Annotated in this window: 381 protein-coding genes, 5 tRNA genes, 3 rRNA genes, 1 pseudogene and 1 riboswitch (2 of these 391 only partly in view); of the genes and pseudogenes, 183 read left to right on the top strand and 207 right to left on the bottom strand. The window is 62.3% G+C overall.

Annotation, left to right across the window (positions count from 1 at the left end):
- From rpsA to cphA, 5 genes are all read left to right on the top strand, one after another.
- Window positions 1-1,914 carry the 3' portion of a 30S ribosomal protein S1 gene (gene rpsA, locus O3303_RS09865; RefSeq protein ID WP_269558254.1) on the top strand. Its footprint begins 186 nt before the window's first position, so only the last 1,914 of its 2,100 coding nucleotides appear in the window; the start codon falls outside the window, past its left edge; its stop codon occupies window positions 1,912-1,914.
- 249 nt (window positions 1,915-2,163) lie between these two features.
- Window positions 2,164-2,234, top strand: a tRNA-Cys gene (locus tag O3303_RS09860).
- 218 nt (window positions 2,235-2,452) lie between these two features.
- A complete protein-coding gene (locus O3303_RS09855) occupies window positions 2,453-3,262 on the top strand; it encodes a phosphatase PAP2 family protein (RefSeq protein ID WP_269558253.1) in 810 nt (269 codons plus the stop codon).
- 251 nt (window positions 3,263-3,513) lie between these two features.
- Window positions 3,514-3,930: an EamA family transporter gene (locus O3303_RS09850; protein ID WP_269558252.1), complete on the top strand. Its 417-nt coding sequence runs from the start codon at window positions 3,514-3,516 to the stop codon at window positions 3,928-3,930.
- Window positions 3,931-4,177: 247 nt separating this feature from the next.
- Window positions 4,178-6,808: a cyanophycin synthetase gene (gene cphA / locus O3303_RS09845; RefSeq protein WP_269558251.1), complete on the top strand. Its 2,631-nt coding sequence runs from the start codon at window positions 4,178-4,180 to the stop codon at window positions 6,806-6,808.
- Between the two features lie 107 nt (window positions 6,809-6,915).
- Here the strand turns inward: cphA and O3303_RS09840 are convergent, their stop codons facing one another.
- Together O3303_RS09840 and O3303_RS09835 are read right to left on the bottom strand one after the other, a co-directional pair.
- Window positions 6,916-7,467 carry a GNAT family N-acetyltransferase gene (locus tag O3303_RS09840; protein ID WP_269558250.1) on the bottom strand — a complete coding sequence of 184 codons (552 nt, stop codon included), beginning with the start codon at window positions 7,465-7,467 and terminating at the stop codon, window positions 6,916-6,918.
- 147 nt (window positions 7,468-7,614) lie between these two features.
- Entirely contained in the window at window positions 7,615-8,562 is a 948-nt protein-coding gene (locus O3303_RS09835) for a DUF8428 domain-containing protein (RefSeq protein ID WP_269558249.1), read from the bottom strand.
- Between the two features lie 129 nt (window positions 8,563-8,691).
- Here O3303_RS09835 and O3303_RS09830 point away from each other — a divergent pair, with 129 nt between their 5' ends.
- Entirely contained in the window at window positions 8,692-9,306 is a 615-nt protein-coding gene (locus tag O3303_RS09830) for a methyltransferase domain-containing protein (RefSeq protein ID WP_269558248.1), read from the top strand.
- A gap of 138 nt (window positions 9,307-9,444) precedes the next feature.
- Window positions 9,445-10,269 carry a 3-deoxy-8-phosphooctulonate synthase gene (gene kdsA / locus O3303_RS09825; protein ID WP_269558247.1) on the top strand — a complete coding sequence of 275 codons (825 nt, stop codon included), beginning with the start codon at window positions 9,445-9,447 and terminating at the stop codon, window positions 10,267-10,269.
- Window positions 10,270-10,327: 58 nt separating this feature from the next.
- Here kdsA and O3303_RS09820 read toward each other — a convergent pair whose 3' ends face one another.
- Window positions 10,328-11,158, bottom strand: coding sequence for an O-methyltransferase (locus O3303_RS09820; protein WP_269558246.1), 831 nt, complete (start codon window positions 11,156-11,158; stop codon window positions 10,328-10,330).
- A 144-nt stretch (window positions 11,159-11,302) separates the two neighbouring features.
- Entirely contained in the window at window positions 11,303-11,689 is a 387-nt protein-coding gene (gene apaG, locus O3303_RS09815) for a Co2+/Mg2+ efflux protein ApaG (protein WP_269558245.1), read from the bottom strand.
- A gap of 111 nt (window positions 11,690-11,800) precedes the next feature.
- On the opposite strand from apaG, the gene O3303_RS09810 reads away from it, so the two are divergent.
- Entirely contained in the window at window positions 11,801-12,466 is a 666-nt protein-coding gene (locus O3303_RS09810) for a uracil-DNA glycosylase (protein WP_269558244.1), read from the top strand.
- Between the two features lie 188 nt (window positions 12,467-12,654).
- On the opposite strand, the gene lepB is transcribed toward O3303_RS09810, so the two are convergent.
- From lepB to O3303_RS09780, 6 genes are all read right to left on the bottom strand, one after another.
- Window positions 12,655-13,839 carry a signal peptidase I gene (gene lepB, locus O3303_RS09805; RefSeq protein WP_269558243.1) on the bottom strand — a complete coding sequence of 395 codons (1,185 nt, stop codon included), beginning with the start codon at window positions 13,837-13,839 and terminating at the stop codon, window positions 12,655-12,657.
- A 126-nt stretch (window positions 13,840-13,965) separates the two neighbouring features.
- Complete coding sequence (dapB, locus tag O3303_RS09800) at window positions 13,966-14,685, bottom strand: 4-hydroxy-tetrahydrodipicolinate reductase (RefSeq protein WP_269558242.1); 720 nt, start codon at window positions 14,683-14,685, stop codon at window positions 13,966-13,968.
- A 99-nt stretch (window positions 14,686-14,784) separates the two neighbouring features.
- Window positions 14,785-15,444 carry a DUF5683 domain-containing protein gene (locus O3303_RS09795; RefSeq protein WP_269558241.1) on the bottom strand — a complete coding sequence of 220 codons (660 nt, stop codon included), beginning with the start codon at window positions 15,442-15,444 and terminating at the stop codon, window positions 14,785-14,787.
- A 10-nt stretch (window positions 15,445-15,454) separates the two neighbouring features.
- Window positions 15,455-16,420: a ParB/RepB/Spo0J family partition protein gene (locus O3303_RS09790; protein ID WP_269558240.1), complete on the bottom strand. Its 966-nt coding sequence runs from the start codon at window positions 16,418-16,420 to the stop codon at window positions 15,455-15,457.
- Window positions 16,421-16,719: 299 nt separating this feature from the next.
- Entirely contained in the window at window positions 16,720-17,529 is an 810-nt protein-coding gene (locus O3303_RS09785; protein ID WP_269558239.1) for a ParA family protein, read from the bottom strand.
- A 101-nt stretch (window positions 17,530-17,630) separates the two neighbouring features.
- The gene (locus O3303_RS09780) at window positions 17,631-18,311 is read right to left on the bottom strand and encodes a metal-dependent hydrolase (RefSeq protein WP_269558238.1); all 681 of its coding nucleotides are present in this window, start codon (window positions 18,309-18,311) and stop codon (window positions 17,631-17,633) included.
- Between the two features lie 86 nt (window positions 18,312-18,397).
- Between O3303_RS09780 and O3303_RS09775 the strand changes: the two genes are divergently transcribed.
- Window positions 18,398-20,071, top strand: coding sequence for an ABC transporter substrate-binding protein (locus O3303_RS09775; protein ID WP_269558237.1), 1,674 nt, complete (start codon window positions 18,398-18,400; stop codon window positions 20,069-20,071).
- 177 nt (window positions 20,072-20,248) lie between these two features.
- Here O3303_RS09775 and O3303_RS09770 read toward each other — a convergent pair whose 3' ends face one another.
- The 3 genes from O3303_RS09770 to pyrG all read right to left on the bottom strand — a co-directional run bounded on the left by O3303_RS09770 (window position 20,249) and on the right by pyrG (window position 24,736).
- Window positions 20,249-20,773 (bottom strand): DUF6438 domain-containing protein, encoded by a 525-nt coding sequence (locus O3303_RS09770; protein WP_269558236.1) that lies wholly within the window; start codon window positions 20,771-20,773, stop codon window positions 20,249-20,251.
- A 137-nt stretch (window positions 20,774-20,910) separates the two neighbouring features.
- Window positions 20,911-22,761, bottom strand: coding sequence for a membrane protein insertase YidC (yidC, locus tag O3303_RS09765; protein WP_269558235.1), 1,851 nt, complete (start codon window positions 22,759-22,761; stop codon window positions 20,911-20,913).
- A gap of 331 nt (window positions 22,762-23,092) precedes the next feature.
- Window positions 23,093-24,736 carry a CTP synthase gene (gene pyrG / locus O3303_RS09760; RefSeq protein ID WP_269558234.1) on the bottom strand — a complete coding sequence of 548 codons (1,644 nt, stop codon included), beginning with the start codon at window positions 24,734-24,736 and terminating at the stop codon, window positions 23,093-23,095.
- Between the two features lie 151 nt (window positions 24,737-24,887).
- Between pyrG and O3303_RS09755 the strand changes: the two genes are divergently transcribed.
- Window positions 24,888-26,240 carry a D-alanyl-D-alanine carboxypeptidase/D-alanyl-D-alanine-endopeptidase gene (locus tag O3303_RS09755; protein ID WP_269558233.1) on the top strand — a complete coding sequence of 451 codons (1,353 nt, stop codon included), beginning with the start codon at window positions 24,888-24,890 and terminating at the stop codon, window positions 26,238-26,240.
- Window positions 26,241-26,468: 228 nt separating this feature from the next.
- A complete protein-coding gene (locus tag O3303_RS09750) occupies window positions 26,469-28,340 on the top strand; it encodes an FG-GAP-like repeat-containing protein (RefSeq protein ID WP_269558232.1) in 1,872 nt (623 codons plus the stop codon).
- Between the two features lie 319 nt (window positions 28,341-28,659).
- On the opposite strand, the gene O3303_RS09745 is transcribed toward O3303_RS09750, so the two are convergent.
- From O3303_RS09745 to O3303_RS09710, 8 genes are all read right to left on the bottom strand, one after another.
- Entirely contained in the window at window positions 28,660-30,162 is a 1,503-nt protein-coding gene (locus O3303_RS09745) for a hypothetical protein (protein ID WP_269558231.1), read from the bottom strand.
- Between the two features lie 45 nt (window positions 30,163-30,207).
- Window positions 30,208-32,109, bottom strand: a complete 1,902-nt coding sequence (gene serA, locus O3303_RS09740) for a phosphoglycerate dehydrogenase (RefSeq protein ID WP_269558230.1) — start codon at window positions 32,107-32,109, stop codon at window positions 30,208-30,210.
- Window positions 32,110-32,195: 86 nt separating this feature from the next.
- Entirely contained in the window at window positions 32,196-32,585 is a 390-nt protein-coding gene (gene gloA2, locus O3303_RS09735) for an SMU1112c/YaeR family gloxylase I-like metalloprotein (RefSeq protein ID WP_269558229.1), read from the bottom strand.
- Between the two features lie 211 nt (window positions 32,586-32,796).
- On the bottom strand, window positions 32,797-33,513 hold the full coding sequence (locus O3303_RS09730) for a DUF421 domain-containing protein (RefSeq protein WP_269561869.1): 717 nt from the start codon (window positions 33,511-33,513) through the stop codon (window positions 32,797-32,799).
- A gap of 67 nt (window positions 33,514-33,580) precedes the next feature.
- A complete protein-coding gene (locus tag O3303_RS09725) occupies window positions 33,581-34,078 on the bottom strand; it encodes a GNAT family N-acetyltransferase (RefSeq protein WP_269561868.1) in 498 nt (165 codons plus the stop codon).
- A gap of 150 nt (window positions 34,079-34,228) precedes the next feature.
- Window positions 34,229-36,202 carry a sialate O-acetylesterase gene (locus O3303_RS09720; RefSeq protein ID WP_269561867.1) on the bottom strand — a complete coding sequence of 658 codons (1,974 nt, stop codon included), beginning with the start codon at window positions 36,200-36,202 and terminating at the stop codon, window positions 34,229-34,231.
- 150 nt (window positions 36,203-36,352) lie between these two features.
- The gene (locus O3303_RS09715; protein WP_269561866.1) at window positions 36,353-37,618 is read right to left on the bottom strand and encodes a sugar MFS transporter; all 1,266 of its coding nucleotides are present in this window, start codon (window positions 37,616-37,618) and stop codon (window positions 36,353-36,355) included.
- Window positions 37,619-38,023: 405 nt separating this feature from the next.
- Window positions 38,024-38,977 carry an aldo/keto reductase gene (locus O3303_RS09710; RefSeq protein WP_269561865.1) on the bottom strand — a complete coding sequence of 318 codons (954 nt, stop codon included), beginning with the start codon at window positions 38,975-38,977 and terminating at the stop codon, window positions 38,024-38,026.
- Window positions 38,978-39,176: 199 nt separating this feature from the next.
- On the opposite strand from O3303_RS09710, the gene O3303_RS09705 reads away from it, so the two are divergent.
- The gene (locus tag O3303_RS09705; RefSeq protein ID WP_269561864.1) at window positions 39,177-40,790 is read left to right on the top strand and encodes an N-acyl-D-amino-acid deacylase family protein; all 1,614 of its coding nucleotides are present in this window, start codon (window positions 39,177-39,179) and stop codon (window positions 40,788-40,790) included.
- Between the two features lie 111 nt (window positions 40,791-40,901).
- Here O3303_RS09705 and O3303_RS09700 read toward each other — a convergent pair whose 3' ends face one another.
- The 5 genes from O3303_RS09700 to O3303_RS09680 all read right to left on the bottom strand — a co-directional run bounded on the left by O3303_RS09700 (window position 40,902) and on the right by O3303_RS09680 (window position 46,219).
- A complete protein-coding gene (locus O3303_RS09700; protein WP_269561863.1) occupies window positions 40,902-42,248 on the bottom strand; it encodes an alpha-amylase family glycosyl hydrolase in 1,347 nt (448 codons plus the stop codon).
- 370 nt (window positions 42,249-42,618) lie between these two features.
- Window positions 42,619-44,079, bottom strand: coding sequence for an alpha-amylase family glycosyl hydrolase (locus tag O3303_RS09695; RefSeq protein WP_269561862.1), 1,461 nt, complete (start codon window positions 44,077-44,079; stop codon window positions 42,619-42,621).
- 46 nt (window positions 44,080-44,125) lie between these two features.
- Window positions 44,126-44,554 (bottom strand): DUF983 domain-containing protein, encoded by a 429-nt coding sequence (locus O3303_RS09690; RefSeq protein WP_269561861.1) that lies wholly within the window; start codon window positions 44,552-44,554, stop codon window positions 44,126-44,128.
- Between the two features lie 111 nt (window positions 44,555-44,665).
- Window positions 44,666-45,532, bottom strand: a complete 867-nt coding sequence (locus O3303_RS09685; protein WP_269561860.1) for a helix-turn-helix transcriptional regulator — start codon at window positions 45,530-45,532, stop codon at window positions 44,666-44,668.
- 231 nt (window positions 45,533-45,763) lie between these two features.
- Entirely contained in the window at window positions 45,764-46,219 is a 456-nt protein-coding gene (locus tag O3303_RS09680; protein ID WP_269561859.1) for a hypothetical protein, read from the bottom strand.
- Between the two features lie 64 nt (window positions 46,220-46,283).
- On the opposite strand from O3303_RS09680, the gene O3303_RS09675 reads away from it, so the two are divergent.
- The 3 genes from O3303_RS09675 (at window position 46,284) to O3303_RS09665 (ending at window position 49,036) form a co-directional block, all read left to right on the top strand.
- Window positions 46,284-47,513, top strand: a complete 1,230-nt coding sequence (locus tag O3303_RS09675; RefSeq protein ID WP_269561858.1) for a helix-turn-helix domain-containing protein — start codon at window positions 46,284-46,286, stop codon at window positions 47,511-47,513.
- Window positions 47,514-47,812: 299 nt separating this feature from the next.
- Window positions 47,813-48,334, top strand: a complete 522-nt coding sequence (locus tag O3303_RS09670; RefSeq protein WP_269561857.1) for a hypothetical protein — start codon at window positions 47,813-47,815, stop codon at window positions 48,332-48,334.
- Window positions 48,335-48,481: 147 nt separating this feature from the next.
- Window positions 48,482-49,036, top strand: a complete 555-nt coding sequence (locus O3303_RS09665; protein ID WP_269561856.1) for a YceI family protein — start codon at window positions 48,482-48,484, stop codon at window positions 49,034-49,036.
- Between the two features lie 191 nt (window positions 49,037-49,227).
- Here O3303_RS09665 and O3303_RS09660 read toward each other — a convergent pair whose 3' ends face one another.
- A complete protein-coding gene (locus O3303_RS09660; protein ID WP_269561855.1) occupies window positions 49,228-52,290 on the bottom strand; it encodes a TIM-barrel domain-containing protein in 3,063 nt (1,020 codons plus the stop codon).
- 150 nt (window positions 52,291-52,440) lie between these two features.
- Here O3303_RS09660 and O3303_RS09655 point away from each other — a divergent pair, with 150 nt between their 5' ends.
- Both O3303_RS09655 and O3303_RS09650 read left to right on the top strand, forming a co-directional pair.
- Entirely contained in the window at window positions 52,441-52,782 is a 342-nt protein-coding gene (locus O3303_RS09655; protein ID WP_269561854.1) for a hypothetical protein, read from the top strand.
- Between the two features lie 244 nt (window positions 52,783-53,026).
- Entirely contained in the window at window positions 53,027-53,368 is a 342-nt protein-coding gene (locus O3303_RS09650) for a hypothetical protein (RefSeq protein WP_269561853.1), read from the top strand.
- A 151-nt stretch (window positions 53,369-53,519) separates the two neighbouring features.
- Here the strand turns inward: O3303_RS09650 and ggt are convergent, their stop codons facing one another.
- Window positions 53,520-55,247, bottom strand: coding sequence for a gamma-glutamyltransferase (gene ggt / locus O3303_RS09645; protein ID WP_269561852.1), 1,728 nt, complete (start codon window positions 55,245-55,247; stop codon window positions 53,520-53,522).
- A gap of 165 nt (window positions 55,248-55,412) precedes the next feature.
- Here ggt and O3303_RS09640 point away from each other — a divergent pair, with 165 nt between their 5' ends.
- Window positions 55,413-57,461: an alpha amylase C-terminal domain-containing protein gene (locus O3303_RS09640; protein ID WP_269561851.1), complete on the top strand. Its 2,049-nt coding sequence runs from the start codon at window positions 55,413-55,415 to the stop codon at window positions 57,459-57,461.
- Window positions 57,462-57,600: 139 nt separating this feature from the next.
- On the opposite strand, the gene O3303_RS09635 is transcribed toward O3303_RS09640, so the two are convergent.
- Together O3303_RS09635 and O3303_RS09630 are read right to left on the bottom strand one after the other, a co-directional pair.
- A complete protein-coding gene (locus O3303_RS09635) occupies window positions 57,601-58,074 on the bottom strand; it encodes a YdeI/OmpD-associated family protein (protein ID WP_269561850.1) in 474 nt (157 codons plus the stop codon).
- A gap of 129 nt (window positions 58,075-58,203) precedes the next feature.
- Window positions 58,204-59,265 carry a glycosyltransferase family 4 protein gene (locus O3303_RS09630; RefSeq protein ID WP_269561849.1) on the bottom strand — a complete coding sequence of 354 codons (1,062 nt, stop codon included), beginning with the start codon at window positions 59,263-59,265 and terminating at the stop codon, window positions 58,204-58,206.
- Between the two features lie 193 nt (window positions 59,266-59,458).
- Between O3303_RS09630 and O3303_RS09625 the strand changes: the two genes are divergently transcribed.
- Window positions 59,459-61,894 (top strand): glycoside hydrolase family 31 protein, encoded by a 2,436-nt coding sequence (locus tag O3303_RS09625; protein ID WP_269561848.1) that lies wholly within the window; start codon window positions 59,459-59,461, stop codon window positions 61,892-61,894.
- Window positions 61,895-62,221: 327 nt separating this feature from the next.
- Here the strand turns inward: O3303_RS09625 and O3303_RS09620 are convergent, their stop codons facing one another.
- Entirely contained in the window at window positions 62,222-64,678 is a 2,457-nt protein-coding gene (locus O3303_RS09620; RefSeq protein WP_269561847.1) for a reprolysin-like metallopeptidase, read from the bottom strand.
- A gap of 362 nt (window positions 64,679-65,040) precedes the next feature.
- Window positions 65,041-65,931: a hypothetical protein gene (locus O3303_RS09615; RefSeq protein WP_269561846.1), complete on the bottom strand. Its 891-nt coding sequence runs from the start codon at window positions 65,929-65,931 to the stop codon at window positions 65,041-65,043.
- A gap of 239 nt (window positions 65,932-66,170) precedes the next feature.
- Here O3303_RS09615 and O3303_RS09610 point away from each other — a divergent pair, with 239 nt between their 5' ends.
- On the top strand, window positions 66,171-67,154 hold the full coding sequence (locus tag O3303_RS09610) for a fasciclin domain-containing protein (RefSeq protein ID WP_269561845.1): 984 nt from the start codon (window positions 66,171-66,173) through the stop codon (window positions 67,152-67,154).
- 152 nt (window positions 67,155-67,306) lie between these two features.
- Complete coding sequence (locus O3303_RS09605) at window positions 67,307-68,872, top strand: alpha/beta hydrolase family protein (RefSeq protein WP_269561844.1); 1,566 nt, start codon at window positions 67,307-67,309, stop codon at window positions 68,870-68,872.
- A gap of 92 nt (window positions 68,873-68,964) precedes the next feature.
- On the opposite strand, the gene O3303_RS09600 is transcribed toward O3303_RS09605, so the two are convergent.
- The 4 genes from O3303_RS09600 to O3303_RS09585 all read right to left on the bottom strand — a co-directional run bounded on the left by O3303_RS09600 (window position 68,965) and on the right by O3303_RS09585 (window position 73,296).
- Window positions 68,965-70,182, bottom strand: a complete 1,218-nt coding sequence (locus O3303_RS09600; RefSeq protein ID WP_269561843.1) for an esterase/lipase family protein — start codon at window positions 70,180-70,182, stop codon at window positions 68,965-68,967.
- Entirely contained in the window at window positions 70,179-71,090 is a 912-nt protein-coding gene (locus O3303_RS09595; RefSeq protein ID WP_269561842.1) for a T9SS type A sorting domain-containing protein, read from the bottom strand. Before O3303_RS09595 ends, O3303_RS09600 begins: the two co-directional genes overlap by 4 nt.
- 216 nt (window positions 71,091-71,306) lie before the next feature.
- Complete coding sequence (locus tag O3303_RS09590; RefSeq protein WP_269561841.1) at window positions 71,307-72,218, bottom strand: T9SS type A sorting domain-containing protein; 912 nt, start codon at window positions 72,216-72,218, stop codon at window positions 71,307-71,309.
- Window positions 72,219-72,447: 229 nt separating this feature from the next.
- Complete coding sequence (locus tag O3303_RS09585) at window positions 72,448-73,296, bottom strand: rhomboid family intramembrane serine protease (protein WP_269561840.1); 849 nt, start codon at window positions 73,294-73,296, stop codon at window positions 72,448-72,450.
- A gap of 273 nt (window positions 73,297-73,569) precedes the next feature.
- Between O3303_RS09585 and O3303_RS09580 the strand changes: the two genes are divergently transcribed.
- Window positions 73,570-74,424 carry an FkbM family methyltransferase gene (locus O3303_RS09580; RefSeq protein ID WP_269561839.1) on the top strand — a complete coding sequence of 285 codons (855 nt, stop codon included), beginning with the start codon at window positions 73,570-73,572 and terminating at the stop codon, window positions 74,422-74,424.
- 19 nt (window positions 74,425-74,443) lie between these two features.
- On the opposite strand, the gene O3303_RS09575 is transcribed toward O3303_RS09580, so the two are convergent.
- Window positions 74,444-75,289 (bottom strand): hypothetical protein, encoded by an 846-nt coding sequence (locus O3303_RS09575; protein ID WP_269561838.1) that lies wholly within the window; start codon window positions 75,287-75,289, stop codon window positions 74,444-74,446.
- 160 nt (window positions 75,290-75,449) lie between these two features.
- Here O3303_RS09575 and O3303_RS09570 point away from each other — a divergent pair, with 160 nt between their 5' ends.
- From O3303_RS09570 to O3303_RS09555, 4 genes are all read left to right on the top strand, one after another.
- Window positions 75,450-75,743 (top strand): hypothetical protein, encoded by a 294-nt coding sequence (locus O3303_RS09570; protein WP_269561837.1) that lies wholly within the window; start codon window positions 75,450-75,452, stop codon window positions 75,741-75,743.
- Between the two features lie 78 nt (window positions 75,744-75,821).
- On the top strand, window positions 75,822-77,135 hold the full coding sequence (locus O3303_RS09565; RefSeq protein WP_269561836.1) for a serine hydrolase: 1,314 nt from the start codon (window positions 75,822-75,824) through the stop codon (window positions 77,133-77,135).
- Window positions 77,132-77,758 (top strand): M15 family metallopeptidase, encoded by a 627-nt coding sequence (locus tag O3303_RS09560; protein ID WP_269561835.1) that lies wholly within the window; start codon window positions 77,132-77,134, stop codon window positions 77,756-77,758. Before O3303_RS09565 ends, O3303_RS09560 begins: the two co-directional genes overlap by 4 nt.
- A gap of 259 nt (window positions 77,759-78,017) precedes the next feature.
- Entirely contained in the window at window positions 78,018-79,805 is a 1,788-nt protein-coding gene (locus O3303_RS09555; protein ID WP_269561834.1) for a glycoside hydrolase family 10-like protein, read from the top strand.
- A 255-nt stretch (window positions 79,806-80,060) separates the two neighbouring features.
- Here the strand turns inward: O3303_RS09555 and O3303_RS09550 are convergent, their stop codons facing one another.
- The 5 genes from O3303_RS09550 to O3303_RS09530 all read right to left on the bottom strand — a co-directional run bounded on the left by O3303_RS09550 (window position 80,061) and on the right by O3303_RS09530 (window position 87,294).
- Complete coding sequence (locus O3303_RS09550) at window positions 80,061-80,567, bottom strand: hypothetical protein (protein ID WP_269561833.1); 507 nt, start codon at window positions 80,565-80,567, stop codon at window positions 80,061-80,063.
- A gap of 16 nt (window positions 80,568-80,583) precedes the next feature.
- On the bottom strand, window positions 80,584-81,018 hold the full coding sequence (locus O3303_RS09545) for a Fur family transcriptional regulator (RefSeq protein ID WP_269561832.1): 435 nt from the start codon (window positions 81,016-81,018) through the stop codon (window positions 80,584-80,586).
- Between the two features lie 158 nt (window positions 81,019-81,176).
- Window positions 81,177-82,466 (bottom strand): hypothetical protein, encoded by a 1,290-nt coding sequence (locus O3303_RS09540; RefSeq protein ID WP_269561831.1) that lies wholly within the window; start codon window positions 82,464-82,466, stop codon window positions 81,177-81,179.
- A gap of 43 nt (window positions 82,467-82,509) precedes the next feature.
- Entirely contained in the window at window positions 82,510-84,069 is a 1,560-nt protein-coding gene (locus O3303_RS09535; RefSeq protein WP_269561830.1) for a SusD/RagB family nutrient-binding outer membrane lipoprotein, read from the bottom strand.
- A gap of 99 nt (window positions 84,070-84,168) precedes the next feature.
- A complete protein-coding gene (locus O3303_RS09530) occupies window positions 84,169-87,294 on the bottom strand; it encodes a SusC/RagA family TonB-linked outer membrane protein (RefSeq protein WP_269561829.1) in 3,126 nt (1,041 codons plus the stop codon).
- 365 nt (window positions 87,295-87,659) lie between these two features.
- Here O3303_RS09530 and nagB point away from each other — a divergent pair, with 365 nt between their 5' ends.
- From nagB to O3303_RS09505, 5 genes are all read left to right on the top strand, one after another.
- The gene (nagB, locus tag O3303_RS09525) at window positions 87,660-89,582 is read left to right on the top strand and encodes a glucosamine-6-phosphate deaminase (RefSeq protein WP_269561828.1); all 1,923 of its coding nucleotides are present in this window, start codon (window positions 87,660-87,662) and stop codon (window positions 89,580-89,582) included.
- Window positions 89,583-89,910: 328 nt separating this feature from the next.
- The gene (locus O3303_RS09520; RefSeq protein ID WP_269561827.1) at window positions 89,911-93,105 is read left to right on the top strand and encodes a SusC/RagA family TonB-linked outer membrane protein; all 3,195 of its coding nucleotides are present in this window, start codon (window positions 89,911-89,913) and stop codon (window positions 93,103-93,105) included.
- Window positions 93,106-93,144: 39 nt separating this feature from the next.
- Window positions 93,145-94,476, top strand: coding sequence for a RagB/SusD family nutrient uptake outer membrane protein (locus O3303_RS09515; RefSeq protein ID WP_269561826.1), 1,332 nt, complete (start codon window positions 93,145-93,147; stop codon window positions 94,474-94,476).
- Window positions 94,477-94,638: 162 nt separating this feature from the next.
- Window positions 94,639-95,805 carry an acyltransferase family protein gene (locus O3303_RS09510; RefSeq protein ID WP_269561825.1) on the top strand — a complete coding sequence of 389 codons (1,167 nt, stop codon included), beginning with the start codon at window positions 94,639-94,641 and terminating at the stop codon, window positions 95,803-95,805.
- A 61-nt stretch (window positions 95,806-95,866) separates the two neighbouring features.
- Window positions 95,867-96,370 carry a DUF2059 domain-containing protein gene (locus O3303_RS09505; protein ID WP_269561824.1) on the top strand — a complete coding sequence of 168 codons (504 nt, stop codon included), beginning with the start codon at window positions 95,867-95,869 and terminating at the stop codon, window positions 96,368-96,370.
- A 97-nt stretch (window positions 96,371-96,467) separates the two neighbouring features.
- Here the strand turns inward: O3303_RS09505 and O3303_RS09500 are convergent, their stop codons facing one another.
- From O3303_RS09500 to O3303_RS09480, 5 genes are all read right to left on the bottom strand, one after another.
- Window positions 96,468-98,093 carry a 3-(methylthio)propionyl-CoA ligase gene (locus O3303_RS09500; protein WP_269561823.1) on the bottom strand — a complete coding sequence of 542 codons (1,626 nt, stop codon included), beginning with the start codon at window positions 98,091-98,093 and terminating at the stop codon, window positions 96,468-96,470.
- A 97-nt stretch (window positions 98,094-98,190) separates the two neighbouring features.
- Window positions 98,191-98,835, bottom strand: a complete 645-nt coding sequence (locus tag O3303_RS09495) for a hypothetical protein (RefSeq protein ID WP_269561822.1) — start codon at window positions 98,833-98,835, stop codon at window positions 98,191-98,193.
- Between the two features lie 107 nt (window positions 98,836-98,942).
- Window positions 98,943-99,524 carry a beta-class carbonic anhydrase gene (locus O3303_RS09490; protein WP_269561821.1) on the bottom strand — a complete coding sequence of 194 codons (582 nt, stop codon included), beginning with the start codon at window positions 99,522-99,524 and terminating at the stop codon, window positions 98,943-98,945.
- A gap of 86 nt (window positions 99,525-99,610) precedes the next feature.
- A complete protein-coding gene (locus tag O3303_RS09485) occupies window positions 99,611-102,811 on the bottom strand; it encodes a serine hydrolase domain-containing protein (RefSeq protein ID WP_269561820.1) in 3,201 nt (1,066 codons plus the stop codon).
- 76 nt (window positions 102,812-102,887) lie between these two features.
- Window positions 102,888-103,895, bottom strand: coding sequence for an alkaline phosphatase D family protein (locus O3303_RS09480; protein ID WP_269561819.1), 1,008 nt, complete (start codon window positions 103,893-103,895; stop codon window positions 102,888-102,890).
- Between the two features lie 205 nt (window positions 103,896-104,100).
- Between O3303_RS09480 and O3303_RS09475 the strand changes: the two genes are divergently transcribed.
- Entirely contained in the window at window positions 104,101-105,405 is a 1,305-nt protein-coding gene (locus O3303_RS09475) for a carboxypeptidase-like regulatory domain-containing protein (RefSeq protein WP_269561818.1), read from the top strand.
- Window positions 105,406-105,593: 188 nt separating this feature from the next.
- On the opposite strand, the gene O3303_RS09470 is transcribed toward O3303_RS09475, so the two are convergent.
- Both O3303_RS09470 and O3303_RS09465 read right to left on the bottom strand, forming a co-directional pair.
- Window positions 105,594-106,343 (bottom strand): superoxide dismutase, encoded by a 750-nt coding sequence (locus O3303_RS09470; RefSeq protein WP_269561817.1) that lies wholly within the window; start codon window positions 106,341-106,343, stop codon window positions 105,594-105,596.
- Between the two features lie 171 nt (window positions 106,344-106,514).
- Window positions 106,515-107,231, bottom strand: a complete 717-nt coding sequence (locus O3303_RS09465) for a 3-ketoacyl-ACP reductase (RefSeq protein ID WP_269561816.1) — start codon at window positions 107,229-107,231, stop codon at window positions 106,515-106,517.
- Between the two features lie 261 nt (window positions 107,232-107,492).
- Here O3303_RS09465 and O3303_RS09460 point away from each other — a divergent pair, with 261 nt between their 5' ends.
- On the top strand, window positions 107,493-109,343 hold the full coding sequence (locus O3303_RS09460; RefSeq protein WP_269561815.1) for a DUF885 domain-containing protein: 1,851 nt from the start codon (window positions 107,493-107,495) through the stop codon (window positions 109,341-109,343).
- 110 nt (window positions 109,344-109,453) lie between these two features.
- Window positions 109,454-110,083: a flavin reductase family protein gene (locus tag O3303_RS09455; RefSeq protein ID WP_269561814.1), complete on the top strand. Its 630-nt coding sequence runs from the start codon at window positions 109,454-109,456 to the stop codon at window positions 110,081-110,083.
- 96 nt (window positions 110,084-110,179) lie between these two features.
- Here the strand turns inward: O3303_RS09455 and O3303_RS09450 are convergent, their stop codons facing one another.
- On the bottom strand, window positions 110,180-113,392 hold the full coding sequence (locus O3303_RS09450; protein WP_269561813.1) for a TonB-dependent receptor: 3,213 nt from the start codon (window positions 113,390-113,392) through the stop codon (window positions 110,180-110,182).
- A gap of 407 nt (window positions 113,393-113,799) precedes the next feature.
- On the opposite strand from O3303_RS09450, the gene O3303_RS09445 reads away from it, so the two are divergent.
- The gene (locus O3303_RS09445) at window positions 113,800-114,303 is read left to right on the top strand and encodes a DUF4126 family protein (RefSeq protein ID WP_269561812.1); all 504 of its coding nucleotides are present in this window, start codon (window positions 113,800-113,802) and stop codon (window positions 114,301-114,303) included.
- Window positions 114,304-114,371: 68 nt separating this feature from the next.
- Here O3303_RS09445 and O3303_RS09440 read toward each other — a convergent pair whose 3' ends face one another.
- The gene (locus O3303_RS09440) at window positions 114,372-114,692 is read right to left on the bottom strand and encodes a hypothetical protein (protein ID WP_269561811.1); all 321 of its coding nucleotides are present in this window, start codon (window positions 114,690-114,692) and stop codon (window positions 114,372-114,374) included.
- Between the two features lie 122 nt (window positions 114,693-114,814).
- Here O3303_RS09440 and O3303_RS09435 point away from each other — a divergent pair, with 122 nt between their 5' ends.
- From O3303_RS09435 to O3303_RS09420, 4 genes are all read left to right on the top strand, one after another.
- Complete coding sequence (locus O3303_RS09435) at window positions 114,815-115,579, top strand: Dph6-related ATP pyrophosphatase (protein ID WP_269561810.1); 765 nt, start codon at window positions 114,815-114,817, stop codon at window positions 115,577-115,579.
- 75 nt (window positions 115,580-115,654) lie between these two features.
- Window positions 115,655-116,062 (top strand): thiol-disulfide oxidoreductase DCC family protein, encoded by a 408-nt coding sequence (locus O3303_RS09430; protein WP_269561809.1) that lies wholly within the window; start codon window positions 115,655-115,657, stop codon window positions 116,060-116,062.
- A gap of 228 nt (window positions 116,063-116,290) precedes the next feature.
- Window positions 116,291-117,298 carry a zinc-binding dehydrogenase gene (locus tag O3303_RS09425; RefSeq protein WP_269561808.1) on the top strand — a complete coding sequence of 336 codons (1,008 nt, stop codon included), beginning with the start codon at window positions 116,291-116,293 and terminating at the stop codon, window positions 117,296-117,298.
- Between the two features lie 289 nt (window positions 117,299-117,587).
- On the top strand, window positions 117,588-117,881 hold the full coding sequence (locus O3303_RS09420; RefSeq protein WP_269561807.1) for a hypothetical protein: 294 nt from the start codon (window positions 117,588-117,590) through the stop codon (window positions 117,879-117,881).
- A 70-nt stretch (window positions 117,882-117,951) separates the two neighbouring features.
- On the opposite strand, the gene O3303_RS09415 is transcribed toward O3303_RS09420, so the two are convergent.
- Window positions 117,952-119,337, bottom strand: a complete 1,386-nt coding sequence (locus tag O3303_RS09415) for an FAD/NAD(P)-binding protein (RefSeq protein WP_269561806.1) — start codon at window positions 119,335-119,337, stop codon at window positions 117,952-117,954.
- Window positions 119,338-119,554: 217 nt separating this feature from the next.
- Window positions 119,555-120,523 (bottom strand): ADP-glyceromanno-heptose 6-epimerase, encoded by a 969-nt coding sequence (rfaD, locus tag O3303_RS09410; RefSeq protein ID WP_269561805.1) that lies wholly within the window; start codon window positions 120,521-120,523, stop codon window positions 119,555-119,557.
- Between the two features lie 161 nt (window positions 120,524-120,684).
- On the opposite strand from rfaD, the gene O3303_RS09405 reads away from it, so the two are divergent.
- The 4 genes from O3303_RS09405 to lpxB all read left to right on the top strand — a co-directional run bounded on the left by O3303_RS09405 (window position 120,685) and on the right by lpxB (window position 124,544).
- Window positions 120,685-121,587 carry an ABC transporter substrate-binding protein gene (locus tag O3303_RS09405; RefSeq protein ID WP_269561804.1) on the top strand — a complete coding sequence of 301 codons (903 nt, stop codon included), beginning with the start codon at window positions 120,685-120,687 and terminating at the stop codon, window positions 121,585-121,587.
- A gap of 103 nt (window positions 121,588-121,690) precedes the next feature.
- Window positions 121,691-122,692: a FecCD family ABC transporter permease gene (locus tag O3303_RS09400; RefSeq protein WP_269561803.1), complete on the top strand. Its 1,002-nt coding sequence runs from the start codon at window positions 121,691-121,693 to the stop codon at window positions 122,690-122,692.
- A 168-nt stretch (window positions 122,693-122,860) separates the two neighbouring features.
- The gene (locus tag O3303_RS09395) at window positions 122,861-123,280 is read left to right on the top strand and encodes a 6-pyruvoyl trahydropterin synthase family protein (RefSeq protein ID WP_269561802.1); all 420 of its coding nucleotides are present in this window, start codon (window positions 122,861-122,863) and stop codon (window positions 123,278-123,280) included.
- Between the two features lie 154 nt (window positions 123,281-123,434).
- The gene (gene lpxB / locus O3303_RS09390) at window positions 123,435-124,544 is read left to right on the top strand and encodes a lipid-A-disaccharide synthase (RefSeq protein WP_269561801.1); all 1,110 of its coding nucleotides are present in this window, start codon (window positions 123,435-123,437) and stop codon (window positions 124,542-124,544) included.
- A gap of 80 nt (window positions 124,545-124,624) precedes the next feature.
- Here lpxB and clpX read toward each other — a convergent pair whose 3' ends face one another.
- From clpX to O3303_RS09370, 4 genes are all read right to left on the bottom strand, one after another.
- Window positions 124,625-125,848, bottom strand: a complete 1,224-nt coding sequence (clpX, locus tag O3303_RS09385; RefSeq protein ID WP_269561800.1) for an ATP-dependent Clp protease ATP-binding subunit ClpX — start codon at window positions 125,846-125,848, stop codon at window positions 124,625-124,627.
- A 278-nt stretch (window positions 125,849-126,126) separates the two neighbouring features.
- Entirely contained in the window at window positions 126,127-126,837 is a 711-nt protein-coding gene (locus O3303_RS09380; RefSeq protein ID WP_269561799.1) for a ClpP family protease, read from the bottom strand.
- A gap of 111 nt (window positions 126,838-126,948) precedes the next feature.
- Window positions 126,949-128,274, bottom strand: a complete 1,326-nt coding sequence (tig, locus tag O3303_RS09375) for a trigger factor (protein WP_269561798.1) — start codon at window positions 128,272-128,274, stop codon at window positions 126,949-126,951.
- 122 nt (window positions 128,275-128,396) lie between these two features.
- Window positions 128,397-128,478, bottom strand: a tRNA-Leu gene (locus O3303_RS09370).
- 290 nt (window positions 128,479-128,768) lie between these two features.
- Between O3303_RS09370 and O3303_RS09365 the strand changes: the two genes are divergently transcribed.
- The 16 genes from O3303_RS09365 to O3303_RS09290 all read left to right on the top strand — a co-directional run bounded on the left by O3303_RS09365 (window position 128,769) and on the right by O3303_RS09290 (window position 145,020).
- Window positions 128,769-130,976: a RelA/SpoT family protein gene (locus O3303_RS09365; protein ID WP_269561797.1), complete on the top strand. Its 2,208-nt coding sequence runs from the start codon at window positions 128,769-128,771 to the stop codon at window positions 130,974-130,976.
- 141 nt (window positions 130,977-131,117) lie between these two features.
- Window positions 131,118-131,603, top strand: a complete 486-nt coding sequence (locus O3303_RS09360) for a Fur family transcriptional regulator (RefSeq protein ID WP_269561796.1) — start codon at window positions 131,118-131,120, stop codon at window positions 131,601-131,603.
- Window positions 131,600-131,947, top strand: a complete 348-nt coding sequence (locus tag O3303_RS09355; RefSeq protein WP_269561795.1) for an STAS domain-containing protein — start codon at window positions 131,600-131,602, stop codon at window positions 131,945-131,947. The genes O3303_RS09360 and O3303_RS09355 overlap by 4 nt, the downstream gene beginning before the upstream one ends.
- The gene (locus O3303_RS09350; protein WP_269561794.1) at window positions 131,947-133,218 is read left to right on the top strand and encodes an adenylosuccinate synthase; all 1,272 of its coding nucleotides are present in this window, start codon (window positions 131,947-131,949) and stop codon (window positions 133,216-133,218) included. Before O3303_RS09355 ends, O3303_RS09350 begins: the two co-directional genes overlap by 1 nt.
- A gap of 207 nt (window positions 133,219-133,425) precedes the next feature.
- Window positions 133,426-133,782 carry a hypothetical protein gene (locus O3303_RS09345; protein WP_269561793.1) on the top strand — a complete coding sequence of 119 codons (357 nt, stop codon included), beginning with the start codon at window positions 133,426-133,428 and terminating at the stop codon, window positions 133,780-133,782.
- Between the two features lie 137 nt (window positions 133,783-133,919).
- Window positions 133,920-135,432: ribosomal RNA gene (locus tag O3303_RS09340) — 16S ribosomal RNA — on the top strand.
- A gap of 116 nt (window positions 135,433-135,548) precedes the next feature.
- Window positions 135,549-135,622 (top strand) — tRNA-Ile (locus tag O3303_RS09335).
- Between the two features lie 38 nt (window positions 135,623-135,660).
- Window positions 135,661-135,734, top strand: a tRNA-Ala gene (locus O3303_RS09330).
- 201 nt (window positions 135,735-135,935) lie between these two features.
- Window positions 135,936-138,845, top strand: a 23S ribosomal RNA gene (locus tag O3303_RS09325).
- A gap of 92 nt (window positions 138,846-138,937) precedes the next feature.
- Window positions 138,938-139,049, top strand: a 5S ribosomal RNA gene (rrf, locus tag O3303_RS09320).
- The 16S, 23S and 5S rRNA genes sit together here with 2 tRNA genes alongside, the layout of an rRNA operon.
- A gap of 259 nt (window positions 139,050-139,308) precedes the next feature.
- A complete protein-coding gene (locus tag O3303_RS09315) occupies window positions 139,309-141,381 on the top strand; it encodes a BatA domain-containing protein (protein ID WP_269561792.1) in 2,073 nt (690 codons plus the stop codon).
- 45 nt (window positions 141,382-141,426) lie between these two features.
- Complete coding sequence (locus O3303_RS09310) at window positions 141,427-141,951, top strand: DUF4199 domain-containing protein (RefSeq protein WP_269561791.1); 525 nt, start codon at window positions 141,427-141,429, stop codon at window positions 141,949-141,951.
- 49 nt (window positions 141,952-142,000) lie between these two features.
- Window positions 142,001-142,534: a DUF4199 domain-containing protein gene (locus tag O3303_RS09305; RefSeq protein ID WP_269561790.1), complete on the top strand. Its 534-nt coding sequence runs from the start codon at window positions 142,001-142,003 to the stop codon at window positions 142,532-142,534.
- Window positions 142,527-143,516, top strand: a complete 990-nt coding sequence (locus tag O3303_RS09300; RefSeq protein ID WP_269561789.1) for a glycosyltransferase family 2 protein — start codon at window positions 142,527-142,529, stop codon at window positions 143,514-143,516. The genes O3303_RS09305 and O3303_RS09300 overlap by 8 nt, the downstream gene beginning before the upstream one ends.
- Before the next feature lie 135 nt (window positions 143,517-143,651).
- The gene (locus tag O3303_RS09295) at window positions 143,652-144,797 is read left to right on the top strand and encodes a glycosyltransferase (RefSeq protein WP_269561787.1); all 1,146 of its coding nucleotides are present in this window, start codon (window positions 143,652-143,654) and stop codon (window positions 144,795-144,797) included.
- Complete coding sequence (locus tag O3303_RS09290; protein WP_269561785.1) at window positions 144,790-145,020, top strand: hypothetical protein; 231 nt, start codon at window positions 144,790-144,792, stop codon at window positions 145,018-145,020. The genes O3303_RS09295 and O3303_RS09290 overlap by 8 nt, the downstream gene beginning before the upstream one ends.
- A 4-nt stretch (window positions 145,021-145,024) precedes the next feature.
- On the opposite strand, the gene O3303_RS09285 is transcribed toward O3303_RS09290, so the two are convergent.
- Together O3303_RS09285 and purB are read right to left on the bottom strand one after the other, a co-directional pair.
- Window positions 145,025-146,122, bottom strand: a complete 1,098-nt coding sequence (locus tag O3303_RS09285; protein ID WP_269561784.1) for a glycosyltransferase family 9 protein — start codon at window positions 146,120-146,122, stop codon at window positions 145,025-145,027.
- A gap of 153 nt (window positions 146,123-146,275) precedes the next feature.
- Entirely contained in the window at window positions 146,276-147,640 is a 1,365-nt protein-coding gene (gene purB, locus O3303_RS09280) for an adenylosuccinate lyase (protein ID WP_269561783.1), read from the bottom strand.
- A gap of 375 nt (window positions 147,641-148,015) precedes the next feature.
- Here purB and O3303_RS09275 point away from each other — a divergent pair, with 375 nt between their 5' ends.
- A complete protein-coding gene (locus O3303_RS09275) occupies window positions 148,016-149,953 on the top strand; it encodes a transglycosylase domain-containing protein (protein ID WP_434086417.1) in 1,938 nt (645 codons plus the stop codon).
- Window positions 149,954-150,275: 322 nt separating this feature from the next.
- Here O3303_RS09275 and O3303_RS09270 read toward each other — a convergent pair whose 3' ends face one another.
- The 3 genes from O3303_RS09270 to hemG all read right to left on the bottom strand — a co-directional run bounded on the left by O3303_RS09270 (window position 150,276) and on the right by hemG (window position 153,525).
- On the bottom strand, window positions 150,276-151,220 hold the full coding sequence (locus tag O3303_RS09270; protein WP_269561781.1) for a TerC family protein: 945 nt from the start codon (window positions 151,218-151,220) through the stop codon (window positions 150,276-150,278).
- Between the two features lie 60 nt (window positions 151,221-151,280).
- Window positions 151,281-152,069, bottom strand: a complete 789-nt coding sequence (locus O3303_RS09265; protein WP_269561780.1) for a polyprenol monophosphomannose synthase — start codon at window positions 152,067-152,069, stop codon at window positions 151,281-151,283.
- A gap of 130 nt (window positions 152,070-152,199) precedes the next feature.
- Window positions 152,200-153,525, bottom strand: a complete 1,326-nt coding sequence (gene hemG / locus O3303_RS09260) for a protoporphyrinogen oxidase (protein WP_269561779.1) — start codon at window positions 153,523-153,525, stop codon at window positions 152,200-152,202.
- A 222-nt stretch (window positions 153,526-153,747) separates the two neighbouring features.
- On the opposite strand from hemG, the gene O3303_RS09255 reads away from it, so the two are divergent.
- A complete protein-coding gene (locus tag O3303_RS09255) occupies window positions 153,748-154,263 on the top strand; it encodes a D-glycero-alpha-D-manno-heptose-1,7-bisphosphate 7-phosphatase (RefSeq protein ID WP_269561778.1) in 516 nt (171 codons plus the stop codon).
- 470 nt (window positions 154,264-154,733) lie between these two features.
- Here the strand turns inward: O3303_RS09255 and O3303_RS09250 are convergent, their stop codons facing one another.
- On the bottom strand, window positions 154,734-154,889 hold the full coding sequence (locus O3303_RS09250) for a hypothetical protein (protein ID WP_269561777.1): 156 nt from the start codon (window positions 154,887-154,889) through the stop codon (window positions 154,734-154,736).
- Window positions 154,890-154,992: 103 nt separating this feature from the next.
- Complete coding sequence (locus O3303_RS09245; protein WP_269561776.1) at window positions 154,993-156,393, bottom strand: type III PLP-dependent enzyme domain-containing protein; 1,401 nt, start codon at window positions 156,391-156,393, stop codon at window positions 154,993-154,995.
- A 345-nt stretch (window positions 156,394-156,738) separates the two neighbouring features.
- Here O3303_RS09245 and O3303_RS09240 point away from each other — a divergent pair, with 345 nt between their 5' ends.
- From O3303_RS09240 to O3303_RS09225, 4 genes are all read left to right on the top strand, one after another.
- Window positions 156,739-157,713, top strand: coding sequence for an arginase (locus O3303_RS09240; protein WP_269561775.1), 975 nt, complete (start codon window positions 156,739-156,741; stop codon window positions 157,711-157,713).
- A 78-nt stretch (window positions 157,714-157,791) separates the two neighbouring features.
- Complete coding sequence (locus O3303_RS09235; RefSeq protein ID WP_269561774.1) at window positions 157,792-158,244, top strand: YbaY family lipoprotein; 453 nt, start codon at window positions 157,792-157,794, stop codon at window positions 158,242-158,244.
- A gap of 280 nt (window positions 158,245-158,524) precedes the next feature.
- Window positions 158,525-160,318, top strand: a complete 1,794-nt coding sequence (argS, locus tag O3303_RS09230; RefSeq protein WP_269561773.1) for an arginine--tRNA ligase — start codon at window positions 158,525-158,527, stop codon at window positions 160,316-160,318.
- A 282-nt stretch (window positions 160,319-160,600) separates the two neighbouring features.
- A complete protein-coding gene (locus tag O3303_RS09225; RefSeq protein WP_269561772.1) occupies window positions 160,601-161,182 on the top strand; it encodes an LOG family protein in 582 nt (193 codons plus the stop codon).
- Between the two features lie 136 nt (window positions 161,183-161,318).
- Here the strand turns inward: O3303_RS09225 and O3303_RS09220 are convergent, their stop codons facing one another.
- Both O3303_RS09220 and O3303_RS09215 read right to left on the bottom strand, forming a co-directional pair.
- Entirely contained in the window at window positions 161,319-162,407 is a 1,089-nt protein-coding gene (locus O3303_RS09220; protein WP_269561771.1) for a 3-oxoacyl-ACP synthase III family protein, read from the bottom strand.
- 139 nt (window positions 162,408-162,546) lie between these two features.
- Complete coding sequence (locus O3303_RS09215; protein WP_269561770.1) at window positions 162,547-162,693, bottom strand: hypothetical protein; 147 nt, start codon at window positions 162,691-162,693, stop codon at window positions 162,547-162,549.
- On the opposite strand from O3303_RS09215, the gene O3303_RS09210 reads away from it, so the two are divergent.
- From O3303_RS09210 to O3303_RS09190, 5 genes are all read left to right on the top strand, one after another.
- On the top strand, window positions 162,692-163,186 hold the full coding sequence (locus O3303_RS09210) for a glutathione peroxidase (protein WP_269561769.1): 495 nt from the start codon (window positions 162,692-162,694) through the stop codon (window positions 163,184-163,186). The genes O3303_RS09215 and O3303_RS09210 overlap by 2 nt on opposite strands.
- 152 nt (window positions 163,187-163,338) lie before the next feature.
- Entirely contained in the window at window positions 163,339-164,004 is a 666-nt protein-coding gene (locus O3303_RS09205) for an HAD family hydrolase (RefSeq protein ID WP_269561768.1), read from the top strand.
- 171 nt (window positions 164,005-164,175) lie between these two features.
- Window positions 164,176-165,111 carry a 1,4-dihydroxy-2-naphthoate polyprenyltransferase gene (locus tag O3303_RS09200; protein WP_269561767.1) on the top strand — a complete coding sequence of 312 codons (936 nt, stop codon included), beginning with the start codon at window positions 164,176-164,178 and terminating at the stop codon, window positions 165,109-165,111.
- A gap of 83 nt (window positions 165,112-165,194) precedes the next feature.
- Complete coding sequence (locus tag O3303_RS09195; RefSeq protein WP_269561766.1) at window positions 165,195-165,773, top strand: SMI1/KNR4 family protein; 579 nt, start codon at window positions 165,195-165,197, stop codon at window positions 165,771-165,773.
- Window positions 165,774-165,776: 3 nt separating this feature from the next.
- Window positions 165,777-166,331, top strand: coding sequence for an RNA 2'-phosphotransferase (locus tag O3303_RS09190; protein WP_269561765.1), 555 nt, complete (start codon window positions 165,777-165,779; stop codon window positions 166,329-166,331).
- Between the two features lie 129 nt (window positions 166,332-166,460).
- On the opposite strand, the gene O3303_RS09185 is transcribed toward O3303_RS09190, so the two are convergent.
- Window positions 166,461-168,134, bottom strand: coding sequence for a DEAD/DEAH box helicase (locus tag O3303_RS09185; protein WP_269561894.1), 1,674 nt, complete (start codon window positions 168,132-168,134; stop codon window positions 166,461-166,463).
- Window positions 168,135-168,449: 315 nt separating this feature from the next.
- The gene (locus O3303_RS09180) at window positions 168,450-169,472 is read right to left on the bottom strand and encodes a Gfo/Idh/MocA family protein (protein WP_269561763.1); all 1,023 of its coding nucleotides are present in this window, start codon (window positions 169,470-169,472) and stop codon (window positions 168,450-168,452) included.
- A gap of 311 nt (window positions 169,473-169,783) precedes the next feature.
- On the opposite strand from O3303_RS09180, the gene O3303_RS09175 reads away from it, so the two are divergent.
- The 3 genes from O3303_RS09175 to O3303_RS09165 all read left to right on the top strand — a co-directional run bounded on the left by O3303_RS09175 (window position 169,784) and on the right by O3303_RS09165 (window position 172,679).
- A complete protein-coding gene (locus O3303_RS09175; RefSeq protein ID WP_269561762.1) occupies window positions 169,784-170,515 on the top strand; it encodes a class I SAM-dependent methyltransferase in 732 nt (243 codons plus the stop codon).
- A 27-nt stretch (window positions 170,516-170,542) separates the two neighbouring features.
- Window positions 170,543-171,670, top strand: a complete 1,128-nt coding sequence (locus tag O3303_RS09170; RefSeq protein ID WP_269561761.1) for a CaiB/BaiF CoA transferase family protein — start codon at window positions 170,543-170,545, stop codon at window positions 171,668-171,670.
- Between the two features lie 187 nt (window positions 171,671-171,857).
- Window positions 171,858-172,679 carry a hypothetical protein gene (locus tag O3303_RS09165; protein ID WP_269561760.1) on the top strand — a complete coding sequence of 274 codons (822 nt, stop codon included), beginning with the start codon at window positions 171,858-171,860 and terminating at the stop codon, window positions 172,677-172,679.
- A 141-nt stretch (window positions 172,680-172,820) separates the two neighbouring features.
- Here O3303_RS09165 and trpS read toward each other — a convergent pair whose 3' ends face one another.
- The 6 genes from trpS to O3303_RS09135 all read right to left on the bottom strand — a co-directional run bounded on the left by trpS (window position 172,821) and on the right by O3303_RS09135 (window position 177,690).
- Window positions 172,821-173,798, bottom strand: a complete 978-nt coding sequence (gene trpS, locus O3303_RS09160; RefSeq protein WP_269561759.1) for a tryptophan--tRNA ligase — start codon at window positions 173,796-173,798, stop codon at window positions 172,821-172,823.
- Between the two features lie 12 nt (window positions 173,799-173,810).
- Window positions 173,811-174,458: a hypothetical protein gene (locus O3303_RS09155; RefSeq protein ID WP_269561758.1), complete on the bottom strand. Its 648-nt coding sequence runs from the start codon at window positions 174,456-174,458 to the stop codon at window positions 173,811-173,813.
- Window positions 174,459-174,479: 21 nt separating this feature from the next.
- Window positions 174,480-175,229, bottom strand: coding sequence for a queuosine precursor transporter (locus O3303_RS09150; RefSeq protein WP_269561757.1), 750 nt, complete (start codon window positions 175,227-175,229; stop codon window positions 174,480-174,482).
- 84 nt (window positions 175,230-175,313) lie between these two features.
- Window positions 175,314-176,231 (bottom strand): ribonuclease Z, encoded by a 918-nt coding sequence (locus O3303_RS09145; protein ID WP_269561756.1) that lies wholly within the window; start codon window positions 176,229-176,231, stop codon window positions 175,314-175,316.
- Between the two features lie 136 nt (window positions 176,232-176,367).
- Window positions 176,368-176,742, bottom strand: coding sequence for an STAS domain-containing protein (locus O3303_RS09140; RefSeq protein WP_044002696.1), 375 nt, complete (start codon window positions 176,740-176,742; stop codon window positions 176,368-176,370).
- A 102-nt stretch (window positions 176,743-176,844) separates the two neighbouring features.
- Window positions 176,845-177,690 (bottom strand): DUF4198 domain-containing protein, encoded by an 846-nt coding sequence (locus O3303_RS09135; protein ID WP_269561754.1) that lies wholly within the window; start codon window positions 177,688-177,690, stop codon window positions 176,845-176,847.
- A 132-nt stretch (window positions 177,691-177,822) separates the two neighbouring features.
- Here O3303_RS09135 and O3303_RS09130 point away from each other — a divergent pair, with 132 nt between their 5' ends.
- Window positions 177,823-178,842 (top strand): fasciclin domain-containing protein, encoded by a 1,020-nt coding sequence (locus tag O3303_RS09130; protein WP_269561753.1) that lies wholly within the window; start codon window positions 177,823-177,825, stop codon window positions 178,840-178,842.
- A gap of 181 nt (window positions 178,843-179,023) precedes the next feature.
- Here the strand turns inward: O3303_RS09130 and O3303_RS09125 are convergent, their stop codons facing one another.
- Together O3303_RS09125 and O3303_RS09120 are read right to left on the bottom strand one after the other, a co-directional pair.
- Window positions 179,024-180,862: a glycosyltransferase gene (locus O3303_RS09125; RefSeq protein WP_269561752.1), complete on the bottom strand. Its 1,839-nt coding sequence runs from the start codon at window positions 180,860-180,862 to the stop codon at window positions 179,024-179,026.
- A 139-nt stretch (window positions 180,863-181,001) separates the two neighbouring features.
- Complete coding sequence (locus O3303_RS09120; protein WP_269561751.1) at window positions 181,002-182,825, bottom strand: alpha-amylase family glycosyl hydrolase; 1,824 nt, start codon at window positions 182,823-182,825, stop codon at window positions 181,002-181,004.
- Window positions 182,826-183,009: 184 nt separating this feature from the next.
- On the opposite strand from O3303_RS09120, the gene O3303_RS09115 reads away from it, so the two are divergent.
- The 3 genes from O3303_RS09115 (at window position 183,010) to O3303_RS09105 (ending at window position 187,137) form a co-directional block, all read left to right on the top strand.
- Complete coding sequence (locus O3303_RS09115; protein WP_269561750.1) at window positions 183,010-183,675, top strand: hypothetical protein; 666 nt, start codon at window positions 183,010-183,012, stop codon at window positions 183,673-183,675.
- A 340-nt stretch (window positions 183,676-184,015) separates the two neighbouring features.
- Complete coding sequence (locus O3303_RS09110) at window positions 184,016-186,592, top strand: T9SS type A sorting domain-containing protein (protein ID WP_269561749.1); 2,577 nt, start codon at window positions 184,016-184,018, stop codon at window positions 186,590-186,592.
- A 134-nt stretch (window positions 186,593-186,726) separates the two neighbouring features.
- The gene (locus O3303_RS09105; RefSeq protein WP_269561748.1) at window positions 186,727-187,137 is read left to right on the top strand and encodes a DUF6960 family protein; all 411 of its coding nucleotides are present in this window, start codon (window positions 186,727-186,729) and stop codon (window positions 187,135-187,137) included.
- 201 nt (window positions 187,138-187,338) lie between these two features.
- Here the strand turns inward: O3303_RS09105 and O3303_RS09100 are convergent, their stop codons facing one another.
- Window positions 187,339-188,685, bottom strand: a complete 1,347-nt coding sequence (locus O3303_RS09100) for a YfcC family protein (RefSeq protein WP_269561747.1) — start codon at window positions 188,683-188,685, stop codon at window positions 187,339-187,341.
- A 215-nt stretch (window positions 188,686-188,900) separates the two neighbouring features.
- Between O3303_RS09100 and O3303_RS09095 the strand changes: the two genes are divergently transcribed.
- Together O3303_RS09095 and O3303_RS09090 are read left to right on the top strand one after the other, a co-directional pair.
- Window positions 188,901-189,146: a hypothetical protein gene (locus O3303_RS09095; protein WP_269561746.1), complete on the top strand. Its 246-nt coding sequence runs from the start codon at window positions 188,901-188,903 to the stop codon at window positions 189,144-189,146.
- A 45-nt stretch (window positions 189,147-189,191) separates the two neighbouring features.
- Entirely contained in the window at window positions 189,192-190,739 is a 1,548-nt protein-coding gene (locus O3303_RS09090) for a glycosyltransferase family 39 protein (protein ID WP_269561745.1), read from the top strand.
- A gap of 68 nt (window positions 190,740-190,807) precedes the next feature.
- Here O3303_RS09090 and O3303_RS09085 read toward each other — a convergent pair whose 3' ends face one another.
- The 4 genes from O3303_RS09085 to O3303_RS09070 all read right to left on the bottom strand — a co-directional run bounded on the left by O3303_RS09085 (window position 190,808) and on the right by O3303_RS09070 (window position 194,350).
- Complete coding sequence (locus O3303_RS09085) at window positions 190,808-191,161, bottom strand: hypothetical protein (protein ID WP_269561744.1); 354 nt, start codon at window positions 191,159-191,161, stop codon at window positions 190,808-190,810.
- A gap of 46 nt (window positions 191,162-191,207) precedes the next feature.
- Complete coding sequence (locus tag O3303_RS09080) at window positions 191,208-192,512, bottom strand: PAS domain-containing protein (protein ID WP_269561743.1); 1,305 nt, start codon at window positions 192,510-192,512, stop codon at window positions 191,208-191,210.
- Between the two features lie 132 nt (window positions 192,513-192,644).
- Window positions 192,645-193,094, bottom strand: coding sequence for a GNAT family N-acetyltransferase (locus O3303_RS09075; protein WP_269561742.1), 450 nt, complete (start codon window positions 193,092-193,094; stop codon window positions 192,645-192,647).
- 122 nt (window positions 193,095-193,216) lie between these two features.
- The gene (locus O3303_RS09070) at window positions 193,217-194,350 is read right to left on the bottom strand and encodes an MBL fold metallo-hydrolase (protein ID WP_269561741.1); all 1,134 of its coding nucleotides are present in this window, start codon (window positions 194,348-194,350) and stop codon (window positions 193,217-193,219) included.
- Between the two features lie 249 nt (window positions 194,351-194,599).
- On the opposite strand from O3303_RS09070, the gene O3303_RS09065 reads away from it, so the two are divergent.
- Window positions 194,600-194,899 (top strand): hypothetical protein, encoded by a 300-nt coding sequence (locus tag O3303_RS09065; RefSeq protein WP_269561740.1) that lies wholly within the window; start codon window positions 194,600-194,602, stop codon window positions 194,897-194,899.
- Between the two features lie 36 nt (window positions 194,900-194,935).
- Here O3303_RS09065 and O3303_RS09060 read toward each other — a convergent pair whose 3' ends face one another.
- Entirely contained in the window at window positions 194,936-196,231 is a 1,296-nt protein-coding gene (locus O3303_RS09060) for a hypothetical protein (protein WP_269561739.1), read from the bottom strand.
- 359 nt (window positions 196,232-196,590) lie between these two features.
- Between O3303_RS09060 and O3303_RS09055 the strand changes: the two genes are divergently transcribed.
- From O3303_RS09055 to O3303_RS09040, 4 genes are all read left to right on the top strand, one after another.
- On the top strand, window positions 196,591-198,786 hold the full coding sequence (locus tag O3303_RS09055; protein WP_269561738.1) for a TonB-dependent receptor: 2,196 nt from the start codon (window positions 196,591-196,593) through the stop codon (window positions 198,784-198,786).
- A 266-nt stretch (window positions 198,787-199,052) separates the two neighbouring features.
- Complete coding sequence (locus O3303_RS09050) at window positions 199,053-199,757, top strand: hypothetical protein (RefSeq protein WP_269561737.1); 705 nt, start codon at window positions 199,053-199,055, stop codon at window positions 199,755-199,757.
- Window positions 199,758-199,839: 82 nt separating this feature from the next.
- The gene (locus tag O3303_RS09045) at window positions 199,840-200,955 is read left to right on the top strand and encodes a sensor histidine kinase (RefSeq protein WP_269561736.1); all 1,116 of its coding nucleotides are present in this window, start codon (window positions 199,840-199,842) and stop codon (window positions 200,953-200,955) included.
- Window positions 200,956-201,135: 180 nt separating this feature from the next.
- Window positions 201,136-201,921 carry a LytR/AlgR family response regulator transcription factor gene (locus O3303_RS09040; protein ID WP_269561735.1) on the top strand — a complete coding sequence of 262 codons (786 nt, stop codon included), beginning with the start codon at window positions 201,136-201,138 and terminating at the stop codon, window positions 201,919-201,921.
- A 201-nt stretch (window positions 201,922-202,122) separates the two neighbouring features.
- Here the strand turns inward: O3303_RS09040 and O3303_RS09035 are convergent, their stop codons facing one another.
- The 5 genes from O3303_RS09035 to O3303_RS09015 all read right to left on the bottom strand — a co-directional run bounded on the left by O3303_RS09035 (window position 202,123) and on the right by O3303_RS09015 (window position 206,610).
- Entirely contained in the window at window positions 202,123-202,893 is a 771-nt protein-coding gene (locus O3303_RS09035) for a LytR/AlgR family response regulator transcription factor (RefSeq protein ID WP_269561734.1), read from the bottom strand.
- A 191-nt stretch (window positions 202,894-203,084) separates the two neighbouring features.
- Entirely contained in the window at window positions 203,085-204,131 is a 1,047-nt protein-coding gene (locus O3303_RS09030) for a sensor histidine kinase (RefSeq protein WP_269561733.1), read from the bottom strand.
- A gap of 145 nt (window positions 204,132-204,276) precedes the next feature.
- Window positions 204,277-205,227: an alpha/beta fold hydrolase gene (locus O3303_RS09025; protein ID WP_269561732.1), complete on the bottom strand. Its 951-nt coding sequence runs from the start codon at window positions 205,225-205,227 to the stop codon at window positions 204,277-204,279.
- A 42-nt stretch (window positions 205,228-205,269) separates the two neighbouring features.
- Window positions 205,270-206,130: a hypothetical protein gene (locus O3303_RS09020; protein WP_269561731.1), complete on the bottom strand. Its 861-nt coding sequence runs from the start codon at window positions 206,128-206,130 to the stop codon at window positions 205,270-205,272.
- 12 nt (window positions 206,131-206,142) lie between these two features.
- Window positions 206,143-206,610, bottom strand: a complete 468-nt coding sequence (locus O3303_RS09015) for an ABA4-like family protein (RefSeq protein WP_269561730.1) — start codon at window positions 206,608-206,610, stop codon at window positions 206,143-206,145.
- A gap of 184 nt (window positions 206,611-206,794) precedes the next feature.
- Here O3303_RS09015 and O3303_RS09010 point away from each other — a divergent pair, with 184 nt between their 5' ends.
- Window positions 206,795-207,511 (top strand): hypothetical protein, encoded by a 717-nt coding sequence (locus O3303_RS09010; protein ID WP_269561729.1) that lies wholly within the window; start codon window positions 206,795-206,797, stop codon window positions 207,509-207,511.
- Window positions 207,512-207,620: 109 nt separating this feature from the next.
- Here the strand turns inward: O3303_RS09010 and O3303_RS09005 are convergent, their stop codons facing one another.
- The 4 genes from O3303_RS09005 to O3303_RS08990 form a co-directional block, all read right to left on the bottom strand.
- On the bottom strand, window positions 207,621-207,989 hold the full coding sequence (locus O3303_RS09005) for a hypothetical protein (RefSeq protein ID WP_269561728.1): 369 nt from the start codon (window positions 207,987-207,989) through the stop codon (window positions 207,621-207,623).
- A gap of 237 nt (window positions 207,990-208,226) precedes the next feature.
- Entirely contained in the window at window positions 208,227-210,410 is a 2,184-nt protein-coding gene (locus tag O3303_RS09000; protein WP_269561727.1) for a dipeptidyl-peptidase 3 family protein, read from the bottom strand.
- 72 nt (window positions 210,411-210,482) lie between these two features.
- The gene (locus O3303_RS08995) at window positions 210,483-211,634 is read right to left on the bottom strand and encodes an AMP-binding protein (RefSeq protein ID WP_269561726.1); all 1,152 of its coding nucleotides are present in this window, start codon (window positions 211,632-211,634) and stop codon (window positions 210,483-210,485) included.
- Between the two features lie 23 nt (window positions 211,635-211,657).
- The gene (locus O3303_RS08990) at window positions 211,658-212,110 is read right to left on the bottom strand and encodes a hypothetical protein (RefSeq protein ID WP_269561725.1); all 453 of its coding nucleotides are present in this window, start codon (window positions 212,108-212,110) and stop codon (window positions 211,658-211,660) included.
- A gap of 222 nt (window positions 212,111-212,332) precedes the next feature.
- Here O3303_RS08990 and O3303_RS08985 point away from each other — a divergent pair, with 222 nt between their 5' ends.
- Entirely contained in the window at window positions 212,333-212,545 is a 213-nt protein-coding gene (locus O3303_RS08985; protein ID WP_269561724.1) for a hypothetical protein, read from the top strand.
- Window positions 212,546-212,679: 134 nt separating this feature from the next.
- On the opposite strand, the gene O3303_RS08980 is transcribed toward O3303_RS08985, so the two are convergent.
- The 6 genes from O3303_RS08980 to O3303_RS08955 all read right to left on the bottom strand — a co-directional run bounded on the left by O3303_RS08980 (window position 212,680) and on the right by O3303_RS08955 (window position 218,517).
- Complete coding sequence (locus O3303_RS08980; protein ID WP_269561723.1) at window positions 212,680-213,054, bottom strand: DUF6370 family protein; 375 nt, start codon at window positions 213,052-213,054, stop codon at window positions 212,680-212,682.
- Between the two features lie 120 nt (window positions 213,055-213,174).
- Window positions 213,175-213,684: a hypothetical protein gene (locus tag O3303_RS08975; protein WP_269561722.1), complete on the bottom strand. Its 510-nt coding sequence runs from the start codon at window positions 213,682-213,684 to the stop codon at window positions 213,175-213,177.
- A 186-nt stretch (window positions 213,685-213,870) separates the two neighbouring features.
- Window positions 213,871-214,695 (bottom strand): 1,4-dihydroxy-2-naphthoyl-CoA synthase, encoded by an 825-nt coding sequence (gene menB / locus O3303_RS08970; protein ID WP_269561721.1) that lies wholly within the window; start codon window positions 214,693-214,695, stop codon window positions 213,871-213,873.
- Window positions 214,696-214,819: 124 nt separating this feature from the next.
- Window positions 214,820-216,745: a 2-succinyl-5-enolpyruvyl-6-hydroxy-3-cyclohexene-1-carboxylic-acid synthase gene (gene menD, locus O3303_RS08965; RefSeq protein WP_269561720.1), complete on the bottom strand. Its 1,926-nt coding sequence runs from the start codon at window positions 216,743-216,745 to the stop codon at window positions 214,820-214,822.
- Between the two features lie 102 nt (window positions 216,746-216,847).
- The gene (locus O3303_RS08960) at window positions 216,848-218,068 is read right to left on the bottom strand and encodes a chorismate-binding protein (protein WP_269561719.1); all 1,221 of its coding nucleotides are present in this window, start codon (window positions 218,066-218,068) and stop codon (window positions 216,848-216,850) included.
- Window positions 218,065-218,517: a hotdog fold thioesterase gene (locus O3303_RS08955; protein ID WP_269561718.1), complete on the bottom strand. Its 453-nt coding sequence runs from the start codon at window positions 218,515-218,517 to the stop codon at window positions 218,065-218,067. The genes O3303_RS08960 and O3303_RS08955 overlap by 4 nt, the downstream gene beginning before the upstream one ends.
- A gap of 85 nt (window positions 218,518-218,602) precedes the next feature.
- Between O3303_RS08955 and O3303_RS08950 the strand changes: the two genes are divergently transcribed.
- The 14 genes from O3303_RS08950 to O3303_RS08885 all read left to right on the top strand — a co-directional run bounded on the left by O3303_RS08950 (window position 218,603) and on the right by O3303_RS08885 (window position 235,905).
- A complete protein-coding gene (locus O3303_RS08950; RefSeq protein WP_269561717.1) occupies window positions 218,603-219,226 on the top strand; it encodes a histidine phosphatase family protein in 624 nt (207 codons plus the stop codon).
- A 378-nt stretch (window positions 219,227-219,604) separates the two neighbouring features.
- The gene (locus O3303_RS08945) at window positions 219,605-220,486 is read left to right on the top strand and encodes a sugar phosphate isomerase/epimerase family protein (RefSeq protein WP_269561716.1); all 882 of its coding nucleotides are present in this window, start codon (window positions 219,605-219,607) and stop codon (window positions 220,484-220,486) included.
- 160 nt (window positions 220,487-220,646) lie between these two features.
- The gene (locus O3303_RS08940; RefSeq protein ID WP_269561715.1) at window positions 220,647-222,323 is read left to right on the top strand and encodes a GMC oxidoreductase; all 1,677 of its coding nucleotides are present in this window, start codon (window positions 220,647-220,649) and stop codon (window positions 222,321-222,323) included.
- An 11-nt stretch (window positions 222,324-222,334) separates the two neighbouring features.
- On the top strand, window positions 222,335-222,952 hold the full coding sequence (locus O3303_RS08935; RefSeq protein ID WP_269561714.1) for a gluconate 2-dehydrogenase subunit 3 family protein: 618 nt from the start codon (window positions 222,335-222,337) through the stop codon (window positions 222,950-222,952).
- Between the two features lie 164 nt (window positions 222,953-223,116).
- On the top strand, window positions 223,117-224,271 hold the full coding sequence (locus O3303_RS08930) for a Gfo/Idh/MocA family protein (RefSeq protein WP_269561713.1): 1,155 nt from the start codon (window positions 223,117-223,119) through the stop codon (window positions 224,269-224,271).
- A gap of 8 nt (window positions 224,272-224,279) precedes the next feature.
- A complete protein-coding gene (locus O3303_RS08925) occupies window positions 224,280-225,332 on the top strand; it encodes a sugar phosphate isomerase/epimerase family protein (RefSeq protein ID WP_269561712.1) in 1,053 nt (350 codons plus the stop codon).
- Between the two features lie 12 nt (window positions 225,333-225,344).
- Window positions 225,345-225,818, top strand: a complete 474-nt coding sequence (locus O3303_RS08920) for a c-type cytochrome (protein ID WP_269561711.1) — start codon at window positions 225,345-225,347, stop codon at window positions 225,816-225,818.
- Between the two features lie 118 nt (window positions 225,819-225,936).
- Window positions 225,937-227,196, top strand: a complete 1,260-nt coding sequence (locus tag O3303_RS08915; protein WP_269561710.1) for a nucleoside permease — start codon at window positions 225,937-225,939, stop codon at window positions 227,194-227,196.
- Window positions 227,197-227,198: 2 nt separating this feature from the next.
- On the top strand, window positions 227,199-228,083 hold the full coding sequence (locus O3303_RS08910) for a hydroxypyruvate isomerase family protein (protein WP_269561709.1): 885 nt from the start codon (window positions 227,199-227,201) through the stop codon (window positions 228,081-228,083).
- A gap of 305 nt (window positions 228,084-228,388) precedes the next feature.
- A complete protein-coding gene (locus O3303_RS08905; RefSeq protein WP_269561708.1) occupies window positions 228,389-229,159 on the top strand; it encodes a 3-keto-disaccharide hydrolase in 771 nt (256 codons plus the stop codon).
- Between the two features lie 254 nt (window positions 229,160-229,413).
- Window positions 229,414-231,273: a pyruvate dehydrogenase complex dihydrolipoamide acetyltransferase gene (locus O3303_RS08900; protein ID WP_269561707.1), complete on the top strand. Its 1,860-nt coding sequence runs from the start codon at window positions 229,414-229,416 to the stop codon at window positions 231,271-231,273.
- Between the two features lie 217 nt (window positions 231,274-231,490).
- Window positions 231,491-234,040: a TonB-dependent receptor gene (locus O3303_RS08895; RefSeq protein WP_269561706.1), complete on the top strand. Its 2,550-nt coding sequence runs from the start codon at window positions 231,491-231,493 to the stop codon at window positions 234,038-234,040.
- Between the two features lie 182 nt (window positions 234,041-234,222).
- The gene (gene hslV / locus O3303_RS08890) at window positions 234,223-234,759 is read left to right on the top strand and encodes an ATP-dependent protease subunit HslV (RefSeq protein WP_269561705.1); all 537 of its coding nucleotides are present in this window, start codon (window positions 234,223-234,225) and stop codon (window positions 234,757-234,759) included.
- 174 nt (window positions 234,760-234,933) lie between these two features.
- Window positions 234,934-235,905, top strand: coding sequence for a deoxyhypusine synthase family protein (locus O3303_RS08885; RefSeq protein ID WP_269561704.1), 972 nt, complete (start codon window positions 234,934-234,936; stop codon window positions 235,903-235,905).
- Window positions 235,906-236,025: 120 nt separating this feature from the next.
- Here the strand turns inward: O3303_RS08885 and O3303_RS08880 are convergent, their stop codons facing one another.
- The gene (locus O3303_RS08880; RefSeq protein ID WP_269561703.1) at window positions 236,026-236,937 is read right to left on the bottom strand and encodes a DUF3667 domain-containing protein; all 912 of its coding nucleotides are present in this window, start codon (window positions 236,935-236,937) and stop codon (window positions 236,026-236,028) included.
- A gap of 111 nt (window positions 236,938-237,048) precedes the next feature.
- A complete protein-coding gene (locus O3303_RS08875) occupies window positions 237,049-237,429 on the bottom strand; it encodes a PH domain-containing protein (RefSeq protein WP_269561702.1) in 381 nt (126 codons plus the stop codon).
- A gap of 164 nt (window positions 237,430-237,593) precedes the next feature.
- Between O3303_RS08875 and O3303_RS08870 the strand changes: the two genes are divergently transcribed.
- Both O3303_RS08870 and O3303_RS08865 read left to right on the top strand, forming a co-directional pair.
- Window positions 237,594-237,959: a hypothetical protein gene (locus tag O3303_RS08870; protein ID WP_269561701.1), complete on the top strand. Its 366-nt coding sequence runs from the start codon at window positions 237,594-237,596 to the stop codon at window positions 237,957-237,959.
- A protein-coding gene (locus O3303_RS08865) for an IS3 family transposase (RefSeq protein WP_434086415.1) occupies window positions 237,956-239,031 on the top strand; the annotation gives its coding sequence in 2 pieces (ribosomal slippage) (window positions 237,956-238,208 and window positions 238,208-239,031; 1,077 coding nt in all). Before O3303_RS08870 ends, O3303_RS08865 begins: the two co-directional genes overlap by 4 nt.
- 172 nt (window positions 239,032-239,203) lie before the next feature.
- On the opposite strand, the gene O3303_RS08860 is transcribed toward O3303_RS08865, so the two are convergent.
- Window positions 239,204-239,668 carry a hypothetical protein gene (locus O3303_RS08860; protein ID WP_269561700.1) on the bottom strand — a complete coding sequence of 155 codons (465 nt, stop codon included), beginning with the start codon at window positions 239,666-239,668 and terminating at the stop codon, window positions 239,204-239,206.
- Window positions 239,669-239,914: 246 nt separating this feature from the next.
- A complete protein-coding gene (locus O3303_RS08855) occupies window positions 239,915-240,463 on the bottom strand; it encodes a 2'-5' RNA ligase family protein (protein ID WP_269561699.1) in 549 nt (182 codons plus the stop codon).
- A gap of 288 nt (window positions 240,464-240,751) precedes the next feature.
- On the opposite strand from O3303_RS08855, the gene O3303_RS08850 reads away from it, so the two are divergent.
- The 3 genes from O3303_RS08850 (at window position 240,752) to O3303_RS08840 (ending at window position 244,012) form a co-directional block, all read left to right on the top strand.
- Window positions 240,752-242,917 carry a DUF748 domain-containing protein gene (locus O3303_RS08850; RefSeq protein ID WP_269561698.1) on the top strand — a complete coding sequence of 722 codons (2,166 nt, stop codon included), beginning with the start codon at window positions 240,752-240,754 and terminating at the stop codon, window positions 242,915-242,917.
- A 171-nt stretch (window positions 242,918-243,088) separates the two neighbouring features.
- The gene (locus tag O3303_RS08845) at window positions 243,089-243,451 is read left to right on the top strand and encodes a hypothetical protein (RefSeq protein WP_269561697.1); all 363 of its coding nucleotides are present in this window, start codon (window positions 243,089-243,091) and stop codon (window positions 243,449-243,451) included.
- A gap of 12 nt (window positions 243,452-243,463) precedes the next feature.
- Entirely contained in the window at window positions 243,464-244,012 is a 549-nt protein-coding gene (locus O3303_RS08840) for a PAS domain-containing protein (RefSeq protein ID WP_269561696.1), read from the top strand.
- Between the two features lie 82 nt (window positions 244,013-244,094).
- Here O3303_RS08840 and O3303_RS08835 read toward each other — a convergent pair whose 3' ends face one another.
- Window positions 244,095-245,078, bottom strand: a complete 984-nt coding sequence (locus O3303_RS08835; protein ID WP_269561695.1) for an SMP-30/gluconolactonase/LRE family protein — start codon at window positions 245,076-245,078, stop codon at window positions 244,095-244,097.
- Between the two features lie 194 nt (window positions 245,079-245,272).
- Between O3303_RS08835 and O3303_RS08830 the strand changes: the two genes are divergently transcribed.
- Both O3303_RS08830 and O3303_RS08825 read left to right on the top strand, forming a co-directional pair.
- Window positions 245,273-245,446 (top strand): DUF2256 domain-containing protein, encoded by a 174-nt coding sequence (locus O3303_RS08830; RefSeq protein ID WP_269561694.1) that lies wholly within the window; start codon window positions 245,273-245,275, stop codon window positions 245,444-245,446.
- Window positions 245,447-245,501: 55 nt separating this feature from the next.
- On the top strand, window positions 245,502-247,139 hold the full coding sequence (locus tag O3303_RS08825; protein ID WP_269561693.1) for an amidase: 1,638 nt from the start codon (window positions 245,502-245,504) through the stop codon (window positions 247,137-247,139).
- A gap of 47 nt (window positions 247,140-247,186) precedes the next feature.
- Here the strand turns inward: O3303_RS08825 and O3303_RS08820 are convergent, their stop codons facing one another.
- Window positions 247,187-247,723, bottom strand: coding sequence for a hypothetical protein (locus O3303_RS08820; RefSeq protein ID WP_269561692.1), 537 nt, complete (start codon window positions 247,721-247,723; stop codon window positions 247,187-247,189).
- Window positions 247,724-247,844: 121 nt separating this feature from the next.
- Here O3303_RS08820 and O3303_RS08815 point away from each other — a divergent pair, with 121 nt between their 5' ends.
- Complete coding sequence (locus tag O3303_RS08815; RefSeq protein ID WP_269561691.1) at window positions 247,845-248,444, top strand: Uma2 family endonuclease; 600 nt, start codon at window positions 247,845-247,847, stop codon at window positions 248,442-248,444.
- Between the two features lie 8 nt (window positions 248,445-248,452).
- Here O3303_RS08815 and O3303_RS08810 read toward each other — a convergent pair whose 3' ends face one another.
- Window positions 248,453-248,863 carry a hypothetical protein gene (locus O3303_RS08810; protein WP_269561690.1) on the bottom strand — a complete coding sequence of 137 codons (411 nt, stop codon included), beginning with the start codon at window positions 248,861-248,863 and terminating at the stop codon, window positions 248,453-248,455.
- A gap of 79 nt (window positions 248,864-248,942) precedes the next feature.
- Here O3303_RS08810 and O3303_RS08805 point away from each other — a divergent pair, with 79 nt between their 5' ends.
- The 5 genes from O3303_RS08805 to O3303_RS08785 all read left to right on the top strand — a co-directional run bounded on the left by O3303_RS08805 (window position 248,943) and on the right by O3303_RS08785 (window position 258,157).
- Entirely contained in the window at window positions 248,943-250,853 is a 1,911-nt protein-coding gene (locus tag O3303_RS08805) for an ABC-F family ATP-binding cassette domain-containing protein (RefSeq protein WP_269561689.1), read from the top strand.
- A 469-nt stretch (window positions 250,854-251,322) separates the two neighbouring features.
- Entirely contained in the window at window positions 251,323-253,536 is a 2,214-nt protein-coding gene (katG, locus tag O3303_RS08800) for a catalase/peroxidase HPI (protein ID WP_269561893.1), read from the top strand.
- A gap of 307 nt (window positions 253,537-253,843) precedes the next feature.
- Window positions 253,844-255,193 carry a type IX secretion system plug protein gene (locus O3303_RS08795; RefSeq protein WP_269561688.1) on the top strand — a complete coding sequence of 450 codons (1,350 nt, stop codon included), beginning with the start codon at window positions 253,844-253,846 and terminating at the stop codon, window positions 255,191-255,193.
- A 91-nt stretch (window positions 255,194-255,284) separates the two neighbouring features.
- Window positions 255,285-256,574: a cation:proton antiporter gene (locus O3303_RS08790; protein WP_269561687.1), complete on the top strand. Its 1,290-nt coding sequence runs from the start codon at window positions 255,285-255,287 to the stop codon at window positions 256,572-256,574.
- A gap of 116 nt (window positions 256,575-256,690) precedes the next feature.
- On the top strand, window positions 256,691-258,157 hold the full coding sequence (locus tag O3303_RS08785; RefSeq protein ID WP_269561686.1) for a M48 family metalloprotease: 1,467 nt from the start codon (window positions 256,691-256,693) through the stop codon (window positions 258,155-258,157).
- A gap of 64 nt (window positions 258,158-258,221) precedes the next feature.
- On the opposite strand, the gene O3303_RS08780 is transcribed toward O3303_RS08785, so the two are convergent.
- From O3303_RS08780 to O3303_RS08765, 4 genes are all read right to left on the bottom strand, one after another.
- Window positions 258,222-258,698, bottom strand: a complete 477-nt coding sequence (locus O3303_RS08780; protein ID WP_269561685.1) for a hypothetical protein — start codon at window positions 258,696-258,698, stop codon at window positions 258,222-258,224.
- 71 nt (window positions 258,699-258,769) lie between these two features.
- Window positions 258,770-258,979, bottom strand: coding sequence for a zinc ribbon domain-containing protein YjdM (locus O3303_RS08775; protein WP_269561684.1), 210 nt, complete (start codon window positions 258,977-258,979; stop codon window positions 258,770-258,772).
- Between the two features lie 158 nt (window positions 258,980-259,137).
- The gene (ychF, locus tag O3303_RS08770) at window positions 259,138-260,235 is read right to left on the bottom strand and encodes a redox-regulated ATPase YchF (protein WP_269561683.1); all 1,098 of its coding nucleotides are present in this window, start codon (window positions 260,233-260,235) and stop codon (window positions 259,138-259,140) included.
- Between the two features lie 376 nt (window positions 260,236-260,611).
- Complete coding sequence (locus O3303_RS08765) at window positions 260,612-260,953, bottom strand: DUF3276 family protein (RefSeq protein WP_269561682.1); 342 nt, start codon at window positions 260,951-260,953, stop codon at window positions 260,612-260,614.
- Window positions 260,954-261,261: 308 nt separating this feature from the next.
- Here O3303_RS08765 and O3303_RS08760 point away from each other — a divergent pair, with 308 nt between their 5' ends.
- Both O3303_RS08760 and O3303_RS08755 read left to right on the top strand, forming a co-directional pair.
- Entirely contained in the window at window positions 261,262-262,188 is a 927-nt protein-coding gene (locus tag O3303_RS08760) for a DUF58 domain-containing protein (RefSeq protein WP_269561681.1), read from the top strand.
- Between the two features lie 14 nt (window positions 262,189-262,202).
- Entirely contained in the window at window positions 262,203-262,397 is a 195-nt protein-coding gene (locus O3303_RS08755; RefSeq protein ID WP_269561680.1) for a hypothetical protein, read from the top strand.
- Between the two features lie 109 nt (window positions 262,398-262,506).
- On the opposite strand, the gene O3303_RS08750 is transcribed toward O3303_RS08755, so the two are convergent.
- The 3 genes from O3303_RS08750 to O3303_RS08740 form a co-directional block, all read right to left on the bottom strand.
- The gene (locus O3303_RS08750) at window positions 262,507-263,139 is read right to left on the bottom strand and encodes a DNA-3-methyladenine glycosylase family protein (RefSeq protein ID WP_269561679.1); all 633 of its coding nucleotides are present in this window, start codon (window positions 263,137-263,139) and stop codon (window positions 262,507-262,509) included.
- A 33-nt stretch (window positions 263,140-263,172) separates the two neighbouring features.
- Entirely contained in the window at window positions 263,173-263,838 is a 666-nt protein-coding gene (locus tag O3303_RS08745) for a metallophosphoesterase (RefSeq protein ID WP_269561678.1), read from the bottom strand.
- Window positions 263,839-263,938: 100 nt separating this feature from the next.
- Window positions 263,939-264,970, bottom strand: a complete 1,032-nt coding sequence (locus O3303_RS08740; RefSeq protein ID WP_269561677.1) for a threonine aldolase family protein — start codon at window positions 264,968-264,970, stop codon at window positions 263,939-263,941.
- Window positions 264,971-265,069: 99 nt separating this feature from the next.
- Between O3303_RS08740 and O3303_RS08735 the strand changes: the two genes are divergently transcribed.
- A complete protein-coding gene (locus tag O3303_RS08735; RefSeq protein ID WP_197062863.1) occupies window positions 265,070-265,234 on the top strand; it encodes a hypothetical protein in 165 nt (54 codons plus the stop codon).
- A gap of 159 nt (window positions 265,235-265,393) precedes the next feature.
- Here O3303_RS08735 and O3303_RS08730 read toward each other — a convergent pair whose 3' ends face one another.
- Window positions 265,394-265,888, bottom strand: a complete 495-nt coding sequence (locus O3303_RS08730) for a metallophosphoesterase family protein (protein ID WP_269561676.1) — start codon at window positions 265,886-265,888, stop codon at window positions 265,394-265,396.
- 219 nt (window positions 265,889-266,107) lie between these two features.
- On the opposite strand from O3303_RS08730, the gene O3303_RS08725 reads away from it, so the two are divergent.
- Together O3303_RS08725 and O3303_RS08720 are read left to right on the top strand one after the other, a co-directional pair.
- Window positions 266,108-266,809, top strand: a complete 702-nt coding sequence (locus O3303_RS08725; protein WP_269561675.1) for an NUDIX hydrolase — start codon at window positions 266,108-266,110, stop codon at window positions 266,807-266,809.
- A 23-nt stretch (window positions 266,810-266,832) separates the two neighbouring features.
- The gene (locus O3303_RS08720; RefSeq protein ID WP_269561674.1) at window positions 266,833-267,318 is read left to right on the top strand and encodes a hypothetical protein; all 486 of its coding nucleotides are present in this window, start codon (window positions 266,833-266,835) and stop codon (window positions 267,316-267,318) included.
- A gap of 68 nt (window positions 267,319-267,386) precedes the next feature.
- Here the strand turns inward: O3303_RS08720 and coaD are convergent, their stop codons facing one another.
- The 4 genes from coaD to O3303_RS08700 all read right to left on the bottom strand — a co-directional run bounded on the left by coaD (window position 267,387) and on the right by O3303_RS08700 (window position 270,105).
- The gene (gene coaD / locus O3303_RS08715; RefSeq protein ID WP_269561673.1) at window positions 267,387-267,860 is read right to left on the bottom strand and encodes a pantetheine-phosphate adenylyltransferase; all 474 of its coding nucleotides are present in this window, start codon (window positions 267,858-267,860) and stop codon (window positions 267,387-267,389) included.
- A gap of 90 nt (window positions 267,861-267,950) precedes the next feature.
- Window positions 267,951-268,859: a DUF3822 family protein gene (locus tag O3303_RS08710; protein WP_269561672.1), complete on the bottom strand. Its 909-nt coding sequence runs from the start codon at window positions 268,857-268,859 to the stop codon at window positions 267,951-267,953.
- Window positions 268,860-268,930: 71 nt separating this feature from the next.
- The gene (locus tag O3303_RS08705; RefSeq protein WP_269561671.1) at window positions 268,931-269,437 is read right to left on the bottom strand and encodes an NUDIX domain-containing protein; all 507 of its coding nucleotides are present in this window, start codon (window positions 269,435-269,437) and stop codon (window positions 268,931-268,933) included.
- Window positions 269,438-269,505: 68 nt separating this feature from the next.
- The gene (locus O3303_RS08700; protein ID WP_269561670.1) at window positions 269,506-270,105 is read right to left on the bottom strand and encodes a DUF4126 domain-containing protein; all 600 of its coding nucleotides are present in this window, start codon (window positions 270,103-270,105) and stop codon (window positions 269,506-269,508) included.
- A 124-nt stretch (window positions 270,106-270,229) separates the two neighbouring features.
- On the opposite strand from O3303_RS08700, the gene O3303_RS08695 reads away from it, so the two are divergent.
- The 6 genes from O3303_RS08695 (at window position 270,230) to O3303_RS08670 (ending at window position 276,830) form a co-directional block, all read left to right on the top strand.
- Entirely contained in the window at window positions 270,230-270,673 is a 444-nt protein-coding gene (locus O3303_RS08695) for a PaaI family thioesterase (protein ID WP_269561669.1), read from the top strand.
- 90 nt (window positions 270,674-270,763) lie between these two features.
- Window positions 270,764-272,983, top strand: a complete 2,220-nt coding sequence (locus tag O3303_RS08690; RefSeq protein ID WP_269561668.1) for an ATP-binding protein — start codon at window positions 270,764-270,766, stop codon at window positions 272,981-272,983.
- 269 nt (window positions 272,984-273,252) lie between these two features.
- Window positions 273,253-273,786 (top strand): hypothetical protein, encoded by a 534-nt coding sequence (locus O3303_RS08685; RefSeq protein WP_269561667.1) that lies wholly within the window; start codon window positions 273,253-273,255, stop codon window positions 273,784-273,786.
- A gap of 22 nt (window positions 273,787-273,808) precedes the next feature.
- Window positions 273,809-275,233 carry an ATP-dependent DNA helicase gene (locus O3303_RS08680; protein WP_269561666.1) on the top strand — a complete coding sequence of 475 codons (1,425 nt, stop codon included), beginning with the start codon at window positions 273,809-273,811 and terminating at the stop codon, window positions 275,231-275,233.
- Window positions 275,234-275,366: 133 nt separating this feature from the next.
- Window positions 275,367-276,029 carry a DUF4136 domain-containing protein gene (locus O3303_RS08675; RefSeq protein ID WP_269561665.1) on the top strand — a complete coding sequence of 221 codons (663 nt, stop codon included), beginning with the start codon at window positions 275,367-275,369 and terminating at the stop codon, window positions 276,027-276,029.
- 282 nt (window positions 276,030-276,311) lie between these two features.
- Entirely contained in the window at window positions 276,312-276,830 is a 519-nt protein-coding gene (locus tag O3303_RS08670) for a DUF1573 domain-containing protein (protein WP_269561664.1), read from the top strand.
- Window positions 276,831-276,912: 82 nt separating this feature from the next.
- Here O3303_RS08670 and O3303_RS08665 read toward each other — a convergent pair whose 3' ends face one another.
- The 5 genes from O3303_RS08665 to O3303_RS08645 all read right to left on the bottom strand — a co-directional run bounded on the left by O3303_RS08665 (window position 276,913) and on the right by O3303_RS08645 (window position 281,384).
- Entirely contained in the window at window positions 276,913-277,290 is a 378-nt protein-coding gene (locus tag O3303_RS08665) for a DUF423 domain-containing protein (RefSeq protein WP_269561663.1), read from the bottom strand.
- Between the two features lie 150 nt (window positions 277,291-277,440).
- Window positions 277,441-278,112 carry a YggS family pyridoxal phosphate-dependent enzyme gene (locus O3303_RS08660; RefSeq protein WP_269561662.1) on the bottom strand — a complete coding sequence of 224 codons (672 nt, stop codon included), beginning with the start codon at window positions 278,110-278,112 and terminating at the stop codon, window positions 277,441-277,443.
- 309 nt (window positions 278,113-278,421) lie between these two features.
- Complete coding sequence (locus O3303_RS08655) at window positions 278,422-279,471, bottom strand: VWA domain-containing protein (protein ID WP_269561661.1); 1,050 nt, start codon at window positions 279,469-279,471, stop codon at window positions 278,422-278,424.
- Between the two features lie 91 nt (window positions 279,472-279,562).
- A complete protein-coding gene (locus tag O3303_RS08650; protein ID WP_269561660.1) occupies window positions 279,563-280,489 on the bottom strand; it encodes a hypothetical protein in 927 nt (308 codons plus the stop codon).
- A complete protein-coding gene (locus tag O3303_RS08645) occupies window positions 280,482-281,384 on the bottom strand; it encodes a DUF58 domain-containing protein (protein ID WP_269561659.1) in 903 nt (300 codons plus the stop codon). Before O3303_RS08645 ends, O3303_RS08650 begins: the two co-directional genes overlap by 8 nt.
- A gap of 68 nt (window positions 281,385-281,452) precedes the next feature.
- Here O3303_RS08645 and O3303_RS08640 point away from each other — a divergent pair, with 68 nt between their 5' ends.
- Window positions 281,453-281,827: a DUF4296 domain-containing protein gene (locus tag O3303_RS08640; RefSeq protein ID WP_269561658.1), complete on the top strand. Its 375-nt coding sequence runs from the start codon at window positions 281,453-281,455 to the stop codon at window positions 281,825-281,827.
- Between the two features lie 79 nt (window positions 281,828-281,906).
- Here the strand turns inward: O3303_RS08640 and O3303_RS08635 are convergent, their stop codons facing one another.
- The 6 genes from O3303_RS08635 to egtB all read right to left on the bottom strand — a co-directional run bounded on the left by O3303_RS08635 (window position 281,907) and on the right by egtB (window position 288,425).
- Window positions 281,907-282,245, bottom strand: coding sequence for a tRNA-binding protein (locus tag O3303_RS08635; RefSeq protein ID WP_269561657.1), 339 nt, complete (start codon window positions 282,243-282,245; stop codon window positions 281,907-281,909).
- 147 nt (window positions 282,246-282,392) lie between these two features.
- Entirely contained in the window at window positions 282,393-282,965 is a 573-nt protein-coding gene (locus tag O3303_RS08630) for a DUF922 domain-containing protein (protein ID WP_269561656.1), read from the bottom strand.
- Window positions 282,966-283,080: 115 nt separating this feature from the next.
- Entirely contained in the window at window positions 283,081-284,451 is a 1,371-nt protein-coding gene (locus tag O3303_RS08625) for an MATE family efflux transporter (RefSeq protein ID WP_269561655.1), read from the bottom strand.
- Window positions 284,452-284,815: 364 nt separating this feature from the next.
- Window positions 284,816-285,919 (bottom strand): pyridoxal phosphate-dependent aminotransferase, encoded by a 1,104-nt coding sequence (locus O3303_RS08620; RefSeq protein WP_269561654.1) that lies wholly within the window; start codon window positions 285,917-285,919, stop codon window positions 284,816-284,818.
- 81 nt (window positions 285,920-286,000) lie between these two features.
- Window positions 286,001-287,059, bottom strand: a complete 1,059-nt coding sequence (gene egtD / locus O3303_RS08615; RefSeq protein WP_269561653.1) for an L-histidine N(alpha)-methyltransferase — start codon at window positions 287,057-287,059, stop codon at window positions 286,001-286,003.
- A 70-nt stretch (window positions 287,060-287,129) separates the two neighbouring features.
- Complete coding sequence (egtB, locus tag O3303_RS08610; protein ID WP_269561652.1) at window positions 287,130-288,425, bottom strand: ergothioneine biosynthesis protein EgtB; 1,296 nt, start codon at window positions 288,423-288,425, stop codon at window positions 287,130-287,132.
- 265 nt (window positions 288,426-288,690) lie between these two features.
- Here egtB and O3303_RS08605 point away from each other — a divergent pair, with 265 nt between their 5' ends.
- The 7 genes from O3303_RS08605 (at window position 288,691) to O3303_RS08575 (ending at window position 296,926) form a co-directional block, all read left to right on the top strand.
- Window positions 288,691-288,945, top strand: a complete 255-nt coding sequence (locus O3303_RS08605; RefSeq protein ID WP_269561651.1) for a KGG domain-containing protein — start codon at window positions 288,691-288,693, stop codon at window positions 288,943-288,945.
- 136 nt (window positions 288,946-289,081) lie between these two features.
- Window positions 289,082-290,170, top strand: a complete 1,089-nt coding sequence (locus O3303_RS08600) for an o-succinylbenzoate synthase (protein WP_269561650.1) — start codon at window positions 289,082-289,084, stop codon at window positions 290,168-290,170.
- A 93-nt stretch (window positions 290,171-290,263) separates the two neighbouring features.
- Window positions 290,264-291,550 (top strand): aspartyl protease family protein, encoded by a 1,287-nt coding sequence (locus O3303_RS08595; protein WP_269561649.1) that lies wholly within the window; start codon window positions 290,264-290,266, stop codon window positions 291,548-291,550.
- A gap of 263 nt (window positions 291,551-291,813) precedes the next feature.
- Window positions 291,814-292,977, top strand: a complete 1,164-nt coding sequence (locus O3303_RS08590) for a lysophospholipid acyltransferase family protein (protein ID WP_269561648.1) — start codon at window positions 291,814-291,816, stop codon at window positions 292,975-292,977.
- 237 nt (window positions 292,978-293,214) lie between these two features.
- The gene (locus O3303_RS08585; protein WP_269561647.1) at window positions 293,215-294,201 is read left to right on the top strand and encodes an alpha/beta hydrolase; all 987 of its coding nucleotides are present in this window, start codon (window positions 293,215-293,217) and stop codon (window positions 294,199-294,201) included.
- A 238-nt stretch (window positions 294,202-294,439) separates the two neighbouring features.
- Window positions 294,440-294,967: a phasin family protein gene (locus O3303_RS08580; protein ID WP_269561646.1), complete on the top strand. Its 528-nt coding sequence runs from the start codon at window positions 294,440-294,442 to the stop codon at window positions 294,965-294,967.
- Between the two features lie 267 nt (window positions 294,968-295,234).
- Window positions 295,235-296,926 (top strand): ABC1 kinase family protein, encoded by a 1,692-nt coding sequence (locus O3303_RS08575; RefSeq protein WP_269561645.1) that lies wholly within the window; start codon window positions 295,235-295,237, stop codon window positions 296,924-296,926.
- Window positions 296,927-296,954: 28 nt separating this feature from the next.
- Here the strand turns inward: O3303_RS08575 and O3303_RS08570 are convergent, their stop codons facing one another.
- The 17 genes from O3303_RS08570 to hppD all read right to left on the bottom strand — a co-directional run bounded on the left by O3303_RS08570 (window position 296,955) and on the right by hppD (window position 319,690).
- Complete coding sequence (locus O3303_RS08570) at window positions 296,955-297,410, bottom strand: hypothetical protein (protein WP_269561644.1); 456 nt, start codon at window positions 297,408-297,410, stop codon at window positions 296,955-296,957.
- Window positions 297,411-297,623: 213 nt separating this feature from the next.
- Entirely contained in the window at window positions 297,624-298,778 is a 1,155-nt protein-coding gene (locus O3303_RS08565; RefSeq protein ID WP_269561643.1) for a porin family protein, read from the bottom strand.
- A gap of 196 nt (window positions 298,779-298,974) precedes the next feature.
- Window positions 298,975-301,350 carry a glycoside hydrolase family 3 N-terminal domain-containing protein gene (locus O3303_RS08560; protein WP_269561642.1) on the bottom strand — a complete coding sequence of 792 codons (2,376 nt, stop codon included), beginning with the start codon at window positions 301,348-301,350 and terminating at the stop codon, window positions 298,975-298,977.
- 39 nt (window positions 301,351-301,389) lie between these two features.
- Window positions 301,390-301,866, bottom strand: a complete 477-nt coding sequence (locus tag O3303_RS08555) for a helix-turn-helix domain-containing protein (protein WP_269561641.1) — start codon at window positions 301,864-301,866, stop codon at window positions 301,390-301,392.
- A 99-nt stretch (window positions 301,867-301,965) separates the two neighbouring features.
- Complete coding sequence (locus tag O3303_RS08550) at window positions 301,966-302,829, bottom strand: glycoside hydrolase family 16 protein (protein ID WP_269561640.1); 864 nt, start codon at window positions 302,827-302,829, stop codon at window positions 301,966-301,968.
- 49 nt (window positions 302,830-302,878) lie between these two features.
- Window positions 302,879-303,745, bottom strand: coding sequence for a glycoside hydrolase family 16 protein (locus O3303_RS08545; RefSeq protein WP_269561639.1), 867 nt, complete (start codon window positions 303,743-303,745; stop codon window positions 302,879-302,881).
- A gap of 106 nt (window positions 303,746-303,851) precedes the next feature.
- Window positions 303,852-304,655 (bottom strand): PKD domain-containing protein, encoded by an 804-nt coding sequence (locus tag O3303_RS08540; RefSeq protein WP_269561638.1) that lies wholly within the window; start codon window positions 304,653-304,655, stop codon window positions 303,852-303,854.
- 42 nt (window positions 304,656-304,697) lie between these two features.
- Entirely contained in the window at window positions 304,698-306,236 is a 1,539-nt protein-coding gene (locus tag O3303_RS08535) for a RagB/SusD family nutrient uptake outer membrane protein (RefSeq protein WP_269561637.1), read from the bottom strand.
- A 24-nt stretch (window positions 306,237-306,260) separates the two neighbouring features.
- Complete coding sequence (locus O3303_RS08530; RefSeq protein ID WP_269561636.1) at window positions 306,261-309,389, bottom strand: SusC/RagA family TonB-linked outer membrane protein; 3,129 nt, start codon at window positions 309,387-309,389, stop codon at window positions 306,261-306,263.
- Window positions 309,390-309,588: 199 nt separating this feature from the next.
- Complete coding sequence (locus O3303_RS08525) at window positions 309,589-309,732, bottom strand: hypothetical protein (RefSeq protein WP_269561635.1); 144 nt, start codon at window positions 309,730-309,732, stop codon at window positions 309,589-309,591.
- A gap of 219 nt (window positions 309,733-309,951) precedes the next feature.
- Window positions 309,952-311,994, bottom strand: a complete 2,043-nt coding sequence (locus tag O3303_RS08520) for a 7TM diverse intracellular signaling domain-containing protein (protein WP_269561634.1) — start codon at window positions 311,992-311,994, stop codon at window positions 309,952-309,954.
- A gap of 76 nt (window positions 311,995-312,070) precedes the next feature.
- The gene (locus tag O3303_RS08515; protein ID WP_269561633.1) at window positions 312,071-313,930 is read right to left on the bottom strand and encodes a cellulase family glycosylhydrolase; all 1,860 of its coding nucleotides are present in this window, start codon (window positions 313,928-313,930) and stop codon (window positions 312,071-312,073) included.
- A gap of 463 nt (window positions 313,931-314,393) precedes the next feature.
- Window positions 314,394-316,130 carry a phospho-sugar mutase gene (locus O3303_RS08510; RefSeq protein WP_269561632.1) on the bottom strand — a complete coding sequence of 579 codons (1,737 nt, stop codon included), beginning with the start codon at window positions 316,128-316,130 and terminating at the stop codon, window positions 314,394-314,396.
- Between the two features lie 231 nt (window positions 316,131-316,361).
- On the bottom strand, window positions 316,362-316,874 hold the full coding sequence (locus O3303_RS08505; protein WP_269561631.1) for an anthrone oxygenase family protein: 513 nt from the start codon (window positions 316,872-316,874) through the stop codon (window positions 316,362-316,364).
- 17 nt (window positions 316,875-316,891) lie between these two features.
- Entirely contained in the window at window positions 316,892-317,521 is a 630-nt protein-coding gene (locus O3303_RS08500; protein WP_269561630.1) for an NAD(P)-dependent oxidoreductase, read from the bottom strand.
- 66 nt (window positions 317,522-317,587) lie between these two features.
- On the bottom strand, window positions 317,588-318,394 hold the full coding sequence (locus O3303_RS08495; protein WP_269561629.1) for a helix-turn-helix domain-containing protein: 807 nt from the start codon (window positions 318,392-318,394) through the stop codon (window positions 317,588-317,590).
- 162 nt (window positions 318,395-318,556) lie between these two features.
- The gene (hppD, locus tag O3303_RS08490) at window positions 318,557-319,690 is read right to left on the bottom strand and encodes a 4-hydroxyphenylpyruvate dioxygenase (protein ID WP_269561628.1); all 1,134 of its coding nucleotides are present in this window, start codon (window positions 319,688-319,690) and stop codon (window positions 318,557-318,559) included.
- Between the two features lie 277 nt (window positions 319,691-319,967).
- Here hppD and O3303_RS08485 point away from each other — a divergent pair, with 277 nt between their 5' ends.
- From O3303_RS08485 to O3303_RS08470, 4 genes are all read left to right on the top strand, one after another.
- Window positions 319,968-320,357, top strand: coding sequence for a hypothetical protein (locus O3303_RS08485; protein WP_269561627.1), 390 nt, complete (start codon window positions 319,968-319,970; stop codon window positions 320,355-320,357).
- A 147-nt stretch (window positions 320,358-320,504) separates the two neighbouring features.
- Window positions 320,505-320,849 (top strand): DUF952 domain-containing protein, encoded by a 345-nt coding sequence (locus O3303_RS08480; protein WP_269561626.1) that lies wholly within the window; start codon window positions 320,505-320,507, stop codon window positions 320,847-320,849.
- Between the two features lie 49 nt (window positions 320,850-320,898).
- Window positions 320,899-321,558, top strand: coding sequence for a hypothetical protein (locus O3303_RS08475; protein ID WP_269561625.1), 660 nt, complete (start codon window positions 320,899-320,901; stop codon window positions 321,556-321,558).
- A gap of 53 nt (window positions 321,559-321,611) precedes the next feature.
- Window positions 321,612-322,436 (top strand): hypothetical protein, encoded by an 825-nt coding sequence (locus O3303_RS08470; protein ID WP_269561624.1) that lies wholly within the window; start codon window positions 321,612-321,614, stop codon window positions 322,434-322,436.
- A 142-nt stretch (window positions 322,437-322,578) separates the two neighbouring features.
- On the opposite strand, the gene O3303_RS08465 is transcribed toward O3303_RS08470, so the two are convergent.
- Window positions 322,579-324,498 carry an ABC-F family ATP-binding cassette domain-containing protein gene (locus tag O3303_RS08465; RefSeq protein WP_269561623.1) on the bottom strand — a complete coding sequence of 640 codons (1,920 nt, stop codon included), beginning with the start codon at window positions 324,496-324,498 and terminating at the stop codon, window positions 322,579-322,581.
- Window positions 324,499-324,637: 139 nt separating this feature from the next.
- On the bottom strand, window positions 324,638-324,871 hold the full coding sequence (locus O3303_RS08460) for a hypothetical protein (protein ID WP_269561622.1): 234 nt from the start codon (window positions 324,869-324,871) through the stop codon (window positions 324,638-324,640).
- A gap of 107 nt (window positions 324,872-324,978) precedes the next feature.
- On the opposite strand from O3303_RS08460, the gene murI reads away from it, so the two are divergent.
- The 12 genes and pseudogenes from murI to O3303_RS08405 all read left to right on the top strand — a co-directional run bounded on the left by murI (window position 324,979) and on the right by O3303_RS08405 (window position 343,790).
- The gene (gene murI / locus O3303_RS08455; protein WP_269561621.1) at window positions 324,979-325,800 is read left to right on the top strand and encodes a glutamate racemase; all 822 of its coding nucleotides are present in this window, start codon (window positions 324,979-324,981) and stop codon (window positions 325,798-325,800) included.
- A 72-nt stretch (window positions 325,801-325,872) separates the two neighbouring features.
- Window positions 325,873-326,559 (top strand): Cj0371 family chemotaxis-regulating polar lipoprotein, encoded by a 687-nt coding sequence (locus O3303_RS08450; RefSeq protein WP_269561620.1) that lies wholly within the window; start codon window positions 325,873-325,875, stop codon window positions 326,557-326,559.
- 142 nt (window positions 326,560-326,701) lie between these two features.
- On the top strand, window positions 326,702-327,862 hold the full coding sequence (locus tag O3303_RS08445) for a glutathionylspermidine synthase family protein (RefSeq protein ID WP_269561619.1): 1,161 nt from the start codon (window positions 326,702-326,704) through the stop codon (window positions 327,860-327,862).
- 353 nt (window positions 327,863-328,215) lie between these two features.
- Window positions 328,216-328,842, top strand: coding sequence for a CsgE family curli-type amyloid fiber assembly protein (locus O3303_RS08440; protein WP_269561618.1), 627 nt, complete (start codon window positions 328,216-328,218; stop codon window positions 328,840-328,842).
- 37 nt (window positions 328,843-328,879) lie between these two features.
- Window positions 328,880-329,311, top strand: a complete 432-nt coding sequence (locus tag O3303_RS08435) for a curli production assembly/transport component CsgF (RefSeq protein ID WP_269561617.1) — start codon at window positions 328,880-328,882, stop codon at window positions 329,309-329,311.
- A 52-nt stretch (window positions 329,312-329,363) separates the two neighbouring features.
- Window positions 329,364-330,758 (top strand): CsgG/HfaB family protein, encoded by a 1,395-nt coding sequence (locus O3303_RS08430; protein ID WP_269561616.1) that lies wholly within the window; start codon window positions 329,364-329,366, stop codon window positions 330,756-330,758.
- A 206-nt stretch (window positions 330,759-330,964) separates the two neighbouring features.
- The gene (locus O3303_RS08425; protein ID WP_269561615.1) at window positions 330,965-331,630 is read left to right on the top strand and encodes a hypothetical protein; all 666 of its coding nucleotides are present in this window, start codon (window positions 330,965-330,967) and stop codon (window positions 331,628-331,630) included.
- A gap of 88 nt (window positions 331,631-331,718) precedes the next feature.
- On the top strand, window positions 331,719-332,303 hold the full coding sequence (locus O3303_RS08420; protein ID WP_269561614.1) for a hypothetical protein: 585 nt from the start codon (window positions 331,719-331,721) through the stop codon (window positions 332,301-332,303).
- 386 nt (window positions 332,304-332,689) lie between these two features.
- Window positions 332,690-334,234, top strand: coding sequence for a carboxypeptidase regulatory-like domain-containing protein (locus O3303_RS08415; protein ID WP_269561613.1), 1,545 nt, complete (start codon window positions 332,690-332,692; stop codon window positions 334,232-334,234).
- A gap of 1,880 nt (window positions 334,235-336,114) precedes the next feature.
- Window positions 336,115-339,582, top strand: a complete 3,468-nt coding sequence (locus tag O3303_RS08410) for a T9SS type A sorting domain-containing protein (protein ID WP_269561612.1) — start codon at window positions 336,115-336,117, stop codon at window positions 339,580-339,582.
- Between the two features lie 182 nt (window positions 339,583-339,764).
- Window positions 339,765-340,160 (top strand): annotated as a pseudogene (locus O3303_RS21955) (lamin tail domain-containing protein); the annotation flags it as partial.
- Window positions 340,161-340,430: 270 nt separating this feature from the next.
- Window positions 340,431-343,790, top strand: coding sequence for a choice-of-anchor Z repeating domain-containing protein (locus O3303_RS08405; RefSeq protein WP_269561611.1), 3,360 nt, complete (start codon window positions 340,431-340,433; stop codon window positions 343,788-343,790).
- Between the two features lie 141 nt (window positions 343,791-343,931).
- Here the strand turns inward: O3303_RS08405 and O3303_RS08400 are convergent, their stop codons facing one another.
- From O3303_RS08400 to O3303_RS08380, 5 genes are all read right to left on the bottom strand, one after another.
- Window positions 343,932-344,615: a hypothetical protein gene (locus O3303_RS08400; protein WP_269561610.1), complete on the bottom strand. Its 684-nt coding sequence runs from the start codon at window positions 344,613-344,615 to the stop codon at window positions 343,932-343,934.
- A 341-nt stretch (window positions 344,616-344,956) separates the two neighbouring features.
- Entirely contained in the window at window positions 344,957-345,283 is a 327-nt protein-coding gene (locus O3303_RS08395; protein WP_187315429.1) for a HesB/IscA family protein, read from the bottom strand.
- A gap of 85 nt (window positions 345,284-345,368) precedes the next feature.
- Complete coding sequence (locus O3303_RS08390) at window positions 345,369-345,779, bottom strand: hypothetical protein (RefSeq protein ID WP_269561609.1); 411 nt, start codon at window positions 345,777-345,779, stop codon at window positions 345,369-345,371.
- Between the two features lie 97 nt (window positions 345,780-345,876).
- Complete coding sequence (gene iscU / locus O3303_RS08385; protein ID WP_269561608.1) at window positions 345,877-346,293, bottom strand: Fe-S cluster assembly scaffold IscU; 417 nt, start codon at window positions 346,291-346,293, stop codon at window positions 345,877-345,879.
- A 99-nt stretch (window positions 346,294-346,392) separates the two neighbouring features.
- A complete protein-coding gene (locus tag O3303_RS08380) occupies window positions 346,393-347,607 on the bottom strand; it encodes an IscS subfamily cysteine desulfurase (protein ID WP_269561607.1) in 1,215 nt (404 codons plus the stop codon).
- 155 nt (window positions 347,608-347,762) lie between these two features.
- Between O3303_RS08380 and mce the strand changes: the two genes are divergently transcribed.
- Window positions 347,763-348,167, top strand: a complete 405-nt coding sequence (gene mce / locus O3303_RS08375; protein ID WP_269561606.1) for a methylmalonyl-CoA epimerase — start codon at window positions 347,763-347,765, stop codon at window positions 348,165-348,167.
- Window positions 348,168-348,258: 91 nt separating this feature from the next.
- On the top strand, window positions 348,259-348,840 hold the full coding sequence (locus tag O3303_RS08370; RefSeq protein ID WP_269561605.1) for an L-threonylcarbamoyladenylate synthase: 582 nt from the start codon (window positions 348,259-348,261) through the stop codon (window positions 348,838-348,840).
- Here O3303_RS08370 and O3303_RS08365 read toward each other — a convergent pair.
- Complete coding sequence (locus O3303_RS08365) at window positions 348,837-349,577, bottom strand: DUF2306 domain-containing protein (protein ID WP_269561604.1); 741 nt, start codon at window positions 349,575-349,577, stop codon at window positions 348,837-348,839. The two genes, O3303_RS08370 and O3303_RS08365, sit on opposite strands and share 4 nt — an antisense overlap.
- Before the next feature lie 175 nt (window positions 349,578-349,752).
- On the opposite strand from O3303_RS08365, the gene O3303_RS08360 reads away from it, so the two are divergent.
- Window positions 349,753-351,189 carry a CCA tRNA nucleotidyltransferase gene (locus O3303_RS08360; protein ID WP_269561603.1) on the top strand — a complete coding sequence of 479 codons (1,437 nt, stop codon included), beginning with the start codon at window positions 349,753-349,755 and terminating at the stop codon, window positions 351,187-351,189.
- A gap of 43 nt (window positions 351,190-351,232) precedes the next feature.
- Here the strand turns inward: O3303_RS08360 and O3303_RS08355 are convergent, their stop codons facing one another.
- The 3 genes from O3303_RS08355 to O3303_RS08345 form a co-directional block, all read right to left on the bottom strand.
- Entirely contained in the window at window positions 351,233-352,417 is a 1,185-nt protein-coding gene (locus O3303_RS08355) for an alpha/beta hydrolase-fold protein (RefSeq protein ID WP_269561602.1), read from the bottom strand.
- Between the two features lie 662 nt (window positions 352,418-353,079).
- On the bottom strand, window positions 353,080-355,698 hold the full coding sequence (locus O3303_RS08350) for a PspC domain-containing protein (RefSeq protein ID WP_269561601.1): 2,619 nt from the start codon (window positions 355,696-355,698) through the stop codon (window positions 353,080-353,082).
- Window positions 355,699-355,755: 57 nt separating this feature from the next.
- The gene (locus O3303_RS08345; RefSeq protein ID WP_269561600.1) at window positions 355,756-356,121 is read right to left on the bottom strand and encodes a PadR family transcriptional regulator; all 366 of its coding nucleotides are present in this window, start codon (window positions 356,119-356,121) and stop codon (window positions 355,756-355,758) included.
- Window positions 356,122-356,539: 418 nt separating this feature from the next.
- Here O3303_RS08345 and O3303_RS08340 point away from each other — a divergent pair, with 418 nt between their 5' ends.
- Together O3303_RS08340 and porU2 are read left to right on the top strand one after the other, a co-directional pair.
- Window positions 356,540-357,646, top strand: coding sequence for a putative type IX sorting system protein PorV2 (locus tag O3303_RS08340; RefSeq protein ID WP_269561599.1), 1,107 nt, complete (start codon window positions 356,540-356,542; stop codon window positions 357,644-357,646).
- A gap of 77 nt (window positions 357,647-357,723) precedes the next feature.
- The gene (gene porU2 / locus O3303_RS08335; RefSeq protein ID WP_269561598.1) at window positions 357,724-362,892 is read left to right on the top strand and encodes a putative type IX secretion system sortase PorU2; all 5,169 of its coding nucleotides are present in this window, start codon (window positions 357,724-357,726) and stop codon (window positions 362,890-362,892) included.
- A gap of 83 nt (window positions 362,893-362,975) precedes the next feature.
- Here the strand turns inward: porU2 and O3303_RS08330 are convergent, their stop codons facing one another.
- From O3303_RS08330 to O3303_RS08320, 3 genes are all read right to left on the bottom strand, one after another.
- Window positions 362,976-363,461 (bottom strand): dihydrofolate reductase, encoded by a 486-nt coding sequence (locus tag O3303_RS08330; RefSeq protein ID WP_269561597.1) that lies wholly within the window; start codon window positions 363,459-363,461, stop codon window positions 362,976-362,978.
- 49 nt (window positions 363,462-363,510) lie between these two features.
- A complete protein-coding gene (fmt, locus tag O3303_RS08325; protein ID WP_269561892.1) occupies window positions 363,511-364,440 on the bottom strand; it encodes a methionyl-tRNA formyltransferase in 930 nt (309 codons plus the stop codon).
- Window positions 364,441-364,567: 127 nt separating this feature from the next.
- Window positions 364,568-365,809, bottom strand: a complete 1,242-nt coding sequence (locus tag O3303_RS08320; protein ID WP_269561596.1) for an exo-beta-N-acetylmuramidase NamZ family protein — start codon at window positions 365,807-365,809, stop codon at window positions 364,568-364,570.
- Window positions 365,810-365,923: 114 nt separating this feature from the next.
- Here O3303_RS08320 and O3303_RS08315 point away from each other — a divergent pair, with 114 nt between their 5' ends.
- Window positions 365,924-367,072, top strand: a complete 1,149-nt coding sequence (locus tag O3303_RS08315; RefSeq protein ID WP_269561595.1) for an ABC transporter permease — start codon at window positions 365,924-365,926, stop codon at window positions 367,070-367,072.
- Between the two features lie 65 nt (window positions 367,073-367,137).
- Here O3303_RS08315 and O3303_RS08310 read toward each other — a convergent pair whose 3' ends face one another.
- Window positions 367,138-367,824, bottom strand: coding sequence for a peptidoglycan DD-metalloendopeptidase family protein (locus O3303_RS08310; protein ID WP_269561594.1), 687 nt, complete (start codon window positions 367,822-367,824; stop codon window positions 367,138-367,140).
- A 211-nt stretch (window positions 367,825-368,035) separates the two neighbouring features.
- On the opposite strand from O3303_RS08310, the gene O3303_RS08305 reads away from it, so the two are divergent.
- Window positions 368,036-369,145, top strand: a complete 1,110-nt coding sequence (locus O3303_RS08305; RefSeq protein ID WP_269561593.1) for a ferredoxin--NADP reductase — start codon at window positions 368,036-368,038, stop codon at window positions 369,143-369,145.
- Window positions 369,146-369,283: 138 nt separating this feature from the next.
- A complete protein-coding gene (locus O3303_RS08300) occupies window positions 369,284-371,026 on the top strand; it encodes a M3 family oligoendopeptidase (RefSeq protein ID WP_269561592.1) in 1,743 nt (580 codons plus the stop codon).
- A gap of 117 nt (window positions 371,027-371,143) precedes the next feature.
- On the opposite strand, the gene O3303_RS08295 is transcribed toward O3303_RS08300, so the two are convergent.
- Entirely contained in the window at window positions 371,144-371,488 is a 345-nt protein-coding gene (locus O3303_RS08295; protein ID WP_269561591.1) for a hypothetical protein, read from the bottom strand.
- Between the two features lie 305 nt (window positions 371,489-371,793).
- Window positions 371,794-372,366 (bottom strand): hypothetical protein, encoded by a 573-nt coding sequence (locus O3303_RS08290; RefSeq protein WP_269561590.1) that lies wholly within the window; start codon window positions 372,364-372,366, stop codon window positions 371,794-371,796.
- A gap of 308 nt (window positions 372,367-372,674) precedes the next feature.
- Here O3303_RS08290 and O3303_RS08285 point away from each other — a divergent pair, with 308 nt between their 5' ends.
- Together O3303_RS08285 and thiL are read left to right on the top strand one after the other, a co-directional pair.
- Window positions 372,675-373,754, top strand: a complete 1,080-nt coding sequence (locus tag O3303_RS08285; RefSeq protein ID WP_269561589.1) for a T9SS type A sorting domain-containing protein — start codon at window positions 372,675-372,677, stop codon at window positions 373,752-373,754.
- A gap of 245 nt (window positions 373,755-373,999) precedes the next feature.
- Window positions 374,000-375,031 carry a thiamine-phosphate kinase gene (thiL, locus tag O3303_RS08280; RefSeq protein ID WP_269561588.1) on the top strand — a complete coding sequence of 344 codons (1,032 nt, stop codon included), beginning with the start codon at window positions 374,000-374,002 and terminating at the stop codon, window positions 375,029-375,031.
- Window positions 375,032-375,158: 127 nt separating this feature from the next.
- Here thiL and O3303_RS08275 read toward each other — a convergent pair whose 3' ends face one another.
- From O3303_RS08275 to O3303_RS08250, 6 genes are all read right to left on the bottom strand, one after another.
- A complete protein-coding gene (locus O3303_RS08275) occupies window positions 375,159-375,533 on the bottom strand; it encodes a hypothetical protein (RefSeq protein ID WP_044002587.1) in 375 nt (124 codons plus the stop codon).
- Window positions 375,534-375,544: 11 nt separating this feature from the next.
- Window positions 375,545-375,928 (bottom strand): hypothetical protein, encoded by a 384-nt coding sequence (locus O3303_RS08270; RefSeq protein ID WP_269561587.1) that lies wholly within the window; start codon window positions 375,926-375,928, stop codon window positions 375,545-375,547.
- Between the two features lie 69 nt (window positions 375,929-375,997).
- Complete coding sequence (locus O3303_RS08265) at window positions 375,998-376,360, bottom strand: hypothetical protein (RefSeq protein ID WP_269561586.1); 363 nt, start codon at window positions 376,358-376,360, stop codon at window positions 375,998-376,000.
- Window positions 376,361-376,377: 17 nt separating this feature from the next.
- The gene (gene rlmD / locus O3303_RS08260) at window positions 376,378-377,787 is read right to left on the bottom strand and encodes a 23S rRNA (uracil(1939)-C(5))-methyltransferase RlmD (protein ID WP_434086414.1); all 1,410 of its coding nucleotides are present in this window, start codon (window positions 377,785-377,787) and stop codon (window positions 376,378-376,380) included.
- Between the two features lie 315 nt (window positions 377,788-378,102).
- Window positions 378,103-382,821 (bottom strand): T9SS type B sorting domain-containing protein, encoded by a 4,719-nt coding sequence (locus O3303_RS08255; RefSeq protein WP_269561585.1) that lies wholly within the window; start codon window positions 382,819-382,821, stop codon window positions 378,103-378,105.
- Between the two features lie 175 nt (window positions 382,822-382,996).
- Window positions 382,997-385,174, bottom strand: coding sequence for a GEVED domain-containing protein (locus O3303_RS08250; RefSeq protein WP_269561584.1), 2,178 nt, complete (start codon window positions 385,172-385,174; stop codon window positions 382,997-382,999).
- Between the two features lie 268 nt (window positions 385,175-385,442).
- Here O3303_RS08250 and O3303_RS08245 point away from each other — a divergent pair, with 268 nt between their 5' ends.
- Window positions 385,443-386,249: an SDR family oxidoreductase gene (locus O3303_RS08245; protein ID WP_269561583.1), complete on the top strand. Its 807-nt coding sequence runs from the start codon at window positions 385,443-385,445 to the stop codon at window positions 386,247-386,249.
- Between the two features lie 140 nt (window positions 386,250-386,389).
- Here the strand turns inward: O3303_RS08245 and O3303_RS08240 are convergent, their stop codons facing one another.
- Window positions 386,390-386,926 carry an SH3 domain-containing protein gene (locus O3303_RS08240; protein ID WP_269561582.1) on the bottom strand — a complete coding sequence of 179 codons (537 nt, stop codon included), beginning with the start codon at window positions 386,924-386,926 and terminating at the stop codon, window positions 386,390-386,392.
- A 260-nt stretch (window positions 386,927-387,186) separates the two neighbouring features.
- Between O3303_RS08240 and O3303_RS08235 the strand changes: the two genes are divergently transcribed.
- Window positions 387,187-387,262, top strand: a tRNA-Lys gene (locus tag O3303_RS08235).
- 284 nt (window positions 387,263-387,546) lie between these two features.
- Here the strand turns inward: O3303_RS08235 and O3303_RS08230 are convergent.
- From O3303_RS08230 to O3303_RS08170, 13 genes are all read right to left on the bottom strand, one after another.
- On the bottom strand, window positions 387,547-388,482 hold the full coding sequence (locus tag O3303_RS08230; RefSeq protein ID WP_269561581.1) for a radical SAM protein: 936 nt from the start codon (window positions 388,480-388,482) through the stop codon (window positions 387,547-387,549).
- Window positions 388,483-388,559: 77 nt separating this feature from the next.
- Window positions 388,560-389,303, bottom strand: coding sequence for an ABC transporter ATP-binding protein (locus O3303_RS08225; RefSeq protein ID WP_269561580.1), 744 nt, complete (start codon window positions 389,301-389,303; stop codon window positions 388,560-388,562).
- Window positions 389,300-389,953, bottom strand: a complete 654-nt coding sequence (locus tag O3303_RS08220; protein WP_269561579.1) for a hypothetical protein — start codon at window positions 389,951-389,953, stop codon at window positions 389,300-389,302. The genes O3303_RS08225 and O3303_RS08220 overlap by 4 nt, the downstream gene beginning before the upstream one ends.
- Window positions 389,946-390,566, bottom strand: a complete 621-nt coding sequence (locus O3303_RS08215; RefSeq protein WP_269561578.1) for a hypothetical protein — start codon at window positions 390,564-390,566, stop codon at window positions 389,946-389,948. The genes O3303_RS08220 and O3303_RS08215 overlap by 8 nt, the downstream gene beginning before the upstream one ends.
- 75 nt (window positions 390,567-390,641) lie before the next feature.
- On the bottom strand, window positions 390,642-391,403 hold the full coding sequence (locus tag O3303_RS08210; protein WP_269561577.1) for an ABC transporter permease: 762 nt from the start codon (window positions 391,401-391,403) through the stop codon (window positions 390,642-390,644).
- Between the two features lie 97 nt (window positions 391,404-391,500).
- The gene (locus O3303_RS08205; RefSeq protein WP_269561576.1) at window positions 391,501-392,358 is read right to left on the bottom strand and encodes an ABC transporter permease subunit; all 858 of its coding nucleotides are present in this window, start codon (window positions 392,356-392,358) and stop codon (window positions 391,501-391,503) included.
- Between the two features lie 218 nt (window positions 392,359-392,576).
- Entirely contained in the window at window positions 392,577-393,803 is a 1,227-nt protein-coding gene (locus tag O3303_RS08200) for an ABC transporter substrate-binding protein (protein ID WP_269561575.1), read from the bottom strand.
- A 162-nt stretch (window positions 393,804-393,965) separates the two neighbouring features.
- Window positions 393,966-396,992, bottom strand: coding sequence for a TonB-dependent receptor (locus tag O3303_RS08195; protein WP_269561574.1), 3,027 nt, complete (start codon window positions 396,990-396,992; stop codon window positions 393,966-393,968).
- Window positions 396,993-397,097: 105 nt separating this feature from the next.
- A complete protein-coding gene (locus tag O3303_RS08190) occupies window positions 397,098-397,790 on the bottom strand; it encodes a TIGR04282 family arsenosugar biosynthesis glycosyltransferase (protein WP_269561573.1) in 693 nt (230 codons plus the stop codon).
- A 142-nt stretch (window positions 397,791-397,932) separates the two neighbouring features.
- The gene (locus O3303_RS08185; RefSeq protein WP_269561572.1) at window positions 397,933-398,838 is read right to left on the bottom strand and encodes an SDR family oxidoreductase; all 906 of its coding nucleotides are present in this window, start codon (window positions 398,836-398,838) and stop codon (window positions 397,933-397,935) included.
- Complete coding sequence (locus O3303_RS08180; protein ID WP_269561571.1) at window positions 398,831-399,820, bottom strand: NAD-dependent epimerase/dehydratase family protein; 990 nt, start codon at window positions 399,818-399,820, stop codon at window positions 398,831-398,833. Before O3303_RS08180 ends, O3303_RS08185 begins: the two co-directional genes overlap by 8 nt.
- A complete protein-coding gene (locus tag O3303_RS08175; RefSeq protein ID WP_269561570.1) occupies window positions 399,820-400,512 on the bottom strand; it encodes a TIGR04283 family arsenosugar biosynthesis glycosyltransferase in 693 nt (230 codons plus the stop codon). Before O3303_RS08175 ends, O3303_RS08180 begins: the two co-directional genes overlap by 1 nt.
- A gap of 94 nt (window positions 400,513-400,606) precedes the next feature.
- Complete coding sequence (locus tag O3303_RS08170) at window positions 400,607-401,701, bottom strand: BamA/TamA family outer membrane protein (protein WP_269561569.1); 1,095 nt, start codon at window positions 401,699-401,701, stop codon at window positions 400,607-400,609.
- Window positions 401,702-401,814: 113 nt separating this feature from the next.
- On the opposite strand from O3303_RS08170, the gene O3303_RS08165 reads away from it, so the two are divergent.
- Both O3303_RS08165 and O3303_RS08160 read left to right on the top strand, forming a co-directional pair.
- Complete coding sequence (locus O3303_RS08165; protein WP_269561568.1) at window positions 401,815-402,618, top strand: DUF547 domain-containing protein; 804 nt, start codon at window positions 401,815-401,817, stop codon at window positions 402,616-402,618.
- Between the two features lie 33 nt (window positions 402,619-402,651).
- Complete coding sequence (locus O3303_RS08160) at window positions 402,652-403,287, top strand: DUF6134 family protein (protein WP_269561567.1); 636 nt, start codon at window positions 402,652-402,654, stop codon at window positions 403,285-403,287.
- A 148-nt stretch (window positions 403,288-403,435) separates the two neighbouring features.
- On the opposite strand, the gene O3303_RS21950 is transcribed toward O3303_RS08160, so the two are convergent.
- The 10 genes from O3303_RS21950 to O3303_RS08105 all read right to left on the bottom strand — a co-directional run bounded on the left by O3303_RS21950 (window position 403,436) and on the right by O3303_RS08105 (window position 417,914).
- Complete coding sequence (locus O3303_RS21950) at window positions 403,436-404,950, bottom strand: TSUP family transporter (protein ID WP_350356615.1); 1,515 nt, start codon at window positions 404,948-404,950, stop codon at window positions 403,436-403,438.
- A gap of 215 nt (window positions 404,951-405,165) precedes the next feature.
- Window positions 405,166-406,881 (bottom strand): NADPH-dependent assimilatory sulfite reductase hemoprotein subunit, encoded by a 1,716-nt coding sequence (locus tag O3303_RS08145; RefSeq protein WP_269561566.1) that lies wholly within the window; start codon window positions 406,879-406,881, stop codon window positions 405,166-405,168.
- Between the two features lie 150 nt (window positions 406,882-407,031).
- Window positions 407,032-409,953, bottom strand: a complete 2,922-nt coding sequence (locus O3303_RS08140; protein ID WP_269561565.1) for a TonB-dependent receptor — start codon at window positions 409,951-409,953, stop codon at window positions 407,032-407,034.
- A 494-nt stretch (window positions 409,954-410,447) separates the two neighbouring features.
- On the bottom strand, window positions 410,448-412,292 hold the full coding sequence (locus tag O3303_RS08135) for an assimilatory sulfite reductase (NADPH) flavoprotein subunit (protein WP_269561564.1): 1,845 nt from the start codon (window positions 412,290-412,292) through the stop codon (window positions 410,448-410,450).
- A 252-nt stretch (window positions 412,293-412,544) separates the two neighbouring features.
- Entirely contained in the window at window positions 412,545-413,306 is a 762-nt protein-coding gene (gene cobA, locus O3303_RS08130; protein WP_269561563.1) for a uroporphyrinogen-III C-methyltransferase, read from the bottom strand.
- A gap of 117 nt (window positions 413,307-413,423) precedes the next feature.
- On the bottom strand, window positions 413,424-413,738 hold the full coding sequence (locus O3303_RS08125; RefSeq protein ID WP_269561562.1) for a hypothetical protein: 315 nt from the start codon (window positions 413,736-413,738) through the stop codon (window positions 413,424-413,426).
- A gap of 26 nt (window positions 413,739-413,764) precedes the next feature.
- Window positions 413,765-415,054: a sulfate adenylyltransferase subunit 1 gene (locus tag O3303_RS08120; RefSeq protein ID WP_269561561.1), complete on the bottom strand. Its 1,290-nt coding sequence runs from the start codon at window positions 415,052-415,054 to the stop codon at window positions 413,765-413,767.
- 183 nt (window positions 415,055-415,237) lie between these two features.
- Complete coding sequence (gene cysD / locus O3303_RS08115) at window positions 415,238-416,146, bottom strand: sulfate adenylyltransferase subunit CysD (protein ID WP_269561560.1); 909 nt, start codon at window positions 416,144-416,146, stop codon at window positions 415,238-415,240.
- A 147-nt stretch (window positions 416,147-416,293) separates the two neighbouring features.
- Complete coding sequence (locus tag O3303_RS08110) at window positions 416,294-417,079, bottom strand: phosphoadenylyl-sulfate reductase (protein WP_269561559.1); 786 nt, start codon at window positions 417,077-417,079, stop codon at window positions 416,294-416,296.
- A gap of 313 nt (window positions 417,080-417,392) precedes the next feature.
- Window positions 417,393-417,484, bottom strand: a riboswitch (SAM riboswitch).
- A gap of 52 nt (window positions 417,485-417,536) precedes the next feature.
- Window positions 417,537-417,914: a hypothetical protein gene (locus O3303_RS08105; protein WP_269561558.1), complete on the bottom strand. Its 378-nt coding sequence runs from the start codon at window positions 417,912-417,914 to the stop codon at window positions 417,537-417,539.
- Window positions 417,915-417,967: 53 nt separating this feature from the next.
- Between O3303_RS08105 and O3303_RS08100 the strand changes: the two genes are divergently transcribed.
- The 12 genes from O3303_RS08100 (at window position 417,968) to O3303_RS08045 (ending at window position 431,144) form a co-directional block, all read left to right on the top strand.
- Entirely contained in the window at window positions 417,968-418,786 is an 819-nt protein-coding gene (locus O3303_RS08100; protein ID WP_269561557.1) for an SDR family oxidoreductase, read from the top strand.
- Between the two features lie 259 nt (window positions 418,787-419,045).
- On the top strand, window positions 419,046-421,691 hold the full coding sequence (locus tag O3303_RS08095) for an MGH1-like glycoside hydrolase domain-containing protein (protein ID WP_269561556.1): 2,646 nt from the start codon (window positions 419,046-419,048) through the stop codon (window positions 421,689-421,691).
- Between the two features lie 132 nt (window positions 421,692-421,823).
- A complete protein-coding gene (locus O3303_RS08090; protein WP_269561555.1) occupies window positions 421,824-422,441 on the top strand; it encodes a cyclase family protein in 618 nt (205 codons plus the stop codon).
- Between the two features lie 172 nt (window positions 422,442-422,613).
- On the top strand, window positions 422,614-423,324 hold the full coding sequence (locus O3303_RS08085; RefSeq protein ID WP_269561554.1) for a PD-(D/E)XK nuclease-like domain-containing protein: 711 nt from the start codon (window positions 422,614-422,616) through the stop codon (window positions 423,322-423,324).
- A gap of 447 nt (window positions 423,325-423,771) precedes the next feature.
- Window positions 423,772-424,779, top strand: a complete 1,008-nt coding sequence (gene asnA, locus O3303_RS08080; protein ID WP_269561553.1) for an aspartate--ammonia ligase — start codon at window positions 423,772-423,774, stop codon at window positions 424,777-424,779.
- Between the two features lie 358 nt (window positions 424,780-425,137).
- Window positions 425,138-425,464, top strand: coding sequence for a hypothetical protein (locus tag O3303_RS08075; protein ID WP_269561552.1), 327 nt, complete (start codon window positions 425,138-425,140; stop codon window positions 425,462-425,464).
- A gap of 253 nt (window positions 425,465-425,717) precedes the next feature.
- A complete protein-coding gene (locus O3303_RS08070) occupies window positions 425,718-426,077 on the top strand; it encodes a cupin domain-containing protein (protein WP_269561551.1) in 360 nt (119 codons plus the stop codon).
- 155 nt (window positions 426,078-426,232) lie between these two features.
- Window positions 426,233-427,831 carry a protein adenylyltransferase SelO gene (locus O3303_RS08065; RefSeq protein WP_269561550.1) on the top strand — a complete coding sequence of 533 codons (1,599 nt, stop codon included), beginning with the start codon at window positions 426,233-426,235 and terminating at the stop codon, window positions 427,829-427,831.
- Between the two features lie 55 nt (window positions 427,832-427,886).
- Window positions 427,887-429,215, top strand: coding sequence for a leucine-rich repeat-containing protein kinase family protein (locus O3303_RS08060; protein ID WP_269561549.1), 1,329 nt, complete (start codon window positions 427,887-427,889; stop codon window positions 429,213-429,215).
- Between the two features lie 218 nt (window positions 429,216-429,433).
- A complete protein-coding gene (gene msrB, locus O3303_RS08055) occupies window positions 429,434-429,931 on the top strand; it encodes a peptide-methionine (R)-S-oxide reductase MsrB (RefSeq protein ID WP_269561548.1) in 498 nt (165 codons plus the stop codon).
- 54 nt (window positions 429,932-429,985) lie between these two features.
- Window positions 429,986-430,780, top strand: a complete 795-nt coding sequence (locus O3303_RS08050) for a HipA family kinase (protein WP_269561547.1) — start codon at window positions 429,986-429,988, stop codon at window positions 430,778-430,780.
- A complete protein-coding gene (locus tag O3303_RS08045) occupies window positions 430,758-431,144 on the top strand; it encodes a DUF3037 domain-containing protein (RefSeq protein WP_269561889.1) in 387 nt (128 codons plus the stop codon). Before O3303_RS08050 ends, O3303_RS08045 begins: the two co-directional genes overlap by 23 nt.
- A gap of 193 nt (window positions 431,145-431,337) precedes the next feature.
- On the opposite strand, the gene O3303_RS08040 is transcribed toward O3303_RS08045, so the two are convergent.
- Window positions 431,338-433,422, bottom strand: coding sequence for an ExeM/NucH family extracellular endonuclease (locus tag O3303_RS08040; protein WP_269561546.1), 2,085 nt, complete (start codon window positions 433,420-433,422; stop codon window positions 431,338-431,340).
- 321 nt (window positions 433,423-433,743) lie between these two features.
- Entirely contained in the window at window positions 433,744-435,279 is a 1,536-nt protein-coding gene (locus O3303_RS08035) for a SulP family inorganic anion transporter (RefSeq protein WP_269561545.1), read from the bottom strand.
- Window positions 435,280-435,636: 357 nt separating this feature from the next.
- Between O3303_RS08035 and O3303_RS08030 the strand changes: the two genes are divergently transcribed.
- Together O3303_RS08030 and O3303_RS08025 are read left to right on the top strand one after the other, a co-directional pair.
- Window positions 435,637-435,894, top strand: coding sequence for a hypothetical protein (locus O3303_RS08030; RefSeq protein ID WP_269561544.1), 258 nt, complete (start codon window positions 435,637-435,639; stop codon window positions 435,892-435,894).
- Between the two features lie 164 nt (window positions 435,895-436,058).
- A complete protein-coding gene (locus O3303_RS08025) occupies window positions 436,059-436,400 on the top strand; it encodes a hypothetical protein (RefSeq protein ID WP_269561543.1) in 342 nt (113 codons plus the stop codon).
- Between the two features lie 87 nt (window positions 436,401-436,487).
- Here O3303_RS08025 and O3303_RS08020 read toward each other — a convergent pair whose 3' ends face one another.
- From O3303_RS08020 to O3303_RS08010, 3 genes are all read right to left on the bottom strand, one after another.
- Complete coding sequence (locus tag O3303_RS08020) at window positions 436,488-436,835, bottom strand: DUF3592 domain-containing protein (protein WP_269561542.1); 348 nt, start codon at window positions 436,833-436,835, stop codon at window positions 436,488-436,490.
- A gap of 304 nt (window positions 436,836-437,139) precedes the next feature.
- A complete protein-coding gene (locus tag O3303_RS08015) occupies window positions 437,140-437,625 on the bottom strand; it encodes a hypothetical protein (protein ID WP_269561541.1) in 486 nt (161 codons plus the stop codon).
- 110 nt (window positions 437,626-437,735) lie between these two features.
- Window positions 437,736-437,933, bottom strand: coding sequence for a hypothetical protein (locus O3303_RS08010; RefSeq protein WP_269561540.1), 198 nt, complete (start codon window positions 437,931-437,933; stop codon window positions 437,736-437,738).
- A gap of 436 nt (window positions 437,934-438,369) precedes the next feature.
- On the opposite strand from O3303_RS08010, the gene O3303_RS08005 reads away from it, so the two are divergent.
- Window positions 438,370-439,311, top strand: coding sequence for a hypothetical protein (locus O3303_RS08005; RefSeq protein WP_269561539.1), 942 nt, complete (start codon window positions 438,370-438,372; stop codon window positions 439,309-439,311).
- 266 nt (window positions 439,312-439,577) lie between these two features.
- Window positions 439,578-441,038: a T9SS type A sorting domain-containing protein gene (locus O3303_RS08000; RefSeq protein ID WP_269561538.1), complete on the top strand. Its 1,461-nt coding sequence runs from the start codon at window positions 439,578-439,580 to the stop codon at window positions 441,036-441,038.
- Between the two features lie 415 nt (window positions 441,039-441,453).
- On the opposite strand, the gene O3303_RS07995 is transcribed toward O3303_RS08000, so the two are convergent.
- On the bottom strand, window positions 441,454-441,990 hold the full coding sequence (locus tag O3303_RS07995) for a pyridoxamine 5'-phosphate oxidase family protein (RefSeq protein ID WP_269561537.1): 537 nt from the start codon (window positions 441,988-441,990) through the stop codon (window positions 441,454-441,456).
- A gap of 201 nt (window positions 441,991-442,191) precedes the next feature.
- Here O3303_RS07995 and O3303_RS07990 point away from each other — a divergent pair, with 201 nt between their 5' ends.
- On the top strand, window positions 442,192-443,325 hold the full coding sequence (locus tag O3303_RS07990) for a PAS domain-containing sensor histidine kinase (RefSeq protein WP_269561536.1): 1,134 nt from the start codon (window positions 442,192-442,194) through the stop codon (window positions 443,323-443,325).
- Between the two features lie 305 nt (window positions 443,326-443,630).
- On the opposite strand, the gene O3303_RS07985 is transcribed toward O3303_RS07990, so the two are convergent.
- From O3303_RS07985 to O3303_RS07950, 8 genes are all read right to left on the bottom strand, one after another.
- Complete coding sequence (locus O3303_RS07985) at window positions 443,631-443,927, bottom strand: GIY-YIG nuclease family protein (RefSeq protein WP_269561535.1); 297 nt, start codon at window positions 443,925-443,927, stop codon at window positions 443,631-443,633.
- A 272-nt stretch (window positions 443,928-444,199) separates the two neighbouring features.
- The gene (locus O3303_RS07980) at window positions 444,200-449,146 is read right to left on the bottom strand and encodes a DNA repair ATPase (RefSeq protein ID WP_269561534.1); all 4,947 of its coding nucleotides are present in this window, start codon (window positions 449,144-449,146) and stop codon (window positions 444,200-444,202) included.
- A gap of 44 nt (window positions 449,147-449,190) precedes the next feature.
- A complete protein-coding gene (locus O3303_RS07975; protein WP_269561533.1) occupies window positions 449,191-449,535 on the bottom strand; it encodes a DUF3592 domain-containing protein in 345 nt (114 codons plus the stop codon).
- A 217-nt stretch (window positions 449,536-449,752) separates the two neighbouring features.
- Window positions 449,753-451,912, bottom strand: a complete 2,160-nt coding sequence (locus tag O3303_RS07970) for a flotillin family protein (protein WP_269561532.1) — start codon at window positions 451,910-451,912, stop codon at window positions 449,753-449,755.
- 261 nt (window positions 451,913-452,173) lie between these two features.
- Entirely contained in the window at window positions 452,174-452,833 is a 660-nt protein-coding gene (locus O3303_RS07965) for an OB-fold-containig protein (RefSeq protein ID WP_269561531.1), read from the bottom strand.
- Window positions 452,834-452,878: 45 nt separating this feature from the next.
- The gene (locus O3303_RS07960; RefSeq protein ID WP_269561530.1) at window positions 452,879-453,091 is read right to left on the bottom strand and encodes a hypothetical protein; all 213 of its coding nucleotides are present in this window, start codon (window positions 453,089-453,091) and stop codon (window positions 452,879-452,881) included.
- A gap of 50 nt (window positions 453,092-453,141) precedes the next feature.
- Entirely contained in the window at window positions 453,142-453,846 is a 705-nt protein-coding gene (locus O3303_RS07955) for a PspA/IM30 family protein (protein WP_269561529.1), read from the bottom strand.
- Window positions 453,847-453,987: 141 nt separating this feature from the next.
- Window positions 453,988-454,401 (bottom strand): CesT family type III secretion system chaperone, encoded by a 414-nt coding sequence (locus tag O3303_RS07950; RefSeq protein WP_269561528.1) that lies wholly within the window; start codon window positions 454,399-454,401, stop codon window positions 453,988-453,990.
- A 214-nt stretch (window positions 454,402-454,615) separates the two neighbouring features.
- Between O3303_RS07950 and O3303_RS07945 the strand changes: the two genes are divergently transcribed.
- From O3303_RS07945 to O3303_RS07935, 3 genes are read left to right on the top strand one after another with little or no spacing between them, the layout of a single operon-like run.
- Window positions 454,616-455,401 (top strand): XRE family transcriptional regulator, encoded by a 786-nt coding sequence (locus O3303_RS07945; protein ID WP_269561527.1) that lies wholly within the window; start codon window positions 454,616-454,618, stop codon window positions 455,399-455,401.
- Between the two features lie 60 nt (window positions 455,402-455,461).
- The gene (locus tag O3303_RS07940) at window positions 455,462-456,559 is read left to right on the top strand and encodes a hypothetical protein (protein WP_269561526.1); all 1,098 of its coding nucleotides are present in this window, start codon (window positions 455,462-455,464) and stop codon (window positions 456,557-456,559) included.
- A 29-nt stretch (window positions 456,560-456,588) separates the two neighbouring features.
- Window positions 456,589-457,476 (top strand): alpha/beta hydrolase, encoded by an 888-nt coding sequence (locus tag O3303_RS07935; RefSeq protein ID WP_269561525.1) that lies wholly within the window; start codon window positions 456,589-456,591, stop codon window positions 457,474-457,476.
- A gap of 138 nt (window positions 457,477-457,614) precedes the next feature.
- Here O3303_RS07935 and O3303_RS07930 read toward each other — a convergent pair whose 3' ends face one another.
- Both O3303_RS07930 and O3303_RS07925 read right to left on the bottom strand, forming a co-directional pair.
- On the bottom strand, window positions 457,615-458,643 hold the full coding sequence (locus tag O3303_RS07930) for a J domain-containing protein (RefSeq protein WP_269561524.1): 1,029 nt from the start codon (window positions 458,641-458,643) through the stop codon (window positions 457,615-457,617).
- Window positions 458,644-458,813: 170 nt separating this feature from the next.
- A complete protein-coding gene (locus O3303_RS07925; protein WP_269561523.1) occupies window positions 458,814-459,716 on the bottom strand; it encodes a histone deacetylase family protein in 903 nt (300 codons plus the stop codon).
- Window positions 459,717-460,517: 801 nt separating this feature from the next.
- Here O3303_RS07925 and O3303_RS07920 point away from each other — a divergent pair.
- On the top strand, window positions 460,518-461,373 hold the 5' portion of the coding sequence (locus O3303_RS07920; RefSeq protein ID WP_269561522.1) for a TROVE domain-containing protein. Its footprint extends 671 nt past the window's final position; 856 of the gene's 1,527 nt are visible here — the first part of the coding sequence; it begins with the start codon at window positions 460,518-460,520; the stop codon falls past the right edge of the window.

Genomic DNA, 461,373 nt, shown 5'->3' with positions numbered 1-461,373 from the left:
ATCGGCTTCAAATCCGATGGTTTGGTGCCCCTGTCGGAATTCCGCGACCTGACCGACCTCAAAATCGGCGACGAGGTAGAGGTGTTCATCGAAGACCAGGAGGATGCCAACGGCCAGCTGATCCTGAGCCGTAAGAAAGCCAAAATCAAGCAGGCCTGGAAATCCATCTACGATGCTCTCGAGAACGACACCGTTCTGGAAGGCGTAGTAAAGCGTCGCACGAAAGGCGGCCTGATCATGGACCTGGACGGCGTAGAAGCCTTCCTGCCCGGCTCGCAGATCGATGTGAAGCCAATCCGTGACTTCGACATCTATGTTGGTCGTCGTATGGAAGTGAAAGTGGTGAAAATCAACGCCGCTTTCGACAACGTGGTAGTTTCGCACAAAGTCCTGATCGAGAAAGACCTCGAAAAGCAGCGCGAAGCCATCCTCAACAACCTGGAGAAAGGCCAGATCCTGGAGGGCGTTATCAAGAACATGACCAACTTCGGCGTGTTCATCGACCTCGGCGGCGTAGACGGCCTGCTGCACATCACCGACATTTCGTGGGGCCGTATCGCTCACCCGAGCGAAGTACTGCAACTCGATCAGAAGCTGAACATCGTAGTTCTGGACTTCGACGAAGCCAAGAAGCGTATCAGCCTCGGCCTGAAGCAGCTGACTCCTCACCCATGGGATTCGCTCGGCGCCGACATGGGCGTTGGCTCGAAAGTGAAAGGCCGTATCGTGAACGTAGCTGACTATGGCGCGTTCATGGAAATCATCCCCGGCGTAGAAGGCCTGATCCACGTTTCGGAGATGTCCTGGAGCCAGCACCTGCGCAACCCGCAGGACTTCATCAAGCAGGGCGACGTAGTAGAGGCTCAGATCCTGACCCTCGACCGCGAAGACCGCAAGATGAGCCTCGGCATCAAGCAGCTCAGCGAGGATCCATGGACTCGTGGCGACTTCTCCGAGAAGTATGCCATCGGCAGCAAGCACAACGGCCTGGTGCGCAACCTGACCAACTTCGGCCTGTTCGTAGAACTGGAAGAGGGTGTAGACGGCCTGGTGCACGTGTCGGACCTGTCGTGGACCAAGAAAGTGAAGCATCCTTCGGAAGTCGTGAAAGTTGGCGACCGTCTGGACGTAGTGGTACTGGAGCTCGACGTGAACAACCGTCGTCTGGCCCTGGGCCACAAGCAGCTGGAAGAAAACCCATGGGATACGTTCCAGACGGTATTCACTCCCGGCTCGGTTCACAAAGCCACCATCACCGAGAAAACCGACCGTGGTGCCGTGCTCGAGCTGCCGTACGGCATCGAAGGCTTCGCGTATCCTAAGTCGCTGCAGAAGGAAGATGGCTCGCAGGCTGAAAACGGCGAATCGCTGGACTTCCGTGTAGTGGAATTCTCGAAAGAGGATCGCCGCATCGTGCTGTCGCACAACGCCGTGTACAACCAGCAGGCTGAGGAAGAAGGCCGCGCTTCGAAGTTCACGAAGAAGAAGCCAGCCGGCGCCGCCGGTGCTTCCACCCAGGGTGAAGGCAAACTGAGCGACCTCAAGAAGCCCGCAACGGCTGAAAAGTCGACCCTCGGTGACCTGGACGCGCTGAGCGCTCTGCGTGACAAGATGATGGGCAACGAGCGTCAGGCTGGTGAGCAGAAGCTCTCGGGCAAGGCTGCTCCAAAGGCTGAGGCTGCTGAAGCTGCTACCGAGGCTCCGGCCGAAGGTGGTGTGCTGGCTGCTGTGACGGGTGCTGCTTCGGCTGCCTTCGACAAAGCCAAGGAAGTGGTAGGCGACGCCGTAGAGGCTGCCTCGCACTCCGAAGCTTTCGAGAAAGCCAAAGGTGTTGCCGGTGACGTAGTAGACTCGGTGAAAAACGCCCTGTCGAGCGACGACGCTGCTGACAAGAAAGACGAAGAGAAAGCCTAAGCTTCCTGTTCGTTAGTGCAAGAAGGGCCCCGGCGCAAGTCGGGGTCCTTTTTTGTGCGGTTGGCCTGCTGGCTCTCGTGATGGCAGCAAGCCAGAACGGGTATTTGCGGGCTGAGCCGCAAGGTAGCGTCGGTGGTAACAGAAAATTTGCCGCACGATGCCAGCTACTTACCAGCTTCACCACGAAAACCTGGCTGCTGGCGTTGGCAGAAGCCGGAATATGCCGTATGTTTGCATCCTCAAAGCCCTGGTGACGTGACCGAGCGGCTAGGTAGAGGTCTGCAAAACCTCGTACAGCGGTTCGAATCCGCTCGTCACCTCTAGTTCCGCAACCCCCGCTATAGCCTTCCGGCTGGTAGCGGGGGTTGTTTCATTACGGCGAAGGCGCAACTCATCATTTCTACAGAATCGTTGCGTATCCTGCCGGTATGTATGCCGGTATGTATGCCGGTATGTATGCCGGTATGTATGCCGGTATGTATGCCGGTATGTATGCCATTGGCGTTAGATTCAGAACTTAAGTAGAACTCAGTATTCGATGAAAGCAGTCTTATCTCGCTGGGCGCTGGTGGTTGCGTTGGCTACTGCCCCGCTTGCCCAAACGGTAGCCCAGGTGGCGCCGGTGCCCGCCGACACTACCCGCAAGTTTGAAAACCCCGGCGGCGTGCCGGCCGCCGTGAAGCAGCCTTGGTACAAAGGCAAGCTGGTGAAAGCCACGATTGTGCCGGCCGTACTCATCGGCTATGGCGCGTACACCTTCAACGGCGGCGGCTTCTACACCAACCAGCAGGCCAACCGTGACATTCACCGCCTGTTCCCAACCTACCGCACCCGCCTCGATGACCTCTTGATTCTGGCGCCGTACGTGGAGCTGGGCGTAGTGGCGCTGGCCGGGGTGGAGTCGCGCAACGACCGGCTGAACGTGGGGCTGGTGGTGCTCAAGAGCGAGCTGTTCATGCTCGGAACGGTCTTCGCCGTGAAAAACCTCACCCGCGAAACTCGCCCCGATGGCTCCGACAACCTCTCCTTTCCTTCGGGGCACACGGCGCAGGCCTTCCTGGCCGCGAGCATCGTGCACACCGAGTTCCGCGACAAAAGCCAGTGGTACGGGGTGGGCGCCTACACCATTGCCACCAGCGTGGCGGCCCTGCGCATGATCAACAACAAGCACTGGCAGAGCGACGTGGTAGCGGGGGCCGGCTTCGGGATTCTGGCGGCGCACGTGGGCTACCTCACGCACCGTAACCGCTGGGGCCGCAAGCCGGGCCTGCCCAAGGGCATGAGCCTGACGCCAACGTGGCAGCCCGGGGGCGGCATGGGTATGGGCATGGTCTGGAACCTGCAATAGCCCCTAAACGGCCGTTCCGCGCGTCGGGCAGAAATCCGTGCTAGAGCGGCTCTCAGGTCGGTGTACCGCCTCGTTCTCGCGTCACGCCTCACCCCCCGGCCCCCTCTCCGAAAAGGAGAGGGGGAGCCAGCCGACTACTGACGGGACACCGACCTGAGAACCACTATAGATACCTTCCTATTGCTGCCCGAAGCGCCTGCACGAATGGCTGTTGGCCGCGTAGAAAGCTCTGGACTTTCTTTGTTGGCGTCATGTGGTGGATCTATGCGTTACTATCGGCCTTTTTCGCGGCCCTGACGGCTGTGCTGGCCAAAATCGGGATTCGGGGCGTTGACTCCAACCTGGCTACGGCGGTGCGCACGGTGGTGGTGCTGGTGCTGGCCTGGGGCGTGGTGTATTTCCGCGGCGGGCTGGCCGAAGTGCATACGCTCACCCGCACCAATCTGCTGTTTCTGGGGCTGTCGGGGCTGGCTACCGGGCTGTCGTGGATCTTCTACTTCCGGGCGCTGCAGCTTGGCAATGTGTCGCAGGTGGCGCCGGTGGATAAGCTGAGCGTGGCGCTGGCCATCGGGCTGTCGGTACTGTTTCTGGGCGAAAAGCTGACGTGGCAGACCGGGCTGGGAGCGGGCCTGATAGTGGCGGGTACGCTGGTCCTGATTCTGAAGTGAAGCGCCGGGAGCCTGATCCGGCGCGGCCTCCGGCGGAGCTGTCCGGGCTGGGCCGGGTGGGGGCTGCATTTTTTTATCCGGCGATGGATTCGGGTTTGATAATTTAAATAACTGATAGTCTGATAGTAAGCTAGAAAGGGGCGCGGCGGGGGTAAAAAGTGGCGGGTGCTGGCATTGCAGGCTCAAATCCCTACATTTAACTCCAGCGTACAACCCGCTCGACTCTGTTTCCACCCCTTTCGTTTTTATGAAGATTATTGACCTCCGCACCATGCGCGGGCCCAGCTTTTGGTCCGTCAAGCACTACAAGCTGATTGTCCTGAAAGTAGATATGCAGGAATTGGCCGACTCCTGGTCGAACAATTTTCCGGCTCTGGCGGAGCGCCTCCCGCAGCTGCTGCCTGAGCTGGGCCAGCCTCAGCCCAACGAGGCCGGCAAAGCCGCCCACAAGCACCCGCCCCTCACGGCCGAGCAGCTGCAGGACGGTGAGCCGCTGGGCCACGTAATTCAGCACGTGGCGCTGGCGCTGCAGCGCATGGCGGGCATGCCCGTGTACTGGGGCAAGTCGTACCCGGCGCATCAGGAAGGGGTGGAGTTTGTGGTGTTCAGCTACCAAGAAGAGCGCGCCGGCCGCATGGCTGCCGAAGCCGCCGTGCAGCTGGTAGAAGACCTCTGCGAGGGCCGCGACGTGAACGTGAAGGCCATTGTGGATGAGTTGCACGAAATCCGGGAAGAGGAGTTTTTTGGCCCCAGCACATGGAGCATCGTGTCGGAAGCGGCTTCGCGCAACATTCCGTATATCCAGCTCAAGAACAGCAGCATCATTCAGCTCGGCTACGGGGTAAACCAGAAGCGCATCTGGGCCACCACCACCAGCTACACCTCGCACGCCGGGGTGGAGGTGGCCGGTAATAAGAACCGCACTAAGGCTATGCTCAAGGACTCGGGCGTGCCCGTGCCCAACGGCACCACCGTGTACTCGGAGGACGGCCTCCGCGACGCCATAGAAGAACTGGGTTTTCCCATCGTGACCAAGCCGCTCAACGGCAACCACGGCAAGGGTGCTACCATCCGCATCATGAACTGGGACGATGCCGTGGAAGGCTTCAAGGCGGCTCAGCAATACTCCCGCGCCGTCATCGTGGAGCAGTTCATCCAGGGCGACGACTACCGCATGCTGGTGGTAGCGGGCAAGCTGATTGCGGTGGCCAAGCGCACCCCGGCCGCCGTGAAGGGCGACGGCAGCAGCACCATTCAGCAGCTGATCGACAAAGTCAACGAAGACCCGCGCCGCGGCTTCGGCCACGAAAAGGTGCTCACCAGCATCAAAGCCGACCAGCACACCATTGACCTGCTGAAAAACCAGGAGCTGACGCTGGACAGCGTGTTGCCGGCCGGCCAGGAAATGTACCTGAAGAGCACCGCCAACATCAGCACCGGCGGTACCGCCACTGACGTTACGGACCTCGTGCATCCCTACAACCTGCTGCTCGCGGAGCGCGTAGCTGGCATTGTGGGCCTCGACATCTGCGGCATCGACCTGCTGACCTCCGACATTGCCATTCCGCTCAACGAGACGCGCGGTGCCGTAATTGAGGTGAATGCCGCCCCCGGCTTCCGGATGCACATTTCTCCTACGGAAGGGTTGCCGCGCAACGTGGCTGCCCCGGTGGTAGACATGCTGTTTCCGCAGGGCAGCACCGCCCGCGTGCCCATCTTCGCCGTGACTGGCACCAACGGCAAAACCACCACCACGCAGCTGCTGGCGCACATCGTGGCCTCCAAAGGCTACAAAGTGGGCCACACCACCACCAACGGCATCTACATCCAGGGCGTGCAGCTGCAAAGCGGCGACTGCACCGGCGGCCAGAGCGCCGAGTTTGTGCTGAAAGACCCGACCGTAAACTTCGCGGTGCTGGAAACGGCCCGCGGCGGTATGCTCCGCTCGGGCCTGGGCTTCCATACCTGCGACGTGGCCGTGGTGACCAACGTGGCGGCTGACCACCTGGGCATGCGCGACATCTACACGGTAGAGGAAATGGCCGCCGTGAAAGGCGTGTTGCCCCGCACCGTGCGGAAAAACGGCTGGGCTGTGCTCAACGCCGACGACGACCTGGTGTACGCCATGCGCGAGAAGCTGGAGTGCCGGGTGGCCCTGTTCAGCATGAACGAGCATAGCCCCCGCATCCGGGAGCACGCCGAAAACGGCGGATTGGCGGCCGTGTACGAGGAAGGCTACATCACCATCTACAAAAACAGCTACAAGCTGCGCATCGACCGGGCCGCGGAGTTCCCCATCACGCTGGGTGGCCGGGCCACGTTCAACATTGAAAACTCGCTGGCGGCGGCCCTGGCCTGCTACTGCTACGGCTTCGACAAGGACGATATCAAGCTGGCCCTGCGCACGTTTGTGCCGTCGGCTACCAAAACGCCGGGCCGCATGAACGTGTACAAGTTCCCGACCTTCGAGGTGATTGTGGACTATGCCCACAACACCCACGGCATCGAGAAATTTGCTCAGTTCCTGGACGCCACTGAGGCTACTCACAAAGTCGGCGTCATCTCGGGCCTCGGCGACCGGCGCGACGAAGACACGCTGGGTTTCTCGCGCATCGCCGGCCGCATCTTCGATGAGATTGTGCTGCGCCAGGACCGCGACCTGCGCGGCAAGACCGCCGAGCAGCTCCGCGAAATCATGGAGCGCGGCCTGCGCCTCGACGCGCCGGAGGTGCCCATTACGTACATTGAAAACGAGATGGACGCCATCGACCACGTGCTGGCCACCGCCAAGCCCGGCTCGGTAGTCGTGATGTTCACGGAAAATATTGCCGCCACCCTGAAAAAGCTCGACGATTTCGAGGCCTCTTTGGCGCAATAACCTGCCCCGTGCATCCTGCCTCTGGCAGCAGAAAAAAAGAGCGCCGACCTGATGGTCGGCGCTCTTTTCTGTTCATACGAGTAAGGCATTTGATTATAACCAGGTACTTACGAGCTGACTGGATAAGCTGTCCATTCTCTTTTGGTGATTTCAAACACGAAGTTCAGCTTCGCCGGCTCCCCATAGTACGCCACTTCCTGCTCGGCAACTTTGCGGGCCCCCAGGCGCTGGATGGCAATCTGAGAGCGTACGTTTTCAGCCCCTATGTGAAAGCGGACGGTATCCACGAATTGAAACGCGTAGTCCAGAAGCAGCCTTTTCACGGCCAGATTGATGCCCTTGCCCCAGGACTGGGTGCCGTAGAAGGTGTAGCCGATAAGGAGGCTGTTGTCTTCGGTGCTATAGTCGTAGAGGCGGGTGCTGCCCAGAGTGACATTGGTGGCTTTGTCTACCACTTTAAATGCTCCCTGACTCTGGATGGCGCCTTCGAAGAAGTTTCTGAATACCGGCTCCTGCCATCGGTCTTTGTTAGGGTGCTGCTCCCACACCCTGGGGTCGGCGGCAACGGCGTACAACTCGGCAAAATCAGGTTCCTGCAGCGGGAGCAGCCTCAGGGAGTCGGTTTCCAGCGTGGGCTGCAGGGAAAAGGGCGTCGTCATGGGGCAACGGATAGGCATGGGGTGATGGGCGAAGTTTCACGACCGGCCGGTTGCCGGCGGCTGAATACGGACGCTTTCTGAAACGAAAAAGCGCCGGCCCGTAGACCGGCGCTTTTGAAAAAACGCGTGGTAGCTGCTTGTGGCTGCCTATTTCAGCGTGAACGTCGTTTTGCCGATCATCACGCCACCTTCGTACAGCTCGATGGTGTGCAGGCCGACTTTGTAGGCGGCACCCTTGGCATACAGGAATTGCACGGGCTGGCGGGTGTTGTCGTACACGATGTCCTGCTTGGCGGTGTAGAAGGCTTCCGAACCGTCAATCATGAACGTGCCGCCGCCGGTGCTCAGGTTGTAAAGGGCCGCGCCATCGGGCTCAATCAGGCGCAGCATAACCTGCTTGGTTTCCTTTGGCGAAACGTCGTTGCGGCCCAGGTTGAAGCTGATTTTAATCTTCTCGACGCGCTTAGCCTTAAACTCATTGTCGTCGTCGTCTTTCTCCTTGTTGCGGGCATTCACCACGCCCACCCGAATGTTTTCGGCCTGCAGGCGCGAGGCCACGGCCACTTTCTCGGTCAGCTCCTGGTTGGAGCGGGCGATGGTCGTAATGGTGTCCGTGAGCTTATTCTGGCGCTCCTTCAGGGTCGTGGCCTCGGTGTAGAGCGCCTCGTTGTCAGCTTTCAGCTGGGCAATTTCGTCGTCCTTCTTGCGCAACTGCGACTCCAGATTCTGGGCGCGCACCTTGAAGCGGCGCTGCTCGGCCACCGAGAAGCTGCTCGATTTAAAGGAGCGCAGCTTCAGCAGGTCGGCGTTGATGGAGGCAATCTTGGCTTCCAGCGAGTCGTTCGACAGGCCCATGCTTTGCACTTCCTGGCTCTGGCGCTCAAAATCAGCCTTCAGCTTCTCATACTCGGAAATCTGCGTTTTCAGCCGATCATCCTTTTCAGCCACCTGCGTGGTGAGCTGCTCATTTTCCGCGCTTTTCTGCCGGTTCATCCAGTACAATACGCCGTTGATGCCGAGCAATACCAGAAACAGGGCGGCAATGAGCAGGATACGGCTGTTGTTGCGGGGTTCGGGGCTTTGGGTTGGTTCCATTGCGAGCGGGGTTAAATGAAGACCGGCTGGGCCGGTGCGTGCGTTACCTTTACGCACAAACAAACGAAAATTTAAAACAAAACCGGTTTTGCTGCCGGCCAGCAGTGCCTCAAAATGTACGGAGCGCCTATGAAATCTGCCGTTTCCTTCGACGAAAACTACTGGCGCGGCCGCTACGCCACGGGGCGCACTGGCTGGGATGCCGGAGCCGTAACGCCGCCTTTGCGGGATTATTTCAATCAGCTGGACCCCGATTATGCCCGCCGTATCCTCATTCCGGGGGCCGGCAACGCCTACGAGGCTGAGTACCTGCATGGTCTGGGCTTCTCGCAGGTGTTCGTGGCCGATCTGGCGCCGGAGCCGCTGGCGGCCCTGCAGCAGCGCGTACCCGGCTTTCCGGCGGCTCATTTGCTGCAGCAGGACTTTTTTGAGTTGCCGGCCGTGCCGCCCTACGACCTGATAGTGGAGCAAACGTTCTTCTGCGCCCTCGACCCGCACCTGCGCCCCGCCTATGCCCGCCAGTGCGCCCACCTGCTCCGGCCCGGCGGCACGCTGGCCGGCTTACTCTTCGATACCGACTTCGGGCCAGTTACCGAGCCGCCCTTTGGGGGCACGCGCGCGGAGTACCGGGCGTATTTCGAGCCGTACTTTGATTTCGTGCACTTCGACACGGCCACCAACTCGCTGCGGCCCCGGCAGGGGCGGGAGCTGTTCATCAGTTTGCGGCGCAAGCTGGTGCTGTAGCATAGGCTTCAGCCTGTGCCGGATAGGGCGCCGAAAGCGCTTATTGGGTGCGGTCGGTGCGCAACCGGGGCTTCCGTTACCTTTGCGGCTGTTTCACCTGCTTGTGCGCTGCTTGGCACAGGCTAAAGCATATGCTACATGATCAACCAACTTGCCAACGTCCTGCCGCATTTCCGCAACACCAACTCCGGCCAGTTTTTCCTGATGGCCGGGCCCTGCGTGATTGAGGGCGAGGATATGGCCCTGCGCATCGCCGAGAAGGTGAAGCACATGACCGACAAGCTCCAGATTCCCTACATCTTCAAGGGCTCCTACCGCAAGGCCAACCGCAGCCGCCTCGACTCGTTCACCGGCATCGGCGACGAAACGGCGCTGCGCATTCTGCAGAAGGTGGGCCGCGAAATCGGGGTGCCTACCGTGACGGACATTCACGAATCGGACGAGGCGGCGCTGGCGGCCGAGTACGTAGACGTGCTGCAGATTCCGGCGTTCCTGTGCCGCCAGACGGACCTGCTGATTGCGGCCGCCAAAACCGGCAAGGTGGTGAACGTGAAAAAAGGCCAGTTCCTGAACGGCGAGGCCATGCAGTTTGCCGTGGACAAGGTGCGCCAGTCGGGCAACGAAAACGTCATCCTCACGGACCGCGGCAACTCGTTCGGCTACTCCGACCTGGTGGTGGACTTCCGCAACCTGCCCGCCATGCGCGCATTCGGCGTGCCCGTGGTGATGGACGTAACCCATTCGTTGCAGCGCCCCAACCAGAGCAGTGGCGTCACGGGCGGCCAGCCGGCCCTCATCGAAACCATTGCCAAAGCCGCCATTGCCGTCGGCGCCGACGGCCTGTTCATCGAAACCCACCCCACGCCCGCCACCGCCAAATCCGACGGCGCCAACATGCTGGCCCTCGATCAGCTGGAAGACCTGCTCATCAAGCTGACCCGCGTCCGAGAAGCCATTCGGTAATGAGTTGTCAGTTGCTAGTTGTTTCCGGTTGGGCATCCAAAATAACAACTGACAACCACTAAGCCCCTAGGCGGCGGGTGCGTTCCAGCAGCTTGTCCAGGGTGTTATTGAAGCGCAGGCGGAAGTGCTGCCGGGGCTGGTTGCGGCGGAAGAACACGAGACCAATAAAGAACAGGTCGATGGTCAGGCGCACCTCGGGATGTTTGCGGATGACGTTCCAGGCGCGCTCCATGTCCCGGGACCAATGGATATCGTCGAGCACGAACACGCTCCGCTCGGTGCGGTGGGGCAGGCACAGCTCGAAGTAGCGCAGGGTCGGCTCGTAGCGGTGGTTGCCATCGAAGAAGGCAAAATCCAACGGGGCCGGCAGCGCCGCCAAGGCAGGGGCGAGGGTGTCGTCGAGGTTGCCTTCCACCAGTTCGATGTTGCGCAGCTCCAGCTGGGCGAAAGTTTCGCGGGCTACGGTGGCCGTGGCCGGGCAGCCCTCAAACGTGAGCACGCGGCTGCGCGAGTCGGCTGCGGCCAGGTAGGCGGTGGTGAGGCCCAGCGAGGTGCCCAGCTCCAGAATGGTGCGCGGCTGAAAGTGGTTGACCAGCCGGAACAGCAGCTGGGCCAGTGGGCGCGGCTTGGCCGCCGTGCGGGCAATGTCCTGCAGGCGGCGCTGCCGGCCCGCGCCGGTGTGCGAGCCCGCCCCAAAGTCGCGCACCTGAATGGTCTGGGGGCTACGCAGCAGTTGCTGGCGTCGCTGTTCAATGGCTTCAAACGCCGCAAACTGCCCGCTGTGGTTGATAACGTAGGCGTAGAGCCCGAACACGAAGGGCGAGTGCAGGCCGTGGGTATTGCCGGAGCGTGCTAAAAACCGAAGGTAGCTGAGAGCCTGAAAGACCAAAACAGAGTGTAGTTGATACCAAAGGCAAAGAACGTCATTCCGAACGGAGTGAGGAATCTCGCTGGTTTAGTAAATGATTCTACCAGACCAGCGAGAGTCCTCACTCCGTTCGGAATGACGTTCTACTTATTCAATCAGCAAGCGCTAGTTCAGGCGGTAGGGCACCACGAGCGTGAATTCGGGAATTTCCACCTCGAAGGTGCTGCCGTCGCCCAGCCGCTCCATGTCATAGGTGCCGCGCATCTTGCCCAACCCCGACTTGAGGTTGCAGCCCGACACGTACTGGTGCGACTCGCCAGGCTCCAAAACGGGCTGCTGGCCCACCACGCCGTCGCCCTCCACTTCGCGCACCACGCCGTTGGCGTCGTAGATATACCAGTGGCGGCGCAGCAGCTTCACGGTGTACTCGCTGTTGTTGCGGATATCAATCTTGTAGGCAAATACGTAATGCTCCTGGCTGGGGCTGGAGTAGTCGGGCAGGTAGTTGGTCGTGACGCTCACGGTGACGCCCTGCGTAGTGGTCGTATTCATGGCTGCTGTGCGGGTGTGGGTGAGACTAACAGACGAGGACAGAAATTGGTTTATTTACGCAGCCGGCCACCAAGATGGCGTACTTAACCCGCAAAATAATTTTTCCAGAGGATGAATGTAAAGATAGAAGACAGCTGGCGCAAAGTATTACAGCCCGAATTTGAGAAACCGTACTTCCCGCACCTTATTGCCTTTGTGCGAGGCGAGTACGCCACGGCCACCGTGTATCCGCCCGGCCCGCAGATCTTCCACGCTTTTGATGCCTGCCCGCTGCCGCAGGTGAAAGTGGTGATTCTGGGCCAGGACCCCTACCACGGCAAGGGCCAGGCCCATGGCCTCAGTTTCTCAGTGGCCGACGGCATCCGGACGCCGCCTTCACTGCAGAACATCTTCAAGGAGCTGCAGGCCGATATTCCGGAGACGCCCCCAGCGCCCAACGGTAACCTCGACCGCTGGGCCGAGCAGGGTGTGCTGCTGCTCAACGCCACGCTCACGGTGCGCGCCGCCGAGCCCGCCAGCCACCAGAAGCGCGGCTGGGAGCAGTTCACCGACGCCGTCATTCAGAAGGTATCCGAGGAAAAGGAACACGTGGTGTTCATTCTGTGGGGCGCCTACGCGCAGAAAAAGGCCGAGCTGATCGACGCCCGCAAACACCTCATCCTCAAATCGGCCCACCCGTCGCCCTACGCCGCCGACCGCGGCTTCTTCGGCTCCCGGCCCTTCAGCAAAACCAACGCCTACCTCAAACAGCACGGCCTGGAGCCGATAGTCTGGTAGGATCACGGATTTCCGCGGATTTTGCACGGATTGCACGGATTTTGTAGACGGTACTACTCCGCCACAAACGAAAAGAGGCTTGCCAACTGGCAAGCCTCTTTTCGTTTGTGGTAAGATGAAATCCCCCTGGATTCGCACCGTCTACAAAATCCGTATAGTCCGTGCAAAATCCGCGAAAATTCGTGATCCTAGTCGATGGTGTTGAACAGGCGGTTCCAGCGGATTTTGTGCAGGAAGTCGCCGTAGGGGTCAACCGACATCCAGATCAGTACGGCTTTGCCCACGATGTGGTCGGCGGGCACGAAGCCCCAGTAGCGCGAGTCCAGCGAGTCGTGGCGGTTGTCGCCCATCATGAAGTAGTAGTCCTGCTTGAAAGTGTAGCTTTTCAGCGGCTGGCCGTTTTGCAGCAGCACGCCGTTGGCCATCGTCACGCCCTCGTTGTGCTCATAGCGCATGATGATCTTCTGGTACATGGGCGTGTTCTGGGGCGTCAGCTGCACGGTCTGGCCGGCTTTGGGCAGCTGCAGCGGGCCGTAGTTATCCTTGTTCCAGAGGTTGAGGGGCTGGGGCGTGCTCTGCGGATAGTCGGGGTTGTTCGGGAAAACGTCGGCTTCGGGCTGGCCGGCTTCGGCTTTGTCCTGAACCACGGCCTTCACGTAGGACTGCTTGCGGAAGAAGTCGGCGGTGGCCGGAGTGGCGTCAATCATGAACGTGGGCTCCTGCGTGCCGAATATCGGCTCCGGCTTGCCATCGGGCCGGTTGAAGTTGGTCACGTGCTGGTCCTGGAAGGCCTTGTACAGGTCGTCGTTGGGCTGGGGCACCTGCAGGAAGTAGCGGTTCTGGCTTTGCGGCGGGTTGGTCATCGGCTTGCCGTTGATGAACACCTGGGTGTCCTTAATCTCCAGCACGTCGCCGGCCACGGCCACGCAGCGCTTGATGTAGTTGGTGCGCAGGTCGGCGGGGTGCTGGCTCTCGAAGGGCACGTTGAACACCACCACGTCGCCGCGCTTCACTTCCGAGAAGCCCGGCAGGCGGTAGCTGGGCAGCTGCAGGGCGTCGGAGTAGCTCTTGATGCCGGAGCCCCACAGCGTTTGGTGCGTGAGCGGAATCTGCAGCGGCGTCTGGGGCGTGCGGGCGCCGTAGTGCAGCTTGCTCACAAACAGGTAGTCGCCCACCAGCAGCGAGTCCTCCATGGAGGGCGTCGGGATGGTGTAGGCTTCGAAGGTAGCCCAGCGGATGAGCGTGGCGGCCACCACCGCAAACAGGATGGCGTCGCCCCACTCCCGGAAAAAGCCTTTCTTCCGGGCGGTGACGGGTTTGCTGGAAGCGGAAGCCGCTTTCATGCGTTCTTCCCAGGACTGTTGTACGGCCATGATGGTAGAGACAAGAAATGTAGCAAAGGCAGCAGCCCGTGCCGGAAAGGTAAATATAGCGGCTTGTCGGCGCTTCGGCAGAAATGCACGGCAGTCCGGCACAGGCTGAAGCCTGTGCTACAGATGCTACAGGCCCAGCAGATCCTTCATCCCGAACACGCCCTGATGGCCCGGCAGCCACTCCGCTGCCAGCAACGCGCCGTCCACGAAACCGTCGCGGGTGTGGGCTTCGTGCTTGAGCTCCAACGTATCAGCCTCCGAGGAGTACGTGACGATGTGGGTGCCCACCACCGAGCCGGTCCGCTCGCTGAGCACGGCCAGCTCCTCAGGCTGCTGGGCGGGCTCGTTGCGCCAAGTGGTTTTGGTGGGGAAGTGGCGCAGAATGGCTTCGGCGGCGGTGAGGGCCGTGCCGCTGGGCTGGTCTACCTTCTGGGTGTGATGGATTTCGCGCACCTGCACGTCGTAGCCACCGAACTGGTGCATTTTGGTGGCGATGTACTCGTTGAAGTGGAAGAACAGGTTCACGCCCACGCTGTAGTTGGAGGCGTAGAACAGCGAGCCGTCGGTTTGCTGGCACAGCTCCACGGCCTCCTGAAAGTGGTGCAGCCAGCCCGTAGAGCCGCATACTACGGGAATACGCTGGCGCAGGCAGGCCTGCACGTTGGTGAAGGCGGCATCCGGGTGCGTAAACTCAATGGCCGCGTCAACGGTGGCGGGGGTGAAGTCGGTGATGCTCAGGCTGGGGTTCGACGGGTCGATGATGCCCACCACCTCGTGGCCGCGTGCCACCGCGCGGGCCTCGATTGCGCGGCCCATTTTGCCGTAGCCGATCAGCAGAAGTTTCATGTGGAAGAGTTGGATTGCTAAATGGCTGGATTGTTACCTGGTTAAGCGGCTGGTCGTCGATATCTGTCAGAACAAGCCGCCACTCAACCAAGCAGCCATTTATTTAAAAGTTAAAGTCAGGCTGACGCCGGGGGCTGCTGCCAGGGTTGGCATGCGCAGCACGGAGGGTTCCCATTGCAGGCTCAGGTCGTCGCTGATGTCGAAGTCGCGCAGGTGGGCATCCACCACGGCATCGAGAATCTGCACGGCGTGGGCCAGCGCAATGTAGGCCAGGAAGGTGTCGCGCTGGCGCCGGTAGATGTTCACCCCGCGCTTCACTTCATCAGTAGAGCGGATCAAACTGGAGCGCGGGCCGGTGTCCACAGTGTTGGGGTCACCGTCGGTACGGGCATTGAAGCCGTCGGAAAACTCGGTATAGCGCTGCTGGTAGAAGATTTCACCATACACAGTGCCGCCCACGGCGCCCACAGCCAGCGGCACTTTCCACCAGCGGCCGTTGTAGAGCTGGCCCGCCCCCGGCAGCAGCGCCGACAGCAACCCGGCTTTCGTAGGCTTGGTCATTTTCAAACCAAACAGCCGCGCCGTGCGCCGCACTGAATCCGGCACCACCACCGTATTCACCCGCGCCGAGTCCGGCCCGGCGGTGACGGTAGTCGGGGCCACATCGGTGCCGGCGGTTTGGGCGCGCGCCTCAGAGGCCAGCAGCGGCAGGGTTAGCGCGGCGGCGGCCAAGGCCAGAGTGCGAAAGCGCGAGGTCATGCCCGTGGGGTTATGCCGGCTGCAGGATGTGCAGAATGCGCTGCATATCCTCTACCGAGTCGAAGGCAATCTTGATTTCGCCGCGCCCCTGGGGGCCGGGCTTCACCATGACGCGGCTGCCGAAACGCTCCGTGAGGTGGCGTTCGGTGCGGCGCAGCTCCGCAACCGGCACCTGCGGCGTGGCATCCTGCTGCTTTTTCGCGTCGGCGTCGTCGGGCTTGGTAGCGGGGTTCAGGCCGGCGCGCACCAGTTGCTCCACCCGCCGCACCGACAGCTCCTCGGCCACGATGCGGTGGAACAGTTCCAGCTGCTGCTCGGGGTTGTCCACGCTGATTAGGGCGCGGGCGTGGCCCATGCTGATGGCCGTGTCGCGCAGCCCGATCTGGATATCGGGCGGTAGCTTGAGCAGGCGCAGGTAGTTGGTCACGGTCGAGCGGTTTTTGCCCACCCGGTCGCCCAGCTCTTCCTGCTTGAGGTTGCACTCGCTCACGAGGCGCTGGTAGCTCAGCGCAATTTCAATGGCGTTGAGGTTTTCGCGCTGGATGTTCTCGATGAGCGCCATTTCCAGCATCTGCTGGTCGTCGGCTTTCCGGATGTAGGCCGGAATGGTATCGAGGCCAGCCAGCTTGGAGGCCTGCAGACGCCGCTCCCCCGAGATGAGCTGGTAGGCGTTGGTGCCGGTCTGGCGCACGGTCACGGGCTGGATGATGCCCTGCACCTTGATGCTTTCGGCCAGCTCCTGCAGCGCGTCCTGGTCGAAGTGCGTGCGGGGCTGGTAGGGGTTGGCCTCAATGTGGCCCAACGGAATTAGCCCGACGGAGTTCACCGGGTGCGGCACCAAACCCAGCCGGTCGCTCTTTTTCTCGTAGCTGCCTTCAATCAGGGCGTTGAGGCCGCGGCCTAAGCCCCCGACTTTGCGCTTTACCGCTGCGGGAAGCGCAGCCGGAACGGATTTCTCTTCTTGCTTCTCTGACATACCTGCAAAGTGCTTCCCGGCACAGGCGCCAGGCAGCGGGATTCAAAAATACACAAACGCGGGGGAAGGCGACAGAAAAATGTTCCACGCCCCACAAAAATCGTGGAACGCTCAGCTGCTCTGCAAAGTATATCTGTAGCGCAAAGCTTTTGGGGCGGGTAACGTGGGGCCGCAAACATTGAACTGGCACGATGCTACTCACTCGACGGTATGCCAGGTAAAAACTACGGGCAACGCGCAAACGGAAACGGAAACGGCCGGTGAAACTCACCGGCCGCTCTCAAAAAATCGTTGTGGCGCTACGCTGCCGCATCTTCCGCCGACTCAGAAGCGCCGGCGGCTTCCACGTTCTTTTCCACGATTTCGCGGGCCAGGTTGAGGTAGCTGATGGAGCCTTTGCTTTCGGCGTCGTGCAGAATAACCGGGATGCCGAAGCTCGGCGACTCGCTCAGCTTCACGTTGCGCGGGATGATGGTATCAAACACCAGCTGCTGGAAGTGCAGCTTCACTTCCTCCACCACCTGGTTGCTGAGGCGCAAACGCACGTCGTACATCGTGAGCAGGATGCCCTCGATTTCCAGGTTTTCGTTGAGGCGGCTCTGGATGATTTTGACGGTGTTGAGCAGCTTGCCCAGGCCTTCGAGGGCGAAGTACTCGCACTGCACCGGGATTATCACGGAGTGCGCGGCCGTGAGGGCATTCACCGTGATGAGGCCCAGCGACGGCGAGCAGTCGATGATGATGAAGTCGTACTGGTCGGCCAGCGGGCGCAGGGCGTCCTTCATCTTCTCCTCCCGGTTGGGCAGGTTGATCATCTCCACCTCGGCACCTACCAGGTCGATGTGGGAGGGCATCAGGTCGAGGTGGGGCAGGATGTTGGTTTGCAGGATGATATCCTGGGCATTGATGCCATCCACCATGCACTCGTAGATGCTGTTCTGGATATCCTTCGGGTCGAAGCCCACGCCGGAAGTGGCGTTGGCCTGCGGGTCGGCATCTACCAGCAGGGTCCGATATTCCAGCGCGGCCAGCGAGGCCGCCAGGTTGATCGAAGAGGTGGTTTTGCCCACCCCGCCCTTCTGGTTGGCTACCGCAATAATTTTACCCATGTGGTTGAGAGAATTATGAAGTATGAGTTATGAATGATGAGTTGAAAACCGGGTGCCTGGGCAGTCCAATTCAGCTCTCATAATTCATAATTCATAATTTTTTAAAAGGAAATGGTTTCGCCCACGGCCAGCAGCAGCAGCTCCTTGCCGGCGGCCGTAGCCTTGGCCTTGGCTTCGTCGTGGTTGACGGCCAGGGGCGGGAAGGTGTCGAAGTGCATGCCGATGACTTTGCGGGCACCGGTCCAGTCGGCGGCCACCAAGGCATCGTCTACGCCCATCGTGAAATGGTCGCCCACGGGCAGAATGGCAAAGTCGAGCGTGTGCCGCTCGCCGATGAGCTTCATGTCGTAGGTCAGGGCGGTGTCGCCGGCGAAGTAGAAGGTTTTGCCTTCGGCTTTCACCACGAAGCCGGCCGCCAGCCCGCCGTAGGAGCCGTCGGGCATGGAGCTGGAGTGGGCCGCGGCCACCATCTGCACCGTGCCGAAGGGCAGCTGCACGGTGCCGCCCAGGTTCATCTTGGTATCGGCCTTCAGGCCTTTGGCTTCAAACCAGGCCAGCACCTCGTACATGCCCACCAGCTCGGCGCCGGTGCGCTTGCCAATCTCCTCCACATCAGCCACATGGTCGCCGTGGCCGTGGCTGAGCAGGATGAAATCGGCTTCGATGCTGTCCACGTCCACGTCTTTGGCCAGCGGGTTGGGCCGGATGAAGGGGTCGAAGAGTACTTTGCTGCCACCGGCTTCGAGCAGGAAGCAGGAATGGCCGTAGTAGGTCAGGTTCATAGGAAGAAATGGCTGGCAAAAACGGCAATAGGGCCGCAAACCCAGGATGGGATACCTTTGCAAATATACACTGTTTCGCCGTTCCCATGTTTCCGTTTTCGCGCCGTGCCGTTGGTTTTGCCCCGCTTCTGCTTAGCCTGCTGAGTTCCTGCGCCGAGCAGGGCCCGCCCACCGATGCGCGCCGCGTCTTCCGCTACAATCAGCCCGAGAGCCTGACCTCGCTGGACCCGGCCTTTGCCCGCAATCAGGCCAACACCTGGGCCGTCACCCAGCTCTACAACGGCCTCGTGGCCCTCGACGACAGCCTGCGGCCCAGCCCCAGCGTGGCCCGCCGCTACGAAATATCCCCCGACGGCAAGACCTACACGTTCTGGCTGCGGCCCGAAGTGCGCTTCCACGACGACGCGGTATTTGCGGGCGGCAAAGGCCGGCGCGTGCTGGCCCAGGATTTCGTGTACAGCTTCAAGCGCCTGCTCGACGGGCCCACGGCCAGCCCCGGCGGCTGGATTTTCCGGGGCAAGGTGCTGGAAACCAGCGCCGGCGAGCCGTCGGATACGGCGTTTGTGGCCGTGAACGACTCCACGCTGCGCATTCACCTGCGGGAGCCGTTCATTCCTTTCCTGGGCATCCTGACGATGCCATACGCCTACGTGGTGCCGCGTGAGGCGGTGCAGAAGTACGGCAAGGACTTCCGGGAGCATCCGGTGGGCACCGGGCCGTTTGTGTTCAAGCAGTGGGACGAGGGCAACGCCATCATCTACCACCGCAACCCCAGCTACTGGAAAAAGGACGCCCAGGGCCAGCCGCTACCCTACCTCGATGCGGTGCAGATCAGCTTCATTCAGGACCGCAAAACCGAATTCCTGACCTTCATGCAGGGCAAGCTGGACTTTCTGAGCGGTATCCGTAGCGGCTCCCGCGACCTAATTATGTACCCCGACGGCACGGTGCGCGAGGATTTCCAGGGCAAATTTCAGCTGCAGAAAGTGCCCTACCTCAATACTGAATACCTGGGCATGCAGCAGGACCCCGCCAACCTGCGCGGCGACAACGCCGAAACCGGCCGCGCCCTGCGCGACAAGCGCGTGCGCCAGGCCCTGAACTACGCCCTCAACAAGCCGGAGTTTCTGGCTTACTTCCTCAACAACGTGGGCAAGCCCGGCAACTCGGGCTTCGTGCCGGCCTCGCTGCCCTCGTTTAGCGCCGCGCTGGTGCCCGGCTACACCTACCAGCCCGAGAAGGCGCGGGCGCTGCTACGCGCCGCCGGCTATGGGCCCGGCATGCCGTTGAAGCTGCGCCTGAGCACCGTGGCCGAAACCAAGGAATACTGCGAGTACTACCAGAAAAAGTGGGCCGAAGTGGGCGTGCAGGTGGAAATCGACGTGAACCAGGGCGCGGCGCACGGCGAGCTGATCGACAACGGCCGCGCCGCCTTCTTCACCCGCAGCTGGCTCGGCGACTACCCCGACGCGGAAAACTACCTGGCCCTGTTCTACAGCAAGAACTTCGCGCCCGCCGGCCCCAACAAAACCCACTTCCGCAGCCCCGCCTACGACCGCCTCTACGAGCAGGCCAAGCTGGAGCAGAACACCGAAAAGCGTTACGAGCTCTACCGCCAGATGGACCGCCTCATTGTGGAGGAATGCCCGGTGGTGGCCGTGTACTACGACGAAGTGGTGCGCCTCACCCAAAACAATGTGCGCGGCCTCACGCCCAACCCCATGAACCAGCTGGTGCTGGAGCGCGTGCGCAAGGAGTAACTGTCATTGCGAGCAGAGCGAAGCAATCCTTCCTCTCATTTGCTGAAAACAACCCTAAGTGAGAAGCCCTCCGGCGCCAGGTCGTAACCTGATGCCGGAGGGCTTTGCTGTAAGGAAAGTGTCTGCCACGAGAGGAAGGATTGCTTCGTACTTCGTCCTCGCAATGACAGTCCTATTCTACTGGTCGGCGGTGACGCCCAGGCCGTCGGTAATTTGCTTTTCCACGTAGCGTAGCAGGTTGGTCAGCTCGGCGGGGGCGCCCGACTCGACGGATACGGCGGTGGCGGGGCCTTCGGCCTGCCGGATGCTGAGGCTGGTGGCGGGCAGGTCGGTGGCCCCGTCGGAGTAGGTTGCGGGCAGCTTGGCGAAGTTCATTTCCCGGGCCTGAAACAGAATGGTGTTCACCGTGGAAACCGAGATTTTGAACTCGCGCTTGCCTTCTAGCGGGGCATGCTGGAACCCTTCGTACTGCACGCGGCCGTCGGGGTAGATGGCGGCGGTGTAGTGCGGGCAGCTGCCCAGACAGGGCGTACGGCTGAATATGATGGCCGGCGCCGCTTCCACCGGCGCGGAAGCTTTGAGCTTCTGCTTTTTAGGTTTTTTGGCGGCCGTGGCCTTTTTGGCAGGCTTGGGAGCTTGCTGGGCCTGGGCAGCACAGCCGCAAAGCGAAGCGGCTAACAGGAGCGTAAGCAAATGGCGCATGGTGGTAGAGAAAAGGGGAGGAGTTGCTGGGGCAAGTTCCAAAAAGCGCACCAATTCGCCGATTAATAACTCTGAACAAACAAAAAGGCCTTCCACACGACGTGAAAGGCCTTTTTGGCTGCCGGTAGACGAAACGACTACGAGCGGCGGGTTGGCTTTTTGGGCTTGGGTTCTACCGTGGCCGAGGTGCCGGCGTCGGAATCGGTGGTGCCGGGGCGGGCGGTGGAGGCGTCGCGCTCCTGGGCGGCGCGCATGGCGTCCTGGAGGCGGGCACCGAAACCGGAGGGCTTCTTGTCCTTGTTTTTTACCTTGTTGGCTTCCAGCTGCGCCCGGATCTTGGTGTCATCCACGAAGCGGCGCGTGAGGGCCTGCTGGCCCAGTGTAGCAAGGTTGGATACCAGGTAGTACCAGGTCAGGCCCGAGGCGAAGCTATTCAGCACGAACATGAACACCACCGGCATCAGGTAGCTGTAGAACTTCATCGGGCCCTGCATGGCGGCCGGGTTCATCTGGTTGCTCTGCCACGTCATGAGCAGCGTGGAAAGCGTCATCAGCACCGTGAACAGGCTGATGTGGTGACCCAGGAACGGCACCTCAAACGGCAGTTTGATCAGGTCGTCGTAGGTGCTCAAGTCTTTGGCCCACAGGAAATGCTCCTGCCGCAGCTCGATGGCGTTAGGGAAGAACTGGAACATGGCAAACAGAATCGGCATCGTAAGCAGCGTAGGTATGCAGCCGCTGAGCGGGTTCACCCCGAAGCTGGAATTCAGCTTCATGGTTTCCTGCTGCACCTTCATCTGGTCGTCGCCGAACTTCTCCTTGATGGCGTCGATTTCCGGCTTCAGCACCTTCATCTTGGCCTGCGACTCATACGTTTTGTAAGTCAGCGGCCAAGTCACAAGCTTAATCAGGACCACGAGCAGCGCAATGATGATGCCGTAGGAACTGATGAATTTCTCCAAGATGTGGAACACGGGCAGCACCACGAACTGGTTTATCCAGCGGAACAAGCCCCAGCCCAGGAACACGTTCCGGTCGAAGCCCGGCGTCACATCCTGCAGGATGGGCAGCGAGTTGGGCCCGAAGTAGTAGCGGAAGCTGGCTTTGCCCTGCTGCGCGTCGGCAGCCGGGATGCTGAGCGTGGTGCTCAGCGTCTTGATGAACGTGGTATCGGCCAGGTCTACCGTGGAGTTGAACTTGCCGTTCGAGAAGGTGGAGTTGGCAATGATGCCGGCCACGAAGAAGTCGTGCTTGTGGGCGGCCCACTTCAGCGGCTCCGCAATGTCCAATTCCTCGGGCTTTTCCGAGGCTTCGGTCAGGGTGCCGTGCTCATCGCCCACGAGGTAGTGGTTGATGGTGGTGTGGTTGCGGTTCTGCTTGATATCCTGCTCGGTCTGGCGCACGCGGTCCACAAACGTGTACGTGAGCGGCTCCTGCGACATGGTCTGCTGCAGGCCCGTAAACCGCAGATCGTAGGCCATTTCATAGGAGTTGTCGAACAGCGTATATACCTGCTCAATCTGGCCGCCGGCCGCGCTGGCCACGAAGCTCAGGCGCTGGCCTTTTTTGTCGCCCTCAGCGAAGGGCTGGGCGGCAGTCGGCTGGAAGTACAGGTCGGAGAGCCGCACGGTCTGGCCCGTGGTGGTGCGAAACTTGGTGTCAATCTGGGCGCTCTGGGCGTCGAGCAAATCCAGCGGCTTGCCAAAGAACGTTTTGTACTTGTTGAGGCGCACGGCCTCCACGCGGCCACCTTTCGAGGAGAAGGTCACGGTGAGGTTGCCGTTCTGCAACTGGGTCTGCTGGGCCGTGCCCATGGCCGCGCCGGCGAAAGCGCCCAGTGTGCGGGCTGCAGCGGCCGAATCCAGCGGGGCGGCTACGGCGGCGGCGGCAGGGGTGCCGGGCCGGGCAGCGGCGGCAGTGGTAGGCTTGTCAGCGGGTACTTCCTTCGGGGTTTCGGGCCGGAAGAAATACAGGTAGACCAGGAGCAAGGCCGCTATCAAAAACAGGCCGGTTGCTGAATTTCTGTCCATTCAGGTAAAAATGAGGGCAAAAAGAGGAATGCGTGAAAGGGCGCCGCCCGCAAAAATCCGGCAACGCTGCCGCAAAGGTCGGACTTGTCAGGTTAATATTTGCCGGTCGGCATTTTTGGCAGGCAGATTAACTGAAAATAGAACGTCATTCCGAGCGGAGGCGGAGCCGAAGTCGAGGAATCTCGCGTGCTGATGTGATGGTGCTCGTATTTACCACACTAGCGAGATTCCTCGGTTACGGCTTCGCCTCCACTCGGAATGACGTTCGTTTAGCTTACGTCGCCCCGGCTTATCCCTTCCGGTACTGAATGGCCGCCTTCACGAAGCGCACAAACAGCGGATGCGGGTTCTGGACGGTGCTTTTCAGCTCGGGGTGAAACTGCCCGGCCACAAACCACGGATGGTTGGCCAGCTCCACCACTTCCACCAGGCCGGTGTCGGGGTTGAGGCCCGACGGAATCATGCCGGCGGCTTCGTACTGCTTCAGGTATTCGTTGTTGAACTCGTAGCGGTGGCGGTGCCGCTCGCTGATGTGGTTGCGGCCGTAGGCTTTGGCCGCTTTCGAGTTGCGGCGCAGTTCGCAGTCGTAGGCGCCCAGGCGCATGGTGCCGCCTTTCAGGGTGATGTTTTTCTGCTCCTCCATCATGGCAATGACCGGGTGCGGCGTTTGCGGGTTCATCTCCGTCGACGAAGCCTCGGGCAAGCCCAGCACGTTGCGGCCGAACTCGACTACCGCCACCTGCATACCCAGGCAGATGCCGAAGAACGGGATGTTGTTTTCGCGCACGTACTGTACGGCCGCAATCTTGCCCTCGAAGCCCCGCTCGCCGAAGCCTGGCGCTACCAGCACGCCATCCACGCCATGCAGCTGCTGGGCCACATTCTCGGCGTTTAGGTGGTCCGACTGGATGCTGCGCACGGTGACTTTGCACTCGTTCTGGGCGCCGGCGTGCACGAAGGCCTCAATGATGGATTTGTAGGCGTCGGGCAGCTCCACATACTTGCCTACCAGCGCAATCGACACTTCTTCGGTAGGGTTTTTCAGCCGGCCCAGGAACTCCTTCCACACGTCCAGGTCGGGCTGGGCCGCGCCGCCCTGCAGCTTCAGCTTCTTGATAACCCGCTCGTCGAGGTGCTCCTTCAGCATCAGCAGCGGCACCGAGTAGATGCTGTCGGCGTCGAGGCTCTCGATAACGGAGTTGATGTTGACGTTGCAGAACAGCGCGATTTTGCGGCGCATTTCGGCCGGAATCGGGTATTCGGAGCGGCACACCAGGATGTCGGGCTGCAGACCGGCGCTGCGCAAGTCACGCACCGAGTGCTGGGTAGGCTTGGTTTTCAGCTCGCCGGCCGCCTTTAGGTAGGGCAGCAGCGTGAGGTGAATCACGAGGGAGCTGTTTTCGGGCAAATCCCAGCGCAGCTGCCGCACCGATTCCACGAAGGGCAGGCTCTCAATGTCGCCAATCGAGCCCCCGATTTCGGTAATCACCACGTCGAACTGCCCGGTCTGGCCCAGCAGCAGCATGCGCCGCTTGATTTCGTCGGTGATGTGGGGCACGACCTGCACGGTTTTGCCGAGGTAAGCACCTTCGCGCTCCTTGGTGATGACGTGGTCGTAGATGCGGCCGGTGGTGACGTTGTTGGCCTGCGAGGTGGGCACGTTCAGGAACCGCTCGTAGTGGCCCAGGTCGAGGTCGGTTTCGGCCCCGTCGTCGGTGACGTAACATTCGCCGTGCTCGTAGGGGTTGAGCGTGCCGGGGTCGATGTTGATGTAGGGGTCGAACTTCTGGATGGTGACCCGGAAGCCGCGGGCCTGCAGCAGCTTGGCCAGGGAGGCCGAGATGATGCCTTTGCCCAGCGAGGAAGTCACTCCACCGGTGACGAAAATGTACTTGGCCGTTGCAGCCGTGGGGGTAGGGGTTCGGTCTGGCATAACGGGAGTCAAAGGTAGGAGATTCGGCCGGGTGAGCGGCGGAAAGTTTTGGCCGTAGTGTCGGCGGGGGATTGCGCGGGCGGCCCGGTGCCGGAAAAAAGCCGCGCCCCCGCAGTCGTTCTGCGGGTTTCCGTGCGCATCTTGCGGTTCTATGTCCGTATCCGTATTTCGCCTTTGGGCCGGGTTGCTGCTGTTGCCGTTGAGTGCCTTGGCGCAGCTTTCTGCCGCACTGCCCGTCGCGCGCCGCGCCCCCAACCCAGCGTGGCTGGAAACACTCGTAACCACTTCGCCGGTATTGCGCCAGCACCATGTGGGCGTGAGTTTGGCCGATGCTGCCACCGGCGAGAAGCTCTACGAGCTGAACGCCGATAAATACTTCACGCCGGCCAGCGTCATGAAGCTGTTCAGTGTGTACGCTGGCCTGCACCTGCTGTCAGACTCGGTGCCCGGCCTACGCTACGTAGTGCGCGGTGACAGCCTCATCTTCTGGGGCACCGGCGACCCGACGCTGCTGCACGGCGACGTGCCCAGTCGCCGCGTCCTCTCGTTTCTGCAAAGCCGCCCCGAAAAGCTGTTCTACGCCGCCATTCCCAGCGTGGCGCCCTACGGCCCCGGCTGGACCTGGGACGATTATAACTACTACTATCAGCCCGAGCGGGGTGCGTTTCCGGTGTACGGCCACACGGTGCGCTTCTACGGCACCGCCGGCCGCACTATGCCCCGCATCTACCCGCGCTTTTTCGGCCCGCTCACCCAAGCGGCCCCAACGGGCACGCCCAATCCCGACGACGACCATGTGCGCCGTACGGAGCTGGAAAACCAGTTCGCTGTATTCCCGGCCACGAAAAACTGGGTGGACGAAACGCCCTTCCGGACCAGCCCGGCCCTGCTGCTGCAACTGCTGCAGGACACGCTGCGGCGGCCTGTCGGGGTAGTGACATTCCGGGTGCTGCCCCAGGACAGTGTGCGCGTAGTGTACGGCCTGCCCGTCGACTCGCTGTACCGCCGCCTGCTGCGGGTGAGCGACAATTTTCTGGCCGAGCAGCTGCTGCTGCTGTGCTCCAGCCGCCTCGGCCCTGATTCGCTGAGCACGCGCCGCCCGATTCGGGTGATGCAGAAGCTGTTTCTGGCCGATCTGCCCGACGTGCCCCGCTGGGTGGACGGCTCCGGCCTCTCGCGCCTCAACCTCATCACGCCCCGCACCATGACCGGCCTGCTGCTCAAGCTGCATCAGGAAGTGCCCGAAGCGCGCCTGTTGAGTTTGCTGGCGGCCGGTGGCGGCCAGGGCACGCTGCGCCGCCGCTACCGGCCGGTGGCGGGCCGTGCGTGGCTGTGGGGCAAAACCGGTACGCTCACCAATAACCACAACCTGGTGGGCTACCTGCGCACGAAATCAGGCCGGCTGATAGCCTTTAGCTTCCTGAATAACAATATGCCCGGTGACGACGCACCCGTGCGCGCCGAAATGGAGCGGATTCTGGGGCAGGTGCGGGAACGGCTGTAGGGGCTGGATGGTGGTTGTACGACTCCGGCTGCTGTACACACTGCAAGCCGTTTGCAGAGAGCAAGCCCTCGTCTGAAATAAGGTGCTTTTGGTAGAGGATTTGTGGCTATTCGTCGGACGGAAGTTTCAAATAGGGAAAAGGCTAAGTAGCTTTGTACAGTACAATAAATGCCGGTCAGGATACTGCCGTGCTGTTTTTCCTTCGCTCTTCTTCGTTGTCTTAAAAATATGAAACACGCTTACTTGTCTCGTATTGGGATTCTTGCCGCTACAGTATTGGCTTTGCCGTTGGGAGTTGCGGCCCAGAGCATCACCGGCTTCTCGCCTACGTTTGCCCGGATTGGTGAAACCTTCACTATTTCAGGAACTGGCTTAGCTACCACATCCGCTGTGACCATCAACGGCGAGACGATGCCCTTCACCTACAACGCAGTCAGCGGGGCCCTAACCGTGACGGTGCCCCGGCTGGCCAGCAGCGGCATTGTCCGCGTGACAACTTCAAGCGGCACGGCCATTACGAGCAAAGGATTCCGGGTAACCCGGCTGTCCACTTCCTTCAGCTTTCCGGCTGCCGCCGCTGCGGTTACGGGGGCCGGTACTGCCGGCGACTATTCCACGCCCTGCCTGGCCGACCTTGACGATGATGGCCTGCTGGATATGATTGTGGGGTTTGGCAGCACGGCTGGCAGCGGTAACCGGGGTACTTTGCAGCGCTACGAACAGGCTAGCAGCACGGATGGAAATTTCACAAGTACTGCCGCTCTTTCCCCACGTGCGCTTACGGTAGGGGCCGCCGCGACGGCGGGTACGCCAGCTGCGCCTGGCAACCCGGCTATTACGGTCACCAATTTCGCCAAGCCCTACATCACTGACCTCGACGGCGACGGGCTGCTGGATCTGCTGATAGGCGAAAATGATGGCCGGGTCTTCCGGTATGAGCAGAACTCACTTGCCAATCCCAATAACTTCGATGCGGCGGTGCTACTGTTCGCCAACCCGGAGGGCACTGCCGCTACCAGCCGCTTATATTGCCGCCCAACCGTAGTCGACCTCAATGGCAACGGGTTGCTGGACGTGCTGGTAGGTGGCAATGACGGCCGTATCCGGCGCTACGAGCAGAATGCGGCCAACACAACTACAACTGCCGGATTTGCTGATTTGGGCTACCTGCAGGACGTTACGGCTGCCACTCCTATCACCCTGGACGGAGGCGACGTATCGAAGGCGCAGGTCCTGGACGTGGACGGCGACGGCCTGCTGGACCTGCTGGTAGGCAATGCTGCGGGCAACCTCATCCAGTATACCCAGTCGGCGGTGGGAGCCGTTACGTTCGTGCGGCCCACTACCAACAGCTTCTCCGCCATTGTCCTGGGTGCTACGCAGTACGCCGCTCCCGTAATAGCTGACATCGACGGCGACGGCCTGCTGGACATGATGCTGGGTAACAATGCAGTAGCTACTAACGTGTCTGGCTCCACCAACACGGCTGGGACTAACGTGCTGCGCTACGAGCAGACTAACAACAGTACGCCTACTCCGCTGCCCGTAGTGCTGAAAGCTTTCAGCGGCCAGGCTACTTCCGATGGATCCGTATTGCGCTGGAGCACGGCGCAGGAGTTGAATAGCGACAAATTCGTGCTGGAGCGCTCTGCTGACGGCAAAAATTTCCGGGAAGTGGCGCAGGTGCGGGCCGCCGGCAACAGCACGGCCACCCAAAATTATCAGTACGCAGACGCCTCTGCCGAGGCGCGGACCATGTCTGTAGGCTACTACCGCCTGCAGCAGCAGGATCTGGATGGCAGCGTAAACGTTTCGCCGGTAGTGGTGGTAAGCCGCTCGGGTAGCGCGCTGGCCGCTGGTACGGTCTCGCCTAATCCGTTCAGCCAGGAGCTGTTCGTGTCCTTGCCCACCGGCACCGAGCCGCAGCCCACGCAGGTAGCGCTGACCACGCTGGCCGGGGCCACGGTGTACTCGGCCAAACTGCCGCTGTCGGCCAACCCGCAGCTGCTGCCGGCCCTGCCGGAGCTGAAAAGCGGCCTGTATCTGCTGCGTCTCACTACGGCTACCAGCAGCAGCGTTCAGCGCGTAGTACGCCGCTAGTCAGCTTCACTCAGGATATAACCAAAACGGCCGCCCCGAACTTATTTCGGGGCGGCCGTTTGGCGTATTCCGGGCGCAGGAAGAATAAGTTGAGAACGTACATCTTGCTACTCTGTAAATGTTCCTGCCAAAGCAGCCGATTGGCCATGCGGCACCAAGACAGACGTTATTCTATCTGGTGCCGCATGGCGCTCAGGCTCTGGTTTCGCAGGAGCAGCCTGGGGGCTCTTTACTACCAGGGATGCTGCAGACAAGTGGTGCGGCCGAGCTGATGCACCACTTGTCTGCCCAGGCTTGCAGTCGCCAGGTAGCAACAGGTCTACGGCCGCTGCTCCGTTACTGGTTCAGGACCGGAGCCGCCTAGCAGCCGCCCTCCGTATTCCAAGTGAATGTGGGTGTAGGAGGAGAAAGCGAAGTTCAACGCCAGCCAGCCCACGTATAGTGCCAGCAGCACCATGCGCTGCAGCGGGCGCAGGGTATGCCGTAGCCGGGCCGGGTGCCAGTCCGCCGGGAAGCCCAGTGTGGCCGCCATACACAGCCCGATATGCAGCGGCAGCAGAAAACGACTCTCCAGGGCCATTGGCAGCGCCCCAAGCGCCGGCAGCAGCAGCGAGGTGGCCAGTAACAGCCGCCGCCCCGGTAGGCGGCGTGCTCGCCAGAGCTGCCGCCCCAGCACCAGAAGCCCTAGGCCGAGCAGGGTGTAGTTGGTGCCGGCCAGCAGCCACGTAGCACGGTACAGCTGCCGCAAAAAAGGACTGGGCTGCTGCAAATCGAGCCCGCTGAACAGGCGCTGGGTGAGCAGCGCGCCGAATTCCAGAGGGTAGCGCAGGGCCAGCTTCAGGTACGCAACGGGAGCAATACCAGCAGGCGAAATGGAGTGCCGACGTGCCAGCGCCTGCCCGATAGGGTCGCGGAGCCAGACGCGCGCCTCGGGGTAATCGGTGCCGATATTCGCTTCGTACCGGAAGTTGCTGATGCCCTGGCCCAGGTGACGTTTCACTAAATCGTTCTGGTTGAGTACGCCGCTGAGGTGCCAGGCACTGCCCGGTGGCGCGTGCTGCCGGGTCATTAGGTACTGTGGTGCCAGCACCAGCGCCCCGCCCAGCAGCAGTGCCGCCACCCGCAGGCCGCTGCCACGCACACCCGCGGCACCCGGCACCGTGGGCCAGGCCGTGGCCAGCAGCACAGGGTATAGGCTGAGGGTATAAATGCCCCGGAAATTGCAGGCCAGTCCCAGCAGGCTGCCGGCTAGCAGCCACCATCCTACGGCTGGCCGTGAGGGCATCGAGCCCTGGAGCAGGCCTCGCGCCACCAGCAGCAAAGCGGCCAGCAACAGGATGAGCGCCGGAAAATCGGTGAGCGCAAAGTTGAAATAGTCGCGCCAGAATACGAAGCCCGTGAGCACGAAGGCCAGCCGTGCCACCGGGCCCGGCAGCTGCCCGGCGCCATGCAGAACCTGCCAGAGGCGCGGCCCCAGCCAGCCGTAGCAGAGCGCCGCCACTAGGCTGCCCAGCACCTGAATATACAGCATTGGGCTGCCGCCGAGCAGCTTCCAGGCCGCACGCCAGGGCGTTAGCACCAGCGGCCAGGCGTAGCCGCGCGTCAGGGAGCTGTAGTGCAACAGCGAGAAATGGCGCTCCGGCGTGATAAAGCGCGAGGGCAACTCCCAATAGTTTTGGGCATCAAAGTATTGCTGCGAGTAGCCCGAGAACGGCAGATACAGCAGATACACCACCGCCACGCCTGCCATCCAGCGCCAGTCGGTTCGCTCCAGCAGAGGAGGAAGCGGTGGGAGGCTGGAGGTCTTGCGCAGTTGCGACATGGCAGGCAGAAAACTATGAAAGCGAGCAGTGCGCCCGGTTCGGACCTAATACAGCACCCGGAACTTGATGGTGTGCTCCACGTCGCGCAGGGCCTGGATGACCTCGGGGGCGTACTGCTTGTCGATGTCGGTAATGACGTAGCCGATGTGCTCGTTGGTTTTCAGGTACTGGCCCAGGATGTTGACGTGGTGCGCGGCCAGCACATTATTGATGCGGGCCAGCACGCCGGGCACGTTGTGGTGAATGTGGATGAGGCGGTGGGCCTGCTGCTCGGGCAGCTGAATGTTGGGGAAATTGACGCTCTGTTGGGTGTTGCCGGTGTTCACGTACTGCATAATCCGCTCGGGCACAAACTCGGCGATGTTGCGCTGGGCCTCGGCCGTGCTGCCCCCGATGTGGGGCGTGAGCAGCACGTTGGGTAGGTCGCGCAGCTCGCTTTCGAAGCTCTCCTGGTTGGTTTTGGGCTCATAGGGGAACACATCCACGGCGGCCCCGCCCAGGTGGCCCGAGCGGAGCACGGCGGCCAGCGCCGGCACGTCCACCACGTGGCCGCGGGCGTTGTTGAGCAGCAGCGCGCCGGGCTTCATCAGGGCCAGCTCGCGGGCCCCGATGAGGTTGGTGTTTTCCTGTCGGCCGTCCACGTGCAGCGTCACGATGTCGGCCTGCTGCAGCAGCTCGTCGAGGGTGCGGCACTTCACGGCGTTGCCCAGCTGCAGCTTCTCGGCCACGTCGTAGTAGAGCACCTGCATCCCGATGGCCTCAGCCACTACCGAGAGCTGACTGCCGATGTTGCCGTAGCCGATGATGCCCAGCTTCTTGCCCCGGATTTCAAACGAGCCCCCGGCCGACTTATCCCACTCGCCGCGGTGCATCTTGGGGTTTTTCTCGGGGATGCGGCGGGCCAGCATGATGATTTCGCCCAACGCCAGCTCCACTACCGAGCGGGTGTTGCTGAACGGCGCGTTGAACACCGGCACGCCTTTTTTCATGCAGCCCACCAGGTCAATCTGGTTGGTGCCGATGCAGAACGCGCCCACGGCCATCAGGCGGTTGGCGGCCTCCAGCACCTTGGCCGTCACCTGCGTTTTGCTCCGGATGCCCAGGATGCTCACGCCCTCGATGCGGGCGGCCAGCTCGTCCTCATCGAGGCTGCCGGGCACGGTGTCCACCTGGTAGCCTTCCTGGCGGAAAAGCTCGGCGGCGCGCGGGTCGGGGTTTTCGAGGAGCAAAACTTTGATGCGGTTCTTCGGATACGAAAGGGTCATCGGGAGCTTGTTCTGGTAGAGAAATTCGTCGAAACTGGGCAGCACTTCATCGGCGCGGGCCACCACGGCGTCGCGGGTCACGTTTTCGGTGAAGGCGTAGAAGCGGTCGGCCAGGCCGGCTTCCCGGATCTGGTAGTCGGTGTAACCGTCGCCGAGGGCGTACACGGGGCCGTGCAGATCGAGCAGCTGCAGCTGCCGGATTTTGCCGCCGTCCTGGCTGAGCGGGTTGGTGGCGTCGAAGCCCGTGATGCGGTCCTCGGTATCGAAGGTGAAGGTGTTGGCCAGCACGAACTCGGGCGTGATGCCGAACTCGGCCACCACCGGCTCAATGAACTCGCGGAAGCCGCTGCTCACAATGTACACCCGGCCGGGAAACTGCTCGAAGAAGCCCCGGTTGCGCCGGATGCTCTCCGACACCTTGCCCTTCAGCCGCTCCACCAGCAGCCCGATATGCTCGCGGCGGGCCGGCAGCAGCGCCAGCCGCTGCCTGAGCGACTCCGAAAACTTCAGCTCCCCGCTCATGCCCCGGTCGGTAAGGGCGCGGATGGCGGCCACTACTTCCTGGCGGTTGGGCTGGCCGGTGAGGGCAATGTCGGCCAGTTCGTCCAGGCCTTCCACCTGGGTAAACGTGCTGTCGAAATCAATGATGAGGTAGGGGAGTGGTGCGGGGTTGTCGGGCATAGCGGGGGCAAGGTAGGGGGCGGCGGTCAATGGGCCACGCGCCGGGGCCCGGCCGTTCTACGATTCCCAACTTGCCGCGGCCCGGTTCAGGCCTCATAAAACTCCAGCGGCAGCCCGTCGGGGTCCTCGGTGAAGGTGAAGCGGCGGCCCGTAAACTCATCTGTCCGGATGGGCTCCGATGGTACGCCGTGGGCCGTGAGGTGGCGCACGGTGGCCTCGATATCCGACACGGCAAAGGCCAGGTGGCGCAGGCCGGCGGCCTCGGGGCGGGTAGGGCGGGGCGGCGGCTCGGGGAAGGAAAACAGCTCGATGACGTACTGCTCGCCCAGCGCCAGGTCCAGCTTCCACGACTGCCGGGCCTCCCGGTACACTTCCCGCAGGACGCGCAGCCCCAGCACCTCGGTATAGAAGCGTTTGGAGCGGGCGTAGTCGGCGCTGATAATGGCAATGTGGTGGATGCGGAGCAGCGGCAGCATGGCAGGAGTGAAGTTATGCGGCGGCACGGGGGCGCGAACCTTGCAGTTCGCGCCCCCGTGCCGTTTGGAAGACTGTTTGAGTTAACGGCAGCTTCCAATACGGTGTAGAGACGCAATATTTTGCGTCTCATCGTTGAACGATACCACTGAACGATTAACGTAACAACATCAGCAACGACGAGACGCAAGATATTGCGCCCCTACATGCCGCTTACGCAATGCGCTTGGCGTCGCAGGCCGGAATCCACTGGTCTTGGTGGCAGACGGTGCAGCGGGCCAGCTCGCCCTTGGCCAGGGGCTGGACGTGGGCGCAGCAGGCGCAGGCGTGCTGGCCGGCCTGCTCGGCGCGGTGGCGTTTATCGTTCTTGCGCTCGGGCAGGATGGGCAGGCCGGGGCGCACGTCGGCATCCTCAACAAAGTACACGCTCACGTCGCCGGTGGCCTCGATGTAGGCGCGACGTATCTGGCCCAGGTGCTCTACCTGCCGCTGCCGCAGCTCCCCGAACAGCTCCTTCTGGGTGAGATTCTGCTTGGTGAAGTTGAGTAAGTTGATTTCACCATTTTCGATGAGCAGCACCGGCGCGCCTTCCAGCCAGTCGGAGAATTTCGGGAATTTTTCGGTGAGCCGATTGAAGAGCAGATACAAGCCCGATATCACCACAAACACTACTGCTGCGTGCAGCAAAGGTGTATCGTGATAGAGCATGGCGTCGCCGGCGGCTGAACCCAGGGCCAGGATGATGCTCAACTCGAAGATGGACAGCTGCCGCACCCCGCGTCGGCCCGTCACGCGCAGGGCGCCAATCACCATCAGGTACGTCAGCACACAGCGCACTACTACTTCCAGCAGAAACAATGGCGGAGCTTCGTCGGAAAGCAGAATTCGGTTCCAGTCGAACGGCTGGATATCGGCGGCAAACAGGGGCATGGCGGCAACGTAACGGTAGCAGGGCAGGAGAACGGCATCCGTCCTAACGCAAGTAGGGCCGCTACAGTTAGGCGCTAGGCGCAGCGGAAGAGGCAGGCAGCAGCGGCAGCATCAGGTGCTGCGTGGTCAGGCCAAAGCCCTGGGCCTGCCAGAAACGCAGCGCCGCCGGGTTCTGCACCGCTACCTGCAGTTCCAGATGGTCGGCCCCTTCTGCAACCAGCCACGCCCGCGCCGCCGCCACAAGCGCCCGCCCGATGCCCTGCCCGCGGAAGTTTTCTGCCACAATGGTTTCGGCGATGTAGCCGCGCCGGAAATAGTGCATGCCGCTGTTGCCGGTCTGGTAGGTGGCCAGCAGCAGCCCCACCACCGTGTCGGGCCCGGCATCGGTCACAAAGATGCGGGTGTGAGTTTCCCGCAGCCGCTCCCGCAATGCCTGCTTCAGCCGAAACGCTGCCGCCGGATGGTAGCCGAACACCGGGTGATAGGCCTGGTGCTGGTCCATGAGCTGGCACCACAGCTGAAAAAGCGGGTCGAGGTCGGCGGGCGTAGCGAGGCGAACGGGCATGCAGGAAGCGGGAAAGAGGCAGAATGCAGTGGCAATAACGGGCGTTGCGCCGGGTTTGCCAGCCGCGGCGCCCACCAATATTTCTTCTGACAACCAGCCAGCTGGCCAATGTTCCCCCGGTGCTACCCGCCCGCGGCGGCGGCTGGGCGCCTACTCGCCGGCCCGGAATGGCGGAGCCGGTAAACCCTGGGCGTTGAAGAGCGTGGCCGGCCGGCTGTTGCCCCAGGCGTAGCGCACTGCCACCGGATTGGGTACGCCGGCGGCCCGCAGCACTATAGTAGTGCCCTGCACTTCGGCTTTGGCCCACACAAAGCGCCGGTCGGGCCCGGCAATGGCGAAACTGCTGCGGCCGGCTCCGGCAGCCGCCGCTGGCTTCAGCACCAAACCGCTACCGGCGTTGCCGAAGCGCACAGTGAGGCTGCCGCGGCCCGGCGTGACGCCCGCCACAGTGGGTCCAGAGGCGACCAGCGTGGTTTCGCTGTAGGCCAGGCGTCGGGCGGCCAGGGCCAGGCGGCGCCCGACGTCCAGCTTATTGAGCGGGTGAATATCGTTGACGTTGCCCAGATCCAGGGCGACGGCCATTGCGGTGCGCGGCATCGTGCGGCTGACGTAGCGCTGGGCCTCGCGTAACTCTGCCCAGGCCGAAGTGGCCGGTTCGGCGGGGTCGGGCTGGTAGGCGGCCAGCTGCACAAACAGAAACGGCAGGGCCGGTTGCTGCCAGCGCTGCCGCCAGTCCTGAATCAGGGCCGGAAACAGCGTGCGGTACTGGGTGGCGCGGTCGGCGTTGCTTTCGCCCTGATACCAGATAACACCTTTGAGCGCAAACGGCAGCAGCGGCGCAATCATGCCGTTGAAGAGTGCCGTGGGCGCATTATTGGGGCCGCCGGCCAGCGGGTTGGCGGGCCGGCTGGCAGCATCCTGACCCAGGCGGTAGTGCCAGGTGCCGGCCAGCGGCACTGTGAGGCCACCCACCACGGCCGACATATCGGTGGGCTGGCCCCAGAGGCCGCCGCCACCGCCGTGGTCGGTGACGCGCACGGCCAGCACGTTGCGGCCGGCGCGCACCAGCGCGGCCGGCACCGTGTAGCGCCGCAGCTGGTCATAGCCGCGCGTGCCCCCGATGGCCACGCCGTTGAAGAAGGTGCTGTCCTCATCATCGACTTTGGCCAGGGTGAGCGTGAGGGGCTGGCCGGCCGCCGTGGCGGGCAGCGTCAGGTCGCGCCGTAGCCACACAATGCCGTCGAGGTCGTGCAGGGCCAGTACCCGGCTTTCCCAGTAGCCCGGCAGCGGCATGGTGGGCCAGTCGGTGATGGAGAGAGTAGGGTCGGCCCAGGACGGGCGGCCGGGCAGCAGACCCTGGTCCTGGCCAGCGGGGCTTTGCTGCCAGGCGCTCAGGCGGGTCAGGTAGGCGGCCTGCTGCTCGGCAAATGAGCTGTTTTGCTGCTGCAGCGCGGCCACCGACGCCCGGAAATCGGGCAGCTGCTGCAACGCTTCGGCGCTGACCCAGGCTTCAGCCACCGTGCCGCCCCAGTCGGCCGCAATCAGGCCTACCGGCACGTTGTAGCGCCGCAGCAGGTCGCGCCCGAAGTAGTAGGCCACGGCCGAAAACTCGGCGGCCGACTCCGGGGTGCAGGGCTGCCACTCGCCGCCGGCCAGCTCGGTTTGCGGGCGTAGCTCGGGGCGGTTGGGCACCGCAAACAGCCGCAGGTTGGGGAAGCGGGCGGCGGCGGTTTCGGTGGGGCCGTTGGCGGCGTTGCGCAGCGTCCACTCCATGTTCGACTGCCCCGAGGCCAGCCACACGTCGCCCACCAGCACGTCGGTGAGGCGCAGCGTGTTAGAGGCCTGCACCGTCAGCTCGAACGGCCCGCCCGCAGCCTGCGCCGGCAGCGTCACCTGCCAGCGGCCGTCGGAGCCGGCGGTGGCCTGCGCCTGCGTTGCCCGGAACGCCACGCGCACCACTTCGCCCGGCTCGGCCCAGCCCCAGAGCGGCAGCGGCACGTTGCGCTGCAGCACCATGTGCGAGCCCACCAGCCGCGGCAGGCGCACGGCGGCCCGGGCTGGCATAGTCAGGAAAGCCAGCATCAGGCTGGGAATCAGGAGAGGGAGAAAGCGGTGTAGAAGCATGATGGATGGCTTATAAGACAGGCCTGCCGGGTCGGACGCAGGAGGTATCCGACCGGAAAGTTCAATCTTACCCACATACGCAAACGCTCCGGGCCGGCTGCTTGAGAAGCCGCCAACCCGGAGCGCGTACACTGAAAAATGCGGAAGGGATTATGCCTCTTTGGTTTTGTGGCCCGAAATGCCGTACCACAGAATGTAGGCGTAGCACAGCACCGGCAGGATGAAGGCCCAGCGCAGGGTGCTGGCATCGGCTACCAAACCGAACAGCAGCGGCACCACGGCGCCACCCACAATGGCCACGTTCAGCAGGCCCGAGGCCTCCTGCGTGTGGCGGCCCAGGCCAGCCACGGCCAGCGTAAAGATGGTGGCAAACATGATGGAGTTCATCAGACCCACGGCCAGCAGGCTCCACATGGCTACGTCGCCGGTGGTGCTCACCGAAATCAGGACCAGCAGCACGGCGCCCAGGGCGTTGAAAGCCAACAGGCGGCCGGGGTTGAACTTGTTGAGCAGGTAGGCGCCCAGGAAACGGCCCACCATGGCGCCGCCCCAGTAATACGTCACCATATCACCAGCTGATTTGGGGGACAGACTCATTACGTCGGGCAGATGCAGGTAGCTCACGATATGCGAGCCGATGGCGACTTCGCCGCCCACATAAGCGAAGATGCCCACCATTCCCAGCACAAGGTGGCGGTAGTGCCAGGCGCGGCGGCCGGGCACGTCTTCGGTCTGGGCGTGCGAAATAACCGGCAGCTTCAGCATGCCCAGCAGGATGCTGATTAGAATCAGGACGCCGCCGATGGCCAGGTACGGCATCTGCACGGCGCGAACATCAATGGCAGCGGCAGATGTGGCCGTGTCGAGGTCGGGCAAATTCGACAGGATCAGGGCCGAGCCCAGCAGCGGCGCAATGGTTGTGCCCAGCGAGTTGAAGGCCTGCGTGAGCGTGAGGCGGGCCGGGGCCGACTTGGCCGGGCCCAGGATGGCCACGTAGGGGTTGCCGGCTACCTGCAGCAGCACCACCCCCGTAGCCAGCACGAACAGCGCGCCCAGAAACAGGCCGTAGGAGCGGCTTTCGGCGGCCGGATAAAACAGGAAGCAGCCCAGCGCCGCAATCAGGAAGCCCAGCAGCATGCCGCCCTTATAGCCCAGGCGCTCCACGGCCTTACCCGCCGGAATGCCCATCACGAAGTAGGCCCCGAAAAAGCACAGGTTAATAAAGTTAGCCTGGGTATAGGACAGGTTGAAGATGGCCTTCAGGTACGGAATCAGGATGTCGTTCAGACAGGTAATAAACCCCATCATGAAAAACAGCACCGTGAGCGAGGCCAGCGCCGAGGTATAGCGCGGGGTCGGCTGGCCGGGTGGCGTGTCGGTGGGGGTGGGGAAGGAGGAGGTGATAGGAGCAGCCATAGAAAAACCGGGGAGAGGGGGTGCCGATAGGTGCGAAAACAGCAGTGGAAAGAATAAGAGGGGAAAAATAGGCAATCCTGCGCTACCACTGCAAAAAACTGCCCGCCGGTCCCGGCCCACTCCCCAGCGGCAGCCAGCCGTCTGTCCAGAAACCCCACCAGCAAAACGGCCCGCCGCCTTCGTGGAGGCAGCGGGCCGTTGGTGGAATTGGAAGGGTAGGATTGCAGGCGTTGCTGTTCCCGCATTGCTGCATCAGCAGTCGGGCTGGCAGATGCCAGTAGCGCGAACTTTGTAGTTCGCGCCCCCGCGCCCTTGGAATCGTTTGAACGGCGCGGGGACGCGAACTACAAAGTTCGCGCTACTGCCGTCCACTCAGCTCACACCTGCTCTAACTACTCATTACTGCTATGCGCTGGCTTCGTTCAGGGCGCGCATGTCCTCCGCGCCCAGCTGCAAGGCCGTGGCGCCTAGCAGCTCCTGCACCTGCTCGGCGGTTGTGGCGCTGGCAATGGGCGCCGTGAGGCCGGGGCGGGCCATAATCCAGGCCAGCGCTACCTGGGCGGGGGTGGCGCCGGCATGGCGAGCCACCACGGTGTCGAGGGCGGCCAGGATGCCGCGGCCCCGGTCGTTGAGGTATTTGGGGCCGATGCTGCTGCCGCGGATACTCTTGGAGAGGTCGGCCTCGGTGCGGTACTTGCCCGTGAGGAAGCCCGAAGCCAGCCCGAAGTACGGAATCACGCCCAGGCCGTGCTCCTGGCACAGCGGCAGCACCTCATCTTCGAGTTTGGCACGCTCGTAGAGGTTGTATTCGGGCTGCAGGCTTTCGTAGCGGGGCAGGCCGTGTTGGGTGCTGGCCTCCAGGGCCTCGCGCAGGCGGCCGGCCGAGAAGTTGCTGGCCCCGATGGCGCGCACTTTGCCTTCCTTGATCAACTCGGCGTAGGCTTCCAGCGGCTCCGTGACGGACAGCGTCTCGTCGTCCTGGTGGCTCTGGTACAGGTCGATGTAGTCGGTTTGCAGGCGCTGCAGCGAGGCTTCTACCGAACGGCGGATGTAGTCTTTGGACAACCCTTTCGAGCCGTCGCCCATCTGCATGCCCACCTTCGTGAAGATGAGCACGTCGTCGCGGCGGCCGCGCTGCTGCAGCCACTTGCCGATAACGGTTTCCGACTCGCCGCCCTGGTGGCCGGGCGCCCAAGCCGAATACATGTTGGCCGTGTCGATGGCGTTGCCGCCGCCGGCTACAAAGGCGTCGAGCACGCGGAAGGACGCGGCTTCGTCGGCTGTCCAGCCAAACACGTTGCCGCCCAGCACGAGCGGGGCCAGCTGCAGGCCGGAGCGGCCCAGTTCACGGTGTTGCATGTTTTTTAGGTGATGAGGTGATGAGGTGATGAGGTGATGAGGGGATGAGGTGAAAAGAACGTCATGCTGAGCTTGCCGAAGCATCTCTGCCGCTTCGTGGCAATGCTACCCATAACCGGCCAATTGCGCGGCGCTCGTAGGCTGGTTATGTCATTTTGAAACCTGACATCAGCCGGGCGGGAGTAGCGTTTTGCCCGTTGTGCCGTTACACCTACGCGAAGCCAACGCTTCGGGCTACATTCGCTGCATGCGCCTCGCCTTCCTGCTCCTGCTGCTTGCCCACACCACGCTGGCCCAAACGCCGCCCAAAGCGGACATCCTCATCCGCAACGGCCGCCTCTACGACGGCACCGGCAACACCTGGACGCAGGCCGATGTGGCCGTGCGCAACGGCCGCATCGTGGCCGTGGGGCGCCTGCCAGCCAGCTACCCCGCCGATACCGTGCTGGATGCCCGCGGCCTGGCCGTGGCCCCCGGCTTCATCGACGTGCACACCCACATCGAAGACGACGAAATGCGCCAGCCCACCGCCGACAACTTCCTCTACGACGGCGTAACAACCGTCGTAACCGGCAACTGCGGCTCCTCCCGGCCCGATTTGCGCCGCTACTTTCACTCGCTCGACAGCGCCCGGCTATCCGTGAACGTGGCCTCGCTGATTGGACACGGCACGGTGCGCAAGGCCGTAATGGGCCGGGCGCGGCGGGCGCCGTCGGAGGCGGAGCTGCTGCGCATGGAGGCCTTGGTAGACAGCGCTATGCGGGCCGGTGCGGTGGGCTTGTCATCGGGGCTGATTTACGTGCCCGGCACGTATTCGCGCACGCCGGAGCTGGTGCGGCTGGCGCGGGTGGCGGGCCGGGCCGGCGGCCTCTACGCCACCCACATGCGCAATGAAACCGACAGCGTGACTTTCTCCATCGAAGAAGCCCTGCGCATCGGCCGCGAAGCCAGCCTGCCGGTGCAGATTTCGCACCTCAAGCTGGGCGGGCAGCAGAACTGGGGCCGCACCGCCGGCTTGCTCAGCCTCATCGAAACGGCCCGGCAAGCTGGCCAGGCCGTCACCATCGACCAGTATCCGTACACGGCCAGCTCCACCAGCCTCAGCACCCTGCTGCCCGACGCCGTGCAGGCCGACGGCCGCGACTCGCTGCGCGCCCGCCTGGCCCGGCCGGCTGTGCGTCGCGCCGTGGAGGCCAGTTTGCTGGAGCGCCTGAAACGCCGTCAGCTCCGGCACTTCAGCTACGCCGTAGTGGCCAGCTTTCCGCCCGATACCAGCTACAACGGCCTCAGCATCGAGCAGATCAACCAGCGGCTTGGTCGCCCGCACAAGGCCCGCGCCGAGGCCGCCACCGTGCTGGATCTGGTGCTGCAGTACGATGCCGGCATGGTGTTCCACGGCATGAGCGAAACCGACGTGCAGAACATCATGCGCTACCCGCAGAACATGGTGGCCTCCGACGCCAGCATCCGGGTGTGGCAGGAGGGCGTGCCGCACCCGCGCGGCTACGGCTCCAATGCCCGCGTGCTGGGCCACTACGTGCGCGAGCTGCACGTGCTGACGTTGGAAGAAGCCATCCGGCGCATGACCAGCCTGCCCGCTCAAACCTTCGGTTTCGCGGACCGCGGCCTGCTGCGCCCTGGTTTCGTGGCCGATATCGTGGTGTTCGACCCCGCCACCGTGCAGGACCGCTCCACTTTCGAGCAGCCGCATCAGTATTCGGTGGGCATGAAATACGTGCTGGTAAACGGCCGCCTGACCGTGCGCGACGGCCGCCACACCGGCGCCCGCAGCGGCCAAGTGCTGCGCAAGTAGGGCAGTAACGCGAAATTCCATTTCGCGACGAGCACAGCGAGTATCCGACACCATTGCTACCTGCGCCAACGCGGGGAACTCGCTGTGCTCGTCGCGAAATGGAATTTCGCGTTACACCCGTTCCAGCACGCGCCAGCCGTGGCCTTGCACGGTTAGCGTGGCGCCTTCCTCCAGCGTCAACTGTACCTGGCTGAATACGTCCTGCCAGGTGCCGGCGGCTTCGGCGGGGAGCTGGAGCGGCGCGGGCTCTTCGGAGATATTGATGACGCAGAGCACGGCCGCGCCGTCTTTTTCGCGCAGGAAGCCATAGAGGCTGGCAGGGCCGGGCAGGCGGCGCAGGCGGCTGAGCACGTCGCCGTTGCGCAGGGCCGGGTGGCGGCGCTTGAGCTGCAACAGACGCGTGTAGAAGCTTTCCAGCGGCAGCTCAATCCAGTCGATAGTGTCGCGGTCGAAGAACAGCAGGCGGCGATTGAGGGCGGCTTCCTGGCCGGTGTAGAGCAGCGGCATGCCGGGCAGCAGCACCGTGAGCACCGCAAACGGCAACGCCAGTGGCCCCAACCGCTCGTATTCGGTGCCATCCCAGCTGTTCACGTCGTGGTTGCTGGTGAAGTGCATCAGATACACCGAGGGCGGGTATTTGGCCCGCTCGGCAGCCAGGTACTCGTCGATGTCGGCCAGCGGGGCTTTGCCTTCGGCAATGTGGTCGAGCAGGTAGTGCAGGCGCAGGCCGAAGGTCATGTTAAAGGCCTTCTCCAGCAGCTTGGTGTCGGAGTTGAATTGCTCCCAGGTGAGGCCGCCGCTGGGGTAGAGCTCGTCCCACTCGGCCAGCATGAACAGGGGCTTCACCTCGTCCAGCTCCAGGCGCGCCTCGTCCCAGAAATTGGTGGGCACGAGGCCGGCCACGTCGCAGCGGTAGCCGTCGATGTCGGCCTCGCGCAGCCAATACAGCAGCGCGTCGGTCATGTAGCGGCGCAGGCCGGGCTGGGTGTAGTCGAAGGCTACCACGTCGGTCCAGTCGGGCACGGGCGGCACGAGACGGCCGTGCTCGTCGTGCTGATACCAGTCGGGGTGCTGCTGCACCAGCGGGTTGTCCCAGCTGGTGTGGTTGGCCACCCAGTCGAGCAGCACGCGCAAGCCCAGGGCGTGGGCCGTCTGCACGAGGTAGCGCAGATCATCGAGCGTCCCAAACTCCGGGTTCACCCCGAAATAATCCTGCACGGCGTACTGGCTGCCCAGCGTGCCCTTGCGCTCCACGGCCCCAATCGGGTGAATCGGCATCAGCCACACGATGCTGATGCCCATGGCCGCCAGCCGCGGCAGGTGCTCGGCAAAGGCCCGAAAAGTGCCTTCGGGCGTGAAGTTGCGCAGGTTTACTTCGTAGATGGTGGCATTGGCGGCCCATTCCGGGTGACGAACCTGGAACAAGTGGGCATCGGGATGAACGGCGGAATCGGGCACGGGCTACGGCGGTGGTGGAAAGGCCGTGTACGGAAAAGCCGTTCGGGCGGAGGCCTCACCCCCCGGCCCCCTCTCCCGTGGAGAGGGGGAGCCAGCCGAATATTGCCGCGTTGTGCAGACGGCGCGGGTGCCCCAGGGCTGAAGCCCTGGGCTATGTAGGGTGAAGTAATCTGGTTGTGGAATAGCCGCAAAGCGGCGGCAGATATGTAGTTTAAACAGTGCCCGGAAATATAAAATCCGCATAGCGGCGACAGATTCTGCTGGTGAACCTGCTGCCGCTACGCGGCTACGCCAAAGCACTGGCCGCACAACCGCCCGTTCGAGCCGCTGCCTAGCCCAGGGCTTCAGCCCTGGGAAACGTGCGCGCCGCTTACCACAGCCCGTTGCGGGGCAGGTCGGGGAGGCGCTCATACACGCGGTAGCCGTAGGCGGGCACCAGCAGCTTCGAGCCCGAGCCCAGCTTGAGCACCTGCCCGCTAAACAGTTCCCGGTAGATGCCCGGCCCCAGCGTGGTGGGGCGCACCTCGTGGGGTTGCCGGCCCAGGTTCGCAACGGTCAGCACGGCGGCCTCGCCCCGGCGCCGGATGAAGCTGTAGACCTCGGGGCTGCTGTTTTCTATGCGCTCAAACTCGCTGCACGGGTCGCCGTTGCGTAGGGCGGGGTGGCGTTTTTTCAGCTGTAGCAGCCGGGTATAGAAGTCGCGTAGCGGGTAGCCGTTCCAGGCAATGGTGTCCTTGTCGAAGAAGCGCAGACGCTTTTTCAGGGCGGCTTCCTGGCCCGAATACACCATCGGAATGCCGGGCAGCAGGGCCGTCAGCACGGCCTGGGCCTGGGCGCTTTGGCCCAGCCGCTCATACTCGGTGCCGTCCCAGCTGTTGATGTCGTGGCTGCTAATGAAGTACATCAGGTAGCTGCTGGCCGGGTATTTGGCGCGCTCCGCCTGGAAGTACTTATCGAGGGCGGCGGTGGGCTGCTGCCGGCGGCTGATGCTGTCGAGCAGGTAGCGCAGGCGCAGGCCGTAGGTGGCATCGAAGGCCTTTTCCAGCAGCTTAGTGTTTGGGCTGAACTCGCCTTTTTTGAGGAAGGGCGGGGCGTGCAGTTCGTCCCACTCAGCCAGCATAAACACGGGCTTCACCTGCTCCAGCAGCGGCCGGGTCTGGTTCCAGAAGTCGGTGGGCACGAGGCCGGCCACGTCGCAGCGGAAGCCGTCGAAACCGGCTTCGCGCAGCCAGAACACCATGCTTTGCTGCATGTAGCGGCGCAGCTCCGGCTTACTGTAGTCGAGGTCGATGACGTCCTGCCAGTCGGACACGGGCGGCACGAACTGGCCGCGGGCATCTTTCGTGAACCAGTCGGGGTGCTGCCGGGCCAGCTCACTGTCCCAGCTGGTGTGGTTGGCCACCCAGTCCAGAATGACGTGCATGCCGCGCTTGTGGGCTTCCTCGGTGAGGTGGCGCAGGTCTTCGAGCGTCCCAAATTCGGGGTTGACGGCCCGGTAGTCGCGGATGGAATACTGGCTGCCGAGCGTGCCCTTGCGGTTTTTCTGCCCGATGGGCTGCACCGGCATCAGCCACAATATGCCCACGCCCATGCTGTCGAGGCGCGGCAAGTGCTTTTCAAAAGCCCGAAACGTGCCCTCCGGCGTGTATTGCCGGATATTGACCTCGTAGATGCTGGCCGAGTCGGCCCAGGCGGGGTGGCGGACGGTGTACGCGGCCGGGGCGTCGGGCGCGCAGGCGTTGGGCGTGGTATCGAGGGTGGGTTGCTTGGGTTGGCAGCCGGCCAGCACACTCAGCAGCACCAGCAGGCCAGGGTAAAAGAAACGGAGCATGCCGAAAAGTACCACTTTTCGGCATGCTCCGCTGGGAAAGGCTGGTTTAGCGGGCGTTGGTGCGGGCCTTATCGGGGCGGTACTGGATGCCGCCGAACAGGTACAGCATCAGCGTGCGCGAGTACCGCAACGACAGCGGCGTGAACAGCAACGACACCACCGCCACGCTCACGATGTACACCCAGGTATCGGGGTCGTTGAGCAGGAAATACACCGCAAAGCCAATCACCAGCATAATGCCCGTCGAAAACACGAAGCTGATGTACATGGCGCCCCAGTAGAAGCCTGGCTCGGGCTCGTAAGCCTGGCTGCACACCGGGCACTGGGTGGGCATGCTCATGAACTTGGTGCTGAGGGCCGGATGCGTGAACAGTGGGCCCTGGTGGCAGCGGGGGCAGCGCTGCTGCACCATGGCCAGCAGCGTGGAGTCGTGGTCGGTGTCGGGCGTGGCAGGAGGAGTGGCAGGAGTAGACATGGGAACGTGCGCGGATAAACTTCGGTACAAAGCTACTCTACGCAGGAGCGCCCGCGAAGGCCCATCTGCGGGCAGATCCGGTACAAATCAACGCTGCCCGCCGGGCTGCGCTCAGGCCGGCTGGCGGAAGGCCTCGGGCGTGCAGCCGGTGTGGCGGCGGAAGTAGCGCCCGAAGTACGAGGCATCCTCGAAGCCCAGCGCGTCGGCTACCTGGGCCACGGTGGCGGACGAGTGATGCAACAGGCGGCGCGCTTCCAGCAGCACCCGCTCCTGTACCAGGGCGCTGGCGGTTTTGCCCAAATGGCGCCGGCACAGCGCGTTGAGGTGGTTCGGCGACACGTGCAGCAAATCGGCGTAGTGCTGCACCTCGCGCTGCTGCCGGAAGTGTTGGTTGAGCAGGCTCCCGAACTCGCGCAGCAACTGTTGGGCGTGGCGGGGTTCGTCGGGAATTGGGGCTGCGGGCGCATCCGGCGGGTAGTGGCGGGCGGCCAGCTCCAGACACAGGTGCAGGTAGGAGCGCACCACTTCGTCCTGGTGTGGGGCGGGGGCGGCGGCTTCCTGCCACATGCGCTGCAGCAGCGGCAGCAGCTCGGTTTCGGGGGCTGGCAGCTGCAGGGCGGGGGCGTGGCGGTGGTCGAAGAAGGGGTACTCAAACAGCCGCCCGCCGGGGTAGCGGAACAGGTAGAAGTCGGCTTCAAACAGCACCACGTAGCCCTGCGCATCATCGGAAAGCTGCCAGTGATGCACCTGGCCCGGGGTCATGAAAAACACGCTGCCCGGCGCCAGCGGGTAGCTCACCAGGTCGATGGTGTGGGTGCCCTGGCCCTGCGTGACGTAGAGCAGCAGGTAGAAGTCGTGGGCGTGGGCCTGGCTGACGCCGGGGAAGTTGGCCACATGCCGCTCCAGCCGCTCCAAGTACCACGGCCGCCGGCCCGGCCCCTGCGGAAACGACTGCAGCGTGAGAACGGGCAGAGACATAGGCGGGAAACAGGAGTGTTTTGGAGAAGTTGGAAAGGTACGTCATGCAGAGGCGCAGCCGAAGCATCGCGCGTGCTGACGTTGTTGGGAAAGGCCCATCATTCCGAGTGCAGCGAGGAATCTCGCGTGCTGAAGCAGGGTTACTAACCCAACGTCAGCACGCGAGATTCCTCGCTGCACTCGGAATGACGTTCTCATTCAGCATGATGGGCTTCAATCGCCGCCCACCGCCTACTCGAACCGCCGCAGCCGCTTCTTGCTGAGCTCGTAGCTGATGATGGCCGGGATGTAGAACGTGACGTCAGCCAGCAGCTTGGCCACCACGATGCCCGCCCCGAAGCTGCCCAGCCAGCGCGGCATATAATAGAGCAGCGCCGGCCGGATCAGTAGGCTGTCGAACACCTCGGCCACGCCAAACTCCACGGCCAGCGCCCGCACGTTCTGGCCCAGCGTGCGCCATCTGTACGGCCGGCCGGTGGCCTGCAGCGTGCGGCGCGTTTGCCACACGTCCTGCCCCAGCAGCCAGCCAAAGTACGCCACGTTGCCGGCCCAGGTGCCCGCCAGGGCCGCACTCAGGCCGCTGCCGGTGGCGCGCAATGCCAGGGCCGCCGCCAGTAGCGTGGCCCCCACCGACAGCACCTCGGCGGGCAGATAGCGGTGCAGCCATTCCCGAATCTTCTGTTTCATAAGCCGGACGAAATAAACGGCTATTTTGGCAGCCCGGCCCAACTGCCGGTTTTTTCCTGCCCGTATGCAGATACCGTTTACGCCTTTGGTGGTCGTGCTGCTGGCCGTGGTGGCGCAGGCCGTGTTTGCGGCCGGCCTGCTGTGGCTGGCCCCGGCCAACCGCCTGCCCAACCGCTTTCTGGCCCTGCTCATGCTGGCCATTGCCCTCTGGATGCTCGACGGATTTTTCCGGGAAGCCAACATCTACGGGCAAAACGCCAACTGGTATTTCTCACCGATCTACTACTCGTTTGCGTTCGGGCCGCTGCTGTACTTCTATGTGCGTAGCCTCGTCAACCACGATTTCCGGCTGCAGCGGCGGCAGTTGTGGCACTTTGGGCCGGTGCTGCTGCAGGCCGGGCTCTACTGGTGGCTGCGGCTGCAGCCGTACGGCCCGCGCCTGTGGTTCTGGGAAAACGTGCACGAGCCCTATACCTACCGGGTGGAGTTTATCGGCACCTGGGTTTCGCTCACCATCTATCTGGTGCTGAGTCTGAAGCTGCTGCAGCAGTACCGCCGCTGGCTGCCCGAATATTTTTCGGAGGTGTCGAAGCTGCGGCTGCAATGGCTGCGGGTGCTGCTGGTGCTGGTGGGCGTGGTGAGTGCGCAGTGGCTGCTGGAAGTGGTGCTGCGCGAGTTTTTTGGGCTGTATTATGCCTACGACTACTCCACCGAGCTGCTGGGCGTGGTGGTGTTTCTGGTGGGCGTGGTGGGGCTGCGCCAGGCCGATATGCGCGCCGTCCGTTTCGAGCCGGAGCTAGCCGAGGATGAGCTGGCGGCTCCCGAACTGCTGCCAGCTGCAATGCCGCCGCCGGCTCCCACACTGCCGCCGCAACCCGATGCGGCTCCGGCGGCCACCTTGATTTCAGAAGCTGCTACCGAAACCCTGGCGGCCCCGGCAACGGTTGTGCCAGTGGTAGATGCAGCCGTGGTGGCGCGCATCCGGCGGGCGCTGGAACAGGAACGGCTCTACCTCAACCCCACGCTCACGCTGGCCGAGCTGTCGGCGCACACCGGCCTGGCCCCGCGCCTGATTTCGTTCACGGTCAACAACGGCTTCGGCCAGAGCTTCAACGACCTGGTAAACGGCTACCGCGTGGCCGAGGTGAAGCGCCGCCTCGCCACCCCCGACGCCCAGCGCCTCACGCTGCTGGGCATTGCCTTCGAAAGCGGCTTCAACTCCAAAACGACCTTCAACCGCATCTTCAAGCAGTTCACCGGTGCCGCCCCGCGGGACTATCAAGTAGCTGAGTAATGGAGTAGCTGAGTAGGTGGGCAGTAGCGCGAACTTTGTAGTTCGCGCCTCCGCGCCGTTCAGGTGGTTGCGGGCTGATAGTAGCGCGAACTTTGCAGTTCGCGCCCCTGAGTCATTTCAACGATTACAACGGCGCGGGGACGCGAACTACAAAGTTCGCGCTACTACTCAGTTACTCCACTACTCAGCTACTCGATAGCGCCCACATCATGATTTGGGGCGTCCCGCTGCCGGATTCGGGGCGTTTGGGGTGGAATGAACAGCCACCTTTGGGTCATTCATCAACCCCCGAACGACCCATGAAAACGCTGCTGCTTCTGCTGGCCCTGGTCGCCCCGACTGCCCCGCTGCTGGCCCAGACCACGCCCCCCGCCACCGCCTGGACCGACCACACCCGCGTGCTGCCCGACAAGCTGCGGCAGGTGCCTGTGGGCTTCACGCTCTGGCATACGCCCAACCCCAACTACCCCGAGCCCAATCCCGACAAACCCGGCACCTTTCTCTGGAAGCATAGCACCATGCTGCGCTCTGAGGTGGGCGAGCTGGAAGTGGTGGAGTGCGGCAGCTTCATCTGGTATGATGAAACCGGCTGGAAGCAGAACCTGCGCCAGACGCCCGCCGAGTTTGCCGAGATATTCCAATGCCCCGGCGGCCGCCTGCAGCCCGGCCGTACCTACACCTTCGCCAAAAACTACCGCTACGCCGACAGCGCCCGGCAGCTCTACGGCGGCGACGCCCTCTGGTACATCCTGGCCCGCGACAAGGCCGGCAAGCTCTACAAAGGCCTCGGCCTGCTCGAAACCGAAGCCACCGTGCGCTAGCTCTGTGGTGCCACGAGTTGCCGAAGGCCTCGTGGTACCACTATCGTTGAACGGCGCCGCCGGTGGTCGTTCAACGATAGTGGTACCACGACAGAAAAAAGTCGTGGCACCACTGCCTACCAACTCACCCACACACTCCCTGATACTATGAAACTTCTCCTCGCCTTCCTGACCTTTTGCACGCTGGCTGCTGCCCAGCCCGCCGCCACTTCCTACCAGCTGCTGCCCGCCGCCCTCACCTGGACCGGCTACGCCGAAGTAGGCACCTACGCCCCCAGTGGCACCGTGCAGCTCCGCGGCGGCCGCTTCCTCTACGACGGCCGCACCCTGCGCCAAGCCCGCTTGGAAGTGGATATGCGCACCATCGCGCAGGAGCAGGCCCAACTGGCCGAGCACCTGCGCGGCGCAGATTTCTTTGATGTGGCGAAATACCCAACGGCCATTTTCGTGCTGCAGCAGTTCGGCCAGGGGCAGGCCCGCGGCCAGCTCACGCTGCGTGGCGTCACGCGGCCCGTGCAGTTTCCGCTCACGCTGGAACGCCGCCCCGACGGCCGCCTGCACCTGCGCGGCACCGCCACCCTCGACCGCACCCAGTTCGGCATCAACCACAACTCCAGCAGCTTCTTCCAGAACCTGGGCTCCTACGCCATCCGCAACGAGTTCCAGCTGAAGTTCAACGTGCTGGCCGAAGCGGCGAAGTAGGCGGAAATAAGAAGCGGTTTGAGCACGATGTAGAGACGCAATATTTTGCGTCTCGTCGTTGAACGACCGGCTCTATACACTAGCCAAAACAACATCAGCAACGACGAGACGCAAAATATTGCGTCTCTACATCGTGTTGGCAGCAGTGCACCGTGCCACTTCGCTGGCCGCTCACAACCTGCACTTCCATGTCACTCCGGCACCACCACCAGGCGCTGGCGCTGGCCGGCCAGCTCTGCCAAGTACACGCCGCCGGCCACCGGCTGGTGCTGGTCGTTGTCGGCGGGCCAGACGAGGGCGTGGGCGCCGGGCGTGGTGGCGGCTGGTAGGCTGCGTACAAGCCGGCCCGTGGCGTCGAAAATGCGCAGGGTATCGGGTTGGGTGGCTTGGTGAACGGTGTAGCGCAGCGTGGTGCGGCCCGTGAAGGTGCGGTTTTCGGGGGCTTCCAGCGTCAGCGGCTCGGGTTGGGCGACGGTGGGAGCGGTGTGCAGGCGCAGGCCGCGCACGGATACCGTGGCGGGCTGGCGCGCCAACTCGAAGCGCAGGCGCAGGGTGCTGGTGGCGGCCTCAAACTCCCACGCGGAGGCGGGCAGTGGCTCCTCGTTGAGGAGCACCGCCGCCGGAGCGGCCACCACGCGCGGAATCAGCAGCTCGATGTGGCGGCGGGTGGGAGCCCCGGGGTAGCTCTGGCCGCCGGGCACCACCCGGATATCGGCCTGGGTGGCGGTGGTGAGGCCGCTAAAGGCCAGCAGCGCGTAGGCGCCGGTGTGCGCCACGGTGGCCGTTTTGCCGTCGTCGTCATACACCGTGAAGGTGCTGCGGCCGGCGGCGGGGTCAGCGTAATAGCGCACGCGCAGGCTGTCGGGGTGGTAGCGGGCGGTGGTGGGCACGTAGGGCGTCATCGGCAGGAAAGCGCCGGCGCGCACCAGCAGCGGCAGGCGACTGAGTGGCGCCGCCACACTCACAGTCTGGCTGCCGGCGTAGGTTTGCTGCGTGTCGAAATCAACCCAGCTGCCAGCGGGCAGCACCACGTTGCGGCGGCGCTGGCCGGGCTGCAGCACCGGCGCCACCAGCAGGTTCGGCCCCAGCAGAAATTGGTCGTTGACGTTGGCGAGAGCCGGCGTATTCCCGGCCTCAAATGCTTGTCGCTGCTGCTCCGGTAGAATGTTGTCGCCCCAGCCATCGGGCGTGGCGGTGCGCCAATTCCAGAAAGCAGGGCCTGCGCTCTGGGGCTGGCCAGTGTCTTCAGAGAAGCCGGCCGCAATTTCCTCCGCTGATAAGCCCAACGGCTGATTGGATGCTTCCACAGCCTCCGGCTGCAGATACGTGGCCCCAAAATTCATCGGGCGGGTTAGGGGCGTGCCGGTCTGGCTGTTCTCCCAGGCCAGCGAATACAGGTAGGGCAGCAGCTCGTAGCGCAGATGGGTGTAGCGGCGCACAATGCTCTTGTAGGGCTCCGGCCACCAATAGGGCTCGGGCGGCACGCCTTCGCCGTGGGGGCGCAGGATGGGGCCGAGGCTGGCCATCTGCAGCCAGCGGGTATACAGCTCGGGGTCGGTGGGGCCGGCGCAGAAGCCCCCGGCGTCGGAGTGCATGTAGCCCACGCCGCCCAGGCCCATGCCCAGCATCACGGGCACCTGCGCCTGCAGGCCGGCCCACGAGCGGCTCACGTCGCCGGACCACGGAAACACGGAGTTGCGCTGCATGCCGGCCCAGCCCGAGCGTGCGAGGTTGAACAGCCGTTCCTGCGGAAATTCCCGGCGGTAGTTTTCCTGCAGAATGCCCGCCCAGGCTTGGCCCAGGCCGTTGTGCACCTGCCGGGCGCCTCCCAACAGGTGCTGCATGTCCGCGGGGTGGTTTTCGGGCTCGCCCAGGTCGCTCCACCAGCCGGCGGCGCCTTCGGCTTTGCGGCGGCGGTAGTAGCTCCAAAGCCAGGCGCGGGTTTCTGGGCGGTACATATCCAGGATGGTGGCCGGCCCGGCCCAGAACGACTCCACGGTGTAGGGCGAGCCGTCGGTGTGCGTGCCCACGAGGCCCTGGCGGCGCACGTCGGCGTCGTTGCGGGAGGTGCGCATCACGTAGGGCTCCGAAATCAGGATGGTTTTCACGCCCGCCGAGTCCAGCCGGCGCATCATGCGCACGGGCTGCCGGAAGTTCTGGTAGTCCCAGTCCAGGTCGCCCTGCCGCTTGGTGCCCCCGAACCAGTACAGATCCAGCACCAGCGCATCCAGCGGAAACCCTTCGCGCCGCATGCGGGCCGCCACCTGCTCCATCTCCTGGTCCGACTTATACCCGAACCGGCTCTGAATCAGGCCCAGGCCCCAGCGCGGCGGCAGCGGCTGCCGCCCGGTGAGCAACGTGTAGCGGCTCAGAATCTGGGCGTACGACTCGCCTGTAATCAGGAAGTAGCCGAGGCTACCGGGGCCTTCGTTGCGGTATTCGAGCACGTCGGGGCGGGTGGCGCCCAGGTCGAGGGTGGCGGCGGCCATGTGGTCGAAGAACAGCATGTAGCCGCGGCTGCTCACCACCGTGGGCAAGCTCACGTTAAGCGTTGGCTCGCCGTTCTGGTAGGCGTAGTGGGCTTCGTTGTAGAGGCGCAGGCGGCGGCCCCGGCGGTCGAGGGGCAGGGCGCGCGAGCCGGTGCCGTAGAGGTGTTCGTCGGGCTGCAGCTGAAACGAAACGCCCATACCGCCCGGCGCGGCCGGGCCCGCCGCCGGGTGCCGGAACACGCCCTCGGCGTCGGCCACCACGGTTTCGCCCGGGCGCTGGTAGCGCACACGCAGCGGGTTTTTCTGGATGATGACGGTGGTGGTACGGTCGGTTTTCCATTCGAGCTGCCCAGCCGTGGAGCGCACGTAGCCGTTCTCAAAATCCCGGTAGGCCTGGGCCGGCATGCCGGGCTCGGGCCCCTCATGATGCATGAAGGGCGCAAACCACTCGGCCGGCTCCTGCACTACGCTGATGGACGGAATGTTCTGCACGGCCGTGCCCGCCGGAAAATACTCCACCCGCACCACGCCCGTAGCCCAGGGCCGCACCCGCAGCGTGCCGCCGTCGGTGCTGCGGATGGTGAGCAGGCCGCGCTGGTAGCTGTGCGACTGGTAGGGGCCGAGGGCTACCGGGGCGGCCTCGGGGCGGCGGAACGGGTCCTGGGTGGGTGGGCCGTCGGCGGCGCGCTGGGTGTGGCCGGGAAAGGCAATGGAAAGCAGCAACAGCGGCAGCAATGGCCACCCGCGGCGGAAGGAAACAAGCATGAAGCGCAGGATTTGGCCGCAAGATACGGGCTGCTGTGCCCATCCGGCGGCCGTGGGGCCAGCTTTGCCGGGCCACCCCCAATCAGCCGAACGCCCCGCGCCGCCTTGCGTATCCTGTAGCATCCTTCCACCTCCTAACCTCCCTGCGCCATGAACCACGCGGCCCGCATCGAAGAAACCATCCAGAACATCTACGACACCTTCTCCCACCCCGGCAAGCACCCCGTAGAGGCCGGCCTCGGCGCCATCGACAGCTGGATTCAGGCCCTCGATGGTCTCGGCGGCTCCGCGCTGCTGGGCATCCAGAGCGAACTGCGCGACCTGCGCGGCTACGTGCAAAACGACGACCGCCCGGCCATGGCCGCCACCCTGCAGCGCCTCGGCGAGCATACGGCCCTCACGGCCCGCGACCTGCACGACGGCACCGGCGACCAGCTACGTCACCTCGGCCAGACGCTCATCACTGCCGCCGGCAACCTGAAAATGGCATAATGAGCCATTGTTAATTTTTTGATAATAAAATAGACGTGTGTAAGATTAGGGCCGACCTTGCTCCTGTGGGAGTGAGGTCGGCCTTACCTTTTGAGGGCCAATACTAACTCAAGGCCTGTTTCAGGCCGCACCATTGGGGAGCAGATATGTTTCAGTAGGGGTTGTTTAAATAATTGATAATCAACTTTGAAGCCTTGGATAGGTAATAGAGCTGTTCAGTCTCACCAACCAAACCCCTACTACCATGGATTCTACCTCATCAACCGGCACTACCCAACTCGACGCTACCCTGGAGGCCCTCGGCGGCGGCCTTAGTGCTGCAGCTCCGGCCGCTGGCGGCAACATCGACAGCTGGATTTCCACCCTGAATGGCGCCGGCAGCCCCGCGCTAAGCGCCATTTCCTCGGAACTGGAAAACCTGAAAAGTGCCATCAGCAGCGGCGACGGCGGCCAGATCGGCAAGTCGCTGCAGACGCTGGGCGAGCACACCACCAAAGCCGCGGCCAGCGCCACGCCCGACGCCCAAGCCAAGCTCCAGCAGCTCGGCCAGACCCTGAGCTCAGCTGCTACGTCGCTGAAAGGCTAAGCGCCAGCGTTCCAAAGTAAAAAAGGCTGCTCCAATTGCTGGAGCAGCCTTTTTTTCGTTTTCAGAAAATCCCGAAATGGCGCTTCGGTCCCGTGGTTCGTCCCCACCTGATACCGCGTTATCAGGCCGAAGCGCCGCTTCGGGTTTCAGGCTAATACCCGGCCGCCGAATCGTCGCCGCGGGGGTCGGCGCCGCCTTCCAGCTTGCCGCCGGGCAGCACCCGAATCACCTCTACGCGGCCCCAGGCACTGCGCGGTTTCAGCACGTAGCCGCGGGCACGCAGGGTGTCTTCGGCGGCGGGCAGCAGGGCGCCGGCTTCCACGTCAATCTGGTCGGGCAGCCACTGGTGGTGCAGGCGCGGCGCGGCCACAGCCTGCTGGGCATTCATGCCGTAGTCGAGCACGTTGAGGCTAGCCTGCAACACGCTGGTGATGATGGTGCTGCCGCCCGGCGTGCCCACTACCAGGGCTAGATTGCCGTTTTTGGTGAAGATGGCCGGCGTCATCGAGGACAGCATGCGCTTGCCGGGCGCAATGGCGTTGGCGCTGCCGCCCACCAGCCCGTAGGCGTTCGGTACGCCGGGCTTGCTGCTGAAATCGTCCATTTCGTTGTTCAGGATAAAGCCCGCCCCGGCCACCACCACTTTGCTGCCGTAGGCCCCGTTGAGCGTAGTCGTGCAGCTCACAGCGTTGCCCTGCGCGTCCACGATGTTGTAGTGAGTGGTCTGGTCCGACTCGTAGGCTGGAAGGCCGGAGCCAGCCGCTACCTGGGCGCTGGGCGTGGCGCGGCGCGGCTGGGCGGTGCGCATCCGCTCCTGGTTGTACTTTTTGTCGAGCAGCTGGGCCACCGGAACCTTGCCGAAATCCGGGTCGCCGAGGTAGGTGGCGCGGTCGGCGTACACGCGGCGCTCAGCCTCCGTAATCCAGTGCGTGGCCTGCGGCGAATGCCAGCCCAGCCCGCGCAGATTGACGTCCTGCTCCAGCATCTGCAGCATTTGCAGCAGTGCCACGCCGCCCGAGCTGGGTGGCGGAAACGTCAGCACGTCGTGGCCGCGGTACTGGCCGTGCAGCGGCGTGCGCCACTTGGGCTGGTAGCCGGCCAGGTCGGCTTTGCTGATGATGCCCTGGCCGCGCTGCATCTCGGCCACGATGAGGTCGGCGGTGGTGCCTTCGTAGAAGCCGGTGCGGCCCTGGTCGCGGATGCGGCCCAGCGTGGCGGCCAGGTCGGGGTGCCGGATCAGGTCGCCGGCCGTCCAGGGCGTGAGCCTGAGGTACGAGCTGCCGGGCGTAAACCGGGCGAAGTCGGCGCGGGTACGGTTCAGGCCGGCGGCTTCTTTTTCCGTCAGCTTCACACCGTTGGCGGCCAGGTCGACGGCGGGCTGCACTACTTGCGCCCAAGTTAGCTTGCCCAGCTTTTTGTGCAGCTCCACCATGCCCGCCACAGTGCCCGGCACGCCGGCGGCGCGGTGGCCCAGGGTGCTCAGGTTCGGGATGATGTTACCCTGCGCGTCGAGGTACATGTCGCGGGTGGCGGCGGCGGGGGCGGTTTCGCGGAAATCCAGCGCGCCTTCCTGGCCGTCGGCGCCGCGGTAGAGCAGGAAGCCGCCGCCCCCGATGTTGCCGGCCACGGGCAGCACCACGGCCAGCGCAAACTGCACCGCCACGGCCGCATCGTAGGCATTACCACCTTGGCGCATGATGTCCACGCCCACCCGCGTGGCCTCCGGGTGCGCCGACACCACCATGGCTTTGTCGGCCACCACGGGCGTGCCGGCCGGAATGGGGGCGGCCAGCGTGGCAATGCTGGGGATAGTCTGGGGCGGATTGGTAGAGCAGGCAACGAGGGCCAACAGCGCCAGCGAGTGGAAAATACGCTTCATAAGCGGCAAGGTAAAGCAGTTTAACCGGGGTTTGGCCAGTATAGCGCGAACCCGAAGGTGCGGGTTGCCCGGCGGCCGGCCCGGCCACAAAGTTCGCCCAGCATTGGCCGGATCCCACAACTTCGCGTTACATCAGTAGATTTGACCGAAATAAACTACCGCGCTATGGCTCCTGAAATGCTTGTTCCGGCCCTGAAAACGCCGCATCTGCCGCTGGTGCAGCAAGATGCCTGGCTGGCGCCCTACGAACCCGTACTGCGCCAGCGCCTGCAGCGCCTCGACGACCGGCTGCAGGAAATCCAAAGTGAATATGGCTCGCTGAGCAAGTTCGCCACCGCTCATCAGCAGCTGGGCCTCAACTACGACGCCCGCCGCCGCGGCTACTGGTTCCGCGAGTGGGCGCCTGCTGCTGAGGCTCTGTTCCTCATCGGCGACTTCAACCACTGGGACCGGGAGGACACGCCCCTGCAGCGCCAGACCGATGGCGTGTGGGAGATTTTCCTGGCCGACAAGGAATATAAGGAGCGTCTCACACACGGCAGCCGCTACAAGGTGCACGTGCGCAGCGCCCACGGCGCCAAGGACCGCCTGCCCGCCACCCTGCGCCGCGCCGTGCAGGACGAGCACAGCCACGACTTCGCGGCCCAGGTCTGGCGGCCGGAAGCGCCGTTCGTCTGGACCGACCAGAAGTTTCGGGTGCACAACCACGTCAAGGAGCCGCTGATTTATGAGGCCCACGTGGGGATGGCCACCGAGGAAGGCCGGGTAGGTACCTACCGCGAGTTTGCCGACCACATTCTGCCCCGCATCCAGGCCGGTGGCTACAACTGCGTGCAGCTGATGGCCGTGATGGAGCACCCGTACTACGGCTCGTTCGGTTACCACGTGGCCAATTTCTTCGCCGTGTCGTCGCGCTTCGGCACGCCCGAAGACCTGAAGTACCTCATCAACGAAGCCCACAAGCGCGGCCTGGCGGTGCTGCTGGACGTGGTGCACTCGCACGCCGTGAAAAACGAGGCCGAAGGCCTGGCTGACTTCGACGGCTCCGGCGGCCAGTATTTCCATGAGGGCCCGCGCGGCGACCATCCCGGCTGGGACTCCAAGCTGTTCGACTACGCCAAGCCCGAGGTGCAGCGCTTCCTGCTCAGCAACCTGCGCTACTGGCTGGAGGAGTTCCACTTCGACGGCTTCCGCTTCGACGGCATCACCAGCATGCTCTACCACCACCACGGCGAAGGCGTGGCGTTCAGCTCCTACGACCAGTATTTCGGGCCCGAGGCGGATGAGGACGCCATTCTGTATCTGCAGCTGGCCACCACGCTGGTGCACGAGCTGAAGAAGGGTGCTCTGCTGATTGCCGAGGACATGAGCGGCCTGCCCGGCCTGTGCCGGCCCATCCGCGAGGGCGGCATCGGCTTCGACTACCGCCTGGGCATGGGCATTCCCGACTACTGGATCAAGCTGCTCAAGCACACCCGCGACGAAAACTGGAACCTGCACGAGCTCTGGCACACGCTCGCCAACCGCCGCGCCGGCGAGAAAACTGTGGCCTACGCCGAAAGCCACGACCAGGCGCTGGTCGGCGATAAAACGTTGGCCCACTGGCTGCTGGACAAGGCCATCTACGAGCACATGCACAAAGACGACCCCGACCCCATCACGGACCGGGGCGTGGCGCTGCACAAGCTGATCCGGCTGCTCACGCTGGCGCTGGGCGGCGAGGCCTACCTGAACTTCATCGGTAACGAGTTTGGCCACCCCGAGTGGGTGGACTTCCCGCGCGAAGGCAACGACTGGAGCTACCATTTCGCCCGCCGCCAGTGGAGCCTCGCCGATAATCCTGACCTGAAGTTCCGGCAGCTGGCCGCCTTCGACCACGCCCAGCTGCACCTGGCCCGCAAGCAGCATCTGCTGGCGCACCCCGCCGCCCACCAGCTCAACATCGACACCGATAACCAGGTGCTGGTGTTTGAACGCGGCCCGCTGCTGTTCGTGTTCAACTTCCACGTGAGCACCAGCATCCCCGACTACCACTTCTTCGTGCCGCACTCCGGCCACTACCGCATCCTGCTCAGCACCGACGCCCCCGAGTTCGGCGGTCACAACCGCGTCGACACGTCCCTGACCTACGAAACCTTCGTGGAAGACGGCATCGACAAGCTCAGCCTCTACGTCACGAGCCGCACCGCGCTGGTGCTGACACGGGTGGGGTAGAATAGAGGAGTAAAATAGAACGTCATGCAGAGGCGCAGCCGAAGCAGCTCGCTAGTGTGGTAAATCAACCAGATTACTTCACTAGCTAGATGTTTTGGCTGCGCCTCTGCATGACGTTCTTATATGTTCAGCTAACCTCCTACTTCAGCTTTTTGCCGGTTTCGGCGCCTTCCAGCACGTCCTGGATGCGGCGCTGGCGGGCTTCGGGCTTTTTGGCGCGCTCCACCCACTGCACGTACTCGCGGCGGTGAGGGTAGGCCAGCAGGTCGAAGGCGGCGCGCAGGCCGGTGCGCTCCAGGGCCCGGTCCAGGTCCTCGGGTACCATAAAGCCGGGCTCGTCGGTGTCGGGCATCATCGTGACGTGCACGGGCAGGCCCCAGGTTTTGCCGATGGTGTTGCGCAGCTGCTTGTTCACGGCCAGAATGTGGTGGCCGTCCTCGTCGAGGGTGAGGGGCAGCCGGAACGGAAAGCCGTCCAGGGTGCCGCGCACGTGCACCTGGCCCCGCTGCCCGAACACCTCGGGTACGCTGAACGGCACGAAGAGAAACACGCCGCCATCGGTCGGATGCAGCTCTAAATTGGTATCAAAAACCTGTTCCTGCGAATCAGACATAGAGAAGAAGGGAAGATGCGGCGGCCAGCCCGAAAAACAGCCGCCGGCCTGTGTGGCCGGCCAGTGGCCGCAAAGGTAACGCTCCGGGCACTAGTGCCGGCTACCTGCGGCCCTAACCTTCCAGCGTTGTTACGCCGGGGCCACTTCCTGCAGGGCCACCAGAATGGCTTCGGCGAGGCGGGCCGGGTCCTGCGCGGCGGCAGCCGACAGGCGCCGGACCCGCTGCGGCGGCAGATCGTGCAGCTCCAGCACCCGCAGCGCCAGCGCCGAGGAAGCCGCCAGCACCAGGTCGGCGCGGCGCAAAGCCAGGCGCTCCAGCTCCAGCACCCAGCCCCGGTCGGCGGCCGTGTCGCGGTCCTGGGCCAGGCTGTGTAAGTGCAGCACTAGCGGCTTGCCGGTCAGCTGCCGCAACTCCATGCCAGCCAGCCACGCCTGCCAGTCGGCGGCATAAATCACCGCAAACTCCTGGCTGGCGGCCAGCCGCGTGGCAAACCGGGCGTACTGAATCACGCGGAAGTTCAGGTCGGCATCGGAAACAGCGGGCGTGCGCAGGGCCTCCAGCGCAATAGTCAGCACCGACTGGGGGCCGGCCGGCGCGGGCGCAGCAGCGTCCGGCATAACTTGCTGGGTGGCTACTGCGGGAGTGGTGACAGCCGGAGCTGTTTCGGCGGCTGTATCTGCCACCGGGGCAGTGGCTTGGAGTTCCGTAATGTCGAGGTCGGCGGCTTCCTGCGCATCTGGCTCGGCCTCATCGGCCGCAAAGGCATCGGCGTTGAGCAGCGTAGCTATTTTCGCCTCCTGCTGCGTAGCGGCCGAAAAAGGCCCGGGCGTGGCAGCCTGGGCGGCCTCACTGCTGCCAATGTAGGGCGCCGCCGGAGTAGCAGCGCCGCCAGCCTCAGCCCATACCGTAGCACCCAGGTAAGGTGCCGCCGGCGACTGCCAGGTTTCCGGATGGATGGCGTTGAAATGCGTGTCGGCGAGGGCCAGCTCTTCGGCGGTGAGGTTGCCCAGGCCAGTGGCGGTGGCGGGGGCCGGCAGGTGCATGGGCTCGGCCAGATGCGGCAGCAGCAGCGTGAGCGCCGCGTGCGGGGCCAGCGCCGAAACCAGCGCCGCCGTGGCGGCCGGAGTCGGTTCCGCTTCGGTGGGCGCGTCCCAGCCCAGCATCAGTACCTTAAGCGGAGCAATAGTCATGAGCAATCAGGCAGAAAACGGAATAATAGGAAAACCGGTTTATTGGGGCTATAAAGGCGGTTTTTGCGAATCAATAGCCAATGTTAGGCAAAATTCGTGGGATTCGTTTTTACCTTCGCAAGCTTAACGCAGGCTTCTCCGGCACCGCCGGATTTTTTTTTACCTCCCTGCTTTTACCCGTCTGCCCCTCCTCATGAACGAGCCTAACATTCAGGACAACAACTACATGCTGAACGACCTGGCCGCGAAAGCGAAGCAGGAGTTCTTTCCCGGCAAGGTAGTGGCCAGCCAGCAGGAGGGCCCCGATTTTGTTTTTCGCTGCGACAATGGAGCCCTGCTCCGCCTGGAGGTCATCACCGATAAAGTCCTGCGTTTCCGCTACGCCTCGGAGGTGGGGTTTGCGCCCGATTTCAGCTACGCCTTCCCCAGTGGCGTGCCCGCCCGGCAGGCGCCCGAGTTTCTGGAGTTCCGGGAGCGGCCCGACCACTACCGCATCACCACCGACCGCCTGATCTGCACCGTAGCCAAGGACGGCCTCCGGACCCGCGTGCTCGACCGGTCCGGCAACACGCTGGTGCAGGACGAAAAAGGCTTCCACTGGGAGTACGACTACGACACCGGCAACGACATCGTGAAGATGAGCAAGGCCGTGCAGAGCGGCGTGCACTACTACGGCCTCGGCGACAAGCCCGACAACATGAACCTGCGCGGCAAGCGCTTCACCAACTGGGGCTCCGATACCTACGGCTACGTGAAGGGCTCCGACCCGCTCTACAAGAACATTCCGCTGTACCTGGAGCTGCAGCAGAAGATTGCCCACGGCATCTTCTTCGACAACACCTTCAAGGCCAGCTTCGACTTCGCGGCCGAGCGCGCCGACGTGACCAGCTTCTGGGCCCAGGGCGGCGAGATGAACTATTACTTCATCTACGGCCCCAGCCTGCTGGAAGTGACCGAGGAATACACCCGCCTGACCTGCCCGCCCGAGCTGCCGCCGCTGTGGGCGCTGGGCTACCACCAGTGCAAGTGGAGCTACTTCCCCGAAAGCAACGTCAAGGAAATTGCCAAGGGCTTCCGCGACCGGCAGATTCCCTGCGACGCCCTGTACCTCGACATCGACTACATGGATGGGTACCGTTGCTTCACCTGGAGCCCCACGCACTTCCCCGAGCCCAAGCGCATGGTGCAGGAGCTGGCCCAGGATGGCTTCAAAACCATCGTCATCATCGACCCCGGCATCAAGATTGACCCCAACTACCGGGTGTTTGCCGATGGGCTAGAAAAAGACGTGTACTGCCGCCGTGCCGACGGCCCCCTGATGAAGGGCTCGGTGTGGCCCGGCCTCTGCAACTTCCCCGACTACACCCGCCCCGACGTGCGCGAGTGGTGGGCCGGCCTGTTTAAGGGCCTGATTGAGGAAACCGGGGTGCGTGGCGTCTGGAACGACATGAACGAGCCGGCCGTGTTCGAGAAGGGCACCTTCCCCGACGATGTGCGCTTCGACTACGACGGCCACCCGGCCTCGCACAAAAAGGCCCACAACATCTACGGCATGCAGATGGCCCGCGCCACCAACGAGGGCGTGAAGCAGTTCAGCTACCCTAACCGGCCGTTCACCATCACGCGCAGCACCTACGCCGGCGGCCAGCGCTACTCCTCCGGCTGGACCGGCGACAACATTGCCTCCTGGGAGCACCTATGGCTGGCCAATATCCAGTGCCAGCGCCTGAGCATCAGCGGCTTCAGTTTTATTGGTTCCGATATCGGGGGCTTTATTGATACGCCCGACGGCGAGCTGTACGTGCGCTGGGTGGCGCTGGGCGCCTTCCACCCGTTCTTCCGCACCCACTCCAGCGGCGACCACGGTGACCAGGAGCCCTGGAGCTTCGGCGAGAACTTCATGGAGCTGGCCCGGGGCTTCATTGAGCTGCGCTACCGCCTGCTGCCCTACATGTACAGCACGTTCTGGCAGTACGTGAGCCAGGGCACGCCCATGCTGCGCCCGCTGGCCTTCCTCGACCAGACCGACACCGACACCTACCTGCGCATGGCCGAGTTCAGCCTCGGCGACCACCTGCTGGTGTGCCCCATCACGCAGGCCGGCGCCGACGGCCGCTGGATGTACCTGCCCCGCGGCGACTGGTTCTACTACTACACCGACGAAGCCAAGAGCGGCGGCGCCGAAGTGTGGGCCGCCGCCGGCCTCGACCGGATTCCGCTGTTCGTGCGTGCCGGCGCCGTCATTCCGATGTATCCGGTGCAGCAGTACGTGGGCGAAAAGGTGATTGACGAGGTGACGCTGCATGTCTACTACAAAGCCGGCCAGGAAAGCAGCGTACTCTACGACGACGGCGGCGAAGGCTACGGCTACCAGAGTGGCCAGAGCACCACCCGCCGCTTCACCGTGACCGGCACCGAAAGCGGCCTGCTGCTGCAGCAAGCCACCGAAGGCGACTACCAGCCCAGCTTCACGCGCTACCGCGTGGTGCTGCACGGCCTGCCCTTCCAGCCCGCCGCCTACAGCACCGACGGCCAGCCCGCCGAAGCCGTAGCCGTCACCCTCGAAACCGGCCTCACCCTGCCCGGCGTAGTGGTTGACGCCACGTTCACGGAGCTGGTGGTTGGGTAGAAAAGCAAGCTGTTAGTCATGCAGAGGAGGAGCAATTAGGACGCCCTCAGCTAACTTCAGAAGCTGTCAGTACGGTGTAGAGACGCAATATTTTGCGTCTCGTCGTTGCTGATGTTGTTTAAACTACGCTTTACCGCGTCGTTCAACGACGAGACGCAAAATATTGCGTCTCTACACCGCCTGCTACTAACTCAAGTAGCCTTTAAGCAGTGCTGAAGTACCAGCTGCACCGTAGCACAGTAGCGCGAACTTTGTAGTTCGCGTCCCCGCGCCGTTTTAATCATTCGAACGGCGTGGAGATGCGAACTACAAAGTTCGCGCTACTGATTACTGCACCAGCAGCCGCTGCGCCTGGCCGCCGCTGCGCACCAGGTACACGCCCGGTGCCAGGCCGGCGGGCAGCTGCAGCTCCAGCGGCCCGGCCGGCGCGGTGGCCGTCAGCAGCACCCGGCCCGAGAGGTCGAGCAGCTGCACGGGCTGGCCGGCGGTGAGGCCGGCTACGGTCAGCCGGTCGTGGGCAGGGTTGGGCCACACCTGCAGGGTGGCTGCCAGGTTGGTGGGTGCTGACAGTACTCGCACCGGCGAGAAGGTTTCGGTGCCGTCGAGGTCGGTCTGGCGCAGGCGGTAGTAGACGGTGCTGCTGCCGTAGGCCGGCAGGCGCGGGTCCGCGAAACGGTAGGTGGTGGGGGCGGCACTGCTGCCCCGGCCGGCCACCCAGCCAATCTGCCGGAAATCGGTGCTGTTGGTCGACGCTTCCACCGCAAAGCCTCGGTTGTTCTGTTCCGAGGCCGTGGTCCAGGTCAGCTCGGCGGCGTTGGCCCGGGCCTCAGCCGTGAAGCTGCTCAGCACCACCGGCAGCGGCGCCACGGGGCCCGAAAGGGTGAGGTTGGCGTCGCTGACATCAAAAAACACGTTGCCGATGGCCTCAATCTTCAGGCGGCCCTGGGTGGTGGTGCCGGTGGGCAGCCGCACGGTGGCAGTACCGTTGTTGGGCGTGTTGGCCAGCAGCTCAGTCGGAAACGTCTGGCCGCCGTCGTTGGAGAACAGGATGCGCACGGCCGCGCAGCTCACTGGCGCCTGGTCGGTGCCGAGCACGTCCCAGGTGATGGTGTAGAGGCTGCCCGGCGCCACCGTCGCGGCCGTGTTGGCGGCCGTCACCCGGAAGGGCCCCGCATCGGCTACGTTCATCGAAAAATTGGCCGCCGCCACGCCGCCGCGGTTGTCGCGGGCCGTGAGGCGGAAGTTGAGCGTGCGGGCCACCAGCGGCAGTATCTCGCCCAAGGAGGCCGAGTTGCTGAGCACGGCCGAGAGCGTCGGGAACGTGCGGGCGGGGCTGGCCACGGGCGCGAAGCTGCGGAACAGGGGTGGGCCGCTGGCATCGGTGGCGGCGCTGGCCAGGCTGCTGCTCGTGCCCCGGTCGAGCTGCTCCCAGGAATAGGCCAGGGCGTCGCCGTCGGGGTCGGTGCCGGTGCCCGCCAGCGTGAAGGGCGTGCCCAGCGGGATGGTATAGGCGGCCGGCGGCACGCTCACGGCGGGCGGCCGGTTGCCGGTGGCGCTCAGCGTGCCGCAGGTCAGCCGGGGCAGAATGGCGCTGAGGCTGCCCGCGTGAAAAAACCGGATGGCGCCGCCCACGTTGTCGGGGGCGCAGCGCGAGTCATACGACATGATGGTGTTGCCGGCGCCGGGCTCATAGGCCAGGGTAGCGCTGCGGTTGCCGCCGCCGCAGTTGCCCTGGTCGCCGTTGAAAGTGTGGCCTGAGCCGAGCTGGTGCCCGATTTCGTGGGTTGTGACGGTGGCGATGCTGCTGGCCGAGCTGCCAGTGGAAGAGCCGCCGGCCTTGTAGCCTTCAGAGCTTAGGCACACCACGCCCACGTAGGCCACGCCCGAGTAGCCGTTGCTGCGGTAGCCCAGCACGTGGCCCAGGTCGTAGCTGGCCGAGCCGATGGCATTGTCGACTACGGTGCGGTTGGTGTCCATCAGCGCCCTGGGGCTGGCGTTGTCGTAGGGGTCGGTGGCGGCGTCCAGGAAAATCAGCTGGTCGGTGTTGGCCACCAGCTGCAGACGCAGGGCCAGGTCGCGCTCATACACGGCGTTCATCGAGCTGACCAGCGTCACCATCGAAGCCAAAGTGGCCTGCACGGTGCCGCCGCCCAGGCGCTGCACATACTCGCCGGTGGCGGCCATGGCCACGCGCAGCGTGCGGAGCTGCCCGCCGTAGGGCGCCGGCGCGGCGGGCGGGGTGCCGCCGGCCGGCCGCTGTGCTTCGCCCGGCACCGGCAGGGCCCGGCAGTCGAATTCCGGAATCTCATCGGGGCGGCTCTGGTAGCGGCCGGGCGTATCGGCATCAGCCAGCACGCTGACTGTGCCGGCCGGCCCGAGTACCTGCGCGTGCAGGCCGACCGGCGTCCATTCCAGGCGGGCCGTGGTGCCGGGGTCGTCGAGGCTGCGGGCGGCGTAGGTGCGGATGCGCGGGTAGCGGGCGGCCAGGGCCGGGGCCATCACCGGCACCTGCGTCACGGCAAAGCGGTGCAGCTGGCCGTCGGGGTAGGGGATTTCCAGCGTGACGGCCTGCTCGGGCCGGGTTTCCGGCGGGGCCAGGGCCAGCCGCCGGGCCAGCCGGGCGGTATCGAGGCTGTACCAGCGGGCCGGCGCGGCGAGCGGGCCCCGGGCGGGCGGCGCGGCCACTTCCTGCCACAGCGGATCAGTAGCAGACTGCGCCTGAGCGGCACTGGCCGGAAACAGGAAAGCAAGCAACAGAGAGGCACTCCAATAGCGGTATTTCATGTTGAGCGAGTTGAGTACAGAAAGCCGGATTCAGCATGCCTACAGCTTTGGAAGGCTGCTGAATGGCAATTACACAACGCGAAATAATCATGAAAAATTTAAACAGGTGGGTGATAGGTGATTTTATAACTGATTGTGCATTAGAGCTTATATCGTATATTTCTATTTGCACTTGATTTTATCATGCAATATTCTTGCAATGTTGACGGCTGATTATTGGCTTAGTGCTATAGCTTTTTACTGGGTAGTGCTGATTTGTATTGTGCCGGGATAGGCAAAGTTGCCTTAAACGCCAACGGCCCCGGTGCCAGCCTCCATGGAAGCTGGCACCGGGGCCGTTGAGATACTTATTGAAGCGCTTGCTAGAAGTTGTACGCCACACCGGCCGATACGCCGGTAGACTTGCCCAGATTGCGGCCAGCCACGTACGTAGCCGCCCCCACGGTCAGGCCGAAGCCCTTGGCCAGCGGCCGGAACGCGCTGACGCCCAGGCGCACAAAGTCGACGCGGGTAGCGGGGAAGAAGTCGTTGAAATTCGGCTGCAGAATATCGGTGCCGCTCTTGTCCGACTTCTGGAAAGAGGCCAGAGCGTCGATGTACAGCTTCGGGCCGGCGTAGCCTACCTTGGTTTCAGCCACGAAGGCATTAGGGGCGCTATTGTCGCGCACGCTGTAGCCGGCCTGACCGGTCACGAACACACCCGACAGCGTTTTGAGGTGCACCACGCCTTGGCCCGACACCTTGCGCGCACCGTTGCCGATGGCAATAATGTAGCCCAGCCCGGACTCCGACTTGTAGTCGCTCACGGGCGTGCTGCCGCTCACCACGCCCAGCACGTCCAGCACGTTGGTCCCGATTTCGGTGGAAAACAGCTTGGCTTTCAGCAGCAGCGTAATGTCCTGCAGGCCGGCGCGCTTGTTCACGTAGCCCAGCTCGCGCAGCACCCGCTCATCGGCAAAGCCCTTCGACTGAATGTAGGGCAGACTCACCACGGCTTCCAGCTTGTCGGTGATGCCGTAGCTGCCATATAGGTTCACGGAGCTGACCTCGACCCGGTCGAAGATGGGCACCCGATCAATCTTTTCCGGTGCCAGATATACGCTTTGGTAGCGCTCCAGCGTGCCCGAAACGACCACGGAGCCGTGGCCTTTGCCAGGCAGAAAGCCGCTGACCAGACTCTGGGCACGCCCCACGGAGGCAGTGGCCAGACTCAGAAGAGAAAAAGCAAGTAAAAAACGGTAAGTGTGTTGCATAAAAGCGCGGTGTTAAAGGGCAAAACTACGGAAACTCTTCAGGAAATTATTCCAGACAGCTACCTTTGAGGATTGTCTCAAAACAGGAACTGTGTTGGTACATCATAATGTCCTGCTTTACGTACTTGGTACCCGCAACGGATTTAGGACGAAGTAAATCCGGTTGTATTTTTTTTTCGTTACTGGGAGGCCTTCGGGTTTCATCTGCACCAATAAACCTTATTTACACCGCATTACTCATGAAAAGAATCGTACCTACCTGGTTTGCCGGCTTAGCCCTGAGCGCCCTGGTTTTGGCAGGCTGCCAGAAAAACGACGAGCTCGACCCCACCATCGCTGGGGTAGCCGTAACCAATCCGGATTTCCAGATTCTGGAAGATGCGGCTATCCGCGGCGACGTTGTGACGATTTTGTCCAATAAGAACCCCGGCGACCCGCAGGGCAACTACACGGTATTCGCGCCCACCAATGAAGGCTTCGGCCGGCTGGGCCTCAACTCGGCCTCCGACCTGCTGACGTTGCAGCAGCCGTTCCTGCGCAGCACCCTGCTCTACCACGTCACGGGCGGCACGCTCAGCGCCGCCAACCTGCAGGCTGGCCTGGTTTCGCCTTCCGCGCTGGGGCCGAACCGCCGCATCATCAGCCGCGGCGGCAGTCTCTACGTCAACGGTTCCCGGATTGTCGCTACCGACGTGCGGGCCTCCAACGGCACCGTTCACGCCGTGGATAAGGTGCTGCTGGCCACCGGTGTCGACATCGTACAGTCGGCCGTAGCGCTGAAGGATGCGCAGGTGTTTACCCAGCCCGAGCTGAGCTTTCTGGTAGAGGCCGTGCTGTACTGCAACCTGGCTGGCGCCCTGTCGGGCACGCCCGGCAGCGCACCGCTCACCGTATTTGCCCCCACCGACCAGGCCTTCAAAGATCTGGGCGTAGCGCTGAACGTGCCTCTGAACGTGCCGGCTGACATCCGCAAGCTCCCGCAGGCCACCGTTACGGCTGTATTGCTCAACCACGTAGTACCCGGCGGCCAGTTCACGCCCGAACTGCCCGAAAACAGCAGCGTAGCCACGGCCGGCGGCGGCCGCCTGGCCCTGGGCGCCTTCAGCAACGGCACGCTTTCGGTGAAAGGGGCCAACAATGCCACGCCGGCCGCCATGGTCATCCCGGACGTGCAGTGCACGAACGGCGTGGTGCACGTCATCGACCGGGTTTTGCTGCCGTAGGGCCAGTGCGTTAGCCGAGCAGAACAGTTGGTTGAACGGCTGTTGGGGGCGGCCGGGCCAATAGTGGCTTCCGGTTGGGCGGTCCCTCCCGAAATTGCGGCCGCTACGCGCCGACAAGCCGGCAACTGGTGCTTCGCTTATTTCTTGTTAGTATGAAAAAGTTGGTTTTCGGCTCAACGTGGGTCGGAGTGGTGCTGCTCTTGTTTTTGCTGTTGCTGATTGGCGCCCAGGTGCGGGCTCAGGCCCCGGCTCCCGGCCGCTACTCGCTGGAAGGCCAGTGGAAAGGTGCCCTGGCCGTGCCCGGCGGCAGTTTGCCTTTGGCCATTACCGTCACGGAGCTGGCCGATGGCAACCGGTTTGCTGTGCTTGATGTGCCCATGCAGCGCGTCAACCGGGAGCCGATGACCGTCACGCCGCGCGGCGACACCCTCATGTTTGAGGCCGAGCAGGCCGGCTGCCGTTTTGTGGGCCGCCGCAGCCCCGATGGCCTGCAGCTGCTGGGCGTATGGCAGCAGCCCGGCTACTCCACGCCGCTCACGCTGCTGTTTGTGCCGCCGGCCGTGCCGCTGGCGCCCAAAACCTTCAAGTTTCCGCCGCCCTACCGCGTGGAGGAAGTGACGGTGCCCAACGCCACCGACCACCTGCAGCTGGCCGGTACGCTCACGGTGCCCGCCGGCGAGGGCCCGTTCCCGGCCGTGGTGCTGCTCTCCGACCAGGACAGCCAGAACCGCGACGCGCAATACGGCGACTTCGCTCTGTTCGGCAACCTGGCCGACTACCTCACCCGCCGCGGCGTGGCCGTACTGCGCCTTGATGACCGGGGCATCGGCAAATCGGGCGGCGACTCTGCTACCGCTACCGTGGCGGCCCGCCTGCGCGACGCCCAGGCGGCCCTGAGCTTTCTGCGCACCCGGCCGATGATTGATGTGGCCCACCTCGGGCTGATCGGGCACGGGCAGGGCGGCAACGTGGCCCTGCTGGCGGCGGCGCAAACATTGCCGCCCAACTTCACGGTGGCCCTGGCCGCTGCCGGCCTGCCCGGCACCGACCTGCTCTCGGAGCAGCGCCCGTCGTTGCTGCTGCGGGCCGGCGCCGCCGATACGGCCCTGCTGAGTCTGGCCCGCCGCCAGGATGTGGCCCGCCAGCAGGCCCAGACGCAGGCCAACAAGCTCCGGGCTTCGGGTTCCAATTCGGCGCAGGTGGCCACGTTTCTGGAGCAGCAGCGCCTGCGCCAGAAAGTAGAGGACAAGAAGCGAATGGAGGTTCAGCGCAAACGCCGCCGCACCATGCTCGACATCATCGCCAACAGCCCCGACGCCGCTCAGGCGCAGGCCATCGTGGCGAATATGGTGCGGCAGGATGCGCCCGGCCTGCCACCGGAAGCAGTGCAGGCTGCCGTAGCCCGCCTCACCTCGCCCTGGTACCGCGACTACGTGCAGCTGGACCCGCGCCCGGAGCTTGGCCAAGCCCGGGGTGCGGTACTGCTGCTGCACGGCACCGCCGACGATATGGCCGAGGCCCAGACCAACCTGGAGCTGCTCGGCAAGGGCCTGAAAGGCAACGCCCGCGTGACCACCCAGAAAATCGAGGGGGCCAACCACCTGTTTCAGGCGCCCACCACCGAGTGGCCGCTGCTCAACGGCCAGCCCCGCCCGGTAGTGTCCACATCCACCCTCGAAACCCTGCACGCCTGGATTGTGGCGCGTACAAAGGAGTAGCCAGAGTTTATATTCAAAAAGAAAAGCAGCTCAGATATCCCCGTAATGGAGGTTTCTGGGCTGCTTTTTTGATGGGTGAAAATGGGGGTTGGCTACTGCACCCGGTCGCGCAGGTATTGGTATACTTCGGGGTTGGAAAGCAGGGTGCCGTGGTGCAGCTTCGGGAACACGCGGGTGCTGATCTGCTGCTCGGGCGGCAGGGCCGGGTCGCCGAAGACGCGGCCGAGGGCGCTGCCGGCCCCTACGAGGCCGTCGCCGAAGTAGTCGTGCAAAGCGGAATTGGCCGATTTCAGCAGCGAGCCCACCAGCACATGGTAGCGCACGCCGGGCAGCGGCGGCACCAGCGTGCGGGGCGGAAACAGGTCGTCGGCGTGCGGGTCCTGCCAGTCGTCATCCACCAGAATGGCGTGGCGCAGATCCTTGATGCCGTTGCTGCGCTTGTCAATCAGGCCGCTGATGAAGCGGGTGGGGCGCAGGTTGATTTTGCGTAGCACCACCGAGGTAAAGTGGCTGTTCTGCTCCAGAAACGAGCCGTCGTTGGGCACGCCCAGTAGAAACACATCCTGCAGGTGCGTGAGCCACGAAACGCCGGTTTCCGGCGGCGGCGCCTGGGCCGCATAATACCCCGCCGACCGGATAACCAGCCCACCCATGCTGTGCCCCACCAGCGAGAGCCGGCCGATGGCATCGGGGTAGGCCGCGAGCAGCTCCGTGAGCAGGGCGTGGAGCAGCTGGCCGTTCTGGGAGATGTGCAAACCGGTGTTGTAGCGCAGGTAGAGGCACACGGCGCCGGTGTCCTGCTGCAGGCGCGGGCCGTAGCGCAGGCCGCCCTCGCCCGAGCCAGCCTGCCAGATTACCTCGTCGCCCATGAGGCCGTGCAGGAACACCACCACCTTGCGCGGGCCTTTGGTGCCCGGCGTGAGGCGCAGCGCCGACACCGGCACGTCGGCGGCGTGGCGGCGGAAACTCATCAGAATAGCCCGGCGGTCCTGGCGCTCGGCAAGCTGGTCGCCGAAGGCTCCGTTGAGCACTGGTAGGGTAAAATGGATGTTTTCCTGCCCCGTGCGGTACAGAAAGCCGGCCGTGTTGAAGGGCACCGTAGCCGCCCGGCCTACTGCCCGGATGGCCCGCTTCCAGCGCGAAGGCGCCGCCGCCGGCATCTCCTCTGGTAAAGCGTCGTCGTCCGGGGCTGATGGGGCGGTGGGGTCCGGCGAACTGGCCGCAATGGGGGCGGCCCCGTCGGGCGCCGGGGAGTCCGAGGTAGGAGTAAGGGAAACTGACGGATCAGGGAGGGGCGGTTTTTTGGTCACGGAATCAGAAGTTTGCGCAGCAGCGGGCCATCGGGCGGGCTGAGGTGCAAAAGATACACACCCGCCGGCATCCCGCGTAAATCTACGCGGCGGCCGCTGGCTTCGTTGAGCGGCGCGGCCGGCTGCTGCCGGACCAGCTGGCCCTGGGCATTGAAAATCTGGTAGGCCGCCGTAGCTACGGCGGGTTGCGGGAGCGAAGCCAGGACAAATTCGCCTGACACGCTGGGATTGGGGTAGATGCTCAGGGCGGCCTGCGTGGCGGCCGGGGCCGAGGTGGCCGCTACCGCGCCGGCCAGGCCAATATCATCTATCCACAACGACGAACTGGCCGCCACGCCGCCGGTGCCACACAGAAAAAACAGCCGCAAAGAGTCGGGCGCTACGCCCACGGCGTAGGTAATCGGCAGCGAAAACTGGCCGTAGCCGGCCCGCGCCGGCAAAATGGCCGCCCCGGCCCCAACCAGCTGAGCAGTTGGGCCACCACCCCGGGTCAGGGCCACATACACGCCGGCGGAGTCGTTGGAAGCCAGCGTGAGTTTGTACCAGAACTGCAGCGAAGCGGGTCGGCTCGTGAACGGAATGCCGCCAATCCCGAAGGTGTTGGAGTTGACAAAGCGCGAGCCCAGAATCAGAAATGAGGGAAACTGCACCCCGAATACGGCCTTGCTTTCCAGCTTGGCCGCGAAGCTGCCGGAGTTGCGGTCGGTGCTCTTCGTGACGGTGCCCAGCGTCAGGGGCAGGCCCTGCCCGGCATAAACGGCGTCGGTGGTGAGCCAGCTGGCCGGGTATTCGGCGGCTCCCTGCGTGGTCCAGTTTTCCAGGCCGCCGTTGGGTACACTCTGGGCCGAAACCGGTTGGAGGGAAGTGAAAAAGGAAAGCCAAAAGGTAACAAAGAGTAGCGTTTTCATAGCCGGGCAGTGGTAAGGAGCGAACAGGCCCGCAGTCCTTCTGCTGACCTATCCTAAAGATACCACGTGTGCAGCTGCCAGTGAATCACATAAAAAGGTGATGATTAGCGGGTTGATGTTGTTGTGTGCGGCTGCGCCGGAAATAAAAAAACTCCCTCCGCCGGCCGTAGCCGACGAAAGGAGTATAAGCAAACGGGGTGCGCGTACGACGAGCGTTTACCGGATAAGCTTGCGCGTAACGGGGCCGTCGGGGGTATTGAGTTGGAGCAGATACACGCCCGCAGGCAGGCCGCGCAGCTCTACTGGCCGGCCGCCGGCTATGCTCAGTGGGGCTGCCGTAGCGGTGCGCACTATTCGGCCAGCGGCGTCGGAGATGGTATAAGGAGCAGTAGCCACTGCCGGGTTTGCCACCGAAGACAGCCGGAATTCGCCGTTGGGGCTGGGGTTGGGGTATACCGTGAGGGCCGCGTCGAGAGCCGGATTTCGGGCCGCCTGCACGGTGCCGGTCATGCTTACATCGTCAATAAACAGGGCGGTGCCAGTCGTTATGTTTTCGGCCAGGCCGGAAGCAAAAGTAATCTGCAGCGTATCCGGCGTATCGGCGCGGCGGTAGGTGAGGGGTAGGGTTACCAGGGTATAGCCAGCCTGAGGCGCCAGAATCTGAAAGGCGTCAGCTACAACTTCGGGATTGCCGTTCACGGTTTTGAAGAGCGCCACCTGCACCCCCGCGGAGTCAGAGGCCGGGCCGGTCATCTTGTAGTAGAACTGCAGGTTGGCTGGCCGGCCGGTGTATGGAATGCCCCCACCAAGCGTATTACTGTTGCCAATGCGAGTTCCCAGCACCAGAAATCCAGGGAAGTTATCCTGAAAATTTTGGGTTTCCAGCTTGGCCGCAAAAGAGCCGCTGCGCCTATCCGTAGACTTGACTGTGGTATTAGTGGAGAAGGGCAACGGCCCCAGGATTTCCGCAATGACGTCGTCCAGAGTCAGCCAGGACTGTGGCGATTCAGAGAGGCCCCGTTGCGCCCAGGTTTCGAGGGTGCCATTCGGAATGGCCTGTTGCGCCATTGCGCCGCTAGTGCTAAAAAGGGCCAGTACGCCGGCCGCCAAGGGTAATAGAGTCTTCATAGAAATTGGGAAGAGAGGAAAAAAGTAAGAAAGGATATCAGCAAACTGCACATGTTGCTTTAGTAGCCGACGCGCTAAAACTATGCCGTGTTGCATGCGCCAAAAAAAAAGTTCCTAAAATATAAAAAATAATTTTCGGCCACGGCGCATGTGTCCACTAGCTGCAAATTGGAGAGTAGCATTAAGCAGGTGGCGTTGCATGGGTCAGGTGAAACGCTTGAGCTACGCCTTATTGAGGACGTATTCGGCGCCGCAGCGTGCCCAACAGCCCGGCTACCAGCCCCGTGGCCAGTCCGCCTATATGGGCCGCATTGTCGGTGCCGGCGGGGCCCGAGAGGCCGCCCACCAGGCTACTGAGCGCGAAGTAGAGCAGCAGCCCCAACAGCCCGGCGCGCTCCTGGCGGCTCAGGGCCGCGCCGCGCCCCAGCAGCAACGCCAGCACCAGCCCATACAGCCCAAAAATAGCCCCCGATGCTCCCACAGAGTTGACGCCCTGGCTGTGCCACCACAAGCTGGCTAGGCTGCCGCCCACGCCGCTCAGCAGATACACCAGCAGCCAGCGCCCACTTCCGGCTTTGGCCTCCGCCATCAAACCCAGCAGGAGCAGGGCGCTCAGGTTGAGGAAAAGGTGGGCTGGCCCGCCGTGCAGAAACGTGCCGCTGAGCAGCCGCCAAGGCTCGGCCACCACCAGCCCCGAGAAATTGGAGCCCCAGGCAATGAGGTCGGAGCCGGCAGGCGCCAGCAGGTTTACGCCTCCCAGAACGCCCATAGCGCCATATAGCAGCAGGTTGGCCAGCAGCAGCAGCGGCGTGGTGAAGTAGCCGCGCTGGGGCCGGAATATGGCCCGCAACAGCCGGCCGGCTTGCCGCAGGGTGCTGCCTTGTGGCTCAGTAGCGGCGGCCGTGGGCGGTGGCCCGGTAGTAGCTCCGGGCAGCTCCGCCGGAATCAGGCCGCGGCGCTGCAGCTCCTGCACGGCCGCCGCGCCCACGGCCGGGTAGCAGCCAGCCTGCCGGGCCAGATGCAGCAGCTCGGCGTCGGTTTTGTGCGCGAAAGGAGGTTCAGGAACCGGGGTTTCCATAAGGCAGAGCTCAGAAGCTCAGCGCTATCAAGAACCAGCCCACGCCCGCAGCCGGGAACGCACTCTGCCAGAACCGGCCAGCAGCACCCAGCGGCCACCCACGGGCAGCGTATGCAGTCTGCCAAGCTGCCCGTGGGTGGTAGTAGCTGAATAGTAACTATTTCTATAAAATGTTATCTTTTTGATGAATCCCAAGGGAATGAATTTACTATATTTATGCTTTTACGACCTGCTGCTCCGCCTTCCCACCACGCCTTTTTGTCATCTATTTTAATGTATGTTACCGCATTTCTGCGAGCCCAGGCGCAACAGCGTCTGGCAAAACAATTATACCACAATGCCAGCTCCCGGGCCCTATTTACGCAAGCCGGCCTGGTCCTAAAGGAAAGCCGCGTGAGCTTCCGGCAGTTTTTCTCGTGGTCGAGCCCGGTGTCGTCAGGGCTGCGGAGCCTGAAGTATGTGCTGGTGGGGCTGCTGCGGCTGCCGCTGGGGCGCAGTATGCGGCTGAGCTACGGCTACACCGGCGAAGACCGCCTCCTCGAGTCGTTGCTCAAGCCGCTGGTCACCTACAATGGCTTCTATGTGGAAGTGGGCTGCAACGAGCCGCGTTTCATTTCCAATACGTTCCTGCTGTATCGGCGCGGCTGGCGCGGTATCTGCATTGATGCCAACGAGCAGCTGATTGGCAAGTTCAGCCGTATCCGGCCCCGCGACCAGGCCGTGTGCGCCTTTGTTTCGCACGAGTCGCAGCCGCTGGCGTATCTGGAGTTCGGCAACAACGTCCTGTCCACGGCTGACCCGCAGTACGTGCCGCAGTACCTGGCGCAGGGCGAAGAAATTGAGCGCACGCGGCAGGTGCAGCCCCGCACGCTCACGGCCATCCTGAACGAGTGCCACGCGCCGGCCCGCTTCGACTTGCTCACGATAGACGCCGAAGAATTTGACCTTCCGGTGCTGGAATCCCTGGATTTCGGCGTGTATCGGCCCCGGCTGGTGATGGTGGAAGCCGAGGATTTCGACCCGCTGTATCCGCTGGACCACCCAATCAGTACGTTTCTGCTGGCCCGCAACTACACCTTTAAAGGCAGCATACTCAAGAATCTGTACTTCCTCGATGAGGCTGCTTAAGCCAGGATGGTCGTCTGGTTTACAGCGTGCCGCGCCGCAGGCGGGCGGTCCACTTGTCGCGGCTGAGCAGGGCTTCCCGCATCACGGTGGCCGAATCCTGCAGCCTGACGAGCTGGGGCGTGTAGATGGGCAGCCCATTGCCGTAGCGGCCGCTCAGGTTCTGCAGCAGATCCATGCGCAGGTAAGCGGCGCGGCGCATCAGTTCCACCCGCTCGGAGAGTACGGGTGTGAGCTTGTGGTCGTAGGCCAGGGCTTTGTTGAGGCGGTGCCACTCTTCCAGCACGGTGCTGGCTTGGCCAGGCAGGGTGGCGTCGGGCTGGGTTTGGCGCAGCTGCTTTAGCAGGAAGGTGCTCTGGTTTTCAGCTTTCCAGTAGCGCTCGGCCAGCAGCCGGTATTTGCGGGTTGCCACGGTGTCGCGGGTGCGCTCGGCGGCCGGCAGCTGGCGCAGCTCCTGCGCAATTTGGGTCCGAGTGAGCGAATCGAAGGCCGGAATCAGGCGGGTTTGCACGGTTTCCAGCACGGGCGGGCCGGCTTCTTTGCGGGCCTGCTCGGCAACCTGGCGGCGGGCGGCCTGCTGGTTTTGCCAGTAGATCAGCCCGCCAAGCAGCAGGGCCACCAGCACCCCTATCCACAGGGCCGGGCGCTGCCACAGGGCTGGCGCCGGCTCGTCGTCGGCATACACCGGCAGGTGGCTGCCCATCGGCTGCGACTCCGTGGTCGGGTCGGGGCTGATGCCGCGCCGGCGCAGCTCCCGGCGGGCCGTGTTTACCAGGTCGGTATGGTACAGCTCCGGGTTGCGGGCCAGATACAGCAGCTCGGCGTCGGTTTTTTGCTGGATAAATTCGGAATCGGAAGGAGCAGACATGTCGGGATAAAAGCAGCCAGAAGGAATAATCGGCTTCCAAGTTGGCAAAAAGCTGCCGGACTACCATGCCGGCCGCCAACGCCGGCGGCAGCCGGCGCGTATAACCGGGCAGCGTGGCCATCCAGCTGCGACGCTGCTTCATCCTCTTACTTCCCTTCCCATGAGCGCCGACCAAACTCCAAATTCCGACCAGAACGCCCAAACCACACCCAACGCCGCCTCCGAGCAGGAAGGCCGCCAGTTGAGCACCGGCGGTGATATCCCAGCCCAGCACGATGCCGACGCCCAGGCCAGCGGCAACCCCGAAGCCACCAGCACCCAGCAGAACATGGGCGACGGCAGCGGCATTCGCGGCGACTACGGCAACGCCAGCCAGACCAATGGTGCCGAAGGCACCGACGAAGCCAACGACGAGGGCGCGCCAAAAAAGAAAAACGACCAGTGGGCTGAATAGCCCGTTGGTAGCGCGAAAGAGCCTTTCACGCTACTGCCTTGCAGCCCTCATGCGGCGGAAGACTTTATCTTTCGCCGCATGAGGGCTTTTGTTTTTTCGCTGACTGCCGCCGCCGCGCTGCTGGCGCCGGCCGGGCCGGCAGCCGCCCAGCGCGGCCGCAACCCGCTCACCGAGCTGCTGCAGGCCGATACGGCCCGTTTCGGCCGCATCCTGCGCGACCCGGCCGCCTACCGCGTGCAGATCCTGTACACCCAGATCAACCGCGACGGGCGCGGGCGGCCGCACTTCCGCACGTTCCGCTACGGGGCGCCGGCCACCCAGTATTTCTATCCAGCCAGCACCGTGAAGCTGCCGGCCGCCGCGCTGGCCCTGCAGAAGCTGCGCACCCTGCGTGCCCAGGTGCCGGAGTTGAGCGCCGCCTCACCGCTGCGCATCGACACCTCCTTTGCCGGCCAGACTGCCGTGCTGCGCGACACCTCGGCCCGGAGTGGGCGCGCCAGCATCGGGCAATATATCCGCAAGGTGCTGCTGGTGAGTGATAATGACGCTTTCAACCGGCTCTACGAGTTTGTGGGGCAGCAGGAGATTAATGAGCAGCTGCGCCGCCGCGGCCTGCCCGAAACCCGCCTGATCCACCGGCTTTCCGTGGGCGACCAGGAGCCGGGCTCTCGCCACACCAACCCGCTGGCGTTCTACGCCGATACCACCCTGAGCCGGCCGCTCTACGTGCAGCCCGCCGCCTATAACATCGGGCCGCTGCCCGCCACCGATTTCCGGATCGGGCGCGGCTACATGCAGGGCGGGCGCGCCGTGGACGGGCAGGAAAACACGGTGCTGGTGCCCGAGCCGCTGGATCTGGGCAGCAAGAACTATTTCCCGCTGCAGGAGCAGCAGCAGGTGCTGCGGGCGCTGCTGTTTCCGGAGGCCGTGCCCGCCCGCCAGCGGTTTGCGCTGGCCGAGGCCGACTACCGCTTCCTGCACCGCTACCTCTCCATGCTGCCCCGCGAAAGCCAGGCCCCACGCTACGACGTGGCGCACTTCCCCGACACCTACGCCAAGTTTCTGCTGGGCGGCGGCGGTATCGCGCCGTTGCCGTCGGGCGTGCGGGTGTTCAACAAAATCGGGCAGGCGTATGGCTTCCTGATTGACAACGCCTACGTCGTGGACCTGGAGCGCAACGTGGAGTTTCTGCTGTCGGCCGTCATATATACCAACTCCGACGGCATCCTCAACGACGACAAGTACGACTACGACACCATCGGTTTCCCGTTTCTGCGCGACCTGGGCCAGGCCGTGCTGCGCTACGAGCAGCAGCGCCCCCGCCGCCACGCCCCCGACCTCCGCCGCTTCCGCCTCGACTACCGCGCCACTCCCACTGACGACGCCCCATGACGGAGCACCTGAATGAGCCGACTCCCGCCGGCCCGCGCGTGCTGAGCGCTGCCGAGTACCGCCAGCTGGTGCAGCGCCACCCCGACCACGCTTTGGTGAACCTGGCGGAGGTGGTGCCGGGCCTGCGCCTGGATATCCGCTACGCCACGCCCCACAACCTGTTGGGCGCGCCGCTCTATGCCCGCGCCGCCGCGCTGCTGGCCCGGCCCGCCGCCCTGGATCTGGTGCGGGTGCAGGCCGCCCTGGCCCGGCACGGCGCCGGCCTGCTTGTGTACGATGCCTACCGGCCCTACCGCGCCACGGTGCGCCTCTGGGAAAAAGTGCAGGACGAGCAGTACGCCGCCCCGCCCTGGCGCGGCTCCCGCCACAACCGCGGCGCCAGCCTCGACGTGGGCCTCGTGGATCTGGCCACCGGCCACCCGCTGCCCATGCCCACCGAGTTCGATGACCTGACGCCCGCCGCCCACACCGCCTACGAGCCTGTTTCGGCCCCGGCCCGCCGCCACCGAGGCTGGCTGCTGGCCGCCATGAGCGCGCACGGCTTCGTCAATTACCCGGGCGAATGGTGGCACTTCGACCATCACCGCTGGGCGGAGTTCGACCTGCTGGACGTGCCGCTGTAGGGGCGCATTGCACGCGCCCGCCGGCCCTGCCGGTCCGGCGCTGGAAAAACTGCCGGTCCTGCCGGTCCGACGGCGGTAGCGGTCCGACCGGTTGCCGCGTGCTGATGTTGCTTCGTTGGTGTTAGGGTGGCATCGTCAAGGCGAAGCGGACGGCAACCGGTCGGACGCCTGCGACGTCGGACCGGCGGAAAACCAGCGCCTATTCCAATCCGGCCGCTTATGTGCGTAATTTGCAGGCTGATTCCCTGTTTTCGTGCTGATGTTCCGATTGTTTGCCGCTGGCCGCCTCGCTCTTTTCCTGCTCCTGACTTCCGGCCTGCTGGCCGCCTCCTGCCGCCCCGCCACTGCCGCCGATACGCCGCCCAAGCGCGAACTGCGCGGCGTCTGGATTGCGACGGTGGAGAACATCGACTGGCCCAGCGCCCGCACCCTCTCGCCGGAGCAGCAGCGCCGCGAGTACATCCGGCTGCTTGATGCCCAGCAGCGCAACGGCATCAACGCTGTGTTTGTGCAGGTGCGGCCCGCGTCGGATGCCTTCTACCAGAGCAGCCTGGAGCCCTGGAGCAAGTGGCTGACCGGTACCCAGGGCAAAGCCCCCAACCCCGCCTACGACCCGCTGCCCTTCCTGATTGAGGAAGCCCACGCCCGCGGCATGGAGTTTCACGCCTGGTTCAACCCCTACCGGGCCACCATGGACACCGTGACGCGCCGGCTGGCCGCCAACCACCCGTACCGCCAGCACCCGGAGTGGTTTATCCGCTTTTCGGGCAAGCTGCTCTATAACCCCGGCCTGCCGGAAGTGCGCCAGTACATCAACCGCGTGATTCTGGATGTGGTCAGCCGCTACGACATCGACGGCGTGCACTTCGACGACTATTTCTATCCGTACCCGGAGGCCAACCAGACCATCCACGACGAGGACGCCTTCGCCCGCTTCAACCCCGACAACCTGAAGCTGGCCGACTGGCGCCGCCAGAACGTGAACCTACTCATCCGCGACCTGCACGGCTCCATCCAGGGCACCAAGCGCTGGGTGAAGTTCGGCATCTCGCCCTTCGGCGTGTGGCGCAACCAAGCCACCGACCCCAACGGCTCGGCCACTAAGGCCTTCCAGGGCTACGACGGCCTCTACGCCGACGCGCTGGAGTGGGTGCGCCAAGGCTGGGTCGACTACCTGCTGCCGCAGCTGTATTGGAGCTCCAATTTCAAGGTGGCGCAGTATCCGGTGCTGGTGGAGTGGTGGGCGCGCAACGCCAACGGCCGCCACCTCTACATCGGGCACGGGGCCTACCGCATGCTGGAAAGCACCAAGGCCGACACCACCTGGCGCAACCCGCGCGAGCTGCCTCGCCAGATTCGCTTCAACCGCACATTCCCGGCCGAAGTGGGCGGCAGCGTGTTCTTCAGCGCGAAGTCGTTGCTGGCCAATGCGCTGCACACCACCGACTCGCTGCGGCAGAACCTGTTCCGGTACCCGGCGCTGGTGCCCACCATGCCGTGGCTGGATGCCGTACCGCCCCGCCCGGCCCAGGGCCTGACGCTCACGGCCGCGCTGCCGAGCAACATCCTCACCTGGCAGCCCGCCCCGGCCGCCGCCGATGGCGACCTGGCTGCGTACTATGTCATCTACCGCTTCGAGGACGGCGAAACGCCGACCCCCAACGATCCGCGCCGCATCCTGACCGTGGTGCGCCCCCGCACCGGCGGCCTGCTGGCCTACACCGATACCGCGGCCCGTATTGGCCACGCCTACGCCTACTACCTCACGGCCGTGGATAGGCTGCACAACGAAAGCCGCCCCGTGAGCGTGCGCAGCACCGGCCGTCCCGGCGAAATCATCCTAGCCCAGGCCCCCACCGAAACGCCCGCGCCACCCGCCCCGGTAGCCACCGCCCCAACCCCGGCTGCCCCCGCCGTAGTGGTGCCCACGCCGCGCCCGGCCGCCTCGCGCCCCGCCGCTTCGGCCGGCCCCGTCACGAAGGTGAAGACCAAAGTCAAACCCAAGAAAAAGCGCGGCTTTTTCAGCCGGATATTTGGCGGCCGGTAGTAGGTGTTTGCTGCTGAACGATGTAGAGACGCAATATTTTGCGTCTCGTCGTTGCTGACGTTGGGTGTAAAAGCAGGCGCAATTGATTGGAACGTCATGCTGAGCTTGCCGAAGCATCTCTACCGCTTCGTTGCAAGGCCGTTGGTTAGTTGGAGGTAGAGATGCTTCGGCAAGCTCAGCATGACGATTAACGTAACAACGTCAGCAACGACGAGACGCGAAGTGTCGCGTCTCTACATCGTTTTCACGGCCCCGTTACTTTTTCGCCGGGAGCCGCACGTATTCCAGCTGCTCGAAAATCTGTAGCTCGGGCTGCCAGATGGGCGTCTGGAGCAGCAGCTTGCGGCGCGTGAGTTCCAGCAGTAGCTGCCCGTTGAACAGCGGGTCGTCGGTGGTTTGGGAGCTGCGGGTGTAGAGCTGGTTGCGGCGCACGGAGTAGGTTCCCTGCTCGGTGAGGACCAGGCGGCCGCCACGGGTGGTGGTGTAGGTATAGGTGCTGTCGGGGCGAAACTCCACTACCAGCGTCAGCTCGCCGTTGCTGATGCCGATGTTGGTTTCGGCGGCCGGGCTGTGGAAGAGCTTTTCCTGCAGTGAGTCCGGCAGGGTGGCGGGGGCCTCAAAGGCAATCTGGCGCAAACTCCACCGGCCCGTGAGCGGCGCCTGAGCCTGGGCTGTGCCGGCCGCAGTCAGCAGCAACAGCAGTGTCGTCAGACATCCAAACAGTACCGGGACGCGCCGCGTGGAAAGCCAGGGAATCAGCATAGAACAGTAATGCAGGCTAGGCAACGGGACGGCACTGGCTGCACACGCCCGACATAAGGTAGTCGCTGCGCTCGGCCTGAAACCGGCCCGGCAGCACCACTGGCGGGATGGAAACCTGATTGAGGCAATACGTGTGCTGGCAGGTGGTGCACTTGAAATGCACGTGGTTGTCGTAGTGCGCGTGCTCGGTGCAGCCAGTGGCGCAGGCCGCATAGCGGATGATGTCGGTGGCGTCGATGACGCGGTGAATCACGCCCTGCTGCTCGAAGGTGCGCAGGGTGCGGTAGAGCGTAATCCGGTCGATGCCCGCCTCGCCCAGCGCCTGCTCGATGTCGTTGCTGGATAGCGCGTAGGGCCGGCTCAGCAGCACCTGCAGCACCTGCCGCCGGATGGGAGTAGCGCGCAATGCGTGACGGGCCAGGGTTTCGTTGATGCGGGCGGTAAAAGGCATAAGCAAAATTACGGATTCACCCAGACTTGGGCCGCTTGCCTGGCGAGGCTTACGGCCGTAATAGCTTCCGGTACGCTCGGAATTGGCGTCATGATAACGCAAACAGCCCGCCGGAAGTACCAGCGGGCTGTTCAGGGAGAGGTAAGTGCTAGTCAGCGCTAGAACGCGCGATACTCGAACACGACACGCGCCGTGGAGCCGGCCGTGCTGGGTTTCACGCCCACTATGCGAAGCAGCATGGGTTCGGCCCCGCGCACGCGCACGGCGAACAGGTCGCCGGCAGCCACGGCGCCGGGCAGGGCAGTAATGCCGGTCAGCGAAGCCGCATTCTGGTAGAGCAGCGTGCCTACGGCATTGGCCGAAGCCGTGGTGTAGTAGCCGGTGGCAGCCGTGGCTACCGGAATGCGGTAGTACACGGTGGTATTAGCCGAAGAAAGGTTGACCGTGGTGCCGAATACGCCGCTGGCAAACAGGTCTTTGGTAGTGGCCGGTGCGCTGGCCGCCACGTTGGCTCCCAGACGCAGGTCGAAGGCTACGGAATCCTGCGGGGCGCTGGGGCCCGCCGTTACGCGGCCGGTGCGTACCCGGCTCAGGGCCGTGGGGGCTACCACGTTGAGCGCCGCTGTAGTGACTACTGCCGAATCGGGCCCGGAAAAGGCTTTGAATACGAACGTCACGGCCTGGCCCTGTGCGCCGCGGGGCACCGTTACGTCCACGGTGCGGGCGTTGGCCGCGCCGGTGCTGGGGTTGAGGATAGTGCTGGTCCGCACCCGCCGGCCCGTGCCGATGCGGTAATAAGTGGTCAGGCTATCCACGTTCTTAAACAGCGTGGCCGTGGAAGGCGGAGTCGGTACGGTGGCAATGCCGCCTTCATTCAGCACCAGATTGTACCCAATGATGTCGTTTTCAGCTTGTGCCGTGGCCGCCAGGTTGTTGCGGAAGGTGGTGATGGTAGTCGGTGAGGCCGTGGTGCCGAAACGCAGGGTAGGGCGGGCCGCCACGTTGTAGGTGAAGCGCTGGCGACGGGTAGCCCCGTTCTCAAACGTCGTCGTCACATCCACCCGCACGGCCGTCTGGTTGGGCAGGTTAGGCACGGTGTAGGCAATCGGCTGGGACGTAATGCCCGCCCGCGAGTCGAAAACAGGGTTGGTGGGAGGCAGCGTTCTTACTATGGCGGAGTCCGTCCGGCCAATAACCTGGAACACGGTAAAGTCCCGGACTTTGTCAGCAGCATTGAAGCCAACCAGCAGGTTCACCACCTCGCCAGGGGCATACTTGGTGCGCAGGCCTGCCGGCGCGGCCCCAATCGTAGAGAAACCACCGTCGCCGGTAAGCGCGTAGGGCGGCTCAAAGTCGTCGTCGCAGGCGGTGGCGGCCAGGCCGGCCAGGGCCAGCAACAGGGGCCACGGGCGCTGCGCCAGGGCTCGAAGGTTAGAAAGTAACTGCATAGAGAGAGCACATCAGAAGGAGAGAAAATACACCGGCGCAGCGCTACCGCTGGTCCCACCACACGGGGCGGGTAGCGTAGTCCGGGTCGAGGCCCCCAATGGCCTGCACGTTCTGCGGGTTGTACTGGGTTTCGGTGAGAGCCGGCAGCAGGCGGCGTGGGAATTTGCGTTGCGTGGGGTCGGCAGGAACCGGGTTGAAGATGGGATTCACACCCGTCGGGTAGGCCAGATTTACATAGATATCGGAGCGGAAATCGTAGCGCCGCATATCCGACCACGCCTCCGGATTCAGGAACAGCGCAATGTATTTCTGCTCCATGATGCGCTTCAGATCCAGCTGGGCCTCGGTCTGGGCCACGGCCGCACTGCTGAGGTAGCCATCAATCTGTTGCTGGGTCAGGATCGGGAACGTGACGGTGAGGCCCTGCGAAGCAAACGTGCCGCCTACGCCAATCTTGCGGATGTGCGCCTCAATACCCTGCCGGTAGGCGCGCAGGGCACGGTTCCGGTCGCCGGCCAGGAAGGCCGCTTCGGCCTCAATGAACTTCAGCTCGTGGTAGGTGATGATTTCGTGGTAGCCCAGGTCGCGGGCATACCAGCCGGAGTAGAAGTCGGAGGCGCCGCCGGTCTGGGCGATGGGCGTGCCGCCCGATACGCCGGGGTTGGTGCCCACGCTCACGTTGGTGGCCATTACGGGCAGGCGCGGGTCCGTCACGCCTGGGTAGGTGGCGTTGGCGGAGCTGCCGTTGAGGTAACGCAGCAGATTCACCGAGAACGTGGCCCCAGCGAAGTTGGCCCGCGCCGTCCCGAAAATGCTGGTGCTGCCCGTCACGGGCGGTATAGGCACTTCCATCTGCAGCTGCGCATCATCGGCCGAGGAGGTGAAGCCCTTGTCCAGGGCGGCCAGCACGCCCTGGGCGTTGTAGGTGCTTTTCCTGGTGAGGTGCTGCAACTGGCGGGCCCGCAATGAGTAGGCTAGCTTGATCCACTTGGTGGCGTCGCCGCGGTACAGAATGTCGCCGCTGGGGCTGGGCACGGTGGTGTAGAGCGGGCGCACGTTGGCCGAGGCCGGCTTCAACATTTCCTGCTCGCCCTCATCCAGCAGCCGAAAAATGGTGGCGTAAATCTGCTCCTGCGGGTCGTACGTGGGCGAGAAGTTGCCACCGCCCTGGAAAGCCTCCGTGAACGGCACGTCGCCCATCATGTCGGTGAGGTGAGCCAGGGACATGGCCTGCGTGATTTTGGCCGCCCCCACATAATAGGGCGAGCCTTCCGCTTCGGCGGCCGTGATGGTGGCGCGCAGGTTGCCCGACGCGTAGAAGTAGAAGTAGTTGAAGGTGTTGTTGCCGTTGCCGGTGGCAAAGTAGTACTGGTCGGTGCTGGAGGCCGGTGCCCGCCGCACAATGTGCTGCGTGATGTAAGCCGTCACCAGCGACGTGAACATCTGCTGCTGGAAAGCCTGGGAAATGCCGCCGGGCAGCAGGAAGTTAGGCGTCGAGCTGATGGGGTTATTAGGGTCGGTGTTGACGTCGAGGAAACTCTCGCACGAGCTCAGGGCCCCGCCACCTGCCAGCAAACCCAGAAGGAGAAGATATTTTTTCATGTTATGTATGGCTTAATTGCTTAATTAGCAAATGATTATTTGTTCTGGATGCTCGCTGAACGTTCAGTCATTTAGCCATTAGGCAATGCAACAATTCAATTAAAAATTCACGCGCAGGGCCATGTCCACGCCGCGGGTAGCGGGCGTGCTGCCGTAGTCGAAGCCGCCGGAGCCGCCGCCGCGCACGCCGGCACCAGCCGCGGCCGTTTCGGGGTCAGCGCCAGAGTAATTGGTAAACAGCACCAGGTTGCGGCCCGTCACGCTCAGCTCAGCGCCTTTCACGAAGCTCTTGCCCAGCCACGCGGCCGGCAGCCGGTAGGCCAGCGTAGCGTACCGCAGGCGCGTCCAGGAGCCATCTTCCACGAAAGCCCAGCCGGTGCCGGCTATCTGGTTGATGAAGTAGCCCTGCGTCAGCTCCACGGGGCGCGTGTTTGGCGAATACGAGCCGTCGGAAGCGCGCACCACGCCCTCGATAACGGCGGTTTTGTTGCGGTCCAGGGTCTTGTTGCTCAGGCCCGAGCGCACAGTCACCCACTCGTTGCCGTTCACCACGTCGCCGCCCTTGCGGAAGTCCATCATGAAGGCCAGCGACAGGCCTTTGTAGGCCAGTGTGTTAGTAATCTGGGTGGTGAACTGCGGGGCCCGGTCGCCGGCGTACACGTAGGTGCCCGCTACCACCGACGGATAGCCGGTGGTGGGGCTGATAATCACCTGCCCGAAATACGGCGACGAAGTATCCGTCACGCGGGCGTAGTCCTGCACGCCGATGGACGTGATGGGCCGGTTGGGGAATGCGCTGCCCCGGGCCACATCAATTACAAAGGCATCCGACTGGTTGACTTCGGTCAGGAAGCTGGGTAACTTTTTGGCGCGGTTCTGATTGTGGAAGAAGTTGGCCAGCACGTCCCAGGTAAAGCCCGAAGCCGTCTGCACAGGCCGGCCGTTCAGGGCAATTTCCACACCCTTGTTGGTAACGGTACCGCCGTTGATGTACTGCAGAATGTAGCCCGAGGCTTGGCTGACGCGGGGCGCAATCAGCTGGTCGCGGGTTTCCGAGTAGTACACGCCGGCATCCAGGCCCAGGCGGCCTTTCAGGAACTGGAAGTCCAGGCCAGCCTCATAGGAACGGGTGCGCTCCGGCTTGAGCAGCGCGTTCGAGCCGAAGAAGCCCGGCCGGAAGCCGGCTCCGATGTAGGTGCTCTGGGCCAGCGGCGACTCCACGCGGTAGGGGGCGGTATCCTTGCCCACTTCGGCCACGGCCAGCCGTAGCTTGCCGTAGTTCATAATGGAACTGTTGTCGAGGCCCAGCGTGCGCGAAAATTCGTAGCCCAGCGTAGCCGAGCCATAGACGAAGGGCTTGCCGTAATTCTTGTTTAGGTTGGGCCGCGGCAACGTCGAGGATTGGTCGAGGCGCACACTTGCCTCCACCGTCACCTGCTTGAACAAATCCAGGTTGACGCGGGCGAAGTTGGCCACCAGTCGCCGCAACGAGTTGGTCGTCAGCGCGCCGCGGTTCACGGTGTTGTTGATGGAGTTGAAGTTGGGCGAGCGAAACACCAGCCCGATGATGTCGGTGGTTTCGCGCAGGCCCTGCTCCACGGTGTTGCCCAGCAGCAGCGTGGCGCCCACGTTTTCCGAAAATGAGTGCGATAGAATAGCCGTCAGGTTGGAGTTGAGCAGTCGGTTCTGGGTGGTAGTTTCCGAAATGCCGCCGTCCTGGTTGCCGGGCTGCGAGGTGCCCACCGCCCGGACGGAGCGCAGCCGCTCAGTATACAAGTCAGTGCCCAAGTTGTAGCTAATGGTCAGCCACTTGAAGGGGTCGTACGTCAGCTGGGCGTTGCCGATGAGGCGGTTGGTGCGGTCCGTAATCGGGTTGCGCTCTACCGTGAAGTAGGGGTTGTCGGCGTCGGAGCTGCCGATGCCGCCAATCAGGCGGCGGCGGGTGCCATCGGGGTTGAGGTAGTTGCGGGTGTCATCGTTACGGGGCCAGGTCAGCAAGCTTACCATAAAGCCGCCCGAACCGCCAAACAGGCCGGGGCCCTGCAGCGGCCGGCGGCCCCCCGAGTTCAGGTACTGCGCCGAGCCCTGCGCCCGGATCTTCGGCGATACCTGCAGCGTGCCCGACAGCCGCACGGTGCTCTTGTCGAACTCCGAGCTGCGGGCCACGCCGGTCTGGTCGAGGTGCGAGGCCGAGAGCAGGAACGAGCCTTTCTCGGTGCCACCCGTCACGGTCAGGTAGTTCTGGAAGTTGTAGGCAGTTTTGTAAAAGTCGCCCAGGTTGTCGTACACCGTTTCGCCGGGCGCAAACTGCGGCCCCCACGAAATACGCGTGGTCGGATCGAAGACGCCTAGCGCACCCTGCTTGTATACGCCCTGTAGCTTGGGCAGGCGGTTTACCTCGTCCACAGACACCTGCGTGCGGTAGTCCACGGTCACGACGCCGGCTTTGCCTTTCTTGGTGGTGATGATAACGGCGCCGCTGGCCGCCCGCGAGCCGTAGAGGGCCGCCGCGGCCGCGCCTTTCAGCACGGTCATGGTTTCCACGTCCTCGGGATTGATGTCGGCGGCGCGGTTCTGCGACGACACCGAGCGGCCCAGCAACCCGTTGAAGGCCGAGCCGCCCCCCGGCGCCGTCGACTCCGAAAAAGAAGTGTTGTCCATGATAATGCCGTCAATCACGAACAGCGGCTGGTTGTCGCCATCGAGCGAGTTGCCGCCCCGGATAACGATGGAAGCTCCTTCGCCGGCCCCGCCACCCGAACTGGTTACCTGCACACCCGCCACCTTGCCCTGCAGGGCATTTACAATGTTAGGCTGGCGCGACTCGATGATGTCCTTGCTGGTGACTTCCTGCGCCCCGTAGTTCACCTGGCGGCGCTCCTGCTTGATGCCGAAGGCTGTTACGATGACGTCGTTCAGGGCCGTGGTATTCTCCTTCAGGCTGATATCCACAGCCCCGTCGGGTCCGACGGCGCGCTCCTGGCTGGTGTAGCCGATGAAGCTGAAGCTGAGCGTGCTGCCGGGGGCTGCCTGCAGCGAGTAGCGCCCGTCGGTGCCGGTGCTGGCGCCGTTGGTGGTGCCTTTCACGAGCACCGTCACGCCGGGCAGCGGCGTATTGGTGGCATCCGTCACGATGCCCGTGACCGTGCGCAGGTTCTGCTGGGCGTAGCCGGGGAGGGCCGCCGCCACGCTCAGGACCGGCGCTAGCAAGTAGAGTCTGTTCATAGAGAGGAAGGGGGGAAGGTGTGGGGTGAGTGAGAGATAAGCGAAAAAGAAACGGCCGAAACCGGGCTGCTAGTCGCAGTCTGGTTTCGGCCGGCCCTGGAACAGGCACGCGGACAGCAAACAACAGAGTAATGCGTTGGCCATAAAAAAGGGCGTATAGCAGGCTTTTTAGCGGTTTTTCCGGGGTGAATGAATCGGAATAACCGGTGGGTAGAAAAAAAAGTCGGGATTAAAGCTAGAAAGCTGCACAATAGCAGCCAACTATATATGGTATTTTATTTAGTAGAAATTTGACTTTGAATGCTGCCGTCAAAGCTCCATTTTTCCGCGCTTTCCGTGTCCATCTTCCACCTGTTCCGTTTGCTATGTCTGCTGCCAGCCCTGCCGCCTCGCGCGTGCCCGTCCGCATCTTCCCCGATTCTGAGCAGGCCTCCGTGCAGGTGGCCCGCGAGCTGGCCGCCTTTATCCGGCAGCGCGCCCAGGAGGGCCGCCCGGCCGTGCTGGGCCTGGCCACGGGCTCGTCGCCGACGCGGGTGTACGAGGAGCTGGTGCGGCTGCATCGGGAAGAGGGGCTGAGCTTCCAGAACGTTGTCAGCTTCAACCTCGACGAGTATTTTCCGATGGCGCCCGACTCGCTGCAGAGCTACGTGCGGTTCATGCGCGAGTACCTGTTCGACCACATCGACATCCGGCCCGAAAACGTGCACATCCCCGACGGCACCGTGCCCGCCGAGCAGGTAGGCGAGTTCTGCCGCCGCTACGAAGAGCAGATCCGGGAGGCCGGCGGCATAGACTGGCAGTTGCTGGGCATCGGGCGCACCGGCCACATCGGCTTCAACGAGCCCGGCTCCGGCGCCGCCTCGCGCACCCGCCTCATCACCCTCGACCACATCACGCGCACCGATGCCGCCTCCGACTTCTACGGCGAGGAAAACGTGCCGCGCCGCGCCATTACGATGGGCGTGGGCACCATCCTGGAAGCCCGCCACATTGTGCTGCTGGCCTGGGGCGAGGGCAAAGCCGCCGTGATAAAGCGCATGGTGGAAGGCGAGCCCACCGACACCGTGCCGGCCACCTACCTGCAGCACCACCCCGCCGTGCAGGCCGTGCTCGATGAGGCCGCCGCCGCCGAGCTCAGCTCGCGCAAAACGCCCTGGCTGGCCGGCCAGGCCAGCGACTGGCAAGACGCCGCCCAGGTGCGCAAGGCCGTGACGTGGCTGGCCCGGCTGGTGGAAAAGCCCATCCTCAAGCTCACCGACGAAGACTACAACGAAAACGGCCTTTCCGACCTGCTGGCTGAAGCCGAAGGGCAGGCGTACAGCCTCAATATCCGGGTGTTCAACGAGCTGCAGCACACCATCACGGGCTGGCCCGGCGGCAAGCCCACCGCCGACGACACCCACCGCCCCGAGCGGGCCGCGCCTTTCCCCAAACGGGCCCTCATCTTCTCGCCCCATCCCGACGACGACGTTATTTCCATGGGCGGCACGCTGATTCGGCTGGTGGACCAGGGCCATGAAGTGCACGTGGCGTACCAGACTTCCGGCAACATTGCCGTGTTCGATGACGAGGCCATCCGCTTTGCCGACTTCGTGGCCGACTACGACGAGGCCTTCCGCTTCGACGAGCAGCCGGCCGAAACGCTTTACCAGCGCGTGGCCGATTTCCTGAAAAACAAGCAGCCCGGCCAGGTGGATTCCGACGAGGTGCAGCAGATCAAGGGCCTGATCCGGCGCGGCGAGGCCAAAAGCGCCCTGCGCTACGCCGGCCTCGACCCCGACACCCGCGCCCACTTCCAGGACCTGCCGTTCTACGAAACCGGCCGGGTGCGCAAAAAGCCGCTCGGCGAAGAAGACATCCAGTTCACCATCGACCTGCTCAACCGCCTGCAGCCCCACCAGATCTACGCCGCCGGCGACCTGAGCGACCCGCATGGCACGCACCGCGTGTGTCTGGCGGCCATCTTCGAGGCGGTGCGGCGGCTGAAGGCGGCGGGCACGCCTTGGCTCTCAGACTGCTGGGTGTGGCTGTACCGCGGCGCCTGGCAGGAGTGGGACGTGGCCCAGATTGAAATGGCCGTGCCCCTGAGCCCGCAGGAGCTCACGCGCAAGCGCCGCGCCATCTTCAAGCACCAGAGCCAGAAAGACCGGCCGCTGTTCCCGGGTGCCGACCAGCGCGAGTTTTGGCAGCGCGCCGAGGAGCGCAACCGCACCACCGCCCGCCTCTACGATCAGCTGGGCCTGCCCGAATACGAAGGCATCGAAGCCTTCGTGCGTTGGCATTTCTAAAAGGGGGGGGGAAGCCTGTGGCAACGGTCATGCTGAGCTTGCCGAAGCATCTCTACCGAGTAGTAATCAGATTACTTTGGCAACGAAGCGGTAGAGATGCTTTGGCAGGCTCAGCATGACCGTGTACATAGACTCAAACAGCCTTTAAGCAAAATTCCGGGCGGCTGACCTGCGCCAATTATCTGTGCCAAACCAGGCGCTGCAGGCATGTAAGCGAGGGTCGAGTACCAGAAAACGACAGGATTTTTGCTGGTATTATTTACAGGAATAATAGTATATATTTCCTGAGCATTACGCTTCACTTCCCACTCTTTTTTCCTTCTCACCTATGCAAAACTCCTACTCTTTTGCCCGGCTGGCCCGTTCGCTGGGCGGGCCGCTGCTGAGCGTGCTGGTAGCCGTGCCAGCGCTGGCCCAGGATGGCACGCGGCAGCCCTATACGCTGCAGGGCCGCGTCACCGATGAGCGGGGGCAGGGCCTGCCCGGCACCACCGTGCTGCTCGGGGGCACTACGCTCGGCACCGCCACCAACACCGACGGCAACTACACGCTGCCCGTGCAGGTGGCGCCCGGCACTTACACCCTCACGTTTTCCACCATCGGCTACCGCACCCAGAACCGCACCGTCACGGTGGGCAGCAGCGCCAGCGTCACCACCGACGTGTCGTTGGCCGAAGCCAGCCAGAACCTCGACGACGTAGTGGTTATCGGCTCCACCATCAGCGTGAACAAGCGCGAGCTTGGCAACGCCATCAGCACCGTAACGGCCCGCGACCTGGTGCAGAGCGGCACCGGCGGCGCCCTCAACGCTTTGCAGGGCAAGCTGCCCGGCGCCCAGATCGTGCAGAACTCCGGCGACCCTTCCGGCTCCATGTCGGTGCGGCTGCGCGGGATTCACTCGCTGCGGGGCTCCTCCGACCCGCTGTATGTGATTGACGGCGTGATTGTGAGCAACAACAGCACCAACGTGTCGCAGCTGGCGGCGGGGCCGGATATCGGGTCGGCCAACGCCGGGCAGAACCGCCTGGCCGACCTCAACCCCAACGACATTGCCAGCATCAACGTGATAAACGGGGCGGCGGCGGCGGCGCAGTACGGCTCGCGGGCCTCCAACGGCGTGGTGCTCATCACCACCAAGCGCGGCGTGGCCGGCGCGGCGCGGGTATCGGTGTACACCAGTTTCAGCATCAACGAGCTACGTAAATCATTGCCGGTGAATACCTATGGCAAGCAGTTTGGGTTTGCGGGGCTGCGACTCTACACCATCGGGGCGCCAACGCCCCAGCAGCTGACTGCCAACCCCAGCACCACCACCACCGGCATCACGCGGGCCGGGGCCACCACCCAGCTGGCCACCAACCTCGTGGACGTGCCCCGCTACGACTACTTCAACGACATCTTCCGAACCGGCTACGGCACCGATAACGGCGTATCGGTGGCGGGCGGGGCTGAGCGGACGCAGTATCTGGTGTCGGCGGGCTACCTGAAAAACCAAGGCATTATCGACGGTACTGACTTCACGCGCTACAACCTGCGGGCCCGCGTAGAGCAACGCTTCGCCAGTTGGGCGCGGGCTTCGGCGGGCATTGCCTACAACAACAGCTTCTCAAACGAGAAAGCCAATGGCAACGTGTTCTACAGCCCCATTAACTCCATCAACATCACCAACAACATCTACGACATCAACCAGCGCGACCTCAACGGCAACCTGCAGGCCGTGGAACCCACCCGCGTCAACCCGCTGTCCACCATCGAGGACATGAAGTTCACGCAGCGCATCAACCGCACCATCAGCGACCTGCAGGTGAACCTAACGCCGTTTGCGGGCTTCTCGCTCGACTACATTCTGGGCGTGGATACCTACTCGCAGGCGGGGCAGAACTACATCCGGCCCTACCCGTACCAGGCCACGGCCGGCCTGCCGCTGGCCCGCTACCCGCTGGGCTTCGCGGCCAACGCCAACAACAACGTGCTGCAGTTGAACTCCGACGTGAACCTGGGCTACGAGCGGCAGTTCACCGAAAACCTCAAGCTGACGCTGCTGGCCGGTTACAGCTACCAGTACCTGCGCAGCGAGCTGGTGCGCACCCAGGGCCAGAACCAGACGCCGTTTATCTCCACGGTCAGCGGCTCGGGCAGCACCACGGTGGCCTCCAGCTACGGGCTCGATCAGTTTGATCTGAGCGGCGTGTTCGGCCAGGGTACTATCGGGTTTCGCAACCTTGCCTTCCTGACGGCCGCCATCCGGCGCGACCGGTCGTCGAAGTTCTCGCCTTCCGAAACAAACCAGTATTACCCCAAAGTGAGCGGCTCACTGGTGCTGTCTGATCTGGGCTTCTGGAAGAATGCCGGCTACGCCACGGCCTTCAACTCGTTGAAGCTGCGCGCTAGCTACGGCGAGGCCGGCAACCTGAACGGCATCGACAGCTACGACCGATTCTACCAGTTTACGCCAGTGGCCTTTCAGGGCCGCGCCACGTTTCTGCCCAACGCTCGCCTGGCCAACCCGCGGGTGCGGCCGGAGCGCGTGGCCGAGCTGGAAGTGGGCGCCGACCTGGGCTTCCTGAACGACCGGCTGGGCCTGGGCGTGACGGTCTACGACCAGAAAACCAAGGATCTGGTGGTGGACCGCACGATTGCGCCGTCGCGTGGGGGCTCGTCCATTGTGGAGAACGTGGCCCGGCTCAACAACAAAGGCGTGGAGGTGCAATTGAGCGTGTCGCCGGTTAAAACCACCGATTTCAGCTGGGACTTTACGGCCATCTACAGCCGCAACCGCAACAAGATTGTGGACCTGGTGGGCTCGTCGGCCATCCTGATTGACAACGTGACGGGGGCGCCGGTGTATCTGCTGAACGGGCAGCCTGCGGGCGTGTTCTACGGCTCGGCCTACGCCCGCAACCCCGACGGCTCGCTGCTGCTCACGCCCCAGGGCTTCCCGCAGGATGAGCGCACCACCGGCCAGAGCACCGGTTCTACGGCCTTTACGCCGGCCCGCAACTCCGACGGCCAGCCCAGCTACGCGCAGGGCACCAGCATTGCCAACGTGGTTATCGGCAATCCCAACCCCGACTGGACCGGCTCGTTCAGCACCAACTTCACCTACAAGCGGCTGGGCTTGCGCGTGCTGCTCGATGCCGTGCAGGGTGTGGACGTATTCAACGCCGACTACCGCACCCGGCAGGGCGTGGGCCTCGGCGACCTGGCCGAGAAGGAGCTGCGCGGTGAGCTGCCCCGGGGCTACATCTTCAGCGTGTACAACACCCAGGAGTTTCGGGTGGATGACGGCTCCTACGTGAAGCTGCGCGAAACCGCCCTGACCTACACGCTGCCTACCGTCAGCAAGTCTATCAGCAACCTGAGCGTGTCGGTGGTAGGCCGCAACCTCTACTCCTGGGACGACTACAAGGGCTTCGACCCCGAAACCAGCGCTGGCGGCTCGTCGGATCTGCTGCGAGCCATTGACTTCGGCAACGTGCCGATTCCGCGCACTTACCAGCTGCGGCTGGCTGGCACGTTCTAGGCCCGGCTGTCCCTTTTCTCCCTCACTTCGATTCACGCCATGAAAAAGATACTGGTTTCGCTGGCTGCCCTGACCGTGCTGACGGTCAGCAGCTGCGACAAAGAATACCTGAACCCCAGCACCGCCAGCCAGGAGCAGGTGGTCACTAACGCCGACGGCCTGATTACCGTCTGCAACGGCCTGCAGTCGCGCTTTACTACGGGCGGCGCCCTGAGCCCGATTTACAACACCGTGGCGGCCGGGGGCCTGAGCACGCGCGAGCTGACGGTGATTAACGTGGGCAACATCGAGGAATTCAACGTGAGCCTCGGGGCCGGCAACGTCACCAACCTCAACGGCGTGGTGCGCAACGTCTGGACCCAGAGCCAGCTGGTGCGCGCCAACGCCGACTTGGTGCTAGCCAACGCCGGCAACGCCGCCGACCCCGGCACGCGCAGCGGCATTGTGGCCTACGCCAGCATCTTCCGGGCGTTGGCCATCGGCACGGTGGCGCAGTATTTCGAGCAGCTGCCCATCACCACGGCTACCAACGCGCCGTTTGTGCCGCGGGTGGCGGCGCTGCAGTCGGCGGTGGCGCAGCTGGAAACGGCGGCCACCCAGCTGGCCGCCAACCCGGTTTCGGCCGATTTCAACAGTAAGATTATCGGCGGCATCAACCTCGCCAACACCCTGCAGGCCCTGATTGCGCGCTACAGCCTGCTGGCCGGCGACTACGACAAAGCCATTGCGGCCGCCGCCCGCGTCGACCAGGTTAGCCGCTCTTATTTCACGTTTGATGAGCTGGCCCGCAACGCCGTGTCGGAGGTGGCCTTCGGCAACCGCAACGTGTTTGAGCCCACCGACGTGAACCTGGGCCTGACCGGCGCGCTGGCGCCCGAGGCCGGTGACCGACGCATTCCGTTCTATACCCGGGCTTCGCCTACCCCCACCCAGAACCGGGGCACGGGCTTCTACACGGCCAGCGCCGCCCCGGTGCCGGTGTACGTGCCCGGCGAGATGCTGCTGATCCGGGCCGAGGCCTACGCCCGCAAAAACGACCTGCCCAACGCCGTGACGGAGCTGAACCGGGTGCGTACCAGTACGGCGGCGGCCACCACCCTGACCGTGGGTGCCGCTGCGTACCCCACGGCGCCTCCCGGGGCTGGGCTGGCGGCGTATGGTGGCGCCCTCACCCAGGCTGCCGTGCTGCTCGACATCTATCGCAACCGGCAGGTAGAGCTGGCCTTCCAGGGCTTCCGCCTCGATGACAGCCGCCGCTTCAACCGGCCCGGCCCGGGCACAACCGGGGCCGAGCGCAACCGCAACTTCTTCCCTTATCCGCGGGTAGAGCGGGAAAACAATGTGAATACGCCCGAAGATCCGGCTATTTAGGCTGACCCAAGCGGGTAGGACACACGGCTGGCTTCTGCTTCGGGCGGAGGCCAGCCGTGTGCGTTGCGCGCTGGCCGTAAGCACGAATAAACGCTCGTGGCGTGGCCGTATTTTATAGCTTTGGGTATTCCCGCTTCTCTGATACTTGCTGCTAATCCCGCCATGCAAACCACCACCCAGGCTGCTGTAGAAACTACCGGTGCCGTGCCGCTGGCCGAGGCCTCGCAGCCGGCCCGCCTCATCAGCCTCGACGTATTCCGCGGCCTCACCGTGGCGGCCATGATTCTGGTGAACAACCCCGGCGACTGGGGCCACATCTACGCGCCGCTGGAGCACGCGCACTGGCACGGCTGCACGCCCACCGACCTGATTTTTCCGTTCTTCCTGTTCATCGTGGGCGTCAGCATCGTGTATGCGCTGGATGGCGCGCGGCGGCAGCCTGAAACCCAGGCCCGCACGATGGTTCGGGTGCTGAAACGGTCGGCCATCCTGTTTGGGCTGGGGCTGCTGGGGGCATTGTATCCGAAGTTTGAGTTTGACACGCTCCGGATTCCGGGCGTGCTGGCCCGCATTTCGTGGGTGTTTCTGGTGTGCGGGGTGCTGTTTTTGAAAACCACGCGGCGGCAGCAGTTCGGGCTGCTGGCCTTCGTGCTGGTGCTCTACAACGTGCTGCTGCAGGTGGTGCCGGTGCCCGGCTACGGGGCCGCCAACCTGGAGGCCGGCACCAACCTCGGCGCTTGGCTGGATCGGCTGGTATTCACCGAAAGCCACCTCTGGAAAAACAGCCGCACCTGGGACCCCGAAGGTTTGCTCGGCACGCTGCCCGCTATCGGTACGGGTTTGCTCGGGATGCTCACGGCGCAGTGGCTGCGGCGCAAGGACGTGGAGCCGGCCGCCCGCGTGGCTTGGCTGTTTGTGGCGGGCGGCGCGGCGGTGCTGCTGGGCCTGATCTGGAACGGCTGGTTTCCCATCAACAAAAGCCTCTGGACCAGCTCCTACGTGCTCTATACCGGCGGCCTGGCCATGATGGCCCTGGCGGCCCTCTACTGGCTGACGGACGTGCAAAACCACCGCGGCTGGTGGACCCGGCCGGCCCTGGCCTACGGCGTGAATGCCATTACCGTTTTCTTCCTCTCGGCCATCGTTTCCAAAACCCTCAACCTGATTAAAGTCGGCGACGTGACGCTGCGTGCCTGGCTCTACAACACGTTCTTCACGCCCTACTTCAGCCCTGTCAACGCCTCGTTGGCCGGCGCGCTGGTGTGCGTGCTGATCTGGCTGGGCGTGCTGTGGGGGATGTATAAGAAGGGTGTGATTATCAAAGTGTGAGGCCGGCTTGCTGGTATTACAAAGTGCGCCAGAATCAACAGGATGTCGTATCTATGGGACTATGAAAAATTATCTATTGACTATGGCGGCCGCGCTGATGCTGGCTGCCCCTACCGCAATGGCCCAGGCGCCTGCTGCTCCCGCCGCTGCCCAGCCTATATCCAATAGCCTGCGCAAGGCCGCCGAGGAGGCATTGGAAGTGGCCAACACGGAAAAGAACATAGCAACCTCCATCGACCGGATGCTGGCCATGCAGACGCAGCAAAACCCTAATGTGAAAGCCATGGAGCCGGTCTTCCGTGAGTTTTTCAACAAGTACATGAGCTGGGCGGTCATCAAGGAAGACCTGGTGCAGCTCTACGCCCGCGAGTTCACGGAGAAGGAGCTTAAGGAAATGACCAAGTTTTACCAGACACTTGTCGGCCGCAAAGCCCTGGAGAAAATGCCGATTCTTATGCAAGGCGGCATGGAAATCGGGCAGCGCCGGATGCAGGAGCATATGCCCGAGCTGCAGCAGGCCATTGCGGAAAAAATGAAAAGCCAGCCCCCAACCACCGACAACTAAACTGCCACAGAAACGCGGCAATGTTTTGACCTCGTTACCAAACGCGCCGGCTGCCACTACAGGCAGCCGGCGCGTTTGCGTTATTAGGTTGGAGTTGCTACGGCCATTGGTATCCCGCGAAATTCTTCCGGAGTTGCGTTTTGAGGAGCTTGCCGGTGGCGGTGTGGGGTAGCTCGGTTACGAATTCCACGGCTTCCGGAATCCACCAGCGGGCTACTTTGCCGTCGTAGAAAGCTAGTAGCTCTTCGGCCGTGACGGTGGCCTCGGGCTTGCGTACTACCACCAATAATGGCCGCTCGCTCCACTTGGGGTGGGGCACGCCGATAACGGCGGCCTCGGCAATATGCGGGTGCCCGATGGCCAGGTTTTCCAGCTCGATGCTGGAAATCCACTCGCCGCCCGACTTGATGACGTCTTTGCTGCGGTCGGTGATTTGCATGAAGCCGTTGGGGTCGATGGTGGCCACGTCGCCGGTGCGGAACCAGCCGCTGGCGGTCAGCTCGCCAGGGTGTAGGGTGCGGAAGTACTCGGCCACGATGAACGGCCCGCGCACCAGTAGGTCGCCGAACGCCACACCGTCGTGGGGGAGGGGCTGGCCGGCATCGTCCACAATCTGCATATCCACCCCGAAGATGGCGCGGCCCTGCTTGGTCTGGATGGCAAACTGCTCGTCGGGGCTGAGGCTGAGCTGCTGGGTCTTGAGGGTGCAGACCGTGCCCAGCGGCGAGGTTTCGGACATGCCCCAGGCGTGCCGGATTTCCACGCCCAGCTCCTCATCAAACGCCTTGAGCAAGGCCGGCGGGCAGGAAGCGCCGCCCACAATCATGCGCCGCAGGGTAGTGAACTGCAGCTTTTTCTCGCGCATAAACGTCAGCAGCCCAAACCAGATGGTGGGTACGCCGGCCGTGAAGGTCACGCCCTCCGTCTCGTAGAGCTCGTAGAGGCTGGCCGCGTCGAGGCCGGGGCCGGGCAGCACCAGCTTGCAACCGTTGAGCGGCGCCGCGTACGGAATGCCCCAGGCGTTAACGTGGAACATGGGCACTACTGGCAGCACCGTGTCGCGGGCCGAGCAGTTGAAGCAGTCGGGTAGGGAGGCAGCGTAGCTGTGCAGCAGCGTGGAGCGGTGCGAGTACAGCACGCCCTTGGGCTGGTCGGTGGTGCCGGAGGTGTAGCACAGCGAGGAGGCCGTATTCTCGTCGAAATACGGCCACGCGTACTCGGCGTTTTCGGTGGCCAGCAGGTCTTCGTAGCAGCGCAGGTCGGGCAGGGTGGTGGTTTCGGGCATGTGGGCCCGGTCGGTCATCAGTACCCAGCTTTCCACCTTAGGGCAGCTGGGGGCCAGCTTTTCCACCAGCGGCAGGAAGGTGAGGTCGAAGAACAGCAGCCGGTCTTCGGCGTGGTTGATGATGTAGACCAGCTGCTCGAAAAACAGGCGCGGGTTGACGGTGTGGCACACAGCCCCGCTGCCCGACACGCCGTAGTACAGCTCCAGGTGGCGGTGCGTGTTCCAGGCCAGCGTGCCCACCCGGTCGCCGCGCTGCATGCCCAGGCGGGCCAGGGCGTGGGCCAGCTGCCGGCTGCGGCGGCCCAGGCCGGCGTAGGTGTAGCGGTGCAGGCCGCCCTCGGCCAGCCGGCTCACGATTTCGGTGTCAGCGTGCCACTTTTCGGCGTGTTCGAGGAGGCCGGCGATACGCAGCGGCTCCTGCATCATGAGTCCTAGCATGGGAGGTCGGTTGGGGGGAGTTGGCAGGGCCATAAGCTACAGAGAAAACTGCGGCTCCGCTACCGTAACTACCGTTCTGCCGAATTTTATGCAGCCCTTAGGGCAGCCGGTACCACAGGCCGGAGCCGTCTTCCTGAAACCCTACCACGCCTTTCCTCTTGGCGTAATACAGATAGCGGTTCCGTTTGCCGCCAGCAGGAATCGAATTAGGGTATTTGTTTCGACAAAAAATGACCTGTGGGTGGGTAGTTGGCCCTAGGCGTACTGTTGGTAGCAGCTTTATGCCCGGGTAATAAAGCGTGTCTATAGATACTCCAGCATTGACAGAATCGATTGGTAAATAGGTGTTATAGAACGATTCCCACTCTGCTGCTGCTCGTAGCTCTATGCCACCCACTGGCATACTGTATAAGTGCATATCCAGAGCTACCCAAGGTTGCGACGTTGAATCGGTACGCTGAACTTTAATCGTGAGATATTGATATAGGGGAGGTTCTTTCTGCGGAAAAGGAAGCCACGAGCCGCTTTGGTACTGCGTTTCCATACGGTCCTGTACCTCTATAACCCGGTAGGTTCGGATTTTGCTGCTCTTATCATGCCCAAACCGCAGCACTTCGCCGGTGCGGTAGGGCTGCCAGGCCAGCTGCTCGGCCGAGAGTTTGAATTCCTGGGCCGGATCTTTGGCGCAGCCCGACACCAGTCCTAACAGGGCAAAGGCGGGCAACAGATACGTGTGTTTCATAGTCATTGAATTATAGTAGGATAGAGCCGCAAGTAGGTGAATAAGTTGCACAAAAAATGCCCCGGCCAGCTGGCCGGGGCATTTGCAATACTGGTCGGAAGGGCCGGTTACTTTGCCTGCCCGATTTGCGTGGCGGCGGGCACTTCCAGCAGCTGGCCGCTTTTCACGTCGTAGATGTAGCCGTACACCGGAATCGTGGCGGGTACGAGCGGATGCTGCCGGATGCGCTGCACGTCGTCGATGACGCTTTGCTCCAGGTTCTTGAAGGTCAGGAAGGCAATGTTGCGGGCTTCCGCCGAACCGGGGCCCTGGCCTACATCGTGCCAGCCGTTTTCGTCCACAGTAGCGGTTTCGAGGCTGCTAGCCAGCAGGTCGCGCATGATGTCGTCGGTGAAGAGCAGCATGCCGCAATCGGTGTGGTGAATGACGAAGAACTCTTTGGTGCCGAGTAGCTTGTAGGAAATCACCAGCGAGCGGATGGCGTCGTCGCTGGCGCGGCCGCCGGCGTTGCGGATAACGTGGGCGTCGCCTTCTGACAAGCCGGCGTACTTGGCCGGGTCGAGGCGGGCGTCCATGCAGGTGAGGATGGCAAAGGCGCGGGCCGGCGGCAGGGCCAGGGAGCCTTTGTCGCCGAACTCGGCCTGATACTGCTTGTTGGCAGCGAGAACTTCCTGTAGAATCTGGCTCATGGCGGGCGCGTTAGGGGTGAAAGATGAGGTGCCCCACTACAAGAGCCGTTGCGCCCGAATTGTTGCGCTTGTGCCCACGGCGGTGGCTATTCCTCCACCGTCGTTTCCACGGCCTGCCGCTGCACCGGCCGCACGCTTTCCAGCGCCACCTGCAGCACGCCGGAGCGCACGCTCCGCTCCGTGATTTTGTTGTTGCGGCGCGTGGGGTTCACCCGGTTGGTGAGCACCACGCAGGTCAGTTCCTCCTTGGGGTCAACCCAGAAATAGGTACCCGTAAAGCCGGTGTGCCCGTAGCTCTGCTGCGACACACTTTTGGCCGAGTTTACCGTGGGGTTGGCGGCGGGCCGGTCGAAGCCAAGGGCGCGGCGGTTGTCGGGGCAGAACTGGCAGCGGGTGTACTCCTGCACGGTTTCGGGCTTGAGCAGCTGCTGGCCGCCGTACTTGCCATTCCAGGCGTAGAGCTGCACCACTTTGGCCAGATCGTTGGCATTGCCGAACAAGCCGGCGTGGCCCGAGAGGCCGCCGAGCAAAGCCGCGCCCTCATCATCGACGGTGCCGTGCAGCAGCTGCTTGCGGAACAGCGAGTCGTACTCGGTGGGCGTGATGCGGGCCAGCGGGAAGCGGCGCGTGGGGTTGTAGCCCAGCGTGGTGGCCCCCAGCGGCCGGTAGATTTCGTCGGTGATGAACTGGTTGAGGGGCTTGCCGCTGGCGGCCTGCACGAAGCGCGGGTACAGAATAAACGACAGGTCGGAGTAGACGTAGCCGGGTTTCTCGTTCAGCGGCGACTCGGCAATGACCTTGGTTATCAGCTCCGGAAAATCCTGGCGGGCCCACAGGCCGGTGGCGGCCCGCAACGGGAAGCGCGCCGACGAATCGGGGCGGAAGTAGCGGCGGCTAAGCTCCGAAGGCCGCGTGAGCGACACTTCCTTGGTCGCTGGGCTCTTGCCGAGCAGCGAGTTGAACAGGCCGCGCGGCTTGGTGTAGTCTTTCCAGAACGGAATCCAAGCTTTGAGGCGGGCCTGGTGCGTGAGCACGTCGCGCAGCTTCAGGTCCTGCTTGTTGGTGCCGCGCAACTCCGGCAGCAGCTCACCCAGGGTCATGTCGGGGTTGAACTTGCCCTGGTCCTGCAGGCGCATCAGGGCCGGCAGCGCCGCCGATACTTTGGTCAGGGACGCCAGGTCGTAGAGGTCGGTGTTGCGGACGGCGCGGCTGGCCCGGCCGGCCTGGCTGGGCGCATCAGCAAATGAGTGGGTACCGTAGCTTTTGCGCAGCACTACCACGCCACGCCGGGCAATGACCACCTCGCCCCCGGGGAAGGCCTTGGCCGCCACGGCGCCGTTCATGATGGAGTCCACACGGGCTTCGAGGTTGTTGTTCATGCCCACGGCTTCGGGGAAGCTGTAGCGCAGCCGGGTGCCGCCCTGCGTGCTGAGGCCGGCGCCGTAGCTGTACTTGTCGCTCACGGTCACGGGCAGCTTGCCGCTGGCCGATATGCCCCCGAAAATCACCTCGGCGGCCACGTCCTGCGCGTTTTTGCTTTCCTGATAGGCCAGCACCACTGCATCGGCGCGGTCCAGGTCCCGGATTTTGGCCACGGCATAGGCATTGCCGAACACCGACACCACCAGCTTCTGGCCCTGGCTGCCCAGCTCGCGCAGCAGCACGTTGGTTTCCGAGGTTACCCCGAAGTTGGTGGCCGGCAGGCGGCCGAGGTTGTTCACCCCAATCAGCACCGTATTAAAGCCCTTCAGCGTTTCGCGCATCCGGGTCAGCTCATCCAGGCTGGGCGTGGCCGAAATCCAGAAGTGACGGGCCGGAGCGTAGTCGGCCACCATGCGCTGGAAGTCGGTGGTGTCTTTGGTGCCGATGGTGAGCGTGGCTAGGCGCAGCGTATCGAGGCGCTGCAGGGGCAGTAGGTTGCGCTGGTTGCGCAGTACCGTCACAGACAGCTCGGTGAGGTGCTGGCTCAGGTACTGGGCGTGCGGCGTGTTGAGGTCGGCGGTAATATTCTTCAGGTCGATGGGGCGGTATTTGTCGAGGCCGGCCCACTGCTTTAGGGCCAGCATCTTGCGGCAGCGCGCATCAATGGATTCCTGGGTGAGCTGGCCGGCGTTGATGGCGTCGCGCACCATGCGCAAGGCCAGCGGAATGTTCTTGCTGAACTCCAGAATGTCGTTGCCGGCCTGCAGGGCGCGCACGTCGGCGTCGCCGGGCGGGTACTTCGATATCACGCCCTTCATGTTCATGGCATCCGTGAATACCATGCCCTCGAAGCCCATTTTCTGCTTCAGCAAGCCCGTGGTAATCGGCCGGGAAAGGGTGCTGGGCATGCCGGTGGTGTCGAGGGCCGGAATGTTGAGGTGGGCCACCATCATGCCGCCCAGGCCGCGCGCCATCAGGCTGCGGAACGGAAACAGCTCCAGCGTGTCAATGCGCTTGCGGTCGATGCGCAGCAGGGGCAGGGCCAGGTGCGAGTCAGTGTCGGTGTCGCCGTGGCCGGGGAAGTGCTTGGCGACGGCCAGGATGTTGGCATCCTGCATGCCTTTCATGTAGAGGTAGCTTTTCTCGGTCACGCTCTGCCGGTCTTCGCCCCAACTGCGGTAGCCGATGACGGGGTTGGCGGCGTTGTTGTTGACATCGACCACCGGCGCAAAGTTGACGTGCATGCCCAGGCGCTTGAACTGCGCGGCCACCTCGGTGCCCATGTCGTACATCAGCTGGTTGTCGCGGATGCCGCCCAGGCTCATCTGGAAGGGAAAGCGCTGCACGCTGTCGAGGCGCATGCCCACGCCCCATTCGGCATCCATGGCCACCAGCAGCGGCACCTTGGATTGGGTTTGGTAGCGGTTCAAAAGGCGCGACTGCCGCACCGGCCCGCCCTGGAAAAACACGATGCCGCCGATGCCATACTGCTGAATCAGGGTTGTAATCGAGTCTTCGTCGATGCGCTTGCGGTTGGAGTAGGCGGCCACCATAAACAGCTGCGCCACCCGCTGGTCGGGCGTGAGCGTGGCCATCACCGAATCAACCCAGCGCGAGCCGGCCAGCTGGGCCGCGAAAGGCACGGGCTGATTTTTCGGAGTTGCTTTGGTTGCTTTAGCGGTGGGCTTAGGCGTAGTAGGCCGGGCCGGGGCTTTGGCGGCGGGTGCCGCGGTGGGCCGCCGCGGTAGGGTGCGGGTTGTCTTCTTCTTGGCGGTAGCCTGTTTACGACGCTGTGCGGAGGCGTCCGGGGGGCTTAGCAGTGCCAGCAGCAGCCACAGAAATGGAAGGAAGCGGGGGAAGGACAAGATCGAGGAGGATGAGTGATAGGGCGAATTTACGGGAATCGGAAGGATGCAGTAAGCCTGAGTAGAGTTCAGGATACTATTTCACTTCCAGCTCCTGCTCATAGAATACTTGGCCGTTTTCTCCGCGCAGAGAGGCCGTGACGAAAAGCCGCTGGCGCTTCTGGCGGAAGCGGAAAAGCCCGTAATGCTTCTGGTTCACGAGCGGCCCCACGCGGAGGTCGTTTGGCTCGCCGGTGTTATTCGTGGCCGGGTGCGTGAGGCCGCTGGAAGTGACTTCCAGCACCGGCGCCGCCAGGCCCGGCACCGCGAGGCGCGACATCTCGCCGATGTGCCGGTCGCCACTGATGAGCAAAACGCCTTTGGGATGCGTCTCGGTGAGTAGGGCCAGCAGGCGTTGGCGGGCCGCCGGGAAGTTGGCCCACTTCTCGAACCGGTGCTGCTGCGGCAGAAATTGAATGCCGCACCCAATAATGTGCGCATCGGCGTCGGAGGCGCGGAGCTGCTGCGCGAGCCAGGCCCACTGCGCCTCGCCCAGCACGTCGCCGGTGGGGTTAGGCTGATATACCTGGTTGGCGTTGCGGTAGAGCGTGTCCTGAAAATACCGGTCGTCGAGCAGAATCACCTTCACCTTTTTGCCACCCACGGCATAGGTGTAAGCCGCGTAGATGCCCTCCTGGCGGCGGCGCGGACTATCGGGCGGCTCCTGCAGAAAGTCCAGGGCCAGCTGCTGGTTCTGGGCCTTGAAGGGGTAGGTTTTGTCGCCATCGTTGCGGCCGTAGTCGTGGTCATCCCAAGTGCCGATAATGGCCGGTACCTGCCGACGGAACTGCGCGTAATCGGGCTGATTGAGTTGGGCGTCATACTTGGCCTTTAATACAGCCGGGTCGTCGGAGTCGCCATAAATATTGTCGCCAAGCCAGACCCAGACATCGGGTTTCTGGGCGGCAATGTCGTTCCAGAGTGGCTGCGGCAGGGTGTGGCGGTTGCAGGAGCCGAAGGCAATGGTCAAGGCGTTCTTCTGCGCTTCGGCGGTACAGTTGGTCAGCAGGCTGGCCGCCAGAAGTAGAAACAGGGGCTTCTTCATAGTGTAAAGATGCAGTTTTTGGGTAGGGGCTGCGGGCACCAACAATTGTGGTGGACTAACGGCCGTGTTGAAAGAGGCGGTATTGCACCGCTGATTTCTGCGGTTCGCTAGAGTGGGCCTACTTTTGCAGGTGCCGTATATGCTTGCGGGCCGCGGCGGCGTTAGCGCCGTAGCGGTTTATCTTCTCACCTCAACCCCGGCCGTTTTGATTCTGCGTTCCTTTCTCTCTTTCGTGCTTTCCTTTGGCCGCCCGGCGCGGCCCGTGGGCCTGCTGCTGGCGGCGCTGCTGCTTGCGCAGGCCGCCCAGGCCCAGGTGCAGCTGCGCGGCACCGTCGTCGACAAAGACACCCGCGAAACGCTGCCCTTTTCCAGCGTAGTGGTGCGCGGCACCACGCGCGGCACCACCACCAACGCCGACGGCGAGTTCACCCTCTCGGTGCCCAATCTGCCCGTCACGCTGCTGGTGTCGGAGCTGGGCCACCTCAAGGACACCATTCGGGTGACGAGTGCCGCGGAGCCGCTGAAGCTGGCGCTGGCCACGGCGGCCGTGGCGCTGCCCGAGGTGAAAGTGGGCAGCTACCCATTTCAGCTCGTTGACCGCGCCTACCGCCAGATGCGGGCCGGCTACCGCCAGAAGTTCTACGGCAAGGCTTTCTACCGCCAGATCACGCGCGTAGCCAACCAGCCCACCGAGCTGCAGGAAGTGGTTTGGAACGTGAAGTCCAGCAACGCCCGCATCGATGGCACGGCCATTGCGCAGGGCCGCTACGCCGCCGTGCCCAGCATCACCAACTTCAGCAACTTCTCGCTCTACACCCGCTCCTACGGCCTGTTCGATGCCAACGCCGACACCACCCGGTCATTGGCGCTGCTCAGCCCCAACGTGGTGCAGAACTACCTGCTGGAGCTGAAAGGCATTGTGGCCTCGGGCCCCGACAGCACCAAGGGCGGCATTGCGGAAATCACCTTCCAGACCCGTCCCGAGCTGACCAAGTACAAGTCGGAAGGCACCATCTGGATTGATATCGACAGCTACAAAGTGGTGCGCTACCACATGACGTCGCCCAACTTCACGGGCTCCACGTCGGACCCCAGCCAGAAATTCCGCAACACCCAGCTGGAAATCGAAATGGCCTTCCGCAACGACGACCCCGCCGTGGTGGTGGCCCCGCTGGAGTACATGAAGGTGAACCTGGCCGCCGACCTCACCAGCCCCGGCAAGTCGGCCACGCCGCTGACGGTGTCGTCGTTCACGTTCTTCTATGACACCGATACTACGCCCACCACTATTCCCTACGCCCGCGTGAGCGTGGACGACCGGGACCTGTCCGCCATCAAAGCCCTCAAATACGACCCCGAATTCTGGGCCAACAACCCCGTAGTGCAACGTACCCCCGTCGAAGATGAGGTCATTGCCTCGTTCGAGAAGCGCGGCGCCTTCGGCACGATGGTGAAGAAAGCCGCCCCCAAACCCGACGTGCGCATCCGCGACGGCCGGATTATTAGGTAGTGCTCAGTGCATAGTGCTTAGTGCCTGGGAACGAAAAAATAGAAAGAAAAAGAGGCCCCGCCGTAACCCGGCGGGGCCTCTTTCATACATACTAAGCACTAAGCACTAAGCACTAAGCACTAAGCACTAAGCACTAAGCACTAAGCACTAAGCACTAAGCACTAAGCACTAAGCACTAAGCACTAAGCCTAACCTTTGCGCGACTCGTCGTAGCGGCTGTTTACTTCGCCCCAGTTCACCACGCTCCAGAAGGTTTTGATGTAGTCGGGGCGCTTGTTCTGGTGCTTGAGGTAGTAGGCGTGCTCCCACACATCGAGGCCCAGCAGCGGCGTGCCGCGCTGAATACCGGCCACGTCCATCAGGGGGTTGTCCTGGTTGGGGGTGCTGGTAATCATCAGCTTGTTGGCCTTTTTATCGTGGATCAGCCAAGCCCAGCCGGAGCCGAAACGGCCGGTAGCGGCCTTCGTGAATTCCTCGGTGAACTTCTCGTAGGAGCCGAAGTCCTTGTTGATGGCCGCCGCGAGGCCGCCAGTCGGCTGCCCGCCGCCCTTGGGCGAGAGAATCTGCCAGAAGAAGGAGTGGTTCCAGTGGCCGCCGGCGTTGTTGCGGATGGCGTCGGGCTGCTTGCTGGCCGAGGCCAGCAGCTGCGCCAGGGTCAGCTTTTCCTCGGGCTTGCCCACCACGGCCTCGTTCAGCTTCGACACGTACGTTTTGTGGTGCGCGTCGTGGTGGATTTCCATGGTTTTGGCGTCGATGTGCGGCTCCAGCGCATTGAAGGCGTAGGGCAGCGCCGGCAGCGTGAAGGGGCCGTCGGCCATGGGCGTGGCACGGGCTTCGCGTAGCAGCTTCTCTTCGTGGGCAGCGGCCAGTACGGCGGGGCTTACCAGGGCGCCAACCATCGTCAGCAGACCGTTTTTCAGAAAATCTCTCTTAAGCATGGCGGAAGGAAATAGAAGAGTGGTTGATCAGGAGGGTGTACCCGTGCGGCGGGGCTGGGGTTGCGCATCGTCTGTCATTCCGAAGTAAAGCGAGGAATCTCGCCAGTGTGATATATCACTACACTGGCAAGATTCCTCGCTTTGCTCGGAATGACAGACTACTTGTGAACCCTACGGATTCGTGCTCCACATGCTGGCTTCCTTGATGAAGATGCGGCGGTTGAGTTTGAGTTGGGCCACCATGAACTCGGCCAGGTCTTCGGGCTGCATCACCTTGTCGGGGTTGCCGTCGGTGAGCTTATTGCTGATGGCCAGATCGGTGGCTACGGTGCTGGGTGTGAGGGCCGATACCCGGATGTTGTGCTTGCGCACTTCCTGCATCAAGGACTCGGTGAGGCCGAGCACGGCAAACTTGGAGGCGCTGTAGGCGCTGGTGGTGGCGGCGCCGCGCTGCCCGGCCGTGCTGGCCACGTTGATGATGTCGCCGGTTTCGCGGGCAATCATGCCCGGCAGCACGGCGCGGGTGGCGTAGTAGGTGCCCATCAGGTTCACCTGGATGATGTGCTCCCACTCGGCGGGATCCATGTCCACGAGCTTGGCAAACGTGCCGATACCAGCATTGTTGATCAGGATGTCAATGGAGCCGAGCGCCTCGGTGGCCTGCGCTACGGCGGCTTCCACGGCGGCGCGGTCGGCAATGTCGGCGGCCAGCACTACGGCTTTCACTCCGAGCGCCTCTATCTCTTTGGCTACGTCCTGCAGCTGCGTTTCGGTGCGGGCCAGCAGCGCTACGTGCACGCCTTCCTGGGCCAGCGCTATTGCTACGGCGCGGCCGATGCCTTTGCCTGCGCCCGTTACCAGGGCGTTCTTTCCGGCTATTGATGCCATACTGTTGGGGGTAATTGAAGTTGAGGGTGTAAAACTATCCGAGGCGGCAAAAGTTGCCTGTGGCCCGGTGTGGTGCCCCGACTCGTTCCAGTCGTGGTACCACTATCGTTGAACGGCGCGGAGTTGAATCGTTCAACGATAGTGGTACCACGAAGCCTTCGGCAATTCGTGGTACCACACTCGGAGCCTCATCCAGCCCCTGTACGCAAATTCCAATAAATGCGTGATCTTTCCGGCTCTAAACCCACTCCTTCGCTTCGCATGAAAAAAATCGTTCTGACGGGCCTGCTCCTGAGCACGCTGCTCAGCGCCTGCAACCAGACGCCGCCCAAAACCGAGGACGCCGCCGCCGTTACCAGCCTGGCCGACGTCAAGGAAATCAGCCAGCTGTTTGCGCTCTACTGGGAAGACAACGCCAAGCTGTTTCCGCTCGATGCCACCACCCAGGGCGACAACCGCTACAACGACCAGCTGCCCAACGACGGCACCGAGGCGTTCCGCCAGAACCTGGCCGCCACCTACCAGAAGTACCTGGAGGCGCTGCAGAAGTTCGACCGCGCCACACTGTCGGCCAACGACAAGGTTAGCTACGATATCTTCAAATACGACCTCGAAAACAAGCTGGAAGGCCTCAAGCTCAACACCTGGATGATACCGTTTCAGCAGTTCTGGGGCCTGCCCATAACGATGGGCCAGTACGGCTCGGGCGAGGGCGTGCAGCCCTTCAAAACGGCCAAGGACTACGACAACTGGCTGGGCCGCGTCAAGGGCTTCTCGGTGTGGGCCGATACGGCCATCAGCAACTTCCGCGCGGGCATGCAGACCGGCGTGGTGCTGCCCCGCACGCTGGTTAAAAAGATGATTCCGCAGATGCGCGACCTGGTGGTGACGGACCCCACCAAGAGCCTGTTCTACGGCCCCATCAGCAAGCTGCCCGCCGACATGCCGGCCGCCGACAAAGACCGGATTACGGTCGCTTACCGCAAGGCCATCATGGAGGATCTGGTGCCGACGTACAAGAAGCTCGGCGACTTCCTGGAAAAGGAATACCTGCCCAAATCCCGCGCCAGTACTGGTATTTCGGGCATTCCGGGTGGCGCGGAGCTGTATAAGTACTACGTGAAAACGTGGACCACCACCGACAAGACGCCCGAGGAAATCTACCAGACCGGCCAGCGCGAAGTGGCCCGTATCCGGCAGGAAATGGAGAAGGTGAAAACCCAGGTGGGCTTCAAAGGCGACCTGCCAGCCTTCTTCGCCGCCCTGAAAACCGACCCCAAGCTGATGCCCTACAAAACGCCGGAAGACGTGCTGGGGGCTTTCCGCGCCATTCAGGCCAAGATTGATCCGAACCTGAAAAAGATGTTCGGGCGCACGCCCAAAACGCCGTTCGAAATCCGCCAGACCGAGGCCTTCCGCGCCGCCTCGGCCTCGGCCGAGTACAACCAGGGCAGCCCCGACGGCTCGCGCCCCGGCATCTTCTACATCCCGATTGTGGACGCTACCAAGTTCAACACCACCTCGGGCATGGAGTCGCTGTTTCTGCACGAAGCCATTCCGGGCCACCACTACCAGATTTCGCTGCAGCAGGAAAACGAGGACCTGCCCAAGTTCCGGCGCTTTGCCTGGTACGGGGCCATGGGCGAAGGCTGGGCCCTCTACACCGAAAGCCTGGGCAAGGAACTGGGCCTTTACCAAGACCCCTACCAGTACATGGGCGCCCTCGGCGACGAGATGCACCGCGCCATCCGGCTGGTAGTGGACGTGGGCATGCACACCAAAAACATGACCCGCGAGCAGGCCATCAAGTACATGATGGCCAACGAAGCCATCAGCGAGGATGGCGCTACGGCCGAAATTGAGCGCTACATGGCCATTCCGGGCCAGGCCCTGAGCTACAAAGTGGGCGCCCTCAAGATCCAGGAGCTGCGCCGCAAATATGAGGAGCAGCTGGGGGCACACAGCACTACCAAGCTGCGCGAAAAGTACGCCGGCCAGAACCGCGCCCATTTCAGCCTCTCCGACTTCCACGACGAGCTGCTGAAGGATGCCGTGATGCCGCTGGCGGTGCTGGAGCGCAAAATGGACACCTGGGCTGCCTCGCAGAAGTAAGCGCAGCACGCAAACAAAGTACGTCAGGCTGGGCTTGTCGAAGCATCTCTTCCTAGCGGCAGAGCTGCCTCAGCAAGCTCAGCTTGCTTTTTACTACCACTTATACCGTCATGCGCCACCTTACTTCCGATGATATTCTGGGCCTGGAGAAAATCTTTCGCCTCAATCTCATCAATGCCCTGCCCGGCTACAAGCCGGCCAACCTCATCGGCACGGCCACGCCCGATGGTGCCACCAACCTGGCCATTTTCAGCTCGGTGCTGCATCTGGGCTCGGCGCCGGCGGTGCTGGGCCTCGTCACGCGCCCAACCACCGTGCCACGCCACACCTACCAGAACCTCAAGGATACGGGCTGCTTCACCATCAATCACGTGCCCACCAGCCACGTAGCGCAGGCCCACTACACCTCCGCCGACTTCCCCGCCAACGAATCGGAGTTTGACGCCTGCGGCTTCACGGCGGCCTGGCGCGACGGTTTCCCCGCGCCCTACGTGGCCGAAAGCCCCATCAGCATCGGGCTGCGCCTGAAAGAGGAACTGCCCATTCACAACGGCACGGTGCTGCTGGTGGGCACCGTCGAGCACATCTACCTGCCCGAGGCCCTGCTGCTGCCCGACGGCACCCTCGACCTGCCCGCCGCCGAGGCCGTCTGTATCTCCGGCCTCGATACCTACTATCAGGCCCAGTCCATCGGCGCCTTTGCCTACGCCCGCCCCGGCCAGGGCCCCCAGCCAAAGTAGCCTGTTGTCATTCCCCCCTCCGGTCGGAATGACAGTTGCCCACAAAAAAAGCCCCGAAGCATAGTGCTTCGGGGCTTTTGCTTTCAACCAAATGCGCTAGTCGAGGATGTAGCGCAGGCCAATCTGGGCGCGCCAGCGGCTGTTGAGGTCGGTGTTGTTGATGAACGTCTGCTGGCCACCGCGGAACTGGTACACCGGCGTGTTGGGGGCGGCGGGCAGGTAAGCCGTTTCAATGAAGCGGTTGTTGGCGAATACGCGGCGTACGCCCCAGTCCGGGCTGATCAGGTTGCCCAGGTTCTGGATGTCGAGGCTCAGCTGGAACGTGTGCTTCTTCTCGCCGGCCATCAGCGAGAAATCCTGCAGCAGCTTGGCGTCCAGCTGCGTGTACCAGGGGCTGATGGCGCCGTTGCGCTCCGTGAAGTTATCCCGGCGCTCAGAGAGGTAGTCGTCCTGGCGGATGTAGGCATCCAGCTGCTCCCACTGTTGCGCGGCCGTCACCAGCACGTTGCCCTGCTGGTCGCGGATGTCTATCAGGTTGATCTGGTCGCGGGTAGCTGGTACTTTCAGCAGGTCGTTGCCGAAGATGCCGTCGCGGTTCAGGTCGCCGGCGTAGGTGTAAGAGAAGCGGTTGCCCTGGGCGGCCTCAAAGAAGAAGCTCAGCGTAGTGGCCATCCGTTTGTTGGCGTATTCAAACCGCTTGCCAGCTGCCCCGATGATGCGGTGCTGCAGCCCGAAGTCGCTGAAGGCCAGCTGCGGATCGTTGGCGTTGCCCACCACGGGGTTGCGCTGGAATGCGTCGGCGGCAATTTCGCCGGGGTTCGACGTCACGTCCTTGGCTTGCGAATAGGTGTAGGCTCCCAGCACGTAGAGGCCGTTGGCGAAGTCCTTCTTAAGCTGGCCCGTGAGGCTGTACTGGTAACCTTTATTGGTGTTTTCCAGCACAATCACGCCGGCATCGAGGAAGCTGAACTGCCCGTCGGGACCGGTGAAGCCGGGCGTGATGCGCGGGCCGGCCGCCGGATAGATCAGGCGGTCATCAAACCCTGCCAGGCGCTCAGTGGGCGTTACGAGGTTGTAGTTGCGGTGAATGGCCGCGTTGCGGTCTTTGGAGTAAATGCCTTCCAGCGTAGCTACAATGCCCAGCGGCAGCTCCTGGTCGATGGCCAGGTTAGAGCGCCATACCTGCGGAAACTTGAAGTCGCGGGCCGTGCCGTTGATCTGGAACGTATAGCCGGGGTCGAACTGCGAGTTGGAGGCCTGGTTGCTGATCCACACGAACGGGATGCGGCCCGTGAAGATGCCCGTACCGCCGCGCACCTGCGTGGTCAGCTCGCCGTTGTCGGCCGAGTAGTTGAAGCCCAGGCGCGGCGACCACAGCGGCGTGGCCTTCGGGAATTCGGTCACGTCCACCTTCGCCGCTTTGCCTTCCGAGTCTAGCAGCGGCGCGTTCAGAATCTGTGTGTTCTGGGCCACGTCGGTGTTGTAAATCGGCATGTCGGCGCGCACACCCAGCGTCAATTTGAAGTTAGGCGTCACGTTCCACTCGTCCTGGGCGTAGAGGCCTAGCTGGGCCACGTTCACGTCTACAGACTTGATGCGGCGGGTACCGCCGGTCGTGGCAATGGCGTTCAGATCCACAAAGTTGGGGTTCGCGCGGTCCGTTACCTGGAAGAACCGGTCAATGTCGAGCCCACCGAAGAACGGATAGCCGAAGCGCTGCAGGTTGAAGTCATTCACGAAGTCGAACCGCTCGTAGGTTACGCCGCCAGTCAGCACGTGCGCCCCAGCAAAGTAGCTCAGGTTGTCGGTAAACTGCGTGATGTTCTGGTTCAGGCGGTTTTCTGCCGAAAACTGCTCGGTGCCCACGCTCACGTAGGTGGTGCCGTTCTTGGTGATGTCGATCTGCGGAAACAGGCCGGCGTCGGGCAGGTCGCGGAAGTCGCGGAAGGCCGAGAAACTCAGCTGCGCCTTGTTGCTGAGCCGCTCGCCGAAGCGCGAGTTCAGCTCACCCACCACCGAGTTCAGGTTGTTGTTGATGGTGTAGCCCGAGTTGGAATACTGCAGCGTGTTCACGCCCTGCACCCGCGACGACGGGGCAATGGCAATCGGGTGGGGGCCCTGCTCGCGGTAGCTCTTCAGGTAGTTGTAGCGCAGCGAAAAGGTATTCTTCTCGTTGATGTTCCAGTCGAACTTGGCCAGGAACTTGTCGCTGTAGGTGCGGTAGGTGAAGTCCTGGTAGGTGCCGGGGTCGTAGCCGTACACGCTGATCAGGCGCTGCCGGATGGCGTCCAGGTCGCTTTGCAGTACACGGCTCACGCCATCGGCGCGGCCATCAATAGCAGCCTGGGCTTCAGTGGCGCTGGTGGCGGGCCGAAACGTCAGGCCCGGATCGTCGCGGCGCGTGATTTCGGCGTTGGTGAAGAAGAACAGCTTGTTCTTGATGATCGGGCCGCCCAGGGCGAAGCCGGTCTGGTTGAATTTCAGGTCGGGGTTGCGGACGGTCACGTCGCCTACCTTCTCGCCAATCAGCTTCTCGTTGCGCAGGTATGTGTACACCGTGCCCTTGAAGGAGTTGGTGCCGCTCTTGGTTACGGCATTCACGCCGGCACCCGTAAAACCGCCCTGGCGCACATCAAAAGGAGCCAAGCTTACTTCCAGCTGCTCGATGGCATCCAGCGAAACCGGCTGCGAGTTGGTCTGGCCGCCTGGTGTAGGCGCATCCAGCCCGAAGGAGTTGTTGAAGATGGAGCCGTCGAGCGAGAAGTTGTTATAGAGCGTGTTGCGCCCCCCAAAGCTCAGGCCGCTGCTTTGCGGCGTCAGGCGTGTGAAGTCCTCCTGCGAGCGGCTGATGGTGGGCAGCGTCCGGATGGCGGCGCTGCTCACGTTGGTGGAAGCGCCGGTACGGTCCTTGTTGATCTGGCCGTCGCGGTTGCCTTTTACCACCACTTCGCCCAGCGCCTGCGCGTCATCGGAAAGCGTCACCTTGCTCTCAAACGTCTTGCCCAGCGCCAACTGAATGTTGGTGTCGGTGTAGGTGCGGGCGCCCACAAACGATACCACCAGCTCATAAGGGCCGCCGACGCGCATGTTCAGCAGGTCATATTGGCCGTTGTCGCGGGTGGCGGTGCCGTATTTGGTGCCTGAGGGCAGGTGCGTGGCCACCACGGTGGCACCGGGTAGCGGCTGGCCTTTGGCATCCAGCACGAGGCCTTTCATGGCGGAGGTAGTTACACCTTGCGCCAGCAGTGTTTTGCTACTCGTGAAAAGCACAAAGCCGAGCAGTAGAAACAGTACAATTCTGTTCATCATAAGGGAGCTTTTTTGTTTATCCGGAACATCCTCCCGGAATTTCGGTGCAAAAGTAGATGAACTTTATGTGAATTATGCTTGCATAACAATTTGGTAACAATTTGGAAATATGATATTATACAAGTGTTGAATATCAGTACGTTAACAATATAAGATATAAAAAAATAAATAGTTAATAAATATATATGAGCATACCTGTTTTTTCCGCCCGAATGCTGTTGACGGGGCATGGCTTCGCTGTTAGGTGAATGGATAGCTTAAGTGTTTAATTGAACTATATTGATAAAAAGCAGGTGTCTGTGGGTCTTGGGCCGCCAGTCCGTGTTAGACCTGATTCAGCCTGTGCTGTGCGAGTTGCGTTAAAGGCAGTACCGTCGTTCCTCATTCTTGTATAGCACTTCCCGAATATGACGAAACACTTCTGGCAAACTGTCGGCCTGGGCGCCGTGGCCGGTTTCCGCAGCATGACGGCGCCGGCCCTGCTCAGCGCCAACCTCGTGAAATTTCATCCGCAGGGCTTGGTTGGCTCGCCGCTCCGCTACCTGCAGAAGCCGCTGGTGGCTACCGGCCTCAAGCTGCTGGCCGGTGGCGAAATGGTCGGCGACAAGCTCCCGCAAACACCCGACCGGATTGCGCCGCCTGTGCTGCTGGGCCGCCTGCTATCGGGCGCGCTGGTAGGGGCGGCCCTGTACCGCGCCAACCACGGCAAAACCCGCAACGGGGCGCTGCTGGGTGGGCTGGTTGCCGGGGTGGCTACGTTCGGCAGCTTCTGGCTGCGCAAAAAGGCCACCCGCGAATCGGGTCTGCCTATCTCCGTAGTAGGCGGCTTCGAGGATCTGCTGGTACTGGGCAGTGGGCTGGCGCTGTCCAAAGGCAGCTCGGCCGGAGCCCCCGCCGGCTACGCGCTGTAGCGGGTCGCCAGAATACAAAAAAGCCCGTCAGCTTAGTGCTGGCGGGCTTTTTTTGTGCATTAGGGAGGCTAGTCTTTACCCCCCGTAGAGCGGGCTTCGGACGACTCCTCCGGCATGTTGTTGACTGGCGAAGTGGCGTTACCGGGGGCACTTTGCAGGCCGGCGTCCGGTGAGGTTTGCTGGTCGGCGGCTGAGCCTTTGCCGGTTGGGGTTTCCACGCGCTGGCCGCCGCTGAGACTGTCCCGGTCGGTTTCGTTGGTGGTAGCGGCGGGGGCTTCGGTGAAGTCTTGGCTGGCTTGCGGGTCTTTGCCGGGCGTTTTGTTGTAGTCGCAGGCGGTGAGGCCCAGGCCCAGGCTGCAGGCCAGCAGGAGGGAAGGAAGACGTTTCATGGCAGGTGAAGCAGATGAAGGAGTAGTAAGACGATGAGCGGATAGCCAGTAGCTTCTGGGCAAACGGCGTAGGGCCTGCTTCGGTTGCGGCTGACTTGGCCGGGGCGGCCTACCTTTGGCGTATGCCCGCCCCAACCCTCATGAACTGGAGCGGGGGCAAAGACTCGGCCCTCGCCCTCTACCACGCCCTGCGCGACCCACGCTACCACGTCACCGACCTGCTCACCAGCGTCAATGCCCACTACCAGCGCGTGTCGATGCACGGGGTGCGGGTGGCGCTGCTGGAGCAGCAGGCCCAGCGCATCGGCCTGCCGCTCACCACCCTGGAGCTGCCCGAAATGCCCGATATGGCCGACTACGAGCGCCTGATGGCCGCCACCCTGGCCCCGCTGCAGGCCCGTGGTATCCGGCACGCCGTCTTCGGCGACATCTACCTCGAAGACCTGCGCCACTACCGCGAGCAGCAGCTGGCGCGGGTGGGTATGGAGGCCGTGTTTCCGCTCTGGCAGCGCTCCAATGCCGATTTGCTGCGCGAATACCTCGACCTGGGCTTCCGGGCCGTGGTGGTGTGTGTCAACGAAAAGTACCTCGACGCCAGCTTCTGCGGCCGTGAGCTGAACGCCGACTTCCTGCGCGACCTGCCGCCCGGCGTGGACAGCTGCGGCGAAAACGGCGAGTACCACAGCTTCGTGTTCGACGCGCCCTATTTCAGCGCGCCCATTGCCTTTGAGCAGGGCGAAATCGTGCGCCGCACCTACCAGCGGCCGGCCGCAGCCAGCACCGTCTGCCCACCTGCCGCCGCCGATGCTCCCGCCGCCCCCGACCCGTTCGAGCCCGGCTTCTGGTACTGCGACCTGCTGCCCGCCACTACGCCCGGCGCGCCCTAGCGTGGCCCACGGCCGTGCCGAAACAATCCGGCCGCTCAGGCAGTCCTGTACCCAAAACCGCCCGCTTTCTTGCCTATGCCCGCTTCCTCCCATATTGTGCTCTTCGATGGTGTGTGCAACCTCTGCAACGGGTTTGTACAGTTTGTGATTGAGCACGATGCGGCCGCCCGGTTCCGGTTTGCGGCCCTGCAGTCGGCAGCGGGGCAGGCGCTGCTGCGCGAATACCGCCTGCCCGCGCCCCCCGAGCCCGACTCGGTGGTGCTGGTGGCCGATGGCCAGGCCTACACGCATTCGGCGGCGGCGCTGGGCATTCTGGCGGGCCTGGGTGGCGGGTGGGCGGTGCTGGCCCGGGTGGGCCGGTGGTTTCCGCGCCCCCTGCGTGACGCCGTATACCGGCTGATTGCCCGCCACCGCTACCGCTGGTTTGGCCGCCAGGAAGCCTGCTGGCTCCCAACTCCCGAGCTGAAAGCACGTTTCCTGTAAGCCCTCCGACAGTACGGCAGCCGACCGAGCACCACGCGGGAATCCCCGTCATCCGGCACCTGTACGCCCTCCAGTATCAGAAACTTTTCCGTCGCCCCGGTGCAAACAGCCGCTCCGTGGCAGCATCTTCCTCCCTGCCACCTGCCACCTGCCACCTGCCACCTGCCACCTGCCACCTGCCACCTGCCACCTGCCACCTCATAACTCCATCACCTCATCACTAAAAATATGCAAGCTCTAGTTCTTGATGGCATCAACCAAGCCGTGCAGCTGCGCGAAGTGCCCACTCCGCAGCCGGCTGCCGGTGAGGTGCAGGTGCGCCTGCACGCCGCCGCCCTCAACCACCGCGACGTCTGGATCCAAAAAGGCCAGTATGCTGGCCTGAAATTCCCCATCATCCTCGGTTCCGATGGCGCCGGCACCGTGACGGCCGTTGGCGAAGGCACCGATGCCAGCCTACTGGGCCAGGCCGTGCTCATCAACCCCGGTCGGCAGTGGGGTGAGCACCCCGCCGCCCAGGGCCGCGACTTTCAGATTCTGGGCTTGCCGCAGGATGGCACCTTCGCCGAATACGTGTGCGTAGAAGCCCGCCAAGTGCGGGCTAAGCCTGCGCACCTGAGTTTCGAGCAGGCCGCCGCGCTGCCGCTGGGCGGCGTCACGGCCTACCGCGCCGTGTTCACGCGGGCGGCGCTGCAGCCCGGCGAGCGGGTGCTCATCAGTGGCGTGGGCGGCGGCGTGGCGCTGCTGGCCCTGCAGATGGCCGTGGCCGTGGGCGCCGAGGTATGGGTGACGTCGGGCTCGGAAGAGAAGATTACCCGCGCCGTAGCCCTGGGCGCCAAAGGCGGCATCAGCTACCACACCGAAAAATGGCCCGCGACTCTCACCAAGCAGGCCGGCGGCGGCTTCGACGTCATCGTGGACAGCGCGGCCGGGCCGGGCTTCCTCGATCTGCTGGACGCCGCCGCGCCGGGCGGGCGCATCGTGTTCTACGGGGCCACGCAGGGCAATATGCCCTCAGTGCCGGCCGCCAAGGTGTTCTGGAAGCAGCTTTCCATCCTGGGCTCCACCATGGGCACCGAGCAGGACTTCGCCGCCATGGCGGAGCTGTTCGAGCAGCACGGCATCGTGCCGGAAATAGACGAGACGTTTGCGCTGGCCGAGGGCGAAGCCGCCCTGCGCCGCATGGACGAAGGCCTGCAGTTCGGCAAGATCGTGCTGCGCATTGCCGGCGAATAAGCGGGAAACTCAGCACAGACCAGACGCCCGCTGCCGACCTGTCGGTAGCGGGCGTTTGTGTGTTTGGCCATCAGTGACAGCCCCGAAATCAAAAAGCAGCATCTGAGGCAATGGTAGTTTAGAAATGAGTATTTATCCGCCTGGCGATTTATATTGTAAATTATTGAAAATCAATAATTTGAAAATTATTAATCCAATTAAAATAGTGGACGTATACGGAATGAATAAAATGCTAGCTGTGTTAGTATTTTGTTAGGATTTCAACCCCGGAATCCGGTAACTTGCCCCCATGAAAACGCCTGCTGAATACCTGCAATGCCCGGTTTTTGAACTGACGTATCCAACGGGCGAAGCAGCCGAATCGGTGCCCGTAGTAGCCTACACCGATGCGCTGCGCGCCGTGGAAGCCGCCCTCGCCGATGCCGAGAAGTATAAGTATCTGCTGATGCGGGCCCTGCGCCGCAACCGCGCCGAATCGGCCGTGGGCCCGGCCCTGGTGCCGCCGGCTTCCGGCGTGCGCGAATTCTCCATCCGCCCTTCCACGCCGGTATTTCCGCTGTACCCGGATGAGCAAGCCGCGTAAACCTGCCGGGGAATAAAAACCACTATGCAAAAGCCCTGAGCCATTTCGGTTCAGGGCTTTTTGGTGCCTACTACTGCTGCCAGCGGCTGGCCAGCTCCCGCGCCAGCGCCACGGCCTGCTCCCGCAACTCCGGCACCGCCGTCGACTCGAAGTAGGCGGGGCGGCGGCTGGGACCCAGCGTAAACAGCACCTGTGACGGCTGGCCGTGCCGGTTCAGCAGCGCCCCCCGCGCATCGGTCTGGATACCCAGCCGCAACGCGTCTGGCACCAGCTGGCCGGCGTCGCGCAGGCTCACCACCAGCGGGTCGCTGATCCGGCTGTAGTCGAGTAGCGGCCCGGTGCAGCTGACGACGTGTTGGGTGCGGAGCACGGATTCGGTGTGCTGATGCTGGGTGTGCACCAGCAAGTCGTGGTTGTCGGCTACTGAGATGCCACGCACGCGGCCCAGGTGCATGCGGGCCTGGCCGGTGGCCAGCATGTCGCGCATGATGGCGTCGTTCTGTGGGGGGCTGCGGTGGCGTAGCACCGCCCACAGAGATGCCAGATGCCTCAGAAACCGCGCCTGCTCCGCCGGTGGCCACGCCGCCCAGATTTGGCCCAGATGCGGGCGGAGCGAGTCGAACACGGGCCGCCAGTCGTGGCCCTGGGCGGCGGCCTGCCGGATGCGGCGGCGCACGGTGGCCAGCACGGCCCCCACGGAGGCCAGGTCCTGCAGGTCAGTGTGGTAGAAGCTGGGGTAGGGGGCAGTGGCCGGCCCGTGCACCACCGGCCAGCGCTGGTGCCTCGATACAATGGTAACTGGGGCCCGGTGGCCGTCGGCGCGCAAGCCCAGCAGCACATCCACGGCCGTCAGGCCCGAGCCAATCAGCAGCACTTCCTCATCCAGCCCAATGGTGCGCAAAGCCCCTGCCGCCCACGGGTTGCCGTGGAAGTTCGGGTGCGTGAGGTAAGCGCCCGGCCCGGCAGGGGAGAGGGGCGGGAAGTTGCCGAGTGCCAGCACCACAGCATCCGAAATCAGCGCGGTACCATCGGGCAGATGCACGGTGGCGCGGCGGCCATCGGGCGACATCTCGGCGGCCGTGGCGGCTTGCGGGTGCCACTCAAACTGGAGGCCGTTGGCGGCCGGGCCCGCCAGCAGGCCGGCTACCAGCTCCTGCAGGTAGCGGCCGTAGGTCTGGCGCGAGCAGAAGCTCTGCTCACACGCCAGGCCGTTGGCCTGCAGCCAGTCGGTGAAGTGCGTGGGTTGGTCGGGGAAGGCGCTGAGGGCGGCGGCGCGCACGTTGAGCAGGTACTCGGGGCGGCGCGCCGTGTAGGCCAGGCCGGGCCCGGGCACCGGCCGCGGCTCTACCAGATGCACCGTGCCGCCATGCCACGCCCCCGGCTGCCGCGCCAGCTGCAGCGCCACCATCGAGCCCGAAAAGCCTCCTCCCAGAATCGTGATTGTCGGCTGCTGCAAGAGGGGGAAGAGGAATAGGGGTTGGCGAATGGGCCCGAAAAAATGGGTGAAAAATAGTTCTTAACAAATCCGGGCCGAATATGGCCGAAACCCTGTCGCACAGCAGCCCGGCCGTGGAACTACCACAACCGGGCTGCTGATGCCGCTAAGCCACATTCTGCTTCAAAAAACAGGTGGCCGGCGGACGAATGGCGGCGAACAATAAAATTAGGGCCGGCTACAGATAGGCGCCCGGCACCAAGTAATTGCGCACGTAGTCGTCGATGCCGTCTTCGAGGCGGGTGAAGGGCCGCTCGTAGCCGATGCCGCGCAGCTTGCTCATGTCGGCCTGCGTGAAGTACTGGTACTTGTCGCGGATATCCTCAGGCGTGTCGATGAACCGGATATCGGCCGTGCGGTCGAGGGCGGCGAAGGTGTTGAGGGCCAGGTCGAGGAAGGTGCGGGCCTCGCCGGTGCCCAGGTTGTAGATACCGGAGTTGCGGCGGTGGTGCATCAGAAACAAACACACCTCCACCACATCCTTCACATACACGAAGTCGCGCATCTGGCCGCCGTCGGTGAAGTTGGGGTTGTGCGAGCGGAACAGCGTCATGGAGCCCGTTTTGCGGATCTGCTCGAAAGCGTGCAGAATCACGGACGCCATGCGGCTTTTGTGGTACTCGTTGGGACCGTAGACGTTGAAAAACTTCAGGCCGGCCCAGAAAAACGGCTTCTCCGGCTGGTTGATGGCCCAGTTGTCGAAGTCGTTTTTGGAGTCGCCGTAGGGGTTGAGCGGGCGGTAGAGGGGCAGCAGCGCGTCGTCGTGGTCGGAGTAGCCGAGCGTGCCCGAGCCGTAGGTGGCCGCCGACGAGGCGTACACCAGCGGCAGCTGGTACTGCACGCAGGCCTGCCACATCCGCTTGGAGTAGTCGAGGTTGAGCAGGTCGAGCACGGCGCGGTCCTGCTCGGTGGTGTCGGTGCGGGCTCCGAGGTGGAAGACAAACTCCACTTCGGCGTGGTTAATATCGAGCCAGTCAAAAAACTCGTTGCGGTCCACGTATTCGCGCAGGTGCTTGCCGGTAAGGTTGGCCAGCTTGCGCTCCACGGCGAAGTTATCAACCACCACAATATCGTTGAACTTGGCGGCGTTGAGGCGGGTAACAAGGCCGCTGGCAATAAAGCCGGCGGCTCCGGTGACGACTATCATAAGGCAGGGATTTTAGTCAAAAGTAAAGCACAGACTACGCGGATTGTTGAGATGCCGCTGATTTCTTTCCCGTCGAAGCTTGAACAAGCGCTTTGCCCGGCCATGCCAAACCCCGAAAATCGGGCCGCGGCGGAAGCGCCGCTTGGTGGTACTTTTGGGGTATGCCTTTCTTATTCCGGCGCCTGACGCCGCTGCTGCTGACCGCGCTGGCCGCCTGCCAATCCGACCCGCCTGCCACCACTACCGTACCGCCCGCCGCCCCCCAGCAGCTCCGCGACGACCTGGGCCGCCCGCTGCAGGTAGCCGCCCGGCCGCGCCGCATCATGGCGCTGGCCGCTTCCAGCACCGAAATGCTCTACGCCGTGGCCGATACGGCCACCATCATTGCCCGCACCCAGGTCTGCGACTATCCGGCGGCGGCGCTCCGCAAGCCCGTGGTCAGCAGCTACCCGCTGGACATGGAAAAGCTGGTGGCCCTGCACCCCGACGTGGTGTTTACGGTGGAAGGCATTACGTCGCAGGAAGACGCGGCGCGGCTGGCGGGCTTCGGCATTCCGGTGTACTATCAGCGCTTCACGACTGTGGAAGACGTGTTTCGGGGCCTGCAGGACATTGGCCGCATCCTGGGCCGCCAGCCCCAGGCGCGCCGCCTCACCGACTCGCTGCGGCGGGAGCTGCGGGCCGTGGCGGCGGCCACACCACCGCGCCAGAAGCCGCCCCGCGTGCTGGCTATCACTTGGCAGGACCCTATCTACGCCTACGGCCAGAACACGCTCTTCACCGATAAAATCCGGCTGGCTGGCGGCCGGAACGCCGTGGTCGATCAGTTCGCGCAGCCCTACCCGGCCCTCACCCGCGAGTATATTCTGAAGCTCAACCCCGACGTGCTCATCGGCGGCAGCTTCGGCAAGCTGGACAGCACCTTCTTCCGCAACTACCCCGAACTGAAGCGCATTCAGGCGTATCAGCAGCGCCGTGTCTACGGCATCACCGGCAGCCTCATGGAGCGCCCCGGCCCGCGCGTGGTGGAATCGGTGCGCGAGCTGCAACGGCTGTTGAAGTAGTTGTCAGTTTTTGGTTGTCAGTTATCAGTCAATGTGATTCTGGAAACTAACAACTGACAACCAGCAACTGACAACCAAAAACTGACAGCTACTTTTGCCGCTGATGAACCGACCTGCTCTGCCCTGGATTGTGGCCAGCCTGCTGCTGATGTTGGGGCTGGTGGTGGTGGGGCTGCGCATCGGGTCTTACGCCACCAGCTACGCCTTCGTCTGGCAGACGCTCACGCACTACAACCCCCAGGACCCCGCCCAGCTGGTGCTGCTGGAGCTGCGCCTGCCCCGGATTCTGCTGGCCCTGCTGGCCGGTGGCAGCCTGGCGTTCAGCGGCTACCTGATGCAGGCCATGGTCAATAATCCGCTGGCCGACCCGTACCTTCTGGGCACGGCGTCGGGTGGGTCGTTGGGGGCTATTCTGGCGTATTCGTTGCTGCCGGTGCTCACGGTGGGCGGCTTCTACCTGCCGCCGCTGTTTGCGCTGGCCGGGGCCTTGGGCACCACACTGGTAGTGGTGGCCGTGGGCAGCCGCCGGGGCCAGATTCTGCCGGCGCAGCTGCTGCTGGCGGGGGTGGCGCTGGGCTCCCTCACCACGGCAATCGGGGGCGTGTTCACGTTTTTGTCGGCCACGCAGGAGCGGCTTCGCAGCGTCACGTTCTGGGCCGCCGGCAGCTTCGAGCGGGCCGGCTGGGCGGTGCTGCCGTATCCGGCGCTGCTGCTGGCGGCGGCCCTGCTGCTGTTCGGCTTCGTGCAGAAAGACCTGAATATCCTGCTGCTGGGCGAAGAACGGGCGCAGGCGCTGGGCGTGCACGTCGCCCGCACGCGCTGGCTGCTGCTGCTCACGGCCTCGGCCCTCACGGGCTGCGTGGTGGCGTTGTGCGGCCCGGTGGGGTTTGTGGGTTTGATGGTGCCGCACCTCACGCGCTGGCTACTGGGCGTCACGGGCCGCGCCAACATGTTGTTCTGCGCCCTGCTCGGGGCCAATTTCCTGCTGGCCTGCGACCTGCTGGCGCGGGTGCTCTACCCGCCGGCTGGCCTGCCGGTTGGCCTGGTCACGGCCCTGTTCGGCGTACCGTTCTTCGTATATTTGCTGCGGCAGAAAGGGTCTTAGGGACTTGGGGGCTTGGGGTCTTGGATGATATTCAACGACGCGTAGGCTCTCTTAACCAGGATCTTACCTGTCCCGCTTCAGTAGTGGCTTAGGGAGTTGCCGCAATCGGATTTTCCGGTGCAGCCTCACCATACTCCAAGACCCTAAGCCCCCAAGTCCCCATTATCCATGATTTACATCAGCCGACAAGAACACTTCAACGCCGCCCACAAGCTCTACAACCCCAAGTGGAGCGAAGAGCGCAACCGGGAAGTGTTCGGCCCCTGCGCCAATACCAACTGGCATGGCCACAACTTCGACCTCATCGTGACCGTGAAGGGCAAGCCCGACCCCGAAACCGGTTTCGTCATCGACCTCAAGCAGCTCAGCACCGTCATTCGCACGCACATCATCGACCAGGTAGACCATAAAAACCTGAACCTCGATGTGCCGTTCATGCAGGGGCAGATGGCCAGCACCGAAAACCTGGCCATTGCGTTCTGGCAGATTCTGGCGCCCGAAATCGAGCGGATTTCCTCCGCCCGCCTGCACAGCATCAAGCTCTACGAAACGCCCCGCAATTTTGTGGAGTACCTGGGCGAGGAATAAGGAATAGCCTGCTAAACCAGTAGAACGGTCATGCTTTATCTTGCGTCCGCTTGCCGAAGCATCCCTGCCGCTTCATTGCAATAGCAATTAAACGAAGTGGTAGAGATGCTTCGGTAAGCTCAGCATGACGTTCTAAACGTCACATACAAATCGAATGAAGTACTACCTCATTGCGGGCGAGCGGTCCGGCGACTTCCACGCATCCAGCCTGATGGCCGAGCTGCAGCAGCAGGACCCGCAGGCCGAGTTTCGGTTCTGGGGCGGCGACCTGATGCAGGCCGTGGGCGGCACCCAGGTGCGCCACTACCAGGAAATGGCCATCATGGGTTTCTGGGAAGCGGCCACGAGCGTGCTCAAATTCCGCGGCTACCTCAAAGAAGCCCAGCGCGACTTGCTCGAATACAAGCCCGACGTGCTGATTCTGGTGGATTATGCCGGCTTCAACCTGCGCGTGGCTAAGTTCGCCAAAGAGCAGGGTATCAAGGTGTTTTACTACATATCGCCCAAAATATGGGCTTGGAACCAAGGGCGCGTCCACAACGTGAAGAAGCTCGTGGACCGCATGTTCGTCATCCTGCCCTTCGAGAAAGACTTCTACCAGCGCTTCGGCTACGAAGTCGACTACATCGGCAACCCCATTTCCGATTCGGTAGCCGAGCACCAAGCGGCTGCTGATTTTTACCAGCGCAATCACCTCGACCCCGAGCGGCCCATTATTGCGGTGCTGCCCGGTTCGCGCAAGCAGGAAATCGAGGAAATGCTCTACGAAATGACGGCCATCATTCCGCCGTTTATGCAGTACCAGTTCGTGGTGGCTGGCGTCGATAACCTCGACTCCAACTACTATGCGAACTTCGAGCGCAACAACGTTCGCATCATCTTCGACCAGACCTACGACCTGCTGGCGCACGCCAAGGCCGCGCTGGTCACCAGCGGCACTGCCACGCTGGAAACGGCGCTGTTCAACGTGCCGCAGGTGGTGTGCTACCGCACCAGCGCCGTGTCCTACGCAATAGGAAAAGCCGTCATCAAAGTGCCCTACATTTCCCTGGTCAACCTCATTGCCGACAAGGAAGTGGTGAAAGAGCTGATCCAGGGTGAGTTCAACTCCCGCAACCTCGTCATCGAGCTAAAGAAAGTAACCGCCGACGAAGCCTTCATTGCCCAGCAAAAAGCCGATTACGCCGAGATTCGTGAGAAGCTAGGCCAGCAGAAATCCGCCGAGAAGGCAGCTAAGCTGATGGTGGGGTATTTGAAGGGATAGAAGACAGCCCATACTGAAAAGCAAAGCGGCTCTCCACATGGAGAGCCGCTTTGCTTTTCAGTATGGGCTGTCTCTGGCTTTTACGCCGCTCGCAGCTGCTTAATAGCCGTCTGCTCGAACTTGCTCCGGGCGTATTCCTCGTCAATCACCAGCTCCTTCACGCCTTCTTCGGAAGGCATATCGAACATGGCGTCGGTCATGATGCCTTCGCAGATGCTGCGCAGGCCGCGGGCCCCCAGGCGGTATTCGTCGGCTTTCACCACGATGTACTCCAGCGCGCCTTCCGAGAAGCTGAGCTGAATGCCTTCCATGTCGAAGAGGCGCTGGTACTGCTTCACGATAGAGTTCTTGGGCTCCGTCAGGATTTTGCGCAGCGTGGCGTGGTCGAGCGGGTTGAGGTGCGTGAGCACCGGCAGGCGCCCAATCAGCTCCGGAATCAGCCCGAAGGCTTTCAGATCCTGGGCCGTTACGTAGCGCAGGAAGTTGTTGGTGTCCACTTTCTCGTCCAGCTGCGTTTTGGCGAAGCCAATCGGCTTGGTGTTGAGGCGGTTTTTGATGATGCGCTCAATACCCACGAAGGCGCCACCGCAGATGAAGAGGATGTTCTCGGTGTTCACCGTAATCATCTTTTGCTCGGGGTGCTTGCGGCCGCCGTGCGGGGGCACGTTCACCGTCGTGCCTTCCAGCAGCTTCAGCATGGCCTGCTGCACGCCTTCGCCGCTCACGTCGCGCGTGATGCTGGGGTTGTCGCTCTTGCGGGCAATCTTGTCGATTTCGTCGATGTAGACGATGCCGCGCTCGGCCGCTTCCACGTTATAGTCGGCGGCCTGCAGTAGGCGCGTCAGGATGCTTTCCACGTCTTCGCCCACGTAGCCGGCCTCGGTCAGCACGGTAGCATCGGCAATGCAGAAGGGCACCTGCAGGATGTTGGCCAGCATGCGCGTCAGGAAGGTTTTGCCGGTGCCGGTTTCGCCCACCATGATGATGTTGGACTTCTCAATCACCACATCGTCCTTCTGCGGTTTCTGCATCAGGCGCTTGTAGTGGTTGTACACCGCCACCGACATCACCTTCTTGGCTTCGTCCTGGCCTACCACGTATTGGTCGAGGTAGTCCTTCATCTCGCGGGGCTTCACGAGGTTGAATTTCGGCGCTTTCGAGCTCGTCCGAATCTTGTTTTCCTCGTTCAGAATCTGCTGGGCCTGCCCGACACACCGCTCACAAATGTGCGCGTTGATGCCGGAAATCATAACCGAGACGTCTTTTTTATTCTTTCCGCAGAAAGAACACGTTATATCTGCCATTGCCAGGGAAGCTCTCAGGATAGGGGAGGTGCGCCAACTTATGGCGTGCCTCCTCAAAGGTACGAAAAGGCCAACGCCCTACACGGCTAAAAAAGTGCCGGCAGTACTGGCCTCTACTAAAACAAAAAAGCCCGCCGAAGCGGGCTTTAAATGTAGCATAGGCTTTAGCCTGTGCCCTGATTTGTCAGGAAAGAAGCAGTAGCAGGTCTTGTCCGCGTCAGCTACCAAAATTGATGGGGCGCTGTCCGGCATAGGCTAAAGCCTATGCTACAAAGGCCTTACTCGGCCTTCTTCTTTTCCAGTACCTCGTCGATCAGGCCGTACTCTTTTGCCTCGTCGGCGCGCATCCAGTAGTCCCGGTCAGAGTTGTCGTGGATTTCCTGGTAGGTTTTGCCAGTGTGCTCCGCCAGAATGTCGTACAGCTCCTTCTTGAGCTTGAGGATCTCGCGGGCCGTGATTTCGATGTCCGACGACTGGCCTTGTGCGCCACCCGAAGGCTGGTGAATCATGACGCGGGCGTGGGGCAGGGCCGAACGCTTGTCCTTGGCGCCACCAGCCAGCAGTACGGCACCCATCGAGGCCGCCAGACCCGTGCAGATCGTGGCCACGTCGGGATTCACGTACTGCATGGTATCGTAGATGCCCAGGCCGGCATATACCGAGCCGCCGGGCGAGTTGATGTAGAGCAGGATGTCTTTCTTGGCATCTACCGACTCCAGAAACAGCATCTGCGCCGTCAGGATGTTGGCCACGTAATCGTCAACGGCCGTGCCCAAGAACACAATCCGGTCCATGATCAGGCGCGAAAACACGTCAATTTCAGCAAAACGCGTCGGGCGTTCTTCGATAACCGAGCGGGTCATGCCGGTGGGCATAATCAGGCCATTGCGGGTCTGGCCTTCTACGTGTTGGATATATTGGTCAACGCCCAGACCGTTCAGGCCCTGGCCGTGGACGGCGAATTTGCGGAACTCTTTCTTATTCAGCATGGGAGAAAATGAGGGAGATGAAAGGAATCAAACGAAGTGCATGGACAACAAAAAAGCCCATACGGCAAGTAAGGGCTTTTTTGTTGGTTCGAAAACCGAAAATGTCAGCGCTTAGCCGGCATTCTGATTGCGGAAGTCCTCGGCCGTAATCGGGTTGTCGTTAACAACAACTTTGCCGCGCAGGTTTTCCAACACCCGCTCTGCCAGAATGGCCTCATACTCGCTCACGTAGTTCTTGCCGTTCTCCTGGCGCAGGTAGTTGTCAGCAAAGCCACGTACCGACTCTTCCAGCTCCGGGGTCATTTCCATGTTGAACTGGCCCAGGATTTTCTCCATCGTGCGGTCCACGATTTCCTCGTTGGAAACTTTCAGCTCCTGCTCTTCCACCACTTTGTTGCGGATCAGGCTCCACTTCAGCTCCTTCTCGTAGTCGTCGTAGTGCTCTTCAATCTGCTCGGCGGTCAGCTTGCCTTCGTTGGCACGCAACAACCACTTCTTGAAGAACTCCTTCGGCAGCTCAATCGTAGTGTTTTCCAGCATCTTGTCGATGATCTGGCGGTTCACGAGGTTGTCCGACTCCCGGTCGTAGTTCTCCTGTACCGTGCTGCGCACTTTCTCCTCGTACTCCTCTTTCGAGGTCACGATGTCTTTGCCGAACACCTTGTCGAACAGCTCCTGGTTGTGCTCAGGGGCGGCGCTGCGGTTGATTTTGTCAACCGTGAGCGTGTATTCGCCTTCGGCGGCAGCGGCTTCGTCCTTGCTGAAGCCGGTGAAGCTGCGGATGGCCGATTCGTCGCCGAAAGCCTCCTTCAGGTCGAACGTCACTACGTCGCCCGACTTCACGCCAACAAATTTGTCAGCGCCGTTCTTCACTTTGTTGATGGGCAGCAGCACGGGACGGCCTTCGCCTTCCTCGCCGGCTTTGGCCAGCTTGCCGGTCAGGTAGTCGCCAGCCTCCGAAACTTCGGGCTCCGACGACTCGCCGAACTGGCGGCCAATCTGCTCGTAGGTTTCGTTGAGGGTGTTTTCGTCGAGGTCAACCTTGTGACGGTCAACGGAAACGCTCTGGTCGGCGGGCAGCTCGAAATCGGGCAGCAGGCCCAACTCAAACTGGAATGCGTAGTCCTTCTGCGCGTCCAGGTCGATGTTGTTGGACATCGGCAGGGGCTCGCCCAGGATTTTGAGGTTGTTGTCTTTGATGTAGCCATCAACTGCCTTGCCCAGCAACGCGTTGATCTCGTCGGCCAGGATGCCTTTGCCGTACATCTTGCGCACCAGCGTAGCCGGTACTTTGCCCGGGCGGAACCCTTTGATCTGCGCCTTCTTGCTGTAGTCCTTCAGCTTGGCATCCACTGCCGGAGCATAGTCAGCCTCCGTGAGGTTTACTGTCAGGATGGCATTCAGTTGGTCGTCTTTCTTGTCGAGGGTAATGTCCAAAACGAGGGTCGGTTAAGGGTACTACGGGTGTAAACAACGGGCCAAACCCGGTTAAAAAGAAACCCCCAACGGGTGGGTTGAGGGTTTGAGAAGCGGTTTGTAAAGTCGAAACCAGACTACTGTGCGGATGGAGGGACTCGAACCCACACGCCTTGCGGCACCAGATCCTAAGTCTGGCACGTCTACCAATTTCGCCACATCCGCGTCCGGAGGCCAACTGCCTCGGGGGCGCAAAGCTACGTAAGGCAATTGAAAATTCCAATGTAGCCGAAGCTTTAGCTTTTGCTGGCAATACCTTGTCGGCCACAACAGTCCGGTAAATGATTCCAGAAGGCAGTTTGGCAGCGGCAGGCTGCCCGTGCGCACCATCCCGCGCTGGCTGTTGTTGAAGAATATCTGACGGCCATATTCTGCCCGGCGCAGGCCAAAGCTTGCGCTTCATGCCGTACTTTAGCACTTACTTGACTCTGGCGCCCCGGCGCCGCCCGTGTAGCATGGCCACCCTTATCGACCCCGAAATAGAGCGCCAGGAAATCCTGCGCCAATACCGCCGCCTCCTCCGCACGGCCAAGCCGTATCTGAAGGAAGGCGACGCCAAGCTGATCAAAAAGGCCTTCAATACTTCGCTGGAGGCCCACAAAGACATGCGCCGCAAGTCTGGCGAGCCCTACATTCTGCACCCGCTGGCCGTGGCCCAGATTGTGGTGGAGGAAATCGGGCTGGGCACCACCAGCATTGTGGCCGCGCTGCTGCACGACGTGGTAGAGGACACGCCCTGGGAAATTGCCGATGTGGAGCGCGAGTTCGGCGGCAAGGTGGCCCGCATCGTGGATGGCCTGACCAAGATTTCGGGCGTTTTCGAATACGGCACGTCCGAGCAGGCCGAGAACTTCCGCAAGATGCTGCTCACGCTCTCCGAAGACGTGCGCGTTATCCTCATCAAGCTCGCCGACCGCCTGCACAACATGCGGACCCTCGACTCGATGCCGCGCCACAAGCAGCTCAAGATTTCCTCAGAAACCATCTATCTCTACGCGCCGCTGGCCCACCGGCTGGGCCTCTACGCCATCAAGACGGAACTGGAAGACCTGCACCTCAAGTACACCGATACGGAGGTGTATAATGAGCTGGTAAACCGCGTGCGCCAGAGCCGCAGCGCCCGCAACCGCTTTATCAAGGACTTCGTGCAGCCGATTGATGAGGAGCTGTCGGCGCAGGGCTTTGCGTTTGAAATCAAGGGCCGCCCCAAAAGCATCTACTCTATATTAAAGAAGATGCGCAAGCAGAACATCACCTTCGACGAGGTGTACGACCTGTTTGCCATCCGCGTGATTCTGGAGGTGCCGCAGGAGCAGGAGAAGGCCGCCTGCTGGCAGGTCTACAGTATTGTCACAGACTTCTACCAGCCTAACCCCGACCGCCTGCGCGACTGGGTAAGCACGCCCAAAGCCAACGGCTACGAAAGCCTGCACACCACCGTCATGAGCCGTTCGGGCCAGTGGGTGGAAGTGCAGATCCGCTCGCGCCGTATGGACGACATTGCCGAGAAAGGCTACGCCGCGCACTGGAAGTACAAGGAAACGGGCGCCGTGCAGCCTGAGTCCACGCTGGAAGCCTGGATCAATAAGGTGCGCGAGATGCTCGAAACCAACAATTCCAGCGCCTTGGAATTCATGGACGAATTCCGCCAGAACCTGTTTGTGAAGGAGGTCTACGCCTTCACGCCCAAAGGTAAGCTGGTGATTCTGCCAGATAAGGCCACGGCGCTGGACTTCGCCTTCGATATTCACACGCACATCGGGCTGCAGTGCCTAGGCGCCAAAGTCAACCAGAAGCTGCAGCCGCTCAGCTACAAGCTCCGCAACGGTGACCAGGTCGAAATCCTGACGTCGCAGAAGCAAAAGCCCACCGAAGAATGGCTGCAGTATGTCATTACGTCCAAGGCGCGCTCCAAAATCAAGGACTGGCTCCGCGACGACAGGCGTTCCAAGGCCGAGGACGGCCGCTTTCTGGTGGAAAAACGGTTGGAACTGCTGGGAGTAGCGCTTTCGCCCGAAAACCTGAACCGGCTGCTGGCGCACTTCAACACCCATAGTGTGCAGGAGTTGTATTACCGCATTGCCATTGGCCAGCTGGACGGCCGCGAAATCAAGGTCGATCTGTTCAGCGCGGCTATCGAGTTGCCCCGCCCACCATCGATACTGGAGCCTAAAGCCTTCGACCACGAAGTGCAGAAAGTGCGCGGCGTCAATGCCAACATGCTCGTCATCGGGGAGCAGACCGACAAGTTCGACTACAGCATTGCGCCCTGCTGCAACCCCATTCCCGGCGACGACGTGTTCGGCTTCGAAACCGACGAAGGCATCGTCATCCACCGCACGTCCTGCCCCAAAGCCGTGCAGATGATGTCCAACTACGGCAACCGCATCGTGCGCGCCAAATGGACTGACCAGCTGGAGCTGGCGTTCCTGGCCGGTATCCGCATCAAGGGCTCCGATAGGGTAGGGCTCGTGAACGACGTCACGCGCATCATCAGCAACAGCCTCAAAGTAAACATGCGCTCCATCACCATCGACTCCGACGACGGCATGTTTGAAGGCCAGATCATGGTGTTCGTCAACGATACTGCCCACCTGAACAAGCTCATCCAGCGCCTGTCGCGCGTAAACGGCGTGCTGGTAGTGCAGCGGTTTGATACGTAGGGGTTGTGTAGTTCTAAAAAGCTTTAGATAATTCCCGCAGTACAAAAGAGTATAAAACAAAAGGTAGTGCAGGGGCTTCTGGAGGCGAATAGGCGTGCTTCCAGGGCGTTGCCGTATCTTTGTTTCACTCCTTTATATAATATGTTGCCTAAAATGCTCGACAAAGAGAAGTATGAGGAAGTGAAAAAGATCTTCACTGCTTACCTCGAAAATAAAGGATTGCGCAAAACGTCTGAGCGGTACGCCATTCTGGAGGAAATTTACTCGCGCACCGGCCACTTCGACGTAGAGGAGCTGTACGCCGGCATGAAAACCCAGGGTCTGCAGGTCAGCCGCGCTACCGTCTACAACACCCTGGATTTGCTGGTAGAGCACGGCTTGGTCAGCAAGCACCAGTTTGGCCGCAATCTGGCCCAGTACGAGAAAAGCTACGGCTACCGCCAGCACGACCACGTCATCTGCACCGAGTGCCATAAGGTAGTCGAGTTCTGCGATCCGCGCATCCATGGCATCCAGACCATGGTCGGGGAGTTACTCAACTTCCATATCTTGCACCACTCTTTAAACTTATACGGTGTCTGCGGCGACTGCCGTGCCAAAGCCGCTGCCCGTTCTCAAGCTGAATGAAAACAGAATCCTCCGTCCAAGACGGCATCCTCTTCGTGCGCCTTTCCGGCGACCTCATCGGTAGCCCCGATACCCAGCAACTTCTTCAGTCCGTCGATCAGCAGCTGGGAGAAGAAGTGCGGCACTGTGCCCTCGACCTCTCCGAAGTTCGCTACATCAACAGCACCGGCATCGGTGTACTGGTGTCGTTGCTCACCAAGTTCCGCAGCCGTGGCGGCGAGCTGGTACTGATCAACCCGGCCGAACATCCCCGCAAGATGCTGATGCTGACCAAGCTGAACGCCATTTTCTCTATTGCAGACGACGAACAGTCGGCCGCCCAACAGTTAAAAGCCGCAAACTAATGCCCGTTGACGTACTAGTAGGATTGCAGTGGGGAGACGAGGGCAAAGGCAAGATTGTCGATGTTCTGGCCCCCACCTACGACGTAGTAGCCCGCTTCCAGGGTGGCCCCAATGCCGGCCACACCCTCACTTTCGATGGCACCAAGCACGTATTGCACCAGGTTCCCTCCGGTATTTTCCACCCCCATATCATCAATGTAGTCGGCAACGGCGTGGTGCTCGACCCCGTAGTGTTCCGGCAGGAGCTGCAGAAGCTCACCGACCGCGGAGTTGACTGGGGACAGAATCTCTACATCTCGCGCAAAGCCCAACTCATCCTGCCCTCGCACCGGGCCCTCGACCGGATCAGTGAAGAGGCTCGCGGCGGCAGCAAAATCGGTTCTACCCTAAAGGGTATCGGCCCAACTTATCAAGACAAAATCGGCCGTACCGGTCTGCGCGTCGGCGACATTCTGCTCCCTGACTTCCAGCAGCGCTATCAGGAGGCAGTAGCCCGTCACACCACGCTCGCAGAATTCCACGGCCGCAGCCTCGACATTGAAGAATTAGAGGCCGATTTCTTTTCCGCCGTTGAATTCCTGCGCACGCTCAAACTCACGGATACCGAATATCTGCTTAACGACCTGTTGCGTCGGGGCAAAAACGTATTGGCCGAAGGCGCGCAAGGCTCCATGTTGGATATCGACTTTGGTACTTATCCCTACGTGACTTCGTCTAGCACCATTGTGGCTGGTGCTTGCACTGGCCTCGGCATTGCCCCACGCCACATCAACAAGGTCTACGGAATCAGCAAAGCCTACTGTACCCGCGTTGGAAGCGGTCCGTTTCCAACAGAGCTGCACGATGAAGTAGGGGAGCAGATCCGCCAGGCGGGCCGCGAGTTTGGCTCTACCACTGGCCGCCCGCGCCGCTGTGGCTGGATTGACCTACCTGCTCTGCGCTACAGCATCATGCTGAATGGCGTAACCGAAATTCACCTGATGAAAGCTGATGTGCTTGATGATTTCGACGAAATCCAAGTGTGCACGCACTATCAGCTACCAAACGGCGAGAAAACCGACCACCTGCCTGACCATGGAGACTTGGCGCGGCTCACTCCTATATATAAGAGTCTGCCCGGCTGGCGTACGCATCTGCAGTCCATCACCGACCCGGAAGCCCTGCCACAGCAGCTAAAAAGCTACGTGAAGTTCTTGGAAGAGCATCTTGAAGTGCCAGTAAGCATCGTAAGCGTTGGCCCGGATCGGGTGAGTACGCTACATCTCGCTTAGGATCTGTCTTGTCAAAAAAGCTGCTGCATCTTCAGAGAATGAAGATGCAGCAGCTTTTTTAGTGAGAACATACGCAACACAAAGTTCTGTAAAATAGATAGGTAATGGCAACTGGCAAGAAAAGTCCACAGTTAGTCTTGCATCGGTCACAACCTTTCCGCACCTTTGCACTCCCAAATCGAACGGATTAGGGCCTACTGAAAAAAATTGCTTCAGGGCTTGCAAGCGAGGAAACGGCCACCGTATCTTTGCAGCCCGCTTCAACTGGAGGCGACCACTGAGAAACACGGCACAGAAAAAGCAGCAAAACTTTTTCTTGCAAATCAGAAACCGCTTCTTACCTTTGCAGCCCGCTTCACACGGAAGGGGACAGCTGGAAAGAAAGGCCAGCGAAAAACACGAAAAGTTTTTCTTGCCAATTACGAAAAGCTTCTTACCTTTGCAGCCCGCTTTGACCGGAAGGGGACAATGAACACCGCTTACCGACTCTTCTATGAGTCACTGGGTTTCACCGATCGGGTGCGACACACGTTCTTTGAATGGATGGAAATGACAAATTGGTAAGCTTCGCCGCTGCCACTCGCAAGAGCGGTAGGGGCGAAGAACGAAGCGTGACTTGGGTGAACAAGACAAGTCAACACTACCGGGTCGGATCAGCACTTGACATCAGCCCATGTTCGCATGGGTGTAGAGAATTTCTTACAATGGAGAGTTTGATCCTGGCTCAGGATGAACGCTAGCGGCAGGCCTAATACATGCAAGTCGAACGGGTATAGCAATATACTAGTGGCGCACGGGTGCGTAACGCGTAACCAACCTGCCCTTGACTGGGGGATAGCCCGCCGAAAGGCGGATTAATACCGCATAAACCAACAGCACGGCATCGTGTAATTGGTAAAGATTTATTGGTCAAGGATGGGGTTGCGTGACATTAGCTAGATGGCGGGGTAACGGCCCACCATGGCGACGATGTCTAGGGGACCTGAGAGGGTGATCCCCCACACTGGCACTGAGATACGGGCCAGACTCCTACGGGAGGCAGCAGTAGGGAATATTGGGCAATGGGCGAGAGCCTGACCCAGCCATGCCGCGTGCAGGATGAAGGCCTTCTGGGTTGTAAACTGCTTTTCTCAGGGAAGAAAAAGAGGATGCGTCCTAAACTGACGGTACCTGAGGAATAAGCACCGGCTAACTCCGTGCCAGCAGCCGCGGTAATACGGAGGGTGCAAGCGTTGTCCGGATTTATTGGGTTTAAAGGGTGCGTAGGTGGCCCGTTAAGTCCGGGGTGAAAGCCCACAGCTCAACTGTGGAACTGCCCTGGATACTGGCGGGCTTGAGTCCAGACGAGGTTGGCGGAATGGAAGATGTAGCGGTGAAATGCATAGATATCTTCCAGAACCCCGATTGCGTAGGCAGCTGACTAGGCTGGTACTGACACTGAGGCACGAAAGCGTGGGGAGCGAACAGGATTAGATACCCTGGTAGTCCACGCCGTAAACGATGGATACTCGCTGGTGGCGATAGACAGTCACTGGCTTAGCGAAAGCGGTAAGTATCCCACCTGGGGAGTACGCTCGCAAGAGTGAAACTCAAAGGAATTGACGGGGGCCCGCACAAGTGGTGGAGCATGTGGTTTAATTCGATGATACGCGAGGAACCTTACCTAGGCTAGAATGCGCGTGACCGGTTCAGAGATGGACCTTTCCTTCGGGACACAAAGCAAGGTGCTGCATGGCCGTCGTCAGCTCGTGCCGTGAGGTGTTGGGTTAAGTCCCGCAACGAGCGCAACCCCTATGTTTAGTTGCCAGCGGATAATGCCGGGGACTCTAGACAGACTGCCTGCGCAAGCAGTGAGGAAGGCGGGGACGACGTCAGGTCATCATGGCCCTTACGCCTAGGGCTACACACGTGCTACAATGGACGGTACAGAGGGTCGCTACACAGTGATGTGATGCCAATCTCGCAAAGCCGTTCTCAGTTCGGATCGAAGTCTGCAACTCGACTTCGTGAAGCTGGAATCACTAGTAATCGCGTATCAGCAATGACGCGGTGAATACGTTCCCGGGCCTTGTACACACCGCCCGTCAAGCCATGGAAGTCTGGTAGACCTGAAGCTGGTGCTCCGCAACGAAGCCAGTTAGGGTAGAACAGGTAACTGGGGCTAAGTCGTAACAAGGTAGCCGTACCGGAAGGTGCGGCTGGATCACCTCCTTTCTGGAGCTATCCGACTCGGTTGACTTGCCGAAGCCACGACCGGCACTCTTATTACACTTACCGATTGGTCATTTCCTTCATTCACTGATTTTAGTATGGTGTAAACCATACGAACAGGGCTTGTAGCTCAGGTGGTTAGAGCGCTACACTGATAATGTAGAGGTCCCTGGTTCGAGTCCAGGCAGGCCCACTGTTCAACTGGTGGGCACACTGCCAGGCCAACAACCCGGGGGATTAGCTCAGCTGGCTAGAGCACCTGCCTTGCACGCAGGGGGTCAACGGTTCGACTCCGTTATTCTCCACTTCGTCCCCGCATCGGCGGGACAAGCAGTGCACCTAATACAAGGACTGCTGCGGCAACAACGCAGTTCTACTTTTCTCTTCAATAGGAAGAGAAACGTTCTTTGACGTAAGGATAACAAGAGAGAAAAACAAAGAAAAGAAAGTGATTAACCTATGGTTAGTCACCCGAGCCCGCTCGTTGCCGCAAGGTAAGGAGCACAAGAGAAGTAAGTAAGGGCACACGGGGGATGCCTAGGCTCTCAGAGGCGATGAAGGACGCGATAAGCTGCGAAAAGCTGCGGGGATTGGCACATACGAGGTGATCCGCAGATGTCCGAATGGGGCAACCCCACCACGTGAAGCGTGGTGACCATCTACGTTTGTAGAATGGGGCAAACCCAGGGAACTGAAACATCTAAGTACCTGGAGGAAAAGAAAATAACAATGATTCCCCAAGTAGTGGCGAGCGAACGGGGAGGAGCCCAAACCGGGTTGGTTACGGCCAGTCCGGGGTTGTAGGACCTCAACATCTGATTGTGTTACTTTAGCTGAACGACGTGGGAAAGTCGATCGTAGAGGGTGAGAATCCCGTAGGCGAACTGGTAATGCACGGTAGAGGAATCCTGAGTAAGGCGGGACCAGAGAAATCCCGTCTGAATCCGGCGGTACCATCCGCCAAGGCTACATACTCCTGAGAGACCGATAGTGAACTAGTACCGTGAGGGAAAGGTGAAAAGAACCGGGAATACCGGAGTGAAAAGAACCTGAAACCGTGTGCTTACAAGCAGTTAGGGGGGCTTCGTGCCCTGATAGCGTGCCTTTTGCATAATGAGCCTACGAGTTACTCCTCTCTGGCAAGGTTAAATGCTTAGAAGCATGGAGCCGCAGCGAAAGCGAGTCTGAATAGGGCGCAGAGTCAGAGGGGGTAGACGCGAAACTTTGTGATCTACCCTTGGGCAGGTTGAAGGTTGGGTAACACCAACTGGAGGACCGAACCAGTTTCCGTTGAAAAGGATTTGGATGACCTGAGGGTAGGGGTGAAAGGCCAATCAAACTGAGAAATAGCTCGTACTCCCCGAAATGTATTTAGGTACAGCGTCGGCGTTGAGTTACGTGGAGGTAGAGCTACCGATAGGACTAGGGGGTGTCATAGCCTACCGAATCCTGACGAACTCCGAATGCCACGTAATATAGCCGGCAGTGAGGCTTGGGGTGCTAAGGTCCCAGGCCGAGAGGGAAAGAACCCAGACCATCTGCTAAGGTCCCTAAATTCGGACTAAGTTGAACAAAGGAGGTCCACTTGCTTTGACAGCCAGGAGGTTGGCTTGGAAGCAGCCATTCCTTTAAAGAGTGCGTAACAGCTCACTGGTCGAGCGAGAGGGCATCGATAATACGCGGGCATCAAGTCCGGTACCGAAGCAATGGATTTGACATGAAAGACTGTCAAGTGGTAGGGGAGCATTCCAGCAGCGGAGAAGGTGTATCGTCAGGTATGCTGGAGCGGCTGGAAAAGCAAATGTAGGCATGAGTAACGATAAAGGGGGTGAGAAACCCCCTCGCCGATAGACTAAGGTTTCCTGCTCAACGCTAATCGGAGCAGGGTTAGTCGGGACCTAAGGCTACGCCGAGAGGCTACGTCGATGGACAGCGGGTTGATATTCCCGCACCTAGGATTTGGAGTGATGCAGTGACGCAGAAGTGAAAGTACCGCGAGCGGACGGAAGTGCTCGTTAAAGGGTGTAGGTATAGGCGGGGTAGTTAAGTACGCCCTGTTTGCTGAAACCTGATAGTACTCTACGGCCTCGGCCACGGAGATAGTGTACCTAATCAGACTGCCAAGAAAACCTGCTAAGCGTTTACTGAATTCTAGCCCGTACCGCAAACCGACACAGGTAGTCAAGGAGAGAATCCTGAGGCGCTCGAGTGAATCATGGCCAAGGAACTCGGCAAAATGGACCTGTAACTTCGGGAGAAGGGTCGCTTCCTCCAGCGATGGAGAAGCCGCAGTGAAAAGGCCCAGGCGACTGTTTAACAAAAACACATGACTTTGCGAACGCGCAAGCGGAAGTATAAGGTCTGACACCTGCCCGGTGCCGGAAGGTTAAGAGGGGAACTTAGTCGCAAGGCGAAGGTTTGAATCGAAGCCCCGGTAAACGGCGGCCGTAACTATAACGGTCCTAAGGTAGCGAAATTCCTTGTCGGGTAAGTTCCGACCTGCACGAATGGTGTAACGATCTGGGCGCTGTCTCAGCCATGAGCTCGGTGAAATTGTAGTCTCGGTGAAGATGCCGAGTACCCGCCACGGGACGGAAAGACCCCGTGCACCTTTACTATAGGTTGACATTGACGCTGGGTAACACATGTGTAGCATAGGTGGGAGACGTTGAACCAGGGCCGCTAGGTTTTGGGGAGTCGCCGTTGAAATACCACCCTTGTGTTGCTTGGTGCCTAATCTGGCAACGGAGACAGTGTCTGCTGGGTAGTTTGACTGGGGTGGTCGCCTCCAAAAGAGTATCGGAGGCTTTCAAAGGTCCGCTCAATCCGCTTGGTAACCGGATGTAGAGCGCAATAGCAGAAGCGGGCTTGACTGTGAGGCCTACAAGCCGAGCAGGGTCGAAAGACGGATATAGTGATCCGGTGGTTCCGCATGGAAGGGCCATCGCTCAAAGGATAAAAGGTACGCCGGGGATAACAGGCTGATCTCCCCCAAGAGCTCATATCGACGGGGAGGTTTGGCACCTCGATGTCGGCTCGTCACGTCCTGGGGCTGGAGAAGGTCCCAAGGGTTCGGCTGTTCGCCGATTAAAGTGGCACGCGAGCTGGGTTCAGAACGTCGTGAGACAGTTCGGTCCCTATCTGTGGTGGGCGTTGGATATTTGACAGGACCTGACTTTAGTACGAGAGGACCGAGTTGGACCAGCCGCTCGTGCACCGGTTGTGACGCCAGTTGCAGCGCCGGGTAGCGACGCTGGGATGAGATAAGCGCTGAAAGCATCTAAGTGCGAAACTCACCTGAAGATGAGATATCCTATATAGGAAGAGTCGTCGTAGACCACGACGTAGATAGGCGGTAGGTGTAGAGGCCGAAATGCCACAGCCGAGCCGTACTAAGGACTCGAACGCTTTGCTTGACAATGCTCGAAACTTCGATGTTTTTCTCTTTTGTCCTTACGTCAACGGTTTTGTTGGCAGCTCGCCTCGAACACAGAGCTGCCGCACCAGTAATGGTGGCTTTAGCCCGGGTGTTCACCTCTTCCCATTCCGAACAGAGTCGTTAAGCCCCGGAGCGCCTATGGTACTGCCTTCATCGGTGGGAGAGTCGGTCGCCGCCAACCTTACTGTTTTGACCCGCACGGGTCACCCCAGCGCCCCCGCACTTCATCGTGCGGGGGCGTTTTGCGTTTGTAGAGTATGTGTGGGCGTCGCTGGAGGATGTGGTGGGAGTCAGCGTAGGATACGCTACGCTATTTTTTGATGCTTTGCTATGAGCAAAATAGGACGCATCGCTGGCTATATGGTTTTGAAAAGCCAGTAAAAGATCAAGCAACTCTCCAAAGGTATTCTCGGTCTATCTTTAAGAAATCGTAGCACGTAATGAGCATCACCTATCCTTGGTTTTTATTGGGTCTGCTAGGTATTGCTATACCGGTGTTGATCCATTTGTTTGAGTTGCGCCGGCCTACGCGTGTGTTGTTCACTAACCTGGGATTCATCCGTGAAGTCCAGATTGTGACAGCTAAGCAGCGAAAGGTTAAACATTGGCTGGTCTTATTGGCGCGGATTGGATTCGTAATTTTCTTGGTGTTCATGTTTGCGCAGCCGTTTTTACCAGCGCAGGTAGCCTCATCGGCTTCTAGGAGAATTGATCCTAGTGTATTGGTCGATACTTCCCCGAGCATGCAGGCTGATGAAGAAGGTAGTGACCTCTCCAGATTCGATAAGGCTGTGGATCAAGCAAGGGAACTGCCAATGGCTTTCCCCGCTAACGCTCGTTTCACACTCAACAAAGAGCTGAACGTCCCATTGGCACCAGCTGCATTTCGCGTTGCGCTAGATCAGCTGAGCGTTTCGGGCAGGTCTACTGGACTGAATGGCTTATTGCAAAAGTCAATCGGGCAACCTGATAAGGCGAAGCAATTGTTTGTCTTCTCGGACTTTCAGAAATCAGTCTTTTCTTCCCGTAGTCTGGCGGCTGTCGATTCGGCAGCACAGGTACTGCTGGTGCCAGTGGGAGGCGGAGGAACGCGTAACGTGTTTATAGATAGTTTGTGGCTGGAAGATGCCTTCGTACGGCGCAATGCTGATGTAGTGCTGCATGTGCGTCTGCGCAACGGTGGAACGGAGGCAGTGAAGAATTGCCAGTTGCGGCTGTTCGTTGGAACCCGGCAGGCTACTGCTTTCAATGCCTCGGTATCTGGTGATGAACCAGTAACCGTGACGGCCCGAGTGCGCCTGGATTCTGACCAGGTGCAGCTGTGCCGCATAGAGCTGGATGACTTTCCGGTTGTATTTGACAACACGTACTATTTTTCCCTGCAGGCGTCGCCTGTCATTCGGGTGCTGGAAGTGCAGAATGGTGGGCAGGAGCAGGCTTTGCAGCGGGTTTATGGGAACGAACCCCTGTTTTCTTATAGTCAAACAGTTGCCTCGCGGCTTGATTACGGGCAGCTGGAAAAAGCCAACCTGCTGGTTGTGCGTGGCGCCAGCCGGATAGAGGCCGCCCTGCGTGAAGGCATCCGGCGGGTGGTGCAGCGAGGCGGCTCCGTAGTGGTGATACCGCCGGCCGATGTAACCGGGCGCGCTACCTATGACCAGTTGTTTCGGGAGTTGGGCATAGCGCCGGTGCAATGGGAAGCGGCCGGTACCCGGACCGCTTTGCGTGAAGTGGCCGTTCCGGACCGTCGGAACCCGTTTTTTCGGGAGGTATTTGGGGCGCAAAGCCGCCAGCCGGTGATGCCTAAAGTAGCCCCTGTGTTGCGCTGGTCTCGTTCCGGAACCGATATCATGCGTACTCAGGACGGCGACGGATTTCTGTCGGCTTTTAGCAGTGGCAAAGGCACGTTATATCTGTTTTCAACGCCGTTTAACGAGTCTTCAACCGACTTCCTGCAGCACGCATTATTTGTGCCGGTGATGTACCGGCTGGCGATGCAGAGCTTCCGCAGTGAGCAACATCTGGCCTACCGGCTCAACCAGGGCAGTGTGACGGTGGCTGTAGGCAATGGCAACACCGCCGCGCAAGCGGGCGAGCAGGTGTACAAACTCACCAATGATAGCCTGACGTTTATCCCGGCTCAGCGGGTGCAGAATGGCCTGTTACGGTTTGAGGTGCCGGCTGGGATGCAGCAGCCTGGCTTCTACCGACTCACGCGCAACGGCCAGACGCTGACCCCGTTGGCCTTCAACAACGACAAGCGTGAATCGGAGCTGGCGGCTTACACGGCGGCCGAGCTGCGGCAGCTAATCGGGCCGAACCGGCCCAACGTGCAGGTGTATGAAACGGGCCAGGGGCTGACAGTGGCGGCACGCTATAAGGCTGAGCGGGTCGGGACGCCGCTGTGGCAGTACTGCCTGTGGGCGGCGCTGGCCTGCCTGCTGGCGGAAGTGCTGCTGCTGCGCTTTATGGGGCGCCCGGCTGCGGCTGCAGATGTGAAGGTGGCGGCCTAGATTGGGAGGCGGTATCGTATCTTTCCGCTCTTATTTATACCGCTCTTGGAAAATACGCCTTCACACGCCAACCCGGTTTTGCGCACTGCCCTGCTGTGGGGTACCGCCGCCGGGTTCCTTTGTATTAGCTGGGTGCTGTTTCTGCACTTCACCCACAACAACCCGTACGGGCTCAAACGCACGCTTTCCGACTTCTTTACTCCAGTGGCGGCTATCGGCAGTCAAATGGTGCTGCGCCGGTTCTATCCGCAGGGGCCAGGGCTCGGGAAGTCAGTAGGGGTAGGGTTGCTGACGACGGTACTGGCCGCCCTTGTAGCCGCTACTGGCCTGTACGTATATGCCCAGCTGGCTGACCCCAGCCTGATACAGCAGCATCTGGCGGAAGCCCGGCAGCTGTTGGAAAATGCCCGGCGCATATATCTGGCCAACCCCAACGGCCGCCAGCAGTTCGAGGCCACGCTTCAGGGCCTGGCGCATACGCCGGCCGGCTTTGCCCAGGACGAATTCCTGAAGAAGCTATTGTGGGGCGTGTTTTTGAGCATTCCGGGTGGGATATTCCTGCGGAAATAGAATATTGCGTCCTGCTTTTTCTTCCTTCCACTCTCCTACTTACTTTCTCATGGAAAACACAGCTACTACTGCCGAAACGCCTGTTCAGGTTGGTATCCGCTACGGCCTTCTTTTTGGCATCATCGGCATCATCGTCGACTTTGGCCTGAAAGTCACGGAACTCGCTTTTAAATTTTCGGTGGCAATGCCCATGTCCATTTTGGTATGGGTTGTTGGCATTGTTCTCGCCCACCGCTACTTCAAGAGCCAGAATGGCGGCCTGATGACGTTCGGGCAGGGAGTGATAATTTCCATTGTGTTGGGTACCATCAGTGCTATCCTAACTGGGGCTTTCAACTACGTGTACATCAATTTTATTGATCCTGACTACGTAACGGCCATGCGCGCCGATATGGAAGCCTGGATGATGGGGATGAATGTGCCGGAAGACCAACTGGACAAAGCGCTGGCCGATATCTCACAGGAGAAAATGGGCTCAGTGCTGAGCATTGGTAAAGTAACGTTGGGCGGCTCCATTGGTGGGGCCGTGCTGGGGTTGATTATTTCCGCTTTTACCAAGCATAAACTTCCCGAGTTTGAGTAAGCGCACTTCGCATTCGTTTCCGGTGGAGCTGTCCATCGTCATTCCCCTACTCAACGAAGCCGAGTCGTTGCCGGAGCTGACCCGCTGGATCAACCGCGTGCTGGCCCAGCACGGGCTTACCTACGAGGTGATTCTGGTGGACGACGGCTCGACAGACAACTCCTGGGACGTAATCGAGGAGCTGGCCGAAACCGACACCCACCTGCGCGGCATCCGCTTCAATCGCAACTACGGCAAATCGGCGGCGCTGAACGTGGGCTTCAAGGAAACGACCGGCCGCGTCATCTGTACCATGGATGCCGACCTGCAGGACTCGCCGGAAGAGCTACCCGACCTGTACCGCATGATCACGCAGGACGGTTTTGACCTGGTGAGCGGCTGGAAACGCAAGCGCTTCGATCCGCTGTCGAAAACCATCCCGACCAAGCTCTTTAACGGCGTTACGCGCTGGATTTCGGGCATTCAGCTTCACGACTTCAACTGCGGCCTCAAGGCCTACGACCACCGCGTGGTGCGCAGCATCGAGGTGTACGGCGAGATGCACCGCTACATCCCCGTGATTGCCAAATGGGCGGGCTTCCGCAAGATCGGCGAGAAGGTGGTGCAGCACCAGGAGCGCAAATACGGCACCACCAAGTTCGGGCTGGAGCGGTTCGTGTACGGCTTCCTCGACTTGCTGAGCATCACGTTTGTGAGCCGGTTCCGGCGGCGGCCCATGCACTTCTTCGGTACGATGGGTACCCTGTCGTTTGTGCTGGGCATGCTGATTACGCTGTGGCTGGTGGGCGAGAAGGTGTACCTGTCGTGGATTAGGAATCTGGCCACCCGCAACGTCACGGACCAGCCGCTGTTTTTCCTGGCCCTCACGGCTGTCACTATCGGGGCCATGCTGTTCCTGACGGGCTTTTTGGCCGAACTGATCCAGCTGAACGGCGCCAACCGCAACGATTATCTGGTGCGGGACAAGGTGAATCTGAAGTAACAAATCAACGAGGGCAGAACGTCATGCTGAGCCTGCCGAAGCATCTCTACCGCAGTGCTAACTTTCTTAATTAGCCTCGGTAGAGATGCTTCGGCAAGCTCAGCATGACGTTCTTCTTGTGTAAGTCTCCATTCTATGAAAGTCGTCATCATCGGGCCGGCGTATCCGCTGCGGGGCGGGCTGGCTACCTACAACGAGCGGCTGGCGCGGGCCTTCCAGGAGGCCGGCGACGAGGTACGGCTCGTGACGTTTTCGCTGCAGTATCCCGATTTCCTGTTTCCCGGCCAGACCCAGTTCAGCACCGAGCCCGGCCCCGCCGACCTGGATATTGAAGTCAGCCTGAACTCGGTGAACCCGCTTTCGTGGTGGAAAGTGGGGGAGAAGCTGCGCCGGGAACGGCCCGACCTGGTGATTTTCCGGTTCTGGCTGCCCTTTATGGGGCCGGCGCTGGGCACCGTGGCCCGCCTCGTACGTCGCAACCGCCACACCCGCGTGGTGGCCATCACCGACAACGTTATTCCGCACGAGAAGCGGCCCGGCGACCGGCCGCTCACGCGCTATTTCCTTTCGGCCTGCCACGGCTTCGTGACCATGAGCCGCTCGGTGCTGGCCGATCTGCGCCGTCTGGGCTTCCGGCAGCCCGCCCTCTACCGCCCGCACCCGCTCTACGACAACTTCGGCCCGCTCAAGGCCAAGCCTGCCGCATTGGCGGCTCTGGGGCTCGATCCGGCATTCGGCTACCTGCTGTTCTTTGGCTTTATCCGGGCTTACAAGGGGCTGGACATTCTGCTAGAGGCCTTTGCCGACGAGCGGCTGGCGAAGCTGCCCCTCAAGCTGATTATTGCCGGCGAATACTACGAGGACGCCGCACCCTACGAGGCCCTGATCCGGCAGCACAACCTGGAAGGCCGCCTCGTCCGCGCCACCGACTTCATCCCGAACGAGCGGGTAGTGGACTACTTCTGCGCCGCCGACCTCATTGTGCAGCCCTACAAAAACGCCACCCAGAGCGGCGTTTCGCAAATTGCCTACCACTTCGAGCGGCCAATGCTAGTGACGGATGTAGGCGGGCTGGCCGAGCTGATTCCGGACGGCGAAGTGGGCTACGTGGTGCCGCCCACGCCCCGCGCCATTGCCGACGCGCTGGTGGATTTCTACGAGCAGCAGCGCGAGCAGGAATTCACGGCCGGCGTCTGGGCCCGGAAGAAGGAGTTTTCGTGGAGCGAGATGGTGAAAGCGCTGAAGGAAGTGGCTGAGATTAACAAACAACACAGTGAGTAATACCAAACCTTATTATACAGTCATAGGTAGCCCTGTTGATTATGAGAAGCTTGTCGCTTATGTGTTTGTGAAAGGAAAATGTGTAGCCTTAATCAATCAGGACAATGGAACAGACGATATAAGAATTGAGCTCTTGGATGAAAATACAAGAGGTAAAGGCATAGAATTCAATATTCTGATTGAGGCCTTGCATGACGCCAAAAGAATTCTTCTGAATGAGTAGCCTGTTATACTGGCACACTCACCCGCACGGCCTCAAACACCTTCTCAGCCGGCAGATCTTCCATGCAGCTGGTGCCGAGCTGGCAGGAGCCGCGGTAGAAGCACACGCACTGCTTATCGGGCTGCACCAGTTGGCCGCGGCCGTAGAGGTCGAATTCGTAGGGGTTGAAGATGTTGTTTATCAGGATGGTGGGCTTGCGTAGCGCAATGCTGATGTGCATGGCCATGGTCACCTGCGTCACGATGCCGTCCATCTGGTGCAGCAGGTTGATGAACTGCGGCAGCGGGAACGTGCCCAGGTAGGCCGCGCCGGTATCGGCGTGGAGGCGGCGGTTGCGGGCGTCTTCGGCCTCGCCGCCCAGCAGCACGGGCGCGTAGCCGGCCTGCTGCAGCTGCGTAATCAGGGCCACCCATTTCTCGTCGCTCCACAGGCGGGTGGTCCACCGGTCGCCGCAGCCGGTGTTGAGGCCGATGCGGGGGCGGCCGGTGGGCAGCTCACTCCAGGTGTAGCCCTTATCGTCGTGGGTGTCGAACACGTACTCCTCGCCCTGGAAATCGAAGCCGCACAGCTCGAATATTTCCTGCACGTAAGGCTTCTGGTTCTGCAGGCTGAGCTGGTCGAACACGCCGGTCAGGAACTTGTGGTTGGCCTGCTCATTCTGCGGCCACGGCACGCCGTCGGTTTCGCGCAGGGTGTAGCCGAACTTGCGGCCGGCCTCCACTTTCAGCAGCAGCGCGCAGGCTTCCTTTTCCTTATCGAGGTTGATGGCAATGTCGAAGCGGCGCGCCATCAGCTGCAGGGCGCTGGCAAAATCGAACTTCAGAATCTCGTCGACCTCCTGCTGGGGCAGAATGGCGGGCGTGAGCGTCAGCCAGGTGATATAGCACCCCGGATACTCCTGCCGCAGCCGCCGCAGCAGCGGCGTGGTCCGGATAACGTCGCCGATGGCGCCCAGCTTGATGAGCAGAATACGCTGCTGCACCGGCGCATACGACGGGCAATCCTGGCACACGTAGCCGTGCGCCTTGTTGGGGCGGCAGGGAATATCACCGCGAAAGTGGCGGCAGTCAGCATGGACGGTGATGCCGTTCAGGTCGGACATGGTAGGGGCGCGTTGCACGCGCCCGCCGGCAGCAGCGTGCGGGCTGCTTGGTGCGGCGGGCGAGAAGTAAGGGAAACTTGTGATGAATACATCGTAAAAGCACGTCGGCCGGAAGCTGGCAGGCCAGGGCCGACGGGCGCGTGCAACGCGCCCCTACACTCCTACATAATTATGCGGCGAAATCCGGCGCAGCTCGGCTTTCACTTCCTCACTCACGTCCAGCGTCTCGATGAACTCGCGGATGGTGGTTTCGGTGATGGGGCCGTGCGTGCGGGTGAGGGCCTTGAGGGCGTTGTAGGGGTCGGGGTAGGCTTCGCGGCGCAGGATGGTCTGGATGGCCTCAGCCACCACGGGCCAGCTGGCGTCCAGGTCGCGGGCGAGGGCGGCTTCGTCGAGGGCCAGCTTATTAAGGCCGCGCTGCAGGGCCGTGAGGGCGATGAGCGTGTGGCCCAGCGGCACGCCCAGGTTGCGCAGCACCGTGGAGTCGGTCAGGTCGCGCTGCAGGCGGCTGATGGGCAGCTTGGCTGCCAGGTGCTCCAGCATGGCGTTGGCGAGGCCCAGATTGCCCTCCGCGTTTTCAAAGTCGATGGGGTTTACCTTGTGCGGCATGGCCGACGAGCCCACTTCGCCGGCCTTGATGGTCTGGCGGAAATAGCCCAGCGAAATGTACTGCCACACGTCGCGGGCCAGGTCGATGAGGATGGTGTTGAGCCGCTTGAGGGCGTCGCAGAGGGCCGCCAGGTGGTCGTAGTGCTCGATCTGGGTGGTGGGGAAGGAGCGGTGCAGCCCCAGGCGGTTGTTCACGAACACGTCACCGAACTGGTGCCAGTCGACTTGCGGATAGGCCACGTGGTGGGCGTTGAAGTTGCCGGTGGCTCCCCCGAATTTGGCCCCGAACGGGACCTGGCCCAGCAGCACCACCTGGGCATCCAGCCGGGCCACAAATACTTGCACTTCCTTGCCCAGGCGCGTGGGCGAAGCCGGCTGGCCGTGGGTGCGGGCCAGCATCGGCACGGCGTCCCACTCGGTGGCGCGGGCGGCCAGGGCGTTGCGCACCTGCGCGTAGGCCGGCAGCAGCGTGTTGATAAGGCCGTGCTGCAAGCTCAGCGGAATGGCTGTGTTGTTGATGTCCTGCGAGGTCAGGCCGAAGTGAATGAACTCCAGGTAGGCCTCCAGCCCGAGAGCCGTGAACTTGTCGCGCAGGAAGTATTCCACCGCCTTTACGTCGTGGTTGGTGGTTTGCTCATAGGACTTTACCGCGTCGGCGTCGGCCAGCGAGAAGCTGGTGTAGAGGGCGCGCAGCTCCGGGAACAGGGCGGCATCTATGGCCTGCAGCTGTGGCAGCGGCAGCTCGCAAAGGGCAATGAAGTATTCCACCTCCACCAGCACCCGGTAGCGGATCAGGGCCAGCTCGGAGAAATACGGGGCCAGGGGCGCGGTGGTGCGCCGGTAGCGGCCATCCAGGGGCGAAACAGCGGTGAGCGGAGTGAGCGTGGCGTAGTCGGCAGCAGCGTTCATGCGTAGAGAGGGTTGGCCAGAATAGGCCAAAGGTAGCGAAGCCCCCGCGGGCCGGAAACGGGCGAGGCCCTTTTTCCCTACCTTTGTACTATGATCGGCGGCGGGTTCGGCACGAATCTGGCACGCCCCGCCCGCGATTATCCTTCCTCTCGACTCGCTCGCGTGACTCCAGCAACTAAGAAAAAGATTGCCATCGGCCTGGGCATTGTGGTGGCCCTGCTGGCCCTCGGCCTCACCGTATTCCTGCTCAAGCGTCAGCAGCTGCTGGACTATGCCATCGGGCAGGCCACGGCCAAAGTAGAGCGCAAATACCCCGTCACGCTCGCGCTGGGCCCCGCCAGCTTCACCGACCTGAACACGGTGCAGATTGCCGGCATGAGCCTGGTGCCCCGCGCCGCGCCTACCGATACGTTGCTGCAGGCCCGCCTGCTCACGGTGTCATTGAGCGTGCGCAGCCTGTTTGCGGGCCGCCCGGTGTTCAGCAACCTCGAAATCAGCGACGCCCGCTTCACGGCCCGCAAAACCCGCTCCGGTCAGGACAACTACTCGTTCCTATACCGCAAAAAAGGCGCCCAGCCCGAGGTGCCGCGCGACACGACGCAGGGCGTGAACTACGGGCTGCTGGCCAACCAGCTGCTGGAAGCCGGCTTCGATAACATTCCCGACGAGGCGGATTTCCAGAACTTCCTGGTGACCTACGACAGCCCCCGCCACCGGGCCCGCGTGGTGATGCCCCGCCTCTCCATTGAGGACGGCGACATTCAGGGCCAGCTCACGGCCGTTATCGACTCGGTGGAAAACCGGGTGGGCGTGCAGGGCCATATCGAACCCGGTGACTACGCCCTGCAGGCCGAGGTGTTTGGCCTGGAGCGCCGGCCCGTGACGCTGCCCTACGTGCAGCGCCGCTACGGGGCCCGCGTGCAGTTCGATACGCTGCGCTTCAGCCTCACCGATAAGGAGCTGGACGACGACCAGCTGACCGTGCGCGGCACGGCTTCGGCGGCCAACTTTATCGTGAACCACCCGAAGCTCTCGGACCGTGACGTGCGCTTCCCGCGCGGCGGCATCGACTTTGTGGCCACGCTGGGCCAGGCCTACGCGGCGCTGGAAAAGGGAACCAAAGTCACGCTCAACCGCATGGAGTTTTATCCCACGCTGAGCGTGCGCAAGCTGCCGCTCAACCAGCGCGTGGTCGGCAAGATGATCAATGGCGTGCGTAACCGCCGCGAAATGCTGGCGGGCCTGCAGGTGAAGGCTGATATCGAGTCGGCCGAAACGCCGGCCAATACGTTCTTCGCGGCGCTGCCCGAGGGCATGTTCAACACGCTGGAAGGCATGCAGGGCAGCGGCACGCTGCAGTACCGCATGCATCTCGACCTGGACATGAACCAGGTGGATAGTCTGGAGTTCAGCTCCGGCCTCACGCCCAAGGATTTCCGCATCACGCGCATGGGCCGCGAAGACCTCAACCAGCTCAACGAGGCGTTCCGCTACACCGCCTACAACGACAAAGGCGACTCCATCAAAACCTTCAAAGTAGGCCCCGTCAATCCGAATTTCGTGCCATACGACGCCGTGTCGGACTACCTGAAGGCGGCCATCATGACGGCCGAAGACCCGCGTTTCCTGTCGCACAAGGGCTTTATGGAAAAGGCGTTTGTGAAGTCGGCCATCCAGAACATCAAGGAAAAGCGCTTCGCCCGCGGCGGCAGCACCATTTCCATGCAGCTGGTGAAAAACGTGTTCCTGACCCGGCAGAAAACCGTGACCCGCAAGATTGAGGAAGCCCTGATTGTGTGGCTGATTGAAAACACGGGCCTCGTTTCGAAGGAGCGCATGTTTGAAGTGTACCTCAACATCATCGAGTGGGGGCCGAAGATCTACGGGGTGAAGGAGGCCGCCGAGTTCTACTACGCCGAGGATCCGGCTGAGCTGAACCTGTCGGAGAGCCTGTATATGGCCAGCATTATCCCGCGGCCACGGCGCTACCAGATGTCGTTCAACCAGTACGGTGAGATGCGCAGCGCGGCGCGCTACTTCCACCGCCTCATTGCCGACCTGATGCTGCAGAAAGGCCTGATTTCGGACGGCGCCCGCAACACGCTCAGCTACAGCCTGAGCTTCCCGGGCCGAGCCCACGGCTCCATCTTCCGAGCCGTGCGCGACACCGTGCGTGCCACCCAGCCCGCGGATTCCACGCAGTTTGAGCCACTTAACCTGATAGACCTGCTCGGCGGCAACGCCGCTCCCGACGAAGGCGTGAACACCACCGTGCCCGCACCCGCCGAAGGTGCACCAGTTCCTAAGCCGTAGCTTTTGGTGATGAGGTGATGGGGTGATGAGGTGAATCGTGATGAGGTGATGAAATTATAGGGTGAAAAGTAGTGAGGTGAAATGAGGTGAGGTGTAGCCCCGGAGGGGCGGCATATTAGTAGAGAAAACGCCGTAGAAAAATGGAAGCCCCGGAGGGGCGACACCTTAACCGGTTCGGTAAGAGTGTCGCCCCTCCGGGGCTTTATCGTCGTTGCGCCGGGCAAAGGCTACCAATATGTCGCCCCGCTGGGGCTTGTCCATACCTGCTACCTCATCACTTCATCCCCTCATTACCCCATCACCAAATTACTTCATCACTCCATTACTTCATAACCTCATCACGATTCACCTCATCCTTTTTAGGCCACAGCACGGAGGCAACCACAGAAAGCAGTAGAATACCGCCCACCACGCCCAGCGAAATCCCCATCGGAATGTGGTAGACCTCGGACAGCAGCAGCTTGGCCCCGATGAAGATGAGGATCAGCGAGAGGCCGTACTGCAGGTAGTGGAACAGCCGCATCAGGCCTTCGAGGGCGAAGTACAGCGCCCGCAGCCCCAGTAGCGCAAACACGTTGCTGGTGTACACAATAAACGTGTCGCGCGAGACGGCCAGGATGGCCGGAATGGAATCGGCGGCAAATACCACGTCGGTGGTTTCCACCATCACCAGCACCACCAGCAGGGGCGTGGCAAACAGCCGGCCGTCTTGGCGGATCAGAAACCGGTCGTCGTGCAAGCGGTTGGTGATGGGCAGGTGGCGGCTCAGGAAGCGCACCACCGGGTTGCTGTCGGGGTCAATTTCGGGGTCGCCGGCGTTGGTGGCCATCTTCACGCCAGTATACACCAGGAAGGCACCCAGCACATAGAGCAGGAAATGGAATTTGGCCAGCAGCGCCGCGCCCACCAGAATGAAAACAGCCCGCAGCACCAGCGCCCCCAGAATCCCCCAGAACAGAATCTTATGCTGGTACTGCGGCGGCACCTTGAAGTAGCTGAACACCAGCAGAAACACGAACAGATTGTCCACGCTCAGCGACTTCTCGATCAGATAGCCGGTCAGGAACTCCAGGGCGGCCGTGCGCCCCAGGAAGTGGTAGACCAGGTAATTGAACGTGAGGGACAGCGCAATCCAGAAGGCGCTCCAGCCCAAGGCTTCGCGCATGCGCACCACGTGGGCCCGGCGGTTGAACACCAGCAGATCGAGCAGCAGCATGGCCAGCACGAAGGCATTGAAGCCCACCCAGAACCAGGGAGTAATTTCCATTGGTAGCGCCGCTAATGGCCCGGAAAACCAAACGCCGCAGCGGGCCGGCTGCAGCTACGCTTACCGGGTTTCCGACGCCGGGGTTGCGCTGCCAGTCGAAACGGTAGCGCGCGGCGTGGCCGGGGCAAAGCGCCGGAACCAGCTGTCTACCTTCATCTTGATGACGCCCAGGAAGGCTTCCTGCACGATGCCCTTGCTCATCTTGGAAGTGCCGCGGGTGCGGTCGGTGAAGATAATCGGCACCTCCTTGATGCGGAAGACATACTTGTAGGCCAGCCACTTCATCTCAATCTGGAAGGCATAGCCCACGAACCGGATCCGGTCCAGCTCGATGGTGCGCAGCACGCGGGCCGTGTAGCATTTGAAGCCCGCCGTGGCGTCGCGGATGGGCATGCCCGTGATGAAGCGCACGTAGGCCGAGGCGAAGTACGACATCAGCACCCGGTCCATGGGCCAGTTGACCACGTTCACACCCTGAATGTAGCGCGAGCCAATGGCCAAGTCGTAGCCATCGTGGGCGCAGGCGTTGTAGAGGCGCACCAAGTCGTCGGGGTTGTGGGAGAAGTCGGCGTCCATCTCAAACACATACTGGTAGCCGCGCTCCAGCGCCCACCGGAAGCCGTGGATGTAGGCCGTGCCCAAGCCCAGCTTACCGCTGCGCTCTTCCAGAAACAACCGGTTCGGAAACTCCGCCATCAACCCGCGCACAATGGCCGCAGTACCGTCCGGCGAGCCGTCGTCGATGATGAGCACGTCGAACTCTTTGGGCAGCGAAAAGACCTTGCGAAGGATCAGCTCCGCATTTTCGCGCTCATTGTAGGTTGGTATCAGGACGAGCCCGTCATTCATCGGACAAAGATAGAGGGGTTTTTGGTGCGCCCGCCCGGCAATATGCAGAAACTGGCGAAGACGAAAAAGCCGTTTGGCAACTCGCCAATGGCTTCTTGGCCGCCAGATGGCCCAGGGCTACCGGCCCTGCCTACGCAACAAGCTGAGCAGCAATTTGTCGGGCATGCCGGATGCAGTCCGGTACGCCCACGCCGCCGCGCCAGTTGGCCGCGCTCCAGATATTCTGGGTTTGCAGCGTATCGGCGGCGGCGTGCGCGGCCACGATGCGGTGGTCGAACTGCGGAATGGCGCGCTCCCAAAAGTACCGGAACTGCCACGCAGGTTGCGCGCCCTCCCGGATTCCGTAGAGTTGGCTCAGCTCGGCGTGCACGGCGGCTTTCTGGGTGGCTTCTGGCTGGCGGGCGTGTTCCTCGTACTGGGTGCCGCCCACAAACGTGGTAAACAGCACCTGGCCGGCCGGGGCGCGGTCGGGGAAAATGGCGCTGGTCCAGATGGTGCCGGCCGCGTAGGGCTGCTCGATTTTGGGGCTTAGGGCCCCGAAGCCGTTTAGCGGATGGCTCACGTCGGCGCGCTGGTAGGCGGTGTAGATGGCGGCCATAGGCGGGTAGTGCACGGCCGCCAGCGCTGCGGCCGCCTCCGGAAACAGCGGCTGCAGCAGGGGCGCCGCGGCGTAGGTAGGCAGCGCCAGCACCAGGGCCGCGTGCTGGCTTTCGCGGCCGGCGACTGTGCGCAGCTGGTAGTGGCCGTTGGGGAGGCGCTGCAGGGCCTGCACGGGTTGGCCTACGTGGCGGTGGATGAGGCGGGCGGCCAGTGCGTCGGTAAGGGTCTGGATGCCGCCCTGCAGCGTGATGATGCGCTTGCGGCCCGCGCCGCCCCCGGCTTTGGCCAGCCCACGCAGTACCGAGCCGTGCTGCTGCTCCAGCGCCGCCACTTTCCCGAACGTCTTATGAATCAGCAGCTGCTCGGGGTCGCCGGCGTAGATGCCGGAAATGAACGGATTCACGGCATAATCGACCAGCTCAGGCCCGAAGCGGCGGCGGAAAAAGCCGGCTACCGTTTCCTGCGGATTGGGCGCGGCGGCCGGCCGCAGCAGCTCCCGCACCAAGCTGAACCGGGCCTTCAAACTGAAAAAGCTACTGGTGAGCAGGGCCGGTGGCGAGCCGGGCAGCTCCTGAATGCGGCCGTCGCGCAGCACGTAGCGGTGCTTGCTGACGTCGGCGGCATCCTGGATTTTGTCGGTTAGGTCGAGCTCCGTAATTAGCTCCTGTAGCTCGTCGCTGAGTTGCAGGGAGTTGGGGCCGGTTTCGAGGAGGTAGCCGGCCGGATGGGGCAGGCTGCGCAAACAGCCGCCGGGCGTGGCGTCGGCCTCAAACAGGTCGTAGGCGACACCAGCTTTCTGCAGCTGCCAGGCCAGCGTAAGCCCCGAGATTCCGCCTCCGATAATTGCTATGGACATGTTGGTGTTGATGATGAGGTGATGGGGTGACAGGTGATGAGGCGATAAGGGATAGACACTGGTATAACAAGTAACAAAGGTAGCAGGCACAAACAAGGTGCCTCAGGCCGGCACACCGCTACCTTTGTCACCTGTCACCTGTCACCTGTCACCTGTCACCTGTCACCTGTTACCTCGTTACCTCGTTACCTCGTTACCTCGTTACCTCGTTACCTCATCACCATGACCAACAAAGCTGTATTTCTGGACCGTGACGGAGTGCTCAACCGGGAGGTAGGTACCTACGTGTGGGAGCTGGAGAAATTCGAGGTGCTGCCAGACGTGCCCGAGAGCCTGGCGCGCCTCAAAGCCGCCGGCTACTACCTCATCGTCATCACCAACCAGGCCGGTATCGCCAAGGGCCTTTACACGGCCGCCGACGTGCAGGCCTGCCACCAGAAGCTGCAGCAGGCCTGCCACAGCGCGCTCGATGCGCTGTACTTTGCGCCGGGCCACCCCAGCGTGTCGGAGTCGCTCAGGCGTAAGCCCGATTCGCTGATGCTGGAGCAGGCCATGGCGCGCTTCCAACTAGAGGCGGCGCAGTGCTGGCTGGTCGGCGACCGGCTGCGCGACATGCAGGCGGGCGCTAAGGTGGGGGTGCGCGGGATTCTGGTAGGGGAGGAGGAAGCAGCGGTTTTCCTGCCGCGTGTGCCCAACCTGGCCGCCGCCACCGACCTGATACTGGCGGGCGCGTCATAAGGCCCGAAACGGGTGGTTACTGCCCGTAGAGCTACACACAAAAACGCCTCCTGCTCAGGTAAATAAGAGCAGGAGGCGTTTTCAATTTAGAGAGGCTACCCCTTACTGCCGGGGCGTTGCGGCGGCGTCGCTGGCCATGATGGGGGCCGCTGTCTGGGTGGCCGGCTTGGTGGTGGAGTAAGCAGGGCATTTGGTGCGGCACGAACTCAGCGAGGCCATTCCTACAAAGGAAAAAAGGAAAAACTTTTTCATGTTATTGTACAATATAAAGAAGGTCGTTTTGTTTGCAACCCTCTAAGAACGAAAGCTTATCCACCTCTAACGTGGAGGTGCTCTTTAAATTGTGCAGAATGTGATTCACTAAAAATTATTTGGGTAGCGCAGCAAAAAGCCCGCTGCTGCACAGGGCAGCAACGGGCTTCGAGGATACTTCTGGTAGAGCAGCAGCCGTGGAAGCTGCTGCCGGACGGCTACTGGCGCGCAGCCGGAGCCGCCACCGACGACGCCATAATCGGCGACGAAACGCGGTTGGCGGATTTGGTGCTGGAGTAGGCCGGGCACTTTTCCTTGTTGCAGGCGCTCAGCCCCAAAACAGCCACCGAGGCCAGTAGGAAGAATTTTTTCATTTTCGAGGCAGAAAGTAAACAGGTTAAGAAAGAGGAGCTAACACCCAAAAATAGCAGTTCCAAGCGGGCCTTCCAACCGGCCCGCCCGAAACTTGCCGAATCCTTAGGCCTGATAGCCCAGAATGCGCATCATGGAGTCGGCGGTCTGCTCTTCGGCAAACACCTGGTCGGTGAGGGTGCCATCCTCGGCGCGGTCCAGAATCACCATTTTGGGGGCCGGAATCAGGCAGTGCTTCACGCCGCCGTAGCCACTCAGGCTTTCCTGGTAAGCGCCGGTATGGAAGAAGCCTACGTACAGCGGCTCGGCGTCGGCGGGCTTGCGCTCGGGCAGAAACACCTGATAGATGTGCTTCTCGGCGTTGTAGTAGTCCTGCGAGTCGCAGGTGAGGCCGCCGAGCTGAATCTTCTTGTACTTCTTGTTCCAGCCGTTGAGGGCCAGCATGATGAAGCGCTGGTTCAGGGCCCAAGTGTCGGGCAAGTTGGTGATAAACGAGCCGTCAATCATGTACCACAGTTCCTTGTCGTTCTGCAGCTTCTCGTCCAAAATGCTGTAGATGGTAGCGCCCGACTCGCCCACCGTGAAGATGCCGAACTCGGTGAAAATGTCCGGCTCCGCCACGCCTTCCTCGGCGCAGATGCGCTGGATGGTGCGCAGCACTTCCTCAATCATGTACGGGTAGTCGTACTCTTTCTGAATGCTGGTCTGGATGGGCAGGCCTCCGCCGATGTCGATGGTGGTGAGCGTGGGGCACACCTTGCGCAGCTCGCAGTACTTGTGCACAAACCGGCTCAACTCCGACCAGTAGTAGCTGGTGTCCTTGATGCCGGTGTTGATGAAGTAATGCAGCATCGTGAGCTCGAAGCGCGGATCTTCCTTGATTTTCTGCTCCCAGAGCGGCAGCGCGTCAGTATAGCGGATGCCCAGGCGCGAGGTGTAGAACTGGAAGCGCGGCTCCTCGTCGGAGGCCAGGCGCATGCCCACGCTGCACTTCTCGCGCACGTTGTCGTGGTAGTACTCTATCTCGTTGGGCGAGTCGAGGATGGGCATGCAGTTCACGAAGCCGTCGTTGATGAGGCGCGTAATTTCGTGCTTGTACTCGTCGGTTTTGAAGCCGTTGCAGATGATGAACGTGTCCTTCTGCACCTTGCCCTTGGCGTGCATGGCCCGGATGATGTTGGTGTCAAACCACGACGACGTTTCGATATGCACGTCGTTTTTGAGGGCTTCTTCCACCACAAAGCTGAAGTGCGAGGCCTTGGTGCAGTAGGCGTAGGAGTATTTGCCCTGGTAGCCGATTTTCTCGATGCCGGCCCGGAACCATTCCTGCGCCCGCTGAATCTGGCTGCTGATTTTGGGCAGGTAAGCCAGGCGCAGCGGCGTGCCGTGCTTCTTCACCAGCGCCATCAGGTCGATGTCGTGGAAGCGCAGTTCATTTTGCTCTACCTGAAACTCATCGGTAGGAAAGTCAAACGTCTGGGAAATCAGGTCGTGGTAGGTATCCATTAAAGGAGTGTGTGGGGGAGAGGCTGGTTGAGAGAGAAAACCTGAACGGCAGGCAGAGCATGTTGCGCTTGGAGCAAGGATGAGGCATTCCGTTAGGGTAGTAGAATCACCATCCTAACGCAATGTTTCGCTCTGCTCTGCGACGTTCGGGATACTTTTCAATTTCTTAACACGACAGCTTTTGTCGAACTTGCAGCCGCAAAGATACCCCGCGCGCGGGGTTTTGGTTGTGCTTTGTTCGTTGGTTGCGCCGGAGGGTCTGTGCGCGTCAAGCCTGAGAGGAATTCCCACCTGCTCAATCGGCAAGCATTAAAACCACCCTAACCCTTTTTCTGCCAATGTAATATGCGACGCATTAAGCTTCTGGAAGTCCGCTCCGAGCTTGGAGCCGGGACCCGTGGTGCCAGTATGGGCGTAGATGCCCTGAAAGTAGCCTGCCTCAACAAAGGGTCCGACTACTTCCGCCGGTTCAATTCGGTCCACATTCCGGACCTGAACCACGTGCTCTTTGAGAAAAACCATTTTCCGAAGGCCAAGCACATCGATTCTATTTACACGGTGCAGAAGGGCATTGCCAGCACCGTGGAGCAAACGCTGCGCTTCGGCGAGTTTCCGCTGGTGCTGGCCGGCGACCACAGCAGCGCCGCCGCCACCATTGCGGGCATCAAGGCGGCCTACCCGCACAAAACGCTGGGCGTGGTCTGGGTAGATGCCCACGCCGACATTCACTCGCCCTACACCACGCCCTCGGGCAACATGCACGGCATGCCGCTGGCCATTAGCCTCGGCGACGACAACCTCCCCTGCCAGCGCAACCAGCCCGAGCCGGAAACCGAGTTTTTCTGGCAGAAGCTGAAAAACCTGGGCGAGCCCGGCCCCAAAATCACCGCCGAGCACTTGGTGTACGTGGTAGTGCGCGACACCGAGCCCGAGGAAGACGCCATTATCGAGCGGCTGGGCATCAAAAACTACAAGCTGGATGAGGTGAAGGCCAAAGGCACCCGCCAGGTGGCCCGAGAGGTATACGAGCGTCTGCGCTTCTGCGACATGGTGTACATCAGCTTCGACGTGGACTCGCTGGACTCGCGCTTCAGCAAAGGCACCGGCACGCCCGTGGTAGATGGCCTGAACGTGGAGGAAGCCATCAGTTTGTGCCGCGCCCTGCTCGACAACGACCGGGTGGTGTGCTTCGAGATGGTGGAAATCAACCCCACGCTGGACTCCGAAAATACCATGGCCCAGAACGCCTTCGACATCCTGGAAGCGGCCACTGACGCCATTCAGCGGCGGTTGCGGCTGGAGGAAGTGGTGAGCCGGTAACGACCAGCTTGCGCGGCGGCAAAAAGCGGATATATTCGTGACTATTTGTAACGATATCCTGCTTTTTGCTGCCACGCCATGCTTTTTCGTTTGTTGCCTGCCTTGGGTGCGTCCCTGCTGTTTGCGGCCTGCACCACCTCGCCTTCTGCCACTGGCAACAGCCCCGGCGCCGAGGCCCTGCAGCCCATGAAAATGCCCCGCGACACCATCACGGGCACGCTCACGTACCGTGAGCGGATGGCGCTGCCGGCGGCGGCGGTGGTGCAGGTGCAGCTGCTGGATGTGTCACGGCAGGATGTGGCGGCTACGGTGATTGATTCGGTGACTGTCCAACTCAACGGCGAGCAGGTGCCGCTGCCCTTCACGCTCACCTACGACCCCGGCCGCATTCAGGAAAGCAACACCTACGTCATGCAGGCGCGCATCCGGGCAAACGGGCAGCTGCTGTTTCTGAGCGACGTGGCCTACCCGGTTATCACGCGCGGCAACCCCCGGCAGGTGCAGATGCTGCTGCGCCGGGCAGGAAAGTAGGGGTGGGCGTGGGCTCTTCCGGCCCAGGTTTCTACCTTTGTGCCCGCAGCAGCCCAGGGTGGCCGCGGCGGTAAGTGCTTATGAACCCGGTTTTTTGGCGGCTTTCTTCCCGACGAATCTAGCGTAGGCCACGGCCGATGCGGATGGCTGGCGCCTGCCTTTCGGGCCGGAAACGCCCTTGCCCCGCCCAGGCCGGTAGCTTACGCCACCTCCCGGATTTCGCCTCAAAATCTATCCGAAGCCTACGATAAGGCTTCTTTTTCAGCGTTTCGCTCTTCCAGTGCAACAACTCGAACAAACCCTCAAAGCCGCCCTCGGCACGGCTATTCAAACGGTATTCGGCACCGAGGTGCCCGCCGCCCAGCTCACGTTGCAGCCCACGCGTAAGGAGTTTGCCGGGCAGTTTACGCTCGTCACGTTCCCGTTCACCAAAACCCTGGGTAAAGGTCCCGAGCAGATCGGGCAGGCCGTGGGGGAGTGGCTGGTGGCCAACTCGCCGCTGGTGAGCGGCTACAACGTGGTGAAAGGCTTCCTGAACCTGGAAATTGCCGATGCCGAGTGGCTGAAGCTCTTCACGGCGCTGCGCCAGCAGCCGGCTGGCACGCCCGTCACGACTGAGGGCCCGCGCAACGTGGTGGTGGAGTATTCTTCGCCTAACACCAACAAGCCGTTGCACCTGGGCCACCTGCGCAACAACTTCCTGGGCTACTCGGTGGCCGAGATTCTGAAGGCCACCGGCGCCACCGTCACGAAGGCCAACCTGGTCAACGACCGGGGCATTCACATATGCAAATCCATGCTGGCCTACCAGCAGTACGGCCAGGGCGAAACTCCGCAGAGCGCCGGCATCAAGGGCGACCACCTGGCCGGTAAGTACTACGTGCTGTTTGAGAAGCACTACCGCGAGCAGGTGCGCCAGCTGGAAGCCGAAGGCGTAGCCGCCGACGTGGCCAAGCGCCAGGCCCCCATGATGCTGGAAGCCCAGGATATGCTCCGCGCCTGGGAAGCCAACGACGAAGCCGTGGTGAGCCTCTGGAAGCAGATGAACGGCTGGGTGTACGAGGGCTTCGATGCCACCTACACCAACATCGGCGTCGATTTCGATAAGTATTACTACGAATCGGGTACCTACCTGCTGGGCAAGGAGCGGGTGGAGGAAGGCCTGCAGAAAGGCGTGTTCTTCAAGAAGGACGACGGCTCGGTTTGGGTGGACCTGAAGGAGGAAGGCCTCGACGAGAAGCTGCTGCTCCGCGCCGACGGCACCTCGGTGTACATTACCCAGGACCTGGGCACGGCTGAGCTCAAGTACCAGGATTTCGGCTACGATTTGAGCGTGTACGTCATTGCCGACGAGCAGAACTACCACATGCAGGTGCTGCGGGCGGTGCTGCAGAAGCTGGGCAAGCCCTACGCCGACGCCATCTACCACCTCAGCTACGGTATGGTGGACCTGCCTTCTGGTAAGATGAAGAGCCGCGAAGGCACCGTGGTAGACGCCGACGAGCTGGTGCGCGAAGTGGTGGAAGCCGCCCAGGCTGCCACCCTTGAAAAAGGCAAAACCGAAGGCCTTGATGAGCAGGAATTGCAACAACTCTACCACATGCTGGGCCTGGGCGCACTCAAGTATTACCTGCTGAAGGTGGACCCCAAGAAGCGCATGCTCTTCAACCCCGAGGAATCGGTGAAGCTGGAAGGCGACACGGGGCCGTTTGTGCAGTACTCGCACGCCCGGATCGCCGCCATCCTGCGCAAAGCTGCCGAAATGGGCATCAGCCCTGCAGCCGACCTGAGCAGTCTCACGGAGCTACCCGCCGCTGCCCGCGAGCTGGTGCAGGAGCTGGGCCGCTATGCCGGTGTGGTGCAGGAAGCCGCCCGTACGTTCTCGCCGGCCGTGGTGGCCCAGTACGCCTACGAGGTGGCCCGCGCCTACAACCGCTTCTACACCGACATCAAAATCTTCACCGAGCCCAACGAAACCAGCCGCTCGTTCTACGTGGCCCTCTCGGCCCAAACCGGCCAGACCATCAAAACCAGCCTGGGCTTGCTGGGCATCCAGGTGCCCGAGCGGATGTAGTGTAAACGGCGTGGGACGCACGCATCCCCCCAGAACGTCATGCTGAGCGCAGTCGAAGCATCTCTACCGCTTTGTTAGCACGTCATTCCGAGCAGCGCGAGGAATCTCGCGTGCTGATGTTGGATATGGTAATTCAACGAAGCGGTAGAAATGCTTCGACTGCGCTCAGCATGACAGTCGAAGTTTGTTTGTAGTGCAGCAGCAACGCCCACCACTGGCGTTGCTGCTGTTTTTTCTTTTGTCACTAATGACGGACGAGGCTGGGCCGAGTCCGGTTTGCTTATGAAAAGCGTAGCCGTGTATTGCGGTGCCAGCAGCGGCACCAACGAATCATTCACCCAACAGGCCACGGCCATGGGCCAAGCCCTGGCCGAGCGGGGCTTCACGCTGGTGTACGGCGGCGGCCGGGTGGGCCTGATGGGCGCCGTGGCCGATGCCGTGATGCAGCACGGCGGCAAGGTTATCGGGGTGATTCCCGACTTTCTGGCCGACAAGGAGCTGGCCCACACCGGCCTCACCGAGCTACACCTGGTGAAAACCATGCACGAGCGGAAGCTGATGATGGCCGACCTGGCCGAAGGCTTCGTGGCCATGCCCGGCGGCTACGGCACGTTGGAGGAGCTGTTTGAGGTGCTGACCTGGGGCCAGCTGGGCCTGCACAAAAAGCCCATCGGGGTGCTCAACGTGGCTGGCTACTACGACCACCTGCTCCGCGCCCTCGACCACATGGCCGACGAAGGCCTGCTGCGCCGCGAAAACCGCAACCAGCTCCTGAGCAACCCCAATCCCCACGGCATGCTCGATGAAATGCTGGCCTACCAGCCCGTCAGCCTCGAAAAATGGCTGACGCCGAAGACGACGTAACCGATAGGAGAAAGCAAAAAAACGTCATCCTGAGCGTAGCGAAGGACCTTATCACATGCGGGTTGGATTGACCAACTTTCGCCGACGTGATAAGGTCCTTCGCTACGCTCAGGATGACGTTTTTTTAAAGCCTGCTTTACTCTGTGGGCACTTGGTACACCACGGCGTTGCAGTTCATGCCGGCTCCTACGGACGCAAACACAATGATTTCGCCGGGCTTGATGGTGGTTTCGGGCAGCTGGTGCTGCAGGATCAGGTCGAGCAGGGTGGGCAGGGTGGCTACCGAGGAATTGCCGAGCCAGGAAATGGTCATGGGCATGATGCCGACGGGCACCGTGGACTGGTTGTAGAGGCCGTAGAGGCGCTTGAGAATGGCATCATCCATCTTGCCGTTGGCCTGATGGATAAGCAGCTTGCTCATGGCTTCGATGGGCAGCCCGGCCTTATCGAGGGTGTCTTTGATAGCCTGCGGGACGGTTTTGAGGGCGTACTCGTAGAGCTTGCGGCCTTCCATCTTCAAAAACAGTTCCTCGCCCACGTACGCCGGGTTATACGACCGGGCCATACGCAGCAGATGCGCCGCCTGCACGGTATCGGAGCGGGAGCCGTGGGCCAGAATGCCGATGGGCGTGTCGCTTTCCCGGGCTTCGAGCAGGACGGCCCCGGCCCCGTCGGCGTAGATCATGCTGTCCCGGTCGTGGGGGTCGCAGACGCGCGAGAGGGTTTCGGCCCCGATGACCAGTACCCGCTTGGCGTCGCCGGAGCGCAGGTAGTAATCGGCCTGAATGACGCCCTGCAGCCAGCCGGGGCAGCCAAAGGGCAGGTCGTAGACAACGGTATTGGGGTTTTCGATGCCCAACTTGTGTTTCACGCGGGCGGCCAGCGTGGGCACAAAATCGGAGCGCCGGTTATCTATGGCTACGTCGCCGAAGTTGTGGGCCACCAGAATGTAGTCCAGCGTTTCGGGGTCGGCGCCGCAGCTGTCGAACAGGTTGCGGGCCGCCAGGTAGGCCAGGTCGGAGGCTACCTGGTCGTCTTCGGCATAGCGCCGCTCCTGGATGTCGGTGATTTGGGCGAAACGCTCCACAATCTCCTCCCCGGGCTTGGTCAGGGGCTGGCCGGTGGCCTCGAAAAAAGAAGTGGAAATGAAATCGGCGTTGCGAACAACGCGGGAAGGAAGATAACTGCCCGTTCCGGTAATGACCGAATAGAGAGTCCTACGCATGAGCAGACTGGTAAGTAGTGAAGAGCGGCAATTGACGAAAGTAGGGCCTTTTTCGGTAGCGGCGTTTGCCAATGTACAAAATTCCGGCGTGGCTGCCCCGCTAGTACGGGCAGTTTGGCGGATAGTGTATAGCTGAACATTACTGCGCCGTTTGGGTTCTGTGGCCGGTTGATATTTCCCTTTTGCCCATGAAATCCGTTGCTTTGCTGCTGCTGGCTGGTTGTGCGGCTTGTTCTTCGCCGTCGGTGCCTTCTACCTCTTCGTCCACGTCTTCTGCTGCTGCCATGACTACTCCCGCCATTTCCGGCTCCGTCTACGATTTCACTTTGCAGGCCATTGATGGCCAGTCGGTTTCGCTCCGCCAATACCAGGGCAAAAAGCTTTTGATTGTTAATACGGCCTCGGAGTGCGGCTACACGCCTCAGTACAAAGAGCTGGAAGAACTGCACAAAAAATATGGCACCCAAGTGACCGTGCTGGGTTTTCCGGCCAACAACTTCGGGGGGCAGGAGCCCGGCACCGATGCCCAGATTGCCACATTCTGCGAGCGGAATTTCGGCGTGACCTTCCCGCTGTTCAGCAAGGTCTCGGTGGCTGGCGCCGATGCGGCCCCACTATTCCAGTACCTGGGCAGCAAAGCCCAGAACGGCGTCACGGACGAGAAGCCGAACTGGAATTTCTGCAAGTACCTCATCGACGAGCAGGGCCATGTGCAGGCCTTTTATCCTTCAAAAGTGAGCCCCACGGGCCCGGAGCTGCTGGCGGCCATCCAGCAGTAGCAAACCTCGTTTAACGCCGTAATTTTGCTGGCTACAGCCTGTGGCCCGGACTTCAGTCCGGTGCCCTGTTTCCCGCATTCTTCGCCCGTTCGCCGCCTGCTGTTGGGCGCCGGACTGAAGTCCGGGCTACGCCCGTTCACTTACTTCCACGCATGGTTCGCACGGTTATTTTTGACATGGACGGCGTTATCGTCGATACCGAGCCCGTTCACCGCTACGCCTATTTCCGGCATTTCGAGGAGCTGGGCATTGGGGTTTCGGATGATGAGTACGCGCAGTTCACCGGCCGCTCCACCAAAAACGTGTACCAGCACCTCAAAGACCAGCATGGCCTGCCGCACGAGGTAGCCGACATGGTGCTGATGAAGCGGGAGTTCTTCAACCGCGCCTTCGACGAGAAACCCGATCTGGAGCTGCTCGACGGGGTGCGCTGCCTCATCGAAGACCTGCACCAGCACGGCCTGGAGCTGATTCTGGCGTCGTCGGCCTCGCACTCCACCATTGATCGGGTGATGCGCCGCTTTGCGCTGGGGCCGTACTTCACGCACCTGCTCAGCGGGGAGGACTTCCCGCGCTCCAAGCCCGATCCGGCCATTTTCGCGCACGCCGCCGCTCTGGCCGCGGCCCCGGCCGCCGAGTGCGTGGTCATCGAAGACTCGGCCAACGGCGTGACGGCCGCCAAAACCGCCGGCCTCTACTGCATCGGCTACAACAGCGAGCATTCGCCCCTGCAGGACCTGAGCCACGCCGACCTGGTGGTAGCGCACTTCAACGAGCTGACCGCCGAACGTATCGCCGCTTTGGAAATGAGTGGCTGAACGATGTAGAGACGCAATATTTTGCGTCTCGTCGTTGAACGGCGATATTAAAACGGTCAACATCAGCAACGACGAGACGCAAAATATTGCGTCTCTACATCGTTCGGGCCGCACCTACCAACACGCATTTCTGAAGAGCTGTGCCTTAGCACACGTCTCAAAAATACCTTCATGGCAACCTCTTCTCCCGCCGTTCCCGCGTCTGTCAGCCCTGCCAAAGCCTGGATTTCGGCCTTTCGGCCGCGCACGTTGCCGCTGGCGCTGGCCAGCATCATGGCCGGGGGCTTTCTGGCGGCCAGCAACGGCCACTTCCGGGGCAGCGTGGTGGGGCTGGCGGCTCTGACGACCATTCTGCTGCAAATTCTGAGCAACCTGGCCAACGACTACGGCGACTCCCAGAACGGCGCCGACAGCGTGCACCGCGAGGGGCCGCAACGGGCCGTGCAGAGCGGCGCTATCACGCCGGCGCAGATGAAGAAGGGCATGGGCCTGTTCGGGGCCCTGTCGCTCGGGAGCGGGCTGCTGCTGCTGTGGGTGGCCCTGGGCACGGCCGGCGCCTGGATTTTTCTGGCGTTTTTCGTGCTGGGCCTCTCGGCTATCTGGGCGGCGGTCAACTATACGGCCGGCTCCAAGCCCTACGGCTACGCCGGGCTGGGTGACCTGTCGGTATTCGTGTTTTTCGGGCTGGTGGGGGTGTGCGGTACGTATTTTCTGCAGGCTGGTACGCTGCCGCTTTCGGTGTTGCTGCCGGCTGCCGCGCTGGGTTGCTTCGCCACGGCGGTGCTCAACGTGAACAACATCCGCGACATCCGCTCCGATGCGCTGGCTGGCAAAATCACCATTCCGGTGCGCCTGGGGCCGCAGCGGGCCCGCGTGTACCACGTGGTGCTGCTCACGGCCGGGCTGGTGTGTGCCGTGCTTTACGTGCTGCTTACCTACCGCTCGCCTTGGCAGTGGCTGTTCCTGATGAGCGCCCCGCTGCTGGTGCGCAACGCCCTGGCCGTGTGGCAGCGCCAGGACAGCATGCAACTCGACCCACTGCTCAAGCAAATGGCCCTCACCACACTGGTATTCACGCTGCTGTTTGGGCTAGGGCAGGCGGTGTGAGCGTCAGGTTATAGGGGGGGATATGTTCGCATAGTCTGTTCACAACAATCATAAATACAGGATGTATGTCTCTGCAGTCAGTCTTGCAAATAGCCATCGTTCAAATAGTCGATAAGCATCTTGATTTAAGTTTTCATGATGGCTTGAATCGGATAGGAACAGTGGAGGGGGCGGACTATGAAATGGTTCATCACTTTCCCGATACAGCTACAGGAGAAGAATGTACGATCTGGATGCCGATACCTACCCAGATTGAAGAGCAGGAAATAGACGAACTGGAAGCCACTTTAAAACATGCGCTGCCGGAGTCATACAGATTCTTTCTGCAGTACAGGTTCTTTTTTGAGCTGTACATTGATGAGTTCAGCGTGCATAATCACACACCTTCTCGCTGGAAGAAAGAAGCGGTTAATCGAGTACTCAACGGATATCCGAAGCGGTATTTGATAGATAGAGGATACCTAGCATTTGCAGGATATAGCGACTGGGGGCATCTGTGCTTCAACACCAATGAAAGCAGGCCCGGAAACGAGTATCCGGTAGTTTTATGGGACCATGATTCGCCGGACGATGTAACACCAATTGCTGACAGTTTCATTGAAATGCTACAGCTTCTATCAGCTTCTGACGACAAAAGCCGGCAGGAACCTATTCAGGAATAACCTATGCTATCCGATAAAGAAACCACCCGCCTGAGCAAGCTCCTGAGCCTGGTACTCCGCCACGACCCGGCCCATTTGGGCCTTACCCTGGATGAGCAGGGCTGGGTAAGTGTGGAAGAGTTGCTTCGGCAGGCTCAAACGCATCATGTCAACCTCACCCTTGAGTTACTGCTGCACATCGTGGAAACCAGCCCTAAGCAGCGTTTCCGCCTCAGCGACGACCAGCAGCGCATCCGGGCCAGCCAGGGCCATTCGGTGGCTGTGGAGCTGGGCTATGCGCCAGCCGTGCCGCCGGCTGTGCTCTACCACGGCACTGCGGCCCGCCACCAGGCACAAATCATGCGCGAGGGCCTGCAGAAAATGAGCCGCCAGCACGTTCACCTGAGCGCCGATGAAGCCACCGCCCGGCAGGTGGGTAGCCGCCACGGCGCGCCGGTTGTGCTGGTGGTGGCCGCCGACCAGTTGCACGCAGAAGGCCACCTATTCTACCAAGCTGATAACGGCGTCTGGCTTACCGACGAAGTGCCTGCCCGTTGTCTGACCCTGGCAGATGCCTGAAATGCAACTGCAGTCACCTTGGCCTGCACACTAGAGGTCGAAAAGCGTCACTGCCTTAATCAACGCTACTACATAAAACAGCCTCCGCTAAAATCTTAGCGGAGGCTGTTTTATGTCAGTAAAAACCAATTATTCAGCGGCCGGGGCTACCGGGGCGGATGCTTCGCCCTCAGGGCGGGGGCCGCGGCCAGAGCGGTTGCGGCCGCCCCGCTTGCGGCGACGCTGACCTTCTGCTTGGTCGCCGTCGGCGCGGGGTTCGGTGGTAGCGGCTTCGCCTTCCGGACGCGGAGCGCGGGGCTCCCGGGGCGGGCGGGCCTCACCTTCGGGGCGTGGGGCACGCGGTTCGCGGGGCGGGCGGGCTTCGCCCTCAGGGCGCGGGGCGCGGGGCTCGCGGCGGGGGCGGCTTTCGCTGCCTTCGGGGCGGTCTTCGCGGGGCGGGCGCTGGTAGGGCTGAGATGGGGCCTGGCCGGCGTCGAGGGCAGCCAGGGCCGCCTGGGCCTTGGCAATACGGGCCAGTTGGTCGGCGTCAGGCTTGCCGTCGCCGCGGTTGGGGCGGCCACCGTCGCGGCTGCCGCCGCCGGAGCCGCCGCCTTCGGGGCGGGGGCCACGGTCGCGGCCACCGCCGCCGCCGCCGCCGGAACCACCACTGCGGGCGCCGCGCTCGGGCCGGCCACCGATTTTGCCGTGCAGGCCGCTGAAGCGTTTGGGGTCGAACTCGGGGGCCTCGCCCAGGCCGAGGCCTTCGGTGATGGTTTGCTTTTCTACTTCGCGCTCAATGAGCTTCTCGATTTTGAGCACCCGATCCTGGTCCTGGTCGGCAATGAAGGTGATGGCCGTGCCTTTGGTGGCGGCGCGGGCCGTGCGCCCGATGCGGTGAACGTAGTCCTCGGCGGCGCGCGGGATATCGTAATTCACCACGTGGCTCAGCGAGTCGATATCAATGCCGCGGCTCAGCACGTCGGTGGCGACCAGGATGGGGAACTGCTTGTTTTTGAAGGCGCGCATGATTTCCTCGCGCTCCTCCTGGGTGCGGTCGGAGCTGATGCCCCGGGCCTCGATGCCCAGCTTGTTGATGGCTTTCACAATCCCGCCTACAGCCGCTTTCTGGCTGGTAAACAGCACCATGCTCTGCACGTCCTGGGTTTTGATGAGGTGCTCGAGCAGGTAGATCTTCTGGCGGTCGAAGGCCATGTAGAACTGCTGGTCGATGCCGGCAGCCGGCTTGGACACGGCCAGGCGGATTTCCTCAGGGCTCTTGAGCAGCTGCTGCGAAAAGTCGCGGATTTTGCTGGGCATGGTGGCCGAGAACAGGAGCGTCTGGCGCTCCTTGGGCAGCTGGCGCACGATGTTGAGGATGTCATCGGAGAAGCCCATGTCCATCATCTTATCGGCCTCATCGAGCACCAGATACTTCAGGTCCTCGAACTTCACGTAGCCCATCTGCATGTGGGCAATGAGGCGGCCGGGCGTGGCAATGATGATGTCGGCGCCGGAGGTGAGGGCGCGCTTCTGCTGCTCCCAGCCCTCGGATTTGCCCCCGCCGTAGATGGCAATGGAGCTGGCTTCCACGAAGTAGCCGAAGCCCGTTACCTGCTCGTCGATCTGCGTAGCCAGCTCGCGAGTGGGCACCAGCACCAGCGTGGAGGTGGTGCCGTGCTTGGCGTGCGAAATCTTGTCGAGCAGCGGCAGCAGGTAGGCGGCGGTTTTGCCGGTGCCGGTCTGGGCGCAGGCAATCAGGTCTTTGCCTTCGAGAATGCGGGGAATGGCCTGCTCCTGGATGGGCGTGGCATTCTGGTAATTCATGGCATCGATGCCCGCGAGCAGGTCATCGTGCAGGTTAAACTCGTGAAACGTCAAGGTACAGCTTCGTTAAGATGATAGAGGGCTGACCTTGCGTCTCGGTCAGCAAACCGCTGGATTGGATTGAAACAAAGATAACGGGATTTGTGTGCGGTTGAGGTTGGAGCGGTAGTAGCGCGAACAGGACGTCATTCCGAGCGGAGCGAGGAATCTCGCGTGCTGATGTTGGATTAGTATTGCAATGTCAGCAAGCGAGATTCCTCGCTCCGCTCGGAATGACGTTCTTGAAATGACGTTCTGGTTGGAAGGACGTTCTTTTTAGCCTCTACCCTCCAGCACCTCCAGCTGCCAGCGCAGCTGCTCGGCGCGCACCGGGAAGGGCTGGCCGTGGCGGATGGTCTGGTACACCGCCTCAAACAGGCCCTGGTACTGACCCTGGGGCGCGGGGAGGCGGGAAACCTGGGTTTCGCCGGGGGCGGGCACCAGTGTAAGCGTGCCTTCTTGGCCGGTGGGTTCGTGGCCGTAGGTGGCGGCGGTGGGCAGCTGGCCCTGGTCGAGCTGGGTTTCCTGCACGTCGGCGCGGTTTTTCTGGAACGAGCCGAGCGTGCCGTGCAGCACGTAGGCCGGACCGGCCGCGGCCGTGAGCAGGCTGCCGGCCACAAACACGTTCAGCCCCTGCGGATACTGCAGGTGCAGGTGGAAGTAGTCATCGACGCGGGAGCCGGGGCGGTGGCTGGCGCGCGTGACGTGGGCGCGCTCGGGCTGCCCGAACAGGCTCAGGGCCTGATCCAGCACGTGCGGGCCCAAATCGAAGCTCAGGCCGCTGCCGGGCACGGCCGGGTCTTCCTTGAAGGTTTTGGCGTTGAGGGCCAGTTTGTACCGGTCAAAGCGGAAGTGCACTTCCGTGAGCTGGCCCAGTCGGCCGCTTTCCACCACCTGGCGCACCAGCTGAAAGTCGGAGTCCCAGCGGCGGTTCTGGTAGGCCAGCACGTGCAGGCGGCGCTCGGCGGCCAGGGCCAACAGCTCGTCCAGCTCGGCCACGGTGGTAGCCACGGGCTTCTCGATGAGCACGTGCTTGCCGGCCTGCAACGCCTGCCGGGCGAGGGCAAAATGGGTGTCGTTGGGCGTGTTCACCACCACCAGCTCCAGCTGCGGGTCGTCCAGCAGTTCGGCTACGCTGTCGTAGCTGATGATGCTGGGGTAGGGCTGGGCCATCTTCTTACGGCTGCGCTCCACCACGGCCCGCAGCGCAAAGCCCGAGTGCGTGCTCAGAAACGGCGCGTGAAAAATGCGGCCCGACATGCCGTAAGCCAGCAGGCCGGTTTGGATGGGAGAGGACATGAGCGTTTTTCGTTATTGGGGAAGCAAGTGTTGCAACGGGTTGTCAAGAACGGTATTCCGGGAACGTCGTTTCAGGAACACCGTTTTGGTAACGTCTCTTCTGGAACGTCATTTCGAGCTTGCGAGGAATCTCGCGTGCTGACGTTGTAATGGTAACCGTCATGCTGAGCGCAGCCGAAGCATCTCTCCCGCTTCGTTGTAACCGTATGGTTAGCGTTGCAACATCAGCACGCGAGATTCCTCGCAAGCTCGGAATGACGTTCTGTTTATCTACAATCCATCAATCCACCAATTCAACCATCCCTCCATCCATGCTCGACCGATTCTCTGCCCAGGCTGACCTCTACGCCCGCTACCGCATCGACTATCCGGCGGCGCTTTACGGCTGGCTGCTGCCGCAGGTGCCGGGCCACGGCCGGGCCTGGGACTGCGCCACCGGCAACGGGCAGGTGGCCGCCGTGCTGGCCAGGCATTTCGGGCAGGTAGAAGCCACCGACATCAGCGCGGCGCAGCTGGCCCAGGCGGCCCGGCAGCCCAACATCACCTACCAGCAAGCCCCGGCCGAGCACACGCCGTTTGCCGCCGCCAGCTTCGATCTGGTGACGGTGGCCCAGGCCGTGCACTGGTTTGACATGGCCGCTTTCAACGCCGAGGTGCGCCGCGTGCTGCAACCCGGCGGCGTGGTGGCGGAGTGGGGCTACGGCCTGCTGTGCATCAGCCCCGCGCTGGACCCATTGGTGCAGCACTTCCACAACGACACCATGCGCCCCTACTGGGACGCCAACCGCTGGCACATCACCGACGAGTACGCCCGCCTGCCGTTCCCGTTTGACGAGGTGCAGCAGGCCCGCTTCGAGGTGCGGCGGCAGTGGTCGGCGGAGTGGTTTCTGAACTACCTGCGCACGTGGTCGAGCGTAGTGAAATACCAGCAGCAGCACGGCCAGGATACGGTTTTGCTGCTGGCTGACGAGGTGACGCGCCTGTGGGGGCCGGGCGAGCGGGAGGTGGTATTTCCGGTGTTTGCGCGGGCCGGGCGGCGGTAAATCGGGGCGGGTGCTACCTTCGGCCGCATGAATTCTTCTGATGAACTCCCCCTAACCGGTTTGCGTGTGCTGGAGCTGGCCTCGGTGCTGGCCGGGCCGCAGGTGGGTCAGTTTCTGGCCGAGCTGGGGGCCGACGTGCTGAAGCTGGAAGCCCCGGTTGGCGACGTGACGCGCACCTGGCGCACCCCGGCCGAAGACCCCGCCACCACCGTCACGGCCTATTTCAGCAGTGCTAACTGGGGCAAGCGCAGCCAGACGCTGGACCTGACCACCGCCGCCGGCCAAGCCGCGCTGCACCAGCTAACCGCCGCCGCCGACATCGTGCTGACCAGCTACAAGCCCGGCGACGCCGAGAAGCTGTGCGCCGACTACGCCACGTTGGCGGCCCTGAACCCGCGCCTGATTTACGGCCACATCACCGGCTACGGCCCCACGGAAACCCGCGCCGGCTACGACGCCGTGCTGCAGGCCGAAATCGGTTTCATGCACCTCAACGCCCCCGGCCCCGGCCAGCCGCCCCAGAAAATGCCGGTGGCCCTCATCGATTTGCTCACCGCCCACCAGCTCAAGGAAGGCCTGCTCACGGCCCTTTACCGCCGCGAGCGAACCGGCCGGGGCGCGCTGGTACAGGTGAGCTTGCTGGATAGCGCGCTGGCCTCGCTGGCCAACCAGGCCGCTACCTACCTCGTCACGGGCCAGGAGCCGCAGCCTTTGGGCTCGGGCCACCCCAGCATTGTGCCCTACGGCACCGTGTACACGGCACAGGACGGCACGCGCCTGCTGCTGGCCGTGGGCTCCGACCGGCAGTTTCAGCAGCTATGCCAGGTGTTGGAGCGGCCGCAGTGGTCTGGGGAAGCCCGCTTCCGCCGCAACCCCGACCGGGTAGCTCACCGCGCCGCGCTGGAACAGCTACTGGCCCACCGCATTGCCGAAGTGCCGGGCCAGACGCTGCTGGCGGCGCTGGAGCGTCTGGCGGTGCCGGCCGGCGCGGTGCGCACGGTAGGGGAGGCTTTGGCGCATCCGCTGGCCCAACCGATGCTGCTGCCGCCCGCGCCCGGTTTTCCGTATGCCGGGCTGCGCACGGTGGCTTTCCGTAGCAGCGCGTGGCCGGTGGCAGCGGCCCTGAGCGCGCCGCCGGCCTTCGAGCCGGAGTAAGGCGCTTTGTAGTTCGCGTTGCTCAACCGCAATTCGGCGGGGCAGCCCGTAGTGCCAAGTAGCCTCCGGGCATTGCTAAAACTTACCGCGCACTACTTTGCGTAGATACTATCACCCGCAACTGCCACAGTAGCGGCTTTTCCTGCCCGCCGCGCCGTGCTGCGGACCGTTCTGTTCCCGCCTCTCTATGGATACTACCAAGCCCCCCAAGTCCGCCACCCCGCCCCGCCCGGCTTCTGAAGCCACCGCCAATGCCGGCACGCCCAACTCCAACAATACCGCCACCCACGCCCCCGGGGCTCCCGCCGCCGCCCCTACTGACCGCCTCGACCTGATTTTTGACGGTCTGCGGCAGAAATCGTCGGCCAAGCAGGCCATCTACCGCAACACGCTGGCCACGTTTGCTCTGCTGCGGCAGGTGTCGCAGGAGCTGGTGGTGGAGCTCAGCCGCCGCATCACGCCCGTCGATTCGACGGTGATTATCGAGTACCGGCCCGTCAACGAAATGGAATTTCACATCCGCTTCTCCGGCGACCTGCTGGTGTTCGTGATGCACTCCAACATCGTGACCTTCCCCGACGACTACGGCCCGATGGACACCAAATACGTTCAGGAGGACTTCCGGCGGCGCTTTTTCGGGCACATCATGGCCTATAACTTCATGGCCGACAGCATCAAGTACCAGCGCCTTAACGACCCGGGCTATCTGGTGGGCCGCCTGCTCATCAACATCGACAACCACTATTTCCTGGAAGGCGTGCAGCAGCTGGAATTGCCTGATAACGACATGTCGGACAACCCGATAACGGCCGACGGCCTTCGGCTGTTCGTGGAAAGCGCCATGGTGGCCGCCGTCAACAATGACCTGATTGCGCCGCCGCTCAATGATATTCAGAAAGTATCGGTGAAGCAGAAGCTGGAAAACCAGCAGGTGAGCCGCGGCAGCAAAGTGGGCTTCAGCTTCTCCCGCGAGCAACAGCACCCCAGCGTAGACGGCCTGCCCTATTGAAAAGGGGAAGTGGTAAGTTTAGGTACTGGTCATCCTGAGCGCAGCGAAGGACCTTATCACGCCTGAACGATTCGTTGTTACGAAACCGTTCAGGCGTGATAAGGTCCTTCGCTGCGCTCAGGATGACCGTTTATGTGCTGACTACCGGCGCGAATACCCCACCTTCTCGCGCACTTTGTTGAGCACTTCCGAGCCGTAGGCCTGGGCTTTGGCGGCCCCTTCGGCCAGCTTGCGGTCTACCTCGGGCAGGTTGGCGCTGTAGAAGTTAAACTGCTCCCGCTCGGTGGCGAACCGGCTGCGGATGACCTCAAACAACGCCGTTTTGGCGTGGCCGTAGCCGTAGTTACCGTTCAGGTAGTTCTGGCGCATTTCGGCGGTCTGCTCGGGCGTGGCCAGCAGCGAAAACAGCTTGAACGTGGTATCGGTATCGGGGTTTTTGGGGGCCTCCAGCGGGGTGCTGTCTGATACGATGCTGCGAATGGTCTTGAGTAGGGTCTTGTCGTCCTGGAAAATGTCGATGATGTTGCCGTAGCTCTTGCTCATCTTCTGGCCATCGAGGCCGGGAATGGTCATGAGCTGCTCATCGACGCGGGCCTGGGGCAGCACGAAGGTTTCGCCGTAGCGGCTGTTGAAGGCCGAGGCAATGTCGCGGGTAATTTCCAAATGCTGAATCTGGTCTTTGCCTACCGGCACCACGTCGGCATCATAGAGCAGAATATCCGCCGCCATCAGCACCGGATACGTGAACAGGCCCGCATTCACGTCGGAAAGCCTATCAGACTTGTCCTTGAACGAGTGGGCGTTGGCCAGCATTGGGTAGGGCGCGAAGCAACTCAGGTACCAAGTCAGCTCCGTCACCTGCGGCACATCCGACTGGCGGTAGAACAGGTTGCGGTCGGTATCGAAGCCGCAGGCCAGCCATGCGGCCGCCACGGCGTACGTGTTCTGGCGCAGCGTTTCGGCGTCGCGCACGGTCGTCAGGGAGTGCAGATCGGCAATGAAGTACAACGACTCGTTGGCCGTGTTCCTGGACAGCTCGATGGCTGGGAGGATGGCGCCCAGCAGGTTACCCAAATGCGGGCGGCCTGTGCTTTGAATGCCGGTGAGGATGCGGGACATGATGAAAAGAAATCAGTCGGAAGTAGAAGTAGAATTGACGGCCGCATAAGGCTGACCGGAATTGAAAGCCCGAACAATAGCCGGTAGGTTGTCAATGGTAACTTGTTTGTTTTCTACCAGCTTGCTCAGGTCGGGCCGCTGCCGCAAGTAGGGCACAAGTGCATCACGGAATTTCGGGCCGCCACCCGTCAGGCGGTTGGCCGGGATGTGCGCAATCGAGAGTTCATTGTTCCAGCGCAGCAAATAGACCTCGTACGTGGAGCTTCCGCCACCACTCATGCTTCCGCCTGCTCCCACCATCATAGGGCCGCCTACGGTAAACTCGTAGCGCATCAGTACCAGCGCGCCACTGTCGAGCAACTGCACAAACGCCTCGTCAATTGTCTGGCTGGCCAGCCCCATTTCCACGTCAAAATCCCTGACGGAAATGAATTTCCTGGCTCCTAGTTGAAAGGAAAGCACATTTGCCGGGGTGTATTTGCTGGTACCACCTTTCGCATCCTTTACTATTAACGTGGAGCTGCCACGCAACTTAATCCGGGCTTCGTGATGGACGGTCTTGTCGGCGGCTAGCCGGTAGGAACCAGCCTCAAAAGAGTTAAACTGGGCCATTAGTGCCTGCGGAATTAACAGGCTGATAATTAGCAAAAAGAGGCGCATATAAGCCGGAAATAATAGTTATTACACTGCCGCATCAGCCGTGGCTTCCTGCTGCAACTCCTGCGTGGCTTCTTCGCCGAGGTACCGGTCGATGAGGAAGTGGGCGAGGTAGAGCACGGGCGTGAGCAGGATGGCAGCTGCGAATTTATACCAGTAATTGGTGTTGGCCACGCTCAGCACCTGGTCCAGCGTCCAGTTGCCGAACAAATAAAAGGCCACGTACAGCACCACAAACGAATCGACGAGCTGCGACACCAGCGTGGAGCCCGTGGCCCGCAGCCAGATGTAGCGCCCGCCGGTGGCCCGCCGTAGCAGCTGAAACACCGTGGCATCGAGCACCTGCCCAATGCCGAACGCCGTGATGGAACCGGCAATAATGCCCAGGCCCTGCCGGAAAATGCTCTGGTAGGCGAAGTCGATGTTGAAGGGGCGCCCTTCGGCGTCGGTCTTGTTGACATCGAGCCAGAAAGCGGCCGGCGGCAGCTTGGTGGTGGCATATATCACCACGAAGGCAAACAGGATAAGCGCCACCGTGAGGTAGCTCACACGCAGCACGCCTGCCTTGCCGAAATACTCGTTGATGATGTCCGTCGTGACGAACACCACGGGCCAGATGAGCACGCCCGCCGTGAGGTTGCCGGGCAGGCCCATGAGGGCTTCAACCGAGAATATCTTTACACCAATAATTTCGGCCAGCAGTGCATTGACGATGAAAATACCGCTAAGGACGAGGTAGAGCTGCTGCTTTTTGTGGGATAAAGGTTGGGGCATAGAAGGGGAGAGGGAAACCAACGGTTGATTTCGGGTATTAGAATGGCCGTCATGCTTCGGCTGCGCCTCTGTATGACGTTTTGCCTACTCGGCCAGCGAAATAGTGAGGCCTTCCACGGCCAGCTCCGTCCACTCAAACTGGGTTTTGGCCTCGTTCAGCAGCGGCTCCAGGTCGCGGTAGCGGCTGCTGAAGTGGCCGATGAGCAGGCGGTGTACTTCGGCCCGCCGTGCCAGCAGACCGGCCTGCCGGGCCGTGGAGTGGTGCGTCACGGCGGCCCGCTCCCGCAGATCGTCCATAAACGTGGCCTCGTGGTAGAGCAGGTCTACGCCGTGCACGAGGTCGGCCAGGCTCTCCGTGTACATCGTATCGGAGCAGAAGGCGTAGCTGCGGGCGCGCTTGGGCTCGGCGGTAACGGCGGCGTTGGCCACCAGCAACTGGCCCTGCTCATCCAGCAGATCCTCGCCGAGGGTGAGGGCCGTGAGCTGGGCCGGGGTGAGGCCATTGGGCAGCCGGGAAGCCAGCAGGCGCCGGCGCTTGGGCTTCTCCCGAAACAGGTAGCCACAGCACGGAATGCGGTGGCGCATGGGCAGCGTATGCACGGTCAGGTTCTTGTCTTCGAACACCTGGGCGTGCTGCGTGGTATCCACGGCCGTGAAGTCGAGCTCGAAGCTGAGCTGGGTGTAGGAGTGCCGGAACTGCATGGTAAGCACCTCATCGAGGCCAGCCGGCCCGAACACCTGCAGCGGCTCGGTGCGGCCGTTGAGATGCATGGTGCCCAGCAGCCCGAACAGCCCGAAGAAATGGTCGCCGTGCAGGTGGCTGATGAAGACGGTGCGGATGCGCTGGTGCCGAATCTTGTGCTCCATCAGGCGGCGCTGCGTGCCTTCGCCACAGTCGATGAGATATTGACTGCCGGCCACCGTCAGGACCTGCGCCGTGTGGTGGCGGTCGAGGAAGGGGGTGGCCGAAGCACTGCCCAGAATTTTCAGCTCAAACTCCAAGAGAGTTGGTTGTTTGCAGTGGGTGGTCGTCAGGGGCCCGCTCCCGGGGGCAGGCTGTGAAATGCAAATTGGTTGTCAGGTGCCAGCTAAATAAAGTCTGACAACTGACAACCAACAACTGACGACCGAAAAGACGCTATTCTTTGCTGGTCAGGTCGCGCTCAATGGCGTGCAGGAAAATCCGGTCGATGCCTTCTTCCACGGTGGGCAGAATGTGCAGTACTGATTCGAGCTTGCTGATGGTAATGAGCTTCATTACGTGGTCCTGCAGGCCAGTGAGCACCAGCAGGCCGCCAGTGGAATTGCAGAGACGATTGGCAATGAGAATAGAGCTCAACCCCGATGAGTCGGTGTACTTTACGTTGCTGAGGTCCAGAATCAGGTTGTTGATTCCTTCGGCATTCAGCTTCACGAATTCCGATTTCAGATCGGGAGCCACGGTAGTGTCCAGCTTCTTCTCGTCAATCGTAATTATCGTGTACGTTTCCTTTTTATCAATTGAGTACTTCATACCGTCGGTGGTTCGGAGTTGTAAGAGAGTTGCGAAGGTAATAAAAAAAAGATTCGCTGAATGTGCGCCCGGCAGTTGAACAATTTCTCAAAAAAACTTGAGTCAACGCCCCGCAGGAGGCCGAAATCCAAATGTGAGACTCGCCCAAGTGCTCTGCCAATCGGCCTCAGGCAGCGTAGCAGGCACCATTCTGACGGTGCTGAGCAGGTATTGGCCGGCCCCGGTTAAACGAAACAGCACGCGGCCGTTTTGGTTACTGTAGAGTTTGCTGATTCGCACGGGTTGGCCGGGGCTGCACTGCCATATCTGTACCAGCTGGCCGGCCTGCGGCTGGCCCTCGGCCAGCACGCGCACCGTGAGCGAAGCCCCGGCTTTGAGGGTGTAGGGATTTTGCTCGGGCACCAGCTCCAGCGGCAGGCCAGTGGGGCGGCTCCAGGCGCGGGCGGTATCCAGGGCGGCGGGGGTGCCGACCTGCACCAGCGTGGTGGCGCAGCGGCGGTAGGCCTCGCGGCCGGGCTGGTTGAGGCTGCCGCGCTTCTGCCGTTCCAGCAATATATAGTCGAGGCCTTCTTCCTTGAGGTAGGAGTTGAATTTGCTGGCGTCGAGGGTGAGAAACGCGTTGTTGGTGGCCAGCGCAACCAAGTGCGTGCCCGGCTCCCGGAACGTCACGGCGGCGTGCAGCGTGTCGGCGGTGGTGGCGGCGGCCCGCAGGTCGTGGGGGCCGGTGGGGGCGAAATGGGTGAGTTGCGTGATGCGGCTGCTTTTGCCGGCCCACCGCTCCCCGCTGAAGTTTTCGCCCACAAATACCCGCAAATTCAGGCTGGTGCCGGGCGCTACGAAGAAGGGCGTGGGCAGCAACCAGAACTCGTGGGCGAGGGCGGTGCCGGCCAGCAGGCAAGTCCAGCCAACCAGGCAAAGGCGGATGTAAGTACGGAACGAATAGCGCATCCGGTAAAGATGGGGCCTTGGTGAAGTAACAGGTGCTGCGGTAGTTACAAAATTTTGGCCCCTCCTAACATCTGTATAATCTGTCGGTACTGCATATGTTGTTTAAGCTTCCACCCTAAAAAGTTCAACGCCATGAACACACCCACCTTTCCTAACGTCTGGACCTTGTTTCGTACGCTGCTGCTGGGGCTCTTTGCAGCAGGCAGCTTCAGCCTGGCTTCCTGCGACGATGATGCTGCTCCCGCCACGCCGGCCCAGAATATCGTGCAGGTAGCGCAGGGCAACCCCGCGTTCAGTACGTTGGTAGCGGCCGTCACAAAAACCGATCTGGCTACCACGCTCAGCGGCACTGGTCCGTTCACGGTGTTTGCGCCCACCAACGACGCCTTCGCCAAGCTGTCGGCGCCATTCAACAACGCGGCCAACATCACGGCCATCACCGATGCCAGCCAGATAGCTACGCTGCGAGGCATTCTGCTTTATCATGTGCTCGGGGCCAATGTGAAGGCAGCTGACATTGCCAACGGTAGCAGCAGCGCCACCACCGCCCGGCCCGCTAGCACGGTTGGCGGGGCCACTATCAACGATAATACGCTGTACCTGACCAAAAACGCAGCGGGCGTATCTATCAACGGCGGCACACGCGTCGTGACGGCGGATGTGGCAGCCAGCAATGGCACCATCCACGCCATCGACAACGTGCTGATGCCACCAAGCCAGACCATTGCGGCCATTGTGGTATCCAGAGCCAGTGCGGCTACGCCGGAGTTTACGCTGCTGCTGCAGGCTTTGCAGCGCCCCGCCGCGGCCCCGATTCTGGCAGCAGCCGGCACTCAGGGCGCCAACGTAACGGTATTTGCGCCTACGGATGCCGCCTTCCGGGCGCTATTGGGCACCGCTCCACTCAGCTCGGTGTCGGATGCCGACCTGACGGCCATTCTTTCCCGCCACGTTATCAGTACAGGCCGCGTTTTCTCGTCTGACCTGGCGGCCGGCACCGTCACAACGCTGGGTGGCCCCGTGACGGTGGCCGCTGCTGGCACCAGCTTTACGGTGCGGGGCGGCACCGGCACAGCGGCCAATATTGCCGCGGCCAACGTGCTGGCTACCAACGGCGTCGTACATGTCATCGACCAAGTGTTGCGGCCCTGATTTTGGCTGGTTGCGGCCTGTTGCTTCGGTCCCGGCTGCGCACTGCGCAGCCGGGACTTTTTTCGTATACACTTAGCAGAATTCGGCCAGATGCAGCCAGTGAATTTCAACGCAAAAAAGCCTGGCTTCCGTTGACGGAAGCCAGGCTTTAAAGCAAGTCAGTAAGAGGAGCCGCTGGCAATCAGTTGCGCTCCAGGGCCAGCGTGTAGGCGCGGTCGTAGTACACGCGCAGGTTTTTCCAGTCGAAGATTTCGGCGTTGCTTTCCACGTTGTTGCGCTGCATGATTCGCTCGCGGCGGTTGAGCAGCACAAACTGCCACATCATCTCAGTCAGTTCTTCCGCCGACTCGTCGAAGCTCTTTTCCTGGCGCTGCACCACGAAAATGCCCTTTTCCTCGTGCTGGGGCACGTGTTGCATCACGTAGTCGCCGAAGCCGGAGAGGTCCGACGTGACGGCCGGTACGCCGCGCGCCACGCACTCCAGCGGGGTGTAGCCCCAGGGCTCGTAGTAGCTCGGAAACACGCCCAGGTGGCAGCCCCGCACAAACTGGCCGTATTCCATGCCAAACAGGGGCGAAGTAGGCGACACGAAGTCGGGGTGGTAGACGATTTTCACCCGGTCGTGCTGGTTGTTGACGAGGTTAGCCTGCCGCACAAAGTTGAGGATGTCGTCGTTGGCGTCGTCGACGAGGTTGTGGGTGATGACTGGGGGCAGGCTGGTGGTTTTCCAGCTTTGCAGCGTACGGCGGTAGCGCAGCTTCCAGTAGTCGTCCACGAGGGCGTCGAGGTCGGGCAGGCGATGGTCGGTGCTGCCGGCGGCGGCATAGAACAGCCGCTCGCCCACCTGCCGCTCAATGGCCTCGCAGGTTTCCTGCACCTCGTCCAGAATAGCGCGGCTCTGCAGCACCTGCGGATTGATGCTGTGGAACGGCCGCTTGGTGATGAAGAACATCACAATATTGCCTTCCAAGCCGCTCTGCTGCAGGCGGTAGTTGAGGCGGGCCAGGGCCTCCAGCGTCAGGTCGAAGCCTTTGTTGTGGTACTCGTAGCGGCCACTCGTGAACAGGTAGAGCGTCTTGTCCAGGTCAAACGAGTAGCTCTGGAAGAAGTGCGCCATCACGAATTCGTGAATCTTAGCCTTGTACTGCTGGTGCAGGTTCTGGAACTCGTGCAGCGCCACAAACCGCTCGATGTTGAGGCCGTTGGGCAGCACCGCGTCCGGAATCCTATCCAGCAGGTAGATGCACTCGCGCACCGTCAGCTCGCTCACGGTCGTGAAAACGTGGCTGCCGTGGGCGGCGGCGCGCTCAATGCGCACGGCGGTTTCGATGTTGAAGCGCTTGGCCTCGGCTTCCCAATCTACCAGCATCAGGTGCTCGTAGAAGTTGGGGTCGTTCATGGCCAGGTAGCGGCCTAGCAGCGTGGCGTGCGTGGTAAACACGATGTGCAGCGGCGTCTGCTCGCGGCGCAACGCCGGAATGGCCACGCCCGTCATCCACTCGTGGAAGTGGGCCACAATCCGCTGCGGTGGCACCACCTCGGCGGCCAGGATCTGCAGGTAGATTTTGGCCAAGTGCCCGAAGGCTTCCACCTGATGCAGCAGATCGTCGTGGTCGGGCGTCGGGATGCCGTGGTGGTGCCACAGGTCGCTCTTGATCTGGCCGAGCTGCGGATACGCCTGGTAAGGGTTGATCAGCACCACCCGGGGGCGGCCCGTCACGAGCCACACGCCCAGGTGCACGTCGTAGCCGAGCCTGCGCATTTCGCGCACGGCCCCGGCAAATGGGTCGCTGAGGGTGGAAAGCTGGTAGTCGTCGTAGGGCTCAAACTCGCTCTGGGCCTGCTGCTGGAAGTAGGGGCCCAGCAGGCAGTACCGGTCGTCCCAGCCTTGCACGGTGGCGGGCACCTTGCTGCGGATAACGGTGTAGATGCCGCCCACCTGATTGCAGACTTCCCAGGCCACTTCTACCAGCAGGGCATCGGGGGCGAGGGGGGCGGGGGCAGCGGTGGGGACTTGCATAGGGGGGTGGGTTTTGCGGGCAAGATATAGGCCTTAACGTCATTTCCCGCAGAGGGCGCGGAGGTTTTCGCAGAAGTCGCAGAAGAACTACCCCTGCGGCTTCTGCGTCAACCTCCGCGCCCTCTGCGCGAACCTATGCCTACCCCGGCTCCTGCGAGATAATCAGCACCGAATACGGGCCCAGCCCGAACGAGGCGTGGAAGGGCTGGTCGTCGTAGATGCCGGGCTCGGCCAGCGTGTCGAGGCTCTCGAAGTTGCCGAACTCCTCGTCGTAGCCGGCCCAGTCGGAGTTGAAGCGCACACGCCAGGTGCCGCCGCGGGGCAGCCCGATGGTGTAGTTCTCGTGCGAGTGGTCGGCGAAGTTGCAGAGCACCACGGTGGTGTCGCCGGGGCCGGACTGGTCGCGGCGGATGAAGGCCAGCGTTTTGTCATCGTTGTTGAGGTGATGCACCTCGGTGTGCTGGCCCAGCAGGCCGCGGGTGTGGCCGGCCAGGTTGCGGCGCAGCTTAATCAGGTCGCGGTAGAGGTGCACGAGGCCGGGGTGCTGCTCGGCGTGCTCCCACTGCAGCGGCAGGTCGTCGGAGAAGTAGCCGTCGGCCAGCATCTCCTGGCCCTGAAACATCATCGGGATGCCGGGCGCCGTGAACACTAGCGCCGCGCCGAGCGTGGCGCGCTTCTTCGGAAACCAGGTGTGCGCGTCGCCGGGCATGATTTCCTCGGTCACGCGGCTCTTGCCGTTGGCCACCTCGTCGTGGCTTTCGGTGTAGATAATGCGCTGGAAGGCGTCGCCGTTGTACACGCCGGTGAGGGTTTCGGCTACGTGGGGCATGTCGCGGTCGGCGTCATTCGGCGTCACCAGCGCGTCGCGGATGATGTTGACAAAGGCCGCATCCCACTGGCTGGAGAAGCCCTGGCCGCCGTCTTCGGGGCGCCGCGTGATGTACTCATTGCCCTGCAGATCCTCGGCAATCATGATCTTCCAAGGCATGTGCCGGTGCACTTCCTCGTTGATCCATTTCATCAGGCTCCAGCCGTCGGGCAGGTCGCGGGAAGGGTCGGAGGCACCATCTACGTTGCGGATGTGCGAGATGGAGTCGCAGCGCAGGCCGTCGACGCGGTAATCTTCCAGCCACATCAGGGCGTTGTCGCGGATGTAGGCCCGCACGGCGTCGCGGCCGTAGTCGGGGCGGTTGTGGCCCCAGGGCGTTTCGGCGCGCCAGTCGTTGTAGAAGTAGATGCCGCCGCCGTCGTTTTCCTGCCAGCCGTCAAACTGCCACAAGTCCAGGTCGCCGGGCCCGAAGTGGTTGTACACCACGTCCAGAATCACGGCAATTCCGTGGCGGTGGGCCTGTTTCACCAGCTCCTTAAAGGCCTGCGGCCCGCCGTACTCGGTTTCCAGCGCAAACGGGTGCGAGGGGTTGTAGCCCCAGCTGCGGCCGCCCGGAAACTCGGTGGGCGGCATGATTTCAATTGCGTTGATGCCCAGCTCGCGCAGGTAGTCCAGCTTCTCAATCACGTCGAGGAAGGTGCCGGGCTGCTCGGGGTTTTTCACGTTGAAGGTGCCCACGTGCAGCTCGTAGATCACCAGCGAGTTCCAGGCTGGCATTTCAAAATGGTCGTCTTCCCAGTCGAAGCCGTGGTCGGGCACGATGGAGTTGCCGGCCGAGTGCGTCACCTGGCGGGCGTAGGGGTCGTTTTTGCGGAGCTGGCCGGTGGGCGTGGTCAGCTCGAACTTGTACTCGGTGCCGGCCGGCAGATCCAGGAAATCGGCGGCCCAGTAGCCGTCGGCTTCGTGCTGCAGCGGGTGCGTAGTGACATCCCAATCGTTGAGAGGCCCCACCACCGAAACGGCGGTAGCGGCCGGAGCCCAAACGCGGAAGGTGGTGCCGTGTTCGTGTGGAAGCGCGCCCATGCCAACTTGCAGCGTGGGAGTGGAGGTAGGCGAAGAAGAAATAGTAGACATGATAAGCAGGAAAGGAATCAGCACAGCAGGGGAGAGTGCTGGGGTTAAACTCTATAAATAGATCTGGGGTTATATGATGGGTTGTAAATGATTGATGGTAAGTAGCTAAGGCGCCATATAGAGTGCCGGATGGCCAGGGCGGAACCCGCTGGCGGAATGCTGAAAAAATGCGTGCTTAGTGCCCATGAACACTGCCAGCACTTCCGGTCCGGTTACGCTCTATCATAAAAACCGGGGCCGGATTGAGCGGCTGCGCGGATTTTCTCATCTGCTGCCCGCGTTAATCCTGTTCAGCGGTTTGTGGGACGTGCTGGCGGGCGAGGAAACGCTGACGCCGCTGCTGGTGCTGGAAGTGGCCGTGGGCGCCGCCTACGTGCTGCTACTGCTGCGCGAGCTGCGGCAATTGCGGCGCCACGGCGTGGCCCACCACGAGAAAATAGCCTGGCTGGAGCTGGCCGCCGCCGGTATATTGGCCTTGGAAGGCTACCACATCTGGCACCGCCACCACGAAACTGGCCTACGTACGGGCGTGCACCGCCTGCACGTGCTGCCGTGGCTGTACGGGGCGTTGGCCGTGTGGTATGGCCTGATGGCCTTCGGGCTGGCGCAGCTGCACCGGCGGCGGTTTCTGCACCTGCACGAAGCCGGCTTCAGCGGGCGGCTGCACCCGTTTCGCCGCCAGTTTGCCTTCCGCTGGGACCAGGTAGCGCACGTGGAACCCGTCGGGGCAACCGACGCCGTGGTGCATACGGTGGCCGGCGAGCCGCACCCGTTGTCCTTTGGGCAGGTGCACGACGGCGCCGCGCACCGCGACCGGCTGCTGGCACACGCGGCGCGTGGAATCCACTAAGCACCAAGTCACAAGTCTTGAGTAGTTAGATTTACTTCAACTGATTGATCATCAAATTTTTGATTATTGTATAAATACTAAGTGCCTATGTTTTATTCCCTAAAAGCGCGGCCTGAAAGGTGTCCATCCACTTCCCGGCAAAGCGGTGGCAGTGTCAGAAACGGCCTGACGCCGCTAAGCGCACCGGTTTGGCTGCTGCAAGCAGTTCTGCTGCGCCTAGTAGCGGTTTGCTGATTTTTTAGAAGTGCAATACCACCTTTTGCGGGCATACAGACTCTGCATTATACCAGAGCACTGGCTTTCACTACGATTCATCCATCATCCTTACTTCCAATACCCTATGAATGCAATGTTTACTGCCCGATTATTGGCCCGGCCCCGTGTATGGCTGTTGTGCTGGCTGCTGCTACTGCCCTTCGGCAGGCTCCGCGCCCAAACCCAGGTGGATGCCAGCTACGGGCCCATGCAGATCTACCAGCCCGCCACGGCGATCCAGGCGCTGCAGCTCAGCACCGGCGAGCGGCTGGTGCTGGGCAGCGACCTAGTGCGGGCCGACGGGGTGAAAACCCTGCAGTCGTTGCTGCGCTACTCGGCGGCGGGCGCCCCCGACGCGACGTTCGCGCTGAACATCGCCGACTACAGCTGGCTGCCGCAGGGCCTCACCGACGCCGGGGCCGGGCGCGTGTTCGTTACGATGGCTGGGCCGGCTACGCTGAACGGGCAGGTGTACTACGGGCTGGTGCGGCTGCTGCCGTCGGGCCTGCCCGACCCGGCGTTTCGGGTGCAGCCCAGCTCCATGAGCCGCGTAACGTCGGTGCTGGTGCAGCCCGATGGGAAAGTGGTGGTGGCCGGCAACTTCAGCAGCTACGCCGGGCAGGCCGCCGCCGGTATCCTGCGCCTGAACGAAGATGGCAGCCTCGACCAGCCGTTTGTGGCCAATACGGCCGGCGGCCTGACGCTGAGCGGCTTTGGGCCGGTAGTGGCGCGCCAGCCCGCCGATGGCAAGCTGGTAGTAGGCGGCTCGTTCCGGACGGCCGCCGGGCGGGCTCGCAGCGGCCTGGCGCGCTTCAACGCCGACGGTACCCTCGACCTGACGTTCGCGCCCGTTACCACCGCTACTGCCCTCGTGGGCTCGGTGGCCGTGCAGCCCGACGGCCGGATTCTGGCGTCTACGTTCAATAGCACCTACCTGGTGCCCAACGTAACGCAGACGTTGGTGCGCTTCACCGCCACGGGCGCCTTCGACAACACCTTTGTGCCCACTAATTACGGGGTCAGACCGGCCTTCAGTGGTGGGCCGGCTACGCTGCTGGTGCAGCCCGACGGGAAAATTCTGGCAATTTTTAGTAGTGGTCCGACGCCGGTCTGCTACGTGCTCCGCTTCCTGGCCACCGGCGCTATTGACCCTGCCTGGAACGTGGCTGCCATCCCCGAGAATACCCCCTTCGTGAACTCGCTGCAGCTGCTGGCGGGTGGGCAGGTGCTTATCGGTGGGGCGCCTCAGTTGCTGGGCGGGCCGGCGTCGGCGGTGCCGGCCGGCGTAAATCAGCTGCTTTCCACGGGTGCCCTCGATACCACCTTTCCCATCCCTGTCCTGCAGACGGCCGGGCGGGTCGAAGACTTTGCGCAGCAGCCCGACGGGAAACTGCTGGTAGTGGGGGCTTTTTCTGAAATCAACGGTAGTACCGCGCGCGGCCTGGCCCGGTTGCTGGCCAATGGCAGTGTGGATGCCGCGTACACCGCCGCCAGCACCATCACGCAGGGCTACCCGACGGAGGTGGTGCTGCAGCCCGATGGCAAAGCTCTGGTGGCCGGCCAATTTTCTGCCTACAACGGCGTGCCGGTCACGTCGCTGGTGCGGGTGGAAAACTCTGGCATGCGCGACGCCGGCTTTGTGTCCCCGCTGACGCGCATTGCAGGCTTAAATACCAACTCCATCACCAACCTGGCGCTGCAGCCTGATGGTGGGGTGTTGGTAGCCGGCAATCTGACGGTGTCGGGCAGCTCCGGCCCTACGTTTCGCTCGTTTCAGCGGCTGCTGCCCAATGGCAGTATCGACAATTCGTTTCAGCCGCCTGCCAACTTCAGCCCAACGGCCCTGCTGGTGCAGCCCGATGGCCGCATTGTGGTGGGCAGCTACCAGAACCCGGTAGTGCAGCGGCTGCTCCCCAACGGCAGCACCGACCCGTCCTTTGCGGCCGTGGCGTCGGGCAGCCAGTCCTTTGCCATCAACGGCCTGCGCCGCTACCCCGATGGCCGACTGCTGGTGTTTGGCTATTTCGATCAGCTGGGGGGCATTTCGACCAGCTCGGTGGCCCGGTTGTCTGCCACCGGCATCCCCGACCCCACCTTCAACGCCGCCCTTGCGGGCAATATCATTGTTCTGAGCACGGCAGTAATTCAGCCGAATAACCGCATTCTGGTCGGGGGAACAATCTTCAGCTCCAACGCGGCGTCTTCGGGCCTGGCGCGCCTGCTGCCCGATGGCAGCACCGATGCCGCGTTCAACCAGCCCCTGGGCCCGGATGATCTGGTGCTGGCACTGGCCGTGCAGCCCGACGGCGCCCTGCTGGTGGGCGGACAGTTTTCGCCCGTGGGCAGCAGCCAGCCCAACTACGCACTGGCTCGTCTGCTCGATGCCAACGTGCTGAACGCCGGCACCTCGCGGCAGGCGCCGCGCACCGAGGCGTGGCCAGTGCCGGCGCACGACCAGCTTCACCTGCGCCTCGACGCCACCAGCCGCCCCGAACAGGTAGCGTTGCACGACGCCCTGGGCCGCGTGGTGATGAGCCGGCCGGTTTCGGTGAATGAGGCAACGCTGAGCCTGGATATTGCCGCGCTGCCCGCCGGGGCCTACGTGCTGAAAGTGCGCTACGCTGCCGGCGGTACGTTTGTGCGGCGGGTGGTGAAAAACTAAGCGCGCAGAGCAGGTTTCGGGTTGGCGGGTGGATGCAGGCGAAGAGAAATCAGGGGCGTGGGGTGATTGTCCGGGAGCCTTTACCTTTGGACGGTTGTTCATTCGGTACCCAATCAGCCTTTCATTCTCTACAAGTGCCCCGACCCAAACCCGTCATCTACGGCCTGTACCCCTGGACGCCCGACTTCGGCTTCCGCTACATTCATCCCGCCAACCGCCGCTCGTTTGAGTGGCTGGAACCGGTGGGCAAGCTGTTCGAGAAAATTGCCGAAGACGAAGACGGCGAGTGGATTACGCTGCGCTACGATGAGCAGCAGTTTCTGGTGCGGCCCGAGCTGTTCCGGGAGCTGCACCTGCGCCGGCCGGCCTTCAGCTTCGGCGACGCCGTGGAGGAAGTGCAGCCCGAACCCGGCCGCTACCGCCACTTCGGCGTGGTGAGCGACGTGTTCTGGGATGATCAGACCGACACCGCCAGCTACCAGATTGTGGAGCGTAAGCGCAAGCTCCCCCGCATTTTCCGCGCTGACGAGCTCCGGCCGGATTGAGTGAGTTGCTGTCATTGCGGCCATTGTCATTGCGAGGAGGCACGACGAAGCAATCCTTCCTCTCTGAGCTCTAAGCTACCCTAAGCAGAAAGCCCTCCGGCAGTAGTGTAGTACACTAATGCCGGAGGGCTTTGCTGTAAGGAAAATGTCTGCCACGAGAGGAAGGATTGCTTCGCTCCGTTGGCAATGAAAGTGCGGCCGCTATATCCCCACGGCAATGCCCACCATCACGGCGGTGGCGCCCAGGGCCAGCAGCAGCAGGTAGAGCGGCAGCACGAATTTCCACCACTCATCAAACCGCACGCCGCAGGCCGCCACGATGGCCATGAGGGCGCCATTGGTGGGTGTAATCAGCTCGCAGAGGCCGGCACCGTACTGGTAGGCCAGCACCGTAACCTGGCGTGAGAGGCCGATGAGGTCGGAGAGGGGCACCAGCAGCGGCATGGTGAGCACGGCCTGGCCGCTCACGCTGGGCACCGGTAGGTGCAGGGCGGTGTGCACCCCCATCATGCCCAGCGCCGAAAGCGTAACCGGCAAACCTGCCAGCGGCGCCGACAGCGCATTGACGATGGTATCCACGATTTGGCCCTGCTCCAGCACCACGAAAATGGCGCGGGCAAACCCGATGAGCAGCGCCGAGAAGGCAATGTCGCGGAAGCCGGCCAGGAAGCCTTCAGCGGTACCCGTGAGGCCCAGGCCACCCACCAGGCCGGCCACTACGCCCAGCCCGAAAAATAGGGCCGCCATCTGCTCAAAATCCCAGCCCAGCTTGAGCACGCCGTAGGCGAAGAAGGCGAAGGCCGCCAGCAACAGCAGCAGCACCAAGCCGTGGTTGCGGCCTTCCGCCAGCGCGGTCGGGTCAGCGGCGGCGCTGGTTTCGGGCGCTACGCGGTGGCGCAGGGCGTAGCGCACAGTGCCCGCAATCCAGATGGCCAAGGCCAGCACCAGAAACGCCAGCCGGAAGCCCCCGCCGGAGAGCAGCGGCAGCAGCGCCAGCTTCTGGGCAATGCCTACCTGAAAAGGGTTCAGGGGGCTGAACGCCGCACCCACCGCCGCCGAGCCAATGCTGACGGCCGCCGCCGTGAGGGCCGGGTAGCCGATGCGCCGCATCAGAATCAGGAGCACCGGAATGAGCGGTACTATCTCCTCCTGCATGTTTTCGAGGGCGCCCATGGTGGCAAATAGCACCGAAATGATGGGAATCACGACGGCCTCGCGCCCCTGAAACCGGCGTAGCAGCCAATCGACGCCGCTGCGCAGGGCGCCGGTCTGGTCGACTACCGTGAAGGCGCCGCCGGCCAGAAACACCAGAAAAATGACAGAGGCGGCATCCACCATGCCCTTGGGAATATCCACGATGGCCTGCAGCGGGCTGACAGGCGTGGCGGGCACGCGGTGGTAGGAGCCGGCCACTACCACGTCGCGGCCGGTGGCGGCATCGGGGTGGCGGTCGAAGACGCCAGTTGGCAGCACGTAGCTCAGCAGGCAAGCCAGCAGAATAAACCCCACCAGTAGCACCAGCGGATGAGGGAAGCGTATCGTTTTCATGCCGCGAAGGTAGGGTGGCAGGTGATGAAGTAATGAGGTGATGGGGGGATGAAGTGAGAACTTCATGCATAAGCGCAGCCGCGGCATCTCGCGTGCTGATGCCTGAGCACCGTTGCAACGTCAGCACGCGAGATTCCTCGCTGCACTCGGAATGACGTTCTCACACCATCACCGCCTCCCCCCATCTTCGTATCTTCGGGTTTGCCTGGCACCACATGAATCTGCGCGTCTTCAAAAAGCTCCCGATGGGCCAACAGGCCGATCTGCTCCGGCGGCACGGCCACTTCCTGGCCGAGCGGCGCGAAGACAGCTTCGTGCTGCGCCTGCTGGCGCTCGGCGACTTCTACGCCGAAGAGTGGCGTGTGCAGGGCGAAGACCACCTGCTGTTCATCCACCTGTTTCAGCACCCCGCCGGCCTGAGCGAGTATCTGCGCCACATCCGGCTGCCGCAGCCGCTGTAGAAGCCGTGCGGTAGACTGCCGGTTATCAGTAAGTTATATTGAGGGATGAAACCTTCCCGCCGTTTGCTGCCGCCGTTGCTGGCCTTGCTGAAGTTCGTGTCGGGCTACGTGCTGGCCAGCCGTGCCTACGAGCTGCACCGCGACGAGTATCTCTACCTCAATTATGGGCAGCACCTAGCCTGGGGCTACCTGGAGGTGCCGCCGTTCACGGCTCTGCAAAGCTGGCTCACGCTGGCGCTGGGCGGCGGCTGGTTCTGGGTGAAGTTCTGGCCGATTCTGTGGGGCAGCCTCACGGTGCTGCTGCTGGGGCGGCTGGTCATGAAACTGGGTGGTGGCATCTGGGCCGTGGCGCTGGCTAGCCTCGGCTACATGGTGGCGGCGTATGCGCGGCTCAACTTCCTGTTTCAGCCTAACTCATTTGAGGTGCTGGCTTTCACGGCGGCTAGCTACGCGCTGGTACGGCACCTGCAAACCCACCGGCCCGGCTACCTCTACGCGCTGGGGGCGACCCTGGGGCTGGGCATGCTCAACAAATACACCACGTTGTTCTACGGGGCGGCGCTGGGCGTGGCGTTGCTGCTGTCGCCCCAGCGGCATCTGCTGGTCGGCCGCCACCTGTGGGGCGGGGCCGCGCTGGCGTTGCTGCTCTGGCTCCCGAATCTGGGGTGGCAGCTGCTGCATGGCGTTCCGTTCCGGCACCACATGGCCTTGCTCCACGACTCGCAGCTGGTGCACGTGTCGGCGGCTGGTTTCTGGAAAGACCAGTTGCTGATGTGCTTTCCGGTGGTGTGGGTGTGGGGTGCGGGGCTGCTGGCGCTGCTGCTGACGCACCAGTTCCGGCGGTTTCGGGCGGTGGGCTGGCTGTGGGTGGCGGGTTTACTGATTCTAACGGTGCTGCACGGCAAAAGCTACTACAGCCTCGGCTACTACCCGGTGCTGCTGCCCTTTGGGGCGGTGTGGCTGGAGCAGTGGGTGGCGCGCCGCTGGCACCCGCGCGCGTGGCGGCTAGCGCTGCTGGCCCTGCCCGTGCTGACCATGCTGCCGCTGCTGCCGTTTCTGTTCACGCTCTACCCACCGGCCTACATGCGCCGCATCGGCCAGAACTACCAAGGCCTGGGCCTCACCCGCTGGGAAGACGGCCTGGAGCACGTGCTGCCCCAGGACTACGCCGACATGCTGGGCTGGCAGGAGCTGGCCGACCAGGTGTGGCTGGTGTACCAGACGCTGCCCGCCCCCACCCGCGCCCGTACCCTCATCAAGTGCGACAACTATGGCCAGGCCGGCGCCATCAACTACTTCAACCGCCACCGCCCGCTGCCTGCCGCCCACAGCTTCAATGGGTCTTATCTATACTGGTTTCCGGCGCGCCCCGCGCAGCCCTGGCCGTATTTGCTGCTGGTAGAAGATGACGAGCCCGTCGGCGTGGCCGCACACTGCCAGTCCATTCGGCAGGTAGGCGAAATCACCAATCCGTTTGCGCGGGAGCGGGGCACCCGCCTGTTCCTGGTCACGCGCCCCGATACCGTGCTGCTGCGCCGCGTGTACGCTGAGCATCGGGCCGCGCTGGCGCCCTGGGAAGCCGGATTAAGGTAGTTGCCAGTTGTTAGTTGCCAGCGCATTTTCATTCTGACAACTGACAACTGACAACTGATAACCAGCAACTAAGCGGAAGCCTGCTCCATCTTTTGCAACAGCGCCACAATCTGCTCGGCGTAGCCATCAATCTGCTCCAGGCCGGTGCGCGACTCTTCGAGCTGGCCGCGCTGGTACTGGCGCACCAACGACTGCCCGGCCATCAGCATCTGCTGCAGCACTCGCTCAATCTCGCGCACCTCGGGGTAGGTGCTGTATTTGGGCTTCACAACGGTGTTGAGCCACTCGCCCAGCGGGTTTTCACGCATCGAAAACAGGGCATCATCGGCCTCCCGCACCCCATATAGTACGGAACGCAGGCGCGACTTGAACAGCACCTGCTTGATGCGGGCCTGCTGAAAATCGAGGTTGGTTATGTCCATTGCGACCGTGAGGAAGTAGAAGTCCGAATGCTGATGCGAAACCGTGTTACTGAGCGCCAGGGCGGCTTTCAGCCAGTGCCCGGCGCGCCAGCACCAGTTCGGTTACATCGTAGGAAAACTGCGAAATGCCCACAATCTGCCCGTTTTCGCGCACCGGCTGGTACGTCACGTTGAAGATCCGCTCGGTTTGCCGGCCGGTCTGCGGATCGAGCACGGAAAACGGCATCTCCGGCCCGAAAAACGGCTCGCCCGACTGATAGACCCGGTCAAGAATAGCAGTAAATCCCTGGCGCTCCGCTTCCGGAATCACCTCGGCCACGCTCCGGCCCAGCAGCTCCCGGTCCGGAAACAGGGCCTGGTAGGGCGGGTTCACGAACTCGTGCCGGTGCTCGGGGCCGCGGGCAATGGCAATCAGCGCTGGCGCCTGCATAAACAGGTCGTAGAGGCTTTCGCGCTGGCGCTGGGTCTGGCGCTGAGCCTGGTAGGCCTGCTCCGACAGCAACGCCTGCTGCTCGTTGGTTTCGAGCAGCTCCTGCACCAACATTTTCTGATCGTGGATGTCGGTGCCGCTGCCAACCCACATCGTCAACTCGCCCTGCTCGTTGTGGCGGGGCACGTTGCGGGCCAGCACCCAGCGGTACTGGCCGTCGTGGCGGCGCAGCCGGAACTCCAGCTGGTACTCATGGCCTGCCGCAATGGCCTGGGCTACTTCCGTAGCCATGCGCGCGGCATCGTCGGGATGAACCAGGCCGGGCGTCTCCTGCCATTCGCCGTTGGGAGACAGGCTTACGCCCGTGAACGACTCCCAGCGTGGGTTGTAGTAGTCGGGGGTGCCGTCGGGACGGGTGGTCCACACCATCACCGGCAGGTTTTCCAGGATGAAAGTGTTGCGCTGCTGGGTTTCGGCCAGTTCCCGGGCTACGCGGGTAGCTTCCAGGGCCGTCAGGTGCTGCTCGGTTACGTCCTGGGTGCGTTGCAGAATAAACTGCAACTGGCCCTGCTCGTCCAGAATCGGGTAGTGCGTGGCCTGCCAGTACAGCTCCTGCAGGCCACCGCCCTGTTCGGCCGACTGCTCCAGATCATACCGGATCAGGGGCATGACGTGTGGCTCCAGGTGCTGCCGGACGTGGTTGTGCGAGGTCTGGATAATGGCTGCCGAAGCGGCATCAGTAGCCGGAAAGGCTTCGAAGAAGGGCTTGCCCACCACGTTTTCCCGCTTCTGCATCGACACGGCTACGTGGCTGTCGGTGTTGTCGATGATGGTGGCTGCCGCATCGGCCCCGATGAGCAGGAAGTTCTCCGGCAGGGACCGAAACAGCGAGTGGTAAGCAACTGGAATAGCAGAGGCCATGCAGCAGGCAGAAGTAAGGAACACAATCAGACGAAACCGGCGCCCGGGCGGTGCGGCAGGCCAGCAAAGATAGCCGTGAATCAGGCGGAAAAAAAGCGCCGTCGGAGCCGAAAGCAGGTGCGCCCTGCGGCCTTAAGCGCGCACCATGTGGATGTGCGGAATGCCGTCTTCCAAGTAGCCTTCGCCGATTTGCAGGAACCCGAAGCTTTCATAAAACGCCTGCAGATACAGCTGCGCCCCAATCTGGATAGGCTGGGGCCCGAACAGCTGCTCTACGGCCCCGATGGACTGGTGCAGCAACTCGCGGCCCAGCCCGTAGCGCCGGAACTTCGGGCTGACGACCACCCGCCCGATGCTGGCCTCGGGGTAGCTGATGCCGGCCCCGAACAGGCGGGCGTAGGCGGCCAGCTCGCCGGTTTCGGTGTAGCCCAGCAGGTGCGTGGCCGCCTGGTCCTGCCCGTCGATGTCCTGGAAGGCGCAGGTCTGCTCTACTACAAACACCTCACTGCGCAGCTGCAGCAGGGCGTAGAGTTGGGGCACGGAAAGCAGGTCGAAGGGGAGGGTGGTCCAGGTAAGGGTCATGGGGCAAAGGTAGAAAGGTAGCATAAGCTTCAGCTGGTGCCGTGTCGGGAACGGCCAGCTATGAGCGCCCGGCATATAAGCTGGCGGTTGTTTATCCGGCACAGGCTAAAGCCTATGCTACCTTATTTCCACCACTGCACCTGCGGCAGCGGACCTGCGCCGGGTGTCACGGGCTGGCCCAGCTCGGGCGTGGTGATAGGCAGCAGCAGGCGGGCGGCTTCGGCGGCGGCGCGGCGCACGGGCTCGTTCCAGGCGTGGTTGGCCTCCGTGAAAGCGCCCCAGTGCACCGGCAGCAGCACCCGGCCGCGCACGTCCAGCGTGGCCTGCACGGTCTGCTCGGGGCGCATATGAATCTGGGCCCACTGGTCGTCGTACTGGCCGCACTCCATCAGGGCCAGGTCGAAGGGGCCGTGCTGCTGGCCGATGGTTTTGAAATGCGGGCCGTAGCCGCCGTCGCCGCTGTAGAACACGCGCTGGGAAGGGGTTTTCAGCACCCAGGAGCTCCAGGACGTGGAGTTGCGGTTGGTGAGGCCCCGGCCCGAAAAGTGGCGCGCCGGGGTGCTGATGATGGTGAGGCCGCCGGGCAGCCGCACCGAGTCGTTCCAGTCCAGCTCGTGCACGCGGGCTGGCTCCACGCCCCAGGCCAGCAGGTGCGCGCCCACGCCCAGCGGCACGTAGAAGCCGGCCACCTTATCGCGCAGCTTGCGGATGGTTTCGTAGTCGAGGTGGTCGTAGTGGTCGTGCGAAATCAGCACCGCGTCGATAGCCGGCAGCTGCTCGGCCGTGATGGCCAGGTTTTGGTTGTAGCGTTGGGGCGTCACCCAGCTCAGCGGGCCCATTTTCACGCTCAGCATGGGGTCGAAGAGGATGTTTTTGCCGGCTATTTCCACCAGGCTGGCCGAGTGCCCGAACCAGGTGGCGCGCAGCAGTCCGGCCGGCTTGCGGACGATGCTCAGCGAGTCGAGCGGGCGGGTGGGCAGCGGCGCGGGCGGCTGCACGTTGTCGGGCTTGCTCCCGAACACGAACTTCCACAGCGCCGAAAACGTGCTGCCGCCACCAGTCATCAGCTCAGTAGGGATGAGGTTGCGGAACTCACCGTCGGAATAGTGCCCCGACTGCGCGTAGGCGGCCTTTTGGGCCTTGGTGGGCGAGCCGCCCAGCTGCGGGCTTAGGTTGGCGAAGGCCACGCCCGCCACCAGCAGCAGCACCACAATACTGGCGGTTAGCCGCCCAATCAGTTTCCAGGAAATACGCATACGCACAGAATACGGGGAAGCGGCGCCCGTGGCCGCCCACGGGGTAGTCGGACGAGCCGCCGGAATATTTTACGCCCGGAATCTCCCGGTCCGACGCCACAGGCGTCCGACCGGTTGCCGCGTGCTGACGGGGCAGCGGCCCCGCGCAGGTGGCGCGGCTGGCACCCGGCCGGCCGGCTGCCGCCGTCGGACCGGGGCAACGGCAGACCCGCACGGAAATACTCCGCAAAAACCCCAGATTGCCACTCTATGGCCAACACCACGTCGCAACACATCCTGCCCACGGCTGCCAATCTGCTGGGGTTTTGCCTGTTCGTCATCACCTCGCTGCACATCACCAACAGCGCCACCAGCAGCCTCATCGACGAATTCACCTCGCTCATCGCGCTGCTGTTCGCGTTTTCGTGCCTGCTGTCGTTCCTCTCCATCCGAACTACCGACCGCGCCAAAGAGCAGCGGGCCGAGCGCCTCGCCGACTACCTGTTTCTGGCCGCGCTGGTAGGCATCGTGGGGATTATTCTGCTGCTGATTTTCCGGGTGATTCGGTAGGTGCGAGTGGCAGCCGTCGGCAGGTAGCCGGCGGGTCTAAGGCTGTAAAGTAGTAAGCAGCTTTCGGGTATCGTCGTAGCTGTCAAAGACGATTTCCTCCCGGATTTCATTGGGCAAGACGTCGTTTTCAAGCAGGGTTTTCACTACGTCGTAGCGGTGGATACCGCAGTTCATCCGGTAGTAAATCAACCGCAAAGGCTCCAGGCACTGGCGGGTTTTATGCTTGCGGTATATGTCGATGAAGCTACTGGCTAAGTTCTCTATATCGTTTTCAGAGGTGGCTTGCCGGGCTAGCTGCGCCAGAAGTTTATGGTCGCCGGAGCGGTAGTGATTGAGTAACAGATCCACATATAGATCAGGAGAAGCAGAAGTTGCCAGGGCCTGCAGGGCAAATTGCCGGATGGCAGGGGCTTTGAAAAACTGCAGCGCCTGAATGGCATCCTGCACAGGCCGGTCGTTGCGGCGCGGGGGCTTTGCTGCTAACGCCAGCAGGAGTTCGTAGCCGTGCGGATATTTCACGTGCCGAAATACCTGCAGGAACTTGCCCTGGCGGGCGCTATTAGTTTCCACTCGAAAAGCATCCGCCAGCTGCCGGACCTGACTCCGGGACAGGGCCCTGACAGTGCTTTCGTTCAGGCGCCGCCTGGTTTTTCCACTGATGAGTTGCTGCACAAATTCGAAGCCGCGGGCGGACGGGTAAGGTGGCTTCTGCGCCTGCCGCTGCCGGGTTTCCTGCACGGCACTGAGGTAGCGGGCAATGTGCACATTATGCTGCGCTGCCTTTTCCAGCTCTGCTTCTACCTGTACGTCGGGGTTTTCTTCCTGCGCATATTTCAGCAGCCATGTTTCTTCTGTTTCTTCCGGATCAGCGGCCAGCACTTGGCCGATTACCTCAGCGGCGCGCTTCATGCCCTCCACGCCATCCAGCAAAACAGCTTCGTAGGCACCTATGCAGGCATATTCTGGTAAAGCTCCCAACGCCAATCGTTCGTAAAAAGCTGCCCGCGCCTCCGGGTGGCCGGCCTGAGCAAGCAGCCGGGCTATTTCGAATAGCTGGTTGAGGCCATGAGTGTCTTCCTGCTGTGCCACCAGTTTCCGGAGTATCCGGCTGATGAGCTGCTGCTTATTGGCGGAAAGGTTGATTAACTCCACGATGTACACGCCCCGGCCTTTCTCGCACTGCGGGTCGTAGGCGTAGTTCGTGACGGCCGCTTTGAGAATGTCGAGCGAGAAATTTACGTGCGGATAGTCACGCATGAGCAGATGCGCCCGGCCAGTGCCGCGCCGGATAGCATCTCGGAATGCGCGTTTGATTTGGATGGTTTTCTGCATAAGCACCCGATAGAAGTAATAAGATGATAGGCTAAAGTACGCCCTCATAGACATTCCCAATGCTTCATCTCTCCGCACTCGCTCGGCTGTGCCGAGTGAGGACTACACTCAAGCAGCTGTGCTGCGCGCGTCTGCCGGCGTTGCGCAGCTGGCGTGGGCGGATTCGGGGCAGAGCCCCTCAAGCGTAGTGGTCACTCGGCACAGCCGAGCGACTGCGCGAACTGCGTTAACAACGATGCGCGAAGCAAGCATTTTGCGCTTTCTGACGCTTCATCCTCCTAATCCGACGCTTCGGTAACGGCAAGTTTCCTGGGCTGCGGCGGGTGCTCACTTTTGAGCATCACTTCGCCGCTACCCCCATGAAACGTCTGCTACTCTCGCTGCTGCTGCTCCTCGCCTCCGGACTGCCTTCGCTGGCTCAGTCTGCCACCACGCTTTCTGGCACCGTCCGCGACGCGGCGGGGGGCGTGCTGCCGGGCGTGAACGTGTTTTTGCGCGGCACCTTCGATGGCGCCAGCACCGACTCGGTGGGCGCGTTTCGGTTTGAGACCCGGCAGACCGGGGCGGCCGTGCTGGTATTGAGCTTGCTGGGATACCAGCCCCAGGAACTGCCCGTGGCGCTCAGCGGGCAGCCGCTACGGCTCACCCTGAAGATGAAAGGCACCCCGCACGCGCTGGGCTCGGTGGTGGTGACGGCCGGCGCCTTCGAGGCCAGCGACGAGCACCGCAGCGCCGCCCTCAACACCCGCGACGTGCAAACCACCGCCGGTGCCCTCGCCGACGTGGCGGGCGCCCTCAACACGCTGCCCGGCACCACTAAAGTAGGGGAGGAGGGCCAGCTGTTTGTGCGCGGCGGGGCCGCCAACGAGACCAAAGTGTACCTCGACGGGCTGCTGGTACAGAACTTCTACGCCGGCTCGGTGCCCGCGGTGCCGGCCCGGGGGCGGTTTGCGCCCACGCTGTTCCGGGGCACGGTGTTTAGCACCGGCGGCTACTCGGCGCTATATGGGCAGGCGCTGTCGGGGGTGCTGCAGCTGAACTCCACCGATTTGGCCGCTGAAACGCAAACCGGCGTGTCGGTGTCGTCGGTGTTCGTGGGGGCCTCGCGCACCAAGCGCTGGGAGCGGACTTCGCTGGACGTGTCGGGCGACTACACCAACCTGACGCCCTACATGGGCTTGCTGCCGCAGAACGTAGACTGGGTGCAGGCCCCGCGCGGCGGCAGCGGCTCCGTGAAGCTCAGCCACCGTACCGGCCAGGCCGGCATGCTGAAAGCCTACGGCACCTGGAGCGGGCAGCGCCTCACTATCGGGCAGCCCAGCCCCGAGGCCGCCGGCCGCCAGCAGATAGCGCTGCAAAACCGCAACGGCTACCTCAACACCACTTTCCGCAGCCCCCTGCGCCACGGCTGGAGCCTGCAGACCGGTGTGGCCCTCTCGCGCGACGACAAAGACCTGCAGCCCGACACGCTGCGTTTGCGCACGCTGGAACAGGCCGTGGTAGGCCGCGTGGTGCTCACCAACGACTCGGTGGGCACCCGCTGGAACCTGAAGCTGGGCGTGGAAGGCGTGGGCCAGCGCGTGACGCAAACCTATCAGCTGCAGGCCACGGAGCCTATCAGCTTTCAAACCAGCTTCACGGAGCAGCGCACGGCCGCCTTCGTGGAAACCGACTTCCAGCTGACGGACCGGCTGGCCGGGCGGGCCGGCGGGCGGGCCGAGTACTCGGCGCTGCTTGGGCTGGCTAATGCCGCGCCGCGTTTGGCGCTGGCTTACCAGACCACCGAGCACAGCTCCGTGTCGGGCGCGTACGGCCGCTTCTACCAGACGCCCGACAACGCCCTGCTGCTGGTGCAGCCGGCGCTGCGCTTCGAGGAGGCGCAGCATGCCGTGCTCACCTACCAGTACAACCACAACGGCCGCCTGCTGCAAACCGAAGCCTATCACAAAACCTACGCCCACCTCACCCGCTTCGACGGCCGCAACCCCCGCAACCCCGCCGCCTACTCCAACGACGGCACCGGTTACGCCCGCGGCTTCGACGTGCTGTGGCGCGACCGGAAAACCGTGAAGAATCTGGAGTACTGGGTGAGCTACGGTTTGCTCGATACCCGCCGCCAATACCGCCAGGACCCTGTGTCGGCCGTGCCCACGTTTGCCTCGCGCCACAATGTGTCGGTGGTGGGCAAATACTGGGTGCCCAAGCTGAACACGCTCTTCGGAGCCACCTGGAGCTACGGCAGTTCCCGCCGCTACCACGACCTCAACCGGGAAGGCTACAACCAGGGCGTGCTGCCCACTTACCAGGACCTTAGCCTGAACGCCAGCTACCTCACGCGCTTGTTTGGCCAGTTCACCATCGTGCACGTGTCGGCCTCCAACGTGCTGGCCCGCCCCAACGTCTTCGGCTACCGCTACGCCACCACGCCCGACGCCGCCACCGGCCAATACCGCCGCGTGGCCATCACGCCCACGGCCCCGCGCATGCTGTTCGTGGGCGTGTTCATCTCCATCAACAAGAAAAGCCCCGGCGACGTGAACGAGCGGCCGGAGTAGTTGGAACTCTAGCTCTAGTCGCCTCACCCCCTAGCCCCCTCTCCCGTGGAGAGGGGGGACTAGCACTAAAATTCAGTGCTGCAAAGTCGCCAGGCTCCCCCTTCTCCACGGGAGAAGGGGGCCGGGGGGATGAGGCGACTAAAGCTAGAGGGTTTCCAGCCGACGCTTCATCCGCCAAATCTGACGCTTCGGTAACGGCAAGTTTCAGGGCCGCCCCGGGCCGCCCACCTTTGAATCACTCAACCACCACAAACCATTTTCCTGTCATGAAAAAGCACCTGTTCACCCTCGCCCTCGTTGCCGCTTCCTTCGCCGCCACTGCTCAAGCGGTGCCCGCCGCCAAGCCCGCTGCTGCTACCACTACCGCCGCTGCCACCGACCCCTACACCGACATGATGATGGCGACCATCAAGGAGCTGATGAGCACCGGCGACGTGGCCCAGCTCAAGCAGGTGGATGCCAAGCTGGAGCGCGCCGCCGCCGTCAACGGCAAAGACTGGCTGCCCCGCTACTACCAGGCCTACGCCCGCCTTATCACCTGCTTCCAGAGCAAAGAAGATGGCGACACCAAAGACAAGTACCTCGACCAGGCCGAAGCCGCCCTGGCGCAGGCCCGCAAGCTGGGCGGCGACGAGTCGGAGCTGCTGGTGCTGCAGGCCTACATCTACCAGGCCCGCCTGGGCGTGTCGCCGATGCCGCGCTCCATGAAGTACTCGGGCATGGTGACGCAAACCCTGGAGCAGGCCAAGAAGCTGAACGCCGCCAACCCGCGCATCTACCTGGTGCAGGCCAACAATGTGTACTACACGCCCGCCATGTTCGGGGGCGGCGCCGACGTAGCCAAGCCGCTGTATGAGGAAGCCAGAAAGCGCTACGCCGCCTTCACGCCGGCCTCCACCACGGCCCCCAGCTGGGGCGAGCGGCAGCTGCTGGGCCGCCTGAAAGCCTACGAAACGGCCTCGGTGAAGTAAGCCGGCGCTTGGATAAACAGCCGTTATGCTTCGCTCTGCATGACGGCTGTTTAACGCTTTCTACCCTTATTCCTTTACTTTGATGCAAACTTCCCTGCCTGCTGCCGTGGCCCCTCCCGACTCTCCGCTGCCCTCGATGACCCCCGTGTTTCGTGCGCCCAACTCATTGCGCTCGGTGGGCCGGGCCCTGCGGATTATTCTGCTCATGGCCGTGGTCATCAGCCTGCTGGTGAATCCGCAGGCCCTGCACAACGGGCGGGCGTTTGCCATCACCTACGGCTACACCGTGATGTACAGCACCGGCCTGTGGATCACGAACGGCTACGTGGTGGAGTGGCTGAACCGCCGCTACGCCTGGACGACGCAGCCCCTGCGCCGCCTGCTGCTGACGCTGGCCGTGTCGTTGGGCGGCTCGGTGCTGGTGATTGTGCTCATGAATGCCGTGCTGCTGCAGTTGCTGCACAAGCCGCTGGAGCGGCTATGGTCGGCCGACATGTACTGGCAGATTCTGGTGCCGCTGATTATCACGGTTATCATCTCCCTGTTCAACCACAGCCGGGCGTTTTTTCTGCAATGGCGCGAAGCCGCCGTGCGCGCCGAACGTCTCGAAAAAGAAACCGCCGTAGCCCGCCTCGACTCGCTGCGCCGGCAGGTGGACCCGCACTTTCTGTTCAACTCGCTGAACGCCCTCACCTCGCTCATCGAAGACCACGACCCGGCCCGCGCCACGCGCTTCGTGCGGCAGCTGGCCCAGGTCTACCGCTACGTGCTCGACTCGCAGGAGCAGGAAGTGGTGCCGCTGCGCGAGGAAATGCGGTTTGTGGAATCGTACGTGTACCTGCAGCAAACCCGCCTCGGCGAGGGCCTGCAGGTAGACATCAGGCTGCCGCCCGCCGCCGACCTGGACACGCTGCTGGTACCGCCGCTGGCCGTGCAGCTGCTGCTCGAAAACGCCCTCAAGCACAACGCCACCTCCCGGCACGACCCGCTGCGCCTCAGCCTCACACTGGACGTGGCCGCCCGGCAGCTGGTGGTGCGCAACGCCCTGCGCTACCGCCGCGTGCCCGACGGCGAATCGACGGGCCTGGGCCTGGCCAACCTGCAGGCCCGCTACCAGTTCCTGTCTGGCCAACCCGTGCTGATCGAGAAAACCGACACCGAGTTCGTCGTGACGCTGCCGCTGCTGGAGCTGACGTAGCGCGGCCAGTAGCGCAGTAGCGTGAACTCTGTAGTTCGCGTCCCCGCGCCGTTATAACCTCCCGGACGGCGCGAAGGCGCGAACTGCAAAGTTCGCGCTACTGTCCGGCAGTGCCTGGACCGCGCCAAACCCCACTTCTCCAACGACGCACCAAGCTGGAGCTTGGTGTTACTTTCGCCTATGCCAACACCCCTACGCGCCCTGATTATCGAAGATGAGCCGCTGGCGGCCAACCGCCTGATTGGGCTTCTCAACAAGCAAGCCCAGCCCGTGGAAGTGGTGGGTACGGCCGAGTCGGTGGCGGAGGCCGAGGCGCTGCTGCGCACCGTGCAGCCCGCGCCCGACGTGCTGTTTCTGGACATCCATCTGGCCGACGGGCTCAGCTTCGAGCTGTTCGAGCGGCTGGAAATCCGTTGCCCGGTGGTCTTCACCACCGCCTACGACAAGTACGCGCTGCGGGCCTTCAAAGTGAACAGCGTGGATTATCTGCTCAAGCCCATTGATGCCGACGAGCTGACGGCCGCCCTGGCCAAGCTGCACCGCCAGCGCGAGGCCGCCACGCCGCCGCTGGATGCGGCGCTGCTGGCGCGGGTGCTGCAGCAAACCCAGCCCGCCAAGGAGTACAAAACGCGCTTCGTGGTGCGGGTGGGCGAGCACCTCAAGGCCATTCCGGTGGAGCAGATTGCCTACTTCGCCAGCCTGGAAAAGGTGACCCTGCTGCACACCCGCGAAGGCCGCCGCTTCGTGGTCGACTACACCCTGGAGCAGCTCGAAGGCCTGCTCGATCCGCTGGAATTCTTCCGCCTCAACCGCGCCTACCTGGCCCACGCCGACGCCATCCACGACATCATCCACTACACCAACTCCCGCCTGCAAACCGTGCTCAAGCCCACTCCACCCGACAACGACACCGTGCTGGTAAGCCGCGAAAAAGTAAGCACGTTCAAGGCCTGGCTGGATAGGTAGATTGACTGTCATTGCGAGGAGGTACGACATTCCGCGCATCAAGCGGTGTCAATCTTTACTTTCTATGCTTGGAGCAGCCCTTAGCAGAAAGCACTCCGACAGTAGTGTAGTACACTAACACCGGAGGGCTTTGCTGTAAGGACAGTGTCTGCCACGAGAGGAAGGATTGCCACGGCCTTCGGCCTCGCAATGACAATCCACTCAGCCTTCCAGCCATTGCTTCAGCGCACTGGCCTTCTCACGGCTCACCAGCACCTCTTCGCTGGGGGCGGGGTGCAGCTCCAGCAGCAGCTTGCCGTTGAAATGTGGGTGCAGGCGCTGCACGGCGGGCAGCTGGGCCAGAAACTGGCGGTTGAGGCGGAAAAACTGGCGCGGGTCGAGTAGGCTTTCCAACTGCTCCAGCGTGTAGTCGACCACGAAGCGGCGGCCGTCCTGCGCCACAAGGGTAGTGGTTTCGTGGCGGCTCTGGAACCAGGCCACCTGGGCGGCGGGCAGCGGCAGCAGCTGCTCGCCGTGGCGCACCAGAAACCGGGTTTTGTAGGGCCGTTCGGGGCGCGGCAGGCTGTCGAGGAGGTGCTCCAGGCGCTGGGCCGGCTGGGTTGGCGCGGCGGCCGGCGTGCGCCACTCGCGCAGCTTGGCCAGGGCCGCCTGCAGCTCCAGCAGCTTCACCGGCTTCAGCAGATAATCCACGCTATTGGCCCGGAACGCCCGGATGGCGTAGGCGTCGTAGGCGGTAGTGAAGATGACCGGGCTGCGCACCACGGCCTGCTCGAATATCTCCAGGCTCAGGCCGTCGGCCAGTTGAATGTCGCTCAGAATCAGGTCGGGCGTGGGGTTGTTATCCAGCCACTGTAAGGTCGCCGCCACGCTGTCGAGCACGGCCAGCACCTGCGCCTCGGGCGCAGCCTGCAGCAGTTGCCGCTGCAGCCGCTCTGCGGCCGGATATTCGTCTTCAAGCAGCAGAACGGTCATTTGCTGGGGGTGACAGGTGAAGGGGGTAAGAGGAAACGTCATTCTGAGCGGAGCCGGAGGCGAAGTCGAAGAATCTCGCGTGCTGACGTTGGAATGGCAAACTACTGAAGCGGTAGAGATTCTTCAACTGTGGCTGCGCCTCCGCTCAGAATGACGTTCTTCCTTTGTCACCTCATCACCTCATCACCTCATCACCTCATCAACAACGGCAGCTGCACCCGAAACCAGCCATCGTCGGCTGATACGGTTACCGGCGTAGCGGCTTGCAGCAGCTCATAGCGGTGGCGCACGTTGCGCAGGCCGGTGCCGGTGCCGGGCGCGAGGCCGGCCGTGCGGGGACGCAGCGTGTTTTCCACCACCAGAACCTGCAGCCCGGCATCGGCCCAAATGCGCAGCTCCAGCGGATGCTCCCGCGAAGCCACGTTGTGCTTGAGGGCGTTTTCCACGAGCAGCTGCACACTCAGCGGCGCCACCTGCCGGGCCAGCAGCGCGGCCGGAATGGTGGTTGTCACGTGCAGGTTGTCGCGGAAGCGGGTCTTGTGCAGGGCCAGGTAGGTATCCACGAATTCCAGCTCCTCGCTGAGCGGCACGGTGGGTTTTTCGCGGGCCTGAAGCACGTAGCGGTACACGTCGGCGAGCTGCTCCAGAAACTGCTGCGCGGCCTCGTTTTCAGGTTCTACTAGCGCCGACAGCGTGTTCAGGGAGTTGAACAGGAAGTGCGGGTCGAGCTGGCTTTGCAGCGCTTCGAGCTGGCTTTGCACGCCGGCTCTTTGCAGCTGCTCGGCGCGGCGCAGGTTCTGCTTCCACTGCTGAAACAGGTGCCAGCTCTCATAAATCAGCTGCACCACTACCGTGGGCACCATGTTCAGCCCGAACTCTGACAGGTAGCCGCGTCCCGTGAGGTATCCGCCTTGCGCCCCGGCCGCCAGCAGCCCGATGCCCAGAGTTACAACTGCCGTGATGGACGTGTTGATGAGGGCCAGCCACCACAGCCGCCGTGCCGTCTGCTCGACGCGCGGAAACCGCCGCAGCAGCAGGCGCCACAGCTGCCGGCCCGCCAGCCAGAACGTGGTGGTAATTCCCAGCGACACCCCCCACGCGCCCAGCGCTTCCGGCACCGAGGGCACCTGCAACAGCCCCCGCGGCAGCAGCACCAGCAGAGCCAGCGTCGGGATACCGAGCAGCAGAAACCACCGGTCGTTCAGGTAGGCGGCGGGGCGGTCGGCAGGTGGCGGCATGCAGCAGGAAATCCGTTTGGTGTTCAGTGAGCGGCAGTAGCGCGAACTGTGTAGTTCGCGCCCCCGCGCCGTTAGAATCGTCTGAACGGCGCGGCAGTAGCGCGAACTACACAGTTCGCGCTACTGCCGCGCCGCCTAAGCTACGTTAGCGCGGTAGCTTCTGCACGAAGCTAACCACGGCCTGCCGGAAGGCCGCTGGCTGCTCCAGAAACGAGTTGTGCTTGCCGGGCAGCACCACCGTCTGCTGCTGCGGGAACCGGAACGTGCCGGGCGCGGCGCCCGTGGTGCGGTCGTCCTGGCCCACGATGTTGAGCACGGGCATTTGGAGCCGGGCGGTGGCAGGCACGAAATCCTGGCCGTAGTCGGGCAGTTGGCCGCTGAACACCTGGGTGCCGAAATCGGGGTTGGCGGGCACGCTGCGGCTCACGCGGCTGGCACGGGCAGCCAGGGAATCGGCGGAAAACTGCAGCTGCCAGGCCAGTTTCTGCTGTTGCAGTGCGCCCATCACCATGCCCACGCGCTGCATCATTGGCAGGCCGGGGTTGGGCTGGGCGGCGGGCGGCAGCAGGGTGGTGCCATACTGCACCATGCTTTCCAGCGAAGCCGGTGGGTTCAGCACGGCATTCACCAGCACCAGCGCCTGCACCCGCTGCGGGTGCTGCGTGGCGTAGGCCGTGGCAATGGTGCCCCCAAACGAGTGGGCCATCAGCACCCAGCGCTCCAGCCCCAGCTGCTGCCGCAGCTCTTCCAAATCCTGCACCATGCGCGCCATGCTGTAGTTGGGCCGCCGGGGGCTAGCCGAGCGGCCGCTACCGCGCTGGTCGTAGTAAATCAGGTGCAGCTTGTCTTCGAGACGGTTGCCGCCCAGCTTCTCAAACGAGTAGCTGCCGGCTCCCGGCCCGCCGTGCACAAACACGCACGGCTTCCCCTGACCGGCCACCTGCACGTACAGCTGCACCGAGTCGGAGGTGAGCAGGGTGGTGGGGCCGTTGGTGAGCCGGCTGGCCCGCTGCTGGGCCATGGCGGTTGGGGCCGTGAGCAGGAGCAGGCCGAAAACCATCAGCAACTGGTGAAACGAAAGTCGGAAAGCAGCCATGAGCAGGAGGAAGTTTAGGTGAGAAGTACACGAAACAGGTGGCTACCGGACCGCCAGCAGCGGCACGCCCTGCAGGGCCAACGCAAACAGCAGCACTACCAGGCCGGCGTAGGCGGCGGCGCCCAGCCACGTCAGGAGCGCAGCGCGGCGCGGCAGGTGCCGGCTCATCCACCAACCCAGCAGCGGCAATGCCTGCAGGCTGTGGAGGCCCAGGAAGTGCGCCGTGCGCAGGTCGCCGGCGCGGGTGCTCCAGCCCAGGCCGGGCAGGCCGGGGCCGCCGTCGGGTGCGCCCACGGTGTGCTGGTTGAGGTGAATCATCATGCCGCCCAGCAGGCTACCCAGCAGAAATAGCAGCAACCCCAGGCGCACGCCCCACACGTAGCCGGCCGGGCCGTGGGGCCGGTGCCGCCACACCAGGTACACCGCCCAGACCGTCAGCACGGTATTGAGCATGATGAACACGCCCATCAGGCTGAACAGGGCGCCATCGAGCGGTGTAGCGCCGTTGAAGTGGGAGGTGGTGCCGCGGGCGGCCTGCGTCGTGATGCAGACCATTTCCACCACCATGCTCAGCGCCACGCCCCCGCTGATGCGGCGCACCGACCGTTGGGCCGCCGCCGGCAGATCGGCCAGCAGCCAGCCCAGCGTCCAGAGGTAGAGCAGGCCCGAAAGAGCAAACTTGGCCGGCTTGATCCACACGGGCAGGCCCGTCACGAGGCGGTGGTCGAAGGGCAGCAAAGCCAGCGCCAGCAGCAGCATTGCTACGTGCAGCCAGCCGGCCCAGGCCAGCACTGGATTCACGCGGTGCAGCACGCGCAGCCACGTGGTGGCGTAGTTGGCCGGCGAAACGGAAGCGGCTGAGGCAGCGGCATCGGATTTTAGGGAAAAATCAAGAGTAGCCATGACGCAGAAAAGTTAAAGGGAAGCAGAAAGGGGAGTGGCCGCGGCAGTGGCGGGAGCCGCGTAGAAGCGCCGCACCACCGCATACAGCAGCAGCCCCATCGGCCCAAACAGAAACGTGAGCAGCAGGCACGGCACCAGCAGCAGGTGCGGTACGCCGCGCCGCCGCGCATCCAGGCTTTCCCAGATACCAATGCTCAGATCGAAGCACAGGTAGTGCACCCAGCCGGCCAGCAGTGCCCAGGGGTTGCGAAACAGCAGGGCCACGTCAGCCAGCGAGTTGAAGCCACCTTCCGTGGCGTGCTGGCCCAGGTAGTGGCCGCTAATCAGCAGGGTATAAGCTACGGCCAGCAGCAAGGGCAGCGCCCCGCTGAGTACGAGACGGCGCGTGATGCCCCAGCGCGGCGCCAGTACCAGCAGCGCCCAACCCAGCAGCGCTACGGGGTTGGCGAGGGCAAACAGAAAGTCGGGGGTGAGTGCCATGGCAGTGGGGCTTGGATGATGCTCCGAAGATACCAGCCGGCAGGCCCGGGCCGAAGCGCAAACTGGGTGAACCGGCCGCCGGCCGGGGCGAAGCGGCGCCGGCGCCAAGGCGAAGCGGAGCCCGCAATTTGCGCGGGGCGGCAACCACGCGGGCCGGGGGCCGTACCTTTGCGCCGTGGTAGCATTGCATACAATCGGATTCAGGCACTGGGCGCGGGCGCTGGGCGTGCTGCTGCTCGGCGGCGCCGGGGCCCTGCCCGCGCTGGCCGCCGCCGCCCCTTTTCCCGCCGCCGACGACTCGGTGAGCGTGCGGCACCCGCACCGCCGGCCGGTGTTTCAGCTGGACATTCGCAACTCCATCATCAACCACCGCCTGGTAACCATTCCGGGCCTGAAGCTGGGCGTGGAATGGCGCGGCCGGCTGCGCACCGGGTTGGGCGTGTACCTGCTCAGCAACGGCATCCCGTCGCGCCAGCCCATTCCCTCGGAATTGCCGGCCGCTACCAGTTCGGAGCTGCGGCTGCGCTATGTGGCCGCCTACGGTGAGTATGTGGTGCTGGGCAACCCGCGCTGGGAAATCGCCACCCAGCTGCAGCTGGGCGTGGGCAAAACCTACGCCCGCTACGCCCTGCCCGACGGCGCCGTAATTCGCTCGCCCAAGAAAGTCATCTGGCTGGCCGAGCCCTCGCTGACCGGGCAGATGCGGGTGTACCGCTGGCTGGCGCTGGGCGCGGGGGCCGGCTGGCGCCAGCCCATGTTCGTAAACAAGTTTACGGAGCGCGAGCTCAACGGCCCGGTGTTCTACGGCCGCGTCAAGCTCTCCCTCGGCGACGTGTACAAGGTAATGCGCGGCCGTCAGCGCCTATTCACCCAGCAGGGCCTGCGCCGCGCCGACTGGTAGCGGTTTAATGGATAAATGGCTGCATTGTTGAATGGCTGGCCGTTCTACTGAGTGTAGTAGAACGGCCAGCCATTCAACAATGCAGCCATTTAACAGGTAATTCGTCTGCTTACTGCTTGTTCACGTTTACGCCTTGTGAGGAGCGCAGGCGGCGCAGCATGAAGAACTGCTCTTTGTTGCGGGCGCTGCCCGAGTTGATGTCGCCGTACACCTGCACCACGTCCCAGCCCAGGGAGCCCATGTAGTTGAGGGCGCTGATGTGGGTGGCGAAAACCTGCAGCTTGCCGGCTTCCATTTTGGAGAGCGAGCCGCCGCCCAGCTTCTCGGGGCCGTAGCCGAAATCGGCGAATACGTCGGCGCCCTTCAGGTGTAGCTCGCAGTACTCGTAGCGCGCTGCGTCGGGGGCGGTTTGGGCGCGGGCGGCCGGGGCGGCCAGCAGCAGAATCAGCAGCAGGAAAAGTGCGGAGAAGTATTTCATGCGGTTTGGTTGGTTGGGGATGTTGGTGAGTAGAGCAAAAAGAACGTCGTTTCGAAAAAGAACGTCATGCTGAGCTTGTCGAAGCATTTCTACCGCTTCGTATGAAAAGCATTGCAACGAAGCGGTAGAGATGCTTCGACAAGCTCAGCATGACAGTTACTACACTAGCGAGATGCTTCGGCTGCGCCTCTGCATGACGTTCTCTTTACAGAATGACGTTCTATTGGGGCGGACGTGCTAGTTGTAGTTCGGGAGCAGGCGGTATTTGCGGCCGTATTCCAGCATCTGCTGGGCGAAGTCGGTGGGGTATTCCACTTTCACATCCACGATTTTGCCGCCGTCCAGCACTGGCACCAGCTTGGGCTGAATGAAGCCGGCGTAGGGCGCAATGTTGAGCTTGGCGTAGCGGGCCAACACTTCCTTGTGCAGCACGGGGTCCACCTTCACGCCGTAGGTTTCGATGAGGGCCTTGCCGGCGGCGTAGTCGCCCTCGCTGGTGATGCGCTGCAGCTCGCGCAGCAGCTGCCCGAACAGGCCGCGCAGCTTCTCGTAGTCGTTCACGCGGAAGTAGGTTTTGCCGTCGCGGGTCACGCGTTCAATCACCTTGTCTTTCTGGCCTTTCTCGAAAGCCCACTTGGCCACCATCTGGCGGTTGCGCATGTGGGCTTCCTCCACGGTTTCGCCGGGCTGCAGGCGCACCAGCTGGGTCATCAGGCCGTTGCGGATGTAGTTGTCGTACTCGGCCTTGGCCAGCTCGCCGCCGGCCGGCACCACGCCCAGTTGCACCAGCTTGGCATCGGGCAGATAGTAGAGGGCCACCAGGTCGGCGCGGGCTTCTTCCAGCGCTGAGGCGTAGCTTTTCAGGGTTTCCTTGGGCGTGCCCACGCCCTTGTTGATCTGGCCCGACGCGTGCCCGATTACCTCGTGCATGTCGGTGTGGAGCTTGCCGGCCATGCCTGCGAACTGCCGGGCGCGCTGCATTTCGGCTTCATCGAAAGCAAACTCGTCGAGCATCCCGCCGGCATCGGCCAGGCCGTAGGCGTCCACGATGTTGCCCAGGTTCACCGACTTCGAGCCGTGCTCTTTGCGAATCCAGGTGGCGTTGGGTAGGTTGATGCCGATGGGCGTGGCGGGGGCGGCGTCGCCGGCTTCCACCACGGCCGTAATCACCTTAGCCGTGATGCCCACCACGTTCTGCTTTTTGTGCTCGGGCTTGATGGGGGAGTTGTCCTCGAACCACTGGGCCTCGTCGCCGATGGCCTGGATACGCTTGGTGGCCTCCAGGTCCTTGAACGACACCACCGACTCGTAGCTGGCGCGGTAGCCGAGCGGGTCGCCGTAGACTTCAATGAAGCCGTTTACCACGTCGGTGCGGCTTTTGGTGTCGTGCACCCAGGCAATGTTGTACTCGTCCCATACCTTCAGGTCGCCGGTCTGGTAGAACTGCACCAGCTTCTGCAGGGCCAGCTTCTGCTCGGGGTTTTCGGCCACTGCCACGGCCTTGTTCAGCCAGAACACCACCTGCGAGAGGGCTTTGTCGTAGAGGCCGTCGGTCATCCATTTGCGCTCCTGCAGCTGGCCTTGCTTGTCTTTCACGAGGCGCGAGTTGAGGCCGTAGGATATGGGCTGCGGGTCCTGGGGGTTGATTTTGCGCTTGTAGTAGGCTTCCACCTCGGCTTGGCTCACGCCCTGGTAGAAGTTCATGGCAGAGGTCTTTACCAGGTCTTTACCAGCCTCCTGGTTGACGCGCTTGGGCGCCACCGCGGGGTCGAACAGAATGGTCGTCATCGAACCCAGAAACTTCGTGACGCTCTCATTGGGCTCCAGTGGCAGCTGCTTGGCATCGACGGCAAAAATCAGCTCCCGGAAGTAAGCCGGCGTGCACTCGGGCAGCATCTTGCGGGTGCTGTAGTGGTGGTGGATGCCGTTCGAGAACCACACGCGCTTGGCGTAGGTGGCAAACTTGGTGGCCTGGTCCAGCTCGCGCGGGTTGGTGCTGGCGGTGCGGCGCTGCTCATTGGCGGTCCACAGGGCCTGCAATGTGCGCAACACCCGCAGGTTGTGGCGGTAGTTTTGGTCGTAGATGATTTCGCGTCCGCTCAGCGCCGCTTCATACAGGTAGTAAAGCAGCTCTTTCTGTTGGGCTTCCAGCGTCTCGAAGCCGGGCACCTGATAGCGCAGCACGCGCAGATCGGCAAACTGCTCGGCTACCACCTGAAACGGTGGGGCGGCCGGCACGGCAGCCGGAGCCGGCGCAACCGGCGCCACCGCAGCGGCCGCGCCCAGCTGGCTGACGGCCTCGGTGGTAGCATTGCCGACGGCAGTGGTAGGGGTAGTGGTGGTGCTGGCTGTGGTGGCACAGCCGCCCACCAACTGGCTGGCCAGCAACAAGGCCGCTACGGAAACTTGGGTACGCTTCATTGATTGGGTGCAGAATAGGAACTTGCACAAATCAACGGATAATTTCACATAATTAATATTGGCGCTAGCCCGCTACCGGCCGCCCACACCCGGCGCGGGCGCGAGGCCGCGGACGGTACTCAGCCGGTCGAGCTTGCCCGAGGCGGTGGTGCGGAACTGCGGCACGTACACCATGTCGCGGGGCACTTCGTACTTGTCGAGGCGCTGGCTGAGCAGGGCCAGAAGCTGCTGCTGCTGCTGCGGGCGCAGGGCCGCGCCTTCCAGAAACGCCGTTACCTGCTCGCCCAGGCGCGGGTCGGGGCGGCCGGCCACGAAGGCGCGGCGGCCCAGCCCCAGCTCCGTGAGGGCCACTTCCAGCACCAGTTCCACCTTCTCGGCCTGCACCTTCACGCCGCCGCTGTTAATCACGAAGTCGGCGCGGCCCAGCCACTCAAAGCGGTGGCCGTCGTCGGAAAGCGTTATCCGGTCGTTGGTGATGATGAGCTGGTCGAGGGTGACGTCGGCGCGGGCGGTGAGGCAGCCGCGCGCATCCTGCCCGACGTGGATGCCGGGCAGCACGCGGTAAGTGGTCTGCACGTCGGGGCCGTTGAGGCGGCGCAGGGCAATGTGCGAGGCGGTTTCGGTCATGCCGTACGTCACGTACACCGGCACTTTTAGCTTCCGGATTTCGGTTTCGAGGCTGCGCTCCACGGCCGCGCCGCCCACCAGAATGCCTTTCATGCGGTTGAGGCGCGGGGCGTGGCCGGCATCGAGCACGGTGCGCAGCTGCAGCGGCACGAAGGAGGTGAAGTCGAACTCGGCGCCGGCTGGCACCAGCGCCAGCGGGTCGGCGTGGGGCTCCACGATGGTCAGGTGCATGCGCCGCTCCAGGCCGCGCACCAGCATCATCAGGCCGCCCACAAACTCGCAGTTCAGGCACACCAGCAGCCGGTCGCCGGGGCCTAGGTCGAAGTAGTCGCCGGTGCGGCGGGCCGAGGCTTCCAGCTGCCGCCGCTTCATCTGCACCAGCTGGGGCTTGCCCGTGGAGCCTGAGGTACGCAGGCCGAACTCCTGGGCGCCGTTCAGCCACTGCCGCACAAAGTCCAGTACGCGGGCCTCGTAGCCGTTCAGGTCCTGCGGCGAGTTGGCCGGATACTGCTGAATATCGGCGTAGCGGAACTCGCGGCCGTTGAGCAGGAGAGAATCGGGCAGAAGCAGGTCGGCGGAGGTAGCGGAAGTATTCATAGAGGAAAAAGGCCTTGGCAGCATCAGCGTAGCAGCCAGCGTTGGTATTTCTTGGCGGAAGGAGCCGTAGCCAGGCACAAGACCAGCACCAATAGCCCGGCGCTGGCCAGCTGCCACCAGGTGCGGGTCAGGGAATAGCCGATAAGCAGCGGCAAGCTTAGCAAATTCAGCAGACTGTTGCGCAAAATCAGGCGGCTTTTGTAGATGCGCAGATTTTCTTCGGCCAGCCGGCGCAGGTTAGGGCGGAGCCGGCGGGCCGTGGCATAAAGTAGCGCGGCTACCATTGGCAGCAGCACGCCCAAACCCAGTAGCGCGGGCCAGGTGGCCAGTCGGGGCTCGGGGCCGGCCCCGGCCGGGCTTAGCTGCCGGCCGGCGGCCAGCACCACGGCGGCCATCAGCAGAGCCTGCGCCGGGAAATGCAGCCAGTGTAGCCGCCTAATGCGCTGGATGGCCAGGTGAAAATCGGGGTTGTTCATAGTGTAGCGCGGGCAGGGACTGGCACCTTGCCGGGTGCAAAGTGCCGGGGCAAGCTTCCGGCGTGGGCTGCGGGCCGCTACAGTGGCTGCCCACCGCGCCCGAACACAACCACCATTGCCCGCAAAACTCCCTGAGGTGTGCGAGGAATTATGCTGCGCGCCTGGTTGCAGACCAGAAAAAAAGGTATATTAAGTGGCAGGCTTATACTTTTTGCTTCTGCCATGACCACTGCCGCCCCCAACCCGTTTGCCCTGGTCAAAACCGTCGTGCTCCGACGCTGCATCACGCTGCGCCACTACCTCGACGCTACCAAAACCGGTACCCGCGCCTTGCGCGAAGCCCGCAAACAGCGCAAGCGGCAGGAAAAGGATGCCCGGCTGCGCGACTTCTTCGGCTGGTGCAGCGGCTGCGAAGCCTATGGGTCGATATTCTGAGGCCTGCGAGCAACCGTAGCAAGACGCGCAGTACGCTTATCTAAAACGATAGAAATGCTTCAGCAAGCTTATGCTGAAGGCAGGACAGACTGCTGCCAATAGTTCTCTAAATATCCTTCAGGCAGCTGCGGTGTCTACTTGGACTTCGTGGGCTCTGGTAGAAGACGGAAGTAAGTTGCTTTAAACCGGTTGTCAACCACTGAGCCTTGCACTTCGGCTTTGCGCACCGTGTTGCAGAAGCCGTTATCGGCATGCGCGTCGCCGTGCGAGTCGATGGTGGTGCCATCTACAAAATATGCCTTCCCATCCATGCGGATAGCCAAGTCGCAGTCTTTGCCCTTCAGTCCAAACCGGCATTGGCCACAGGACGCATCCACCTGCAACACCGGTACGGCTGGGTTAGGAGCAGCCATGCTCGAAGTTGGGCCTGATACCGATTGGGCGCGTAGCTCAGGTGAAGTGGCCAGCAGCAAAAGCAGCGAGAGCAGCAAAGGGAGGACGTTTTTCATTGTGGAAGGGAAATGAGGCCTGTTGAGAAAGATAGGCATTAAGCGCGGCAAGCGTCCGTATTTTCTGCGGCTATTTCACAACAGCAGTCCAAAAGTGTTCAGCCACTATGTGAGAAGCGGTTATGCCGAGAGAAGGACGGTTGACGTCATCATCGTCAGGTAATAGTTGGTGCAATGAACGGCAATCAGCAAGAGCACATGCTTGGCAGCCAGCGCTTCAAAATCCTCGTTGCTGCTGATAGTGTAGTCGTAGTTGGCGCTGTTCCATCTGAAGTCGGGCCGGATCAGTAGGAGTTGTTGATCGGCTTTGTTCAGCAAAACGTACTCGTTTTTCAGCAGCGAGCGGCTTTTCAGAACGAAGGTCTGGTTCACGCCGCCCATCCGGGACTTCAGCAGAATATTGCCGTTCCAGTGCATCTTGAAGCTCAGTAGTACTTCACCCTGCTCTTTCAGCTCGATGGTGGTGCCCCAGAAACCCTTCGGCTCGATTTGCAGAGGCGGGCTGTCGCTCAGATTTAGCAGCGCTTTAAAAGAAAACCACTCGGTGTACGTCAGCTCGCCCAGTACGGCGTCTGCTTCCCGTAGTGTGAAAGTGCGGGTAGAATGTGATTTTACCTGATAGTCAGCCATTGCGGAAAAATGAGGTTAAGACGACGAACTGTGTTGCAGGCAGCCCTGGCCGTCGCCGCGGCTCAATATAGCGCTGCCGTATCCTAAAACTGCTGTACAGCGCTTGATAAGCCACTATGCAGAATAAAAACGGCCTGCCCCAACGATGGGGCAGGCCGTTTGCTACTCGTTGATGGAGCGCCGCCGTTACGGGAACTTGGGGTACTTCGAGAAGTCGGGCTGGCGCTTCTCGATGAAGGCGTTGCGGCCTTCCTTGGCTTCCTCGGAGAGATAATAGAGCAGTGTGGCGTTGCCGGCCAGCTCCTGAATGCCAGCCTGCCCGTCGAGCTCAGCGTTGAAGCTGGATTTGAGCATGCGCAGCGCCAGCGGGCTTTTCTGTAGGATTTTGTGGCACCAAGCCACGGTGGTTTCCTCCAGCTTGTCCAGCGGCACCACTTTGTTCACGAGGCCCATGTCGAGGGCTTCCTGCGCGTCGTACTGGTCGCAGAGGAACCAGATTTCGCGGGCCTTCTTCTGGCCCACCACGCGGGCGAGGTAGGAGGCACCGAAGCCGCCGTCGAACGAACCCACGTTCGGGCCGGTCTGGCCGAAACGGGCGTTTTCGGCGGCTATGCTTAGGTCGCAGACTACGTGCAGCACGTGGCCGCCCCCGATGGCCCAGCCGGCCACCATAGCCACCACCGGCTTCGGGATGGAGCGGATGATTTTCTGGAGCTCCAGCACGTTCAGGCGGGGCACGGTGTCCTCGCCCACGTAGCCGCCGTGGCCGCGCACGCTCTGGTCGCCGCCCGAGCAAAAGGCCTTGCCACCCTCACCCGTGAGGATGATGACGCCGATATCGGTGCGGTCCTGGCAGATGCGCATGGCCTCAATCATCTCCTGCACCGTGAGCGGCGTGAAGGCATTGTGGACCTGCGGGCGGTTGATGCTGATTTTGGCGATGCCTCCGTGCTGGGTGAAGAGGATTTCGCGGAACTCCTTGATCGGAGTCCAAGTGAGTTGTTCTGACATAGAAAGAACTGGTTTAGAACACCGCGAAACACTGCGTCAACACTGCGAAACACTGCGAGAAAAGTCGTTGTATGCTATTTCTCGCAGTGTTTCGCAGTGTTGACGCAGTGTTTCGCAGTGTCGTTCACGAGGAAAAAGAAGTGCGGACCAAGGCCCGGTAGTGTTCAAAAAAGTCGGCGTTGGTGGCGCTGTCGGTGGTGATTTCGAGCAGCGCCGCGCCGGTTTCGGCTGCAAAGAAAACCGGTAACGCCGACTCTAGTTCAGCAAATGTGGAAACGGCGAAATAGCGCAGCCCAAAATCCCGGGCCGTATTCTCGGCGCGCAGCGGCTGCCGCGTCTCGAAGAACTCCTCCAGCTCGGGCTGCTGGCGGGGCCCGTCGATGAGCCGGAAAATGCCGCCCGCGTGGTTGTTGAGCAGCACCACGCGCAGATTGGGCATAGGGTAGTTGTGCCAGAAAGCGTTGCGGTCATAGAAGAAGGCCACGTCGCCGGTGAGCAGCACCACCGGCCGGCCGGGCTGGGCCAGGGCCGCGCCCACGGCCGTGCTGGTGCAGCCATCGATGCCGCTGGTGCCGCGGTTGGCGAATATTTCCACGGTGCGGCCGGCCGGCACCCCCAGGATGTTGGCGTAGCGCACGGCCATGCTGTTGGCCAGGTGCAGCGCTGTGCGGTCGGGGAGGTGCTGCAGGGCGTGGTAGATGGCCGTGAATTCGTTGAACGGCTGGTTGGGCTGCTGTATGAAGTCCTGCAGGAAGTTCGTGGCCCAGCTTTCGGCGGCCAGCCAGGGCTTGAGGTACGCTGCTTTGGCCGGGTCGGCGTCCGGCGTGGGCCAGCTCAGCCGCACCGGCTCGCCTAGCGGCTGCGGGCGTGAGGCTACGCGGGTGGCGTCGGCTCTGGCAATGATGGATGACGCAGACGGTTCGAATCCCTGCGGCTTCACGTTTGTGGTGGGTCCAACTGGAATCGAACGAGTAGCCTGTTCTTGGTGAGCGGTTTCGTGCGGATGTACACTGACTTCACTCAGCGCTGCAAAAAAATCCACCGGCTCCATCCGCACCACTTTGGTCAGCGACTGGAACGTGTCGGCTACGGCGCCGGCGGGCTGGATGTGCCAATGCTGGGCCGGCTTGGCGTTGCGCAGGTAGAGCTTGAGGGCCTTGGAAATCAGCGACTGGCCGAAGGTGATGAGCAGCTCCGGCTTCAGGGCTTCTTTCAGGCCCGGCTCCGGCACGGCCATAAACACGTCCTGGCGGCCCAGCGGGCGCAGGCGCTGGTCGTAGCCGGCGGCAGCGGGCAGGTGCAGGTTGGCAATCAGGTCGCCGACGACGGGCACGTGGTGGGTGGCGGCAAACTGCTGCAGCGCCAGCAGCAGCTCGGTGTCGGCGGGGTGCTGGCCGGCTACCACCAGCACGCGGCTGGTGCGCTGGACGGCGTCGCGCAACTCGTGTAGCACGGCGGCCGGCAGCTGGGGACGGCCGGGCAGCTCGCGCGTCACCTTCACCGGGCCAAACTGCAACTCCTCGCCCTGCTTAGGATAGAACGGCTCCCGCAGCGGCACATTCACCTGCACCGGCCCGGCCGGAAACTGCTGCGCCAGCCCAATTGCCTCGCTCACAATCCGCGTGGCGTGCCACTGGGCATCGGCGTGCGCGGTGTCGGCCGGAAACGTGAACGAGCCTTTGGCGTGGGCTCCGTACAGGTCGGTTTGCCGGATGGTCTGGCCATCAAGCTGATCAATCCATTCCGGTGGCCGGTCGGCCGTGAACAGCACCAGCGGAATCTGCTGAAAGTAGGCCTCGGCTACGGCGGGCGCATAGTTGAGGCCGGCCGTGCCGGAGGTGCACACCAGCGCCACCGCCCGCCGCTGCGCCTGCGCCAGACCCAGGGCAATAAAGGCCGCCGCCCGCTCATCGGGTACCGTGCGTACCGCAATACCCGGGTGGCGCGCAAAGGCAATGGTGAGCGGCGCGCACCGGCTGCCCGGCGAGAGTACCACGTCGGTGATGCCCAGCTGCGCGCAGATTTCGGGGATGTTATGGACGGCTTGCATAGTCAGTAACACCAGGCTCCAGCCTGGTGAGTCGGTGAACGGTGTGCGTTGAACAGCTGACGGGCCGAGACGTTCAACGAGTCACCAAGCTGGAGCTTGGCGTTACTTCAGAATAGCGCCTACGGTGCGCAGCTTTAGTTCGGTTTCCTGCCACTCGCGGGCTGGGTCGGAGTCGACGGTGAGGCCGGTGCCGGCGTAGAGGATGGCCTCGGTGGGCCGCAGCTGCAGGCAGCGCAGGTTCACGTAGAGGCGGGCCACGCCGGCGTCGGGCAGGTTTACGGGGCCCAGAAAGCCGCTGTAGTAGGCCCGGTCGTAGCCTTCGTGGCGGGCAATGAAGTCGAGAGCTGCCTGCCGGGGCATGCCGCCCACGGCCGACGTAGGGTGCAGCAGCCGCAGCATATCGGTGCCCAGCGTGGCAAACGGCACCTTGCGCAGGTCCACGGCAAAGTCGGTGCGCAGGTGCAGCACCTCACCGGCGGCCACGGTGCGCGGGCCGGTTTCCTGGTACTCGCGCAGCCGCAGCTGCTTGAAGCAGTTGACGATGTAGCGCGCCACCAGGGCCTGTTCCTCGATTTCCTTCTGCCGCCAGATAGCCTCGCTGGGCCGATGCCCCGGCAGCAGCGGCTGCGTGCCGGCCAGCGCCATCGTCCGGAATATGCCGTCGGCCCCCACTTCGGCCAGCACCTCGGGCGTCGCGCCCAGCCAGGTGCCCACGCCCGGCGCACTCACCACCGAGACAAAGGCGTTGGGGTAGCGCGCCTGCAGCTCCTCGAAGGCCTGCAGAGCATCAAACCCCGCCGGCAGCTCCCGCCGCACGGCCCGGCTGCTCACCACTTTCTGCACCTGTCCGCTGGTGATGGCCGCCACGCCGGCTGTCACCAGCGCCTCATACTCAGGCTGCGAGGCCGCCGCCGGGGCGGGCTGCGGGCTCACGTGCCAGGGCAAAGCGGCCGCCGGGGCCAGCGCCATAAACTGCTGCCGCAGAGCTGGCAGCCGCGCCGCCGCCGTGCTGCTGACCTGGATTTCGTCGGGCTGGGCCAGATCAAAAAACAGGTCAGCCGGCAGAAACAGCGGCGGGTTGTGGTCGGAATCCTGGAAGGGGAAGAAGGCGAAACCGGCCGGTGCGGTAGGCTCCAGCGCGGGTGGCAGCCCCACATAGGCCGCTTCTACCCGCAAACTCAGGCATAGTTGGGCGTGCGCGGCGCCCGGCAGCCGCCACAGCGCCACGGGCCGCCCGCTGCTTAGCGCCAGCGCCACCAACTGGCGTTGGCGGGCGGCTGGGGCCAAGTCGGGGTGCCAGGAAAGGCGCTGCAGGCTGCTCACGCGGCCGGGTTTTGGGGGCCGCCCGGCAGGTCGATGACGGCCATGGTAATGCGGCTGACGCACACCAGCACGCCGGTTTCTTCGTGCGTGATGCGGATTTCCCACACCTGCGTGCTGCGGCCCACGTGCAGGGCCGTGGCGTGGCCCACCACGTAGCCCGAATGCACGCCTTTGAGGTGGTTGGCGTTGATTTCCAGCCCGACACACGCTTTTGTGCGTACGTCTACCTGCAGTTGCGCCCCAATGCTGCCCAGCGTTTCGGCCAGCGCCACGGAGGCGCCGCCGTGCAACAGGCCCATGGGCTGGTGCGTGCGGCGGTCGACGGGCATGCGGCCGGTGAGGCTCCGCTCTCCCACGGCTGTTATTTCAATCCCCAGTTGCTCGCCCAGCGTGTTGCGGCACAAGGCGTTGAGCTGAGCCAGGTCGGAGGAAAGGCGTTCGGAATTCATTAGCGAGGGGAAATAGGACGCGGATGCGGATTTCGGGGCCTGAAAGGCTACTTTTGACCCCATAAACAGCAAAGCTAGCGGGAAAGTGAGCGTCAAAAAAATATACCTCATTCGGCACGGCCAGACCGACTTCAACGTGCGCGGCATCGTGCAGGGCAGCGGCATCGACTCCAGCCTCAACGCCACCGGCCACCAGCAGGCCGGGCGCTTCCACGCGGCCTACGCCCACCTGCCCTTCGACCGGGTGTATACCTCGGCGCTGCGCCGCACCCACCAGTCGGTGCAGGGCTTCCTCGACCAGCAGCTGCCCCACGAGCAGCACGTGGCCCTCAACGAAATCAGTTGGGGCACCCGCGAAGGCACCCGGATTTCGCCCGAGGAAGACGAGGAGTACTACGGCGTGCTGCGCCAGTGGACGGCCGGCAACACCGCCGCCCGCCTGCCCGGCGGCGAAAGCCCCGACGAAGTGGCCGCCCGCCAGCGCCCGTTTATTGAGCTGCTGAAGTCGCGGCCGGCGGAGGAAACGGTGCTGGTGTGCATGCACGGCCGCGCCATGCGGGTGCTGCTGTGCCAGCTGCTCAACTACCCGCTGCGCTACATGGACGCCTTCGACCACCGCAACCTGGGTTTGTACCAGCTGCACTACTCGGGCTCGATGTTCACGGTGCGCAGCTTCCTGGACGTGGCGCATCTGCAGGAGCCCGGGTAGCAGGGGAGGGGCCGGACCGGGCGCAGCCAGCAATAATTATATTTTATAATATAGCCCGCCGGCGCGGCCGGCCGGGCTGTGTATTTCAGTTTTCCGAGAAAAATTATGCTTGTTCATTATCCTATGAAATATGGGCGTAACGCTACTGTACGCAGGAAAGAAGGCTGGCAGGGAGGATTAACGGTCGAGCTGCATTTTGTTTAGCAATAACAACTTGTAACTTACTCGCAACAAGTAATAGGCAGCGCGTGTGCTGTCTGCCCGAAAGTGGTAAAGTCCGGACGGCTCCCTGGAGCTGCTGCTTTCTGCCGTCCTGAACGCAGATGCAGGTGCCGCCCGGAAAAACGCAATTCTGTTTCCCATCCCATTCCTGACACTATGCTATCCAGACGTGCCTTTGTAAAGTCCGCTTCCGTGCTCTCCGCCGGCGTACTGGCTGCTCCCGCTTTGCTGGCTAAGGGCCAGACCGACATCGGGCTGCAGCTCTATACGCTGCGGGAGGCTATGCAGAAAGACCCGGTGGGCACGCTGGCGCAAGTAGCCAAGCTGGGCTACACCACCGTGGAAGGCGCCACCTACACGGGTAGCCTGAAGTATTATGACATGACGCCGGCGGCGTTTGCCCAGGCCCTCAAAAAAGCCGGTTTGCGGATGCCCAGCAGCCATTATCTGCTGGGTGAGCAGCAGAACAACGGCCAGCCCACGGCCGGCACCATCCTGCACGGCTGGGACAAGGCCGTGGACGACGCGGCCGAAGTGGGCATCAAGTACATGGTGTGCGCCTGGCTAACCGAGTCGGAGCGCGGTAGCCTCGACCACTACAAACTGCTGGCCGAGCGCCTGAACAAGGCCGGTGAGCGGTGCAAAAAGGCCGGCATCCAGCTCTGCTACCACAACCACGACTTCGAGTTTATGGCCCAGGACGGCAAGCTGCCCTACGACGTGCTGCTCAGCACCGATAAGGACCTGGTGAAGATGGAGCTGGACCTGTACTGGGCCACCAAGGCCGGCCACGACCCGGTGGCCCTGTTCAGCAAGCATCCCGGCCGCTTCCCGCTCTGGCATGTGAAGGACATGGCCAAGACGCCGCCGCACAGTTTCACGGAAGTCGGCAACGGCTCCATCGACTTCAAGCGCATCTTTGCCCAGGCGAAAACGTCGGGCCTCAAGCACTTCTTCGTGGAGCAGGACCAGACGCCCGGCTCCCCCTTCGACAGCATCCAGCAAAGCATCAGCTACATCAAGCGCACCTTGGTGTAGCTACCAAAAGAACGTCATGCTGAGCGGAGCGAAGCATCTCGCGTGCTGACGTTGTCAACGTAATTTGATTACCCGCTGGCGAGATTCCTCGGCTCCGCTCGGAATGACGTGCTGGTAAATAGTCTGCCTTCAACTGCCTACCCTCATCCCACCACATTCTATGGAAAAGAACACGTATGACGCCATCGTCATTGGATCCGGTATTTCGGGCGGCATGGCGGCCAAGGAGCTGACCGAGAAGGGTATGAAGACCCTCATGCTGGAGCGGGGGCGCAATATCGAGCACATCAAGGACTACGTGAATGCCAACAAGAACCCCTGGGAATACGAGCACCGGGGCGGCAAAACTGAGCAGATGATCAAGGACCACCCGGTCCTGAGCCGCGACTACACCCTCAACGAAACCAACCTGGACTACTGGGTGAACGAGAAGGAAAGCCCCTACGTGGAAACCAAGCCCTTCGACTGGTTCCGAGGCTACCACGTGGGCGGCCGCTCCCTGATGTGGGGCCGGCAGTCGTACCGGCTGAGCGACTACGATTTCGAGGCCAACGCCAAGGACGGTATTGCCGTCGACTGGCCCATCCGCTACAAGGACCTGGCTCCGTGGTACAGCCACGCCGAGAAGTTTGCCGGCATCAGCGGCTCGCGCGAAAACCTGCCCCAACTGCCCGACGGCGACTTTATGCCGCCCATGGAGATGAACATCGTGGAGAAGGATGTGGCCGCCCGCCTCAAAAAGCACTACGAGCACCGCCGCATGATCATCGGCCGCACGGCCAACATCACCCAGAACCACAACAACCGCGTCAGCTGCCAGTACCGCAACAAGTGCTGGCTGGGCTGCCCGTTTGGGGCGTATTTCAGCACGCAGTCGGCCACGCTGCCGGCGGCCGTGGCCACCGGCAACCTCACGCTACGGCCGTTTTCCATCGTCACGCGCATCCTATATGATAAGGATACCAAGCGGGCCAAGGGCGTGGAAATTCTGGACGCCGAAACCAACCAGACCTATGAGTACTACGCCAAAATCATCTTCCTGAACGCCTCGGCCCTGAACTCGGCCTGGGTGCTGATGAACTCGGCCACCGACGTGTGGCCCGGCGGCCTGGGCAGCAGCAGCGGCGAGCTGGGCCACAACGTGATGGACCACCACTTCCGGGCCGGTGCCCACGGCGAAATGCCCGGCTACGAAGACAAATACGTGTACGGCCGCCGCGCCAACGGCATTTACGTGCCCCGCTACCGCAACCTGTTCGGCGATAAGCGCGACTACATCCGGGGCTTCGGCTACCAGGGCAGCGCCGGCCGCGAGGGCTGGGGCCGCGACATTGCCGAAATGAGCATCGGCGGCGACTTCAAGGACGCGCTGACCGAGCCCGGCGACTGGACGATGGGCATCATGGGCTTCGGCGAAACCCTGCCCTACCACGACAACCAGATTTCGCTCTCTAAAACCCAGAAAGACAAGTGGGGCCTGCCGGTGCTGGTGATGGACGCCAGCATCCGCGACAACGAGCAGAAAATGCGCATCGACATGATGGCGGATGCCCAGGAAATGCTGGAAAAGGCTGGCGTGAAGAACGTGAAGACCTACAACAACGGCTACACGCTGGGCGGCGGTATCCACGAAATGGGCACCGCCCGCATGGGCCGCGACCCGAAAACCTCGGTGCTCAACCAGTACAACCAGGTCTGGGACGCCCCCAACGTGTACGTAACCGATGGCGCAGCCATGACCTCGGCGGCCTGCCAGAACCCGTCGCTCACCTACCTGGCCCTCACGGCCCGCGCCGTGGACCACGCCGTGAGCGAGCTGAAAAAACAAAACGTCTAATCCCGCCCATCATGAACAGAAGAGACGCCGTAGCTCGCGTAGCCCTCCTCATGGGCGGCACGCTCATCGGGACCGAGTATTTCCTGTCTGGCTGCACCGCCGACACCGACAAGAAGGTCACCGCCACTAAAGCGAAAACCGCTCCTGTTAAGCCCGCCAAGCTGGCCGAAGTGCTGGATGCCAAGCAAATCAACCTGCTCAACGAAGTGGGCGAAACCATCCTGCCCACTACCAAAACGCCCGGCGCCAAGGCTGCCAACGTGGGCGGCTTCATGGCCGTGATGGTGCGTGACTGTTACAAGCCGGAAGAGCAGAAAATATTTCTTGATGGCTTCAGCAAGCTGGAAGCGGCGGCCAAGAAAAGCGGCGGCAACGACTTCCTGGCCCTCAACGCCAGCCAGCGTACCGCCCTGCTCACTGCCCTCGATGGCGAGATGAAGCAGTATGAGAAGGCTAAGACCCCGGAGCAGCCCAACCATTATTTCCGCATGATTAAGGAGTTGACGCTGCTGGGCTTTTTTACCTCGGAGGTTGGTGCCACCAAAGCCCTGCGCTACCTGCCCGTTCCCGGCAAATACGACGGCAACGTACCGTATAAAAAGGGTGACCGGGCTTGGGCGACGACCTGATTCTGTTTCCCGAAAACGTCATGCTGAGCTTGTCGAAGCATCTCTACCTCTGGCTAATCAATAGCGTTGCAACGAAGCGGTAGAGATGCTTCGGCCCCTGGCTTGATGCGCCACATGCTCAGCATGACGGCCAGCCGATTACCTAATAACACAACAGGCACTGCATGAAATTACGCTTGGGCATGATTGGCGGGGGGCAGGGCTCCTTTATTGGGGCGGTGCACCGCATGGCGGCGGCGCTGGATGGGCTGTATGAGCTGACGGCCGGGGCCTTCAGCAGCAACCTGGCTACTTCCCGCACCACCGGCCAGGAGCTGGGCTTGGATGCCGAACGTGTCTATGATTCGTACCAGCTGCTGCTGGAGCAGGAGGCGCAGCGGCCAGCCTCGGAGCGGGTGCAGGTCGTCAGCATCGTAACGCCCAACCACCTGCACTTCGCACCCGCCAAAATGGCCCTGGAGCTGGGCTTCGATGTGGTGCTGGACAAGCCCATGACGTTTTCGCTGGCCGAAGCCCGGGAGCTGGCCGCCGTGGTGCAGGCCACCGGCCGCCGGCTCTGCCTCACGCACACCTACACCGGCTACCCCATGCTCAAGGAAGCCCGCCACCTGGTGGCCACTGGGGCGCTGGGTGCCTTGCGCAAGGTGTACGTGGAGTACCCGCAGGGCTGGCTCAGCAGCTTCGAGGAAGGCAACGCCAACAACAAGCAGGCCGCCTGGCGCACCGACCCCGCCCGCAGCGGCGTGGCCGGGGCCATGGGCGACATTGGTACCCACGCCTTCAACCTGGCCGAATACGTGAGCGGATTGGAAGTCAGCCAGCTGTGTGCTGACATCCACACTGTGGTGCCCGGCCGCCAGCTCGACGACGACGGGGCCGTGCTGTTGCAGTTTGCCGGCGGAGCCAGCGGCGTGCTGGTAGCCACCCAGGTGGCAGCCGGCGAGGAAAACAACCTGCGCCTGCGCATCTACGGCGAAAAAGGCGGCTTGGAGTGGCAGCAGGCCGACGCTAACACCCTGCTGGTGAAGTGGCCCGACCGGCCTACGGAAATTCGCCGCACGGGCGCGGGCTACCTCTGCGCCGCCGCCCGCCACAACAGCCGCATTCCGCCCGGCCACCCCGAGGGCTACCTCGAAGCCTTTGCCAACCTCTACCGCAACTTCGCCCTCACCCTGCGCGCCGACCTGGGCGGCCCGCCCGCCCCGCCCGAAGCCGCCGATTACCCCGGCATCCGGGACGGGCTGCGCGGCATGGCTTTCATCGAAACCGTCATTGCCTCGGGCCGCTCCGCGCAGAAGTGGACGCCCCTTACTGTGTAATCCAGCCTATGCGAACCATCAAAGGCCCCGGCATATTTCTGGCGCAGTTTCTCAGCGACCAGGCCCCGTTCAACAACCTGGACAGCATCTGCGGCTGGGCAGCCGGGCTGGGCTACAAGGGTGTGCAGCTCCCCACCACCGACCCGCGCATCATCGACCTGCAGCTGGCCGCCGAAAGCCAAACCTATGCCGACGAGTTGAAGGGCCGGGTGCAGGCGGCGGGGCTGGAAATCACGGAGCTATCCACGCACCTGCAGGGGCAGCTGGTGGCTGTAAATCCGGTGTATGATGCGCTGTTTGATGGCTTCGCGCCGGAAGCCGTGCGCGGTAACCCCAAGGCCCGGCAGCAGTGGGCGGTGCAGCAGCTGAAGTACGCCGCCCAGGCCTCGCAGCGGCTGGGGCTCACGGCCCACGCCACCTTCAGCGGGGCGCTGCTCTGGCCCTACCTGTACCCCTGGCCCCAGCGGCCCGCCGGGCTGGTGGAGGATGGCTTTGCCGAACTGGGCCGGCGCTGGCGGCCGATTCTGGACGCCTTTGACGCGTGCGGGGTGGATGTCTGCTACGAGGTGCACGCCGGCGAAGACCTGCACGACGGCGTCAGCTACGAGCGGTTTCTGGCCGAAGTCAACCAGCACCCGCGCGCCTGCCTGCTCTACGACCCTTCGCACTTCGTGCTGCAGTGCCTCGATTATCTGGAGTACATCGACATCTACCACGAACGGATCCGGGCGTTTCACGTCAAGGATGCCGAGTTCCGGCCCAACGGCCGGCAGGGCGCCTACGGCGGCTACCAGAGCTGGACCGACCGCGCCGGCCGCTTCCGCTCCCTCGGCGACGGGCAGGTGGATTTCAAGGCCATTTTCAGCAAGCTAACCCAGTACGACTACCCCGGTTGGGCGGTGCTGGAGTGGGAGTGCGCCCTCAAGCACCCCGAAGATGGGGCCCGCGAAGGCGCGCCCTTCATCCAGAACCACCTCATCCGCGTCACCGACCACGCCTTCGACGATTTCGCCGCCTCCGGCATCGACCAATCCCTCAACCACCAGCTTCTCGGTATCTAACGCTTCCTTTCCATGAAAAAGGCTTTTCTATTGCTCGCGTCGGGCTCTTTCCTGCTGGCCTGCGGCTCCGATAACACGTCCACTACCAAGGCTAAGGAAGACTACACTCTAGCCGACGAATCTGCGCCCGCCCAGGATAGTACCACCGGCGCCAACCTCAGCGCCGTGGCCCGCCAGCCCCAAGTGGATACCAGCGTCACCAAAATCGGGACGGCGCCTACTGGCGGCGCGGTGGCCGTGGGAGCTAAGCTGATGGAAGGCTCCGACTGCGCCAGCTGCCACCGCGAAAACGAGAAGCTCATCGGCCCCGGCTACCGGGAAATTGCCGCGAAATACCCCGCCACCGCCGCCAACATCACCATGCTGGCCGGCAAAATCATTAAGGGCGGCAAAGGCAACTGGGGCGAAATCCCGATGACACCTCACCCAGCCCTCTCCCAGAAAGACGCCGAGGAAATGACCCGCTACATTCTGGCGCTGAAGTAGCTAGTCTGTCATTCCGACGAAGGAGGAATCTGGATAAAATCGTTGGATCAGTTACCTCAGATTCCTCCTTCGTCGGAATGACAAATTCCATTTTATTCCCACCAATCCCTGCCTGCCCATGACTGCTTCCATCCGCATACGGCTATCCATCATGATGTTCCTGGAGTTCTTTATCTGGGGCGCGTGGTTCGTGACGCTGGGCACCTACCTGTTGCGCAACCTGGGCGCGTCGGGTACGCAGGTGGGCGTGGCGTTTCTCACGCAGTCTATCGGGGCCATTGTGGCACCGTTCATCATCGGGCTCATTGCCGATCGGTTTTTCTCGGCCCAGAAGATTCTGGGCGTGTTGCACCTGGCCGGTGCGGTGCTGCTGTGGCGGGCATCGGTGGCCCCCGATTTCAGCAGCTTCTACCCCAGCATCCTCACCTATATGGTGCTGTATATGCCCACGCTGGCTTTGGTGAACTCCATCAGCTTCCGGCAAATGCGGAACCCGCAGAAGGAGTTTGCGCCCATCCGGGTGCTGGGCACGCTGGGCTGGATTGTGGCCGGCCTCACCATCGGCTGGCTGAACTGGGAGCAGACCAACAGCCTGCAAAGCACCTTCCTGATGGCGGCCGGCGCCTCGGCCCTGCTGGGCGTGTTCAGCTTCACGCTGCCGGCCACCCCACCCGTGAAAAAGGACCAAACCAGCTCCCTCGGCGACCTGCTGGGCCTGGAAGCCATTGGGATGCTGCGCAACCGTTCCTACCTCATCTTCTTTTTGGCGTCCATTGCCATCTGCATTCCGTTGGCCTTCTACTATGGCTTCACCAATCCGTTTCTCAACGAAGTCGGAATGAAGTCGGCGGCGGGAGTGCAGAGCTTGGGTCAGGTGTCGGAGCTGCTGTTTATGCTGGCCATTCCGCTGTTTTTCAGCCGGCTGGGCGTGAAGAAGATGCTGGCCATCGGCATGGCGGCCTGGGTGCTGCGCTACCTGTTTTTCGCCTACGGCGACGGCCTCGGCAACTATTGGATGCTGATTGCGGGCATCGTGTTGCACGGCGTCTGCTACGACTTCTTCTTCGTGACGGGCCAGATTTACACCGACAACCTGGCCGGCGAGCGGTTCAAAAGCTCCGCCCAGGGCTTCATCACGCTGGCCACCTACGGCGTGGGCATGCTCATCGGCACGCTGCTCTCGGGCCGCATCTTCGATGCTTACCAGACCACCCCCACCACCCACGATTGGCGCATGATCTGGCTGATTCCGGCCGGCATTGCGGTGGTGGTGCTGCTGGCCTTCCTGGCCTTCTTCCGGGAGCAGCCCCAGCCGCAGACCGCAGCCATAGCTGATACCCTGCAGGACCCGGCCACGCCGCTTACACAAGTCGTTTAGCCATGGCCACCTGGAACCGAAGGGCGGCGCTGAAAGGCCTGGTAACCGGCACGGCAGCCGTGGGCACGCTGGGGATGTCGGCGGCGTGTTCGGCTGAGGAGAAGCCGGCCGCTTCCGCACCTTTAAAGAACAACCTGAAGCAGTCGGTGTGCCGCTGGTGCTTTGGCAAGCTGCCGCTGGAAGAGCTGTGCGCGGCTGCCAAAGCTATGGGCCTCAATGGTATTGATCTGGTCGGGCCCGCCGAGTGGCCCACGCTCAAAAAGTACGGCCTCGACTCGCCGATGTGCAACGGCGCGGAAATCAACCTCACCGATGGCTTCAACGACCCCAAATTCCACGCCCAGCTGCGGCAGCGCTACGCCGCCATGATTCCGCAGGTGGCGCAGGCCGGCTACACCAACCTCATCTGCTTCAGCGGCAGCCGCCGCGGCCTCTCCGAAGAGGCCGGTTTGGCCAATTGCGTGGCGGGCCTGCAGCCGCTGATGGCACTGGCTGCCAAGCACAAGGTGGTGCTGGTGATGGAGCTGCTCAACAGCAAAATCGACCACCCCGACTACCAGTGCGACCGGACCGCCTGGGGCGTGGAGCTGGCCAAACGGCTGGACTCGGAGCACTTCAAGCTGCTTTACGACATCTACCACATGCAAATCAACGAGGGCGACGTTATCCGCACCCTCACCGACCACCACCGCTACATTGCCCACTACCACACCGCCGGCGTGCCCGGCCGCCACGAGCTCGACGATACCCAGGAGCTGAACTACCCGGCCATCATGCGCGCCATCCAGGCCACCGGCTTTCAGGGCTACGTGGCCCAGGAGTTCATGCCGCGGCAAGCCGATGGGTTGCAGTCGTTGCGCGAGGCCGTGCGGCTGTGTGACGTGTAGAACCAAACCCAGTAGAACGTCATTCCGAGCAGCGCGAGGAATCTCGCGTGCTGACGCTGCCAACGTAATCCTGTCATGCTGGGCGAAGTCGAAGCAGCTCTACCGCTGGCCAACCTCAACCTCATTAAACGATGTAGAGACGCGACACTTCGCGTCTCCCGCCAGAACGAATCGGCCGCCCCAACGTCAGCAACTAGGAGACGCGAAGTGTAGCGTTTCTACAATCGACCAACGAAGCGGTAGAGATGCTTCGGCTCCGCTCAGCAGGACGCTCTTTATTCCCATCCGCCTCTCATTTCTTGCCCATGAAATTAGCCATTCTCATTCCCGCATTAGTCATCAGCCTTTCCGCCGTGGCACAAACCAAACCGCAAGGCAAGCCCGAGGATACCGAAGTCTGGAAGCCCGCGCCCAAAGTGGTAGCCGCCACCGGCGTGTTCACCGCGCCGCCCTCCGATGCGGTAGTGCTCTTCAACGGCCGCGACCTGTCGCAGTGGGTGTCGGTGGAGGACCGCACCAAGCCGGCCGGCTGGAAAGTGGCCGACGGGCTGCTGACCGTGGATAAGAAAACGGGCAACATCGAAACCAAGCAGAAATTCACCAACTACCAGCTGCACCTGGAGTGGCGGGTGCCGGCTACCATTGCCGGCTCCGGGCAGGTGCGCGGCAATAGTGGTCTGTTTCTGGCCTCCCTGGGCAAAGGCGACCTAGGCTACGAGCTGCAGATTCTGGACTCCTACCAGAATGAAACCTACGTGAATGGCATGGCCGGCAGCATCTACAAGCAGGTTATTCCGCTGGCTAACCCCACCCAGAAGCCCGGCCAGTGGCAGTCGTACGACGTAATGTGGACCGCGCCCACCTTCAAACCCGACGGCTCCCTGCTGACGCCGGCCCGCGTGACAGTGCTCTTCAATGGCATACTGGTCCAGAATAACACGGAGTTGAAGGGCGCCACCGTGTACATCGGGCCGCCCAGCTACCAGGCGCACGGCCCGTCGCCCATCAAGCTCCAGTCGCACGGCGACCCGAGCGAGCCGCTCAGCTTCCGCAACATCTGGGTGCGGGAACTGTAGCAAGACGGATATGGGACAGTAGTAGCCGACTGTTTCGGCAGCAGGGGAGCAGCCAAGGTGGCGCCTGAGTTGTTTGACGCTCAGTCAGGGAGGAAATGGCTGCCTAACCGCGGGGAATGGGTCGCGGGCAAGGTGCAAGGCAGACTCGCAGGCGAAAATTCGCTCTTGGCAGGCACGGGCTTAGGCGAGACTTTCGTTTGCACCCCCGGATTTTCGGGCTAATTTTGACCCATTCAATTCAACAGTAGACGCAGATGGCCGAAATCATAAAAATGCCCAAAATGAGCGACACGATGACCGATGGGGTCATTGCTTCGTGGCTCAAAAAAGTAGGCGATAAAGTGAAATCCGGAGACATTCTGGCGGAAGTCGAAACCGATAAGGCCACGATGGAGCTGGAAAACTACGAAGACGGTACCCTGCTCCACATTGGCCCGCAGGCTGGCGAGTCGGTACCCGTAGACGGTTTGCTGGCCATTGTTGGGAAAGAAGGCGAAGATATTTCTGCCCTGTTGGGCGGCGCGGCCCCGGCCGCCCCGGCTCCGGCCGAAGCTGCTCCGGCTCCCGCTCCGGAAGCTGCTCCGGCTCCCGCTCCGGAAGCTGCTCCGGCTCCGGAAGCGCCACAAGCTGAAGCGCCTGCCACTGCTGCCCCCGCAGCTCCGGTTCCGGCAGCAACCCCGGCCCCCGCGGCCGCACCCGCTGGCAATGGCAAGAAAGCCACCGTCATCCGGATGCCCAAAATGAGCGATACGATGACCGAAGGCACCATTGCCTCGTGGCTCAAAAAAGTAGGCGACAAAGTGAAGTCCGGCGACGTGCTGGCCGAAGTGGAAACCGACAAGGCGACCATGGAGCTGGAAAACTACGAGGATGGTACGCTGCTCTACGTTGGCCCCAAAGACGGCGAATCGGTAGCGGTAGACGGCATCTTGGCCATTATTGGCGAGGAAGGTGCTGATGTGCAGGCCCTGCTGGGCGGCCAGAGCGGCGGTAGCGCGGCCCCGGCCGAAGCGGCTCCTGCTGCTCCCGAAGCCGCTCCTGCTGCCTCCGAGGAAGCCCCGGCTCCCGCAGCGGCTCCAGCCCCAGCCGCAACTCCGGCGCCTGCTGCTCCGGCGGCTGCCGCGGCACCTGCTGCGGCCGTTACGGCAGTAGCACCGGCGCCCGCCGGCACCCGCATCCTGGCCTCGCCGCTGGCCAAAAGCATTGCCCGCGAGAAAGGCATCGACCTGAACGGCGTGAAAGGCTCCGGTGAAAACGGCCGCATCGTGTCGCGCGACCTGGAGAATGCCCAGCAGGCTGCCGCGCCCGCGCCGCAGCCTGCCGCCGCAGCCGCTCCGGCCGCAGCGCCAGCAGCTGCAGAAGCTCCAAAGGCCGAAGCCCCCAAAGCAGAAACTGCTCCGGCCGCTCCGGCTCCGGCGGCCCAGCCCGCCGACGGCACCTATACCGACACGCCGGTGTCGCAGATGCGCAAGGTTATTGCCCGCCGCCTCTCCGAGAGCCTGTTCACGGCGCCGCACTTCTACCTGACCATGGAAATCCTGATGGACCGGGCCATGGAGGTGCGCACGCAGCTCAACACTCTCTCGCCTGTGAAGCTCAGCTTCAACGACCTGGTAATCAAAGCCGCCGCCGTGGCGCTCAAGCAGCACCCGGCCGTTAATTCCTCGTGGCTCGGCGACAAGATCCGCCAGAACAAGGTGGTGAACATCGGGGTGGCCGTGGCCGTGGACGAAGGCCTGCTGGTACCGGTAGTGCGCAACGCTGACGGCAAAGGCCTCTCCACCATCGCCACCGAGGTGAAGGAGCTGGCCGGCAAAGCCAAGAGCAAGAAGCTGCAGCCCGCCGAGTGGGAGGGAAGCACCTTCACCATCTCCAACCTGGGCATGTTCGGCATCGACGAATTCACGGCCATCATCAACCCGCCGGACGCCTGCATCCTGGCCGTGGGCGGCATCAAGCAGACCGCCGTGGTGAAGGATGGCCAGCTGGCCGTCGGCAACCTCATGAAGGTGACGCTGAGCTGCGACCACCGCGTGGTGGACGGCGCCACCGGCGCCGCCTTCCTGCAGACGCTGAAAGCCCTGCTCGAAGACCCGATGCGCATGCTCATCTGAGTTGCATAACCGCTTCCATACAAAAGCCAGCCCTCTAGCGGGGCTGGCTTTTTTTATGCCCGGTTACTGACGGAAAGGGCCGGGACTGGGCGGGGACTGGCCGCCACCATCAGCCACAGGGGGCTGGAAATCGTAATAATTCCTCTATACTTACCGTAGGAGGGCGTTGCGCCGGCAGCACCTGCAATGGTTGAACAACGAAAACCAGATAGCTCATATGAAACAACAGTTACTTGTTGCTGCGCTCAGCGTGGCCAGCCTTACCGCCTATGGCCAGTCCCAGACCCTCTCGGGGCAGGTGCTGGATGCTGCCGGCCGGCCCGTTATCGGCGCTACGGTGGTGGAGAAAGGCACCAACAACGGCACCGCCACCGACAATGCCGGCCGCTTCACGCTGTCGTCCAGGGCGGCCAGTCCGCGGCTGGTGATCAGCTCGATTGGCTACACTACGCAGGAAGTGGCTGGTAGCGGCAGCGTAAGCGTGAAGCTGGCCGATGCCTCCACCAGCCTGGGTGCGGTGCAGGTGGTGGGCTCGCGCAGCCAGAATCGCTCCGTCACGGATTCGCCTTCACCGGTGGACATTATCGACCTTCGGGAGGTGACCACCAAAACCGGCCAGCTCGACGTGAACCAGCTGCTGCAGTTCGTGGCGCCCTCGTTCAACTCCAACCGCCAGACCGGCTCCGACGGCGCCGACCACGTAGACCCAGCTTCCTTGCGCGGCCTCGGCCCCGACCAGACGCTGGTGCTCGTGAACGGCAAGCGCCAGCACCAGTCGGCGCTGGTGAACCTGTTTGGCTCGCGGGGGCGCGGTAACACCGGCACCGACCTGAACGTCATTCCGGCGGCCAGCATCGAGCGGATTGAGATTCTGCGCGACGGTGCGGCGGCCCAGTACGGCTCCGACGCTATTGCCGGCGTGATTAACATCGTGCTCAAAAGCTCCGTGAACGAGCTAACCACCAGCGTCAACTACGGTGCCTACGACGCCAAATACCGCCGCGACGACCAGAAGTTCGATGGCGGCAACTTCAACGCCAACGTCAACTATGGGGTGGGCCTGGGCGAACAGGGCAGCTTCGTGAATGCCACCGTCGACTTCAATCAGCGCCAGCACACCCAGCGCGCCAACGTGCCGGTCGGCCCCGGCGGCCTGGCTCGCCGCGAGTACGGTGACCCTAAAGTGTCCAACCTCTCGGCCTACGTCAACTCCAAGTTTGCCGTGAGCGACCAGACGCATGTGTACGTGTTCGGGGGCGCCAACAAGCGCCAGGGCGACGCCTACGCTTGGACCCGCTTCGCCGACGACGACCGCAACGTGCCATCCATCTACCCCAACGGCTTCGACCCCATCATTACCAGCGACATCGTGGACGTGTCGGCGGTGGCTGGGGTGCGCACCAAGTTGGGCGAGTGGGACCTGGACCTGAGCAACAACTTCGGCTCCAACCGCTTCGAGTACGGGCTACGTAACACGCTGAACGCCTCGCTGGGCGCGGCTTCGCCCACCAGCTTCTACGCCGGCGGCTTCCAGCTGCAGCAGGACGTGGTGAGCTTGGGCCTCACGCGCAACTACAAAACCGTGCTGCAGGGCCTGAATGTGGCCGCTGGGGCGGAATTCCGGCGCGAGTGGTACTCGCTGTTTGCCGGCGAGGAAGCTTCCTACCGCAACTACGACCCCACCAAATCGGGCGGCTCGCAGGGCTTCCCAGGCTACCAGCCCGGCGACGCCATCAAGGCCCAGCGCGACAACGTGGGCGCCTACGTAGACGCCGAGCTGAGTGTGACCCAGCAATGGCTGTTGGCCGCCGCTCTCCGCTACGAGCACTACACTGACTTCGGCAGCACGCTCAACTACAAGGTTTCGACGCGCTACAACCTGACTGAGTTTCTGACCCTGCGCGGCACCTATAGCACCGGCTTCCGGGCCCCGTCGCTGGCCCAGATCAACTTCAACTCCACGTTCACCAACTTCATCAACGGCGAACCGGTGGAGGTGCTGCTGGCCCGCAACAACAGCGCCGTAACCCAGAAGCTGGGCGTGCCGGCTCTCAAGCAGGAAACCTCCAATAGCGCCAACGTGGGCTTCACCAGCCGCATTGGCTCGTCGCTGAGTTTGACCGTGGATGGCTACTACATCAAGGTGAAAGACCGGGTGGTGCTCACCAGCCAGTTCTCGGCCGAAGACCCGGTTATCGGGCCCGATCTGGTGGCGCTGAACGTGGACCAGGCGCAGTTCTTCGCCAATGCTGCCGACACCCGCTCCATTGGCCTGGACGTGGTGCTGAACCACACGGCCACGCTGGGTACCGGCCGCCTCAACTCCACGCTGGCCGCCAACATCAATAACCTGAAGATTGACCGGGTGCAGACCACGGGCCGCCTGGCCGGCCGCGAAGACGACTTCTTCGGGCCCCGCGAGCAGGCGTTTGTGAAAGCCTCGGCGCCGCCGTCCAAAATCAACCTCACCTTCGACTACCAGCTGGGCCGCTTCAGCACGCTGCTGCGCTTCGTGCGCTTCGACAAGGTGCGGCTCGTGGATTTCGACGGCGCCGACATGAACTACGATGCCCGTGTCACCACGGACCTCACGTTCAGCTACGCCCTCACCGACCACCTGCAGCTCTCGGCAGGCAGCACCAACCTGTTCAACCGTTACCCCACGCTGTTCGATCCGCAGCGCACGGAAACCGGCGGCGCCTGGGACCCGGTGCAGATGGGCGCGAACGGGCGGTTTTACTTTGCTAAATTGCAGGCCCGATTCTGATAGGAAGTCAGCCCGAAACCAGCTGTCATCTTGACGAAGGAAGGGCCTTATCACGCCCGAACAAGACGGATACCCGTTAGTTGTTCGGGCATGATAAGGTCTCTCCGCTTTATGCGCGGAGTCTTCGTCAGGATGACAAACGTTTTTCCGCCTCCTGACTTCCGACAACTAATAACTACCCCATGAAAATCCGTTCTACAACCGTGCTGGGCGTGCGCCACAACGGCCAGGTGGCCCTCGGCGCCGATGGCCAGGCCACCATGGACAAGCACGTGGCCAAGAGCAATGTGCGCAAGGTGCGCAAGCTCCACGACGGCAAAGTGGTAACCGGCTTCGCCGGCTCCACCGCCGATGCGTTTCTGCTGCTCGACCGGTTCGAGGAGAAGCTCGGCAACTACGGCGGCCAGCTGCGCCGCGCCGCCATCGAGCTGGCCAAGGAGTGGCGCAAAGACCAGTACCTACGCAAGCTGGAAGCCATGATGGTGGTCTGCGACAAGGACGAGCTGCTCATCATCGCCGGCTCCGGCGACGTGCTGGAGCCCGATTCCGACGTGGCCGCCATCGGCTCGGGCGCTATGTATGCCCAGGCCGCCGCGCTGGCTCTCAAGAAGCACGCCCCCCACCTCACCGCCCGCCAGATGGTGGAAGAAGCCCTGCACATTGCTGCCGACATCTGCATCTACACCAACCACAACCTCATGATTGAGGAGCCGGTATAGATGCTGGAAGCATAAGAAAAAAAGAACGTCATGCTGAGCGAAGGCGCAGCCGCAGTCGAAGCATCCCTACCGCTTCATTGCTGCCGATAGGGCTACCATTGCGGTAGAGATGCTTCGACTACGGCTGCGCCTTCGCTCAGCATGACAAACAACAAACAACTGACAACCCCAACAATGCAAATCACCAACTTCCTCAAGCACCACTACCGCCACTTCAACGCCGCCGCGCTTATTGATGCCGCCGAGGGCTACAACAAGCACCTGGCCGATGGTGGCAAGATGATGATTACCCTGGCCGGCGCCATGAGCACCGCCGAAATGGGCATCCAGCTGGCTGAGCTCATCCGCCAGGACAAGGTGCAGATCATCAGCTGCACGGGTGCCAACCTGGAGGAGGACATCTTCAACCTGGTAGCTCACGACTTCTACGAGCGGGTGCCCAACTACCGCGACCTGACCCCCGCCGACGAGCAGGCCCTGCTGGAGCGCCACATGAACCGCGTGACGGACACCTGCATCCCCGAGGAAGAGGCCATGCGCCGCCTCGAGCACTCGGTGCTGAAGTTCTGGGAAAAGGCCGACAAGGCCGGTGAGCAGTACTTCCCCCACGAGTTCTTCTACCAGATCCTGAAGTCGGGCGAACTGGAGCAGTACTACCAGATTGACCCCAAGGACAGCTGGATGCTGGCCGCCGCCGAGAAAAACCTGCCCATCATCTGCCCCGGTTGGGAAGACAGCACGCTGGGTAACATCTTCGCCGGCCACGTCATTTCGGGCGACATCAAGAACGTGCACACCGTGCGCACCGGCATCGAGTACATGATTTACCTGGCCGGCTGGTACACCGAGCAGGCCACCGACGCCAGCCCGGTGGGCTTCTTCCAGATTGGCGGCGGCATTGCCGGCGACTTCCCCATCTGCGTGGTGCCCATGCTGCACCAGGACCTGGGCCGCACCTCGGTGCCGCTGTGGGGCTACTTCTGCCAGATTTCGGACTCGACGACTTCGTACGGTTCGTACTCCGGCGCCGTGCCGAACGAGAAAATCACTTGGGGCAAGCTGGGCCAGGACACGCCCAAGTTCATCATCGAGTCGGATGCTACCATCGTGGCTCCGCTCATCTTCGCCATCGTGCTGGGCCAGTAAGCCGCAACGCGCAGTAGCGCGAACTTTGTAGTTCGCGCTACTGCACGGCCACCATCTTATTCTACAGAAAAGCCCGCCGCTGACGTTCAGCGGCGGGCTTTTCTGCGCAAGCAGCGGCACCTATTGCGGCCGGGCCGCGGGCGGGGCGGCGGCGTTGCGCTGCTGTTCCTGCTTGGCTTTGGCCTGCTGCTTCACCGACTGTTTGATGCTGGACCAGTTCAGGGTAAACATCACCACTACACCCACTACAATGAGCATGATGTAACCCAGCATAAAGGTCAGAAAGCCGCGCCACAGGCGACCCAGCCAGCCGATAGTTGTATGATTTAGCAAATTGCCGTAAGCCCACGAGGCGTAGCCTATCACCAGCAGCAGCGCGTAGAAGCTGAAGGTCTGGATCTGGGGCGTGCCGCTGTAGGCATACGTGACGGGCATCAGCAGCAGGGTGATAAAGTTGTTGATGGCCGTGATGAACGAGGCAATGATGAGGCATTCGGCGTAGTTGTAGCCGCCGCGCCGCAAAAACAAGCGGGCCGCCAGCGCCCAGAGCGGCACCGTCGCCAGGTAGCACCAGGCCAGGTATTTCATGAAAAACGCGCTGAACGACACCTGCATTTGATACACCGCCTCCGGCACGGTGGGGTCGCGGGGGGGCATCATGTTGATGTGCAGCGCCGAGAAGAGCACGGCATACACCCCCGTGATGAGAAACAGCAGCGACAGGGGCCGAAAATGGTCGACGCGCTGACCGGCTAGGTAGGCCCGGATAGTGGAACCGGGGCGGAATACCATCGTGCGCAGCGTGTACAGAATGCCCTTGTCAATGTGCCAGATAGAATGGAGCACGTCGTGGGGCATATCCTTCAGCGTGAGGCGGTGCGTGTGGTGCGCGTCCTGCCCGCAGCGCCCGCAGAACCGGTCGGGCACGGCATGACCGCAGTTCAGGCACGTATGCGCGGCGGTATGCGCGGCCTCTGAAGGAAGTGGATGAGGCGCGGCAACAGGTGCGGAAGGCAGGGAAACGGAGGACATAGTGTGGAAACCGGGGGATTGAAGGATTAATAATAGTGGATATTAGATAAAAAGCCCGCCGCTGTACGTCAGCGGCGGGCTTTTTGACTGTATTGAAAGCGTCTGCGTGCGTTAGAACAGCACGTGCTGGGCCAGTACTTTCTGCAAATCATAGATATTGACCTGCTTATTGAACTTGCGCATCACGCTGGGTTGGGTTTCGCCGGAAACCCAGATTTTCAGCTCCGCATCTAGGTCCAGATGGCCGGCCGTTTCGATGCCGAAGCGGGATATGCTTTTGTAGGCAATTGACAGGTAGTCGATTTTCTTACCCGTAAGGCCTTGTTTGTCTACCAGGATCAGGCGTTTGTTGGTGAAGATAAATACGTCCCGTACCAGCTTGAAGCCGATTTCGATGGCTTCGCCATCAGCCATCAGCATGCCGTATTCGGTTTGTAACTCGGAGGGTTGGGCAACGCCTGCGTTGCCGAGAATTGCGGAAAAGAATCCCATGTAGATAGGTAGTAAAAGGAGAATATGGTTGAGTTAGGAAGGTAAAGCAAATGCCGGGCTCTATCAAACAGCCCACCTTTGAAACAGCTGGCCAGGCTGGCCCGGGTGCTGCTTCACGCATCATAACGCCTACCTTCGCCCTGTTCCACCCCAGCGCCGCCGCCATGAGTATCGACCTTGCCAGCTTCCTGCACCACACGCCCGAGAGCGAGAAAACCACTGTCTACATTCATGTGGATGAAGATGAAATAGCCGCCTACGACGCCCTGCTGGTCGCCCAAACGCGGTTCCGCAAGCTCTACATCACGCTGGAGCCCAAGCGTCGCTACCTCACCCACACCCAGGTGCCGGGCGAGGAAGAGCCCGAAATCGACTTCCTAACCGACTACGAGGAGGTGGAGGCCCTTCTGGAAGACGCCGGGCTCGACGGCCTCCACGACGGCGAGCAGGGCATGTACGCTTCCCCGAATCGAGTGCCAGTTGTGAATAGAGAAAGGCGTAACTTTTCCTACCTGACGACTGCAACATGAAAAAAGGACGATTCAGCGAGGCCCAGATTGTGGCCATTTTACAGCAGCAAGCCAGCGGGCAGACCGTGGCTCAAATTGTGCGCGAGCACGGCCTGAGCGAGGCTACCTTTTATGCGTGGAAAAGCAAGTATGCGGGGGCTAGCCTGGCCGAGCTCACCCGCCTCAAACACCTGGAAGAAGAGAATCGCAAGCTCAAGCAGATGTTCGCCGACCTGAGCTTAGAGAATCAGGCTATCAAGGAGATATTGCGAAAAAAGTAGCTAGCCCTGCGGCGCGACGCCAGGCAGCGCAGGGCTTAGTGGGGAAAGGCTGGAGCCAGCGCCGGGCGTGTGCCCTGGTGGGGCTGGCGCGCGGCAGCTACCACCCCGTGGCGCGCGGGCGTGAGGACGAGCCCGTGCAGCAAGCCCTGCGGGCATTAAGTGGGCGGCATCCGGGCTGGGGCTTCTGGAAGTTGCACCACCGCCTGCGCAAAAATGGACTGATCATCAACCATAAACGCACGTTACGCATCTATCGGGCCCTGGCGCTCAACCTGCCTCGACGCCTGAAAAAGCGCCTGCCCGCCCGCGTGAAGCAGCCCTTGACCGTGCCCGAGGCCGCTAACGGGTGCTGGTCGCTCGACTTTACGAGCGATGTGTTGACCGATGGCCGCCGGTTCCGGACCTTGAACGTGCTCGACGATTACAACCGCGAGCTGCTGGGCGTGGAGATAGATTTTTCCTTGCCGGCCAGTCGCGTTGTGCAGGTGCTCACGCGCTTAGTCGAGTGCTATGGCCGTCCTGCGCAGTTGCGCACCGACAACGGGCCTGAGTTCATCAGCGCCAAATTGAGCGAGTGGTGTGAGCAGCAAGGCGTTATCCTGCACTGGATTCAGCCCGGCAAGCCGACGCAGAATGCCTATATCGAACGCTTCAACGGCTCGTTTCGCCGCGAACTGCTCGACGCCCACCTGTTTCGCTCACTGGCCCATGTGCGCCAGCTGGTGGACGAGTGGCGGCACGATTATAACACGCAACGGCCACACCAAGCCTTGAATTTTATGACCCCACTCGAATTTAAACAAGCAGCTTAACCTCTGCCTACCATTGGCTTATCGAATAGGGAAGCGTACAGGCATGCTCTATCATAACCTGCTGTTCCTGCTCATGAACCCCTGAGCGGTAGTGTTCCTGCCGTTTGCTGAACATAAAAGCGGCCCGCTCATCCTCGGATGAGCGGGCCGCTTTTGTGTAGCTACCGAAAGATTAGAAGCGGAACAGTGGGCGAGCCGGGTTCCAGTTGCCGAGGCCCCACGGAATCATGAGCAACACCAGGATTAGCGAAACTGTGAACCAGATGAAGGCTTTTTTGTGCTTGAGCACGGCCTCAGGCGCTTTCTTGGAAAGTGTGCGGCCCACCTGTGCAGCCACCACGGCTAACACCATAATGCTGATGTGCTCCACGCCCCAGAAGCGGGCAATGGGGTCTTTCATGGCGCCGGCCACTTTCATGCCCTGCAGGCCCACCGGGCTGTACACGAAATAGAGCAGCAGCCCCAGCAGCAGCTGCAGGTGCATGGAGCCCACGAAGGAAGCGCCCATGCCGTTGTCGGCCCCCACGAAGGGCTTGCGGCCCTGCCACCCCGAAAAGGCGCGGAAGATGGCAATCATCCCGAAAATAAGCACGAGCCAGCGGCTCCAGGAGTGCAGCACTAGTACGATTTGGTACATAAGCGAAGGTCAGTAGGTGAATTGGTGCCGGCAAAGCTAATCACGGATTTTTGCGTATCAGCTGGCTTGCACGGATTTTGTGGACGATGTGCAGTGGTACCACGAATTGCCCGGAGGGCTTCGTGGCACCACTGTCGCTGAACGACACGTTCAACCGTCAGCAACGCTGGTAGCACCACGACAGAAAAAGTCGTGGCACCACAGCACGCCGTCCACAAAATCCGTGCAATCCGTCTAATCCGAGGTTCAGAAAAGCAGGGGAGCCACGTCCTGCTTGTGGCCTTCGAAGTGGAAGACTTTTTCCGGCAAAAACTGCTCGCCCTCCTGGCGCATGATGGTGATGTTGTTGATGACCAGTTTCAGGTTGAAGGTCTGCTGGTTGAGGTACTGCAGCACCGGCCCCAGCATCTCGGGCGTGGTATCGTGCAGGGCCAGTGAAATGTGCGGCAGCCAGCAGTCGGGCCCGCTGAACTTGTCGGTGCGCAGGCACAGTGGCTGAGTGGCCTGAATAATGCGTCGATGCAGGTTGTTGAGCGCCTCGGAACGCAGCACCGGAATATAAATCACCGGATTGGGTCCCGGAAACAGCCCCAGACCAGTGGTGTAGGCCGGAAACGGCATGGTTTGCCGGGCTACATCACGCAACACTTGGTTCAGAGCCGAGAGCTTGCGCACTCCGGCCAGCTGGTAGGTGAAATGCGGATCGGGGGTGGCCTGCACATCGTCGAGGCCGAATTCGGTTTCCAGGCTTTTGATAATGCGGTTGATCCGCTCCGCATTTTGCGGGTTCAGCACAGATGTTATGGCGAGCATCAGTTGAAAAACGAGTAGAACAATGAGCGTGGCATACGGCCGCCGGCCGGCTTTCTGTTACTCGCTTGGCGCCGGATGGTTGCCGGAGCCCGCCGAGGTAGCCGGAAAATCAACAAACTGAGAGTTGGCTCAGCCCTGGCCGGCCACTTTATCGTAAGCGCAGGGCTAGTGCGTAGTGCGCCGCAGAAAGGTAATCAAACCTGACAGACAGCAGGCAGGTTTGGTACACTTTCAGCTCCTGATTACTTCTGTTCCAGTACGTAACCGCTCGTGTTTCAACCCACCACCGATTCTGCCGCCGTAGCTGCTGCGCCCCGCCGGAGGTGGGGCTGGTGGCTGGGGGGCGGCAGTCTGCTGCTGGTGCTGCTGCTGGCGGCCGCCGTAGCGTTCGGGCTCGACCCCTGGCTGCGCCACACCCTCGAAAAGCAGGTGCGCACCGCCAGCAACGGCCGCTACGAGCTGCGTATCGGCGCGCTGGAAACCCACCTCTGGACCCGCACCCTCACGGTGCGGCGGGTGCAGCTGCGCACCCTGCCCGCCGCCACTCCCGATACCGCCCGCCTGCCCGATCTGCGCCTCGATCTGGGGAAGCTGCAGGTGGCAGGCATCGGTTTGATGGCCATAGTGCGCCGCCAGATAGTGCCCATTGATAGTGTGGGGCTGGATTCAGTTCGGCTGCGGCTGGCGGGCATGCCGGCTTCCGCCGACACTGCCCGGCCGCTCTACCAGCAGCTGCCACTGGGTCTGCCCGGGGTGCGTTTTGGCGTGGTGGCGCTGCGCCGGGTGCAGGCCCGCTACGGCACCGTGCAGCACGCCGTGGCCCAGATCAACCGCGCCTCGCTGCGGGCCACCGATATAGAAGTGAGTGCTGCCGCCGCCGCCGATAGCTCCCGCATGGGCTACGCCCGCACCATTACGGCCGATGCCCGGGGCGTGCTGGCGCGGGTGCCAGGCCACGTAGTGCGGGCCGGGCATGGGCAGTTTGCCTCGGCCCGCGGCCGGTTTCAGCTGGATTCGGTGCGCGTGATGCCCCTGCGTGCCGTCAGCCGCCAGCGCACTCCCTCGGCGCGGGTGGCGCTGTGGCTCCCGCGTCTGCGGCTGGCCGGGCTGGCCGCCGCCGACCTGGCCCGCGGCCGGTTCCGGGCCGATTCTCTGGTGCTGGCGGCGGCGCAGCTGGCCCTGACGCTGCCCGCCGTGGCCCCACCGCCGCCCCACCAGCTGCTGGCGCCCTATTTCAAGGATATCCGTCTGAAGCAGTTGCGCATAACCAACAGCCGACTGCGGGTGCTGGGCGACGAGCACCGCCCGGAGCTGCGCCAGGTTACGCTGCTCGGGACGGATATCCGGCCGGTGGCAGCCACGTACAGCAAGGCAAACTATCTGTACTACGCCCGGGCCTGGCAGCTGCGCGCCGGTGGCGGGCGGCTGGAGGTATCGGCGCCGTATTACCACGCCACTTTCGGCGGCCTGCAGGCTGATACCCGCGCCCGCCAGCTTACGCTTGCCAGCGTGGCCGTGGCCCCCACCATGTCGGTAGCGGCGATGGCGCGCCGCAAGGGCCACCAGACGGCGCACGTATCGGTGCGCGCAGACCGGCTGGCGGCGCAGGGGCTCGACCTGTTTGCGCTGCTGCACGACGGCAGCGTGCTGGCGCAGCGGGTGGTGCTGGGCCGCGTGCAGGTGGCAACTACCAGCGACGGCCGTATGCCCATCAACCCCAACCGCTCCATCATGACGCCTGAGGCCATCGGCAAGCTGCCGGTGCGGGTAGACGTGCGCCAGCTCCGGCTGCAGCACGCCGACGTGCGCATGAGCTACCGCGCCCCGCGCAGCGCCCAGCCCGGCGTGATGGCCATCCGGCAACTGCAGGTTACGCTCCGCAACCTCAGCAACGACCCGCGCCGCATGAGCGCCGCCCGGCCCCTCACCGGCGAGGCTACCGGCCTGCTGCAGCGCCGCAGCTTCGCCCGCGTTTCGTTGCGCGCCAACCTGCTCGATGCCCAGGGTCGCCACACGCTGGTTGGCTCTCTTGGCGATGCGCCGTTGGCCATTCTCAACCCGATGATCGAGCCCACGCGCGGCATTCGGTTCCGGAGTGGCCGCATCGGCACCATCCGCTTTCAGATGCAGCTGGACCGCCAGCAGGCGCGTGGCACCATGTGGGCGCCCTATACCGACCTCAAGCTGGATCTGCTGAACCGCCAGGGCAAGCGCGACGCCCTGCGGCGCGTGGGTACCACGCTGGTCAACGGCTTGTTTCTGCGCGACAACAACCCGCGCCGGGTGGGCCGCGACCTGCAAACCGGCCGCATGACTTCGGGGCGGGAGCTGCGCTTCTCGGTATTTTCGCTGTGGCGCCAGGGCCTCGTCAGCGGGCTGCTCAATAGCGCCGGGGTGCCGGCGCCGCTGGCCAAGAAGCTCAGCGAAAGCGAGTAGTGGTGTTAGCGCCGTGGCTGGGGTGCCGTCGGAAATATTCGATAGATATATAGTGTTGATTAGGTTAGTTGAACTCTTTCCTAAATTTGATGATTGGCAGATGCGAGGCTGCTCTTTCCGGATGCCGGACAGCGCGGCGCCACCTTCTGTCTGCCCCCGTTCTTCGCTTCTATGACCGACATTTTATTTGACGTAAACCTGCACCACATGCCCGAGGAGTTCCTCACCGGCGACTGGTGCGTAGCCGACCGGGTGCTCAACCGCAATGCGCCGGATAGCTCACTGGCTCGGGCCACGCGGTTTGTGCTGCAGCCTGGCATTGTACAGGTGCAGGCCCCGGAGCTGCAGGATTCCGGCCAATGGACGATGGAGCGCGACTCACTGTTGAACCGGCCCTATCTGGAGCTGCGTCTGCTGCAGGAAGAAACCCGCGCGCTCATCACCCGCCTGCGCCGCTCCACCGATGGCCTGCAAAGCCAACTCAACCTCTACTTTCAGTCGGGCATGGAAATTCAGCTTGCCCGTCCCTGCTAAGCCTTTTGCTGCATGAATACCGAACCTATTTTTTCTGAAGAACAGCTCCGCCAGCAGACCAACGAGCAAATGCGGTTTCTCGCCGATTTCATTCCGCAGCTGGTGTGGTTCACTGACCCAAACGGGTTTCACATCTACTTCAATCAGCGCTGGATTGACTTCACGGGCTACACGCTGGCCGACAGCGTGGGCCCCAACATGTGGAACAACCTGCTGCACCCCGACGACCAGGACCGCGCCCGCCAGGTGTGGGGCCACTCGCTGGCTACCGGCGACTTCTACGAAATAGAGTACCGCTTCAAAGCCAAAAACGGTGACTACCGCTGGTTTCTGGGGCAGGCCCGCCCGCAGTTCAACGAGCAGGGCCAGATCCGACAGTGGTTTGGCACCTGCACCGACATTCACGAGCAGAAGGAAACCGAGTTTGCCTTGCGCAAGCGGGAGCAGGACCTGGAGCGCGCCTACTCTGATCTGGAAGTGAAAGTGACTTTCCGGACGCTGGAGCTGGAGCGCGAAGTGCAGGAGCTGCGCCGTCAGGTAGCACCCGGCCGGACTTTTTAACGCAAACCAGCCGCACGAAAAAGGGCGAATCCTGTGCAGGATTCGCCCTTTTTCGTGCGGCTGGTTTGCCGGAAACAGCGCCTTAAAAGCGCACTTTGCTGATCGTGAATACGGATACCGGTGGGCTCTGCATCATCTTGTCGAGGTTGGCATACAGCACGTAGCTGTCGGCGTCGCGGCGGGCGAGGGTGGTGGGGTATTGGGGCAGCGTGGCGAAGGTGCCGCTAAGCGTGGCGGCTGCCCAGCTGTTGCTGGTGCTGAGGCGGTACACTTTGCTTTGGCTGTTGGTCACTACCTGCAGCGTGTTGTTGTCCTGCAGCAGTAGGCCGTCGGCGGCGCGCAGGTCGAGGCCGGTGGTAGTCACGCGGGTGAAGCTGGCCGGGTTGCTGACGGGCACTTTGAACAGCGCGCCTTCGTCGGACTTGGCCACCAGCAGGTAGCCATCGGGGTGAAACACGATGCCGTTGAGGCCGAAAGCCCCGGCCGGCGCGGCCAGCTGCATATTGTCGAGAAACACGGTGGCCACGCCCTGCGGATCGACTTTGTAAATCACCGGCGCAAAGCTGTCGGTGACGTAAGCATTGCCCTGGTTATCCACGGCAATGTCGTTGGCGAAGTGGTTTGGGGCAGCACGTAGCGCGCCCAGATCAGTATTGAACAGCACCTGCCCATTGTCGCGGTTGAAGCTCACGAGCTTGGCGATGTTGCGCTGCGTGCCATTCGAAGAGGCTACCAGCAGGCGGTTGCGGCTGTCGTCGAGGTTCATGCCCACAGCCGAAATGATGCCGGCCCCGGAGGCGAAAACGCTGTAGGTGCCGTCATCCTTCACCTGGCCCACGTTGCCGGTGGTAAGGGAGCTGACCAGAAAGCGGCTGTTTTTGGCGTCGTACTGCACGCCTTCGGGGTAGAGATTGGGCACGGTAAACGCTACCGAGTCGGGGGCGGCTGGCGTGGCGTTGTCGTCATCGTCGTTGGAGCAGGAGGCGGTCAGCAGGCCGCCCAGCAGCAGCGTGGCCATGGCGAAGTGCCGAACGGGGCCGGCCAGGGTAGGGGAGAAGGTAGGCATGGAGTCGGAAAGGATAACGTGAACTATGTACCTACCCAGATACGGCATTACCAGTGCCGGCGGCGTGTAGAATTATGGGGAAGCAGTGCCGGCCGGGCCCGCGGCGGCGGCTCCGGGCCGGGCCGGGCCCCGGCCGTAACCAATCGGGGTGGGGGCGTGTTTGGGGCCTACGCTGCCATTCGCCCGTTTCCTCTATGCCTGTTCCCCAAAAGCTCGTTAAGGGCAATCTGCCCACCAAAATCTGCCTCACCTGCGGCCGCCCCTTCGAGTATCGCAAAAAGTGGCGCAACAGCTGGGACGAGGTGAAATACTGTGGCGAGAAATGCCAGCGCAACAAGCCCCGGCCGCCCTCTTCCCCGGCCGTCTGAAGGCATGGTGGCCGGCTACCGATTCCGTCCTATCTTCCCCGCAAAAACCTGCCCGATGAACCGAAGAATATTCCTGCGCAACAGCTCGCTGGCCGGCCTGGCCATTTCCACCTTCACGCTGGATGCGTGCTCGTCGTCGCCTTCTTCAGCTCCCGAAGCCGGGGCGGCAGCCGGCGCCGGGCCGGAAGCGCTGCCGCCGTTTGAGCTGCACGAGGCCACGGTAGCGGGGCTGCAGGAGCAGATGAAAAGCGGCCAACGCTCGTCGCGGGTGCTGTGTGAGCTGTACCTCAAGCGCATTGAGGCCATTGATAAGGCCGGGCCGCGGCTCCACTCCGTTATCGAGCTGAACCCCGACGCCCTGACCATTGCCGACCAGCTCGACCAGGAGCGCAAAACCGGCAAGCTGCGCGGCCCGTTGCACGGCATTCCGGTGCTGATCAAGGACAACATTGACACCGCCGACCAGATGCGCACCAGCGCCGGCTCGCTGGCGCTGGCCAGCCACAAGGCCACCCAGGATGCCTTCATCGTGGGTAAGTTGCGCGAGGCCGGCGCGGTGGTGCTGGGCAAAACCAACCTCAGCGAGTGGGCCAACTTCCGCTCGACGCGCAGCACCAGCGGCTGGAGCAGCCGCGGCGGCCAGACCCGCAACCCCTACATCCTCGACCGGACGCCCAGCGGGTCCAGCGCTGGCTCGGGTGCGGCGGCCTCGGCCAACCTGTGCGCGGTGGCCATCGGCACCGAAACCGACGGCTCCATCGTGTCGCCGGCCTCGTGCTGCGGGCTGGTGGGCATCAAGCCCACGGTGGGCCTGCTGAGCCGCACCGGCATCATCCCCATTTCGGCCACCCAGGACACGGCTGGCCCCATGGCGCGCACCGTGCAGGACGCGGCCCTGCTGCTGGCCGCCACCGCCGGCGCCGACCCCGCCGACGCCGCCACCAAAGCCAGCGCCGGCAAAATCCCCGCCGACTACACCACGTTCCTGAACGCCGACAGCCTGCGCGGCAAGCGGCTGGGCGTGGAAAAAGGCCATCTGACGGGGGCTTCCGATGCCATCGGCCTGCTCAAAGCGGCCATCGAGCTGCTCAAGGCGCAGGGCGCTACGGTGGTGGAAGTGGAGGTGGAGAAGCTGACCGACCCGCTGGGCGAGGCCGAATACGACGTGCTGCTGTACGAGTTCAAGGATGGCGTGAACAAGTATCTGGCTACGGCTGGCGCCGAGGTGAAAACCCTGGCCGACGTCATTGCCTTCAACACCCGCAACAAGCCCAAGGCCATGCCCTACTTCCAGCAGGAAATTCTGGAAGCCTCCGAGAAGCTGGAGGGCCTGGGCAGCCCCAAATACCAGGCGGCCCTGCGCAAGTCGCAGCAGGGCGCCCGCGCCGCCCTCGACGGCGTGCTGCGGGGCCAGCAGCTTGATGCCATAGTGGCCATCACCAACAGCCCCGCCCGCTGCATCGACCTGATCAACGGCGACGCGGGCGGCGGGCCGGGCTTCTCGTCGCCGGCGGCCATGGCGGGCTATCCGCACATTACGGTGCCTATGGGCCAGGTGTACGGGCTGCCGGTGGGCCTCTCGTTTGTGGGGGCGGCGTGGCAGGAAGGGCCGTTGCTGGGCCTAGCCTACGCCTACGAGCAGGCCTCGAAGAAGCGGGTGGCACCAGAGTTCAAAGCGCCGTTTGTGGGATAAGTGAGGCCGGCCCCGATCCGACGCCAGAGGCGCGTCGGATCGGGGCGCTACGGCACGTACTGCTCATCGAGCCGCACTGCTACCCCCTGCTTGGTTTCGATGATGAACGGCGAGAGAGTAAGCGTCCGGGGTACGTTGGCCTGCAGTTTGGCCGGAGTGGCAGGCACGCGTTCCAGGCCGTTTTCGCTACTGCGCCACAGCGTGAAAGTTGCCGCCGCCGCCAGCGGGAACGTGCGCAGCTTGGGGTTGTCGTTGACGATGTAGTAGTCGTTGAAGACCGAGTACACGGTGTCGCCTTTCACGACGTCCACGGCCGCGTCGCCCTTGCGGCGGGCGGCGGCCACGGCGGCCTCGCCGCTCAGAAACTGCACGTAATCCACGTCCACGTAGTACTGCCCATTCTGCTGGTAGAAGCGCCGGATGTAGGCGTGGCTGCGGCCGGTTTCGCCCACGGCTTCGGTCGTGGATTGCTCACTTTTGAGGTCGTCCGGAATGGTTTCGGCCATGCTCTGGCCCGACGATTCGCGGTCGGTGGAGGTGCAGGCGGCCAGGAGCAGGACCGGGGCAAGCAGGAGCAGTTTCATGCCGCAAGGTACGGAGTGGCGAATGGGTAGTTCGGAGTTTTGGAGGCAGGCCTTGGCCTGTCAATCACTTGATAGTACCGGCCAGCACATATCTTTGCCTATCACTTACGCAGTTGAAAGTATGGCTCTCATCACCGACGTGTCGCAACTGGACCTCTCGCGCCGCTATACCTATGCCGACTACCTGACTTGGCAGCTGACCGACTGGGTGGAGCTGATCCGGGGTAAAGTGCGCCTGATGAGCCCCGCGCCCAAGCGTAGGCACCAGGATATAACGCGCAATATCGAGCTGCCGATTATGCAGTTTTTGCGCGGCAAAAGTTGCAAGATGTATCATGCTCCCTTCGACGTGCGCCTCACCCGCAGCACGCCCAACGGTGACGCCAGCATCGAAACCGTGGTGCAGCCCGATGTATGCGTCATCTGCGACCCGCAGAAGCTCGACGACCGGGGCTGCCTCGGCGCCCCCGACTGGATCATCGAAATCCTGAGTGCCGGCAACATCTCGCGCGACACCAAGGAGAAATTCGACCTCTACGAAGAAGCCGGCGTGCTGGAATACTGGGTGGTAGCGCCGGAACAGAAAAACATCATTGTATACCTGCTCGACGAAGCCGGCCGCTACCAGCTACGAGGCGAATTTTACACGCCCGGCTTGATTCCGGTGGCTACGCTGCCGGAGCTGCAGATGGAGTGGGCGGAGGTGTTCGAGGGCGTGTAGGAAACGGCCTAACTCCGTTGAAAATCCCAGCTCTCCGCCACGCATTCGAAGGTGTTGTCTCTCAGGAAAAACACAAATTGGTGAAGCTGAGTGGATCCAGCGACTGACCCAAGAGTAAAGGCATCTTGAGGAAAGTCAGTCTGCCAGTCGGTAAACAGCTCATAAAATTCTCCCCACGGCAATTGTTGGTCGTTGTAGCGGTGCTGCCCTCTATAATAGCCTTCATCGTTTAGCGTGTTAAAGGAATACTTGTGGCAGTTCCGGAACGTCAGACACGCCTTGTCGCCTTCCTGAAATTGCGCGAACTGGAAGGCATTCAGGTAAAACTCAAGCTGCACAGTCTGGCCTGCGACGGTCAGGTGTGGCTCCGGAGCATTCGGGTCAGCATTCCAGTCGTGGTTGAGCTGTTGGTAGCGCATAGTATACCTTGTTGTAGAGTAGTCAGAATTGCATCGTCTCAAACCCGTACCTTTGCGGCCTCAGACCCAGCAAAGCAGAATGATTTCCATTAGCGACTTAGACTTCCATTTCGGCTCCCGTACGCTCTACGACAAGGCCAGCCTGCACATCAAACCCAAGGATAAGATTGGCCTGATCGGGCTTAACGGCCGGGGCAAATCCACGCTGCTGCGCATTCTGGTGGGCGAATATAAGCCCGACGGCGGCAGCATCTCCATGAGCAAAGACGTGAGCCTAGGCTTCCTCAACCAGGATCTGCTCAGCTACGACTCGCACGAATCCATCCTGGTAGTGGCCATGCAGGCGTTTTCGGAGGCCCTGGAGCTGCAGAAGAAGATCGACGCTATCCTGCTGGAGTTTGAAACCAACTACACCGACGATTTGGTGGAGAAGCTGGCCGACCTGCAGGAGCGGTTCGAGTCGCTGGGCGGCTATACCATGCAGGCCCGCACTGAGGAGATTCTGGAAGGTCTGGGCTTCACTACGGAGGAGCTGCAGCGCCCGCTGAAGCTGTTTTCAGGTGGCTGGCGCATGCGCGTGATGCTGGCCAAAATCCTGCTTCAGCAACCCTCCCTGTTGCTCCTCGACGAACCAACCAACCACCTGGACTTGCCGAGTATCAAGTGGATTGAAAACTACCTGGCCGGCTACGAAGGCGCGGTTATCATCGTAAGCCACGACCGGGAATTCCTGGACCGCACCACCAACACCACCGTGGAAGTGACGGGCGGCAAACTGGTGCCGTACGCCGGCAACTACTCGTATTACATTGAGGAGAAACTGGAGCGCAACCTGATTCAGAAAGGCGCTTTCGAGAACCAGCAGGCCCAGATCAAGCAGGCTGAGCGGTTTATTGAGCGTTTCAAGGCCAAAGCCAGCAAAGCCAAGCAGGCCCAGAGCCGCGTGAAGGCGCTGGACAAGCTGGAGCGCATCGAGGACGTAGCCGGCGACGATGCCAAGGTGAACATCAAGTTCAACTTCACCGTAGCGCCCGGCCGCCACATCCTGCGCATGGAGCACGTGGGCAAGAAATACGGCGAGAAAATTATCTTCCGCGACACCCACGTGCACATCGAGCGGGGCGACAAAATTGCCCTCATTGGCGCCAACGGCAAGGGCAAATCCACGCTGATGCGGCTGGTGGCCGGCCAGGAGGCGCCCACCAACGGCAACCACCAGTTGGGCCATAACGTCATCATGTCGTTCTACGCCCAGCACCAGCTGGAAAGTCTGCGCGTCGAGAACGAGATTCTGCAGGAGATGATTGAGGCCGGCTCGCGCCGCTCCGAAATGGAGCTGCGCTCGGTGCTGGGCTCGTTTCTGTTCACGGGCGAGGAAGTGTACAAGAAAATCAAGGTGCTGAGCGGCGGCGAGAAAAGCCGCGTGGCGCTGGCCAAAACCTTGATTTCCGAGGCCAACTTCCTGCTCCTCGACGAACCGACCAACCACTTGGACATGCAGTCGGTGAACATCCTGATTCAGGCGCTCGACCAATACCAGGGTACCTACATCGTGATTAGTCACGACCGGTTCTTTGTGGAGAACGTGGCCAACAAAATCTGGTACATCGAGGACTTCCAGCTCAAGGAATATCCCGGCACCTACGCCGAATACGAGCAATGGCAGGAAGACCGGGAGAAGGCCGCCAAGAAAGCCGGCCTGCCTTCGCCATCGGCCGCGAAACCCGTTCCGAAAGAGGAAAAGAAGGTAGAAGCCGCCCCGGCCAAAACGCCTTCCCCCGACCAGAAGAAAGCCCTGAAGGAGCTTGCCGAAATAGAAAAGAAAATCGACGAGCGGGAAAAAGAGCTGGCCGTTTACGAAAAGCAGCTGGCCGACCCACAGATCTACCAGAACGCCGCGCAGCTGAAAGACGCCACGCTGAAGTTCGAGCAGGTGAAAAAGGAGCTGGCCCAACTCAACGACCGTTGGGAAATGCTGGCCGAAATGTAATTGTCCGCAGTTACCAATAACGAAACGCCCCGTCGGAAGCCACGTGCTTCCGGCGGGGCGTTTCGCGTTTTCCGGGGCACGATGTACTAACAGTGCAGCATTGAACGATGTAGAGACGCGTATTCACATCTCGTCATTGAACGGCCGGATCCGCGCCAGATAAACAACGTCAGCAACGAGTGAGACGCGAATACGCGTCTCTACACCGGGACGATACCAGCTCCTTTACCAACTATATTTTGTCTTTCCAGATAAGAATGATTCTTATCTGGGTGGCATTGACTACTTTTGAGCCCGACAACAAACAGCCCCGGTTGGGGCTTGTATTGGAGTCGTACCGGTTGCCGTCGGCGGACGGAAAACTGGTTAGCAAGCGTCTTTTCAGCGTTACGTTCAAACCATCCCAAACAACCCCATGGCGCACGAACAGAAGGGGCACGCCCCCGAGAACAACACCACCGAGTACTTCATGAACGACACTTCCGTGGCTAAGTGCCCGGTAATGGGCGGGCAGCTGAAGCAGACCGCCGGCAGCGGCACCCGCAACCGCGACTGGTGGCCCAACCAGCTGCGGCTCAACATCCTGCGGCAGCAGTCGGCGCTGTCGAACCCGATGGACCCGGACTTCAACTACGTAGAGGAATTCAAGAAGCTCGACCTGGCCGCTGTGAAGCAGGATCTGTTCGAGCTGATGACCACTTCCCAGGACTGGTGGCCCGCCGACTACGGCCACTATGGCCCGTTCTTCATCCGCATGGCCTGGCACAGCGCCGGCACTTACCGCATTGCCGATGGCCGCGGTGGCGCCGGTTCGGGTATGCAGCGTTTCGCCCCGCTCAACAGCTGGCCCGATAACGCCAACCTCGACAAGGCCCGCCTGTTGCTGTGGCCCGTGAAGCAGAAGTACGGCCGCCAGATTTCCTGGGCCGATTTGATGATTCTGGCCGGTAACTGCGCGCTGGAGTCGATGGGCCTGAAGCCGTTCGGCTACTCGGGTGGCCGCGCCGACGTGTGGGAGCCGCTGGACGAAATCTACTGGGGCTCGGAGAAGGAGTGGCTCGGTGGCGACCTGCGCTACTCCGGCGACCGGCAGCTGGAAAAGCCGTTGGCAGCCGTGCAGATGGGCCTCATCTACGTGAACCCCGAAGGCCCGAACGGCAACCCCGACCCGATGGCTTCGGCCCGCGACATCCGCGAAACGTTCGGCCGCATGGCCATGAACGATGAGGAAACGGTGGCCCTGATTGCCGGCGGCCACACCTTCGGCAAAACCCACGGTGCCGCCGACCCCGCCAAGTACATCACCCACGAGCCCGCCGCGGCCGGCATTGCCGAGCAGAGCAAAGGCTGGCTGAACTCCTACGGCACCGGTAACGCCGGCGACACCATCACCAGCGGCCTGGAAGGCGCCTGGACCTCCACGCCCGCCCAGTGGGGCCACGACTACTTCAAGTTCCTGTTTGAGTTTGAGTGGGAGCTGACCAAGAGCCCTGCCGGCGCGCACCAGTGGAAGCCCAAAAACAACGGCGGCGAAGGCCTGATTCCGGATGCCCACGACCCCGCGAAGAAGCACGCGCCGTTCATGCTCACCACCGACCTCGCCCTGCGCGTGGACCCGGCCTACGAGAAGGTTTCCCGTCGCTTCCTCGAAAACCCCGAGGAGTTTGCCGATGCCTTCAGCCGCGCCTGGTTCAAGCTCACGCACCGCGACATGGGCCCGATTTCCCGCTATGTAGGCCCCGACGTACCCGCCGAGGAGCTGATCTGGCAGGATCCGGTGCCCGCCGCCACCTACGAGCAGATTGACGAGGCCGACGTGGCTGCTTTGAAAGACAAGCTGCTGAGCTCCGGCCTTACGGTAGGTCAGCTGGTGCGTACGGCCTGGGCTTCGGCCTCCACGTTCCGCGGCTCCGACAAGCGCGGCGGGGCCAACGGGGCCCGCATCCGGCTGGTGCCCCAGAAGTACTGGACGGCCAACAACCCCGCCGAGCTGGATAAGGTGCTGGACAAGCTGACGGCTATCCAACAGGAGTTCAACGCCAGCCAGACGGGCGGCAAGCAGGTTTCCCTTGCCGACCTGATTGTGCTGGGCGGCAGCGCCGGCATCGAGCAGGCGGCCCGCGCGGCCGGCCACGAGGTGCAGGTGCCTTTCAGCGCCGGCCGCACCGACGCCACCCAGGAGCAGACCGACGTGCAGTCGTTTGAGGCCCTGGAGCCCAACGCCGACGGTTTCCGCAACTACCTGGCTATTTATCACGAGGCCGTGGCCGAAGCCATGCTCATCGACCGCGCTCAGCTGCTGACCCTGACGGCTCCCGAAATGACGGTGCTGGTGGGTGGTCTGCGCGTGCTTGATGCCAACTACGACGGCTCGCAGCATGGTGTGTTCACCGACCGTCCCGGCCAGCTCACCAACGACTACTTCGTGAACCTGCTGGACATGGGCACCACCTGGAAAGCTACTTCGGAAGCCGATGAGCTCTTCGAGGGCAGCGACCGGAAGACCCGGGAAGTGAAGTGGACCGGTACCCGCGTGGACCTGATCTTCGGCTCGAACTCGGAGCTGCGCGGCGTGGCCGAAGTGTACGGCACCCACGACGCCCAGCCCAAGTTCCTGCGCGACTTCATCGCCGCCTGGACTAAGGTGATGAACCTGGACCGCTTCGACCTGCATCAGAACTAATGATGTAGGCGGCCAGCCGCCCGGATAGTAACGGATAGTAAAACGCCCCGCTCAAAGCTGTATGCTTTGGGCGGGGCGTTGTGCTGTAGCGCGCAGCCTTTGCTTCGCGTATCGTTGATGACCAGCAGGCATTCGCTAAAAAGTAACTTGTTCTGCGAAACGCGAAGCAAAGGCTGCGCGCTACAATCCGTGCTGTAGAGTGACGCCTTTACTTTGCGTTTCGCCGAGTAGTTTCTATCAGGTCTTCCTCTCGGTATTTCCCGTTTTCTGAACCACGAAGCCAACGCTTCGCGCTACATTCGCCCTTATGCTCCACCGCCTCGTTCCTGCTTTCTTGTTGCTGCTGGCCACGGCGTGTGTGCCGCTCGGTACGCCCATCACCGACCCCAACGCCGCCCGCCGGCCTGCCACGCCCGGCCAGGCCACCGCGCCACCCGAATACTACGCCGACAAAACCCTGCGCTACCAGGACCAGACCTACGACCCTAACGTGCGCAGCGTGCAGTGCTACGTGCAGTCGGGCAGCACCAACGAAATCTTCACGCCGCCGGTGGTGCCGCTCAGTCAGGAGCAGCCCATTGCCCTGGAGTTCGACCTGCTCGGCGACCAGAGCCAGCGCCTCACGGCCAAGCTCGTACACTGCGACCTGGACTGGAAGCCCTCTATTCTGACGGATATCCAGTTTCTGAACGAGATAAACGAGATTCTCATCACCAACTACCGCACCTCCGTCAATACCAAGGTGCCCTACTACCACTACCGCCTGCAGGTGCCGCGCGTGAAGCTGAGCGGCAACTACCTGCTGGTGGTGCAAAGCCCGGGCGGCACGCCGCTGCTCAGCCGCCGCCTGCTGGTGTACGACAACAGCGTGCAGATTTCGATGAAGCAGGGCATTCCGGTGGCGGGGCAGGAGCGCTACACGCTGCAGCAGATCGATTTTGGCATACGCTACAACATGCAGCTCGTGAACCCGGCCCAGGAAGTGAAAGTGGTGCTGCGCCAGAACTACCGCTGGGACAACGCCAAATACAACCTGCGCCCCACCTTCGTGCGCGACATCGACCGGCAGCTCGACTACCAGTATTTCAACTTCGAAAACGCCTTTCCGGCCCTGAGCGAGTTCCGCTTCTTCGACCTGCGCACGTTCCGGAGCCTGGGTATCGGGGTGGCGCAGCTGGATGCTGAAACCTCGCCCCGGCAGGCGCTGCTGCAGCTCGATGGCACCCGCAACGGCCGCGCCTATACCCAGCTCGACGACATCAACGGCCAGCGCGTGATTGAAAGCCGCGAGTACGGCAACGGCGCCACCAACGCCGACTATCTCGACGTGACGTTTCAGTTGAAAGCCGAGCAGCCCGCCGCCGGCCCCGTGTACGTGCTCGGGGCCCTCACCGACTGGCAGCTTAAAGACGAGTTCCGGATGACCTACGACGCGGAAAACCAGCGCTACACCGGCCACGCGCTGCTCAAGCAGGGCTACTACAACTACGTGTACGCCACCGCTACGCCCCAGGGGCTTAACAGCGTGGTGTGGGAAGGCAGCAACCAGGAAACCGAAAACCAATATGACCTGCTGGTGTATTACCGCCCGCCCGGCACCCGCGCCGACCTGCTCATCGGCTACCAGAGCCTCGACGTAAACCGCCGCCGGCCGTAGGGCAGCACCGGCCGGAATCAGTCGAAACGGCCGCGGCTGCGTAAAACTGCAGTTCCGCATATATATTCTGCTCCGCTGAGCCTGCTGTTGCATGTCGCACTACAACCTGATCCTGGTGATACTGGGCGTGGCCATTCTGGCCGTGGCCTGGCTGCCTTCCCTGCTGAAAAAGTTTCCCCTCTCGTATCCCATTCTGTTTGTGGGCCTGGGGATGCTGGTGTTCTGGCTGCCGCTGGGCCTGCCCAACCCCGACCCCAACGAGCACTCCACCTTCACTATGCACCTCACCGAAATCTGCGTGACGGTGGCCCTCACGGGTACGGGGCTCAAAATCGACCGTAAGTTTTCCCTTTGGCGCTGGCGAGCCCCGCTGCAGCTGGTAATGGTGCTGATGGGCATTACCATTGCCGTGTTTGCGGTGGTAGCCTGGAAGCTGGGCGGCTTGGTGCCGGCGTCGGCCCTGCTGCTGGCTGCCACGCTGGCCCCCACCGACCCCGTACTGGCCGGCGACGTGCAGGTGGGCAACCCCGGCGAGGGCCGCGAAGACAACGTGCGCTTCGCCCTGACTGGTGAGGCCGGCCTCAACGACGGCTTGGCCTTCCCGTTTGTGCACTTGGCCCTGGTGGTGCTGGCGGCCTCGTCGCTGCACCTGGGGCAGGAGCTGCTGCACTGGGCCTGGATGGACGTGCTCTACCGCACCGGCATGGGCGTGCTGGCCGGCTGGCTGGCCGGTTTGGCGCTGTCGTTTCTGATTTTTGATTTGCCCCGCCGCGTCCGGATCAACCCCGAGGCCTACGGGTTTGTGGCGTTGGCCGTCACGCTCACGGCCTACGGCGTGACCGAGCTGCTGCACGGCTACGGGTTTCTAGCCGTGTTTGTGGCCGCCGTGACGCTGCGCAGCCATGAGCGGAGCCACGAGTACCACACCGAGATGCACGAATTCACCGACCAACTGGAGCGCCTGCTCATTGTAGTGATTCTGATTCTGTTCGGCGGGGCCATTGTGCGCGGGCTGCTGGCCCCGCTCACCTGGACCGGCGCGGCCCTGGGCCTGTTTCTGCTCCTGATTCTGCGCCCCATGGGCGGCATCCTCACCCTGGGGCGCAGCCGCGTAACGTGGCCCGAGCGGCTGGTGATTTCCTTTTTCGGCATCCGGGGCATCGGCTCGTTTTTCTACCTGGCCTTTGCTTTGCATGAAGCGCAGTTTGCCGATGGCCGGCAGCTGTGGGCCATTACCGGCTTCACGGTGCTCACGTCCATCATTCTGCACGGCACGCTGGCCACGCCCGTCATGGACTGGCTCGATCGGCGGCATGGCCGGCCCACGGCTGGGGAGCTGGAGGAGCAGCAGCAGGCCGCCCCGGAGCACCCCCGCAACTGATCCGGCACGGAATTGGTCTGGCCGAGGAGCAGGAACTGTAACCTTGTCACCATCGGGCTTCGTTGCAGGCGTATCTTGCGCGTAACCTCCCCTTCCCACGCTCACTCTCTTTGCTCATGCCTACTCCCTCTTCCTTGCTGTACGCCGGTGCGGCGCTGGCTTTGCTGCCGGCCGCCGGCGCACGTTTCCTGACTTCCGCCCCGGTCCCGCAGCCGTCGGCTACCACGGCCGCCGTAGCGCTGCCCGTGCAGGGCGCGCAGCCCGATCCGCAGGTAATTGCCCAGTTCGGTTTGCTCGATAATGCCAAGCTCCAGAGCTACATCGACCAGAAAGGCATGCAGATGGGCCGCATCTCCGACCGCCCAGCCGACGTGAAAGGCTTTACGGTGGTTGATTCGCCCATCATTAACGCCTTTGCCACGCCCGATGGCCACGTGTATTTCACGCGGGGCATTCTGGCGCATTTCAACAACGAAGCGCAGTTCAGTGGGGTGCTTGGCCACGAAATCGGGCACATCACGGCCCGCCACGGCCAGAAGCAGCAGACCCGCTCCACCATTGCCAACGGCGCCTTGATTCTGGGTTCCATCCTGTCGAAGCGGGTGGCTTCGCTGGCCCAGCCGGCCTCGCAGGTGGTGGGCATCGGGCTGCTGAAATACGGCCGCGACGATGAAACCGAATCCGACCAGCTGGGCGTGAAGTACTCCAGCAAAATCGGCTACGACCCGGCTTCCATGGCCGATTTCTTCCTGACCCTCTCGCGTACCGAGCAAAGCAGCGGTGCGGCTACCGTGCCGTCATTTCTGTCGTCGCACCCCAACTCCGCCGACCGTTATACCAACGTGAAAAAGCTGGCCGCCCAGGCCGAGCAGCAGGCCGGCCGCCAACTGGCCGTCAACCGCGACCAGTACCTGCGCCTGATTGAGGGCCTGCCCTACGGCGACAACCCGCGCGAAGGCTACGTAGAAAACAGCGTGTTCTACCACCCCGACCTGAAGTTCCAGTTCCCGGTGCCGCAGGGCTGGAAGTCGCAGAACTCGCCGAGCCAGTTTCAGATGGCCGAGCCCAACGGCAAAGCCGTGCAGATTCTGCTGCCCGCCGGCAACAAAGGCCTCGATGAAACCACCCAGGCCCTGGCCGAACAGCTCAAGCTCCAGAACGCCCAGGCCCAGAAAACCACCGTCAACGGCTTACCGGCCATGATTATCCAGGGCGACCAGGTAGGGCAGGACCAGCAGACCGGCCAGCAGGGCGTCACGGCCAGTTCCCTGACCTACCTCATCCAGGACGGCCAGACGATTTACGCGCTGGTAGGCCTCTGCGGCCCCGGCACCCTCGGCACCTACGGCAGCACCTTCCAGCGCACGGCCCAGGGCTTCCGCCGCCTCACCGACGCCAGCAAAATCAACCGCCAGCCCGAGCGCATCCGCATCAAAACCGCCAAAGCCGGCCAGACCCTAGCCTCTGCCCTCGCCGCCAACGGCGTTTCCAGCAAGCGCTACGAGGAAATGGCCATCCTCAACGGCATGAAAACCACTGATAAGATGACGGCTGGAATGCTGTTTAAAGTGGTGGGAAAGTAGATTCAATAGAAGCGCAGAAACCAGAACCGGCCCCTAGAATCAATTTCTAGGGGCCGGTTTTGGTTTACTCAATTAGAATTATCTTTTTGGCTCGCACTATCCGATAGTGCCCAGAATAAAATTGGCTGACAGATATGCTTCCAGCCAATTTTATTGGGTCAATATCATTTAGTGTGTTCTCCGATGAATCGTCCACGCGTTTTAGCGTTAACTCCACCGCAGACAGGTAGGAGCGTTGTTCCCAACTGCTCTTTACATAAAATGAATCAGGCGTACTGGGCCAGGAAACGTTTAGCAACGCAAATTCGAGTGCACCTGTACTGATATGTCGGGCTTTGTGTTCACCGATCGAACGAACATTTTGACCGAACGAGAGAGTATCGTTGAAAGTGCACGGAATAAAATAGTCGAAACTATTGTCATTTCGGGCTTTATCCATCACTAAAAGCCCGGTTTCATGCAGATAAGCAGGCTTCTGCTGGCAGGCTGATACAGAGAGGCAGCCAAGTAAAAACCCAAGCACGTGTTTCGTTGCCATCATAATGCAAAACGCCCCAGCCGAATCGTTCGGCTGGGGCGCTTAAGTTACTGGTTGCCGCTGAAGAAACGGCGTTAGGCCTTCTTCAGGAATTCGGTTTTGAGCACCATCGTGCTGCCACCGGCGCGGCCTTCAACTTCGGCGGCGCTGTTGGTGAGGCGGATGTTCTTGACCACCGTGCCGCGCTTGAGCGTGAGCGAGGAGCCTTTCACTTTCAGGTCCTTGATGAGCGTCACCGAATCGCCTTCCGCGAGCAGGTTGCCGTTGCTGTCTTTTACGTCCATGGGAAGGGCGGCTATTGGTGTGAAAAATAGAACGTCATGCTGAGCTTGTCGAAGCATCTCTACCGTAGTGCTAACTAATCGACACTACAACGAAGCGGTAGAGATGCTTCGACAAGCGGACGCCAGATCAAGCATGACGGTCGGGCAGGTGTATTCAACTATACGTTAAAGCGGAAGTGCATGATGTCGCCGTCCTGCACCACGTACTCCTTGCCTTCCACGGCCATTTTGCCGGCTTCCTTGATCTTTACCTCGGTTTTGTACTCCTGGTAGTCAGCCAGCTTGATGACCTCGGCCCGGATGAAGCCCTTCTCGAAGTCGGAGTGGATGACGCCAGCTGCTGCGGGGGCTTTGTCGCCGCGATGCACGGTCCAGGCGCGTACTTCCTGCACGCCGGCTGTAAAGTAGGTAATCAGGTTGAGCAAGGTGTAGGAAGCGCGGATCAGGCGGTTCAAGCCCGACTCGGTGAGGCCGTACTCGCCCAGAAACATCTCCTTTTCCTCGGGATCTTCCATCTCGGCAATCTGCGACTCGATGGCGGCCGATACCAGCACTACCTCGGCGCCTTCCTGCGTTACGTGGGCCTGCAAAGCGGCCGTGTGGGCGTTGCCGCTGATGGCGCTGGCCTCGTCCACGTTGGCCACGTAAATCACGGGCTTGATGGTGAGCAGCTGCAGATCGGCCACGGCCTCCAGCTCATCGGCCGAAACCGTGAGGGCGCGGGCGTTCTGGCCGGCTTCCAAAGCATCCTTGAAGCGCTGCAGCGCGGCCACTTCCTTCTTGGCCACGGCGTCGCCGTTCTTGGCCGAGCGCTCCGACTTGGCCAGCTTCTTATCGATGCTTTCCAGGTCTTTGATCTGCAGCTCGGTGTCGATAACGTCCTTGTCGAACACGGGGTCAACGCCGCCGGCTACGTGCACGATGTTGGGGTCGTCGAAGCAGCGGATAACGTGGATGATGGCGTCTACCTCGCGGATGTTGGCCAGGAACTTGTTGCCCAGTCCTTCTCCCTTGCTGGCACCTTTCACGAGGCCGGCAATGTCCACGAACTCAATGATGGTAGGCAGCACGCGCTTGGGATTCACCAGCTTTTCCAGAATCTGCAGCCGCTCATCGGGCACGGTAATCACGCCCACGTTCGGCTCGATGGTGCAGAACGGATAGTTGGCCGATTCGGCCTTGGCGTTGGAAAGGGCGTTGAAAAGCGTGGATTTGCCGACGTTCGGCAGGCCGACGATACCGCAGCGGAGACCCATATAAGAGGTGATTGAGTGACTGAGTGAGTAAGAAAATCCGGTCATATGGCCGGATTCGTGGCGCAAAGGTACGGGGCTTTTTCGGGGAAAGCACGGCTGTGCGGCGTCTGCGGCAAGTAGTGGGCCCGCCACTGAACCCAACCCGGCCCGGCCGCTGTTAGGCGGTCATGTGTGAACACCACAAACCCGCTCATAAGCTGCAGCGCCTGGGTTTCTACCTGGCCGCAGGCGTGCTGCTCCTGGTCAGCCAGTATTATTCGCTCTGATTTTATTTAATGCACAACGGCGTGCCTGGCCAAAGCCGGGCACGCCGTTGTGCATTAAATCGGGTCAGGGAAAGGGGAGAGAGTATGCTGTGTTTCGGTAGGCTGGCGGCTTAGAAGTTGTCGTCGGCGCGGTTAGGGTTGAATTCGCGGTCTTCATAGGCGGGGCGGGGGCGGTCAAGCTCGGCCACTTCTTCGGCGGTCAGCAGCTCTTCGCGCACGTATTCCACGGCGTCCTGCAGGGCATCCACGAACTTCAGAAAGTCCTCCTTATAAAGGAAGATCTTGTGCTTCTCGTAGGAGAAGGTGTCATCGTCGCGGAGCTTGCGCTTGCTTTCCGTGATGGTCAGGTAATAGTCCTGTCCACGCGTGGCTTTCACGTCGAAAAAGTACGTGCGCTTGCCTGCTTTGATGCGCTGGGAGTAAATCTCTTCTTGGTCGTGACGTTCTTCCACGGTGCCTTCTGTAAATTTTTGTTATTCCAAGATGGTTGAATTTCAGGCCAAAGTACAACTACTGCGTCGGATATAAAAATTTCCAGGCAGCCATATTTTGCTAAACCCTTGACTGTCTACCAGAATGCGGATTTTTGTGCTGGCCGGCCCTGATTGAGGTGGTAGCCTGCTTTTGACGGGTACAAATCAAAAGCAGGATTATATTAGATTAATACTATGGCCGGGCCACCTTGTCCGGTAATTTGTTTCTTTGGGAAAGCAAGCCGGATCCGTTGCGTTCCGGCAGGCATTGCCTCCTCCGTATTTGCATGGCCCAACCCCTTGACCTCGCGGCAGTCCGCTCGTTTGAAAACCTGGAATTTCTGGCCCGTCAGCTGGTCGAAGGCTTCATTACGGGCCTGCACCAATCGCCGTACCACGGCTTTTCGGTGGAGTTTTCCGAGCACCGCCTCTATAACCCTGGCGAAAGCACCCGCCATCTCGACTGGAAGATCTTCGCCCGCACCGACAAGCTGTTTGTGAAGCGCTACGAAGAGGAAACCAACCTGCGCTGCCACCTGCTGCTCGACGTGAGTGCCAGCATGTATTATCCGGCGCCCGGCCACGACAAGCTGCGGTTTGCGGTGCTGTGCGCGGCGGCCCTCACCACGCTGCTGCAGAAGCAGCGCGACGCCGTGGGGCTGGTCACGTTCAGCGACAAAGTGGAGCTGCAGACGCCGGTGCGCTCCACCAGCACCCACCGCCACACGCTGCTGCTGGCCCTGCAGCAGCAGCTGGAGCGGCCACCGGCGGCGGCCAGTGCCACCGCCACCACCGATGTGGCCGGCGTCATTCATACCATCGCCCAGCAAATCCCGAAACGCTCGTTGGTGGTGTTGTTCTCCGACATGCTGGGCCGGGCACCCGAGGAGCAGACCGCCACGCTGGCCGCCCTGCAGCACCTGCGCCACCAGCACCACGAGGTGCTGCTGTTCCACGTGATGGACCGCGCCACCGAGGCCAACTTCGACTTCCAGGACCGGCCCTACCTGTTCGAGGACATCGAAACTGGCGAAACGCTGAAGCTGCAGCCAGCTCAGGTGCGCGAGCAGTACCGCGCGGCCATGCGGGCCTACGAGCACGAGTTGGCCCTGCGCTGCGGGCAGTACAAGATTGACTTTGTGCCGGTGGACATCCGCGAGCCGTTCGACAAGGTGCTCTACGCCTACATGGTGAAGCGCGGGAAAGTGCGCTAAGCTACCTTTACGGCATGGATGAACTTGCACTGGTCATTGGGCTGTTTCTGGTGGCGTCGTTTTCGGCGCTGGTAACGGCTTACATTGCCCACATGTACGGCCGGCCGCTCAAGCGTTGGCTATTGATTGGCTTCTGCCTGCCACTGCTGGGCATATTTATAGCTATAGCGGCTAGCCTGCGCGAGGCCCGCCGCCGCGAAGACCTGTAACGCGGAAGCTCCCGCTTCCGCGTACGAGCGAAGCGAGTAGCTGGCGTTGGCGCAAGTGGCGCGGTGCCGGATACTCGCTTCGCTCGTTTGCAGAAGCGGGAGCTTCGCGTTACGCAGGCGGGTTGTCCAGTGACTGCCAGAGGTATTTGCAGGCCAGGCTGCGGTAGGGTCGCCAGGGCTCGGCTATTTCTGTCATGCGCTTGAGCAGGGCCCGGCCGGTTTCTTCCAGCCCGTAGTGACGGCGCATGGCGTTCTGCACGCCAAGGTCGCCTTCGGCAAACACGTCGGGCTGGTCCAAAGCAAACATCTGCAGCATCTGGGCTGTCCAGCGGCCGACGCCTTTGATCTGGGTGAGGTGGCGGGTGAAGTCGTCATCGGATAGCTGGCTGAGGTGGGCGTGGTCGAGCTGGTCGCGCAGGGCGAAGTCGGCAATGGCTTTCAGGTAGCCCGCTTTCTGGCGCGAGATGCCGGCCGTGCGCAAATCTTCCTCGGTCATTTCTGCTATGGCCAGCGGCTCGGGGTAGCCATCGGGCGGAAACAGGGCCTGTACCTTGCGCCAGATGGCCGCCGCCGCCTTCGTGGAAATCTGCTGGCTCACGATGGCCCGCAGCAGCGCCAGGTACAGGTCTTCGTGCGGCGACGGCGCAATCGGGCGGCCCTGCCGGATGAGGCCGGCCAGCACGGGGTCGGCCTGCAACAGGTGTTGCACGGCGGCGTCAGGGGTAGAAGCGGGGGTAGACATGGGCAGAAAGGGAGAAGAAGGTAGCTGCGTCGGCTAGGGAGTGGGCAGGTCGGAAGGGTGGGTCGGTACGGCTATTTCGGCCAGCAGCTCGCCCTTGGCTGTGAGGCGCACACCCGTCAGGCACTGCCCGAAAACGGCCCCGGTATCTACGTTGAGCACGTTGGTGATGGGGTCGAAGGTGGGCTGGCCGGTGGTGGGCGTGTGCCCGATTACCTGGCGCCGGCCCACGGGGCGCAGCGGCCCCCGCCGCCAGAGCACCCCATCGAAGTTGGCTTCATCGAGCGGATCAGGCGTATCGGCAAAGCCGGCGTGGCTGATCAGCAGGTGGTCGTTTTGCCAGTACAGAGGGCGCTGGCTCAGCCACGCCAAATGGGGCGCCAGCAGCGCCGGGCGCGCCCGATACTGGGCCACGGTGCTGCGGCCGCCCCACTCCAGCCAGGGCGCGTGCGGCCCGTGCGGCCCGAAGTGCTGCAGCATCCCGGCCTCGTGGTTGCCTTTCAGGAACACCGTCTGGCCCGGGTGGCGCACTTCCAGCGAAATAGCCAGCGCCACGCACTCCGGGCTAAACCGGCCCCGGTCTACTAGGTCGCCAACCTGCACCAGCCGCTCGGTGGCTGGCTGCCAGTGGCCCAGCAGCTCCTCGAACGTAGCCCGGCAGCCGTGCACATCTCCGATAACAAATACATTCGATTCCGTCATAATCGCATAAAAATGCCCTGTTGCCAGAAAGGTCTCGGCAATGGGGCGGAGCGCGGCAAATGCCGGCCTCACCCCATTGCCGAGACCTTTCTACAGGATTCTACGCAGCCAGCTGCTGCAGGGCCGCCCCAATGCGCGCCACCATGGCATCATCGATATCGAGGTGCGTAACGAAGCGAATAAACTGCGGGCCGAACGACGAAGCCCGGATGCCCTGCGCTTCCAGCCGGGCCAGAAACGACTCGGCGGGCATGCTTTCGTGCAGGCGGAAGATGACGAGGTTGGTTTCCACGGGCAGCACTTCGGCCACGTAGGGCTGGGTTTGCAGCGTGTCGCGCAGCTGCCGGGCGCGGCGGTGGTCGTCCTGAAGGCGGTCTACGTTATGCTCCAGGGCGTAGAGGCCGGCGGCGGCCAGGTAGCCGGCCTGCCGCATGCCGCCGCCCATCACCTTCCGGATGCGCTTGGTTTTCTGGATGAACGCCTGGCTGCCCAGCAGCACTGAGCCCACCGGCGCGCCCAGCCCCTTGCTCAAACACACCGAAATGGTATCGAACAGGCGGCCGTACTCGCGGGCGTCCTGGCCGGTGGCCACCAGCGCGTTGAAGATGCGCGCCCCGTCGAGGTGCAGCGGAATCTGGTGGCGTTGGGCCACGTCGGCAATGGCGGCCAGCTCTGGCAGATGGTAGCAGCTACCGCCGCCGCGGTTGTGGGTGTTTTCGAGGCTGATGAGGCTGGTGGTGGGGTAGTGTACGTTCTGGGGCCGGATGGCGGCTTCCACCTGCGCGGCCGTCAGGCGGCCCCGCTCGCCGGGCAGCAGTGCCACCGAGGCGCCCGAGTGAAAGGCAATGCCGCCCACTTCCCACAGGTAAATGTGTGAGGTCTGCTCGCAGATTACTTCGCTCAGCGGCTCGGTGTGGGCCTTGATGGCAATCTGGTTGGTCATGGTGCCGGAGGGGCAGAACAGGCCGGCCTCCAGCCCAAAGCGGGCCGCAGCTTCCTGCTCCAGGGCCCGCACGGTGGGGTCTTCCTCATACACGTCGTCGCCGACGCGAGCCTGGAACATAGCCTCCAGCATGGCAGGGGTGGGGCGCGTTACGGTGTCGGAACGCAGGTCGATTACAGAAGCAGACATGGAATAGATAGGGTAAAAAGGGGAAAGACTTCCCGGTTTCAAATTTAGTCGTTACTTTTGCCCCTCGTTTACAGAAAGACCTTAACCGACCCGGAAAAAATGAGCACTACCCGTCTGAAGCGGAAGCACCGCAAAAACATTGCCCGCGCCAACAACAAGCAGCGCGTAATTAAGCAGCTCCTGCTGACTCCCGTTCTGAAGAACGTGGACATCGAAGAGCTGAAAGCCCGCTTCAACAAGAGCGAAGCTACGACGGCGGCGTAACTAACGCCCGTCTGGCACACCCGCCCTCGGCGTCGGTGGGTTCTGGTCAGCATCTCCAAAGCGTCTTCCCTGCAAAGGGAAGACGCTTTCTTTTTATGTAGCATAGTCTTCAGCCTGTGCCGAACAGCAGCCAAAATCCGGCACAGGCTGAAGCCTATGCTACTTCGGCCCCAACTCTACCACCTGCAGCTGCTGCACCTTGCCTTCGGCTACTTCAAACAGCAGCAGAGTGCGCACTTTGTGGAAGCCGTGGCGGCCGGCGGCGCCGGGGTTGAGGTGGAGCAGCTGCAGCCGCGGGTCGGGCATGACCTTCAGGATGTGGGAGTGGCCGCTGATGAACAGCCCCGGCCGGTGCTCCTGCAGCAGGGGGCGGGCGGCCGGGCTGTAGTGGCCGGGGTAGCCCCCGATGTGCGTCATCAGCACGCGCAGGCCTTCCAACTCGAAGTGCTGCACCAGCGGCTGCATGAGGCGCACGTCGCGGCCGTCGATGTTGCCGTACACGCCCCGTAGCGGGGCCAGCGCCGCCAGCTCGTCGGCTACGGCTGAGGTGCCGAAGTCGCCGGCGTGCCAGATTTCGTCGCAGCCCTGCAGGTGGTGCAGAATCCGCTCGTCGAGGTGGCTGTGGGTGTCGGAGAGCAGGCCGATTTTTTTCATGCGCCGAAGATACAAGCGCCGCCGCGGCTCCGAAACCGGACGTCGGCCCGGCGGCGCGCCGAAATTACGGAGCCTAATCCGGGGTAGCCGGCAACACAACCGGGCGCTTCTCGTATCTTGCCCGTCCTGCGGCGGGTTTCCGTTTGCCAGGATTTATGCTGTGCTTTGCGGCCAGCCTAGCCCGGATTCCCCATTGTTGCCTCTCCTGATTGCCCCGCGATGAACGTCTTCATCAACGATATACCGCTGATCATCAAAAAGAACAGCGAGAAAGTGTACAAGCACAAGTACGACCTCATTCTGAACCCGGAAGACGAGTTTATCTCGAAAGACCTGGTGGGCGACGTGCTGGTGCGCGACGTCACGGACGTGTTTGTGGATCGGCTGCTGCGGCTGATGGAAGTGAAGAAGCTCAAAAAGCTGAAGTCGCTGACCATGCTGGCCCGTAAGAAAAAGCGCCTAATCCTGCACCTGAAAGACCAGTTCCGTATTGTGAAAGCCGCCGGTGGCCTCGTGGTGAAGGATGGCAAGGTGCTCATGATCTACCGCCTCGGGAAATGGGATTTGCCCAAGGGCAAGCTCAAAAAGGAGGAAGACCCAGCCTTGGGCGCCCTGCGCGAGGTGGAGGAGGAGTGCAACATCAAGGTGGGCCTCGGCGACGTGCTGCCCAGCACCTGGCACTCCTACGCCTATAACGGCAACAAGATTCTCAAGAAAACCGACTGGTACGTCATGAGCTGCCTCGACGACTCGTTGATGAAGCCTCAAGCGGAGGAATATATCGAGGAAGTGCGCTGGATGACGCCACAGGAAGCCTTGAGAGTCCTCGACGAGTCGTATGCCAGCATTGCGCTGGTGATGCGCCACTACTTGAGCGAAACCACCGGCTCAATGCCTGTCTCGGAATCCTCCGCTAAATAACTGCCACTCCAAGCTCCATTTTCATGCGTTTTGCGTCCCGCTCGTTACCCGTATTGTTGCTGCTGGGCAGCCTGGCTGCCTGCACCGGCACGCAGTCGGCCTCCGAGACCGGTACGCCCGTTACGGGCCGCGCTGAGGCCGTGCCCGCCAATAGCCTGAACATGCCGTTGCTGGTAGGCCGCAACATCGACCAGCTGCGCCGCAGCCTGGGCACGCCGCGCGAAACCAAAGACCAGAAAATCGGGCTGGAACCGACGGCGGAGCAGATGAAGTCCACGAAAGGCCAGGACTGGATCAACACGTTTGAGAAAGACGGTACCACCATCGTGGCCACCTTCAACGCCCGCACCCGCAAGGTCAACGACATCGTGGTGCTGGGTAGCGACGAAGACGAGCTCATGCGCCGCGCCAACCTCAGCCTCACCGACCCCGCCTACACCGTGCAGCCTGTTACGGACCCGCGCAACCCTGGCAGCACCATCGGCGTGCGGGTGGTGAAGAAGAATTAAAAATTGAGCATTAAGAATTAAAAATGAGCCGTTCAACGATTCCACCAGGGATGTTGAACGGCTCATTTTTAATTCTTAATTGGTTCAGCCGTCGGCAAGGCAAAGGGCACGAAGTCGTCGACGTTGCCGCCGAAGCGGTGGATTTCGCGGATGATGGTGCTGCTGATGGCGGCCAGGGACGGCGAGGTAATCAGGAACACCGTTTCCAGATCGGGGTTGACGTGGCGGTTGGCCTGGGCGATGGTGTTTTCGTACTCGAAATCGGTGGTGTTGCGCAGGCCGCGCAGCAGGTAGCGGGCCCCGGTTTCGCGGGCGTAGTCGGCCGTGAGGCCTTTGTAGGATTGCACCGATACGCGCGGCTCGTCGTGGAACACTTCGGCAATCATCTCCATCATCTGCTCGACGGGCAGGTAGCGGCTCTTGCTGCTGTTGTTGCCGATGGCAATGATAATCTGGTCGAACAGCGAGATGCCGCGCCGCACCACATCGAGGTGGCCATTGGTGAACGGGTCGAAGGAGCCGGGAAACAGGGCAATGCGCATGGGAGAGAGTAGCTGAGTAAGGGAGTAACTGAGTAGGTATTGGGAGTATGGAGCAACCCTTTCACTCAATTGCTCCCTTACTCAGCTACTCTACTCACACAGGTGCAGACTGTAGAGCTCGAAGAAGCGGTATTCGAACAGCTCGTTGAGGCGGTAGCTGTAGCCGAGGTCGAAGGGGCGGTTGCCGAACTTGATGTGGCGGATGTACTTGCGCAGGACGGTGAACAGCTCGGAATCGTGCATCAGGTCGCCCCACACCATCACGGGGTCCTGGTCGGGGTTGAGCTGAAACTCCTGCATCACCAGAATGGTGTAGTAGATCAGGTCTTCGGGCGAGCTGAAGGCAAACACGTTGCAGAACTCCGGCCGCTTGTCGCGGATGACGACGACGGTAAGCTCCAGGTGGCTGATGCTAAGGTAGAGGCGGCGCGGGGTGGCCGCGTCGCTTTGGTGCATGAGGCCTTCGAGCAGGGCACTGGTTTGGTGCAGCAGCGTACCGCCCGGGTAGTTGCCCCGGAACCACTCAAGCAGCGCTTTTTCGGCCGCAAAAATGCTGACCAGCTCCCGGCCGGGGTGGGCGTAGGCCTGCACGGTTTCGTGCTGCGGGTCTACGGTGTGGTGCAGGCGCAGGTAGGCGGCCTCGTCGCCGGACCGGAACAGGGGAGCGGGCAGCAGCGTGAAGTGGCGGTTCTGCACGGCCAGGCGCACGTGGTTCCAGCCGGCCCGGCCCAGCAGGTCGTGGTGGGCGGCCAGGGCCTGCAGCTGCCCGCTGAGCGAGGTGGCAGCCTGCGGCGCGTACTCTTCCAGCACCACAAACTTGTTGCGGCGCACTTCCGTGATGCCCAGGCGCAGCCCGGCCGCGCCGGCCGTGAGGTAGAGGTTGTACGCCGCCAGGTTGTCCGGGGTCAGGGTTTCATCGCGCAGGCGGTGGAGCACCGTGGGCGCAGGCAAAGACGACGGAGCAGGCACAGCAGGCGAAGCAGGAAAAGCGAAAGACACAGCAGCAGGAGTGGAGGCGGAAGCGGCAAAGGTACAAAAGCCGGCCAGCGCGGCCAGCCGGGGGTTGCGGGCTACCGCTGGAAGCGGATCTGCGGGATGAACACGTCGTCGGGGCTGATGATCTGGCGCAGCATGGGGTGCACCTGGGCCGCGGGCAGCACCACCAGCTCGCGCGGCGCCACGAAGGCTACCTGCGTGAGCAGCTGCTCGCCGGCGGCGTGCTCGGGGTCGGAGCCGAGGCGGGGCACGGCGGCCGGGTCGTCGGGCGTCACCTCAAAAAACAGCTCAATGGCCTGCAGGTCGTCGGCCTTGTATTCGTGCAGATGCAGAAATCGGCCTACGGTTACGTCGAGGCCGGTTTCTTCCCGAAACTCGCGCCGCAGACATTCCTGGATGGTTTCGCCAAACTGCCAGCCGCCGCCCGGCGGCGACCAGAACGGGGCTTCACCGGGCAGCAGGCCACGGTGGGCCGTGAGCAGGAGCGTGTCGTGGTGCACTAGGAGGCCGCAGACCCGCACCCGCACCTGGCCGGTGTAGGCGCTCAGCAGGTCGCGGGCGGAAAGAGATTCAGTAGCCATGCAAAAGTGTGATAGGTAGATAGAGTAGGAACAGGAAGCCCGGCCCGCAACGGCGCAACGGCGCCGCCTCAGGACAAGCCATTGGCCGCCGGGCGACGAGCGGCCCGCCGCTGCCGCCAGCGCCGCAGCCGGGTGGCAATATACAGCACCACGCCCAGCATGAGGGCGGCAGCTACCACGGGCAGCAGCAGCGCCAGCGCCGAGCCCAGGATGGCCAGCGTGTTTTCGGCGGTGGCCAGCACGGGGTTGCCGAGGCCGGCCGTGGCCGCCGTGGAGCCGGCCCGCAGCAGCGCCGTGCCCGTCTGGACCATGCTGGCCGTGCCGCCGCCCACCAGCACACCCAGGCCCCAGCGCAGTACCGGGTCGAGGTCGGGCAGGGCGGCCGTCATGAGCACGGTGCCGGCAATAAACGAGGCGGGCGTGGTGATAGTATCCAGCACGTTATCGACCACCGGAAAATAGTAACCCAGGATTTCGGCCACCGTGGCTGTGCCTAGCACGCCCAGCGCGGCCCACGAGCCCAGCCACGCAAACCCCGCCGACGGCGCCAGCACACCGGTCCGGTAAGCCAGGCTGGCGGCCAGCAGTGGCACAAACACCCGAAAGCCGCTGCACGCCGCCAGGGCCAGCCCCAGGGCCCCGCTCAATAAATACTCCTGTGGTTGCATAGTCGTTTGGCGTGGTTTGGTTTTCGATGGTCGGCGGAAGTCCGCAATCAATATCGAAAAACAAACGCCGAAAAACGAAAATCAAACCACCAACAACGCCCGCCAACTACCGACCTTTGTAGCAATGAACCCGACCACGCCAACCACCCCCGCCGCCGACGACTCGCTCGAAATCCGGATCCGCCGCAAGCTCACGCGCCAGCACTTCATGCACCTTATCGGCGCCGACCTCACCCGCATCGAGCCGGGCCGCATCGAAGCCGAAGTGACGCTGCAGCAGCAGCACCAGCAGCACACTGGCTTCGCGCACGGTGGCCTCGTGGCCACCATGGCCGACCTGGTGGCCGGTTTTGCGGCCGTTACGCTCGTGCCCGACGGCACCGGCGTGGTGACGGTGGAGCTGAAAACCAGCTACCTGCACCCCGGCATCGGGCAGAAGCTGCGCGCCGTGGGCTGGGTGCTGAAGGCCGGCCGCCGCCTGCACTTCTGCGAGTCGGAGGTATGGTGCGACGACAAGCTGATTGCCAAGGCCACGGCCACGATGGCCGTGGTGGAGCCGCAGGGGTAGAAACTGCCGTGCCGGTGCCGGAATCCGCCGAATTCTCCCCACATTATTTGCCGCCAGACAACATATATTGCCCTGGTTGCGGGCTACTGTATGAAATGGATTATTGCCATAGGGCTGTTGCTGCTCGGGTTTCCGTTGCGGGCGCAGCCGGGGTACTGGAATGCTGATGCTGACTCGCTGCAGCAGGTGCTGGCCGGGAAGCGCGCCGACACGGCCCGCGTCCGGACGCTGGCGCACATACTGCACGTGACGGAACTGACCGAGCCCAGCCACCGCCAGCAGGCCGCCGGCCTGGTGGCGGAGCTGCTGCGCCTGAATGCCCGCACCCATCAGCTGCCCCAGGAGGCGCCGTACCGGCAGCTGCAGGCCGGCCTGCAGCACTGGCTGCAGCAGCGGCCCGGCCCCGCGCTGGTCGCTTTGCAGCAGGCCATCGAGCTGTTCGACCAAAGCGGGCAGCCCGTGCCGCTGCTGCTGATTGATTTGGCGCCCGTCTACAACGAGCTGCACGAGTCGGAGGGCCGCATGAGTTACTTTCAGCGCAAGCTGCGGCAGTATAAGGTGGCCGGCGGCTCCCCGGAAAATGAGGCCGCGTGCCATCTGGTGCTGGGCGGCTCTTACCGGCATCGCGGCAACTTCAACCAAGCCATTAGCCATTACCTGCGTGCGGCCGACCTGTTCCGGCACTTCCACCGCCGCCTCTACAGCAACGAGCTGATGGTGGCCGGCAACACCTACGCCGAGTGGGGCAACCCGCGCAAAGCCCTGCAGTATCTGCAGCTGGCGTCGCGCCGCAACGACCAGGCCCGCATTGGCGGCCTGCAGCAGTTTTACTCAGAGCGCGCCATTGCCAAGCTGTATTTGCAGCAGGGCAATACCGCGGCGGCGGCCCGCTACGTGGCCAAAGCCACCCACACCGCCCGCCACGCCCAGCTGAACGCCGCCCAGTATACGGCCTATGCACTGCTGCTGCAAAGTGAGCTGCTGCTGGCCCGGCAGCAGGCGGCGGCGGCAGGGCCGCTGCTCACGCGGGCCCAGCAGCTTGCCGATTCGCTCCAGATGCAGATTACCGGCCGGCCCGGTGAGTTTTCTCTGGATGCCACCTGGGCCCGCTACCACACTGCCCGCCAACACTACCCGGCGGCGGCGGCTCGTTGGCGGCAGGCCTACGCGCGGGCTACGGCCTCCAACCTGCAGATGCTGCGCCCCCAGTACCTGCGGGAGCTGATCCGCTTTGAGGCCGCGCACGGCACGCCCGCCGCCGCGCGGCACTACAGCCTGGCCTACCTGGCCCTGCAGGATACCCTCAACACTGCCCAGGGCGTTGACTTGCTGGCCCAGTACGAGGCCGAACGGGTGGAGCAGGCCCAGAACGAGGAAATCACCAACCTGCGCCACGAGAAAGAGGTGCAGGCGCTGCGGCTGCACCAGCGCAGCCAGCTGCTGGCCGTGGCCGTGGCCGCCCTCGTGCTGATTTCGGTTCTGGGGGTGGGGCTGTATCGGCAGCTGCGCCTCAACCGGCGCACTCTGGCTCAGTTGCGCCAAACCCAAAGCCAGCTGGTAGCCGCCGAGAAGTGGGCGTTTGTGGGGGAGCTGTCGGCGGGGATTGCCCACGAGCTGCAGAACCCACTCAGCTTTATGAAGCGGTTTGCGGAGGTGAGCACCTCCTTGGTCGACAACATGGGCCAGCAGGCCGATGCGCCGGGCCTGGAGCAGGAAATCCGGAGTGGGCTCCGGCAGAATCTGCAGGAAATCAGCCAGCACGGGCTGCGGGCTTCGGGCATTATCCGTGACATGCTGGAGCACGCCCGCAGCGGCAACGGCCAGCGCCTGCCCACCGACCTCAACGCCCTGGTGCTGGAGTATCTGGAACTGGCCCGCCAAAGCCAGGCGCCCGGGGGCCAGACCTCGAACATACAGGTCGAAACCGCGCTGGCCCCCAATCTGCCTCTTGTCTCCGCCATGCCTCCTGATCTGGGCCGCGTGCTGCTAAACCTGTTCACCAATGCCTTTTACGCGGTGCTGCAGCGCCAGCAAGCCGGCGAAACCGGCTACAGCCCGCGTGTGCACATCAGCAGCATGCAGCACAACGGCTCCGTGCAGGTGCGCGTGCGCGACAACGGCCCTGGCATCCCGGAGGAAATTCGCGGCGAGGTGTTCAAGCCCTTCTTCACTACCAAGCCCTTGGGTGAAGGCACCGGCCTGGGCCTTTCCCTGTCCTACGACATCGTGCAGAGCCACGGCGGTACGCTGCGGGTGGGGCCGGCGGCCGGGCAGGGCACCGAGTTTATCGTGACGCTACCCGTGGGCTGAGCTGCCGGTTGGGCGGGGTTTTCCAATGCCGAAACCGGTGCGGCAGGGACCTGAAACGGGTGTAGCTTTGTTGCCCGAATACACCCTGCCCATGCCCTCCGTAAGAACCCCTTCCGTCCGCGACTATTTTCCCTACGAACCCACACATTACCGATTGGCAACGCTGCGGGTAGTGTTATCAGGGTACTAAATATCGCGCTAAGCAACAGAGAGAAAAATTGGTGTCTTAAGTCTCGGCAACAATGGCCGCGACTGAGCCACATTACAATATGGCTGAGCAGGAAAAAAAGAAGTTTTACGTTGCTTGGTACCGGCTCGACGGGCAGGACCGCTATTTTCTATGGTGGACCAGCGACGTGACTGACGCTGCCTGGACGGCTAATGATGGGCGGATACCGGTATTTGAAACTGAAAGTAACGCTAGGATATTTGCTCAGCAGCAAGAAATTTCATTGGAAGAGGAGGGCCCAGCACCTCAAAATCTTGATGTGACTAAACGGTGGTTGAAGGACACCCGAAAACCTATCGATTGTGAGGCGTGTCTAGTGGCGTGGAATTTTTTTGTAGATGCCGCAGAAGGCACTGGCCGGCGGTTTGCCGGACAGCGCGGCAGTAAAAGAAAAGCTTGGCGAGGAAGAATATACGACAAGCTCTTTTTCGGTACTAGCACGGGGATGCTGTTGGCCCCGCCCGGCACGTCAGCTTACCATCCGACTTGGAATAAAGACGAGCGAAAATTTATAGCTAAAGTGCTGACGCAAGGGATGAATATCTTTTGCCACCATGTTTATCAAGTTACCTGAAGATTTTCCATTCTGACCCCTCATGCTCTCCGTAAGAACCCCTTCCGTCCGCGACTATTTCCCCTACGAACCCACGCAGGACCAGGCCAAGCTGTTTCAGAAGCTGGATGTGTTTCTGAAGGACGAGCTGCCGGGCCGCAAGGCGTTTGTATTGCGCGGCTACGCCGGTACCGGCAAAACCACCGTGGTGAGTGCCCTGGTACAATGGCTGCACAAGCTGGGCCGCAAATACGTGCTGATGGCCCCCACCGGCCGCGCCGCCAAGGTGATGAGCGGCTATGCGGGCGTGCCGGCCAGCACCATCCACAAGAAAATCTACCGCCAGACCAGCGGCACGCCCAGCCAAAGCCTGTCGTTCCAGCGGCAGCCCAACCGCGCCCAGGACACGCTGTTCATCGTGGATGAAGCCTCCATGATTTCCGACGAGAAGTCGTTCGGCGAAACCGGCCTGCTCGACGACCTGCTCAACTACGTATTCGAGAAGCCCTCCAACCGCCTGCTGCTCATCGGCGACACGGCCCAGCTGCCGCCCGTAGGCCAGCTGCTCAGCCCCGCCCTCGACCCCGACCTGCTGCGCCACCGCTTCCGCGCCACCGTGGACGGGGTGGAGCTGCGCCAGGTGATGCGCCAGGCCGAGCAGTCGGGGATTCTGATGAACGCCACCGTGCTGCGGGAAGAGCTGCGCGAGGAAAAGCCCAACATCCAGTTCCATACCCGCGGCTACCCCGACCTGTTTCAGATGGGCGGCGACAAGCTGGAAGACGGCCTGCGCTGGGCCTACAAGAACTTCGGGCACGAAAACACCACCATCATCTGCCGCTCCAACAAGAACGCCAACCAGTACAACCAGATGATCCGGCGGGTGCTGTTTGAGGCCGAGGATGAAATTGAGAGCGGCGACTACCTGATGGTGGTGCGCAACAACTACTACTGGCTGCCCAAAGACTCGGAAATGGGCTTCCTGGCCAACGGCGACTTCGTGCAGGTGGTGAAAATCATCCGCCTCACCGAGGAGTTCGGCTTCCGCTTCGCCGATGCCCGCGTGCGGCTCGTGGACTACCCCGACGAGCCGGATATGGAAATTAAGCTGCTGCTCGACACGCTGCACACCGAAAGCCCCGCCCTGCCCGCCGACCGGAGCAAGGAGCTCTACGAGGCAGTGGGCAAGGACTACGACCACCTCACCACCAAGAAGGACAAGACCGCCGCGCTGCGCAAAGACCCGTTTCTGAACGCGCTGCAGGTGAAGTTTGCCTACGCCCTCACCTGCCATAAGGCGCAGGGCGGCCAGTGGCAGGCCGTGTTCGTCGACCACGGCTTTCTGAAAGAGGATATGGTGAACTCGGAGTTTGCGCGCTGGCTCTACACGGCCGTCACGCGTGCTTCGGAAAAATTATTCCTGCTCAATTTCAACCCTAAGCTCCTGGGTGACAAGATCGAAGAGTAAGTAAGGGCGGCGGCGAACGGAATAAGGGAGAGAAAAGTTCAGTAATTAGGATTTTTGTGGCACGATGTTGGTAATGTGACATTCAGGCTTCGCGAGCTGCTATTTCTCTCTCCTTCCTTTCCACTCTGCTGTTATGAAAAAGCTGCTACTCTTCCTGCTCCTGTTGGCAATAGCGCCGCTGGCCACGCAGGCCCAGACCCGCGAAATCTATACCAACAATAATTTCAAAATGCTGGCCCAGAGCCACAAGACGCTGGCCATTCTGCCCTTCGTGGTGAAGCTGCAGCTGCGGCCGCAGGAAGTGGCCAAAAACGGCGGCCCCGAGGGCGTGGCCCGGCTGGAGCAGCGCGAAGGCCTGGACGTGCAGCAGGCGCTACACTCATATTTCCTGAAGCAGAAATCGTCCAATGACCTGACCGTTGACGTGCAGGACCCCACCCGCACCAATGCCCTGCTGGCCCAAAGCGGCCTCTCGCCCGAGCAACTGGCTACCCAGACGCCGGAGCAGCTGGCGCTGTTGCTGGGCGTCGATGGTATCATTTCCGGCACGTTTGCCAGCACCCAGCCCATGTCCAACGGCGCGGCTATTGCCCTGAGCCTGGCAGTAGGTATGAGCGGCCCCACCAACACGGGCAAGCTGCTCATCAACATCCACGACGGCAAATCGGGCGAGCTGCTGTGGAAGTACGACAAGAGCCTCACGCGCGGCTTCGGCAGCGACACCAATACCATCGTGACGACCATCATGCGCAAGGCGTCGCGCCAGTTTCCGTACTCCAGGGAGTTCAAGGGATAAGCATTAACAGGTTACCTATTGATAAATAATTACTTGCAAATCGGCTATCGTAAACCCGTTGCCAGTCTTACGTGCGCTATCGGTATGATTACTTCCTGCAACAGGACGAGCTTTTGCTCGTCCTGTTGTTGTTTTAGGCGGGGCCGGCGGAACGTGCGGGCCGGGCGCTGTGTCTGTCTTCATGCAGGCTTCACCCGGAAAGTAGAAAACTGGCACTCAACTTGCCCCGCCCGTCAAAACGTGTATTTTTGTTTCCATCAACACCCTAACGAAGTAGCAATCATGAAAAAAGCACTTGTACTGGCACTGTCGCTGGCTTGCGCTGGCTTTGCCGCCCAGGCCCAATCGGCTTCCGTGAAGCCCGCCAATGCGCAGACCAAAGTAGCTGGCCCGCAAATTCAGTTCGAAGAAATGAAGTACGACTTCGGCAGCGCCAAGCAAGGTGAGGTGGTGAAGCACGTTTTCAAATTTAAGAACGTCGGCACCCAGCCGCTGGTGATTTCCAACATCGGCGTAAGCTGCGGCTGCACCACGCCGGAGTGGACCAAGGAGCCCGTGATGCCCGGTAAGAGCGGCACCATCACCGCCAACTTCAACACGGCCGGCAAGATGGGTATCCAGAACAAGGTGCTGACCATCGAGTCGAACTCGGCCAACGGCAACGCCATGGTGTCGGTGGTAGGCGAGGTGAAGGAAGCCACCGCCATGACCAGCGAGAAAGTGGAATCGGCCGATCTGAGCGACAAGGCCAAGATGAAATCCGACGATAACAAGCTGAAAGTGAAAGCCAAGAAGTCGTAAGGCTTTCCGGCAGTACCAGCCACAGAAAAGGCGGCCCGCATCGTGCGGGCCGCCTTTTCTATGTGGTTTCAGCATTGGGCTGCTAGGCCTGCCGGGCGGCCAGCAGCAGCGCAATCCAGCCCGCAATCAGCAGCAGGCCCCCGATGGGGGCCACGGCGCCCAGCTTGGTGATGCCCGTGAAGCACAGCAGATAAAGCGAGCCGCTGAACACGATGACGCCGCTGGTCCAGAGCCAGGCGGCGGTGCCCAGCAGCCGCAGCTCTGGGCGGGCGTGCAGCAGCACACCCACGGCCAGCAACGCTAGCGTGTGGTAAAACTGGTAGCGCACGGCGGTTTCAAACGTGTCGAAGCGGCCGGACGCCTCCAGCATGGCCCGCAGGCCGTGCGCCCCGAACGCGCCGATGGCAACGCCCAGTGCGCCCAGCAGGGCCGCGATTTGCAGAATGAGTTTGGCAGTCATCTAAGGGAATATGGAATGGTTAATTCGTTGAACGTCATGCTGAGCTTGACGAAGCATCTTGCGTGCTGATGTCGAGTTGCTAATCTGTGGTCAGCACGCGAGATGCTTCGGCAAGCTCAGCATGACCGTAACCCATCAGGCGAAGACGAGCTACTGGTAGCTCCGGGCGCCAAAAATAGCGCTGCCCACCCGAATGAGCGTGCTGCCTTCTTCGATGGCCAGGCGGTAGTCGGAACTCATGCCCATGGAAATCTCGCGAAACTCGTCGTCGGAGGCAAAGTAGCGGGCTTTGAGCTGCTCGAAGTAGCCGCGCAGCAACTGGAATTCCTGGCGCAGCTGGGCTTCATCGGGCGTGTTGGTGGCAATGGCCATCACGCCGGTCAGGCGTACGTGGTGCAGCGCCCGGAAGTCCTCCGACTGCAGGATTTCCTCGGCTTCGGGCAGGGTGAGGCCGGTTTTGGTGTCTTCGGCGGCAATATGGAACTGGAGCAGCCCCCGGATAACGCGGTTGTGCTTGGCGGCCTGCTTCTCCATTTCCAGCAGCAGCTTCAGGCTATCCACGCTCTGAATGGTGTGCACGAATGGGGCAATGTATTTCACCTTATTGGTCTGCAGGTGCCCGATGAGGTGCCACTCGATGTCGGCGGGTAGCTCGGGCTGCTTGGCGGCCATTTCCTGCACCTTGTTTTCGCCGAACAGGCGGGCGCCGGCGTCGTAGGCCTGCTGCAGCTTTTCTACGGGGTGAGTTTTCGTGACCGTGACGAGGCGGCAGTTGGTGCCGGCCAGCTGCTGCTGAAAGAAGTGGAGGTTTTCCTGAATCACAGAGTAGGGGAGGTTTAGGGGGCGGGTTGAGTTTATCCTGGATAATCAGTAGAACAGTGTAGAGACGCAATATTTTGCGTCTCGTCGTTGCTGATGTTGTTTGACCACAACCTCGCGTCAGTCGTTCAACAACAAGACGCAAAATATTGCGTCTCTACCGCGTTTATTGCTAACTCAAACAGCTGCGAATATTGCGGAGTGCGTGGCGAGTTTTTTCATAAACCCGGCCAGAGCAGAATCATCTATGAGGGTAGAAGAAAATTCCAGCAAAAGCCGCCACCCGCCGCCTACTCTGGCGGCAGCGGCGGCCTAATCTTCCAGCGAATTAGCCAGAAACGTGTTTTTCAGCCCCAACCACAGTAGCCAGAACCCCAACGACCACCACAAATAGAGGCGGTAGTAGTCCTTGGTGTTGCGGAAGCGGGTCTGCTTGATTTCCGACTTCTCATACTGGTTGATGCGCTGGAAAATCTGGCGGAGCGCGGCGTTGTCGGTGGCTCGGAAAAACTGGCCCTCGCCGGCCTGCGCAATCTGGCGCATGGTGGTTTCGTCGAGGCGGGTTTCCACGTAGCGGGGGCGGCCCAGCTCGTCGCGGCCGAAGGGCACGGTGCCGTCCTGGCCGAGGCCGATGGTGTAGATTTTGAGGCCGTAGGCGTGGGCCAGCCGGGCGGCCGTCAGCGGGTCGAGGCTGCCGGCCGTGTTTTCGCCATCCGAAAGCAGGATGCACACGCGGGTGCGGCTGCGGGAGGTGCGCAGGCGGTTGGTAGCCACGCCCAGCGCCGTGCCGATGGCCGTGCCGTCGTTGGGAATCATGCCCAGCCGCAGGCCGCTCAGGCTTTCGCGCAGCAGCTCATAGTCGGTGGTGAGCGGCGCCAGCGAGTAGGCGTCGCCGGCAAATACCACCAGCCCCAGCCGGTCGCCTTGGCGCCCATCCACGAACTCCAGCGCTACGCGCTTGGCGGCTTCCAGGCGGTTGGGCTTCAGGTCGCCAAGCTCCATCGAGCCCGACACGTCGAGCACCAGCAGCACATCGATGCCCTCGCCGTTCTGCACCACCCGCTCGTCGGTGCGTTGGGGGCGGGCCAGGGCCATTACCGCAAACGCCAGGCTGAGGGCCAGCACCACATCGGGCAGAAAGCGCAGCACGGCGCTCCAGTCGCGGCGTACCTCGCCCTTCACGAAGGCCACACCCAGCTTGCTGCGCCGCCGGTACGCCAGCAGCCAGCGCCCCACAAACAGCAGCGGAATAGCCCCGATCAGCAGCAGCAGCCGTGGCTGCTCCCAGGCATAGCTGGCCAGCGTGGCATAGCGCAGGCTATCCACTATCGGCCCGAAAAGCTGTTGCCAGAGTTGCTGCACGGTTGGGGACTAGATGATGTGGTGATGAGGTTATGAGGGAGCAAAGGTAGCGGCTGGCTGGCGCTGCCTGCTATAATGAATGGGGCTGTGGCTACTTGTCCACCTGCTGCCGTACCAGCTCGAAGCGGCGGTCGGCGAAGGTGCGGAGCAGGTCGAAGGCGAGGTCGGTTTCAGTGTCGTCTTCCGAGAACTGGTTGCCGTAGATGACCCGGTCGGCGAGGCGCAGGGCCAGGCGCACATCGGCGTCGTTCTGGTAGTGCGCCACTATTTCGCGGGTGGTGAGGCTGTTGATGGTGTTGTTTTCGAGGTTGGTGAGGTAGTTTTTCCAGAGCGTGATGGCCCGCTCCATGTTCGTGAGCGAGCGGCTCAGCGTGAAGCGCTCCACGTGCCGGGCGTATTGCGCCAGAAAGTACACGTGGTTTTTGCGCAGCTTATACAGCTGGTACCGCTGCCGCCAGCGCCGCCCAAACGTGAGGGCCACCCCGCCCAGCAGCAGCAGCAGCACGCCCGCGCCAGCCAGCCAGTAGGGGTAGTTGAAGGCCGGCTCCACGGGCAGCAGCGCCGTGGCCTGGCGCAGAGCCGGCGTAACGCCGGCCGGCGGCGGCGGCACCACCCGCCGCAGCTGCACAGTGGCGCGGGTGCTGGGCAGCGTGAGCGTGTCGCGGCCCCGCAGAATCGTGACGGGCAGCTGCAGTGCCTGCACCGGCGCCAGGTCGAAGGTGCGCAGGCGGTAGGTGGTCTGGTCGAGGCTGACGCCCTGGCGAGTGCGGGTGGGCTGGTAAGTTTTGCCTACAAACTCGAACGGCGTATAATCGGCTGTGGAGTCGGGAAAGATGACGTTCAGGCCCGGGGCATGGCGGTAACTGAGCTCGTACTCCACAATCTCGCCCACGCGGGTGCCAGGCCGCAAAAAACGGCCCTGCGGCGGCGTGGCGGCCGGTTGGGCCGCGGCCAGCACCGGCAATAGAAGCAGCGCGCCAAGTTCCGCCGCGCGCCTGGGTCGCCAGGCACTACGCACGGCCGGAGCGAAGATTGCGCCGCCGGAACAGCCGAATCAGCTGGGGCACGTAGTCGGCGTTGGTGGCAATGGACAAGTATTCGGTGCGGTGGCGGCGGCAGATCTGGCTGATCTGGTCCCGGTTCTGCTCGTAGGTGGCGCGGTAGCGGGCCCGAAACGCGGCCGAAGACGTGTTGGTCCAGAGCGTGCGGCCCGACTCTTGGTCGTAGAGCGGCACGATGCCCAGCGGCGGGAATTCCTGCTCGCGCTGGTCGAGCAGCTGCACCACCACTAGGTCGTGCTTGCGGGCCAGCATCGTCAGCTCCCGCTCGTAGCTGCCGTCAATGAAATCGGAAATCAGCAGGATAATGCTGCGGCGCTTGAGCAGCCCCAGCGCCTGTTTGATGCCCCCGCCCACATCCGTCTGCCCCGACTGCGGTTCCAGCGCAAACAACCTTTTAATCAATGAATACGCGTGGCGCACGCCCTTGCCGGGCGCCAGGTACAGCTCTTTCTGGTCGGAAAAGGCCAGAATGCCAAGCTGCGCATCCTGCCGGGCCGCGGCCAAAGCCAGAATGCCGCAGATTTCGCGGCCCACATCGAGCTTGCGCAAACCGGCGGCGCCCACTTTCTGCGAGGCACTCACATCAAACAGCAGCAGTACCTGCTGCTCACGCTCTTCCTTGTAGGTTTTGATGAAGGTGCCGTGGCCTTTGCTCGATACGGCCCAGTCGATGGCGCGCACCTCGTCGCCGTACTGGTACAGGCGCACATCGTCGAATTCGAGGCCGGTACCCTTAAAAACGGACCGGAAATTGCCCTGCAATTGCGCGTCCACGGCTTTCAGCATCCGGATTTCCACCTGCCGCAATTTGCGTACGAGCAACTGAAAAGGCGTGGGCGTGGGCGTATTCATATGGGCTAAACTACGCGAATCGTGGCAGTATTGGCGTTCAGAAGCTGCCAAATCCTTACTTTTGCATCGTGAAACTCCTGCATCCCCGTGCTTTTTTGTTGGTAGTCAGTGTGCTGCTGAGTGGCCTGATGGCCGGCTGCCAGACGCCTGAAGAGGTGCTGCCGCCCCAACCACTGCTGCCGCGCGAGCAGCTGGTGAGCCTGCTCGCCGACCTGCATACGCTGGAAGCCCGCGTGGAAACGGCCGGCCTGAACCCCGATTCGGCCCGCGCTTTGTACCTGCAGCAGCAGAAGGCGCTATTCTGGCGCCGTGAAGTTACTGACTCGCTGTTTCAACAGAGCTACCGCTACTACGCCAGCCACGACAAAGACCTGGACGAAATCTACGGCCTCGTCATCGACACGCTGGCCCTGCGCCAAGTGAAAATAGGCCCCGCCAAGTAAAGCGGGGTAGTGGATTGGTAGCGTAAGGCCGTCATACAGAGCGGAGCGAAGCATGACAGCCTTATGCCGCCCACCCAGCTCAAATCAGGCGGCTGCCGTTCGGAACCGGGCCGGCCAGCGCGGCCAGCACAATGTGGCCCTGCGCATCGGCGGCCCCCGTCACTAGCACTTCCGACATAAACTTGCCGATCTGCTTGGGCGGGAAATTGACGACGCACAGCACCTGCCGCCCCACCAAGTCGGCGGGCTGGTAGTGAAAGGTGATCTGGGCGCTGGAGCGCTTCAGGCCGATTTCTGGGCCCAGGTCAATCAGCAGCTGATAGGCCGGCCGTCGGGCCGCCGGGAACTCCTGCGCCTCCACAATGGTGCCGACCCGCAGATCAACCAGCTCGAAATCAGCCCAGGAAATAGTCGGCATAAGGTGGTGATGAGGTGAGAACGTCATTCCGAGTGCAGCGAGGAATCTCGCGTGCTGATGTTGCAGTAGTAATTCAACGTCAGCACGCGAGATTCCTCGCTGCACTCGGAATGACGTTCTTACTTTACCTGTCACTTCATCACCAACTTACCGAGAGGCAAACGACTCCAGCAACGCCAAGCGCTGCTTGACCTGGGTTTCCCAGAACAGCTGCTTTTCCTGGTTGAGGCCGTGGTTGGACTCCACATCGTAGCGGGTTTCCTCGCGCTGCCAGGCCGCGAAGTAGTTTTTGGTGAGGGTGTTGAAGGCCGGGTTAAGGTGCTGGCAGTCCAGCTTTACGATGCTGAGCTTCTGGCGCAGCAGGCGGGCGTGCAGCTCCGTGATATCGAAGTGCAGTTGCTCGTGGCGCAGCAGGTTGGCCGAGGCCTTCCCGGCATCCTGCACCCACGACTCCTGCGGCAGAAACACGGCCGTGACGGTGGAGCTGAATACGAAGTCCTTGCAGGCCACCTGCACATCGATATTGGCCGAGGTGAGGGCTTTCAGGCGGTCGGTGCCCATGGGGCGGGCTTTGAAGTCGGCCCAGGTGAGGGGCCTGTTCGCCGACCAGCCCAGGGTTTCTTTGGCCGGTTTGGCGGCGACGGCAGGGGTGGTCTGGGGCGGGGCTGCTGCGGGCTGAAACAGGGGCAGCAACGAAAGCAGAAAGGAATGCAGGGCCATAGAAAGCAACGAGCAGGCTAAGGAACGTGAGTAGCTCAGAAGGTACACCAAATCCCGGCTTCCCGTTCCCTGAGCCGGAAACCGCGCTGGAAGCCGGAGTGGTTGGGCCGCAGCGCTAGCCCGCCACGGCCGCCGGCCGGGCTACTGTGGCGGGCACCCGGCTGTACTGCCGGAAGCGCCAGAGCAGCGCCCCGGCCACCAGCGTGAGGCCCGTCAGCAGCCCCAGCCACACGCCCAGGCTGCCCAGCTTCAGCCCGAAGCCCAGGCCGTAGCCCAGCGGCAGCGCAATCACCCAGTAGGAAAGCAGCGCCACCACCGAGGGCACCTTCACGTCCTGCAGACCGCGTAGCGCGCCCAGCCCCACCACCTGAAGGCCGTCGGAAACCTGGAAAGCGGCGGCAATCAGCAGCAGCCCCGAAGCCTGTGCCACCACGGCGGCATCGTGGTTGTAGAAGTGCGGAATGTACTGCCGGAAGATCACCAGCAGCAGGCCCATGGAGCTCATGAACAGGAACGTGAGCAGGTAGGCCGCAAAGCCGGCCTGCCGCGAGCCTTCCGCGTCGCCGAGGCCGCGCAGGTTGCCCACCCGGATGGTGGCGGCCGCCGCAATGCCGCTGGCCGCCATGTAGGTCACGGAGGCCACGTTGATGGCAATCTGGTGAGCGGCCAATGACGTAGCGCCCAGCCAGCCAATCATGATGGCCGAAAAGCTGAAGGCACCCATCTCAAACATCATCTGCACCCCAATCGGGGAGCCCAGCCCGATCAGGCGGCGCAGCGTGGCCCCATCGGGGCGGAGCCAGTGGGAAGCGGCTTCGCGGTAGGGCTGGAGCCGCCGGGCGCGCAGCACGTAGGTGGCCATCAGCACGGCCATCAGCACCCGCGCAATCAGGGTGGCCCAGGCAGCGCCCATCATGCCCAGGCGGGGCGCGCCAAAATGCCCGAAGATGAGGGCGTAACACAGCAGCGCGTTCAGGGCATTGGCCATCACCGACAGGTACATGGCCTGGCGCGTGAGGCCCAGGCCTTCGGCAAACTGCTTGAAGCCCTGAAACACCATTAGCGGCAGCAACGACAGAAACAGCACCCGCACCCACGGCGCAGCCAGGGCCACCACTTCGGCGGGCTGGCGCAGGTAGCCCAGCAGCGGCGCAATCAGCAGGCCCGCCGCCGCCAACACTACCCCGGCCACCGTGCTCAGCCACACGCCTGCCACCAGCAGACGGCCTAGCTGCGGCACGTCGCGGCGGCCATCAGCGGCGGCTACCAGGGGCGTGATGCCCATCGAAAGGCCCAGGCCCAGCACCAGCACCACGGTGTTTACGCTCACGCCGAGGCTCACGGCGGCCAGCGGCACCTTGCCCGTCTGGCCCACCATCACCGAGTCGCAGACGTTGACCAGCACGTGGCCCAGCTGGCTGAGCACCACCGGGTAGGCCAGTAGCATAAGGGGTTTGAGGTGGGGGCGAAGGGCAGTAAACGGCATGGCAGAAAGCAAACGAAGAGTGGCAAAGGTAAGGCCGTTCCGGACCGTAGCGCGAACTTTGTAGTCTGCGCTATGGCACCATTCCCATCGTCTCAGCGGCGCGAGGACGCAAACTGCAACGTTTGCGCTACGGCTGGGTAGCTGCCGTGCACGACCAGAAATGCAAAAGTCGGGGGCGCGGTGGGGCACACATGGCCGGAAATGCAAAAGTCGGGCGTGCGGTGGAGGGGGCACGGGTGGAAACGTGTCGTGCACCACCGGAAATGCAAAAGTCGGGGGTGCGGTGGGCGGCGCGAGGGAGCGAATGCGCCGCCGCGTGGGCACCCGCTTCGCCCGTCGCGAAACAGACTTTCGCGGTACGGGGCTAGCGCAGCACTTGGGCCATGCGCCGGATGGCTTCCCGCAACTCCGCTTCCGGCACGGCGTACGAGAGCCGCACGAAGCCCGGCGCGCCGCAGGTTGCCCCGTCTACCACGGCCACGCCGGCTGCGTGCAGGCGCGCCACCAGATCGGCGGAGGCTTGCTCCGGCGCAAGTGCAGGATCCAGGAAGGCGCGCAGATCGGGGAAGGCGTAGTAGGTGCCCAGCGGCAGCGCGGGCAGGGCGCCGGGCAGCGTCGCCAGAAAATCGAGCAGAAGCTGGCGGTTGGTCAGCAGGCCGGTGTGCAGCTCCTGCGTGATGTCCGTAGTGGCCTCGGTGGCGGCCAGCGCCGCCAGCTGGCTGAGGGCCGCCACGGCCCCGCCGGTGGCAAACTGCCGCGCCGTGCAGGCCTGCGCCACCGCCGACGGCGCCACCAGGTAGCCGATGTTCCAGCCCAGCAGCGCCAGCGACTTGGAAAACCCGTTCACCACCAGATGCTGCCCCAGCGGGTCGGGGAAGGACAGCAGCGTGGGTACCGGCTCCGGCCCGAACCGGATGCCGTCGTAAATCTCGTCGGCCAGGACCAGCAGCTGCGGGTGCTGCTGCGTAACGGCCAGCAGCGCCGCCAGCTCCGGCCGGGTGTATACGCGGCCCGTGGGGTTGTTGGGGTTAGTGAACAGCAGCAGGCGCGTACGCGGCCCGATGGCCGCCTGCACTGCGTCCGGGCTAATCTGGTAGTTGTCGGCGGGGTGTAGCGGCAGTTCGCGCAGGGTAGCGCCGGCCTGCCGTATCAGCTCCGCGAAGCCAAACCAGTTGGGGGAAAGCAGCAGCACCTCATCACCAGGACGCAGTACCGTGGCCAGTAGCAGAAACAGCGCGGCTTTCGTGCCGGGCGTCACTACGATATCCCCGGGAACTACGGTGGCGGCCTGGGCCTGATATCGGTGGGCCAGCGCCTGCCGCAGCTCTGGCAGGCCTTCCGCGGGGCTGGTTGGTAGCGGCAACCGGGTAAGGGCCCGCTGCACCTGCTGCGCTACCGGCTCGGGTAAAGAAAAACTGCCGTAGCCGGAAGCCAGGCTGATCAGGTTCAAATCGGAGGAAGCAGGCATAGAAGAGAAGCCGGGAGCCGGTAGTATAAAGCCGATGAGCAGTAGCGCGAACTACAAAGTTCGCGCTACTGCTCATCGGCTTTATACTGTCAGGCGCAGTACCACGTCGGCAAAGTACGTCTGCTCGTCGGTGAAGAACTCGGCCACGGCCAGCCCGGCATCTGCGGCCAGCGTGTCAATCAGCGGGCGGGTGAATTTGTAGGAGTTTTCAGTGTGAACAGGCTCCCAGGCGGCGAAGTCGAAGCTGCGGCCCAGGGCCCCGATATGCACCTGCTGGGCCTGCGTGGGCATCAGAAACGAGCGTACGGCGCCGGAAAGCGGGTCGTAGTCGGTGTAGTGCTGCCAGGTGGCCAGGTCGAAGTCGGCGGCCAGCTCGCGGTTGAGGCGCGTGAGCAGGTTCAGGTTGAAAGCGGCCGTCACGCCCTGCGTGTCGTCGTAGGCCGCCCGGATAAAGCGCGGGTCTTTCTGCAGATCGAAGCCGATGAGCAGCCGGTCGTTGGAGGAAAGCGGCGCGGCCAGCTCCTGCAGAAACGCCTGGCGGTCGGCGGGCAGGAAGTTGCCGATGTTGGAGCCCAGAAACAGCACCGCCTTGCGGCCCGGGCGCGCCGCCATCAGGCGCAGGGCCGCGCCATAGTCGGCCACGATGGGCTCTACGCGCAGCGTGGGCAGCTCCTGGCGCAGACTGGCCGCCAGCCCATCCAGCGCCGCCCCGGAAATATCCACAGGCACATATGTGAACGAAGCGCCGGTATCGAGCAGGTGGCGCAGCAGAATCTTGGTTTTCAGGCCGTCGCCGGCGCCCAGCTCCAGCAGGAAGAAGGGCTCCTGGGCATCCTCGGGGCGCAGGGCCGTAGCCAGGGCCGCCTGGTGCCGGGTCAGAAGGGCAAACTCGGTGCGCGTGGGGTAGTACTCCGGCAGCGCCATAATCTGCTGGAACAGGCGGCTGCCCTCATCGTCGTAGAAATACATCGACGACAGTGTTTTGGGCGTGCGCGCCAGCCCTTCGGCCACGTGCTTTTTCAGGGCTTCGAGGGCCTGATCGGGGGTGGCGGCCTGCCGGGGCGCCGGAGCGGCGTCCGTTTCAATCTGCTCGGAGGCGTAAAACGAAGGCGAAGCGGCAGCAGCGGAGTGGGAAGTCATAAGCAGAAAACGAGCGGGAAAACCGCCGGGGCGGATAGAGAGAAGCAGCGGAAAAATAAGGCAACGAAACCTAGCGGGCCAGCCGGATACCGGTGAACTGCCAGCGCTTATCAGCGTGGAAGAAGTTGCGGTACGTGAGGCGAATATGGCTGACCGGCGTGGCGCAGGAGCCCCCGCGCAGCACCAACTGGTTGATCATAAACTTGCCGTTGTACTCGCCCAGCGCCCCGGCGGCACGCACGTAGCCCGGGTAGGGGTGGTACGCCGAATAGGTCCATTCCCAGGCGTCGCCGAGCAGCTGGTGGCAGCGGGTCGGGTCGGCGTCGGGCGGCAGCGGCTGCGGGTCGAGCAGGTTGCTTTCCAGGAAGGTGCCGTGGGTGGGTGTGGCTTCGAAATAGCGGGCGGCCACCTCCCATTCGGGCTCGGTGGGCAGGCGGGCGCCGGCCCAGTGCGCGTAGGCATCGGCCTCATAGAAGCTGATGTGCGTGACGGGCGCGGCCATGTTCACGGGCTGCAGGCCATGGTGCGTGAAACGGTGCCACTGGCCTTCGTGCAGCGTCCAGTAGAGCGGCGCTTCCCAGCTCTGGGTTTGCACTAAATCCCAGCCCTCGCCCAGCCAATAGCGGAAATCCTGGTAGCCGCCGGCTTCCATGAAAGCCAGGTACTCGCCGTTGGTTACGAGGCGGTTCTGCAGCTCGAAGTCGGGCGTCAGCACGTCGTGCGGGGCCTGCTCGTTGTCGAAGCAGAAGCCCGAACCCTCGTAGCCGATGCGCGACACCCCGCCCGGCACCGGCAGCCAAGCCACGGCGGGCGCGGCTGTGGGAGTGGCCGGAGCCAAAGCCGGTAGGTAGGCCGGAGCCAGCGGACTGGTACTCAGGATGTATTTGATGTCGGTGGCCAGCAACTCCTGGTGCTGCTGCTCGTGCTGCAAACCCAGCTCAAACAGCTCCTGGAAGTCGTCCGGCAGCGTGTCGGCCAGCTCCAGCAGGCGGGCCATCTGCTCGTCTATGTGGGCGCGGTAGCTGTACACGTCGGCCAGGGCGGGGCGGGAAAGGGTGCCCCGGTCGGCGCGGTTCACACGTGAGCCCAGCGAGTTATAGTAGGAGTTGAACAAAAAGGCGTACTCCGCATGGTAAACGGTGTAGCCAGGTAGGTAGGCCTTGAGCAGAAACGTCTCGAAAAACCACGTGACGTGGGCCAGATGCCATTTGGGCGGGCTCACATCAATCATGGGCTGCACCACCGTGTCTTCGGGCAGCAGCGGCTGGCACAGCAGCATGGTGCGCTGGCGGACCTGCCGGTAGCGGTGGGCCAATGAAGTGGCGGAAGCAACTGCCGGGGCAGCAATAGAGAGGGAAGCAGACATAACGGTGGGAGTGGGGCCGGATTGTTAACTGGATTTGCGCGCCGCGGGTTTTGGCCGGCTTCCCGCTCACCGGATGGTGGCCGGGACAGGGCCGTCCGTATTTGCCGCAGCGTAGCCAGTATTAATAGCGAAGCTCGTCCGTAGTAAGTGGTATTTACGGCCCTGCAAGGCGAATTCGGCCAGTAAGAGGCCTTCATTGGCGCGCCGGTTTGCGTTACTTCGATTGAGCGAAAATGCTCGTCGGTTTTATCAAATAGTGAAGCTTATGCAACCCGCCGCTCCTGCCCTGCCCAATTCTGCTGCTGCCAAATCCGCTACTCCTGCAGTGGCTGCCGAACCCACCGCCAAGCGCCCCAAAGGCTTCGCCTCCATGGACCCCGAAACCCAGCGCCGCATTGCCAGCGAAGGTGGCAAGGCCTCGCACCTGAGTGGCCGCGGCCACCGCTTCACCTCGGAAGAGGCCCGCAACGCCGGCCGCAAAGGCGGCCAGGCCACCCGCCGTCCGCAGCCGGAAATTTAAACATTTCGGGGCCCCGCTGCGGGCGTCTGCTGTAGTTGCAACCCGTTTTCGGCCTGTGCCGGGAGCGGGTTTTGGCGTTTGGAGGGTGGCCGCCGCTTTTGCGCGTTATTTGCGGACCCGTTTCACTTGTCTGGTTATGCTTGAGCTGCAGTATTCGCGCCGCACGTTGCGCTTCAACTTTCCGGCCCGCACCTCACGCGGGTCCCTCACCGAGCATGCCGCCTGGTACCTGCACCTGACCGATACCGCCCGGCCCGGCCTCCAGGGCCTGGGCGAAGCCGCTCCGCTGGCCGGCCTCAGCCCCGATTTCCGGCCCGATTTCGAGGCGCGCCTACAGGCCTTGTGCGCCGCCTTCAACCAGCAGCGCTTCGCGGCCGATACCGACCTGGAGCCGGTGCTGGCCTTGGTAGAGCCCGAGTGGCCCGCGCTCCGCTTCGGCCTCGAAACCGCCCTGCTCGATTTGCACCACGGCGGCCGGTGCCAGCTGTTCAGCAACCCTTTCAGCCGCGGCGAGGCCGGCGTGCCCATCAATGGCCTGGTCTGGATGGGCGACGCGGCCTTCATGCGCAGCCAGATCCGCAAGAAGCTCACCGAGGGCTACTCCTGCCTGAAGCTGAAAATCGGGAGCCTTGACTTTGCCACCGAACTGCAACTGCTGGCCGAAATCAGGGCCGAGGCCGGGCCCGACGAGCTGACGTTGCGCGTGGATGCCAACGGCGCCTTCGCCCCGGCCGAGGCCCCCGCCAAGCTGGAGCAGCTGGCCCGCTATGCGCTGCACTCCATCGAGCAGCCCATTGCGGCTGGGCAGTGGGCCGCCATGGCCGAGGTGTGCCGCCAGTCGCCGGTGCCGGTGGCGCTGGACGAGGAGCTGATTGGCGTGACGGACCCCGCCCGGCAGGCCGAGATGCTGCACGAAATCCGGCCGGCGTATATCATTCTGAAGCCCACGCTGGTGGGTGGGCTGGCCGCCTCGCTGGCCTGGTGGCAGCTGGCCGAGGAGCAAGGCATCAGCTGGTGGCTGACTTCGGCGCTGGAATCCAATATCGGCCTGAACGCCGTGAGCCAGCTGGCCGGCGAATACGCGCTGCCGGGCTTCCCGCAGGGGCTGGGCACAGGCCAGCTCTACCACAACAACCTGGCCGCCCCCCTACACATCCGGGCCGGCGAGCTGACCTTCGACCCGGCCGGCGCCTGGGAGCTGCCGCAGGCCGGCCAGCTGGACTAAAGCAGGCCGCCGAAGCAGAACATTGCGGCCCGGAAAAACCAGTACGGCAGACAGGTAGTTTTTTGGCTATATTTCCCGGCCTCCCCTGTTTCTATGCCCGCCCGCTGGTTTTGCTTCCTGCTGTTGCTGCTGCGTGTCGCGCCCGCCGGGGTGTGCCTGGTTTTGCTGCTTGGGGCGGCCTCTGGTGCCCGCGCCCAGAGTCTTGAGGGGCCTTTCCGCCTGGAAAACTCCGGCCGGCGCCAGGTGCGTCTGCCGTTCTACTTTCAGCGCAACCTCATTATTGTGGAGGTGAAGCTGAACGGCGAAGGCCCCTATAATTTCCTGCTCGATACCGGGGTGGCCACCTCTATCGTCACCGACCCCAGCCTGACGCCGCTGCTGCGCCTCAGGCCCGGCGCCGAGGTGTACCGGGTGGCGGGCGTGGGGGAGGAGGAGCCTCTCGAAGCCCACTACGCCGACAGCATCCGCGTGACGCTGCCCGGCATTGTGGCGCCCAACCTGCCGTTTCTGGTGCTCTCGGCCGACGTGCTGAACCTGTCGGGCTACGTGGGCATGCCCATTCACGGGATTCTGGGCTACGACTTCTTCCGCAGCTTCGTGGTGGAAATCGAGCCCAGTGCCACCCAGCTGCTGCTCCACGCGCCTGCCCGCTACCAGCCACGCCGCGGCCGCCGCTGGACTAAGGTGCCCCTGACGCTGGAGCGGCGCAAGCCCTACCTGACGGTGCCTGTCAGCCTGACCGACTCGCTTACGCTGCCGCTCAAGCTGGTGCTCGATACCGGCGCCGGCCACGCGCTGTCCATCGAAACCACTTCCGACCCGCGGCTGCGCGTGCCCGACAAGCGACTTCGCTCGCAGCTGGGTCGGGGCCTGAGCGGGGCCATCAACGGCTACCTGGGCCGGGTGCAGGGCCTGCAGCTGGGCCGCTACCAGCTGCAGACGCTGCTCACGTCGTTTCCGGAAGCCAACAGCGCCGCCCTGCGCACCGACGTGCCCCGCAACGGCAACATCGGGTTTGAACTGCTCAAGCGCTTCGATCTGGTGATAGACTACTCGCGCCGCGCGGTGTGGCTGCGGCCCAATGCCCTCTACCACGACCCATTTGAGCACGACATGTGCGGCTTGGAACTGCTGGCTACCGGCCAGGACTATCGCAACTACATTGTGATGCAGATTGAGGCCGGCTCGCCGGCGGCCCTGGCCGGTATTCAGCCCAAAGACGAGCTACTGTCCGTGAACCTGCAGCCGGCCGCCGCCATCAGCCTCACCGAGCTCAGCCGCCTCTTCCATTCCGGCAACGGCCGCATGCTGCTGCTGGTGCTGCGCCGCCCCGATGGCGAGCTGTATACCACCCAAGTGCGGCTGCAGCGCAAGATCTGACCGCCCGCCCGGCGCTGGCCTGCCGTCTGGCGCGCCCCCGAAACCGGAGCAGCGCCAGACGGCAGGCCGGGCCGCGCTCGGCTCCACCCAGCCCCGCAGGAGCCTGCGGCCACCCGCCGCCCCGCCGGCCCGAAACCGGCCGCCGCCCCGCTCCGCCGTCAGCCCCGATTTGCCCCGCCCCGTAAAATGCCTACATTAGAAGCCCGCTGCCACCCGGCGCTGCTATCCGGTTTATCCTCTCTGCCCGCCCATTCCGCTCCCCAATGCCCACGGCTACCACGCCCGCCGCGCTGCCCCAGCCGCCTCCCGCCATCCAAGCCAACCAGCACATCTACTCCGATTATTTCGAGGAAGACTTCGTGCACACGCTCGACGACAACATCCTGCAGCTGCTGGATGCCGTCTGGTTTCGCTCGCGCTTGGTGGGCTTCGAAGACTTCCCGGAGCGCAACGACCCGGACGTACCGCTGATCTTCGCCTCCAACCATTCGGGTATGGCTTTCCCCTGGGATGCCATTGTGGCGCTGGCGCACATGTGGCGCACGCTGCCGGGGCAGCGCGGGTTGCCGCGGCCGCTGTCGGCGCCACTGCTCTCGCAGTCCACGCTCATGAACCCGTTTCAGGTCAAGGACTTCTGGAAGAAGTGCGGCTGCGTGGATGCCACCACGCTCAACTTCGAGACGATGATGTACTACCAGGACCACAACCTGATGCTGTACCCGGAGGGAGTGCCGGGCATCGGGAAGGGGTTCAACAAAAAGTACGAGCTGCAGCGGCTGGCCAGCAGCATGGTGCGCCACAGCATCGCGCACCGCACCGACGTGGTGCCGTTCTACACCATCAACGGCGAATACCTCAATCCCTTCGCCTACAGCTGGCCCTGGCTCAACAACTTGAGCAAGAAAATCGGAATTCCCTTTATTCCGCTGGGCCCCATTGTGCTGCTGGTGCTGCTGCAGCCGTGGTCGTTCTACATGGCCTACCCGGCGCAGCTCACCTTCGTGCGGGGCTCGCGCATCCGGCCCTACGAGATGATCGATAAGGACCCCGCCGACCTCACCCGCGAAGACTACACGGCCCTCTCGGAGCGGGTGCGGCTCCTGATGCAGGCCGAGCTGGAGGCTGCTGTGGCTAAGCACGGGCAGCAGCCCTACCGCTGGCGGGAGCTGTGGCAGCGCATGAAGGCGAACTGGCGCTACTTCCCGTTTTTCCTGCCCGTGGCTTGGCCGGCGCTGTTTCAGGAGTTCGAGCGGCTCTACGTGCGCGAAGGACGCCGCGGCTTCAAGATGGAACTCGATAAGCCGGGGGCCTGGCTGCGGATGGTGTGGCGCAACCCGTTCACGCTGTCCTTTTTTATCCCGATTCTGGGTTGGATTCCGATTGCCATTCGCGGCTACCGCGGCCACCGCATCGGCGAAAAGCCGTAACCGGCGTACCCCGAAGCGGCGCTGTGCACATCTGCGCCATCGGCCCGCACTGCACTTATCGTGCAACGAACGAAGTACTGCTGCATGGTGCAGCACATTTCGGTCGTTTCCCGGTCATAGTTCAAGTAAATCAGTATCTTATCGTTGCCACAGTGCGTATCCGGCATTGTGGTGAAGCAAGTTTCCGCTTCCTGTTGCCCTGCTCCGTATTCCGCCCAATTCCCACGTGTTCTTCTGATGCCTTCTCCTCAGCACCTGCTGCTTAAGCAGTTTCTGGCGGCGGCCACCGGCCCGCTTGCCCGTCAGCGCCCCCGCCTGACCACCATGCGGCTGGCCGTAGAGGCCGCCGCCCTGTTTCAGTTTGTGCCCTGGAATGTGTTTCTGGAAGAAACTAACGTGGAGGGTATGGCCGCCGAGTGGCTGCGCCCGGCCGGCGCGCCCACCGAGCGGGTCCTGCTGTATCTGCACGGCGGTGGCTACGTGCTGGGCTCCCTCAATACGCACCGCTCGCTGGTGGGTGCGCTGGCCCGCAGCTGCCGGCTCAATACCCTGGCCATCGACTACCGCAAAGCGCCCGAATACCCGTTCCCGGCGGCCCTCGACGATGCCCGGCTGGCCTACGACTGGCTGCTGGCCCAGGGCTATGCCCCGCAGAGTATTATGGTCGCCGGCGACTCGGCCGGGGGCGGGCTGGCGCTGTCGTTGCTGCTGCACCTGCGCGACGCCGGCCAGCCGCTGCCCGCCGCAGCCATCGGCCTCTCGCCCTGGACTGATTTGGTGCTGCCCACCGCCGTACTCCGGCAGGTGTGCCGCGAGGAAAGCCAGCTGCTTGAAGCCCTCGAAATCCGCGGCTGGGGCGGCATGTACGCCCACGAAACGCCGCTGGCTCACCCGCTGCTCTCGCCGGTGCGCGCCCACCTCCACGACCTGCCCCCGCTGCTGATTCAGATTTCCGACGCCGAAGTGCTGCACGATGACGTGCTGCGGTTCACGGCAAAGGCGCAAGCCGCCGGCGTGCCCGTGACGCTGCAGGTATTCGGCGGGCTGGTGCACTGGTGGCACCTGTTCTGGCGCTTTGTGCCCGAGGCCCGGCAGGCGCTGGAGCAGGCGGGGGACTTCGTGCGTGGCGTCTGGGCCGCCCAGCAGGCCGCCCAGACCCTGGCCAAACGCGCCGGCCAGCAGGCCCGGGTGGCCGCCCCTCAGCGCCTTCGCCCTGCTCACTAAAGCATCAGCCATCGGTTTCCGCGTTCGAATGCAGGTGCGTTCTGCCGCTTTCTGCACCTTCGCAAAGCCTTCAGCAATGTCCCAACGTAAATTTTCAATCCTCACCTCCAACTATATAGCAGCGTTTTCGTAGGTTTGCATCAAGTAGTCGGCTTGCATACTACTTTTTCCGGCGGGCAGGTTCGCCGCGCCGGGTTTCGTTTTCTCTCACCTTCATTTTCCAATCCCCTACAGTCTCATGGAAGATCTATTTAAGAAGTTCGTTAACGCCGGCGTAGGCTTTGTTTCGCTCACCACCGACCGGGTGCAGAAGACCATCGACACGCTGGTGAAGGAGAGCAAGCTGTCGGAGAAGGAAGGGGCTAAGATCATGGACGAGCTGAAGAAAAACGGCGAAACCAAGCGTAAGGAGCTGGAAAAGCAGGTGCAGGGTCTGGCCGCCAAAATGATGAAAACGGTAGGCGTGGCGCCAAACTCCGAGGTGGAGGAGCTGAAGCGCACCGTGAAAGGCAGCGCCAAGTCGTCGTCGGCTTCGGCCGCTTCGGCCAAGCCAGCAGCCAAGGCTCCGGCCAGCAAAACAGCTTCGGCCGCTAAAGGCGCCGTAGCCAGCGCCACCAGCAAAGCCGCTTCCGCTGTGAAGAAGGCCGCTGACAAAACCAGCGCTGCTGCCGGTAAAACCCAGAAATCGGCCGCCGGCACGGCTGGTGCCGCCAAGAAGGAAGAGAACAAGGCAGCCGGCGCGGCTTCGTCGCAGGCTAACTCGTAGTAATACGCGGCTTCGCGCCGTCTGAAACCCCGTCCGTGTTTTACGGGCGGGGTTTTTTGGTCACAGATGGTGCAGATGAAAGGGGTTTCGCAGATTGCGGTTGGCTGCAATAGCGCTGTGATTGGCGTGTGCGGCTGCTCTGTCTGCCCGATTCTTTTCCTGTTCCTGGTAGGCGCTGGTAGGCGAGTTTATTAATAGCTTCGTGCCTTGCGCCTGCCAGCCGTTGCCATCAGCGACATCATCTCAATCAGCGCAAATCAGCGATTCATGTTCAAGCAAACGATATCCAACCTGACCCGCATCCGGCAAGTGGCGGAAGTGCTGATCCGCTACGGCTTCGAGGACGTGGTGACGAGCACGCCGCTGCGGCGCCTAGTCACGCGCAGCCGGCGCCTCTCGTGGCAGGAGGGCGAGCAGGCCGTGTTTGAAACCACGCGCTGGCAGCGGATTCGGATGATTATCGAGGAGCTGGGGCCCACGTTCATCAAGCTGGCGCAGGCCATGAGCAACCGCGCCGACCTGCTGCCGCAGCCGCTGATTGATGAGTTTGAGAAGCTGCAGAGCAACGTGCCGCCGTTTGATGTGCAGGAGGCCAAGGCCATCATCGAGCGGGAGATGGGCCAGCCGCTGGAGGAGGTGTTTGCGGAGTTCGACGACGTGCCGCTGGGCTCGGCCAGCATCGGGCAGGTGCACCGGGCGCGGCTACTCACGGGCGAGGAAGTGGTGGTGAAAGTGCAGCGCCCCGGCGTGCCGGAAAAGGTGCGCTCCGACCTGGCCCTGCTCAACGAGCTGGTGCGCCTCACGGCCGGTTTCCTACGCAAGCAGGGCCTGAGCAACCCCCAGGACGTGGTAGACGCCTTCGAGCGGAGCATGACCAAGGAGCTGGACTACACCTCCGAAGCCCGCAGCATGGAGCAGTTCCGGACGCTCTACGAGAACTACGAAACCTTCTACATTCCGAAGCCCTACCGCGAGCTGAGCACGGCCCGGATCCTGGTGATTGAGTTCGTGAGCGGCTGCAAAATCACGGACAAGCCGCAGCTGCTGGAGTGGGGCCTGAGCCCGGAGAAAGTGGCCGAAACCGGCATGGATATCTACCTGACGCAGATATTCGAGTTCGGCATCTTCCACGCCGACCCGCACCCCGGCAACGTGCTGGTGCGCTCTGACGGCACGCTGGTGCTCATCGACTTCGGGATGGTGGGCAAGCTCAGCAAGCAGCAGAAATACGCCTTTGCGGGCGTGTTCATTGGCATGGCGCGGCAGGACCCGCGCGGTATGGCCCTGAGCTTCCGGCGGCTGGCCCTCACCTCGGATATTCCAGATATGCGGGCGTTTGAGGCGTCGCTGGGCGAGCTGATTGAGGATTTCGCCACGCTCGATGTCAAGGACATGAGCATGTCGGATCTGGCCGACGCGCTGCAGAACGTCATCTACAACTACAAGCTGCAGGTACCGGGCGCGGTGTTCCTGATTCTGCGGGCTCTCGTAATTCTGGAGGGCATTGGCAAGGTGCTGCACCCGCGCTTCAACACGTTCGAGTTCGTGCGGCCCTACGGGGCGCGCATCGTGGCCGAGCAGTATTCGGCCGAAAACATACTGAGCGAAGCCGAGTACACCGGCACCCAGCTGCTGGCCCTGATTCAGACGCTGCCGGCCGATATCCGGCAGATTGTGCGCAAAATCTCGCGCGGCGACCTGCGCGTGCGTATCGAGCTGAGCGGCTACCAGCTGCTGCTGCACAAAGCCGATCAGCTGGTGAGCCGCGGCATTCTGGCGGCCGTGTCGGTGGCGCTGATCCTGTTTGCCGGGCTGAGCTTACTGGGCCGCTACCCGGCCGGCCAGATGCCCTACTACCGCGGCCTGCCCATCGTGACGTGGTATAGCCTGGGGCTGGCGGCGTTCCTGCTGCTGATTCTGTTTATTCTGGGCACCAAGAAGGAGCGGCGGCCGGAGTAGCGGAATCGTGCTGCAAGGCTGGCTCCAATCAAGCCTCCGCTGAAGGCGCAGGCTCGAAATGAGGCGAAGCGTAGGCCGGTGATTCTGTTGTCGGGTTGGCTGCCTGCATCATGCGTAGCTCGCCGTGCCGGTCACACTCCAGCACATCCAGAACCAGCGCTTGGCCCAGCTGGCGACCCAATTGCAGCGCCTGTTGCTGCTTGGGAAAGTCCGCTACAACAAGACCCTGCGCCGACTCCGACACCGACAGCAGCACGATGTAGCGCTGGTTTTTGCTGGACTCGTCACCGTCGCTGTAGCCGCTGTCTACTACCGTGAAATCGGAGAAGTAGCGCACGACTACGCGCTGCACGTCGGGCAGGCGGAGCCAGTCGGAGCCCAGATGCAGCCCGAATAGGTTGCCGCCGTGCCGGTACTGGCGGGTGCGGGTGTCGAGCTGCCATTGCGTGGAGTAGCCAACCAGGAACACCGCAAAGAGGGCCATAACGACAGCCGGCGCAGCTAGGCCCGCGTAGGCGAAGACAGCCGCTCCCAATAAAACTCCGAAGCAATGATTACGGCCCCGGCGTTCCAGCACAATCGTAAACAGAGGAATAGGCATAGCAACAACATAAAACGGCCCGGCTGCACAGGCAGCACCTATTGAGTACTAGCAGGCGGGCATGAAATAGTGTCCTGGCAGCGGCAAAAAACGGCGCTAGAACAGTAAGCCAAAATCGAGGCGCAACGAAGTATGATTGGGAGTCGAACCAACGGAGGCGCCACTATCAACCAGATGGTCAATCCGGGTTTCGATGGTGAACAACGGTAACCCTTGCTTCTGGATGAGAACCCCAATGCCCGCCGCGCCACCTATGCTGTTGCTGCCGTGAATGTTAAGAGCTAGGCGAGTTGGTGTGGGCTTGTTGGAGTCTTGGTAAACATCTTCGGAACGACGATTGATGTTGAATGCGTAGATAGGCCCCGCATTCAGGTAAGGCCGCACGTTGCCAGCACCGATGTTATAGCGTAGCAGCAGGGGTACCTGAAGTTGCCCATAGTTTATCACCAGTGTCCTGGTGGTGGTATAAAACGCGTTGCCGTTGTATTGATTTACAGGGCCATATTCTCCACGGGCACTCAGATAGTTTGCTTCTAGCTGAACAGCCAAGTGCGACTTGCCCGTAATGAGCATTGAAAGCCCGACCTGATAGCTGAGCTGCATTTTCCGCTGTTCAAGCGCCGTGAGGTTTGGAAAGTTAAACCGGGTCGTATGAATCCCGGCTTTTACTCCCAAGTGGGTTTGCGCCCCGCGTGGGCTAGTCATGCGTGTAGTAGTTTGTTGCGGATAGCGGCAGGCGTTATAATCCTGCACCAGCCGTGTCTGGCCGCTGTAGGTGTACGGGTAGGTACGTTCAATTTTGCTGTAAGCGAAATCGAATTTGGCGCAGCCGGGTAGCAAACGCATATATGCCAAGCGGGCCGTGCCGGGCGGTACCAGTACAACGTAAGCTGAATCTCTGGGCTGGATGAAGTAGCGCTTCTTGCCGGTGGCATCTTCCCCGGAGTATAAGCTTACCGGCCCTTGAACAAGCGGCGCTACAAACTGCGGCGCGCCACCCGGCCCGATAGGCTGACTTACCCACGAAGCGCCATTATTATTGCCATAGCTGTGGGCTTGTTTGGGGGTGAAGTCAGCGGTAGTTCCGTTGGATTGGCGAAGCCGAATGATTTGCTGTTGGGCGCCCACTAGCAACACGTGTCCTCGCAACGTGTCGCCAGCTGTGGTTACTACATATTCCTGTTCTCTTTCCTGTGCGACAACCGCGCTAATCGATAGACCAAAAACTGCAAGTAGAAGTTGAAATTTCACGCTGAAACAAGAAGATATAGTGAAGTATTGTGCGGGAGAGAAGCTACCAAACGTCCTACCAGCTCGGTAGAAATAAATGGTATCTGGTCTTATAGGGACACGTCTAATTCCAACAACATAAAACGGCCCGGCTGCGCAGGCAGTCGGGCCGATAAATATAGGGTAACCGCAACGAATTGCGGCGGTGGGGTTGGGGCTACTCTGTTACCATGATGCTCTTGGTCTGGTCGGCGATGCGCAGTTCAAACTCGCCGGCTTCCAGCACCGGCTCGCCTTTGGGGCCGGCATAGCTCAGCTCCGAAATGGGCAGCGTGAACGTGACCGTGCGGGTTTCGCCGGGCTTGAGGGCCACCTTCTCAAAGCGGCGCAGGCGGCGCATGTCGGGGGCTACCAGGCTGGCGTAGAGGTCGGAGGAGTAGAGGTGCACGACCTCCTGGCCGGCTCGGGCGCCGCTGTTGGTCACCTGCACCGATACCGTGAGCTGGCCGGTTTTGGGCAGCGAGGCCTTGTCTACGGCAAGGTTGGCGTAGCGGAATGTGGTGTAGCTCAGGCCGTCGCCGAACTTGTACTGCGGGTTGTAGTCGGCTTCGTAGTTGTAGGCGCCCTCGGCCTTGCTTTGCTCCTCGGCGTACTTGTGGATGTAGGAAATGAGGGCGTTGGGGTAGCGTGGGTAGGTGTAGGGCAGCTTGCCGGAGGGGTTCACGTCGCCGAACAGAATGTCGGCCAGGGCGTCGCCGCCGAAGTTGCCGGGCAGGTAGGTCTGCACCACGGCCTTCATGCCCGGCTCGATGCGGCTGATGACGCGCGGGCGCCCTTCGTTGAGCACCAGCACCACGGGCTTGCCGGTGGCCAGCAGGCGCTGCGCCAGCTGGGTTTGCAGGTCGGAGAGGTAGAGGTCGTTCAGGTCGCCGGGCTTTTCCACGTAGGAGTTTTCGCCGAGGCAGAGTAGCACCACGTCCACGTTGCGGGCGGCGGCCACGGCTTCGTCCAGCTTGTCGGCGTACTCCTCGTAGTACTTGCCGTCCATCTTGTAGCTCACGCCGGGCACGTGCTGCACGTTCTGGGCCCCGATTTCCTTCTGCACCGCCTCCAGAATGGTGTTGTACTGCTGGGCAAATTCCTCGGTCTTCTCACCCTGCCAGGAGTAGGTCCAAGCACCGTTCAGGGTGCGCATGGAGTTGGCATTGGGGCCAGCCAGCAGCACCTTGCTGGTTTTCTTGAGGGGCAGAATGTTGTCGGTATTCTTGAGCAGTGTAATGGCTTCGGCGGCCATCTGGTAGCTGGCCTGCTCGTGCTCTTTGCTGCCGAACAGCGGGTAGTCCTGGCGGTTGGTGTTGGGCTGCTGAAACAGGTTGAGGGCGTATTTCACGCGCAGCACCCGGCGCACGGCGTCATCAATGCGCTCCTGCTTCACCTGGCCTTCCTTCACCAGGGCCACCAGGTTGTCGCAAAACTGCTCGTATTGGTAGGGTACCATCGACATGTCGATGCCGGCGTTGATGGCCAGCCGGATGGCGTCTTTCTGGTCTTTGGCGAAATGGTCGCGCTTGTAGAGGTTCTCGATGTCCTGCCAGTCAGTCACGGCCAGGCCCTTGAAGCCCAGGTCCTGCTTCAGCAGCGTGGTGAGCAGCGCGTAGTTGGCGTGCATGGGCACCCCGTTGATCAGGCCCGAGTTGATCATGATGGTGTGGGCGCCGGCCGCCACGGCGGCCCGGAAAGGCGGCAGGTGGTACTCGTAGAGGGCCTCGTCGGAAATGTAGGCGTTGGTGCGGTCCTTGCCCGACTGCGGCACCTGGTAGCCCAGGAAGTGCTTGATGCTGGAGGCGACTTTGGTCGGGTCGCCGATATTGTTCGGGTCGCCTTCGTAGCCGCGCACCATCTGCACGCCTAGCTCGGAAATCAGGTAGGGGTCTTCGCCGAAGGTTTCCCACTGCCGCGGCGAGCGGGCATCGGAGCCCAGATCCAGCACCGGCGAAAAGGCCCAGGGAATATTGCTGGCGCGGGTTTCGTAGGCCGATATTTCGGCGCCGCGGCGCACCAGGGCGCGGTTGCGGCTGGCGGCCTGCGCTATTTCCTGCGGAAACATGGTGGCCCCGGCCGTGTAGGTTTCGCCGTGCACGGCATCAATACCGTAGATAATCGGGATTTTGAGGCGCGTTTTCTGGGTGGCCACGTCCTGCATCTGCTTCACGGTGGTGTACCAGAGCTCGGGCGTGCGGGCGCGGTTGTTGGCCGAGTTCAGCACCGAGCCGATTTTGTAATCCACGAGGACTTTCTGCAGGTCGGCGGGGTCCAGAGCCAGCGGCTCGTTGGAGCTGTAGCGGTCCTTGCCCTGGGTCACGGCGTCGATGGTCACCTGGGTCATCTGGCCCACTTTCTCTTCCAGCGTCATCTGGGCCAGCAGGGCGTCTACCTGCCGGGCAATGGCGTCTTCGGTGAGCGGGGCTACGGCCGGCCGGGTGGTTTTGGCGGTGCGGGCCGGCTGGCGGGGCCGCGCCTTCTGGGCGTGGGTGGCAGCCGGGGCCAACAGGCCCGCCAGCAGCGAGAGAGCAACAATTCGGGAAAAAGACATCAACCTGGAATGAGAATGAATAATAAAAAGCCGTGCAACTCAGGCGGCCCGCATGCCGGCGCTGGTAGCGGCACCGGGCAGTAGCAGTTGCAGCCGGTGCAGGGCCTTGCCCACCGTCACGGGGCAGATGGACTTGGTGTGGCCCTGGGCCACGAGGTAGGCGGCCAACTGCCGTAGCGTCCAGCGGCGAGGGGCATCGGCGCTGCGGCGCGAGAGCAGCGCCAATAGGGCCGATTCCACGGCGGGCGTGAGCTTGGTAGGCGCCCCGCCGCCCGGCTGGGTGTTGAGGTAGGCCGTGAGGCCCTGGCGTTGGTAGGCCCGCCGCAGCGCATACACCCTGCCCTCGGTCATGGCCAGGTGCTCGGCCGATTCGGCGGCGGAAAGGCCGGCGTGCCAGTCGAGCAGGGTGTGGGCGCGGTTGGTCTGGCGGCGTAGCAGCGCGGGCAGCAGCAGGTAGTGCTGCAGTTCCTGCTGCTCGGCAGCCGACAACCGAAAAAACTGTCTTTGGCGGCCCATGGCGGGAGGGAAGTGAAGGGCAAAGCGTGGCAACAGACCCTTTGAAAAGGGCCTCTGCGCAACGCAGGAATAAAGCAGGAAAGCTGACGGGCGCCGCCGTTAGCGCTGGCGCATCTTGTAGAAGCGCACGTAGTCCACGAGCATTTTTTGCGGGAAGGCCGTCTGGTCGATGCCTTTCAGGCCGCCCCACTCGCCGCCCACGGCCACGTTCAGCAGCAGATGAAACGGATGGTCCCAGGGCCAGGCTTCCCAGCCGGTGTGCTCGTTGCGGCTGGTGAAGTAGGGCTTGTTGTCGACAAAAACCGTGATGGTTTCAGGCGTCCATTCCATGGCGTAGTCGTGGAAGGCCGTGGTGGCCGTCGGCACGCGGACGGAGTCGGTTTTCTGATTGTTGAGGCGGAAGTAGTACTTCTTGCTGTGCGTGGACGCCTGCACCACTTCCGGCCGGTAGCCCACGTACTCCATGATGTCGATTTCGCCGTTGGCGGGCCAGCTTTTGTCGCCGTACTTCCAGTCGTCGGGCAGCATCCAGATGGCGGGCCAGGTGCCGCGGGCGGCGGGCAGCTGGGCCCGCACCTCTACGCGGCCGTAGGTGAGGCTGCCGCCGCCCTTGGCGCGCGACACCAGCCGGGCTGAGGTGTAGGCGTTCTTGTCGTTGAGGGCTTCCTTGCGGGCCTCGATGACGAGATGGCCGTTTTCGACGCGGGCGTTTTCGCGGCGGGCTTTGGTGTAGAACTGCTCTTCCTGGTTGCCCCAGCCGGTGCCACCCACGTCGTAGGTCCACTTCACCGAGTCGGGCAGGCCGGGCTTATCAAATTCGTCGCTCCAGACCAGCTCCTTGAAGCTATAGCTGGGCGCTTTTGCCGGCTTGGCTTTGGTCTGGGCGCTGGCCGCGCCGCCAAGCAGCAGCAGGCCTGCCGCAACCGCAGCAGCCAGATGGCGGGGTGGCATTCGTAGGGTCATGGCAAAAAGAAAGATCGTAAGAGCCGGCGCTGGCAGCACCGGCAGGGCGCTACTGGTACTGGTAATGCCGCACGTAGTCCACCAGCATTTCCTGCGGGAAGGTGGTGCTGGCATCCGGGTTGCCGTCGAAGTCGCCGCCCACAGCGACGTTCAGAATCACGAAAAACGGATTGTTGAACGGGTAGGCACCGGAGCCGACGTCACTCTTATTGAAGGTGAAAAACTGCTGGCCGTCCAGAAACATCCGGATCTGGTCCTGGCTGCGCACCACCGAGTAGACGTGGAAGGCGTCGGATAGGTCGGTAGCTTCCACCTTGGTAGTGGTTTTGAACTCGCGGCTACCGCCGCTATTAGCGTAGTGCATGGTGGAAATCAACTCCTTGGGCTTGCTGCCACGCAGCTCCATGATGTCGATTTCGCCGCACTTGGGCCAGTTGTTCTGGTCGATATCGGCGCCCAGCATCCAGATGGCGGGCCACACGCCTTTGCCTTTCGGAATTTTGGCCCGCACGTCAATTCGGCCAAACACGAAGGTCTGCTTGCCTTTGGTGAGCAGGCGGGCCGAGGTGTAGGCCGGGCTGTTGGAGGCAGGCCGAATGGCCTTGATCATCAGATTGCCGCCCGTGGTGGTCACGTTTTCGGCCGCGTTGGTGTAGGTCTGCAGCTCGTTGTTGCCCCAGCCGCCGGCGCCCAAATCGAAGCCCCATTTGGTCAGATCAAGAGAACCGCCGTCGAATTCATCACTCCAGATCAGCTTGGTGTAATCGGCATAGTCGCGCGGCGCGGCATTTACGGCCGGCGGAGCGGGCGGCGGAAGAACAGGCTTGGGCGGATCGGAGGTACAGGCTGCCAGCGTGCTCAGCGCCAAGCTGAGTCCCAGGCCGGTACGGCGCCAGTTGGCTAGTGGAAATACCATAGCGACGGAAATAAGGATGGGTGGAAAGCGGAACAGAAGGAGGCAAACGGGTACTACGCACTACTGCCGGCCCGGTGTAGGTGCACCGGGCCGGCAGCCAGCAGCCTTACGGCTTAACGCGCAGCTTCATGGTGAATACGACGCCCGCCGTTGGCCGGCCGGCGCGCAGCACCATCGTCTGGTTGTCGATGGACAGAATACGGTACACCAGGTCAGGCGCATCCGTGATGCCGATAAACGCACCGGCGCGACCCAACTCAAACTGCGCCAAGCCTGGCCCCGTGGGCGCGCCGAATGTGAAGGGCGAGGTGCCGGAGCGGGGGGCAGCACACCCGCCGCCGCCGGCAACGAACGTCTGCGCCTTGGCATCATAGGTGTACACGTTGGCAGCGTTGAACGTGAATTCGTCGTCGGCCTGGCAAGCGGGCAACGAGCCGGCCGGGCTGCCGGCGAAGTAGCCCCCGGGGTCGGCGTCGTTGGGGCCAACGATAATAACTGCGTTCTGGGTGTTGTCAAGAATCCAGGTGCGCGACGAGCCACCCGTAAGCACGGCCTTCACCAGCTCGAAAACAGGCGGCAAAATGATTTCCTTCTGAGCTGAAACGCTGGTGCCGCCCCGGTAGGCGGTAATCAGGCGGGGCCGAACCGGGCCGCTGGCAGAATACGTGTGCGTAATCTGCTGGCCGGAACCCACGGTGCCGTCGCCGAACTCCCACTGGTACAGGAAGCCGTCGGTGTTGGTGGCCGTGAAGGTTACTTCCGTTGTGAAGCCGACGGTGCGAGAAGTGGTGGTGAAGTCGGAGGCGGGCACCGCGCCGTCGAGGCTGCCGGTGTCGTCCTTTTTGCAGGCGCCCAGCAGCAGGGAGCCGCTCAGCAGCACAAGGGCTGCCTTATGAAAGTGGGTTTTCATGAAAATCAGGCTGAAAATCGTGGAAGGGAGGAAACAGGCGGCTTAGTAGCCGGAGTTCTGTACCAGGGCCGGGTTGGCGTCCATCTCGCTCTGCGGAATGGGCAGCACTAGGTTGCGCTCGGTGGGCACGCCGCGCTGGATGCCCAGGGTGCGTAGGAACGCCGACTGCTGGGTCATGCGCGGGATGAGGCCGTTAGGCGTGCCAGCGTAGCGCTTCAGGTCAAACCAGCGGTCAAACTCGAAAGCCAGCTCGTACTTCCGCTCCCGCAGCACGGCCCCGGTAAAGTCAGACGTGGCGGCCGTCAGGTCGCGGGCGGCGGAAGGCGTGTTGATGGGCAGGCCGAAGGCGCGGCGACGCACCTTGTTGATGGCTTCCAGACCTTCGGTGGTGGGGCCGGCAGCCTCGGCCAGAATCAGGTACACATCGGCCAGGCGCAGCACCGGAATGTTGAGGCCCGAGTCCCAGATGTTGGTGTTCACCTTGCCGATAAACCACTTCTTGCAGTTGAAGCCAAACGGCGAGCCGGGGGCCTGGGGCAGCTGCGCCGGCGTGGCGCTGCCGGCCGGATACGGGTCGCCGGGCACCCAGATGGTCACGGCTTTGCGCGTGTCGCCGGCTTCGTAGCCGCTCACGAAGTCGGGCTCCGGAATGTTGAAGCCGTAGCCGCCGCCGGCCGGCGTGGTGCCGGAGCCGCGGGGCGCGAAAAATTCGTTGCCGGCGAAGCCCACGTTGTTGCGCTCGTAGCCGTTGCGGCCACTCACGTACTGCACCTCAAACAGCGACTCCCGGCCGTTCTCGTTTTCAATCTTGAAGTTGTCGCCGTAGTTGGGCCACAGGCTTTTGCCCGAGCCGGTGATAACCTGACGGGCCCACTGGGCGGCCTCCGTCTTTTTGCCTTCCGTGATGTACACCTTCGCCAGCAAACCCGCGGCGGCCCACTTGGTGGCGCGGCCCAGGTCGGCGCCGCTGTAGGAAGCCTCCAGATTGCCGAAGGCATCGGTCAGGTCCTGCTCGATCTGGCGGTACACGTCGGCGGCCGGCGTGCGCGGAATGTACACCTGAGAGGGGCCGGTAGGCGGGGTCGTGAACAGCGGCACGTCGCCGAAGGCCCGCACCAGGTCGAAGTAGTACTTGGCGCGCAGAAACTGCGCTTCGCCCAGGCAGCGCCGCTGAATGGCGGGGTCCATGCCCTGGATATTAGGCACTTTCTGCAGCACGATGTTGGCGCGCTGCAGCCCGATAAAGCAGCCGCCCCAGAGGCGGTTGGCCACGGTGTTGGTGGTCGGGATATTATAGTCGTCGAGCTGGATGTACTCGATACCGTCGCTGCCGCCGCCGCCGCCGGTGGTGGAGATGTCGGCCATCATGTCCATGCCCCACAGCGCCAGGTTGTACTGGCCTTCCTTGGTCAGTTCGCTGTAAGAGGCCGTAACGGCCTGAATGGCGTCGTCCTGGGTGCGGTAGAAATTGGCGTCGGTAATCTGGTCGGAAGGGGTTTCTTCCAGAAACTTCTCACCGCAGCCGGTGAGCAAACCCAGCGACAGCAGAAAGGTGCCGCAAGCGTATTTGGAAATAGTCATTGCAGTGGAGCTGTAGAGGAAAGGTTAGAACCCGATGTTGAGGCCGCCCATGAACACGCGGGCCTGCGGATACACGCCCAGGTCGATGCCGCTGGGGCTTACTTCGGGGTCGTAGCCGGTGTATTTGGTGAGCGTGGCCAAGTTCTGGGCCGTCACGTAGAAGCGTACCTGCGTGGCCGAAATGCGGCTTAGCAGGCTCTGGGGCAACGTATAGCCGAACGTCAGGTTTTTGAGGCGCACGTAGGAGCCGTCTTCCACGAAGTGCGACGATACGCGCAGGTTGCTGTTCGGGTCACCGTCGATGGCGCGGGGCACGTCGTTGCTGGTGCCGGCGCCGGTCCAGCGATTCAGCACGCGGGTGGTGCCGTTGTTGGCGCCGTACAAGGCGCTTTCCGTAATGAAGCGGTTGATGTTGTACACATCATTGCCCTGCACACCCTGGATAAAGAAGCTCAGGTCGAAGCCTTTGAAGCCCAGCGTGTTGGTGATGCCATACGTGAAATCGGGGTTCGGATTGCCGATAAACGTCCGGTCACCGGCGGCCGTAATAACTCCGTCGCCGTTCAGATCCTTGAAGCGAATGTCGCCGGGAGCCGTGCCCGTTTCCTGCGTAGGTGCCGACGTTACCTCGTCGGGCGTCTGGAACAGGCCGTCGGCCACGAAGCCGTAGAACGAGCCGAACGCCTGATTAACGTCGTAGCGCACCACAGCGCTGTTGCTCAGGAAGTTGGGGCCGTTGTATGGCACGCCCAAGCCCAGCGACTCCAGCTCCGTTTTGTAGGCCGACACGTTCAGCAGGGTAGTCCAGCTGAAGCCCTGCCCGCTGCCCTGCACGTTGCGCGAGGTGAACGAGAAGTCGACGCCCCGGTTGTAAGCAGAAGCCGCGTTGGTATTCACCGACTCAAACGTACCCGAAACCAACGACGGCGGCACCGGCGCAATCAGGTTGGGCGAGTTGCGGTTGTAGAGGTCGAGGCTGGCCTCGAAACGGTTTTCGAGGAAGCCCACATCTACCCCGATGTTCGTCTGGTTGTTGGTTTCCCAGCGCAGGTCGGAGTTGGCCAGGCGGGTAGGAGCGGCGCCCGTGTTGATGGTGCCATCGGGCCCGAACGGATAGATGGAGCCGAAGTTGATGGTGTACAGCGAGGCGAAGCGGCCGGCGTTCAGGGGGTTACCCACTTTGCCGTAGCCGGCCCGCAGCTTCAGGTTGCTGATGGTGCTGTTGCCGTCGAGGAACGCTTCCTCGGAAATGCGCCAGCCCACCGATACGCCGGGGAAAAAGCCGAACTTCTCGCCGGGCGGGAATACTGAGGATCCGTCGTAGCGGGCCACGGCCGAAAACAGGTACTTGCCGGCAAACTCGTAGTTCAGACGGCCGAAGTAGCTGGCCAGACGCTGAGGCGGGTTGATGATACCCTCATTGCTCAGCTGCGTGTTAATGGGACCGGCGTTGATTACCTGCAGGTCGTTGCGCAGATAGCCCTGGCGGTTAGCCACTACGTTGCTGAAGTTAAACTCCTGCGCCGACTGGCCCAGCAGCGCCGTTACCTGGTGCTTGTCGGCGAACAGGTGGTCGTAGGTGGCCGTGTTTTCAATCAGGTACGTGGGGGCGTAGCTGGATCTGGCTTCGGCGCTGGCCGTGGCGTAGCGCTGGGTGAAACCGGGCAGCTCGGGGCCTTTGGGCGTAAACCGGTTGAAGTTATCGAAGACGAAGTCGACGCCGACGTTGGTGCGGAAGCGCAGGCCCTGCACTGGCTCCAGCTCCGCGAAGAACGTGGTCAGGGCCCGGTTGCGCGTGAACTTCTGGTTGTTGATCAGGGCGCTGGCCAGCGGGTTTTCCTCGATGAAGTTATCGGCCCCCGAACTGGGCTGGTACCAGTAGCCATCGGGCCGGTAGGGCTGCACAGTGGCCGGAATACGCAGCATCTGCTGCACCGTGCCATACTCGCCGCTGTTGGTCGTTACCTGCCGGTCTTCCAGGTGCGTGAGTTGGATGTTGTTGCCCAGTTTCAGCATTTTTCCGACCTGCACATCGCCGTTGGCCCGCAGCGTAAACCGCTCGAAGTTGGTGCCGATGATGATGCCGTCCTGCTGGAAATACGTGGCCGACACGGCGTAGCGGGCTTTTTCGCTGCCGCCGGTGGCCGAGAGGGAGTAGTTCTGAATCTGGGCCCGGCGGAACACCAGGTCCTGCCAGTCGGTGCCTTCGCCCAGCGAAGCCGGGTCGCGCAGCTTGTCCACCACGATGGGCAGGCCTTTGGCCAGGCGGCTTTCGTTGTTGATGACGGCGTACTCCGAAGCGCTGAGCAGGTCCAAGCGGCGCGCTACGGTCTGTACCCCGCGGTATACGTCGAGGTTGACGTTGGTGCGGCCGGCTTTGCCGCGCTTGGTAGTGATGATGACCACGCCGTTGGCGGCGCGCACCCCGTAGATGGCCGTAGCCGAAGCATCCTTCAGAATGTCAATCGACTCAATGTCGTTGGGGCTGATGGCGTTGAGTTGGTTGTCGCCGCCGTCGGGCAGCGGGAAGCCGTCCACCACGTACAGCGGGTTGTTGTTGCCGGCCGACGTGATACCGCGCACCCGTACCGACGTACCGGAGGCCCCACCGGGCGCTCCGCCGTTCGACACCACCGTAACGCCGGACACCTTGCCCTGGATGGCCTGCGTGGCATCGGCCACCGGCTGGCGCACGATTTCCGCGGCTCCTACCGACGAAATGGCGCCCGTCACGCTGCCGCGCTCCTGGGTGCCGTAGCCGACTACTACCACTTCGCTCAGCGCCTTGGCGTCGTCCACCAGCACCACGTTCAGGGAAGGGTTGGCACCGCTGATGCGGACTTCCTGGCGCGTAAAGCCGATAGAGCTGATAATCAGGGTGCTGCCCTCGGGTACCGACAGCGAGAAGTTGCCGTTTACATCCGTGCTGGTCCCGATGGTGGTTCCTTGCACGATAATCGTCACGCCGGGCAGGCCGTCGCCGTTGCGCTGGGTAATGCGTCCCGAAACCGGAACATCGGCCACGAAGGCCAGGCGTGCTTCGGCCACAACGCCAGCTTCAGCAGCCAGCGGCGCCGCCAGACTCAGCAGCCCATAGGCCGCCAGCGGCACCACGCGCCGGAATCCCAGATACGAGTATTGATTGCGGTTCATGTGTGGGAATTGGGGAAGAGTGTGGGAATTTGAAAACGACAGCCGAAGTGCCCTGGTGGGCAGGCCGGGCAGTCGTACAGGAAAACTGGGTTGGCTCCCGCATGTGAGTGGAAACTCACTGAGCACGGCTGGCACCAAGGCCGGCCATCTGCGAGGGGAGAATAGGGAGGCGCGGCCTGCTTCAGCAGGAGCAGGCCACTTAGCGCTGACCGTGCGCGGGCCAGGGCAGGCGCACCGGTGAGGCGCGGGCGTGGGACGACGGTAGGAGCTCGTGAGCCGTGGCGTGCACGAGTGGGTCTTCACTCACCCGGGACGGGCGGGAAAGGTTCAGGTAGTGGGTCATAAGGGCGGGGGGATAATCAAAGGTACCCGCACTTATGCCTGAAAATCAAGTGGTAAACCCCGCCTAGAATAGCAGGAAGGCCGATTTGCGCTTATGTCGCACGCAAAAGTGTACGCTTACAGCACCCACTTTCGAAGAGCATTTCGGCCCCATTCCTTCCAATTGCTATATTATACCAAGGGGAGCTAACGGGTAAAAAACAAGCAAAAAAAAAGGGCCTCAGCCCACTTTTTTTTGCTTGTTTTTTGGTTTGCCTGATTCACGCTCCAATCCTTGGCCTGGCTCGTCTGCAACGGCCAATTCTTCTTCGGCTGTGTCGTCAGGCTCCGTGCCGGTATCGTCCAGCAGCAGGCGGGTCCAGCCATCCTCACCGGCAAGGCCAGTGGGCTGCCGGCGCATGGCTTCCAGCACTTTCTGGCTGAAGCTCCAGCAGGTTGCCCGGCGCAGATCGAGCACTCTGGACAGCTCCTGAGCCGAGTAGCTGCCGTTGTGGGTGTGCAACAAAAACACCGCATAAAATGCCTTCACAATCGAGAACTTACACTTTTGCAGCAGCGTGTAGGCCGTGGCCGATTCTACGTAGCGGCAGCGGGTGCAGCGGCGCGAAAGGGCCTCGCGGCCTTCGCAGTAATTGTCGTGGCCGCACTTGCGGCAGTGGTAGCCGTGGGCCCACTTCAGGTCGGCGAGGTAGGTGAGGCAGGCTTCCTTGTCGGGGTAGATCTGGCTGAACTCGCCGAAGTCCACTTCCTGCGAGAGCACGCGCGCGGTCTGGGCTTTCTGCAGGTCGCGCTGCAGATCGGTGTTCAGCTTCTCAATGGCGGCCGACTGCAGGGCCAGCAGGCCGTTGGCCTGCACCAGGTCGCGGTTTTGGGAGGCAATGGTTTCACCCTGGCGCTGCAGCTCGGCGGTGCGCTGCGCCACCAGGTTTTCCAGCTCCGAGTTCAACTGGTCTTTCAGGTCTTCATTCTGTCGCAGTTGCTCCACAAGCTTGTGCTGCACGTCGTGCTTTTTGCGCAGCTGTTTCACGAGGCGGTGCTGGGCTTTGAGCGTGGCGTGCTGAATGGCGCGGATTTTCTCTCCCAGCGCGTAGGACAGCACCACCACTTCCACCACGAAAGCCGCATTCATGCTGTACACCGTGTAGGTATTGGTGAAGGTATGAATGCCGAGCTTGCGCAAAATCAAAAACAATACGCTGATGGCGACCAGCGAGTGGGCCAGAAGCACGAAGCGGGCGGGCAGAAAACCCCGCTGCCACACACGGAGTGCCGCGAAGAACAGCATGCCGTAGGGTAGCAGATACAGGCCCATGCCCATGCCGGTTTTCCACCAGATGCCGTCGAGCAGCAGAGCGGCCACGCTCAGCAGCACCACGGCCCGCAGCCACTGGTCGTAGCGCGGCAGGCGCTGAGGCGTATCCAGAAACTGGCGGGCGTAATAGCCGAATGTGAGCAGCAACAGTGGGGGAGAAGCAATTTCCACTATTCGGTTCAGCCACGGATGGCTGGGCCACAGGTACTGGAAGCCCAGGCCATCCTCGGACAGGAATACCAGGCTGCAGCTGAGCACGTACAGCACGTAGCGCAGATAGGTTTGCTCGCCGGTGAAGCAAAACAGGCAGAAGTTGTAGATAATCATGATGAGCAGCATGCCATAGAAGGCACCCAGCAGCCCATATTCCAGCTGGAAGTGTTCGGCAATGCCCTGCTCCGTTCGCACCTTCGATAAGAAGCTGGTGCGGGAGTTGGATTGTAGCCGCAGGTAGTAGGTGTGGGGCTGGCTATCGGCTACCGGCAGTTGCAGCAGGTAGTTTTTGTAGCGGAAGGGCCGGGTGGTGAAGGGACGGTCGGCGCCGGTATGGATGCGGCCCTGCTCAGTAGTGGTCTGTGGGAAAAAAAAGATGTCGTTGAGGTGAGAGTCGAACAACTCGAGGTACCAATGCTGAGGCTGGGGGCCTGCTGCCCGCACCGTCAGGCGTAGCCAGTAGGCCGAGCCGGGGTGTTCCATGTTCGTGGCCACCTGCGCCCCCGATATGAACTGCCCGGCGTACCGGGGCTGCTGCACGTCGCGCAGCGTAAGCGTGCCGGATGGGTCTTCCAGGACACTATAATTGAAGGGATTAACGAATATCTCCGGCTGCCCGGCATCGAGTGGGAGCGGGCGTTCGGTTTGCCCAGCAGCAGGCTGAGAAGCAGCTGCCGCGTACGTTCCCAAGGCCAGCAGCAGGGCCAGCAGCCAACACAGGTGCCGGTAGGGGGACAAAGTAAAACGAGGGGAAAAATGGGCGGGGGTAGGCATGGGAATCTCTAAGTTAAAGAAACTCCCGTATTCGTGGGGCTCAGCGAGGGCCGACCAGGGGCACAAATTGTAGCCAGCTCACCACGGCACCGGGTTGCTCCACGGAAAGCTTCACCGTGTGCGTACCAGCCGAAAGTTGCACGTTGCCGGCGGGCAACGTCTGCCAACTGCTACCACCAGGCACGGTTATGGTTCCAACAGCCTGCTGGCCATCTAGTTTAATACGTAATTGGGCGGTGGTTGCGGCCGGGTTTTGTAAGCGCAGCTGCACAGCGAAGGAAGTGGTTTGGGGTACAGTCACGGTGTAGCTCAGCCACTCGCCGGCTTCCATGTGGCTCACCGCAAAACCCTTGGAGGCAGCATCCGTCACGGCTTCAATGTCCACGCCGTCGTTGCGGTAGGCCTCGCCGGAGTTGTGGGGGGCGTGGTTGCGGTAGTCGGTGCGGGTGGCGTAAGTGTCGGAGTAGGCGTGGCCCAGGCGGCCCAGGTCGTAGTCGGCGGCCTGAATGGTGCCGGGCAGCGGGTGCGGTACGAAGGCAGCGGGGACAGCAGTTGGCTTGGTAAGGGCAGCCACCACATCGGTATTTACGGTGCAATTCCTGAACTCACTGTTGCGCAGCAGCGCCGCGCGGCCGGCTTCTGTGAGCACACTTCCGTAGCGGGCCACGTTCAGCAGGCTGGTGCGGCCGTCCACCCGCTTGAACGTCCAGTGGCACCACCCGATGTTCTGCCGGTTCAGCTCCTGCACGGCGGCGGCAAACCATTCGTTGGAGTTTTCGCCGGTTTCGCCCACCCACACCGGCACCTGCCACTGGTTGCGGAAGGCCGCCAGGTTGCGGATAAGGTTGATTTGTAACGGATTGGGGTCGCCGGCCTCGGCTTCATTCGGGCACCAGTAGCGGTGCGCGTTGTACATGAGGTTGGCTTTGTGCGGCGTGCGCAGCTTGTCGGGCGTGAGGTTGGTGTACTCGTTGCCGTAGCCGTTGCCTTCCAGCAGCACCACGTGCTGGTCGTTCTGGTCACGCACCACGTCAATCAGGCGGCTGTAGAGCGCGCTGAGCTCGGAGTTGTCGCCGGCCAGGCCGTTGGCGGTGGTCATGCCGTTGGGCTCGTTGATGAAGTCGTAGAGCGCCACGCGCGCATCGTTTTTGTAGCGCTTTGAAATCTGCTGCCAGAGCCGCACGGTCAGATCCTGGTAGATCAGGCGGCCTTGAGCGTCGCGGCGCTTCCACAAGTCCAGCGGCACCAGGCAGTCGCTGATGTTGCGGTCGGCGCCCTGGCCGCCGGGCGCGGCGTGCAGGTCCAGCACCACGTAGAGGTTGTTGGCGGCGCACCAGCGCAGCACGTCATCAATCAGCCGGAAGCCTTCCAGGTTTTTCGTGTCCGTAAACAGCTGATTCTGGTCGTACCAGGTGCTGAGCGACTGCACGTAGGCCTCAATGTTGCGCGGGTTCTGCAGGGCGCGGGTACGGGCGCGGCGCTGGGCAGTGGTCAGAAACAGGTCGTAATGAAACGGCAGACGCACGCAGTTGAAGCCCTGCCGGGCAACGAAGTCGATATCGGCTTTGGTAACGAACCCGGCCCGGTAGCGGCGGTAGAAGTCCTCCACGTCGGCCTCGGGCATGCTGCGCAGCATGGCCTGCTGAATGCGCCACTGCGCGTTCAACGAATCGGTTCGAAGAATGTAGCTTTCCTGCAGCAGCCAGCCGCCCACATTGATGCCACGCAGCACGACGGGCTGGTTTTTGGCATCCAATAGGGCGGTGCCCTGGGTATGCAGCATGCTCAGGGGCTGGGCCATGGCAGTTTGCGTCAGCAGCTCGCTGCCCAGCAGCAGCAGCAGTAGCAAACAGCGTATCAGCTGCCCGCTGCACCGGCGGTCCTTCAGTAAATAACGCATATATAAGGAGCGGCATGAGCAGCAAGCCAGCGAGAAACAGGACGGGGAAACCCCGTCCTGTTTGCCTCACTTTCTCACTCAAAATAACGAGGCCGCCAGCGCAGGCAGCCATGATGCCGAAAGGAGGGAAGCCAGCCAGCCAGTGGCCATATGACTCCGGAACCCATTGGGGCTACACCCAAATCTAGCGGCAGTCAACAGCAAATACAAGCCGACAAAATGGCCTGGGAAGCTGCAAACGGCTGTTTTGCCAGTGTGCTGTACGCTTATTGCACACGCCGCGGCATAGGTTTCAGCGCCTGATCCGCTAGGGTGGCTGCTTGACCCGGCAGCGGTATTCGCTAAAAAACAACGCGGATTTTTCCGGTGGTCAGTAATATTCTGTGGTCGGCCGGTTTCCTGCCAACAAAAAGCCCCGACTACGGGCGTAGTCGGGGCCGGCTTGCCAAGAAGTGGCTGAAGCTTACTTCAGCTGCATGTCTTCGATGATGGCCTGAATTTTCTCCTGGGCCTGGCGTTCGGCCAGTTCGAAATCGACGTGCGACTTGAGCGGATGCCGCACGCTGAAGTAGAACTTGATTTTTGGCTCGGTGCCCGAAGGACGGGCCGAAATCTTGCTGCCGTCTTCCAGGATGAACTGCAATACGTTGCTGCTTTCCAGGCCGGTGGGCGTTTCCAGGTTGGTGCGCAAGTCCCGGATGAGGCCGGTTTTGTAGTCGCGCAGCTCTACCACGGGCTGGCCGGCAATGGTGGCGGGCGGCGTGGCGCGCAGGCCGGCCATCATTTCCTGAATTTCCTCGGCGCCGCGCTGGCCTTTTTTGGTGAGCGAAATCAAGTGCTCTTTATACAGGCCGTACTGGGCGTACATGCGCGTCATCTCCTCGTAGAGCGAGTGGCCGTTGTCTTTGGCCACGGCGGCCATTTCGGCCAGCAGGGCGCAGGCCGATACGGCGTCCTTATCGCGCACGAAGTTGCCGAGCATGTAGCCGTAGCTTTCCTCGCCGCCACCCACGTAGTTGGCCTCGCCTTCCAACTCCCGGATCAGGCCGGCTATGTACTTGAAGCCGGTGAGCGTCTGGTAGCTCTGCACGTCGTAGGAGCGGGCAATGTCGCCGAGTACTTCGCTGGTCACGATAGTGTACACAATGAAGTCCTTGTCGGTTTTTTTGCCGGCCTGCTGCCGCGCCGACAGCACGTAATAGGTCAGCAGGGCGGCCGTCTGGTTGCCGTTCACCAGCACCCATTCGCCGCGCGTGTTCTTCACCGCAATGCCCACCCGGTCGGCATCGGGGTCGGTGGCCAGCACGATGTCGGCGTCGAGGGCTTTGGCCTGGTCGAGGGCCATCTGCATAGCTACCTGCTCCTCGGGGTTGGGCGACAGCACCGTGGGGAAGTTGCCGTCGGGGGTGGCTTGGGCTTCTACCACCGATACGTTGGTGAAGCCCAGCTGCGCCAGCGCCTGCGGCACCAGCGTGATGCCGGTGCCATGAATCGGCGTGAATACGATTTTCAGGTCGTGCTGACGCTGGATGGCGGCGGGGTTGATGCTCAGTTCCTTCACCTTAGCCAGGTAGGCGGCATCCACCTCGGCCCCGATGCTGTGAATGCGCGTGGTATCGGCTTGGAATTTCACTTCTTCCACGCCCTGGATGGCTTCCACTTCCCGGATAATGTTCTTGTCGTGCGGGGCTACCACCTGGGCGCCATCTTTCCAGTACACCTTGAAGCCGTTGTACTCCTTGGGGTTGTGCGAAGCCGTGATAACGCAGCCGCTCTGGCAGCCCAGGTGCCGGATCGTGAACGACAGCTCCGGCGTGGGCCGCAGCGCCTCAAACAGGTACACCGTAATGCCATTGGCCGAGAAAATGCCCGCCACCAGCTCGGCAAAGGCGCGGCTGTTGTTGCGCGAGTCGTGGGCCACGGCCACTTTGATTTCCTGCCCTGCAAACTGCTGGAGCAGGTAGTTGCTCAACCCCTGGGTGGCCATGCCCAGCGTGTAGCGGTTCATGCGGTTGGAGCCCGCGCCCATAATACCCCGCAGGCCGCCGGTGCCAAATTCCAGGTTGCGGTAGAAAGCATCCGACAGGAAATCGTCCTGGTTATCAGTCTGCAGCTGCCGAATTTCCGTCTGAGTATCGGCGTCGTAGTGTGGGGTGAGCCAAGTGCTGATGCGTTGCTGAATTTCGGGGGTGAGGGCCATATCGGTACTAAAATGGAAAGGAGACAAGAGGAGAACGGGCGGTAAAGAAAACAGGTTTTCGTGGGAAACGGGAGTGGCCCTGCAAAACACCTAGAAAGCGTTGCAGGGCCACAGATTGTTAGCCGATATATATTTGGGAGTGGGGACGAGCCGTAACAGGCAGTAGCTGGGAATAGGAGGAAACCGCAGCCCATGGTTTTCTCCATTAGCCAAAACTTCGGGATACGAAGACTACGACGCCTGGTGAAGGAGAGCAGGCTTTGGGACCAGGCAAGCCGCAATAGCGAGAGTTAACGCTATAGTGCTGGCAACAGTGCGCACCGTATGCCAACGGTTCCAAGGCCGGGCGAAGTGCATCCGGGCGTCAGCTGCCTGGCTATCAGAGGCCGTGTGCAGCGGGAAGGCCGCAAGCTGTTCATTTAGCGGAATGTTAGCCAGTATCGTCACGCCAAAACTGCCCGCCAGATAAACGGCTGAAGCTACCGCTAAGAAGCGAAACTGCCGCACCCCGACACGCCGGTAGGCTAGCGCTGCTGCCGGAAGCAACAGCGGCGCCCCAAAAAAGCTGAGCCCGAACACCGGATTCTGAATGATGAGGTTGATATTCTGCATAGCAGCGATATATGAGGCATCTGGCAGGCGCGCAAAAGCAGGGTTTATTGCCACGGAAAAGCCGTAGAATAAGCCGGCTATCAGGCCCGTAGTGCCCGTAGCTGCCCCAAGAATGATGGAATTAGTCTGCATCAGCTCCTAAATAAGGGTTAGTAAGAAAGACACGGCGTTTGGCGCAGGTACTTTGTTTCGTGCAGCTGCTGGAGCATGAAATCCGCCACATCGGCGCGGGAGATGCTGATTTTCAGGCCCCGTTCTGTGGCCGGGAAGCCGTGCCGGTAGTGGCCGGTGCGGGCGCCGTTAGTGAGCGTGGCTGGCCGGGCAATAGTCCACTCGACGGGGCTTTGCCGGATGTACTGCTCCTGCAGCTCCGAATCGGCAAAGGCGTGGCGCAGCAGCAGCGGCACAAGGAGGTACTTGTAGGAGAAGGGCAACAGAGCTTTGCTGTCGCCGATGCCCATGGTGGTCAGGCAGATGAAGCGGCGCACGCCGGTGGCCTCCATGGCCTGCAGAATATTGCGGGTGCCGGCCGAGCGCAAATCGTCTTTCTGTCGGGCTGGGGCCCCTAGCGCCGACAGCACGGCGTCTTGCCCGGCCATGGCAGCCAGCACTGCCGGATAGGAAAGTACGTCGCCCTGCACGACGCGTAGGTTGGGGTGCTGGGTGGCTACCTTGGCCGATGAGCGGGCAAAGGCCGTGACGGTATGGCCCGCGGCAAGGGCCTGTACTACCAGCTGGCGGCCTGTGCCGCCGGTGGCGCCGAAGATGAGGAGTTGCATAGTGCTTGGTTTTTTTTACCAAAGCACGCGGTTCTACTCCCCTCTGAATAGAACAAAACCGACACCTTACGCCAACTCCGAAAAGTTTTCCAGGGCGTCGCGGGTTTGCCGGCGGTATTGCTGGGGCGAAATGCCGGTGAACTCCCTGAAGGTGCGGATATAGTGCGACTGGTCGGCGTAGTCGTGTTCAAATGCCAGGTCGGACAGCTTCTCGTAGTGGGCCGCGCGCAACTGGGCCAGGCTGGCCTGAAAGCGGCAGATGCGGGAGAATAGCTTGGGCGAAACGCCTACGTGGTACTTGAACCGGCGCTGCAGGCTTCGCTCCGAAAGCTGCATCTGCTGCCGCAGCTGCGGCAAGGAAACAGTGCCCTGCGAACCCAGAATACAAGCCAGCGCCTGCTGCACCCCGGCATCGGGCGGGTGGTGGGCTGTGCGGAGCCGGGCCAGCAGATGCGCCGCCAGCAGGTTGGTTTGCGCAGTGGGCGAGGAGCTTCCCAGCAATTGCTGGCACAGGGAACGGTGGGTGGTGGGCAGCAGATCGGCGTCCAGGCACGTGTCAGTCAGTTCGTCGGCCCGCACATCAAACAGGGCCGGCACGGCGCTGGGGTGGAAGCAGGCGCCCACCATCCGGAAGGGGCCGGGGGCGTGCACGGTGCTGGGCTTGGTGGCCTGGCCGTAGAGCAGCAGCGTGGGCCAGGGTTTATTGGTTTCGTCGCGGATGCTGCCGGGCGCGGCTTGCTGAAACACCAGGCCGGGGCAACCGTCGGCAATTGTGCGCAGCAGGTTGGGCCCGGTGCCGGGGGCATCCAGCGCCCATAAAAACCGGACGTGGGTTTGAAGCTGTTTGGGTGGAGCAAACTGATGAAACTGCATAGCCAGCCAGGGAAAAATAAGCCACAAGCGCCTCAGGCATTCCGGCGCCATCTTCGGCACCTGGCCCTTACCGCCATCAGAAAGTTCGGGATAAAGAGCCGCATAAAAAAGACCGGCCCGCCCCACAGGGCTGGCCGGTCTATGTCGTAGCAACAAGGCTGGCTACAGGTTGCCGCGCAGCGCCTGCTCGCGCTCAATGGCTTCAAACAGGGCCTTGAAGTTGCCTTTGCCGAAGCTCTTGGCGCCTTTGCGCTGGATGATTTCGAAGAACACGGTCGGGCGGTCTTCTACGGGCTTGGTGAAAATCTGGAGCAGGTAGCCTTCCTCGTCGCGGTCTACCAGCAAGTTCAAGTTGCGGATACTGTCGAGGTCTTCGTCGATGTGGCCGACGCGGTCCAGCAGGTCGTCGTAGTAGGTGGCAGGCACCTGCAGAAACTCCACGCCACGGCGGCGCAACTCCGTTACGGTCGTGCGGATATCGTTGGTGATGAGGGCCATGTGCTGCACGCCGGGCGAGTGGTAGAAGTCGAGGTATTCCTCAATCTGGCTTTTCTTCTTGCCTTCGGCGGGCTCGTTGATCGGGAATTTCACGAAGCCGTTGCCGTTGCTGACCACCTTGCTCATCAACGCCGAATACTCGGTGCTGATGTCGTCGTCGTCGAAGGTTATCAGCAGCTTAAAGCCCATCACGTCTTCGTAGAACTTCACCCACTGGTTCATCTCGCCCCAGCCCACGTTGCCCACGCAGTGGTCTACCACCTGCAGGCCCACGGGCGCACCCTGGGGCACGCCGCTGGTTTTGGCCACGAAGCCCGGCAGAAACGGCCCGGTATAGTTGCTGCGCTCCACAAACGTGTGCACCGTTTCGCCATAGGTATAGATGCCGGCCATGGTCACGGAGCCGTGCTCGTCCTCGATGGTGTAGGGCTCAAACGCCACTTTGGCGCCGCGCTTGGTGGTTTCCTCGAAGGATTTGCGGGCGTCGTCCACCCACAGCGCCATCACCTTCACACCGTCGCCGTGCTGGGCCACGTGCCGCGTGATGTCGGAGTCGGGCAGCAGGGACGTGGTGAGGACGAAGCGGATTTTATTCTGTTGCAACACGTAGCTGGCCCGGTCGCGCACGCCGGTTTCGGGGCCCGAGTAGGCCACCAGCTCGAAGCCGAAAGCGGCTTGGTAGTAGTAGGCCGACTGCTTGGCATTGCCGACGTAGAACTCCAGATAGTCGGTACCGTTGAGGGGCAGAAAGTCGTGGGCAGGGTGGGCCTGTACTTCGGGCGAGGTCATCGTTTGCATGGGCAGGAAGGGTTGGGTGGGATGCGTGGGTAAAAATACGTTTTTGAGGGAAATGATTCTGTGGTAGCCAACGCCCATTGCGGAGGCCGGGGTTCCGGCGGGGCGTTGTAAGCGGCCGGAAGTGGTTGGCCCCCACCCGCCGGCAGGGCCGGTAGCGCTACATTTGGGGGAAGACGGAATAGCTGCTTTCTTCGTAAAATTGAGGCGGGAGCAGGAACCGCGCACGAAACTGCCGAATACTCTCCACCTTTGCAGCATAACCCTACGCCTTACCCCTATGAATCTGGAAGAGCTGAACCGCACCCTCGTTACGCTGATCGAGAAAAAGCAGGCCCTGCACGACATGGCGTATGACGATGCCCGCTACGACGACGTGGAAGAGGAATTGCACGATCTGGAAGACGACTTCAACGAAGAATACGGTACCTACCTCGAAGCCGCCCTGGACAAGGTCCACACCGACCTCAGCTCCGATACCGACGTGCTGCTGCCCACCGCCTACCTGCCCTCCAGCACCGGCGGCACCCCCTCACCCAAGGAAGGCGTGTGGGTGGACTCGGAAAAATATCCCGGTAAAGAAGCCCGTATCACGCTCATCCCCAACCCTACGCGCATCATGCTCACGGTGGGCAAAGCCGTGCAGCAGGAGCTTTGGAAGGCCAGCTAATGGGCTGATTTTTGGTGGGCTGATGCATTCAGGGCATCTTCTCCATCATTGAATACAAAAGGCTCGTGCTTCAGCATGAGCCTTTTTTTTTGCTGCGATATTAATCTGCCGGCCACTCATCACCCACCAAAAAACCAGCACTTCACTATGCTCTACCGAATTGCCGAACCCGCCGACTGGCAGCATGCCCAGCAAACCGGCTCTTTCGCCAGCCCCGACCTGATGCTGGAAGGATTCATTCACTGCTCGGAGCTACATCAGGTGCTGGAAACGGCCCGCCGCTACTATGCCCACCGCTCCGACCTGTGGCTGCTGGAGCTGGATGAAGAGGCAATGGCAGCGGCCGGCTTGCGCATAGAACGGGAGTGGGTGGAGAGCCGGCAGCAGCATTTTGCCCACGTTTTCGGGCCCATCCCGCTGGCGGTGGTGCGGCGGGTGTGGCAGTTTGGCACAAATGCTGCGGGAGAAGCTGCGCTGCCCACCGATCTGTAGAATAAGGCCCGGTAGCAGCGGTTTTTTCTCGGTACTATCCTTTCATCTTATGCTAACAACCCGACTCTATCTGGCGGCCGCGGCTTCGCTGCTGGTGGCCTGCACCCCCACCGCCTATCTGGCCCTGAAACCCAACCAGGGCAGCGGCACCTGGAAAGATGGCCACGAGCGGTCCGTAGTGCGGCAGGACAGCCTGCAGGTGAGTCTGGGGTTTGTGCGCTATGAAGGCAACGCGCTGGTTTTCGACCTCGACATTCAAAACCAGTCAGAGCGGGCGGTGCTGGTGGCCCCGGAGCAGTTCAGCTACACGCCCGTAGCCACCACGCTGCACCAGGGCCAGGAGTATATGCCTTACTTTCCGGGCGCGGTGAAGGCCATCAACCCCGAGCAGAAGCTCGATGGCCTGGTGGCCGCCGTGGTCTACAATGTGCGTGAATCGCAGCGGGCCCTGGTGCTGGCGTCGCCGGAATACGGGCAGCTGCACCGGCTGGAGCACAGCTCGGCCGCGCTGCAGGCCCAGACCCAGAAGCAGGACGTGGAAGCCCGCCTGCTGCGCAAAAATACGCTGCTGCCGGGCCAGGGCATCCGGGGCTACGTGTACTTCCCGCGCACCGACGAGGCCGATATTCTGCGGCTTTCTCTGCCTTTGCGGGCGCAGCCGCTGGCACTCAGCTACAGCCAGCTGCGCAGCCGCCAGCCAGCCTACTAGCCAGCCGTTCCTGCGGTTTATCTTCTCCTGGCTTATCCCAACCTTTCTATTTTATGCGTCTTTCTACGCTACTGGCCGCTTCGGCCGTGTTGCTCACCGGTTGCAGCTCCTCGGCCTTTCTGGCCATGCAGCCCGTGCAGTCCAGTGGGCCCGGCGCAAACGGCCACCCCACCAGCCGCCTCTACCACCCCGACAGCGTGGAGGTGAAGCTCGGCTTCCTGCGCTACGATAAAAAGGAGCTGGTATTCGAGGTCGAAATCGGGAACGATGCGCGCCGGCCGGTGGAAATTCTGCCGGAAACGTTCTACTACGTGCCCGACTATGCGCCAACCGATACGGCCACCACGGCCCAAACGGCCGACTCTGCAGTGGCCGCTGCCCCGGTTGCCCCGGCGCTGCCACTCACCCGCATCATGGCCCTCAATCCCGAGGCTACGCTGCAGCAGCTCACGGCCCGCCTCAACAAGGAAGCTTCCAAGGCAGAAAGTGGCAGCTGGCTGGAAATCCTGAGCAGTGCGGCGAATATCACTGAGGATATTGCCTCCATCAAAAAGACCGAAACGCCCGCGCAGATTGCCGAGCGCGACCAGCGCCACGCCGACGACGAAGCCTACTTTGCCGAGCAGCGCGAAACCCACGCCCAGCAGGCCGACGAGCTCAGCGGCCGCCGGCAGCACCTGGAAGCCGTGATTCTGCGCAAAACGGTGCTCCAATCCAATGAATACGTGGTGGGCCAGGTGCATTTCCCGCGTACCGATGCCGCCCGCCGGCTGCGGCTGGTGCTGTTCATCAACGCCCGCCCGGTGGTGTTCGATTTCACCCAAAGGCCGGGGACGTACTCCACCGCTTCGGCCACCAGCACCGCTGCTGGGTATTAAGGTTATTGGGGCAAGCTCTGCAGGACGAAAAATCGATTTTCGATTCCTAAACTTCTGCTCAACCTGCCAATGCTAAAACCGCAACGGCCCTTCCTGACAGGTTCAGGAAGGGCCGTTGCGGTTTGTAGGCGATGGGTGGCGGCTAGATGAATTCGGCCAGCTCCAGCCACCGCTCGCCTTTGGCGTCGAGGTCGGCGTCGGTGCGCTTGAGCTGCGCGGCCCAGTCGGCCAGCTCGGTGTGGGAGCCGGAGCCGGCGTTGAGCTTCTCAATCAGTTGCTGCTTGGTGGTTTCGAGCTGCGCCAGTTCCTTTTCCAAGGCTTCGTACTCCTTTTTCTCGGCGAAGCTGGCCTTGCGCTTCGGTGGGGCAGGGGCTGCTACGGGCGCTGGGGCGGGGGCCGCTACGGCAGTTTTGGCCGCGGCACGGGCTGCTTTAGCGGCTTTTTCTTCGGCTTCCAGGGTCGCTTCGGTTTCGCGCTCGGCCAGGTACTCGCGGTAGTCGGTGTAGTTGCCGGGGAAGTTGAGGACAGCACCGCCGGGTTCCAGCACAAACAGGTGCTCGGCCAGCTGGTCGAGGAAGTACCGGTCGTGGCTGACGATAAGCAGGCACCCGCTGAAGTGCAGCAGGAAGTCTTCGAGGATGTTGAGCGTGCCCAGGTCCAGGTCGTTGGTGGGCTCGTCAAGAATCAGGAAGTTGGGGTTCTTGATGAGCACGCGCAGCAGCTGCAGCCGGCGCTTTTCGCCCCCGCTCAGCTTATTGACCAGCGTGTACTGCTGGGCCGGCGGAAACAGGAACAAGCTCAGGAACTGGCTGGCCGTCAGTACGTCGCCGTTGGCCAGCTCCACCACTTCGGCCACTTCCTTCACAATGTCAATCACGCGCTGGCTGGGGTCGAATTCCAGCTCGGTCTGGGTGTAGTAGCCGAACACAGTGGTCTGGCCCACCTCAATAGTGCCGGAATCGGGTGCCAGCTTGCCCGTAAGCATGTTCAGCAGCGTGGATTTGCCCGCGCCGTTGGGGCCCACGAGGCCTATCCGGTCTTTCTTTTTGAAGACGTAGCTGAAATCGTCGAGCACCACATTGTCGCCGAACTTCTTGTTCAGGTGGCTGGCTTCGATGATTTTGCCGCCCTGGCGGGTGGTTTTCACGCTCAGCTCCACCTGCGTCTTGCTCAGGTTGGTGCTGGCTTTTTCCTTCGTGATGTAGAAGGCGTCGATGCGGGCCTTTTGCTTGGTGCCGCGGGCCTGGGGCATGCGCCGCATCCAGTCCAGCTCTTTCTTGAACAGCTGGCGGGCCTTCTCCACTTCCACGGTTTCCCGCATTTCGCGGTCGGCCTTTTTCTCCACGAAATAGGCGTAGTTGCCCTGGTAGCGGTACATCTGGCCCTTATCGAGCTCCACAATTTCGTTGGCTACGCTGTCGAGGAAGTAACGGTCGTGGGTCACCATGAGCAGCGTCAGGCTCGGCGACGACAGGCGGTTTTCCAGCCACTCGATGGTGGCCAGGTCCAGATGGTTGGTTGGTTCGTCAAGCAGCAGCACGTCGGGCTCCTCAATGAGCACGCGGGCCAACGCCACGCGCTTGCGCTGCCCGCCCGAGAGCATGCTGATATTGCGGTTAAGCAGCTCGCCCAGAATGCCCAGCCGGCTCAGAATCTGCTGCACCTGCGCCTCGTAGTCCCAGGCATTCAGCGCATCCATGCGCTCCAGCACCCGCTGCAGGTCGTCGGACTTGTGGTCGGGGTCGTTCACGACGTGCTCGTACTCCTTGATGGCCTTGAGCGTGTCGTTCTGGCTGGCGAAGATGGTTTCTTCTACCGTCAGGCTCTCATCGAACACCGGCTGCTGGCCCAGATACGTTACCCGGATGCCCTTGCGGGTGCTCACCAGGCCGGTATCGGGCTGCTCGAGGCCGGCCAGGATGCGCATGAGCGTGGTTTTGCCGGTGCCGTTGATGCCCACAAAGGCCACGCGCTGGCCCTGCAGCAAGCCAAAATTCAGGTCCCGGAAAAGCCACCGGTCGGCATAGTTCTTCGAAAGGTTCTCAGCGGAAAGCAGATTCATGCCGCAAAGGTAGCCTTTGCAGAAGTGAGTACCGAGTATTGAGTAGTTAGTAGTGAGACTTCGCCGGTCAATTATTGAATGAAGCCTCAATACTCGGTACTCAGTACTTAATACTCACTACTCAGTATTCACTTCTGCATTATATCACCAGTACCCGGTCTACGTGCAGGTCGTCGCGCAGAATTTCCAGGCCCCGGTAGGCCAGCGGGCGGCCGGTGTTGTGGGTCAGCTCGCCGCCGTCGGCGTGCAGGTGGGCTACGTCCAGGATGAGCTGCGTGTATTTTCGCTCGCCCAGCTCGATGGCCACGGGGCGGCCGCGGGAAGAATCGAAGGCCACCAGGGCCCGGTCAATTTCAGCCAGAATAGTGCTCATACGCAGGGGCAGAAGGGCGGTACGAAGTCGGAAGATAGGAAATTGGCAGTAGTGTGAAAGCTGCCCGCCGCAACAGTTTGCCCGCTTCCTCGTTACTTGCCGCCGATATGAACCCAGACCTTTCCAGCCGTCCCATCGGCGTATTCGACAGCGGCATCGGGGGGCTCACCGTGGCCCGGGCGGTGGCCCACGCGCTGCCCCACGAGCGGCTGATTTATTTCGGTGACACCGCCCACCTGCCCTACGGCGACAAAAGCACGGCTGCCATCCAGGCTTACAGCGTCAAAATATGCGACTTACTGCTCAGGCAGCAGTGCAAAGTCATTCTCATTGCCTGCAACTCGGCTTCGGCGGCGGCCTACGAGCTGGTGCGCGAATACGTGGGCTCCAAGGCGCGGGTGCTCAACGTCATCGACCCCATTGTGGCCCACGTGGGGCAGGCCTACGCCGGCCGTACCGTGGGCCTGATTGGCACCAAGCAAACGGTGAACAGCAACGTGTACCGCAAAAAGATTGACGAGCTGGATGCCGCAGTGCAGCTGCAGAGCCTAGCCACGCCGCTGCTGGCCCCGATGATTGAGGAAGGGTTCTTCGACAACAGCATCGCCGGCAACATCATCGAAAGCTACCTGACCAACCCCGCCCTGGACGGGATAGAGGCGCTGGTGCTGGCCTGCACGCACTATCCGCTCATCAAAAAACAGATTATGGACTTCTACCAGGGCCGCACGGCGGTTCTTGATGCGTCCGACGTGGTGGCGGCGCACGTGCAGCGCTACCTGCAGGAGCACCAGTTGGCCGCGCAGCCCGGTAGTGCGTCCCCCGTGCACCACTTCTACGTTTCCGATTTCACTCGGTCGTTTGAGGAAAGCACGCGTATATTTTTCGGGCAGGAAGTGCATCTGGAGCACTATCCGCTGTGGGAGTAGCGGCTCTACGCAACTCTTCTGCTCCTGCGTCGCTTTCTCCCTCATAACACCTTCTTTCTTTTTGCCTTTCTCATGAACAAGCCTTATTACCGCCTCGGCGACTTGCGCCGCAACGTGCTGCTGATGGCTGCTGCTACCAGCCTGGGGCTCCTGCTGCCGGCCTGTTCCGGCGGTAGCTCCGAAAACGAAACTGCGGCCACCCAAGAAGACTGGGGCGGCGGCGAGTCCTATTCTGAAGGCGTCGTCACGGAGATGACTGAAGTGAAGCCGGGCGAATGGAAAATTACGGCTGAGCGCCCTGCCGGCAAGGAAGAAGTAGCGGCAGTGCTCAAGCACTTCGATGGCAAAGTAGACACCCTGCAGGGCCAGGCCCTGCAGCGCCAGATGCAGGAGTACAGCCGCGTGAACCCCGAAAACCGCGCTGGTGGCACCGGCATGATGGATATTCTCATGTGGGGCGGCATTGGCTACATGGCCGGGCGCTTCCTCACCCCGAATGTAGGGGCGTATGCCAACCCTGGCATCGTGCAGCAGAACAACGGCTGGCGGGGCCGGGTGGCGCAACAGCGCGACCAGGGCCGAGGCTTTTTTGGGCGGGGCTTTTCGGGCAGTCGCACCAACAACGGCGTGCAGCCCAGCACCAGCGTGGTGCGCAGCACCGGTTTCGGCAGCCGCAGCAGTGTGCGCAGCACCGCGCCCAGCAGTAGCCGTAGTTCCGGCTTTGGCAGCCGAAGCAGCAGCCGCGGTTTTGGCGGCTAAGGCAATTTCTTGAGCCAGTATCGGCCAGGCTGATGCCCGAAGCAGGTATCGGTCTGTGCGGCTTTCTGCAAGCTGCCGGCCTCTGCATGGTCCATTCCCTCAAACCTATTGAGCCTTTATTCTGATGCCGAGTATTTCGCTTTTGCCGCTTTCCGGTGATGTAACGCCTGCCGTGCGCGGCTTAGGTTGGGATTGGGTGGTGGAAGAAGACTGCCAGAACTACGTGGCCCGCGAAGCCGTGCAGCTCCCCGAAGCCGACGCTGACGCGCTGCTGCAAGCCGCCGATACGCTCTACGAGCTGCTGGTACAATCCATTCCCGACCCCATTCCCGATACGCTGCTGCAGCTGCTGGCCGTTCCGGAGCTGCTCTGGCCCGCTGTGCGCCACTCCTGGAACGACGACCGGCACTGGCACCTCTACGGCCGCTTCGACCTGGCCCAGACGCCCGAAGGTCCCAAGCTGCTCGAATTCAACGCCGACACCGCCACCAGCATCCCCGAAACGGCCGTGGTGCAGTGGGCCAGCCTGGTAGCTGCCGGCCAAGCCGACGATGACCGGCAGGCCAACGGCCTGTTCGAAGGCCTGCAGGCCCAGCTAACCGAGTGGCTGCAGCGCAACCCCGACCTGCCGCCTGCCCTGCTGCTCGTGCACCTGCCCGACAGCGCCGAGGATGCCGCCAACTGCGCCGTGGTGGCCGAGGCGGCTTCGGAGGCCGGCTTCGAGCACGTGCACATCTGCTCCGTCGATGCCATGCAGGTATCAGTAGCAGGGGAGGAGCGGGGCGTGTGGGCCGAGCAGGCTCCGGAGCAATGGCAGCAGTACGGGTTTCTGTTCAAGCTGGTGCCCTGGGAAATTCTGGCTGCCGAAGAGCCCGAGCTGACTGCCGATTTGTTGCAGCTGCTCCAGAGCCGCGACCTTATCATTGCCAACCCGGCCTACACGATGCTTTTCCAGAGCAAAGGCATTCTGGCGTGGCTCTGGCAATGCTTCCCCCAGCACCCGCTGCTTCTGGAAGCGTCTCTGTATGAGCTGCCCGGCCACAGTGTGCGCAAGCCGCTGCTGGGCCGCGAGGGCCAGAACGTCACGGAACTGAATGCCGGCCAGCCCGGGCAGGGCGTAGAAGGCGAGTTTGCCGGGCAGACGCAGGTCTTTCAGCGCTTCGCCCAACTCCCGCAGGATGACCGGCAGCGTTTCTACCAGGCCGGGGTGTTCTGGGCCGGCAGCGGCTGCGCCATTGGCTTCCGCCGGGCCGCCGGCTTCATCACCAACCTGTCGGAGTTTGTGCCGCACGTAGTGGGGTAGGCGCCTGCAAGCTTGCCGCTTACATACACAAGGCCCGCCTTTACAAAAGTAAAGGCGGGCCTTGTGCGTAGGGATTCGGCCATGGTGCCTGATTGACAGGGTATTAAAGTCTGCGCCCCGACTAATTTTTAATTATTTCAATTATTGATAGATTAAAATCGTGAAAAATCATTGTATTATTTCGTTTAATATTTACATTCATGCCGCAAAACTGCTCTACCCATCTAGCTCAGTTAAAACCGAGGTTTTAGCATCCTGACCCGTTCTGCCTATACAATGAGCGTATTGGGCACCTAGCAAAATCAGTCTAGCGAAAAACGAGCATTTATAATCCATCTAGTTTCACTCAACTCATGCTACGCCAATTCTCCTTACCGGCATCGGTGCTCCGGGTTACGCGTAAGCAGCAGCGGCTTCATCAACTAGTTAGCATCTTTTTTTGTATCTGGCTGGTGTTGCTAGTGTGCCCGGCGCTGGCCCAGAACGAGCGACGGATTCCGGTGCGGGAAGGTAGTAATGCTCAGAAAACGCCCGAAGTACCTGCGAAAGAATCGCATGCATCACCATTGCCGGCCAAGAAGCTGGAAGAGGCCCTGCGTATGTTGTTGCAGGCCGACTCCTCCCAGACGCAACGTCGCCAAACTGCCGGAATAGAATCACAAGGCCTGGTTGTCGACCAGACAATATCCAAGATTGGTCGTGACTTCTATAGCGTGTTCTATACCACCTTCGAAGCCCCACCAGGCGTCAACGAATACAACATCACCATCACGGAACTGCCGGCTCGTGGAAACAGTGCTTTGGTGTCGCTTGCCGTGAATGATGAGACGCTACTCGAAATACCCTTGCAGCCTAAGTACGACCTGATAGAAGAAGCTGCCATCCAAGCCGTAGGGTTGGCCAGCGACTATCTGGTGGAAGCCCAGCGCGTGAGTAATCAATTGGAGCGCGGCGAACTAAAGGGCCGAGAAACCTACTGACAACTTTCCATTTCTTGCTTCACTACTCCCACTCCCTATGAAAACTCTTTTTACTCTATGCACTGCCCTGCTGCTTATGCTCGCTGGTAGTCAGGCTCATGCGCAGGACTTCGTTTATGAGCCCAAAAACCCGTCTTTCGGCGGGGGGAACAGTTTCAACTACCAATGGCTGCTCAGTTCTGCTACCTCGCAGAACACCATAGAAGAGCCCGCTCGCGACACCGGCACTGGCGTCAATGCCAACGATCCGCTTAATGGCTTTGCTGAAAACCTTAATCGACAGATTTTGAGTCAGCTGACCAATCGGTTTATCACGTCGCAGTTCGGCTCGGGGCCGGTGCGGGAAGGTAGCTATACGGTAGGTACCTATCAGATTGAAGTGACACCCGGTGCCAACGGAGTAGTTATCCAGATTACCGACTCCAGCACCGGCAACCAGACCACCGTCACTATTCCCAATATCCCTTAGCCACTCGCACGGCCATCAACTTATTTTCTCTCTGTCACTGCCTCACCTCCCCATGCGTACCATCGCCACCTGGAAAGTATACCTAGCCATCACGCTGCTCCTGGCAACCGGTGCCTGCGCGCCCTACTTCCACCAGCCGCTCACCACCGAGCCCGCGCGTTTGGGGGCCGAAGTTATCCGGCCCCGTGCAATCCAGAATATGCCGCAGCCCCGCGAAAAGGCGGTAGTGGCCGTGTATAAGTTCCGTGACCAGACCGGGCAATACAAGCCTACCGCGAATGGGTCAAGCTTTTCGACGGCCATCACGCAGGGCGCTACTACCATTTTGATAAAGGCGCTGGAAGAGTCCAGCTGGTTTGAGCCTATTGAGCGCGAAAACCTGGGCAATTTGCTAAACGAGCGCAAAATCATCCGTTCGACTCGGGCTGAATATAGCGAGCAGACCGGGCAGCGACAGTCGCCATTGCCGCCGCTGCTGTTTGCGGGAGTGCTGCTGGAGGGCGGTATTATCTCCTACGATGCCAACATGCTGACCGGCGGTGCCGGCCTGCGCTATTTTGGTGCCGGGGCCTCGGGCCAGTACCGCCAAGACCGTGTTACGGTGTATCTGCGGGCCATCAGTACGTCCAATGGGCGAGTGCTTAAAACGGTATACGTCAGCAAAACTATTCTTTCGCAGCAGGTAGATGCCAGCTTGTTCCGGTTTGTGAATTTCAAGCGGCTGCTGGAAACCGAAACCGGCTTCACCTACAACGAGCCCAGCGAAATGGCGGTGAAGGAGGCTATTGAGAAATCAGTGGAAGCCCTCATCTTCGAGGGCCTGCGCGACCGGCTGTGGGCGCCTAAAAACGTGGAAGATCTGCAGGGGCCGGCCATGACCGCCTACTTCCAGGAGAAAGAGCATAACGCTTCCATTGACGTGCTGGGCCGCGAACTAACGGAGCGGCGCAGTCGCTTTGGGGTGGGACTTTCGGCATCGCTGCAGCAGTATTCCGGCGATTTCGCCAGCCCTCGTAATGATCCGGAAGGAACTGCCACGCTTCGCTACCAGTGGGGAACAGGCTTCTTGAGCTCTTTTGCGAACGTAGGCTGGGGCCAGTTGTCGGCCCGGCGCTACTTCAGCCAGGACTTCAGCTATGCCGAAGCGGGCCTGATGATGCGCTTGCTGCCGCAAGACCGGTTTACGCCCTATGCCATGGCGGGTGCGGGCGCTACGCTGCGTAACCAGCCAGCAGCCAGCGGCAGCCGGCGGGTGCTGCCACATACCTTGCTGGGCATAGGAGGTGAGTACCTGCTCTCGCAGCGTATTGGCCTGAACGCTAGTGTTGAAAACCGCTACTACCTGAGCGACGACCTCGATTATATGGACTACGGCAAGTATAATGACTATGTCTGGGCGGCCCGTCTGGGCTTTACTTACTACTTAGGTAGCCGCCGTGCAAAATAATGCTTAGCCCTTTTAACCAGTCAAACGGCTGATTAAAAGGGTTTTGCTTTTTATATAACTTTGTGAATAAAAATTTGAATAAAAAACTTGGTTACGAACTTGTATTATGAAAAAAGTGCTTTATATTTGAATTGTCTATCCGGAAGAGACAATTAAAAAGAAGTAAAACAAAATTTTAATCCTCCCCCACAGTCCCCCTTTTCCCCATGAAAAAGATCCAACTCCTCGCCGCTGCACTCCTGATGACCGGCGCCGCTTTCGCTCAGTCTGCTCCTAATGCCCGCCCAGCGGCACAAGGCCGTGCTGCTAGCGTCCAGGCAATTCCTACCACTACTCAAATTTCTGCCACTCTTCGTAGCGCTGCTTCCGTTGACCATGACTCGTATGTAGAGCAGGTAGGACTAAATAACTATGGTGTAGTTCGTCAAACTGGCTCCAATCAATCTGCTGACATGTACCAAAATGGTACGGGCAACGATGCTTACCAGACTCAGTCTGGCAGCTCGCCTTTGAACGGTCTGAATACCGCTTATTCTAGCCAGAATGGTAGTAACAACTATGTTGACCAGGTACAGAGCGGTTGGCGTGGTGTAGCCATCGTAGAGCAAGGTGGCACTGGTGATGCCCAGAACAGCAACTACGCCGTACAAGAGCAAGTTGGCGACCTCAACTACGGCTACATTGACCAGGATAGCGACAACAACTTCGCGCACCAGAAGCAAACTAATGCTACCGGTTTGATTCTTGGTATTCCCGGCAACTTTGCTGACACGCGCCAAGGTGATGGTAGCAATGGTTCAAACAACCAGTGGAGCCAAGTTGTGCAAGATGGCAGTGGCAATGCCGCCATCGTTCGTCAGGACCACCCCTAATCGGTATTGTGTCTAACGCACAATTGGCCGGGTCTTCTCTTCTTTGTGAAGGGAGGCCCGGCCTCTTGGGCATTAAAATGACATGGCTATGAAAAAACTGTTTTTTCTGCTTTGCACAGCAAGTGTCGCAAGCCTCTGGCTGCCAGCTACTGCGCAAAGCCGTACCGACCCGGAAGATCTGCGTGTAGAGCAGCGCCTCGCCGAAACCATTGGCCTGGAGCGGCTACCCAATGCACCAAGCCAGGCCGATGCGCGCAACGTGTCGTCGTTGCTACAGATGGGCACCGGTAACCAGGGCGCTATTACGCAAAACAACACCGGCATCTTGGCCAACTCGGCTTTTGTGGAGCAGGCGGGCCTTAGCAACCAGCTCAGCTTCACCCAGACAGGAGAAGGCAACAGCGCCCGCATTACGCAGGATGGTGACCGGAACGAGCTAAACGTAAACCTAACCGGCGACAAAAACGAAATGAAGCTGGTGCAGGATGGTGACGACAACAAGATCAACAGCACCGTTGTAGGTGACAGCCGCAAGTATGAAGTCATGCAGGTAGGCAACAACCATACACTCAACCAGCTGGAATCGACACCCTTGGCACCACGCGGCTACAGTGTGGAGATGCGTGGCAACGGTATCCAACTTACCATTGAGCAAGGTAGGGTACTGCCATAAGCTTCACAGTAGATATGGTAAAATGCTGATGGCAACCTGGTTATGATCAATAACCAGGTTGCCATTTTTTGAATTCTACTATTTTTGAATTAAATTCTGAATTTTTAAAATTATTCTTACATTTATTGATCCGATGATACGGCCATTCTGCTAATAATATGTTCTCAGTCATTACATAGATAGTTGGTCTGAATAAACCTTAACATTCATACACCTACTGTGTCTGCCCGGCATACTATACATAGGTTATGTTTATTTAAAACAGTGATTTACAGCATATAATGCTATTTGTAGTGGTTTTGCTGCCAGATGCCTGAACAAGATGCCCTACTGAATCACTGGCCTGTACCTACCCTGAACTCTCCCACCTTAGCCTGCCTTAAGCCATGAAAGCACTTGTTACCTACCGAACACCACTAGTGTGGATTATCCAGTGTCTATTAATAGTAAGCGCCCTGTTTGCCGGGGGGTGTAAAGAAGATACAGTAGAACCTACACTGTATGGGGCTGTAGAAGGAGTAGTAATAGATGGGGCAACTAATCTGCCACTTGCAAATGTATCCATCACTACCAACCCTGCCACCAGCTCCTATACTACGGATGCCGCTGGCAATTTTTCCATCCCGGACGTACCGGTTGGCGCGCTGGCTGTGACGGCGCGTAAGGCAGATTATCGCCAGGAAGTAGCAAACGTATATGTCAGCGAAAACCAGACTTTACCCATTTCGCTAACGCTGAGCAAAGCTACTACTGCCAACAGCCGGCCCAATCCGCCATCCAAGCCCCGGCCCACCGATGGTGCAACCGCCCAGCCAGTGGAATTAACGCTTCGCTGGAAGGTCTCGGACCCCGATAAAGTCGATTCGGTGCTGTACAGCGACGTAACACTGTTTGAAAGCAATTCCACCGACCGCCGCCAACTCCTGACCAATTCCACTGACAGCAGTGTGGTGGCTAGTGGCCTGAAATTTAATACAACCTATTACTGGCAAGTAACGGTGCGCGACAAAGCCGGTGAGCTTGTCCGTGGGGATGTATGGAGCTTCCGCACTCGGGAAGTCCCCGATAATGCGTTCCTGTATGTGCGGCAGGTAGGGGGCAATACAGATATCTACTCATCGGATGCTACTGGCGCCAACTTGGTTCGGCTTACCAATTCTCCTTTTGTGGAAGCCTCCCCTCGCCTTAGCCCATTACTCGATAAGGTGGCCTATACTTCCAATGCCTCCGGCCAGTACCGGCTCTACACCATGAACCGCGACGGCTCCGATCAGCGCCTGATTTCGCCGCTGCCAGTGGAAGGATACAACAACTTTGGGGTGGCCTATTGCTGGTCGCCGGATGGTGCGCAGCTGCTGTTTGCCAACAACGACAAACTCTGGCGCATCAACCGCGACGGCTCTGGCCTGTTGTTGCTGGCTACGGCACCCAGCGGCCGCAATTTCCGCGAATGCGACTGGAACGGCCAGATCAACCGGATTGTGATACAAACGGTAGGGGCCAGCATCTACGATTCTGAGATTTATCTTCTCGATGCTAATGGTACGAACCTTACGCAACTGGTCGGTAACTTACCCGGACGGCTGGATTCACCGTCCTTCAACCTGCTAGGTACTAAAGTGATGTATACGCGCGATTTAAGTGCTTATATGGATCCGACCGGGCGGCAATTGGATGCCCAGATCTTTGTCCAGAATCTGGATGGTACTGGCGTTGCGTCTCTATCTGCTGTACAGGTAAGTGGTGGGGGAGGGGGCAAACCTGTAGGTACCAACGATATTTACCCTCGCTTCAGTGGCAACGGCGCGAAAGTGGTTTTCGTGAACGCAAGCAATGTCAACCAATCAGTGCCGGAGGTATGGCAGATGGACTTGACGGGTAACAATCGCGCCCGTTTGTTTCAAAATGCGACACAGCCCGACGCCCGGTAGTTGTAGGCGCTCATTTGCATAAAATGTTCATTTAGTCCACTGTCCCGATAAGGACAGTGGATTTTTTTGTGACATCTTAAGGGCTCTAGCAACTCCAGCAAGCCGGCCAGCTGCAACGACGTGACGCCCCGATACACGGCCAGCGGGGGTAAAATTGTGTTTGTACAGGTACTCAACGTCAACCAATCGGTGCCAGAAGTCTGGCAGGTAGATCTGGATGGCCGCAACCGGGCGCGCCTCTTTCAAAACGCTAGTCAGCCGGAAGCAAAAAACTAGTCACTTCTGTTCAGGAAAACCCTGGTTGGGCCTACTACATATTATACAGGTGGTGGGCCCCGTTTTTTTGTGCAAAGCATAGAATATTGTAGCCAGTACAGCTACTCGCCAGTAATACCGATGCTATTAGCTGGGTTTTTCTCTGCTTCTGTGGAGACGCACTTGATGGGGCGAACTATTGAGCGGCACTGCCTTCAAGCACTGTAGTAGCAGGTTCGAGGCTTGCGAAACAAGGCGTCACGCTTATTGAAGGCCAACTCCACGCGGAGTTAAATTGGTACAGTGGCAGATAGGAGAGGCTGCCTGTGTAGGTTTCGAAGACTCCAGTCAGCTTATCGGTAGTGCCAGCGTGGAGCCTGTACATCCAATGCCTCCGGCCAAACCCTGCTACATACGATGAACTGTGACGGCTCCGACCAACGCCTGATTTCACCTCTGCCGGTGGAAGGCTGCAGCAATCTATCGGCTACTGTTGGTTGCTAGATGGCACTCAGTTGCTGTTTGCTAACAACGATAAACTCTGACGTATCAACCGTGACAGTTCCGGCCTGATGTTGCTGACTGCTGCCCCGCTCCGCTAGGACACAGTTGTCGGGAATGCGACAGGAAGGCAAACAAATGCGAAGATATTCTTCCAGAATCTGGACAAGGCTAGTGGTAGCTCTCTTTCATCTGTACAGTGTTGTGGAAGTGGAGGCGGAAAGCATCCCGGCTTCAACGATATTTTCTGCGTTTTAGCGGCAATGGAGCCAAGGTTACTTTCGTTCAGGTCAGTAGTGCTAACCAGCAGGTGCCGGAAGTCTGGCAAACGGAGCTATCAGGTAGTAACCGCACCACATTGTTTCAAAATGAGACACATCCTGACGACAAGTAGCTGACGCCATTTAAACTTTGTATAGTGACCATATGGCCCATCGTCCTGCAAAGACGATGGATCTATTATTTGTGGTCTTGGTTATATCCTGTTTATGAAAACTGAATAGTGTCAAATTGAGACTTGGATTCAGCCAATCATTAATTATATCCAAAGGATAATATCTTAGGAGAATCGCAGGTATTCTATGTGGGCCATAGTTCTGCTTCCATAGTGGATGACCACAACTCAATCCGCCAGCCGGAGCTTACTATAGGGGCTTACGACTTGTTGTGAGTAAGAGTAAACGGGTCTGAAATAAAGTGAGAACCGTATAAAATACAGAGTTATAGGATAGGTAATATGCTGATTTATAAATGGTAAAAAATATTATTATTCAGTGTGTGATATTCGAAAGTGCTGCGTTATCCAGAAAATAGCCGCAAATTTGCAACGGCAACTTAGTATGTCAAATGACCAATATTTGATATTGTAGAAACTGATTACTGCGTGTGCCAGCCATGCAGATAAAGAGTTAAAATGGTGCTTGTTGGCATGAAATATGGTTGGCGTTCTTGCAAAAAACGGCATCCCCCACTTTTTAATGCCCTTAAAATAGTTTAATAAGATGTAAGAAACGTGGTAATCTTTGTACCTGTTTTTGCGTACCAACCCTCGACACTGGTGCAGCTAAATGCTGCTTTTCTTCTTTCCTCACCTCCTTTTTGAAACGCTTACTTTTCCTATACATATGAACAACTCTTACCTGCGTAACACACGCTGGACTTTGAGGCCCTTCCGCCAGCTGCTTCTGCTGCTGGCATTAGCATTGCCAGGCCTGTCCCATGCCCAGAACTTTACCGAAACCTTCGGTACTGCGGTGCCTTTCGAAACACCAGCGAATGCTGATGCCAATGGCCGGTTGGATAACTCGGCCGCATTTGCGTTTAGCGGCGCGTCGATTGTGTCGCCTGCCAATGGTTTTTCTACTGACCAATACACATTTACGAATGCCGTTGGTACTTCGCAGGGGGCATCGGGCGGAGCCAGTATTCTGTTTGGCCGCGAAAACCCGACTAATACTGTGCAGGTGCAGAATGCTGCCACATACAACCTGACAATTGGCAACATCAACACTACCAGCCTGAGCAGCCGCCAGCGTATCTCGTTTGGCCTGCGTATCCCGGCTGCTGGTCTGGCAGGGGATATTGTGCTGGAAGCGCGTGATGGCAATGTAGGTGGGTCAACATTCCAGAACATTCCTTTTACGTTCCCTACCCTGGGGGCTACTGCAGATTGGTATCTAATTAGCACGACAGCTGCGCTGCCCAGCACCAGCAACCTCATCGTTCGTTTCCGCAAACCTGGTGGTATCAGCACTCGGCAGTATCGTCTTGATGACGTAACGTTCCGGGCATTCCAGCCGTCGCTGGTGGTTAGCATCAGCAGCCAGTTGTTTCCAAACACGGCCGTAAATCAGCGCTCAATACCTCGTACGCTCACTGTTACAGGTAACGACCTGCTGGGCGACGCTACGGTAACGGCTCCGGCCGGATACCTGCTGCGTCTGACGGGTTCTTCCGATCCGTACGAGCAGACTGCTGCTGTTACGCCAAATGCCAATGGCAACGCCTCGGCCCAGTTCGACGTGATTTTCGCGCCGACGTTTGCATCTGCTCCCGGCCCGTATCCACAAACCATCCAAGCCGACATTACAGTGACCAGCACTGGTGCTACTGCTGCTGCGGTTACGGTTTCCGGCAATGCTACGGCCCCCCAGCCCATCCTAACTGCGAACCCAACTTCGCTGGCGTTCGGCTCACAGGCTGTGGGTACCAGTTCGGCTGCTCAATCGTTCCAGTTGACGGGTCAGGATCTGTCCGGCAACGTGACGGTATCGGCTCCGGTTGGCTACGAAATCCGGGTGAATGGCCAGGCTTTCTCACCCAATCCTTTTACTCTGGTGCCTGTCAACGGTGCCATCAACCAGTCGGTAGATGTGCGCTTTGTGCCTGGTACAACGGGTGCGATTACGGGCAACGTGGTAGCTACCGGCAACGGCGCTGCTACGGCCTCGGTAGCCGTAAGCGGATCGGGTGCTCCGGCTCCGGTTACGCCAACGATCAACGCTTCGCCGCTGGCGCTGGAGTTCGGAACGGTTACTAACAGCGGTTCGGCTCAGACGCAGACCTTTACTGTGAGTGCCACCAACCTGAGCGGCCCGCTGACGCTGACTGCCTCGAACGGCAACATTCAGTTCCGCAACATTACGAACAGTGCCGGCAGCTTTACCAGCGGCCCGCTCGATATCCAGCCGAATGCTTCCGGCAACATCACCAACCAGACGATTGAAGTACAGTTGGTGCCAACGGTAGCTCAGGGTAATTTCTCGGGCACTATCGCCCTCACCAGCACGGGGGCCACTCAGGTAGACGTTGCGGTTTCAGGAACTAATACCAGCGGTGCGATTTCTGATATCTCGGTAACAGATGCTATTTTGCGCGAATTCAGCACGTCGCCGGCTACGCCTTCTGCTATTCAGTCTTACCGGATTTCGGCCGACAATCTGTTGCAGGACCTGACGATTTTGGCTCCGCAGTTCTTCCAGGTTTCGCTGTCGGCTGATCCAGCCGCTCCAGGTGGCTTCAACTCGCTGGGTACTGCCACTGGCAACTCCCTGACGCTGCCTCGGGTTCAGGGCTCGCCTACTCCTTCGCTCAACGGCGATATTGACCAGACGACCATTTATGTGCGCTACTTCCCGCCTGCTGCCCAGACTAACCGGGGCCAGGTAATCTCTAACAGCAGTGCGCCGGCCCGTACGCAGTTTGTATCTGTAAATGGTTCGAGCGAGCCGGAACTGAACGTACGCGGATCCTTCGCGCCGGTGATCAACCAGGTAAAAGGCACCCCGTCGGCCACGCAGACGCTTGTGCTGCAGGGAGCCCGCCTGAATAACAGCGTGACGCTGCGGATGGAAAACGACCCGGATGCGCCTAGCACGCCTAACCCGCTCAACCCTACTCGTACACCACAGTTCCAGATGTCGCTGACAGCTGATTTTTCGGACATTGGTACTGCTGCTAACCCTACGGGCTTCCAGCTGACGCTGACGCCCAATGCCCAGGACAGCTTGGCCCGCGTGCCCCTGTACGTGCGCTATGCTCCTACCCGTGTAGGCCAAGCCTTAGCCGATATTCTGTTCCGTACGCCCGACATCAACGGCAACGTTGAGTTCAACCGGGTGCCCAACGCTCGTTTGCAGGGCCGCGCCATTGACGTGGAGCCTACACGCCAGTCGGCCGCAACGGTGACACGCTCGGCTGATGGCCGTAGTGTAACCATCAACTTCACGCAGGAAGATGGCTCGGCTTTCCCCGGCAACCCGGAAGCCGCTGGCTTCGGTGAGAACCGCCTGATTATCGCTAGCCTGAATCCTACCCTGGGGCCTGCTTCTTTCCCGCAGGATGCTACTCCGTATCAACCTGGCGCTAACGTTTATGGACAGGGCTCGAATATCAACGGTAATTTTGTGGTATTCATTAGCTCGGGTACTGTCGCCACAATTACAGGACTCGACCCGAATACACAGTACTACTTCTTCGGCTTCGAGAACAACAATGATCAGACCCCCGGTGCTGAAAACTACAAGACGCCAAACCTGCCCATCAACGTGCAGCTGCCGCTGCCAGTGGAGTTGAAGAGCTTCACGGCTCAGCTCCGCAATGGCCAAGTGAACCTGAACTGGGTAACGGCTTCGGAGAAGAACAACAAAGGCTTCGAGGTGCAGCGCAGTCAGGACGCCCGCGAGTTCTCGACCATCCTGTTCAAGCAGGGCAACGGTACTACCAGCGCCCGCAGCAACTACGACGCTGTAGATGCCCGCCCCCTGGCTGGCCTGAGCTACTACCGCCTGAAGCAGATCGACACCGACGGCCAGTTCTCGTACTCGCCAGTGGTGACGGTGAAGAGCGCCGGTCTCACCGAGGCTAGCTTCTACCCCAACCCAACCTCGGGCAAGCTGACGGTGGCCCTGCCCCAGGCTACTACCGCCGAGGGCCTGCGCGTTCGTATCTCCGACCTGACCGGCCGGGTGCTGCGCGAGCAGACCCTGCCCGTAACCGGTGAGCTCGACCTGACCACCCTGCCCGCCGGCACCTACGTGGTGACGGTAGGCACCGGCGACCAGCAGGTGACCCGCAAAGTGGTAAAGAACTAAGCCACTGGCGCGGCCCCCGCCGCTCCGCTTCAAAGGAAAGCCTCCCGCACATGCGGGAGGCTTTCTTTATGGCCGAATCTATAATGATTCCTTAATATGTAGTATGTTGTACTACGCCTTGAATAACTTGTATCTTTGGGGTTGCTGATCCTCTCTTGCTACATCTTCCACCTTCGTTGCACATGGTTACACCGTCTACTCGTTCGTTTGCCGCCTGCTCTGGTCCCGTCTGGCGGGTGTTGTTCGTTTTGCTGTTACTACTGAGCCCAGTAGTAGGGTGGGGGCAGGTAGTTATTAGCCAAGTTTATGGCGCAGGAGGTAATAGTGGAGCTACATATAGGCAAGATTACGTTGAACTGTTTAACAAGGGAACATCATCTGTTTCGCTAAGTGGTTATTCATTGGCCTATTTCTCCGCTACCGGAGGATCAGGAGGAAGCGTATCATTGAGCGGTTCAATTCAGGCTGGTAGGTATTATCTAATTCAGCTAGCGGGTGCAACTTCAGGCTTTACAGCGTTGCCTACACCCGACCAGACTAGCCCAGCAAGTAGCACGGGCAGTGTGAACATGTCTGGGACGAATGGTAGAGTTGATTTATTAAATGGTGCTACTCGAGTTGATAGAGTAGGATTTGGAACGGCTAGCACATTTGAAGGGCTAGGAGCTGCACCAGCTCCTTCAGCAACAAATGCGACGTTTCGCAAAACAAACGGTTGCCAAGATACAGACGATAATAGTGCTGATTTTATAGCACAAAGTGCCGCGCCTCGAAACTCTTCTGCTGCAAGTTTCACCTGTACTTCAGTACCTGCCACAATCACTACCGGCACAGTCAACCCAAATCCAGTGGTAGCTGGGAGCAATCTGACGGTAAACTTTAGTACGACCGGCACCTTCAATAACGGCAACACGTTCAGCGCTGTATTGTCAGATGCGGCTGGTACTTCCTTCACAACGGCTCTTACTATCGTTTCTTCTACGGCTACCAGCCTGACCGTAACTATTCCGGCTAACACCGTAGCTGGTACCACCTACAAGGTGCGTGTTGATGGCTCCAATCCGATTACGACGGGCACACCATCCGGCAATTTTGAAGTCACGGCTCCTACTGCCACCCCAACTCTCACCGCCAATCCCACTGCCCTCACCGGTTTCACCTACGTGGAAGGGTTTGGGCCCTCGGCGACCCAGATCTACCGCCTCACGGGCAACAACCTGCCCGCCAACTCCACCGTGACCGTTACGGCTCCTACCAACTACGAGGTGTCGCAGGACAATGCCACGTTCGGGAGCGGCTTCACCGTAAGCAACTTTTCGGCAACTGATGTGTACGTGCGTCTGAAGGGCGGGCTGCCGGTGGATACTTACAACAACGAGCTGGTAGTGAATACCGGCGGCGGGGCTGCCCAGCTGGATGTACCGCTGAGTGGCAGCGTCACGCCCCCGAATCCGGTGCCGGCCATCAGTAGCCTGTCGCCGAATACGGCCGTGGCCGGAAGCGGCAACTTCACGCTTACCGTCAATGGGACGGGCTTCATCAGCGGCTCTACGGTCAGCTTCAACGGCACCAACCGCGTTACCACGTTCGTGTCGGCCACGCGCCTGACGGCCGCCATCTTGGCCGCCGATATTGCCACGGCCGGCACCTACGATGTGGTAGTGACCAATGCTGCGCCGGGCGGCGGAGCTTCGGCTGCCGCGTCATTTACTGTTACGGCGCCAGTCGCTACCCTTACGGCCACGCAGTCTTCGCTGAGCTTCAGCGCACAGGTTGGCACCACTTCCACCGCACAATCCTACACTCTCAACGGTAGTAATCTGCCTGCTTCAAGCACGGTAACTATTACGGCTCCGGCTGCCTTCGAACTATCAGTAACGTCGGCCACAGCCGGTTTTGCCGGCAGCCAAACGGCTACCACCACGGCTGCTGGTTCCCTGAGTCGGCAGGTATGGGTACGGTTTGTAGCCCCAGCCTCGCCCGGCACCACCGGCCCGGCCGATGTTACCAACGTTGTTGGCAGCACCAGCGTGGCGGTAGCCGTTACCGGCAATGCCACAGCAGCTCCCGCGGCCAGTACGTACACATGGTCAGCAACAGGAGGAACGGGCAACTGGAGCAGCTCCAGTAGCTGGTCTCCGGCACGAACTGCGCCACAAACCACCGATATATTGGTGTTCGATGGCCAGGTTACGCCAACCGCCGTTGCGGGCCTGGACATGTCTCCTACCACGCAAACCATAGGGCAGCTTCGGTTTATCAACAACGTAACCGCCGACCTAACGCTGCCCAGCGGCGACCGTACCCTCATCATCAGCGGCAACCAGCCCGGTCCAGACTTCGAAATTACCAGTGGCTCGGTGACACGCTTCCTGAACAATGCTACCACCGGAGCCCGCGACCTGATACTGGATCTGCAAAGCGGCCAGACAGGTCTGGTCGCCGGCCGGTTGGAGTTTGACGGCAACGTTTCGCGGAGTGGCGCTCATCGGCTGGTGGCTCGGGGAGCCAATGCCGTAGAATTCACGAGTACCGGCTATTTCCGGGCGGGCACGTACTTCTCGGGTAACCCGTTTGGCACAAACACTGCTTCGGCCAGTGCGGTGGTGTTCCGTAGCGGGGCTACGTTTGAGCAAAATGGTGGAGCCAACCCTTTCGGCCTCACTGCGCCGGCGTCCGTTGTTGTGTTTGAGAGTGGCAGCCGCTACTACATCAATGGCCTGACTACTGCCACCAGCTTCAATGGCCGGACTTTCCCCATCTTGGAAATTCGGCAGCCAGCCGGCAACAATACTCTGGCAAACCTGACGGGTGGCTCGGGTATAGCCATTCTCAACGACCTGATTGTGCAGAGCGGTAACGTGGGGATGAACTTCGGCTCTACCAGTATTGGGGGCAACATTACCGTCAATGGTGGCCAATTAACCTTCGACAATGGCAATGAGGTAATCTTCAATGGTACTACGCCTCAGATCATTAACGGAACGGGCACTAACCCGGTGCTGGTGGGCCCCACTGATTTCTTCACGCTGATTCGCGTTTCAAATCCGGCGGGCCTAACCATCGCCTACCCCGTGGTATCAGACGGTGACCTGGATTTTGATGGAGGAAAAATCACTACTTCCTACATAGCTGGTAGCACTCCCGCCCGAAGCACGCTGCAGATTAATGAGTTGACTGTGACTACCGGCAGCAGCAATACAGCATTTGTGGATGGCCCACTTTCCTGCCTGATAGAAGCAGGAGGTAACACGAACGTTACGTTGTCGATTGGCAAAGGCAGCGCGTTTCGGCCAATACGTTTGCAGATATCCGCTCAGGGCAATGATGTTATCTACACAGCGGAGCAGATAAACATGGCTCCTGCTAGCCCGGTATTGCTAGGTGACTTGCGGCGAGTATCCCGCATACGATACTACTCTATCGTCCCGAACGTAATTCCGACGGCATTCTCCGGTAATATTACCCTAAGCTTTGGCACCGATGACCAAGTAACGGACCCCACAGCTACTTCGCTGGTAGTGGCCAAGAACAACGGCAGCGGTTGGGAAAACATTGGTCACTCGACCGCAACTGGTACCGCTGATGCGGGCAACTTTGTGCCCGGCACCCTTACGTCCGGCACTTTCACTTCGTTCAGTGACTTCGCCCTGGCCAGCACCGACCCCGACGTGACCAACAACCCGCTGCCCGTGGAGCTGATCCGCTTTACGGCCCAGCGGCAGACCAACGCCGTGCGCCTGGACTGGGCTACGGCTTCCGAGCAGAATAACGCCCGCTTCGAAGTGCAGCGCTCCGCCGATGGCGCGCAGTTCCGCACATTGGCCACCGTAGCCGGCCAGGGTACCACCGCCCAGCGCCACACCTACTCCGCCCTCGACCGGCAACCGCTGCCCGGCACGGCCTACTACCGCCTCCGCCAGGTGGATACCAACGGTCAGGCGTCGTTCTCGCCGGTGGTGGCCGTAGCAGCTGGCAAGGAGCTGTCACTCTATCCCAACCCAGCGCACACGGAGCTGCAGGTGGTAGCGCCCGCTCCGGAGGCTACCTACCGCGTGCTGAGCACCATCGGTGCCGTGATGCTGGAGGGCAAAACCAGCACGGGTACGGCCACACTGAACGTGGCTGCGCTGCCGGCCGGCCTCTACCATCTGGAGGTCACGACGGCCGCCGGCCGTGTGATGCGCAAGTTCACCAGGCAGGACTAACCGTTCAGAAGCGTTGGCAACCGCGCTTGCCAACGCTTCTTGGTAAGGTAAAAAGCCCCTTCCACTGCGGTGGAAGGGGCTTTTTGTTATGACGGGCAGGCCCCTTTTGCGGCGTAGCTCGCACCGGCTACGTTTTCCGGTTTACTGTTTGGTCGCTTCGTCCGGGCCTTGCTGGCCGCCGCGCTTCACCACGCGGGCCGCGGCTTTGTAGGCGTTCCAGAAGTCGGGCGCATCGGGTGCGTATACGGCCAGCAAATCGGTGAGGCGCTGCACCAGACGGCCGTTTTCCTTGATGAGGCGCTCCAGACCCTGGCGGCCGGTAGCGCCGGCCGTATCGTTGAGGCGGCCTTCGGTGGCAGCGGCCCGAAACTCCTGAAGCAGTTTCTGGGCCTGCTGGTAATGCTCGGGCAGGAAGCGCCGCTTGGCCAAGGCCGCGCTGCGTTCTGGTGCCAGACTCAGGAGGCGGCGGGCTTCTTCGGCAAACGAGGTTTCAGTCAGTTTGGAAAGCGCGCCGGGCTGCCCGGCCAAAGCCTGCAGGCGCAGGTCGTTGGTAGCAGTACCCAGGGCTTTAATGCCCACCACCAAGCGCTTGAGCAGTCCCGAAAGCTGGTTGCGGATACCACGCTTCCGGTCGGGGTTGCGGTCAGAATCGGCTGTCAGTACCTGCTCCGACAGGGCCTGCGCCTGCTCCAGGCTGCGGGCCAACTGCTCGCGGGGGCCGGCTACGTCTTCTTCCAGATCGGCATACTGGGTCTTTTTTTCCTGCAGAAACGCCAGCAGCGTGGTGTCGCGGCGTAGGCGGGCCTCAATCAAATCGTTTTGCATGAGATAGGGGGTAAGATTTGAACAGAAAAAAGATACTGCTAAATCTGTAGCAGGCCAGTTCAGCCGGATAGCAGCAGGTAGGCGGCGCGTTCCGGCATGCAGCCGCGACACCGCACGCCCAGCTTTCGAATTTCCGTATCGGGCCAACGTATTTCCGACTATGTGGGCGCCACCGCACGCCCAACTTTTGAATTTCCGTATCGGGCCAACGTATTTCTGGCTATGCACCTGCCACCGCAGCTCCAATTCTGGCGTTTTTGCGCTTAGGCTAATACAAACGGGCTCCATCCTGAAGGATGAAGCCCGTTTGTATTGGCCTAAGCGTACAGCAATAAGAACGATTATACCGAGAAACTCTCGCCACAACCGCAGGTGCGGGAGGCGTTGGGGTTGTCGAAGTAGAAGCCCTTGCCGTTGAGACCATCGGAGAAGTCCAGTTCGGTGCCAGCCAAGTAGAGGAAGCTTTTCATGTCTACCACTACCCGTACACCTTTGTCCTCAAACTCCTGGTCCATGTGCTTCACCTCGTTGTCGAAGTCGAGCTTATAGCTCAGGCCCGAGCAGCCGCCGCCGGCCACCGATGCCCGCAGGCGGTAGGTAGCGTCCAGCTCCGCGTCGCGCATGAGGCTTTCTACTTTCGCTTTAGCTTTTTCAGAAACGGTAATCATGGCGTTGGTACTTGGTATGGAGTGCTTGAACAGCCGGAAAAGCGGCCGCTACGCTACGGTGCCGCGTTATGGTGGCCACGTATTGCTACGAAGAAGGATTCAATACAACACTGAACACGGTAATTGTGTTCAGGTCACGGCCGAAGTACAGCTTATCCAGCGCTTCGTAAGCATTGTGGGCCCGGAAGTAGGACGTCTGCAGCTCCCTGTCGCCGCGGGCGCGCCACTGCAGCGTGAAGGAGCTTTCCTCGTCGCGGTAACGCTGCACGTAGGCCAGCATCCGGCGCAGGGCGTCCAGCTTGTCGTAGCCGGTTTCGTAGCGAAACAGGAAGCTCTGCTGGTGCCGTGGGTTGACGGTAATCAGGTCCAGGCGGGTCTGCCCGTCCAGCTGCCGGAACTCAAACAGCAGGTTGCCCGGGCCCAGCCCCAGATAGTCCTCTATCTGTCGCTGAATCCGGGCACTTTCTAGGTGTACGTCAGAAGAAGTAACGTCCATCGGGTAAATTGCTGAATGGCTGACTTGTTGAAGGACTGTCTCGTACTGTTTCACAGAACAGACAGTCCTTCAACAAGTCAGCCATTCAATAATTCAATTAATGGTGCGACTTGGCCATTTCCAGCTCCGGCATACCGTTTTTGGCGCGGTAGTCGTTGATGGCGGACTTGATGGCGTCTTCGGCCAGTACCGAGCAGTGGATTTTCACGGGCGGCAATGCCAGCTCTTCCACAATCTCCATGTTGTCGATAGCCAGAGCCTCGTCCACGGTCTTGCCTTTCAGCCACTCTGTCGCCAACGACGACGAAGCAATGGCCGAGCCGCAACCGAAGGTTTTGAATTTGGCGTCAGTGATGGTGTTGGTGGTTTCGTCTACCTCGATCTGCAGACGCATTACGTCGCCGCACTCAGGCGCGCCTACCAGGCCGGTGCCTACGTTTTTCTTGCTCTTGTCCAGCGTGCCCACATTGCGGGGGTTGCTGTAATGGTCGATTACTTTATCGGAGTAAGCCATGGCTTTTGTTGTTAGTTGTTAGTTGTTAGGTATTAGTTGTCAGTGAGTAGTTATTGGTCATTCCTGACAACCAACAACTGTCAACTGAAAACTAAACGATTAATGTTCGGCCCACTCAATTTTGTCGAGGTCGATGCCTTCCTTGAACATCTCCCACAAGGGCGACATTTCGCGGAGCTTGGTCACGGCTTCTTTTACGTGGTTGATGGCATAATCTATTTGCTCATCGGTGGTGAAGCGGCTCAGGCCGAAGCGCAGCGAGCTGTGAGCGAGGTCGTCGCTCAGACCCAGGGCTTTTAGCACGTAGGAGGGCTCCAGCGAAGCCGATGTGCAGGCCGAGCCCGACGATACCGCCAGATCCTTCACACCCATCATCAGGCCTTCGCCTTCTACGTATTTAAAGCTGATGTTAGCCACGTGCGGCAGACGGCGCTCGCGCGAGCCGTTTACGTAGCTTTCTTCCAGCGTCAGCAACTCTTTCTCCAGCCGGTCGCGCATGGCGCTGAGGCGGGCCGTGTCGGCAGCCATTTCCAGCTTGGCCAACTCGCAGGCTTTGCCCAGGCCTACAATGCCGGGTACGTTGAGCGTGCCGGAGCGCATGCCGCGCTCGTGGCCGCCGCCGTCCATCTGGGCCGTCACCTTCACCCGCGGGTTCTTGCGACGAACGTAGAGTGCGCCTACGCCTTTGGGGCCGTACATTTTGTGAGCCGTGAAGGCCATCAGGTCGATGCCGTCGGCAATAACGTCTACCGGAATCTTACCTACAGCCTGGGTGCCGTCGGTCATGAACAGCGCACCGTGCTTGTGGGCAATGGTGGCAATCTCGCGGATGGGCTGAATGGTGCCCGTCTCATTGTTGCCGTACATGATGGCCACCAGAATGGTTTCCGGCGTCATGGCGGCTTCGAGCTCATCGAGGCTGATTAGGCCTTCGGAGTCAACGGGCAGGTAGGTTACCTTGCCGCCCAGCTTCTCGATGTGCTTGCAGGTATCGAGTACTGCTTTGTGCTCGGTGGTGGTGGTGATGACGTGGTTGCCCTTCTGAGCATACATCTCAAACACGCCCTTAATGGCCAGGTTGTCGGATTCAGTGGCGCCGGAGGTGAAAATAATCTCCTTGGGGTCGCAGTTGATCAGGCCGGCAATCTGGTCGCGGGCGTAGTCGACACCTTCCTCAGCCGCCCAGCCGAAAGGGTGGTTGCGGGAGGCTGCATTGCCGAATACCTCTGTCAGGTACGGCATCATCGCCTCCAAAACGCGCGGATCGAGGGGCGTGGTGGCGTTGTTGTCGAGGTAAATAGGTAGCTTGAGCATGGCTCGGGGTCTGGTTTCAGCGGAGAATCTTTCGCAGGTAGAACACAAAAACCGGTAAACAGGTTTTCTTTTCTTCCCACATTTGCATCTGCAAAAGTAGAACAAATCCAAACAAGCCCCGCTATCCGGCGGCGGCACTTTTCGACTCCCTCCCCATGCTCGTCAATCTCGAACATATAGGCCTAGCCGTACCTGATCTGGAAGCGGCCACTACGCTGTACACCGCACTGCTCGGCCAGGAACCGTACAAGCGCGAGCATGTGGCGTCCGAGGCGGTGGATACGGTGTTTTTTCAGGTGGGGGGCTCGAAGATAGAGCTGCTGGCCGGCACCTCGCCCGACAGCGCCATCACGCGTTTCCTGGAGAAAAAGCCGGCCGGTATTCACCACGTGGCGTTTGAGGTAGATGATATCGAAGCCGAAATGGCGCGGCTGCGGCAGGAGGGCTTCACGCTGCTCAACGAGGCCCCCAAGCGCGGCGCCGACAACAAGCTGGTGTGCTTCGTACATCCCAAATCGGCCGGCGGCGTGCTGGTAGAGCTCTGCCAGACCATCAAATAGTAATGGGCATTAGGGCTTAGGAATTTCTGAACTCCTGATGCATGTTCCAAGCCCTAAGCCCTGCGTTCTAATTCCTGACAGCACAACTTCTATGAACACCCGATTTCTCCGTGAAGAAGTAGACGCCGCTGTGGATGCGCTGCTGATGCAGCAGGTTATTCTGTATCCGACCGACACGGTGTGGGGCCTGGGCTGTGACGCCGAGCTGCCGCGGGCCGTGGAGAAAATCTACCAGCTCAAGAATCGCCCCGCCAATAAGGCCTGCATTGTGCTGGTGGCCGATGAGCACATGTTTGCCCGCTACGCCGCCGTGGTGCCGCCCAATCTGCCGGAGTTGCTGGCCACCCAGCAGCGGCCTACCACCTACGTGGTGCCTGGCAGCCCGCACCTGGCGCCCAACCTGCTGGCCCCGGATGGTACCATCGGCCTGCGGGTGGTGCTCGATGACGAGTTCTGCCGGCTGGTGGTGCGGCGGCTGGGCCACGGGCTGGTGTCTACCTCGGCCAACCTGAGTGGCGAGCCGACGCCTGCCCTGTACGCGGAAATAGACCCGGCCTTGGTGCGCAAAGCCGACTACGTGGCCTACTGGCGCCAGGACGACACCACGCGCGCTGCACCTTCGCGGGTGGTGCGGGTGCTGCCCGATGGCAGCCTGGAAGTGCTGCGCGACTAACCCACGCCCGGCGCTCCCTGCCCGGCCTGACGGCCGGCCAGCCGGGCGCGGTAGTAGCGCACGGTGCGGCTAATCAGGACGCTGCCGACGATGGTGGGCGCCACCCAGGTGGCAGTGCCCAGCCAGGTGGGCGCATCGGCGGGCAGTACCCGGCCCATGTTCACGACCAGAAACGCCGTGAAGGCCGAGATGTAGGAGCCGCCCAGGCGCGCGAGGTGGCGCAGTATCCAGGGCTCCGCTTGTTCGGCCGGCCGGGGAAACAGGCTTTGGCGCGCATCCAAGCCGGCAAACAGGCAGATCAGGGCGCCGAAGAAGGCGAACAGCACGGCCTGCAGCCACAAACCTACTCCCACCATCAGCACGCCCACCAGCAAGGCCGCAATGGCCAGCAGCTGGTCGGGGCGGGGCAGCAGGGCGCTGCGGCGGCGGGCAGCGCGCCAGCCGCTGAAGCTGAGGTAGAAGCTCAGCATGGCAATGCCCGTCAGGAAAAGCCGGCTCAGCGTCAGGGGCTGCAGCAGGCAGAGTCCCACAGCCGTCAGGGCCACGGCCATCATGCAGTAGACGTAGAGGCGGCCGGCCCGCACGTGCCAGGTGCCGCCTTTGCGGCCCAGCATCGGCACCAGGCCGGCCAGCAGGGCCACGGTGCCGGCCGCAATGTGCAGGCCCAGCAGCAGGCGCACGGGCAGGGCCGAAGCGGGAAGGGAAAACAGGGGGGTGGCGAGCAGGAAGGCAGACATGGCAGTAAGAGGCTGAAAACGAATAGTTAAAGCTGCTGTTTTGCGGCCTGCCTGCCAAGCAGCCGGGCCCGAACTGTCGGCCGGGCAGCCTGAAGCCGCCACAAACCCGGACGAAGTGCTGGGGCCGACCGCCGTCCCGTATGGTTGCTAGCTGCCTGTTGCCGAACTTTGCGCCATGAAAAACCCGCAGCTCCCCAGCCTTCCCTTGTTCCAGACCATTGCCGAAGCCGCCGGCGAGCTGGGGTTTCCGGCCTACGTGATTGGGGGCTACGTGCGGGATTTAGTGCTGGAGCGCGGCAGCAAAGACGTGGACGTGGTGTGCGTCGGCGACGGCATTGCGCTGGCGCAGGCCGTGGGGCGCAAGCTGCCCGGCCGGCCTCGCGTCACGGTGTTCAAGAACTTCGGCACGGCCATGCTGCCCACGCCCGAGATTGAAGTGGAGTTTGTGGGCGCCCGCAAGGAAAGCTACCGCGCCGAAAGCCGCAAGCCCGAAGTGGAAGCCGGCACCCTGGAAGAAGACCTCGCCCGGCGCGACTTCACCATCAATGCCCTGGGTTTGAGCCTCAACCCCGAAACCTACGGCGAGCTGGTGGACCGCTACGACGGTATGGGCGACCTGCAGCGCAAGATTATCCGCACGCCGCTGGACCCCGACGTGACGTTCTCCGACGACCCGCTGCGGATGCTGCGCGCTATCCGGTTTGCCACCCAGCTGGATTTCGATATTGACCCCGACACGTTTGATGCCCTGGCCCGGAACAAGGAGCGCATCAAGATTATCTCGCAGGAGCGCATCACCACCGAGCTGAACAAGATTATCATGGCCCCGAAGCCCAGCTACGGCTTCAAGCTGCTGTTCAGTTGCGGACTGCTGCCGCTCATCTTCCCGAAGATGGCCCAGCTGCAGGGCGTGGAGAAAGTGGGCAAACACGCCCACAAAGACAACTTCTACCACACCCTGCAGGTGCTCGACAACGTGGTGGCGGCCGGCGGCGACCTGTGGCTGCGCTGGGCCGCCATCCTGCACGACATCGCCAAACCCGCCACCAAGCGCCTCGACGCGCGCGTGGGCTGGACCTTCCACGGCCACGAAGACAAGGGCGCCCGCTGGGTGCCGGGCATCTTCACGGACCTGAAGCTGCCGCTGGGCGAAGAGATGCGCCAGGTGCAGAAGCTGGTGCGCCTGCACCTGCGCCCCATTGCCTTGAGCAAGGAAATTGTGACGGACTCGGCGGTGCGCCGCCTGCTGTTCGAGGCCGGCGACGACATCGACCGCCTGATGCTGCTGTGCCGCGCCGACATTACCAGCAAAGACTACGACCGCAAAAACCGCTACCTGCGCAACTTCGACGTGGTGGAGCAGAAGCTGAAGGAAGTGGAGGAAAAAGACCACCTGCGCAACTTCAAGCCCGTCATCACCGGCGAAATCATCATGGCCACCTTCAACCTGAAGCCGTCCCGCGACGTGGGCGAGCTGAAGGAAGCGCTGCTGGAAGCCATTCTGGAAGGCAAAATCCGCAACGAGTACGACGAGGCATTTGCGCTGCTGCTGGAGTTGGGTGAGCACAAAGGCCTGACGCCGGTGCCTCCGGCCGAGCAGGGCGGGCAGTAGCATACAGAGGCGGTTCGTCGGGCTGCCCGGGCTTACCGCCGCCTTAGCGCGGCTTGGGTGGCGCGCACAGCGTGGCCAGCGTTTGCCGGAGCAGGGCCGGGCCCTCGGGCCGGTAGAGGAAGCCGTGGCCGCCGCCGGGCAGCGTCTGCAGAAACCATTGCGCGGCTTGCGACGGGCGGGCGTCGTAGGTGGCCTTCACGGCCTTATACTTGTACAGCGAGTCGTCCTGGGCGCTGAGCTGGTAGCAGGGCTTGCCTTGGCCCAAACGCCCGTAGCTGGCCTGCAGCGGCAGCACCGGCGCCGGCGACAGGGCGTAGAAACCACTGAAAGGGGCGGGGCGCTGGCTGGCAAACCACAGCGCCGCACTGCCGCCGTTGCTCATGCCCCCGAGCACCGTGCGGCGGCCGTCAGTGCGGTAGCGGGCCTGCACCTCAGCCAGGATTTGCTCGATCTGGGCGAAGGCCGCAGGTTGCGTTACCCAGCCAAAGCTGGCCCGCCCGAACGGATACACCACCAGCGCGTTGGCGGGCGCCACCTCGAAAATCGTTTCTTCCGCCACATCCCGATCGGCATAGCCAAACTGCTTGGTACTCACGACGCCGCCGTGCAGATACACTACCACCGGGGCTGGTTTGGCCGGATCGTAGCCGGCCGGCACGCGCACCAGATAGGGCATCCGAACGGTATCGGCCGGGACCTGGCTGAAGTAAAGGGCGAAACCGGGTGCGGCAGCCGCCCGGACTTTGCCTTTGGCGGTGGGCAGCGTGCGGGCCTGCGCTTCGGCTATCCAGCGGGTGCTGGCGGTTTGGGCGTCGGCGGTTTGCTGGGCCAGGGCCTGGCGCATGGCGGCTAGCCAGCGCGGCCACGCGGCCTCGATGCGCAGCGGGGCCAGCATCGGGTCATTGGCGACGTTGTCAAGGTCGCGGGGCTGTATGCTCAGGGGGCGGTGGCGGCTCAGCTGCCCCAGCCAGCGCCAGGCCAGCGGGCGGCGGGCCGGGCAGTTGGCAGCCGCTATGGCCCCGGTAAACAGCTCAAACTCATTGGCGCGGGTGCTGTCGGGCCGGAAGGCCTGCTCGAAGGTGGCAACAGCCGCGCAGAAGTCCTTAGCCTGCATCTGAGCGCCGCTCTGGTCCATGAGTTGGGCATAAGTGGGCGAAGGAGCCTGAGCGGACGAAACGGCTGGGGCAAGCAGCAAGCCCAGCGCCAGCGCAAATAGTAATGGTTTCATATGGCGAGATAGTAGGAAAGGAGAAAGTTAGGTGCGCGCAACGGTTCAACTGTCCACCTCCGGGACAATCTGTCTGCCCCACAGACTGAGTGGGTGCTTGATCTGGTGTCGTAGCGGGCAAGGATTTTGTGCAACGCTTTGGTCTGTAGACTTCTGGCGGGAAGTGAAAGCGGCCAGCCAGTCGTAGGGCAAACGAACAGGCCCTGGCGCTGAGGGGCAGCAGTAACCGTAGGTTGGGCGGGAAGGAGTCGGTAAGTGCTCAGGCCCGAACATGAAAAAGCCCCTTATCTACCGGTTGCAGCACAGTAAATAAGAGGACTTTTTCGACCAGTCTTTCACTCACCAGAAAAAGACATTGCTGGTCACTCAGGCAGATAGATGCGAGTTAGCGCGTCAAGGTTGCCTGCGGGGGAACAATTGAGGACCTCGGTAGCAAAAGTGCTGCCAACCGGGTGAGGGCCGCATGAAGTAGCCGTTAATCACGCACGGCACTTATGCGGGAAGCCCCGATGACGTCCTTCTCCACGTTGCGCGGGGTGCCGTTGTACTGCACCACGCTGGCCCCGATGGCGTCGGCATTCAGGGTTTCCGTCACATGAAGGCGCACTTTGCTGATACCGGCTAGGTCCAGGCCAGTGTAGGATGGCCCGCACCGGGCACGGTTAATCCACGCTGCGAACGGCGGCGGCGCCCAGCGCTTCGCGGCGGATGGTGGTGGGCTTGCCGCTGTACTCGATGAGGCTGGCCCCGATGGCCTCAGCCCGCAGCTCGTCCGTAACGTGCAGGCGCACCTTGGTGGCGCCTACCGCATCGATATCGGCGCGGCGGGCGGTGAACGAGGCGGCGGCCACCTCGCAGGCGCCGGCGCCGTCCACTTTCAGCTCGTCGGCGCTGCCTTGCAGGGCGGCCTGGCAGCCGCCGGCCAGCTCCAGCTGCAGCTGCTGCAGCGTGCCGGTGAGGCGCAGCTGGCTGCCCCCGGCCTGCGTGACGCGCAGGTCGCCGGAGTTGAAACCGCTGACCTCGGCGTGGGTGCCGCCAACCAGGCTCAGGTTGTTTAGCTCGGGCAGCTCAATGATGAGCAGCACCTGTTCCTGGTCGTTGCGGCGGGCATCAAACAGGTTGCGGTTGCGGGGGCTGATGGTCAGCTCGCGGCCGTCGCGCGTAACTTTCAGGTCGCGCAGGGTGCGGTCGTCGCCGGCGGCGCGCACGGTGTAGGTGCTGCCCTGCCGGATAATGGCCCGGTAGCCGCCCACGATGTTGACCTCGTTGAAGTCGGTTTCGTTGAAGCTCTCCCGCCCGGAGCCGTAGGCATCCTCGTCGGCGTTGATGGACTCCACACGGTCAAAGCTCAGTTTCACGTCGGAGTCGTCGCGGCCTTCGTCGTAGTCGGCATTGTCTTCGTTGTCGTTATCAGTATCCCGGCCGCGCAGGTCGTCGGCGGAGCAGCTGAGGCACTCCACCTTGTTGCCCTGCATGCGGAACACTTCGTTTTCGGGGTGATAGGGGGCTTGGCCGTTCACGTAGTCTTCGTCGTTGAGCCAGTTGGCAAACGTTTCGCTCATACGGAAGGAGCGGCCGCGGGGCAGCAGCAGGCGCAGGCGCATCTGCTGGTCGCGGAAGCGGGCGTTGGGCTGGTAGGTGAAGTGGTCATCCACGCTCAGGGTCGAGTCGTTGAGGACGCGCACGTTGTGGCTGGTAGAGGTGGCCGCCGTGCGGCGGGCTAGCGAATCGGTAGCGCCTTTGGCGGCGATGATGCGCTCCAGACGCGGGGCCTGGGCACTGTCGATGCCGACCAGGTCGAGGTCCACCCACTTGTCGTTGTTGAGCTGCCGGCGCTCCAGCACCAGGCGGGAGCTGCTGAGGCGGTCGAGCGTGGTGGTCTGGGTGATTTCTTCTTCGCGCTGAAACTCGCGGCCCACCCGGATGCCGGCCACCGAGCTGCCCACGATGCCCAGCAGCCACAAGCCCAGTAGCGTGAGCGACGCCGTGCGGCTCAACACGGAGCGGCGCAGCAGCAGCCCCAGGCCCGAGAGCATCAGGGCCAGCGCCGGAATGGCCGTGAGCAGGAAGAAGGAAAGCACCGCCCACACCGAAATGTCATTGAAGAGCAGAAAGGGCTGCAGCGGGCCGAAATCCAGGTTGTCAGATGAAGAAATCAGCCCCAGGCCGATGCCCAGCGCAATTACCACGCTCAGCAGGATGGCAAAGCCGGTGAGGGCCATGATGCCGCCGGCCACCACCCGGATCAGCGAGCCGATGCCGTTGATGACGGGCCGCACGTTGCTGAACGAGTCTTCCAGGAACGTGCCCACGGGCCGGTTATTCACGGGGCTGGCCTCGGAGCCGGCGGCGTAGGGGTTGTTGCGCAGGTTTTCGTCGAGGGCCGAGAGCGTGACGGCGTCGCCGCGCATGCGGAGCTTGTCGGAGGCGGTTTTCGCCTCCGGCAAGAGAATCCACAGGATGATGTAGAGCCAGAAGCCCAGGCTGCCGGCAATGAGCAGCAGCAGGAAGGCAATGCGCACCACCACCACGTCTACCCGCAGGTAGGCCGCCAGACCGGCCGAGACGCCCCCGACCTTGCCGTTGTCGGTGTCGCGGTAGAGCTTCTTAAACGCCGGGTCGGTGTCGGGGTCGGTGGTGTCGTAGCGTTTGGGCAGCACCACCCACAGGATGATGTAGGCCAGCACCGTGATACCCGCTACCCGCTCGCCAAATTGGTTGAGCGGTGTATCGTCGAACACTGTCGGCACGGCCAGCAGCAACACCAGCAGGGCAATCCGAATCCAGAGCGGGTTGGTGCCAAAGTAGTGCGCCAGCCCGGCCGCCACCCCGGCCACCTTGCGGTGGGCCATGTCGCGGTACATCTGCCGGGGCGCGCCCTGCGTGGTATCGGCGGCGGCTTCGGGGCCGGATCTGGCGCGGTGGCCCGCACCGTTTGTGCCGTCGGCGTAGGTGCCTTGGGCCGTGCCGCTGGCTACGGCTTCGGCCAGCAGCTCTTCCTCGTCCTCGGCGTCGTCGGCGCTCTGGAAGTCGCTCACGCGGCCCATTTTGGCGGTCATGGCCTGCACATCTTCCAGCGAAATCACCTGCTTGGTGCCCGAGAGGCGGGCGGCAAACAGCTCGGCAATGCGGCTCTCGATGTCGGCCACGATTTCTTCGTGCCCGCGGTAGCCGCTGAAGTGGGCTTTCACTTCCGCCAGGTAGCGGCCCAATACGTCGTAGCCGTCCTCTTCGAGGTGGAAGATGATGCCCTGGAGGTTGATGCTGATATTCTTTTTCATCTCAGTTGCTGCAACTAGTCGGAAAAAAATCGGGAGGAGAAGGGAAGAAGCCGGGGCCTAAAGTAGGTCCGGTAGTTCGGCGCTCCCGGTGGCGGAAGGCTTGGTGCGGATGATGCGGATGGAGGCTTCGACTTCCTCCCACGTGAGGCGGAGCTGATGGAGGAAATCCGTGCCGGCCTCGGTGAGGGTGTAGTACTTGCGGGGCGGCCCGCTCGTGGATTCCTTCCAGGTATAATCCAGAAGGCCGGCATTCTTGAGGCGCGTGAGCAGCGGGTAGAGCGTGCCCTCGACCACAATCATGCGGGCCTGGGTGAGCTCTTCGAGCATGTCCGACGCATACACCTCGCCGCGGGCGATGATTTCCAGAATGCAGAACTCCAGGATGCCCTTCCGCATCTGCACTTGGGTGTTCTCTACTTTCATGGGCTTGCGATGGTAGATCGGTGAAGAATGAGTCAAAGATAACAAAAGGTACTATGTGACACAAGGTACTGTTGAAAATATTTTTTGAGGACAGGTTTTCGCCGGAAAAGAAACTGTCGGCAGGCACCGGCTGCCGACAGCACTGGGTGGCTACCGGAGGCCCGGGCGTGGCTTTGCCGCCTGCGGCCGGGCTGCAGGGCGCTAATTGCCCTGGTAAGGGCTTTTTGCGGAGGCAAGTGAGGTAGTTATCTGCCGGAATCCGGCAACGGCCGCAGCAGCGTAGATGCCGGTAACCGGGTTGCTGACTGGTGGCGGCGGCCGGGGTGGGAGGTAGTTTCTACTGCCCGCGAAACCGCGGCGCACTATTAGTTAGTAACTTGCGTTGTGAATCGGATTAGCCGTTTTTAGCCTGTTTTCTATGTCGCACGTTTTCCGTATTACTCCTGTACTTCTGGGCCTTAGCGGGTTGCTGGCCCTGGCTCCGCAGCGGGCCGTTGCCCAGGACACCACGCCCAAGTACAGCAACGAATTCCTCAACATCGGTGTCGGGGGCCGCGCCCTCGGCATGGGCAAAGTGCAGGTCAGCCTGGCCAACGATGCCACCGCCGGCTATTGGAACCCGGCCGGTCTGCTCGACCAGAAAGCCAAGTACGATGCCGTACTCATGCACTCCGAGCTGTTCTCGGGTATCGTGAAAAACGACTACGGCGCCTTCTCCATGCCCCTCGACGACAAAAGCGCCATCGGCGTGAGCGTCGTGCGCCTGGGCGTCGATGACATTGCCGACACCCGCGACCTGATCAACGAGTACGGCTACATTCAGTACGACCGGATCCGGTTCTTCTCGGTAGCCGATTACGCCCTGATGCTGTCGTACGCGCGGCGCCTTGGCAACATTGAGGGCCTGAAAGTGGGCGCCAATGCCAAAGTCATCTACCGCAACATCGGCGAGTTTGCCAATGCCTGGGGCTTCGGCATTGATGCGGGCGTGCAGTACGACAAAGGCAACTGGCGCCTCGGCCTCATGGCCCGCGACATCACCACCACCGTCAACGCCTGGTCCATCAACTCCGACAAGCTGCGCCCCATTGCCGGCGACTCCACCGGTAGCAGCGTGCCCAAGGGCAGCACCGAAGTCACGCTGCCCCGCTTCGTGCTGGGCGTGGGCCGCCTGGTGAAGCTGCCCGGCGAGTTCACCGCTTTGGCCGCTGTGGATCTGGACCTGACCACTGATGGGCAGCGCAACACGCTCGTTTCGGGTAAGCTGGTGAGCATTGATCCGCGGGCCGGCCTGGAAATCGGCTACAAGAATCTGGTATTCCTGCGCGGTGGCGTCAGCAACGTGCAGAAGATTCAGGCCTTCTCGGGCTCCGAAGAATGGAAGGTGCAGCCCAGCCTGGGCGTAGGCGTGGCCCTGAGCGGTTTGCGGCTGGATGTGGCCCTGTCGCAGCTCGCCATCGAGAAGCTGGCCGGCCGCACCCAAACCAACAACATCATTGTCTCGCTGGGTTACGGCATCAAATAAGATGGGCAGCGGAACCTATTGCAGCAGCATGTAGGTTGGCGCGGCACTTCTCCCTCACTACGTTTCTACGTTACTATATGACACAACCTTACCGACTTCGCTATCTGCTGAGCTGGTGCCTGGTGTTGCTGGGCCTGCTGACCGCCGGCTCCGTTTCGGCCCAGACGCTCTACGGCAACGAGTGGATTGTACCCAGCCAGCAGTACTATAAGATCAAGATTCTCAAAGACGGCCTCTACCGCCTCGACCAGCAGTATCTGGCGCAGGCGGGCATCAGCGGCGTAAACCCGCAGCGGGTACAGCTCTGGCGGCGCGGCCGCGAGGTGGCCATCTTCGGCGGGGGCAACCAAACCACGCTCGACGCCACCACCTACTTCGAGTTCTACGGCCAGCGCAACGACGGCAAGCTCGACCAGCGCATCTACAAAGGCGGCGCGGTCACCCAACCCCACGACCTCTACAGCCTCTATACCGATACGGCTGCCTATTTCCTGACGTGGTCGGCTACGACCAATGGCCTGCGCATGGCGCAGCCGGCCTTGGCCCCCACGGCGACGGCGCAGCCGTACCGCATGGCCCAACGCCAGGTGCTGTATACCGGGCAGTTTGCATACGTCAACGACGAGCAGTTCGTCAATGTATACATGCCTTGGGGCGAAGCGGGCGAAGGCTGGCTGTCAGGCCAGTTTTCCGGCACCAATCCCGCGTCCTTGGCTACTATGGCTGCAGACTCTGCCTGGAGCCGCGCCGCAAGCGGTACGCCGCAGGTAGAAGTGCTGCTGGTTGGCTATGGTAGTAGTTCCCGCACGGTTGCTCTGTCGGTATTCAATGCTGCTACCAACGCCGAGCGGCCGCTGGGTTCCGTTGTAATCAACGGGTTCGACAAGCGTAAGCTTACGTATGCACTACAGTTGAGCGACTTTGCCGCCAACGGTCAGGTCCGCATTCTGTCTCGTGCAGTGGCGACTACCAGCCCGGGCCGCTATACCAACTACCGCGTCGGCTACGTACGCTACACGTTTCCGCAAACCAACCGCTGGTTTGCCGGGCGTAAGCAGGTAGCTTTCCTCAACGACTCCACGCTGGCTGGGCCGGCCTACTACGCGCTGGATTCCATCCCGGCCACAGTAGCCGGCTTCGATATAACCGACCCCTACACCGTACAGCGCATTGCCGGCACCACATTGGCCGGGCAGCAGCGCGGCTACGTGTTTCCGTCGGCGGCGGGCCGCACCCGCAAGTTGCTGCTGGCCGATGAGGCCGTGGCGTCGGTGCCTCGCCCGGCTACGCGCGTGCGTTTTCGGACACTGAATGCCGCTGCTACCAATTTTCTAATTGTCAGCCACCCGTTGCTGATGAAGCCGGTGGGCGGCGTGGATGCCGTACGGGCGTATGCTACCTACCGCGCCTCCACGGCCGGCGGCCGCTACGATACCGTGATAGTGACCTCGCAGCAACTCTACGACCAGTTCCACTACGGTGAGAAGTCGGTGGGGGCTATGCGCAACTACGTGCGCTGGGAGCTGGCCAACTCACCGGCCACGCAAACCAACTACCTGCTGCTGCTGGGCAAGGGCCTGATGGTGGGCGAGTACAGCCGTAATTCGCTGCCACCCTCCATCGACCTGATTCCGGGCCCCACGCGCAGCGCCTCCGACAATTTCCTGTCGGCCGACTGGGAAAACAACAATTACATTGCCCGCATGCCCACTGGCCGCGTGTCGGCCAGCAACGGCGCCGAAATTGTGGCGTATCTCAATAAGCTGAAAGCCCACGAAGCCTTAGGCGCCGAACCGTGGCGCAAGAACATCGTGCACATGGCCGGCGGTGGTAAATACCCCGGGGATTTTGAGGAGTTTGAAAGCTACGTAGACAAGTACAAGCGCTTTGCAGAGCGGCCGTTGTTTGGCGGTACGGTGGTGAAAACGTACCGCCGCTCCACTTCACAGGGTTCCAATCTGCCCGTGAGCATCACTATTGCGCCCGAAATAAACGCCGGGGTGTCCCTGGTAACCTACTTCGGGCACGGCTCGGCGCTGGATTTCGACCTGAACTTTGGCGACCCCACTGATCCGGGCAAAGGCTACAACAACCCCAATAAGTATCCGGTATTCCTGCTCAACGGCTGCTCGGCCAATGCTGTCTTCTCGAATCTGGGCGTTCGGACGTTGTCTGAAAACTGGATTTTTGCGGAAAACAAAGGGGCAGTAGGCTTCATGTCGGATTCTGACTTGGGCTTTGCGCAGGATCTGGATGCGTTCAGCACCAACTTCTACAAGCTGGCCTTCAACGACCCGGCCTTCTACGGCAAGCCCATTCCTGTTATTCAGGCCGAAGCTGCACGGCGTATGCTGGCCCAGTTGGGCGGCGACGGCGGCAGTCCGGTAGCTCAGGCGCTGGCTAACATCTGGCTTGGCGACCCGGCTCTGCGCTTCTACGCTCCCGACAAGCCTGACTTCATTGCCAATCAGCCCGGCGACGTGCAGATCCAGCCCAATGGGGCCGGCCCGCTGCAGGCTTCCGCTACCAGCCTTAAGGTGGTAGTGAACGTGAAGAACCCCGGCAAAATTACCACCGATCCGCTGGACGTGCGCATTACGCGGCGCTACCCCACCACCAGCGCCGGCACCCGCGCCCCCGACGTGTACACCTACATCGTACGCCAGGCCTGGCGCGATACCACCTACGCTTTCGTACTGCCTAATACCGGCAGCGTGTTCGGCGAAAACTGCTTCCAGGTGGAACTGGATTACCAGCAGCGTATTGCGGAAATTCTGGAAACCAACAACAGTGGCCAGGCCTGCTTCAACTTCCTGCAGGGCGGCGTCACGACGCTGTGGCCGCCGGAATTTGCCATCGTGCCCGCTGCCGGCCTGCGCCTGGTAGGCCAGACCAACGACCCCCGCGGCACTACGCGGGCTTATGAAATGGAGCTCGATACCGTGCCCACCTTCAACAGCGCCCTCAAGCAAACCCGCACCGTTACGACCACGCTGGTGCCCGACTGGCGCCCCACGCTGCCCGCCCTCACGGGCCGCGACAGTGTGGTGTGGTATTGGCGCCTGCGCTTCCAGACGCCCGACCCGGCCCTCAACGAAAACCCGGAGTGGGCTACCAGCTCGTTCCGCGTGATTCCGGGTACCTCAGGTGGCTGGTCGCAGAGCCACCACGGCCAGTTCCGCCGCGACCAGCTTACCGATGTGAGCGTTGCCGCGCCTTCCGGCCGCTGGGATTTCGCCGAAATCAGCCAGGCCATAACCATGGTGACGCGCGGGGGTGGAACCGGTGGTGCCACTTTCAACGAAATAACCGACGGCATTACGGCCGCCACCTCACCTTATACTGGTAACTGCGCAGTGTCACGGCCCAATATTATGGTCGCCGTGTTCAACGGTCGGACGCTGCGACCCGTGCGTAACGTGGGCGGCGGCGTCTACGACTCATGCGGGCAGGGTAGCCTGCGCTTCTATCATTTTGCTGCTCAAGGAGGTGCTGGCGGCACTGACAATATCAATACACCTGCTCGCCAAGCGCAGCTGCAGGCGCTGCTCAGCAACGTGCGGCCCGGCGACTACATCGCCCTGCTGTCGATGAACAAGGTGAACTTCTCGGCTTTCCCGGCTTCGCTGAAAGCCGTGCTTACCAGCCTCGGTGCCACGCGCATCAATAGCCTGCAGGACGGCGACCCGTATGCGCTGCTGGTGCAAAAGGGCCCCAATCCCCGCCCCGCTCAGGAAGTAACCGCCGACCCCGCCAGCCCGACGCCACGCGCCAGCCAGGTAATTACCCTCAATGGCCAGATTGGCACCCGCGGCGGCAGCGGCACCGTATCGTCTACCCGCATCGGTCCGGCCCAGGAGTGGCAGACGCTTTATCATACGGTGCGTCTACCCGATGCTTCCGACAGCTACACGCTGCAATTGGTAGGCATTGATGCCCAAGATGTGGAACGGGTGCTGAACCCCAACGTCACGAGCCGCAGTCTGGCGCTGGCGGGCGTTTCAGCCCAGCAATACCCTTATTTAAAGCTGGTGCTGAGCCTGCGCGACACCGTGAACCGCACGGCGCCGCAGTTGGAGCAATGGCTGGTAACCTACCAGGGCGTGCCTGAAGGCATTGTCCGCCGCGACTTGGCCACGCCTGCCACGGTGTACGATGCCGCCAACCTGGCCCGGCAGGCTGCCGCAACCGGTAGCGTAACGGTACCGGTGGTGTTCGAGAACGTATCGTCCATCAACTTCAGCGGCCCGCTGAAAGCCCGCATCACGCTCAGCAACGGCGGGGCCACCCGCACGGCGCTGGTAGACGTACCCGGTGGGCCACTGGCGGCCAACGCGCAGGTGAGCTTCAACGCCAGCGTGAACGTGGTAGGCCTCGACGGCTCCATCAGCGGCAACGTGGTGGTGAACCCACGGCCGACCACTACGGCTGAGCCGCGCGCTTTGCCCGAGCTGTACTTCTTCAACAACGAGCTGCTGCTGCCGGCCTTCCAGGTAGATGACCGCAACACGCCGCCCGTGCTGGACGTGGCTTTCGATGGCCGCCGGATTCTGAACGGCGAAATCGTGTCGCCCACGCCCATCATCCGGGTGCAGCTCAAAGACGACGACCGGCTGCGCCGCATCCAGAACGCCAACAACTTTGATGTGCTGCTGACTGCGCCCGGCCAGACCACGGCTACGCGCCTTGACCTGAACGGCTCCAACGTCATCTTCGAATCAGACTCGACGAAAGGCTTGGCAGTGCTGACGTTGGATATGGGCAAAACCCAGGCGCTGGCCGACGGCATCTACACCCTGGAGGTGCAGGGCCGCGACGCCACCAACCGGCCCGCCGGCTCCGAGCCCTACCGCGTGACGTTTGAGGTAGTGAATGCTTCCACCATCACCAACGTCTTCCCGTATCCCAACCCCGTCACTAGCAAAGCCCAGTTCGTGTTTACGCTCACTGGCGCCGAGCTGCCGCGGGACATGAAAATCCAGATCCTGACCCTGACGGGCCGCGTTGTGAAGGAAATCATGATGGAAGACATTACGGCCAAAGGGCCGCTGCGCATCGGCAACAACATCACGGGCTACGCTTGGGATGGCACCGACACCTATGGCGACCGGCTAGCCAATGGCACCTACCTGTACCGCGTTATCCTCGACGACCCGACCAGCAAGTTCAGCCGCCGCGCCACCAGCGCCGAGGCCGACCGCCGGGCCTTCAAAAACGACTGGGGCAAGATCGTCCTGATTCGCTAAGTAGGAATCTGTTAGCAGATGCACATAAAAAGGGCCGCCAATATTGGCGGCCCTTTTTATGTTTTCGTGGCAAATTAGGGCGACTACCGCCGCCGCAGCGTCACGAAGCTGAAAGCGTAGGCGTGCCGCTCGTCGGCCTCGTGCCGCTCGCGCGACTCTTCGCGCCACTCGGCGTGGTTGAGCTCCGGAAACACGGTGTCGCCCTCGAAGCTATGGTGTACTTCGGTGAGGTAGATGGTATCGGCCGCCTGCATAGCCTGACGGTAGATTTCGGCGCCGCCAATTACAAACACTTCCTCATCGAGCTGGGCGGCCCGCTCCAGCGCCGCCGGCACCGAATACACCACTTCGCAGCCTGGCGCCTGCCAGTCCTGCTGCCGCGTGACTACTAGGTTAGGGCGGTTAGGCAGTGCCCGCCCGATGCTGTCGTAGGTGCGGCGGCCCATAATCACGGGGTGGCCCTGGGTGAGGCGCTTGAAGTGCTTGAGGTCGTCGGGTAGGTGCCAGAGCAGCTGGTTATCGTGGCCAATGACGTTGTTTTCGGCGGTGGCTACTACGAAGGATACCATGCGTTTTGATTAGTGAGTTGCTGTCGTCAGAAGTACCTGTTAGTCGGACTCAGACTGACAGAGAAGATGCGTTGAATCCCCGCAGGAATTCCTGCACGGGCATGCGCTTTTTGCCTTCCAGCTGCACATCGAGCAGGCTGAGCAGGCCGCTGCCGGTCTGCACGCGCAGGTAGGTGCGGCCGTCGGTGTGCCAGGTGCCGATGCCGCCCGTATCGGGGCCGCTGGCTTCCTCGTCGTCGAAGGGCTGGGCCCGGAAGACTTTGAGCGTGCGGCCATCGGGTAGCTGGGTGAAGGCTGTGGGGATGGGGGAGAGGCCCCGCACGCGGTTGGCCAGCGCTGGCGCCGACTCGCTGAAATCCAGCCGGCCGGTTTCCTTCTGGATTTTGGGGGCGGCGCGCAGCTCCGCGCTTTCCTGCTGGGGCAGGCTGGGCGCCGTGCCGGCCGCAATGGCCTGCACTGAGCGTAGCGCCAGGGCCGCGCCGGCCAGCTTCAGCTTCTCATACAGCGAGCCGAAATCGTCCTCGTCGGCAATCGGCACTACGTCCTGGAAGATCAGGTCGCCGGTATCGATTTCGTGGCGCAGGAAAAAGGAGGTGACGCCGGTCTGGGTTTCGCCGTGGATGAGGGCCCAGTTGATGGGCGCCGCCCCGCGGTACTGCGGCAGCAGCGAGGCGTGGATGTTGATGCTGCCCTGCGGCGGCATGTTCCAGACGGCCTCGGGCAGCATCCGGAAAGCCACCACCACCTGCAAGTCCGCCGCGTAGCCCTTCAGCTCCGCCTGAAACTCCGGCGACTTCAGGTTGGTAGGCTGCAGCACGGGCAGGCCGTGCGCTTCGGCCGCCTGCTTCACGGCCGAGCCCTGCAGCTGCCGCCCGCGCCCGGCCGGTTTGTCGGGCGCCGTCACGATGGCTACCACCTGGCAGCCGTCCCAGCTGAGCAGGCTTTCCAGCGTTGGAACGGCGAATTCCGGCGTGCCCATGAAGATGATGCGTGTAGGGGCGCGTTGCACGCGCCCGTTGGCTGATGATGACGACTCCATGGTCCGGATAAGACTGTTTTATTCGTAAAAAGTGGCCTTGCAGTGGCCAGGCGCGCACAACGCGCCCTTACTTGTACAACAGATACTTCTGCCGCATAGCCTTGTACTGCCCCAGCGCCGGCTCCCACGAAGCCCGGATTTCCGGCTCCGTCTTGCCGGCCACAATCATCTGGCGTACCGTGGAAGTGCCGGTCAGCTGCTCGAAGTACTTGCCGAAAAACTTGTCTTTGGCGGTGCTCTGCTGGTAGAAGTCGAGCAAATACTTCACCGTGAAGCCAACGTCGTTGCCGGAGCTGCGCAGGTCGAGGCCGTAGCACAGCTTGCCGTTCTGGGGCGGCGTGGGCGAGCCAGTGTTGGGCTTGGGCGTGAAGCTATACGGTCGTGTGGCGGGCTGGGTGGGGCCCCCAATCACTTCAAACGGCATTTCCGTGCCCCGGCCTACGCTCACGTCGGTGCCCTCAAACAAGCAGACGGTGGGGTAGAGGGTCACGGAATGGGCATTGGGCAGGTTGGGGGAGGGGCGGACCGGCAGCTCGTAGCGGGTGGCGTGGGTGTAGCCCTGCACGGGCACCACCGTCAGGCGGCATTGTTTGCCGCCGGCCAGCCACTTTTCGCCGTTGATCATCTGAGCCAGCTCGCCCACCGTGAGGCCGTGCACCACCGGAATGGGGTGCATGCCCACAAACGACTTGTGCTGCGGCTCCAGCACCGGTCCGTCCACGTACCAGCCGTTGGGGTTGGGGCGGTCCAGTACAATCACCTCTTTGCCTTGCTCGGCGGCCGCCTCCATGATGTAGTGCATGGTGCTGATGAAGGTATAGAACCGCACGCCCACGTCCTGAATATCAAACACCAGCACGTCCACGTCGGCCAGCATGGCGGGCGTGGGCTTCTTGGTGGCGCCGTAGAGGCTGCGCACCGGCAGGCCGGTGCGGGCGTCTTTACCGTCTTTGATGGTGGCGCCGTCGGCGGCCTCGCCCCGGAAGCCGTGCTCGGGCCCGAAAACGGCTTTCACCGCTACGCCCTGGGTGAGCAGCGTATCGAGCAGAAAGGCGCGACCCACCAGCGCCGTCTGGTTCACGACCAGGCCCACACGCTTGCCCTTTAGCAGCGGCAGGTACCGCTCGAACCGGGCAGCGCCCACGCGCAGGGCTGCGGCGGGCTCGGTGAGTACTTGCGGCGCCGAAGCTACTGTAACTGAGGGGGCAGGCGCGGGTGTGGCGGCGGCGGGTTGGGTGGGCGCGGTAGCGCTGCAGTTGGCGAGCAGCAAGGCAGTGCTCAGCAGACCGGGAAAATTGGATATCGGCATCAGGAAACGAAGCTAGGAAACTGACCGTAGACGCGTAGCTTTACGGCAGTGAACGTCTCGCGGTACATATCCCACAAGATTGACGGAGCCGACTCGGGGTCTTTTACCTCCTCGGTGACAAAGATAGCCATCATCAGCATTGCCATGGGCGTTGCGGTGATGATCGTGTCTTTTGCTATCCTCGAAGGATTTCGCAACGAAATCCAAAGCAAGATCTTTTCCTTTGGCGCGCACCTGCAGATCAGCAAGTACGACACCAACAACTCGCTGGAGGTGGAACCCATCGGCGGCCCCCGCCTGGTAAAAGAGCTCCACCGCTTCCCGCAGGTGCAGACCATCCAGCCCTTCGCCCGCAAAACGGCCATCATCAAAACCAAGGATGAGGTGCTGGGCGTGGTGTTGAAAGGCATTTCGGAGGAAGATGGCCAGTCGCCGATGCGCGAAAACCTGCAGACCGGTAAGTTCCTGACCTTTCCCGATTCGGCGGCTTCCAACGACATTCTGCTCTCGCGCAAGGTGGCCGACAAGCTGCGCCTCAAGGTCGGCGACGACGCCCTGTTCTATTTCATTCAGAATCCGCCGCGGGTGCGCAAGTTCACCGTGAAAGGCATCTACCAAACCGGCCTCGACGAGTTTGATGAGGTGTATGTCATCGGCGACATCCGCCAGATCCGGGACCTGAACGCCTGGCCCGACTCGCTGGTGGGCGGCGTGGAAGTGGTGCTCAAGGACTTCAACCGCCTCGACCCGGTAGCGGAAAACCTCTACGAAAACCTGCGCTACGACCTCAAGCTGGACAAAATTACGGACCAGTACGCGCAGCTCTTCGACTGGCTGCAGCTGCTCAACCGCAACGTCATCATCTTCCTGATCCTGATCATCTTCGTGGCCACGTTCAACATGGTGGCCACCATCTTCATCATGATTCTGGAGCGCACCAACATGATTGGGGTGCTGAAAGCCGTGGGCGCCACCGACCGCCAGATCCGCAGTATGTTCTTCTTCCGGGGCTTGAGCCTCACGCTGCGCGGCATGCTCTACGGCAACCTTGTGGGGCTGGGCTTCTGCGCGCTGCAGTACTACACCCACCTCATCCCGCTCGACCCCGAGAACTACTACATGGACCGGGTTCCGATTTTCTGGGACCCCAAAATCATTGTCATTCTCAACGCCGCCGTGTTTGCCACCTCGCTGCTGGCCGTGCTGGTGCCCACCTACCTCATCTCGCGTATCAAGCCCGTCACGGCTATTAAGTTCGACTAGAAGTAACGCGAAGCTCCTGCTTCCGCATACTCGCTTCGCTCGTTCGCGGAAGCAGGAGCTTTGCGTTACAGCCAGCGGCTCTGCAGGATCAGGTTCGGATCTGGGCACAGAGTAGCCCACTGCTCGCGCTCCTCGGGCAACGCCACGCCGGGGAAGTCGCCGGAGCGGCCCTGCAGGTCGGCTATCACCTGGAAATGCAGGTGCGGCGGCCAGTCGCCGTTCTCGGGAGCCGGGCCGACTTCGGTGAAGGTCTGGCCTTTTTCGATAGCCATGCCGGGGCGTAGCAGCGCGGTTTCGCGGCGGCTCAGGTGGCCGTAGAGGGTGTAGAACGTGGTGTCTTCGAGGGTGTGCTGCAGGATGACGGTGGGGCCGTAGTCGCCGAAGTTGTCGTTGTCCTGGACGCTGTGCACGGTGGCATCCAGCGGGGCCAATACCGGCGTGCCGGCGCGCAGCCACACATCCACGCCCAGGTGCAGGGAGCGGGCGGGCACGGCCGGGTCGCCGAACAGGCCGGGGCTGCGGCGGTAGATGACGCGGTTTTCGAGGTAGCCACCCACGCCGATATGCGCATTCTGGTCGGCCAGCAGCTCTGTAACCAGCGTCTCGAAAGCGGCCGTGTCGCGCAGGTCGGCGTCGCGCACTACGGGGTTGTGGGCGGTGAAATCGAGGCGGACCACGTCGGGGGCATTCAGGTCGACGGGCAGGACGGGGTGGAATTCGTGTTGGTGGCGTTCGAGCAGATCAGCAAGCATACTTCTGAACAAGGCTAAAAAGAAAGGTGTTACCAAGGGGCCATTGCCTGCCGCCGAGGCAGACAGGCTGCAGGTCGGCGGCAGAGAATTTGCCCAGGGCAATATTTTGTACGCCGGGTCGCGGCGCCGCAAGCTAAAGCATCCGCCATAGAATCCCGTACTTTGCGGCCCCGATTTCAAGTTCCCAAGTCCCCAAGCCCCTAAGCTCCCGATGAGCAGTCCGTACCTCACGCTTACCGTTGTTGAACTCACCCAGGAAACCAACGACGCCGTCACCATTCACCTCGAAGCGCCCGGCCGCCAGCCCATCGCCAGCGCCCCCGGCCAGTTCCTCACCCTCATCCTGCCCTGTGGGCCGGGCGGCAAAAAGGAGCGCCGGGCGTACTCGCTCAGCAGTACGCCCAGCGAGGCGCCGCGTCTGTCCGTGACGGTGAAGCGCGTAACGGGCGGCCTCGTAAGCAACTACCTGCTCGACACGGTGCGCGTGGGCCAGCAGCTGGAGGCCATGGCGCCTCTCGGCAACTTCACGCTCACGCCCAACCCCGCCGCGGCCCGCTCGCTGGTGCTGGTAGGCGCCGGCTCGGGCATCACCCCGCTCATGAGCATGCTGAAGGCCGTGCTGCGCGACGAGCCCCGCAGCCAGGTGCTGCTGGTATATGGCAACCGCAACGAGTCCTCCGTGATATTTGGGCAGCAGCTGCGCCAGCTGGAAGCTCAGAGCGGTGGCCGCCTGCAGGTGGAGCACATCTACAGCCAGCCCACCGGTCCGGTAGCGGCGCACCAGCACACCGGCCGCCTCAACCGCACCATGCTGCTGCGTATTCTGGAGCAGCGCCACCAGGCCCCGCCCGCCCAGGCCGACTACTACCTCTGCGGCCCCGACGGCATGATGGCCGAGGCCAAATCGGCGCTGGAGCTGCTGGGCGTGCCCCAGGCCCAGATCCGGCGCGAGAGTTTCGTGGCGGCTGCCGAAACGCAGGAAACCGCCGCCGCCCAGCCCGGCGGACACGGCGACGTGTCGGACTCCGATGACGACGGCCAGATCGTGACCCGCAACGTGACCGTGAACTACGAAGGCACCGAGTACCAGTTTGAGGTGAAGCCCAGCCAGACCATTCTGGAAGCAGCCCTCGACCTAGACATCGACCTGCCGTATTCGTGCCAGGCGGGTCTGTGCACAGCCTGCCGCGGTAAGTGCCTCTCGGGCAAAGTTCACCTGGATGAGCGCGAAGGCCTGTCGGACTCGGAGATGAACCAGGGCTACGTGCTGGTGTGCGTGGCGCACCCACTCACCCGCGACGTGGTTATCGAAATCGATTAGCGCCTGTAGCAACCGTCGTGGTACCACGAGTTGCCTGCAGGGCCTCGTGACACCACTATCGTTGAACGACCTTAACCGCATCGGCCAACGATAGTGGTACCATACCCCGCCGCCCATTTCCCCCGTATCCGAGCTTCTATGTCTACTTCCTCTGAAATGCCGACTGCCTCGGCTACCGATACCCAGCGCCCGCCCCGCCACTATCTGCCCGAAGACTACTCGGTGACGGATTGGGCGGCGCTGGAGCCGTTTTTTGTGGAGCTGTGCGACCGGACCATCCATTCCGGCGCGGAGCTGGAGCGCTGGCTGCTCGACCGCTCGGAGCTGGAGTCGGCGCTGAGCGAGGACTTGGCCTGGCGCTACATCCGCATGACTTGCGACACCCAGGACGAGGCCCGCAGCACGGCGTTTCAGTACTTCGTGAGTGAGATTGAGCCCAACGTGGCGCCCTACGACCATGCCCTCAACGAGAAGATGCTGGCCTCGGAATTTCTGCCAGAGCTGGACTCGCAGAAGTACCGCGTGTTTCTGCGCTCGGTGCGGCAGGCGCTGGAAATCTACCGCGCTGAGAACATTCCGCTCAAAACCGACATCAGCACCAAGCAGCAGCAATACGCTGCCATTGCCGGCGCCATGACCGTCACGTTTGACGGCGAAGAAGTGACGCTGCCCCGCGCCGCCGACCGCCTCAAGAGCACCGACCGCACCGTGCGCGAAGATGCCTACCGCGCCATTCAGGCCCGCCGCCTCCGCGACTCGGAGCCACTCGACGCGCTGTTTACGGAGCTGATCGGGCTGCGCCATCAGGTAGCGCTGAATGCCGGTTTCGCCAACTTCCGCGACTACATGTTTGCCGCGCTGGGTCGGTTCGACTACACCCCGCAGGACTGCTTCAACTTCCATCGGGCCATCCGCGAAACCGTGGTGCCGCTCATCGACGACCTCGACCTGGAGCGCCGCCAGGATCTGGGCCTGCCCGAACTGCGCCCCTGGGACCTGGACGTGGACGTGAGCGGCAAAGCGCCGCTGCGGCCCTTCGGGACGGGGGCAGAGCTGCTGGAAAAGACCATCGACGTGTTCCAGCGCCTCGACCCCTACCTCGGCGACTGCCTGCGCACCATGCGCCAGATGGGCCACCTCGACCTGGAAAGCCGCAAGGGCAAGGCCCCCGGCGGCTACAACTACCCGCTCGACGAAACCGGCGTGCCGTTCATCTTCATGAACGCCACCAGCTCGCTGCGCGACGTGGTGACCATGCTACACGAAGGCGGCCACGCCGTGCATTCGTTCCTGACCCGCAATCTGCCGCTCGGCGCCGACAAGCACCCACCGTCCGAAGTAGCGGAACTGGCCTCCATGAGCATGGAGCTGATGAGCATGGACCACTGGGACGTGTTCTTCACCGACCCCGACGAGCTGCGCCGCGCCAAGAAAACGCACCTGGAAGGCGTGCTCGAAACCTTCCCGTGGGTGGCTACCATCGACAAGTTCCAGCACTGGATCTACGAAAACCCCACGCATACCGAGGAGCAGCGCCACCAGCAATGGCAGCAGGTATTCGACGAGTTCAACCAGCGCACTGTGAGCTGGAAGGGCCTGGAAGGCATCAAACCCTACCTGTGGCAGAAGCAGCTGCACCTCTACGAAGTGCCGTTCTACTACATCGAGTACGCCATGGCGCAGCTCGGCGCCATTGCCGTGTGGCGCAACTTCCGCCAGAACCCCACGCAGGGGCTGGCTGCTTACAAGCAGGCCTTGGCCCTGGGCTACACCGCGCCCATCGGCGACATCTACGCCGCTGCCGGCATCCGCTTCGATTTCAGCACCGGGTACCTGCGTACCCTCGCCGACTTCGTGCGCGACGAAATGGCGAAGCTGTAGCAGGTTTCTGCTATAAACGATTCAACCAAAACCATACAAGCACGAACGCCCGGCTACTGTAGCTGGGCGTTTCGTGTGTAAGCTGATGTATGGTCAGGTTGAACCTGAACTTGCTGGTTACTCCTGAACTGAGCTAATGCAACTGATTTCAGCGTTGCCCCAAGTGTAGATGGCCTGGGTCGGGAGTAGTTGATAGGACATCCGGACGCGTTGCGGCGCGGGTGTGCCCAGGTTACTCCAGAAGCTGCTCCACACCGCCCCCGATGGCTTGAGTTGCCTGCCGTCGGCCAGTACCAGCAGAATGGGATGCTGCGCGCAGTTGAGGACGTTGCACAACGGGTACTGGATGGTGGCAGAAGTATTGCAGCTGTCAGGCTGCGGCTCGTCGACTTCTCTAGCGCAGGCCACTGTCAGCAGGCCGGCAAGAAGCAGCCCAAAACGCAAGGTGTAGTTTTGAAGCATAAGCTCTGGTTGGATTGAAGGTGAGAAAATCAGTATCAGTAAGATGCCGGAACTCAACCAGAGGTTGCAAGGGTATCATTCAGAGCCAATAAGCAAACCGCTAAAACGTAAAAAAGCGGCCGGTAAGTACCGGTCGCCTTTTCCACAACCAACTCAACCAGACAGGTTGGGGTGCATAGCACCTCAGCTATCGGTTTGAGCAAGGAGTCGTGATTGACCGGATAGGTTGCATGGCCCAATTTTTTTTGTGCGGCACTGCCTCGTTCCGATGGGCGGCCTGGGTTGCGGTGGCTGGAACGCCAGTGCTAATTCTGCAGCTCAAACAGCGGGAGCGGTGCCAGAGTCTTGCTGGATGCCTTGCCTTGCAACTGGCTCTCATGCAGTTGCAGGTAGCTGTTGAACTGCTTGGCGGCGCGGTCGTACTGAACGCGGTAGCCCACCACCTGCCCGTCGTACTGGCCGATGGTTTCCAGCGTATTCTGCACGGTGGTGCTGGCGGCGCCTGGTGTCGTCACGAGGCCGCGCAGGGCCGTGAGCAGCGAATCCTGGGCGGAGTCGTAGCGGTCAATCTGGGCCGACTGCATGCTGAGCTGCTGGTAGCGGAGGGCCTTGAGGCGGCTGTTGGCGCGGTCCAGGAGCTGCAGCTGCGGCTGGTTGGCGCCGGGGCTGCGCTCCAGCTCGTTCAGAATCTGGGCCTGGGCCACAATCTTGGCGTCGTCGCTGGCCATCATCTGCGTCCAGCGCACGTCCACGGAATCGCGCAGCACGCTCAGCTGCTCCTTCGCGGCTGAGGCCGACGCCGGATCAACGGCTTTGGGCGTGCGGTTGCAGGCGGTGAAAGCGGCCAGCATCAACGCCAGCCAAACGGTGTTTTTCATAAGCAGGGAAAAGCGGTTCGGGGCAGCGAAGAAAGCACTCGGCAACGAGTAAATGCTAATTGACGATAATGAGAGCAAGGCTGTTCTGCGCCGTTGGCTACCGCTAAGCGGCCGGTCCGGACGGCTGAGTGGCATTTGGCCGGACAAAAAGGCGCAATGAAATCGGGGTGTTTATGCTGTATCATGCCTGATAATCAGGATGCTTGCCTATATAGACGATGTGCGTTTTACGCGCTGATAACGTATAAACCCCGCGCAAAGTGCCTATCTTCGGCCGCAGTTTAGTGAACCACTGACCAACCTTCTTCATGAAAAAACATTACGTATTAGTGTCAGCCCTGCTGCTGGCAGCGGCTACTTCCCGCGGCCAGGGCACCGAGTTGTTCCTATCGGAATACACCGAGGGTGCTCACCAGTCGGGCATCAGCTACAACGGCGGCGTTTCCAACTCCACCGGCAACGAACGGGCCCTCGAAGTCTTCAACCCCACGTCTTCGTCGGTTAGCCTGAATGCCTACTCCATTCGCCGCTATTCCAACGGCAGCGCTACCGTAACCGAAGAAGAGAGGCTGGTACGCCGCACGGGCGCTAACACGCTCAATTCCGCTGCTACTTTCGTGTATGCCAACGGCGAAGCCACCATTACAGCCATTACCAGCAAAGCCGACCAGCTGGCGTCTTTCCCGGTAGGCACTGTAACTCCAAACGTAACACTGGTACGTGGCGGTGTTGCCTATCACAACGGCAACGACGCTTTGGCGCTAGTACGCTGGACAAGCGGCACTGCCGGCACAGGCACTCCAGTTCTGGTAGATATCTTTGGCGTTATTGGTCAAGACCCTGGTACGTCTTGGTCGGCGCAAGATGCCGGAGGTACACTGGTAACGTCGGCTAATCAGTCATTGATTCGTCGGGCTAGTGTTTCATCCGGTGTACGTGTGAATCCTCAACAACAAGGAGGAACTCCTACCGTTAGAACAGGCTACAATATATCTACTGAGTGGGAATCCTATTCGTCAGCGTTTCCATCTGGCGGTGGCACTGCGGATCCGGCTGCCCAGAGTTTTTCTCGCCTCGGCGAGCACAACGACTACATAGGCCCGTTCGGTACCTACGGCCCGCTGAAGGTGCTGGAGAAGTTCAACAACGGCATCAGCGTGTATCCTAACCCCGCCAGCGGCACGGCGTTCGTCGAGCTGAAGGATGTGAAGGTGGGCTCTATCGTGGTGATGAACAACCTCGGCCAGTCCATCACGGCGCAGCCGCAGGGCTTATCGACGGAGAAAATCACGCTCGACATCTCGGGCCTGAAGGCTGGTCTGTACTTCGTGCAGTTCATCTCGAAAGACGGCCAGACCAAGCTCTACAAAGAACTGATGGTGAAGTAAATCGCTGATTTGCGCTGATTGTATTGATTGCGCTGATTTTTTGAAGAGCAACGAGGCCCACGACTTATCGTGGGCCTCGTTGTTTTGTGGGCTCATGGAGAGAAGCGCTGGCGGTCTGGCCGGAATATGGGCCGCCGACTTCCTGTCGTACCTTTGCTCCTGGCGCCCATGGTAGCCGGGCAGCCGGGCATTACTTGGTGAACAGGCCAGCCAATCAGCACAATCAGCGCAAATCAGCGATTCTAATGAGCGACGTAACTCCCCTTGATAAAGTAGGCGAATTCGGGTTGATCCGCCGGATTCAGGAAACCGTACACCTGCAGCAGCCCAGCACCATCCTCGGCATCGGCGACGATGCGGCTATTCTGGCGCCCCCGGCCGGGCAGGAACTGGTCATCAGCACCGACCTGCTGGTGGAAGGCGTGCACTTCGACCTCACATTCTGCCCGCTCAAACACCTGGGCTACAAAGCCGTGGCCGTGAACGTATCGGATGTGGCGGCCATGAACGCCCTGCCCACCCAGATTGTGGTGGCCCTGAGCGTGCCGTCGCGCTTCTCGGTAGAAGCCGTGGAGGAGCTGTACGAAGGTATCCGGCTGGCCTGCGAGGCCTACAACGTGGACGTAGTGGGCGGCGACACCACTGGCAGCCGCAGCGGCCTGACCATCGGCATCACGGCCCTGGGCCTGGCCGAAGCCGGCAAAGCCGTGCGCCGTAGCGGCGCCGGCCCCAACGACCTGCTCTGCGTAACTGGCGACCTGGGCGGGGCCTACCTGGGCCTGCAGGTGCTGGAGCGTGAAAAGCAAGCTTGGCAGGCCGACCCCGAAACCCAGCCTGAGCTGGATAAATACCCCTACGTGCTGCAGCGCCAGCTGCGCCCCGAGGCCCGCATGGACGTGGTGCACGAGCTGCGCGACCTGGGCGTGGTGCCCACCAGCATGATTGACATTTCCGACGGGCTGGCCTCCGAGGTGCTGCACCTGTGTGCCGCCAGCGGCACGGGGGCCCGCGTGTTCACCGAGAACCTACCCATCGCCAACCCCACGCTGGAAGTGGCCGAGGAGTTTAACCTCGACCCCATCATGTGCATGCTCAACGGCGGCGAGGACTACGAGCTGCTCTTCACCGTGCCCTTGTCAGACCACGACAAAATCAAGAACCACCCCGACATCACCATCATCGGCCACATGGTGGACAAGAGCGAAGGCGCGAACCTCATCACCAAAGCCGGTCAGCCAATCCCGCTCCGCGCCCAGGGGTTCAACCACTTTGAGTAGGGGTGTAGAATAGAAACCCTGTCATCCTGAGCGGAGCGAAGGACCTTATTACGCTAGAACGAGTCGTTACTACGATTGCCGTTCTAGCGTAATAAGGTCCTTCGCTCCGCTCAGGATGACAGGATTGTCAATCTTCCGGGTAGGGGATGTAGACGAAGTTGGTGAACTCCTCGTCCAGCACGAACAGGCAGCAGTACTCGTCGGCGTCGCGGTAGGTGCTTTGGAAGGCTTCGATGCCGTCTTGGCCCACGATGCCCTGCTGCACGAACAGCTCCAGGTAGCTGGCGAATACGTGCCACTCCAGGTTCAGCTCGTCGGCGTTGATGAGCAGGCCGCCCAACGGCACCTCCTGGCGGGCAAACACGAAAATGGGATACTTGGAAATATCCCGCTTGCGGATCTGCGAGGAAGCCTCACTCAGCGTATCGGACACGGTAGCAAAGTCCTTGGTGATGGTGCCGAGGTATTTGCCGTTCAGTTCTGGGTCGTTGGTGTAGTCCATATGTTCTGTCTTCAACTGGGTAATCGGCCCATAAGAGCTGCTATACGCAAATACTCTTCGGATTCAACAAAATCTATTAGTTCCTGAATCCATACTCTGGTGGCTGTTTGCTGGTCTGCTGGAAGAGAATCCTTGAAATGGATGTTGCGCAAAGCCCTCAGTAGTGTGTTTTCGCTATCAGATCTAATAGGCACTTCCTTCCCATTAAGCAGGAAGCTCCCCGGTGTATTCCCGTACGACTGCTTTTCAAGCAACATCGTCTGGCCGAACTCTACATTGAATGCGCTGCCATTACTATCAATGAGCTTGAGTGTGACGGAGCCGCCATCCATCCAAGCAATCAATTCATCCAAAATTAGAGGACCGTTTAGGACCAGCTGCTTCAAATCGTCCATTCGGTGATAATAAGATACTTGCTGTGTTCGTGCCGTTGGTGTGATTCATAATCTAGCAGGCTGAAGGTATCAGGCAAACAAACGAAACACCCAATCAATAAATCGTATCAGTAAAGATTGTTCTGGCGAGATTTTCTGGTTCCAGAGACCATACTGGTAAGGGACCAGTTCTCGCATCTTTTGCATAACTGTGGAGTCCTCGCAAAGAGCCGATACTTTGGCCTCAAGCTCTTCTGTATAAGATTTGGCCGCCAGTCCGTTCTGGATAAGATATAAGTCCTGTACGCTCCTGTCGATTAAAGACCAATCTTCATCCGTTAACAAGCTGGGCTTGCCTGCTTGCAGACTATAGATTCCTTCTGAGCTACGTAGCCAGTTTTCCCAGTTGCCTTTGTAGCGCGCATAAACATCCAGTTTTTCGTGGGTCAGCACGGCGTTCAGGATGACAGTTACCGCAACTCAAGCAGTACCACATTCTCCACGTGGTGGGTGTGGGGGAACATGTCCACGGGCTGCACTTTTACTACTTTATACGCTTCGTCCAGCAGCTCCAGGTCGCGGGCCTGGGTGCCGGGGTTGCAGCTGACGTAGACGATGCGGGGGGCGCGCATTTCGAGGAGGCGAGCCACTACGTCGGGGTGCATGCCGGCGCGGGGCGGGTCAGTGATGACCACGTCGGGGCGGCCGTGCTTCTGGATGAACTCGGCGTTGAGCACGTCCTTCATGTCGCCGGCGTAGAACTCGGTGTTGGTGGTGCCGTTGATTTCGGAGTTGATGTAGGCGTCCTTCACGGCCGATTCCACATACTCCACGCCCACTACATGTTTCGCCTGCCGGGCCACGAAGTTGGCGATGGTGCCGGCGCCGGTGTAGAGGTCATACACCAGCTCCGAGCCGGTGAGTTGGGCGAAGTCGCGGGTGATTTTGTAGAGGTTGAAGGCGCCCTCTGAGTTGGTCTGGTAGAAGGATTTCGGGCCGACGCGGAAGCGCAGGCCTTCCATTTCCTCGTGAATGTGCGGCTCGCCCTGGTAGCACACCACCTCCAGGTCGTGGAAGGTTTCGTTTCCCTTGTCGTTGAGCACGTAGTTGAGGGAGGTGATTTGCGGAAACCGCTCGTGCAGGAAATCCAGCAGCGGAATCAGTGCGTCGTGGGCGTAGTAGCACTGCAGAATCACCATCAGGTCGCCGGTGTTGGCCGTCCGGATGATGAGGTTACGCAGGAAGCCTTCCTGGGTGACAAGGTTGTTGAAGGGCAGGTCGTGCTCCAGGGCGTAGTCGCGCACGGCCAGCCGGATCTGGTTGCTGGGGTCGGGCTGCAGCCAGCAGTGGTTGATGTCGAGAATCTTATCGAAGCGGCCGGGGGTGTGGAAGCCCAGTACGCGCCGCTCGTAGTTGTGGCCGCTGGCAATCTGCTCGTTGGTCAGCCAGCCGTTGTGGCTGAAGGTGTACTCCAGCTTGTTGCGGTAGTAGGTCTGGTCGGGGGAGGCCTGAATCGGCAGGATTTCGGGCAGGGCTACCTTGCCGATGCGCTGCAGGGTGTCGGCCACCTGCTGATGTTTGAACTGGAGCTGGGTTTCGTAGCCCAGGTGCTGCCATTTGCAGCCCCCGCAGGTGCCAAAATGCTCGCAGAAGGGCTGCACTCGCAGCTCGGAATACTTGTGGAAGTGCGTGGGCACGGCCTCCAGGAAGTTCTTTTTGGCCTTGGTCACGCGCAGATCCACCACGTCGCCGGGGGCCACTTGCGTCACAAATATGACCAGGTTCTCGCGGCGCACCAGGCACTTGCCCTCGGCCACCATGTCGGTGATTTCGACTTCGCGGAGCAGCTCCGCCGGGATGTTTTTAACGGATTTTCTCACCGGACAAAGGTAATCACGGATTTAGACGGATTCATCGGATGGATCACGGATTAGCACGGATGTAAGCGGATTTCACGGATTTTGTGGAAGGTGCACGTTTGGGGTCTTTGCTTGTGGATGGGGTGCTTTCGGGCTCTTTGTTTATAGGTGGGGCAAGTTTAGACTCTTTGCTTGTGGCTGATACCAGTTCGAGTTCTTTAAGCAGATAAAAAAAGAGGCTTGCCAAGCGGCAAGCCTCTTTTGCTTTAGCAAACTCCGAATTTGAATCGACTACAAAATCCGATAAATCCGTCAAATCCGCTGTAATCCGTGATCCTATTTGACCACGTCGAACCAGCCTTTGAAGGAGCGGCCGTCGGGCAGCTTCAGCAGGTAGTAGTAGACGCCGGCCGAGGTGGTGCTGGCGTCGAAGGTGTTGCGGTAGCTGCTGGTTTTGTAGACTTCCTTGCCCCAACGGTTGAAGATGGCCAGCGAGTTGCCGGGGTAGAGCTCCACGTTTTTGATGATGAACTGGTCGTTGAGGTTGTCGCCGTTGGGCGTTACCACGTTGTAGAACACCAGGTCGTTGGCGAACTGCACGCAGGCTTCGTTGGAAGTGGACGTGAGCGTGCCCGGGCCCACGGCCTCAATCCGGAAGCACTGGTCGAAGCCGGCGCTGCCTGTGGTGAGCTGCACGCTGGTAGTGGTGCCGGCCACGGTCTGCACCAGCTCGGCCGTGCCGTTGGCGGCCCGGCGGTAGAGGCGGTACTGCTGCACGGCAAAGCCCTGGTAGGCGTTCCAGCTTACGTTCACCTTGCCTTCGTCGCGGCCAGTGCCACCTTCCACGGCCGTGGCCAGGGTTCGGATGGTGGTGTGCTGGGTGCTGGCCAGCAGGTCGCCGCAGGCATTAGTCAGCTCCACGCGGTACTCGTAGGCGGCGGCATCGGCATCCACGCTGGTATCGGTAAAGGTGATGGCGGTGTTGGGCACGTTGCCCACGGTGGCGAAGGCCGAGGTGCTGCCCGCCACGCGGCGCAGAATCTGCACGCGGTTGGCGTTGCCGGAGTTGTTGGGCACGTTGAGCACGAGGTTGATTTTGCGGTCATCCTGCAAATCCACCGAGGCCACGTTCAGCGCTACGGTGGCGTTGTCGGGGCGGATGGTGAAGGTGGCGGCGCAGGCGGTACTGGTGGTTTCCGATACGCTGAGCGTGGCGTTGGCCGAACCGGCCGGCACGTCAACCGTCACGGTGGCTGTGCCCTGGCCGCTGGTGATGGTGCCGCCCGTTATCGTCCACTGATACTGGCCGCCGCTGAGGGTCGCGGTGCTGTAGCGCAAACCGGTGCGGCTGGCGGGGCAGTAGCTGGCCGGACCAGCAATAGCCAGCGGCGGCACGACCACGAAGGTTTTGGTGAACACCGGACCGGCGCACAGGCTGGTGTTGGTTTCGCGGGCCGTGATGGTGTAGGTGCCCACGACGGTCGGTACGCTCAGGGTGCCGGCCGTAACCGTCTGGGGCGTGCCGTTCACGGTCCAGGCGTAGGTGGAGCCGGCGGTGCCGGCCAAGGTGAACTGCGCTGCCGTCTGGCTGGCGCAGGCCCGGGCCGGACCGCTGATGGCCAGGTTAGCGGCCGGCGACGGCAGCACCGTCACGTAGAGCGTGTCGCTCTGGCCCAGGCAGCGGCCGCCGGCCGGGTTGCTGGATTCCGTCACGACCAGCTTGGCAATGCCGGGCCGGGTGAAGTTCACCTGCACCGTGTTCTGGCTGGTGCTTAGCTGCGTGCCGCCCACAATCTGCCAGCCGTAGGTGGAACCGTTGGTAAGCTGGGTCTGGTAGGTGAAGGGGCCATCGGCGAGGCACACGCGCAGCGGGCCGGTGGGCCGCTGCGTCACGAGCTGCTGATTGATGCGCACCGGGAACCGTACGGTATCCGACGAGCAGCCTTCAGCATTCAGCCGGAACGCCCGCACGCTGGCCGTGGCGGAAGCCCCGCCCCAGTTCACGGTGATGGCCGCCGTGCCCTGGCCGCTGGCAATGGTGCCGCCCGTCACAAGCCACTGGTAGGCCGTGGAGCGCGGCGCCCGGATGCTGTAGGCAATGCCCTGCACCGTGGGGCACACCGAGGCCGAGCCCTGGATGCTGTCGGGCAGCGGCCGTGGGTTGACGAGGATGCGCACCGTGTCGCGGGCCACGCAGTTCTGCGCGCTGGTAGCCGTGAGGATGTAGGTGAGCGTGAGCGGCGTTTGGGTGGTGTTCACGCCCGTGAATACCGGGCGGGCTGTGGTGGCGCTGCTCAGGTTGGCGGCCGGGCTCCACTGGTAGCGGTAGCCGGTGAGGGCCGCGCTGCCCAGCGTCGTCGACTGCCGGTCGCAGAGCGTGGCGTCGGGGCCGGCGTTGGCAATGGCGGCCGGGTTGAGCGTGATGCGCACCGTGCTTTGGGCCACGCAGCCCTCAGCCGTAGTAGCCGTGACGGTGTAGGTGAGTACCTGCGCCGTAGTGCCGGTGTTGGTCAGGGTGAAGGTGGGGTTGGCGGCGGTGGCGCTGCTCAGGCCGGTAGCCGGGCTCCACTGGTAGGTGTAGCCAACCAATGAAGCCGCCCCTAGCGTGGTGGTTTCGCCCGAGCACACGGCCCGGTCGGCGCCGGCCGTAGCCACGGCGGCTGGGTTGATGGTCACGCGCACCGTGTCGCGGTTCACGCAGCTGTTGGCGGTGGTGGCCGTTACGATGTAGGTGAACATCTGCGGCGCGCTGCCGGCGTTGGGCAGCGTGAGCGTGGGATTGGCGGCGGTGGCGCTGCTCAGGCCGGTGGCCGGGCTCCACTGATAGGTGTAGCCCACGAGCGAGGCCGAGCCAATCGAAGTAGGCGTACCGGAGCACACGGCGCGGTCGGCCCCGGCATTAGCCACGGCGGCGGGGTTGAGCGTGATGCGCACCGAGTCGCGGGCTACGCAGCCCTGGGCCGTGGTGGCCGTCACAAGGTAGGTGAAGGTCTGGGGCGTGCTGGTGGTGTTGCTCAGCACGAAGGTGGGCTGCGCGGCGCTGGTATTGCTCAGGCCGGTAGCCGGGCTCCACTGGTAGGTGTAGCCAGCCAGGGAGGCCGTGCCAATCGACGTAGACACGCCGGAGCAGGTAGCCACATCGGCGCCGGCGTTGGCCACGGCCGCCGGGTTGACGGTCACGGTGGCCTGGCGCGTAGTGGTGCAGATGCCGTCGAAAGTAGACACCGTGTAGGTGGTGGTTACGGCGGGCGAAACGGTGATGGTGCTGCCCGTAAACGTCTGGCCGGTGCTGGAAGTCCACTGGTAGGTAGTGCCGCCGGTAGCCGTGAGGGAGGTGGAGCCGCCCGGGCAGATAGCGGCTGCGGTGGGCGTCACGGCTAGCGCACCGGCGGGCCGCACGTCAATTACGCGCACCACCGAATCGGTGGGGCATCCGAACGCCGACACGCCGCGCAGCACCAGGCGGCCGGCGCCGGTGCCGGTCCAGAGAACCTGCACGGTGTTGTTGGTGGCCGGGCCCTGAATGGTGCCGCCCTGCACGGTCCAGCGGTAGGAACTGGCCGCAGGGCCACCCGCCGTATACTGCTGAGCCACGGCCCGGTCGCAGATGACGTCGTTGCCGCTGATGCTGTTTGGACCAAATGCTTTCGTCACCTGAATCTGGAACACGTCGGCCACGCTTTTCGCGCCGCACGCCACGTCAGTGGCGGTCACCACCACGTCGTAGGGCGTGGCGCGGCCGTTGCCGCACTGGCTGTCGAACACAAACTGACCATTGACGGCGCCCGTGCCCTGCACGGTGGCGCTGCCGCTCACGGCGCCCGGCAATACGGTGCCCTGGCTGCCGGCAAAGGTGGCATTGAAGGGGCCGCTGCCATCGAGCAGCACGCTATTGACGCGCAGGTTGATGGGGTTGCCGTCGGGGTCGGTGGCGCCGAGGTTGAAGCTGACCGACTGGCCTTCCTCAACGGTAAACAAACGCGGCTGCGCGGTGGTGGCGGCCGTAAACTGCGGCGAGTTATTCGGCGAACAGGTACGTGACACCAGCTGGATTTCGCGCCTCGTGGAGCCGATCAGCACTTCCGCGCCGTTGATGGTGCGATATTCCTTGACTTCCACCGCCACCACGTAGCGGCCCACGCGGGAGGTGGCGTAGCGGCTGATGCCGTTGCTGGCGTTGAGAAACGCATAGTTGCCGGGGCCGCTGCCAAATGGCGTGGTGGCCGAGTAGCCGCCCGTGTTAGCATACGTGACGCTGGGCGGCGCAACGAAAGTGGGCGCCGCGCCCTGGTTGCCGTTGTAGGGCGTGCTGAACGAATAAATCAGCCGGTCGCCGTCGGGGTCTACGGCGTTGTTGACGAGGATGCTAGTGTCGCCCTGGCAGATAACGACTACGGCCGTATCGGAGAAGGTAGGGGAGGAGTTGGGCAGCAGCGGCGGTGCCATTTCCACAAACAGCGTCTGGTTCTGGTTGCTGGGATTCTGCAGGTTGTCGATATTGAAATTGCGCGTGCCGTCGGTGTACACGGCGACGTAGCCATCAAACGCCAAAGGCAGGTTCACGACGGCTTCGTAGCGGGCCAGGCGCACCGGCGGCACCGAGCCAGCCGGAATGCTGCACCCACCGGGCTGCGGCGGCGTGATGCTGGGGTTGGAAATGCGGGGCAGCCGGAACGTGCCCGCCTGCTGCTGGTCGTTCTGGATGGGGTTCTGCAGCGTCGAGCAGCTCACCTGTGTGCAGGGAAACACATTGTTGCCTTCGGTGCTGGCAATGCGCTGCCGGGTGGCTTTGTCGTAGATGTTGAGGAAGATATTGCAGCGCCCGTCGGGCACGTTGGACTGGGTGCTGGATGAGCCGCCGGCCGGCGGGCACTCCCAGTTCAGGTACACGAGCACCGTCACGCGGTAGCGGTAGCGGGCCGTGGCCGGGCCGTTGGCATCCAGATACTGGTAGCGCATCTCGCCGCCCAGCAAATGCGAAGCCACGGCCCGGCCGGGGCTCAGCCCCACCAGCAGCAGCAGTAAATAAATGGCGCGGAGTACAGTTTGGCGCATATAAAGTGATGAGGTAATGAAGGAGTGGAGTGAGGAAGGCGCGGGGGAATGAAGTAAAGCGGTGATGAGGTGATGGAGAAAAACGGTTGGCGTGAGGGGCTGTCTGCCACCGCACGACCATACTGGCCCGCTTCTTCTACCTCATCACCCCATCACTTTTACCTCATCACCTCGCTTATTGCAGCTGCACGCGGCGCACGGCGGTCTGGCCGTCGGCGTTCTGCAGGCGCAGCACATACAGGCCGCGGGGCAGGCCGGCCAGGTTCAGCTCGGCATCCTGGCTGGGGCTCAGGCGCAGGCTGGTTTCCTGCACCAAAGCGCCCAGCAGGTTTTCCACCCGCACGGCGTAAGTGCCGGCGGCTGTTGGGTCGGGCAGGCGCAGGTGCAGGCGGCCATCGGCCGTAGGGTTCGGGAACACGCTCAGGGCCGGCAGCGTGCGGGCCTCTGCCGAGGCCTGCGGCTGGCTCACCAGCACCGAGTAGTCCTCGGCTTCCGAGTTATTCTGGTTCACCTGGCAGGGGTTGGGGGCCGGCAGGTTATTGAGCCGCACCATCACCCGCATGCGTGTCAGGCCCCGGAAAGCCGCATTGGTGGGCACCGTGAAGCCCGTGGTGAGGGTGGTGGCGGAGGTGGCGGTATTGGCAATCAGCTCGGAGGCCTCAAACGTGCCGTTGCGGTTCCAGTCAACCCAGGCCCAGAGCAGGTGCTGGAAATTGGCATTCACACTCAGGTCCAGAAACGTGTTGGTGCCCTGGAAGAGCGGTACCACCTTGTCCACGAAGTTGCCGTAGCCGTTGGCGTTGGCGCCCGAGGTATTGGTGAAGTCGATGGCTCCGTCGCGGCGCATGGTCACGGTGGTCAGCCAGATGTTGGGCGTAGTGCCCGTGGCCTCACAGTAGCGCACGCAGGGCACCATCAGCACCACGGCATTGGCCTTGCTGACGGTGTTGGTGCCATATGCATTCGTGGTGGTGAGCGTGACGGTGAACGCGCCGCCGGTGGCGTACTGGTGGCTGGGGCTTTGCTGGGTGCTGGTGGTGTTGTCGCCGAAGTTCCAGAGCCAGCTGGTGGGCGCGTTTTGGCTCTGGTCGGTGAACTGCACAGGGTTCTGGCAGTTGCCGGGCACGTGGTTGGAGCTGAAGGCGGCCACTGGCGGGTTGGTGTTGTTGCGCACCGTCACGGTATAATCTTCAATCTGGCCCAGCTGCGGTGCCGCGCAGGCCGTGGCGGCGCCCCCCACAAAGTCAGCCAGCACCCGCAGGCGCAGCGGCACGTTCTTCACGGCCGTAGCCGGAATCTGCACCGAGCCGGCGGGATTGATGCGGTTCAGGGCCGTGTACAGCAGCTCATTGGCCGTGAACTGGCCGTCGTTATTGAGGTCCAGCCACACCCGGATATCCTGCGGGTTGGTAGCGGTGCCAAAGCTAATGGGGTAGGAATTGCCCTCGGTGAGCTGCGCCCGGCTGGTGCAGGTGAAATCTTCGTAGCCGGCTTGGCCGTTCTGCGAGGATTTGCTGAGCGGGCCCAGCGTGAACTGCGTGATGCCGTAGCCGCAGCAGAAGGCCGTGGTGGCCGGCGTGCAGGAGGCCGCCACCGGCACGGCATTGTCATACACGATGTAGCTGGCGCGGGTGCGCACGTTGCTGCCCGCAGCGTTGGTAGCCGTGAGCGTGACGGTGTAGGTGCCCGGCGTGCTGTAGCAGTGGTTGGGGCTTTGCTGGGTGCTGGTGGTGTTGTCGCCGAAGTTCCAGAGCCAGCCGGTGGGCGCGTTCTGGCTCTGGTCGGTGAACTGCACGCAGCCCGAGCAGGTGAGCGTCTGGTCGGCCACAAACTCGGCTACGGGCGCCGCCACGTTGGCCTGCACCGTCACGGCGTAGTCTTCGGTCTGCGAATACTGCGGCGTGGTGCACGTGCCCGGAATGGGCGCATTCACGTAGTCGGCGGCCACCCGCAGGCGCAGGCGCGTGCCCAGCACCGTAGAGGTGGGCAGCGAGATGGTGCCGGTATGCACCCGGGCCGCGTTGGAGCTGAATACCAACTCGGTGGTCGGGTTCAGGGTGCCGTCGTTGTTGACATCCAGCCACACGCGCACGTTCTCGTTGGCGTTGGCGTTGGTCCGGATGCTGATGGGGTAGTTCTGGCCCACCGTGAGCGTCGTGCCCACCGTGCAGGAGTAGTCCTGAAAGCCTTCCTGTACGCCGCCGGTGGTGCTGTTGATGGTGCCCAGCGTCACGTTGAAAATGCCCATCCCGAAGGGCAAGTTGCTGGCCGGAGCCGCGCCGGGCGTGCAGGCACTGGTCGTGGCCGGGCACTGCGCCCAGGCCGCGCCACCCAGCGGCAGAAGGCCCAGCAAGCTACCCAGAAAAACAGACGCACTGCGCCGAATAAGTAGAGGTGCAATCATATAAAGCAGCAGGAAAAGGCTGAAGAAGAGGCAGGTAAATGTAGGTACATTGCGGAAACAAAATACAATTTTTCACACCGGCAATCCAATATAGAAGAGGATTAAGCAAGCCGGCCTCCAGCAGCGGCAGAAAGCAGGTTTGCGCCGCCATAAAGGCGTGAAATTCGGTAGTTTTGCCGGCCGCCTGCCCCGGCAGATTTCACCGCGGCGCTTCCAGATGAAAGACAAAGTTGTATTGATTACCGGTGGTACTTCCGGCATCGGCCGGGCCTGCGCCGTGGCCTTCGGGCAGGCCGGCGCGCAGGTAGTGGTAACGGGCCGCGACGAAGCCCGCCTGCAGGAAACCGCGCAGGAGCTGGCCCGCCTGGGCATCCGCCACCTTACCGTGCGCGCCGACGTGGGCGTGGCCGCCGACGCCCTGCGCGCCGTCGCCGAAACCATCACGGCTTTCGGCCGCCTCGATGTGCTGCTTAACAACGCTGGTATCAGCATGCGCGCCCGGTTCCAGGACGTAGACCTGGGCGTGATTGAGCGCCTGATGCAAACAAACTTCTTCGGCACGGTGTACACTACCAAAGGCGCGCTGCCGCACCTGCTGGCCAGCAAGGGCTCGGTGGTGGGCATCAGCAGCATTGCTGGCTACCGGGGGCTGCCGGGCCGCACCGGCTACTCGGCCTCCAAGTTTGCCATGCACGGCTTCCTGGAAGCCCTGCGCACCGAGTTGCTGCCGCAGGGCGTGCACGTGCTGCTGGCCTGCCCGGGCTTCACGGCCTCCAACATCCGGCAGGTGGCGCTGGCCGCCGACGGCTCGCAGCAGGGCGAGTCGCCGCGCGACGAGCAGAAGATGATGAGCAGCGAGGAAGTGGCCCAGCACATCCTGCACGCCGTGCAGCACCGCCGCCGCGACCTGGTACTCACCAGTCAGGGCAAACTCACCGTCTTCCTCAACAAGTGGCTCCCCGCCCTCACCGATAAGCTGGTGCTGAGCCACTTCCGCAAAGAGGAGGAAGGGGAGATGAAGTAAGAACGTCATTCCGAGCAGAGCGAGGAATCTCGCGTGCTGATGTTGGAGTGGCATTGTTTACCACACTAGCGAGATTCCTCGCTCCGCTCGGAATGACGTTCTTACTTCATCCCTCCATTACCCCATCACCAAAAAACACTTCACTGCACCAGCAGCAAATCCTGGGTGCGGATGTAAGCATCATGGCCTTGCCACTGCACGCGGTACCAGGTGTCCTGGCGCCCTTGCACGAGGAGCCGGTCGCCGGCGGCGGCGGTGGTGAGCCAGGAGGCGCCGGCACTGGGGCCGCTCATCAGCGCGGCGCGGGGGCGGGCCACCAGCGCCGCCCGCTCCGGCGCCAGCCGCAGCAGATAGCCGCCGGTCAGCAGCAGATACGTCCCGTACAAAACCCACCAGCCACGGCTAAGCCGCCGGCGGCGCAGAATCAGCAGCATACCTCCCGCCACGGCCCCAATCAGCAGCACCTGCAAACCCGGATAGTAGTAGCGTTGCACCAGCAGGCGCAGGTCCTGGCGCCAGGTGTCGGGGTATCCGGTCAGGCGCCGGTCGCGGGCGAGGGCGGCCATCTTGCGCCACGTAGCGAGGCTGGGCTGGCGCTTGTAGGCCATGCTCAGGTAGTAAAGAGCCGCCGGATAGTGGCCCAGGCCATCCTGCACGTAGGCCATGCGCAGCAGCATGCGGGGCGAGGCGATATTATGCCGGCGCAGAACCTGTCGATATAACTGATAAGCAGGAGTGTAAGCACCGGCAACAAACGCCGAATCAGCTTTCTGGAGCTCTTGCGCCCCCGGCTGCGCCATGGCCGAGCCGGCAGTCAGCAACGAACTAGTAAAAAAAAGGAAGAGTTTTTTCAGCAAAACGTTTGGAGAATAAAAGGCGGCCGACTACTTTTGTGCCACAATCAGCAAATAAGCCGCGATTTGCGTGCAAAGTAACTGATTCTGTAGCTCAGCTGGTAGAGCAATACACTTTTAATGTATGGGTCCTGGGTTCGAATCCCAGCGGGATCACCAAAGCCCTCATCTGCATTGTGCAGGTGAGGGCTTTTTCGTGCTCCGGAATTGAGGTCTGGCCTGGGATGCGTTGGCGCGAAACGGACAACATAGCACGATTCTCGGGTTGATATCCGGGCGGTAGCGCGAAGTCTCTGCTTCGCGTTTACAGTTGCCGGCCAGCCGCACACCAACATGAATCCGCGCTATAAGCCTGTTTTCGGGCTTAAGGTATACAGCAAAAAGCCCCGCAACGCTGGAGTAGCTGTGCGGGGCTTTTTGCTGCGTTAAAAATCAGAGAATGGTCAGGCCGGGAGTGGGATGGCAGCTACTACCTCTTCCACGTGCTGCTCGAAGAACTCATCGCACCAGCGGCACACGTTCTGCAGGTCCTCGGTGCGGGCCAGGGCGTGGGCTTCCGACACGCCGATGGATTCGCCCATTTTCCAGGGTTCGCCCTGGTTGAGGCGCTGCATAATTTCGGACCGGGAGGCGCGCAGCAGCACGTCGGCTACTTTTTCGCGGCGCGCATCGCCGAGCGGGAACTTGGTGCCGGGGCAGCAGGGGTTGATTTTCCAGAGCTGGATGCTGATTTCCTGCGGCAGATCGGTGCCGCCCAGGAAGCCCTTGGCCCCCGACAGGATGGCGCAGAAGTTGTGGCTGGGGTCGCGCAGCCAGATGTTTTTCTCCATGGCCCGGCCGCGGGCCCAGTTGCCGCCCAGCCACATTTCCTCGGTGGCGCCCCAGTAGCCCCAACTCAGGCGGTGGCCTTCTACCAGCAGGTGCTCTTTGTCGATGAGCGGGTCGTGGTCGTCGCCATTCACGCCGCGGCTCTCAAACAGGTCGGCCAGCGTCATCAGGCGGGCTCCAGCGGCTTTGTGGTAGCGGTCAATGCTGGCAATGTCGAAGCGGGTGACGCCCTTGGCAATCAGCAGATCCAGGATTTCGGGCGTGAGCAGGTCGCCGTTGGTCTGGAGCATAATCTGGGTGCGGCCCTGGTATTTGGCCTGCAGCGCCTCCAGAATGGAATATAGCTTCACCCGGTCGGCCAGCGGCTCCCCGCCCGACAGAATCAGGCGGTCAACCCGCTCGGGCAGGTTGTCGATGATGCGGAAGCAGTCCTGCACACTGATGCGCGTACCCTGCGGGCCCGAGTCGTTGTAGCAATGGTCGCACTTGTCGTTGCAGAGCTGGGTGAACACCCAATAGATGGATTCGCAGTGCGTGAAGTCGGTTTTCATGTAGGGCTTAGTTGTTAGCGCCTAGTTGCTCGTGCTTGGTGCCTAGGTCGTTTGATCTAAGCACTAAGCACGAACAACTAGGCACTAAATGCAGTGCGCTGGATAGTGTCCCAGAAAGACAGTTCGGCGGCAATATTGGTGCGTGGGTCCTGGATAAAGTCGGCTACGGTGGCAAAGCTGGTGAGCACGCCCCGGTCGAGGTACGCTAGCCGGGTGCCCACGGTGAGGGCCTCGCGGCTGTCGTGGGTGACGAAAAGCGAGGTAATCTGGTGCTGGCGGCTGACGCGGATAAACAGCTCCTGCATGGCGGTGCGGGTCTGGGCATCGAGGTTGCCAAAAGGCTCATCAAGCAGCAGCAGGCGCGGCCGGATGATGAGCGCCCGCCCGAACGACACGCGCTGCCGCTGCCCGCCCGAGAGCTGGTGCGGCGCTTTTTGGGCGTGCTCACTCAACTCCAGCTCGGCCAGCAGCGCCGTCACCTGGGTGTTGATTTCGGGCTCTTTTACATTGCGGATGCGCAGCCCGAACGCTACGTTCTCGAACACCGTGAGGTGCGGAAACAGCAGCGGCTCCTGGTAGAGGTACACCATCTGCCGCTCGTTGGGCGGTACCGGACGCAGGTCCTGGCCGTGCAGGGTGAGCGTGCCGGTGTCGGGCGTTTCGAGGCCGGCCAGAATTTTGAGCAACGTGGTTTTGCCGCAGCCCGAGCGCCCCAGCACCGCGAGTACCTCGCCCTCGCGCAGCTCCAGGGAAATGTCGCGCAGCACGGGCTGCGAACCAAACTGCCGGGACAGGCCGGCTACCGTGAGTAGCATGCTCATACGCGGGCGGTGGGGCCGTAGGCAGCCGCGTCGATGCTCATGCGGCCGGGGGCGGGGCGCACGCCGCAGAGCCATTCGGTGAGGCGGTCTACGTAGTGGTCGAGGTGGGTGATCTGCTGCACGCCGTGCTCCACGATGGGGTCGAGGGTGGTGGCCAGCAGCGTGCCGCCGTGCGCGTGCGTCTGCCAGGTAATAACCTCGCCCTGAGAATTGGTTTGCAGGATTTCGGCCGATTCCGGGACGCGCGTATACACGCCGTGGGTGTGCCAGCAGGCTTGGCGCGGCGTGAGGCCCTGGTAAACCGGGTGGCTGTAGTCGGTGGCTGACACGGGCGGGGCGGTGGGGTCCGTCACCCACCAGTAGTTGTTCACGGGGCGGTCTTCCCACTGCGCGTCCAGCCAGGCGGTGGAGGAGTCGCCTTCCACGAATACCTTCTTGCCGGCGGCCAGAAAGTCGTAGATAACTGCCTGCTTTTCCGTGAGCACGGACTGGTTGGACTGGAATGGAACGACTAGGGCCGCTAGGTCCTGCACGGCGGCGGCGTCGAGGTCGTGCACGTAGAGCAGCTGGTAGAGGTCGCGGTATTTGGGGGCGGTGGCCAGCGCGTAGTGCGACCAAACACCGTTGAAAATCAAGCCTATCTTAGCCATGCGCGGGAATCGTTTCAGGGGAAAGAACACGGAGGAAATTGCGGTAGAGGCCCACCAGCGCCGTATCGGCCTGGCCGGCGTACGTGACGTCGGCCAGCGGGCCGCTGGCCGTAAGCAGCATCCGGCCCGCGGTGCTTACCTCATCGAGTACCACGATGGGGCGCTGCCAGGTGTCGGCCAGCAGCACGTCGGCGCCGGGAGCCGCCTCAATGTAGCCGCACGACCACCAGCCGCTCATACCGTGCGAAAAATTCAGCTCATCCAGGTCGAGGCCCTGCAGCAGGCCGTGGCGGTCGGGGCCGGGGGTGTAGCGCACGTCGAGGGTGCGCCGGGAGTTGTCCATTAGCCACTGATTGCCGGGCACCCAGGCGGTGAAAAACCCGTCGCAGCATACCAGAGCCCTGCCCGCGTCGAGAAAGGCGCGCACCTGGTCCTTTATTTTGAGCATAGCCACGTGGTCGGAACCGTTGGGTACCACCAGCAGGTCATAGGCCAGCAGGTCGGGGGCGAAATCGTGGGTGACGAGGCTGGTGGTATAGTGCACCAGCTCATTGGAAACGTAGTATTTGTTTAGTCCGACTAGACCATTGGAGACGAGAAGCGCGTTGAGCATAGCAGGCAGGGCGTGAGATACTGGTTGGCCGGGAGCAGCAGGTCCCGACGATGCGGGCCCGCAGCCAGTCTTAAACTACGGCTTTCGGAGCAGGGCAGATTTGTTGGCCAGCAGCAGCAGGGCCGGCGGCAGCAGCAGCAGCAGCGAGGCCACAGCCGCCAGCGGGGCGTTGGCCTCGCCCACGTAGGTGAACACCTGCACCGTGAGCGTACGCACTTTGCCCACGCTCAGCAGGTTGGTCAGGCCGAAGTCAAACCAGCTGAGCAGAAACGTCTGGACCAGGGTGGTGCGCAGCAGCGGCCAGGCCAGAGGCAACAGCACCAGCCGCAGCGCCTGCCGGGGCGTGCAGCCCAGGGTGCGGGCCAGCTGCTCGTATTCGGTGGCCTGGCGGGTCCAGAAGCTGCCTAGCAGCAGGGTGGCAAACGGCAGCGCCACCAGCAGTAGCCCCAGCAGCACGCCGCCCACCGAGCCCGAAAGGTGCATCCGGATGATAAACGGCTGCACCAGCACCGCCAGCAGCACCGGCGGTAGGGCGTAGGGCAGGTAGCTGAGCAGCAGCCAGCGTTGCCCGCCGCCAGTGCGGGCCACAGCACGTGCCACCCCGAAGCCCCCGGCCGTAGCCACCACCGCCACCGAACCCGCCAGCAGCAGGCTGCGGCCCAGGCCGGCCAGCAGGTCGTTGTCGGCGGAGAGCAGGCCGCGCAAAGCCGCCAGCGAGTAAGCGGGGGGCAGCGCGTCGGGAAACCGCCAGCCCTCGCCTACAGCCAGCAGCCCCAGCAGCCCAAACGGCAGCAGGAACAGGCCAGCTAATAGGAGAACGAGCAGTTTGGAGCGCATTGTTATTTAGTGATGGGGTGATGGGGTGATGAAGGGAGCGGGCTGGCTGGGTTTGATGACGCTTTGGAAACTCAGATGCAGCGCGTGGCTGGCTGTGTCAGCTTCTTTCAGCTTGGGCTACCCGCAACACCCGGAGCAGCAGCGCAATGAGCAGCAGCAGCCCTACCGCCACCAGGAAGCCCGCCAGGTAGGCGCCGGGCAGCTCGCGCAGGTCGAAGCGCTGGAGGCGGGTGGCGATGTACACGCTCAGCATCTGGGGGTAGGGGCGGCCCAGCAGCAGCGGAATATCGTAGGCGCCGAGCGTGGCAATGAAGCTGAGCAGCAGGGTGGGGGCTGCCCGGCGCAGCAGCATCGGCACTGCCACCCGCCACCGGAACTGCCCAGGGCGGGCCCCCAGCGTCAGGGTGAGCTGGCGGTAGTCGTCGAGGCGGCTTTCGTGGTAGATGGTTTGGAGCAGCAGCGTCAGGAACGGGAACAGCAGCAGCACGTGGGCCAGAATTATGCCCAGTCCGGCGGCATCCTGCACCAGCTCCGGAAACGCCTCGGGGCTGCCGGTCAAACCCAGCCGGAAGCTGATCCGGGAAAGCCAGCCGGCCCCGCTCAGCAGCTGAAACAGGTAGAACGCCACTACCAGCGCCGGCATAATCAGGGGCACGTAGAGCAGGCCCGGCAGCGGCCACCGCCGCAGCGTGCGCTGCGCGTGCAGCACCAGCCCCAGCGCCAACGCCACCGAAACGCCCACCACGGCCGTGGCAATCCAGAGGCTGTACAACGCCGCGTAGAGCAGGCCGGTATCGTGAAGGAGGGCCTGCCAGTGTTGGCCGGTGAAGCCCGTAGCCAGCGGCCCCACCACGCCCACGCTGCCCAAGGCCGCATAGCCGAGCCCGGCCAGCGGCAGGCCGGCCACCAACAGGGCATACATCAGCAAAAGCCAGGAGCGGTTAGCGGGTTTCAATAAAAGTGGGAGAGTTTTAGGTTTAAAAGAACGTCATTCCGAGCGTAGCCGAGGAATCTCGCGTGCTGAAGTTGCCGAAGCATCTCGCCCGCTTCAGAGCAACGATTGCGCCTCACCCCCCGGCCCCCTCTCTGAAAAGGAGAGGGGGAGCCTGACGATTGGAGTAGTTTGGCGGTCGAGATGCTTCGCTTCGCTCAGCATGACGTTCGACAATCGTTCTACCCGGCCGGAACCGGCTGCTTTTCGATAACGTAGGTGCGGAAATCCTTGAACAGGCGCGTCATGTACTCTGGGTCGGGCTCCATGAGGGCCTGGCCCTGGATGTTCTGGCGGCGGGGCGCGTAGCGGCGCGAAGGCAGCTGCTCAAACTGCTGCCGCTGCGCCGCGGGCAGCGCCTGCAGGTTCAGCACGGTATGGTCGCCCCACACGTTGGGGTCCATTTTGCGCAGCTGGGCTTCCGGCGAAATCAGGAAGTTGATGGCCACTAGCGCCGCCTCGGGGTGGCGGGCGCCGCGCACCACGCCCAGGTAGTGCGAGTTCTGGATGGTGCCCGGCAGCGGCACATAGGCGCGGGCCGTAGCCGGAAACACCTTCTGGTTCACCTTATTGTCCACCTCGGCGTCGTTGTTGGAAAAGGTGAAGGCCACCTCGCCGTTGGCGAACAGCTGGTGCAGCGGCGCCAGCTGCTCCGGAAACGTCTGGCCCTGCTTCCAGAAATACGGCCGGCTGGTGTTGATCTGCCGCCACAGCGCGCCCGACCACTTCCGGTACACGGCCTCGTCAAACTTGCCCCGAAACAGCTCCGGCTTGCCCGACAGCGCCATCATCCACGACTTGAGCAGCGTCATGCCCGTGAATTCGTTCGGGATGGTGAACTGGCCAGGGTGGGCCTGCACGAAGGCCGGCAGCTCGGCAAACGAGCGGGGCGGCCGCGCTACCCGCGCCGAGTCGTAGATGAAGTTGAACTGCACGTTGCCCCAGGGCGCTTCCATGCCCGCCACCGGCTGCTGAAAATCGGTATTGATGAACGGGTTCTGCAGATCCAGCAGCTGGGCATTGGGCAGCTTGTCCACGAAGGGCCCCAGCAGGGCATCTACCTGCCGCAGCTGGTAAAACGTCTCGCCGTTGATCCACACCAGATCGGCCTCGCTGGGCTGCCCGGCCTGCTGCTCGGCTGCCAGCGTCTGGACCAGCTGCGCGCCCTGGCTGGCCGCAATTTCCAGCTCGATGCCGTAGCGGCGCTGCAGCTCGGGCTTCACGTAGGTGCTCATGTAGCGGTTGATGAGCGGGTCGCCCATCCACATCAGCATGCTCACCGTCTGGCCTTTGGCGGCCGCTTCTATCTGCGGCCAAGTCTGGGTGAGCACCTGCTGCGGCTCCCGCGCCTTGTCGGTGGGGTTGCAGGCGGAGAGAAATGGAAGAAAGAGGAAAAGGTATTTTTTCATTCGTTGGGAAGGTAATGTCAAAGAACGTGTCATGCTGAACGCAGCGGAGCGGAGTCAAAGCATCTCTACCTCCGACTAACTCAATCGTGAGGACGAAGCGGTAGAGATGCTTCGACTCCGCTCCGCTGCGCTCAGCATGACACGCACATCTGTTTTGCCTGACTACAGCGCGTAGCGCAGCCCGAACTGGAACTGGCGCGGGGCGCTGGCGTTGCGGCGCACGATGCCCGAGCCGGCCGCGCCCACCTGAATCTGGTTGCTTTGGGTGGCGTTGTTGGCGTAGCCGCTCAGATTCTGGGTGTTGAGCACGTTGAACACGTCGGCGGTCAGCTCCACGCGGCTGGTTTTCTCGCCGAAGTGCAGCGAGTACTGCGCGCCCACGTCAAACGTCTTCGACCAGGGCAGACGGTCGGAGTTGCGGCCTTCGCCGGGGAAACGGTCGGCGTTGCCCTGGTAGGCGGTGCTGAACGAGCTGCCGTCGCCGTTCAGGTCGTTGGTGAGCACCGCGGGGTTGCTGCCTGGCACCGGGTAGCCGCCCGTGACGCGGTTTACGGGCTGGCCGCTTTGCAGCAGCGAAGCCACCGTGAGGCGCAGGGCCCGCACCGGGTAGTAGCTGCCAATGGCGTTGATGACGTGCGTACGGTCGTTGATGGAGTTGGCGAATTCCTGGCCGTAGTTGTTGCCGTCAGCGGCGCGGAAGTTCACGTCTTCGGTGTCGTTTTTCAGGTTCGACAGCGTGTAGGACACCCGGTAGCCGTACTTGTCCTCAGCGGCATCCTTCTGCAGGTTGAAGCTGGCGCCCATGTAGCGCGAGCGGCCTTCCGATTCCGTCATCACCACGTTGCGGGCCACGCCCGTTACGCGCTGCCCGCCAATTACGGCGCTGCCATCGGCCAGAATCGGTACGGGGCGGGTGGCGTTGGCCTGAGTTTCGGTGCGCACGGTCACGTTGTTGGGGTCGGTCTGCGGGTACTCTGACACGCTGTTGACGTTGCGCAGCCGGAACAGGTCGTAGCTGCGGTTGTACACCAGATCCACGTAAAACAGCGACTTGGTGTTCACCTGATACTGGTAGCCCAGCGTGCTCTGGTGCGAATACGGGTTCTGGTAGCCGTTGGGGTTGAGAATCCGCCGCTCCCCGCTCGAAACGCCGGCCCGCTGGCTTTGCAGCGTAGAGCCCGAAGGGCCCTGCAGATACGTTACGCCGGCCACGCTGCCGCTCTGGTTGCCATCGAACGTAATCCGGTCGACGTTGGTGCTGGCGGGCAGCGCGCCCACCCGCACCAGCTCGCGAAGCTGGGTTTTGTAGTCGGCGGAAGTGGTGTTCTGCTGCAATGCGTCGCTGTACACGGTGTACAGGATCTTGTCGTAGAACAGGCCGTAGCCGCCGCGCAGGCTGCTGCGGTCGGTGAGCTGCAGGTTGAAGTTGGCGCGCGGGGCCACGTTGTTCCGGTCACCGTTGGCGCCGCCGCCCTTCGAGAGGTTGTCGTAGTCGTAGCGCACGCCCAGCGTCACGTTCAGGCGGTCCGTCACGGCATACAGGTCTTCCACGTAGATGTTGTACAGGTTCTGCGTGGTGCCGAACGAGGCCGGGCGCAGCTCCACGCTGTAGTTGTTCACCTGCACGTTGGCCGGAATGTCGTTGATGCCCAGGCCGGGCCCGAGGTTGCGGGCCCGCAGCGCATCAAGCTGGGCCTGGGTGAGCTGCACGGTGTAGCTGCCGTTGGGGTTGCCGCCGCCGAACAGCGAGTGTTCGGTGCTGATAATCCCGAAGCCGCCCTTAAAGGTATTGCGGCCACGCAGCAGCGTGAACTTCTGCTGGGCCTGCCAGGTGCTCTGGTGCGAGTCGAACAGATAGCCGGGGTGGCCGAGCACCGCCAGCACCTGCCGCGTCGGGCCCAATACCGTCACGTCGGGGCTGTCGGGGTTGTCGGCGCTGGCGTAGTTCCAGCGGAAGCGGGCGTACTGCACATCGGTTTGCGAGGTGAAGTTGTTGCCCACGTACACGTTCTGCGAGGCGATGTTGAGGGAGTTGCGGTCCTGGCGGTTGCCGGTCGAGGGGAAGGCTACGCCGCCATCAAGGCCGCCGCCCTGGCGCTCAATGTTCACAAGGCCCACATTGGCCCGCAACGACGAGCGGAACCGCTCGGTCCAGCGCTGGTCGAGCTTGCCAGACAGGTAGGTGAAGCGGTTCTGGCCGCGCACGGTGGCCGCCACGCCGAGGTCGGGCGAGGTCAGCACGTTGTCCTTGAAATCGAAAGTCTGCTCGGCGTTCAGGTAGAAAAACGTCTTGTCTTTCACCAGCGCGCCGCCCACGCCAAAGCCGAACTGCTGGCGCTGGAAGCCGCCTTTCACCTGGTTGCCGGACAGGTCGCGCTGCGCGAAATCGGTCTTGCCGTCGATGCTTGGGCCGGGCCGGGTCAGGTAGAAGGCCTCGGCCGTCAGGTCGTTGGAGCCCGATTTGGTGGTGATGTTGACGATGCCGTTGGCCGAGTTGCCGAACTCGGTGCTGAAGTTGTTGGTCAGCACGTTCAGGTTCTGGGCGAAGCCCACCGGCATGGCAAAGCGCTGCCCGCCCAGGAAGTTCTCATTGTTGTCGAGGCCGTCGATGAGGTAGTTGGTGTAGAGGCCGTTAGCGCCGTTGATGCTCACGTTGGGCGCTTCCGCGAAAAAGCCCGTGGCCTGCGTCACGTTGGGCAGTCGGTAGAGGGCGCGCGTGATGTCGCGGGCCTCAATGGGAATCTCGCGCAGCTCCCGTGCCGACAGCTGCGAGGCTACCTCGGCGTTTTGGGTGTTGAGGGTGGTGGCGTTGTTGGGCGCCCGCACCGTCACGCCTGCCAGGGTTTGGGCGCTGGCCAGCGGCAGCACCAGCGTCACGCTGGGGCTGGAGTTGGTGCGCAGCGTGAGGCCCGTTTCGCGCACGGCCTGAAACCGGTCCGACACCTCGGTGCTCACGGCGTAGGTGCCGGCAGTGCTCAGCCCCCGGAACCGGGTCTGGCCCTGGGCGTTGGTGGTTTGCTGGGCGCTGAAGCCCACGGCGGCGTTATCGAGGTGTACCAGCTGGTCCGCCACCGGCTTGCGCGTCGAGACGTCCACGATGGACACCACCAGGTCAACCGACTGCGCCAGGGCACTGGAAACCGGCCCGCCCAGCAGCAGGAAAAGCAACAAATAGAAAAAAATTTTCATCTACGAAATCAACAAACTGAAAAACAAAACCCAGCCGCGCCAGCCGCCACAAGGCGCCCCTTGCAGGACGCTTGCAGCTGGCTGGCCGGCAACTTTCGGCAGTTTTCAGAGAGTTGGCGGGCCGCGCTGCGGCAGCGTGGTCGCTTCGGCCAGTAGCATCGGCCGAAGCCGGAGCATGGGTCGGGCCGGCTTCTCGGCGGCCAGAATGGTGTGTAGATGGTTGCGAAAGGTATTGGCGGGCAGCCAGGCCAGCAGGCCGGCAAAATCGTGGGCCGTGTCCACGTCGGCGAGGGGGCGCAGGGTGGCCACGGTCGCGCCGGCCCGGTGCAGGCAGCGGCGCAGCGCGTGCCCTAGGGCGGCAGTCTTCCAAGGCAGCGCAACCCAGGCTTCAGCCTCGAAAAAGCGGCGGTGCAGCCCCAGCAGGTACACGCCCCCATCGAGGGCCGGGCCCAGCACGGCGTCGGTGGTGTGCAGGGCGCGCACGGCCTGCCGCACCAGGGCAGGCGTCAGCTGCGGGCAGTCGTTGCCGATAACTACCAGCTGCTCGTAGCCCAATTCAAACCCATACGCCAGCGCCGACGCCAGCCGCTGCCCGAAGGTGCGCCCGCCCTGTTCGCCCGACTCCACGCACACAAAATCGACGCCGGCCTGCCGGGCGGTGGCGCTGGCGCGCGCAATCAGCTGCGCCGCAATGGCCGCAGCCGCCCGTCGCCCTCGCCCAAACGACTTGTGCGCGGCTTCCTCACCCGCCGGGCGGGTGAAAAGCAGAATGGCGGCACGAGCGGGCGTAGCGGGCAAATGAAACAGGTAGTAGTGTGGGTGGTAAAGCGGGGCGGGGCACTGGCAAGTTAGGCGGTAGCCGACAGTCAGCGGCAGCCATGGCTGGGTGACCTGTTTGCTGACGCACGTACGCAGCCCGCGGCCGGTTCGGTTTAGTTGCTCACTCGTAGAAGTTGCGCATCCGGCGCATCGTGGTGAGTACCACCCAGTCGCCGAGGCGGGGCGCGTAGGTGTGCACGATGGCAATCAGCCAGCCCAGCGCCGAAATGACGGTGCGCTGCCGCCGCCGCCGGATGTGCCGCACGATGATGGCCGCCACCTCGGCCTGGGTTTTCTGCCAGCGCGGCGGCCGGTGCGCAATGGGCACCGGCTGGCCCTGGGCGTCGAGCACGCGCTTGTCGTCGTCGTTCTGGGTGAAGCCGATATGCACCACGCCGAAGTGCACGCCGGTGCCGTCCAGCTCCAGGCGCAGGGTGTGGGCCAGGTTGGTGAGGGCCGCTTTGCCGGCGCAGTAGGCCGAGCCGCTGGGCATGCCGTTCAGGGCCGAAATCGAGGAGATGAACGTGACGCTGCCCCGGCTGCTGAGCAGGTGCGGCAGAGCGGCCTTCAGCGGAAAAACAGCGCCGTATACATTGCTGTCGAGCACCTGGCGGAACACGTCGGGCTGCATATCGGCGAAGTAGGCGCGCTGCGAGATACTGGCATTGGCCACCAGGATATCCAGCCGGCCAAACTCCCGGATAGCCGTGGCCACCAGCGTTTCGCAGGCGGCGTAGTTGGTTACGTCGGCCACGCAGGCGGCCACCAGGTAGCCGGCGGCGGTTAGCTGCTGGCGCGTGAGCTCCAGGCGCTCGGCCTGGCGCCCATTGAGCACCACGGCGGCCCCGGCGGCGCACAACGCCCGCGCCGTTTCGCGCCCGATGCCCGATTCTGAGCCCGTGACAATGGCCACTCGGCCCGCAAACTCCCCGGTGTGCGGCAGCGGCTGCGGCAGCTGAGGCAGCCCGGCAGCAGAGGGAGAAGGAGCGGAATATAAGTCGGCGGATGCCGGTTGATCGTTAAACATACTGATGGGCTTTAAACCACGCGAAGGCCTCGGCGGCGGCCTGCCCGATAGGCGTTTGCGGCAGCGCCAGCTCCTGCCGGGCCTTCTGCACGCTGAAATAATGGCCGTCGTTGGCGACGGCCGCCATGGCGGCATTGAGCTGGCCCGGCCGGCCCGTAAGGCGCGCCTGCATTTCCGCAAACGCCCCATATAGGCGCGCCAGCCCGCCCGGAATGGGCCAGCGCGGCGGCGCCACGCCCAGCACGCCGGCTAGCTGCCGGAAGGCGTCGCGGTAGCTCAGGTTTGCGTTGCCGAGAATGTAGGATTCGCCTACGCGGCCCATGGTCAGGGCGTTGATGGTAGCCACGGCCACGTCGTGTACGTGCACGTAGTTTTTGCCGCCGGGCGGATAGCCGGGCAGCCGGCCGCGGTACAGCTCCAGCAGCAGGGCGTTGGAGGTGGGCCGGGCATCCTGCGGGCCCAGCATGAAGGTGGGGTGCACCAGCACGGCCGGCAGCTGCCACTCGGCCACGGCGCGCAGCACCTGGTCGGTGGCGGCGCGCTTGCTGTCCATGTAGTCGAGGCCGTAACGGGCGCCGGCGTAGGGGCGCGTTTCGTCGCCGGGGTTGGTTAGCGTGCCGAAGCCGAAGACGTTGGCCGTGCCCACGTACACGAAGCGCTCCACGCTGGCCTGCCGGGCCAGCTCCAGCAGGGCGGCCGTGCCACCGTCGTTCACGGCCCACACGGCGGGGTTGCGGGCGGGGTTCACCTGGGCCAGCGCGGCGGCGTGCACAATGGCCGCGCAGCCGTCGGCGAGGCCGGCGAGGGTGGCGGGCTGGGTGAGGTCGGCGAAGCGGTAGTCTACGGCCCAGGCGGCCGGGAAGGGCGGGGGCGTGCCGGGCCGCATCAGCGCCCGCACGGGCAGGCCACGCCGGTACAGCTCGGCCACTAGGTGGCGGCCCAGGAAGCCATTGGCCCCGGTTACGAGAACGGGCGCCGGCATCAGCGGTGGTTGATCATGGCCTTGTAGGTGCGCGCAATCCGGACCGGCGACACCTTCAGAAAGTACAGCGAAAACGCCGTCAGGTTGGCCACCTGCACCCGCAGCCAGCTGTTGTGCTCGTACTTGCGGGCCGACACCACCACGTCCTGCGGCACAATCAGGAAGCGCGCCACCCGCCGGATGCGCTGGATGATGTCGAAGTCCTCCATCACCACAAACCGCTCCCGGAAGCCCCCCAGCTGCCCGAACAATTCCCGGGTGACAAACAGCGTCTGGTCGCCGCCGCGGCTCATGATGCCTTCGAAACGGGTGCCGTAGCTGTTGAAGCGCAGCAGCGGGTGCTCAGAATCGAAGCGGAAGCGGTAGCAGCCGGCGGGGTAGCCATCGGCCACGGCCTGCCGGATGGTGGCTGCAAAGTCGGGATGAATCTGCACGTCGGCGTGCACGAAGTAAAAGATGTCGCCGGTGGCGTGGGCGGCGCCGTGGTTCATCTGGGCGGCACGGCCGGGGCGGGGAGCCGCCAGCACGGTGGCGCCGGCCTGCCGGGCCAGCTCGGCGGTACCGTCGGGGCTGTGGGCGTCCACAACCAGTATTTCGGTGGCTCCGGCTGAGCCGTAGTGGCGTAGCTCCTGCACCAGTCGGCCAATGTTGGCGGCCTCATTATAGGTAGGAATGATGATGCTGATGGTCATGGAAGGCAGATGTACGCAGCGGAAGGGGCAGTGAGTTTTGAGGCCGGCGCTGTTTCGCCCTAATTCGGAAAGGCGAAAGCAGCGCTGAAAATCGTCAAAATGCTTCTCCGACGGTCAGGTAGAACCCGCTGGACTCCCGCCCGAGGCCGTAATCGAGGCGCAGGTTGAGGTGGTCGCGGCGGTTGAGGGTGAAGCGCAGGCCGGCGCCATATGCGCCTTTGGGCTGGCGCAGCCGCAAGCCGTCGGTGGCGTCGCCCAGGGCACCTACGGAGCCGAAAGCTACGGCCCCCAGCCGTTTGTATACGGCCAGGCGCAGCTCGGTTTGCAGCAGGGCCGCGTGCTGGTCGCGGAACCGGCCCTCATAGTAACCGCGCATCCGGCGCGTGCCGCCCAGCAACGACAGCGCGTTGAACGGGGCCGTGCCGGCCGTGAAGCTGGCAAAGTAGTTCAGAGCCAGCACTGCCCGTCGGTTCAGGCTGTGGTACGACGATACATCGGCCGAGTAGCGGCTGAAGTGGGTGGTGCCCAGTGGGCCGGTGTGGTCGGCGCGGTTGCGAATCATGCCGGTCAGGTCGGCTACTACGCCTTTGGTCGGGAAGAAGAGGTTGTCGCGCGAGTCGAAGAACACGCCCAGGCCACCGCCTTGCAGCCGGCTGCCCAGGCCGCCCGGCACGCGGCCGCTGGCCAGCTGCCCGCCGGCTTCGGTGGTCGTCACGTCGTAGTCTTCCAGCTGATAGCGCAACCCGGCGTAGAGCTTGCCGGCGGCCAACGCCGGGGCCACCCGCCGGAAGGCGTTGAGCCGCACCCGCGGAAAGTTGACGCCGTATAGCTCGCGCGGCACGGCCTGCTCGCCCACGCCGTAGAAATAGTAGTTGTAGCGGTAGTAGCCGGCCTCGCCGTAGGCGTAGTAGGTGTTGTGCTGGTAGAACACCTGAAACGGCAGGTACAGCAGCAGCTGCCGGTTTTGGGTGTAGGCGGCGCCCAGCGTAAACTGCGAGGGCCGGGCATCGGCAAAGGCGGAATCCTGTGGGAAGCGCACGGTGAACACCAGCGCGGCCCCGTAGGCCAGCCGGGTTTCCGGGGTGTAGTAGACGAGCGGGAGCGGCAGCACCGACAACCGGCGGGTGGTGCTGTCGGGCGGTGCCGGGGCCTGCGTGGCCAGGGCCAGCAGCACGGAGGTCAGCAGCATGAAGGTGGAAGGGGGTGAAACAGGCGTACGTAGGTTTTGGGCGGTTGAGTTTGCCGCGGCTGAAATCTTTTTGTGATAAGTCGCACGTATATTCCAGCCAACTCCTTCAGATCATGAAACGACCTCACTTGCCTGCTCACACTTTTCTCGCCCTCAGCATGGCCGCATGCGCGGCCCTGGCTGTACCGGTGGCCGCTGTGGCCGCCCACCCGGCTACGGCCGTCGCCGCTGCCGCCGCCGCCCCGGACCATTCGGCCTTCGATAAGCTGCTCAAGAAGCACGTCAACAGCAAAGGCCAGGTGAACTACAAAGGCTTCAAGGCCGACGAAAAGGAATTCAACCAGTATCTGGCGCTGCTGAGCAAGAATGCCCCGGCAGCTTCGTGGAACAAGCAGGAGCAGATGGCCTACTGGATCAACGCCTACAACGCCTACACCATCCGCCTGATTCTGGACCACTACCCGGTGCAAAGCATCAAGGATATCGGCTCGAAAATCAAGATTCCGTTCGTGACGACGCCCTGGGCGGCCAAGTTTTTCAGCATCGGCGGCAAGAAGATGAGCCTCGACGAAATCGAGCACGGCAACCTGCGCAAAAACTACAACGACCCGCGCATTCACTTCGCACTGGTGTGCGCCTCGGTATCGTGCCCCAGTTTGCGCAACGAGGCCTACACCGCCGCCAAACTCGACAGCCAGCTCGACGACCAAGGCCGCGACTTTGTGAATAACCCCACCAAAAATAAGATCAGCAAGAGCAGCGCCCAGCTCTCCAAGTACTTCGACTGGTACAAAAGTGACTGGAACGAGAACGGCCAGTCGGTGGTGAAGTGGGTGAACAAGTACTCCACCACCAAGCTCGACGCCAACGCCAAAATCGACTTCCTGGACTACAACTGGAACCTGAATGAGCAGTAGGCCGGCGTGCAATCAGCGGTTTAGCCGCGCCGCATGATCGGGCGGGGCTATTGGCTGGGGTTGGCCTGGGCGCTGTGGCTGCTGGCTGGTCCGGTGCTGGCGCAGGCCCCAGCCGCCCGGCCCGCGCCGCCCGAAACGCGCCGCTACGCCATTGAGGTAGCGGGCGTGCGCGTAGGTACTATGACGGCCACCCGCGCCCCCCAGACCGCCACCACCGATGCCGTATTCACGCTCACTAGCGACGTGAAGGTGAATTTTCTGGTGTATAACCTGAAGATCTACTATCAGGTGGTGAACCGGGTGCGCAACGGCCAGCTGCTGCTTTCCACCGTGGAAGCCCACACCAACCAGGGCGACTTTGCCTCCCGCACCGAGTGGAAGGGCGACCATTACGACATCGTGGCCGACCAGTACAAGCATCACTACCGCGCCACCGAAAAGCAGCCGATCCGCTACACCGTCACGGATATGTTTTTCGGAGAGCCCCAGGGCCAGACGCGCGCCTTTGCGGAGTATTTCGGTGACTTTTTCACGGTCCAGCGCACCGCCGCCGGCAAGTACAAGGCCGAGCGCGACGGCCGCGAAGATGAGTATCAGTACGCCAACGGCGAGCTGGTTGTGCTAATCAAGAAGAACCCGCTCAAAAACTTCATCATCCGGTTGCTGTGAACAGAGGTGAGAAGTGAGATGATGAGAACGTCATTCCGAGCAGCGCGAGGAATCTCGCGTGCTGATGTTGCAATAGTATTGTCTACCACACTAGCGAGATTCCTCGCGCTGCTCGGAATGACGTTCTTGTTTGTCCTGTATAGCGAAATCAAATAAACACCTTGCGCAGCGCCCATAGGCTCCACACAATCACCATCAGGCCCACGCCCACGAACATCCAGCGCACGGGCAGGCGGCCGGCCAGGCGGGCGGCCAGGGGCGCGGCGGCCACGCCCCCGATGATGAGGCCCAGGATAATCTGCCAGTGCGAGATGCCGATGGTGGCGAAGAACGTGACGGCGCTGGCAAACGTGACGAAAAACTCCGTGACGCTCACCGAGCCGATAACGTACTGCGGCGTGCGGCCCCCGGCAATGAGCGTGCTGGTCACCAGCGGCCCCCAGCCGCCCCCGCCAAACGAATCGAGGAAGCCGCCGGCCGCCGCCAGCACGCCCAGCTTCTTGTGCTTTTTGCGCGGGCCGGGCTTAGCAAACGCCTTGCTGATGATGCGGATACCCAGCAGCAGCAGGTACACCGCCAGAAACGGCTTCACGTAGCCGGCGTACGTCTCCCCGAATTTCGACAGCAGATACGCGCCCGTAATGGCGCCCAGAACGCCCGGAATCAGGAGCACTTTGAACAGGCGCTTGTTCACGTTGCCGAAGCGGTAGTGGTGGTAGCCGGAGGCGCCGGAGGCAAACATTTCGGCGGTGTGGATGCTGGCACTCACAGCCGCCGGGGCAATATTCATACTCATCAGGCTGATGGCCGTGACTACCCCGTAACCCATGCCCAGCAACCCGTCAATGAGCTGTGCGCCGAAGCCGATGGCCACGAACAGCCAGAACGTTTCGGCGTTGGAGGCCGCGGTCCAGACCTGCGTCCAGGTGAAGTAGTAGCTCAGGATATTGAACACCAGCATGGCCGCAAACGCCAGCAGGGCCCCGGTGGCAATTTTGCGCCACCGCGCCGCGGCTGGTGATTCGTAGGCTGGCCCGCCGGTCAGCTCGGCCGTCACGGCGTTCAGCGACTTCACTTTGTGGGCAAAGTCGCCGCCCACCTTCTCCCGAATCTGGGCCATGCGCTGGAGCACGTCGTGTAGCTCGTCGGGGAGGCTGTGGGTGAGCATTTCGCGCAGGCGCTTGGCAATGGTGGGCGACTTGCCGTTGGTGCTGATGGCAATTTTTAGGTCGCCTTTCTGCACGATGGAGCCCAGGTAGAAGTCGCAGGCGGCGGGCGTGTCGGCCACGTTGCAGAGCAGGCGCTGGCGGGTGGCTTCGGCCTTGATCTGCAGGTTGAGCGCCTTGTCGTCAGTGGCTACAATCACCAAGTCGTGGCCGACTAGGTGGGTGGGGTCGTAGGGCTGCTCGCGCAGCTGCACGGCGGGGTGCTGGCCGGCCAGTACCCGCAGCTCGGGCCCGAACCAGGTGGCTACCACCGTAATGGCCGCGTTGGGGCTGTTAGCCAGCATGGCCGAGAGCTTCTCGAAGCCCACGGCCCCGCCGCCCACCAGCAGCACGTGCAGCTGTTCCAGCTTCAGAAACACCGGAAACAGCCGGTTGCCATCGGGCACCGCGGGCGGCGGCTCGGGCTGGGGCAGGGCGTTGTTGGAGGAAAGGGGCATGGTGGTTGGTGATGGTTGGGGTCGGATGGAAAGGAAGGCAGAACAGCACTAACAGAACGTCATTCCGAGCATGTGGCGCATCAAGCCAGTGTACGGAGCGCAGTCGAGGAATCTCGCGTGCAATGGTAATCCTGTCGTTAGGATTACGCTGGCAACGTCAGCACGCGAGATTCCTCGCGCTGCTCGGAATGACGTTCTAGTGTTGTTCGTGCTGACTACTCGTGAAACGTCAGGCCGCTTACGGTGGGCTGCACGTAGCCCTGGCGGATGACGAAATCACCAAACCGCTCGGCGGGCTGGCGGTTCTGGGCGTAGTCGGCGAGCAGGGGCGTGAGCTCCCGCACGATGCCGTCTTCGTCCAGCATTTCCTTGTAGAGCTTGTTCATCCGCTCTCCGTTGAAAGCGGCACCGAGGTAGAGGTTGTAGCGGCCCATGGCCCGGCCCACCAGCCCGATTTCGCCGAGATAGGGGCGGGCGCAGCCGTTGGGGCAGCCCGTCATCCGCAGCAGAATATCGTCCTGAGCCAGACCCTGTTGGCGAATCACACGGTCCAATCTATCCAATAATTCCGGAAGATACCGCTCGGCCTCCGCGAAGGCCAGCGTGCAAGTGGGCAGTGCCACGCAGGCCAGCGCCCCGCGCCGCAGGGCCGTGTATTCCTTGCTGGCTTCCACCGCCACGCCGTGCTGCTGCAGCAGGGCCTGCACGCTCAGCCGGTGCTCGGGGGCAATTTTGGCGATGATCAGGTTCTGGTTGCCGGTCAGGCGGAAGTCGCCGGTGTGGAAGGCGGCAATTTCGCGCAAGGCGGTTTTGAGGGTGTAGCCGTCCCGGTCGAGGATGCGGCCGCCTTCCACGAACAGTGTGATGTGGGCCCTGCCATCGGCCTGGATGGACCAGCCGTAAGCGTCGCCGGAGCTGCGGAACTGGTAGGGGCGGGCGGGTTCCACCGTGAAGCCCAGCCGTTGGTCCAGCTCCTGTTTGAATACGTCGAGGCCCACGCGGTCCACGGTGTACTTGAGGCGGGAGAACTTGCGGTTTTTCCGGTTGCCCCAGTCGCGCTGAATCGTCACGATTTTCTCGCAGGCGTCCACCACTTTATCGGCGGGCACGAAGCCGATGATGTCGGCCAGGCGGGGGTAGGTGTCGGGCATGCCGAACGTCATGCCCATGCCGCCACCCACGGCCACGTTGAAGCCCACCAGCCGGCCACGCTCCTCAATGGCAATGAGGCCCAGGTCGTTGGCGAAGATGTCGGTGTCGTTGTAGGGCGGAATGGCCAGGGCAATCTTGAACTTGCGGGGCAGGTAGGTTTTGCCGTAGATGGGCTCGGCGTCCTCCTCGCCTTCGTTGGGGGCGCTGGTGAACTGCGGCTCCCCGTTCAGCCACAAGTCCCAGTAGGCCGAGGTGCGGGGCGTGAGGTGGGCGCTGATCTGCTTCGACACCTCGAACACCGCGGCGTGCAGGGGGCTCTCGTGCGGGTTGGGGTTGCACATCACGTTGCGGTTCACGTCGCCGCAGCCCGCAATGCTGTCCAGCAGGGCCTCGTTGAAGCCCTGGATGGTCTTTTTTAGGTCGCGCTTGAGCACGCCGTGGAGCTGGAAGGCCTGGCGGGTGGTGAGCTTGAGGGTGCCGTTGCCGTACTCGTCGGCCAGCTCATCCATGCGCTGCCACTGCGCGGGCGAGGCCACGCCGCCCGGCACCCGCACCCGAATCATGAGCGAGTAGAGCGGCTCCAGCTTCTGGCGCTTGCGCTCCGAGTCCAGGTCCCGGTCGGTCTGCTGGTAGGAGCCGTGGAACTTGATCAGGTGGGTATCGTCGGGATAGAGCGCGCCGGTGAGCGGGTTCACGAGGCTTTCGGCCAGGGTGCCGCGCAGGTAGTTGCTGGCTTCCTTGACGTGCTCGACTTCGGAAAGTTTGGGGATATCGGCCATGGTGATGGTGCTGGTTTTCGGTGGCCCCAGGGCTGAAGCCCTGGGCTAGGTAGCGGTTTGGCTGGGCGCTGTGTAAGGCAGCTGGTTTCCGCATTCAGTGCTGCCAGGGCGCTGCGTAGCCCAGGGCTTCAGCCCTGGGACGGCGGAGTGCTACCGCAACACGGTGTTATCAAACGTCAGGGCCACGTAGTACAGGCCGCCGATGGTGGGGCCAGCGGCGTATTGGATGTAGCGGTTGTTGAGCAAGTTGGTGCCGCCCACTTTCACTGTCGATTTGAGGGCGGGTACGCGCACGTTCACCTGCGCGTCGAGGTTCTGGTAAGCGGGCACGCGGCCGTTGGCCAAGGGGCTTTCCCAGACAAAGGAGCTTTGGTGGCGCCACACTAGGTTGAAGCCCACGTTGCGCACAATTTCGCGGTTGCCGAAGCTCACGTTGGTGACCCAGTGCGGGGTGTTGAAACCCGTCACGAAGATGTCGGGGGCGTTGTTGGCCGACAGGGCGTTGTAGCTGACGTTGCCGCCCACGGTGTATTTCTGGTAGAAGTTGTAGGTGGCGCCCAGCGTGGAGCCGTAGCTATGGTAGTTGTTGCGGGCGTTGGTGTACACCCGGTACCGGTCCTGGCGGGCGGCGCGGTTGCTGTTGAGGGCGGCCAGCACGGCATCGTCGGAACCCACTTGCACCTGCTGGCCGGCGGCATTTTTGGGTACGCTCACTTCCACCTGGCCCAGGAAGCCGGAGTAGATATTCACATACGCGTCGGCATCAATGGAAAGACGGTTGTCGAGCAGCACACTGCGGTAACCCACCTCATAGGCGTTAATCTGCTCGGGCTGCTCGGTGGGCAGGTTGCCGACCTGCAGCACACCCCGGATTTCGGGACGCAGGGCGGCCTGGCTAGCGGTGGTGCCGGCGTTGGCGGCCACGTAGGCATTCACGGCGGCGTTGAACCGCGAAATGGAGGCCAGCGTGTAGGAGTTGTCGAGGTAGTTCAGGCCCTCGTTCACGCGGGCCAGACCGCCCACCCGGCGCACATTGCCGTTGTTCACAAACGACAGCGCCTCAAACAACGACGGGAAGCGCCAGCCGTTCTGGTAGGAGGCCCGGAAGTTGTGCAGCCCGCCGGCCGTGTACACCGCCGCCACCCGCGGGTTCAGCTTGGGCGCAAACTCGGGGTTGTAATCTAGCCGCAACGAGGCCGTGAGTTTCAGGCGGTCCTGCAGCAGGCGTTTGGTGGCCTGCCCGAAGCCCCCGATTTTCTTGTAGTACTGGTTCTGGCCGCCGGGCTGGGTGCGCTCGGTGAGCGGGCGGCTGAAATCCACGAAGTTGTTACCGTCGGGAATCACCTCGTACAGACGGGCATCGGCCCCCAGCAGCACATCGGCAAATTTCACCCGGGGCCCCAGGTTCCAGATGGCGTCGGAGTGGTAGGTGCGACTGCGCTGGGTGAGGGCGGCCCCGCCCGGGATGGGCGCGCCGGGCACGTTCACGCCGCTGTCCCAGTTGTTGGTTTTCACGATCTGGGCTTTCAGGGCGTCGAAGGCGGGCGTACCGGGCACGGCGCGGCCGGCATCGGCCACCACTCGGGCCTGCTGCATGGCCTGGGCCAGCGGGGTGCCACCGTTCACCTGGCTCAGCAGCTCCCGCCGGAATTTGTCGCCCCAGCTGGTGCCGGCCGCCGTGAGGCCGGTTGTGCCGTTCTGCAGGTCCAGGTTGAGGGCCAGGGGGTTGAGGTTGTAGGAGTTGCCGGTATTCTCGACCAGCATGTAGGCCCGGGCGGTGAAGTTCTCGCCCTTCAGCTCCAGCTTGTGGTTCTGCACCGTCACGCCGTCGAGCTGAATCTTGTTGCCGCGCTGAAACACGCCGTCCATCAGCCCGAACCGGTAGCCGTAGCTCAGCTCCAGCTTCTCGGTGAGCTTATAATGCAGGCTGGCATCGGCCTTGATGTTGCGCACGATGGGGTTCACCAAATCCCGCTCGTAGTAGCCGGTGCGGCGCACGTTGAAGGTTTCGTTGCGGCCCTGGTAAGGAATGGTGATGCTCACGTTGCCGGCGTTGTCGTCGCCGTAGCGGTTCCAGAGGTCGGCGGCGGGGTTGTTGGGGCCGCTCAGCTCCGGGAAGCGCGGGTTGGCCGAGCTCAGGTTCTGCGGGTTCTGGTCGTTCTGGGTGTTCGAGAGCCAGTCGGTGCCGCGCAGGAAGCTACCGTTCACCTTGTAGGCCCAGCGGCCGGTGGTGCCCAGACTCTGGGCCCAGCGCACGGCCGTTTCCGTCAGCACGCTCGGGTTGCGGTCGGTGCCGTCCACGTGGTTTACGCCCACTTTCTGGTACACACTCAGGCCCTGGTAGTTGAAGGGGCTTTTGGTGGTGAGGTTGGCCATGCCGTTGATGGCGTTCATGCCGTAGAGCGCCGAGGCCGCGCCAGGCGTAATTTCCACCGAGGCCACGTCCAGCTCCGTCGGCCCGATGGCGTTGCCCAGCGGCACGCCCAGGGTAGCCGCCTGCATGTCCACGCCGTCCACCAACTGCATAAAGCGGAAGTTGTTGGGGATGTTGAAGCCGCGGGTGTTGGGTACTTTGAACGTGAGCGAGGAGGTAGTCATCTGCACGCCCTTCACGTTTTCCAGCGCGTCGTAGAAGCTGGGGGCGGGCGTTTCCTTGATGGCCCGGATGTCGAGCTTCTCAATAGCCACCGGCGAGGTCAGTCGGCTTTCCTCCACCCGCGACGCCGACACCACCACCTCGTTCATCGACACGGCCTTCGACTCCAGCTGCACGCTGATGGGCTGGCTGCCGCTGGCAATTTCCAGCTCCCTCGACTCGTAGCCCAGCGTGTTGAACACCAGCGTAAACGGAAACCGCAGCTTGGCTTTCAGCGCAAACTGGCCGTTGCCGTCGCTGAGCGTGCCGGTGGTGCCGCCTTTCACAATGATGCTCACACCTGGCAGCGGCTCGCCGGTGGCTTTTTCGCGCACGGTGCCGCTCACCGAAATCAGGGCCTCCTGGGCGTGCAGGCCGGTGGCGCTGGCTGCAACCAGCGCCGGTACTAGGAAGGAAGTGGAAAGAAGATGTTTCATTGAGTGTTCTTCAAGAAGAAAAAGAACCCGGGAAGAAGCTGACGTCATGCCGGCGCAGCCTCCGCGCCCGGAGCGCAGCGGCCGTTACCGGCTACAACATCGTCTTGGAAAAACGGCCATTATTGATGAGTTAATGAAGAGATGGGGTGAAAAGGGGCGTGATGCTGAGCTTGCCGAAGCATCTCTACCGCTTCGTTCTGGCGGGTTGCCTCACCCCCCCCGCCCCCTCTCCAGGGGGAGAGGGGGCCGGGGGGGCTGGGCGTTGTAGAGACGCAATATTTTGCGTCTCCTCGTTGCTGATATTGTTCTGACTGGCTCTGTGCCAGCCATTCTAAGGGCTCGTTGGCGGTAGACGCGAAGTGTCGCGTCTCTACAGTAGGCACTGATTCGTGCAGAGCCAGCCGTTCTGGCGGGAGACGCGAGGTGTCGCGTCTCTACATCGTGCCGTCAGGCTCTCCCTCTCCCCCTGGAGAGGGGGCCGGGGGGTGAGGCACCTAATACACGTCCTCCAGGAACCGGCGCGACTTTTTGAGCTGGCGCAGGTACTCGGCGGCGTAGTCGGCGTCGTGGCCGCTTTCCTGCCGGATGATCTGGAGCAGGGCCTGCTGCACGTCGGAGGCCATGCGGTTCTTGTCGCCGCAGACGTAGAAGTGGCCGCCGCTTTCGAGCTGGTCGTACACGCGGCGGCTCTGTTCCAGCAGGCGGTGCTGCACGTAGATTTTCTGGGTTTGGTCGCGGGAGAAGGCCAGGTCGAGGCGGTCGAGGGTGCCGCGCTTGAGGTGCTGCTGCCACTCGGTCTGGTAGAGGAAGTCGGTGGTGAAGTGGGGGTTGCCGAACAGCAGCCAGTTGCGGCCGGTGGCCCCGGTTTCGGCCCGCTCCTCCACGAAGGCCCGGAAAGGCGCCACCCCGGTGCCGGGGCCCACCATGATGATGTCGGTGGCGGCATCCGGGGGCAGCTTGAAGTACTCGTTGCGGTCGACCCAAACGCGGGCGTGCTCGCCCACGGCCAGGTGGTCGGCCTGGTAGCCGGAGCAGGCGCCGTGCTTGGCGCGGCCGTTCGTTTCGTAGCGCACGGCACTCACCGTCAGGTGTACTTCCTCGGGGTGGGCCGCCAGCGAGGAGGCAATGGAGTAGGCCCGGGCCGGCAACGGCCGCAGTACCGCCGCCAGCTGCTGCCCCGACAACTCCACCGGAAACTCGGTCAGCAAATCGGCCACGTCGCGGCCGTAGAGGTAGGCCCCCAGGTTCGGCTTGTCGGCCAGAATTTCGCGGATTCTGGCGTGCTGCGGAGCTATGGCGGCGTAGCGCTCCAGCACGTCGCGGGTGAGTACCGACAGCTCCAGCCGCTCCGTGAGGGCCGTGGTCAGGTCCAGCTCCTCTGCTTCGAGGCGCACCGGGGCGGCTTCGGGCAGGTGGGCGGCCTGCAGCACTTCCTGCACCAGGGCGGGGCGGTTGCGGGGCTGCACCAGCAGGGCGTCGCCGGGCTCGTAGGTCAGGCCCGAATCAGCCAGGGAAAACTCCAGGTGGTAGGTTTCCTTGGTAGAGCCCCGGCCGTTGAGCTGAATCTTTTCCAGCAGCTCCGCCGCGAAGGGGTTACGGGCGTTGTACTCTACGGCGGCGGGCGGCGGGGCCACTGCCGGCGCGTAGCTGGTGCCCACGCTGGCCGTTACGGCCACCCCGGCGGCTACCGGCGCGGGGGCGGGCTGCAGCTCGGCAATTCGGGTGAGGACCTGCTCGGCCCACTGGCGGGTTTCGTCCTCGAAGGTCACGTCGCAGTCGAGGCGCTCCACGAGGCGGCGGCCGCCCAGTTCGGCCAGGCGCTGGTCGAACTCGAAGCCGGTCTGGCAGTATTGCAGGTAGCTTTTGTCGCCCAGGGCCAGCACGGCGTACTGCAGGTCGGGCAGCTTGGGGGCGCGGCTGCTGAGCAGGAACTGATGCAGCTCCTCGGCCGCCATGGGCGGGTCGCCCTCGCCCTGGGTGCTCACCACCACTAGCAGCAGCTGCTCGGTTTTGAGGTCCTTGGTGGGGTAGTCGTTCATGTCGCGCACCTGCGGCTGCAGGCCCCAGCGGCGGGCCGCCTCGGCCACCAGGCCGGCGGCTTTCTTGCTGTTGCCGGTCTGGGAGCCAAACAGAATGGTGAGCCGACTAGCCGCGGCGGCTTCCGCCACGGCAGGAGCCGGGGCCACGGCCGCAACGGGAGCCGCTGCCACGCCGGCCCGGCCGTAGAGGTAGCCGCTCAGCCAGATCAGCTGCGGATCGGTGAGGCCCGTGGTGAGCTGCTGCAAAGCCTGGTCGTTGAGGCCGACGGGAAGCGTGGGGGAGGCAGAAAGAAGTGACATAGGACGTAGTGGTTGGGGCAGTGGGTTGGGCGCGTCAGAGAAGGAAGAAGTCATGCTGAGCTTGCCGAAGCATCTCTACCGCTTCGTTGTGGCGGTTCAGTAGCCCAGGGTTCAAACCCTAGGCTATGGCGCGGTTATGGGTGCTGCTATCTGATTAGCCAGCGGTAGAGATGCTTCGACTTCGCCTCCGGACGCTGGCTTGATGCGCCACATGCTCAGCATGACGTTCTGTTTGTGACGTTCTGCTCAGGTTCAGGCCGCGTACAGCGCCGGCAGCAGCGCCAGCTTCTGCGGGGTGGCCAGGCGCGTTACCTCGCCGATGATGATGATGGCCGGGGCCCCGATTTCGGCGGCGGCGGCGCGGGCGGGCAGCTCGGCTACCGGGCCTGTGACCAGGCGGGCGTGGGGCAGGGTGCCGTTCTGGATGATGGCGGCCGGCATCCCGGCGTGGCCCTGCTCACAGAACGCCCGCACGATGCGCGACAGCTCGCCCAGGCCCATCAGAATCACGGTGGTGCCGCGGGCGTCGCGGGCGGCTTCCCGGATGCTGCCGGCCAGCTCGCCGGTGGCGGTGGTGGCCGTAATCACCCGGAATCCTTCGCTCAGGCCCCGGTGCGTGACCGGGATGCCCGCCGCCCCGGCCGCGGCCACCGCGCTGCTGATGCCGGGCACGTAGTCCGTGAGCAGGCCGTGGGCTTCGGCGTAGAGCATTTCCTCCCGGCCGCGCCCGAACACGAACGGGTCGCCGCCCTTGAGGCGCACCACGTGGCCGTAGCGGCGGGCGTAGTCTACAATCAGGGCGTTGATGTCGTCCTGCGAGTGGCTGCGCATGCCGCGCCGCTTGCCCACCGGCACCAGCACGGCCTCGGGGCGGGCGTGCTGTAGCAGGGCGCGGTTGGCCAGGGCGTCGTAGAGAATCACATCGGCTTCGGCCAGCACTCGCGCCCCTTTGAGCGTGAGCAGCTCCGGGTCGCCGGGGCCGGCACCGAGTACCGTAAGGCGGGGCGTTGTCATAGTGCTTAGTTGTTAGTGCTTGGTGCTTAGGTAAAACAGAACGTCATGCTGAGCGAAGGCGCAGCCGCAGTCGAAGCATCTCTACCGCTTCGTTGCAGGACTAATCAGACATCAGGGTTACCATTGCGGTAGAGATGCTTCGACTGCGCCTTCGACTGCGCCTTCGACTGCGCCTTCGACTGCGCCTTCGACTGCGCCTTCGACTGCGCCTTCGACTGCGCCTTCGACTGCGCCTTCGACTGCGCCTTCGACTGCGCCTTCGACTGCGCCTTCGACTGCGCCTTCGACTGCGCCTTCGACTGCGCCTTCGACTGCGCCTTCGACTGCGCCTTCGACTGCGCCTTCGACTGCGCCTTCGACTGCGCCTTCGACTGCGCCTTCGACTGCGCCTTCGACTGCGCCTTCGACTGCGCCTTCGGCTTCGCTCAGCATGACGTTCTCTTTTATTGGTCACCTGCCTAAATGGAAAAGGCTACCGGGGGCTGCACCGGGGTGGTGAAGTAGTCGGAGTTGGCAGCTTCCACGAGGCCGGCGGCCAGGGTGTCGCCGGTCAGCTCATCCACCAGGATGAAGGAGCCGGTGGCGCGATTTTCCTGGTAGAGGTCGAGGGCCAGGGGCAGGGCCGTTTTGAGACGGATGCGCACGATGTCGTTGAGCTGGGCCTGCTCGGCAGCTGCTTTGGCGAAGGTGTGCACGTTCACCTTGTAGAGGATGGCCGAAACGGCCGCCTTCGTGAGGGTGGAATGGTGCTGCACCAGCAGCTTGCGGCCGGGCCAGAGGGGCTGCTCGCTCATCCAGCACAGGGTGGCTTCCAGCTCGCGGGTGAGGGTGGGCGCCTGCGGGCCGGCCGGCACCAGAGCGTCGCCCCGGCTCACGTCCACGTCGTCGCGCAGCCGGATAACCACGGGCTGGGGCGCGTGAGCCACCTCCACTTCCTGCTGGTTGACTTCGATGGCCTCGATTTCCGATTCCAGGCCCGACGGGTACACCCGCACGCGCTGGCCCCGGCGGTACTCACCACTCAGCACCTGGCCGGCGTAGCCGCGGTAATCGGGCAGCTCGGGCGTCTGGGGCCGAATCACGTACTGCACCTGGAAGCGCGGGGCAAACTTGGTTTCCACCGCGCCGGGCACGCTTTCCAGGTGCGCCAGCAGGCTCGGGCCGGTGTACCAGGGCAGGTGCTGGCTGGGCTTCACCACGTTGTCGCCCTGCAAAGCGCTGAGCGGAATGGCCGTGGCGGCGGGCAGGTTGAAGTGGTTGGTGAGCTCGGCGTAGTCGGTGGCAATGCGGTCGAAAACGGCCTCGTCGTAGTTCACCAGGTCCATCTTATTCACGGCCAGCACGAAGTGGCGGATGCCCAGCAGGGCCGCAATCAGGGTGTGGCGGCGGGTTTGCTCAATCACGCCCTGGCGCGCATCCACCAGCACAATGGCCAGGTCGGCATTGCTGGCGCCCGTTACCATGTTGCGGGTGTACTGCACGTGGCCGGGTGCATCGGTGATGATGAACTTGCGGCGTGGGGTGGTGAAGTACTTGTAGGCCACGTCGATGGTGATGCCCTGCTCGCGCTCGGCCCGCAGGCCGTCCGTCAGCAAAGCCAGGTCCACGGTGCCGTTGGAAGCCTGCCGCTTCTCCAGCGCCGCCAGCACGTCCAGCGACACGGATTCCGAATCGTACAGCAGCCGCCCGATCAGGGTGCTCTTGCCGTCATCCACGCTGCCGCAGGTAATAAATCGAAGTAAGTCCATTGAGGTGAGATGGTGAGTTGGTGAAATGGTGAGTTTTCAGACCGTCATTCCGAGCGCAGCGGAGCGGAGTCGAGGAATCTCGCGTGCTGATGTTGTGGTAGTAATTAGATTACCCTCTAGCGAGATTCCTCGGCTCCGGCTTCGCCTTCACTCGGAATGACGGTCTTAATAGAAGCTCACCACTTAGAAATACCCGTTGCGCTTGCGGTCTTCCATGCCGGCTTCGGAGATGTTATCATCGAGGCGGGTGGCGCCCCGCTCGCTTACTTTGGCCAGCAGCAGGTCCTGGATGATGTCCTCCACGGTGGCGGCGTCGCTTTCCACGGCGGCCGTGCAGGTGGAGTCGCCCACGGTGCGGAAGCGCACCTGCCGGGTCACGATTTCGTCTTCGGCATCCAGCTGCAAATGCTCCGAAAGGCCCAGCAGTTGGCCCGAGGGCAGCACCACGCAGGTGCGCTCGTGGCCGAAGTAGATGTCGGGCAGCGGAATGTTTTCGCGCTGGATATAGCGCCACACGTCCAGCTCCGTCCAGTTGGAAATGGGGAACACGCGCACGTTTTCGCCCTTCTGGATGCGGCCGTTGTAGATATTCCAGAGCTCGGGGCGCTGGCGCTTGGGGTCCCACTGGCCAAACTCGTCGCGCACCGAGAAGATGCGCTCCTTGGCCCGGGCCTTCTCCTCGTCGCGCCGCGCCCCGCCGATGCAGGCGTCGAACTCGAACTCCTCAATCACCTCCAGCAGCGTATAGGTCTGCAGCGGGTTGCGGCTGGGGAACTTGCCGCCCGGCTCGCGCAGGCGCTGGCGCTGAATGGTGTCCTCCACTTTGCGCACCACCAGCTTTTCGCCCAGCTGGGCGGCCAGCAGGTCGCGGTACTGCAGCACTTCGGGGAAGTTGTGGCCGGTATCCACGTGCACCAGCGGAAAGGGGAAGCGGCCGGGGCGGAAGGCCTTTTCGGCCAGGCGCGTCAGCACAATGGAATCCTTACCGCCCGAAAACAGCAGGGCCGGCCGCTCAAACTGCCCCGCCACCTCCCGCAGGATGTGGATGGCTTCGGCTTCCAGCCGGTCGAGGTAATCGAAAGTGGTACTCATATACTTCTGGATTTTAGGTTTTGAATGTCATCCTGAGCTTGCGAAGGACCTTATTACGTTTGCACGATGGTCGTTCAGCTGTTTTTAGCTCGGAAAGGACGCAGAGGGCGCAGAGCTGTTCTGGCGGGGTAAGGTCCTTCGCTCCGCTCAGGATGACATGTGGTTTGGTACCGGCTCCACCACCGGGTCGGGGCCGTCGTGATGAGTGGTGGCGTGCAGGCCGCACTCCTTGGCCGCGAGGTCCTCCCACCACCAGCGGCCGGCCCGGAAATCCTCGCCGGGCTTGATGGCGCGGGTGCAGGGGGCGCAGCCGATGCTCACGAAACCCTGCTGATGCAGCGGGTTCACCGGAATGCCCTCCCGCTGCACGAAGGCCAGCGCCTGCTCCCAGGTCCAGTCGAAGAGCGGGTGGATCTTGACGAGGTTGTGCGCCGCGTCCCACTCCAGCGGGTCCATGGTCTGCCGGTTCTGGGATTGTTCGGCCCGGATGCCGGTGACCCAGGCCCCGCGGCCGGCCAGGGCCCGGCTGAGGGGCTCCACCTTGCGGATGTGGCAGCACTCCTTGCGGTTGTCCACGCTCTCGTAGAACGAGTTCGGGCCTTTCTGCAGAAGCAGGTTTTCCAGGTCCTCGCGCTGCGGGGCGTACACCGCAATGGGCTTCTGGTACCGGATCAGCGTCTTGTTCCAGGTGGAATAGGTTTCCTGGAAGTTGCGACCGGTATCGAGGGTGAACACCGCAATGGGCAGGTCGTGGGTGAAAATCAGGTGGCTGATAATCTGGTCTTCCAGCCCGAAAGAGGTGGAAAAAACGGCCTGACCGGGGAAGGTGTCGGCCACCAGACGCAGCCGCTCCAGGGCGTAGGCGGCCACCAGGTGAGGGCGCAGGCGGTCCAGCAAGGCGTGGGCGGCCGGCGCAGCATCAGCTACGGACATGAGCAGGAAGGGTGAGGAGGAAGGGGCCCGCCTGGGGCAAGGGCATTCCGGCCGGAAGATGGTTTCGGCGAAAACGGCCTACGCAGCGGCGCAGCGCGGTTTTCGGCGCAACAGAAAAGGGCGTGCGGTTCCCCTGGCCAACGGCGAAAACGCGCAAGTCAGCTCAGCGGCAGGCGGCGCACAAACCAGGAAAACGGGAGCGTGCCTAGCCCTGACAACAGCCCATGCCTCGCATACCACAACATCCATGCTGTACGGCACAGAAGGTAGCGGAAACGGTGGCGGTGTTGAACAAGGATTTCACGGCTTGTTGTTTTTATATGGTCAGGACTTGGCACCGTTTCGGAAGGTCCGCTGGTTGCCGGCGTTTCGTCGAGCCTGTCTCTCCACGCCTCTGTATAAAAACAATCCTTTCGGGGGGTAAAGAATTGGTGGCACAAAGGTAGAAGTTGAAATTTTACACTTCCAAATTATATTTTGTGATGAGGGCTTTTACAGTGCGGTGCTGAGATTTTGTATTATGAGTTAATGCGTTTGTTTTCAGTATTTTGAACAGGAAATAATAAAGGTGTTCGGACTGTGAAGAGTGATGCAGGATGTGCGGCAAATGCCTGAAAAAATGACGCGCAGGCAGCCTTGCAAAGCGCAGAATCTGCTGCCATGCCCTACGTCTGGCCGGGCAGTTTGCCACAGCGGCTGAGCTGGCCACAGCCTCTCGAACGGCGTCGCCGAAACAGCCCCGGCAGGCCCCGTTCAGGGAGAGAAATGCTGGCGGCTTTTGGGCGAAAACTGACCTCAGAAAACTGCTTTTCAGCGGTGGTAGCGGAAACTTCATGTAACCTACGGCCGCGCATTCTAGTCTTACAGGGTACACCTTGCCTGCCAACTATGCCTGCACCTTCTTCTTCCAAGCGCCTCCAAAACCAGGTAGCCCTCGTCACGGGCGGTAGCTCCGGCATCGGGGCCGGGGTGGCTAAATCTCTGGCCGCCGAGGGCGCCCGGGTGTTCGTCAACTACTCGCGCAGTGCCAATGATGCGGCCGAAGTGGTGCGCGAAATAGAGCAGGCCGGCGGCCAGGCCACGGCCGTGCAGGCCGATGTGAGCCGGGAAGAGGACGTGCTGCGCATGTTCGACCAGATCCGCGAGCAGGCCGGCACGCTCCACATCCTCGTCAACAACTCCGGTATCCAGGACGATGCCCCGCTGCTGGACATGACCCTGGAGCAGTGGCAGAAAGTCATTGGCGTGAACCTGACCGGGCAGTTTCTGTGCGCCCGCGAGGCCGCCCGCGAGTTTGTGCGGCGCGGTCCGCAGCCGGAAATTTCCAAAGCCACCGGCAAAATCATTTGCATGAGCTCGGTGCACGAACTCATTCCCTGGGCCGGCCACGTCAACTACGCCACTAGCAAGGGCGGCGTCATGCAGCTGATGAAGACCATGGCCCAGGAGCTGGCCCCGCACCGCATCCGGGTGAACAGCATCGGCCCTGGCGCCATTGCCACGCCCATCAACCACTCGGCCCGCGACACGCCGCAGGAGGAGAAAAACCTGCTCACGCTCATTCCCTACGGCCGCGTCGGCGAGCCAGCCGACATCGGCCACGTGGCCGTGTGGCTGGCCTCCGACGAGTCGGACTACGTGACCGGTATCACGCTCTTCGCCGATGGCGGCATGACGCTCTACCCCGGCTTCGCCGACAACGGCTGAGCAGACGGTCGGCGGCTGGCGGCTGGCCGCACTAGCCCCGGTCTGCGCCGACGAAGTCGGCAAGACCGGTGGCCTCCGAATCGGGCCAGTCTCCAGACTGGCGTAGAACTCGGGCGGCGCCATGCGGCATGGCCGCTGCGCGTCCTCCGGTCGGAGACCGGGGCGGTGGGCCGGCCACCGGTCTTGCCGACTTCGTCGGCGCAGACCAGGGCCAGCGGCACGACGATACGGTGCCTTTATCACTCAGAAATTCCATCCAATGAACGAGGAAAAGCGCCGACAGAAGGAGCTGAAAGAGGGCCAACAACGCTGGCACCAGTTCGGGCCCTACGTGAGCGACCGGCAGTGGGGCACCGTGCGCGAAGACTACTCAGACGACGCCCAGCCCTGGAACTACACCACCCACGACATGGCCCGCAGCCTGGCCTACCGCTGGGGCGAGGATGCCCTCGGCGGCGTCTGCGACGACCAGCAGCTGCTGTGCCTGGGTTTGGGCCTCTGGAACGGGCAGGATGCCATCCTGAAGGAACGCCTGTTTGGCCTCAGCAGCCCCGAAGGCAACCACGGCGAGGACGTGAAAGAGCTGTATTACTACCTCGACAACACGCCCACCCACTCCTACATGCGGATGCTCTACAAGTATCCGCAGCACGCGTTTCCGTACGACTGGCTGGTGAGCGAAAACGCCCGCCGCAACCGCCAGAAGCCCGAATTTGAGCTGACCGATACCTGCATTTTCCGCGAGGACCGGTATTTCGACGTCTTTCTCGACTACGCCAAGGCCGGCCCCGCCGACCTGCTCATGCAGATTACAGTGCACAACCGAGGCCCCCACGAAGCGCCCGTGCACGTGCTGCCGCAGCTCTGGTTTCGCAACACCTGGAGCTGGGGCAACGACGCCTACAAGCCCCGCCTGGCCGCCACCGATGACCACCGCATCTGCGTAGACCACGCCAAGCTGCCGGTCCTGGAGCTCTACTGCGACCAGCCTGCCGACCAGCCCTGCGCGCTGCTGTTCTGCGACAACGAAACCAACACGGCCCGCCTGTACGAAGCGCCCAATCCCGCCCCCTACTGCAAAGACGGCATCCACGAATATGTGGTGCAGGGCGTGGCAAAAGCTGTCAACCCAACCCGGGAAGGCACCAAGGCCGCCGCGCACTACACCCTCAGCGTGCCGCCCGGCGAGAGCCGCACGGTGCGCGTGCGGCTGGCCGCGCCCGGCCTCGCGGCGCCGTTTGAAGAGTTTGAAGCGCTGATAAGCCAGCGCAAAGCTGAGGCCGACCAGTTCTACGCCGACCTGCAGCACGACCTGGCTAGCGCCGACGCCCGCAACGTGCAGCGCCAGGCCCTGGCCGGCATGCTCTGGAGCAAGCAGTTCTACTACTACGACGTGCCCCAGTGGCTCGACGGCGACCCGGCCATGCCGCCCCCGCCGCCCGAACGCCGGCACGGCCGCAACAGTGGCTGGCGCCACCTCAGCAACGCCGACATCGTCTCCATGCCCGACAAGTGGGAGTACCCGTGGTACGCGGCCTGGGACTTAGCTTTTCACTGCATTCCGCTGGCCCTGGTGGATGTGGATTTCGCCAAGCAGCAGCTGCGCCTGCTCTGCCAGGACTGGTACATGCACCCCAGTGGCCAGCTGCCGGCCTATGAGTGGAAGCTGGAAGACGTGAACCCACCGGTGCACGCCTACGCCACCTGGCGGGTCTACAAAATGTGCCTCAAGCACAGCGGCAACCCCGACACGGCCTTTCTGGAAAGCATGTTTCACCGGCTGCTGCTGAACTTCACGTGGTGGGTGAACCGTAAGGACCGCCACAACCGCAACGTATTCGAGGGCGGCTTCCTGGGCCTCGATAACATCGGCGTGTTTGATAGAAGCGCGCCGCTGCCCACCGGTGGCCATATCGAGCAGGCCGATGGCACCAGCTGGATGGCCATGTTTGCCCTCAACATGATGCGCATTGCGCTGGAGCTGTCCAAGACCAACCCGGTGTATCAGGACATGGCCAGCAAGTTCTTCGAGCACTTCCTCTACATCGCACACGCCATGAGCAGCTTCTCGGAGGGCGAGATTGACATGTGGGACGAACAGGACGAGTTCTACTACGACGTGCTCAACACGCCCGATAAAGGCCGCATCAGTCTGCGCATCCGGTCCATGGTGGGGCTGATTCCGCTGTTTGCGGTGGAGGTGCTGGATGAGGACGCCTTGCGCGGGGCGCCGCAGTTTGTGCGCCGCCTCAACTGGTTTCTCGACCAGCGCCCGCACCTGGCGGCCCTCGTGAGCCGCTGGCAGGAGCCCGGCAAAGGCCAGCGCCACCTGCTCTCGCTGCTGCGCGGCCACCGCATGAAGCTGCTGTTGCGCCGCATGCTCGATGAGGCCGAGTTCCTGTCCGACTACGGCGTGCGGGCGCTGTCGCGCTACCACCTCCAGCACCCGTTTCGGCTGCAGGTGGAAGATGGCCCAGATGCCGTGGTGGCCTACGAGCCGGGCGAGTCCACCACGTCGCTGTTTGGGGGCAACAGCAACTGGCGCGGCCCCATCTGGATGCCCATGAACTTCCTGATTATCGAGTCGCTGCAGCGGTTCTACCACTACTATGGGCCCGAGTTCAAGGTGGAGTATCCGACCAACTCCGGCCACATGCACACGCTGCAGGAAATTGCCCAGGCCCTCACCGAGCGCCTCACCAAGCTGTTTCTGCGCGACGAGCAGGGCCACCGCCCCGCTTTCGGCGACGACCGGCAGTTGCAAACCGACCCTCACTTTCAGGACTACCTGCTCTTCCACGAATACTTCCACGGCGATACCGGCCAGGGCCTCGGCGCCAGCCACCAAACCGGCTGGACCGGCCTCATTGCCAAGCTCCTGCAGTACCGCCATCTGGAAGAATAGATTTAGGGCTTAGGAATTAGGGCTTGGGGCTTAGGACATGGAATGTTTCACTTTCCGAGCCCAAGCCCTATTCCCGAAGTCCCAATTCCTAGTTTCCTAAGCCCCAAGCCCTAATCCCTAAGCCCTACAACTATGTCCTGGCTTGACTTCACGACCACTATTTCCGACGGCATGGCCTACTGGCCCGACAACGCCCCGGTGCGCATCCGCAAAACCCTGAGCATGGCCGACGGCGCCGCCGCCAACGTCACGGAAATGAGCCTCAGCGTGCACACCGGCACCCACGTGGATGCCCCGCGCCATTTCCTGCCCGACGGCCCCGACGTCACGCAGCTGGACCTAAGCACCCTGATGGGTCCGGCGCTGCTGGTGGAGGTCGACGACGAGCGGTTTATCACGCGGGCCGCCGTGGAGCACCTGCAGCTGCAACCCCACGACCGGGTGCTGTTCAAAACCCGCAACTCCCGCCACGACTGGGCCACCCGGCCCTTCGACCCCGATTTCGTGCGCCTTCGCGCCGATGCCGCCGAGTGGCTCCGCGACCAGGGCGTCGTCTGCGTCGGGGTCGACTACATATCGGTGGGCCCGGCCGATACCCACCACGCCCTGCTCGACGCCGGCATCAGCATCATCGAAGGCCTGGCCCTGCAGCACGCCGCGCCCGGCCGCTACGAGCTGCTGTGCCTGCCCCTGAAAATAGCCGGCGCTGATGGGGCCCCGGCCCGCGTGTTGGCCCGCTGCTTGGAGTAGCCTGGAGTGCCGCGGGTGGGGATGGTGGCGGAACTGGTCTGGCCCGGTTCAGGCCCGCGTAGGCAGTGGTGGCACCGGCCTCGGGCGGCTTCCTACCGTAAAAATACCTATACTGCTTCCTCCCAAACCCCTCAATGCGGAGCCTTTTCTTTGGCTGCGCTGTTCTGTTCCCGTGATTGATTCTGCTGCTACCACCCCGCGCCCCGATTTGCTGCGCGTACCCTACGACGATTACCGCGCCCTGCCCGCCATTGCCAACTCCGACCTGTCCCGCCTGCGCGACGCGCTGAACGGCCGGCCGCCGCGCCCCACCACGTCCAGCGGTGCGCTGGGGCTGGGCACGGCCTTCCACACCGCGCTGCTCGAGCCCGACCTCTACGAGCCCGGCCTGCCCGGCATCAACGACACGCTGGTGTGGTGGATGGTGGAAGGCGTGCAGCTGAACCCGCAGGTGAGCGAGTGGCTGCAAACTGGCATTGCCGAGCCCAGTTGTGTGTTCACCGAAGCCGTGACCGGCACGCTCTGCAAGCTCCGCGCCGACCTCATCGTGGATCAGCCCGGCCAGCCCTACACTATCATCGACTTCAAAACCACCCTGGCCCGCGACCATCAGCACTTTGTGGCGCAGTGCAGCGGCTACGACTACGACCGGCAGGCCGCCTTCTACGCCGACGCCCTGCGCGCCGACCGGTTTGTGCTGGTAGGGGTGCAGAAGGTGGAGCCCTTCAGTTTGTTCGTGTACGAGGTGCCGCGCTTCATGCTCTCGGAGGGCCGCGCCAAGTATCTGCGCCTGCTCCGGCAGCTACAGCCCGACACGCCCGTGCCAGCTGCGGTGGCCGGCGCCGTGCGTGACGTGCGCGACGCCTTGCTGGGCACTGAATAGGCCGATGCATAGAAAATCAGAAAGCCTAATAGTATTATAAGAAGTAATTCACCTGAATTAGAAAATTAAGTCAGATTATTTTAGGAGTTGCTGTTATAGATTTTTATACTTGCATACATCTGACAAAAACAGCACCTGACCATGCGCCTTTTCAGCAATAATCTTCCTAATAATAACTCGAATAATAATCCGATTCGAGACAGGAAGGCTATTGCTCCATTCGAGATATAAAAAATCAACCACTGATTTTTTTAAGCAGCCTTCCCTTATCCGGAAGGCTTTTTTTTGTGCCTGCCGAACCGGCTGCTTGATTTTGCCGGCTGGGCTGGTGCCGTAATTTTTTCGGCACGCTTAATTTCTGAAAATTAAAAACTCCCGATGGGGAGGCTGGAAAACGCGTGCCTTTTTTAAATAAAATAATTCACGTCACTTAAATAAAAACGCATCATGACTGCCCCCGAAATGCTCAAAACCGAAGAAGCCATCAGCTTTGTGAAAGACACCTTCTCCCGGGAATTGTCGTCGCAGCTGCACCTTGTGAAAGTATCCTCGCCGATTGCCGTGCTCGATGGCACCGGCATCAACGACGACCTGAACGGGATTGAGAGGCCGGTGGGCTTCCCCATCAAAGCCCTGGACGAGCGCCGCGCCGTGGTGGTGCACTCGTTGGCCAAGTGGAAACGGGTGCGCCTGCAGGAGCTCGGCATCGAGGCCGGCCGCGGCCTGCTCACCGACATGCGCGCCCTGCGCCCCGACGAGGACTACTCGCCCATCCACTCCATCTACGTGGACCAGTGGGACTGGGAAAAGCACATTAGCGCCGAGCAGCGCACGCCGGAGTTTCTACACGCCACCGTGGAGCGCATCTACGAGGCCCTGCGCACCACCGAGGCCCGCATAGCCGAAACCTACCCGGAAATTACGCCGGTGCTGCCCGCTAAAATCACGTTTATGCACGCCGAAGACCTGCTGCGCCAGTACCCGACGCTGACGCCCAAGGAGCGCGAGCATGAGGTGGTGAAGCAGTACGGCGCGGTGTTCCTGGTGGGCATTGGTGGCGAGCTGAGCCACGGCGAAGCCCACGACGGCCGTGCCCCCGACTACGACGACTGGAGCACCGAAACCGCCGACGGCTACCGCGGCCTCAACGGCGACATTCTGCTCTGGCACCCCATTCTGCAAACCTCCTTCGAGGTATCGTCGATGGGCATTCGGGTGGATAAGCACGCGCTGGTGCGCCAGCTGGCGTTGCGCGGCTGCGAAGACCGGCAGGAGCTGTCGTTTCACTCGCGCCTGCTGAAGGACGAACTGCCGCAGAGCATCGGCGGCGGCATCGGGCAGAGCCGGGTGTGCATGTTCATGCTGCGCAAAGGCCACATCGGCGAAGTGCAGGTGAGCATCTGGCCGGAGGCTGTGCGCGCCGAACTTGCCGGGGCCGGGGTAGGGCTGTTGTAGGGCACCCTGAAAACGGTTTTCGGGGCGATACGCAAGTGGCGCCCGCCGGAGTCAGGCGCGCATCGTTCCGGAAACTTGCATAGGTTCGCTACCTCCAACAGCGAAGCGGAGAAGCAGGCTTGGCGGCCGGAGCTTCTCCGCTTTTTTTTGTGGCCGCTGGCTGATTTTAGGCCGCTTTGTTGCGTTGGGAGGTGCACCGGGGCGGCCAGAAAGAAGAGCCACCGCGGGCAGGGGAGTGGCCGCCGCCGGCCACATTGGCACCATGCTTGCAAATGCCCCGCCAGACGCTTCGGCGCAGGCTGCTGCCCGCGCCCGGCTTCCTGGCCCAAACGGTACTCACCCTGTAACCTCCCTTCCCATGAAAACGCTCCTGCTGTCCTTTGCCGCCGCAATATTGCTGGCTACTTCCGCCGCTGCCGCGCCCCTTGCTTCCCGTGTTGACGATGACCGCTGGGAGCGGAAATCCGACCGCGACCATGACCACGACAGAGGTCCCAGAGACGATAAACGCTACGACAAGAAAGGCAAAGACAAGAAGTACCAGGACCGCCGCGGTTACGACAACCGCCGCGACAACGACAAGTGCCAGCGCGACGGCCGTTACGGCCGCGACGACCAGAAGCGCCGCAACGACCAATACGGCTACGGCCGCCGTGAGCCAGTGAAGCGCTTCCCCGGCCGCTAGCCGGCTCTGCCGCCGCTAATTTGCCCTGACAATGTCGGCCCCGCTTCCTTTGGAGGTGGGGCCGACGCCGTTTAGGCCAGGTTGGTGGCTGGGTTCAGTGAGAAATAAGGCCGGCTGATTTATAGAGGATTGAGTACTTTGATTCCGGAAGGACGGAAAGCCGCCGCGCCCGGCCGGGGGCCTGCCGTCTGTTCTTTCTGTGTTGTTTCTCACCAGTTAAAAGTCACCTGTTATGTCGCAGTCAGATTCTCTTATGGGCCCGCTGAAGGGAGCCGACCACCGGGTGGTGGGCGGCGTTGCTATTGATGTAGTGCGCACTGGCGCGGCGCGGGTAAAGCGGGTGGTGTATCCGGTGGGCTTCCGGTGGTCGAAGGATATGCAGCCGGTGGTGGGCACGGCCCTGTGCCAGCACGCGCACGTGGGGTTTCTGGCCCGGGGCGAGTTTCATATTCAGTACGCCGATGGGCAGGTGGAGCAGTTTGTGGCGCCGCAGGCCGTGGCCATTGCGCCCGGCCACGACGGCTGGGTGGTAGGAGAGGAGCCGGCCGTGCTGATTGAGTTCGACTTTGAAGGCGAAACCGTACAGCGCCTGGGCTTCACCACCGCGCCCTAAGCTGCTGCTGGGTTCCGGTATGGATAGAAGGCACGACGACGCTGCCGGGGCCGTTTTGGCGGCCGGCCTCAACAACGCGCGCACTTTCGGGTTAGCGAACTTGCGGCTTCCCGCGTATGTTGCGGCAGACCGCCGCTCATTTCTCTTGCCTCTCCATGCCTCAGCCTATTGCTTTCCCAACGCCCGATAAGGCCGTTTATCAGAACTCTTTTGTCGACACGCTGCGCGGCGACGCCTCCTTGGACAACAGCCCCCGCCAGGTGCCGGGCTACCACTACTCGCGCACCGCGCCCACGCCCGTTGCCGATCCGCACCTGCTGGCCTGGTCCGAGGAAATGGCGGCGTTTCTGGGCTTGGCGAAACCGGCCGAGCGCGGCCCCGGCGCCGCCGTGCTGGCCGGCAACCTCGTAACCGAAACCATGAAGCCGTTTGCGGCGCGCTACGGCGGGCACCAGTTCGGCAACTGGGCCGGCCAGCTCGGCGACGGCCGCGCCATGAGCCTGGGCGAGCTGACGGCCACCGACGGCACGCCGTGGGAGCTGCAGCTGAAAGGTGCCGGCCCCACGCCCTACTCGCGCCGCGCCGATGGCCGGGCCGTGCTGCGCTCTTCGGTACGGGAGTTTCTGTGCTCCGAAGCCATGTACCACCTCGGAGTGCCCACCACCCGCGCCCTGAGCCTGGCAGCCACCGGCGACCAGGTGGTGCGCGACATGTTCTACGACGGCAACGCCCGGCCCGAGCCCGGCGCCGTGGTGGCGCGGGTGGCGCCTACGTTCGTGCGCTTCGGCAGCTTCCAGCTGCTGGCCGCGCTGGGCGAAATCGACAACCTGCAGGCGCTGGCTGACTACGTGATTACGCGGTATTTTCCGGAGCTGGGCGCGCCCTCGCCGGAGGTGTATGTGCGCTGGTTTGCCGAAGTAAGCCGCCGCACCGCCGTAATGGTGGCGCACTGGCAATCCGTGGGCTTCGTGCACGGCGTGCTCAACACCGACAACATGAGCATCCTAGGCCTCACCATCGACTACGGCCCCTACGGCTGGCTGGAGCCCTTCGACCCCGACTGGACCCCCAACACCACCGACTTCGGCGGCCGCCGCTACGCCTTCGGGCAGCAGCCGCGGATAGGGCTCTGGAACCTGATGGCGCTGGCCCAGGCCCTGGGGCCCCTGCTGCCCGACCCGCAGGCGCTACGCCCGCTGCTCGATGAGTACGCCGCCACCTTCAACGCCACCTACCGCCAGCTGATGGCCCGCAAGCTCGGTCTGGCCACCTTCGCAGCCCCCGACCACGCGCTGCTGGAGGCCCTGCCCGCCGCGCTGCAAACTGCCGAGGCCGACCTGACGCTGTTTTTCCGGGGCCTGTCGGAAGCCGTGCCAGCGCTGCTGCAGGAAGATGACGACGCCCTGGACACACTGCTGGCCGCGGCCTGCTACATCGAGCCGGGCAGCGCGGCCCACGTGCCGCTGCGGGCATGGCTGGTGCAATACGCCGGGCGGCTGCGCCAGGAAACGGCCGCGCCCGAGGTTATTCAGGAAGGCATGTTGGCCGCCAACCCCAAGTACGTGCTGCGCAACTACCTGGCGCAGCAGGCCATCGAGGCGGCTGAAGCCGGCGACCTGGCCCCGCTGCACCGGCTGCAGCAGGTGCTGAAAACGCCCTTCACCGAGCAACCCGGCCACGACGACCTGGCCGCCAAGCGGCCCGAGTGGGCCCGCACCAAGCCCGGCAGCGCCACGCTGTCGTGCAGCTCGTAGGGCGGGGCGTTGGTAGCGGGGCGCCGGTTTGCGGTTCGCTACCGACCTTTGGGGCATGCATACCCTTGAAGAGCTGCGCAGCGGCCAGCTGGCCGGCGCCCGGCGCCTTGACCTCTCGGAAAACCTGACCGAGTTTCCCCACGAAATTTTCACCCTGGCTGATACGTTGGAAGTCCTCAACCTGTCGGGCAACGCGCTGGCAGCGTTGCCCCCGGACTTCGGCCGCCTGCGCCACCTGCGTATCCTGTTCTGCTCCGATAACCAGTTCACCACCGTGCCCGAGGTGCTGGGCGAGTGCCCGCAACTGAGCATGATCGGCTTCAAGGCCAACCACATCCGGACGCTGCCCGGCGCGGCGCTGCCGCCGGCGCTGCAGTGGCTCATCCTCACCGACAACCAGCTCGAAGCGCTGCCCCCCGAAATCGGCAACTGCCGGCACCTGCAGAAGCTGATGCTGGCCGGCAACTGCCTCACCGGGCTGCCCGAAACCCTGGCCCGGTGCACCAATTTGGAGCTGCTGCGCCTGGCTGCCAACCGCCTCACTGAGCTGCCCGCGTGGCTGCTGGCGCTGCCGCGCCTGTCGTGGCTGGCCTACGCCGGCAACCCGTTTAGCGAAGCCGCTGAAGATGCGGCGCTGGCGCAGCACCCCATCGGCACGATTGCCTGGGACACGCTGGTGCTGGGCCGGCAGCTGGGCGAAGGCGCGTCGGGCGTGATTTCGCAGGCCCGTTGGCAGCCCGGCGGCGCGCAGCCAGCGCGCGAGGTGGCCGTGAAGGTGTTCAAGGGCGCCGTGACGAGCGACGGTCTGCCGCACTCCGAAATGGTAGCCTGCATCAGCGCCGGCCGCCACCCCAGCCTGGTGCCCGTGGATGGGCGCCTGACCGGCCACCCGGCCGGAGCCGAAGGGCTGGTACTGGAGCTGATTCCGCCGGAGTTCACCAACCTGGCCGGCCCGCCCAGCTTCGCCACCTGCACCCGCGACGTGTACGCGCCCGGCACCACGTTTACGCTGCCGGCTGTGCTGCGCCTCACCCACGGTATCGCATCAGCGGTGGCCCACCTGCACAGCCGCGGCATCCTGCACGGCGACCTATACGCCCACAACATCCTGTACCCCGCCACCGGCGCGGCCCTGCTCAGCGACTTTGGCGCGGCCTGCTTCTTTGCACCCCAGGCGGCCCCGGCGCGGGCCCTGCAGCAGCTGGAAGCCCGGGCGTTTGGCTGCCTGCTGGAGGAACTGCTGGCGCACTGCGTCCCGTCGGCCGCCGAGGAACCGGGTCTGCAGCGCTTGCAGCAGCTCCGCGACCAGTGCCTGCAGCCAGAGGTAGCCAGCCGGCCGTTGTTTGCCGAAATAGCGGCTGCATTAGCGAAAGTAGCTGGTTAGCAAGGCCCATCAGGACGGCGTAGAGACGCAATATCTTGCGTCTCGTCGTTGCTGATGTTGTTTAGCGGGCGCGGTTCCGAGTCGTTCAACGACGAGGCGCAGTTGCTGATGTTGTTTAGCGGGCGCGGTTCCGAGCCGTTCAACGACGAGACGCAAAATATTGCGTCTCTACCCCGTTCTGTGGTTCCGATAATCCACATCAACCCTCAACTCGTGTTATGCTGCGCTGGAAAGACGTGCTAATTTTTGCCCGCTACGCCAACCCTGAGCCGCCCCGGCGGGTGGAACTGACCGAGGAGGCGTGGCAGCAGCGCCTGACGCCCGCCCAGTACGCCGTGCTGCGCGGCCGCGGCACCGAGCCGCCCTACCGCAACGCCTACTGCCGCGCCTACGAGCCCGGCCGCTACCACTGCGCGGGCTGCCACAGCCTGCTTTTCGACTCGGCCACCAAGTACCACGCTATTTCCGGCTGGCCCAGCTTCACCCAGCCCGCCACGCCCGCCGCCATCTGCTACCTCCCCGACGACAGCCACCAAATGCAACGCATCGAGGCCAGCTGCAACGTGTGCGGCGGCCACCTCGGCCACGTTTTCCCCGATGGGCCGGCGCCGGCCGGTTTGCGCTACTGCATCAACTCGGTGAGTTTGGTGCTGGCCCCGGCGGCCGCGCCAGCTGCCGGCGCCGGCCACGGAGTAGCGGGCAAAACCGGCGGCTAGTGTGCCACTTTTGTGCGTCCTTTGCGCCCCAACCCGCTTAAACCCCGACCCAGTATGCTGGCAAGTGACCTTTCGCTGAGAACCGTTGATGTGACGCGCTACGTGACCCCGCTGCGCGAGGGCGGCTCCTTGCCGGCGCTGGTGGAGGCCGACGACGGCTTCCTGTACGTGGTGAAATTCCGGGGGGCGGGGCAGGGCCCCAAGGCCTTGGTGGCCGAGCTGATTGTGGGCGAGCTGGCCCGCGCGCTGGGCATGAAGCTGCCCGAGCTGGTGTTTATCCGCCTCGACGAAGCGTTTGGCCGCACCGAGCCCGACGAGGAAATCCAGGATTTGCTCCGGGCCAGCACCGGCCTCAACCTGGCCCTGCACTACCTGGCCCGCGCCAGCACCTTCGACCCGCTGGTGACCACCGTGGACGCGCGCCTGGCCTCGCAGGTGGTGTGGCTCGACGCCCTCACGCTGAACGTAGACCGCACGGCCCGCAACACCAACCTGCTGCTCTGGCACAAAGAGCTGTGGCTGATTGACCACGGCGCGGCCCTCTACGTGCATCACACCGCCCCCAACTGGGCTGAGCAAACCAAGCCGCGGTCCTTTCCGCAGGTGAAAGACCACGTGCTGCTGCCCCAGGCCTCAGAGCTAAACGCCGTGGACGCCGAAGGCCGCGCCCGCCTCACGCCGGACGTGCTGCGCGCCATCGTGGCGCTGGTGCCCGACGAGTGGCTGCTGGAGCCCGACCGCACCATCGCGCAGCAGCGCGAAGCCTACGTGCAGTTCCTGGAAAACCGCCTGGCCGCATCAGAAACCTTTGTTCAGGAAGCCAATGCTGCCCGTGAAGCACTTATTTGAGTATGCCGTGCTGCGCGTGGTACCGCGCGTAGAGCGCGAAGAGTTCTGCAACATTGGGGTGGTGCTCTACTGCCGCCCGCTGGGGTTTCTGCAGTGCCGCTTCCACCTCGACGAAGCCCGCCTGCGCGCCCTCGGCGGCCCCGCCCTCGACCTGGAAGAGCTGCAGGCTCGCCTGGGCGCGTTCGAGCGAATCTGTGAGGGGCGCCGCCAGGGTGGGCCCATCGGGCAGTTTGGGGTGGCCGAGCGGTTCCGTTGGCTCACGGCCACGCGCAGCACGGTGCTGCAAACCTCCGCCGTGCACCCCGGCCTCTGCCAGGACCCGGCCGCCGCGCTGGAACGGCTGTTCGGGCAGCTGGTAGGGTAGCACGGTGCCGGTCCGACGGTTGCCACCAGCGGTTTGAGATAGTAGTAAACGGTGTAGAGACGCAATATTTTGCGTCTCGTCGTTGAACGGCTCGGAACCGCCCCCGCCAAACAACACCAGCACGGTGTAGAGACGCAAAATATTGCGTCTCTACACCGTGCTGGTGGCTTCCGGAATAAGCTCAGATAGTTTCCTACTCCTTCATCACGCGCTGGGTGGCGTCTACGCCTTGGCCTTTGATGCGGAGCACGTAGAGGCCGGGCGCCAAGTGGGCCGTGGCGCGGTTGAGCTGCGACTGAAGCAGCGCCTGTGGCCCCTGCAGCCGGAGCATGGGCGCGCCCTGCGGCAGGTTCACTTCCAGCGAAATCGGGCCGGTGGTGGCGGGCAGCTCCGGGAGGGCAAAGGCGCGGGCGCCGCCTTCCGGGTTGGGGTACATGTATAGGCGCGAGGCGCTGACGCTGGCCGGCGCGAGGCCCTTGAAGTTCACGCCAATCAGCACCGGGTCGTGGTCGGAAGAGCGGAAGGGGCTTTTGGTGTCAGTGCCGGCGCCGGCGGCATCATACTGCAGGGCATTCGGCTCGCCGGAGTTGATGTTCCACTTGCGCACATCAATGAAGCCCACCAGGTTGGGCGTCACGATGCAGTGGTCGAGGGAGCCGGTGAGGCCTTTGAAGACGTAGGAGGCGCTGGTGGGCGGCGTCACGACCACCAGGCCGGCGGCGCGCAGAATATCGAGCGGGTCTTCCTCGTAGTTGGAGTTGTAGTCGCCGATGCAGATGACGCGGCGGGCCCCGGCCGGCTTCACGGTTTTGTTCAGAAACTGCACCAGCTCCCGGGCCTGGGTGCGGCGCCGGTCGTTGGAGCCGCCCTGGCCGTCGTTCTGGTCGGCATCCACGCCCTTGCCGCTGCTCTTGGATTTGAAGTGGTTGATCACCAGCGCCAGCGTGTCGGGGCGGGCGGTGCGACGGGTGGTGAACAGTTGGGCCAGCGGTGGGCGCTCAAACATGCCGGGCACGGTAGCCACCATGGCGGCCCTCAGCGGCGCTACTGCGGCCGGCTTGTAGAGAATGGCGCACCGGATAACGTCGGTGTTGTTGGGCTGCTGGGTGGCGCCGCCGTCGTTGATAAAGGCATAGGTACCGGCGCCGGCCACCTGGTTGAGGCCGTTCAGGAGGTCCTGCACCGCCGATTCCGGTCCGAAACCGTCGTTTTCTATCTCACTCAGCCCGATGATGTCTGCGTTCATGGCAATGAGTCCGGCAATGATTTTGGCCCGCTGGCGGGCGAAGTCCTCGGCGGTTTTGGCGCCGCGGGGCGTGGGGTAGCCGCCGCCCGCGCCGTCGCCGTTGAAGTAGTTGAGTACGTTGTAGCTGGCAATCTTCAGGTCGAGGCGGCCGAAGGTGGGCACGGCTGGGCGGCGCACATTGAACGAGGGCGCATCGGAGCCGGGCAGGGGCTGAATGCGCCACTTGCCGTAGCTGAAGCCCATGATGCCGCGCAGCCGTGCCACGGTGCTGCCCACCCGCACGGTGCCCAGCACCGGGTCGATGAAGGGCATGGTGGTAGGCTTGGCGGCCGTGCCGTCATCCAGCACCAGCGACCGTTCGAGGTTGGCCGTCTGGTAGGCATTGACGGCGGCCAGGTTGCTGGTGCCGGTGCTGGCGGTGCCGGTGGCGGGGTTGTCGTTGGGGTCGATGAACTGGGTGGGCTGGTAGAGCGTGCCGCCGGTGGTCAGGATCAGCTCGCCGCGCTGCTTGAGGCTGTACACATCGGCCACCGTAAGCGGCACCGGAAACTGCACCCGCATGCCCTCAAACCGTTCCAGATCGGCGGAGGAATACTGGCCGGCGGGCAGCACGGAGAAATCGGGGAGCTGGTTTTTGGGCCAGAGCACTTCCACGGTGGGCTGCGTCAGCACGGCCTGGGTGTAGGAGGGTGCGTCGGCGCTTTCCAGCACGGTGCCCGTCACGCGCACGTTGTCGCCGACTTTCACGGTGGCCTCTGGCTGCACCACGTAGAGGGCGTCGGAGGTGGCGGGGTTGGAGTCGGTGGCGGCGGAGGCTTCCTGCACGTAGAAGCCCCCCGGGCTCAGCCCCGGATATACGCCCGTCACGACGCCCTCAATGGTGTAGGTGCCGGGCGTGGCGGCCGCACCCGTGCCCTGAATGGTGCCGATGTGAGTGGCCGCCGGGGCCGACTGCGCTGCCGCGGGCCGGCTGGAAATGGGTAGGGAACTAATTAGGGCGAGAGCAGCAAAGCGAATAGAAACAGCGGACATGTAGCGGGAGCGGGAAATAGTGAGGGATGTGCAGGTTTTAAAAGTATCACTTAGGCGCGTAATAATTACATAAAATTGCGGTGCCATCTTAAGGTGACGCCGCGCAGCTCTCCAAATGCCATTCCAGGCCCTCAGAACAGGGATGTATGGTGCGGTGGCAAGCAAAAAAGGGCTTTGCCGGCTCAGGGGCAAATGGCCGGAAATCAGCGCTGGCAGCAGAGCAGGAGGCGGAAAGCCACGGAGAAACAAAAAAAATAGCGCGGGCCAGATTGGGCGCGCGCTATTCTGAAGCAGGCATCAGTGCCTGAAAAAGGGAATGTTTTACTCGGCCGTTACCACCCGGTATTCGGGGTCTTCCTGGATGTTGACTTCGATGAGGGCGCCGGCGTTGCGGAGCAGCTGGCGGCAGTCGGGGCTGAGGTGGCGCAGGTGCAGGGTTTTGCCCTGGCGGTGGTAGCGCTCCGTGAGCTTGTGCAGCGCATCAATGCCCGACATATCGGCCACCCGGCTTTCGCGGAAGTCGATGACCACCTGCGCCGGGTCCTGCTGCACGTCGAACTTATCGGTGAAGGCCTGCACCGAGCCGAAGAAGAGTGGGCCGTAGATTTCGTAGTGGCGGGTGCCGGCGGCGTCGGTGTGCTTGCGGGCCCGGATGCGCCTGGCGTTTTCCCAGGCGAATACCAGCGCCGAAATCACCACGCCCAGCAGCACGGCCAGCGCCAGGTTCTGCGAAATGGCTGTCACCAGCGTCACGAGCAGCATCACCAGCACGTCGGCGCGGGGCATGCGGCGCAGAATGCGCAAACTGGCCCACTCGAAGGTGCCAATCACCACCATGAACATCACGCCCACCAGCGCAGCCAGCGGCAGCTGCTCGATGAGGGAGGAGCCGGCCACCACGAACAGCGCCAGCGCCCCGGCCGCCACCACGCCCGACAGCCGCCCGCGCCCCCGGGATTCCAGGTTCACCATCGTCTGCCCGATCATGGCGCAGCCGCCCATGCCGCCGGTGAGGCCCGAGGCCACGTTGGCCAGGCCCTGGGCCACGCAGTCCTGGTTGCCGTGGCCGCGGGTGTCGGTCATTTCGTCCACCACGGTCAGGGTCAGCAGGCTTTCGGTGAGGCCCACCAGCGCCATGATGACGGAGTAGGGCAGCACCAGCGCCAGCGTAGCCCAGCTCAGGGGCACCTGCGGCCAGTGCAACGTGGGCAGCCCACCATTGATGGAAGCAATGTCGCCCACCGATTTGGTGTCGAGGTTGCCCCCAATCACCAGCGCCGATACCACGATAATGGCCACCAGCGAAGCGGGCACGGCCTTCGTGAGCTTGGGCAGTAAGTAGACGATGGCCATCGTGAGGGCTACCAGCCCGAGCATCAGCAGCAGCGGAGTGCCTTGCAGCCACTGCTGCTGGCCGTCCGCGCCGGGTACCTTGAACTGCTCTAGCTGGGCCATGAAGATGATGATGGCCAGCCCGTTGACGAAGCCGTACACCACCGGCTGCGGCACCAGCCGGATGAACTTGCCGAAGCGCAGCAGCCCCACGGCAATCTGCAGCACGCCCATCAGGGCCACGGCCAGGAACAGGTATTCCACGCCGTGCTGGGCCACCAGGGCCACAATGACGACGGCCACCGAGCCGGCCGCACCCGAAATCATGCCCGGCCGGCCCCCAAATATGCTCGTGATAAGGCAGATGACGAAGGCCGAGCCAATGCCCACCAGCGGGCTGATGTGGGCCAGCAAAGCGAAGGCCACCACCTCCGGCACCAGAGCCAGCGCGGTGGTCAGGCCGGCGAGAATTTCGTTTTTGACGTTGATTTTATAGTGAGCCAGATAGGGCTGAACCTGAAACATAAACAGCTGGGAATTGACGGATTTGGGCAAAACAAAAGCCGCCCACTTCCGGGCAGGAAGCGGCGGCGCAGGGTAAGCAGGCCAGTCCTCAGGGTGGGGTGAGCTTGAAAATACGGCAGGAAGTAAGGTGCATAAGCAGGCGCAAAGGTACGAACGACGCCCGGCACCGGGGCCCGGCAGGTGACCCGCCCGCCCGCCGGGCCCCGGTGCCGGGATAATTAAGCGTACCTTGAGGGAAACGCCTGCCCCGGTGGGGCACCATTTGCTGCTGCCCGCCGCCGCTTTGGGCCGGCCGGCGGCCGCGCTACCTTCTCGCCCCATTTTCCGGTGGGGTGTCCCATTTACGGGTTTTCGCTCATGTCTTCTTTCTACCAGCCCTCCGCCGAGCTGCTCCAGGCGCTGGGCTTCACGCGCTTTGCCTCGCCGCCCCGGCAGGCCCGCTTCAGCCGCCCCAGCGCCTGCGGCCTCGAAACCATCGTGCTCTACGACGACGGCGAGCTGACGCTGCTTGAAAACGTGGACAGCCAGCTGCTCTACAGCTTTCAGGGCCGGCTGGCTTCCGAAGCCGAGTTTCGGGTGCTGCTGCGCCAGGTGAACTGGGCGGCGGAAGAGTAGGGAGCTTAGTTGTCAGTTGCTCGTTGTCAGTTGTCAGGGCTGATTCTCGGGACTGAGGCTGTGCTGCAATCGATGATAGACAGCCAGCAACCACCAACACTTTCTGCCACCTGCTGACAACTGACAACAAATAACTGACAACGAACAACCAAGCGCCAAGAACCATGAACGACCTGTATCTGCGAGGCCTCGGCTTTGCCCCCACCGACCCGGCGCAGAGCGCCAGCCGGCCCCCCTTCAGCGCTGCCTGGCGCTACCAGCACGATCAGTTGGCCCAGGATGGCAGCCGGCTCTTCATTGAGCACCCGTTTGGGGTAGACCGCTGCCGCCTGAGTGCGCTGGCGGCCCCGCTCGATGCCCACGATGTGTTTGCGGATATGCCGCTGGACGACCGGAAGGCACTGGAAACGGCTATGGCTGCTTTCTATGTAGCCCACGGCGGCGTAGGCGCCACGGCCGACGTGTTTGAGCCCCACCAGTTTCTGCCGTACCGCCGCCAGCGCTAACGCCAGGAATGCCAAGGCCCCCCGCTACTGCTCTTGGGCTGGTGGCGGGGGGCCTTGGCACGCCTGACTAGCTGGGTGCCAAGGCTGCTAGCCCAGCAGCAAACCCAGGCGGCTAAGAATAACGAACTGCTCGGGTGCGGGAGCGGGGTAACGCACCGTGACTTTCTGGCCGGTGATGAAGCGGGCGGCGCGGCATTTGCGGTGGCAGCGCAGCGTGAGCCACTGCCCTTGCCCGCCCTGGAAGCGCACCACCGGAAACTCCTCCAGCCAGCGCAGGCCGTCGGTTTCCAGCGCAACGATGGTGCCCTGGGCCACAATGCGGCTGGGCGCGCCGGGGGCCGGCCGGTAGCTGCGCCACAGCCAGCGCAGCACCCACCCCGCAATGGCCAGGTGAGCCAGCACCAGGGCGCCGGATACTAGAGGGAAGGTCGTCATCGGGCAGAAGGCTTAGGTACCAACTGTTTAGCCTGCGCGGGGCAATGCTAAAGCAATATAGCAGATTGCCGGAACGACTCGCCTCTCTGGCTTACGAATGACGGGGCAACGGGGCCTCACCCCCCGGCCCCCTCTCCTAGTGGCGAGGGGGAGCCTGGCGACGTTGGGCGATGTAGAGACGCGACACTTCGCGTCTCGCCGTTGAACAACTGACGCCAGATGCTGGAGCAGAACAACGTCAGCAAACGAAGTGCAGCGAAGCTAACGGCGAGACGCCAAGTGTTGCGTCTGGACAGGGTGGGGCCTAGCTCGCTGGGGAGAGGGTGGCGGGCTGGGGCTGGGTGGGGGCGTGGTGCCAGGTGTGCAGCAGCCGGGGCAGGGCGTGGGTGTGGGCGTCGCCGAGGGACCAGTCGAGGGCGCTTTCGACGTTGGCGAAGAACTGGATGTCGTAGTGGATGAAGTGGCGGCTGACGCGGATGAGGCTTTCCACCACCATCTGGTTGTACATGTTGCCGGTGGGCAGCACGAGGGCAATCTGCCGGATGGCGGGCACCGACACGCGCGGCAGCCAGTTGGTGGTAAGCCAGAACTGCTGCTCTAGGTCGAGGTTGGGGAGCTGGTGCAGGTCGAGGATGGTGGTATGCACGGTGCCCTGCTCCACGAGCTGGGCCACACGGTTCATGCTGGCCCGGAAGTGGCGGAGGCCGGGTTGTGTGGGGTGCCACTGGAAGCGGAGCAGCTGCAGCGTAGGCTCGTACTGAGCCCGGATATCGTGTAGGCGTAGAATCATAAAGCGCCGAAAAGAGGCGTTTTGCGGTGTTGGCAGAGAAAGGGGGCACAAGGTACGGCGGCGGCAGCGGTAGTGGATTTGGGAGCGGCCTGGTTTTCCTGGGTAGTGGCCTATGTCTTTCGGTAGGTGGTATCTGGCAGGTGGTAGATGACGCCTGTCAGGCAGTAGGTGGTGGGTGGCAGGCGGTAGATGATGTCTGGCAGGTGGTAGATGATAACTGGCAGGCGGTAGATGGTATCTGGCAGGTGGTAGGTGGTGGCTGGCAGGCAGTGGATGCTATCTGGCAGGCGGTGGATGCTATCTGGCAAGCAGTGGATGCTATCTGGCAGGCAGAAGATGACGTCTGGCAAGCGGTGGATGCTATCTGGCAGGCGGTAAGTGCTGCCTAGCGGGTGTTGGATAGTTGACGAGATGCCCTACGTAGAACGTCATTCCGAGCCCCGCGAGGAATCTCGCGTGCTGACGTTGTATTACTACTGCAACGTCAGCACGCGAGATTGGCTTCGCCTTCCTTCGGTTCCTCGGCAAGCTCGGAATGACGTTCTGTCGATGTTCTTTCTGTGCGACTGGCCACACCGTCTGGCAGGTGGTAGGTAATGGGTGGCGGCGGGGGGAAGCGGGGAGATGGTAAAAAAAGGTGGTGGCAGCGGGAGTATAGGTATTTTGTTATATGAAAAAATAGTAGCTTTTGCCGCTGGCTCTGACCGGCCGGAAATCCTTCATTTACCCCCTTTACGCTTATTTATGACTACCAAACAACAAAACCAAGTGACGATGTATGAGGCGGTGCTGCGCTTCCTGGCGGAAGCGGGGGCGCCGCTGGTGGCGATTAAGAAAATTGCACAGGGCCGCGATGCGCTGGCGGCGCTGGTGGCCCGCATTGAGGCGGCGGCGGCGGCGCAGGATCACTCCACGACGGGCGTGACGCGGGACCGGAAGGTGGTGAAGGCCGAGGCGGCGCAAAAAGCCGAGATTCTGCGGCTGCTGGTGGTGGCTCTGACGAAGGACGCGGCGCTGCGCGGGGAGCTGAAAATGCCGCTCAGCAAGCTGGTGACCGGCAAGGAGGCCGACCTGCTGCGCTACCTGCAGAAGGTGGACGAAGCGGTGGGCACCATTGACAAGACGGAGCTGGCCGATGCGGGCTACGACCCGCAGGTGCGCCAGACGCTGCAAACGGATCTGGCGGAGCTGCTGGCCACGCAGGGCGAGGCGCGGCAGATTGAGACGGGCACCAAGGCGGCTACCGAGACGCTGCCGGAGCTGGTGCTGGCGGCCTCGGAGCTGCTGGAAACCCAACTGGACCCGTTTGTGAAGGCTCAGCAGCTGGCCCAGCCGGAGCTGGTGCTGCAATACGAGGCGGTGCGGCGCATTGTGCGGACGGCGGCGCGGCGGGTGCCGGAGTACCGGGGCGCGACGCTGCCAGGCAAGCCGGCGCTGGTGTACGACCGGCGCGAGGCGGGCGTGGTGGCACCCATGCTGGGCAACCGTAGTGGCCGGGGCCTGACGCTGCGCTACTACACGGCGGCCACTCCGGCGGCGCTGCCGGAAGCGGGGCAGGGGCTGGCGGTGAAGAACAAGGCGGAGGTGCATCTGCCGGATTACAGCAAACTGGGGGCAGCCGATGCGCCCTACCTGCTGGTGGTGCAGGAGCAGCTGGATGGGGAAGGGCGCTGGGTGGTGCGGTAGGGGCCTCACCCCCCCCGGCCCCGCAACTGCTTGATGCGCAGTATCCCGTGGAGAGGGGGAGCCTGACGATTATTGGGCATGAGAAAGGCCCCGGCGCGGTTGCGTCGGGGCCTTTTGGTGGTGGGGTATTATTGGGTTGTCGAGCGATTGTGGGGTGGTAGCATTGAAAAGACTATAACCTTTATTTCTTTACCTCAAATTTTAACAGGCCACCACGACTTGAAATGATGCCAAGAGCTTAAGAAGACTAACTACTTTTACATATTATGAAAAAACTCTACATACTTTCTAGCATTTTAGCTTTGAGTACTAGTGCCCTGGCCCAGGCGCCTGTTCCTGTCAACTTGCAACCCAGCGCCATCATCACCTTACCGGCTGGTGCTACACCCAATGCGTTGGCCGTCTCGGATTTCAACCAGGATAACCGCCGGGATGTGGCTGTGTGCCAGCGGGGGCTGGGGTCGGTGGGCGTGTACCTGCAATCCAGCAGTGGCACCTTTCCCGACCCAGCCGTCAGCACTTACGCCATCGGGGATAATCCCACCGGACTGGTTGCCACGGCGCTGAGCCAGCAGCAAACACGCTCTAGCATGGATCTAGTAGCAATCAGCCCCGTCACCGGCCGCTTCCAGTTGCTAACTAATAACAATGACCGAAGCGGCACCTTTACGCCCGTCGTCAACACGGGCATGCAAAACACTTTTTTCAGCAACCGTGGAACCAATCAGCACATGTTTGTCGCCAACATTGATGGCAACCTGCAGCCGGACTTTGTCTACACGTATGACCCAGCGCCACCCGTCACGACCAGTGCTGGCGTGTACTGGCAGCAGCTCCAGTCTCCCACGTCAGTAGAGTCATCCCCTCGGACTTTCCACCGACCTGGGTTCAACACTTCCAGTGTGGCATTGGCCGATTTCAACCGGGACAGCCACATGGATATGGTCCTGACTAATCCTAATGCGAATCAGGTAAAAGTGGTCGCTGCCGCCTTCAATGGAGTCAGCATCAGCTGGTCAATCGGCCAATTCACGCTGGACTTACCCACCGGCGGCATCCGCCCAGTGTCGGTGGCTACTAGCGACGTAAACCGTGACTTCCTGCCCGACCTGGCCGTGGCCAATGAAGGCAGCAACAATGTAACAGTGCTGCTGAACCAGGGGGGCACCCAATTCGGCACCCAGGCGCTTTATTCCCTCTCTGGCTCTCCCCGCCAAGTGTTGCTCACGGACCTTAACCGCGACAATGAGCCTGAAATGCTGGTGCTGACAGCCGACAATCGCCTGCAGGTGTTTCAGCACACTGGTGCTAGCGGAATCACCCGCTACGGTACCCCGCTGATACTGGCTACTGGTGATAATCCAGTTACCATGCAGATAGCGGACGTAGACGGCGATTTTAATTCGGACATCGTCGTGGGATGCGCTGGCGACAATACCGTGCGCGTGTACTTAAATCGTTCCATCCTAAGCACACGCTCCAAGCAGCTGGCAGGTGTATCCGTATTCCCCAACCCTGCTACCGACCAAATCACTATTCAGAGTGCCGGCACCCTGCGCGGCCTAATCACGGCCAGCCTGCTAGATCCGCTAGGACGCGAGGTATACCGGACCGAGACCACCGCCGTGAGCACCGCCATTTCAGTAGCTGATTTGCCCCGTGGAGTATACCTCTTGCGCCTAACCGCTCCTGAAGGAATCATGAGTCAACGTATAGTGATTCAATAGATCCGTAATCAATACAAAAGAGCGGCGCCCTATGGTACCGCTCTTTTGCGTTCAGAGGATCTTTATGAGTAGTAATTATTAGATGTTAAAACCTCTTTTTCCGACGTATCCCTGTATGGTTTGGGTTTAGGGATTTCGCATCCTCCGAATATTGAATAGCTAGTCAATTAGCATATAAAGAGGCTCATGCTATATGATAAGAGTGAAGAGAGAATAGTGGGTAAGTTAAGGTCGCATGCTATTAAAGGTGATACTCCCTTCAACGCCTCCCGAATACCACTCAACCCGCCGGCAATGTTTCTCCAGCATCTGCAGGAGCTGACGGGGCCGGAGTGGCGGAGGTGGCTGGGCTGGATTGTTTGATTTGCTGTTAGCGGGCGGCGCACTGGTTGCGTACCCACGCCGCTGGCCCGGCTCAGATGCCGGTGGGCTTGCCGTCGAGGCTGCGGGTGTTGCGGGTGTGCCAGTACTGCGCTACCTGCTCGGGGCCGCGCTTGTCCATGCTGTTGTTTAGCTCGTCGCGGTTGGCTTGAAAGTCGAGGAAGGGGACGGCCATGCCGCAGGAGGTTTGCACCAGGTCGACGTCGACGACCAGAATCTGGCGGGCACCGGGGAGGGCCGGAAACAGCGGGAGCAGGGTGGCCCACTCCGCGTCGCGGGGGTGGTAGGTGGTGGCGGTGCCGTAGAGGCGCAGGATGGTGGGCCGGCCCTCGAAGGCGCACCACATGAGCGTGATGCGGTTGAGGGCCAGCAGGTGGGCGGCGGTTTCGTTGCCGCTGCCGGTCAGGTTGAGCCAGGCCACGCGGTTGGCGTCGAGTACGCGCAGGGTGTCCTGGCCCTTGGGGGAGATGTTGACGCGCCCGTCGGCGGCGGCGGTGCCCACGAAGAACACGTGCTGCTGCTCGATAAAGGCCTGAATGTCGGCGCTGATGGCGGGATAGTGCTTGCCCATGCGGAAGAGGAGTTGGCGGGGTGAGCAAGGTAGGGCGGTTGGGCGCCAGTGGCAAGGGCGGGGCCGGTAATGGGGGTATGGCGCCGGGGGTATAACTGCTCAATTGGGCCGGCAAGCCGCATCCGGCCGTTCGGTTCAGTTATTCACGGGCGTTTGCCGTTCTAGCTGAGCCTATAGTGGCGTTTTCCGATTTCCTGTGTCATGATTGATTTTCCTTCCCTTTTCATGGCCCAGGTGAAGGCCAGCGCCCAGGTGCAGTTCGTCTACGACATAGCCGCCGGGCAGGTGGTTTTCGTGAATGCGGCCTACGGGCAGGTGCTGCTGGGCACGGATGCCGGCGTCAATGCCGAACTCCCCGCTTTGCTGGCCCGCATTCACCCCGATGACCAGGCCTACCTGGCCGAGCACTGGGGACGGTGGATGCGGGGGGAGCAGCTAGGTGAAATCGAGGTCCGGTTGCAGCGCGTGGGCGAGTCGGCGCAGTGGTTTGCGGCTATTCCCTACTACCACGCGGGCGGCGCACGGGGCCCGCTACTGGCCTGCACTCTGCACGATATCAGCGCGGCCAAGCACCACCAGGCCAATTCGGACTTATTCAACAGCCGCAAAAACGTGACCCTGGAGGTGCTTTCGCACGACGCGAGCGGGGCCTTTATTATGATTGAGCAACTGGCCCAATACCTGCGCGAAGAGCTGCCGGAGGCGGTCCAGCCCGAGGTGGCGCAGATGCTTACCATGCTGGAGAGCACCAGCCGGGAGAGCGTGAAGATGATTCGTGACCTGATCAACCTCGAATTTTCGGCGGCCGTGGCCACCAACCTGAAAATGGACCGGGTGGACCTGGGCGACATCATGCGCGGCCCGTTGGCGCAGCTGCAAGTCGGCTACAAGCTGCTGGGGCACCATTTCGCGTACTCGCTGCCGGCCGAGGCGGTGTACGTGAACCTGGACGTGAGCAAGTTCACACAGGTGGTTATCAACCTGGTCAGCAACGCCATGAAGTTCACCCGCGACGAAGGCCACGTGTGGGTGACCGTGACGGGGCTGCCGGACGGGGCGCGGGTGCAGGTAGCCGACGACGGTATCGGGATTCCGGCGGCCATGCTGCCGCACGTTTTCGAGCGGTTTACCAGGGCCCGGCGGCTGGGCCTGCGGGGCGAGGAAACCATTGGCCTGGGCCTTTCGCTCTGCAAAACCATCGTGGAGTGGCACGATGGTACGCTGTCGGTAAGCAGCGTGGAGGGCGAAGGCAGCGTGTTTACCGTGGAAATTCCGCTGGCTGAGGGGGCGCTGAGCCGGCTGCCCAACGAATTGGTAGAGGCTGCTGGTTTTTAGTAGGCGCTGCGTTGTTGCGCGGAGCCGGTGGTCAGTCTATAGGGGGCGTAGTATATCCTATTTGGTGAAGCGGTAGAGATGCTTCGGCAGGCTTAGTATGATGGTTAGTTTGGCAGAGTCAGCACGCGAGATGCTTCGGCAGGCTCAGCATGATGTTCTGGATTGGCAATGTTAGCCCGCGAGATGCTTCGGCAAGCTCAGCATGACGTTCTTACTCGCGTTTCAACGCCTCCCGGATGCCGCTCAGGCCGCCGGTCGTGTTTTTCGGTGTCTCCAGCATCTGTAGGAGTTAGGGGTAGGGGCGACTACAAGTCGTCTGACCAAGTAGCGGGGTCGATAGTGGCCCAGGTCGGATTGAAGGCGGCTATCAGGGCTTCTTTTTTAGCTCGGGTCCAGCCTTTTAGCTGCTTTTCGCGGGCTATGGCTTGGGTGGGGTCAGGGCAGGGTTCGAAGTAGATCAGTAGGTTGGTTTGATAGCGGCCTGTGAATTTGCCCGCATCGCCCAGACCATTGCTATGCTCGTGCAGGCGTCGTGGCAAGTCGTTGGTGATGCCGATGTAGAGTACGGTATGCGCCGGATTGGTGAGGATATAGACATACATAGGTTGGGTTGGTAATTGATGAGTTGATAATTGAACGTCATGCTGAGCTTGAAACGAACGTCATGCTGAGCTTGCCGAAGCATCTCGCGTGCTGACGTTTGATTACTAATTTAGTGTCAGCACGCGAGATGCTTCGGCAAGCTCAGCATGACAGTTAGCTTTGGCAACGTCAGCACGCGAGATGCTTCGGCAGGCTCAGTGTGATGGTTAGTTTGGCAACGTCAGCACGCGAGATGCTTCGGCAAGCTCAGCATGACGTTCTGGGGGCGTTCTTACTCGCGTTTCAGTGCTTCCCGGATGCCGCTTAGGCCGCCGGCAATGTTTTCCAGTTTCTCCAGCATCTGTAGGAGCTGGGCGGGGCCGGAGTGGCGGAGGTTGTCGAGGTAGGTTTGCTTGATTTGCTGCCAGCGGGCGGCTTGCTCGGGGGTGAGCCAGCCGAGCAGCTCGCGCAGCTTGAGCAGGTTGGCTTCGGTGGCGCTGGTCAGGGTCTGGGCCTCGCTTTCGTAGTGGGCGGCCAGCAGGTCGGTGATTTCCTGGTCGTTCATGACGGGGCGGACTTTCTCGGCCAGCTTGTTCATGTTGCGGTAGGAGCCCTGGAGCTTGAACGGCGGCTCGGTGCGGTAGGCGTCGGCCTGGGCGGCGCTGGCAATGTAGGCAGCATTCACGGTAGCCACCACGTCGCGCAGGCGCAGCAGCTGGCCGAGCACAGCTACGTACTCATTCAGCTCCTCGGGCGAGTGGTTGCCCTCGAAGCTGAGGCCGTCCTGCTGCCCGGTTTCGGTGAGGCGGATGAGGGCGGGCACGTCTTGGGGGCTTTGGGTGGCGAGGCGGGCCAGGGCGGTGTTGCTGGTGAGGGCGTTTTCGAGGTAGGAGAGGCGGAAGGCGTCTTCGGAGCCGGCCGTGAGGATGTCGCCGAGGTTGTAGATGTCGGCGCGGTTGGCCAGCATATCGGGCAGCTGGAATACGTCGCCGCTTTCGGTGTAGGGGTTGCCGGCCATCACCACGGCCACTTTGCGGCCCCGGAAATCGTAGGTGCGGGGGCGGCCCTGGTACACGCCCTCAATCTTGCGCTGGGCGTCGCAGAGCGAGATGAACTTCTGCAGAAACTCGGGGTGGCAGTGCTGAATGTCATCCACGTAGATCATCACGTTGTCGCCCATCTCGAAGGCCAGGTTCAGCTTCTCCAGCTCCTGCCGCGCCCCGGCGTTGGGGGCCTGGGCGGGGTCGACGCTGGTGACGGCGTGGCCGATGGCAGGGCCGTTGATTTTCATGAAGATGAGGCCCAGGCGGTTGGCCACGTATTCCATGAGGGTGGTTTTGCCGTAGCCGGGCGGCGAAATCAGCAGCAGCAGCCCCATGAGGTCGGTGCGCTTGCCTTCGCCGGCCGTGCCGATCTGCTTGGCCAGATTGGCCCCGATGAGCGGCAGGTACACTTGGTCAATGAGGCGGTTTCGCACGAAGGAGGTGAGTACGCGGGGCCGGAAGTCTTCCAGGCGCATGTCCTCGGCGGCGCGGGCCAGCAGCTGCTTTTTCGTCTCCTGAAACTGCTCGTATTGGGCCACCGTGGCGCGGTCGTAGTGCAGCAGGCGGCGGCGGAACTCGGGGAAGTTGAGGGTGTAGTTGTTGGTTGTTAGTTGTTGGTTGTTTGTGGAAACGATGCGCGGGTGGGTGCCCTGGAAGCCTTCGAGGTTTTCGGTGGTGGGCGTGTGGACCACGCGGGCAGGGTCGAAGGTTTGGGTGAGCAGGAGGACGGCCACCTCACCCCCCGGCCCCGCATCTGCTCTATGCGCAGAATCCTCGGGGAGAGGGGGGCGGGGGGTGAGGTGCGCCGCCTGCACCCACTGGCGCACCAGCTGAAACTGGGCTACGGGCTGGTCGCGCAGCTGGTCGATGGACTGCTGGAAGAGGTCGGTGGCGTGGCGCTCCTGCAGCTGCTTCTGGAACTGCTGGTGCAGGTCGGCGGCTTCGTGGGAGATGATGAAGGTGCCGGTGTGAGTCAGCTCGTGGAACAGGTAGTCGCCGGCTTCCTGCACCTGGGCGGGGGTGAAGAGGCCGGTTTGGGCGGCGAAGGTTTCGACGGCGGCTTGCAACTCGGCTTTGAGCTGGTCGAACTCCTGCGAATCGGGGAAGACCTGCAGCAGCACGCCGATGCCCTGGAGCTGCTGCTCCCAGTGGGCGCGCTGGTCGGGGTCGGCGAAGCGCAGCCAGTAGAGGGCGGCGGCGGCGCGGGTATCGGCCGGGTAGCGGAGCAGGTCGGCAGTGCGGGTGAGGCGCACTAGGGCCGTGAGCAGCAGGGCGGCGTCGTGGTCGTGCACGCCTTTGAGGTAGCCTTCCTGGTAGCGCGCGGCCATGAACTGCTGCACGTAGGTGAGCAGCTCGGCGGCGCTCAGGTGGCCCAGCTCGGGCACCGACAGCACGGCGGGGCGGCCGGCCTCGGGGTTGGCGGGGGCGGGGTGTTGGGCGCCCTCCAGGATGCGCCAGGCCAGAAACTCGGCCCGGTACACGTCCTGGTTTTCCGACACCACGGTTTGCTCCCATACGGGCCGGGAGGCCAGCAGGGCGGGGTCGGTTATCTTCTGGAAGAAGTTGGTGCCGGTAAGGTGGTAGTGCAGGTCGCCGTCGCGCAGCACCACGGTCAGCTCCAGGGGCTGGGTGTTCACGGTGAAGGCGTGGGTGCCGAAGCGCAGGGTCTGGCCGCCGTCGGCAAACAGGTCGGCCCGGTCGCGGAGCTGGCGCACGGCGTTTTCGCGCAGGGTTTTCAGGCGGCTCTGCACGTCGTCGGCCTTCACCGAGTCGCCCAGCGCCAGCAGGTCCTGGGCCGTTTGGCGCACCTTTTCCACCATCACGTCGGCGGCAAAGTAGCCGTTGATATCGGCCACCGATTCCAGCCGGCTGACGCGGCTCTGCACCGCTTTTAGCAGCCGCTCGGCGCTTTGCAGCAGGGCGGTGGCGCGCTGGTTGCGGGCGGCCACCAGGGCGGTTTTCTTCGACTCGAAGGCTTCCACCACCTGCTCGCGGCGGGTGGTGAGCTGCTCGATGAACTGGTCGAAGTCGGGGAATTTGCCTTCCAGCTCTTCCAGCTGCACCATCAGCTTGGTGAGGTACTCGTCGCACTTGGCGGGGGTGTCGGCCAGGTCGAGGTAGTTGGTGAGGGCCTGTTCCAGCAGCTTGAGCTGGGCCGTGAACTCGGCCTGGGCCTCGGTGCCGGCCAGCGCCTGCCGCCGCCGCTTCAGCGCCGCCCGAATCTGGTTGAAGCGGGCGTACACCGTCGATATGTTGTCGATGATGGCCGTGGTCTGCGTGGGGTCGGGGATGGGCAGGTTGCTCACCACCTCAATCAGCAGCTCCAGCTCCTGGGCCACGGCGGCGGTTTCCTGCTCGCGCTGGTCGGCTTCGATGGTTTTCTGCACCTGCTCTACGCCGTCGGCAATGGCTTGCACGCGCTGGGAATAGGGCAGGAGGGCATCGGGCCGGAGTAGGAACTCCACGGTTTGCAAAGCCACTTCCTTGCTCAGCGCCTCCAGGTCCTGGGCGTGCTTTTCCACGGCCGGCAGCTCCACGTAGCGCAGCTCCTTCAGCGAAATGACCTCGCCCCGCACCCCGCGCAGCTCGCCCAGCAGCTGCACGAATTCCGTGACGGTATCGGGCGCCGAGCGGCGGATGCGGCCGGTCAGCTCCCCGGCCTTCTGGAATACGGCGGCCGTTTGCTGGGCCGTGTTCTTGCGCAGGCTTTGCACCTTCTCAAACTCCTCCACGGCCGCCGTGGCCGTCTGGCGGATTTCGGCCAGCGGCTCGGCCAGGGCCTGGGCTGCCGGCTCGCGCAGCCAGTGGTAGGCGTCGGTGAGGCTGGTCGTCTGGCGGATCAGGTCGAGGTAGAGGCCGGCGTAGGAATCGTCCTTGCCGGTCAGGGTCAGCACTTCCTGCACCTCGCTCATGGCCCGTACAATCTCCTTGTTGCCCAGCTTGTAGAGGTAGGAGTCGGAGGTGACGGGCAGCTGGAAATCGGGGGCGGTGTAGGGCGTCTGCCAGATCTGCACGGCGTGGTGCTTCTTGGGCTCGTCGTCGGCCCGGAAGTAGCACAGCTCGCCGTTCTCGAACAGGGCGTAGCCGTGGCACACGATAGGGTTGTCTACACGCTGGGCAATGCGGTTGTAGCTCAGCAGCAGGTAGGTGCCGTGGTCTTTGTTGAAGAACACGTAGAGAAAATCCTCCCCGTTCGGCGACACCACGCGCTTCTCGAACAGCATCTCGCGCAGGCCGTTGTCGAAGAGCTTGTTGTCGCCGGTTTGCAGGTAGAAGCCGTGCGGAAAAATCAGGCCCTGGCCATCGGGCAGCAGCACGCAGGCATCGGCCAGGGCATCTAGGCGCTGGGCGGTTTTGAGCCGGTGGTTGAAGATGAAGTGGCGGTACTGCTGCTCCTGGTAGGGCCGGATTTTGAGCAGAATCAGGTTGCCGACCACCGCGTAGTAGATTTCCGAGTCGTCGAGGGTCTGGTCCTTGTCGTCCACCGGCTCGCTCAGGATGCCGTGGCCGGTGCTGGTGTTGTCCTCGACTTTGATGGTCAAATCCCCGCCCACGGTTTCCACAAACACCTTGTCCTCGATGCTGATGTGGGGGTGCTTGCCGCCGCGCTGCATGTCGCGGGTGGCGCGCTTCCACTGGAACTCGTGCTGGGGCGGGAAGGTGTACTCGTGGTCGGAGCGGTTGTCGAGGTAACTCAGCGTTTCGCCCTGCACCAGCCACTTAAACGTCTTCACATCGGAGGCGCTCTTGCCCACCCGAAACACCATGAACAGGTGCACGCCAATGACGGCGAACTTCACGAACTGGGTGTTCTTGTAGTAGCGGTAGAGGTTGCGAAACTCCTCCAGAAACTGCGGGTGCTGCAGCAGCTCCAGCCCCAGCGGCCGGAAGTCGTGCCCGGCGTATTCGTACACCCCAAACACGTCGGCCAGATCGGGCTCGGCCTTCAGCCCCAGCACCACGTTGTAGCCGAAGATGAACCGCTGGCCCACCGGCACCATGTCCCAGGCCACGCAGTTGTTTTCGGTGCTGATGCGGCCGGTGCCAATCAGGCGCGTATCCACGGCCCCGAATACCTGCTTGCGCTCGGCATTGAGCAGGTCGAGGCGCTGGCGCAGGTCGGTGCTGCTTTTGAGCAGGCGGTTGCGCAGGATTTCGTAGGTGCCGGTTTCGAGTTGGGTAGCTTGAGCTTCCATAGGAGGGCAAGGCACAGACCCTTGCAGGGAGAAAAAACGGCTAATTAGTATCGTGACGACCGTAACCTGGCCTTCAGGATAGCATTAGCTGGATCTGATTTAGCGTAGATGACGGCGGTAGTGTCGCCTTTGGCGTGGGTGCGCAAAAAGTTTCTGGACACCCGCGCCCGAAGGGAATGCTCCACGCCGCCCACGGTATACCGCACGGATATGCGCCGGCTCTTGTACCTTCTGACCCGGGTAATGATGCCCGTGGCGTACCCCGGATTTTTCAGAATCAACGCCCGCTTTTCGGCCCTATCCGCTTTAACGAAGTAGATAAGGCCGGCAAAAAGGGCGATGCAGAAAGCCAGGCCAAGGATGATGCCCACGGTTTGCCGGCGGGTCATTTGGGGTGGAGTGGTAGAATCGGGTGCTTGCATGAGCAGGTAGCCAGCGCTAGAATCTAGTCGCCTCACCCCAACCCCTCTCCGAAAAAGGAGAGGGGCTCTAGCTGTAGATTTTAGAGGTAGAGACGAGCCAGCGCCAGCACTAGCTTTAAAAGGGTAGAAACTAGTTCCCCCTCTCCTTTTCGGAGAGGGGGCTAGGGGGTGAGGCGACTAGAGGTTACAGCATTCGGGCCGGCTTATCCCCGATGCCCAGGGCCGTGGCGGTGCTGGCCAGCTGGGTGATGGTGGCGCGGGTGGCGTCGTCGCCGGCCTGGTTCATCATCTTCAGCAGCAGCGCCGAAACGCTCAGGTTCTTCATGTCCTCCGAGCTCAGGCCGAACTGGTCCACGAAGCGGCGCAGGTTGGCTTTAAAGTCGCCGCCACCGTCAGTCGAGAAGAAGGCGTCTTTCACGGTGCCCAGCACTTCGGAGTTGTGCACGGTGCGGTCCACCATTTTACCCTTGGTAATCGAGCCGATGATCTGGTCGAAGAACATCGTTTCGCCGCCCACAATGTCGATTTTGGCGGCTTTCAGGGCCTCGCCAATCACCTCGGCCTGCGAGGCGGCAATGTCCTTCTGGATGTTGATCTGGGCCAGCTCCACCGACTTGTCCTTGTCGAGGCGCAGCTTGAATTCCTCGTGGTCTTTGCCCACGCCGTCGAGCTTCTTCATGGCGTCGGCCTTGGCTTCGATGCCCTTGGCTTCCACCGCGAATTTCTGCTCCGATACGGCCGCTTCGGCCAAACCCTTCTTCTGGTCGGCGTCGGCGCGGAACTGGATGATGTCGGCGTCGGCCTGGCCTTTTTCGCGGCTTACTTTGGCGGCTACCAGCCCCAGCTTCTCGTCGGCCTCAGCCTGGGCGCCGGCCCGCGACTGGATGGCCTGGGCTTCGGCGGCGGCGGTGAGCTGGAGCACGTTGGCTTCGGTTTCGCCTTCCTTCTGGCGGGCGGTGGCTTTGGCCTGCATCACCTGCGCTTCGGCCAAACCTACGGCGGTGGCTTTGCTGGCTTCGGCTTCGGCCAGCGTGCGGATGGCCTGGCCCTTGAACTCGGCCGAGGCTTTTTCGGCTTCGGCGTCAATCATGGTTTGCTTGGCGCGGAACTCGGCGGCCTGGCGCTCCATGTCGGCGTTGCCGACCAGCGCCACCGTGGCGGCTTCGGCCTGCTGCTTGGCGGCCGTAATGGCCACCAGCTTGTCGCGCTCGGCCAGGGCCTGGGCGCGGGTGTCCTTGATTTTCTCCTCCTCGATTACCGTGGCTTTCTCCACCGTAATCCGCTCCCGGATAATGGTCTGGATGTTCTTCTTTTCTTCTTCCAGCGCCTTTTCCTTCTCAATCTGCGCCAGGGCCACAATTCGCTCCCGCTCGTTTACTTCCAGGGCTTTGGCCTGGGCTACGCGCTCGGTTTCCACGGCGTCGGTGCGCTGCTTGTTGCGCTCGGCCACCAGCACCTGCCGGTCGCGGTTCTGCTCGGCAATGCCCACTTCTTCCTCGGTGGCAATGCGGGCCTTTTCGCCCTTCAGACGCTCTTCCTGCGTTACCTTCTCGGTTTCGGCCAATTCCCGCGACTTGATGTTGGCAATTTCGCGCTTCTGCTTTTCCTGGTTTTCCACCAGCTGCTTATCGAGTTGCAGGATGGTTTCCTGCGCCTCTACGTCTTGTTTCTTGATGGTTTTCTGCTGCTCGCGCTGGATGGCGTTGGCCTGAATTTTCTGCTCCGAGGTCAGGGCAATGATTTTCTTGATGCCTTCGGCGTCGAGGATATTATCCTGGTTGAGGGCCGTGAGCGGGGTTTGCTCCAGGTAGTCGATGGCGCAGTCGTCGAGCACGTAGCCGTTGAGGTCGGTGCCGATGATGGTCAGGATCTGCTGCTTGAACTGCTCACGGGAGTTGTAGAGCTCAATGAAATCGAAGTGCTTGCCCACGGTTTTGAGGGCTTCCGAGAACTTGGCGTCGAAGAGACTTTCCAGCGCGGCCGGGTCGGAGGCGCGGTGCGCGCCGATGCTCTGGGCCACGTTCACCACGTCCTGGCTGGTTTTGTTGACGCGCACGAAGAAGTTCACCTTCACGTCGGCGCGCATGTTGTCTTTGCAGACCAAGCCCTCAGAGCCGGCGCGGGCAATAACGATGGTTTTGAGCTTGATGTCCATCACCTCCAGCTTGTGCAGCACGGGCACCACAAATATGCCGCTGAACGATACCTGCGTGTCGCCCATGCCGGTGCGCACCAGAGCCTCGCCCTGCACGGCCTTCTGGTACATGCGTGCCACAATGGCAATAAAGCCCAATAAGAGGACGGCCACGATGACAATCACCGCGAGAGAAAGTTGTTCTAGCATGGAAGTAAGGAGTAGAGGCAAATTGGGAGAAAGGAAGAGGAGTCTAATGGCCGCCAGTGGGCGCCAAAGTTTGAGGGATTAAGTTGAATACAGAAAAACCGGGCATTATCAATCAAATAGGCGGATTACAGAGAATAACGCTTTAGCTACCAGCCGGCCTGCATCCAGCAGAAATTGCAGGAATTCTAAGAGGTCGAATAAGATATTGTCGTTACCGGGGCGATTATCAGCGTTGCGCATAAGAACTGGTAAAAAGGATATTCAGGGCGCGTCATAGGGCTCCACAAGGTAGCAGCGGCGGGCGGCATCGTAGTCAATAACCAGGGCCGTATCGCCTTTTTTTAGCTCGGTAGCGGCGGAGGCGGCGCGCACGCTCAGCACCAGCGGTGCCCCGGTGGGCTGGGGCACGCTGGCCTGCCCCAACTGCTGCTGGCTGACGGACATCAGCATCGTGCAGACTTTGCCCAGCGGCTGGGCGCCGCTGTCGTGGTTGCGCTCCATGGCCGCAAAAAGCCGCACAAACGGCAGCGTGAGCACCTTGGCCACCAGCAGACTGCCCAGCAGCAGCGGCACCAGCAGCACCGCCCCCAGTAGCCCCGACGTGTTGCCCAGGTAGTAATTCAGCAGGATGCTGCCCACCCACCACGGCAGCGCCACGAAGCTCACCAGCACCATCAGCGGCACCCGCCCTAGGTTGAAAAAGGCCAGCGCGTGGTTCAGCCAGCTCACGCCCATGCTGGCCGTATCGGGCGCGGTGTGCCCGTCGGGACTGAAGTGTGCGTGGTGGTCGGTATCGACGTCGACAGTTTTAAAATCGAGTACCCCCAGCAGTACTGTCAGCCAGTACAGCAGCACGAACACCAGCAGGCCGGTAGGCAGCAGGTTGGGCGGCGAAACGGCCGCGTGTAGAAGTTCGGTCATTGGCAGAAAGGAACCGCTGGATACCGGAAATGGGAGTTGACGTGGTTAGTTGGTCAACGGCAACTGGCGGCGTAGCTCCTCGTTTTCGGCTTTCAGCCGTTTCGCATAGCCAACATAGGTTGTCAGGCTAATCATGAGGCCAAAAACCATCAGCGTCCGGCCATTGCCGAAGTCAGCGAAGTGAAATATCTGGAAAGCCGCGCCGGCCAAGAGCATCAAGGCGCCCAGCACCCGCTGGGTTTTTTCTTTCGTGTTCATAGAAGTGCAGTAAGTATAACAGAGAGCTAGAAATAGGAGGGAAGGACCGTCTACCCCAGCCCCAGCTTCGCCTTCAGTGCCTGCAAATCGGCCGAGGCCTGGCCGTTGCCGTCCTTGCCCAAGGCCTTCTCGATTTCCTGGTCGATGGACTTGCTTTCCTGAGCAATCTGCCCGTACGATTCGGCCAGGGCTTCCTCAGTCGCCACCTTATCCTTCATGCGCTCCAGCAGCGCCACCGTCCCCGACGAGTCCAGCTGGGCCAGCTGCTGGTTGATGGTTTTGGTGGCCGTGCTCACCGTCACCCGGGCTTTCAGCGTTTTCAGCTCGTTGTCCCACTGCGAGATGGTGCTTTTGAGCTGCTGCACGTTCTGGTCGAGCTGCTGGGCCGAGGCCTCAAACTTCTGCTGTTCCTGCGTGGCGCGGGCAGCCTGGGCTTCGTGCTGGGTTTTCTTGAGCAGGGCTTCCGTGGCGAGGCGGTCGGCTTCGGCGGCTTCCAGCTCCTGGCGGTGGGCTTTCTGGAGCAGCAGCACGGCCTTGTTTTCGTAGTCGAGGGCGCGGCTGCGCTCCGTCTCGGCCTCGTTACGGCTGCGGATGGCCAGGGCCTTCACCTCGGCCAGCGCGTGCAGCGCCTTATCGAGGTCCTCGCGCAGGTCGCGCAGGCCTTGCTCGGTTAGCTTGATGGGATCCTCGAACTGATTGACTGCCGAATGCGCTTCGGCCTGCCCGATTTTGAAGATGCGGTTGAAGAGGTTCATGGCTATGGAAAGTTTGAGGTTTTGAGGAAGTTTGGCTCGTCATGCTGAGCCTGCCGAAGCATCTCTACCGCTTCGTTTGGTCGATTCACTAGCCTAGAGATTAAACCCTGGGGGAGCGGCCAGGAGCGCTCAGCATGACGGTTAGGCGTCCTCAGAACCAGATTTCGAAAACGCAATTAACTCGTCGCTGAACTCGCTGAGCAGCAGCCCCAGCGAGTTGAAAACGGCCTCCAGCTCGGGCCGGTCGAGGTGCTCCAGCTGCAGCGTATCGCGGAAGATGACCTTGCGGCCCGTTTCGTCCAGCACGAAAGCCCCGTGGATGATGTCGCGGTTTTTCTGCAGCAGCCGCTGGTAGATGTCGCAGCTAGGAGTGGGCAGTTCCAGCAGGTACTGCTCCAGAATCAGCAGCGGCTCGCCGCAGCCCAGCACCAGGTGTTCGATGCCCAGTTCCGGCTTGCTCACCACCAGCAGGTTGTTGGCCTCATCCTGGTGCTGAATGTCGAAGTCGAGCTCCAGCAGGTAGTTCTGAATCTTATAGAAGTAAGAGTTGGCCATAGAGTAAGCGGTAGGGGAAGAGGGAAAATCGGCCAGAAGGTAAGCAGTATCGGGAAGCAGCCCGTAACGCGGTACAGTTAAGGTTACAGATCTAATGGCTCAAAAAAATAGAGAAGCGAGAAACGGTCATCGGGAATATGTGCTAGCTTTACGATACAAGTGTACTCAAAGTTTGAGATAAGCTCAAATTTTGAGCGAAAATAATTTCCGCCGCATGTCGTACGTAGGGAAGAACATCCGTAAGATCAGAACCGTTAAAAAGCTGAGTCAGGCTGCTTTTGCCGAGCTGTTTGGCCTGGCGCGGCCTAGTGTAGGGGCCTACGAAGAAGGCCGGTCTGAGCCGAAAATGGAGACGCTAATTCAGATTGCTCATTATTTTGGCTTATCCGTAGATCTGCTACTTACGAAAGAGCTGACCGTAAACGAGCTCTACCACTTTGATATTTTTCGCCAGGAAACTACCCCTGAAGCGCTCGTCACGCCGGCCGCTGCCACAGCCGACCGCTTGGCGCAGCTCACGCCCTTTGTGCCCGCCGACCGCCTGCTCGAGTATATCGTGCAGCACCACAGCACCGCTTTCATCGACGCGCTGCCGTCGCTCACGTTTCCGCACCAGTTGGGGCCGGCCACCCGCGCCTTCGAGATTGTGGGGGCCGAAATGCAGCACCAGCAGCAGGGCCTGCGCCACCAAGACGTGGTGCTGTGCTGCCGCGTCGATAAGGCTGCGGCTACCTTGCGGCCGGGCCGCATCTACGCCTTCGTCACACAAAACAGCCTGCTGGTGCGTCGCCTGGCCGAGCGGCTGCCCACCAACGTGCTCCGGCTCCGCGCCGACAACCCCGACTACGGTGCCCAGGAATTTGCCCTGGATCAGGCGCTGGAAATCTGGGAAGTGAAGGCGGTGTTCACCACGCACCTGCGCCCGCCGTCCCGCATCGAGGACCGGGTGACGCGGCTGGAGCGGCAGGTGGAGGAGCTGCTGGCGCGGCTGGACGGGTAGGCATTTCCGGAGGATATGCGGCACTCGGGTTACTTCACGCGTCTATATACAAGGCCCCGGTTGCTCCTGGGGTTTCTGCTGCTGGTTGGCTTCGTGCTGCTGAGCCGACAGGAGTACCAGTCCCCCGCCGACGCGGAACTTAACAAGCGTGTGCGGTATCTGGAGCGCGTTATCCGGGAAGGGGCAGGCGCGGGCACCGACCTAGCCGGCATCAACAGCCAGAATCCGGAGTGGGCCTTGTTTTCGCTGTCGTTTACGGCGTATGCGCTGGCCAGCCGGGCGCAGCAGCAGCCCGCGCTTCGGCCGGAAGCGGCGCGTTATGTGGCACAGGCCGTTGCGCAGGCGCTGCAGCCGCCCATCCGCAGCGCCTTCGAGCCAATGGCCGCCACGGCCAGCCCCATCGACACCACCGGCTCGGTGCTGTACCTAGGCCACCTCAACCTGATGCTGGGCTGTTTGCGGCAACTCGACCCGGCCACCCGCTATTCGGGCCTGCACGATACGCTGTCGGGCGCGCTGTACCGGCGCTACGGCCGGGCGCTTGGCGGCTGCCTGGAGTCGTACGCGGGGCAGCGCTGGGTGCCCGACAACACGGTGGCGCTGGCGTCCTTGGCGCTGCACAGCCAACTTACTGGCAGCCCTTACCACAGGGCGGCACGGCGCTGGGTGGCGCGGGCCCGCCAGCATTACCTCGACCCCAAAACCGGCGTGCTGGCCTCGCAGGTGGATGCGCAGGGCCAGCCGCAGGAAGAAGCCCGGGGCTCGATGGTGGGCTGGAGCATCTGGTTTCTGGCCCGCTTCGACCCTGAATTTGCCCGGCAGCAATACCAGCGCTACCAGCAGCATTTCAGCACCAACCTGGGCGTGCTGCGGCTGTACCGGGAGCGGGCCGGCGCCTACACCACCAGCGCCGGCGACCTAGACAGTGGCCCGCTGCTGCTCGGCTACAGCATGCCCGCCAACGCCTTTGCCTTCGCTGATGCCGTGGCGCTTCACGACCAGCGCAATGCCCAACGCCTGCACCGCCTCATTGCGCTGGGCCGCCGTTCGGTGGAAAGCCCCACCGAGCTGCGCTACGCAGTGCGGTTCCTGGATTTACCGGTTAGTCCGCTGGCCGAGGCGCTGCTGCTTTATGCAGAATGCCCGGTGGTTCGCTAGCTTGCTGCCGGTTTGATTGATTTCCTGTAATGCCTGTTTCCTCTTCTGCTGCGGCCACTCCGCTACCATTGCCGCCCGGTATCGGGCTGATACGTTTGAAATTCCGGCTGCTGTCGGCGCTGTCCACAGAGTGGGCGTTTCGGCAGGCGTGGCGCCTGTTCACTTCGCCCCGCCCGCTGCCTACCAAGAAATGGGAAGCGGCGGCGCTGGCTGAAGCCCGGCAATTCTGGGTGCCCGTGGGCGTCAGCCAGGTGGCGGCCTACGAGTGGAACCCCGGCGGCACGCGCACGCTGCTGCTGGTGCATGGCTGGGAGCATCGGGCCAGCTTCTGGGGTGCTATGGTGAGGCCACTGGTGGCGGCCGGTTTCCGGGTGGTGGCCCTCGATGGGCCAGCGCACGGTGCTTCGCCGGGCACGCGCACTACGCTGCCAGCTTTCGGAGCGGCGGTGCAGGCCGTGGCCGATGCGGTGGGTGAGGTGTACGGGGTGGTGGCACACTCCTTCGGCGGGGCGGCCGTGGCGGGCATTCCGGTGCGCTTCAATGAGGCTGCTGATGGGCAGCTGCCGCGGCTGGTGCTGCTGGCGGTGCCGGCCAGCACCACGGCGGTGGCCCAACGCTTTGCCGCGCTGCTGCAGCTGCGCCCGGCCGTTATGGCGCGCATAGCCCGCCACGTGCGTGAGCAGCACGGCCGCGACGCCGAGAGCTTCAGTTTGCTGCACATGGGCCACCAGCTGCCCGTCGGCCGCGCCCTGCTGCTCCACGACCACGCCGACGCCAGCATCCCGTTTGCCGAAGCCCAGGCCATTGCCGCCAGCTGGCCCGCCCTGGACTTTCGCCCCACCACCGGCCTGGGCCACAACCGCATCATGCGCGACCCGGCCGTGCTGCAGCAGGTGGTAGAGTTTTTGGAGAGGTGAGAAATAAGAAGTTATAGGTATGTCATCCTGAGCTTGTGAAGGACCTTCTCACGTTTGAACAGCAGGCGTATCAACGGCTCGTTCTATCGTCACAAGGTCCTTCGCAAGCTCAGGATGACAGGACCTCTTCACCTGCCCTCACACCGTATCGTGGCCGGCGGCGGCCAGCTCGCGCAGCACGTCGCGCAGGCCTTCGGGCTCCCGGATCAGCTGTCCGATGTGGTGCAGGTAATCGGTTTCGGCGCGCAGCTGGCGCTTGAGCTGGCGGATTTCCTGCTCGCGCTTCTTGCCGGTGCTGCCCATAAAGCCGTTTTCGCCGAATTTCAGCTCGTTGAGCTGCTGCTTGAGCTCGAGTTGCTGCTGGTGCAGGGCCTGGGTGTAGCGCGCAAGCAGCGTGTCGTCGGTGGATTCGGTGGGGGCGGCTTCGGAGAGCAGCTGCAGCAGCGTGTAGAGGTCGTTGGTTTCGTAGGCCTCCGTGATGCGCTGCATGAGGGCGGTTTTGACCTGCTGGACGGCCGGGTCGCGCTGCAGGTCGGGGTGATGGGTGCGGGCCAGCTGGCGGTAGAGGGTTTTGGTGTTGGAAAGCAGCTCCTGCTGGGCCTGGCGGGCGGCTTTTTCGGCAGCTTCCTGCGCTTTCTCGGCCTTCGATTTGCGCCGGTTGCGAGCCTGGGCCGCGGCCTGCTCGTGCGGTGGTAAACTGCTGTCTGCCGGCTCAGCGGCTGTGTCCGTTCCAGCGGCGGGCTGCTGTTGATCGTCTTCTTCGGCATCGGCGGCGCGGCGGCGGGGGGCGTACTTGCGCAGGATGTCGGCGGCATCCTCCCCGAAGCGGTTCTGCAGGGCCCGGGCGTTGCCCACCAGCAGGGCCGTAATCTGTTGCTCCTCCAAGCGGCTGAAGTAGCTCAGCAACAAGGCTGCTTCCAGCGGCGCAAACAGTGCCTGCCGGGCCTCCACTACGGTTCGGGCCGCGGGGCCCACCTGTTGCCAGTAGCGCCGCCGGGCGTCCTTCTGCTCGTCCTGCAGCTCCCGCAAACGCTGCCGCAGCCCCTCTACCTGCGCTACCGCCGCCCGAAACGCCTGCTGCGCCGGCGTGCCCACCGGCTCGCCGGAAGAGGGTACGGGCAAAGCATTAGCGGCAGGCAGATCGGTGGCAGGGTTGTGCAGGTTCATGGTGTAAAGGTAGGTTATGGGGTGATGAGGGGATGGGTGGTGAAATAAGAACGTCATTCCGAGCGGAGCGAGGAATCTCGCGTGCTGACGTTGGAGTGGTATTGTTTACCACACTAGCGAGATTCCTCGCGCTGCTCGGAATGACGTTCTTATGTCACCCCATCACCTCATCACCCAAAAACCTCATACGCTACCCGAAACGTGTTGCAGTGGGCATCTACAATGTCGGAGAGGCGTTCGGAGTAGCCGCCGCCCATGCTTACTGCCACGGGCAGGCGGTGCTGGTGGCAGAGATTCAGCACGTACTCGTCGCGCTGGCGGCAGCCGGAGAGCGTGAGGGCCAGCTTGCCCAGTTTGTCGGTGGCCAGTACGTCTACGCCGGCCTGGAAGAACACGAAATCGGGCTGCACGCGCGCCAGCAGGCCGGGCAGCGTGTCGTGGAGCAGGCGCAGGTAGGTGGCGTCGTCGGTGCCCAGGTCCAGCGCCACATCCAGGTCCGACTGCTCCTTGCGCAGCGGGTAGTTGGCGCCGGCGTGCATGCTGAAGGTGAACACGCGCGGCTCATCCCGGAAAATACTGGCCGTGCCGTCGCCCTGGTGCACGTCGAGGTCCACGACCAGTACCTGCCGAGCCAGGCCGTGGTGGAGCAGGTGCGCGGCGGCCACGGCTATGTCGTTGAGCACGCAGAATCCTTCGCCTCGGTCGCGGAACGCGTGGTGGGTGCCGCCAGCCAGGCTCATGCCAATGCCCGTGCGCAGCGCTTCCCGCGCCGACTGCACGGTGCCGGCCACGCTGCTCAGCGAGCGGCGCACCAGCTCCGGGCTTTGCGGCAAGCCCAGGCGGCGCACCTCGGCGGCCGTCAGCTGCAGGTCGCGTACCCGGTGCCAGTAGTCGGCGGAGTGCACGCGCAGGATGTCTTCCTCGCTGGCCAGGCCGGGGTCGTAGAAGTCGGCGGCGGGCGCAATACCCTGCCACAGCAGCTGCTCCCGGATCAGCTCGTACTTGGCAATCGGGAAGCGGTGGCCATCAGGCAGGCTGATGCTGTATCGTTCGGAGGTGGCGAGGCGCGGCATATGCTGCGCAAGTACGTAACCCAGGGACGGAGGATGGGGGCAGGTGGTTGTTGGTGAGGATTTCGGAACGGGTGTAGAGACGCGTATTCGCGTCTCGTCGTTGGTGATGTTGTTTAATGGTGCAGCACCAATCGTGCGGTACCGTTTGTTCAGCGACGAGACGCAAATATGCGTCTCTACAGGATGTGAAAAATCACAGCGTTTATTAATGGTCTGCCAATAAATAAGAAAGGACAGAATCAATGGTTAAAAAAAATAATTAAAATATTTTTGAAATTAATTTGGTGGCTATAAAAAGTCCTCTCATATTTGTGACACCAAACACAACAACACCATGCTGCGCCACATCAACTACACCTTTGAGCAAGACCGGATGAAGCCAAGTGCATCGTCCATGGTTCGGTATAGCTGAAGCAGTAGCAGATTCCCTCTGACACTTCCGCAACCCGAACCCAGAAGGTTCGGGTTGTTTGTTTTTCAACCCCTTATCCCCTTCGGCCATGCACCAGCCAGCTGCTTACGTTGCGCTATCCTTCCCGAGTAAACGGCAAAATCGCCGCGAGTGGAATATGTGCGGCCGGGACTTTTTATCGAAAGATTCACGCGGATAACTTCCGTCTGATGCCTTCGTGAAGAAGCCCGGTTCTCCCGAGAAGCCGGGCTTTTTTCATGCTGATTTTTCAATCGAATAAATTAATTTTTATTCGAAACAGGAAAAATATGCCTGAAATATAACGCGCAAAAGCCAGGCTTTTTCCTCAATTAAATGCGTGTCGTTTTCATCTTTTTACCGCCATTTTTATGCGTTTTAATTTACCCTTCCGCAAAGCCCGGCCCGATACCGTAAACCACGCCGGGGCTACTGCTTTCACCCTGTCGCCTGCGCTGGAGCTGTACGCCGCTGTGGCCACCACGGCCCTCGCCGACCAGTTCTACGAAACGGCCGATACGCGGCTGACGCGGCTCCGGGAGCTGGTGGCCCGGTGCGAGCCTCGCTTTGTGGCCCAGCTGGCGGTGTATGCCCGGGAGCGGATGCACCTGCGTTCCGTACCCCTGGTGCTGGCCGTGGAGCTGGCCCGTCGCCACCGCGGCGACAGCCTCGTGAGCCGTTTGGTGGCCCGCATCGTACAGCGCCCCGACGAAATCACCGAGCTGCTGGCCTTCTATACGCAGGCCAACCAGCGCACCGGTCGCAAAACCCTCAACCGCCTCTCCAAGCAGGTGCAGAAAGGCCTGGCCCAGAGCTTCAACCGTTTCGACGGCTACCAGCTGGCCAAGTACGACCGGGCCGGCGCCGTCCGCCTCCGCGACGCGCTGTTTCTGGTGCACCCCGCCGCCAAAAACGCCGAGCAGCAAGCCCTGTTCAACCAGCTGGTGGCGGGCACGCTGCCCACGCCCTACACCTGGGAAACCGAGCTGTCGGCGCTGGGGCAGGTGGCCTACGCCACGCCGGCGGAGCGCACGGCAGCCTTCCGCCAGAAATGGACCGAGCTGATTGGCAGCGGCAAGCTGGGCTACATGGCCCTGCTGCGCAACCTGCGCAACATCCTCGAAGCCGACGTGTCGGCCGAAACGATGGTGGAGGTGTGCGCCGCCCTGGCCGACCGGTTTGCGGTGGCGCGCAGCAAGCAGCTGCCCTTCCGGTTTCTGGCGGCCT

The sequence above is a fragment of the Hymenobacter canadensis genome, assembly GCF_027359925.1.
Taxonomy (GTDB): domain Bacteria; phylum Bacteroidota; class Bacteroidia; order Cytophagales; family Hymenobacteraceae; genus Hymenobacter; species Hymenobacter canadensis.
This window is presented reverse-complemented; position numbering and strand designations above follow the sequence as displayed.

Excerpts from the sequence above, each read along its gene's own strand:
- O3303_RS09855 (WP_269558253.1), top strand. The coding sequence starts at position 2,453 with ATGAAAGCAGTCTTATCTCGCTGGGCGCTGGTGGTTGCGTTGGCTACT.
- O3303_RS09850 (WP_269558252.1), top strand. The coding sequence starts at position 3,514 with ATGTGGTGGATCTATGCGTTACTATCGGCCTTTTTCGCGGCCCTGACG.
- cphA (WP_269558251.1), top strand. The coding sequence starts at position 4,178 with ATGAAGATTATTGACCTCCGCACCATGCGCGGGCCCAGCTTTTGGTCC.
- O3303_RS09840 (WP_269558250.1), bottom strand. The coding sequence starts at position 7,467 with ATGACGACGCCCTTTTCCCTGCAGCCCACGCTGGAAACCGACTCCCTG.
- O3303_RS09835 (WP_269558249.1), bottom strand. The coding sequence starts at position 8,562 with ATGGAACCAACCCAAAGCCCCGAACCCCGCAACAACAGCCGTATCCTG.
- O3303_RS09830 (WP_269558248.1), top strand. The coding sequence starts at position 8,692 with ATGAAATCTGCCGTTTCCTTCGACGAAAACTACTGGCGCGGCCGCTAC.
- kdsA (WP_269558247.1), top strand. The coding sequence starts at position 9,445 with ATGATCAACCAACTTGCCAACGTCCTGCCGCATTTCCGCAACACCAAC.
- apaG (WP_269558245.1), bottom strand. The coding sequence starts at position 11,689 with ATGAATACGACCACTACGCAGGGCGTCACCGTGAGCGTCACGACCAAC.
- O3303_RS09810 (WP_269558244.1), top strand. The coding sequence starts at position 11,801 with ATGAATGTAAAGATAGAAGACAGCTGGCGCAAAGTATTACAGCCCGAA.
- lepB (WP_269558243.1), bottom strand. The coding sequence starts at position 13,839 with ATGGCCGTACAACAGTCCTGGGAAGAACGCATGAAAGCGGCTTCCGCT.
- dapB (WP_269558242.1), bottom strand. The coding sequence starts at position 14,685 with ATGAAACTTCTGCTGATCGGCTACGGCAAAATGGGCCGCGCAATCGAG.
- O3303_RS09795 (WP_269558241.1), bottom strand. The coding sequence starts at position 15,444 with ATGACCTCGCGCTTTCGCACTCTGGCCTTGGCCGCCGCCGCGCTAACC.
- O3303_RS09790 (WP_269558240.1), bottom strand. The coding sequence starts at position 16,420 with ATGTCAGAGAAGCAAGAAGAGAAATCCGTTCCGGCTGCGCTTCCCGCA.
- O3303_RS09785 (WP_269558239.1), bottom strand. The coding sequence starts at position 17,529 with ATGGGTAAAATTATTGCGGTAGCCAACCAGAAGGGCGGGGTGGGCAAA.
- O3303_RS09780 (WP_269558238.1), bottom strand. The coding sequence starts at position 18,311 with ATGAACCTGACCTACTACGGCCATTCCTGCTTCCTGCTCGAAGCCGGT.
- O3303_RS09775 (WP_269558237.1), top strand. The coding sequence starts at position 18,398 with ATGTTTCCGTTTTCGCGCCGTGCCGTTGGTTTTGCCCCGCTTCTGCTT.
- O3303_RS09770 (WP_269558236.1), bottom strand. The coding sequence starts at position 20,773 with ATGCGCCATTTGCTTACGCTCCTGTTAGCCGCTTCGCTTTGCGGCTGT.
- pyrG (WP_269558234.1), bottom strand. The coding sequence starts at position 24,736 with ATGCCAGACCGAACCCCTACCCCCACGGCTGCAACGGCCAAGTACATT.
- O3303_RS09755 (WP_269558233.1), top strand. The coding sequence starts at position 24,888 with ATGTCCGTATCCGTATTTCGCCTTTGGGCCGGGTTGCTGCTGTTGCCG.
- O3303_RS09750 (WP_269558232.1), top strand. The coding sequence starts at position 26,469 with ATGAAACACGCTTACTTGTCTCGTATTGGGATTCTTGCCGCTACAGTA.
- O3303_RS09745 (WP_269558231.1), bottom strand. The coding sequence starts at position 30,162 with ATGTCGCAACTGCGCAAGACCTCCAGCCTCCCACCGCTTCCTCCTCTG.
- serA (WP_269558230.1), bottom strand. The coding sequence starts at position 32,109 with ATGCCCGACAACCCCGCACCACTCCCCTACCTCATCATTGATTTCGAC.
- gloA2 (WP_269558229.1), bottom strand. The coding sequence starts at position 32,585 with ATGCTGCCGCTGCTCCGCATCCACCACATTGCCATTATCAGCGCCGAC.
- O3303_RS09730 (WP_269561869.1), bottom strand. The coding sequence starts at position 33,513 with ATGCCCCTGTTTGCCGCCGATATCCAGCCGTTCGACTGGAACCGAATT.
- O3303_RS09725 (WP_269561868.1), bottom strand. The coding sequence starts at position 34,078 with ATGCCCGTTCGCCTCGCTACGCCCGCCGACCTCGACCCGCTTTTTCAG.
- O3303_RS09720 (WP_269561867.1), bottom strand. The coding sequence starts at position 36,202 with ATGCTTCTACACCGCTTTCTCCCTCTCCTGATTCCCAGCCTGATGCTG.
- O3303_RS09715 (WP_269561866.1), bottom strand. The coding sequence starts at position 37,618 with ATGGCTGCTCCTATCACCTCCTCCTTCCCCACCCCCACCGACACGCCA.
- O3303_RS09710 (WP_269561865.1), bottom strand. The coding sequence starts at position 38,977 with ATGCAACACCGTGAACTGGGCCGCTCCGGCCTGCAGCTGGCCCCGCTC.
- O3303_RS09695 (WP_269561862.1), bottom strand. The coding sequence starts at position 44,079 with ATGCTCCGTTTCTTTTACCCTGGCCTGCTGGTGCTGCTGAGTGTGCTG.
- O3303_RS09690 (WP_269561861.1), bottom strand. The coding sequence starts at position 44,554 with ATGTCTACTCCTGCCACTCCTCCTGCCACGCCCGACACCGACCACGAC.
- O3303_RS09685 (WP_269561860.1), bottom strand. The coding sequence starts at position 45,532 with ATGTCTCTGCCCGTTCTCACGCTGCAGTCGTTTCCGCAGGGGCCGGGC.
- O3303_RS09680 (WP_269561859.1), bottom strand. The coding sequence starts at position 46,219 with ATGAAACAGAAGATTCGGGAATGGCTGCACCGCTATCTGCCCGCCGAG.
- O3303_RS09675 (WP_269561858.1), top strand. The coding sequence starts at position 46,284 with ATGCAGATACCGTTTACGCCTTTGGTGGTCGTGCTGCTGGCCGTGGTG.
- O3303_RS09670 (WP_269561857.1), top strand. The coding sequence starts at position 47,813 with ATGAAAACGCTGCTGCTTCTGCTGGCCCTGGTCGCCCCGACTGCCCCG.
- O3303_RS09665 (WP_269561856.1), top strand. The coding sequence starts at position 48,482 with ATGAAACTTCTCCTCGCCTTCCTGACCTTTTGCACGCTGGCTGCTGCC.
- O3303_RS09660 (WP_269561855.1), bottom strand. The coding sequence starts at position 52,290 with ATGCTTGTTTCCTTCCGCCGCGGGTGGCCATTGCTGCCGCTGTTGCTG.
- O3303_RS09655 (WP_269561854.1), top strand. The coding sequence starts at position 52,441 with ATGAACCACGCGGCCCGCATCGAAGAAACCATCCAGAACATCTACGAC.
- O3303_RS09650 (WP_269561853.1), top strand. The coding sequence starts at position 53,027 with ATGGATTCTACCTCATCAACCGGCACTACCCAACTCGACGCTACCCTG.
- ggt (WP_269561852.1), bottom strand. The coding sequence starts at position 55,247 with ATGAAGCGTATTTTCCACTCGCTGGCGCTGTTGGCCCTCGTTGCCTGC.
- O3303_RS09640 (WP_269561851.1), top strand. The coding sequence starts at position 55,413 with ATGGCTCCTGAAATGCTTGTTCCGGCCCTGAAAACGCCGCATCTGCCG.
- O3303_RS09635 (WP_269561850.1), bottom strand. The coding sequence starts at position 58,074 with ATGTCTGATTCGCAGGAACAGGTTTTTGATACCAATTTAGAGCTGCAT.
- O3303_RS09630 (WP_269561849.1), bottom strand. The coding sequence starts at position 59,265 with ATGACTATTGCTCCGCTTAAGGTACTGATGCTGGGCTGGGACGCGCCC.
- O3303_RS09625 (WP_269561848.1), top strand. The coding sequence starts at position 59,459 with ATGAACGAGCCTAACATTCAGGACAACAACTACATGCTGAACGACCTG.
- O3303_RS09620 (WP_269561847.1), bottom strand. The coding sequence starts at position 64,678 with ATGAAATACCGCTATTGGAGTGCCTCTCTGTTGCTTGCTTTCCTGTTT.
- O3303_RS09615 (WP_269561846.1), bottom strand. The coding sequence starts at position 65,931 with ATGCAACACACTTACCGTTTTTTACTTGCTTTTTCTCTTCTGAGTCTG.
- O3303_RS09610 (WP_269561845.1), top strand. The coding sequence starts at position 66,171 with ATGAAAAGAATCGTACCTACCTGGTTTGCCGGCTTAGCCCTGAGCGCC.
- O3303_RS09605 (WP_269561844.1), top strand. The coding sequence starts at position 67,307 with ATGAAAAAGTTGGTTTTCGGCTCAACGTGGGTCGGAGTGGTGCTGCTC.
- O3303_RS09595 (WP_269561842.1), bottom strand. The coding sequence starts at position 71,090 with ATGAAAACGCTACTCTTTGTTACCTTTTGGCTTTCCTTTTTCACTTCC.
- O3303_RS09590 (WP_269561841.1), bottom strand. The coding sequence starts at position 72,218 with ATGAAGACTCTATTACCCTTGGCGGCCGGCGTACTGGCCCTTTTTAGC.
- O3303_RS09585 (WP_269561840.1), bottom strand. The coding sequence starts at position 73,296 with ATGGAAACCCCGGTTCCTGAACCTCCTTTCGCGCACAAAACCGACGCC.
- O3303_RS09580 (WP_269561839.1), top strand. The coding sequence starts at position 73,570 with ATGTATGTTACCGCATTTCTGCGAGCCCAGGCGCAACAGCGTCTGGCA.
- O3303_RS09575 (WP_269561838.1), bottom strand. The coding sequence starts at position 75,289 with ATGTCTGCTCCTTCCGATTCCGAATTTATCCAGCAAAAAACCGACGCC.
- O3303_RS09570 (WP_269561837.1), top strand. The coding sequence starts at position 75,450 with ATGAGCGCCGACCAAACTCCAAATTCCGACCAGAACGCCCAAACCACA.
- O3303_RS09565 (WP_269561836.1), top strand. The coding sequence starts at position 75,822 with ATGAGGGCTTTTGTTTTTTCGCTGACTGCCGCCGCCGCGCTGCTGGCG.
- O3303_RS09560 (WP_269561835.1), top strand. The coding sequence starts at position 77,132 with ATGACGGAGCACCTGAATGAGCCGACTCCCGCCGGCCCGCGCGTGCTG.
- O3303_RS09555 (WP_269561834.1), top strand. The coding sequence starts at position 78,018 with ATGTTCCGATTGTTTGCCGCTGGCCGCCTCGCTCTTTTCCTGCTCCTG.
- O3303_RS09550 (WP_269561833.1), bottom strand. The coding sequence starts at position 80,567 with ATGCTGATTCCCTGGCTTTCCACGCGGCGCGTCCCGGTACTGTTTGGA.
- O3303_RS09545 (WP_269561832.1), bottom strand. The coding sequence starts at position 81,018 with ATGCCTTTTACCGCCCGCATCAACGAAACCCTGGCCCGTCACGCATTG.
- O3303_RS09540 (WP_269561831.1), bottom strand. The coding sequence starts at position 82,466 with ATGCAGTTACTTTCTAACCTTCGAGCCCTGGCGCAGCGCCCGTGGCCC.
- O3303_RS09535 (WP_269561830.1), bottom strand. The coding sequence starts at position 84,069 with ATGAAAAAATATCTTCTCCTTCTGGGTTTGCTGGCAGGTGGCGGGGCC.
- O3303_RS09530 (WP_269561829.1), bottom strand. The coding sequence starts at position 87,294 with ATGAACAGACTCTACTTGCTAGCGCCGGTCCTGAGCGTGGCGGCGGCC.
- nagB (WP_269561828.1), top strand. The coding sequence starts at position 87,660 with ATGTCTGCTGCCAGCCCTGCCGCCTCGCGCGTGCCCGTCCGCATCTTC.
- O3303_RS09520 (WP_269561827.1), top strand. The coding sequence starts at position 89,911 with ATGCAAAACTCCTACTCTTTTGCCCGGCTGGCCCGTTCGCTGGGCGGG.
- O3303_RS09515 (WP_269561826.1), top strand. The coding sequence starts at position 93,145 with ATGAAAAAGATACTGGTTTCGCTGGCTGCCCTGACCGTGCTGACGGTC.
- O3303_RS09510 (WP_269561825.1), top strand. The coding sequence starts at position 94,639 with ATGCAAACCACCACCCAGGCTGCTGTAGAAACTACCGGTGCCGTGCCG.
- O3303_RS09505 (WP_269561824.1), top strand. The coding sequence starts at position 95,867 with ATGAAAAATTATCTATTGACTATGGCGGCCGCGCTGATGCTGGCTGCC.
- O3303_RS09500 (WP_269561823.1), bottom strand. The coding sequence starts at position 98,093 with ATGCTAGGACTCATGATGCAGGAGCCGCTGCGTATCGCCGGCCTCCTC.
- O3303_RS09495 (WP_269561822.1), bottom strand. The coding sequence starts at position 98,835 with ATGAAACACACGTATCTGTTGCCCGCCTTTGCCCTGTTAGGACTGGTG.
- O3303_RS09490 (WP_269561821.1), bottom strand. The coding sequence starts at position 99,524 with ATGAGCCAGATTCTACAGGAAGTTCTCGCTGCCAACAAGCAGTATCAG.
- O3303_RS09480 (WP_269561819.1), bottom strand. The coding sequence starts at position 103,895 with ATGAAGAAGCCCCTGTTTCTACTTCTGGCGGCCAGCCTGCTGACCAAC.
- O3303_RS09470 (WP_269561817.1), bottom strand. The coding sequence starts at position 106,343 with ATGCTTAAGAGAGATTTTCTGAAAAACGGTCTGCTGACGATGGTTGGC.
- O3303_RS09465 (WP_269561816.1), bottom strand. The coding sequence starts at position 107,231 with ATGGCATCAATAGCCGGAAAGAACGCCCTGGTAACGGGCGCAGGCAAA.
- O3303_RS09460 (WP_269561815.1), top strand. The coding sequence starts at position 107,493 with ATGAAAAAAATCGTTCTGACGGGCCTGCTCCTGAGCACGCTGCTCAGC.
- O3303_RS09455 (WP_269561814.1), top strand. The coding sequence starts at position 109,454 with ATGCGCCACCTTACTTCCGATGATATTCTGGGCCTGGAGAAAATCTTT.
- O3303_RS09450 (WP_269561813.1), bottom strand. The coding sequence starts at position 113,392 with ATGATGAACAGAATTGTACTGTTTCTACTGCTCGGCTTTGTGCTTTTC.
- O3303_RS09445 (WP_269561812.1), top strand. The coding sequence starts at position 113,800 with ATGACGAAACACTTCTGGCAAACTGTCGGCCTGGGCGCCGTGGCCGGT.
- O3303_RS09440 (WP_269561811.1), bottom strand. The coding sequence starts at position 114,692 with ATGAAACGTCTTCCTTCCCTCCTGCTGGCCTGCAGCCTGGGCCTGGGC.
- O3303_RS09435 (WP_269561810.1), top strand. The coding sequence starts at position 114,815 with ATGCCCGCCCCAACCCTCATGAACTGGAGCGGGGGCAAAGACTCGGCC.
- O3303_RS09430 (WP_269561809.1), top strand. The coding sequence starts at position 115,655 with ATGCCCGCTTCCTCCCATATTGTGCTCTTCGATGGTGTGTGCAACCTC.
- O3303_RS09425 (WP_269561808.1), top strand. The coding sequence starts at position 116,291 with ATGCAAGCTCTAGTTCTTGATGGCATCAACCAAGCCGTGCAGCTGCGC.
- O3303_RS09420 (WP_269561807.1), top strand. The coding sequence starts at position 117,588 with ATGAAAACGCCTGCTGAATACCTGCAATGCCCGGTTTTTGAACTGACG.
- rfaD (WP_269561805.1), bottom strand. The coding sequence starts at position 120,523 with ATGATAGTCGTCACCGGAGCCGCCGGCTTTATTGCCAGCGGCCTTGTT.
- O3303_RS09405 (WP_269561804.1), top strand. The coding sequence starts at position 120,685 with ATGCCTTTCTTATTCCGGCGCCTGACGCCGCTGCTGCTGACCGCGCTG.
- O3303_RS09400 (WP_269561803.1), top strand. The coding sequence starts at position 121,691 with ATGAACCGACCTGCTCTGCCCTGGATTGTGGCCAGCCTGCTGCTGATG.
- O3303_RS09395 (WP_269561802.1), top strand. The coding sequence starts at position 122,861 with ATGATTTACATCAGCCGACAAGAACACTTCAACGCCGCCCACAAGCTC.
- lpxB (WP_269561801.1), top strand. The coding sequence starts at position 123,435 with ATGAAGTACTACCTCATTGCGGGCGAGCGGTCCGGCGACTTCCACGCA.
- clpX (WP_269561800.1), bottom strand. The coding sequence starts at position 125,848 with ATGGCAGATATAACGTGTTCTTTCTGCGGAAAGAATAAAAAAGACGTC.
- O3303_RS09380 (WP_269561799.1), bottom strand. The coding sequence starts at position 126,837 with ATGCTGAATAAGAAAGAGTTCCGCAAATTCGCCGTCCACGGCCAGGGC.
- O3303_RS09365 (WP_269561797.1), top strand. The coding sequence starts at position 128,769 with ATGGCCACCCTTATCGACCCCGAAATAGAGCGCCAGGAAATCCTGCGC.
- O3303_RS09360 (WP_269561796.1), top strand. The coding sequence starts at position 131,118 with ATGTTGCCTAAAATGCTCGACAAAGAGAAGTATGAGGAAGTGAAAAAG.
- O3303_RS09355 (WP_269561795.1), top strand. The coding sequence starts at position 131,600 with ATGAAAACAGAATCCTCCGTCCAAGACGGCATCCTCTTCGTGCGCCTT.
- O3303_RS09350 (WP_269561794.1), top strand. The coding sequence starts at position 131,947 with ATGCCCGTTGACGTACTAGTAGGATTGCAGTGGGGAGACGAGGGCAAA.
- O3303_RS09315 (WP_269561792.1), top strand. The coding sequence starts at position 139,309 with ATGAGCATCACCTATCCTTGGTTTTTATTGGGTCTGCTAGGTATTGCT.
- O3303_RS09305 (WP_269561790.1), top strand. The coding sequence starts at position 142,001 with ATGGAAAACACAGCTACTACTGCCGAAACGCCTGTTCAGGTTGGTATC.
- O3303_RS09295 (WP_269561787.1), top strand. The coding sequence starts at position 143,652 with ATGAAAGTCGTCATCATCGGGCCGGCGTATCCGCTGCGGGGCGGGCTG.
- O3303_RS09285 (WP_269561784.1), bottom strand. The coding sequence starts at position 146,122 with ATGTCCGACCTGAACGGCATCACCGTCCATGCTGACTGCCGCCACTTT.
- purB (WP_269561783.1), bottom strand. The coding sequence starts at position 147,640 with ATGAACGCTGCTGCCGACTACGCCACGCTCACTCCGCTCACCGCTGTT.
- O3303_RS09275 (WP_434086417.1), top strand. The coding sequence starts at position 148,016 with ATGAGCCTGGTGCCCCGCGCCGCGCCTACCGATACGTTGCTGCAGGCC.
- O3303_RS09270 (WP_269561781.1), bottom strand. The coding sequence starts at position 151,220 with ATGGAAATTACTCCCTGGTTCTGGGTGGGCTTCAATGCCTTCGTGCTG.
- O3303_RS09265 (WP_269561780.1), bottom strand. The coding sequence starts at position 152,069 with ATGAATGACGGGCTCGTCCTGATACCAACCTACAATGAGCGCGAAAAT.
- hemG (WP_269561779.1), bottom strand. The coding sequence starts at position 153,525 with ATGTCCATAGCAATTATCGGAGGCGGAATCTCGGGGCTTACGCTGGCC.
- O3303_RS09255 (WP_269561778.1), top strand. The coding sequence starts at position 153,748 with ATGACCAACAAAGCTGTATTTCTGGACCGTGACGGAGTGCTCAACCGG.
- O3303_RS09250 (WP_269561777.1), bottom strand. The coding sequence starts at position 154,889 with ATGAAAAAATTCTTCCTACTGGCCTCGGTGGCTGTTTTGGGGCTGAGC.
- O3303_RS09245 (WP_269561776.1), bottom strand. The coding sequence starts at position 156,393 with ATGGATACCTACCACGACCTGATTTCCCAGACGTTTGACTTTCCTACC.
- O3303_RS09240 (WP_269561775.1), top strand. The coding sequence starts at position 156,739 with ATGCGACGCATTAAGCTTCTGGAAGTCCGCTCCGAGCTTGGAGCCGGG.
- O3303_RS09235 (WP_269561774.1), top strand. The coding sequence starts at position 157,792 with ATGCTTTTTCGTTTGTTGCCTGCCTTGGGTGCGTCCCTGCTGTTTGCG.
- O3303_RS09225 (WP_269561772.1), top strand. The coding sequence starts at position 160,601 with ATGAAAAGCGTAGCCGTGTATTGCGGTGCCAGCAGCGGCACCAACGAA.
- O3303_RS09220 (WP_269561771.1), bottom strand. The coding sequence starts at position 162,407 with ATGCGTAGGACTCTCTATTCGGTCATTACCGGAACGGGCAGTTATCTT.
- O3303_RS09210 (WP_269561769.1), top strand. The coding sequence starts at position 162,692 with ATGACTACTCCCGCCATTTCCGGCTCCGTCTACGATTTCACTTTGCAG.
- O3303_RS09215 (WP_269561770.1), bottom strand. The coding sequence starts at position 162,693 with ATGGCAGCAGCAGAAGACGTGGACGAAGAGGTAGAAGGCACCGACGGC.
- O3303_RS09205 (WP_269561768.1), top strand. The coding sequence starts at position 163,339 with ATGGTTCGCACGGTTATTTTTGACATGGACGGCGTTATCGTCGATACC.
- O3303_RS09200 (WP_269561767.1), top strand. The coding sequence starts at position 164,176 with ATGGCAACCTCTTCTCCCGCCGTTCCCGCGTCTGTCAGCCCTGCCAAA.
- O3303_RS09190 (WP_269561765.1), top strand. The coding sequence starts at position 165,777 with ATGCTATCCGATAAAGAAACCACCCGCCTGAGCAAGCTCCTGAGCCTG.
- O3303_RS09185 (WP_269561894.1), bottom strand. The coding sequence starts at position 168,134 with ATGAATTACCAGAATGCCACGCCCATCCAGGAGCAGGCCATTCCCCGC.
- O3303_RS09180 (WP_269561763.1), bottom strand. The coding sequence starts at position 169,472 with ATGTCCTCTCCCATCCAAACCGGCCTGCTGGCTTACGGCATGTCGGGC.
- O3303_RS09175 (WP_269561762.1), top strand. The coding sequence starts at position 169,784 with ATGCTCGACCGATTCTCTGCCCAGGCTGACCTCTACGCCCGCTACCGC.
- O3303_RS09170 (WP_269561761.1), top strand. The coding sequence starts at position 170,543 with ATGAATTCTTCTGATGAACTCCCCCTAACCGGTTTGCGTGTGCTGGAG.
- O3303_RS09165 (WP_269561760.1), top strand. The coding sequence starts at position 171,858 with ATGGATACTACCAAGCCCCCCAAGTCCGCCACCCCGCCCCGCCCGGCT.
- trpS (WP_269561759.1), bottom strand. The coding sequence starts at position 173,798 with ATGTCCCGCATCCTCACCGGCATTCAAAGCACAGGCCGCCCGCATTTG.
- O3303_RS09155 (WP_269561758.1), bottom strand. The coding sequence starts at position 174,458 with ATGCGCCTCTTTTTGCTAATTATCAGCCTGTTAATTCCGCAGGCACTA.
- O3303_RS09150 (WP_269561757.1), bottom strand. The coding sequence starts at position 175,229 with ATGCCCCAACCTTTATCCCACAAAAAGCAGCAGCTCTACCTCGTCCTT.
- O3303_RS09140 (WP_044002696.1), bottom strand. The coding sequence starts at position 176,742 with ATGAAGTACTCAATTGATAAAAAGGAAACGTACACGATAATTACGATT.
- O3303_RS09135 (WP_269561754.1), bottom strand. The coding sequence starts at position 177,690 with ATGCGCTATTCGTTCCGTACTTACATCCGCCTTTGCCTGGTTGGCTGG.
- O3303_RS09130 (WP_269561753.1), top strand. The coding sequence starts at position 177,823 with ATGAACACACCCACCTTTCCTAACGTCTGGACCTTGTTTCGTACGCTG.
- O3303_RS09125 (WP_269561752.1), bottom strand. The coding sequence starts at position 180,862 with ATGCAAGTCCCCACCGCTGCCCCCGCCCCCCTCGCCCCCGATGCCCTG.
- O3303_RS09120 (WP_269561751.1), bottom strand. The coding sequence starts at position 182,825 with ATGTCTACTATTTCTTCTTCGCCTACCTCCACTCCCACGCTGCAAGTT.
- O3303_RS09115 (WP_269561750.1), top strand. The coding sequence starts at position 183,010 with ATGAACACTGCCAGCACTTCCGGTCCGGTTACGCTCTATCATAAAAAC.
- O3303_RS09110 (WP_269561749.1), top strand. The coding sequence starts at position 184,016 with ATGAATGCAATGTTTACTGCCCGATTATTGGCCCGGCCCCGTGTATGG.
- O3303_RS09100 (WP_269561747.1), bottom strand. The coding sequence starts at position 188,685 with ATGAAAACGATACGCTTCCCTCATCCGCTGGTGCTACTGGTGGGGTTT.
- O3303_RS09095 (WP_269561746.1), top strand. The coding sequence starts at position 188,901 with ATGAATCTGCGCGTCTTCAAAAAGCTCCCGATGGGCCAACAGGCCGAT.
- O3303_RS09090 (WP_269561745.1), top strand. The coding sequence starts at position 189,192 with ATGAAACCTTCCCGCCGTTTGCTGCCGCCGTTGCTGGCCTTGCTGAAG.
- O3303_RS09085 (WP_269561744.1), bottom strand. The coding sequence starts at position 191,161 with ATGGACATAACCAACCTCGATTTTCAGCAGGCCCGCATCAAGCAGGTG.
- O3303_RS09080 (WP_269561743.1), bottom strand. The coding sequence starts at position 192,512 with ATGGCCTCTGCTATTCCAGTTGCTTACCACTCGCTGTTTCGGTCCCTG.
- O3303_RS09075 (WP_269561742.1), bottom strand. The coding sequence starts at position 193,094 with ATGACCCTTACCTGGACCACCCTCCCCTTCGACCTGCTTTCCGTGCCC.
- O3303_RS09070 (WP_269561741.1), bottom strand. The coding sequence starts at position 194,350 with ATGCGTATTTCCTGGAAACTGATTGGGCGGCTAACCGCCAGTATTGTG.
- O3303_RS09065 (WP_269561740.1), top strand. The coding sequence starts at position 194,600 with ATGGCCAACACCACGTCGCAACACATCCTGCCCACGGCTGCCAATCTG.
- O3303_RS09060 (WP_269561739.1), bottom strand. The coding sequence starts at position 196,231 with ATGCAGAAAACCATCCAAATCAAACGCGCATTCCGAGATGCTATCCGG.
- O3303_RS09055 (WP_269561738.1), top strand. The coding sequence starts at position 196,591 with ATGAAACGTCTGCTACTCTCGCTGCTGCTGCTCCTCGCCTCCGGACTG.
- O3303_RS09050 (WP_269561737.1), top strand. The coding sequence starts at position 199,053 with ATGAAAAAGCACCTGTTCACCCTCGCCCTCGTTGCCGCTTCCTTCGCC.
- O3303_RS09045 (WP_269561736.1), top strand. The coding sequence starts at position 199,840 with ATGCAAACTTCCCTGCCTGCTGCCGTGGCCCCTCCCGACTCTCCGCTG.
- O3303_RS09040 (WP_269561735.1), top strand. The coding sequence starts at position 201,136 with ATGCCAACACCCCTACGCGCCCTGATTATCGAAGATGAGCCGCTGGCG.
- O3303_RS09035 (WP_269561734.1), bottom strand. The coding sequence starts at position 202,893 with ATGACCGTTCTGCTGCTTGAAGACGAATATCCGGCCGCAGAGCGGCTG.
- O3303_RS09030 (WP_269561733.1), bottom strand. The coding sequence starts at position 204,131 with ATGCCGCCACCTGCCGACCGCCCCGCCGCCTACCTGAACGACCGGTGG.
- O3303_RS09025 (WP_269561732.1), bottom strand. The coding sequence starts at position 205,227 with ATGGCTGCTTTCCGACTTTCGTTTCACCAGTTGCTGATGGTTTTCGGC.
- O3303_RS09020 (WP_269561731.1), bottom strand. The coding sequence starts at position 206,130 with ATGGCTACTCTTGATTTTTCCCTAAAATCCGATGCCGCTGCCTCAGCC.
- O3303_RS09015 (WP_269561730.1), bottom strand. The coding sequence starts at position 206,610 with ATGGCACTCACCCCCGACTTTCTGTTTGCCCTCGCCAACCCCGTAGCG.
- O3303_RS09005 (WP_269561728.1), bottom strand. The coding sequence starts at position 207,989 with ATGAAATACTTCTCCGCACTTTTCCTGCTGCTGATTCTGCTGCTGGCC.
- O3303_RS09000 (WP_269561727.1), bottom strand. The coding sequence starts at position 210,410 with ATGAAGCGTACCCAAGTTTCCGTAGCGGCCTTGTTGCTGGCCAGCCAG.
- O3303_RS08995 (WP_269561726.1), bottom strand. The coding sequence starts at position 211,634 with ATGAATACTTCCGCTACCTCCGCCGACCTGCTTCTGCCCGATTCTCTC.
- O3303_RS08990 (WP_269561725.1), bottom strand. The coding sequence starts at position 212,110 with ATGAACAACCCCGATTTTCACCTGGCCATCCAGCGCATTAGGCGGCTA.
- O3303_RS08985 (WP_269561724.1), top strand. The coding sequence starts at position 212,333 with ATGACCACTGCCGCCCCCAACCCGTTTGCCCTGGTCAAAACCGTCGTG.
- O3303_RS08980 (WP_269561723.1), bottom strand. The coding sequence starts at position 213,054 with ATGAAAAACGTCCTCCCTTTGCTGCTCTCGCTGCTTTTGCTGCTGGCC.
- O3303_RS08975 (WP_269561722.1), bottom strand. The coding sequence starts at position 213,684 with ATGGCTGACTATCAGGTAAAATCACATTCTACCCGCACTTTCACACTA.
- menB (WP_269561721.1), bottom strand. The coding sequence starts at position 214,695 with ATGTCAGAACAACTCACTTGGACTCCGATCAAGGAGTTCCGCGAAATC.
- menD (WP_269561720.1), bottom strand. The coding sequence starts at position 216,745 with ATGCAAGCCGTCCATAACATCCCCGAAATCTGCGCGCAGCTGGGCATC.
- O3303_RS08955 (WP_269561718.1), bottom strand. The coding sequence starts at position 218,517 with ATGAATTCCGAACGCCTTTCCTCCGACCTGGCTCAGCTCAACGCCTTG.
- O3303_RS08945 (WP_269561716.1), top strand. The coding sequence starts at position 219,605 with ATGCTATCCAGACGTGCCTTTGTAAAGTCCGCTTCCGTGCTCTCCGCC.
- O3303_RS08940 (WP_269561715.1), top strand. The coding sequence starts at position 220,647 with ATGGAAAAGAACACGTATGACGCCATCGTCATTGGATCCGGTATTTCG.
- O3303_RS08935 (WP_269561714.1), top strand. The coding sequence starts at position 222,335 with ATGAACAGAAGAGACGCCGTAGCTCGCGTAGCCCTCCTCATGGGCGGC.
- O3303_RS08930 (WP_269561713.1), top strand. The coding sequence starts at position 223,117 with ATGAAATTACGCTTGGGCATGATTGGCGGGGGGCAGGGCTCCTTTATT.
- O3303_RS08925 (WP_269561712.1), top strand. The coding sequence starts at position 224,280 with ATGCGAACCATCAAAGGCCCCGGCATATTTCTGGCGCAGTTTCTCAGC.
- O3303_RS08920 (WP_269561711.1), top strand. The coding sequence starts at position 225,345 with ATGAAAAAGGCTTTTCTATTGCTCGCGTCGGGCTCTTTCCTGCTGGCC.
- O3303_RS08915 (WP_269561710.1), top strand. The coding sequence starts at position 225,937 with ATGACTGCTTCCATCCGCATACGGCTATCCATCATGATGTTCCTGGAG.
- O3303_RS08910 (WP_269561709.1), top strand. The coding sequence starts at position 227,199 with ATGGCCACCTGGAACCGAAGGGCGGCGCTGAAAGGCCTGGTAACCGGC.
- O3303_RS08905 (WP_269561708.1), top strand. The coding sequence starts at position 228,389 with ATGAAATTAGCCATTCTCATTCCCGCATTAGTCATCAGCCTTTCCGCC.
- O3303_RS08900 (WP_269561707.1), top strand. The coding sequence starts at position 229,414 with ATGGCCGAAATCATAAAAATGCCCAAAATGAGCGACACGATGACCGAT.
- O3303_RS08895 (WP_269561706.1), top strand. The coding sequence starts at position 231,491 with ATGAAACAACAGTTACTTGTTGCTGCGCTCAGCGTGGCCAGCCTTACC.
- hslV (WP_269561705.1), top strand. The coding sequence starts at position 234,223 with ATGAAAATCCGTTCTACAACCGTGCTGGGCGTGCGCCACAACGGCCAG.
- O3303_RS08885 (WP_269561704.1), top strand. The coding sequence starts at position 234,934 with ATGCAAATCACCAACTTCCTCAAGCACCACTACCGCCACTTCAACGCC.
- O3303_RS08880 (WP_269561703.1), bottom strand. The coding sequence starts at position 236,937 with ATGTCCTCCGTTTCCCTGCCTTCCGCACCTGTTGCCGCGCCTCATCCA.
- O3303_RS08875 (WP_269561702.1), bottom strand. The coding sequence starts at position 237,429 with ATGGGATTCTTTTCCGCAATTCTCGGCAACGCAGGCGTTGCCCAACCC.
- O3303_RS08870 (WP_269561701.1), top strand. The coding sequence starts at position 237,594 with ATGAGTATCGACCTTGCCAGCTTCCTGCACCACACGCCCGAGAGCGAG.
- O3303_RS08860 (WP_269561700.1), bottom strand. The coding sequence starts at position 239,668 with ATGTACCAAATCGTACTAGTGCTGCACTCCTGGAGCCGCTGGCTCGTG.
- O3303_RS08845 (WP_269561697.1), top strand. The coding sequence starts at position 243,089 with ATGACCGACATTTTATTTGACGTAAACCTGCACCACATGCCCGAGGAG.
- O3303_RS08840 (WP_269561696.1), top strand. The coding sequence starts at position 243,464 with ATGAATACCGAACCTATTTTTTCTGAAGAACAGCTCCGCCAGCAGACC.
- O3303_RS08835 (WP_269561695.1), bottom strand. The coding sequence starts at position 245,078 with ATGCCTACCTTCTCCCCTACCCTGGCCGGCCCCGTTCGGCACTTCGCC.
- O3303_RS08830 (WP_269561694.1), top strand. The coding sequence starts at position 245,273 with ATGCCTGTTCCCCAAAAGCTCGTTAAGGGCAATCTGCCCACCAAAATC.
- O3303_RS08825 (WP_269561693.1), top strand. The coding sequence starts at position 245,502 with ATGAACCGAAGAATATTCCTGCGCAACAGCTCGCTGGCCGGCCTGGCC.
- O3303_RS08820 (WP_269561692.1), bottom strand. The coding sequence starts at position 247,723 with ATGAAACTGCTCCTGCTTGCCCCGGTCCTGCTCCTGGCCGCCTGCACC.
- O3303_RS08815 (WP_269561691.1), top strand. The coding sequence starts at position 247,845 with ATGGCTCTCATCACCGACGTGTCGCAACTGGACCTCTCGCGCCGCTAT.
- O3303_RS08810 (WP_269561690.1), bottom strand. The coding sequence starts at position 248,863 with ATGCGCTACCAACAGCTCAACCACGACTGGAATGCTGACCCGAATGCT.
- O3303_RS08805 (WP_269561689.1), top strand. The coding sequence starts at position 248,943 with ATGATTTCCATTAGCGACTTAGACTTCCATTTCGGCTCCCGTACGCTC.
- katG (WP_269561893.1), top strand. The coding sequence starts at position 251,323 with ATGAACGACACTTCCGTGGCTAAGTGCCCGGTAATGGGCGGGCAGCTG.
- O3303_RS08795 (WP_269561688.1), top strand. The coding sequence starts at position 253,844 with ATGCTCCACCGCCTCGTTCCTGCTTTCTTGTTGCTGCTGGCCACGGCG.
- O3303_RS08790 (WP_269561687.1), top strand. The coding sequence starts at position 255,285 with ATGTCGCACTACAACCTGATCCTGGTGATACTGGGCGTGGCCATTCTG.
- O3303_RS08785 (WP_269561686.1), top strand. The coding sequence starts at position 256,691 with ATGCCTACTCCCTCTTCCTTGCTGTACGCCGGTGCGGCGCTGGCTTTG.
- O3303_RS08780 (WP_269561685.1), bottom strand. The coding sequence starts at position 258,698 with ATGATGGCAACGAAACACGTGCTTGGGTTTTTACTTGGCTGCCTCTCT.
- O3303_RS08775 (WP_269561684.1), bottom strand. The coding sequence starts at position 258,979 with ATGGACGTAAAAGACAGCAACGGCAACCTGCTCGCGGAAGGCGATTCG.
- ychF (WP_269561683.1), bottom strand. The coding sequence starts at position 260,235 with ATGGGTCTCCGCTGCGGTATCGTCGGCCTGCCGAACGTCGGCAAATCC.
- O3303_RS08760 (WP_269561681.1), top strand. The coding sequence starts at position 261,262 with ATGGCCCAACCCCTTGACCTCGCGGCAGTCCGCTCGTTTGAAAACCTG.
- O3303_RS08755 (WP_269561680.1), top strand. The coding sequence starts at position 262,203 with ATGGATGAACTTGCACTGGTCATTGGGCTGTTTCTGGTGGCGTCGTTT.
- O3303_RS08750 (WP_269561679.1), bottom strand. The coding sequence starts at position 263,139 with ATGTCTACCCCCGCTTCTACCCCTGACGCCGCCGTGCAACACCTGTTG.
- O3303_RS08745 (WP_269561678.1), bottom strand. The coding sequence starts at position 263,838 with ATGACGGAATCGAATGTATTTGTTATCGGAGATGTGCACGGCTGCCGG.
- O3303_RS08740 (WP_269561677.1), bottom strand. The coding sequence starts at position 264,970 with ATGTCTGCTTCTGTAATCGACCTGCGTTCCGACACCGTAACGCGCCCC.
- O3303_RS08735 (WP_197062863.1), top strand. The coding sequence starts at position 265,070 with ATGAGCACTACCCGTCTGAAGCGGAAGCACCGCAAAAACATTGCCCGC.
- O3303_RS08730 (WP_269561676.1), bottom strand. The coding sequence starts at position 265,888 with ATGAAAAAAATCGGCCTGCTCTCCGACACCCACAGCCACCTCGACGAG.
- O3303_RS08725 (WP_269561675.1), top strand. The coding sequence starts at position 266,108 with ATGAACGTCTTCATCAACGATATACCGCTGATCATCAAAAAGAACAGC.
- O3303_RS08720 (WP_269561674.1), top strand. The coding sequence starts at position 266,833 with ATGCGTTTTGCGTCCCGCTCGTTACCCGTATTGTTGCTGCTGGGCAGC.
- coaD (WP_269561673.1), bottom strand. The coding sequence starts at position 267,860 with ATGCGCATTGCCCTGTTTCCCGGCTCCTTCGACCCGTTCACCAATGGC.
- O3303_RS08705 (WP_269561671.1), bottom strand. The coding sequence starts at position 269,437 with ATGGCTACTGAATCTCTTTCCGCCCGCGACCTGCTGAGCGCCTACACC.
- O3303_RS08700 (WP_269561670.1), bottom strand. The coding sequence starts at position 270,105 with ATGCAACCACAGGAGTATTTATTGAGCGGGGCCCTGGGGCTGGCCCTG.
- O3303_RS08695 (WP_269561669.1), top strand. The coding sequence starts at position 270,230 with ATGAACCCGACCACGCCAACCACCCCCGCCGCCGACGACTCGCTCGAA.
- O3303_RS08690 (WP_269561668.1), top strand. The coding sequence starts at position 270,764 with ATGAAATGGATTATTGCCATAGGGCTGTTGCTGCTCGGGTTTCCGTTG.
- O3303_RS08685 (WP_269561667.1), top strand. The coding sequence starts at position 273,253 with ATGGCTGAGCAGGAAAAAAAGAAGTTTTACGTTGCTTGGTACCGGCTC.
- O3303_RS08680 (WP_269561666.1), top strand. The coding sequence starts at position 273,809 with ATGCTCTCCGTAAGAACCCCTTCCGTCCGCGACTATTTCCCCTACGAA.
- O3303_RS08675 (WP_269561665.1), top strand. The coding sequence starts at position 275,367 with ATGAAAAAGCTGCTACTCTTCCTGCTCCTGTTGGCAATAGCGCCGCTG.
- O3303_RS08670 (WP_269561664.1), top strand. The coding sequence starts at position 276,312 with ATGAAAAAAGCACTTGTACTGGCACTGTCGCTGGCTTGCGCTGGCTTT.
- O3303_RS08665 (WP_269561663.1), bottom strand. The coding sequence starts at position 277,290 with ATGACTGCCAAACTCATTCTGCAAATCGCGGCCCTGCTGGGCGCACTG.
- O3303_RS08645 (WP_269561659.1), bottom strand. The coding sequence starts at position 281,384 with ATGAATACGCCCACGCCCACGCCTTTTCAGTTGCTCGTACGCAAATTG.
- O3303_RS08635 (WP_269561657.1), bottom strand. The coding sequence starts at position 282,245 with ATGCCGACTATTTCCTGGGCTGATTTCGAGCTGGTTGATCTGCGGGTC.
- O3303_RS08630 (WP_269561656.1), bottom strand. The coding sequence starts at position 282,965 with ATGGCCCTGCATTCCTTTCTGCTTTCGTTGCTGCCCCTGTTTCAGCCC.
- O3303_RS08625 (WP_269561655.1), bottom strand. The coding sequence starts at position 284,451 with ATGCCGTTTACTGCCCTTCGCCCCCACCTCAAACCCCTTATGCTACTG.
- O3303_RS08620 (WP_269561654.1), bottom strand. The coding sequence starts at position 285,919 with ATGCCTGCTTCCTCCGATTTGAACCTGATCAGCCTGGCTTCCGGCTAC.
- egtD (WP_269561653.1), bottom strand. The coding sequence starts at position 287,059 with ATGACTTCCCACTCCGCTGCTGCCGCTTCGCCTTCGTTTTACGCCTCC.
- egtB (WP_269561652.1), bottom strand. The coding sequence starts at position 288,425 with ATGTCTGCTTCCCTCTCTATTGCTGCCCCGGCAGTTGCTTCCGCCACT.
- O3303_RS08605 (WP_269561651.1), top strand. The coding sequence starts at position 288,691 with ATGCAACCCGCCGCTCCTGCCCTGCCCAATTCTGCTGCTGCCAAATCC.
- O3303_RS08600 (WP_269561650.1), top strand. The coding sequence starts at position 289,082 with ATGCTTGAGCTGCAGTATTCGCGCCGCACGTTGCGCTTCAACTTTCCG.
- O3303_RS08595 (WP_269561649.1), top strand. The coding sequence starts at position 290,264 with ATGCCCGCCCGCTGGTTTTGCTTCCTGCTGTTGCTGCTGCGTGTCGCG.
- O3303_RS08590 (WP_269561648.1), top strand. The coding sequence starts at position 291,814 with ATGCCCACGGCTACCACGCCCGCCGCGCTGCCCCAGCCGCCTCCCGCC.
- O3303_RS08585 (WP_269561647.1), top strand. The coding sequence starts at position 293,215 with ATGCCTTCTCCTCAGCACCTGCTGCTTAAGCAGTTTCTGGCGGCGGCC.
- O3303_RS08580 (WP_269561646.1), top strand. The coding sequence starts at position 294,440 with ATGGAAGATCTATTTAAGAAGTTCGTTAACGCCGGCGTAGGCTTTGTT.
- O3303_RS08575 (WP_269561645.1), top strand. The coding sequence starts at position 295,235 with ATGTTCAAGCAAACGATATCCAACCTGACCCGCATCCGGCAAGTGGCG.
- O3303_RS08570 (WP_269561644.1), bottom strand. The coding sequence starts at position 297,410 with ATGGCCCTCTTTGCGGTGTTCCTGGTTGGCTACTCCACGCAATGGCAG.
- O3303_RS08560 (WP_269561642.1), bottom strand. The coding sequence starts at position 301,350 with ATGTCTTTTTCCCGAATTGTTGCTCTCTCGCTGCTGGCGGGCCTGTTG.
- O3303_RS08555 (WP_269561641.1), bottom strand. The coding sequence starts at position 301,866 with ATGGGCCGCCAAAGACAGTTTTTTCGGTTGTCGGCTGCCGAGCAGCAG.
- O3303_RS08550 (WP_269561640.1), bottom strand. The coding sequence starts at position 302,829 with ATGACCCTACGAATGCCACCCCGCCATCTGGCTGCTGCGGTTGCGGCA.
- O3303_RS08545 (WP_269561639.1), bottom strand. The coding sequence starts at position 303,745 with ATGGTATTTCCACTAGCCAACTGGCGCCGTACCGGCCTGGGACTCAGC.
- O3303_RS08540 (WP_269561638.1), bottom strand. The coding sequence starts at position 304,655 with ATGAAAACCCACTTTCATAAGGCAGCCCTTGTGCTGCTGAGCGGCTCC.
- O3303_RS08535 (WP_269561637.1), bottom strand. The coding sequence starts at position 306,236 with ATGACTATTTCCAAATACGCTTGCGGCACCTTTCTGCTGTCGCTGGGT.
- O3303_RS08530 (WP_269561636.1), bottom strand. The coding sequence starts at position 309,389 with ATGAACCGCAATCAATACTCGTATCTGGGATTCCGGCGCGTGGTGCCG.
- O3303_RS08525 (WP_269561635.1), bottom strand. The coding sequence starts at position 309,732 with ATGACCCACTACCTGAACCTTTCCCGCCCGTCCCGGGTGAGTGAAGAC.
- O3303_RS08515 (WP_269561633.1), bottom strand. The coding sequence starts at position 313,930 with ATGCGTTATTTACTGAAGGACCGCCGGTGCAGCGGGCAGCTGATACGC.
- O3303_RS08510 (WP_269561632.1), bottom strand. The coding sequence starts at position 316,130 with ATGGCCCTCACCCCCGAAATTCAGCAACGCATCAGCACTTGGCTCACC.
- O3303_RS08505 (WP_269561631.1), bottom strand. The coding sequence starts at position 316,874 with ATGCAGACTAATTCCATCATTCTTGGGGCAGCTACGGGCACTACGGGC.
- O3303_RS08500 (WP_269561630.1), bottom strand. The coding sequence starts at position 317,521 with ATGCAACTCCTCATCTTCGGCGCCACCGGCGGCACAGGCCGCCAGCTG.
- O3303_RS08495 (WP_269561629.1), bottom strand. The coding sequence starts at position 318,394 with ATGCAGTTTCATCAGTTTGCTCCACCCAAACAGCTTCAAACCCACGTC.
- hppD (WP_269561628.1), bottom strand. The coding sequence starts at position 319,690 with ATGCAAACGATGACCTCGCCCGAAGTACAGGCCCACCCTGCCCACGAC.
- O3303_RS08485 (WP_269561627.1), top strand. The coding sequence starts at position 319,968 with ATGAATCTGGAAGAGCTGAACCGCACCCTCGTTACGCTGATCGAGAAA.
- O3303_RS08480 (WP_269561626.1), top strand. The coding sequence starts at position 320,505 with ATGCTCTACCGAATTGCCGAACCCGCCGACTGGCAGCATGCCCAGCAA.
- O3303_RS08475 (WP_269561625.1), top strand. The coding sequence starts at position 320,899 with ATGCTAACAACCCGACTCTATCTGGCGGCCGCGGCTTCGCTGCTGGTG.
- O3303_RS08470 (WP_269561624.1), top strand. The coding sequence starts at position 321,612 with ATGCGTCTTTCTACGCTACTGGCCGCTTCGGCCGTGTTGCTCACCGGT.
- O3303_RS08465 (WP_269561623.1), bottom strand. The coding sequence starts at position 324,498 with ATGAATCTGCTTTCCGCTGAGAACCTTTCGAAGAACTATGCCGACCGG.
- O3303_RS08460 (WP_269561622.1), bottom strand. The coding sequence starts at position 324,871 with ATGAGCACTATTCTGGCTGAAATTGACCGGGCCCTGGTGGCCTTCGAT.
- murI (WP_269561621.1), top strand. The coding sequence starts at position 324,979 with ATGAACCCAGACCTTTCCAGCCGTCCCATCGGCGTATTCGACAGCGGC.
- O3303_RS08450 (WP_269561620.1), top strand. The coding sequence starts at position 325,873 with ATGAACAAGCCTTATTACCGCCTCGGCGACTTGCGCCGCAACGTGCTG.
- O3303_RS08440 (WP_269561618.1), top strand. The coding sequence starts at position 328,216 with ATGCTACGCCAATTCTCCTTACCGGCATCGGTGCTCCGGGTTACGCGT.
- O3303_RS08435 (WP_269561617.1), top strand. The coding sequence starts at position 328,880 with ATGAAAACTCTTTTTACTCTATGCACTGCCCTGCTGCTTATGCTCGCT.
- O3303_RS08430 (WP_269561616.1), top strand. The coding sequence starts at position 329,364 with ATGCGTACCATCGCCACCTGGAAAGTATACCTAGCCATCACGCTGCTC.
- O3303_RS08425 (WP_269561615.1), top strand. The coding sequence starts at position 330,965 with ATGAAAAAGATCCAACTCCTCGCCGCTGCACTCCTGATGACCGGCGCC.
- O3303_RS08420 (WP_269561614.1), top strand. The coding sequence starts at position 331,719 with ATGAAAAAACTGTTTTTTCTGCTTTGCACAGCAAGTGTCGCAAGCCTC.
- O3303_RS08415 (WP_269561613.1), top strand. The coding sequence starts at position 332,690 with ATGAAAGCACTTGTTACCTACCGAACACCACTAGTGTGGATTATCCAG.
- O3303_RS08410 (WP_269561612.1), top strand. The coding sequence starts at position 336,115 with ATGAACAACTCTTACCTGCGTAACACACGCTGGACTTTGAGGCCCTTC.
- O3303_RS08400 (WP_269561610.1), bottom strand. The coding sequence starts at position 344,615 with ATGCAAAACGATTTGATTGAGGCCCGCCTACGCCGCGACACCACGCTG.
- O3303_RS08395 (WP_187315429.1), bottom strand. The coding sequence starts at position 345,283 with ATGATTACCGTTTCTGAAAAAGCTAAAGCGAAAGTAGAAAGCCTCATG.
- O3303_RS08390 (WP_269561609.1), bottom strand. The coding sequence starts at position 345,779 with ATGGACGTTACTTCTTCTGACGTACACCTAGAAAGTGCCCGGATTCAG.
- iscU (WP_269561608.1), bottom strand. The coding sequence starts at position 346,293 with ATGGCTTACTCCGATAAAGTAATCGACCATTACAGCAACCCCCGCAAT.
- O3303_RS08380 (WP_269561607.1), bottom strand. The coding sequence starts at position 347,607 with ATGCTCAAGCTACCTATTTACCTCGACAACAACGCCACCACGCCCCTC.
- mce (WP_269561606.1), top strand. The coding sequence starts at position 347,763 with ATGCTCGTCAATCTCGAACATATAGGCCTAGCCGTACCTGATCTGGAA.
- O3303_RS08370 (WP_269561605.1), top strand. The coding sequence starts at position 348,259 with ATGAACACCCGATTTCTCCGTGAAGAAGTAGACGCCGCTGTGGATGCG.
- O3303_RS08365 (WP_269561604.1), bottom strand. The coding sequence starts at position 349,577 with ATGTCTGCCTTCCTGCTCGCCACCCCCCTGTTTTCCCTTCCCGCTTCG.
- O3303_RS08360 (WP_269561603.1), top strand. The coding sequence starts at position 349,753 with ATGAAAAACCCGCAGCTCCCCAGCCTTCCCTTGTTCCAGACCATTGCC.
- O3303_RS08355 (WP_269561602.1), bottom strand. The coding sequence starts at position 352,417 with ATGAAACCATTACTATTTGCGCTGGCGCTGGGCTTGCTGCTTGCCCCA.
- O3303_RS08350 (WP_269561601.1), bottom strand. The coding sequence starts at position 355,698 with ATGAAAAAGAATATCAGCATCAACCTCCAGGGCATCATCTTCCACCTC.
- O3303_RS08345 (WP_269561600.1), bottom strand. The coding sequence starts at position 356,121 with ATGAAAGTAGAGAACACCCAAGTGCAGATGCGGAAGGGCATCCTGGAG.
- O3303_RS08340 (WP_269561599.1), top strand. The coding sequence starts at position 356,540 with ATGTCGCACGTTTTCCGTATTACTCCTGTACTTCTGGGCCTTAGCGGG.
- porU2 (WP_269561598.1), top strand. The coding sequence starts at position 357,724 with ATGACACAACCTTACCGACTTCGCTATCTGCTGAGCTGGTGCCTGGTG.
- O3303_RS08330 (WP_269561597.1), bottom strand. The coding sequence starts at position 363,461 with ATGGTATCCTTCGTAGTAGCCACCGCCGAAAACAACGTCATTGGCCAC.
- fmt (WP_269561892.1), bottom strand. The coding sequence starts at position 364,440 with ATGGGCACGCCGGAATTCGCCGTTCCAACGCTGGAAAGCCTGCTCAGC.
- O3303_RS08320 (WP_269561596.1), bottom strand. The coding sequence starts at position 365,809 with ATGCCGATATCCAATTTTCCCGGTCTGCTGAGCACTGCCTTGCTGCTC.
- O3303_RS08310 (WP_269561594.1), bottom strand. The coding sequence starts at position 367,824 with ATGCTTGCTGATCTGCTCGAACGCCACCAACACGAATTCCACCCCGTC.
- O3303_RS08305 (WP_269561593.1), top strand. The coding sequence starts at position 368,036 with ATGAGCAGTCCGTACCTCACGCTTACCGTTGTTGAACTCACCCAGGAA.
- O3303_RS08300 (WP_269561592.1), top strand. The coding sequence starts at position 369,284 with ATGTCTACTTCCTCTGAAATGCCGACTGCCTCGGCTACCGATACCCAG.
- O3303_RS08295 (WP_269561591.1), bottom strand. The coding sequence starts at position 371,488 with ATGCTTCAAAACTACACCTTGCGTTTTGGGCTGCTTCTTGCCGGCCTG.
- O3303_RS08290 (WP_269561590.1), bottom strand. The coding sequence starts at position 372,366 with ATGAAAAACACCGTTTGGCTGGCGTTGATGCTGGCCGCTTTCACCGCC.
- O3303_RS08285 (WP_269561589.1), top strand. The coding sequence starts at position 372,675 with ATGAAAAAACATTACGTATTAGTGTCAGCCCTGCTGCTGGCAGCGGCT.
- thiL (WP_269561588.1), top strand. The coding sequence starts at position 374,000 with ATGAGCGACGTAACTCCCCTTGATAAAGTAGGCGAATTCGGGTTGATC.
- O3303_RS08275 (WP_044002587.1), bottom strand. The coding sequence starts at position 375,533 with ATGGACTACACCAACGACCCAGAACTGAACGGCAAATACCTCGGCACC.
- O3303_RS08270 (WP_269561587.1), bottom strand. The coding sequence starts at position 375,928 with ATGGACGATTTGAAGCAGCTGGTCCTAAACGGTCCTCTAATTTTGGAT.
- O3303_RS08255 (WP_269561585.1), bottom strand. The coding sequence starts at position 382,821 with ATGCGCCAAACTGTACTCCGCGCCATTTATTTACTGCTGCTGCTGGTG.
- O3303_RS08245 (WP_269561583.1), top strand. The coding sequence starts at position 385,443 with ATGAAAGACAAAGTTGTATTGATTACCGGTGGTACTTCCGGCATCGGC.
- O3303_RS08240 (WP_269561582.1), bottom strand. The coding sequence starts at position 386,926 with ATGCTGCTGCGCATGGCCTACGTGCAGGATGGCCTGGGCCACTATCCG.
- O3303_RS08230 (WP_269561581.1), bottom strand. The coding sequence starts at position 388,482 with ATGAAAACCGACTTCACGCACTGCGAATCCATCTATTGGGTGTTCACC.
- O3303_RS08225 (WP_269561580.1), bottom strand. The coding sequence starts at position 389,303 with ATGAGCATGCTACTCACGGTAGCCGGCCTGTCCCGGCAGTTTGGTTCG.
- O3303_RS08220 (WP_269561579.1), bottom strand. The coding sequence starts at position 389,953 with ATGGCTAAGATAGGCTTGATTTTCAACGGTGTTTGGTCGCACTACGCG.
- O3303_RS08215 (WP_269561578.1), bottom strand. The coding sequence starts at position 390,566 with ATGCTCAACGCGCTTCTCGTCTCCAATGGTCTAGTCGGACTAAACAAA.
- O3303_RS08210 (WP_269561577.1), bottom strand. The coding sequence starts at position 391,403 with ATGCGCTCCAAACTGCTCGTTCTCCTATTAGCTGGCCTGTTCCTGCTG.
- O3303_RS08200 (WP_269561575.1), bottom strand. The coding sequence starts at position 393,803 with ATGAAAAAATACCTTTTCCTCTTTCTTCCATTTCTCTCCGCCTGCAAC.
- O3303_RS08195 (WP_269561574.1), bottom strand. The coding sequence starts at position 396,992 with ATGAAAATTTTTTTCTATTTGTTGCTTTTCCTGCTGCTGGGCGGGCCG.
- O3303_RS08185 (WP_269561572.1), bottom strand. The coding sequence starts at position 398,838 with ATGTTTAACGATCAACCGGCATCCGCCGACTTATATTCCGCTCCTTCT.
- O3303_RS08180 (WP_269561571.1), bottom strand. The coding sequence starts at position 399,820 with ATGCCGGCGCCCGTTCTCGTAACCGGGGCCAATGGCTTCCTGGGCCGC.
- O3303_RS08175 (WP_269561570.1), bottom strand. The coding sequence starts at position 400,512 with ATGACCATCAGCATCATCATTCCTACCTATAATGAGGCCGCCAACATT.
- O3303_RS08170 (WP_269561569.1), bottom strand. The coding sequence starts at position 401,701 with ATGCTGCTGACCTCCGTGCTGCTGGCCCTGGCCACGCAGGCCCCGGCA.
- O3303_RS08165 (WP_269561568.1), top strand. The coding sequence starts at position 401,815 with ATGAAACGACCTCACTTGCCTGCTCACACTTTTCTCGCCCTCAGCATG.
- O3303_RS08160 (WP_269561567.1), top strand. The coding sequence starts at position 402,652 with ATGATCGGGCGGGGCTATTGGCTGGGGTTGGCCTGGGCGCTGTGGCTG.
- O3303_RS21950 (WP_350356615.1), bottom strand. The coding sequence starts at position 404,950 with ATGCCCCTTTCCTCCAACAACGCCCTGCCCCAGCCCGAGCCGCCGCCC.
- O3303_RS08145 (WP_269561566.1), bottom strand. The coding sequence starts at position 406,881 with ATGGCCGATATCCCCAAACTTTCCGAAGTCGAGCACGTCAAGGAAGCC.
- O3303_RS08140 (WP_269561565.1), bottom strand. The coding sequence starts at position 409,953 with ATGAAACATCTTCTTTCCACTTCCTTCCTAGTACCGGCGCTGGTTGCA.
- O3303_RS08135 (WP_269561564.1), bottom strand. The coding sequence starts at position 412,292 with ATGTCACTTCTTTCTGCCTCCCCCACGCTTCCCGTCGGCCTCAACGAC.
- cobA (WP_269561563.1), bottom strand. The coding sequence starts at position 413,306 with ATGACAACGCCCCGCCTTACGGTACTCGGTGCCGGCCCCGGCGACCCG.
- O3303_RS08125 (WP_269561562.1), bottom strand. The coding sequence starts at position 413,738 with ATGCTGAGCGAAGCCGAAGGCGCAGTCGAAGGCGCAGTCGAAGGCGCA.
- O3303_RS08120 (WP_269561561.1), bottom strand. The coding sequence starts at position 415,054 with ATGGACTTACTTCGATTTATTACCTGCGGCAGCGTGGATGACGGCAAG.
- cysD (WP_269561560.1), bottom strand. The coding sequence starts at position 416,146 with ATGAGTACCACTTTCGATTACCTCGACCGGCTGGAAGCCGAAGCCATC.
- O3303_RS08110 (WP_269561559.1), bottom strand. The coding sequence starts at position 417,079 with ATGTCCGTAGCTGATGCTGCGCCGGCCGCCCACGCCTTGCTGGACCGC.
- O3303_RS08105 (WP_269561558.1), bottom strand. The coding sequence starts at position 417,914 with ATGAAGTTTCCGCTACCACCGCTGAAAAGCAGTTTTCTGAGGTCAGTT.
- O3303_RS08100 (WP_269561557.1), top strand. The coding sequence starts at position 417,968 with ATGCCTGCACCTTCTTCTTCCAAGCGCCTCCAAAACCAGGTAGCCCTC.
- O3303_RS08095 (WP_269561556.1), top strand. The coding sequence starts at position 419,046 with ATGAACGAGGAAAAGCGCCGACAGAAGGAGCTGAAAGAGGGCCAACAA.
- O3303_RS08090 (WP_269561555.1), top strand. The coding sequence starts at position 421,824 with ATGTCCTGGCTTGACTTCACGACCACTATTTCCGACGGCATGGCCTAC.
- asnA (WP_269561553.1), top strand. The coding sequence starts at position 423,772 with ATGACTGCCCCCGAAATGCTCAAAACCGAAGAAGCCATCAGCTTTGTG.
- O3303_RS08075 (WP_269561552.1), top strand. The coding sequence starts at position 425,138 with ATGAAAACGCTCCTGCTGTCCTTTGCCGCCGCAATATTGCTGGCTACT.
- O3303_RS08070 (WP_269561551.1), top strand. The coding sequence starts at position 425,718 with ATGGGCCCGCTGAAGGGAGCCGACCACCGGGTGGTGGGCGGCGTTGCT.
- O3303_RS08065 (WP_269561550.1), top strand. The coding sequence starts at position 426,233 with ATGCCTCAGCCTATTGCTTTCCCAACGCCCGATAAGGCCGTTTATCAG.
- O3303_RS08060 (WP_269561549.1), top strand. The coding sequence starts at position 427,887 with ATGCATACCCTTGAAGAGCTGCGCAGCGGCCAGCTGGCCGGCGCCCGG.
- msrB (WP_269561548.1), top strand. The coding sequence starts at position 429,434 with ATGCTGCGCTGGAAAGACGTGCTAATTTTTGCCCGCTACGCCAACCCT.
- O3303_RS08050 (WP_269561547.1), top strand. The coding sequence starts at position 429,986 with ATGCTGGCAAGTGACCTTTCGCTGAGAACCGTTGATGTGACGCGCTAC.
- O3303_RS08040 (WP_269561546.1), bottom strand. The coding sequence starts at position 433,422 with ATGTCCGCTGTTTCTATTCGCTTTGCTGCTCTCGCCCTAATTAGTTCC.
- O3303_RS08035 (WP_269561545.1), bottom strand. The coding sequence starts at position 435,279 with ATGTTTCAGGTTCAGCCCTATCTGGCTCACTATAAAATCAACGTCAAA.
- O3303_RS08030 (WP_269561544.1), top strand. The coding sequence starts at position 435,637 with ATGTCTTCTTTCTACCAGCCCTCCGCCGAGCTGCTCCAGGCGCTGGGC.
- O3303_RS08025 (WP_269561543.1), top strand. The coding sequence starts at position 436,059 with ATGAACGACCTGTATCTGCGAGGCCTCGGCTTTGCCCCCACCGACCCG.
- O3303_RS08020 (WP_269561542.1), bottom strand. The coding sequence starts at position 436,835 with ATGACGACCTTCCCTCTAGTATCCGGCGCCCTGGTGCTGGCTCACCTG.
- O3303_RS08015 (WP_269561541.1), bottom strand. The coding sequence starts at position 437,625 with ATGATTCTACGCCTACACGATATCCGGGCTCAGTACGAGCCTACGCTG.
- O3303_RS08005 (WP_269561539.1), top strand. The coding sequence starts at position 438,370 with ATGACTACCAAACAACAAAACCAAGTGACGATGTATGAGGCGGTGCTG.
- O3303_RS08000 (WP_269561538.1), top strand. The coding sequence starts at position 439,578 with ATGAAAAAACTCTACATACTTTCTAGCATTTTAGCTTTGAGTACTAGT.
- O3303_RS07995 (WP_269561537.1), bottom strand. The coding sequence starts at position 441,990 with ATGGGCAAGCACTATCCCGCCATCAGCGCCGACATTCAGGCCTTTATC.
- O3303_RS07990 (WP_269561536.1), top strand. The coding sequence starts at position 442,192 with ATGATTGATTTTCCTTCCCTTTTCATGGCCCAGGTGAAGGCCAGCGCC.
- O3303_RS07985 (WP_269561535.1), bottom strand. The coding sequence starts at position 443,927 with ATGTATGTCTATATCCTCACCAATCCGGCGCATACCGTACTCTACATC.
- O3303_RS07980 (WP_269561534.1), bottom strand. The coding sequence starts at position 449,146 with ATGGAAGCTCAAGCTACCCAACTCGAAACCGGCACCTACGAAATCCTG.
- O3303_RS07975 (WP_269561533.1), bottom strand. The coding sequence starts at position 449,535 with ATGACCCGCCGGCAAACCGTGGGCATCATCCTTGGCCTGGCTTTCTGC.
- O3303_RS07970 (WP_269561532.1), bottom strand. The coding sequence starts at position 451,912 with ATGCTAGAACAACTTTCTCTCGCGGTGATTGTCATCGTGGCCGTCCTC.
- O3303_RS07965 (WP_269561531.1), bottom strand. The coding sequence starts at position 452,833 with ATGACCGAACTTCTACACGCGGCCGTTTCGCCGCCCAACCTGCTGCCT.
- O3303_RS07960 (WP_269561530.1), bottom strand. The coding sequence starts at position 453,091 with ATGAACACGAAAGAAAAAACCCAGCGGGTGCTGGGCGCCTTGATGCTC.
- O3303_RS07955 (WP_269561529.1), bottom strand. The coding sequence starts at position 453,846 with ATGAACCTCTTCAACCGCATCTTCAAAATCGGGCAGGCCGAAGCGCAT.
- O3303_RS07950 (WP_269561528.1), bottom strand. The coding sequence starts at position 454,401 with ATGGCCAACTCTTACTTCTATAAGATTCAGAACTACCTGCTGGAGCTC.
- O3303_RS07945 (WP_269561527.1), top strand. The coding sequence starts at position 454,616 with ATGTCGTACGTAGGGAAGAACATCCGTAAGATCAGAACCGTTAAAAAG.
- O3303_RS07935 (WP_269561525.1), top strand. The coding sequence starts at position 456,589 with ATGCCTGTTTCCTCTTCTGCTGCGGCCACTCCGCTACCATTGCCGCCC.
- O3303_RS07930 (WP_269561524.1), bottom strand. The coding sequence starts at position 458,643 with ATGAACCTGCACAACCCTGCCACCGATCTGCCTGCCGCTAATGCTTTG.
- O3303_RS07925 (WP_269561523.1), bottom strand. The coding sequence starts at position 459,716 with ATGCCGCGCCTCGCCACCTCCGAACGATACAGCATCAGCCTGCCTGAT.